The organism is Demequina ureilytica (genome assembly GCF_048553575.1).
Classification (GTDB): Bacteria; Actinomycetota; Actinomycetes; order Actinomycetales; family Demequinaceae; genus Demequina.
Map to the genome: position 1 here is coordinate 115,014 of NZ_JBLZIE010000003.1, position 447,187 is coordinate 562,200.

415 protein-coding genes, 7 tRNA genes and 1 pseudogene (1 of these 423 running past the window's edge) are annotated in these 447,187 nt (G+C 68.3%); 201 read left to right on the forward strand and 222 right to left on the reverse strand.

Annotated features, from left to right (window positions below):
* A protein-coding gene (locus tag ACNI3K_RS09950) for a metal-sulfur cluster assembly factor (RefSeq protein ID WP_419391739.1) crosses the window boundary here: on the forward strand, positions 1 to 191 show its 3' portion. The gene continues 136 nt to the left of window position 1, outside the view; 191 of the gene's 327 nt are visible here — the last part of the coding sequence; its start codon lies beyond the left edge, outside the window; it ends in the stop codon at positions 189 to 191.
* Between the two features lie 30 nt (positions 192 to 221).
* On the opposite strand, the gene ACNI3K_RS09955 is transcribed toward ACNI3K_RS09950, so the two are convergent.
* Genes ACNI3K_RS09955 through ACNI3K_RS09965 form a run of 3 tightly spaced genes read right to left on the reverse strand, consistent with a single transcriptional unit; the run spans position 222 to position 2,383 of the window.
* Entirely contained in the window at positions 222 to 983 is a 762-nt protein-coding gene (locus tag ACNI3K_RS09955; protein WP_419391740.1) for an energy-coupling factor transporter transmembrane component T family protein, read from the reverse strand.
* Positions 980 to 1,684 (reverse strand): energy-coupling factor ABC transporter ATP-binding protein, encoded by a 705-nt coding sequence (locus ACNI3K_RS09960; protein WP_419391741.1) that lies wholly within the window; start codon positions 1,682 to 1,684, stop codon positions 980 to 982. The genes ACNI3K_RS09955 and ACNI3K_RS09960 overlap by 4 nt, the downstream gene beginning before the upstream one ends.
* 9 nt (positions 1,685 to 1,693) lie before the next feature.
* On the reverse strand, positions 1,694 to 2,383 hold the full coding sequence (locus ACNI3K_RS09965; RefSeq protein ID WP_419391742.1) for a biotin transporter BioY: 690 nt from the start codon (positions 2,381 to 2,383) through the stop codon (positions 1,694 to 1,696).
* 121 nt (positions 2,384 to 2,504) lie between these two features.
* On the opposite strand from ACNI3K_RS09965, the gene ACNI3K_RS09970 reads away from it, so the two are divergent.
* A complete protein-coding gene (locus tag ACNI3K_RS09970; RefSeq protein WP_419392146.1) occupies positions 2,505 to 4,079 on the forward strand; it encodes an ABC-F family ATP-binding cassette domain-containing protein in 1,575 nt (524 codons plus the stop codon).
* Positions 4,080 to 4,089: 10 nt separating this feature from the next.
* On the opposite strand, the gene ACNI3K_RS09975 is transcribed toward ACNI3K_RS09970, so the two are convergent.
* The gene (locus ACNI3K_RS09975) at positions 4,090 to 5,031 is read right to left on the reverse strand and encodes an SURF1 family protein (RefSeq protein WP_419391743.1); all 942 of its coding nucleotides are present in this window, start codon (positions 5,029 to 5,031) and stop codon (positions 4,090 to 4,092) included.
* A gap of 74 nt (positions 5,032 to 5,105) precedes the next feature.
* On the opposite strand from ACNI3K_RS09975, the gene fabG reads away from it, so the two are divergent.
* On the forward strand, positions 5,106 to 5,810 hold the full coding sequence (gene fabG / locus ACNI3K_RS09980; protein ID WP_419391744.1) for a 3-oxoacyl-ACP reductase FabG: 705 nt from the start codon (positions 5,106 to 5,108) through the stop codon (positions 5,808 to 5,810).
* A 10-nt stretch (positions 5,811 to 5,820) separates the two neighbouring features.
* On the opposite strand, the gene ACNI3K_RS09985 is transcribed toward fabG, so the two are convergent.
* The gene (locus ACNI3K_RS09985) at positions 5,821 to 7,158 is read right to left on the reverse strand and encodes a uracil-xanthine permease family protein (RefSeq protein ID WP_419391745.1); all 1,338 of its coding nucleotides are present in this window, start codon (positions 7,156 to 7,158) and stop codon (positions 5,821 to 5,823) included.
* A 145-nt stretch (positions 7,159 to 7,303) separates the two neighbouring features.
* Here ACNI3K_RS09985 and fabI point away from each other — a divergent pair, with 145 nt between their 5' ends.
* Positions 7,304 to 8,071 (forward strand): enoyl-ACP reductase FabI, encoded by a 768-nt coding sequence (gene fabI / locus ACNI3K_RS09990; protein ID WP_419391746.1) that lies wholly within the window; start codon positions 7,304 to 7,306, stop codon positions 8,069 to 8,071.
* A 4-nt stretch (positions 8,072 to 8,075) separates the two neighbouring features.
* Positions 8,076 to 8,582, forward strand: coding sequence for a SixA phosphatase family protein (locus ACNI3K_RS09995; RefSeq protein ID WP_419391747.1), 507 nt, complete (start codon positions 8,076 to 8,078; stop codon positions 8,580 to 8,582).
* A 37-nt stretch (positions 8,583 to 8,619) separates the two neighbouring features.
* On the opposite strand, the gene ACNI3K_RS10000 is transcribed toward ACNI3K_RS09995, so the two are convergent.
* A complete protein-coding gene (locus tag ACNI3K_RS10000; RefSeq protein WP_419391748.1) occupies positions 8,620 to 9,411 on the reverse strand; it encodes an SDR family NAD(P)-dependent oxidoreductase in 792 nt (263 codons plus the stop codon).
* 135 nt (positions 9,412 to 9,546) lie between these two features.
* On the opposite strand from ACNI3K_RS10000, the gene ACNI3K_RS10005 reads away from it, so the two are divergent.
* Positions 9,547 to 10,038: a MarR family winged helix-turn-helix transcriptional regulator gene (locus ACNI3K_RS10005; protein WP_419391749.1), complete on the forward strand. Its 492-nt coding sequence runs from the start codon at positions 9,547 to 9,549 to the stop codon at positions 10,036 to 10,038.
* Between the two features lie 3 nt (positions 10,039 to 10,041).
* On the opposite strand, the gene serB is transcribed toward ACNI3K_RS10005, so the two are convergent.
* Both serB and ACNI3K_RS10015 read right to left on the reverse strand, forming a co-directional pair.
* Positions 10,042 to 10,686: a phosphoserine phosphatase SerB gene (gene serB, locus ACNI3K_RS10010; RefSeq protein WP_419391750.1), complete on the reverse strand. Its 645-nt coding sequence runs from the start codon at positions 10,684 to 10,686 to the stop codon at positions 10,042 to 10,044.
* 10 nt (positions 10,687 to 10,696) lie between these two features.
* Positions 10,697 to 11,938, reverse strand: coding sequence for a glucose-1-phosphate adenylyltransferase (locus ACNI3K_RS10015; RefSeq protein WP_419391751.1), 1,242 nt, complete (start codon positions 11,936 to 11,938; stop codon positions 10,697 to 10,699).
* Between the two features lie 72 nt (positions 11,939 to 12,010).
* Here ACNI3K_RS10015 and glgA point away from each other — a divergent pair, with 72 nt between their 5' ends.
* The 13 genes from glgA (at position 12,011) to ACNI3K_RS10080 (ending at position 25,945) form a co-directional block, all read left to right on the forward strand.
* The gene (gene glgA, locus ACNI3K_RS10020) at positions 12,011 to 13,213 is read left to right on the forward strand and encodes a glycogen synthase (RefSeq protein ID WP_419391752.1); all 1,203 of its coding nucleotides are present in this window, start codon (positions 12,011 to 12,013) and stop codon (positions 13,211 to 13,213) included.
* A gap of 9 nt (positions 13,214 to 13,222) precedes the next feature.
* Positions 13,223 to 14,005, forward strand: a complete 783-nt coding sequence (locus tag ACNI3K_RS10025) for an ABC transporter ATP-binding protein (RefSeq protein WP_419391753.1) — start codon at positions 13,223 to 13,225, stop codon at positions 14,003 to 14,005.
* Positions 14,006 to 14,205: 200 nt separating this feature from the next.
* Complete coding sequence (locus ACNI3K_RS10030; RefSeq protein ID WP_419391754.1) at positions 14,206 to 14,643, forward strand: NfeD family protein; 438 nt, start codon at positions 14,206 to 14,208, stop codon at positions 14,641 to 14,643.
* 2 nt (positions 14,644 to 14,645) lie between these two features.
* Positions 14,646 to 15,722, forward strand: coding sequence for an SPFH domain-containing protein (locus tag ACNI3K_RS10035; protein WP_419391755.1), 1,077 nt, complete (start codon positions 14,646 to 14,648; stop codon positions 15,720 to 15,722).
* A 154-nt stretch (positions 15,723 to 15,876) separates the two neighbouring features.
* Positions 15,877 to 16,677, forward strand: coding sequence for a TrmH family RNA methyltransferase (locus ACNI3K_RS10040; RefSeq protein ID WP_419391756.1), 801 nt, complete (start codon positions 15,877 to 15,879; stop codon positions 16,675 to 16,677).
* Positions 16,678 to 16,780: 103 nt separating this feature from the next.
* Positions 16,781 to 17,500, forward strand: a complete 720-nt coding sequence (imuA', locus tag ACNI3K_RS10045; RefSeq protein ID WP_419391757.1) for a DnaE2-dependent mutagenesis accessory factor ImuA' — start codon at positions 16,781 to 16,783, stop codon at positions 17,498 to 17,500.
* Positions 17,501 to 17,589: 89 nt separating this feature from the next.
* A complete protein-coding gene (locus ACNI3K_RS10050; RefSeq protein WP_419391758.1) occupies positions 17,590 to 19,269 on the forward strand; it encodes a DNA polymerase Y family protein in 1,680 nt (559 codons plus the stop codon).
* Entirely contained in the window at positions 19,262 to 22,648 is a 3,387-nt protein-coding gene (locus tag ACNI3K_RS10055) for an error-prone DNA polymerase (protein WP_419391759.1), read from the forward strand. Before ACNI3K_RS10050 ends, ACNI3K_RS10055 begins: the two co-directional genes overlap by 8 nt.
* Before the next feature lie 112 nt (positions 22,649 to 22,760).
* Positions 22,761 to 22,849 (forward strand) — tRNA-Leu (locus ACNI3K_RS10060).
* A 244-nt stretch (positions 22,850 to 23,093) separates the two neighbouring features.
* Positions 23,094 to 23,240, forward strand: a complete 147-nt coding sequence (locus ACNI3K_RS10065) for a GPGG-motif small membrane protein (RefSeq protein WP_193746376.1) — start codon at positions 23,094 to 23,096, stop codon at positions 23,238 to 23,240.
* A gap of 182 nt (positions 23,241 to 23,422) precedes the next feature.
* Entirely contained in the window at positions 23,423 to 24,307 is an 885-nt protein-coding gene (ligD, locus tag ACNI3K_RS10070; RefSeq protein ID WP_419391760.1) for a non-homologous end-joining DNA ligase, read from the forward strand.
* 110 nt (positions 24,308 to 24,417) lie between these two features.
* A complete protein-coding gene (locus tag ACNI3K_RS10075) occupies positions 24,418 to 24,567 on the forward strand; it encodes a GPGG-motif small membrane protein (protein ID WP_419391761.1) in 150 nt (49 codons plus the stop codon).
* Between the two features lie 76 nt (positions 24,568 to 24,643).
* Positions 24,644 to 25,945 carry a M20/M25/M40 family metallo-hydrolase gene (locus ACNI3K_RS10080; protein ID WP_419391762.1) on the forward strand — a complete coding sequence of 434 codons (1,302 nt, stop codon included), beginning with the start codon at positions 24,644 to 24,646 and terminating at the stop codon, positions 25,943 to 25,945.
* Positions 25,946 to 26,019: 74 nt separating this feature from the next.
* Here ACNI3K_RS10080 and ACNI3K_RS10085 read toward each other — a convergent pair whose 3' ends face one another.
* Positions 26,020 to 26,277, reverse strand: a complete 258-nt coding sequence (locus tag ACNI3K_RS10085) for a DUF5703 family protein (protein ID WP_419391763.1) — start codon at positions 26,275 to 26,277, stop codon at positions 26,020 to 26,022.
* Positions 26,278 to 26,316: 39 nt separating this feature from the next.
* Here ACNI3K_RS10085 and ACNI3K_RS10090 point away from each other — a divergent pair, with 39 nt between their 5' ends.
* Positions 26,317 to 26,670, forward strand: a complete 354-nt coding sequence (locus tag ACNI3K_RS10090; RefSeq protein WP_419391764.1) for a primosomal protein — start codon at positions 26,317 to 26,319, stop codon at positions 26,668 to 26,670.
* Positions 26,671 to 26,697: 27 nt separating this feature from the next.
* Here the strand turns inward: ACNI3K_RS10090 and ACNI3K_RS10095 are convergent, their stop codons facing one another.
* Positions 26,698 to 27,657 carry an aldo/keto reductase gene (locus ACNI3K_RS10095; protein ID WP_419391765.1) on the reverse strand — a complete coding sequence of 320 codons (960 nt, stop codon included), beginning with the start codon at positions 27,655 to 27,657 and terminating at the stop codon, positions 26,698 to 26,700.
* A gap of 67 nt (positions 27,658 to 27,724) precedes the next feature.
* On the opposite strand from ACNI3K_RS10095, the gene ACNI3K_RS10100 reads away from it, so the two are divergent.
* Positions 27,725 to 28,588: an undecaprenyl-diphosphate phosphatase gene (locus tag ACNI3K_RS10100; protein ID WP_419391766.1), complete on the forward strand. Its 864-nt coding sequence runs from the start codon at positions 27,725 to 27,727 to the stop codon at positions 28,586 to 28,588.
* 38 nt (positions 28,589 to 28,626) lie between these two features.
* Here ACNI3K_RS10100 and ACNI3K_RS10105 read toward each other — a convergent pair whose 3' ends face one another.
* Positions 28,627 to 29,502: a PAC2 family protein gene (locus tag ACNI3K_RS10105; RefSeq protein ID WP_419391767.1), complete on the reverse strand. Its 876-nt coding sequence runs from the start codon at positions 29,500 to 29,502 to the stop codon at positions 28,627 to 28,629.
* A gap of 24 nt (positions 29,503 to 29,526) precedes the next feature.
* Between ACNI3K_RS10105 and ACNI3K_RS10110 the strand changes: the two genes are divergently transcribed.
* Positions 29,527 to 30,216: an HAD family hydrolase gene (locus ACNI3K_RS10110; RefSeq protein WP_419391768.1), complete on the forward strand. Its 690-nt coding sequence runs from the start codon at positions 29,527 to 29,529 to the stop codon at positions 30,214 to 30,216.
* Here ACNI3K_RS10110 and ACNI3K_RS10115 read toward each other — a convergent pair.
* Positions 30,186 to 31,043 carry a RecB family exonuclease gene (locus ACNI3K_RS10115; protein ID WP_419391769.1) on the reverse strand — a complete coding sequence of 286 codons (858 nt, stop codon included), beginning with the start codon at positions 31,041 to 31,043 and terminating at the stop codon, positions 30,186 to 30,188. The two genes, ACNI3K_RS10110 and ACNI3K_RS10115, sit on opposite strands and share 31 nt — an antisense overlap.
* A gap of 103 nt (positions 31,044 to 31,146) precedes the next feature.
* Between ACNI3K_RS10115 and ACNI3K_RS10120 the strand changes: the two genes are divergently transcribed.
* The 23 genes from ACNI3K_RS10120 (at position 31,147) to pyk (ending at position 58,293) form a co-directional block, all read left to right on the forward strand.
* A complete protein-coding gene (locus tag ACNI3K_RS10120) occupies positions 31,147 to 32,289 on the forward strand; it encodes a site-2 protease family protein (protein ID WP_419391770.1) in 1,143 nt (380 codons plus the stop codon).
* 20 nt (positions 32,290 to 32,309) lie between these two features.
* Positions 32,310 to 33,410, forward strand: a complete 1,101-nt coding sequence (locus tag ACNI3K_RS10125; protein WP_419391771.1) for a tRNA (adenine-N1)-methyltransferase — start codon at positions 32,310 to 32,312, stop codon at positions 33,408 to 33,410.
* Positions 33,410 to 34,819 carry a proteasome ATPase gene (arc, locus tag ACNI3K_RS10130; protein WP_419391772.1) on the forward strand — a complete coding sequence of 470 codons (1,410 nt, stop codon included), beginning with the start codon at positions 33,410 to 33,412 and terminating at the stop codon, positions 34,817 to 34,819. Before ACNI3K_RS10125 ends, arc begins: the two co-directional genes overlap by 1 nt.
* Before the next feature lie 2 nt (positions 34,820 to 34,821).
* On the forward strand, positions 34,822 to 36,345 hold the full coding sequence (gene dop / locus ACNI3K_RS10135; protein WP_419391773.1) for a depupylase/deamidase Dop: 1,524 nt from the start codon (positions 34,822 to 34,824) through the stop codon (positions 36,343 to 36,345).
* A 9-nt stretch (positions 36,346 to 36,354) separates the two neighbouring features.
* Positions 36,355 to 36,540, forward strand: a complete 186-nt coding sequence (locus ACNI3K_RS10140) for a ubiquitin-like protein Pup (RefSeq protein ID WP_419391774.1) — start codon at positions 36,355 to 36,357, stop codon at positions 36,538 to 36,540.
* 71 nt (positions 36,541 to 36,611) lie between these two features.
* Positions 36,612 to 37,985 (forward strand): Pup--protein ligase, encoded by a 1,374-nt coding sequence (gene pafA, locus ACNI3K_RS10145; RefSeq protein ID WP_419392147.1) that lies wholly within the window; start codon positions 36,612 to 36,614, stop codon positions 37,983 to 37,985.
* Between the two features lie 33 nt (positions 37,986 to 38,018).
* Positions 38,019 to 38,945 carry an FKBP-type peptidyl-prolyl cis-trans isomerase gene (locus tag ACNI3K_RS10150; RefSeq protein ID WP_419391775.1) on the forward strand — a complete coding sequence of 309 codons (927 nt, stop codon included), beginning with the start codon at positions 38,019 to 38,021 and terminating at the stop codon, positions 38,943 to 38,945.
* Positions 38,942 to 39,712 (forward strand): imidazole glycerol phosphate synthase subunit HisF, encoded by a 771-nt coding sequence (gene hisF / locus ACNI3K_RS10155; RefSeq protein ID WP_419391776.1) that lies wholly within the window; start codon positions 38,942 to 38,944, stop codon positions 39,710 to 39,712. Before ACNI3K_RS10150 ends, hisF begins: the two co-directional genes overlap by 4 nt.
* Positions 39,709 to 41,583, forward strand: a complete 1,875-nt coding sequence (locus tag ACNI3K_RS10160) for an ABC transporter ATP-binding protein (protein WP_419391777.1) — start codon at positions 39,709 to 39,711, stop codon at positions 41,581 to 41,583. The genes hisF and ACNI3K_RS10160 overlap by 4 nt, the downstream gene beginning before the upstream one ends.
* Positions 41,580 to 43,355, forward strand: coding sequence for an ABC transporter ATP-binding protein (locus ACNI3K_RS10165; RefSeq protein WP_419391778.1), 1,776 nt, complete (start codon positions 41,580 to 41,582; stop codon positions 43,353 to 43,355). The genes ACNI3K_RS10160 and ACNI3K_RS10165 overlap by 4 nt, the downstream gene beginning before the upstream one ends.
* A 151-nt stretch (positions 43,356 to 43,506) precedes the next feature.
* Complete coding sequence (gene hisI, locus ACNI3K_RS10170; protein ID WP_419391779.1) at positions 43,507 to 43,866, forward strand: phosphoribosyl-AMP cyclohydrolase; 360 nt, start codon at positions 43,507 to 43,509, stop codon at positions 43,864 to 43,866.
* The gene (locus ACNI3K_RS10175; protein WP_419391780.1) at positions 43,863 to 45,410 is read left to right on the forward strand and encodes an anthranilate synthase component I; all 1,548 of its coding nucleotides are present in this window, start codon (positions 43,863 to 43,865) and stop codon (positions 45,408 to 45,410) included. The genes hisI and ACNI3K_RS10175 overlap by 4 nt, the downstream gene beginning before the upstream one ends.
* Positions 45,411 to 45,439: 29 nt before the next feature.
* Positions 45,440 to 45,676, forward strand: a complete 237-nt coding sequence (locus ACNI3K_RS10180) for an HGxxPAAW family protein (RefSeq protein WP_419391781.1) — start codon at positions 45,440 to 45,442, stop codon at positions 45,674 to 45,676.
* A gap of 40 nt (positions 45,677 to 45,716) precedes the next feature.
* Positions 45,717 to 46,055, forward strand: coding sequence for a DUF4190 domain-containing protein (locus ACNI3K_RS10185; RefSeq protein ID WP_419391782.1), 339 nt, complete (start codon positions 45,717 to 45,719; stop codon positions 46,053 to 46,055).
* Positions 46,056 to 46,090: 35 nt separating this feature from the next.
* Entirely contained in the window at positions 46,091 to 46,504 is a 414-nt protein-coding gene (locus tag ACNI3K_RS10190) for a DUF2752 domain-containing protein (protein ID WP_419391783.1), read from the forward strand.
* 71 nt (positions 46,505 to 46,575) lie between these two features.
* Positions 46,576 to 46,935, forward strand: coding sequence for a DUF4190 domain-containing protein (locus tag ACNI3K_RS13090; RefSeq protein WP_518486596.1), 360 nt, complete (start codon positions 46,576 to 46,578; stop codon positions 46,933 to 46,935).
* Between the two features lie 62 nt (positions 46,936 to 46,997).
* Complete coding sequence (gene trpC, locus ACNI3K_RS10200; protein ID WP_419391785.1) at positions 46,998 to 47,807, forward strand: indole-3-glycerol phosphate synthase TrpC; 810 nt, start codon at positions 46,998 to 47,000, stop codon at positions 47,805 to 47,807.
* On the forward strand, positions 47,804 to 49,012 hold the full coding sequence (gene trpB / locus ACNI3K_RS10205) for a tryptophan synthase subunit beta (RefSeq protein WP_419391786.1): 1,209 nt from the start codon (positions 47,804 to 47,806) through the stop codon (positions 49,010 to 49,012). The genes trpC and trpB overlap by 4 nt, the downstream gene beginning before the upstream one ends.
* On the forward strand, positions 49,009 to 49,809 hold the full coding sequence (gene trpA / locus ACNI3K_RS10210; protein ID WP_419391787.1) for a tryptophan synthase subunit alpha: 801 nt from the start codon (positions 49,009 to 49,011) through the stop codon (positions 49,807 to 49,809). Before trpB ends, trpA begins: the two co-directional genes overlap by 4 nt.
* Positions 49,806 to 50,741: a prolipoprotein diacylglyceryl transferase gene (lgt, locus tag ACNI3K_RS10215; protein ID WP_419391788.1), complete on the forward strand. Its 936-nt coding sequence runs from the start codon at positions 49,806 to 49,808 to the stop codon at positions 50,739 to 50,741. Before trpA ends, lgt begins: the two co-directional genes overlap by 4 nt.
* 120 nt (positions 50,742 to 50,861) lie before the next feature.
* Positions 50,862 to 55,397 (forward strand): glutamate synthase large subunit, encoded by a 4,536-nt coding sequence (gene gltB / locus ACNI3K_RS10220; RefSeq protein WP_419391789.1) that lies wholly within the window; start codon positions 50,862 to 50,864, stop codon positions 55,395 to 55,397.
* Positions 55,390 to 56,853 carry a glutamate synthase subunit beta gene (locus ACNI3K_RS10225; RefSeq protein ID WP_419391790.1) on the forward strand — a complete coding sequence of 488 codons (1,464 nt, stop codon included), beginning with the start codon at positions 55,390 to 55,392 and terminating at the stop codon, positions 56,851 to 56,853. Before gltB ends, ACNI3K_RS10225 begins: the two co-directional genes overlap by 8 nt.
* Positions 56,854 to 56,874: 21 nt before the next feature.
* A complete protein-coding gene (pyk, locus tag ACNI3K_RS10230; RefSeq protein ID WP_419391791.1) occupies positions 56,875 to 58,293 on the forward strand; it encodes a pyruvate kinase in 1,419 nt (472 codons plus the stop codon).
* Between the two features lie 70 nt (positions 58,294 to 58,363).
* Here the strand turns inward: pyk and ACNI3K_RS10235 are convergent, their stop codons facing one another.
* Entirely contained in the window at positions 58,364 to 58,828 is a 465-nt protein-coding gene (locus tag ACNI3K_RS10235) for a methylglyoxal synthase (RefSeq protein WP_419391792.1), read from the reverse strand.
* Positions 58,829 to 58,937: 109 nt separating this feature from the next.
* On the opposite strand from ACNI3K_RS10235, the gene ACNI3K_RS10240 reads away from it, so the two are divergent.
* From ACNI3K_RS10240 to ACNI3K_RS10250, 3 genes are read left to right on the forward strand one after another with little or no spacing between them, the layout of a single operon-like run.
* Complete coding sequence (locus ACNI3K_RS10240) at positions 58,938 to 59,252, forward strand: ArsR/SmtB family transcription factor (RefSeq protein WP_419391793.1); 315 nt, start codon at positions 58,938 to 58,940, stop codon at positions 59,250 to 59,252.
* On the forward strand, positions 59,249 to 60,304 hold the full coding sequence (locus tag ACNI3K_RS10245) for a permease (protein WP_419391794.1): 1,056 nt from the start codon (positions 59,249 to 59,251) through the stop codon (positions 60,302 to 60,304). The genes ACNI3K_RS10240 and ACNI3K_RS10245 overlap by 4 nt, the downstream gene beginning before the upstream one ends.
* A 46-nt stretch (positions 60,305 to 60,350) precedes the next feature.
* Positions 60,351 to 60,593, forward strand: a complete 243-nt coding sequence (locus ACNI3K_RS10250; RefSeq protein ID WP_419391795.1) for a thioredoxin family protein — start codon at positions 60,351 to 60,353, stop codon at positions 60,591 to 60,593.
* A gap of 19 nt (positions 60,594 to 60,612) precedes the next feature.
* Here ACNI3K_RS10250 and ACNI3K_RS10255 read toward each other — a convergent pair whose 3' ends face one another.
* Together ACNI3K_RS10255 and ACNI3K_RS10260 are read right to left on the reverse strand one after the other, a co-directional pair.
* Positions 60,613 to 61,182, reverse strand: a complete 570-nt coding sequence (locus tag ACNI3K_RS10255) for an iron transporter (RefSeq protein WP_419391796.1) — start codon at positions 61,180 to 61,182, stop codon at positions 60,613 to 60,615.
* Between the two features lie 83 nt (positions 61,183 to 61,265).
* Positions 61,266 to 61,339, reverse strand: a tRNA-Leu gene (locus ACNI3K_RS10260).
* Between the two features lie 124 nt (positions 61,340 to 61,463).
* Between ACNI3K_RS10260 and ACNI3K_RS10265 the strand changes: the two genes are divergently transcribed.
* Both ACNI3K_RS10265 and ACNI3K_RS10270 read left to right on the forward strand, forming a co-directional pair.
* Positions 61,464 to 62,090 (forward strand): ANTAR domain-containing response regulator, encoded by a 627-nt coding sequence (locus ACNI3K_RS10265; RefSeq protein ID WP_419391797.1) that lies wholly within the window; start codon positions 61,464 to 61,466, stop codon positions 62,088 to 62,090.
* 242 nt (positions 62,091 to 62,332) lie between these two features.
* Positions 62,333 to 63,604 carry an ABC transporter substrate-binding protein gene (locus ACNI3K_RS10270; RefSeq protein ID WP_419391798.1) on the forward strand — a complete coding sequence of 424 codons (1,272 nt, stop codon included), beginning with the start codon at positions 62,333 to 62,335 and terminating at the stop codon, positions 63,602 to 63,604.
* Positions 63,605 to 63,864: 260 nt separating this feature from the next.
* Here ACNI3K_RS10270 and ACNI3K_RS10275 read toward each other — a convergent pair whose 3' ends face one another.
* The 5 genes from ACNI3K_RS10275 to ACNI3K_RS10295 are packed head-to-tail and all read right to left on the reverse strand — an operon-like array spanning position 63,865 to position 68,033.
* Complete coding sequence (locus ACNI3K_RS10275) at positions 63,865 to 64,593, reverse strand: ABC transporter ATP-binding protein (protein WP_419391799.1); 729 nt, start codon at positions 64,591 to 64,593, stop codon at positions 63,865 to 63,867.
* A complete protein-coding gene (locus ACNI3K_RS10280) occupies positions 64,590 to 65,459 on the reverse strand; it encodes an ABC transporter ATP-binding protein (RefSeq protein ID WP_419391800.1) in 870 nt (289 codons plus the stop codon). Before ACNI3K_RS10280 ends, ACNI3K_RS10275 begins: the two co-directional genes overlap by 4 nt.
* Positions 65,452 to 66,426 carry a branched-chain amino acid ABC transporter permease gene (locus ACNI3K_RS10285; protein WP_419391801.1) on the reverse strand — a complete coding sequence of 325 codons (975 nt, stop codon included), beginning with the start codon at positions 66,424 to 66,426 and terminating at the stop codon, positions 65,452 to 65,454. The genes ACNI3K_RS10280 and ACNI3K_RS10285 overlap by 8 nt, the downstream gene beginning before the upstream one ends.
* Before the next feature lie 3 nt (positions 66,427 to 66,429).
* Entirely contained in the window at positions 66,430 to 67,569 is a 1,140-nt protein-coding gene (locus ACNI3K_RS10290; protein ID WP_419391802.1) for a branched-chain amino acid ABC transporter permease, read from the reverse strand.
* Positions 67,570 to 67,619: 50 nt separating this feature from the next.
* On the reverse strand, positions 67,620 to 68,033 hold the full coding sequence (locus ACNI3K_RS10295) for a PaaI family thioesterase (RefSeq protein ID WP_419391803.1): 414 nt from the start codon (positions 68,031 to 68,033) through the stop codon (positions 67,620 to 67,622).
* 18 nt (positions 68,034 to 68,051) lie between these two features.
* Here ACNI3K_RS10295 and polA point away from each other — a divergent pair, with 18 nt between their 5' ends.
* Positions 68,052 to 70,712 (forward strand): DNA polymerase I, encoded by a 2,661-nt coding sequence (gene polA / locus ACNI3K_RS10300; protein WP_419391804.1) that lies wholly within the window; start codon positions 68,052 to 68,054, stop codon positions 70,710 to 70,712.
* Positions 70,713 to 70,758: 46 nt separating this feature from the next.
* A complete protein-coding gene (locus tag ACNI3K_RS10305; protein WP_419391805.1) occupies positions 70,759 to 71,778 on the forward strand; it encodes a 6-phosphofructokinase in 1,020 nt (339 codons plus the stop codon).
* Between the two features lie 50 nt (positions 71,779 to 71,828).
* Here the strand turns inward: ACNI3K_RS10305 and ACNI3K_RS10310 are convergent, their stop codons facing one another.
* Positions 71,829 to 73,247: a CDP-glycerol glycerophosphotransferase family protein gene (locus ACNI3K_RS10310; protein ID WP_419391806.1), complete on the reverse strand. Its 1,419-nt coding sequence runs from the start codon at positions 73,245 to 73,247 to the stop codon at positions 71,829 to 71,831.
* Between the two features lie 53 nt (positions 73,248 to 73,300).
* Between ACNI3K_RS10310 and ACNI3K_RS10315 the strand changes: the two genes are divergently transcribed.
* The 5 genes from ACNI3K_RS10315 (at position 73,301) to ACNI3K_RS10335 (ending at position 79,213) form a co-directional block, all read left to right on the forward strand.
* Positions 73,301 to 73,699 (forward strand): FAD synthase family protein, encoded by a 399-nt coding sequence (locus ACNI3K_RS10315; protein ID WP_419391807.1) that lies wholly within the window; start codon positions 73,301 to 73,303, stop codon positions 73,697 to 73,699.
* A 157-nt stretch (positions 73,700 to 73,856) separates the two neighbouring features.
* Entirely contained in the window at positions 73,857 to 75,350 is a 1,494-nt protein-coding gene (gene rpsA, locus ACNI3K_RS10320) for a 30S ribosomal protein S1 (protein ID WP_419391808.1), read from the forward strand.
* Between the two features lie 103 nt (positions 75,351 to 75,453).
* Positions 75,454 to 76,056 (forward strand): dephospho-CoA kinase, encoded by a 603-nt coding sequence (gene coaE / locus ACNI3K_RS10325; RefSeq protein ID WP_419391809.1) that lies wholly within the window; start codon positions 75,454 to 75,456, stop codon positions 76,054 to 76,056.
* A 38-nt stretch (positions 76,057 to 76,094) separates the two neighbouring features.
* Positions 76,095 to 78,155 (forward strand): excinuclease ABC subunit UvrB, encoded by a 2,061-nt coding sequence (uvrB, locus tag ACNI3K_RS10330; protein ID WP_419391810.1) that lies wholly within the window; start codon positions 76,095 to 76,097, stop codon positions 78,153 to 78,155.
* Positions 78,156 to 78,175: 20 nt separating this feature from the next.
* Positions 78,176 to 79,213 carry a TerC family protein gene (locus ACNI3K_RS10335; protein ID WP_419391811.1) on the forward strand — a complete coding sequence of 346 codons (1,038 nt, stop codon included), beginning with the start codon at positions 78,176 to 78,178 and terminating at the stop codon, positions 79,211 to 79,213.
* Positions 79,214 to 79,294: 81 nt separating this feature from the next.
* Here the strand turns inward: ACNI3K_RS10335 and ACNI3K_RS10340 are convergent, their stop codons facing one another.
* Positions 79,295 to 79,597, reverse strand: coding sequence for a YciI family protein (locus ACNI3K_RS10340; RefSeq protein ID WP_419391812.1), 303 nt, complete (start codon positions 79,595 to 79,597; stop codon positions 79,295 to 79,297).
* 97 nt (positions 79,598 to 79,694) lie between these two features.
* Between ACNI3K_RS10340 and uvrA the strand changes: the two genes are divergently transcribed.
* From uvrA to ACNI3K_RS10395, 11 genes are all read left to right on the forward strand, one after another.
* Positions 79,695 to 82,526, forward strand: a complete 2,832-nt coding sequence (gene uvrA / locus ACNI3K_RS10345; RefSeq protein WP_419392148.1) for an excinuclease ABC subunit UvrA — start codon at positions 79,695 to 79,697, stop codon at positions 82,524 to 82,526.
* 10 nt (positions 82,527 to 82,536) lie between these two features.
* Positions 82,537 to 84,420 carry an excinuclease ABC subunit UvrC gene (uvrC, locus tag ACNI3K_RS10350; protein WP_419391813.1) on the forward strand — a complete coding sequence of 628 codons (1,884 nt, stop codon included), beginning with the start codon at positions 82,537 to 82,539 and terminating at the stop codon, positions 84,418 to 84,420.
* Complete coding sequence (gene rapZ / locus ACNI3K_RS10355) at positions 84,417 to 85,340, forward strand: RNase adapter RapZ (protein ID WP_419391814.1); 924 nt, start codon at positions 84,417 to 84,419, stop codon at positions 85,338 to 85,340. The genes uvrC and rapZ overlap by 4 nt, the downstream gene beginning before the upstream one ends.
* Complete coding sequence (locus ACNI3K_RS10360; protein ID WP_419391815.1) at positions 85,337 to 86,305, forward strand: gluconeogenesis factor YvcK family protein; 969 nt, start codon at positions 85,337 to 85,339, stop codon at positions 86,303 to 86,305. The genes rapZ and ACNI3K_RS10360 overlap by 4 nt, the downstream gene beginning before the upstream one ends.
* Before the next feature lie 4 nt (positions 86,306 to 86,309).
* On the forward strand, positions 86,310 to 87,293 hold the full coding sequence (whiA, locus tag ACNI3K_RS10365) for a DNA-binding protein WhiA (RefSeq protein ID WP_419391816.1): 984 nt from the start codon (positions 86,310 to 86,312) through the stop codon (positions 87,291 to 87,293).
* Positions 87,294 to 87,452: 159 nt separating this feature from the next.
* Complete coding sequence (gap, locus tag ACNI3K_RS10370) at positions 87,453 to 88,457, forward strand: type I glyceraldehyde-3-phosphate dehydrogenase (RefSeq protein WP_419391817.1); 1,005 nt, start codon at positions 87,453 to 87,455, stop codon at positions 88,455 to 88,457.
* Positions 88,458 to 88,538: 81 nt separating this feature from the next.
* On the forward strand, positions 88,539 to 89,729 hold the full coding sequence (locus ACNI3K_RS10375) for a phosphoglycerate kinase (protein WP_419391818.1): 1,191 nt from the start codon (positions 88,539 to 88,541) through the stop codon (positions 89,727 to 89,729).
* 3 nt (positions 89,730 to 89,732) lie between these two features.
* Positions 89,733 to 90,524, forward strand: a complete 792-nt coding sequence (tpiA, locus tag ACNI3K_RS10380) for a triose-phosphate isomerase (protein WP_419391819.1) — start codon at positions 89,733 to 89,735, stop codon at positions 90,522 to 90,524.
* A 66-nt stretch (positions 90,525 to 90,590) separates the two neighbouring features.
* Complete coding sequence (gene secG / locus ACNI3K_RS10385; protein WP_419391820.1) at positions 90,591 to 90,836, forward strand: preprotein translocase subunit SecG; 246 nt, start codon at positions 90,591 to 90,593, stop codon at positions 90,834 to 90,836.
* Positions 90,837 to 90,861: 25 nt separating this feature from the next.
* The gene (locus ACNI3K_RS10390) at positions 90,862 to 91,227 is read left to right on the forward strand and encodes an RNA polymerase-binding protein RbpA (RefSeq protein ID WP_419391821.1); all 366 of its coding nucleotides are present in this window, start codon (positions 90,862 to 90,864) and stop codon (positions 91,225 to 91,227) included.
* A 155-nt stretch (positions 91,228 to 91,382) separates the two neighbouring features.
* Positions 91,383 to 91,607 carry a SelT/SelW/SelH family protein gene (locus ACNI3K_RS10395; protein WP_419391822.1) on the forward strand — a complete coding sequence of 75 codons (225 nt, stop codon included), beginning with the start codon at positions 91,383 to 91,385 and terminating at the stop codon, positions 91,605 to 91,607.
* 15 nt (positions 91,608 to 91,622) lie between these two features.
* On the opposite strand, the gene pgl is transcribed toward ACNI3K_RS10395, so the two are convergent.
* From pgl to tkt, 4 genes are all read right to left on the reverse strand, one after another.
* Positions 91,623 to 92,342: a 6-phosphogluconolactonase gene (gene pgl, locus ACNI3K_RS10400; RefSeq protein ID WP_419391823.1), complete on the reverse strand. Its 720-nt coding sequence runs from the start codon at positions 92,340 to 92,342 to the stop codon at positions 91,623 to 91,625.
* Entirely contained in the window at positions 92,339 to 93,256 is a 918-nt protein-coding gene (locus ACNI3K_RS10405; RefSeq protein WP_419391824.1) for a glucose-6-phosphate dehydrogenase assembly protein OpcA, read from the reverse strand. The genes pgl and ACNI3K_RS10405 overlap by 4 nt, the downstream gene beginning before the upstream one ends.
* Entirely contained in the window at positions 93,253 to 94,770 is a 1,518-nt protein-coding gene (gene zwf, locus ACNI3K_RS10410) for a glucose-6-phosphate dehydrogenase (RefSeq protein WP_419391825.1), read from the reverse strand. The genes ACNI3K_RS10405 and zwf overlap by 4 nt, the downstream gene beginning before the upstream one ends.
* 70 nt (positions 94,771 to 94,840) lie before the next feature.
* Complete coding sequence (gene tkt, locus ACNI3K_RS10415) at positions 94,841 to 96,913, reverse strand: transketolase (protein ID WP_419391826.1); 2,073 nt, start codon at positions 96,911 to 96,913, stop codon at positions 94,841 to 94,843.
* 197 nt (positions 96,914 to 97,110) lie between these two features.
* Here tkt and ACNI3K_RS10420 point away from each other — a divergent pair, with 197 nt between their 5' ends.
* Genes ACNI3K_RS10420 through der form a run of 11 tightly spaced genes read left to right on the forward strand, consistent with a single transcriptional unit; the run spans position 97,111 to position 106,378 of the window.
* Positions 97,111 to 98,076, forward strand: a complete 966-nt coding sequence (locus tag ACNI3K_RS10420) for a heme o synthase (RefSeq protein ID WP_419391827.1) — start codon at positions 97,111 to 97,113, stop codon at positions 98,074 to 98,076.
* A gap of 2 nt (positions 98,077 to 98,078) precedes the next feature.
* Positions 98,079 to 98,996 (forward strand): site-specific tyrosine recombinase XerD, encoded by a 918-nt coding sequence (locus ACNI3K_RS10425; protein ID WP_419391828.1) that lies wholly within the window; start codon positions 98,079 to 98,081, stop codon positions 98,994 to 98,996.
* Between the two features lie 33 nt (positions 98,997 to 99,029).
* Positions 99,030 to 99,845, forward strand: a complete 816-nt coding sequence (locus ACNI3K_RS10430) for a ParA family protein (RefSeq protein WP_419391829.1) — start codon at positions 99,030 to 99,032, stop codon at positions 99,843 to 99,845.
* A gap of 16 nt (positions 99,846 to 99,861) precedes the next feature.
* Entirely contained in the window at positions 99,862 to 100,713 is an 852-nt protein-coding gene (locus tag ACNI3K_RS10435) for a segregation and condensation protein A (RefSeq protein WP_419391830.1), read from the forward strand.
* An 18-nt stretch (positions 100,714 to 100,731) separates the two neighbouring features.
* Positions 100,732 to 101,277 (forward strand): SMC-Scp complex subunit ScpB, encoded by a 546-nt coding sequence (gene scpB, locus ACNI3K_RS10440; RefSeq protein ID WP_419391831.1) that lies wholly within the window; start codon positions 100,732 to 100,734, stop codon positions 101,275 to 101,277.
* On the forward strand, positions 101,277 to 102,026 hold the full coding sequence (locus ACNI3K_RS10445) for a pseudouridine synthase (protein ID WP_419391832.1): 750 nt from the start codon (positions 101,277 to 101,279) through the stop codon (positions 102,024 to 102,026). The genes scpB and ACNI3K_RS10445 overlap by 1 nt, the downstream gene beginning before the upstream one ends.
* 31 nt (positions 102,027 to 102,057) lie before the next feature.
* On the forward strand, positions 102,058 to 102,420 hold the full coding sequence (aroH, locus tag ACNI3K_RS10450; RefSeq protein WP_419391833.1) for a chorismate mutase: 363 nt from the start codon (positions 102,058 to 102,060) through the stop codon (positions 102,418 to 102,420).
* 2 nt (positions 102,421 to 102,422) lie between these two features.
* Positions 102,423 to 103,478, forward strand: coding sequence for a prephenate dehydrogenase (locus ACNI3K_RS10455; protein WP_419391834.1), 1,056 nt, complete (start codon positions 102,423 to 102,425; stop codon positions 103,476 to 103,478).
* Entirely contained in the window at positions 103,475 to 104,152 is a 678-nt protein-coding gene (gene cmk / locus ACNI3K_RS10460; RefSeq protein ID WP_419391835.1) for a (d)CMP kinase, read from the forward strand. Before ACNI3K_RS10455 ends, cmk begins: the two co-directional genes overlap by 4 nt.
* 28 nt (positions 104,153 to 104,180) lie before the next feature.
* Positions 104,181 to 104,879: a lysophospholipid acyltransferase family protein gene (locus ACNI3K_RS10465; protein WP_419391836.1), complete on the forward strand. Its 699-nt coding sequence runs from the start codon at positions 104,181 to 104,183 to the stop codon at positions 104,877 to 104,879.
* Positions 104,876 to 106,378: a ribosome biogenesis GTPase Der gene (gene der, locus ACNI3K_RS10470; RefSeq protein ID WP_419391837.1), complete on the forward strand. Its 1,503-nt coding sequence runs from the start codon at positions 104,876 to 104,878 to the stop codon at positions 106,376 to 106,378. Before ACNI3K_RS10465 ends, der begins: the two co-directional genes overlap by 4 nt.
* Here der and ACNI3K_RS10475 read toward each other — a convergent pair.
* Positions 106,375 to 106,788, reverse strand: a complete 414-nt coding sequence (locus ACNI3K_RS10475) for a DUF1801 domain-containing protein (RefSeq protein ID WP_419391838.1) — start codon at positions 106,786 to 106,788, stop codon at positions 106,375 to 106,377. The two genes, der and ACNI3K_RS10475, sit on opposite strands and share 4 nt — an antisense overlap.
* Before the next feature lie 104 nt (positions 106,789 to 106,892).
* Here ACNI3K_RS10475 and ACNI3K_RS10480 point away from each other — a divergent pair, with 104 nt between their 5' ends.
* A complete protein-coding gene (locus tag ACNI3K_RS10480; protein ID WP_419391839.1) occupies positions 106,893 to 108,080 on the forward strand; it encodes a GGDEF domain-containing protein in 1,188 nt (395 codons plus the stop codon).
* On the opposite strand, the gene ACNI3K_RS10485 is transcribed toward ACNI3K_RS10480, so the two are convergent.
* Complete coding sequence (locus ACNI3K_RS10485) at positions 108,077 to 109,204, reverse strand: FAD-dependent oxidoreductase (protein WP_419391840.1); 1,128 nt, start codon at positions 109,202 to 109,204, stop codon at positions 108,077 to 108,079. The genes ACNI3K_RS10480 and ACNI3K_RS10485 overlap by 4 nt on opposite strands.
* Complete coding sequence (gene pcp, locus ACNI3K_RS10490) at positions 109,201 to 109,839, reverse strand: pyroglutamyl-peptidase I (protein WP_419391841.1); 639 nt, start codon at positions 109,837 to 109,839, stop codon at positions 109,201 to 109,203. The genes ACNI3K_RS10485 and pcp overlap by 4 nt, the downstream gene beginning before the upstream one ends.
* 150 nt (positions 109,840 to 109,989) lie before the next feature.
* Between pcp and nrdD the strand changes: the two genes are divergently transcribed.
* From nrdD to ACNI3K_RS10505, 3 genes are all read left to right on the forward strand, one after another.
* Positions 109,990 to 112,242 (forward strand): anaerobic ribonucleoside-triphosphate reductase, encoded by a 2,253-nt coding sequence (gene nrdD, locus ACNI3K_RS10495; protein ID WP_419391842.1) that lies wholly within the window; start codon positions 109,990 to 109,992, stop codon positions 112,240 to 112,242.
* Between the two features lie 6 nt (positions 112,243 to 112,248).
* Positions 112,249 to 112,818, forward strand: a complete 570-nt coding sequence (nrdG, locus tag ACNI3K_RS10500) for an anaerobic ribonucleoside-triphosphate reductase activating protein (protein WP_419391843.1) — start codon at positions 112,249 to 112,251, stop codon at positions 112,816 to 112,818.
* Positions 112,819 to 112,983: 165 nt separating this feature from the next.
* Positions 112,984 to 114,048 (forward strand): beta/alpha barrel domain-containing protein, encoded by a 1,065-nt coding sequence (locus tag ACNI3K_RS10505; protein WP_419391844.1) that lies wholly within the window; start codon positions 112,984 to 112,986, stop codon positions 114,046 to 114,048.
* A gap of 32 nt (positions 114,049 to 114,080) precedes the next feature.
* Here the strand turns inward: ACNI3K_RS10505 and ACNI3K_RS10510 are convergent, their stop codons facing one another.
* The gene (locus ACNI3K_RS10510) at positions 114,081 to 114,506 is read right to left on the reverse strand and encodes an ester cyclase (RefSeq protein WP_419391845.1); all 426 of its coding nucleotides are present in this window, start codon (positions 114,504 to 114,506) and stop codon (positions 114,081 to 114,083) included.
* 11 nt (positions 114,507 to 114,517) lie between these two features.
* Positions 114,518 to 115,192: a class I SAM-dependent methyltransferase gene (locus ACNI3K_RS10515; RefSeq protein ID WP_419391846.1), complete on the reverse strand. Its 675-nt coding sequence runs from the start codon at positions 115,190 to 115,192 to the stop codon at positions 114,518 to 114,520.
* 74 nt (positions 115,193 to 115,266) lie between these two features.
* Between ACNI3K_RS10515 and ACNI3K_RS10520 the strand changes: the two genes are divergently transcribed.
* Positions 115,267 to 115,890 (forward strand): TetR/AcrR family transcriptional regulator, encoded by a 624-nt coding sequence (locus ACNI3K_RS10520; RefSeq protein WP_419391847.1) that lies wholly within the window; start codon positions 115,267 to 115,269, stop codon positions 115,888 to 115,890.
* 90 nt (positions 115,891 to 115,980) lie between these two features.
* On the opposite strand, the gene ACNI3K_RS10525 is transcribed toward ACNI3K_RS10520, so the two are convergent.
* From ACNI3K_RS10525 to ACNI3K_RS10550, 6 genes are all read right to left on the reverse strand, one after another.
* The gene (locus ACNI3K_RS10525) at positions 115,981 to 117,066 is read right to left on the reverse strand and encodes a hypothetical protein (protein ID WP_419391848.1); all 1,086 of its coding nucleotides are present in this window, start codon (positions 117,064 to 117,066) and stop codon (positions 115,981 to 115,983) included.
* A gap of 25 nt (positions 117,067 to 117,091) precedes the next feature.
* Positions 117,092 to 118,810: an AMP-binding protein gene (locus tag ACNI3K_RS10530; protein WP_419391849.1), complete on the reverse strand. Its 1,719-nt coding sequence runs from the start codon at positions 118,808 to 118,810 to the stop codon at positions 117,092 to 117,094.
* A 55-nt stretch (positions 118,811 to 118,865) separates the two neighbouring features.
* A complete protein-coding gene (locus ACNI3K_RS10535) occupies positions 118,866 to 119,387 on the reverse strand; it encodes an acyl-CoA thioesterase (protein ID WP_419391850.1) in 522 nt (173 codons plus the stop codon).
* A complete protein-coding gene (locus ACNI3K_RS10540; RefSeq protein WP_419391851.1) occupies positions 119,384 to 120,181 on the reverse strand; it encodes a MaoC family dehydratase in 798 nt (265 codons plus the stop codon). The genes ACNI3K_RS10535 and ACNI3K_RS10540 overlap by 4 nt, the downstream gene beginning before the upstream one ends.
* A gap of 131 nt (positions 120,182 to 120,312) precedes the next feature.
* Positions 120,313 to 121,677 carry a 3-oxoacyl-ACP reductase gene (locus ACNI3K_RS10545; RefSeq protein ID WP_419391852.1) on the reverse strand — a complete coding sequence of 455 codons (1,365 nt, stop codon included), beginning with the start codon at positions 121,675 to 121,677 and terminating at the stop codon, positions 120,313 to 120,315.
* Positions 121,677 to 122,945, reverse strand: coding sequence for an acetyl-CoA C-acetyltransferase (locus ACNI3K_RS10550; protein ID WP_419391853.1), 1,269 nt, complete (start codon positions 122,943 to 122,945; stop codon positions 121,677 to 121,679). The genes ACNI3K_RS10545 and ACNI3K_RS10550 overlap by 1 nt, the downstream gene beginning before the upstream one ends.
* A 92-nt stretch (positions 122,946 to 123,037) precedes the next feature.
* Between ACNI3K_RS10550 and ACNI3K_RS10555 the strand changes: the two genes are divergently transcribed.
* The 5 genes from ACNI3K_RS10555 (at position 123,038) to ACNI3K_RS10575 (ending at position 128,152) form a co-directional block, all read left to right on the forward strand.
* Positions 123,038 to 123,688, forward strand: coding sequence for a TetR/AcrR family transcriptional regulator (locus ACNI3K_RS10555; RefSeq protein WP_419391854.1), 651 nt, complete (start codon positions 123,038 to 123,040; stop codon positions 123,686 to 123,688).
* Entirely contained in the window at positions 123,685 to 125,664 is a 1,980-nt protein-coding gene (locus ACNI3K_RS10560; protein WP_419391855.1) for an acyl-CoA dehydrogenase family protein, read from the forward strand. Before ACNI3K_RS10555 ends, ACNI3K_RS10560 begins: the two co-directional genes overlap by 4 nt.
* A gap of 79 nt (positions 125,665 to 125,743) precedes the next feature.
* Positions 125,744 to 126,205, forward strand: a complete 462-nt coding sequence (locus ACNI3K_RS10565; RefSeq protein ID WP_419391856.1) for a hypothetical protein — start codon at positions 125,744 to 125,746, stop codon at positions 126,203 to 126,205.
* 66 nt (positions 126,206 to 126,271) lie between these two features.
* Complete coding sequence (locus ACNI3K_RS10570; protein ID WP_419391857.1) at positions 126,272 to 127,528, forward strand: DUF2254 domain-containing protein; 1,257 nt, start codon at positions 126,272 to 126,274, stop codon at positions 127,526 to 127,528.
* Between the two features lie 9 nt (positions 127,529 to 127,537).
* Positions 127,538 to 128,152, forward strand: a complete 615-nt coding sequence (locus ACNI3K_RS10575; RefSeq protein WP_419391858.1) for a YitT family protein — start codon at positions 127,538 to 127,540, stop codon at positions 128,150 to 128,152.
* Positions 128,153 to 128,163: 11 nt separating this feature from the next.
* Here the strand turns inward: ACNI3K_RS10575 and ACNI3K_RS10580 are convergent, their stop codons facing one another.
* Positions 128,164 to 129,231, reverse strand: a complete 1,068-nt coding sequence (locus ACNI3K_RS10580) for a methyltransferase domain-containing protein (RefSeq protein ID WP_419391859.1) — start codon at positions 129,229 to 129,231, stop codon at positions 128,164 to 128,166.
* 199 nt (positions 129,232 to 129,430) lie between these two features.
* Here ACNI3K_RS10580 and ACNI3K_RS10585 point away from each other — a divergent pair.
* The 3 genes from ACNI3K_RS10585 (at position 129,431) to ACNI3K_RS10595 (ending at position 132,318) form a co-directional block, all read left to right on the forward strand.
* Positions 129,431 to 129,504, forward strand: a tRNA-Pro gene (locus tag ACNI3K_RS10585).
* Positions 129,505 to 129,997: 493 nt separating this feature from the next.
* Entirely contained in the window at positions 129,998 to 131,281 is a 1,284-nt protein-coding gene (locus ACNI3K_RS10590) for a D-alanyl-D-alanine carboxypeptidase family protein (RefSeq protein WP_419391860.1), read from the forward strand.
* Positions 131,282 to 131,736: 455 nt separating this feature from the next.
* On the forward strand, positions 131,737 to 132,318 hold the full coding sequence (locus ACNI3K_RS10595; protein ID WP_419391861.1) for a beta-class carbonic anhydrase: 582 nt from the start codon (positions 131,737 to 131,739) through the stop codon (positions 132,316 to 132,318).
* A gap of 211 nt (positions 132,319 to 132,529) precedes the next feature.
* Here the strand turns inward: ACNI3K_RS10595 and ACNI3K_RS10600 are convergent, their stop codons facing one another.
* Positions 132,530 to 133,657 (reverse strand): class I SAM-dependent methyltransferase, encoded by a 1,128-nt coding sequence (locus tag ACNI3K_RS10600; RefSeq protein ID WP_419391862.1) that lies wholly within the window; start codon positions 133,655 to 133,657, stop codon positions 132,530 to 132,532.
* Between the two features lie 111 nt (positions 133,658 to 133,768).
* On the opposite strand from ACNI3K_RS10600, the gene ACNI3K_RS10605 reads away from it, so the two are divergent.
* On the forward strand, positions 133,769 to 134,056 hold the full coding sequence (locus tag ACNI3K_RS10605; RefSeq protein ID WP_419391863.1) for a putative acetyltransferase: 288 nt from the start codon (positions 133,769 to 133,771) through the stop codon (positions 134,054 to 134,056).
* A 55-nt stretch (positions 134,057 to 134,111) separates the two neighbouring features.
* On the opposite strand, the gene ACNI3K_RS10610 is transcribed toward ACNI3K_RS10605, so the two are convergent.
* Complete coding sequence (locus ACNI3K_RS10610; RefSeq protein WP_419391864.1) at positions 134,112 to 135,698, reverse strand: SDR family oxidoreductase; 1,587 nt, start codon at positions 135,696 to 135,698, stop codon at positions 134,112 to 134,114.
* 170 nt (positions 135,699 to 135,868) lie between these two features.
* Between ACNI3K_RS10610 and ACNI3K_RS10615 the strand changes: the two genes are divergently transcribed.
* Entirely contained in the window at positions 135,869 to 136,039 is a 171-nt protein-coding gene (locus ACNI3K_RS10615; RefSeq protein ID WP_419391865.1) for a hypothetical protein, read from the forward strand.
* 76 nt (positions 136,040 to 136,115) lie between these two features.
* Here the strand turns inward: ACNI3K_RS10615 and ACNI3K_RS10620 are convergent, their stop codons facing one another.
* Positions 136,116 to 137,636, reverse strand: a complete 1,521-nt coding sequence (locus ACNI3K_RS10620; protein WP_419391866.1) for an SDR family NAD(P)-dependent oxidoreductase — start codon at positions 137,634 to 137,636, stop codon at positions 136,116 to 136,118.
* 108 nt (positions 137,637 to 137,744) lie between these two features.
* Between ACNI3K_RS10620 and ACNI3K_RS10625 the strand changes: the two genes are divergently transcribed.
* Positions 137,745 to 138,782: an App1 family protein phosphatidate phosphatase gene (locus ACNI3K_RS10625; RefSeq protein WP_419391867.1), complete on the forward strand. Its 1,038-nt coding sequence runs from the start codon at positions 137,745 to 137,747 to the stop codon at positions 138,780 to 138,782.
* A 17-nt stretch (positions 138,783 to 138,799) separates the two neighbouring features.
* Here the strand turns inward: ACNI3K_RS10625 and ACNI3K_RS10630 are convergent, their stop codons facing one another.
* From ACNI3K_RS10630 to ACNI3K_RS10640, 3 genes are all read right to left on the reverse strand, one after another.
* The gene (locus ACNI3K_RS10630; RefSeq protein WP_419391868.1) at positions 138,800 to 139,768 is read right to left on the reverse strand and encodes an MsnO8 family LLM class oxidoreductase; all 969 of its coding nucleotides are present in this window, start codon (positions 139,766 to 139,768) and stop codon (positions 138,800 to 138,802) included.
* 61 nt (positions 139,769 to 139,829) lie between these two features.
* Entirely contained in the window at positions 139,830 to 140,030 is a 201-nt protein-coding gene (locus ACNI3K_RS10635; RefSeq protein ID WP_419391869.1) for a CDGSH iron-sulfur domain-containing protein, read from the reverse strand.
* On the reverse strand, positions 140,027 to 141,097 hold the full coding sequence (locus ACNI3K_RS10640) for an iron-containing redox enzyme family protein (protein WP_419391870.1): 1,071 nt from the start codon (positions 141,095 to 141,097) through the stop codon (positions 140,027 to 140,029). Before ACNI3K_RS10640 ends, ACNI3K_RS10635 begins: the two co-directional genes overlap by 4 nt.
* A gap of 192 nt (positions 141,098 to 141,289) precedes the next feature.
* Here ACNI3K_RS10640 and ACNI3K_RS10645 point away from each other — a divergent pair, with 192 nt between their 5' ends.
* Both ACNI3K_RS10645 and ACNI3K_RS10650 read left to right on the forward strand, forming a co-directional pair.
* On the forward strand, positions 141,290 to 141,772 hold the full coding sequence (locus tag ACNI3K_RS10645; protein WP_419391871.1) for a GAF domain-containing protein: 483 nt from the start codon (positions 141,290 to 141,292) through the stop codon (positions 141,770 to 141,772).
* A gap of 135 nt (positions 141,773 to 141,907) precedes the next feature.
* Positions 141,908 to 144,184 carry a family 43 glycosylhydrolase gene (locus ACNI3K_RS10650; protein ID WP_419391872.1) on the forward strand — a complete coding sequence of 759 codons (2,277 nt, stop codon included), beginning with the start codon at positions 141,908 to 141,910 and terminating at the stop codon, positions 144,182 to 144,184.
* 36 nt (positions 144,185 to 144,220) lie between these two features.
* On the opposite strand, the gene ACNI3K_RS10655 is transcribed toward ACNI3K_RS10650, so the two are convergent.
* The 7 genes from ACNI3K_RS10655 to ACNI3K_RS10685 form a co-directional block, all read right to left on the reverse strand.
* Positions 144,221 to 145,318 carry an SAM-dependent methyltransferase gene (locus tag ACNI3K_RS10655; RefSeq protein WP_419391873.1) on the reverse strand — a complete coding sequence of 366 codons (1,098 nt, stop codon included), beginning with the start codon at positions 145,316 to 145,318 and terminating at the stop codon, positions 144,221 to 144,223.
* Positions 145,319 to 145,428: 110 nt separating this feature from the next.
* Positions 145,429 to 146,934 (reverse strand): LuxR C-terminal-related transcriptional regulator, encoded by a 1,506-nt coding sequence (locus ACNI3K_RS10660; protein ID WP_419391874.1) that lies wholly within the window; start codon positions 146,932 to 146,934, stop codon positions 145,429 to 145,431.
* A gap of 19 nt (positions 146,935 to 146,953) precedes the next feature.
* Positions 146,954 to 147,364: a hypothetical protein gene (locus tag ACNI3K_RS10665; RefSeq protein ID WP_419391875.1), complete on the reverse strand. Its 411-nt coding sequence runs from the start codon at positions 147,362 to 147,364 to the stop codon at positions 146,954 to 146,956.
* 127 nt (positions 147,365 to 147,491) lie between these two features.
* Positions 147,492 to 149,048, reverse strand: a complete 1,557-nt coding sequence (locus ACNI3K_RS10670; RefSeq protein ID WP_419391876.1) for a chitinase — start codon at positions 149,046 to 149,048, stop codon at positions 147,492 to 147,494.
* Positions 149,049 to 149,062: 14 nt separating this feature from the next.
* Positions 149,063 to 151,531: a glycosyltransferase family 2 protein gene (locus ACNI3K_RS10675; RefSeq protein ID WP_419391877.1), complete on the reverse strand. Its 2,469-nt coding sequence runs from the start codon at positions 151,529 to 151,531 to the stop codon at positions 149,063 to 149,065.
* Positions 151,532 to 151,647: 116 nt separating this feature from the next.
* Positions 151,648 to 152,487: an SDR family oxidoreductase gene (locus tag ACNI3K_RS10680; RefSeq protein ID WP_419391878.1), complete on the reverse strand. Its 840-nt coding sequence runs from the start codon at positions 152,485 to 152,487 to the stop codon at positions 151,648 to 151,650.
* A complete protein-coding gene (locus ACNI3K_RS10685) occupies positions 152,484 to 153,260 on the reverse strand; it encodes an enoyl-CoA hydratase/isomerase family protein (protein ID WP_419391879.1) in 777 nt (258 codons plus the stop codon). The genes ACNI3K_RS10680 and ACNI3K_RS10685 overlap by 4 nt, the downstream gene beginning before the upstream one ends.
* Positions 153,261 to 153,413: 153 nt before the next feature.
* On the opposite strand from ACNI3K_RS10685, the gene ACNI3K_RS10690 reads away from it, so the two are divergent.
* The 4 genes from ACNI3K_RS10690 (at position 153,414) to ACNI3K_RS10705 (ending at position 157,755) form a co-directional block, all read left to right on the forward strand.
* On the forward strand, positions 153,414 to 153,998 hold the full coding sequence (locus tag ACNI3K_RS10690) for an isochorismatase family protein (protein ID WP_419391880.1): 585 nt from the start codon (positions 153,414 to 153,416) through the stop codon (positions 153,996 to 153,998).
* Positions 153,982 to 155,379 carry a nicotinate phosphoribosyltransferase gene (locus ACNI3K_RS10695; RefSeq protein WP_419391881.1) on the forward strand — a complete coding sequence of 466 codons (1,398 nt, stop codon included), beginning with the start codon at positions 153,982 to 153,984 and terminating at the stop codon, positions 155,377 to 155,379. Before ACNI3K_RS10690 ends, ACNI3K_RS10695 begins: the two co-directional genes overlap by 17 nt.
* 106 nt (positions 155,380 to 155,485) lie before the next feature.
* Positions 155,486 to 156,037 carry a PadR family transcriptional regulator gene (locus ACNI3K_RS10700; RefSeq protein ID WP_419391882.1) on the forward strand — a complete coding sequence of 184 codons (552 nt, stop codon included), beginning with the start codon at positions 155,486 to 155,488 and terminating at the stop codon, positions 156,035 to 156,037.
* Between the two features lie 38 nt (positions 156,038 to 156,075).
* Positions 156,076 to 157,755, forward strand: coding sequence for an ABC1 kinase family protein (locus tag ACNI3K_RS10705; protein WP_419391883.1), 1,680 nt, complete (start codon positions 156,076 to 156,078; stop codon positions 157,753 to 157,755).
* 17 nt (positions 157,756 to 157,772) lie between these two features.
* On the opposite strand, the gene ACNI3K_RS10710 is transcribed toward ACNI3K_RS10705, so the two are convergent.
* The gene (locus tag ACNI3K_RS10710) at positions 157,773 to 158,357 is read right to left on the reverse strand and encodes a hypothetical protein (RefSeq protein WP_419391884.1); all 585 of its coding nucleotides are present in this window, start codon (positions 158,355 to 158,357) and stop codon (positions 157,773 to 157,775) included.
* Positions 158,358 to 158,454: 97 nt separating this feature from the next.
* Here ACNI3K_RS10710 and ACNI3K_RS10715 point away from each other — a divergent pair, with 97 nt between their 5' ends.
* Together ACNI3K_RS10715 and ACNI3K_RS10720 are read left to right on the forward strand one after the other, a co-directional pair.
* Positions 158,455 to 158,811: a DUF2200 domain-containing protein gene (locus ACNI3K_RS10715; RefSeq protein ID WP_419391885.1), complete on the forward strand. Its 357-nt coding sequence runs from the start codon at positions 158,455 to 158,457 to the stop codon at positions 158,809 to 158,811.
* Positions 158,812 to 158,909: 98 nt separating this feature from the next.
* Positions 158,910 to 159,509 carry a thymidine kinase gene (locus ACNI3K_RS10720; RefSeq protein ID WP_419391886.1) on the forward strand — a complete coding sequence of 200 codons (600 nt, stop codon included), beginning with the start codon at positions 158,910 to 158,912 and terminating at the stop codon, positions 159,507 to 159,509.
* A 199-nt stretch (positions 159,510 to 159,708) separates the two neighbouring features.
* On the opposite strand, the gene ACNI3K_RS10725 is transcribed toward ACNI3K_RS10720, so the two are convergent.
* The 3 genes from ACNI3K_RS10725 to ACNI3K_RS10735 form a co-directional block, all read right to left on the reverse strand.
* Positions 159,709 to 161,532: a DEAD/DEAH box helicase gene (locus ACNI3K_RS10725; protein ID WP_419391887.1), complete on the reverse strand. Its 1,824-nt coding sequence runs from the start codon at positions 161,530 to 161,532 to the stop codon at positions 159,709 to 159,711.
* 89 nt (positions 161,533 to 161,621) lie between these two features.
* Positions 161,622 to 163,253, reverse strand: coding sequence for a hypothetical protein (locus tag ACNI3K_RS10730; protein ID WP_419391888.1), 1,632 nt, complete (start codon positions 163,251 to 163,253; stop codon positions 161,622 to 161,624).
* 264 nt (positions 163,254 to 163,517) lie between these two features.
* Entirely contained in the window at positions 163,518 to 164,168 is a 651-nt protein-coding gene (locus tag ACNI3K_RS10735; protein WP_419391889.1) for a Pr6Pr family membrane protein, read from the reverse strand.
* Between the two features lie 148 nt (positions 164,169 to 164,316).
* Here ACNI3K_RS10735 and ACNI3K_RS10740 point away from each other — a divergent pair, with 148 nt between their 5' ends.
* Positions 164,317 to 165,246, forward strand: coding sequence for an NUDIX domain-containing protein (locus ACNI3K_RS10740; RefSeq protein WP_419391890.1), 930 nt, complete (start codon positions 164,317 to 164,319; stop codon positions 165,244 to 165,246).
* On the opposite strand, the gene ACNI3K_RS10745 is transcribed toward ACNI3K_RS10740, so the two are convergent.
* Entirely contained in the window at positions 165,240 to 165,884 is a 645-nt protein-coding gene (locus tag ACNI3K_RS10745; protein ID WP_419391891.1) for an alpha/beta hydrolase, read from the reverse strand. The genes ACNI3K_RS10740 and ACNI3K_RS10745 overlap by 7 nt on opposite strands.
* A 109-nt stretch (positions 165,885 to 165,993) precedes the next feature.
* Between ACNI3K_RS10745 and ACNI3K_RS10750 the strand changes: the two genes are divergently transcribed.
* Together ACNI3K_RS10750 and ACNI3K_RS10755 are read left to right on the forward strand one after the other, a co-directional pair.
* Complete coding sequence (locus ACNI3K_RS10750) at positions 165,994 to 167,256, forward strand: MFS transporter (protein ID WP_419391892.1); 1,263 nt, start codon at positions 165,994 to 165,996, stop codon at positions 167,254 to 167,256.
* Positions 167,257 to 167,377: 121 nt separating this feature from the next.
* Entirely contained in the window at positions 167,378 to 167,803 is a 426-nt protein-coding gene (locus tag ACNI3K_RS10755) for an OsmC family peroxiredoxin (RefSeq protein ID WP_419391893.1), read from the forward strand.
* Between the two features lie 36 nt (positions 167,804 to 167,839).
* Here the strand turns inward: ACNI3K_RS10755 and ACNI3K_RS10760 are convergent, their stop codons facing one another.
* Positions 167,840 to 169,300: an amidohydrolase gene (locus ACNI3K_RS10760; RefSeq protein ID WP_419391894.1), complete on the reverse strand. Its 1,461-nt coding sequence runs from the start codon at positions 169,298 to 169,300 to the stop codon at positions 167,840 to 167,842.
* Between the two features lie 77 nt (positions 169,301 to 169,377).
* Here ACNI3K_RS10760 and ACNI3K_RS10765 point away from each other — a divergent pair, with 77 nt between their 5' ends.
* Positions 169,378 to 170,217, forward strand: coding sequence for an EI24 domain-containing protein (locus ACNI3K_RS10765; protein WP_419391895.1), 840 nt, complete (start codon positions 169,378 to 169,380; stop codon positions 170,215 to 170,217).
* On the opposite strand, the gene ACNI3K_RS10770 is transcribed toward ACNI3K_RS10765, so the two are convergent.
* Positions 170,174 to 171,082 carry a LysR family transcriptional regulator gene (locus ACNI3K_RS10770; protein ID WP_419391896.1) on the reverse strand — a complete coding sequence of 303 codons (909 nt, stop codon included), beginning with the start codon at positions 171,080 to 171,082 and terminating at the stop codon, positions 170,174 to 170,176. The two genes, ACNI3K_RS10765 and ACNI3K_RS10770, sit on opposite strands and share 44 nt — an antisense overlap.
* 82 nt (positions 171,083 to 171,164) lie before the next feature.
* Here ACNI3K_RS10770 and ACNI3K_RS10775 point away from each other — a divergent pair, with 82 nt between their 5' ends.
* The 9 genes from ACNI3K_RS10775 to ACNI3K_RS10815 all read left to right on the forward strand — a co-directional run bounded on the left by ACNI3K_RS10775 (position 171,165) and on the right by ACNI3K_RS10815 (position 181,852).
* Positions 171,165 to 174,590, forward strand: a complete 3,426-nt coding sequence (locus tag ACNI3K_RS10775) for a proline dehydrogenase family protein (protein WP_419391897.1) — start codon at positions 171,165 to 171,167, stop codon at positions 174,588 to 174,590.
* A 38-nt stretch (positions 174,591 to 174,628) separates the two neighbouring features.
* Positions 174,629 to 174,955: a plasmid stabilization protein gene (locus tag ACNI3K_RS10780; protein ID WP_419391898.1), complete on the forward strand. Its 327-nt coding sequence runs from the start codon at positions 174,629 to 174,631 to the stop codon at positions 174,953 to 174,955.
* A gap of 85 nt (positions 174,956 to 175,040) precedes the next feature.
* The gene (locus ACNI3K_RS10785; RefSeq protein ID WP_419391899.1) at positions 175,041 to 175,193 is read left to right on the forward strand and encodes a hypothetical protein; all 153 of its coding nucleotides are present in this window, start codon (positions 175,041 to 175,043) and stop codon (positions 175,191 to 175,193) included.
* A gap of 10 nt (positions 175,194 to 175,203) precedes the next feature.
* Positions 175,204 to 175,860, forward strand: coding sequence for a CDP-alcohol phosphatidyltransferase family protein (locus ACNI3K_RS10790; protein WP_419391900.1), 657 nt, complete (start codon positions 175,204 to 175,206; stop codon positions 175,858 to 175,860).
* Positions 175,861 to 175,891: 31 nt separating this feature from the next.
* Positions 175,892 to 176,314: an FHA domain-containing protein gene (locus ACNI3K_RS10795; RefSeq protein ID WP_518486597.1), complete on the forward strand. Its 423-nt coding sequence runs from the start codon at positions 175,892 to 175,894 to the stop codon at positions 176,312 to 176,314.
* Between the two features lie 5 nt (positions 176,315 to 176,319).
* Positions 176,320 to 177,072 carry a transcriptional regulator FtsR gene (gene ftsR / locus ACNI3K_RS10800; protein ID WP_419391901.1) on the forward strand — a complete coding sequence of 251 codons (753 nt, stop codon included), beginning with the start codon at positions 176,320 to 176,322 and terminating at the stop codon, positions 177,070 to 177,072.
* Between the two features lie 101 nt (positions 177,073 to 177,173).
* Positions 177,174 to 177,749 carry a MerR family transcriptional regulator gene (locus ACNI3K_RS10805; protein WP_419391902.1) on the forward strand — a complete coding sequence of 192 codons (576 nt, stop codon included), beginning with the start codon at positions 177,174 to 177,176 and terminating at the stop codon, positions 177,747 to 177,749.
* Between the two features lie 85 nt (positions 177,750 to 177,834).
* Positions 177,835 to 181,242, forward strand: coding sequence for a pyruvate carboxylase (locus ACNI3K_RS10810; RefSeq protein WP_419391903.1), 3,408 nt, complete (start codon positions 177,835 to 177,837; stop codon positions 181,240 to 181,242).
* A gap of 112 nt (positions 181,243 to 181,354) precedes the next feature.
* Positions 181,355 to 181,852: a flavodoxin domain-containing protein gene (locus ACNI3K_RS10815; protein ID WP_419391904.1), complete on the forward strand. Its 498-nt coding sequence runs from the start codon at positions 181,355 to 181,357 to the stop codon at positions 181,850 to 181,852.
* Between the two features lie 56 nt (positions 181,853 to 181,908).
* Here the strand turns inward: ACNI3K_RS10815 and ACNI3K_RS10820 are convergent, their stop codons facing one another.
* From ACNI3K_RS10820 to ACNI3K_RS10855, 8 genes are all read right to left on the reverse strand, one after another.
* Positions 181,909 to 183,321: an alkaline phosphatase family protein gene (locus ACNI3K_RS10820; RefSeq protein WP_419391905.1), complete on the reverse strand. Its 1,413-nt coding sequence runs from the start codon at positions 183,319 to 183,321 to the stop codon at positions 181,909 to 181,911.
* Positions 183,318 to 184,523 (reverse strand): metabolite traffic protein EboE, encoded by a 1,206-nt coding sequence (gene eboE / locus ACNI3K_RS10825; RefSeq protein ID WP_419391906.1) that lies wholly within the window; start codon positions 184,521 to 184,523, stop codon positions 183,318 to 183,320. The genes ACNI3K_RS10820 and eboE overlap by 4 nt, the downstream gene beginning before the upstream one ends.
* 6 nt (positions 184,524 to 184,529) lie before the next feature.
* Positions 184,530 to 185,408 (reverse strand): TatD family hydrolase, encoded by an 879-nt coding sequence (locus ACNI3K_RS10830; protein WP_419391907.1) that lies wholly within the window; start codon positions 185,406 to 185,408, stop codon positions 184,530 to 184,532.
* Positions 185,408 to 186,034, reverse strand: a complete 627-nt coding sequence (locus ACNI3K_RS10835) for an EboA domain-containing protein (RefSeq protein WP_419391908.1) — start codon at positions 186,032 to 186,034, stop codon at positions 185,408 to 185,410. The genes ACNI3K_RS10830 and ACNI3K_RS10835 overlap by 1 nt, the downstream gene beginning before the upstream one ends.
* Positions 186,031 to 186,909 (reverse strand): sugar phosphate isomerase/epimerase family protein, encoded by an 879-nt coding sequence (locus tag ACNI3K_RS10840; protein WP_419391909.1) that lies wholly within the window; start codon positions 186,907 to 186,909, stop codon positions 186,031 to 186,033. The genes ACNI3K_RS10835 and ACNI3K_RS10840 overlap by 4 nt, the downstream gene beginning before the upstream one ends.
* On the reverse strand, positions 186,906 to 187,796 hold the full coding sequence (locus ACNI3K_RS10845; RefSeq protein WP_419391910.1) for an SCO3242 family prenyltransferase: 891 nt from the start codon (positions 187,794 to 187,796) through the stop codon (positions 186,906 to 186,908). Before ACNI3K_RS10845 ends, ACNI3K_RS10840 begins: the two co-directional genes overlap by 4 nt.
* A complete protein-coding gene (locus tag ACNI3K_RS10850) occupies positions 187,793 to 189,070 on the reverse strand; it encodes an inositol-3-phosphate synthase (protein WP_419391911.1) in 1,278 nt (425 codons plus the stop codon). Before ACNI3K_RS10850 ends, ACNI3K_RS10845 begins: the two co-directional genes overlap by 4 nt.
* 438 nt (positions 189,071 to 189,508) lie before the next feature.
* Positions 189,509 to 189,925: a MarR family winged helix-turn-helix transcriptional regulator gene (locus ACNI3K_RS10855; RefSeq protein WP_419391912.1), complete on the reverse strand. Its 417-nt coding sequence runs from the start codon at positions 189,923 to 189,925 to the stop codon at positions 189,509 to 189,511.
* Between the two features lie 163 nt (positions 189,926 to 190,088).
* On the opposite strand from ACNI3K_RS10855, the gene ACNI3K_RS10860 reads away from it, so the two are divergent.
* Positions 190,089 to 191,012, forward strand: a complete 924-nt coding sequence (locus ACNI3K_RS10860; protein WP_419391913.1) for an EamA family transporter — start codon at positions 190,089 to 190,091, stop codon at positions 191,010 to 191,012.
* Between the two features lie 69 nt (positions 191,013 to 191,081).
* Here the strand turns inward: ACNI3K_RS10860 and ACNI3K_RS10865 are convergent, their stop codons facing one another.
* The 5 genes from ACNI3K_RS10865 to ACNI3K_RS10885 are packed head-to-tail and all read right to left on the reverse strand — an operon-like array spanning position 191,082 to position 193,465.
* On the reverse strand, positions 191,082 to 191,381 hold the full coding sequence (locus tag ACNI3K_RS10865; RefSeq protein ID WP_419391914.1) for a DUF4235 domain-containing protein: 300 nt from the start codon (positions 191,379 to 191,381) through the stop codon (positions 191,082 to 191,084).
* Positions 191,381 to 192,523, reverse strand: coding sequence for a YihY/virulence factor BrkB family protein (locus ACNI3K_RS10870; protein ID WP_419391915.1), 1,143 nt, complete (start codon positions 192,521 to 192,523; stop codon positions 191,381 to 191,383). Before ACNI3K_RS10870 ends, ACNI3K_RS10865 begins: the two co-directional genes overlap by 1 nt.
* Positions 192,520 to 192,813, reverse strand: a complete 294-nt coding sequence (locus tag ACNI3K_RS10875) for a DUF3618 domain-containing protein (RefSeq protein WP_419391916.1) — start codon at positions 192,811 to 192,813, stop codon at positions 192,520 to 192,522. Before ACNI3K_RS10875 ends, ACNI3K_RS10870 begins: the two co-directional genes overlap by 4 nt.
* Positions 192,810 to 193,220 (reverse strand): phage holin family protein, encoded by a 411-nt coding sequence (locus tag ACNI3K_RS10880; protein ID WP_419391917.1) that lies wholly within the window; start codon positions 193,218 to 193,220, stop codon positions 192,810 to 192,812. The genes ACNI3K_RS10875 and ACNI3K_RS10880 overlap by 4 nt, the downstream gene beginning before the upstream one ends.
* Positions 193,217 to 193,465: a hypothetical protein gene (locus ACNI3K_RS10885; RefSeq protein WP_419391918.1), complete on the reverse strand. Its 249-nt coding sequence runs from the start codon at positions 193,463 to 193,465 to the stop codon at positions 193,217 to 193,219. Before ACNI3K_RS10885 ends, ACNI3K_RS10880 begins: the two co-directional genes overlap by 4 nt.
* Before the next feature lie 326 nt (positions 193,466 to 193,791).
* Between ACNI3K_RS10885 and ACNI3K_RS10890 the strand changes: the two genes are divergently transcribed.
* Positions 193,792 to 194,631 carry an alpha/beta fold hydrolase gene (locus ACNI3K_RS10890; RefSeq protein WP_419391919.1) on the forward strand — a complete coding sequence of 280 codons (840 nt, stop codon included), beginning with the start codon at positions 193,792 to 193,794 and terminating at the stop codon, positions 194,629 to 194,631.
* 147 nt (positions 194,632 to 194,778) lie between these two features.
* On the opposite strand, the gene ACNI3K_RS10895 is transcribed toward ACNI3K_RS10890, so the two are convergent.
* Entirely contained in the window at positions 194,779 to 195,126 is a 348-nt protein-coding gene (locus ACNI3K_RS10895; protein ID WP_419391920.1) for an ArsR/SmtB family transcription factor, read from the reverse strand.
* A 74-nt stretch (positions 195,127 to 195,200) separates the two neighbouring features.
* On the opposite strand from ACNI3K_RS10895, the gene ACNI3K_RS10900 reads away from it, so the two are divergent.
* The 3 genes from ACNI3K_RS10900 (at position 195,201) to ACNI3K_RS10910 (ending at position 196,707) form a co-directional block, all read left to right on the forward strand.
* Positions 195,201 to 195,605 carry an arsenate reductase ArsC gene (locus tag ACNI3K_RS10900; protein ID WP_419391921.1) on the forward strand — a complete coding sequence of 135 codons (405 nt, stop codon included), beginning with the start codon at positions 195,201 to 195,203 and terminating at the stop codon, positions 195,603 to 195,605.
* Entirely contained in the window at positions 195,602 to 196,306 is a 705-nt protein-coding gene (locus ACNI3K_RS10905; protein WP_419391922.1) for an aquaporin, read from the forward strand. Before ACNI3K_RS10900 ends, ACNI3K_RS10905 begins: the two co-directional genes overlap by 4 nt.
* A 65-nt stretch (positions 196,307 to 196,371) precedes the next feature.
* Positions 196,372 to 196,707, forward strand: a complete 336-nt coding sequence (locus ACNI3K_RS10910) for an RNA polymerase-binding protein RbpA (protein WP_419391923.1) — start codon at positions 196,372 to 196,374, stop codon at positions 196,705 to 196,707.
* Positions 196,708 to 196,713: 6 nt separating this feature from the next.
* On the opposite strand, the gene ACNI3K_RS10915 is transcribed toward ACNI3K_RS10910, so the two are convergent.
* From ACNI3K_RS10915 to ACNI3K_RS11185, 55 genes are all read right to left on the reverse strand, one after another.
* Positions 196,714 to 197,454, reverse strand: coding sequence for a polyprenol monophosphomannose synthase (locus ACNI3K_RS10915; RefSeq protein WP_419391924.1), 741 nt, complete (start codon positions 197,452 to 197,454; stop codon positions 196,714 to 196,716).
* Positions 197,448 to 198,980: an apolipoprotein N-acyltransferase gene (gene lnt, locus ACNI3K_RS10920; RefSeq protein ID WP_419391925.1), complete on the reverse strand. Its 1,533-nt coding sequence runs from the start codon at positions 198,978 to 198,980 to the stop codon at positions 197,448 to 197,450. The genes ACNI3K_RS10915 and lnt overlap by 7 nt, the downstream gene beginning before the upstream one ends.
* A gap of 71 nt (positions 198,981 to 199,051) precedes the next feature.
* A complete protein-coding gene (locus ACNI3K_RS10925) occupies positions 199,052 to 201,790 on the reverse strand; it encodes a DEAD/DEAH box helicase (protein WP_419391926.1) in 2,739 nt (912 codons plus the stop codon).
* The gene (locus tag ACNI3K_RS10930; protein WP_419391927.1) at positions 201,787 to 202,824 is read right to left on the reverse strand and encodes a diacylglycerol/lipid kinase family protein; all 1,038 of its coding nucleotides are present in this window, start codon (positions 202,822 to 202,824) and stop codon (positions 201,787 to 201,789) included. Before ACNI3K_RS10930 ends, ACNI3K_RS10925 begins: the two co-directional genes overlap by 4 nt.
* Before the next feature lie 13 nt (positions 202,825 to 202,837).
* Positions 202,838 to 203,602: a twin-arginine translocase subunit TatC gene (gene tatC, locus ACNI3K_RS10935; RefSeq protein WP_419391928.1), complete on the reverse strand. Its 765-nt coding sequence runs from the start codon at positions 203,600 to 203,602 to the stop codon at positions 202,838 to 202,840.
* Between the two features lie 28 nt (positions 203,603 to 203,630).
* Complete coding sequence (gene tatA / locus ACNI3K_RS10940) at positions 203,631 to 203,972, reverse strand: Sec-independent protein translocase subunit TatA (RefSeq protein WP_419391929.1); 342 nt, start codon at positions 203,970 to 203,972, stop codon at positions 203,631 to 203,633.
* Between the two features lie 51 nt (positions 203,973 to 204,023).
* Entirely contained in the window at positions 204,024 to 204,947 is a 924-nt protein-coding gene (locus ACNI3K_RS10945; RefSeq protein ID WP_419391930.1) for a helix-turn-helix transcriptional regulator, read from the reverse strand.
* Positions 204,940 to 205,938 (reverse strand): helix-turn-helix transcriptional regulator, encoded by a 999-nt coding sequence (locus ACNI3K_RS10950; protein ID WP_419391931.1) that lies wholly within the window; start codon positions 205,936 to 205,938, stop codon positions 204,940 to 204,942. The genes ACNI3K_RS10945 and ACNI3K_RS10950 overlap by 8 nt, the downstream gene beginning before the upstream one ends.
* On the reverse strand, positions 205,939 to 206,781 hold the full coding sequence (gene hisG, locus ACNI3K_RS10955) for an ATP phosphoribosyltransferase (RefSeq protein ID WP_419391932.1): 843 nt from the start codon (positions 206,779 to 206,781) through the stop codon (positions 205,939 to 205,941). It abuts the gene before it with no gap.
* A gap of 25 nt (positions 206,782 to 206,806) precedes the next feature.
* Positions 206,807 to 207,070: a phosphoribosyl-ATP diphosphatase gene (locus ACNI3K_RS10960; protein ID WP_419391933.1), complete on the reverse strand. Its 264-nt coding sequence runs from the start codon at positions 207,068 to 207,070 to the stop codon at positions 206,807 to 206,809.
* Positions 207,071 to 207,130: 60 nt separating this feature from the next.
* Positions 207,131 to 207,598, reverse strand: coding sequence for a 6,7-dimethyl-8-ribityllumazine synthase (gene ribH, locus ACNI3K_RS10965; RefSeq protein ID WP_419391934.1), 468 nt, complete (start codon positions 207,596 to 207,598; stop codon positions 207,131 to 207,133).
* Positions 207,595 to 208,836, reverse strand: a complete 1,242-nt coding sequence (ribA, locus tag ACNI3K_RS10970; RefSeq protein ID WP_419391935.1) for a GTP cyclohydrolase II — start codon at positions 208,834 to 208,836, stop codon at positions 207,595 to 207,597. The genes ribH and ribA overlap by 4 nt, the downstream gene beginning before the upstream one ends.
* A complete protein-coding gene (locus tag ACNI3K_RS10975; protein ID WP_419391936.1) occupies positions 208,833 to 209,441 on the reverse strand; it encodes a riboflavin synthase in 609 nt (202 codons plus the stop codon). The genes ribA and ACNI3K_RS10975 overlap by 4 nt, the downstream gene beginning before the upstream one ends.
* Positions 209,441 to 210,469 (reverse strand): bifunctional diaminohydroxyphosphoribosylaminopyrimidine deaminase/5-amino-6-(5-phosphoribosylamino)uracil reductase RibD, encoded by a 1,029-nt coding sequence (gene ribD / locus ACNI3K_RS10980; protein ID WP_419391937.1) that lies wholly within the window; start codon positions 210,467 to 210,469, stop codon positions 209,441 to 209,443. Before ribD ends, ACNI3K_RS10975 begins: the two co-directional genes overlap by 1 nt.
* Positions 210,466 to 211,131, reverse strand: coding sequence for a ribulose-phosphate 3-epimerase (gene rpe, locus ACNI3K_RS10985; protein ID WP_419391938.1), 666 nt, complete (start codon positions 211,129 to 211,131; stop codon positions 210,466 to 210,468). The genes ribD and rpe overlap by 4 nt, the downstream gene beginning before the upstream one ends.
* Before the next feature lie 65 nt (positions 211,132 to 211,196).
* Complete coding sequence (locus ACNI3K_RS10990; protein WP_419391939.1) at positions 211,197 to 212,540, reverse strand: RsmB/NOP family class I SAM-dependent RNA methyltransferase; 1,344 nt, start codon at positions 212,538 to 212,540, stop codon at positions 211,197 to 211,199.
* The gene (gene fmt / locus ACNI3K_RS10995; RefSeq protein WP_419391940.1) at positions 212,537 to 213,469 is read right to left on the reverse strand and encodes a methionyl-tRNA formyltransferase; all 933 of its coding nucleotides are present in this window, start codon (positions 213,467 to 213,469) and stop codon (positions 212,537 to 212,539) included. Before fmt ends, ACNI3K_RS10990 begins: the two co-directional genes overlap by 4 nt.
* Positions 213,470 to 213,732: 263 nt before the next feature.
* Positions 213,733 to 215,667 carry a primosomal protein N' family DNA-binding protein gene (locus ACNI3K_RS11000; protein WP_419391941.1) on the reverse strand — a complete coding sequence of 645 codons (1,935 nt, stop codon included), beginning with the start codon at positions 215,665 to 215,667 and terminating at the stop codon, positions 213,733 to 213,735.
* Between the two features lie 42 nt (positions 215,668 to 215,709).
* A complete protein-coding gene (gene metK / locus ACNI3K_RS11005) occupies positions 215,710 to 216,879 on the reverse strand; it encodes a methionine adenosyltransferase (protein WP_419391942.1) in 1,170 nt (389 codons plus the stop codon).
* Positions 216,876 to 218,372 (reverse strand): HNH endonuclease signature motif containing protein, encoded by a 1,497-nt coding sequence (locus ACNI3K_RS11010; protein WP_419391943.1) that lies wholly within the window; start codon positions 218,370 to 218,372, stop codon positions 216,876 to 216,878. The genes metK and ACNI3K_RS11010 overlap by 4 nt, the downstream gene beginning before the upstream one ends.
* Before the next feature lie 65 nt (positions 218,373 to 218,437).
* On the reverse strand, positions 218,438 to 219,670 hold the full coding sequence (gene coaBC / locus ACNI3K_RS11015) for a bifunctional phosphopantothenoylcysteine decarboxylase/phosphopantothenate--cysteine ligase CoaBC (protein WP_419391944.1): 1,233 nt from the start codon (positions 219,668 to 219,670) through the stop codon (positions 218,438 to 218,440).
* Positions 219,671 to 219,696: 26 nt separating this feature from the next.
* A complete protein-coding gene (gene rpoZ / locus ACNI3K_RS11020; protein WP_419391945.1) occupies positions 219,697 to 219,969 on the reverse strand; it encodes a DNA-directed RNA polymerase subunit omega in 273 nt (90 codons plus the stop codon).
* Positions 219,970 to 220,039: 70 nt separating this feature from the next.
* Entirely contained in the window at positions 220,040 to 220,594 is a 555-nt protein-coding gene (gmk, locus tag ACNI3K_RS11025; RefSeq protein ID WP_419391946.1) for a guanylate kinase, read from the reverse strand.
* Positions 220,591 to 220,905 (reverse strand): integration host factor, actinobacterial type, encoded by a 315-nt coding sequence (mihF, locus tag ACNI3K_RS11030; RefSeq protein ID WP_419391947.1) that lies wholly within the window; start codon positions 220,903 to 220,905, stop codon positions 220,591 to 220,593. The genes gmk and mihF overlap by 4 nt, the downstream gene beginning before the upstream one ends.
* A gap of 25 nt (positions 220,906 to 220,930) precedes the next feature.
* On the reverse strand, positions 220,931 to 221,773 hold the full coding sequence (pyrF, locus tag ACNI3K_RS11035) for an orotidine-5'-phosphate decarboxylase (RefSeq protein WP_419391948.1): 843 nt from the start codon (positions 221,771 to 221,773) through the stop codon (positions 220,931 to 220,933).
* Positions 221,774 to 221,820: 47 nt separating this feature from the next.
* On the reverse strand, positions 221,821 to 225,150 hold the full coding sequence (gene carB, locus ACNI3K_RS11040) for a carbamoyl-phosphate synthase large subunit (RefSeq protein WP_419391949.1): 3,330 nt from the start codon (positions 225,148 to 225,150) through the stop codon (positions 221,821 to 221,823).
* A gap of 2 nt (positions 225,151 to 225,152) precedes the next feature.
* Positions 225,153 to 226,298, reverse strand: coding sequence for a glutamine-hydrolyzing carbamoyl-phosphate synthase small subunit (gene carA, locus ACNI3K_RS11045; RefSeq protein ID WP_419391950.1), 1,146 nt, complete (start codon positions 226,296 to 226,298; stop codon positions 225,153 to 225,155).
* The gene (locus tag ACNI3K_RS11050) at positions 226,295 to 227,635 is read right to left on the reverse strand and encodes a dihydroorotase (protein ID WP_419391951.1); all 1,341 of its coding nucleotides are present in this window, start codon (positions 227,633 to 227,635) and stop codon (positions 226,295 to 226,297) included. The genes carA and ACNI3K_RS11050 overlap by 4 nt, the downstream gene beginning before the upstream one ends.
* Positions 227,632 to 228,594, reverse strand: a complete 963-nt coding sequence (locus ACNI3K_RS11055; protein ID WP_419391952.1) for an aspartate carbamoyltransferase catalytic subunit — start codon at positions 228,592 to 228,594, stop codon at positions 227,632 to 227,634. The genes ACNI3K_RS11050 and ACNI3K_RS11055 overlap by 4 nt, the downstream gene beginning before the upstream one ends.
* Positions 228,591 to 229,157: a bifunctional pyr operon transcriptional regulator/uracil phosphoribosyltransferase PyrR gene (gene pyrR, locus ACNI3K_RS11060; protein WP_419391953.1), complete on the reverse strand. Its 567-nt coding sequence runs from the start codon at positions 229,155 to 229,157 to the stop codon at positions 228,591 to 228,593. The genes ACNI3K_RS11055 and pyrR overlap by 4 nt, the downstream gene beginning before the upstream one ends.
* A gap of 90 nt (positions 229,158 to 229,247) precedes the next feature.
* Positions 229,248 to 229,622, reverse strand: coding sequence for a YrhK family protein (locus tag ACNI3K_RS11065; RefSeq protein WP_419391954.1), 375 nt, complete (start codon positions 229,620 to 229,622; stop codon positions 229,248 to 229,250).
* The gene (gene nusB / locus ACNI3K_RS11070) at positions 229,619 to 230,125 is read right to left on the reverse strand and encodes a transcription antitermination factor NusB (RefSeq protein ID WP_419391955.1); all 507 of its coding nucleotides are present in this window, start codon (positions 230,123 to 230,125) and stop codon (positions 229,619 to 229,621) included. The genes ACNI3K_RS11065 and nusB overlap by 4 nt, the downstream gene beginning before the upstream one ends.
* Complete coding sequence (gene efp / locus ACNI3K_RS11075) at positions 230,125 to 230,688, reverse strand: elongation factor P (protein ID WP_419391956.1); 564 nt, start codon at positions 230,686 to 230,688, stop codon at positions 230,125 to 230,127. Before efp ends, nusB begins: the two co-directional genes overlap by 1 nt.
* 84 nt (positions 230,689 to 230,772) lie before the next feature.
* Positions 230,773 to 231,216 (reverse strand): type II 3-dehydroquinate dehydratase, encoded by a 444-nt coding sequence (locus ACNI3K_RS11080; RefSeq protein WP_419391957.1) that lies wholly within the window; start codon positions 231,214 to 231,216, stop codon positions 230,773 to 230,775.
* Positions 231,217 to 231,243: 27 nt separating this feature from the next.
* Complete coding sequence (gene aroB, locus ACNI3K_RS11085) at positions 231,244 to 232,332, reverse strand: 3-dehydroquinate synthase (protein WP_419391958.1); 1,089 nt, start codon at positions 232,330 to 232,332, stop codon at positions 231,244 to 231,246.
* Entirely contained in the window at positions 232,329 to 232,853 is a 525-nt protein-coding gene (locus ACNI3K_RS11090; RefSeq protein WP_419391959.1) for a shikimate kinase, read from the reverse strand. Before ACNI3K_RS11090 ends, aroB begins: the two co-directional genes overlap by 4 nt.
* A complete protein-coding gene (aroC, locus tag ACNI3K_RS11095; protein ID WP_419391960.1) occupies positions 232,853 to 234,037 on the reverse strand; it encodes a chorismate synthase in 1,185 nt (394 codons plus the stop codon). Before aroC ends, ACNI3K_RS11090 begins: the two co-directional genes overlap by 1 nt.
* A gap of 101 nt (positions 234,038 to 234,138) precedes the next feature.
* Positions 234,139 to 234,957, reverse strand: coding sequence for a hypothetical protein (locus ACNI3K_RS11100; RefSeq protein ID WP_419391961.1), 819 nt, complete (start codon positions 234,955 to 234,957; stop codon positions 234,139 to 234,141).
* 1 nt (position 234,958) lies between these two features.
* Positions 234,959 to 235,735 (reverse strand): PilN family protein, encoded by a 777-nt coding sequence (locus ACNI3K_RS11105; RefSeq protein WP_419391962.1) that lies wholly within the window; start codon positions 235,733 to 235,735, stop codon positions 234,959 to 234,961.
* Positions 235,732 to 236,790, reverse strand: coding sequence for a type IV pilus assembly protein PilM (gene pilM / locus ACNI3K_RS11110; protein ID WP_419391963.1), 1,059 nt, complete (start codon positions 236,788 to 236,790; stop codon positions 235,732 to 235,734). The genes ACNI3K_RS11105 and pilM overlap by 4 nt, the downstream gene beginning before the upstream one ends.
* A 61-nt stretch (positions 236,791 to 236,851) precedes the next feature.
* Positions 236,852 to 237,637 carry a prepilin peptidase gene (locus tag ACNI3K_RS11115; RefSeq protein ID WP_419391964.1) on the reverse strand — a complete coding sequence of 262 codons (786 nt, stop codon included), beginning with the start codon at positions 237,635 to 237,637 and terminating at the stop codon, positions 236,852 to 236,854.
* 7 nt (positions 237,638 to 237,644) lie between these two features.
* Positions 237,645 to 239,456 carry a hypothetical protein gene (locus ACNI3K_RS11120; RefSeq protein ID WP_419391965.1) on the reverse strand — a complete coding sequence of 604 codons (1,812 nt, stop codon included), beginning with the start codon at positions 239,454 to 239,456 and terminating at the stop codon, positions 237,645 to 237,647.
* A 77-nt stretch (positions 239,457 to 239,533) separates the two neighbouring features.
* The gene (locus ACNI3K_RS11125; protein ID WP_419391966.1) at positions 239,534 to 240,157 is read right to left on the reverse strand and encodes a PilW family protein; all 624 of its coding nucleotides are present in this window, start codon (positions 240,155 to 240,157) and stop codon (positions 239,534 to 239,536) included.
* Positions 240,154 to 240,582 carry a prepilin-type N-terminal cleavage/methylation domain-containing protein gene (locus ACNI3K_RS11130; RefSeq protein ID WP_419392150.1) on the reverse strand — a complete coding sequence of 143 codons (429 nt, stop codon included), beginning with the start codon at positions 240,580 to 240,582 and terminating at the stop codon, positions 240,154 to 240,156. Before ACNI3K_RS11130 ends, ACNI3K_RS11125 begins: the two co-directional genes overlap by 4 nt.
* 113 nt (positions 240,583 to 240,695) lie before the next feature.
* Complete coding sequence (locus ACNI3K_RS11135; RefSeq protein WP_419391967.1) at positions 240,696 to 241,097, reverse strand: prepilin-type N-terminal cleavage/methylation domain-containing protein; 402 nt, start codon at positions 241,095 to 241,097, stop codon at positions 240,696 to 240,698.
* 141 nt (positions 241,098 to 241,238) lie between these two features.
* Entirely contained in the window at positions 241,239 to 242,468 is a 1,230-nt protein-coding gene (locus ACNI3K_RS11140; protein ID WP_419391968.1) for a type II secretion system F family protein, read from the reverse strand.
* 12 nt (positions 242,469 to 242,480) lie between these two features.
* Complete coding sequence (locus tag ACNI3K_RS11145) at positions 242,481 to 243,584, reverse strand: type IV pilus twitching motility protein PilT (protein ID WP_518486598.1); 1,104 nt, start codon at positions 243,582 to 243,584, stop codon at positions 242,481 to 242,483.
* A gap of 600 nt (positions 243,585 to 244,184) precedes the next feature.
* Positions 244,185 to 245,849 (reverse strand): GspE/PulE family protein, encoded by a 1,665-nt coding sequence (locus ACNI3K_RS11150; protein WP_419391969.1) that lies wholly within the window; start codon positions 245,847 to 245,849, stop codon positions 244,185 to 244,187.
* 110 nt (positions 245,850 to 245,959) lie between these two features.
* Positions 245,960 to 246,805: a shikimate dehydrogenase gene (locus ACNI3K_RS11155; protein WP_419391970.1), complete on the reverse strand. Its 846-nt coding sequence runs from the start codon at positions 246,803 to 246,805 to the stop codon at positions 245,960 to 245,962.
* On the reverse strand, positions 246,792 to 247,946 hold the full coding sequence (mltG, locus tag ACNI3K_RS11160; RefSeq protein WP_419391971.1) for an endolytic transglycosylase MltG: 1,155 nt from the start codon (positions 247,944 to 247,946) through the stop codon (positions 246,792 to 246,794). The genes ACNI3K_RS11155 and mltG overlap by 14 nt, the downstream gene beginning before the upstream one ends.
* Positions 247,939 to 248,406, reverse strand: coding sequence for a Holliday junction resolvase RuvX (ruvX, locus tag ACNI3K_RS11165; protein ID WP_419391972.1), 468 nt, complete (start codon positions 248,404 to 248,406; stop codon positions 247,939 to 247,941). The genes mltG and ruvX overlap by 8 nt, the downstream gene beginning before the upstream one ends.
* Before the next feature lie 14 nt (positions 248,407 to 248,420).
* Positions 248,421 to 251,087, reverse strand: a complete 2,667-nt coding sequence (gene alaS, locus ACNI3K_RS11170; RefSeq protein WP_419392152.1) for an alanine--tRNA ligase — start codon at positions 251,085 to 251,087, stop codon at positions 248,421 to 248,423.
* Positions 251,088 to 251,252: 165 nt separating this feature from the next.
* Positions 251,253 to 251,879: a 30S ribosomal protein S4 gene (rpsD, locus tag ACNI3K_RS11175; protein ID WP_419391973.1), complete on the reverse strand. Its 627-nt coding sequence runs from the start codon at positions 251,877 to 251,879 to the stop codon at positions 251,253 to 251,255.
* 197 nt (positions 251,880 to 252,076) lie between these two features.
* Positions 252,077 to 253,417, reverse strand: coding sequence for a replication-associated recombination protein A (locus tag ACNI3K_RS11180; RefSeq protein ID WP_419391974.1), 1,341 nt, complete (start codon positions 253,415 to 253,417; stop codon positions 252,077 to 252,079).
* Positions 253,418 to 253,468: 51 nt separating this feature from the next.
* Complete coding sequence (locus tag ACNI3K_RS11185) at positions 253,469 to 254,920, reverse strand: S-layer homology domain-containing protein (protein WP_419391975.1); 1,452 nt, start codon at positions 254,918 to 254,920, stop codon at positions 253,469 to 253,471.
* Here ACNI3K_RS11185 and ACNI3K_RS11190 point away from each other — a divergent pair.
* Positions 254,883 to 255,308: a hypothetical protein gene (locus ACNI3K_RS11190; RefSeq protein WP_419391976.1), complete on the forward strand. Its 426-nt coding sequence runs from the start codon at positions 254,883 to 254,885 to the stop codon at positions 255,306 to 255,308. The two genes, ACNI3K_RS11185 and ACNI3K_RS11190, sit on opposite strands and share 38 nt — an antisense overlap.
* 117 nt (positions 255,309 to 255,425) lie before the next feature.
* Here the strand turns inward: ACNI3K_RS11190 and ACNI3K_RS11195 are convergent, their stop codons facing one another.
* The 3 genes from ACNI3K_RS11195 to hisS form a co-directional block, all read right to left on the reverse strand.
* Positions 255,426 to 257,417 carry a diguanylate cyclase domain-containing protein gene (locus ACNI3K_RS11195; protein ID WP_419391977.1) on the reverse strand — a complete coding sequence of 664 codons (1,992 nt, stop codon included), beginning with the start codon at positions 257,415 to 257,417 and terminating at the stop codon, positions 255,426 to 255,428.
* A 257-nt stretch (positions 257,418 to 257,674) separates the two neighbouring features.
* Positions 257,675 to 259,456 (reverse strand): aspartate--tRNA ligase, encoded by a 1,782-nt coding sequence (aspS, locus tag ACNI3K_RS11200; protein ID WP_419391978.1) that lies wholly within the window; start codon positions 259,454 to 259,456, stop codon positions 257,675 to 257,677.
* 268 nt (positions 259,457 to 259,724) lie between these two features.
* Entirely contained in the window at positions 259,725 to 261,059 is a 1,335-nt protein-coding gene (gene hisS / locus ACNI3K_RS11205; protein ID WP_419391979.1) for a histidine--tRNA ligase, read from the reverse strand.
* Between the two features lie 110 nt (positions 261,060 to 261,169).
* Between hisS and ACNI3K_RS11210 the strand changes: the two genes are divergently transcribed.
* From ACNI3K_RS11210 to ACNI3K_RS11220, 3 genes are all read left to right on the forward strand, one after another.
* A complete protein-coding gene (locus ACNI3K_RS11210; protein WP_419391980.1) occupies positions 261,170 to 262,018 on the forward strand; it encodes a peptidylprolyl isomerase in 849 nt (282 codons plus the stop codon).
* On the forward strand, positions 262,015 to 263,376 hold the full coding sequence (locus ACNI3K_RS11215; RefSeq protein ID WP_419391981.1) for a DUF349 domain-containing protein: 1,362 nt from the start codon (positions 262,015 to 262,017) through the stop codon (positions 263,374 to 263,376). Before ACNI3K_RS11210 ends, ACNI3K_RS11215 begins: the two co-directional genes overlap by 4 nt.
* A 100-nt stretch (positions 263,377 to 263,476) precedes the next feature.
* Complete coding sequence (locus ACNI3K_RS11220) at positions 263,477 to 263,920, forward strand: hypothetical protein (protein ID WP_419391982.1); 444 nt, start codon at positions 263,477 to 263,479, stop codon at positions 263,918 to 263,920.
* Here ACNI3K_RS11220 and ACNI3K_RS11225 read toward each other — a convergent pair.
* The 19 genes from ACNI3K_RS11225 to ACNI3K_RS11315 all read right to left on the reverse strand — a co-directional run bounded on the left by ACNI3K_RS11225 (position 263,875) and on the right by ACNI3K_RS11315 (position 284,683).
* The gene (locus ACNI3K_RS11225) at positions 263,875 to 266,124 is read right to left on the reverse strand and encodes a RelA/SpoT family protein (RefSeq protein ID WP_419391983.1); all 2,250 of its coding nucleotides are present in this window, start codon (positions 266,122 to 266,124) and stop codon (positions 263,875 to 263,877) included. The genes ACNI3K_RS11220 and ACNI3K_RS11225 overlap by 46 nt on opposite strands.
* A gap of 74 nt (positions 266,125 to 266,198) precedes the next feature.
* Positions 266,199 to 267,284, reverse strand: a complete 1,086-nt coding sequence (gene secF, locus ACNI3K_RS11230) for a protein translocase subunit SecF (RefSeq protein ID WP_419391984.1) — start codon at positions 267,282 to 267,284, stop codon at positions 266,199 to 266,201.
* Positions 267,281 to 269,194: a protein translocase subunit SecD gene (gene secD / locus ACNI3K_RS11235; protein ID WP_419391985.1), complete on the reverse strand. Its 1,914-nt coding sequence runs from the start codon at positions 269,192 to 269,194 to the stop codon at positions 267,281 to 267,283. Before secD ends, secF begins: the two co-directional genes overlap by 4 nt.
* 77 nt (positions 269,195 to 269,271) lie before the next feature.
* Entirely contained in the window at positions 269,272 to 270,330 is a 1,059-nt protein-coding gene (gene ruvB / locus ACNI3K_RS11240; RefSeq protein ID WP_419392153.1) for a Holliday junction branch migration DNA helicase RuvB, read from the reverse strand.
* Between the two features lie 7 nt (positions 270,331 to 270,337).
* Positions 270,338 to 270,928, reverse strand: coding sequence for a Holliday junction branch migration protein RuvA (gene ruvA, locus ACNI3K_RS11245; protein ID WP_419391986.1), 591 nt, complete (start codon positions 270,926 to 270,928; stop codon positions 270,338 to 270,340).
* A 120-nt stretch (positions 270,929 to 271,048) separates the two neighbouring features.
* Positions 271,049 to 271,603, reverse strand: a complete 555-nt coding sequence (gene ruvC, locus ACNI3K_RS11250; RefSeq protein ID WP_419391987.1) for a crossover junction endodeoxyribonuclease RuvC — start codon at positions 271,601 to 271,603, stop codon at positions 271,049 to 271,051.
* A gap of 23 nt (positions 271,604 to 271,626) precedes the next feature.
* A complete protein-coding gene (locus tag ACNI3K_RS11255) occupies positions 271,627 to 272,385 on the reverse strand; it encodes a YebC/PmpR family DNA-binding transcriptional regulator (RefSeq protein WP_419391988.1) in 759 nt (252 codons plus the stop codon).
* 80 nt (positions 272,386 to 272,465) lie between these two features.
* Positions 272,466 to 272,840: a hypothetical protein gene (locus tag ACNI3K_RS11260; protein ID WP_419391989.1), complete on the reverse strand. Its 375-nt coding sequence runs from the start codon at positions 272,838 to 272,840 to the stop codon at positions 272,466 to 272,468.
* The gene (locus ACNI3K_RS11265) at positions 272,840 to 273,457 is read right to left on the reverse strand and encodes a winged helix-turn-helix domain-containing protein (RefSeq protein ID WP_419391990.1); all 618 of its coding nucleotides are present in this window, start codon (positions 273,455 to 273,457) and stop codon (positions 272,840 to 272,842) included. The genes ACNI3K_RS11260 and ACNI3K_RS11265 overlap by 1 nt, the downstream gene beginning before the upstream one ends.
* Positions 273,458 to 273,517: 60 nt before the next feature.
* Entirely contained in the window at positions 273,518 to 274,102 is a 585-nt protein-coding gene (gene pdxT / locus ACNI3K_RS11270) for a pyridoxal 5'-phosphate synthase glutaminase subunit PdxT (RefSeq protein ID WP_419391991.1), read from the reverse strand.
* Positions 274,099 to 274,623, reverse strand: a complete 525-nt coding sequence (locus ACNI3K_RS11275; RefSeq protein ID WP_419391992.1) for an NUDIX hydrolase — start codon at positions 274,621 to 274,623, stop codon at positions 274,099 to 274,101. Before ACNI3K_RS11275 ends, pdxT begins: the two co-directional genes overlap by 4 nt.
* Positions 274,624 to 274,639: 16 nt before the next feature.
* On the reverse strand, positions 274,640 to 275,548 hold the full coding sequence (gene pdxS, locus ACNI3K_RS11280; RefSeq protein ID WP_419391993.1) for a pyridoxal 5'-phosphate synthase lyase subunit PdxS: 909 nt from the start codon (positions 275,546 to 275,548) through the stop codon (positions 274,640 to 274,642).
* The gene (locus ACNI3K_RS11285; RefSeq protein WP_419391994.1) at positions 275,545 to 276,696 is read right to left on the reverse strand and encodes a glycosyltransferase family 4 protein; all 1,152 of its coding nucleotides are present in this window, start codon (positions 276,694 to 276,696) and stop codon (positions 275,545 to 275,547) included. Before ACNI3K_RS11285 ends, pdxS begins: the two co-directional genes overlap by 4 nt.
* Positions 276,693 to 277,580, reverse strand: coding sequence for a phosphatidylinositol mannoside acyltransferase (locus ACNI3K_RS11290; RefSeq protein WP_419391995.1), 888 nt, complete (start codon positions 277,578 to 277,580; stop codon positions 276,693 to 276,695). Before ACNI3K_RS11290 ends, ACNI3K_RS11285 begins: the two co-directional genes overlap by 4 nt.
* Positions 277,577 to 278,290, reverse strand: a complete 714-nt coding sequence (gene pgsA, locus ACNI3K_RS11295) for a phosphatidylinositol phosphate synthase (protein ID WP_419391996.1) — start codon at positions 278,288 to 278,290, stop codon at positions 277,577 to 277,579. Before pgsA ends, ACNI3K_RS11290 begins: the two co-directional genes overlap by 4 nt.
* Positions 278,291 to 278,307: 17 nt before the next feature.
* Complete coding sequence (locus tag ACNI3K_RS11300) at positions 278,308 to 278,856, reverse strand: HIT family protein (protein ID WP_419391997.1); 549 nt, start codon at positions 278,854 to 278,856, stop codon at positions 278,308 to 278,310.
* A 3-nt stretch (positions 278,857 to 278,859) separates the two neighbouring features.
* Positions 278,860 to 280,851 (reverse strand): threonine--tRNA ligase, encoded by a 1,992-nt coding sequence (thrS, locus tag ACNI3K_RS11305; protein WP_419391998.1) that lies wholly within the window; start codon positions 280,849 to 280,851, stop codon positions 278,860 to 278,862.
* Between the two features lie 128 nt (positions 280,852 to 280,979).
* Positions 280,980 to 281,705, reverse strand: coding sequence for an NAD(P)H-binding protein (locus tag ACNI3K_RS11310; protein WP_419391999.1), 726 nt, complete (start codon positions 281,703 to 281,705; stop codon positions 280,980 to 280,982).
* Between the two features lie 227 nt (positions 281,706 to 281,932).
* A complete protein-coding gene (locus ACNI3K_RS11315; RefSeq protein WP_419392000.1) occupies positions 281,933 to 284,683 on the reverse strand; it encodes an ATP-binding protein in 2,751 nt (916 codons plus the stop codon).
* 334 nt (positions 284,684 to 285,017) lie between these two features.
* Here ACNI3K_RS11315 and ACNI3K_RS11320 point away from each other — a divergent pair, with 334 nt between their 5' ends.
* From ACNI3K_RS11320 to ACNI3K_RS11335, 4 genes are all read left to right on the forward strand, one after another.
* Complete coding sequence (locus ACNI3K_RS11320) at positions 285,018 to 285,857, forward strand: alpha/beta fold hydrolase (RefSeq protein WP_419392001.1); 840 nt, start codon at positions 285,018 to 285,020, stop codon at positions 285,855 to 285,857.
* Positions 285,858 to 285,925: 68 nt separating this feature from the next.
* Complete coding sequence (locus ACNI3K_RS11325) at positions 285,926 to 286,501, forward strand: small multidrug efflux protein (protein ID WP_419392002.1); 576 nt, start codon at positions 285,926 to 285,928, stop codon at positions 286,499 to 286,501.
* 120 nt (positions 286,502 to 286,621) lie between these two features.
* Positions 286,622 to 287,602: an extracellular catalytic domain type 1 short-chain-length polyhydroxyalkanoate depolymerase gene (locus tag ACNI3K_RS11330; RefSeq protein WP_419392003.1), complete on the forward strand. Its 981-nt coding sequence runs from the start codon at positions 286,622 to 286,624 to the stop codon at positions 287,600 to 287,602.
* Positions 287,599 to 288,024, forward strand: coding sequence for a GNAT family N-acetyltransferase (locus ACNI3K_RS11335; RefSeq protein WP_419392004.1), 426 nt, complete (start codon positions 287,599 to 287,601; stop codon positions 288,022 to 288,024). The genes ACNI3K_RS11330 and ACNI3K_RS11335 overlap by 4 nt, the downstream gene beginning before the upstream one ends.
* Positions 288,025 to 288,103: 79 nt before the next feature.
* On the opposite strand, the gene ACNI3K_RS11340 is transcribed toward ACNI3K_RS11335, so the two are convergent.
* The 6 genes from ACNI3K_RS11340 to ACNI3K_RS11365 form a co-directional block, all read right to left on the reverse strand.
* Positions 288,104 to 288,316, reverse strand: coding sequence for a hypothetical protein (locus ACNI3K_RS11340; protein ID WP_419392005.1), 213 nt, complete (start codon positions 288,314 to 288,316; stop codon positions 288,104 to 288,106).
* Between the two features lie 102 nt (positions 288,317 to 288,418).
* Entirely contained in the window at positions 288,419 to 289,618 is a 1,200-nt protein-coding gene (locus ACNI3K_RS11345) for a phosphotransferase (protein WP_419392006.1), read from the reverse strand.
* Positions 289,619 to 289,784: 166 nt separating this feature from the next.
* Positions 289,785 to 289,949 (reverse strand): hypothetical protein, encoded by a 165-nt coding sequence (locus ACNI3K_RS11350; protein ID WP_419392007.1) that lies wholly within the window; start codon positions 289,947 to 289,949, stop codon positions 289,785 to 289,787.
* A gap of 31 nt (positions 289,950 to 289,980) precedes the next feature.
* Complete coding sequence (locus ACNI3K_RS11355) at positions 289,981 to 290,145, reverse strand: hypothetical protein (RefSeq protein WP_419392008.1); 165 nt, start codon at positions 290,143 to 290,145, stop codon at positions 289,981 to 289,983.
* 84 nt (positions 290,146 to 290,229) lie between these two features.
* Entirely contained in the window at positions 290,230 to 292,860 is a 2,631-nt protein-coding gene (locus ACNI3K_RS11360; RefSeq protein ID WP_419392009.1) for an excinuclease ABC subunit UvrA, read from the reverse strand.
* 209 nt (positions 292,861 to 293,069) lie between these two features.
* Positions 293,070 to 293,141, reverse strand: a tRNA-Val gene (locus tag ACNI3K_RS11365).
* Positions 293,142 to 293,271: 130 nt separating this feature from the next.
* Here ACNI3K_RS11365 and ACNI3K_RS11370 point away from each other — a divergent pair.
* From ACNI3K_RS11370 to ACNI3K_RS11380, 3 genes are all read left to right on the forward strand, one after another.
* Entirely contained in the window at positions 293,272 to 294,792 is a 1,521-nt protein-coding gene (locus tag ACNI3K_RS11370; RefSeq protein WP_419392010.1) for a sensor histidine kinase, read from the forward strand.
* Positions 294,789 to 295,472 (forward strand): response regulator transcription factor, encoded by a 684-nt coding sequence (locus tag ACNI3K_RS11375; protein ID WP_419392011.1) that lies wholly within the window; start codon positions 294,789 to 294,791, stop codon positions 295,470 to 295,472. Before ACNI3K_RS11370 ends, ACNI3K_RS11375 begins: the two co-directional genes overlap by 4 nt.
* Positions 295,473 to 295,559: 87 nt before the next feature.
* Entirely contained in the window at positions 295,560 to 295,904 is a 345-nt protein-coding gene (locus ACNI3K_RS11380; RefSeq protein ID WP_419392012.1) for a hypothetical protein, read from the forward strand.
* Positions 295,905 to 296,144: 240 nt separating this feature from the next.
* Here ACNI3K_RS11380 and ACNI3K_RS11385 read toward each other — a convergent pair whose 3' ends face one another.
* Positions 296,145 to 296,963: an aminotransferase class IV gene (locus ACNI3K_RS11385; RefSeq protein WP_419392013.1), complete on the reverse strand. Its 819-nt coding sequence runs from the start codon at positions 296,961 to 296,963 to the stop codon at positions 296,145 to 296,147.
* A gap of 50 nt (positions 296,964 to 297,013) precedes the next feature.
* Positions 297,014 to 298,117 carry a chorismate-binding protein gene (locus ACNI3K_RS11390; protein ID WP_419392014.1) on the reverse strand — a complete coding sequence of 368 codons (1,104 nt, stop codon included), beginning with the start codon at positions 298,115 to 298,117 and terminating at the stop codon, positions 297,014 to 297,016.
* Positions 298,118 to 298,245: 128 nt separating this feature from the next.
* Between ACNI3K_RS11390 and ACNI3K_RS11395 the strand changes: the two genes are divergently transcribed.
* From ACNI3K_RS11395 to ACNI3K_RS11405, 3 genes are all read left to right on the forward strand, one after another.
* Positions 298,246 to 298,317: transfer RNA gene (locus ACNI3K_RS11395), tRNA-Gly, on the forward strand.
* Between the two features lie 36 nt (positions 298,318 to 298,353).
* Positions 298,354 to 298,424, forward strand: a tRNA-Cys gene (locus ACNI3K_RS11400).
* A 1-nt stretch (position 298,425) separates the two neighbouring features.
* Positions 298,426 to 298,497: transfer RNA gene (locus ACNI3K_RS11405), tRNA-Val, on the forward strand.
* A 53-nt stretch (positions 298,498 to 298,550) separates the two neighbouring features.
* On the opposite strand, the gene ACNI3K_RS11410 is transcribed toward ACNI3K_RS11405, so the two are convergent.
* A complete protein-coding gene (locus ACNI3K_RS11410; RefSeq protein ID WP_419392015.1) occupies positions 298,551 to 298,922 on the reverse strand; it encodes a nuclear transport factor 2 family protein in 372 nt (123 codons plus the stop codon).
* A gap of 245 nt (positions 298,923 to 299,167) precedes the next feature.
* Here ACNI3K_RS11410 and ACNI3K_RS11415 point away from each other — a divergent pair, with 245 nt between their 5' ends.
* On the forward strand, positions 299,168 to 300,052 hold the full coding sequence (locus ACNI3K_RS11415) for a metallophosphoesterase (protein WP_419392016.1): 885 nt from the start codon (positions 299,168 to 299,170) through the stop codon (positions 300,050 to 300,052).
* Positions 300,053 to 300,083: 31 nt separating this feature from the next.
* Here the strand turns inward: ACNI3K_RS11415 and ACNI3K_RS11420 are convergent, their stop codons facing one another.
* The 6 genes from ACNI3K_RS11420 to ACNI3K_RS11445 form a co-directional block, all read right to left on the reverse strand.
* A complete protein-coding gene (locus ACNI3K_RS11420; protein WP_419392017.1) occupies positions 300,084 to 301,040 on the reverse strand; it encodes a diguanylate cyclase domain-containing protein in 957 nt (318 codons plus the stop codon).
* A gap of 157 nt (positions 301,041 to 301,197) precedes the next feature.
* Positions 301,198 to 301,797, reverse strand: a complete 600-nt coding sequence (locus tag ACNI3K_RS11425) for a DUF1684 domain-containing protein (protein ID WP_419392018.1) — start codon at positions 301,795 to 301,797, stop codon at positions 301,198 to 301,200.
* A 44-nt stretch (positions 301,798 to 301,841) separates the two neighbouring features.
* Positions 301,842 to 304,031: an EAL domain-containing protein gene (locus tag ACNI3K_RS11430; protein WP_419392019.1), complete on the reverse strand. Its 2,190-nt coding sequence runs from the start codon at positions 304,029 to 304,031 to the stop codon at positions 301,842 to 301,844.
* Positions 304,031 to 304,462: a response regulator gene (locus ACNI3K_RS11435; RefSeq protein WP_419392020.1), complete on the reverse strand. Its 432-nt coding sequence runs from the start codon at positions 304,460 to 304,462 to the stop codon at positions 304,031 to 304,033. The genes ACNI3K_RS11430 and ACNI3K_RS11435 overlap by 1 nt, the downstream gene beginning before the upstream one ends.
* On the reverse strand, positions 304,462 to 306,927 hold the full coding sequence (locus ACNI3K_RS11440; RefSeq protein ID WP_419392021.1) for a response regulator: 2,466 nt from the start codon (positions 306,925 to 306,927) through the stop codon (positions 304,462 to 304,464). The genes ACNI3K_RS11435 and ACNI3K_RS11440 overlap by 1 nt, the downstream gene beginning before the upstream one ends.
* A 159-nt stretch (positions 306,928 to 307,086) precedes the next feature.
* Entirely contained in the window at positions 307,087 to 307,644 is a 558-nt protein-coding gene (locus ACNI3K_RS11445) for a TetR/AcrR family transcriptional regulator (RefSeq protein WP_419392022.1), read from the reverse strand.
* 134 nt (positions 307,645 to 307,778) lie between these two features.
* Here ACNI3K_RS11445 and ACNI3K_RS11450 point away from each other — a divergent pair, with 134 nt between their 5' ends.
* The 4 genes from ACNI3K_RS11450 to ACNI3K_RS11465 all read left to right on the forward strand — a co-directional run bounded on the left by ACNI3K_RS11450 (position 307,779) and on the right by ACNI3K_RS11465 (position 313,412).
* Complete coding sequence (locus tag ACNI3K_RS11450; protein ID WP_419392023.1) at positions 307,779 to 308,222, forward strand: Ohr family peroxiredoxin; 444 nt, start codon at positions 307,779 to 307,781, stop codon at positions 308,220 to 308,222.
* Positions 308,223 to 308,287: 65 nt separating this feature from the next.
* Entirely contained in the window at positions 308,288 to 310,801 is a 2,514-nt protein-coding gene (gene treY / locus ACNI3K_RS11455; RefSeq protein WP_419392024.1) for a malto-oligosyltrehalose synthase, read from the forward strand.
* Positions 310,802 to 310,812: 11 nt separating this feature from the next.
* Entirely contained in the window at positions 310,813 to 312,540 is a 1,728-nt protein-coding gene (gene treZ, locus ACNI3K_RS11460) for a malto-oligosyltrehalose trehalohydrolase (protein ID WP_419392025.1), read from the forward strand.
* Between the two features lie 2 nt (positions 312,541 to 312,542).
* Positions 312,543 to 313,412 (forward strand): PPK2 family polyphosphate kinase, encoded by an 870-nt coding sequence (locus ACNI3K_RS11465; protein ID WP_419392026.1) that lies wholly within the window; start codon positions 312,543 to 312,545, stop codon positions 313,410 to 313,412.
* Here the strand turns inward: ACNI3K_RS11465 and ACNI3K_RS11470 are convergent.
* A complete protein-coding gene (locus ACNI3K_RS11470; protein WP_419392027.1) occupies positions 313,409 to 313,591 on the reverse strand; it encodes a hypothetical protein in 183 nt (60 codons plus the stop codon). The two genes, ACNI3K_RS11465 and ACNI3K_RS11470, sit on opposite strands and share 4 nt — an antisense overlap.
* 231 nt (positions 313,592 to 313,822) lie before the next feature.
* Between ACNI3K_RS11470 and ACNI3K_RS11475 the strand changes: the two genes are divergently transcribed.
* Positions 313,823 to 314,431 (forward strand): hypothetical protein, encoded by a 609-nt coding sequence (locus ACNI3K_RS11475; RefSeq protein ID WP_419392028.1) that lies wholly within the window; start codon positions 313,823 to 313,825, stop codon positions 314,429 to 314,431.
* On the opposite strand, the gene zapE is transcribed toward ACNI3K_RS11475, so the two are convergent.
* Positions 314,388 to 315,380, reverse strand: a complete 993-nt coding sequence (zapE, locus tag ACNI3K_RS11480; protein WP_419392029.1) for a cell division protein ZapE — start codon at positions 315,378 to 315,380, stop codon at positions 314,388 to 314,390. The genes ACNI3K_RS11475 and zapE overlap by 44 nt on opposite strands.
* Between zapE and ACNI3K_RS11485 the strand changes: the two genes are divergently transcribed.
* Positions 315,379 to 316,164, forward strand: a complete 786-nt coding sequence (locus ACNI3K_RS11485) for a dihydrofolate reductase family protein (protein ID WP_419392030.1) — start codon at positions 315,379 to 315,381, stop codon at positions 316,162 to 316,164. The two genes, zapE and ACNI3K_RS11485, sit on opposite strands and share 2 nt — an antisense overlap.
* Positions 316,165 to 316,189: 25 nt before the next feature.
* Here ACNI3K_RS11485 and ACNI3K_RS11490 read toward each other — a convergent pair whose 3' ends face one another.
* The gene (locus tag ACNI3K_RS11490) at positions 316,190 to 317,464 is read right to left on the reverse strand and encodes a carboxylate--amine ligase (protein WP_419392031.1); all 1,275 of its coding nucleotides are present in this window, start codon (positions 317,462 to 317,464) and stop codon (positions 316,190 to 316,192) included.
* The gene (gnd, locus tag ACNI3K_RS11495) at positions 317,431 to 318,867 is read right to left on the reverse strand and encodes an NADP-dependent phosphogluconate dehydrogenase (protein ID WP_419392032.1); all 1,437 of its coding nucleotides are present in this window, start codon (positions 318,865 to 318,867) and stop codon (positions 317,431 to 317,433) included. Before gnd ends, ACNI3K_RS11490 begins: the two co-directional genes overlap by 34 nt.
* Positions 318,868 to 318,969: 102 nt before the next feature.
* On the opposite strand from gnd, the gene ACNI3K_RS11500 reads away from it, so the two are divergent.
* Both ACNI3K_RS11500 and ACNI3K_RS11505 read left to right on the forward strand, forming a co-directional pair.
* Positions 318,970 to 319,530 (forward strand): DUF3000 domain-containing protein, encoded by a 561-nt coding sequence (locus tag ACNI3K_RS11500; protein ID WP_419392033.1) that lies wholly within the window; start codon positions 318,970 to 318,972, stop codon positions 319,528 to 319,530.
* Positions 319,527 to 320,804 carry an HRDC domain-containing protein gene (locus ACNI3K_RS11505; protein ID WP_419392034.1) on the forward strand — a complete coding sequence of 426 codons (1,278 nt, stop codon included), beginning with the start codon at positions 319,527 to 319,529 and terminating at the stop codon, positions 320,802 to 320,804. Before ACNI3K_RS11500 ends, ACNI3K_RS11505 begins: the two co-directional genes overlap by 4 nt.
* Positions 320,805 to 321,005: 201 nt before the next feature.
* Here the strand turns inward: ACNI3K_RS11505 and dxs are convergent, their stop codons facing one another.
* The 4 genes from dxs to ACNI3K_RS11525 all read right to left on the reverse strand — a co-directional run bounded on the left by dxs (position 321,006) and on the right by ACNI3K_RS11525 (position 328,943).
* Positions 321,006 to 322,883, reverse strand: a complete 1,878-nt coding sequence (gene dxs / locus ACNI3K_RS11510; protein ID WP_419392035.1) for a 1-deoxy-D-xylulose-5-phosphate synthase — start codon at positions 322,881 to 322,883, stop codon at positions 321,006 to 321,008.
* Positions 322,884 to 322,934: 51 nt separating this feature from the next.
* Complete coding sequence (locus ACNI3K_RS11515; protein WP_419392036.1) at positions 322,935 to 325,766, reverse strand: aconitate hydratase; 2,832 nt, start codon at positions 325,764 to 325,766, stop codon at positions 322,935 to 322,937.
* Positions 325,767 to 325,830: 64 nt separating this feature from the next.
* On the reverse strand, positions 325,831 to 327,045 hold the full coding sequence (locus ACNI3K_RS11520) for a class I SAM-dependent RNA methyltransferase (protein WP_419392037.1): 1,215 nt from the start codon (positions 327,043 to 327,045) through the stop codon (positions 325,831 to 325,833).
* Positions 327,042 to 328,943 carry an APC family permease gene (locus tag ACNI3K_RS11525; protein WP_419392038.1) on the reverse strand — a complete coding sequence of 634 codons (1,902 nt, stop codon included), beginning with the start codon at positions 328,941 to 328,943 and terminating at the stop codon, positions 327,042 to 327,044. Before ACNI3K_RS11525 ends, ACNI3K_RS11520 begins: the two co-directional genes overlap by 4 nt.
* Positions 328,944 to 328,984: 41 nt before the next feature.
* On the opposite strand from ACNI3K_RS11525, the gene ACNI3K_RS11530 reads away from it, so the two are divergent.
* Both ACNI3K_RS11530 and ACNI3K_RS11535 read left to right on the forward strand, forming a co-directional pair.
* Positions 328,985 to 329,650 carry a potassium channel family protein gene (locus ACNI3K_RS11530; protein ID WP_419392039.1) on the forward strand — a complete coding sequence of 222 codons (666 nt, stop codon included), beginning with the start codon at positions 328,985 to 328,987 and terminating at the stop codon, positions 329,648 to 329,650.
* Positions 329,647 to 330,333 carry a potassium channel family protein gene (locus ACNI3K_RS11535; protein ID WP_419392040.1) on the forward strand — a complete coding sequence of 229 codons (687 nt, stop codon included), beginning with the start codon at positions 329,647 to 329,649 and terminating at the stop codon, positions 330,331 to 330,333. The genes ACNI3K_RS11530 and ACNI3K_RS11535 overlap by 4 nt, the downstream gene beginning before the upstream one ends.
* Here the strand turns inward: ACNI3K_RS11535 and ACNI3K_RS11540 are convergent.
* From ACNI3K_RS11540 to ACNI3K_RS11560, 5 genes are all read right to left on the reverse strand, one after another.
* The gene (locus ACNI3K_RS11540) at positions 330,251 to 330,985 is read right to left on the reverse strand and encodes a DUF3159 domain-containing protein (RefSeq protein WP_419392041.1); all 735 of its coding nucleotides are present in this window, start codon (positions 330,983 to 330,985) and stop codon (positions 330,251 to 330,253) included. The two genes, ACNI3K_RS11535 and ACNI3K_RS11540, sit on opposite strands and share 83 nt — an antisense overlap.
* Entirely contained in the window at positions 330,985 to 331,257 is a 273-nt protein-coding gene (locus tag ACNI3K_RS11545; protein ID WP_419392042.1) for an OB-fold nucleic acid binding domain-containing protein, read from the reverse strand. Before ACNI3K_RS11545 ends, ACNI3K_RS11540 begins: the two co-directional genes overlap by 1 nt.
* Positions 331,254 to 331,715, reverse strand: a complete 462-nt coding sequence (gene dut, locus ACNI3K_RS11550) for a dUTP diphosphatase (RefSeq protein ID WP_419392043.1) — start codon at positions 331,713 to 331,715, stop codon at positions 331,254 to 331,256. The genes ACNI3K_RS11545 and dut overlap by 4 nt, the downstream gene beginning before the upstream one ends.
* Positions 331,716 to 331,728: 13 nt before the next feature.
* Positions 331,729 to 332,028, reverse strand: a complete 300-nt coding sequence (locus ACNI3K_RS11555) for a DUF4193 domain-containing protein (protein ID WP_062133478.1) — start codon at positions 332,026 to 332,028, stop codon at positions 331,729 to 331,731.
* Positions 332,029 to 332,143: 115 nt separating this feature from the next.
* On the reverse strand, positions 332,144 to 332,962 hold the full coding sequence (locus ACNI3K_RS11560; RefSeq protein WP_419392044.1) for an inositol monophosphatase family protein: 819 nt from the start codon (positions 332,960 to 332,962) through the stop codon (positions 332,144 to 332,146).
* Between the two features lie 88 nt (positions 332,963 to 333,050).
* Between ACNI3K_RS11560 and sepH the strand changes: the two genes are divergently transcribed.
* Complete coding sequence (gene sepH, locus ACNI3K_RS11565; RefSeq protein ID WP_419392045.1) at positions 333,051 to 334,169, forward strand: septation protein SepH; 1,119 nt, start codon at positions 333,051 to 333,053, stop codon at positions 334,167 to 334,169.
* 40 nt (positions 334,170 to 334,209) lie between these two features.
* Positions 334,210 to 335,034, forward strand: coding sequence for an ABC transporter ATP-binding protein (locus tag ACNI3K_RS11570; protein ID WP_419392046.1), 825 nt, complete (start codon positions 334,210 to 334,212; stop codon positions 335,032 to 335,034).
* A 45-nt stretch (positions 335,035 to 335,079) separates the two neighbouring features.
* Here ACNI3K_RS11570 and ACNI3K_RS11575 read toward each other — a convergent pair whose 3' ends face one another.
* Together ACNI3K_RS11575 and ACNI3K_RS11580 are read right to left on the reverse strand one after the other, a co-directional pair.
* Entirely contained in the window at positions 335,080 to 336,249 is a 1,170-nt protein-coding gene (locus ACNI3K_RS11575; RefSeq protein WP_419392047.1) for an alkaline phosphatase family protein, read from the reverse strand.
* On the reverse strand, positions 336,246 to 336,812 hold the full coding sequence (locus tag ACNI3K_RS11580) for a DUF5998 family protein (protein WP_419392048.1): 567 nt from the start codon (positions 336,810 to 336,812) through the stop codon (positions 336,246 to 336,248). The genes ACNI3K_RS11575 and ACNI3K_RS11580 overlap by 4 nt, the downstream gene beginning before the upstream one ends.
* 121 nt (positions 336,813 to 336,933) lie before the next feature.
* Between ACNI3K_RS11580 and ACNI3K_RS11585 the strand changes: the two genes are divergently transcribed.
* Complete coding sequence (locus ACNI3K_RS11585; RefSeq protein ID WP_419392049.1) at positions 336,934 to 339,360, forward strand: DNA gyrase/topoisomerase IV subunit A; 2,427 nt, start codon at positions 336,934 to 336,936, stop codon at positions 339,358 to 339,360.
* Between the two features lie 52 nt (positions 339,361 to 339,412).
* On the opposite strand, the gene ACNI3K_RS11590 is transcribed toward ACNI3K_RS11585, so the two are convergent.
* The 5 genes from ACNI3K_RS11590 to ACNI3K_RS11610 form a co-directional block, all read right to left on the reverse strand.
* Positions 339,413 to 340,732 (reverse strand): threonine/serine exporter family protein, encoded by a 1,320-nt coding sequence (locus ACNI3K_RS11590; RefSeq protein ID WP_419392050.1) that lies wholly within the window; start codon positions 340,730 to 340,732, stop codon positions 339,413 to 339,415.
* Between the two features lie 69 nt (positions 340,733 to 340,801).
* A complete protein-coding gene (locus tag ACNI3K_RS11595) occupies positions 340,802 to 341,185 on the reverse strand; it encodes a hypothetical protein (protein WP_419392051.1) in 384 nt (127 codons plus the stop codon).
* Between the two features lie 104 nt (positions 341,186 to 341,289).
* The gene (locus ACNI3K_RS11600) at positions 341,290 to 341,961 is read right to left on the reverse strand and encodes a class F sortase (RefSeq protein ID WP_419392052.1); all 672 of its coding nucleotides are present in this window, start codon (positions 341,959 to 341,961) and stop codon (positions 341,290 to 341,292) included.
* Positions 341,962 to 342,047: 86 nt separating this feature from the next.
* Entirely contained in the window at positions 342,048 to 342,812 is a 765-nt protein-coding gene (locus ACNI3K_RS11605) for a hypothetical protein (protein WP_419392053.1), read from the reverse strand.
* 137 nt (positions 342,813 to 342,949) lie between these two features.
* Entirely contained in the window at positions 342,950 to 345,049 is a 2,100-nt protein-coding gene (locus ACNI3K_RS11610) for a DNA gyrase/topoisomerase IV subunit B (protein WP_419392054.1), read from the reverse strand.
* 146 nt (positions 345,050 to 345,195) lie between these two features.
* Between ACNI3K_RS11610 and ACNI3K_RS11615 the strand changes: the two genes are divergently transcribed.
* On the forward strand, positions 345,196 to 346,044 hold the full coding sequence (locus ACNI3K_RS11615) for a TspO-related membrane protein (RefSeq protein ID WP_419392055.1): 849 nt from the start codon (positions 345,196 to 345,198) through the stop codon (positions 346,042 to 346,044).
* Here the strand turns inward: ACNI3K_RS11615 and ACNI3K_RS11620 are convergent.
* Positions 346,041 to 346,511, reverse strand: coding sequence for a GNAT family N-acetyltransferase (locus ACNI3K_RS11620; RefSeq protein WP_419392056.1), 471 nt, complete (start codon positions 346,509 to 346,511; stop codon positions 346,041 to 346,043). The two genes, ACNI3K_RS11615 and ACNI3K_RS11620, sit on opposite strands and share 4 nt — an antisense overlap.
* 1 nt (position 346,512) lies before the next feature.
* Positions 346,513 to 346,857, reverse strand: a complete 345-nt coding sequence (locus ACNI3K_RS11625; RefSeq protein WP_419392057.1) for a hypothetical protein — start codon at positions 346,855 to 346,857, stop codon at positions 346,513 to 346,515.
* 86 nt (positions 346,858 to 346,943) lie between these two features.
* Between ACNI3K_RS11625 and ACNI3K_RS11630 the strand changes: the two genes are divergently transcribed.
* Positions 346,944 to 347,933 carry an EamA family transporter gene (locus tag ACNI3K_RS11630; protein ID WP_419392058.1) on the forward strand — a complete coding sequence of 330 codons (990 nt, stop codon included), beginning with the start codon at positions 346,944 to 346,946 and terminating at the stop codon, positions 347,931 to 347,933.
* A 24-nt stretch (positions 347,934 to 347,957) separates the two neighbouring features.
* Here the strand turns inward: ACNI3K_RS11630 and ACNI3K_RS11635 are convergent, their stop codons facing one another.
* Together ACNI3K_RS11635 and ACNI3K_RS11640 are read right to left on the reverse strand one after the other, a co-directional pair.
* The gene (locus ACNI3K_RS11635; RefSeq protein ID WP_419392154.1) at positions 347,958 to 349,325 is read right to left on the reverse strand and encodes an RNA polymerase sigma factor; all 1,368 of its coding nucleotides are present in this window, start codon (positions 349,323 to 349,325) and stop codon (positions 347,958 to 347,960) included.
* A 153-nt stretch (positions 349,326 to 349,478) separates the two neighbouring features.
* Positions 349,479 to 350,528 (reverse strand): DUF4192 family protein, encoded by a 1,050-nt coding sequence (locus tag ACNI3K_RS11640; RefSeq protein ID WP_419392059.1) that lies wholly within the window; start codon positions 350,526 to 350,528, stop codon positions 349,479 to 349,481.
* A gap of 108 nt (positions 350,529 to 350,636) precedes the next feature.
* Between ACNI3K_RS11640 and ACNI3K_RS11645 the strand changes: the two genes are divergently transcribed.
* Positions 350,637 to 351,713: a polyprenyl synthetase family protein gene (locus tag ACNI3K_RS11645; protein WP_419392060.1), complete on the forward strand. Its 1,077-nt coding sequence runs from the start codon at positions 350,637 to 350,639 to the stop codon at positions 351,711 to 351,713.
* A 20-nt stretch (positions 351,714 to 351,733) separates the two neighbouring features.
* On the opposite strand, the gene ACNI3K_RS11650 is transcribed toward ACNI3K_RS11645, so the two are convergent.
* The gene (locus ACNI3K_RS11650) at positions 351,734 to 352,087 is read right to left on the reverse strand and encodes an Rv2175c family DNA-binding protein (protein WP_419392061.1); all 354 of its coding nucleotides are present in this window, start codon (positions 352,085 to 352,087) and stop codon (positions 351,734 to 351,736) included.
* A gap of 111 nt (positions 352,088 to 352,198) precedes the next feature.
* On the opposite strand from ACNI3K_RS11650, the gene ACNI3K_RS11655 reads away from it, so the two are divergent.
* Both ACNI3K_RS11655 and pknB read left to right on the forward strand, forming a co-directional pair.
* Entirely contained in the window at positions 352,199 to 353,524 is a 1,326-nt protein-coding gene (locus tag ACNI3K_RS11655) for a LysM peptidoglycan-binding domain-containing protein (protein WP_419392062.1), read from the forward strand.
* A gap of 60 nt (positions 353,525 to 353,584) precedes the next feature.
* Positions 353,585 to 355,552 (forward strand): Stk1 family PASTA domain-containing Ser/Thr kinase, encoded by a 1,968-nt coding sequence (gene pknB / locus ACNI3K_RS11660; RefSeq protein WP_419392063.1) that lies wholly within the window; start codon positions 353,585 to 353,587, stop codon positions 355,550 to 355,552.
* Between the two features lie 28 nt (positions 355,553 to 355,580).
* Here pknB and ACNI3K_RS11665 read toward each other — a convergent pair whose 3' ends face one another.
* From ACNI3K_RS11665 to ACNI3K_RS11680, 4 genes are read right to left on the reverse strand one after another with little or no spacing between them, the layout of a single operon-like run.
* Complete coding sequence (locus ACNI3K_RS11665) at positions 355,581 to 356,927, reverse strand: class II 3-deoxy-7-phosphoheptulonate synthase (protein ID WP_419392064.1); 1,347 nt, start codon at positions 356,925 to 356,927, stop codon at positions 355,581 to 355,583.
* 4 nt (positions 356,928 to 356,931) lie between these two features.
* Positions 356,932 to 358,131: a pyrophosphate--fructose-6-phosphate 1-phosphotransferase gene (locus ACNI3K_RS11670; protein ID WP_419392065.1), complete on the reverse strand. Its 1,200-nt coding sequence runs from the start codon at positions 358,129 to 358,131 to the stop codon at positions 356,932 to 356,934.
* Between the two features lie 37 nt (positions 358,132 to 358,168).
* Entirely contained in the window at positions 358,169 to 358,891 is a 723-nt protein-coding gene (locus ACNI3K_RS11675; protein WP_419392066.1) for a lysophospholipid acyltransferase family protein, read from the reverse strand.
* Between the two features lie 56 nt (positions 358,892 to 358,947).
* Positions 358,948 to 359,907, reverse strand: a complete 960-nt coding sequence (locus tag ACNI3K_RS11680; protein WP_419392067.1) for an ROK family glucokinase — start codon at positions 359,905 to 359,907, stop codon at positions 358,948 to 358,950.
* 82 nt (positions 359,908 to 359,989) lie between these two features.
* Here ACNI3K_RS11680 and ACNI3K_RS11685 point away from each other — a divergent pair, with 82 nt between their 5' ends.
* The gene (locus ACNI3K_RS11685) at positions 359,990 to 361,783 is read left to right on the forward strand and encodes an AMP-dependent synthetase/ligase (RefSeq protein ID WP_419392068.1); all 1,794 of its coding nucleotides are present in this window, start codon (positions 359,990 to 359,992) and stop codon (positions 361,781 to 361,783) included.
* 25 nt (positions 361,784 to 361,808) lie between these two features.
* Here ACNI3K_RS11685 and ACNI3K_RS11690 read toward each other — a convergent pair whose 3' ends face one another.
* The gene (locus ACNI3K_RS11690; protein ID WP_419392069.1) at positions 361,809 to 362,003 is read right to left on the reverse strand and encodes a hypothetical protein; all 195 of its coding nucleotides are present in this window, start codon (positions 362,001 to 362,003) and stop codon (positions 361,809 to 361,811) included.
* Between the two features lie 87 nt (positions 362,004 to 362,090).
* On the opposite strand from ACNI3K_RS11690, the gene ACNI3K_RS11695 reads away from it, so the two are divergent.
* Positions 362,091 to 363,782: a DEDD exonuclease domain-containing protein gene (locus ACNI3K_RS11695; protein ID WP_419392070.1), complete on the forward strand. Its 1,692-nt coding sequence runs from the start codon at positions 362,091 to 362,093 to the stop codon at positions 363,780 to 363,782.
* Between the two features lie 92 nt (positions 363,783 to 363,874).
* Here the strand turns inward: ACNI3K_RS11695 and ACNI3K_RS11700 are convergent, their stop codons facing one another.
* The 3 genes from ACNI3K_RS11700 to ACNI3K_RS11710 form a co-directional block, all read right to left on the reverse strand.
* Complete coding sequence (locus ACNI3K_RS11700; protein WP_419392071.1) at positions 363,875 to 367,975, reverse strand: endo-1,4-beta-xylanase; 4,101 nt, start codon at positions 367,973 to 367,975, stop codon at positions 363,875 to 363,877.
* 225 nt (positions 367,976 to 368,200) lie between these two features.
* Positions 368,201 to 369,241, reverse strand: a complete 1,041-nt coding sequence (gene trpD, locus ACNI3K_RS11705) for an anthranilate phosphoribosyltransferase (protein ID WP_419392072.1) — start codon at positions 369,239 to 369,241, stop codon at positions 368,201 to 368,203.
* A 30-nt stretch (positions 369,242 to 369,271) separates the two neighbouring features.
* Entirely contained in the window at positions 369,272 to 369,700 is a 429-nt protein-coding gene (locus tag ACNI3K_RS11710) for a response regulator (RefSeq protein WP_419392073.1), read from the reverse strand.
* A 113-nt stretch (positions 369,701 to 369,813) separates the two neighbouring features.
* Between ACNI3K_RS11710 and ctaE the strand changes: the two genes are divergently transcribed.
* From ctaE to ACNI3K_RS11745, 7 genes are all read left to right on the forward strand, one after another.
* Complete coding sequence (gene ctaE / locus ACNI3K_RS11715) at positions 369,814 to 370,446, forward strand: aa3-type cytochrome oxidase subunit III (RefSeq protein WP_419392074.1); 633 nt, start codon at positions 369,814 to 369,816, stop codon at positions 370,444 to 370,446.
* A gap of 9 nt (positions 370,447 to 370,455) precedes the next feature.
* Entirely contained in the window at positions 370,456 to 371,241 is a 786-nt protein-coding gene (qcrC, locus tag ACNI3K_RS11720) for a cytochrome bc1 complex diheme cytochrome c subunit (protein WP_419392075.1), read from the forward strand.
* Positions 371,238 to 372,314 carry a cytochrome bc1 complex Rieske iron-sulfur subunit gene (qcrA, locus tag ACNI3K_RS11725; protein WP_419392076.1) on the forward strand — a complete coding sequence of 359 codons (1,077 nt, stop codon included), beginning with the start codon at positions 371,238 to 371,240 and terminating at the stop codon, positions 372,312 to 372,314. The genes qcrC and qcrA overlap by 4 nt, the downstream gene beginning before the upstream one ends.
* Complete coding sequence (gene qcrB / locus ACNI3K_RS11730) at positions 372,314 to 374,035, forward strand: cytochrome bc1 complex cytochrome b subunit (RefSeq protein ID WP_419392077.1); 1,722 nt, start codon at positions 372,314 to 372,316, stop codon at positions 374,033 to 374,035. Before qcrA ends, qcrB begins: the two co-directional genes overlap by 1 nt.
* Before the next feature lie 218 nt (positions 374,036 to 374,253).
* Positions 374,254 to 374,874, forward strand: coding sequence for a superoxide dismutase (locus tag ACNI3K_RS11735; RefSeq protein ID WP_419392078.1), 621 nt, complete (start codon positions 374,254 to 374,256; stop codon positions 374,872 to 374,874).
* 127 nt (positions 374,875 to 375,001) lie between these two features.
* A complete protein-coding gene (locus tag ACNI3K_RS11740; RefSeq protein WP_419392079.1) occupies positions 375,002 to 375,547 on the forward strand; it encodes a hypothetical protein in 546 nt (181 codons plus the stop codon).
* Positions 375,548 to 375,605: 58 nt separating this feature from the next.
* Positions 375,606 to 376,319 carry an ion channel gene (locus ACNI3K_RS11745; protein WP_419392080.1) on the forward strand — a complete coding sequence of 238 codons (714 nt, stop codon included), beginning with the start codon at positions 375,606 to 375,608 and terminating at the stop codon, positions 376,317 to 376,319.
* Positions 376,320 to 376,332: 13 nt separating this feature from the next.
* Here ACNI3K_RS11745 and ACNI3K_RS11750 read toward each other — a convergent pair whose 3' ends face one another.
* From ACNI3K_RS11750 to ctaC, 3 genes are read right to left on the reverse strand one after another with little or no spacing between them, the layout of a single operon-like run.
* Positions 376,333 to 376,734, reverse strand: a complete 402-nt coding sequence (locus tag ACNI3K_RS11750) for a cytochrome c oxidase subunit 4 (protein WP_419392081.1) — start codon at positions 376,732 to 376,734, stop codon at positions 376,333 to 376,335.
* A gap of 3 nt (positions 376,735 to 376,737) precedes the next feature.
* Positions 376,738 to 378,495: an aa3-type cytochrome oxidase subunit I gene (ctaD, locus tag ACNI3K_RS11755; protein WP_419392082.1), complete on the reverse strand. Its 1,758-nt coding sequence runs from the start codon at positions 378,493 to 378,495 to the stop codon at positions 376,738 to 376,740.
* On the reverse strand, positions 378,495 to 379,364 hold the full coding sequence (ctaC, locus tag ACNI3K_RS11760; RefSeq protein WP_419392083.1) for an aa3-type cytochrome oxidase subunit II: 870 nt from the start codon (positions 379,362 to 379,364) through the stop codon (positions 378,495 to 378,497). The genes ctaD and ctaC overlap by 1 nt, the downstream gene beginning before the upstream one ends.
* Before the next feature lie 32 nt (positions 379,365 to 379,396).
* Here ctaC and ACNI3K_RS11765 point away from each other — a divergent pair, with 32 nt between their 5' ends.
* Positions 379,397 to 380,515: a cysteine desulfurase family protein gene (locus ACNI3K_RS11765; RefSeq protein WP_419392084.1), complete on the forward strand. Its 1,119-nt coding sequence runs from the start codon at positions 379,397 to 379,399 to the stop codon at positions 380,513 to 380,515.
* An 87-nt stretch (positions 380,516 to 380,602) separates the two neighbouring features.
* Here ACNI3K_RS11765 and erpA read toward each other — a convergent pair whose 3' ends face one another.
* Both erpA and ACNI3K_RS11775 read right to left on the reverse strand, forming a co-directional pair.
* The gene (gene erpA / locus ACNI3K_RS11770) at positions 380,603 to 380,956 is read right to left on the reverse strand and encodes an iron-sulfur cluster insertion protein ErpA (RefSeq protein ID WP_419392085.1); all 354 of its coding nucleotides are present in this window, start codon (positions 380,954 to 380,956) and stop codon (positions 380,603 to 380,605) included.
* Between the two features lie 100 nt (positions 380,957 to 381,056).
* Positions 381,057 to 382,052: a glycerate kinase gene (locus tag ACNI3K_RS11775; RefSeq protein ID WP_419392086.1), complete on the reverse strand. Its 996-nt coding sequence runs from the start codon at positions 382,050 to 382,052 to the stop codon at positions 381,057 to 381,059.
* A gap of 39 nt (positions 382,053 to 382,091) precedes the next feature.
* On the opposite strand from ACNI3K_RS11775, the gene nadA reads away from it, so the two are divergent.
* The 4 genes from nadA (at position 382,092) to ACNI3K_RS11795 (ending at position 386,444) form a co-directional block, all read left to right on the forward strand.
* On the forward strand, positions 382,092 to 383,297 hold the full coding sequence (gene nadA / locus ACNI3K_RS11780; RefSeq protein ID WP_419392087.1) for a quinolinate synthase NadA: 1,206 nt from the start codon (positions 382,092 to 382,094) through the stop codon (positions 383,295 to 383,297).
* Between the two features lie 65 nt (positions 383,298 to 383,362).
* Positions 383,363 to 383,956 carry a DUF3043 domain-containing protein gene (locus ACNI3K_RS11785; RefSeq protein ID WP_419392088.1) on the forward strand — a complete coding sequence of 198 codons (594 nt, stop codon included), beginning with the start codon at positions 383,363 to 383,365 and terminating at the stop codon, positions 383,954 to 383,956.
* 44 nt (positions 383,957 to 384,000) lie between these two features.
* The gene (locus ACNI3K_RS11790) at positions 384,001 to 385,014 is read left to right on the forward strand and encodes an aldo/keto reductase family protein (RefSeq protein WP_419392089.1); all 1,014 of its coding nucleotides are present in this window, start codon (positions 384,001 to 384,003) and stop codon (positions 385,012 to 385,014) included.
* A gap of 113 nt (positions 385,015 to 385,127) precedes the next feature.
* Positions 385,128 to 386,444: an amidohydrolase family protein gene (locus tag ACNI3K_RS11795; RefSeq protein WP_419392090.1), complete on the forward strand. Its 1,317-nt coding sequence runs from the start codon at positions 385,128 to 385,130 to the stop codon at positions 386,442 to 386,444.
* Here ACNI3K_RS11795 and ACNI3K_RS11800 read toward each other — a convergent pair.
* Both ACNI3K_RS11800 and relB read right to left on the reverse strand, forming a co-directional pair.
* Positions 386,428 to 387,378, reverse strand: a complete 951-nt coding sequence (locus tag ACNI3K_RS11800; protein ID WP_419392091.1) for a PDR/VanB family oxidoreductase — start codon at positions 387,376 to 387,378, stop codon at positions 386,428 to 386,430. The genes ACNI3K_RS11795 and ACNI3K_RS11800 overlap by 17 nt on opposite strands.
* Positions 387,375 to 387,983, reverse strand: a complete 609-nt coding sequence (gene relB, locus ACNI3K_RS11805) for a type II toxin-antitoxin system RelB family anti-toxin (protein ID WP_419392092.1) — start codon at positions 387,981 to 387,983, stop codon at positions 387,375 to 387,377. The genes ACNI3K_RS11800 and relB overlap by 4 nt, the downstream gene beginning before the upstream one ends.
* A gap of 149 nt (positions 387,984 to 388,132) precedes the next feature.
* Between relB and ACNI3K_RS11810 the strand changes: the two genes are divergently transcribed.
* The 11 genes and pseudogenes from ACNI3K_RS11810 to ACNI3K_RS11860 all read left to right on the forward strand — a co-directional run bounded on the left by ACNI3K_RS11810 (position 388,133) and on the right by ACNI3K_RS11860 (position 398,032).
* Positions 388,133 to 389,377, forward strand: coding sequence for an amidohydrolase family protein (locus ACNI3K_RS11810; RefSeq protein WP_419392093.1), 1,245 nt, complete (start codon positions 388,133 to 388,135; stop codon positions 389,375 to 389,377).
* A complete protein-coding gene (locus ACNI3K_RS11815) occupies positions 389,374 to 390,129 on the forward strand; it encodes an ABC transporter ATP-binding protein (protein WP_419392094.1) in 756 nt (251 codons plus the stop codon). The genes ACNI3K_RS11810 and ACNI3K_RS11815 overlap by 4 nt, the downstream gene beginning before the upstream one ends.
* Positions 390,129 to 390,944, forward strand: coding sequence for an ABC transporter permease (locus tag ACNI3K_RS11820; RefSeq protein WP_419392095.1), 816 nt, complete (start codon positions 390,129 to 390,131; stop codon positions 390,942 to 390,944). Before ACNI3K_RS11815 ends, ACNI3K_RS11820 begins: the two co-directional genes overlap by 1 nt.
* 51 nt (positions 390,945 to 390,995) lie before the next feature.
* The gene (locus tag ACNI3K_RS11825; protein ID WP_419392096.1) at positions 390,996 to 392,201 is read left to right on the forward strand and encodes an ABC transporter substrate-binding protein; all 1,206 of its coding nucleotides are present in this window, start codon (positions 390,996 to 390,998) and stop codon (positions 392,199 to 392,201) included.
* 28 nt (positions 392,202 to 392,229) lie between these two features.
* A complete protein-coding gene (locus ACNI3K_RS11830; protein WP_419392097.1) occupies positions 392,230 to 392,982 on the forward strand; it encodes an SDR family NAD(P)-dependent oxidoreductase in 753 nt (250 codons plus the stop codon).
* Between the two features lie 46 nt (positions 392,983 to 393,028).
* Positions 393,029 to 394,366, forward strand: coding sequence for an FAD-binding oxidoreductase (locus ACNI3K_RS11835; protein WP_419392098.1), 1,338 nt, complete (start codon positions 393,029 to 393,031; stop codon positions 394,364 to 394,366).
* Complete coding sequence (locus tag ACNI3K_RS11840; RefSeq protein WP_419392099.1) at positions 394,363 to 395,139, forward strand: creatininase family protein; 777 nt, start codon at positions 394,363 to 394,365, stop codon at positions 395,137 to 395,139. Before ACNI3K_RS11835 ends, ACNI3K_RS11840 begins: the two co-directional genes overlap by 4 nt.
* A complete protein-coding gene (locus tag ACNI3K_RS11845) occupies positions 395,139 to 395,729 on the forward strand; it encodes a pyridoxamine 5'-phosphate oxidase family protein (protein WP_419392100.1) in 591 nt (196 codons plus the stop codon). Before ACNI3K_RS11840 ends, ACNI3K_RS11845 begins: the two co-directional genes overlap by 1 nt.
* Positions 395,719 to 395,850: pseudogene (locus ACNI3K_RS11850) on the forward strand (methylenetetrahydrofolate reductase C-terminal domain-containing protein); the annotation flags it as partial. The gene ACNI3K_RS11845 and the pseudogene ACNI3K_RS11850, both read left to right, overlap by 11 nt.
* A gap of 213 nt (positions 395,851 to 396,063) precedes the next feature.
* A complete protein-coding gene (locus ACNI3K_RS11855) occupies positions 396,064 to 396,906 on the forward strand; it encodes a methylenetetrahydrofolate reductase (RefSeq protein WP_419392155.1) in 843 nt (280 codons plus the stop codon).
* 58 nt (positions 396,907 to 396,964) lie between these two features.
* Entirely contained in the window at positions 396,965 to 398,032 is a 1,068-nt protein-coding gene (locus ACNI3K_RS11860) for a phosphoribosyltransferase (protein WP_419392101.1), read from the forward strand.
* A 29-nt stretch (positions 398,033 to 398,061) separates the two neighbouring features.
* On the opposite strand, the gene ACNI3K_RS11865 is transcribed toward ACNI3K_RS11860, so the two are convergent.
* Positions 398,062 to 399,066 carry a quinone-dependent dihydroorotate dehydrogenase gene (locus ACNI3K_RS11865; protein ID WP_419392102.1) on the reverse strand — a complete coding sequence of 335 codons (1,005 nt, stop codon included), beginning with the start codon at positions 399,064 to 399,066 and terminating at the stop codon, positions 398,062 to 398,064.
* A gap of 32 nt (positions 399,067 to 399,098) precedes the next feature.
* Between ACNI3K_RS11865 and ACNI3K_RS11870 the strand changes: the two genes are divergently transcribed.
* The gene (locus tag ACNI3K_RS11870; protein ID WP_419392103.1) at positions 399,099 to 400,538 is read left to right on the forward strand and encodes a leucyl aminopeptidase; all 1,440 of its coding nucleotides are present in this window, start codon (positions 399,099 to 399,101) and stop codon (positions 400,536 to 400,538) included.
* 81 nt (positions 400,539 to 400,619) lie between these two features.
* Here the strand turns inward: ACNI3K_RS11870 and ACNI3K_RS11875 are convergent, their stop codons facing one another.
* Positions 400,620 to 400,958 carry an oxidoreductase gene (locus ACNI3K_RS11875; RefSeq protein WP_419392104.1) on the reverse strand — a complete coding sequence of 113 codons (339 nt, stop codon included), beginning with the start codon at positions 400,956 to 400,958 and terminating at the stop codon, positions 400,620 to 400,622.
* Positions 400,959 to 401,048: 90 nt separating this feature from the next.
* Between ACNI3K_RS11875 and lpdA the strand changes: the two genes are divergently transcribed.
* From lpdA to ACNI3K_RS11890, 3 genes are read left to right on the forward strand one after another with little or no spacing between them, the layout of a single operon-like run.
* A complete protein-coding gene (gene lpdA / locus ACNI3K_RS11880; protein WP_419392105.1) occupies positions 401,049 to 402,434 on the forward strand; it encodes a dihydrolipoyl dehydrogenase in 1,386 nt (461 codons plus the stop codon).
* Positions 402,435 to 402,454: 20 nt separating this feature from the next.
* Positions 402,455 to 404,446, forward strand: coding sequence for a 2-oxoglutarate dehydrogenase, E2 component, dihydrolipoamide succinyltransferase (sucB, locus tag ACNI3K_RS11885; RefSeq protein ID WP_419392106.1), 1,992 nt, complete (start codon positions 402,455 to 402,457; stop codon positions 404,444 to 404,446).
* A gap of 8 nt (positions 404,447 to 404,454) precedes the next feature.
* On the forward strand, positions 404,455 to 405,378 hold the full coding sequence (locus ACNI3K_RS11890) for a TIGR01777 family oxidoreductase (RefSeq protein WP_419392107.1): 924 nt from the start codon (positions 404,455 to 404,457) through the stop codon (positions 405,376 to 405,378).
* On the opposite strand, the gene ACNI3K_RS11895 is transcribed toward ACNI3K_RS11890, so the two are convergent.
* Both ACNI3K_RS11895 and ACNI3K_RS11900 read right to left on the reverse strand, forming a co-directional pair.
* On the reverse strand, positions 405,329 to 406,534 hold the full coding sequence (locus tag ACNI3K_RS11895; protein ID WP_419392108.1) for a protein kinase domain-containing protein: 1,206 nt from the start codon (positions 406,532 to 406,534) through the stop codon (positions 405,329 to 405,331). The genes ACNI3K_RS11890 and ACNI3K_RS11895 overlap by 50 nt on opposite strands.
* A 48-nt stretch (positions 406,535 to 406,582) precedes the next feature.
* Entirely contained in the window at positions 406,583 to 408,769 is a 2,187-nt protein-coding gene (locus ACNI3K_RS11900) for an MMPL family transporter (RefSeq protein WP_419392109.1), read from the reverse strand.
* A gap of 62 nt (positions 408,770 to 408,831) precedes the next feature.
* Here ACNI3K_RS11900 and lipB point away from each other — a divergent pair, with 62 nt between their 5' ends.
* The 3 genes from lipB to ACNI3K_RS11915 are packed head-to-tail and all read left to right on the forward strand — an operon-like array spanning position 408,832 to position 411,307.
* The gene (lipB, locus tag ACNI3K_RS11905; protein ID WP_419392110.1) at positions 408,832 to 409,533 is read left to right on the forward strand and encodes a lipoyl(octanoyl) transferase LipB; all 702 of its coding nucleotides are present in this window, start codon (positions 408,832 to 408,834) and stop codon (positions 409,531 to 409,533) included.
* On the forward strand, positions 409,530 to 410,549 hold the full coding sequence (lipA, locus tag ACNI3K_RS11910) for a lipoyl synthase (protein WP_419392111.1): 1,020 nt from the start codon (positions 409,530 to 409,532) through the stop codon (positions 410,547 to 410,549). Before lipB ends, lipA begins: the two co-directional genes overlap by 4 nt.
* Before the next feature lie 59 nt (positions 410,550 to 410,608).
* Complete coding sequence (locus tag ACNI3K_RS11915; RefSeq protein ID WP_419392112.1) at positions 410,609 to 411,307, forward strand: DUF4191 family protein; 699 nt, start codon at positions 410,609 to 410,611, stop codon at positions 411,305 to 411,307.
* Positions 411,308 to 411,419: 112 nt separating this feature from the next.
* Here ACNI3K_RS11915 and ACNI3K_RS11920 read toward each other — a convergent pair whose 3' ends face one another.
* Both ACNI3K_RS11920 and ACNI3K_RS11925 read right to left on the reverse strand, forming a co-directional pair.
* Positions 411,420 to 412,073, reverse strand: a complete 654-nt coding sequence (locus ACNI3K_RS11920; RefSeq protein WP_419392113.1) for an HAD-IA family hydrolase — start codon at positions 412,071 to 412,073, stop codon at positions 411,420 to 411,422.
* A complete protein-coding gene (locus ACNI3K_RS11925; protein WP_419392114.1) occupies positions 412,066 to 412,491 on the reverse strand; it encodes an RDD family protein in 426 nt (141 codons plus the stop codon). Before ACNI3K_RS11925 ends, ACNI3K_RS11920 begins: the two co-directional genes overlap by 8 nt.
* Positions 412,492 to 412,677: 186 nt before the next feature.
* Between ACNI3K_RS11925 and glnA the strand changes: the two genes are divergently transcribed.
* The gene (glnA, locus tag ACNI3K_RS11930) at positions 412,678 to 414,108 is read left to right on the forward strand and encodes a type I glutamate--ammonia ligase (RefSeq protein ID WP_419392115.1); all 1,431 of its coding nucleotides are present in this window, start codon (positions 412,678 to 412,680) and stop codon (positions 414,106 to 414,108) included.
* Positions 414,109 to 414,111: 3 nt separating this feature from the next.
* Here glnA and ACNI3K_RS11935 read toward each other — a convergent pair whose 3' ends face one another.
* The 3 genes from ACNI3K_RS11935 to ACNI3K_RS11945 are packed head-to-tail and all read right to left on the reverse strand — an operon-like array spanning position 414,112 to position 417,925.
* A complete protein-coding gene (locus ACNI3K_RS11935) occupies positions 414,112 to 414,876 on the reverse strand; it encodes a helix-turn-helix domain-containing protein (protein ID WP_419392116.1) in 765 nt (254 codons plus the stop codon).
* The gene (locus ACNI3K_RS11940; protein ID WP_419392117.1) at positions 414,876 to 415,280 is read right to left on the reverse strand and encodes a DUF2249 domain-containing protein; all 405 of its coding nucleotides are present in this window, start codon (positions 415,278 to 415,280) and stop codon (positions 414,876 to 414,878) included. Before ACNI3K_RS11940 ends, ACNI3K_RS11935 begins: the two co-directional genes overlap by 1 nt.
* Positions 415,281 to 415,294: 14 nt before the next feature.
* Complete coding sequence (locus ACNI3K_RS11945) at positions 415,295 to 417,925, reverse strand: multicopper oxidase domain-containing protein (protein ID WP_419392118.1); 2,631 nt, start codon at positions 417,923 to 417,925, stop codon at positions 415,295 to 415,297.
* A gap of 156 nt (positions 417,926 to 418,081) precedes the next feature.
* Between ACNI3K_RS11945 and ACNI3K_RS11950 the strand changes: the two genes are divergently transcribed.
* Positions 418,082 to 419,740, forward strand: a complete 1,659-nt coding sequence (locus tag ACNI3K_RS11950; RefSeq protein ID WP_419392119.1) for a glycoside hydrolase family 13 protein — start codon at positions 418,082 to 418,084, stop codon at positions 419,738 to 419,740.
* A gap of 28 nt (positions 419,741 to 419,768) precedes the next feature.
* Positions 419,769 to 420,824 (forward strand): LacI family DNA-binding transcriptional regulator, encoded by a 1,056-nt coding sequence (locus ACNI3K_RS11955; protein WP_419392120.1) that lies wholly within the window; start codon positions 419,769 to 419,771, stop codon positions 420,822 to 420,824.
* On the opposite strand, the gene ACNI3K_RS11960 is transcribed toward ACNI3K_RS11955, so the two are convergent.
* The 3 genes from ACNI3K_RS11960 to ACNI3K_RS11970 are packed head-to-tail and all read right to left on the reverse strand — an operon-like array spanning position 420,821 to position 426,040.
* Complete coding sequence (locus tag ACNI3K_RS11960; protein WP_419392121.1) at positions 420,821 to 421,702, reverse strand: hypothetical protein; 882 nt, start codon at positions 421,700 to 421,702, stop codon at positions 420,821 to 420,823. The genes ACNI3K_RS11955 and ACNI3K_RS11960 overlap by 4 nt on opposite strands.
* On the reverse strand, positions 421,699 to 424,695 hold the full coding sequence (locus tag ACNI3K_RS11965; RefSeq protein ID WP_419392122.1) for a bifunctional [glutamine synthetase] adenylyltransferase/[glutamine synthetase]-adenylyl-L-tyrosine phosphorylase: 2,997 nt from the start codon (positions 424,693 to 424,695) through the stop codon (positions 421,699 to 421,701). The genes ACNI3K_RS11960 and ACNI3K_RS11965 overlap by 4 nt, the downstream gene beginning before the upstream one ends.
* A gap of 10 nt (positions 424,696 to 424,705) precedes the next feature.
* A complete protein-coding gene (locus tag ACNI3K_RS11970) occupies positions 424,706 to 426,040 on the reverse strand; it encodes a glutamine synthetase family protein (protein WP_419392123.1) in 1,335 nt (444 codons plus the stop codon).
* Between the two features lie 74 nt (positions 426,041 to 426,114).
* On the opposite strand from ACNI3K_RS11970, the gene ACNI3K_RS11975 reads away from it, so the two are divergent.
* Genes ACNI3K_RS11975 through ACNI3K_RS11985 form a run of 3 tightly spaced genes read left to right on the forward strand, consistent with a single transcriptional unit; the run spans position 426,115 to position 429,471 of the window.
* A complete protein-coding gene (locus ACNI3K_RS11975) occupies positions 426,115 to 427,776 on the forward strand; it encodes an NAD+ synthase (protein WP_419392124.1) in 1,662 nt (553 codons plus the stop codon).
* Positions 427,777 to 427,816: 40 nt separating this feature from the next.
* Positions 427,817 to 428,611 carry a 3-methyl-2-oxobutanoate hydroxymethyltransferase gene (gene panB, locus ACNI3K_RS11980; protein ID WP_419392125.1) on the forward strand — a complete coding sequence of 265 codons (795 nt, stop codon included), beginning with the start codon at positions 427,817 to 427,819 and terminating at the stop codon, positions 428,609 to 428,611.
* 8 nt (positions 428,612 to 428,619) lie between these two features.
* Positions 428,620 to 429,471: an NAD-dependent epimerase/dehydratase family protein gene (locus ACNI3K_RS11985; RefSeq protein WP_419392126.1), complete on the forward strand. Its 852-nt coding sequence runs from the start codon at positions 428,620 to 428,622 to the stop codon at positions 429,469 to 429,471.
* A gap of 10 nt (positions 429,472 to 429,481) precedes the next feature.
* On the opposite strand, the gene ACNI3K_RS11990 is transcribed toward ACNI3K_RS11985, so the two are convergent.
* Positions 429,482 to 429,682, reverse strand: coding sequence for an SPOR domain-containing protein (locus ACNI3K_RS11990; RefSeq protein WP_419392127.1), 201 nt, complete (start codon positions 429,680 to 429,682; stop codon positions 429,482 to 429,484).
* A gap of 31 nt (positions 429,683 to 429,713) precedes the next feature.
* On the opposite strand from ACNI3K_RS11990, the gene map reads away from it, so the two are divergent.
* Entirely contained in the window at positions 429,714 to 430,595 is an 882-nt protein-coding gene (gene map, locus ACNI3K_RS11995) for a type I methionyl aminopeptidase (protein ID WP_419392128.1), read from the forward strand.
* A complete protein-coding gene (gene ppgK / locus ACNI3K_RS12000; RefSeq protein ID WP_419392129.1) occupies positions 430,592 to 431,413 on the forward strand; it encodes a polyphosphate--glucose phosphotransferase in 822 nt (273 codons plus the stop codon). The genes map and ppgK overlap by 4 nt, the downstream gene beginning before the upstream one ends.
* A 41-nt stretch (positions 431,414 to 431,454) precedes the next feature.
* Here the strand turns inward: ppgK and ACNI3K_RS12005 are convergent, their stop codons facing one another.
* The gene (locus tag ACNI3K_RS12005) at positions 431,455 to 432,453 is read right to left on the reverse strand and encodes a GmrSD restriction endonuclease domain-containing protein (RefSeq protein WP_419392130.1); all 999 of its coding nucleotides are present in this window, start codon (positions 432,451 to 432,453) and stop codon (positions 431,455 to 431,457) included.
* Positions 432,454 to 432,531: 78 nt separating this feature from the next.
* Complete coding sequence (locus ACNI3K_RS12010; RefSeq protein ID WP_419392131.1) at positions 432,532 to 433,962, reverse strand: O-antigen ligase family protein; 1,431 nt, start codon at positions 433,960 to 433,962, stop codon at positions 432,532 to 432,534.
* A 401-nt stretch (positions 433,963 to 434,363) separates the two neighbouring features.
* Between ACNI3K_RS12010 and ACNI3K_RS12015 the strand changes: the two genes are divergently transcribed.
* On the forward strand, positions 434,364 to 435,254 hold the full coding sequence (locus tag ACNI3K_RS12015) for an oxygenase MpaB family protein (RefSeq protein WP_419392132.1): 891 nt from the start codon (positions 434,364 to 434,366) through the stop codon (positions 435,252 to 435,254).
* An 81-nt stretch (positions 435,255 to 435,335) separates the two neighbouring features.
* On the opposite strand, the gene ACNI3K_RS12020 is transcribed toward ACNI3K_RS12015, so the two are convergent.
* The 3 genes from ACNI3K_RS12020 to ACNI3K_RS12030 form a co-directional block, all read right to left on the reverse strand.
* Positions 435,336 to 436,592, reverse strand: coding sequence for an LCP family protein (locus tag ACNI3K_RS12020; RefSeq protein WP_419392133.1), 1,257 nt, complete (start codon positions 436,590 to 436,592; stop codon positions 435,336 to 435,338).
* A gap of 418 nt (positions 436,593 to 437,010) precedes the next feature.
* Positions 437,011 to 440,352 (reverse strand): AfsR/SARP family transcriptional regulator, encoded by a 3,342-nt coding sequence (locus ACNI3K_RS12025; RefSeq protein WP_419392134.1) that lies wholly within the window; start codon positions 440,350 to 440,352, stop codon positions 437,011 to 437,013.
* 46 nt (positions 440,353 to 440,398) lie between these two features.
* A complete protein-coding gene (locus ACNI3K_RS12030) occupies positions 440,399 to 440,632 on the reverse strand; it encodes a heavy-metal-associated domain-containing protein (RefSeq protein ID WP_419392135.1) in 234 nt (77 codons plus the stop codon).
* 387 nt (positions 440,633 to 441,019) lie between these two features.
* Between ACNI3K_RS12030 and ACNI3K_RS12035 the strand changes: the two genes are divergently transcribed.
* From ACNI3K_RS12035 to ACNI3K_RS12060, 6 genes are all read left to right on the forward strand, one after another.
* The gene (locus ACNI3K_RS12035; RefSeq protein ID WP_419392136.1) at positions 441,020 to 441,232 is read left to right on the forward strand and encodes a heavy-metal-associated domain-containing protein; all 213 of its coding nucleotides are present in this window, start codon (positions 441,020 to 441,022) and stop codon (positions 441,230 to 441,232) included.
* Positions 441,229 to 442,254: a DUF8832 domain-containing protein gene (locus tag ACNI3K_RS12040; protein ID WP_419392137.1), complete on the forward strand. Its 1,026-nt coding sequence runs from the start codon at positions 441,229 to 441,231 to the stop codon at positions 442,252 to 442,254. Before ACNI3K_RS12035 ends, ACNI3K_RS12040 begins: the two co-directional genes overlap by 4 nt.
* 29 nt (positions 442,255 to 442,283) lie before the next feature.
* Positions 442,284 to 444,605: a heavy metal translocating P-type ATPase gene (locus ACNI3K_RS12045; RefSeq protein ID WP_419392138.1), complete on the forward strand. Its 2,322-nt coding sequence runs from the start codon at positions 442,284 to 442,286 to the stop codon at positions 444,603 to 444,605.
* Between the two features lie 26 nt (positions 444,606 to 444,631).
* Entirely contained in the window at positions 444,632 to 444,928 is a 297-nt protein-coding gene (locus ACNI3K_RS12050) for a YHS domain-containing protein (RefSeq protein WP_419392139.1), read from the forward strand.
* A 305-nt stretch (positions 444,929 to 445,233) separates the two neighbouring features.
* A complete protein-coding gene (locus ACNI3K_RS12055; RefSeq protein ID WP_419392140.1) occupies positions 445,234 to 445,431 on the forward strand; it encodes a hypothetical protein in 198 nt (65 codons plus the stop codon).
* A 72-nt stretch (positions 445,432 to 445,503) separates the two neighbouring features.
* Positions 445,504 to 446,823 (forward strand): MFS transporter, encoded by a 1,320-nt coding sequence (locus tag ACNI3K_RS12060; RefSeq protein WP_419392141.1) that lies wholly within the window; start codon positions 445,504 to 445,506, stop codon positions 446,821 to 446,823.
* Positions 446,824 to 447,187 lie beyond the last annotated feature (364 nt).

A 447,187-nucleotide genomic window follows, 5' to 3' on the forward strand; every position in this document is an offset into this window, starting at 1 on the left:
CCGTCATCGACATGACGCTCACCTCCGCGGCCTGCCCGCTGACAGATGTGCTCGAGGACCAGACCGGACAGGCTCTCGAAGGAATCGTCGACGGGTTCCGCATCAACTGGGTGTGGATGCCGCCGTGGGGCCCCGACAAGATCACCGACGACGGCCGCGAGCAGCTCCGCGCTCTCGGCTTCAACGTCTAAGCAAGCCACACAGCCCTCGGGCCCTGCGCGTCACGTACGCGCGGGGCCCTTGGTGTGTGCGCTGTCGTCCGCGGAGGACGACAGCAGGTCGAAGGCCTCTTGGCTCGACAGCTCCTCGGCGGCCGATGCGCTGGCGCGGTTCTTGCGCCTGGCTCGCCTGTCCTTGCGCGTGCGGCGGGACTCCCGCGCCTCCTCGCCGATCCCTCGTGCGTGCAGGGCCTGCCCGAGCTGGAGAGAGAAGCCCACCGTGCGGGTGGTGGTGGGAAACACGACCGCTCGGATAGACCGATCGAGCCCGCGCGCACGCGCGGCCTGGCGGGACTCGAGATACATCCGCGCCACCTCCGGCAGCGCCCGCAACATGAGCGCGAACATCAGTCCCAGGGTCTCCGGCGGCAGCAGGAACCGAATGGGTCTGGCCGCCCATGACACGAAGTCGAGCATGGCCTCCATCGATGTGGAGCTGGTCACGGCAAGCGCGAGTGCGACGATGCCGATCAGGTCCGCGGAGATGTCGATCGCGCGCGTGAAGTCGCCACGCCACAGGTGAAGCGCCGAGCTCAGTGCGGCGACGACGACCGTGCCGACCAGCGCGAGCACCGTGGCGCGTGCCGGCGGCTCGGTGCTGATGAGGAGCAGCACACACGCGCACATGATGCCCACCGACGTCACCGGGTCGCCGATGGCGATGGTGACGATCGCGAGCGCGACGAGCATCAGCACCTTGAACCACGCCGGTGCTGAGTGGAGAGGCGTGCGGCGCGGCCGGTACAGGCCGAGCATCGTGATCACGCGGAGTCCCTCCGCACACGGCCGAACATCAGGTCGCGGTAGTACGCGACGGCGTCCACGGGGGAGCCGTCGAACGCCACGGCACCGTCGTCGATGACGAGCGTCCGTTCGGCGCGTGCGGCGGAGTCGAGGTCGTGGGTGACCTCGATGAGCTGCACCGGCAGCGATCGCAGCAGCGACCCGATGTGCGCGCGCCAGCGCAGGTCAAGCAGCGTCGTCGGCTCGTCGGCGACCAGCACCCGCGGAGTGACCGCGAGCACCCCGGCCATCGCGAGCAGCTGACGCTGGCCGCCTGACAGCGCGCTGACGGACACGTCGGCACGGTCTCCCAGGCCGATCTCCTCGAGAGCGGCCAGAGCGGCGGCGGTGCGCTCGTGCTTGTCCTTGATGGTGCGCCGTAGCGACAGCATCACGTCCTCGATGGCCGTGGGCATGATCAGCTGCGCGGAAGGGTCGGTGAACAGGAACCCGACCATGCGGCGCACGCGGGGCCCGTCCTTGGCGACGTCGAGCCCCTCGACCTCCACCGAGCCCTCCGACGGCAGGACGAGTCCGTTGATGAGCCGCACGAGTGTGGACTTGCCGCCGCCGTTGGCGCCGACGATGGAGATGTGCTGCTCAGTGAGCGTCAGACTCGTCGGCGCGAGGATGGGCACACCGGAATCGGGCGCGACAACCGCCGCCCCCTTGAATTCGATCATGCGTCAAGGCTAAGCGGTCGCGGGCGTTTCGCGCGTCACGGAGCCGGTCCGGAGTGCGGGGGCGGGCATCAGCTGAGGGTAGGCCCGGTGGATGACGGCCGCCGCGAGCGCCGCGAGCAGCACCTTGACGAGGTCTCCGGGCAGGAACGGCACCACGCCCACCGTCAGCGCGTTCGCGCATCCCTCCGAGACGGTCCAGAGGTTGTCGCAGCCCGCAGGCGGCAGGACGGGCAGCCCGGTGCGTGCAGCGAGCCACGGGACACCCACCGCGTAGATGACCGGTATCGACACGAGCCCGGGTCCAAGAAGCGCGAGGAACGTGAGGGGACCGCGGCGGCGGCGCCACGTCACCAAGGCCCCGACGACGATGGCCGCGGCCAGCATGCCGATCAGGTATCCACCCGTGGGGCCTGCGAACACGCTCGGGCCTGATCGGAAGTTGGCGAAGATGGGCGCGCCGGCCAGTCCCACGACGAGGTACAGCGACATCGCCGCTGCCGCGCGCCACGGGCCGAGCGACAGCGCCGCGAGCACCACCGCGAAGGTCTGCAGCGACAGCGGTACGCCGAATGCGAGGGTGACCTCGGGCACCGCGGTGGACGCCGCGATGAACGCGGCGAAGACTGCGACCAGCGCGATGGTCGGGCCGTTCAGGTGGCGGTGCATGAGGTTCCCCTCCTCTGGGACAATGGTTTCCAAGCGCACACGCTACTGGCGAGGACACTCGTGTCTGGCCGTGTGCAGAATCTCTGTGGAAACCCCACAACATTCACGACACCACTCGGAGGAACGTTCGTTGATCGCCGCCCAGGAACTCGAGATGCGCATCGGCGCAAGGGTGCTGCTGCACCCCACGTCGTTCCACGTGAACGCCGGCGACCGCATCGGCCTGGTGGGACGTAACGGAGCCGGAAAGACCACGCTGACCAAGATCCTCGCGGGGGAGGACCTGCCGTCGTCGGGCAAGGTCGTCACCAAGGGGCTCATCGGCTACCTGCCACAGGACCCGCGCACCGGGGACCTCGAGCAGCTCGCGATGGACCGGATCCTCGCTGCGCGCGACCTGGCCGGCATCGCGGGCAAGATGCGCGCGGGCGAGCAGGCCATGGCGAGCGAGGACGACGCCGTGCGCGACAAGGCGATGGAGCGCTATCCCCAGCTGGAGGAGCGGTTCCGCGCCGCAGGCGGATATGCGGCCGAGGCCGAGGCCTCCCGCATCGCCGCCAACCTGGGGCTGGACGACCGCGTGCTCGCTCAGGAGGTGGGCGTCCTGTCCGGTGGCCAGCGCCGCCGCGTCGAACTCGCCCGGGTGCTGTTCTCCGGCGCCGAGACCCTGCTGCTGGACGAGCCCACCAACCACCTCGATGCGGACTCCATCGCGTGGCTGCGTGACTTCCTGGTCCAGTACTCCGGCGGATTGATCGTGATCTCTCACGACGTGTCCCTGGTGCGCGCGACCGTCAACAAGGTGTTCCACATGGACGCCAACCGCGGCGTGCTCGAGCAGTACGCCATGGGGTGGGACCTCTACCTCCAGCAGCGCGAGGACGACGAGAAGCGCCGCCACCGCGAGCGCCGCAACGCGGAGAAGAAGGCGGGGGAGCTGCTCGCGCAGGCGGACAAGATGCGTGCCAAGGCCTCCAAGGCCGTCGCCGCACAGAACATGGCCAAGCGTGCCGAGCGGCTGCTCTCCGACACCGCGGACACGCGCCAGAGCGAGAAGGTCGCATCGCTGCGCTTCCCCACGCCCGCGCCGTGCGGCAAGACGCCGTTGCGTGCGTACGAGCTGTCGAAGTACTACGGGTCTCTCGAGGTCTTTACCGACGTGGAACTCGCGATCGACCGTGGGTCCAAGGTGGTCGTGCTGGGCCTGAACGGTGCCGGCAAGACCACGCTGCTGCGCCTGCTGAGCGGCGTCGAGACCCCGGACACTGGGTACATCGAGGCCGGCCACGGGCTCAAGCTCGGGTACTACGCGCAGGAGCACGACATGCTCGACATGGACGCGACCGTGGGCCAGAACATGGCCCACGCCGCTCCCGACCTCGGCGAGACCGAGGTGCGCAAGGTGCTCGGCTCCTTCCTGTTCAGCGGCGACGACGCGGACAAGCCGGCGCGCGTGCTGTCCGGCGGCGAGAAGACCCGGCTCGCGCTTGCGACGCTCGTGGTCAGCCAGGCGAACGTGCTGCTGCTCGACGAGCCCACCAACAACTTGGACCCGGCCTCTCGCGCCGAGATCCTCAATGCGCTGAACTCGTACGAGGGCGCCGTGGTGCTGGTGACGCACGACGAGGGCGCCGCGGAGGCGCTCGAGCCCGAGCGCGTGCTGCTGCTTCCCGACGCGGACGAGGACCTCTGGAACGACTCCTACCGCGACCTGATCGCGCTGGCCTGACCGGCACGCGCTACAGCGCGTCCTCGATCTCTTCGTCTGACGGCGCCTTGCGGCGACGCCGCCGCCCGGCCGATGCGCGGGCTGGCTCGGGTTGCCCAGTCTCGTCGTGCCCGGTGTCGTCAGGCCCGGTGTCGTGGTGCGCAGGGGGGCCGGGAGCCGCCTCGCCGACGGCGGGGTGAGCGCCCGCCACCTGCCGGTCTCTGCGCAACAGCAGCACCCCGCCCACAGGCGCCATCGCGGCGAACAGCCACCACTGCCACGCGTAGGACAGGTGCGGGCCAACGGACAGGTTCGGCAGCGGCACAGGCTCGCCGACGGGGGTCTCTGCGCATCCTTCGTCGCCGCAGATCTCGCGCAGCATGCCGTAGCCGGGTATCGGATCTCCCGCAGGCTCTGGCAGCTGCTCCGGCGTGATGCGCGTGATGCTGTCGCCGGCGCCCTTGCCGTCGTCGGGCTCCCACTCGCGCAGGACCGCGGTAACGGTGACCCGCTCGTCTGCGTCGAGCGCCGGCACCGCAGGATCCTCGGTGGACTGCGGCTGGCGGATCCACCCCAGGTCGACCAGGAAAGACTGTCCGTCGTCGGTGTCGAGCCACGCGAGGTACTGCCACGCGGGAATGCTGTTGACCGGGCGGGTGCGCAGCACGGTCAGCGACTCCGCGTCGAAGGTGCCCGTCGCGGTCACCATCCGCCACTGTGCGCCGTCGGGAAGAGCGGCGCCATCCGGAGAAGCCGCGCTCTCGGCCAGCATCGTCGCGTCGGCCGGAACCACTTCGCCCACGGGCACCGGATCGAGGTGCGCGGACGCCTCGAAGTCCGCGACCGCATCGGCCCGCTCGACGTGCCGCCCGTACTGCCACATGCCGAGCAGGACTGCGACGGCGGAGACGGCCAGCGCGATCGCCATCGTGAGGGCGATGCGCAGCACACTCGGGCGGCGGGCGGAGGACACCACACGATGCTAGCCGCCACCGGCACGCCTTCTGGTGCCTCGCCCGCGCGGCCATTCGCGCTACCGTGGCGCACATGACTCGACACGTGCTTGTGACCGGGGCGAACCGCGGCATCGGCCGCGCGATCGCCGAATCCTTCGTCTCCGCCGGCTATACGGTGAGCTCGATCCACCGCAGCGGCGAGCTGCCCGACGGCGTGGACGGCGAGAAGGCCGACATCACCGACACGGACGCCGTCAACGCCGCGTTCGACGCGCTCGAGGAACGTCACGGCCGCGTCGAGGTGCTGGTCGCGAACGCCGGCATCACGCGCGACGGCCTGCTCATGCGGATGTCCGACGAGGACTTCGAGGCAGTCCTGAACACGAACCTCACCGGTACCTTCCGGTGCGTGCGCCGCGCCACTCAGTCGATGGTGCGCCAGCGGTTCGGGCGGATCGTGCTCGTCGGCTCCGTGGTGGGCCTTATGGGCAACCCAGGACAGGTCAATTACTCGGCCTCGAAGTCCGCGCTCGTCGGCATGGCGCGGTCCATCACCCGCGAGGTCGGTTCGCGCGGCATCACCGCGAACGTCATCGCACCCGGATTCATCGCTACCGACATGACCGACGAGCTGGGCGAGGCCACTGTCAAGCAGTACGAGGCGAACATCCCCGCCAAGCGGTTCGGCACCACCGAGGACGTGGCCGCGGCGGCGCTGTACCTCGCCTCGGACGGCGCGGGCTACGTGTCGGGGGCCGTGATCCCGGTCGACGGCGGACTGGGGATGGGCCACTGACGGCTGTGCATCAGACGGTCGGCACGGTCTCCTCGTCGGGCGCGCCCGCAGCCTCGTCCCCCGCGACGTAAGCGGGGGAGGCCACGGCCTGATTGGCGTGGCGCCAGCGGGTGACGCCGGCCATGAGGTGATACGTGACGAGCGCCGCGGCAGTCCCCAGCACGATCCCGCCGAACGTCATGTCGCCGGCCGTCACCGTGTAGTCGGCGGCGCCGATGACGATCGCCACCCCCGCGGGCATCAGGTTCACCGGATTGCCGAAGTCCACGGCTCCTTGGGCCCAGATCCGCGCGCCGAGCACGGCGATCATGCCGAACAGGACCGTCGCGAGGCCGCCGAGCACACCTGGCGGGGTGGCGGCGATCAGGGCCCCGAACTTGGGCGACAGGCTGAGCAGCAGCGCGAAGAGCGCGGCGAACCAGTACGCCGCCGTCGAGTACACCCGGGTGGCAGCCATCACGCCGATGTTCTCGGCATACGTGGTGGTCCCCGAGCCGCCGCCCAGGCCCGCGATGGTCGTGGCGACGCCGTCGGCGAGCAGCGCGCGGCCGGTGACCGGGTCCAGGTCGTCCCCGGTCATCGCCGACACCGACTTCACGTGACCGATGTTCTCGGCGATCAGCACGAACAGCACGGGCACGAACATCGCCAGCACCGAGATGTCGAACTGCGGCGTGTGGAAGTCGGGCAGACCCACCCACGACGCCTCGCCGACGGTTGACAGGTCGTACTCGCCCCGCAGCGCCGCGACCACGCCACCGACCGCCGTTCCCAGCAGGATCGACAGCCGGCCGAGGATGCCCGTGAACAGCACGGTGATGAGTACCACCGCGAGACCCGAGACGAGCGCGGTGCCCACCGAGGCCTGCACCATGCCCCACGCGGCCGGCGCGAGGTTGAGTCCGATCAACATGACGATCGCACCGGTCACCACCGGGGGCATTGTCAGCTCGATCCACCGGGTGCCCGCCACATGCACCACCACGCCCACCGCAGCAAGCAGCAGGCCCGTCATCACGAGCCCGCCGAGCGCGACGCCCATGCCGCCCGCGCCCATGGCTGCGGTGATGGGCGCAATGAACGCGAAGCTGGACCCCACGTACGAGGGCAGCCGGTTCCCGGTGATGAGCAGGAAGATCACCGTGCCCACGGCGGAGAAGAAGATCGTCGCGGTGGGAGGAAATCCGGTGAGCACGGGCACGATGAAGGTCGAGCCGAACATCGCGAGCACGTGCTGCGCGCCGATGCCGATGGTGCGAGGCCACGTGAGTCGCTCGCGAGGGCGCACAGCGCCGTCAGCGGCGATGGAGCGGCCGTCGCCGTGCAGGGTCCAGGACATCAGGGTCATCGTCTCTCCTCGGGTGGCGTGGCGCGCCGGCGTGCGGCCCGCGCATAATCTAGCGACTGGTGGGACGCGCGAGTGGGACCGTCGACCCGTGCCACGCTGGGCGGCGCTCAGCCGCTAGGCTTCATGCCCAGGAGGCAACACATACATGGGCATGCTCGACGGCAAGAACATTCTGGTGACCGGCGTCCTCACTGAGGGCTCGATCGCGTTCGAGGTGGCACGGCTGTGCCAGGACCAGGGCGCGACCGTGGTCCTGTCCGGGATGGGCCGCACCCTCAAGATCACGCAGGCGATGGGCCGCCGGTTGCCGGTGACGGCGCAGGTCGTGGAGCTCGACGTCACCGATCCCGAACACCTCGCATCGCTCGCGGACCAGGTGCGCGAGCACGTGCCGCACCTGGATGGCGTGGTGCACTCGATCGGCTTCGCGCCGCAGTCCGTCATGGGCGGGAACTTCATGTCGGGGGAGTGGGAGGACGTGGCCACTGCCATGCACATCTCTGCATACTCCCTCAAGGCGCTCGCGCAGGCCGCGCTGCCCCTGATGACCCAGGGCGGTTCAATCGTGGGCCTCACTTTCGACGGCCGCTTCGCGTGGCCCGTCTATGACTGGATGGGCGTCGCGAAGGCCTCCTTCGAAGCCGTGAGCCGCTACCTCGCGCGCGACCTGGGCCCGCAGGGCATCCGCTGCAATCTCGTCTCGGCGGGCCCCCTCAAGACCACGGCCGCCCGCAACATCCCCGGATTCGACCAGATGGAGGGCGTGTGGTCCGACCGCGCGCCCCTCGGCTGGGACTCCGAGGCCACCGAGCCGACGGCCCGCGCCGTCACCGCGCTGCTGAGCGACTGGTTCCCCGCCACCACCGGCGAGATGATCCACGTCGACGGCGGCGTCCACGCGATGGGACAGTAGAGACATGCCCACTTTGATCATTGCCCGACATGCCAAGGCTGAGGCTCCCGCGCCCGGCCTTCAGGACATGGACCGCACGCTGGCCCTGATCGGCCGCAAGGCGTCCACCAAGCTTGGCGAGGAGATCTCCGCGGCAGGCATCACGCCCGAGCTCGCGCTGGTGTCTCCCGCGACCCGCACACAGCAGACCTGGAAGCTGATGTCCGGCGCCCTCCCCAAGTGCGAGAGCCGCTCGGTCGACGGGTTGTACGAGACGGATACCGACGGCCTCGTGGAGATCGTGAGATCGATCGAGGGAGTGGACACCGCGATCCTCGTGGGCCACGAGCCCACGTCATCGGCGGCGTGCGCCTTCCTCGCGGGCCACGGGTCCGACACGACCGCACTTAAGCGCATCGCGCATGGGCTGCCCACCGGCACCGCCGCCGTGCTCGAGTTCGACGGCACGTGGGCGGAGCTCGGCTCGCGCAAGGCGCGCCTCACCGTGGTGCTCTCTGGCCGGGACGTCTGACCGCGCCCATTCCCGCCGCATCCCCGCGCGCGACCCGCTAGGTCGCCGTCGTGAGCACGCCGCCATCGGCGCGCAATGCGGCACCGTTGGTGGCCGACGAGACGGGGCTCGCGAGGTAGACGGCGAGGGCCGCAATCTCTTCTGGATCGATGAACCTCTCGAGGAGCGACGTCCGGCTGCCGGCGATCAGCGTTCCCTTCAGCGTCTTCTCGGAAACGCCCTGGGACTCCGCGATCTGCCGGACCGTGGACGCCACACCCGCAGAGTAGGTGGGGCCGCCCAGGATCGTGTTGACCGTGACGTCGGTACCGCGCGTGAGTTTGGCCAATCCATTGCTGAGCGCGACGACGGCCGCCTTGGTTGCGCCGTAGTGGATCATGTTCGCCGGCACGTCGACGCCGGACTCGCTGCTGATGAAGATGATGCGACCGGTACCGCGGGAGAGCATGCGGGGCAGACTGTGGCGCGACAGCCGTACCCCGCTCATCACGTTCACCTCGACGTATTGCGCCCAGTCGGAATCGGACACGTCCGCGAACTCCTTCACCTCGAACTCGCCGACGTTGTTCACCAAGATGTCGATCTCGCCCAGGTCGCGCAGCAGCGACCCGACCTGGCTCGCCACCGAGAGATCTGCGGGCAGCGCGCTGACCACGGCGCCCGGCACTGCTGCGCGCAGCCGCGCGGCCGCCGCGTCCACGCGTGCGGCGTCCCGTCCGTTGAGGATCACCTCGGCGCCTTCGGCCGCGAGTCCGGCCGCGATGGCGAAGCCGATCCCTTGGGTCGACCCGCTGATGAAAGCCCTGCTGTGATCGAGGCGCATGTCCATGCTTGCTGCTCCGCTCTTCGGTCCCGTGGTTGGCACGGGCATGACTTGACTGATCAAGTGAACAGTAGGTGCGTTGACTTGACTCGTCAAGTCAACCGGGAGGGTGAGAGCGTGAGACTCGCGTAGTCTGCTGCCATGTCCGACAACCCCAGCATGGCGTCGCTCGGCGACGACGATCTCGAGACGTGGGCCGCCGTCGCGACCATGCTGGAATGGCTGCCAGCCGCTCTCGACGCGCAGTTGCAGCACGATGCTGGTCTAACCCACTTCGAGTACGGGATCCTCTACGCACTGCGAGCCGAGGACGAGCGACGGCTGCGGATGAGCACGCTCGCACAGTATTCGAACAGCTCTCTCTCGCGCTTGTCGCGGGCAGCCACCAGGCTCGAGGCGAAGGGGTGGATGAGGCGCGAGCCGGATCCGGCCGACGGTCGCTTCACGCTCGCGTTCCTGACCGATTCAGGTGCTCGGACCGTGGAGGCCGCGGCACCGGGTCATGTCGAGCTTGTCCAGCAGGTGGTGTTCGACCCGCTCACCAAAGCCCAGACCCGCCATCTGGGCGACATCAGCCGCCGGATCCTGGGTGCGATCCGGGTCGAAGGGGGCTGGCAGCCTCCGCGGGACTGACCGCTAGCGCGGCGAACTGGAGTCGAGCACCTCAAGGACGGCGTCAAGGCGCTCGGCGTTAATGGCGACGTCCGCCTGGGCTTGCACCACGGGCTTGGCGTTGAACGCGATGCCGAGCCCCGCCGCCGCCATCATGTCGAGGTCGTTCGCACCGTCTCCCACCGCGACCGCATCGGCCGGCGTGATCCCGAGCTCGGCGCAGAACTCGCGCAGCGCGTCGGCCTTGGCCGCCCGGTCGATGACCGGGCCTGTCGTGCGCCCGGTGAGCCGCGCATCGGCCACCTCCAGGCTGTTGGCGCGGAACCTCTCGATGCCCAGGCGTGCCGCGAGCGGCGCGACCACCTCGACGAACCCGCCGGACACGAGCGCGGTGGTCCAGCCCTCGCGCTGAAGAGTCGTCACTAGGTTCTCGGCGCCCGGCGTGAGACGCACCTCGTCAAGGACCTCGGCGAAGACCGTGTCGGGGATGCCCTCAAGGGTCGCGACGCGCTGGCGCAGCGACTCGGCGAAGTCGATCTCTCCCCGCATGGCGGCATCGGTGACGGCAGCGACCTCGGCCTCCGTGCCCGCGCGCTTGGCGATGAGCTCGATGACCTCGGCAGTGATGAGAGTGGAGTCGACGTCCAGGACGATGAGCCGACCCGTCATGCGGTCACCGTCACGCCTTGATCACGGTGCCCTTGGCCACGACGGTGATGCCCGTCTCGGTCACGGTGTAGCCGCGCTCGATGTCGGCCTGACGATCGATGCCGACCCGGGCGCCTTCCTCGACGATGACGTTCTTGTCCAGGATCGCGCGGTGCACCTGGGCGTGCCGGTTCACGATCACGTGGTCCAGCAGCACCGAGTCCGACACCGTGGACCACGAGTGCAGGCGCACACCTGGGGACAGCACGGAGCCGGTGACCGTCGCGCCCGACACGATCACGCCGGGGGAGACCACCGAATCGGCGGCGTGGCCGAGCCGGCCTTCCTCGGAGTGGATGAACTTGGCCGGAGGCTCGGTGATGAGTCCCTGGTGCAGCGGCCACTCGTGGTTGTACACATTGAAGATCGGCATGACCGCGATGAGGTCCATGTGTGCGTCGTAGTACGAGTCGACCGTTCCCACGTCGCGCCAGTAGTCGCGATCGCGGTCGGTCGAGCCCGGCACGTCGTTCTCGACGAAGTCGTAGAACCCGCACGTGCCCTTGTTGACGAAGTAGGGGACGATGTCGCCGCCCATGTCGTGCTTCGAGTCCTCGTTCTCGGCATCCGCCTTCAACGCCTCGAGCAGCGGACCGACCGAGGCGACGTAGTTGCCCATCGACGCGAGGATCTCGTTCGGGGAGTCTGGCAGGCCATCGGGGTCCGTGGGCTTCTCGAGGAAGGCCTTGATCATGCCGGGGTTGTTCTTATCGATGTCGATCACGCCGAACTGGTCGGACATGTCCTTGGGCTGGCGGATGCCCGCCACGGAGAAGTCCGCGCCCGTCTCGATGTGCTTGTCGACCATCTGCGAGAAGTCCATGCGGTACACGTGGTCCGCGCCGACGATCACGACAATGTCGGGCTGCTCGTCCTCGATGATGTTGACCGTCTGATAGATCGCATCGGCGCTGCCGAGGTACCAGTGCTTGCCGCGACGCTGCTGCGCAGGCACCGGAGCCACGTAGTTGCCGAGCAGCGGCGACATCCGCCACGTGCGGGCGATGTGGCGGTCCATGGAGTGCGACTTGTACTGAGTGAGCACGACGATGTGCAGGTATCGCGAGTTGACCAGGTTGGACAATGCGAAGTCGACAAGCCGGTACGTGCCGCCGAACGGCACTGCAGGCTTGGCGCGAGCCGCGGTGAGGGGCATCAACCGCTTGCCCTCACCCCCGGCGAGGACGATGGCAAGTACTTTCGGCGCTGACATATGTCCAGCATAAACGCCAGATCGTGTCGGCGTGGGGCGGCGCGTCGGCGACACCCCGACTACCGTGGACTCATGCGAGCAGACATCCTCACCCGTGAATACCCTCCCCACATCTACGGCGGCGCCGGCGTGCACGTCACCGAGTTGGCCGCCGTGCTGCGCGAGCACATCGACGTCGAGGTGCGCGCCTTCGACGGATCGCGCGATGAGCCGCACGTCACCGGGTACGAGGCGCTGGGCGGGGGTGTCGGCGACTCGGCGCTCGACGTGCTCGCGCACAACCTGCCGATGGCGAAGGACTGCGAGGGCGCCGACCTCGTGCACTCGCACACCTGGTACGCGAACATGGCCGGGCACCTGGCGGCGAAGCTGCACGGAATTCCGCACATCCTCAGCGCCCACTCGCTCGAGCCGTTGCGCCCGTGGAAGGCCGAGCAGTTGGGCGGCGGATACCGGGTGTCCTCCTGGATCGAGCAGACGGCGTACGAGGGTGCCGATGCGGTGATCGCCGTCTCCGGCGGCATGCGCGAGGACATCTTGCGCTGCTACCCGAACATCGATCCGGACAAGGTCCAGGTCATCCACAACGGCATCGACGTGGACGCGTGGGCGGCGCCTTCGAGCGACGAGGAGCGCGCGGCCGCCGACGAGGTGGTGCAGCGCTTTGGCATCGATAGGTCCCGCCCCGCCGTGGTGTTCGTGGGCCGCATCACCCGCCAGAAGGGGCTGCCGCACTTCCTGCGTGCCGTCGAGCAGCTGCCGCCGGAGGTGCAGATCGTGCTGTGCGCCGGCGCGCCCGACACCAAGGACATCGCCGCCGAGGTCTCGGGTCTCGTGTCCAAGCTCTCGGAGCGCCGCGACGGCGTGATCTGGATCGAGGAGCACCTGCCGCGCCCGCAGCTGGTCGCGGTGCTCGACGCCTGCACGGCCTTCGCCTGCCCCAGCGTGTACGAGCCGCTCGGCATCGTGAACCTCGAGGCGATGGCGGTGGGGCTGCCCGTGGTGGCGACCGCCACCGGCGGCATCCCCGAGGTGGTCGTGCCCGGCGAGACCGGCACTCTGGTGCCCATCGACCAGGTCCAGGACGGCACCGGCACTCCCACCGACCCCGAGGCCTTCATCGACGACCTGTCCGCTGCGCTCGCGGACATGGTCTCCGACACCGACCGTGCTCGACGCATGGGAGCGGCGGGGCGCGCGAGGGCCGCCGAGCACTTCTCGTGGGACACCATCGGGGAGCGCACGCTGGCGCTGTACAAGGACATCCTCGGATAGGGTCGAGACATGACTGAGGTGCTGACTCTCGAGGGTGTGAGCCTGCGCCGCGACGGCAACGCCATCCTGTCCCACATCGACTGGACGGTGAACGCGGACGAGCGCTGGGTCGTGCTCGGGCCCAACGGCGCGGGCAAGACGTCGCTGGTGACCATCGCGGCTGCCCGCATGCACCCCACCGAGGGTGCCGTGCGCGTGCTGGGCGAGCTGCTGGGCGAGGCCGACACGCAGGACCTGCGCACGCGCGTGGGGCTGTCGAGCGCGGCGCTCGCGGACCGCATCCCGGACGACGAGACGGTGCGAGACGTGGTGATGACCGCAGCACACGGCGTCACAGGCCGCTGGCGCGAGGAGTACGACCCGATCGATGTGGAGCGGGCCGATGCGCTGCTCGCGGCGTTCGGGATGAGCGGTTTTGCGGAACGGGAGTTCTGGACGCTGTCCGAGGGTGAGCGCAAGCGAGTGCAGATCGGCCGCGCGCTCATGACAGACCCCGAACTGCTGCTGCTCGACGAGCCCGCCGCAGGGCTCGACCTCGCCGGCCGAGAGGAGCTGCTTGCGGCGCTCTCCGAGCTCGCGGGGGACCACAGATCTCCCGCGATGGTGATGGTGACCCACCACGTCGAGGAGGTCCCCACGAACTTCACCCACGCGATGCTGCTGCGCGACGGCGCGGTGGTGGCCAGCGGACCTCTGCGCGACACTCTGTCGTCCGCGAACCTCACCGAGGCGTACGGGATGCCGGTGCGTCTGCACGCCTACGAGGGTCGCTGGACCGCACGGCGCGGTTGAAAGACCAGCGTGGTTGAACTGCCAGCGCGGTTGAACTGCCAGCGCGGTTGAACTGCCAGCGCGGTTGAACTGCCAGCGCGGTTGAACTGCCAGCGCGGCTGACCGCCGAACTCGCCGACGGGGACCTCGGACATTTTCATCCGTGAGGACGATGCCGCCCGCGAGACGACTTTGTTAGTTTCGCAAGTAGGAGGTAGATCGTGGATTCTCTATGGTGGTTCGTGGGCGCGATGGTGCTGGGCATCGTCGAGGTGTTCACTCTCGATCTGACATTCGCGATGCTTGCGGGCGGAGCGATCGCCGGCGGTGCAGCCGCGTTGCTGGGCCTGCCGTGGTGGGTGTGCGTGATCATCGCGTGCGCGGTTTCCGCGCTGTTGCTGTTCGCTCTGCGTCCGTACCTGCTGAAGTCGATCCGCGCCAGGGGCGCGGTTATCGAGACCAATGCGGCCGCTCTCGCAGGTGCTGCGGGCCGCACGCTTGACGAGATCACCGAGTTCGCGGGCCGCGTCAAGCTGGCAGGTGAGGTGTGGTCCGCGCGTACCCAGGACGATGCGCCAGTGATCCCCGAGGGGGCCGAGGTCGTCGTGCTCGAAATCAAGGGAGCGACGGCCATCGTCGCGCCCGAGAAGGAGAACTAGCCATGGATCCAGTCCAGATTGCGATCGCCGCCGCGGCGATCGTCCTCGTCATCTTCGCCATCACGGCGATCGCGCGCGCGATCCAGATCGTCCCCCAGGCGGAGACCCGGGTGGTCGAACGTCTCGGGCGCTACGCGCGCACCCTGCAGGCGGGCATGCATCTGCTGGTGCCGTTCGTCGACCAGGTTCGTCAGAAGGTCGACATGCGCGAGCAGGTGGTCTCCTTCCCCCCGCAGTCCGTCATCACCTCGGACAACCTCGTCGTCGAGATCGACACCGTCATCTATTTCCAGGTCACGGACGCCCGCGCCGCGGTCTACGAGATCGCCAACTACATCGTCGGCATGCAGCAACTCACCGTGACCACGATCCGTAACGTCATCGGCACCATGGACCTCGAGCAGACGCTGACCAGCCGCGACCAGATCAACGGCCAGTTGCGCAGCGTGCTGGACGAGGCGACCGGCAAGTGGGGCATCCGCGTGGGCCGTGTCGAGCTCAAGGCCATCGACCCGCCGGTATCCGTCAAGGACTCGATGGAGAAGCAGATGCGTGCCGAGCGTGACCGTCGCGCCGCGATCCTGACTGCCGAGGGTGTCAAGCAGTCGCAGATCCTGACTGCCGAGGGACAGAAGCAGTCGGCGATCCTGAAGGCCGAAGGTGACGCGCAGGCCGCGATCCTCACGGCCGAGGGTGAGGCGCGCGCGATCCTCCAGGTCTTCGACGCCATCCACGAGGGCGACGCCGACTCGAAACTGCTGGCGTACCAGTACCTGCAGATGCTTCCCGAGATCGCCAAGAACGAGTCGAACAAGGTGTGGTTCGTGCCCACCGAGTTCACCGGCGCGCTCAAGTCGATCTCGGCGGCCTTCGGCGCCGAGGAGGCTGCGCAGCCTCTCGAGCGCGACCACGAGCGTGGGAAGGACCGCAAGTCCAAGATCACCTCCGCGCTCGCAGATCCCGCCGAGGCGCTGCGCCTGGCCAAGCAGGAGGTGGCGGACGCCACGTCCGACGCCACCGAGGCCGGCACCACCTCGGGCCGTCCGTTCAACCCGGACGCCGAACGCGGCCAGAACTAGCCCCACCTTCCTGTCCGGCACTCATGGTCGCCTAGCGGCGGTCCGAGCGTCCTGTCCGGCACTCATGGTCGATGTGTGCCGGACAGGACGCTTTGCTGTTCCGTAGGCGACACTGAGCGCCGGACGGGGGCCGAGTGTCGGGGATGATGGACCCGTGATCACCGACCCCGCCGACCCGCGTCTCGACGACTACCGGGGACTGACCGACGTGGCGCTGCGCCGGCGCATCGAGCCCGAGCTCGGTCTGTACATGGCCGAGGGCGCCAAAGTGATCGAGCGCGCCCTGGCCGCCGGGCATCGGCCGCGTTCCGTGCTCACCAGCGAGCGCTGGCTGGAGGGAATCACGAAGGCACTCGAGGCCGCCGGCATCGACGCTCCCGTGCACGTCGCCCCCGAGTCGGTGATGGAGTCCGTCACCGGTTACCAGGTGCACCGCGGCGCCCTGGCCGCGATGGAGCGCCCCACACTGCCGTCGCTGGAGGAGATCGCCCGCGACGCCCGCCGCATCGTCGTGCTCGAGGGGATCGTCGACCACACGAACGTGGGCGCAATCTTCCGCTCGGCGGCCGGCATCGGCGCGGATGCGATCGTGGTGGCGCCCACGTGCGCTGACCCGCTGTATCGCCGCAGCGTCAAGGTCTCGATGGGCACCGTCTTCCAGGTGCCGTGGACCAGGGCCGTCCACTGGCCGGGCGCGTTGGACGAGTTGCGGCAATGGGGGTTCGTGACTGCGGCGCTGGCACTCACGGCCGATGCGGTGGGCCTGGACGAGTTCGCGGCCCACAGGCATGAGCGGGTCGCCATCGTGATGGGCGCCGAGGGTGATGGGCTGTCGCGCGCGGCCCTGCAGGCGGCCGATGCGGTCATTACCATCCCCATGGCCGGGGGAGTGGACTCGCTCAACGTGGCTGCCGCATCGGCCGTCGCGCTGTGGGCGCTGCGCACTGAGGGCTGAGGCTCGGCCTCTCAGATTGACGCGGCACCGATGTCGGCGTTGAATGCGATAATCGAACATATGTTCGAACGCGAGGACTTCTCGCAGTGATCGCAGGAGCGCCATGTCCACCCCGACTGACCCAGATGCCTCACAGCAGCAGCGGCTGAGCCGCGCGCGTGCGGCGCTCAAGGGCGTCGAGACGCGCATCGGCGCGGGACGGCCCGCAGAGGATCGGCCGGTGCTGCCGCTTGCCCCCGAACTCGAGTCGCTGCTGCCGGAGGGACTCGGGCGCGGGCAGGTGATCTCCGTGACCGGCGCCACCTCCCTCATGCTCATGCTCGCGGCCGATGCCTCGGCGGCCGGGTCGTGGACCGCGGCTATCGGCATGCCCACGGTGGGCGTGGTGGCGGCCGCCCGTCGCGGCATCGCGCTCGAGAGGTTCGCCCTGATCCCTCATCCCGGCGCGCAGGCGGCGCAGGCCGTCGGGGCGTGTGTGGACGGCATGGACGTGGTGCTGCTCGGCGAGCGGCTCGCGCTGTCCGACGCCGATCGCCGCCGGCTGGCCTCGCGGACCAAGGAGCGCGGCGGACTGATCGTCGCAGCAGGCGAGTGGCCGGGCGCGCACGTGACGCTGACGGTCGAGCGCTCCTCGTGGGACGGGTTGGGCGCGGGCGACGGCAGGCTCATCGAACGCGAGCTCACCGTCGCGGTCGGTGGCCGCCGGCAGGGGGCCGTGCGGCGCGTGCGGCTCACCCTCGACGCCGCCCCCGGGCTGCGGTTCGCGCGGCCTGGTGCCCGCGTGGATGTCGACCGCGTCAATACAAGCGGGGAGGTCGCATGAGCGAGCTGGCGTCGCGGCGAGCGGCAGGCGACGGCGCCTCGCGGGCCGATGCGCGGGTTGGGTCCGCATCGTCCGCTCAGTCTGGTCCGGTGGCAACAGTGCGTCGGGCGGTGTTGTGGGTGCCGGACTGGCCGGTGGTCGCCGCGATGTCCCAGGCGGGAGTCGGCGCCGATGTCCCGGCAGCGGTGCTGCACGGGCGCGGCATGATGGCGGTCTCGGCGGCGGCGCGGGCGGCTGGGGTCAGGCGCGGGAGCGCCAAGCGGCTCGCGCAGCGGGCGTGCCCCGACCTGGTGATCCTGCCTCACGACGAGGGCAGGGACTCGCGCGTGTTCGAGACCGTCGCGGCGGCGGCCGAGGACGTGGTGTCCGGTGTGGAGATCTCGCGCCCGGGGCTGCTGATGATTCCGGCCGACGGCGCCGCCCGCTTTCACGGCTCCGAGGCAGCGCTCGCGGAGGCGTTGGTGAACTCCGTGGCCGAGCTCGCGGGCTGCGAGAGCGCCGTGGGTGCTGCGGACGGGCTACTCGCCGCCATCCTGGCCGCGCGTACGTCCACCCTGGTGCCGCCCGGCACGTCGCGGGACTATCTGGCCGACGCCCCCGTGGGAGTGCTGCCGCTGGCCGCCATGGAGCGGCGTCAGCGCGAACAAGTCGAGGACCTCGTGGGGGTGCTGGTGCGGCTCGGCCTCACGTCGCTGTCCGACTTCACGTCGCTGCCGGCCGGCGACGTGCTCGCAAGGTTCGGGCCGGTGGGGATGTGGGCCCACCGCATCGGACGCGGGGAAGACGTGCGCCCGCCGGTGCTGCGCCGCTCCGAGGAGGACATCGCCGTCTCCTACACGTTCGAGGAACCGGCGCAGCGCGTGGAGCAGCTCGCCCTCGTCGCCGGCCACGTGGCCCAGCAGCTCGACGCTGCACTGCTCGAGGCGGGAGTCAGGTGCGGCAAGGTGCGCATCTCGGCGACCACCGAGCGCGGCGACACGCTCGAGCGGGTGTGGCGCACCGATGTGGGCTCGCGGTCGGGCGCGTTCTCCCAGCACATGACGGACCGCGTGCGGTGGCAGCTCGAAGGGTGGCTGTCGGGCACCTCGACAGGGCCCGAGCCCGCCCCGCTGACGTCGTTGGGCCTGACGGCCGAGGACGTGGTGCCGCTCGGCAGCGAGCAGGCGTACCTGTGGGGAGGCGTGTCGGGCGCGGACTCGCGCGCCCAGCGCACCCTCGAGCGGGTGCAGTCCCTGCTGGGGGCCGATGCCGTGCTCGCCGTGCGCGAGCAGGGCGGCAGGTCTCCGCGGGACCGGGTGCTCGCGCTGCCGTGGGGTCAGGAGGCGGCGCCCTCCCGCCGCATCGAGCATCCGTGGCCGGGGCGCATCCCCGACCCTGCGCCCGCGACCGTGCTGCCCGTGCCGGAACCCCTGCAGGTGCTGGACGCCGGGGGAGCGCCGGTGCGGATCGACCGCCGGCTCGCGATGAGCGCGCCCCCCACGTGGGTGCGCCTGCAGGTGGACCCGCGGGACGAGCGCGCGGCCGCGGCCCGTCGTCACCCGTCCTCCGGTCACGTGGGCCGTGGAGAGAATGGGCCGTCGTGGGGGCTCGCACAGCCGGTCGAGGCGTGGGCGGGCCCGTGGCCCGTGGTCGAGCGGTGGTGGTCCCAGGACGCCTCGCGCCGCGCGTGCCTGCAGATCGCGCTGCGGCGCCCCGACGGGAGTCCGGGGCAGGCCGTGCTGGCCTCCTTCACCGCCGGCGCGTGGGTGCTGGAGGCGGTCTATGACTGACTGTGTCGAGTACGCCGAGCTGCACGCCCACAGCGCCTTCAGCTTCCTGGACGGAGCGAGCCACCCCGAGGAGATGGCCGCCGAGGCCGGGCGGCTGGGCCTCAGCGCGCTCGCGATCACCGACCATGACGGGCTCTACGGCGCCGTGAGATTCGCGAACGCCGCACGCGCGATCGACCTGCCCACCGTGTTCGGGGCCGAGCTGCACATGGGTGCGCCCGAGACCCCCGGCGGCCCTCCCGTGCTGGACCCGCCCACCGGGGTTCCCGACCCGCGCGGCAGCCACCTGTTGGCCTTGGCGCGCGGGCCGGAGGGCTACTCGCGGCTGTCACACGCCATCGGCATGGCTCACCTGGCTACAGGGGAGAAGGGACAAGCGCGCTACACGCTCGAGGACCTGGCGGAGACGGGTGCGGGACAGTTCCTGATCCTCACCGGCTGTCGCAAGGGAACCGTGCGGCGCGCACTGTCCGGGATGGGAGTCGCGGGGGCGAACGCACTGTCCGGCGGTATCACTCCCGCGGGGTTCTCCGCGGCGCGGCGCGAGCTCGACCGGCTCACCGCGTTGTTTGGCCGCGACAACGTGGCGGTCGAGCTCACGGACACCGGTGACCCGTTCGACTCGGAGCGCAACGCAGCCCTTGCGGACCTGGCCTTCGACGCCTCGCTGCCGCTCGTGGCGACCTCCAACGCGCACTACGCGAGGCCGCGGGACGCGGACCTCGCGGCCGCACTCGCCTCGGTGCGGGCACGGTCCTCGCTGGACGACATGGACGGGTGGTTGCCAGGAGGTGCGGGAGGGCACCTGCGTTCCGCGGCCGAAATGCTGCACCGGCATCGGCGCCATCCCCAGGCCGTGACGACGGCCGCGCGCCTGGCAGCCGAATGCGCCTTCGACCTGAACCTGGTGGCGCCCAACTTGCCCCCGTACCCGGTGCCGGAGGGCCACACCGAGGCTTCGTGGCTGCGCGAGTTGGTGCTCCGCGGCGCTCATTCCCGCTACGGCTCTCCCCGCGACGAGCGCGTGCCGGGAGCGTGGAAGCAGATTGAGCACGAGCTCAACGTGATCGAGGCGCTCGACTTCCCCGGTTACTTTCTGATCGTCCACGACATCGTGAGCTTCTGCCGCGACCAGGACATTCTGTGCCAGGGGCGGGGATCCGCCGCGAACTCCGCGGTGTGCTTCGCGCTCGGCGTGACCGCTGTCGACGCCGTCACTCACGGGCTGCTGTTCGAGAGGTTCCTCGCCCCCGAGCGGGACGGTCCGCCCGACATCGACGTCGACATCGAGTCGGATCGCCGCGAAGAGGTGATCCAGTACGTGTTCCAGCGATTCGGCCGCATCAACGCCGCGATGGTCGCGAACGTCATCCAGTACCGGCCGCGTTCGGCCGTGCGCGACGCCGCCAAGGCGCTCGGCTTCGACGTGGGTCAGCAAGACGCGTGGTCCAAGAGCATCGACCGGTGGGGCTCGCTGCGCGTGCCGGCCGAGAAACAAGAGGAGTGGGCCGCCAAGCAGCGGGACGCCACCTGGCCCGAGCCGCCGCCCACGCACGACCTCGACCACATCCCGGAGCCGGTGCTCGACCTGGCAGACCGGTTCATGCGCCTGCCGCGTCACCTCGGCATCCACCCGGGCGGCATGGTGCTGTGCGATCGGCCCGTCATCGACGTGTGCCCGGTGGAGTGGGCGCGCATGCCGGGTCGCACGGTGCTGCAGTGGGACAAGGACGACTGCGCCGATGCGGGGCTCGTGAAGTTCGACCTGCTGGGGCTGGGCATGCTCTCGGCGCTGCGGTACGCATTCGGGTTCGTGCGCGATGTTGAATCCCAGGAGATCGGACTGCACTCCCTGCCGCAAGAGGACCCGGAGGTGTACGACCTGCTGTGTGCGGCGGACACGGTGGGGGTGTTCCAGGTGGAGTCGCGTGCGCAGATGGCGACCCTGCCGCGGCTGCGACCGCGCCGCTTCTACGACATCGTGATCGAGGTCGCGTTGATCCGCCCCGGGCCCATCCAGGGCGGTTCGGTCCACCCGTACATCAACCGCGCGCGTGGGCGCGAGCCGGTCACGTTCCTGCACCCGCTGCTGGAGAAGTCGCTGGGCAAGACGCTCGGGGTGCCACTGTTCCAGGAGCAACTGATGCAGATGGCGATGGACTGTGCGGGCTTCGACGGTGCCCTCGCGGACCAGTTGCGACGTGCGATGGGCTCCAAGCGATCACCGGAGCGCATGGAGGCGATACGTGCACGCTTCATGGTGGGCGCACACGAACGCGGCATCACGGCGGACGTCGCCGATCAGATCTTTGACAAGCTCAAGGCGTTCGCCGACTTCGGCTTCCCGGAGTCGCATTCGTACTCGTTCGCGTACCTCGTGTACGCGTCGAGCTGGCTCAAGGTTCACAAGCCCGCCGCCTTCTATGCGGGGCTGCTCGCGGCGCAGCCGATGGGCTTCTACAGCCCGCAGTCGCTCACGGCCGATGCGCGCAGGCACGGCCAGGTGGTGCTGCGCCCCTGCGTGAGCCGCTCGGAGGTCCTCGCTCAGGTCGAGCGGCTCGACGAGCCGTTCGAGACGCCGGACGAGGCGCGGCCAGACATGTCGGTGTTGACTCGCGTGGACCGCACCCTAGCGGTGCGCATGGGGCTCGCGGCCGTGCGCGGTCTCGGAGAGGATGCCGCGCAGGCGATCGTCGATGCGCGCGCGGCCAGACCCTTCGCCTCCGTGACCGACATGGCGCGGCGCGTACGGGTGCGGCCCTCGGGAGTGAAGGGAGAGTCGGGGCTGGCTCCCGAGAAGGGGCTCACCACCGCTCAGTGGGAGGCGCTCGCCACCGCGGGTGCCCTAGAGTCGCTGGGCGTGACGCGGCGCGAGGGGCTGTGGGCCTCGGGCGCGCTGGCACGCGAGGGACCCGACACGCTGCCGGACCTGTCGACCGACGTCGCCGCGCCCATGCTGCCGGGGATGAGCGCGGTCGAGGAGGCCGTCGCGGACGTGTGGGCCTCCGGGGTCTCCACCGACAGCTACCCGACGGTGTTCGTGCGCGACGGCCTCACCGAGCAGGGGGTGCTCACCGTGGCGGGCGTGCTCGGTCACGAGGCGGAGCGGCGCGTCACCGTCGCGGGCGTCGTGACCCACCGGCAGCGCCCCGGCACGGCCAAGGGAGTGACTTTCATCTCGCTCGAGGACGAGACCGGCTTCCTCAACGTCGTCTGCTCGGTGGGCGTGTGGCGGCGATTCCAGGCGGTGGCGCGGCGGTCTGCGGCGCTGGTGATCCGCGGCCGCATCGAGAGGGCGGACGGCGCCACCAACATGGTCGCCGAGCACATCTCACCGCTGTCCCTGAAGGTGCCCGCCAAAAGCAGGGACTTTCAGTAAACGGGGCCGCTGGTACGGGCGCGAGGCGCCTCCGAGCGGATTCAACCGGCCGTGCGCCCCATGCTACGATTGCCGTCGCGCTGAAGAGCCGATGAGGCACTTCAGACACCCTGTCCGGGTGGCGGAAATGGCAGACGCGCTAGCTTGAGGTGCTAGTGCCCGTATTAGGGCGTAGGGGTTCAAGTCCCCTTCCGGACACCATCGGGGCCGGGAGCGTTTTCGCTCCCGGCCCTTTATCGTTCCCTCCCGCAGACGCGACGCCGCAGCCGGGCTGCGCCATGCCGACATTCTCCGTTGCCGCAGCCACCGCGTGGAGGTCCACCGCGCCGCCCGACCCCGCGCAGATTGTCACAGAATGGTCACGACAGGGGAATGTCCAGGGATGACTCGCGGTTGTCGATGGCGCCAGAAGCAGTAATGGAATGAAACAAGAGGAGGCCACGCCATGTGGGACACCATCCTGTGGATCGCCGCAGTCATCATCGGAATCATCGGTATCGTCCGATTGATCCAGCGTGACTTCGTCATGGGCGCCGTGCTCATCGTCGTCGCCCTGCTCGTCGGACCTGGAGGCGTCAGCCTCTTCACTTGACGGCATGACGGCGTCAACCTCACCTCATGGTGACGCGGAGGTCCCCGACCTCCTCAGCTGACACTCGCCGCCCGCGCGTCCCGCTCAACACGAGCAGGAGTCGCGCGGGCGGCGGTGCGCTGTCGGGAGAAGTTTGCACCCGACATGTTGCAGCACCCGCGAAGCCGCCGCACCATGAGGAGATGAGCGACACGAGCCGCACCATCGACGGCCATCGCATCCGGCTGACCAGCCTGGACCGCGTGGTGTATCCCGCCACGGGCACGAGCAAGGGTGAGGTGATCGACTACGTCGAGGCCGTTGCGCCAGCGCTGACCCGGTACACGCGGGATCGTGCGGCCACGCGCAAGCGCTGGATGCAGGGCGTGGGCACGGCCGAAGCGCCCGGCGACTCGTTCTTCCACAAGAACCTCGACGATGACGCACCGTCCTGGATCCGGAGCTACGCGATTCGTCATCAGGACCACACCAGTCGCTACCCGATCCTCGACGACGCCGCGTCGCTGGTGTGGTTCGCGCAGCGCGGCGCGCTCGAGTTCCACGTCCCGCAGTGGCGATTCCGCGCCGGGGGTCGCCACGAGCCTCCGGACCGCCTGGTGCTCGACCTCGATCCAGGCGAGGGCGCAGACCTCGCGGCGTGTGTGGCGGTGGCGAGGTGGGCGCGTGAGGTCCTTGACGCGGAAGGCCTGTCCAGCGTCCCCGTGACGAGCGGGTCGAAGGGCATCCACCTGTACGCCCCGCTGGACGGCACTCTCGACGTGGACGGTGCCAACGATCTGGCGCATCGGCTCGCTGTGCGTCTGCAGGACGACCACGACGACCTCGTGACGGCGAACCTGCGCAAGGACTCGAGGGTCGGAAAGGTGCTGGTCGACTGGAGCCAGAACAACGGCTCCAAGACGACAGTGGCGCCGTTCTCGTTGCGTGGGCGCCTGCGCCCAACCGTCGCCGTCCCGCGCACCTGGGACGAACTCACCGACTCGCTCGACCAGCTCGAGATGGGTGCCGCCCTCGAGCGCGCATCGGCCGGCGAGGATCCCCTGGCGGAGCTGTTCGATGCGAGGTGATAGTTGCGTGGAAGATCACGAATGAGTAACAAGACTGGAATAACCAGGACAGACGGCGCTGTTGAGCCCTATGTCAGAAGCACTGATGACATGAACCAAAGGAGACCATCATGTTGAGCACCATTCTCTGGATCATCGGAGTCATTCTCATAATCGTTGGCATCGTGCGCATCGTTCAGAAGGACTTCTTGTGGGGGGCGATCCTCCTCGTCGTGGGTCTGCTGATCGGTCCCGGTGGTGGTTTGTTGTCTGCGGGCTGACGCAGGCCCTGGCACGCCCTCCGGTCCGTGTACACGGACCGGAGGCGCCGCCATGTCGGGGCACTAGCCTGAGTGCATGACCACACCCGTTGACGTCGTCCAGATCTGCCAAGACCTCATCCGCATCGATACGTCGAACTACGGGGATGAGCCGGGTCCAGGGGAGCGCGTCGCCGCAGAGTACGTCGCGGCGTTCCTGACGGACCTCGGGCTCGACCCCGTGATCCGGGAGTCCGCGCCGGGACGCGCGAGCGTGACCTGCCTGTGGGAGGGGTCGGACCCCGACCGCGACGCACTGGTGGTCCACGGCCACCTCGATGTCGTGCCCGCGTTCGCCGAGGACTGGTCGGTGGACCCCTTCGCTGCGGAGATTCGGGACGGCATGATCTACGGCCGCGGCGCCGTCGACATGAAGAACATGGACGCGATGATCCTCGCGTCGGTCGCCAGCATGATCCATGCAGGGGCCAAGCCGTCCCGCGACATCGTGCTCGCCTTCTTTGCTGACGAGGAGCACGGCGGCGCTTACGGCGCGAAGTGGATGGTCGCCAACCACCCCGAGGACTTCCGGGGCGCCACCGAGGCGATCAGCGAGGTCGGCGGGTTCAGCGCCTACGTCAACGGCCGGCGCGCGTACCTGATCCAGACGGCGGAGAAGGGCATCCAGTGGCTCAAGCTGATCTCCCACGGTAAGCAGGGACACGGATCGCTGGTGCACCGCGACAACGCGGTGGCGCATCTCGCGGGCGCGCTGTCCCGCATCGGCGCACATGAGTGGCCCGTCGAGCTGACTCCCACCGCGGAGCGGCTCCTCCAAGGGGTCGCCGAGCTGTTGGAGATCGAGTACGAGCCCACTCCTGAGTGCATTGGCCGGCTAGTCGCCGGCCTCGGCGCGATGGCTCCCATGATCGAGGCCTCGGTGCGCAACACGTCGAACCCGACGATGCTCGAGGCCGGGTACAAGACGAATGTGATCCCCGACACCGCCGTGGGCTACGTCGACAGCCGTTATCTACACGGCCAGCAGGAGCAGGCGCTGCGCCAGATCGAGGAGCTCGCTGGGACCCACGTCAAGGTCGAGCCCTACATCACCGAGCGCAGCCTGGAGGTTCCCTTCGAAGGAGCCCTCGTGGACAAGATGATCGCCGCGCTCGGGGCGGAGGACCCCGGCGCTCCGGTGTTGCCGTACTCGCTGATGGGTGGAACGGACAACAAGCACCTTGCCGCGCTGGGGATCACCGGCTACGGCTTCGCCCCGCTGCAGCTCCCGCCGGACCTCGACTTCCCGTCCCTGTTCCACGGGATCGACGAGAGGATCCCGGTCGACAGCCTGCACTTCGGCACGCGGGTGCTGGAGCGGTTCCTGCGCGACTGCTGAACGGCGGCACGGGACAACCAGAGCCGGACAGGGGGCTCAGAGCGCCCAGAGGCGACAATGAGTGCCGGACAGGGTTAGGCGGCGTCGGTGCGCTGCACGCGCATCACGCGACGGCGCAGCCACACTCGGCGCGCCCCGCCGTAGAGGACCTGGGAGCGGGCCAGCTCCCACCGGCCGTGCTCGGCCTTGTCCGTGAGCATCGAGCGGGTGTCCGAGCGCGACATGTCGCGCGGAATGTCGATCACGCGCCACTCGAGGCGAGTCGAGCCCGGGGCTCGACCGCGTGAGGGTGTGACCACGTGGGCGGAGTCGGTGGCGATTTCCTTCATCATCTCTCCCATTGAATACGATCCGCGAGTACCGTCATGACCATGAGCGCAGAAGCAACCGAGGCATTGAGGCGGCTGGTCGCTGCCCTCGAGGAGCACCTCGAGGCGGTTGCCATGAGGCGAGGCGACGCGGACGCTGCGGTGGACGACGCGTACGAGGCGGTCGCCACGGAGTTCGAGCGGTACGAGGACAAGCTCGATTCGGAGTACGGGGAGACCCTGCCGATCGTGCTCGACGACGCGGACGGCGACGACGAGTACGACGAGGACGACGAGGACGACGAGGACGACGAGCCGACGCAGAGCACTGCCGAAGAAGACGATCCGCTCGACCCCCACGCCGTCGAGGACGATGACGACATGGATGACGACATCGACGAGTTCGACCTGCGATAGAGCTGCGCGCACGGTCTCGCCATCTCGCTACCTGCGCTCGGGGTAGCCGATGCCGGGGGCGGAGATCTCGTCGAGCGCATCCGCGATGGTGGGGGGCAGGTCGAGCGCCGATGCGGCGAGCGAGGGCATGAGCTGCGCGGCGGTGCGCGCCCCGACGATCGCCGAGCTGATGCCGGAGCGACCCAGGACCCACGCGAGAGCGACGGCCAGCGGTGGCTCATCCAGCCCTTGAGCGGCCGTCGCCAGCGCGTCGACGATTCCCGCGGCCCGGTCGTCCAGGTAAGGCGAGACGAACCCCGCCAGGTGCTCCGACGCGGCCCGTGAATCGGCCGGGATCGCCTCGCGATACTTGCCCGTCAGGACACCCCTGCCGAGCGGGGACCAGGCGAGCGCGCCCATTCCCAGCGCCTCCGCAGCAGGAAGGACCTCGCGCTCGACGCCCCGCTGGAGCAGCGAGTACTCGACCTGGGTGGCGGTGACGGCGGGCCGCGTGGCGAGCGCAGAGATCTGCGCTGTCGCCCAGCCGGGGTAGTTCGAGACGCCCACGTACCGCGCGCGCCCGGAGTTCACTGCGATCTCGAGTGCGTGCAGCGTCTCCTCGACGGGGGCCACCGGATCGTAGGCGTGCACGAGCCACAGGTCCACGTGGTCCGTTCCCATGCGGGTGAGCGACGCGTCGAGGGTGTCGAGCAGCGTGTCGCGTGACGCGTCGATGACGCCGCCATCGGCGGTGCGTCGGATGCCCGCCTTGGTGCAGATCTGCACGTCGGAGCGGGAGATCGTGCCGCCGAGCATGGTGCCGATCAGCGACTCGGCGCCGCCGCCCGCGTAGGACGCGGCGGTGTCCAGCAGGGTGCCACCGGCGTCGAGGAAGGCATCGAGCTGCGCGCCGGCCTCGTCCGGGCCGGTGTCGCGGCTCCAGGTCATGGTGCCAAGGCCCAGCGACGACACCGTCAGACCACTCGTGCCGACCCGTCTGCGCTGCATGCACGCGACGCTACCCGTCGACGCTGTGGGTCCGTGGGCGCGACGCGCTGACGCTAGCCTTGCCGTCATGAACTGGTGGGAAGCTGTCGTGCTCGGACTGGTGCAAGGACTGACAGAGTTCCTGCCAATCTCCTCGAGTGCCCATGTGCGTGTGGTCGGACCCCTGCTTCCGAGCGGCGGCGACCCGGGCGCAGCGTTCACCGCGATCATCCAGATCGGCACCGAGGCCGCGGTACTGCTGTACTTCTGGAAGGACATCGTGCGGATCCTCGCCTCCTGGGGCCGCGCGCTCGCGGGCAAGGACGGGAGCGACCGGGCTGCCCGGCTGGGGGCACACAGCGCCGATGCCCGCTTGGGGTGGTGGATCATCGTGGGCACCATCCCCATCGTGGTGCTCGGCCTCGTGTTTCAGGACTACATCGAGAACGAGCTGCGTCACCTCTATCTCACCGCCGCCGGGCTCGCGATCTTCGCGCTCGTGCTGGGCTTCGCCGACAAGATCGGCGCCAAGCGTCGCGAGCTCACGGAGCTCAAGGGCAAGGATGCGATCCTGCTCGGCTTCGCGCAGGCCATGGCCCTCGTTCCCGGCGTGTCACGCTCCGGTGGCACGATCTCGATGGGGCTGCTGCTCGGGCTCACCAGAGAGGCCGCCGCAAGATACTCGTTCCTGTTGGCGATTCCTGCGGTGCTGGGCTCCGGGCTCTTCCAGCTGTTCTCCAACTCCGATGAGCTCACCGCCGTCGGCGGCCCGGGGATCGCGAACACCGTCATCGCCGCAGTGGTCGCCTTCGCCGTCGGCTACGTCGTGATCGTGTGGTTCCTGAGGATCATCTCGCACCACACCTACTGGGGGTTCGTCTGGTACCGCATCGCGCTGTCCATCGGGATCGTGGTGCTGCTCGCCGCAGGCGTGATCCCCGCGGTCGCGTAGCGGCAGGAGTCGCGCGGCGCCGTCAGTCGGGACGGCCGTCAGTCGGGGCGCTTGGGCCCGCCGCCGTCGCGGCGGCGCAGGAACTTCTCGAACTCCTCGGCGATCGCCTCTCCGGACGCCTCGGGCAGGCTCGTCTCGTCCATGAGCGACTCGAGCTGCTCCACGTGGGCGGCGATCTCCTCGTCGTCCTCCGTGAGCTCGTCGGCGCCGCGCTGCCACGCCTCGGCCTCGTCGGGGAGGTCGCCCAGGTCGATCGGCGCCCCGAGCAGGCGCTCGAGCTGGCCGAGCAGGGTCACGGTCGCCTTGGGGCTCGGCGGGTGCGCGATGTAGTGAGGCACCCCCACCCAGACGCTCAGCACGGTGATGCCCCGCAGCTGGGCCTCGTGTCCCAGCACTCCGACGATGCCGGTGGGGCCCTCGTACTCGGATGCCTCGAGCCCATAGCGCGCCCGCGCGGAGTCGTCGTCGCTGGTGACGAAGGTCGGCAACGGTCGTGTGTGGGGGACGTCCAGCAGGAGGGCGCCGCACGTGACGAGCGTCGTGACGCCGAGGTCCTCCGCGGCGTCGAGGACCTCGGCGCAGAAGGTCCTCCACCGCATCGAAGGCTCGATCCCGCGTGCCAGCACCACTCGTGCCGCCTGCTCCGGTGGACCGGGAGTGGTCGACACGATCGTGCCAGGCCACGACACCACCCGGTCACCCGACGGCAGCCTCGCGATAGACGGACGTGCGACCTGGAAGTCGTGGTAGTCCTCGGGATCGAGGGTGGTGTGCTCGGCGGAGCCCCAGGTCTGTGCGATGTGGTCGAGGGCCGCAGATGCGGACGAGCCGGCATCGTTCCATCCCTCGAACGCGGCGACCATGACGGTCTCGTCGGCAGGTATGGCCGAGTCGGTCTGGTCCATTTCCATCATCCCGCCAGCCTAGACTCATGCCACGTGAATGCACATACGCCCCTGCCGGCCGCAGTCCTGTGGGACATGGACGGCACGCTCATCGATTCCGAGCCCGCCTGGATCGGCGCGGAGACCGCGCTGGCTGACCGCTTCGCCGTCGAGTGGACGCACGAGGACGGGCTCTCGCTGGTGGGTCGCCCCATCGTCGAAAGCGCCCGGATCCTGCGGGACCGGGGCGTTGCGCTCGAGATCGACGACATCGCAGCGACCCTCGTGGGAGCAGTTGCAGAGAGCGTGCGCGGCCACGTTCCCTGGCAGGCCGATGCGCGGCTGCTGCTCGAGCAGGTGCTGGCGGCGGGCATCCCGTGCGCGCTGGTGACGATGTCCTACGCGCGGCTCGCCGACGCCTTCCTCGCCCAGGTTCCTGACGCCTTCGCGGCGGTGGTGACCGGGGACCAGGTCGCCCGCGGCAAGCCCGACCCGGAGGCCTACCTCACCGCGGCGACGCTGCTCGGTGTTGACGCCGCTCGCTGCGTCGCCATCGAGGACTCGCCCGCGGGCATCGGCTCCGCGCTCGCCTCGGGGGCACGCACCATCGGAGTGGAGCGACTGGTCCCCGTGGAGCCCCGCCCCGGGCTGTCACGCGTGAGATCGCTGGACAGGGTCGACGTGCCGTTGCTACGCGAGATCGCCGCGGGACGTCAGATCGACGAGCTCACCGCAGGCGACTGAGCCTCGCCGGGCGCGACGCCGAAGGCGCGCTCGACGGCTGCCGACGCGAGCGGGGGAGTCACGCCGCCGAACTCCGGGCACAGCGCCTGAAAACTGCACCAGCCGCACAGTTTCGAGGGAGTCGGCCGGAAGTCGCCGGCGCGGGCAGCGTGAAGGATGGCGTTCCACAGGTCGCGAATCTCGTTCTCGATCATCTCCAGGTCCTGCGCGGTGGGATGCATCACGATGGTGCCCCCGTCGCGGAGGTACAACAGCTGCAGCAGGGCAGGTCGTCGTCCTCGGAGCCGCTCGACCAGGAGCGCGTAGAACCGCATCTGGAACTTCGCAGCCTGTCCGTACTGCGGACGAGGTGCCTTTCCTGACTTGTAGTCCACGATGCGGATCGAGCCATCGGGAGCAACGTCCACCCGGTCGATCACTCCGCGCAGCGACGGTCCGTCTTCAAGCTGGAACTCGACGTACTCCTCGCGTGCTGCGGGCTCGAGGCGCTGCGGGTTCTCCAGCATGAAGTAGCGCTCCACGCGCTCCCGGGCGTCGTCCAGCCAGATGCGCTCGGCGGTGACGTCCGCGTGCAGTTGCGCGAGATCGGGGTCCTGGGCGAGCATCGCGCGCCACTCGGGCTCGACCATGGCAGTTGCGGCGCTAGGCGTGCGTCCCGCCGCAGGCAGATCGAAGAGATCCTCGAGGACCGAATGGACGAGGGTGCCGAGCGTCGCGGCGGGCGACGGGGGCTCGGGGATGCGGTCGACCACGCGCAGGCGGAACATCAACGGGCATTGGCGGAAGTCGGATGCGCGCGAGGGCGAGATCCCGGGTGCGGAGGCCATGTCCCCCAGGGTAGGCGGGGTCGCAGACACCGGATGTCGGACTCCCTCATGGTGGTGCCGCCTGGTGCTCCCGCCGCTGCGGCGACCAACTACCGTGGACCCCATGACCAATGCCCCGACCCCCACCCGGGGCCTGTCCCTTGGCCGCGTCTTCGGCGGCCGGGTCATCGTCCAGCCTTCCACGCTGCTCATGCTGGTGCTACTGGCGTTCCTGTTCGCCACCAATGGCGGGGGAGACCTGGACCGACGCACCTTCACGGTCGGGCTGGTGCTGGCGCTGCTGCTGTTCGCGTCGGTGCTGGTGCACGAGATCGCTCACGCAGCGGCGGCGCGCGCTTTCGGACGCCAGGTGCACGAGGTGGTGCTGACCCTGTGGGGCGGGCACACGACCTTCGACGCGCGAGGGATGACGCCCATGGTCAGCGGGGTCACGGCGCTCGCTGGCCCCGTCGCGAACGTGCTACTCGCAGCGCTCGGCGGCCTCGCGCTCGCCTCGGGCGCCCTCGACATCACGCTGTTCTCGCTGCTCGCCGGCGATCTGACCGTCGCGGGGATCGTCCGCTACCTGGTCTACGCCAACCTGATCCTCGCGGCGTTCAACGCCCTGCCCGGCATCCCGATGGACGGGGGCCGCGTGCTGGAGGCGATCGTCTGGGCTGTCACCGGCGACCGATACCGCGGCGTCAGGATCGCGGCGTGGGCGGGACGCGTGATCGCCATCGCTGTGGTGCTTGTCGTGCTCGGCTATCCGCTCGCGCAGGGACGCTCACCCCAGCTGTTCGAGCTCCTCTGGGCGGGACTGATCTTCGCGATCCTGTGGCCCGCCGCGTCGGGCGCTCTGCGCACCGCCGAGGTGCTCGGCCGCCGGGAGGGCGTGACCGCAGGCACCCTGATGGTGCCCGCTGTCCCGGTGAGGTTCAACGCCACTGTAGAGTCGGCGCGCCAGCAGGCCGACGCAGCGGGCGCGCAGGAGGTGGTGGTGCTCACTGCGGACGGAGTCCCCGCCGGTCACTTCCCGGTCGCCCTGACGGACGCCGTCCCGGCTGAGCAGTGGCCCTCCGCGAGCATGCAGAGCGTCACCATGCCGCTGCCGCGCGGTGCGGCCGTTCCCGCCTCTCTCACGGGGGCCGATCTCGAGTTGGCGCTGCGTGAGTGGTGGGGCCGCACCGACGTGTGGACCGTCGCGCAAGACGGCCGAATCGTGGGCGTGGTGCGACTGGGCGACGTCATGAAGGCGCTCCAGTAGCGCGCCGTAGACTGGGAGGCATGACCACCCCCACCCCTCCTGCCGGTGCCGCCGCGCGCCGTGGCCCGCTCAGCGCCGGCGACCGCATCCAGCTCACCGACGCGAAGGGTCGCCACCACACGATCGTGCTGGAGGCAGGAAAGACCTTCCACACCCACCGCGGTCAGTTCGCGCACGATGAGATCATCGGCCGCCCCGAGGGCGTGGTGGTCACCAACACGGCGGGGTACGACTACCTCGTGCTGCGGCCGCTGCTGAGCGACTTCGTGATGTCGATGCCGCGGGGCGCGGCCGTGATCTATCCCAAGGACTCGGGCCAGATCATCCAGATGGCCGACATCTACCCTGGCGCGACCGTCGTCGAGGCGGGGGTCGGCTCCGGAGCGCTCACGATGTCGCTGCTGCGAGCGGTGGGCGACAGCGGACGGCTCATCTCCGTCGAGCGGCGAGAGGACTTCGCCGACATTGCCCGCGCCAACGTCGAGAGCCACTTCCATGGCCCTCACCCCGCCTGGACCCTCGAGATCGGCGACTTCGCCGACCGCGTGCGCGAGGTGGAACCCGGCACGGTCGATCGCGTGGTCCTGGACATGCTCGCGCCCTGGGAGAACCTCGAGGCGGCGGCCGATGCGCTCGCGCCGGGCGGCGTCTTCCTCGCCTACGTCGCGACCGCCACTCAGTTGTCACGGGTCGCCGAGGAGCTGCGCTCCCACGGCGGTTATACCGAGCCGCAGGCGTGGGAGTCGATGGTGCGCACGTGGCACCTCGAGGGACTGGCCGTCCGTCCCGATCACCGCATGATCGGGCACACGGGGTTCCTGATCACCTCCCGCCGGCTCGCGCCGGGCCAGACGGCGCCGGTGCGCACGCGCCGCCCGTCGAAGGGCGCGTACCCGACCGACGCGGACTGGACGCCGGAAGAGCTGGGCGAGCGGTCGGTGAGCGACAAGAAGGTGCGTCGCGTGCGTCGCGACGCCGAGCGCACCCGCGATGTCGAAATGGGAGTCGGCCCGAGCGCCGACGAGAATATCGCGGGCGGCACGGTTGTTGAGCACACCACAGTCGTTGACAACAACACAGTGGCGGATTCCGGCACTGGCGCTGAGGACGGAGGTCGCTGATGGTGGCTGAGGGCCAGGACAAGATCGCCGCGCTGCAGGCGCGCAACACCGAGCTGCAACGGCTGCTGGAGGCCGCGCGGGAGTCGCTCGGCGAGATGCGCGACAAGCTCGCCGAGGCCCAGCAGCCGCCCCACACCTTCGCGACGTTCGTGAAGCGCGAAGGCACCCTCGCGGACGTCGTCAGCAACGGGCGCCGCATGCGCGTTGCGATGCTGCCCGAGGTCGGACCCAACCTTGAGTCGGGCGACGAGGTGCTGCTCAACGCCATGAGCGTGGTGGTGGGGGTCGCCGAGCCCGAGCGCTCCGGCCAGGGCGCCATCGTGCGCGAGGTGCTCGACGACGAGAGGGTGCTGGTCGTGGCGCGCGGCGAGGACGAGCGCATCGTGGTGCTCGTCGGCGGCGACGCGTACGAGCGTCTTCATGAGGGCGACACCGTCATCATCGACCCGCGCACGGGCTTCGCGACGGAACGAGTCGAGCGCACGGGAGTCGAGGCGCTGCTGCTCGAGGAGGTGCCCGACGTCGACTTTGGGGCGATCGGCGGCCTGGCCGCACAGATTGAGCGCATCCGCGACGCCATCGAGTTGCCGTTGCGACACCCCGACTTGTACCGCGAGCACGCGCTCACCCCGCCTCGCGGGCTGCTGCTGTACGGCCCACCGGGCTGTGGCAAGACGCTGATCGCGAAGGCGGTCGCCCACTCGCTCGCCGATGCCGTGGGCGCCGACCGCTCGTACTTCCTGTCGGTCAAGGGGCCCGAGTTGCTGAACAAGTACGTGGGCGAGACCGAGCGGTACATCCGCACCATCTTCGAGCGCGCACGTGCGAAGGCCTCCGAGGGATCGCCGGTGGTGGTGTTCTTCGATGAGATGGAGGCGCTGTTCCGCTCGCGCGGTTCGGGTGTCAGCTCGGATATGGAGACCACGATCGTCCCCCAGCTGCTGACCGAGCTCGACGGCATCGAGCAGCTCGGCAACGTCATCGTCATCGGGGCGTCCAACCGGGAGGACATGCTCGATCCCGCCATCCTGCGCCCCGGCCGGCTCGACGTGAAGATCGAGATCAACCGGCCCGACGCCGCGTCGGCACGAGACATCTTCTCGAAGTACCTCACCACGAGCCTGCCCCTGGCGGGCTCCGCGCTGGACGCCGTGGGCGGCGACCGCGAGCGGGCCGTCGCGGACCTCATCGAGCGCGGCGTGGACCGCCTGTACGCGGACCCGTCCAACGGCAAATACATGTCGGGCGCGCTCGTGCGCAACGCGGTGGACCGCGCCAAGACCCGGGCGATCAAGTCGGTGATCGCCGGAGGCGAGCGCGGCATCTCCGCGAGCCACGTCGACGAGGCGTGCGAGCAGGAGTTGGCGGAGGCCAAGGCTGTGGCCTCGAGCTCGCTCCGCGAGGGCTGAGCGTGCGCATCGCAGGGCTGGAGACCGAGTACGGGATCGTCGATCCTGCGCGGGACCAGGCGAATCCGATTCTGCTGTCCTCGCGGCTGGTCGACGCGTGCCGGCTATGGGCCGATGGACGTAGCGCACCATGGGACTACGGCGGCGAGGACCCGCTCCAGGACCAGCGGGGCCACCGGCGCGAACGTGCGACCGCTGGCGCGGACATGCTCACCGACGCCCACGAGTGGAACCCCCAGCACGGACTCGTGTCGTTGCGGCGGCGCCGCGGCTCCTGGGAGGATCCCGCCCACCTCAACGCGGTGCTCGGTAACGGTGCCCGCTTCTATGTCGATCACGCCCACCCCGAATACTCGGGACCCGAGGTCGCCTCCGCGCGCGAGGCCGTGGTGTGGGACCGTGCGGGCGACGCGATCGCGCTGGCCGCAGCCGCGCGGTACGCGCAGGAGGAGGACTCCGCCGTCGCGCTGTACAAGAACAACGTGGACGGCAAGGGCGCGAGCTATGGCACGCACGAGAACTTCCTGGTCCGCCGGGATGTCGACTTCTCGCGCCTCGCAGAGCTCATCACGAGTCACCTGGTGACGCGCCCCATCGTCGTGGGCGCCGGGCGCGTCGGGATAGGCCAGCGGGGCGAGGAGCCCGGCTTCCAGATCTCGCAGCGAGCGGATTACATCGAGACCGAGATCGGTCTCGAGACCACGTTGCGTCGGCCCATCGTCAACACCCGCGACGAGCCCCACGCCGACCGCCGTCGCTGGCGCCGTCTCCACGTGATCGTCGGGGACGCGAACTGCTTCGACGTGCCCGTCTACCTCAAGATCGGCTCCACATCGCTGGTGCTGTCCGCCATCGAGGCGGACGACGAGAGGCTGGAGGCGCTGGTGCTGTCCGAGCCGGTGGCCGCAGTGCGCACCGTCTCCCGCGACCTGTCGCTGCGCACCCCGCTTCCGCTCGCGTCAGGAGAGTCAGCCACTGCGTTGGAGATGCAGCGCGCACTGCTGGAGATCTGCCGCGACTACGTGTCGGATGCGGATGAGGCGCAGGTCATCGCCCGCTGGGAGGACGTGCTCGACGCGCTGGGCCGCGACATCTTCGAGGCCGCGCACGATGTCGAGTGGGTCGCGAAGCTGCAGCTGCTCGGCCGGCTTCGAGACAAGCACACACGACTCGACGAGCAGGGGATCGCAGTGCCGATGCCGTGGTCGGATGCGCGGCTCGCCGCGCTGGACGTGCAATGGAGCAGGCTCGGCGACGGGTGGGCGTCGCGGCTGACCGCCGCCGGCGCTGCGACGCGAGTGACGGACGACGCCGAGGTGGAGAGGGCGATGCGCACGCCCCCGAGTTCCACGCGCGCGGCGGTGCGCGGGGCCTTCGTCGGCAAGTATCCCCACCTGGTCGATGCGGCCGGCTGGGCGTCGGTGGTGCTCGATCGAGAGACCGCTCACGGCAAGCTCGAGGTTCTCCACCTCGACGATCCGTTCGCCGCCACCCACCCCATGCTCGACGAGCTCGCGCGGGGATAGGATCGAGTCATGCCTCAGACACACGCCTCCGGACAGCCCTACGAGGACGACGCCCCTGAGCCAGCGCCGCCGTCCGCACCCGCCAAGGCGGAGAGCACCGATGCGGTCGACAGCCTGCTCGACGAGATCGACGGGTCGCTGCAGACCAACGCGGAGGAGTTCGTCCGGTCGTTCGTGCAGAAGGGCGGGCAGTAGCCGCGGTCGCGTTCCCTGACGGAGTCTCGGCCGAGGTTCCCCCGCCGCTCGAGGTCGCTGCCGAGCGCCGCATCTTCGGACTCGAGACGGAGTTCGGTCTCCATCTGGACGCGCCCAATGCCCGCGCTGTCACCCCGGAAGAGGTCGCCGGTCACCTTTTCCACTCCGTGGTGAAGTGGGGGCGCTCGTCGAACGTCTTTCTGCCCAACGCGTCGCGCCTGTACATCGACGTGGGAGCGCATCCCGAGTACGCGACGGCGGAGTGCGACTCATTGACCGACCTGATCGCCTCCGACAAGGCGGGCGAGAGGATCGTGCACGACCTCGTCGCGGAGGGCGAGCGCCGTCTCGCGGAGGCCGGCGTCGAAGGCACGATCCACCTGTACAAGAACAACACCGATTCCGCCGGGAACTCGTACGGATGCCACGAGAACTACCTGGTGAGGCGACGCGCGGACTTCCGCGCGTTCGCATCGGCGCTGCTGCCGTTCCTGGTGACGCGGCAGATCGTCACGGGCGCGGGGGCGATCACTCGCCGGCAGTCGGGAGCGGGGTACAGCTTCTCGCCGCGAGCCGACCACATGTGGGAGGGCATGAGCTCGGCGACCACCCGGTCCCGGCCCATGATCAACACGCGCGACGAGCCCCACGCGAACGCCGAGCTGTACCGACGCATGCACGTGATCGTCGGCGACTCGTCCATGTCCGAGACGACGACCCTGCTGAAGATGGGCTCCACGGACCTGCTGCTGAGGCTCATGGAGGCGCACGTCCGCCTGCCAGATCTCACGCTCGCCAATGAGATGCAGGCGATCCGCGACGTGGCCCACGACCTGAGCGGCGTTGCGACCGTCGAGCTCGCGGACGGTCGCCGGCTCACCGCGGCTCAGGTCCAGCAGGAGTACCTCGATGCCGTCCGATCCCAGCTCGGCGCGATCATCACGCAGACGGACGAGGTGGACCAGATCCTCGACCTGTGGGAGCGCGGCATCCGAGCGGTTCGCGACCAGGAGCCGTCGCTCGTGGACACCGAGATCGACTGGGCGATCAAGTGGCGACTGCTGGAACGCTATCGCGACCGGCTCGCGTGCCCGTGGGACGACCCGCGCCTGGCCCGTCTCGAGCTTGCTTACCATGACGTCTCGCCGGAGCGGGGGCTGTTCCCACGGCTGGTGCGCGACGGCCTCGCGCAGACCGTGGTGGACGACGCGCGTATCGAGCGAGCCAAGACGGTGGCGCCCGAGACCACGCGCGCGCACCTGCGGGGCCAATTCGTGACGGCGGCTCTCGCCGCGCGGCAGGACTTCACGGTGGACTGGGTCCACCTCAAGATCGCGGGCGGCGCGAAGAGCACCGTGCTGCTGAAGGACCCGTTCCGGAACACGGACGAGCGCGTCGACGTTCTCCTCGAGGCGCTGAACACCGCCTCCGCGCCCGTAGAATGATGTCCTCCCACCTCGTCCTGAAAGGGGCCCACCATGCGCTCGTCGGCCATGACCGCAGGGGCGTGCGCCCTCGCGATCTCGCTCGCGGCGTGCTCCGCGACGGAGGACGAGGCTGACGCGAGCCCGTCGGCCTCGGGCGACATCTCCCAGGTGACGGTGGTGCAGTCGGAGACGCTCGCGCCCGACATCGAGTTCACACAGGACCAGACGTACGTGGAAGAGCAGACCGAGGTGCTGTGGGAGGGCGAGGGCGAACCGCTCGTCGACGGCCAGCCGCTGCTGCTCGACATCTACGGCGAGTCGCTCGTGGACGGCTCCGTGGTCATGAACACCTTCGATGGCCTGCCCGAGTCCTTCCTGATGGCACCCGAGATCGTCGGGGAAGGCATCTATGAGGTGCTCCAGACGGTGAACGTGGGCGGCCGCGTGCTCGCGGTGTCGCCCCCCGGCGATGGCGCCGACGCACGCGAGCCCGTGGCGCTCGTGGTGGACGTGCTGCCGACGAGCGCGCAGGGCGAGGTCCAGCAACCCGTCGAGGGCATGCCCACGGTGAGCCTCGGCGTCGACGACGAGCCCGTGGTTACCGTGGACCCGGACCGCGAGCCCCGCTCCGATCTCGAGGTCGCGACGCTGATCAATGGCGGCGGCACCCAGGTGCGCTCCAACTCGCTGGTGCTCGTCAACTACACGATGGTGCACCACGATCCGAGTCCGGCCGATTCCGACGAGCAGTGGGAGGCCGGCGACGTCTTCGACACGTCGTGGGAGAGCGAGCGCGAGCCGCTGCTGCTCGAGATGGACCAGGTGTCCGCCGTGCCCGGTCTCCAACAGGGGTTGCTCGACCAGACGGCGCGCTCGCGCGTGCTCATGGTGGTGCCCCCCGAACTCGGCTACCCGGAGCGCGGCAGCATGATCGTCGTCGTGGACATCCTCGACGTATGGAATCCGGAGGATCTGTGAGCACCTCAGTGCGCGTCATCCCATGCCTGGACGTCGACGCGGGACGAGTGGTCAAGGGCATCAACTTCGTCGATCTGCGCGACGCCGGCGACCCAGTCGAGCTGGCGCGCGCCTACGGGGCTGCCGGAGCCGACGAGGTCACGTTCCTCGACGTCACCGCGTCCTCCGCGAACCGCGACACGACGCTCGACGTCGTCGGCCGGACCGCCGACCAGGTGTTCGTGCCGCTGACGGTCGGCGGGGGAGTGCGCTCGACTGAGGACGTCGACCGGCTGCTGCGCGCGGGCGCGGACAAGGTCGGCGTGAACACCGCCGCCATCGCCCGTCCGGAGCTCGTGTTCGAGATCGCCGAGCGGTTCGGCAGCCAGGTGTTGGTGCTGTCCGTGGATGCGCGTCGATGCCAGGGCGAGGCCACGACCCCGTCGGGCTTCGAGGTCACCACCCACGGCGGCAGGCAAGGCACCGGCATCGACGCGGTCGACTGGGCTCGCCGGGGTGCCGAGCTCGGCGCCGGCGAGATTCTGCTCAACTCCATGGACGCAGATGGCACCACCTCGGGCTTTGACCTCGACATGATCCGTCAGGTTCGGGCCGTGGTGTCCGTTCCTCTCATCGCCTCCGGCGGCGCCGGTACGGCAGCGCACTTCGTCGAGGCCGCTCTCGCGGGTGCCGATGCGGTGCTGGCCGCCAGTGTCTTTCACTTCGGCACGCTGTCGATCGCTGAGGTGAAGGCCGCCATGCGCGACGCCGGGATCGAGGTGAGGTGACGCCCTCGAGCCGTCACGCGGCCGACTACCGGCTCTCGGGAACCTTCAACCGCAAGGCGCTGCAACTCCTGCGGCATGCTGTGCGCACCGAGCCGCGCCGTTTCGCCTTCGCCGTCACGACCGCGGCGCTGTTCTCGCTGCTGACCGTCGCCTTCGGCACCCTGCTGGGCCAGATCACGGACGAGATCGTGGTTCCCGGCGTCGCCGGTGATCCGATCGGAGGTCCGTGGGGCGAGATCACGCAGGATCCTGTCGAGGCGATCGCTCTCGCGGGCGCCGTGTTCTTGGGGATCGGCATCGTCAACGCGGTGCTCGTCGGGCTGCGGCGCGGGGTGCAGGGGATCGCTGTCGCCGGAGTGGGCGCGCGCCACCGGCGCGTGGTGGCTGATGCCCTCGCCAGCCTGCCTCTCGGTTGGCACCGGGCGAATCCGTCCGGTCGCATGCTCTCGGCCATGTCCTCCGACTCGGAGAGCGCGACCAATACGCTGCACCCGTTCGCCTTCACCGTCGGGTCGTTCGTGATGATGTTCGCCGCCGGCTACTCGATGTGGCGCATGGACCCCTGGCTCGCGGTCACCGGCCTCGCTGTCGTCCCGGTCATCTTCGCGATCAACATCGCTTACGAGAAGGTCATCACGCCCCGCTGGGACCTCGGACAGACGCTGCGCGCGGACGTGTCGACGATCGCCCACGAGAGCTTCGAGGGCGGCACGGTCGTGAAGGCACTGGGTGCCGAGCAGCGCGAGACCGAGCGGTTCGCGGCCGCCGCGCGCGGGCTCCAGGACGCCGACATCAAGGTGGGGCGCACGAGCGCGTGGTTCGAGCCGCTCATGGACCTCATCGTGCCCCTCGGCTCCGTCGCCCTGATGATCGTGGGCGCCTACCGTGCGGAGGCGGGAGCCGTATCCGTCGGGAACGTCGTCTCCGCGATCTATCTGGTAACCCTCATGGCCGTGCCGATCCGGGGGCTGGGCTGGGTGCTCGGTCAGATGCCGCAGGCGCTGGTCGCGTTCCGGCGCGTGGGGGAGATCGCCCAGGCTGCGACAGAGGTCGACGATCCCGGCGACCGTCCGCTTGCGAAGGAGGGTGCCGGCCAGATGCGGTTCGACACCGCCGACATCGGTGCGGACGACGGCGACGGCAACCTGGCGGTCATCCTGCGCGACGTGTCGCTCGACCTGAGACCGGGGACCGTGACTGCCTTGGTGGGTGCTACGGGCTCCGGAAAGTCCACAGTCGCGCTCGCCGCGTCGCGCCTTGCGCGACCCATCACCGGCACGGTGACTCTCGACCAGGTTGACATCGGCACGATCGAGGCTCTCGGCGAGCATGTCGCCCTGGCGCCCCAGACGGCCTTCGTGTTCGCGGGGACAGTGCGCGATAACGTCACGCTCGGCGAGCCCTACTCGGACGAGCAGGTGTGGGACGCCCTGCGCCGCGCCAACGTCATGGACGTGATGGAGATCCTCGGCTCCGGCGAGCACGCGGGACTGGATGCGCGGCTCGCTGAACGCGGCATGAATCTGTCCGGCGGTCAGCGCCAGCGGCTCGCTCTCGCCCGCGCCCTCGTGCGTCATCCGCGCGTGCTCGTGCTCGACGATGCGACGTCTGCGGTCGACCCGCGCGTCGAGCAGCAGATCCTGCGGGGCCTGAGCGCCGACGGCGCCGGACCCACGGTGCTGATCATCGCCTATCGGCTCGCGTCGATCCTGCTCGCCGACCACGTGGTGCACGTCGATGCCGGACGAGTCGTGGACGCAGGAACGCACCTGGAACTGATCTCGCGCGACCCGGGCTACCGAGAGCTGGTGATGGCGTACGAGGAGGACTCGAAGCGTCAGGCCGACGAGGATGCGGAGTACGTGGGATGACCGAGGACTCGAGCGTCATGCAGATGTTCCGGCGCGGGCTGCAGGTGAGCCCGGAGTTCCGCGCAGGGCTCGTGGTCACCCTGGTGCTCGCGACCTTCGCCGCCATGGGCCGCGCCGCCGTTCCCTTCCTGACACAGCGCGTGACGGACGAGGGGCTGCTTGCCGACGCAGGCGTGGACGTCGACACCGTGGTGATGTACGCCTCCGGGGGAGCGGTGGTGCTGGTCATCGCCGCGGTGCTCGCTTGGCAGGTGCGCGTGCGCATGGTCACGGCCGCCGAAAAGGGGCTCGCGACGTTGCGGATCCGCGCCTTCGGCAAGGTCCACGAGCTGTCGGTGCTGACTCAGAACGAGGAGCAGCGCGGCCGATACGTGTCCCGCGTGACGGGCGACGTCGAGACGATGCGCGACCTCATGCAGTGGACCGGCGCCGCCATGATCATCTCCGCGCTCGAGGCGTCCGTGGTCTTCGTCGTGATGCTTGCGTACTCGTGGCAGCTGTCGCTGCTGGTCCTGGTGGCATTCCTCCCCATGGTCGGGTCGCTCATGTGGATCCAGCCGCGGGTGCGACGTGCCTTCCAGGTGGTGCGCTCCAAGATGGCCGACCTGATGGGACGCACGTCGGAGCAGATCGTCGGTGTCGCCACCATCCGCTCGTACGGCGTTCAGCAGCGCATGCGCGACCAGCTGCACGGAGAGATCGACGACATCCTGGCGGCGGAGCGCAAGGCCTCGATCCTGGCCTCCGCGAACTTCTCCTCGACCGTGGTGGGTCAGTCGCTCGCGACCGGGCTGGCGCTCATCGGTGGCACCATAATGGCGATCGATGGCTCCATCTCTGTCGGCACCGTGGTGGCCTTCGCCTTCCTGGTCTACATGTTCGCGGGACCGCTCATGTGGATCATCGAGATGCTCGCCGAGATGCAGCGGGCGGTGGTCGGCTGGAAGCGCGTGCTCGAGCTCGTCGACCAGGAGGTCACGGTCGCCGACCCGGGCGAGAACGGCACCCCCATCCCTCACGGTCACGGCGATCTGTCGGTCGAAGGCGTGCGGCTGACGTACTCCGACGGCCCCGAGGTGCTCAAGGGCGTCGACCTCGCGGTACCCGCCGGGCGGCGCATCGCTCTCGTCGGCCAGACGGGCTCGGGCAAGACATCCCTGGCGCGGCTCATGTCCCGGTTCTTCGATCCCACGGACGGCGTGGTGCGCGTGGGTGGCGTGGACCTCCGCGAGGTGCCGATGCAGTCGTTGCGGCGGTCTGTGGCCGTCGTGCCGCAAGAGGGGTTCCTGTTCGACGGCACGGTTCGCTCGAACCTGGCCTACGCGCTTCCGGAGGCAAACGAGAGCGACCTCGAGCGCCGTGCCCTGGCCGCGTTCGAGTCGCTCGGCCTCGATGCGTGGGTCGACGGACTGCCTCATGGCCTCGACACGCCCGTGGGACCGCGCGGCGAGCTGCTCAGCGCGGGTGAGCGCCAACTGGTGTCGATCGCTCGCGCCTACCTGCGGGACCCCGATCTGCTGATCCTCGACGAAGCCACGAGCGCGGTCGACCCTGCCACGGAGGTGCGCATCTCCCGCGCTCTCGAGGGGCTGATGCAGGGGCGTACCGCCGTGGTGATCGCTCACCGGCTGTCGACGGCCGAGCGCGCAGACGTCGTGGCGGTCATGGAGCAAGGCGAGCTGGTCGAGGTCGGGCCGCACCGCGAGCTCGTCGAGGCGGGCGGCATCTATGCCGGCCTTCACGCCGCCTGGGTGTCGCAGACGCGCGACTGAACCCCCGCATCGGCCGCCTGGCCCTGACCGTGCCGAACACTCTTGGCCGCGACACCCGGACAGCAGCGGCCCAGGCGGGCCGAGCGCGGGAGTTTCCGACGCCACGATGTTCGGGACGGTACGAGCGTGCTGATCTGGAAGGATGGGCGCCATGCCTCTCGATGCCGCCATTGCCGAGCGCTTGAAGCGCACCGACGACGGGCTCGTGTGCGCCGTCGTCCAGGAGCGCTCGACACGCGACGTGCTCATGGTCGCCTGGATGAACGATGACGCTCTTCACGAGACCCTCACGACCGGGCGCGCCGTGTACTGGAGCCGCTCGCGCGGCGAACTGTGGCGCAAGGGCGACACCTCGGGCCACATCCAGCTGGTGCACCGCGTCGAGATCGATTGCGACGGCGATGCGCTGCTCGTGACCGTCACCCAGGAGGGTCCCGCCTGTCACACCGGCGCGACCCGCTGCTTTGACGCAGGTGGCGACCTGCTGGCTGTGGATGGGGGGTCGGCGTGAGCGATCCCGTGCGCGTCGAGTGGGGTCAGACGTGGCCCAGCCTGGACGAGTTCGTCGAGCTCGGCGCCACACACCGAGTCGTGCCCGTCGTGCGCCGCGTGCTCGCGGACGGCCTCACCCCGGTCGCGGTGTACCGCGCGCTTGCTGGTGGCCGGCCCAACACCTTCATTCTCGAATCCGCCGAGCCGGACGGGACCCGCGGCCGGTACTCGTTCGTCGGGGTGCACTCCCGCGCGGCGCTGACCGTCGACGGCGACGAGGCGCGGTGGTCCGGTGACGTGCCCGTGGGCCTCGTCGACGGCGCCCCTCTCGACGTCATCCGTGCGGCACTGAGCGAGCTGCGCTCCGAGCCGATCCCGGGGCTTCCGCCGCTGACCGGCGGGCTCGTGGGTGTGCTCGGGTGGGACATCGTGCGCCAGTGGGAGCCGACGTTGCCGCAGAAGGCGCCCCGTGACATCGATGTGCCCGATGCTCATCTGCTGCTCGCGACCGACGTCGCCGCGATCGATCACCACGACGGTTCGGTGTGGCTGATCGCGAATGCCGTGAACGCCAACGCGCAGGAGGCGGGGATCGAGCAGGCCTACGCTGATTCGCTGGCGCGCCTCGACGCCATGGAGCGCGCCCTCGTCGACGCCCCCGCCGGCGAGGTTTCGGTGCTGGCCGGTAACGTGCCTGACCCGAGCGTGAGTCACCGCAGCGGCCCGGGAGAGTACGAGCGGATGGTCGAGTTCGCAAAGGAGGCTATCCGCGACGGCGAGGTGTTCCAGATGGTGCCGGCGCAGCGGTTCGACGTCGGCTGCGACGCCTCGGCGCTCGACGTGTATCGCGTCCTGCGCACGCTGAACCCCAGCCCGTACATGTACTACTTCGAGCTGCAGGACGATGCCGGCCGGGAGTTCGCCGTCGTCGGCGCGAGCCCGGAATCACTGGTCGCAGTCCATCGCGGCCGCGTCTCGACGTTCCCCATCGCCGGTTCCCGTCGACGGGGGCAGACCGCGGACGAGGACCGCCGCCTCGAGGAGGACCTGCTCGCCGATCCTAAGGAACGCGCCGAGCACGTGATGCTGGTCGACCTCGCGCGCAACGATCTTGTGAAGGTATGTGAGCCGACGTCGGTGGAGGTCGCTCAGTTCATGCGCGTCAACCGCTACTCCCACATCATGCACATCTGCTCGACCGTGGAGGGAGAGCTCGAGGCGGGATACGGTCCGGTCGACGTGTTCGCCGCGACGTTCCCCGCCGGCACGCTGTCGGGAGCGCCCAAGCCGCGCGCGATCGCGCTCATCGACGAGATCGAGCCGGCGCGGCGCGCGTTCTACGGTGGTGCAGTGGGCTACTTCGACTTCGCGGGCGACATGGACATGGCGATCGCCATCCGGACAGCGCTCATCGAGTCGGGCATCGCACACGTGCAGGCCGGCGCGGGGGTCGTGGCCGACTCGGTGCCGGCGAGCGAGGACCAAGAGACCAAGGACAAGGCCGCAGCGATGATGAGGGCCATCGCGCTCGCCTCGCGACTGCGCGCCGCAGCCCGTGGCTAGACTGGCTCCACGACTGGCAAGGAGAAGGTATGTCGAGCATTGAGATCGCCCCGGAGAACCTCCCCGAGGAGGCCTACGCCAACCACGGCAAGACCGTTGCGGGATGGACCACGAACATCGGGCTCATCGTCGCGGCTCTCGTGGCGGCGGTAGGGATCGCGTTCCCCATCTGGCCAGTGGTATGGGTGGGTGTAGGCCTTGCAGTCGTCGCGCTCGCCGCCGGTGCGGCGCTGCGCGCCCTCGGCCATGGCCAGCCATTGAAGTAGCGGTCGTCTTCCTCGATCGCGCTGTCCAAAGGAGAAGAGAATGACGGACGTTCCCCCACCCCCGCCGCCCTCGGCATCGCAGCCGCCGCCCCCGGGCGCAGGCGGCAACGAGTCGAAGAACAACCTCGGCACCATCTCGCTCGTGCTCGGCATCGTCGGCATCCTGTGCTGCGGGCTGTTCACAGGCATCCCGGCAATCATCGTCGGCAACAACTCCAAGAAGGCGCAGGCGCAGGGTCTTGCGACCAACGGCAACCTGGGACAGGTGGGCTTCATCCTCGGGATCATCGCCACAGTGCTGTCGGTGCTTGGTGCCATCGTGTGGGGCATCCTGATCGCGACCGGGTCGTACGACTGGTCGACCACCTCCAACTTCTGACCGACTCCACGATGACGGCGGCCAGGGTGGTGCAGGTGCCGGCAAAGAGCTCTGCGGCTCGGCGCATGATGGCACCGGGCATCACCCTGGCCGTTCTCGCGTCCGCCACGGCGTACACCGCGCTGGCGGATCCCTACCAGCGCGGCTTCTTCCCGTCCTGCATCTTTCTCGCAAGCTCGGGGCACTGGTGCCCGGGGTGCGGGGGGCTGCGCGCCGTCCACGAGCTGGCGCGCGGCGACGCCGCAGCCGCCCTCGGGATGAACCCCGTCGTCGTGCTGCTCATCATCCCCCTGGGCATAGCGCTGCTAGTGGCCTGGATACGCGCCGCCTGGCGCGGGAGGCCCGCGCCGTCAGTCCCGATCTGGCTGGCCGTTGGCCTGCCCGCACTGCTCTTCATCTTCTGGATCGTGCGCAACATCCCGGTTCTCGAGCCATACCTCGCACCTTAGAGGGCCTGCTAACGTCAATCCCGCGAGGGCGTTAAGCGGACGTCCCGAACGTCTGTGAGGGGCTGGTAGCAGTGAGCGAAGGTTTCAACAATCGGGACGATGTACCGCCAGCGGCCCCAGCTCCATACTCTGCGCCGGTCCCATACCAGGCGCCCGCCCCCTATGCGCGGGATAGCGGCGGCGGTGCGGCGAACGGCAAGGCTACGGCGGGACTAGTTCTCGGGATTATCTCGGTGCTCATCAATACGTTCTTCATCCCAGCGATTCTGGCGATTGTCTTCTCAAGCCTCGGCATCAAGCGAGCCGCAGAGCTGGAGCGGCATGGAATGGTGCCCGTGGGCCGTGGTGCCGCGATCGCTGGGTTAGTGACGGGCATTGTCGGAGTGCTTAACTCGCTGTTGTGGAAGTGGCTGGTCCTTTTCATCTTCTAGGCGTGCGGTCCTCGGACGGCGTGCCCGGCGGTAGCATGGGGGCGACGGAAAGGGGGCAGCGAATGAGCGTGCTGGAGAGCATCGTCGCAGGCGTGAGGGAGGATCTCGCGCAGCGAGAGTCAGCCACACCCATGGACCAATTGAAGGAACGTGCCGCGCGCCTTCCGTGTGCGATCGACGCGCGCGCACTGCTTGCTTCCGACGAGGTCTCCGTGATCGCAGAGGTCAAGCGATCGAGCCCCTCGAAGGGAGATCTCGCCGCCATCACCGACCCCGCGTCGCTGGCGACCGAGTACGAGGCTGGGGGAGCGACCGTGATCTCGGTGCTCACCGAGCAGCGCCGCTTCGGCGGTTCCCTCGCCGACCTTGACGCGGTGCGCTCCAAGGTCGACATCCCCATTCTTCGCAAGGACTTCATCGTCACGCCCTACCAGGTGTGGGAGGCCCGCGCACACGGCGCCGACCTGGTGCTGCTGATCGTCGCCGCACTCGACCAGATGGCTCTCGAGAGCCTCGTCGAGCGCGCACACTCTCTCGGCATGTGCGCGCTGGTCGAGGTGCACGACGAGGTCGAGCTTGCACGGGCAGTCGACGCCGGGGCCCGCGTCATCGGCGTCAACGCCCGCAACCTGAAGACCCTCGAGGTCGATCGTCACACCTTCGCGCGACTCGCGCCGTCGATCCCCGAGGGGATCGTCCGGGTGGCGGAGTCCGGCATCCGCGACGGGCACGACGTCGTCGAGTACGCCCGCATGGGAGCCGACGCGGTCCTGGTGGGCGAGGCGCTCGTCAAGGACAAGGACCCGCGCACCGCCGTGGCCGAGATGGTCGCCGCAGGCGCACACCCCGCGCTACGAGCGGTGCGTCCGTGAACCCGTCTCTCCAGTCGGCGCCCGGCCCCTTCTTCGGCGACTTCGGCGGGAGGTACGTCCCCGAGGCGCTGACCGCGGCGCTCGACGAGTTGACGGACGCCTACGAGAAGGCGCGCATCAATCCCCAGTTCACCGAGGAGCTCACCCGCCTCGCGCGTGACTACACGGGCCGGCCGTCGATCATCACCGAGGTCCCGCGATTTGCCCGCCACGCCGGCGGCGCGACGGTGCTCCTCAAGCGCGAGGACCTGAATCACACGGGCTCGCACAAGATCAACAACGTCCTGGGCCAGGCGCTGCTGACCAAGCGGATCGGCAAGACGCGAGTGATCGCGGAGACCGGCGCGGGGCAGCACGGCGTGGCGACCGCCACCGCGGCCGCGCTCATGGATCTCGAGTGCGTGGTCTACATGGGCGAGGAGGACACGGAGCGCCAGGCGCTCAACGTCGCGCGCATGCGCCTGCTCGGCGCCGAGGTGATTCCGGTGACCACCGGTACTCGCACCTTGCGCGACGCCATCAACGAGGCGTTCCGCGACTGGGTCGCCAACGTTCAGACCACCAACTACGTCTTCGGCACGGCGGCCGGCCCGCACCCGTTCCCCGCCATGGTGCGCGACTTCCAGCGCATCATCGGCGTCGAGGCACGCGCGCAGATGCTGGAGCGCGGCGGCCTGCCCGATGCGGTCCTCGCCTGCGTGGGCGGCGGCTCCAACGCCATTGGCGCGTTCGACGCCTTCTTGGACGACGAGAGTGTGCGGCTGATCGGCTGCGAGGCTGCCGGTGACGGCGTCGAGACCAGCAGGCATGCGTCCACCATCACCGGTGGTCGGCCCGGGGTGCTCCACGGCTCGAAGTCATACATCCTTCAGAACGAGGACGGCCAGACGAACCCCTCGCATTCGATCTCCGCGGGGCTCGACTACCCCGGCGTGGGCCCGCAGCACTCGTGGCTCGCGGACCTGGGCCGGGCCGAGTACTGGCCCGTCACCGACGCCCAGGCGATGGACGCCTTCCGGCTGCTCAGCCGCACGGAGGGGATCATGCCGGCCATCGAGTCCGCGCACGCCCTGTACGGCGCCATGAAACTCGGCAAGGAGCTGGGCCCTGACGCGACACTGCTCGTCAACCTCTCCGGTCGCGGCGACAAGGACGTCGAACAGGCGGCACGGTGGTTCGAGATGCTGCCGGGAGAGGGCGAGTGAGCGCCCTCACCGACCGCCTCGACGAGATCAAGGCCGAGGGTCGAGCCGCGCTGATCGGCTATCTCCCCGTGGGCTACCCGGACGTCGACACGTCTATTCGCGCGATGGTCGCCATGGTCGAGTCCGGTGTCGACATTGTCGAGGTGGGCCCGCCCTACTCAGATCCGGTCCTCGACGGCCCTGTGATCCAGCTCGCCGTCGCGCAGGCACTCGAGCGCGGCGTGCGCGTCAGCGATGCCTTCACAGCGGTCCGCGCCATCTCCGATGCGGGAGCACCCGCCGTGGTGATGTCCTACTTCAACCCCATGCTCCAGTACGGGCTCGAGCGGTTCGCCGCGGATCTCGTGGCGGCAGGCGGTGTGGGTGCGATCACGCCGGACCTCACGCCCGACGTCGGTGAGGAGTGGATCGCGGCGGCACGACAGCAGGACCTGGACACGATCTTCCTGGTGGCGCCGTCGACGACGCGGGAACGCATGCACATGACCGTGGGGGCGTCCCGCGGCTTTGTCTACGCGACGTCGCTCATGGGCGTCACCGGAGTGCGCGCATCGGTTGGAGAGCAGGCCGCTCGCGTGGTCGCGCAGGCGCGCGAGGCCGGCGCTGAGCGGGTGTGTGTGGGCCTTGGCGTCTCGACACCCGAGCAGGCGGCGGAGGTCGCCCAGTTCGCGGAAGGTGTGATCGTGGGAACTGCGCTGCTGCGGTGCCTCACAGAGAACACCGATCCGGAGGCCGGAATCGCTGCGCTACGCATCAAGGCAGCGGAGCTCGCTGAGGGAGTGAGGAGCGCGCGATGACGCCCCGCTTCATCCCGGCGCCGCCCGACGGCCTGCAGACCTTCAGCCTCGGACCGGTGACGATCCACGCGTACGCGCTATGCATCCTCGCGGGGATCTTCGTCGCAGTGTGGCTCACCACCCGGCGGTGGGTCGAGCGGGGCGGCGACGGCGACAAGGTGGGCGACATCGTCCTGTGGGCGATCCCGTTCGGAATCGTCGGCGGGCGTCTCTACCACGTGATTTCCACGCCCGGCCCGTACTTCGGGGAGGGGGGTGACCCCTGGGCGGCGCTCGAGATCTGGAACGGCGGTCTTGGCATCTGGGGCGCGGTCGCGCTGGGCGCGCTCGGCGCCTTCATCGGCGCCCGTAGGCACGGCGTGTCCTTCACGGCCTTCGCCGATGCGGCGGCTCCCGCAGTGCTGATCGCGCAGGCCATCGGGCGGCTGGGAAACTACCTCAACCAGGAGCTGTTCGGCAGCCCGTCGACGCTGCCGTGGGCCTTGGAGGTCGACCCGGCGTTCCGGCCCGAGGGCTACGCGGAGTTCGCGACATTCCACCCGACGTTCCTGTACGAGATGGTGTGGAACCTGGTGGGGGCCGCACTGATCATCTGGCTCGACCGCCGCTTCGACCTGCGAGGCGGGCGTACGTTCTGGCTCTACGTGATGGTGTACGTGAGCGGCAGGCTGTGGATCGAGCTGGTGCGCATCGACACCGCGGTGACGGTCGGCGGGCTGCGCATCAACGTGTGGGTGTCGATCGCCGTGCTCGCTCTCGCCGTCGCCATGTTCATGATCCTCGGCAGGCGCCAGCCCGACGCGGAGCACCGAGTTCCCCGAAACCGGCTAGCGGCGGCCGATGACGATCCCACCGACTCGACCGACGCGACGGCCCACCCGGCCGACGAGCCTGAGCACGACGACCCGGCCACAAGCCAGGGGAAGTCATAGGCGATTCTTTACCTCGACCATGTTCGCGGTAGGCTGTTCTCCCGTGTGTTCCCCGGGCCGACGGCGCCCCGCAAACGATCAAGTCCTCGGCCTGTGCCGACGACGGCAAAGGACGGTGTGATGGCCGCGAAGACCCGCGTCACCCAGCCCAATCACGGGCTCTACGACCCCGCGTACGAGCACGATGCGTGCGGCGTCGCCTTCGTGGCGACGCTGCGTGGCACGCCCGGCCGCGACATCGTGGACGCAGGCCTCACGGCTCTGAAGAACCTCGAGCACCGCGGCGCAGTGGGTGCCGAGATCGAGACGGGCGACGGTGCCGGTCTGCTCACGCAGATCCCGGACCAGTTCCTGCGCTCGGTCGTCGACTTCGACCTCCCCGCAGAGGGCACGTACGCGGTGGGCATCGCCTTCCTCACCCCTGGAGACGAGGATGCTGAGGTGCACGCGTTCGAGGACGCGGCACGTGCCGAGGCCGTGACGGTGCTCGGCTGGCGTGACGTGCCGGCGAACCCCGAGCCGCTCGGACCGTCCGCACGGGCGGCGATGCCAGTGTTCCGGCAGGTGTTCCTCGCCGCCGATGGCCTCGACGGCATCGAGCTCGACCGCCGCGCATATCGCGTGCGCAAGAGGGCGGAGAAGGCGGGCGGACCGTTCTTCGCCTCGCTCTCGAGCCGCACCCTCACCTACAAGGGCATGCTCACCACGTACCAGCTCGAAGAGGTCTTCCCCGATGTGACGCACGAGCTGTTCACCTCGCAGCTCGCGCTCGTGCACTCGCGCTTTTCGACCAACACGTTCCCGTCCTGGTCGCTCGCGCAGCCGCTCCGGGGCATCGCCCACAATGGCGAGATCAACACCGTGCAGGGCAACCGCAACTGGATCACGGCTCGTGAGGGCACGATGAGCTCCGAGCTGCTGGGTGACATGGCCCATCTCAAGCCGGTCTGTTCGCCGTCCTCATCGGACACCGCGTCGTTCGACGAGGTGCTTGAGCTCCTCCACCTCGGTGGGCGCTCGATGCCGCATGCAGTGCTGATGATGATGCCTGAGGCATGGCAGAACAACGACGAGATGGCCCCCGACAGGCGGGGCTTCTACGAGTACCACTCGGCCTTGATGGAGCCGTGGGACGGCCCCGCCGCGCTGCACTTCACGGATGGCACCCTGATCGGTGCCACCCTCGACCGCAATGGTCTGCGCCCAGGCCGCTTCTGGGTCACCGACGACGGGCTCGTGGTGGCCGGTTCCGAGGCTGGTCTGCTGGACATCGACCCTGCGAAGGTGGTCCGCAAGGGGCGCCTGCAGCCGGGTCGCATGCTGCTGGTCGACACCGCCGCGGGACGCATCATCGAGGACGAGGAGATCAAGTCCCAGCTGGCCGCCGAGCACCCCTATGAGCAGTGGGTGAGCGACAACGCCGTGCGGCTCGCCGATGTGCCGGACCGCGAGCATGTGGTGCACTCCCGCGCTTCGGTGAAGCGCCGCCAGCGCGCCTTCGGATACACCGAGGAAGAGCTCAAGCGGCTGCTGACGCCGATGTCCGTCAACGGCCTCGAGCCCATCGGCGCCATGGGTTCGGACACCCCGATCGCCGTGCTGTCGGACCGGCCCCGGCTGCTGTTCGACTACTTCACGCAGATGTTCGCGCAAGTGACGAACCCGCCGCTGGACTCGATCCGCGAGGAGATTGTCACGGCCATCGGCGGTGCGATCGGCCCCGAGCCGAACCTGCTGGAAGCGACGCCCGAGCACGCCCGCAAGGTCCTCCTCGAGTTTCCGGTCATCGACAACGACGAGCTCGCGAAGATCCTCCACATCGACGCCGACCCTCGCCTTGAGGGCGTGTTCTCGTCGCGGCGCATCCGCGGCCTGTACCGCGTGGCGGCCGGCCACGAAGCCCTCGAGCGCCGTCTCGCTGACATCTTCGACGAGGTCGACACTGCGATCGCCGACGGCGTCTCGTTCATCGTGCTGTCCGACCGCGACTCGAACCAGGACTTCGCCCCCATCCCGTCGCTGCTGTTGACCTCGGCGGTGCACCACCACTTGGTGCGCAATCACACTCGTACCCGCGCCTCGCTCGTCGTGGAGGCGGGGGACGTGCGGGAGGTCCATCACGTCGCCCTGCTCATTGGGTACGGCGGCGCGGCCGTCAACCCGTATCTCGCCATGGAGACCGTCGAGGACCTCGCGCGCCGCGGCTACCTCGGCGACACCGCCCCGGCCGATGCGGTCTCGAACCTCATCAAGGCGCTCGGCAAGGGCGTGCTGAAGATCATGTCGAAGATGGGCATCTCCACTATCGCGTCGTATCGCGGTGCTCAGGTGTTCGAGGCCGTGGGCTTGGCCCGCGCTCTCGTCAACCGGCACTTTGTGGGCACTCCCAGCCAGATCGATGGGGCAGGGATCGATGTGATCGCCGAGGAGGTGGCGCGCAGACACGCCGACGCCTACCCGCCTTCGGGAGAGCTGCCTCCGCACCGGCGCCTCAACACCGGCGGCGACTACCAATGGCGGCGCGACGGCGAGGCCCACCTGTTCGACCCGCACACGGTCTTCACGCTCCAGCACGCGACTCGCACCCGCAAGTACGACGTGTTCCGCAAGTACACCGATCGCGTGGACGATCAGTCCAAGCGCCTCATGACGCTGCGCGGCCTGTTCGAGTTTGCCTCCGACCGCCCCTCGATTCCCATCGACGAGGTGGAGCCTGTCAGCGACATCGTCAAGCGCTTCAACACGGGGGCGATGTCCTACGGGTCGATCTCGGCTGAGGCGCACGAGACGCTGGCGATCGCGATGAACCGCCTTGGTGGGCGGTCCAACACGGGCGAGGGCGGCGAGTCCGCCGACCGCCTGTACGACCCGGAGCGCCGCAGCGCCATCAAGCAGGTGGCCTCGGGCCGTTTCGGTGTGACCAGCGAGTATCTGGTGAATGCGGACGACATCCAGATCAAGCTTGCCCAGGGCGCCAAGCCAGGCGAGGGCGGGCAGCTCCCAGGGACGAAGGTCTACCCCTGGGTGGCGGAGACCAGGCATTCGACGCCAGGCGTGGGACTCATCTCCCCGCCGCCGCACCACGACATCTACTCGATCGAGGACCTCAAGCAGCTCATCCACGATCTGAAGAACGCCAACCCGCAGGCACGCATCCACACCAAGCTGGTGTCGGAGGTCGGTGTCGGAACCATCGCCGCCGGAGTCGCCAAGTGCAAGTCCGACGTAGTGCTGATCTCCGGCCAGGACGGCGGCACTGGAGCGAGCCCGCTGAACTCCCTCAAGCACGCAGGTGCGCCGTGGGAGATCGGGCTGGCGGACACGCAGCAGACGCTGGTGCTCAACGACCTGCGCGACCGGATCGTGGTGCAGGTCGACGGCCAGATGAAGACTGGCCGCGACGTCGTGGTCGCCGCGCTGCTGGGAGCCGAGGAGTTCGGCTTCGCCACCGCTCCACTGGTCGTCGAGGGCTGCATCATGATGCGTGTGTGCCACCTTGACACCTGCCCCGTGGGCGTCGCGACTCAGAACCCAGAGCTGCGTTCGCGGTTCACCGGTCAGGCCGATCACGTGGTGACGTTCTTCGAGTTCATCGCGGAGCAGGTGCGCGAGCACCTCGCCGCGCTCGGATTCAGGACCATCGCGGAGGCCGTCGGCCACGTCGAGGCTCTCGACACTCGAGCCGCGATTGATCACTGGAAGGCCAAGGGCCTTGACCTGTCGCCGGTGCTTGCGCTGCCCGAGCCGGGCCGCGCCATCACGAGCTCCACGACCCAGAATCACGGACTGGAGGCTGCGCTGGACCGACAGCTCATCGAGCTTGCCGCTCCCGCCCTCGAGCGGGGGGAGCCGGTGGAGATCGAACTGCCGATCCGCAACGTGAACCGCACCGTCGGCACCATGCTCGGTCACGAGGTCACCAAGCGCTACCGTGCCGCCGGCCTCCCGGACGACACGATCGACATCACGTTCTCCGGCTCGGCGGGTCAGTCGTTCGGAGCGTTCCTGCCCAAGGGGATCACGCTGCGCCTCCTCGGCGACGCCAACGACTACGTCGGCAAGGGTTTGTCAGGTGGCCGTGTCATCGTCCGCCCGCACCGCGAGTCGATGATGGACGACTCGAAGGACGTCATTGCAGGCAACGTGATCGGCTATGGCGCCACCAGCGGCGAGATCTTCCTCCGCGGTCAAGTGGGCGAGCGCTTCCTCGTGCGCAACTCGGGAGCGACCGCGGTCGTCGCAGGCGTGGGTGACCATGCTCTGGAGTACATGACCGGCGGCACCGCCGTGATCCTCGGTCGGACCGGCCGCAACCTCGGTGCGGGAATGTCCGGGGGCACGGCCTATGCGCTCGACCTGCGGCCGGAGCGGGTGAACCGCCAGGCGCTGGCCTCGGGTGAGCTGACGTTGAGCGAGCTCGACGCCGAGGACCAGACGATCGTCCGGACCTTGATCGAGCGGCACCTCGAGCTGACGGAGTCGCCCCGGGCCCGCGACATCCTGGCCCATTGGGACGAGTACGCGCCGCGGTTCACACGCGTGCTGCCGGCTCAGTACGCTCGGGTGCGTGACGCGCTCGTCGAGCTCGAGGCCAGTGGTGGTGACCTGCGCGCCCCGGGTGCATGGGCCGAATTCTTGGAGGTGACCAGTGGCTGATCCGCGCGGATTCCTGAAGGTACGTGAGAGGGAGCTGCCGGCATCCCGGCCGGTCCCAGTGCGCCTGCTCGACTGGAAGGAAGTGCGTGACGACCTCACGCGCGACGAACCGACCCTGCGCCGTCAGGCGTCGAGGTGCATGGACTGCGGCATCCCGTTCTGTCACCAGGGCTGCCCCCTGGGCAACCTGATTCCTGAGTGGAACGACCTGGTACGCGACGGGCACTGGAAGGACGCGATCGATCGTCTCCACGCGACGAACAACTTCCCGGAGTTCACGGGGCGCATCTGTCCCGCTCCGTGCGAGACGTCGTGCGTGCTGGGCATCAACCAGCCGGCCGTGACGATCAAGAACATCGAGGTCGAGATCATCGACCACGCCTTTGAGGACGGCAACGTCGCACCGATCGTGCCTCAGCGCCAGACGGGCAAGACCATTGCGGTGGTCGGCTCGGGACCGGGCGGACTGGCCGCGGCCCAGCAGCTCACCAGGGCCGGACACACGGTGCGCGTGTACGAGAAGGACGATCGCCTGGGCGGTCTGCTGCGGTACGGCGTCCCGGACTTCAAGTTGGACAAGCTGCACATCGACCGGCGCATCGCCCAGATGGAGGCGGAGGGCACCCGTTTCCGCACGAACACCGCGATCGGCACCGACATCGCTTGGGACGAGCTTCGCGCCCGTTACGATGCCGTGCTCGTGGCGACCGGCGCCCCCAAGCCGCGCGACCTGCCGATCCCCGGTCGCGACCTCGACGGCATCCACTACGCAATGCCTTACCTGCACCAGGGCAACCAGGCGGCGGCCGGAGACGAGGTGCCCGGGCAGATTCACGCCGAGGGCAAGCACGTCATCGTCATCGGGGGCGGCGACACTGGCTCCGACTGCATCGGCACCGCCCTGCGCCAGGGCGCGGCATCGGTGACGACGCTCGCGATCGGCAAGAGGCCGCCGGAGACGCGTTCCGACAACGAGCCATGGCCCACCGACCCGCGGGTGTTCGAGGTGTCCTCGAGCCACGAGGAAGGCGGGGCGCGCGAGTACCTCGCGTCGACGGTGGAGTTCGTCGGGGAGGGCGGGCACGTCACCGCGCTGAAGGTGGCCGAGACCCAGTACAACCCGGACGGTTCGCGCACGCCCGTCGCCGGCACCGAGCGCGACATTCCAGCCGACCTGGTGCTGATCGCGATGGGATTCACGGGTCCCGAGACCTCAGAGCTGTCTGCACAGGGCGGGGTCGCGACCACTGACCGTGGCGCGATCCAGCGAGGCGACGACTACGCCACGAATGTTGACGGCGTGTTCGTCGCTGGCGACGCGGGGCGCGGTGCCTCGCTAGTGGTGTGGGCGATAGCCGAGGGCCGCGCGGCCGCCGCCGAGATCGATCAATACCTGCTGGGGAGCACCGAGCTCCCTGCTCCGGTGACGGCGCACTCCGCCGCCATTCGGGCCTAAGGAACTATGAGGTTGGAGAACATGCGAAACGCGAAGATCGTCTGCACCATTGGACCCGCGACGTCCGCCATCGAGGACATGCGCCTCTTGGTGGGCGCGGGCATGGATGTTGCCCGGATCAACCGCTCTCACGGCAGCGCCGGAGAGCACGAGCAGGTGTACGAGAACGTGCGCCAGGCCGCGGAGGAGGCGGGACGCAACGTCGCCGTGCTCGTCGACCTGCAGGGCCCGAAGATCCGCCTCGGTCGCTTCTCCGACGGCCCCCACGACCTTGCGGTCGGTGACACGTTCACCATCACGACGCGCGACGTCGAGGGCACCAAGGACATCTGCAGCACCACGTTCGAAGGCCTTCCCGCCGACTGCTCGGTCGGTGACTCGCTGCTGATCGACGACGGCAAGGTCCGCCTCGAGGTCACGGAGGTCACCGACACCGACGTGGTCACCACTGTGGTGGTTCCGGGCCCCGTCTCGAACAACAAGGGCATCAACCTGCCCGGCGTCGCGGTCTCTGTCCCGGCGCTGTCCGAGAAGGACGAGGACGACCTGCGCTGGGGCCTCAAGCTCGGCGCCGACTTCATCGCGCTGTCGTTCGTCCGCTCGGCAAAGGACTACGACGACGTCGCCCGCATCATGTCCGAGGTGGGCATCACGGTGCCGGTGATCGCCAAGGTCGAGAAGCCGCAGGCCGTCGACAACCTCGAGGAGATCGTCGATGCCTTCGACGGCATCATGGTGGCGCGCGGAGACCTCGGAGTGGAGCTGCCGCTCGAGGATGTCCCACTGGTCCAGAAGCGCGCGATCGAGCTGTGCCGTGCGCACGCCAAGCCGGTCATCGTCGCCACTCAGGTGCTCGAGTCCATGACTCACTCCCCGGTGCCGACCCGCGCCGAGACCTCCGACTGCGCGAACGCCATCCTTGACGGCACCGACGCGGTGATGCTGTCGGGCGAGACGTCCGTGGGCGAGTTCCCGATCGTCACGGTCGAGACCATGGCGCGGATCGTCAAGAACACCGAGGAGAAGGGCTTCACGAGGATCGCACCGTTCCTCACCACGCCCAAGACCCGCGGTGGCGCCGTGACCCACGCGGCGGCAGAGATCGCCGACGTGCTCGACATCAAGTACATCGTCACCTTCACGCAGTCCGGGGACTCGGCGCTGCGGATGGCGCGCTTGCGTCCGAGCGTCCCGATGCTCGCCTTCACCCCTGACCCCAAGACGCAGAAGCGTCTGGCCCTCACGTGGGGAGTGAACGCGGAGCTCGTCAAGCGCGTGGAGTCGACGGACGAGATGGTCAACCTTGTGGACAGCCACCTCAAGGACAACGACATGGCCAGCGACGGGGACTACGTGGTTGTCGTGTCCGGCACGCCCGTCGGAACTCCCGGAACCACCAACTCGATCTTCGTGCACAAGGTCGGCCAGGTGCGCAAGTAGCACTCAGCATCCCGATGCGACTGCGGCCCGCTCTCCCCAGGAGAGCGGGCCGCAGTGCGTTCGGCGGCGGTCAGTCCTTGCCGGAGAGCTCGGTGTAGTCGCGGGGACCGAACGGGGGCACGGCGCGTTCGTACTCCTCGTGGAACAGGGGAGAGGAGATCAGGAAGTCGGCGGTGGCGACGTTGCTGGCCATCGGGATGTTCCACACCGTGCACAGTCGTAGCAGCGCGCGCACGTCGGGGTCGTGCGGCTGGGACTCCAGCGGGTCCCAAAAGAAGATCAGCATGTCGATGCCGCCCTCGGCGATGCGCGCGCCGATCTGCTGGTCACCCCCGACGGGGCCGGAGAGGAAGCGGTGAACACGCATGCCGAGCTCGTGCTCGAGCATGTTTCCCGTAGTGCCGGTGGCGTAGAGGTGGTGCTTCTTGAGCGAGCCCGCGTTGAAGCTCGCCCACTCGAGCAGCTCGGGCTTCTTGTTGTCGTGCGCGACGAGCGCGATGTGGCGGGCTGCGGTGGGCTGGCGTGTGTCGTTCATCCTTGCAGTATGACGCGTCACTCACGTTTCGACCTGGCCGGCCGGGCCGACTGCCGCCCACCGACCTAGGTCCCGCAAGCGACCTCGATGCGGGTCCTACAGTTCAAATATGGCTGCATCAACGCGCACTGAGGTATGGGAGTGCGATGCGGAGGAGCGCGTGAGTGTGCTCGTGGCCGCTGCGGACCCCGTCAGGTGGACGGTCCTCGACGTGCTGTCGAATGGACCGCGATGCGTGTGCGAACTGCAGGAACTTGTGCCGGTCGCTGGCAACCTCATGAGCTACCACCTCAAGGTGCTCCGAGAGGCCCGGCTCGTGACGGCCACGCGGCGCGGCCGGTGGGTCGACTATGCGGTGTGCCCGGACACCTTCGAACGCCTGGTCGCTTCGCTGCCGGGCAACGACAGCAGGGCCGGTTCATGAGCGCCGGATCCGGACTCCTCAGCGGCACTCGTGGTGCGACGCTAAGACTCATTCTGGTGCTCGCGGGCCTGGCTGCCCTGTGGGCGGTCCTGTTCGCGGTCAACGAGGTTGCGTGGGACGTGATGTTGGGGGAGTGGCTCGGCCTCGACCTGCGCCAGCCGGTCGTCGGCGCAGTGCACTTCCTGCTCTACGACACGGCGAAGATCCTGCTCCTGCTCGTCGGCATGATCTTCGTGATCGGCCTGCTGCGGACGACCCTGCGGCCCGAGCGCGTCCGGAGCTTCCTTGAGGGCAAGCCGCTCGTGCTGTCCTTGGGAATGGCGGCTGTGCTCGGCGCCGCGACGCCTTTCTGTTCGTGCTCGTCGATCCCCCTCTTCATCGGGTTTGTCGCTGCCGGCGTGCCGCTCGGGGTGACGTTCGCGTTTCTGATCGCCTCACCACTTGTCAACGAGGTGGCGGTCGTGATGCTCGCGGACATGTTCGGTTGGCAGGTGACTGGCGCATACGTCACCGCTGGTCTCGGGCTCGCTATGGCCGCCGGCTGGATCTTCTCCCGCATGAGCCTGGAGCGGTGGGTCGAGGACTTCGTGTTCGCCGCTCCGGTCGCGGCGCTGGGGCTTGACGGTCATCGGCCGAGTCTCGCCGAACGCGTGGGGGCCGCTTGGGAGGAGACGCGCGACATCGTCGGACGCGTGTGGAAGTGGGTGATCGTCGGCGTCGCGGTCGGTGCCGCGGTGCACGGCTGGGTGCCCACGGAGTTCTTCGCCACGTACGCCGGCCCGAACAACCCCCTCGCCGTCGTGGTCGCGACGCTCGTCGGAATCCCGCTGTACTCGAACGCCGCCGGCGTCATCCCGATCGCTGAGGCTCTCTGGGCCAAGGGCATGGCCACCGGCACCGTGATGGCCTTCATGATGGGCACCGTCGCGCTGTCGATCCCGGAGTTCATTCTGCTGAGGCGCGTGCTGAAGGGGCCGCTCCTGGGGCTCTTCTTCGGGACCGTCGCCGCGGGCATCATGATCGTCGGCTTCCTCTTCAACGCCGTCTTCTAGCGGCGTGCCGCGTACACCCGGATCCACTCACCCCACGGAGGTCATCATGAACATCAAAATCCTCGGCCCAGGATGCCGCAACTGCGTCGCGCTTGAGCGAGTCACACGTGAAGCGATCGCGGACCTGGGCCTAACCGCCGAGGTCGAGAAGGTCACGGACTATGCCGCCATCGCCAGCTATGGCGTGATGACCACGCCGGGGCTGGTCGTGGACGACGTGGTGGTCATCGCCGGCCGTGTCCCTACTGCGTCGCGCGTTCGAGAACTGCTCGCGGCACGTACTGCCTGAACAGTCGCGGGGGCGTGCGTCACGTCGGAGGATCGACCGGCTCGCTGTCGCGCTCGACACTGACTCCCGAGAAGGTCGTCTCGACGGGATCGGCGAAGCGACGGCCGTTGATCTCATCGTGACGCATGAACGGTGCCGCGCCCACGCGCACCCGCAGGTCGTACTTCCCGTCGGCAGGCACGGTCACGTTTGCCCCGTAGTGGGAGATCATCGGGTGCCAGAGCATCGGCAATGTCACCGGCCCCACGACCGAGCCGTCGGGAGCGATCAGGTCGATCTCGACATCCAGCCCCGGCACGAACCGGCCGTCGGCCGCATCCATGACCGCAATCTCGACGTGGAGGTTCTCCTCCTCCGGGTTGCGCCACTCGAGGACGCCCTCCGCGAGGTGGTACATGCCCTCCGCCTCCTCGAGGGCGTATGCGATCGAGTAGCCGCCCACGTCCTGCATGCCGCCGTCGTCGGCCACCTCCTGCGCCATGTGCTGGACGGCGCGCCGATAGGCGTCTCCCTGTGCACGAGCGTGGGACAACTGAACCTCGTCGGCCTCGGACGAGGAGGGGTCCATCGCGGGCTGCGGTGTGGTCATGGCTGCTCCTTCGGATCGAGTGCGCCGCGGCGGCGGCTTTCGATGGGGAGAACCGCGCACGGCGGTCGTGAATTCCAGGAGCGTGCCCCGAGTGGGATTCGAACCCACACTGGTACGGGTTTGAGCCGTATGCCTCTGCCGGTTGGGCTATCGGGGCCAGCGGATAACAGGCTAGCGCCTGGCGCGGCGCATGCGTGCCAGCGGCGTGTGCGCGCACGCTTTCACACCTGTTCGACGCGCCGGTTGGGTCAATGGCCTCCGCAGATATTAGGCTGGGCACCGTGACTGAGACCAACGACCCCACAGACCAGCCCGAGGCGCAGGCAAAGAAGCGCCGCGCCGTCGTCGCAGAAGACGAGGCGCTGATCCGCATGGACATCGTCGAGACCCTCACGGAGGGCGGATACGACGTCGTGGGGGAGGCTGCGAACGGTGAGGAGGCGGTAGCCCTCGCCGTCGAGCACCAGCCCGACGTGGTCGTCATGGACATCAAGATGCCCGTCATGGACGGCATCACTGCAGCGGAGAAGATCGCCGCCGAGCGTCTCGCCCCCGTCGTGCTGCTCACCGCCTTCAGCCAGACCGAGCTCGTCGAACGTGCACGGGATGCCGGCGCGATGGCCTACGTCGTCAAGCCCTTCACCCCCGCGGATCTGCTCCCGGCAGTGGAGATCGCGGCCTCGCGCTTCGTGGAGATCCGGGCGCTCGAGTCCGAGATCGCAGACATCAACGAGCGCATGGACACACGCAAGAAGGTCGAGCGCGCCAAGGGCCTGCTCATGGAGAAGATGAGGCTCAACGAGCCCGAGGCCTTCCGGTGGATCCAGAAGACCTCGATGGACCGGCGCCTGACCATGCGCGAGGTGGCAGAGGCGGTCATCGACCAGATGGGCGACGCCAAGTCTTAGCAACTGCGCGGTCTTAGCAGCCTCGCGGCTCACCCTCGCATTCGGCCCGTCGCGCACGAATAGCGCGTGGCGCCCGCGCCGCAAGCCGAATACCTGGCCCCTCAATCCCCTTAGGTCACAAAATCGTGATGCATGGGACCCACATCTGAAACGTCCTGACGCTACCGTGAGGTTAATGCCGCCAGGGACCGTCCCTGGTGGGATCTTCTGGCGGACTTCCGCCAGTGTGGAGGGAACACAACATGGCTCGATGGAACACCATCGCGCGGGGCGCGGCATTTGCTGCCGCCGCCTCACTGGCCCTTGCGGCCTGCGCAAGCGATTCTGAGACTGAGACGACCGCGACTGACGGCGGCGGCGACACCGGAGGTTCCGGCGAAGCCCTGAAGATCGGCTCGCTCCTGCCGTTGACCGGTAGCCTCGCCTTCCTCGGCCCGCCCGAGGTCGCAGGCGTCGATCTCGCGCAGCAGGAGATCAATGAGGCCGGCGGCGTGTGGGACCAGGACGTGGAGATCATCCACACCGACTCCTCCGACACCGACAACCCCCAGATCGCCTCTCAGTCCGTCTCGGAGCTCACGGCCGAAGAGGTCGGGGCTATCGTCGGAGCGGCTTCCTCCGCTGTGACGCTGAACGTGATCGATGACATCACTGCTGCGGGGATCGCGCAGATCTCACCGGCGAACACCGCGACCTCACTTTCGGGCTACTCGCCGCTGTTCTTCCGGACGGCTCCGCCGGACACCGTGCAGGGCGACGCACTTGCCAACCTGATTCTGGATGACGGCGTCGAGAACCTGGCCATCATGCCCATGGCCGACGACTACGCGACCTCGCTTCGCGACGTCGTGCAGCCTGCGATCGAGGAGGCCGGCGCCACTCTGACGTACGGTGCGTCGGGCGACGAGTTCCAGACCGACGCCGCGAACTTCGAGTCCATCGTCCAGGACGTGCTGGCCACGGACCCCGACGGCGTGCTCGTGATCGCGTTCGACCAGACCAAGTCGATCATCCCCGCCCTGGTGGGTGCGGGCTACCCTGCCGACCAGATCTACCTGACGGACGGCAACACCGCGGACTACTCTGCGGACTTCGAAGAGGGCACCATGACCGGTGCCAAGGGCACCATCCCCGGCGCCGAGCCCAGCGATGACTTCAAGGCTCTGCTCGACGAGGTCAACGGTTCGCCGCTCGACTCCTACGCCTATGGCGCAGAGTCGTACGACGCGACCATGCTCGCCGCTCTCGCGGCGCTCAAGGGTGGGGCCGGCGACGGTCAGACCATTGCGGACAACATGGCTGCGGTCTCGGGCGCTGACGGTGGCACGGAGTGCACCGGATGGGTCGAGTGCGCTGACCTCATCGAGGCCGGCGAGGACATCAACTACCAGGCGGTGTCCGGTGTCGGTCCGTTCAACGAGGACAACGACCCCTCGAGCGCCTTCATCGGCGTCTACGAGTACGGCGACGACAACGTCCAGACCTGGGTGGAGTCGGTGGCCGGTGAGGCGTAAGCCTTAACTGTCACACCTCACAGCGAGAGGGCTTCCGGCTTCGGCCGGGAGCCCTCTTCGCGTGTGGGGAGGGCCGATGCGCGGGCCCCGTTCGCGCTCCTTCGTCACGTACGTGTGCCACTCTGATACGTGAAGTTCGCTCAGGGAAGGGACACAGGTGAACCGGGGCACTGAGCCAGCCCGGGCATCGGCGGCATATACGCAAGAGACCCCGCCAGCGATGCGCTGACGGGGTCCTGAAGCGGGGGACTGGGGGAGCTTTAAGCGCCCAGCGTGCCCAGGTACAGCTCGATGACCTTGGGGTCCTTAAGGAGCTCCTGGCCCGTTGCGGTGTACGCGGAGGTGCCCTGGTCGAGCACGTAGCCGCGGTCGCAGATCTGCAGACAACGCCGCGCGTTCTGCTCGACCATGATGACGGTGACGCCCGACTTGTTGATTTCGCGCGTACGCACGAACGTCTCGTCCTGGCGCACCGGGGACAGGCCAGCGGACGGCTCGTCGAGCAACAGCACCTTGGGGTCCATCATGAGCGCCCGCGCCATGGCGACCATCTGGCGTTCACCACCGGAGAGCGAACCCGCACGCTGCTGGTCTCGGGAGGCGAGATCAGGGAACAGGTCCATGACTCGTTCGTACTGGGCCTTGAAGCCCTTGCGCAGTTGGAACGCGCCCATCTCGAGGTTCTCGCGGATCGTGAGTGAGGGAAACACGTTGTCAGACTGCGGCACGAAGCCCACACCCATGCGCACGAGCTCGTCCGCGCGCTTGTTGACGATGCTCTCGCCTCCGAGTGTGACCGTGCCAGACGTGATGCCCACGAGTCCGAAGAGGGCCTTGAGGAAGGTCGACTTACCGGCGCCGTTGGGGCCGATGATGCCGATCAGCTCGCCCTCGGCGACCGTCATCGAGCAACCGTTGAGGATGTCGACGCCGGGGACGTACCCGGCAATGATGTCGTCGGCGATGAGCAGCGGTGCAGTCTCGGTCATTCGGACTTCTCCTTGGTCGTCACGTCGTCGGCCGGCAGCTCGGAGAGGTCCTCGTCCATGTGCGCGCCCAGGTAGGCCTCCTGGACCTGCTTGTTCTGCATCACGGACTCAGGCGGGCCCTCGGCGATGATCTGGCCCTGGGCCATCACCACCACCCAGTCGGAGATGCGGCGCACCATGTGCATGTCGTGCTCGACGAACAGCACGGTGACGCCCTCGTGCTTGAGCTGCACGATGTGATCGAGGAGAGACTCGGTGAGCGCCGGGTTCACGCCTGCCATGGGCTCGTCCAGCATCACCATCTCGGGATCGGACATCAGTGCCCGTGCCATCTCAAGCAGTTTGCGCTGGCCCCCTGACAGGGAGCCAGCGAACTCATCCTTCTTCTCGTAGAGCTTGAAGCGCTTGAGGAGCACGTGCGCCTTCTCGGTGATTTCCTCTTCACGCTGACGCCACAGCGCGGGCACGAAGGCCATGAAGAAGTTCTCTCCGCGCTGCCCGGTGGCCCCGAGTCGCATGTTCTCGATCACGGTCATACGGCTGAGCGCCTTGGTGAGCTGAAAGGTGCGTACCTTGCCGGCCTGGGCGACCTTGGCGGGGGAGACGCCCTTGAGCGATTTGCCGTTGAACAGCCAGTCGCCGGTCTGGGGCTTGTCGAACCCGGTGAGCAGGTTGAAGAAGGTCGACTTTCCCGCGCCGTTGGGGCCGATCAGCGCGGTGATCGTGCCGCGCTGGACCTCGAAGTGGTCCACGTCGACCGCCGTGAGCCCTCCAAAGTGCCGATGCACCTTGTCGGCGATCACGATCGGATCGGGCTTGGGCGCACCGGGCTCGCTCGGTACCTGTGAGAACACGTCGTCAGTCATGGAAGGCCAACTCCCTCTTGTCTCCCAGCACTCCCTGGGGTCTGAAGATCACCAAGCACATCAGCGTCACTCCCACGAGCGTGAGCGAGAACGGCTCGAGCTGCTGGGTGTTGAGGACGGTGTCCGGGATCAACAGGCTCGCAAGGCCGCGGACCAGCACCAACGCGCCCCAGAACAGGATCGCGCCGAGGATGGGGCCGAATACCGTGGCCGCTCCGCCCAGCAAGAGCAGGGTCCAGATCCAGAATGTGGTGGGCCTGCCCATGGAGTCGGGTTGGACCGACGCGCTGAGCGCCCAGATGATCCCCGCGAGTGCGCCCATCGCACCGCCGATCACCAGCGCCTGCATCTTGTACGAGTACACGCTCTTGCCGAGGGACCGGACGGCGTCCTCGTCTTCGCGGATGCCCTTGAGCACGCGGCCCCACGGAGAGCGCGAGAGGCGCCAGAACATCAGCGTCATGAGCGCGACGACTGTCCACCCGACGACCGTCAGCCACCAGCTGGTGGAGCGGGTGCCGTGCAGCGCGATGGGCCCCAGCTCGACCATGCGGTCGGGGAAGGGGGACAGCATCTCGAAGGACCCCTTGAAGTCGTTGCCGCGAATTCCCGAGGATGCTCCGGTCAGCGAGTTGAGATTCTGTGAGCGTCCCAGATATCGGATCATCTCGGCGGCCGCGATCGTGACGATGGCCAAGTAGTCCCCGCGCAACTTCAGCGTGGGCCAGCCGAGGAGCACGCCGAATACCACGGCGGAGGCGAGCGCGACGAGCACCCCCAGCCAGATGGGACCGCCCTCGCGCACCGTGATGGCGTAGCCGTACATGCCGAGCAGCATGAAGCCCGCTTGACCCATGTTGAGCAGGCCGGTCATGCCGAAGTGGAAGTTGAGGCCGATGGCCGCGAGGGCGAAGGCCGCAGTCGTAGGCGCGATCGCCTCGCGCAGCACACTAATCAGTATGTCCATGAGCTAGCCCACCCTTTCCGCTCGTCCTAGTATTCCTTGCGGTCTCACCAGCAGCACCAGGATGAGAATTGCGAGCGCGGTCGCGTACTTGAGGTCGGGGCCGAGCCAGAGTGTCGACGTCTCCACGACGACGCCGATCACGAGAGATCCCACGAGGGCGCCGAACGGTTGGCCGAGCCCACCGAGGGTCACCGCAGCGAACATGAGCAGCAGCAGCCGTGCGCCGATGTCGAACTTGGTACCCGAGTCGTAGAGCGCCATCAGGATGCCGCCGAGGGCGGCGAGGCTGGTTGCCATGATCCACACCAGTCGAATGATGCCGTCGACCTTGATTCCCGATGCCGCAGCGAGCGACGGGTTGTCGGACACGGCGCGGGTGGCGCGCCCCAGTCGGGTGCGCAGCAGGAAGTACGCGACTGCGAGGAGCACGATGATCGCGATGGCGATGGACATTGCGGTGACGTTGCCGAGCCGGATCGGGCCGATCTGGTTCCGGTCCTCGATCGCAGTCGAGACCCGCAGACGATCCGGGCCGATCCACCACTGGAGGAAGTTCAGCAGAGCGAGCGAGAAACCGATCGACACGATCATCTGCTGGACGGTCTTGACGCCGCGCTTACGGAGCTTGGCCCACATGAACTTGTCCTGCAGCCAGCCCGTGAAGCCCGCGACGATGATCGCGGCTATCGCCGCCAGCCACAGTGGCCAGCCGATCACGAACTCGATCGGGATCAACGGGACCGAGACGGGCTGCTGCGTCGAGAAGAAGTACGCGAGCATCGCTCCCAGCGATACCTGCTCACCATGGGCGAAGTTGCTCAGCCCGGTGGTTCCGTAGATCAGTGACAGCCCCACCGAGGCGAGCGCAAGGATGAGCCCGAACACCACGCCATTGAAGATGTTCTGAGCGACACGGTCCCCGGTGGGCCCACCTTCATCCGATGTCTCGTCGTCGAGCAACGCGTCTGCCGTGACCGTTTCCACACTTCCCGCACCGGCCGGCGCCACCGCGGTGGCAACGTCCGAGACCTCCGCCGCTGCGGCTGTGGAGCCGAGGGCCGAAAGTGCGGAGAAAGCGGCAACTGCCAGGACGAACACGATCAGCGCGCGAACAATCGCGCGTCGGTCGATACTTTTCGTCAAGGATCCCCTCCTCGTCAGGATTCCATCAACATACGCCATGCATGTTTCCGCTATGTGGCGGCTGGTTGACGAATGGAGCAGGTAAGTCGCGCCGTTGCGACAGATCTGCCCGATTCGTCCGTGATCACTATCTCGTAGGTCGCGATGGTACGGCCTCGGTGCAAGGGGAGCGCCACGCCGCGCACGATCCCCTCCCTTGCCGAGCGATGGTGACTGATGCTGAGCTCGATCCCGACGGCGACCCCGCCAGGCGCCGCGTGGGCCATGGCAGCGAACGAACCGAGCGTCTCGGCGAGGACTGCGGAGGCCCCGCCGTGCAGCAGCCCGTAAGGCTGGGTGTTTCCCGCGACCGGCATGGTTCCCTCGGCCCGCTCGGCGGTCACGGAGTCGACGATGATGCCCATGCGCTCCATGAGAGTGCCGTCCAGGACGGCACCGAATGACACGTCGTCGTTGTCAGTCATAGGGGATAGGTTGGCACAGTGAGCGAGAAGAACCGACCGACACTGCTGCTGATTGACGGATTCTCGATGGCATTCCGGGCCTTCTTCGCCCTTCCTGTCGAGAACTTCGCCACCTCGACCGGGGTTCCGACGAACGCCGTCTACGGCTTCGCCTCGATGCTTGCGACCCTCATGAGGGACCACGCGCCCACGCACGTCGCAGTGGCATTCGATCTTCCGGGCGGGACCTTCCGGACCGAGCGTCTTCCCTCGTACAAGGGCACTCGTGACGCCACTCCACCCGAATTCGAGCCGCAGGTGCCGCTCATTCGCGAGGTGCTGGATGCGCTCGGTGTCGCGGCCGTCGACAAGGACAACTACGAGGCGGATGACCTTCTCGCCACCTACGCACAATTGGGCCGAGAGTCCGGCATGCGAGTGCTGGTGGTGTCTGGAGATCGCGACACGCTGCAACTGGTCACCGACGACGTCACTGTGCTCTACCCGCGCAAGGGCGTGTCCGATCTGGTTCACTTCACGCCCGATGCGGTGGTCGACAAGTACGGCGTGCGGTCAGATCAGTACCCGGACCTGGCTGCGCTGGTCGGGGAGACCAGCGACAACCTTCCCGGCGTGCCGGGCGTGGGCCCCAAGACCGCGTCCAAATGGATCGGCGTGTACGGCGGGTTGCAGGGGATCCTCGACAACGCGGATGACGTCCCGGGCAAGGCGGGCCAGAGCCTGCGCGATCACCTCGATCAGGTGCGTCTCAACCGGGAGCTCAATCACCTGCTGACCGATCTCGAGGTTCCCCTGACCGTGGCGGAGCTCGAGTACCACGGTGCCGATGCCGCAGCCGTGCATCAAGTGTGTGACGCTCTCCAGTTCCGCACGCTGCGCGACCGCCTGCTGCCTCTCGCGAACGCCGACTCGGTTGCTGAGGCGGACGTGCCCGAGCAGCCCGCCGAGGTCGAGGTGGTGACCGATGGTGCCGTGGCTGCGGTGACTGCTCTGACGGGCCCGGTTGCGGTTCACGTCGAGGGTCGTACGGGAGCCGATGCCGACGCGTGGGCGATCGGCGTGTCCGCCGAGGGCCAGGCGTGGGGCATCGACCTCACTGCGTTGAGCGCAGCGGACGAGAGCTTGCTGCGGTCGTGGCTTGAGGGAGACGGCACCGCCAAGACCCTCCACGGGGCGAAGGACGCGTGGCACGCGCTGATGGCGCGGGGCATCCGCCTCGGCGGCGTCGCGGGCGACACGCAGGTGGGCGCGTTCCTCGTCAACGCGGATCAGCGGGGCTTCGACCTGGCCTCGGTGCTGCAGCGCTACCTCGGTGTGACGGCGACCGGAGGGACGTCGGGCGACGAGCTCGACCTGGGCCTGGACGCCTCGGCGGCCCACGCGGCCGGCACGACGGCCGCGCACGTCGCGCGACTGGGTGCGGAGCTCGACGCCGAGATCGACCGCCGGGGGATGACGCTTCTCTATCGCGAGCTCGAGATCCCCCTCATCGGGGTGCTTGCGCGCATGGAGCACGCCGGCATCGCCGTCGATCGCGAACGGCTCACGGATCGCGCCGACGGGGCCCGCCTGCGTGCGGAGCTGGCGGCCGCACAGGCCTACGAGTCCATCGGAGGCGAGGTGAACCTCGGCTCGCCCAAGCAGCTGCAGGAGGTGCTGTTCGAGCGCCTCGGCATGCCCAAGACGAAGAAGATCAAGACCGGGTACTCGACCGACGCCTCGTCCCTCGCCGACCTGCAGGCGAAGAGCCCACACCCTTTCCTGGAGGCGTTGCTCGCGCATCGGGACGCCGCGAAGCTCGGCCAGATCATCGAGACGCTCGCCCAGGCCGTGCGAGAGGACGGCCGCATCCACACGACCTTCTCGCAGGTGGTCGCGTCTACGGGAAGGCTCAGTTCCAAGGACCCGAACCTGCAGAACATCCCGATCCGGACGGAGGAGGGCCACCGAATCCGGGAGGCGTTCGTCGTCGGCGACGGCTACGAGACGCTGCTCACTGCGGACTACAGCCAGATCGAGATGCGCATTATGGCCCACCTGAGCGGCGACGAAGGGCTGATCGAGGCGTTCCGTGCAGGGGAGGACCTGCACCGGTTCGTCGGCGCGCGGGTGTTCGGCGTCGACCCCGCGGACGTCAGCCCCGAGATGCGCTCGAAGGTCAAGGCCATGAGCTACGGCCTTGCCTACGGGCTGTCGTCGTTCGGTCTCGCCCGCCAGCTCTCGGTGCCGGTGAGCGAGGCGCAATCGATGATGGACGACTACTTCGCGCGGTTCGGGGGAGTGCGCGATTACCTGCGCACCGTCGTCGACCAGGCCCGGGACGTGGGCTACACCGAGACGATCATGGGCAGGCGCCGCTACATCCCGGACCTCACCTCGACGAACCGTCAGCGCCGCGACATCGCGGAGCGGGTGGCGCTCAACGCGCCCATCCAGGGCAGCGCGGCCGACCTCATCAAGAAGGCGATGCTGGGGGTCGACAAGGCGTTCGAGGACCAAGGTCTTGCGTCCCGCCAGCTATTGCAGGTGCACGATGAGCTCGTGGTCGAGGTCGCCGAGGGAGAGCAAGACGCGGTTGAGGCGATACTGACCGAGCAGATGCACGCCGCCGGAGACCTCTCGGTACCGCTCGACGTGAACGTCGGAAGAGGGTCCGACTGGCGCGCGGCCGGCCACTAGGCTTCATGACGGTCCACGCTTCACGAAAAGATCAAGGCTGGAGAACATGCGCGTAGGAATTCTGACCGGAGGCGGGGACTGCCCCGGCCTCAACGCAGCGATCCGGGCCGTCGTCAAGCGCGGCACCGCCGAGCACGGAATGTCCATCGTGGGATTCCGCAACGGCTGGGAAGGCGTGATCAACGGCGAGGCTGTGCCCCTCACCAAGGAGGACGTCAGCGGAATCTTGGTGCACGGCGGCACCATGCTGGGAACCGCGCGAAGCCACCCCCACAAGGTTGAGGGCGGGATCGAGGCGGTGCACCAGACCGTCGAGGACGAGAAGCTCGACGCTCTCATCTGCATCGGCGGCGATGGCACGCTCAAGGCCGCGTCGAAGGTCCACAAGTCGGGCGTGCCCGTCGTCGGGATCCCCAAGACCATCGACAACGACGTGGTCGGCACCGACGCCTCGATCGGCTTCGACACCGCCGTCTCGATCGCGACCGAGGCGATCGACCGGCTGCACTCGACCGCCGAATCGCACAACCGCGTCATGGTTGTCGAGCTGATGGGGCGGCACTGTGGATGGATCGCAGTCACGGCGGGCATCGCCGGCGGCGCGGACATCATTCTCGCCCCCGAGTCACCGTTCGACATCGAGACCATCGGCAAGAAGATTCGCCACCGGCATCGCTACAAGGACTTCTCCATTGTGGCGGTCGCGGAGGGCGCGGTGCCCGCCGAGGGCAGCGCCTGGGACGCGGCGGACACGCTGGACCTCAAAGGCAACCCCATTGCCGGCCAGGTCGGGGCGCAGGTGACGCGAGCGATCGAGCGGGTCACGGGCTTCCCTTGCCGTCTGACAGTGCTCGGCTATGTCCAGCGCGGCGGGGTTCCCACGGCAGCAGACCGGCTGCTCGCCACCCGGTTCGGCGTCGCCGCGATCGACGCGGTCGCCGCACACGAGTACGGCACCTACACGGCGCTGCGGGGCGAGAGGATCGAGATGACGGACTTCTCCGTCATGGCTGGCAAGACCAAGTACGTGCCCGAGGAGCTCCTCCAGACCGCGTGGGGCCTCTAGGCCTCAGTGGGTGTCGGCAATGCGATCGGCCACGCCAGCCACTGCCACCGTCAGTTCAGGCCGGGCGAAGGCGCCGAGGCCACCGACGGTGCTGACGGCGCTGACGGCTCGTCGTCTTCCTCGACCTGGAGCGCAGGCGTCGCGATCGCGGGAGAGGGCCGCGGCATGCCGATGGGGGCGAGACGCTCCTCGATCGATGGATCCTCGGGGTGGGACACCGGCGGGTGAGTCGTCCACCCCGCAGGACGAGACTCGTGCCGACCGCGATTCGTGAACCTCGCCGCGTCCTCTCCGAGCAGCACCACCCGAACCACCGTCTCAGACGCTCGCCCGTCCTCGTAGGTGGCGAACCGCTCGCGGAACGAGGCACGCCGCCGCTCATGGGTGGGCGATGCGTACTCCCGCGATGCGATGACGCCTACGAGCTCGCTCGCGGTCATGGCCACCGGACCGGGCGCATCGGCCGTGATGTCGAAGTACGCCCCGCGGGACCAGCGGTAGTCGTCCCAGTCCTCACATAGCAGGACGATGGGCTTGTCGAGCAGCGCGTAGTCGAACATCGCTGAGGAATAGTCGGTGAGAAGCAGGTCCGAGGCGAGATAGAGCTCCTCGACCTCCCAACCGGTCGAGACGTCGAGCACCTGGTCAGGCATCCCTGAGCGTCCGCGACGGTCGTGGTAGTAGTGATCGCGCACGAGCAGGCGGTGCCCCGGGGGCAGCGACCCGGCGAAGTCATCGAGGTCGAAGTCCTCCTCGCGCGGGCGGCGACGTGTGCGCCACGTGGGCATGTACAGCACCGCGATCTCGTGCGGCTCCAGCCCCAGCTTGGCGCGCGCCGCGGCGCGGTCGGTATCGGTGGCAGCGATCAGCCGATCATTGCGCGGGAACCCCACCTCGAGTTGAAGGCACTCGTTCTGGTAGGCGCGCTGCCACACCTCCGTGAGATACGGGCTCGTGGAGAGGCTGTGGGTCCACCGCTGGGACCGCCGGTGCATCGTGACGACGGTCGCATCTGACGGGCGCTTGCCCGAGTAGTGCCGGTCGGCGCCCATGTACTTCAGGGCCGTGCCGTGATGCGTCTGCACGTAGCGCTGCCCCTCGCGCGCGGGCAGGCTCCAATGAGGGTTGGCGTCGTCCACGAAGACCGTTGCCGTGGCGATCAGGCGGAGGTACGCGAGGGTGCGGGGGGTCACGTAGTCGATGCCCTCCGGCATCAGGTGAAGGTCCTGCTTGCGCACGATCCACACGCCGCGTAGGTGGGGAGCCAGCTCGAGCTGCTTGCGAAAGATCGCGAGAGGGTTTCCTCGCGGGGCCCGGTGCCATAGGGCGGTGTAGGCCACGAGGCTCGGATCGAGGGGGAGCCGCATGTAGAACCAGCGGCCCACGGTTCGATCCTGGATGCCCCTCACCGCCCGGGCGGCGAAGTGCCGTGCACGTCGCGCTGCTCGCACTACCCGTCTGCCGATCACGCCGGAAGTATAGAGGTGAACGATCGGTGAATTCGAACCGATAGCCTGAGCGCATGACGCGGGTGCTCACATTCGGAACGTTCGACCTGTTCCACATCGGACATGTGAATGTGCTGCTGCGCGCCGCCGAGCTCGGCGATCACCTGACGGTGGGCGTGTCCTCGGACGCGTTGAACTTCTCGAAGAAGGGTCGCTACCCGGTGTACCGCGAAGAGCATCGACTCGCGATCGTGGCGTCCCTCGCCTGTGTGCACGAGGTCTTCGTCGAGGAGTCGCTCGAGCTCAAGGGCGACTACATCCGGGAGCACCGAGCCGATGTGCTGGTGATGGGCGACGACTGGGCAGGCAAGTTCGACCACTTCTCCGAGTTGTGCGAGGTCGTGTACCTGCCGCGCACGGCGGAGGTGTCCACGACGGACATCATCCAGAGCATCCGCGACGAACTGGACTGAGCGGCCTTCCGCATCTTCCGGGGCCGATGCGCGCGGGGCTTTGTGCTCGCGGGGTCACGCAGGGTAGGATGATCGTTGGTCTCGTGCGCCTTGTGCGAACGGGAACCGATTGATGAAGATTCCCACACATCCACCGTCCAACGGAGCTATCCCCTACATGTCCGTATCCACCCCCGAGTCCACCGCCATCGCGTTCAACGACATCGGCTCGAGCGAAGACTTCCTCGCCGCCATCGACGCGACCATCAAGAATTTCGACGACGGAGACCTCGTCGAAGGCACCATCGTCAAGGTCGACCGTGACGAGGTGCTCCTCGACATCGGCTACAAGACCGAAGGCGTCATCCCCGTCCGCGAGCTGTCGATTCGCCACGACGCGAACCCCGACGACGTCGTGTCCGTCGGCGACACCGTCGAGGCTCTTGTTCTCCAGAAGGAGGACAAGGAAGGTCGCCTCATCCTGTCCAAGAAGCGCGCGCAGTACGAACGCGCCTGGGGCTCGATCGAGAAGCTCAAGGAAGAGGACGGCGTCGTCACCGGTTCGGTGATCGAGGTCGTCAAGGGTGGCCTCATCGTGGACATCGGCTTGCGCGGGTTCCTGCCCGCGTCGCTGGTGGAGATGCGCCGCGTCCGCGACCTTGCCCCGTACATCGGTCAGCAGATCGAGGCGAAGATCATCGAGCTCGACAAGAACCGCAACAATGTGGTCCTGTCGCGCCGTGCCTTCCTCGAGCAGACTCAGTCCGAGGTGCGCTCGAGCTTCCTGACCGCGCTGCAGCCTGGCCAGGTTCGCAAGGGCACCGTGTCGTCGATCGTCAACTTCGGTGCGTTCGTCGACCTGGGCGGCGTGGACGGGCTGGTGCACGTCTCCGAGCTGTCGTGGAAGCACATCGACCACCCGAACGAGGTCGTCTCCGTGGGCCAGGAGGTCGAGGTCGAGGTTCTCGACATCGACATGGACCGCGAGCGTGTCTCCCTGTCGCTCAAGGCGACCCAGGAGGACCCGTGGGAGGTCTACGCCCGCACCCACGCGATCGGCCAGATCGTGCCCGGAAAGGTCACCAAGCTCGTCCCGTTCGGCGCATTCGTGCGCGTGTTCGAGGGTATCGAGGGCCTGGTGCACATCTCCGAGCTCGCAGTGCGTCACGTCGACCTGCCCGAGCAGGTCGTGCAGGCGGACGAGGAGGTCTTCGTCAAGATCATCGACATCGACCTCGAGCGTCGCCGCATCTCCCTGTCGATCAAGCAGGCGAACGAGGGCGTCGACCCGAACGGCGAGGACTTCGACCCCGCGCTGTACGGCATGACGGCCGAGTACGACGACAAGGGCAACTACAAGTACCCCGAGGGCTTCGACTCCGAAACGCAGGAGTGGCAAGAGGGCTTCGACGAGCAGCGCGAGGCCTGGGAGGCCGAGTACGCGAAGGCGCACGAGCGCTGGGAAGCTCACAAGCAGTTCGTCACCAAGCAGGAGGAGCAGGCCGTCGAGGCCGAGTCGACCCCGGCACCCGCGGCCGCGGCAGCGCGCAAGCGCAGCCCGAAGGCCGATGCCGGTCCGTCGTACACCTCGCACGAGGAGCCGGCCGACGCCGGCACCCTTGCTTCTGACGAGCGCCTCGCGGCACTCCGTGAGAAGCTGACGGGCAACTAGCACCGCTTCGACAGGGCCGCGATCCGATGAGGATCGCGGCCCTGTTGCATGTCCGGGGCCGTGGCGATTGGCGCGCGGCTCCTGCGAGTGCGAGACTCTCGCCATGATCCGGATCGGACTCACGGGCGGCATCGCCGCAGGCAAGTCGACCGCCTCCGCGCGCTTCGGTGAGCTGGGCGCGACGGTGGTCGACCACGATGACCTGGCGAGACGAGCCGTGGCCCCGGGCTCTGCCGCGCTGGTCGAGATCGTGCGTGCCTTCGGCGATCGTGCCGTTCACGACGGCGAGCTGGATCGCGCCGCCGTCGCGGCGATCGTCTTCCACGACCCCTCGGCCAGGCAGCAACTCGACGAGATCGTCCATCCTTACGTGTTCGCGATGTCGAGGGCGGCGGACCGCCGCGCGCGGGCCGATCGTGCCGACGTCGTGGTCCATGACATCCCGCTGCTGGTGGAGAGCGGGCAGGGCTCGGCGGACTTCGATCTCGTGGTGACCATCGCCGCCGACGAGGAGCGCAGGGTCCAGCGCCTGATGGCGGCGCGGGGAATGCCCGAGGCCGATGCGCGGGCGCGGGTAGCGTCCCAGGCCACCGACGCCGAGCGTGCGGCGGTCGCCGATGCGGTGCTCGACGGCAATGGGACGCCCGAGCACCTTCGGCAACAGGTCGACGAGTTCTGGGCCATGAGCGTGCCGACCGGCACCTGAGACCGCCAGCGTCAGAGCCTGCGCGTACCGTAGTCACCATGACCACAGATCTGCGGCGCTCTCAGGCGCCCTTCCGTGTCGTATCTGACTTCAAGCCCTCGGGCGACCAGCCGAAGGCCATCGACGAGCTGGCGCGCCGCGTGCAGGCCGGCGAGGAGAACGTGGTCCTGCTGGGCGCAACGGGAACCGGCAAGTCGGCGACGACGGCCTGGCTCGTCGAGCGGTTGCAGCGTCCCACACTGGTGATGGCCCATAACAAGACTCTCGCCGCACAGCTCGCGACCGAGTTCCGGGAGCTGCTCCCGAACAACGCCGTCGAGTACTTCGTGAGCTACTACGACTACTACCAGCCCGAGGCGTACGTGCCGCAGACTGACACCTTCATCGAGAAGGACTCGTCCATCAATGAGGAGGTCGAGAGGTTGCGGTACTCCGCGACCAACTCGCTGCTCACGCGACGCGACGTGGTCGTGGTGTCCTCGGTGTCCTGCATCTACGGTCTCGGCACGCCCGAGGAGTACATCCAGGGCATGGTGTTCCTCTCGGTGGGGGACACCGTCGACCGCGACACCCTCCTGAGGGAGTTCGTGCAGATGCAGTACTCGCGCAACGATCTCGCCTTCACGCGCGGCACGTTCCGGGTCCGGGGAGACACCGTGGAGATCATCCCCGTGTACGAAGAGCTCGCCATTCGGATCGAGCTGTTCGGCGACGAGATCGAGGCGGTCTACACCCTTCATCCGCTGACAGGTGAGGTGGTCGAGCGCCGGAGCCAGGTGCACATCTTCCCGGCGTCCCACTACGTGGCGAGTGAGCAGCGGATGAATGCCGCGATCTCGACCATCGAGCTCGAGCTCGGCGAGCGGCTCGAGGAGCTCGAGCGTCAGAACAAATTGCTGGAGGCTCAGCGGCTCAAGATGCGCACCACGTTCGACCTGGAGATGATGCGCTCCGTCGGCACCTGCTCGGGGATCGAGAACTATTCGCGTCACATTGAGCAGCGCGCCACCGGCACCCCGCCCCACACCCTGCTGGACTACTTTCCCGATGACTTCCTGCTCGTGATCGACGAGTCGCATGTGACCGTGCCGCAGATCGGCGCGATGTACGAGGGCGATGCGTCGCGCAAGCGGACGCTAGTGGAGCACGGGTTTCGGCTGCCTTCTGCGCTCGACAACCGCCCGCTCAAGTGGAGCGAATTCCAGGAACGCGTCGGCCAGACCGTGTACCTGTCCGCGACCCCGGGCCAGTACGAGCTGCAGCGCGCAGACGGCGCGGTCGAGCAGATCATTCGTCCTACGGGCTTGGTGGACCCCAAGATCGTCGTCAAGCCCACGGAAGGGCAGATCGACGATCTGCTCGAGCAGATTCGGCTGCGAGTGGAGAGGAACGAGCGCGTCCTCGTCACGACCCTCACCAAGAAGATGGCCGAGGATCTCACGGAGTTCCTCTCCGACCGCGACGTGCGGGTGGAGTATCTCCACTCGGACGTGGACACGCTGCGCCGGGTCGAGCTGTTGCGGGAGCTGCGTATGGGCCGTTTCGACGTTCTCGTCGGTATCAACCTGTTGCGGGAGGGGCTCGACCTGCCCGAGGTGTCGCTGGTGTCGATTCTCGACGCCGACAAGGAGGGCTTCCTGCGGTCCGGGACCTCGCTGATCCAGACCATCGGCCGCGCGGCCCGCAACGTGTCGGGAGAGGTCCACATGTACGCGGACCGGATCACGGACTCGATGGCCGCTGCCATCGACGAGACGGACCGCCGCCGCGAGAAGCAAGTGGCCTACAACACCGAGCACGGCATCGACCCCACGCCGCTGCGCAAGCGGATCGGCGACATCACTGAGATGCTGGCCCGCGAGGAGGCGGACACGGTCGAGACGCTCGAGCGTGCCCAGCGTGTGACGGGCGGCGCGAAGCGTGAAGGCGGGACCGCGATGGCGGGCCGACCGTCGGACGAACTGTCCCAGCTCATCGAGGACCTCTCAGCCCAGATGCGGACCGCGGCATCGGAGCTCAAGTTCGAGATCGCGGCACGTCTGCGAGACGAGATCGCGGAGCTCAAGAAGGAGCTGCGCCAGATGCTCGACGCGGGCTGAGCGCACCGTAGGATGACCCGGTGACTGACCCCTATGTGTGGACCGCGACCATCGCGCTCATCATCGCGCTGTTCGTCTTCGACTTCGCCGTTGTCATTCGCAAGCCGCACGAGCCGAGCTTTCGCGAGGCCGCGACCTGGTCGATCTTCTACATCGCGATCGCGGTAGCGTTCGGATTCGCCCTTCATCTGTGGCACCCCGAGTTCCCCACGGTTGAGTACTTCGCGGGCTACGTCACCGAGAAGTCGCTGTCGGTCGACAACCTGTTCGTGTTCCTCGTGATCATGTCGCGGTTCGCCGTACCGCCCAAGTACCGCTCGCGCGTGCTGCTTGTGGGGATCGCGATCGCGCTCGTCCTTCGTGCCATCTTCATCGCCGCGGGCGCCGCAGCCCTCGACGCGTTCTCGGCGCTCTTCTACGTGTTCGGTGCGTTCCTCATCTACACCGCGTGGAACCTTGCCCGTGAGAGCGAGGACGACGCGGGACACCCGGACTACGAGGAGGGCCGCATGGTGCGGCTCGTCCGCCGGTTCTTCCCGGTGACGGACGGGTACCGCGAGGGCAAGACCGTGGTGCGCGAGGCGGGCAAGCGCATGGTGACCCCCATGCTGCTCGTGATGGTGGCCATCGGTTCGACCGACGTGCTGTTCGCGCTTGACTCGATCCCCGCGATCTTTGGGCTGACGCAGGATCCGTTCATCGTGTTCACGGCGAACGCCTTCGCCCTGCTGGGGCTGCGCCAGCTCTACTTCCTGGTCGAGGGGCTGCTCCAGCGGCTCGTGTACCTGCACTACGGCCTGGCCGCGATCTTGGGATTCATCGGCGTCAAGCTCGTGCTGCACGCGCTGCACGAGAACAACTTGCCGTTCATCAACGATGGTGAGGGCCTCACGGTGCCGGAGATCTCCACCGGGCTGTCGCTCACCGTCATCGTGGTGATCCTCACCATCTCGACCGTCGCGAGCGTGGTCGCCACCCGCAACGCGGACAAGCTCGAGGCCGAGATCGAGGCCGAGGAGCACGGCGAGAGCCTCAAGCCTGAGGAGCGACCTCAGTAGTCGCGCAGGCCCGGCAGCGGGCGAGGGGTGGGCGCGCAAGCACCACCCCCGCCGTGCCGTCGCGCAGGAGCGCGGGGCCGGTCAGGCCTCGAGTCGCGACCCGAGCGCCTTGGCCCACGTCGCGGGCCAGCGCCTGATCCGGTGCACCGGCACGAGCGCTGCCGCGACGAACGGGTCGCCCGCGACGATCGACTCGACGTCGTCGACGCTCTCCGCCTCGCACACCAGCAGGGCACCGGGCGCACCCTCGTCGTCGTAGCGACCATAGGCGAGCATCGTCCCCTCGTCCGCCAGTCCGGCGAGGTACTCGCGGTGCGCAGGGCGATGCAGGTCGCGCGCATCGGCACGCTCGTCGTATGTGTATTCGATCGTCCAAGTAGCCATGCTGCACATCCTGCCAGCCTCGACGAGCCGACACGGCCGGATCGAACATGCGTTCGAACCCGATTGCACGTAGCATTGCCGTGTGAATGACCGACTTATGGTGCGCGGAGCGCGCGAACACAACCTCAAAGGCGTCGACATCGACCTGCCCCGGGACTCGCTGATCGTCTTCAGCGGCCTCTCGGGTTCCGGCAAGTCCTCGCTGGCCTTCGACACGATCTTCGCGGAGGGGCAGCGACGCTACGTCGAGTCGCTGTCCGCGTACGCGCGCCAGTTCCTGGGACAGATGGACAAGCCCGATGTGGACTTCATCGAAGGGCTGTCGCCCGCGGTGTCGATCGATCAGAAGTCGACTAACCGCAACCCCCGCTCGACGGTGGGCACGATCACGGAGGTGTACGACTACCTCCGGCTGCTGTTCGCCCGGGTCGGCACTCCCCATTGTCCGGTGTGCGGCGAGCTCATCCAGGCGCAGACGCCGCAGCAGATCGTCGACTCCGTGCTCGCCCTCCCCGAAGGCACGCGGTATCAGGTGCTCGCCCCCGTCGTGCGCGGCCGCAAGGGCGAGTACGCGGACCTGTTCGAAGAGCTCCAGCAGCAGGGCTTCGCACGTGCGCGCGTCGACGGCGAGACCGTTCAGCTCACTGACGTCCCTCAGCTCGAGAAGAAGCTCAAGCACACGATCGAGGTGGTCGTCGACCGGCTCGTCGCGCGTGATGGCGTGCGCCAGCGCCTCACGGACTCAGTGGAGACCGCGCTGCGCATCGCTGAGGGACTGGTCCTGATCGACCCCGTGGACGGCGACATGGACCCGCGTCGCTACAGCGAGAAGCGCGCGTGCCCCAACGACCACGTGCTCGCTCTCGAGGAGATCGAGCCGCGTACCTTCTCCTTCAATGCGCCGTATGGCGCGTGCCCCGAGTGCACCGGCATCGGCGTGCGCCTCGAGGTCGACGCGGACCTGATCGTGCCCGATCCGGCGATGAGCCTACGAGAAGGAGCCGTCGCCCCGTGGTCGAGCACCTCGACCTCGTCGGAGTACTTCGGGCGCATGATGACTGCGCTTTCGCAGGATCTGGACTTCTCGATGGAGACGCCGTGGGAGGACCTGCCCACGAAGGTGCAGGACGCGGTCCTGCACGGCAACGACTACGAGGTCCACGTCAAGTTCCGCAACCGGTTCGGTCGGGAGCGGCAGTACACCACGGGATTCGAGGGCGTCGTCACCTGGCTCGAACGCCTGCACTCGCAGACCGAGTCGGAGTGGTCGCGAGAGAAGTATGAGTCCTACATGCGCGAGGTCCCGTGCCCGGTGTGCAAGGGCGCCCGCCTCAAGCCCGAGGTGCTGGCGGTCACCATTGGCGACCATTCGATCGCTCAGGTGTGCGAGATGTCGATCGCCGCTGCGCGCGACTTCCTGCTGACCGCGGAACTCGATGAGCGCGGTCGCCAGATCGCGGTGCAGGTGCTCAAGGAGATCGACGCTCGGCTCGGGTTCCTGCTCGACGTGGGCCTCGACTACCTGACGCTGTCCCGCGCGGCCGGCACGTTGTCCGGGGGCGAGGCGCAGCGCATTCGGCTCGCGACCCAGATCGGCAGTGGCCTCGTGGGAGTGCTGTATGTGCTCGACGAGCCGAGCATCGGTCTGCATCAACGCGACAATCGCCGGCTCATCGACACCCTCACGCGGCTGCGCGACCTCGGCAACACTCTCATCGTCGTCGAGCACGACGAGGACACCATCCGCGCTGCGGACTGGATCGTGGACATCGGCCCCGGTGCCGGCGAGCACGGGGGAGAGGTGGTCCACTCGGGCACCTATGCCGAGCTGCTGGAGAACCAGGAGTCGATCACAGGCGCGTACATCACGGGCCGTCGACGCATCGAGATGCCGCTCACTCGCCGCGAGCGGATGCCGGACAAGAGCCTGACCGTGGTGGGGGCCCGCGAGCACAACCTGCAGGGGATCGACGTCACCTTCCCGCTCGGCGTCCTGACGGCGGTCACGGGCGTGTCGGGATCGGGCAAGTCGACGCTCGTGAACTCCATCCTGTACACGTCGCTCGCAAACACTCTCAACGGCGCGCGGCAGGTCGCGGGCCGTCACACGCGGATCACCGGCACCGACCTCTTGGACAAGATCGTCCACGTGGACCAAGGGCCCATCGGCCGCACGCCGCGCTCCAACCCCGCCACCTACACGGGGGTCTGGGACAAGGTGCGCAAGCTGTTCGCCGAGACGAACGAGGCGAAGGTGCGTGGGTACGGTCCGGGCCGGTTCTCGTTCAACGTCAAGGGTGGCCGGTGCGAATCATGCTCGGGAGACGGCACGCTCAAGATCGAGATGAACTTCCTGCCCGATGTGTACGTGCCATGCGAGGTGTGCAGGGGCGCCCGCTACAACCGCGAGACGCTCGAGGTCCACTTCAAGGGCAAGACCGTGGCCGATGTCCTGGACATGCCGATCGAGCAGGCGGCTGACTTCTTCGAGGCCATCCCGACCATCTCGCGACACCTGCGGACGCTCGTCGACGTGGGGCTCGGCTACGTTCGCCTGGGCCAGCCGGCGCCCACCCTGTCGGGAGGCGAGGCGCAGCGCGTCAAGCTCGCTTCCGAGCTTCAGCGCCGCTCGACAGGTCGCACCATTTACGTCCTGGACGAGCCGACCACGGGACTGCACTTCGAGGATGTGAGCAAGCTGCTCGGCGTGCTCCAGGACCTCGTGGACAAGGGCAACACGGTCATCGTCATCGAGCACAACCTCGACGTCATCAAGTCGGCAGACTGGGTGATCGACATGGGGCCGGAGGGCGGTTCCGGGGGAGGACTCGTGGTGGCCGAGGGGACCCCCGAAGAGATCGCCGACGTCGAGGCGAGCCACACCGGCCGCTTCCTCAAGGAGATCGTGGGGCTCAAGGCATCCGCGTAGGCTGGCGAGCGTGACAGATCCCGCGGACTACCGCCCCGCGCCAGGCTCGATTCCCTCAGATCCGGGCGTATACCGGTTCCGCGACCCTCACGGGCGGGTCGTGTACGTCGGCAAGGCCAACAACCTGCGCGCACGCCTCGCCAACTACTTCCAGTCCCTCAGCGGTCTCCACCCCCGCACCCGCTCCATGGTGACCACCGCCGCATCGGTCGAGTGGACGGTGGTGCGCAACGAGGTCGAGGCGCTGATCCTCGAGCACACCTGGATCAAGCAGTACGACCCGCGCTTCAACGTCCGGTTCAAGGACGACAAGTCCTACCCGTACCTGGCCGTCACCCTCAACGAGAAGTACCCGCGCATGCAGGTGATGCGTGGAGAGCGCAAGCAAGGGGTGCGGTACTTCGGCCCCTACGCGCGGGCGTGGGCGATCCGCGACACGGTCGACACCCTGCTGACGGCACTGCCCGTTCGCACGTGCTCCCCGGGCGTGTTCCGCAAGGCGGAGCGCCAGGGCAGGCCGTGCCTGCTCGGCTACATCGACAAGTGCTCGGCCCCGTGCGTGGGGCGCATCTCGGAGGAGGACCACCGTGAGCTCGCCGAGCGCGTGTGCGCGGTGCTCGGCGGGGACGCGAAGGGCCTGATCCGCGACCTCACCCGCGGCATGACCGATGCGGCGGAGCGAGAGGACTTCGAGGCGGCGGCGCGGGCGCGCGACCGTCTCCGGGCCCTGCGCGATGTGCTGGACCGCAACGCCGTCGTGCTCGCGCCCGGGACGGACGCCGATATCTTCAGCCTGCTGGACGACGAGATGGAGGCCGCGGCCCACGTGTTCCACGTGCGCGACGGCCGCATCACCGGTGAACGGGGCTGGGTGGTCGACAAACCCGAGCCGCTCGGAGTGCCGGGCATGGTGGCTCAGCTGATCCAGGAGGCGTACGCGGCCGCCGACCAGGAGGAGGTGCCGGTCGAGGTGCTGGTGCCCGACATGCCGGACGGTGCGGAGGCGCTGCGCGCGTGGCTGCGGGGCATCCGCGGGGCGGCGGTGTCGATCCGGGTGCCTGCGCGCGGCAAGAAGGCAGAGCTCGCCCAGACCGGACACCAGAACGCCCGCCAGGTGCTCGAGCAGCACCGGCTCCGACGGGCCTCGGACCTCACGACCCGGTCCGCGGCCCTGCAGGAGCTGCAGGAGTCGATCGGCATGACCGTCGCGCCGTTGCGCATCGAGTGCTACGACATCTCGCACACGGGCGGCACCAACCAGGTGGGCTCCATGGTGGTGTTCGAGGACGGGCTTCCGCGCAAGGCGGAGTACCGGCAGTTCTCGATCGCGGATGGCACCGACGACACGGCAGCGATGCACGAGGTGCTGACGCGGCGCTTCAAGCGGTTCTTGGAGGAGTCGCAGCTGCCGCCGGAGGAGCGCGACACGGCTCGCTTCGCCTACCCGCCGCAGCTCGTGCTCGTCGACGGCGGGCTGCCGCAGGTCAACGTGGCGCGGGACGCTCTCGATGCGCTGGGCCTCCAGGAGATCACCGTGGTGGGCCTCGCGAAGCGGCTCGAGGAGGTGTGGGTGCCGGGGGAGCAGTTCCCGGTCATCATGCCGCGTGGCTCCGAATCGCTGTTCCTGCTGCAGCGGCTGAGGGATGAGGCGCACCGCTTCGCCATCACCCGTCACCGGAGTCGGCGCGGGAAGGCCATGAAGGCGTCCGCGCTCGATGACGTCCCCGGCGTCGGTCCCACGCGCGCGGCGTCGCTGATCAGGTACTTCGGGTCGCTCGCCAAGGTCCGGGAGGCGTCCGTGGAGCAGATCGCGCTTGTCCCAGGGATCGGCGCTCGCACCGCCGCAACGATTCATGCCGCGATCCGTGGCCGCGATGGCATGCTGGACGCATGAGCGACGAGGTCCCCGCAGTCACCTACCCATCCGGGATTCCACGCCCGGCCTTCAATCGGCCGGACAGCGTTCCCGAACTGCTCGTGCTGACCGGCATGTCAGGGGCCGGTCGGACGAAGGCTGCTGCGGTGCTCGCGGACCTCGGCTGGTACGTGGTCGACAACCTGCCACCGCATCTGCTCTCTGGACTGGTCTCGGCGCACGTCGCGGGCGACGCGCAGCGGCGGCTCGCGGCGGTCGTCGATGTGCGCGGGGGCGAGTTCTTCCAGGACCTCGACCCGGTGGTCGACGAACTGGAGACCCAGGGCGTGCCCGTGCGGATGCTCTTCCTCGAGGCGTCGGACGCCTCGCTGGTGCGCCGATTCGAGGAGGCGCGCCGTCCCCACCCGTTGCAAGGGGAGGGCACCCTATTGGAGGGGATCGCGCGCGAGCGTGAGAAGGTCGCTGCGGTCCGTGACCGCGCAGATCTGGTGATCGACACCTCTGCGCTGAACGTGCACCAGCTGCGCGACGTCATCACCTCCGAGGTCGCCGACGAGATGCCGTCGCTTCACGTGAACGTGCTGTCCTTCGGCTTCAAGAACGGGTTGCCAGCCGACGCGGACTTCGTCGCTGACGTGAGGTTCCTCGACAATCCGCATTGGCTGCCGGACCTGCGCCCGCTCACGGGGCTCGACGCGCCCGTGCGCGACCACGTGCTGGGCTCGGAGGGGGCCAGGGAGTTCATTGACGGATACGCCGCGGTGGTTCACGGCGCGCTGCAGCACTACCGCGCTCACGACAAGCACTCGGTGACCATCGCGGTCGGCTGCACCGGGGGCAGGCACCGATCCGTCGCCATCGCAGAGGCGCTCGGCTCAGCGTTGCGTGAACGCGGTCACCACGTCCGCACCACACACCGAGACCGGCCCCTTCCATGACGGGTGATGCACGCATCGTCGCGTTGGGCGGCGGGCACGGACTGTACGCCACGCTCACCGCTCTGCGTGGTCTCACGCCCGAGCTGACGGCGATCGTGACCGTCGCCGACGACGGCGGTTCGTCGGGCAGGCTGCGCTCGGAACTCGGGATCGTGCCGCCAGGGGATCTGCGGATGGCACTGAGCGCCTTGTGCGCGGACAACGAATGGGGCCGCACGTGGCGAGACGTCCTCCAGTGGCGATTCGCCACGGACGGACCCCTGGACGGTCACGCGCTCGGGAACCTGCTGATCGCCGCGCTATGGGGCCGCGACGGAGACGTGGTGGATGGTCTCGAGTGGGTGGCGCGGCTGCTGCAGGCGCACGGTCGGGTGCTGCCGCTGTCCGATGAGCCGCTCGAGGTATCCGCCCTGGTGCGCGGCGCGTCGGAGAGCCGCACCGTGGTGGGCCAGGCGGCCGTGGCGACTGCCGACGGCGCGATTGAGGAGCTGCGCCTGTCTCCTGCCAGTCCGCGCGTGCCACGCCAGACGGTCGAGGCCATCGACGAGGCCGACATGGTGGTGCTTGGTCCGGGCAGCTGGTACACCTCTGTGCTCACCCATTTCATGGTGCAGCCGGTGGGCGAGGCGCTCGAGCGAGCGGGCGACCGCAGCGTGCTGGTACTGAATGTCGGTCACGACGACGAGGAGACCGCGGGCACGAGCCGCGCCGACGATGTCCGCGCGCTGCAGCGCATGGCGCCCGGGTTCGTCCCGGGCACGGTTTTGGTGGACGCCGAGCACTGCGACGAGGCGGGCCTGGTTGAGGCCGTGGACCGGTGGGATGCGAACCTGGTGACCGCGCCTCTGCGCGACGGCGGCGGAGCACCCGCGCATGACGTCGACGTGCTCCGCCAGCAGCTCTCTGCCATCGCTGCCGGACTGGGACTTGCGGTCCGCGCGTCTGAGCGAGGAGTGGCAGGATAGCGCCATGGCATTGACCTCCCAGGTGAAGGACGAGCTCGCGCGCGTCGCCGTCGAGAAGACGTCGGCCCGCAAGGCAGAGGTGGCGACGACGCTGAGATTCGCGGGCGGGCTGCACATCGTGTCCGGCCGGATCGTGATCGAGGCCGAGCTGGACACTGCGATCGCCGCGCGCAGGCTGCGCGGCTTCATCCACGAGGTCTACGGGCTCACGAGCGAGATCATCGTGGTGTCGGGCGGCGGGCTCAAGAAGGGCAATCGGTACGTGGTCCGCGTGGTCAAGGAGGGCGAGTCGCTTGCGCGCCAGACCGGCCTGCTGGATCACCGTGGCCGTCCCGTACGCGGGCTGCCCCCGCAGGTGGTCGGGGGATCGATCGAGGACACGGTCGCCGCCTGGCGTGGCGCCTTTCTCGCCCACGGCTCGCTCACCGAGCCCGGACGGTCGTCAGCCCTCGAGGTCACGTCGCCCGGCCCCGAGGCCGCTCTCGCGCTGGTGGGTGCCGCCCGCCGGCTCGGAGTGAGCGCGAAGTCCCGCGAGGTGCGAGGGATCGATCGCGTGGTCATTCGCGACGGCGAGGCGATCTCGCAGCTGCTGACCCGGCTTGGGGCTCACGACTCTGTTCTCGAGTGGGAGAACAAGCGCACGCGGCGAGAGGTGCGCGGTACCGCGAACCGTCTTGCGAACTTCGACGACGCCAACCTGCGGAGGAGCGCTCAGGCGGCCGTCGCCGCCGGCGCACGCGTGCATCGGGCATTCGAGATCCTTGGAGACGAGGTGCCGGATCACCTCCAGGAGGCGGGCCGCCTTCGCCTTGCCAACCGGGACGCGTCGCTCGAGGAGCTCGGCAAGCTCGCCTCCCCGCAGCTCACCAAGGACGCAGTGGCGGGCCGCATCCGACGCCTCCTCGCGACCGCGGACAAGCGCGCGGAGGAGCTGGGAATCCCCGACACGGAGGCCGGCATCAGCCAGGACCTGCTCGAACTCGAGTGAAGTTTGCAGGACTTTCGTACCGTGCGAGGGGCAGTGCCGAGGTAGTAGGCTGGCATGAGTGGCCTGTTCCATACGGGCTCCCCGCGCACGCTGAGGTGCGCACCTGAATCCATACACAATCGCGCCGGTGTTGACCGGCGCAAGTCGAGGAGATCAACAGTGACCATCAAGGTCGGCATCAACGGCTTCGGCCGCATCGGACGCAACTTCTTCCGCGCAGCGATCGCATCGGGCGCGGACATCGAGGTGGTGGGGATCAACGACCTCACCGACAACGCGACGCTCGCGCACCTCCTCAAGTACGACTCCATCCTGGGCCGCCTGGGCAAGGACGTGTCGTTCACCGAGGACAGCATCACGGTCGACGGCCACACGTTCGCCGCTTCCAAGGAGCGCGACCCCGCCAACCTCAAGTGGGCCGAGCTCGGCGCGGACGTCGTCATCGAGTCGACCGGCTTCTTCACGGATGCCACCAAGGCGAAGGCTCACATCGACGCCGGTGCCAAGAAGGTCATCATCTCGGCCCCGGCCAAGAACGAGGACGCGACCTTCGTGATGGGCGTGAACCACGAGGACTACGACCCGGCCTCGCACCACATCATCTCGAACGCCTCGTGCACGACCAACTGCCTCGCGCCGCTCGCGAAGGCGCTGAACGACGGCATCGGCATCGAGAAGGGCCTGATGACGACCATTCACGCCTACACGGCCGACCAGAACCTGCAGGACGCCCCTCACTCGGACCTGCGCCGTGCCCGCGCCGCCGCACTGAACATCGTGCCGACGTCGACCGGTGCGGCCAAGGCCGTGGCGCTCGTGCTTCCCGAGCTCAAGGGCAAGCTGGACGGGTACGCGCTGCGCGTGCCGGTTCCCACCGGCTCCGCCACCGACCTCACCTTCACCGCCTCGCGTGAGACCTCCGTCGAGGAGATCAACGAGATCGTCAAGAAGGCCTCCGAGGGCGCCATGAAGGGCTTCCTCACTTACACCGCGGACCCGATCGTGTCGAAGGACATCGAGACGGACCCGGCATCGTCGATCTTCGACTCGGGCCTCACCAAGGTGATCGGCGACCAGGTCAAGGTCGTCTCCTGGTACGACAACGAGTGGGGCTACTCGAACCGCCTCGTGGACCTCACGGTCTTCGTCGGCGACAAGCTCTGAACCATCCCGAGATCATGACGACGTCCGCGCACGCACTGCGTGCGCGGACGTCGTCATGTCTGGACCATTAAGGACACTGTGATGAAGACGATTCATAGCCTGGGCGACCTCACTGGCAAGAAGGTGCTGGTGCGCTCCGACCTCAACGTGCCGCTCGACGGCACCACCATCACGGATGACGGCCGCGTGCGCGCGTCGGTGGCCACCATTCGTGCCCTCCTTGACGCTGGTGCGGCCGTGATCGTGATGGCTCACCTGGGCCGACCGGCCGGTGAGCCCAACCCTCAGTACTCGCTGGCCCCCGCCGCCGCGCGGCTCGCCGAGCTGCTCGACCAGCCCGTGACGCTGGCTGACGACGTCGTGGGCGCATCGGCGGCCGCCACCGTCGAGGCGCTGGAGCCTGGCCAGGTCGCCATGCTCGAGAACGTGCGCTTCGACGCTCGCGAGACGTCCAAGGACGACGCGGAACGTGAGGCGCTCGCTTCCGAGCTGGCCGCCCTCGCTGACGTGTTCGTCTCCGACGGCTTCGGCGTCGTCCACCGCAAGCAGGCGTCGGTGTACGACATCGCCAAGAAGCTGCCCTCGGCTGCCGGCACGCTAGTCGAGAACGAGGTCGAGTCGCTGTCGCGCGCAACGACCAACCCCGAGCGCCCGTATGTGGTGGTGTTGGGCGGGTCGAAGGTCTCGGACAAGCTGGGCGTCATCGCGAACCTGCTCGGCAAGGCGGATCGCCTGCTGATCGGCGGCGGCATGGTGTTCACGTTCCTCGCGGCCAAGGGCCACTCCGTGGGTAACTCGTTGCTCGAGGAGGACCAGATCGAAGCCGTCAAGGGCTACCTCAAGACCGCCGAGGAATCGGGGGTCGAGATCGTGCTGCCCGAGGACATCGAGATCGCCACGGCCTTCGCGGCCGACGCCGAGCACAAGGGCGTTCCCGCGGACCAGATCCCCGACGGGTGGATCGGTCTCGACATCGGCCCAGTGGCCTCACAGGCCTTTGCGGCGAAGATCGCCGACGCCAAGACGATCGTCTGGAACGGCCCCATGGGGGTGTTCGAGTTCGACGCCTTCGCGGGCGGCACCAAGGCGGTCGCACAGGCCATGATCGACTCGGGTGGGTTCTCGGTCGTGGGCGGCGGCGACTCGGCCGCGGCCGTGCGCCGGCTCGGCTTCGACGAGGACGGCTTCAGCCACATTTCTACGGGCGGCGGCGCGTCGCTCGAACTGCTCGAAGGCAAGGTCCTGCCGGGCCTCGCCGTTCTGGAGGACTGACCCATGGCACGTACCCCGCTGATCGCTGGAAACTGGAAGCTCAACCTCGATCACCTCGAGGCCACGCACACCGTCCAGAAGCTCGCATGGCTGTTGCGCGATGCCAAGCACGACTTCGCCGACGTGGAGGTGGCGGTGCTCGCATCGTTCACGTCGATCCGCTCCGTGCAGACGCTGGTGGATGCCGACCAGCTCGAGATCAAGTACGGCGCCCAGGACATCTCGCAGCACGCGTCGGGCGCCTACACCGGTGAGGTTGCCGGCTCGCAGCTCGCGAAGCTGGGAGTCTCGTACGTCGCGGTGGGTCACTCGGAGCGTCGCGAGTACCACGGCGAGACGGACGAGGTCGTCGCGGCGAAGACCGCTGCGGCCTTTGACAACGGCATCGTGCCGATCGTCTGCATGGGTGAGGGCCTCGATGTGCGCAAGGAGGGTCGTCAGGTCGAGTACACGCTGTCGCAGCTTGATGGCGCGCTCGCCGGACTGCCTGCCGACAAGGCCAAGGACGTTGTCATCGCCTATGAGCCCGTGTGGGCCATCGGCACTGGTGAGGTCGCGACCCCGGCCGATGCGCAGGAGGTCTGCGCTGCAATTCGCGGCCGTCTCGCCGAGCTTTACGACGCGGAGCTCGCGGATGGCGTGCGTGTGCTCTACGGTGGGTCGGTGAAGTCGGGATCGATCGCTCAGCTCATGGCCGAGAAGGACGTCGATGGCGGCCTGGTCGGTGGCGCGAGCCTCGATCCTGAGGAGTTCGCGAAGATCGCGCGCTTCCGTTCACACCAAGTGGGCCTGTAACCGGTCCATACCGAGCGAGTCGTCGCGTATCCTGATAGGCGTTCGACTCGGATTTGAAGGAGAGCTGTGGAGATTCTCGAGACCTCGCTGTGGGTGCTGCTGGTGATCATCAGCTTCGTCCTGATCGGCCTGGTGCTGATTCACCGTGGGCGCGGTGGCGGCATCACCGACATGTTCGGCGGCGGCTTCGCCTCGGGAGTGCAGTCCTCTGCGGTCGGCGAGCGTAACCTTTCCCGCATCACATGGGTCCTTGCGGTCGTGTGGGGCATGATCGTCGTTCTGCTGGGTCTGATCACCCGGTTCTCGATCTAGTCAACGCCAATTCCGAGGGGGAATCATGGCAGGTGGAAGTGCGATCCGTGGGTCGCGAGTAGGAGCAGGACCGCTGGGCGAAGAGGAGCGCGGCGAGTCCGCACCTCGGCAGATGGTGCATTATTACTGCGCCCGTGGTCACGTGACGGCACCGAGCTTCGCGATGGGTGACGAGGGCGAGGCGCCGGAGATTCCGCTGGAGTGGGACTGCCCCAAGTGTGGCTTCCCCGCGGGACTCGACGCCGAGAACCCCCCAGAGCCCATCCGCAACGAGCCGTTCAAGACGCACCTCGCGTACGTCAAGGAGCGGCGCTCCGAGGAGGAGGGCGAGGCCCTGCTCGCGGAGGCACTCGACGTGCTCCGGTCCCGCCGCGTGGCGGTCGCGGACTGACGCCAAGAGCTGCTGCATCCGAGACCGCCCGGGCCCGCGAGGGCCGGGCGGTCTCGTGCGTTGTGGACGCGCGCATCGTCCGGTCGGGGAAGGCGCACGCACGGGGTAGCGTCGTTGCTAGCGGACGAACGTCTGTCACCGAGATGAGGAGAACCATGCAGATCGAGATCGAGTACTGCGTTCCCTGCGGCTATCTGGACCGCGCGATGGACGCTCAGCGAACCCTGCTCAGCACCTTCGGTCAAGGCCTCGCGGGCGTGACGCTCAAGCCGGGCGAGAAGGGCGTGTTCACCTTCCGCGCAGATGGCGACGTCATCTACTCGAAGCCCGACGATTACGACATCACGACCATCGTGGAGACGGTCAAGTCCAAGCTCTGACGCCGCGCGGACTGCTCAGATACGGGTCGCCGCAGCGGCATCGATCAGCCACAGCGTGCGTTCCGAGCCGCTGACCGCGGCTCCGGGCAGTTCGAGGTCGCCATGCACGCAGCGGGCGACGACATCGGCCTTCGCCGCACCCGCGGCGATCACCCACACCTCGCGCGCGGCGTTGATCGTGTCGAGTGACAGCGACACGCGGGTGGGCGGGGGCTTGGGAGAATCGTGCACCGCGATCACGGGTGAGCTCGTGTCCGCGTAGCCAGGATGTCCGGGGAACAGCGAAGCGACGTGGCCGTCGGGGCCGAGCCCGAGCATGAGCACGTCGAAGGCGGGGAAGCCCGCATCGGCATATTCGCGGGCGTACGCCCGGGCGGCGTCGTCGGCTGACGCGAAGTCGCCCTCCGCCCCCATGCGGTGGATGTTCTCCTCTGGCAGCGGCAGCGAGGCCAGCAACGCGGACTGCGCCTGTCCCTCGTTGCGATCGGGGTCACCTGCGCGCACGAACCGCTCGTCGCCCCACCAGACATGCACGTCGGTCCAGTCGATCGCCGTCGCGAGGGGAGACGCGGCGGCGGCGGCGAGAGTCGCGATCCCTACGGTGCCTCCGGTCACGACCACATCGACGCGGTCGCGGTGAGCGAGGGTGTCGCCGATCGTCAGCAGCACGCGCGCCGCGGTGGCGTCAGCCACCGCCTCGGCGTCCGCGTAGACGATGACCTCCCGGGCCGTCACGACTCGCTCCGCAGCCGAGCGTACTGCGCAAGCGCCTCGCCGTAGACGGGGTCGTCGTCGAGGCGACGCAGCTCCTCGGACAGGCAGTCGCCGAGCGTGCGCGCCGGCAGCGCGATCGTGTGATCGGGCTGGCTGGGCTGGCTCAGCGTCGCGTTGTGCCCGTCGGGGCGCTGAATGCTGATGTCTCCTGATGGGGTCTCGAGGACGATCGACTGAAGGCCACGCACCTGATCCGAGTAGGTGGCCTCGAACTCGCATCCGAGTGCGTGCTGCAGCCAGGCTCCCAGCAGCAGGATCGAGGGGCTGCCGGTGTCGCCGTGCAGGCGCGCCTTGGTGACCTCGCGGTCTCCGACCTGCTCGAGGGCTGCTGCGAGCAGCGCCCTCCAACGGGTCACGCGCGTCCAGGCCAGGTCGGTGTCGCCCGGCTGGTACGACTCGGCGAGCCTCACGAGCACGTCGCCCGGCGCATCTTCGCCCTTGGTGTCGGTGATGCGCCGTGCCGCCATGCGACCGATGCCCGAGCTGGCTGCCGCCTCCGGGACGGTGGCGGGCCACCACGCGACGATGGGCGCGTCGGGAAGCAAGAGGGGTGTGACGAGCGTGTCCGCGTGCGCGACCTGCTCTCCCGAGGGGCGGAGAACCACGACCTCCGAGGCGCCGGCGTCGCCGCCCATCCTCAGCTCGGCGTTCAAGCAGTCGTCGCCGCATTCTTCCGGCGAGAACACGATGATGCGGCACGGGTGCTCACGCGACGCGACGTTGGCAGTCTCGATCGCGGACTCCACGTCGGCCGTCGTCGCGTCGATGACCAGGGTCATCACCCGTCCGAGCGTGATGACGCCAAAGTCCTTGCGCGCCTTCACGAGCTGCTTGTTGATCTCGGACGTCGTCGTCCGGGGCATGTCGATGATCATGGGCGCCTCCACACTCGGCCATCCTTGGCGAGCATCGCATCCGCGCTCGCCGGTCCCCAGGTCCCCGAGCGGTACTGCTCGGGCTGGCCCTCGTGCTCCCAGTGCGACGTGATCGGGTCCAGGAGCTTCCAGGACAGCGCAACCTCCTCGTGACGAGGGAACAGCGGCGGGTCGCCGAGCAGGACGTCGAGGATCAGTCGCTCGTACGCCTCTGGCGAGGACTCCACGAAAGAGTTTCCGTACGCGAAGTCCATAGTGACATCACGGACCTCCATCTGCGTGCCGGGCACCTTGGATCCGAACCGGAGCGTCACGCCCTCGTCGGGCTGCACCCGGATCACGAGCGCGTTGTTGCCGACCTCGACGCCTTCGATCTCCTGGAAGTAGGGGCTCGGCGCCTTCTTGAAGACCAACGCGATCTCCGTGACGCGCCGGCCGAGCCGCTTGCCCGCCCGCAAGTAGAACGGCGTGCCAGCCCAACGTCGATTAGGAACGTCGAGGCGAATCGCGGCATAGGTCTCGGTGATGGAGGCGGGGTCGATGCCGTCCTCGTCGAGATAGCCGCCGACCTGCTCGCCGCCGCGCCACCCCGCCGCGTACTGGCCGCGAGCGGTGTTGGCGCTGAGGTCCGCCGGCAGCTTGGCGGCACGCAGCACCTTCTCCTTCTCGTCACGAAGGTCGTTGGCGTCGAAGGTCGCCGGCTCCTCCATCGCGGTGAGGGCGAAGAGCTGGAGCAGGTGGTTCTGGATGACGTCGCGCGCTTGACCGATGCCGTCGTAGTAGCCCGCGCGGGAGCCGATGCCGATGTCCTCGGCCATCGTGATCTGCACGTGGTCGATGAACTGACTGTTCCAGATGGGCTCGAACAGCTGGTTCGCGAATCGCAGCGCCAGCAGGTTCTGCACCGTCTCCTTGCCCAGATAGTGATCGATGCGGAACACCGAGTCCGGAGGGAAGACCTCGGAGACGACGGCGTCCAGCTCGTTGGCCGACTCCAGATCGTGTCCGAAGGGCTTCTCGATGACGACTCGGCGCCACGCACCCTCGCGGGGGTCGGACAAGCCTGAGTCGCGCAGTTGGGTGAGCACCTTGGGGAAGGCCGAGGGCGGAATCGACAGGTAGAACGCGTGATTGCCGCCGGTCCCGCGCCGCTCGTCAAGCTCTTCGACGGTGCGGCGCAGTTCCTGGAACGCCTCTGGGTCGTCGAACGTGCCCTGCACGAACCGGATGCCCTCGGCGAGCTGTTTCCACGTCTCGTCTCGGAACGGGGTGCGCGCGTGCTCGCGCACGGAGTTGTAGACGACCTCCTCGAAGTCCTGCCGCTCCCAGTCGCGCCGGGCGAAGCCGGTGAGGGCGAAGGCCGGGGGCAGCAGGCCGCGGTTGGCGAGGTCGTAGACAGCAGGTATCAGCTTCTTGCGCGCCAGGTCACCGGTGACGCCGAACATCACGAGGCCACAGGAGCCGGCGATGCGGGGAAGCCTGCGATCCCGGGGATCACGCAGGGGGTTGTTCACGTGAGAAGGCCCTTCAGTTCAGTACTCAGGGGCGGACGGGCGACCTTCATCGCCCGTCCGCCCCACGCGATCACTTGGCGGCGGTGAGAGACTCGCGTGCGTGAGCCGCGACGTTCTCGGCCGTGAAGCCGAACTTCTCGAACAGCAGGTTCGCGTCGGCGGAGGCGCCGTAGTCCTCGATGGACACGATGCGCCCGGCGTCGCCGACGATGCCGTGCCACGACAGCGCGATGCCCGCCTCGACGGCTACACGTGCCTTGACTGCCGAGGGAAGCACCGACTCGCGGTACTCCTCGTCCTGCTTCTCGAACCACTCAAGGCAGGGCATCGACACGACACGGGCGTGGATGCCGTCCTTCGCCAGCAGCTCCTTCGCGCCCATCGCGTGCTGAACCTCGGAACCGGTGCCGATCAGCACCACGTCGGGGGTGCCCTCCGTGTCTGCGAGGACGTAGCCGCCCTTCAGCACACCCTCGGCGCTGCCAAGGGTGCTGCGGTCGAACGTCGGCACGCCCTGTCGGGTCAGAATGATCCCGGCGGGGCCTTCGACGCGTTCGAGGATCCCGCGCCAGGCGTAGGAGGTCTCGTTCGCATCGGCGGGCCGGACCACGGCGAGGCCGGGAATGGCCCGCAGCGCCGCGAGGTGCTCGATCGGCTGGTGGGTAGGGCCGTCCTCGCCCAGCCCGATGCTGTCGTGCGTCCACACGAAGATGCTCGGCGCCTTCATGAGCGAGCCCAGGCGCACCGCGGGGCGCATGTAGTCGGAGAAGGTGAGGAAGGTGCCGCCGTAGGCGCGGGTCGGTCCGTGCAGCGCGATGCCGTTGAGGATCGCGCCCATGGCGTGCTCGCGAATGCCGAAGTGCAGCGTGCGGCCGTAGATGTTTCCCGTGAACTTCTCCGTGGAACGGCGCTCGGGCAGGAACGAGGGCTCGCCCGCCATGGTGGTGTTGTTGGAGCCGGCGAGGTCGGCCGAGCCGCCCCACAGCTCTGGCAGCACCGGGGCGAGAGCGCTGAGCACCTCGCCGGAGGCGGCCCGGGTGGCGAGCGACTTGCCCGCCTCGAAAACGGGCAGCGCGTCCGTCCAGCCCTCGGGCAGCTGCTCCGAGTTGAAGCGCTCGAGGAGCGCGGCGTTCTCCGGGTTCTCCGCCTCCCAGCGGGCAAAGTCGGCGTTCCAGTCGGAGTGAGCCTGCTGGCCGCGCTCACGCACCTTGAGTGCGTGCTCGAGGACCTCGGGCTCGACCTCGAAAGTCTTCTCGGGATCGAAGCCGAGCACCTCCTTGAGCGCCTTGACCTCGTCGCCACCGAGCTTCGAGCCGTGGATGCCCCCCGTGTCCTGCTTGTTGGGCGAGGGCCAGCCGATGATGGTGCTGAGGGCGATGAAGGACGGCTTGCCGGTCTCCGCCTTCGCGGCGGCCAGGGCGTCCGCCAGAGCATCGATGTCCTCGACGTACTCGGCGCCGGGCTTCTTCCACTGCACGTGGTGGGTGTCCCACCCGTAGGCCGCGTAGCGGGCGACGACGTCCTCGGTGAACGCGACGTCGGTGTCGTCCTCGATCGAGATGTTGTTGTCGTCCCAGATCAAGATGAGATTGCCGAGCTCCTGCGTGCCCGCGAGCGAGGACGCCTCGGAGGTGACGCCCTCCTGCAGGTCGCCATCGGAGGCGATGACGTAGATGTGGTGGTCGAACGGGCTCTCACCGGGTGCGGCGTTCGGGTCGAGCAGGCCACGCTCGCGGCGGGCCGCCATGGCCATGCCGACGGCGGTCGCGACGCCCTGGCCCAGCGGGCCGGTCGTGGTCTCGACGCCATCGGTGTGGTGGTACTCCGGGTGTCCCGGGGTGCGCGAACCCCATGTCCGCAGCGCCTTGATGTCGTCGAGGTTGAGGTCATACCCGCTCGCGAAGAGCTGCAGGTACTGAGTCAGCGACGAGTGTCCCGCTGACAGCACGAACCGGTCGCGGCCCAGCCAGCGCGAGTCGGACGGGTCGTGGCGCATCACGTTCTGATACAGCAGATAGGCGGCCGGGGCGAGCGACATCGCAGTGCCGGGGTGGCCGTTGCCGACCTTCTCGACGGCATCGGCGGCAAGGACGCGGAGGGTGTCGACGGCGCGGCGGTCAGCGTCGGTCCAATTGACGGTCACAGATTTCTCCCAAAGGCTCGTGTGAAGGTTCTCCCCGCCAGCCTAGCGGGCGCGGTGCGTCTGCGGGCACGGTGAGCGGGACCTCACGGCACCGTCTGCGGGCGTGTGAGCGGCCGTTCACGTCGGCGTCATGCACCACGGCGCCCGAGGCCCGGCCGAGGGGTCGCACGAGCTCTCACGCGGGTAGGATGGACGCCATGTCCTCAGCCGCCTCCGTGACCGACGAGGTGCCGGCGCCCGCCGTGCCGCGCTGGCTCCTCGCCACCCGCCGGCTCAAGGCCTATGTGGCGCTGACCAAGCCGCGGATCATCGAGCTGCTACTGGTCACGACCATTCCGACCATGGTGCTCGCGGCCGACGGCTGGCCGTCCTGGGGGCTCGTGCTTGCGACCCTCGTGGGCGGCGCGCTGGCCGCAGGCGGCGCGAACGTCTTCAACAGCTACATCGATCGAGACATCGACGCGGTCATGAAGCGCACGCAGAATCGCCCCCTCGTCACCGGCGCCATCAGCCCGCGGGCCGGGCTGATCTTCGCTTGGGTACTGAGCGTTGCCGCCACCGCCTGGTTCCTGCTCGTGGTCCAGTCCCCGCTGGCGACGCTGCTCGCGGTTCTGGCGATCCTGGGCTACGTCGTGGGCTACACGCTGATCCTCAAGCGCCGCACTTCGCAGAACATCGTGTGGGGCGGGATGGCGGGCTGCATGCCGGTGCTGATCGGATGGGCCGCGGTGACCGAGACCTTGTCGTGGGCGCCGGTGTTGCTGTTCGCGGTGATCTTCTTCTGGACCCCGCCTCACTACTGGCCGCTGTCGATGCGGTTCCGGCGGGACTACGCCAACGCCGAGGTCCCCATGCTTCCTGTGGTGGCCTCGACTCGTCGCGTGGCGACCGAGATGATCGCCTACGCAGTAGTGATGGTGGCGGTCACTCTGGCGCTCGTGCCGGTCGCCGGGATGACCTGGGTGTACCTGGTCATCGCGGCCGGTGCCGGAGCCTGGTTCGTCGGCGGGTGCATCCGGCTCTACCAGCGGTCGGAGCGCGGGGAGACGAAGTTGCGCGAAATGCGGCTGTTCCGCGATTCCATCACCTATCTGAGCCTCGTGTTCGCGGCGGTGCTGGTCGATCCCTTCCTCCCCGATGCGCTGACCGTCCTGCAGGCCTGAGCATGCTCGCGGACGAGCGTGAGGCGTACCTCGCCCACGTCACCGTCGAGCGGGGCCTGAGCGCTCACACCGTCGCGGCGTACCGTCGGGACATTGGCCGCTACGCGTCCTTCCTGAGCGAGCGCGGGCACTCCGAACTCGCCGATGCCACGGGGGCCGACGTCGCGGCTTTTGCGGAGGCGATCGGCACCGGGGCGGACGGCGGGCGCGCCCTCGCCCCCGCATCGGCCTCGCGCACCGTCGTAGCGGTGCGCGGATGGCACCGCTTCGCGGTGGCCGAGGGGTGGACTCGCGACGACCCTTCGCTTGACGTGAGGCCGCGGTCGGTTCCCAAGCGTCTGCCCAAGGCGATCTCCACCGACGAGGTCGCCCGCATCCTCGACCAGGCCGGCGCCGGCGATGGGATCGCGCCCGTGCGCGACCGGGCCCTGCTCGAGCTGGTTTATGCCTCGGGGGCGCGCATCTCGGAGGCGATCGGGCTCGACGTCGACGACGTCGCGCTAACCCCGGGGGAGCAGGCGGTGCTGCTGCGGGGCAAGGGGCGCAAGGAGCGAGTGGTGCCCATCGGGGCCTACGCGGCCGATGCGCTCGACGCCTACCTCGTGCGCGCTCGCTCCGCGCTCGCACAGTCAGGCCGGGGCACCGCAGCGCTATTCCTCAACACGCGCGGATCGCGCTTGTCGCGTCAGAGCGCCTGGGCCATCCTCAAGGTCGCCGCGGGGAGAGCGGGCATCGACGACGTGTCCCCGCACACGCTGCGGCATTCGTTCGCGACCCACCTGCTGTCGGGGGGAGCGGACGTGCGCGTGGTCCAGGAGCTGCTGGGTCACGCGTCGGTGACCACCACCCAGATCTACACGGCGGTCACTCAGGATGCGCTGCGCGAGGTCTATGCCGCGACGCACCCGCGTGCCCGCTGATCTGGCTGGTCGGCGTTCGGTAGTGTGGGCGGCGTGACCGACTTCCCCGAACCGACCCCTCTGCGTGGGCACGGCCCGGCCCGAGTGATCGCCCTGTGCAATCAGAAGGGTGGCGTGGGCAAGACGACGACCACGGTGAACCTGGCCGCGGCCCTCGCCGAGTACGGTCGCAAGGTGCTCGTGGTCGACTTCGACCCGCAGGGCGCCGCATCGGCCGGCCTTGGGGTGAACCCCAACGAGCTCGACACCACTGTCTATGACCTGCTGATGCGCGACTCCGTGAGCATCCACGACATTATCCGCACGACGGGCGTCGAGGGCCTCGACCTGGTGCCCGCGAACATCGACCTATCCGCGGCGGAGGTGCAGCTGGTGGGCGAGGTGGCGCGCGAGTCGACTCTCGCTCGCGGGTTGCGGCCGGTCCTCGACGACTACGACGTGGTGCTCATCGACTGCCAGCCGTCTCTGGGGCTACTGACCGTCAACGCGTTGGTCGCGGCGCACGGCGTGATCATCCCGCTTGCATGCGAGTACTTCGCGATGCGCGGAGTGGCGCTGCTGGTCGAGACCATCGACAAGGTCCAGGACCGGCTCAACCCGCGGCTCACGGTCGACTCGATCATCCCCACCATGTACGACGGTCGGACCCTGCACGCTCAAGAGGTCGTGGAACGTGTGAGGGAGCGGTTCGGCAAGAAAGTCACCGAGACCATGATCCACCGCACGGTGAAGTTCCCCGACGCTACCGTCGCCTCCGAGCCCATCACCACGTTCGCCCCCAAGCACACCGGAGCGGAGCAGTATCGCGCCCTGGCGCGCGAGCTCGTCGCCGGGGGCGTCGCGGCGTGACCGCGACGGCCTGACCGTGACCGTCCCCGAGGCACCCGCGGCGGAGCCGCGCCCGGCCTTCTCGGTGCACCTCGACAACTTCGAGGGACCGTTCGACCTGCTGCTGTCCCTGATCTCCAAGCACGACATGGAGATCACAGATGTCGCGCTCGCGCGAGTGACCGACGAGTTCCTCGCGGCGATGGCCGCCTACGAGACGGAATGGGATCTGTCGCAGGCAAGTGAGTTCCTGGTGGTCGCAGCCACACTGCTCGACCTCAAGGCGGCTCGTCTGCTGCCTCAAGGTCAGGTGGAAGACGCCGAGGACCTCGAGCTTCTGGAGGCACGCGACCTGCTGTTCGCGAGGCTGCTGCAGTATCGCGCCTTCAAGCAGGTCGCGGGCACGTTCGGCGAGCTGCTACTCGCGCCCCGGCGCATGCCCAGAGATGTCACGCTCGAGCCACACTTCGCAATGCTGCTGCCCGAGCTGGTGTGGTCGATCACGGCAGACGACCTCGCGAGGCTCGCGGCCCACGCGCTCCAGCCCAAGCCCGAGCCCGCTGGCGTGAGCATCGCCCATCTGCACGCGCCGGCGGTGAGCGTCAGGGAGCAGGCAGCGCTCATGACCAGCAGGCTTCAGCGTGAGCGCGCCGTGACGTTCAGGGCGCTCGTGCACGACGCGGACCACGTCAACGTGGTCGTGGCCCGGTTCCTGGCCTTGCTGGAGCTCTTCAAGGAGGCGGTGGTCGCGTTCGAGCAGGCGCGGTCGCTCGGGGAGCTCACGGTCCGCTGGACCGGTGGTGACGGCGACGTGGAGATCGAGGTCTCGGACGAGTTCGACGAAGGCGCGCACAATGGTCAGACCGGCGCAGAGAACACGACGACGTGAGACAAGGGACGCGAACCGATGACTGATGTGCACACGAGGGGGGCCCTCGAGGCGATCCTCATGGTGGTCGACGAGCCCGTGGAGGCGGCAGATCTCGCCGCTGCGGTCGACGTGCCCCTTGATCGGGCGGTCGCGGTCCTCCACGCACTGCGGGAGGAGTATGCCAATCCGGACGCGCCGCGGGGATTCGAGTTGCGCGAGGTCGACGGACGCTGGCGCATCTACTCCTCCCGGCTCTACGCCGACGCGGTGGGCACCTTCATCGTGGAGGGCCAGTCCGCACGGCTGTCTCAGGCGGCGCTCGAGACGCTCGCCGTGGTCGCGTACCGTCAGCCCGTCACCCGCGGACAGATCTCGCAGGTGCGCGGCGTGAGCGTCGACTCGGTCATGAAGACGCTGAGCGCGCGTTCCCTGGTGACTGAGGTGGGCGAAGTCGGTGGCGCGGTGCAGTACGGCACCACCACGGAGTTCCTCGAGCGGCTCGGGCTGTCGTCACTGGACGAGCTGCCCGAGCTCGCACCGTACCTGCCGGATCTGGCAGACATAGATGGAGAGGGTCGCTGATGGAAGAGCTCGAGGTGCACCGGCCCGAAGGGGTACGACTGCAGAAGGTGCTGGCAGCCGCGGGCGTCGGTTCGCGACGTAAGTGCGAGATCCTCATCGAGCGCGGGGAGGTCAAGGTCAACGGCGAGGTCGTCGACCAGCTGGGCGTGCGCGTGAACCCGGATGAGGTGTCGATCGAGGTCAAGGGTCAGCGCATCAGCGTCGACGACTCCAAGATCGTCGTGGTGCTCAACAAGCCCGCCGGGGTGGTCTCGACCATGAGCGATCCCCAAGGGCGCCGTTCTCTGGACGAGTTCGTGGCGGAGTTCGACGAGCGGCTGTTCCATGTGGGCAGGCTCGATGCCGAGACCACGGGCGTGCTGTTGCTGACGAACGATGGCGAGCTCGCGAACCGGCTCGCCCACCCGTCTCACGGCGTGCCGAAGGTGTACGTGGCAAAGGTGGAGGGAAGGGTGGCGAAGAGTCTGTGCACCGTGCTGCGCGCGGGCGTCGACCTCGACGATGGGCCCGTGCGCGTCAGCGCGTGCACGATCCTCGACGCTCGGGACGGGGAGTCGTTGGTGAAGGTGGAGCTGCACGAGGGCCGCAACCGGATCGTCCGCCGCATGCTCGACAAGGCCGGGCATCCCGTGATCGACCTCGTACGTACCGATTTTGGGCCCATCACTCTCGGGACTCTGCAGCCCGGCCAGGTCCGCCGGCTGGGCCGCGAGGAGGTCGGGGCGCTCATGAAGGTAGCCGGGCTCTGAGCCCGGGCCAGGGCCCGATACGATGGTGCGCATGCCTCTGAAAGCCATCCGTGGAGCGACCACGCTCGAGCGCGACGAGCGCGATCACCTGCACGAGCGCACACAGGAGCTCATCGAGGCCGTGGTGTCCGCCAATACGCTTGAGACCGACGACATCGTGTCGGTCATCTTCACGTGCACGCCCGACATCGTCAGCGACTTTCCCGCGGCCGCCGCGCGCGAGCTCGGGTTCGGGGCGGTACCGCTGATGTGCGCGCAGGAGATGGCCGTCCCCGGCGCGCTCCCGCTCGTCGTGCGCGTGATGATTCACGCCGAGTCCCCACGCTCCCGCGAGGAGATCACCCACGTGTACCTGCACGACGCTGTGAGTCTCCGGCGAGACCTGGCCCAGTAGCCATGGAGGGCACGCAGCCGCGCACCCACGTCATCGGCGCCGGGCTCATCGGCGCATCGATCGGCATCGGCCTCAGTGCCGAGGGCTGGACGGTGACGATCGAGGACGTCGACCGCGAGGCGCAGGCCCTCGCGCACGCGATCGGAGCGGGCAGCCCGCTCGGCGACACGGCGCCAGAACTGATCATCGTGGCTGTGCCCCCCGCGCTTTCGGCCGCCATCGTCGCCCAGGCGCTGGAGCGCTGGCCGCTCGCCGCGGTCACCGACGTCGCGAGCGTCAAGGCCCCGATCGCTGAGGCGGCTCACGCCACCGGTCACGGCGACCGGTACGTGGGCTCGCACCCGATGGCGGGGCGCGAGATCTCGGGCGCCATCGCGGCGCAGGGAGACCTGTTCAAGGCCCGTCCCTGGGTGCTGTGCGCCAACGGGGCCACCGCGCACGCCGTCGAGCTCGTGTCGCGGGTGCCACACGCCCTCCAGTGCGACCTGGTCACCATGGACGCCGTCGCGCACGACGAGGCGGTGGCGCGCGTCTCGCACGCACCCCAGGTCGCGGCCTCCGCGGTCGCGGCGGCGCTGGGGACGCTGGGACCTGACGACGTTGCCCTCGCAGGTCAGGGGCTGCGGGACGTCACGCGCATCGCGGCCTCGGATCCCCGAATGTGGGCCGACATTGCCCGCCTGAATCGTCACGCGCTCATCGCCACGATCAGCCACATCATCGGCGACCTCGAGGATGTGCGGGACTCGGACGATGTGGGAGAGGCACTGACCGATCTCATCGAACGCGGTCGCGTGGAGGTGGCGCGCATTCCCGGCAAGCACGGCGGCGCCAAGCGCGAGTGGATTCCCGTCACCGTGGTCGTTCCCGACCAGCCGGGGCAGCTCCTGCGACTGCTTTCCGACGTCGAGTCCGTGGGCGTCAACGTCGAGGACATCACGATCGAGCACTCGCCTCGCCAGCCCGTCGGCCTCACCACCCTGCACGTGCTGCCAGGACGAGCCGAGGAGCTGTCGCAGGCACTCATCGCACACCATTGGGAGATCGCCGCCTCATGACCGGAATCGTCATCGCCATCGACGGGCCTGCGGGCACCGGCAAGTCCACCGTGTCCCGCGAGGTCGCCTTGCGGCTCGGCCTGGCCTACTTCGACACCGGGGCGACATACCGCGTCGCGACTCTGGCGTGCCTCACCGAGGGAGTGGACTTCGCGGTGACCAGCGACGTCGCCGCCATCGTCGCCACCATGAACGCCGAGCTCGTGCTCGACCCGCGCAACCCCCGGGTGATGCTCGACGGTGAGGACGTGTCGCGGCAGATCCGCACCGATACCGTCGCCCTCACCGTGTCGAAAGTGGCCACCAACCTTGAGGCCCGGCCCATCCTGCAGGAGATGCAGCGCGAGGTGATTCGCATGGAGCGCGACGGCGGCATGTCGAAGGGCAAGGGCGTGTGCGTCGAGGGACGTGACATCACCACCGTCATCGCACCCGATGCGGACGTCCGCGTGCTCATGACGGCTGACGACGAGGTTCGTGTCGCACGCCGCTCGGGCGAGGGCGCTGACCTCGCGACAGTCCGTGACGCGGTGCTCGGCCGCGATCGCCGCGACTCGGCGGTGGTCAGCTTCCACGAGGCGTCCGACGGCGTCCACACCCTCGACACGTCTGACCTGACGATCGAGGAGGCAGTGCGGGCCGTCATGCAGCTCGCGCACGAGGCGGCGTTGTGACGGCGCCATGCACTGTCGACGAGGCGCGATGAGCGACACGCGTGCGCCTTCGGCCTGGGGTCCGCGTTGGTCGCGGTGGGTGGGCCGCGCTCTCGCACGCGGGCTGTGGGCCACCGAGGTGCGAGGCCGCGCTCACGTGCCCCGCAGTGGTGCGGCGATCGTGGTGGCCAACCACACTGGCTTCATCGACGGTCCCGTGCTCCATGGCGTCGTCCCGCGGCCGTCCCACTTCCTCATCGGATCCCACATGTTCCGCGGCGTTCTCGGCCCGATCCTGAAGGCAGCGGGCCAGATCCGTGTCGAAGGATCAGGTCGCACCGCGCTGGCCCAAGGACTTGGCGTGCTCCGCGCAGGAGGGGTCGTCGGCATGTTCCCCGAGGGCACGCGCGGGGCGGGAACGGCCGATGCCGTCCACGGCGGGGCGGCATGGCTCGCGCTGCGTTCCGGGGCAGTCATCGTGCCCACCGCGCTAATCGGCACCCGTCGCACGGGCGAGCCGGTGGGAGTGTGGCCGCGGCCGCGGCGCCGCATCCTGGCGGCGTTCGGGGCCCCTGTGACGCTGGACCCGCCCGCGGATCTCAAGGGCAGGCGCCGCCAGGAATGGGCACAGCAGGCAGTCGCCGCCGCGCTCCGGGCCCAGGTCGAGGCCGCGTTGGCGGACACGAACCTCCGGCTGCCGGGGGATGATGGGGGCCGGAACACCGCAAGCATCGAGGAGAACGCATGAGCGACGAGCAGGAGTACCCAGGGCTGGGCGAGGTGCCGCCCCCCATGCCGGTGACGTCGGATCCGGAGGAGAGCCTCGACGAGGTGCGCGAGGCGGCGCTGCGAGCCGGCCTCGAGGACTACGAGCTGAGCCCCGAGGACCTGGCCGCGCTTGCCGGTGGCGAGGAACCGCTCACCGAGCGGGCGCTGCCCACGCTGGCCGTCATCGGCCGTCCGAACGTGGGCAAGTCCACCCTCGTGAACCGCATCCTCGGCAAGCGTCTCGCAGTGGTCGAGGACAAGCCCGGGGTGACGCGCGACCGCGTGCTTTACCCCGCGGAGTGGGCGGGAACGGACTTCATGCTGATGGACACCGGGGGCTGGGAGGCCAAGGTGACGGGCCTCGACCTGTCCGTGGCGCAGCAGGCCGAGGTGGCCGTCGAGATGGCCGATGCGGTCATGTTCGTCGTCGACTCCAAGGTGGGTCCGACCGCCTCGGACGAGAAGGTCGTGAAGCTGCTGCGTCGCTCCGGCAAACCGGTCGTGCTCGCCGCGAACAAGGTGGACGGCCCGCAGGGAGAGCTCGAGGCTGCCTCGCTGTGGAGCCTCGGACTCGGTGAGCCCTATCCGGTGAGCGCGCTCCATGGTCGCGGCACAGGTGACCTCCTGGACGCCGCCGTCGCCGCGCTCCCGACTGAGATGCCGCAGGTCGACATCGATCCCGATGCGCCGCGGCGCATCGCCCTGGTAGGACGGCCCAATGTCGGCAAGAGCTCGCTGCTCAATCAGCTCGCCGGCGAGAACCGGGTGGTCGTCGACGAGGTTGCCGGCACCACGCGCGACCCCGTCGACGAGCGAGTCGATATCGCGGGTCGCGCATGGACTCTCGTGGACACCGCCGGCATCCGCCGACGCGTGCACATGACCAAGGGCGCGGACTTCTACGCGTCCCTGCGCACCGCGACCGCGATCGAGCGTGCAGAGGTCGTCCTCGTGCTGCTCGACGCGTCGGTCCCACTCACGGACCAGGACAGCCGCGTCATCGGCCAGGTCTTGGACTCCGGGCGTGCACTCGTGCTGGTGTTCAACAAGTGGGACCTCGTGGGCGAGGACGAGCGGTTCCTGCTCGAGCGGTCCATCGAACAGGACCTGGTGCAGCTGTCATGGGCCCCGCGCGTCAACCTCTCCGCGAAGACGGCGTGGCACACCAACCGGCTCGTGCCTGCGATCGACCTGGCGCTGTCCAGCTGGGATCAGCGGATCTCGACGGGCAAGCTCAACTCGTTCCTCGGCGAGCTGGTGGCGGAGCACCCGCACCCGGTGCGCTCCGGCAAGCAGCCCAAGATCCTGTTCGCAACGCAGGCCTCGAACAGACCGCCGCGGTTCGTGATTTTCTCGTCCGGATTCCTCGAGCCCACTTATCGGCGCTTCATCGAGCGCCGACTGCGCGAGAACTTCGGATTCGAGGGATCACCCATCCAGATCTCGGTACGGGTTCGCGAGAAGCGCAAGCGTCGCTAGCCCGGCGCGGGGTCGCGGTCATAGGCAAGCCGGACGAGCTCTCGAAGGGCGCCCTCATCAATGGCGTCCAGTCGTGAGATGTAGACGCAGCCAGCGCCCACCTTGTGCGGTCCTAGACGAGCAAGGATGGGCGCTGACTCGGCCCTGTCCTTGAGCCCGTAGAGCGACAGCTGTGTCTTGCGCGGTGAGAACCCCACCCGCATCCAGTCCCCCTCGCGGCCGCTGTCGTAGACGTAGTGGTAGGAACCGAATCCCACGATGCTCGATCCCCACATGGTCGCGGTGTCACCCGTGACCTCGGTCATGAGCGCCAGCAGTCGGAGCCCATCCTCGCGGCGGCCCGCATGCTCGATTCCGCGGAGGAATGCCTCCACGTCGCTGTCGGTGGGCTGCGTCGCATTGTCGGCCACGAGTCAACGCTATGCCCGTGGTCCGCGGCGCGCCAGCGCGCCCTCGACGTGAACTAGGTCACGTGGTGTTCCAACCAATACTTACGGAACGGTAGGTTGGCCCAGTGCTAGACAACGACACGATGAGGATCGCGCTGGGCGGCGTCTCGCTGACGGTGCTGATCCTCTTCTACCTGGGGGTGTACCGGCCCACGCGGTCGAGCTTCTCGGGATGGTGGACTGTCTCGCTGCTGTGCGCGGGATCCTCGACCTCGCTGCTGCTGTTCAATGGCAGCGCCTTCCAGATCGTGGCCAATCCCGTATCGAACGTGCTCTCAGTCATCGGAGTGACCTGCGTCTGGTTCGCCACGCGCTCGTTGCGTCGGGGCCGCGGTCTGCCCCTGTGGGTGCTGGGGGTTGTCCCCGTCGCGATCCTGGTGCCCACCTTCCTGCAAGACCCAGGCCAGAACATCTGGGCAGGCAACGGCGTGCTGTTCTCATACATGGGAGCCATGTTCGTGGCGGCGTCGGCTGAGATGTGGCTCGCGTGGAGGGCACGCGCGTCGCGCTCTACCTACGAGCTCAACGGTGAGGCCGTCGTGGCGCTGCTGGTCAGTGCGATCGCGTCGAGCGCCCTCGGTGCGTTCTACGTGGTGCGAGCGGTCCTCTACTACGTGCTGGGTCCCGAGGATCCCATGTTTAGCGCGGTCGTCGGCACTGCCCCCACCACAGGGATACTGCTGGTGTGCCTGGTGGCCGTGACATTCAGCGTCTCGGCCGTGGGCTGGGATCAGCAGACGCAGGACCTGCGCCGCCGCGCCATGGAGGACGATCTGACCGGGCTGCTCGGCCGCACCGAGTTCAGGCTGCGCTCCGAACGGGCGCTCGAGCTGGCCGCCTCCGCGGGTGTGGGCGCCTTCCTCGTCATTGCGGATCTTGACCACTTCAAGGCCGTCAACGACATTCACGGCCACGCTGCCGGCGACAGGGCGCTCGTGGCGTTCGCGGCCGCCCTCAGAGAGGCGCTCGGTCCCGAGGAACTCGCCGGCCGGCTGGGCGGCGAGGAGTTCGGACTCCTCCTCATCGGCGAGGATCAGGCGGCCGCAGTGGCGCGCCTCGACGCGCTGAGCGAGGCGTTCGCGGAGCGCTCCGCCGCATTCGACTTCGGTCTTCCCACGGTGAGCTTTGGGCTCGCCGGCATGGATGAAGGCGGCTCGGTGAGCGCAGTGTACGAACGAGCGGACCTCGCGCTCTATCGTGCGAAGGATGCAGGTCGTGACCGGGTCATCAGCTACGACGGCGAGATGACCTAGGCGCCGGCCGGCACCCGTCTCGGTTGGGTCGGCGGCCACTCGCCGTCGCCGAGATAGGCCGTGACGTCCTTCGCGATGCGGCGCGCACCGCGATTGGCGCTGACGGTCGAGGCCTGCGGCCCGTAGCCGGCGAGGAACAGACCCGGGACGTGAACGGCATAACCGCGGTCGACCTCCACCCCGGAGCGCGCGTCCACGCCCAACGGCGCGAACGGAGACAGCTCCGCGCGAAACCCGAGCGCCCAGATGATCGCGTCGACCGGCAGGGTTCGGCCGTCCTGCTCGACGACGCCGTCGGAGATCATGCGCACGAACATGGGCCGTCTGTCGAGCAGCCCGCGTTCACGAAGCCGGCGGATCCGCGGCGTCAGGGGGATTCCGGTCGTGGACACGATGCTGGGGAGCTCGCGACCGGCGCGGGCCGCCTCATCCTGCAGCCGCACCGACTCTCGCCCTAGGTCCTCTCCCAAGGTGGCTGAGGCCTCGAGGAAGGTGACTGGCCGGCGCGTGAACCAGAACGGCTCGGCCCCCACATCGGCGAGCTCGCGCACGAATCCGATTGCGGAGGTGCCGCCGCCGACGACGGCGACTCGCAGGCCCGCGAAGTCATCGGCCGAGCGATACTGCGCCGTCGTGATCTGCGTGCCCCGGAAGAGGTCCGCACCAGGCACGTCCGGCTCGCGCGGTGACCCCCAGGTCCCGACTGCGCCGACGACGACGGCGGCGCTCAGCGGGGCATCGAGCCCCGCGCCCGAGACCTGCAGCCGCCCATCCGGCAGCCGCCTGACGGCTTCCACGTCGACGGGCCGCAGCACATTGATGCCGAAGTGCCGTTCGTACTCGCGGTAGTAGTCGGAGACCACGTCCCGCGCAGGGCGGTCCCGCGGCGCAGTGTCGAAGCTGATCCCGACCTCGTCCATGCCGGGCAGGTCGTGGACACGGTGGGCGTCGCCGAGCCGCAGTGCCTCCCACCGGTGCTGCCATGCGCCTCCCGAGGAAGGACCACGGTCGAGAACCGTGACAGAGTCCGGGCTCGCGAGTCCGCGGCGACGCAGGTGAAAGGCGACAGACAGACCCGCCTGCCCCGCACCGACCACCACCACGTCGGTGTGTCGCGGCGTCAATGGACTGTGCCCTCGGTGACCACCGCATCGGTCGTGTGCGCCAGTGCCGTCTCGACGGCGATGTGAACCCCTGCCGTGATCGCGGACTGCTCGAGCGTGGGACCCGTGTGCTCCACGCGCATCTGCGCGGTGGCCGGCACGTGGATGAACCCGCCCCGCGCATCGGTCCCGGCGAGGGCATGGAGAAGGCGGAAGAAGACGTGGTTGCACACGTAGGTGCCCGCGCTGTTCGAGAGCTCGCTCGGTATCCCCGCGGCGCGCACGGCGCGCACGATCGTCTTCACCGGGAGGGTCGAGAACAGCCCGGCGGGCGCGTCCGCGATGATCGGCACGTCGATCGGCTGGGCGCCCGCGTTGTCGGGGATGCGCGCATCGTCGATGTTGATTGCGACCCGCTCGGGGGTGAAGGCGCGGCGACCCTCTGCGACGCCGAGCGCAATCACGATGTCGGGGCTGAACCTGTCGACGGCGGCCTGGAGCGCATCGCCGGCGCCGCCGAACTCGACGGGCAGCTGTTCTGCGACAACTGTCGCGGCTCCACTCCACTGGTCCGCCACGCTCCGCGCGGCCTCCCACGACGGATTGACGTGGGCGGAGGAGAAGGGCGCGAAGCCGGTGAGCAGCACTGTCCGCATGTCTCCAGCCTAGGCGTGTCGCGGTGGGTTCCGAGCAGGGCCTGGGACCTAGGGCCCAGGCTGCCGTCAACACGAGATCTAGTGTGGCGTCACGCTCAAAACCACAAGATGTAGTGGTCGAAGAGTTGCCGACGGACGATGGAGAACCTCATGAGCATCATCGAGAACGACCGCCTGACCCCCGTGACTGACCCCCAGGGCCGGTCCGCGCCCACTCTCGAGGTCGTCAAGCGAGACGGGCGCACGTTGCCGTTCGACGAGCGCCGTATCGGCGGCGCGCTCACTAAGGCGTTCGCGGCCGTGCACGGGGACGTGAGCGCCGAACACCAGCGCACCGTCGACTCGCTCGTGACGCGGATCGTGGCCGAGCTGTCGCTTCGTCACGACCCGCGCGTGAAGATCTACGAGATCCAGGCTGTGGTGGAGCACGAGCTGCTTGATGCGGGGGAGCGGGCGGTGGCGCGGGCCTACATCGACTACCGCGTGGAGCGTGACCTTGCCCGGTCTGAGTCCACGGACCTCAACCATTCGATCACCAGGCTGCTCGACAAGGAGTCCTCTGTCGTCCACGAGAACGCGAACAAGGACGCGGACGTGTACAACACTCAGCGCGACCTCACCGCCGGAATGGTCGGCAAGGCCGTGGGGCTGCGCATGCTGCCGCACCACGTCGCGAACGCTCACCAGAAGGGCGACATCCACTACCACGACCTCGACTACCACCCGTATTCGCCGATGACCAACTGCTGCCTGATCGACTTCCGCGGCATGCTGTCCACCGGGTTTCGCATCGGCAACGCTCAGGTGGATCCGCCGCGGTCGATCCAGACGGCTACGGCGCAGATCTCCCAGATCATCGCAAACGTGTCCTCAAGCCAGTACGGAGGGTGCACGGTTGACCGTATTGACGAGCTGCTCGCTCCCTATGCTGCGCTCAACCGCGCCAAGCACGAGGTGGACGCCGAGCGCTGGATCACGGACCCGGACGCGCGTGCCGAGTACGCGCAGGAGAAGACCCGCAAGGACATCTACGACGCGATGCAGAGTCTCGAGTACGAGATCAACACGCTGTTCACCTCCAACGGTCAGACGCCGTTCACGTCAGTCGGGTTCGGCCTGGGAACCGGGTGGTACGAGCGCGAGATCCAGCGCGCGATCCTGCAGATCCGCATCCGTGGGCTGGGACGCGAGCAGCGCACCGCGATCTTCCCCAAGTTGTTGTTCACCGTCAAGCGTGGCCTGAACCTCGCCGAGGGGGATCGGAACTACGACATCAAACAGCTCGCCATCGAGTGCGCCACGAAGCGGATGTACCCCGACATGCTGAGCTACGACAAGATCGTCGAGCTCACCGGATCCTTCAAGGCGCCCATGGGGTGCCGCTCCTTCCTGCAGGGCTGGAGCGACGAGGAGGGCAACGACAGCGTCGACGGTCGCATGAACCTCGGTGTGGTGACACTGAACCTGCCGCGGATCGCGCTCGAGTCCGAGGGGGACCAGGAGACGTTCTGGCGGCTTCTGGACGAGCGCCTGGAGACCGTGCGGGACGCGCTGAACTACCGCATCGCGCGCTGCAAGGAGGCAGTTCCCGGCAATGCGCCGATCCTCTACGTCCACGGCGCGTTCGGCAAGCGGCTCGGACCTGGCGACGAGGTCGACTCGCTGTTCCGCGGCGGGCGTGCGACCGTGTCGCTGGGGTACATCGGCCTGTACGAGGTGGCGACCGCGTTCTACGGCGGTCAATGGGAGGCAAACCCTGACGCGAAGGAGCTGACGCTGGCGGTGCTGCGCCGCCTCGGGGAGAGCGCGACGGCGTGGAAGGCGGAGTCCGGCTACCACGTGAGCGTCTACTCGACCCCGTCGGAAAGCCTCACGGACCGGTTCTGCCGGCTCGACAAGGAGCGATTCGGCTCGGTGGCCGACATCACGGACAAGGACTACTACACGAACTCGTTCCACTACGACGTGCGAAAGGCCCCCACCCCATTCCAGAAGCTCGACTTCGAGTCCGTGTACGCCCCGCTCACGTCCGGCGGATTCATCCATTACTGCGAGTACCCGGTGCTCCAGCAGAACCCCCGCGCTCTCGAGGCGGTGTGGGACTACGCGTACGACCGCATCGGCTACCTGGGCACCAACACGCCCATTGATCGCTGCTACGAGTGCGGCTACGCGGGCGACTTCGAGCCCACGGCGACGGGATTCGAGTGCCCGTCGTGCAGCAACGACGACCCGCGGCTGTGCGACGTCGTCAAGCGCACCTGCGGCTACCTGGGCAATCCGCAGCAGCGCCCCATGGTGCACGGGCGCCATGAGGAGATCGCGGCACGCGTCAAGCACCTGCCGGGGGATACCAGGGTCGCGCCCGCCCTCGTCGACCGAATGGTCGAGCCGGAGCGCTGATCGGACATGCACCGGACGCCAATTCCCCGCACGTGGGTCGCGAGCAAGGTGAGTCACGACTACGTGGCGGACTACAAGCCGTTCCAGTTCGTGGATGGCGAAGGAGTGCGCTGCAGCCTCTATGTCGCGGGGTGTCTGTTCAAGTGCGAGGGGTGCTTCAACGAGGCCGCGTGGAGCTTTCGGCGTGGAGAGCCGTACTCCCGCGAGTTTGAGGACAGGATCCTCAGGGATCTTGCGCACCCGGCGATCCAGGGCCTGTCGCTGCTGGGCGGCGAGCCCTTCCTCAACACCGCCGTGTGCCTCGCGGTGGTGCGTCGCATGCGTGCGGAGCTGCCGACCAAGGACGTGTGGGCCTGGAGCGGCTACACGTTAGAGCAGATCCTCCTCGACAGCGTCGACAAGCGCGAGTTGCTGGGCCACGTGGACGTGCTCGTCGATGGGCCGTACGACCACGCGCGGCGCGATCTGTCGCTGGCCTTTCGGGGATCCACCAACCAGCGCGTGCTCGATGCGCGGGCGTCAGTGGCCGCCGGACGGGCGGTTCCGTGGGAGTCCCGAAACCGAGCGGCCGGTTGAACTGAGCGGCCTCACGCGGCTTCCCGCTTGCACGGCACGTGCCGGCTCAGTTCGTCCGGTCCGTCGGTCACGGCTGGCGGCCGATGCGCGTGCTGGGGTCGCGCCCGCGGTCACCCGGGCCTGAGGTCACGGGGGAGAGGCGGACGGCGGGCCTAGCGTCGGGGCATGGACTGGTGGTTCGACCCCTTGCGCACCTACGAGGACAACGTGGAGTGCGGCCCGTTCGGGGCGTTCGCGGTGCAGCAAGAGTTCTCGGAACCTGGCTCGGAGCCACGCGAGGCATTCATGAGACACCCGGTCCACCGTCCGTTCGGCGTGGCCGCGGGCCCGCTGCCCACCGCCCGCCATTGCGCGGGCGCGTTCCGGCACGGTTTCGACGTCAACGTCTACAAGACGGTCCGCACGCGTGCGGTGCCAGCCCACCCGTTCCCCAACACGCTCGCGGTGCGCGTGCCGGGCGACCTCGCAGCGAACTCAGGCGTCACCCTCGTAGCCGATGGCGACTTCGAGACGGCCACCAGCATCTCGAACTCGTACGGGGTGCCGTCATGCGACCCCGATCAGTGGCAGCCCGACATGGCTGCGGCGGCGGCCGCCGCGAGGGACGGGCAGGTGCTCGTCGGCTCATGCCAGGGCACCCGTGATGGGTCGGACGCGGACCTCGTCGCGGACTATGCGCGAGCAGCGCTGCTGGTCTCGGAGACGGGTGCTGGCGCCGTCGAGCTCAACCTCAGCTGCCCGAACGAAGGCGCGGGCACGCTGCTGTGCTTCGACACGCCGCTAGTCGCGACGATCGCCGATGCCGCCAAGGAGCGCATCGGCGATGTGCCGTTGGTGCTCAAGATCGCGTACTTCCGCGACGACGATGCGCTGGCCCGCCTGGTCCGCGCGGTGGGACCCTTGGTCAACGGCATTGCCGCCATCAACACCCTCCCGGCGCGCCTCGTGGATGCCGAAGGGCGCCCGGCGCTCCCCGGCCCGGGCCGTGAGACGGCGGGAGTGTGCGGCACTTCGATCCGATGGGCGGGCCTGGACATGGTGCGCAGACTCACTCGACACCGCGAGGCCGGCCGCCACGAGTTCGGAATCGTCGGTGTCGGTGGAGTCATGACTGCCGAGGACTACCGGACGTACCGCGCAGCGGGTGCCGACGCGGTCATGACGGCCACAGGAGCGATGCTGGACGCTGAACTCGGCCGAGCGATCAGGGCATCGCTCGTTTCCCGCTGAGGCCCCGGTGGTGCGTCGCGGCGAGTACCGCATCACCGCGGGTGCCCCTCGGGGAGGTGGCCCAACTGGCGCAGTCCGGCCATGTTGTCCCACTCTGCCCAAGCCTCGGCGATGAGCCCGTCGGCGATGCGGTAGATCGCCAGGTAGTCAGCGGTCATGCGGTGTCCCGTGGGTGGCCACCCGGCCAGGGGACCGAGCTGCGTGCCCGTGAACCGGTGTCGGACCGCGACTCGATCGCCCTCCGCGACGACGTCTTCAATCGTCTCGTGAGCATCGGGGAACGTCTCACGCTCCGATCGGAGGAAGCGGACCAGATCCTCTCTGCTACGCACCCCTGGTTCTCCGGCCGCAGCGCTGTGTCGGACGAAGCCCGGCCCGACGAGTGCGGCCGCGCGTTCCGGGTCGGTGTTGACCGCCTCCACGAATTCTCGTACGAGGTCCTTGGGTGTGTGCGTCATCGTGGTCTCCCTCAGACGGCCCTGCCCCAGATGATCGGGCGCACCAGAGCTACCTCGTCCTGGACCCCTCCACGCTCGATGTCAGTGATGGTGAAGCCAGCCGCCGTGATGGCCTCCTCGGTCATTCGGTTGCAGTTGCAGCCGCATGCGACGGCGCTCCACAGCGGATTGAGCCGGTCCTGCCACTTCGCCAGCCCCGGTTCGGGGGAGCGGACATGCTCGAGGAAGAGGAGCTGGCCGCCCGGGCGGAGCACACGACGGATCTCGTCGAACGCTGCGGGCAGGTCGACACCGCAGAGGACGTAGGTGCACACCACCGTGTCGACGCTATCGGTGGCAAGTGGAAGCGATTCGGCCCGCTCGGGCAGCACTCGATGCTGAGCGCCCGCAGTGTCGAGACGGCTCTCGAGCCGCCTGCGCATGGCCAGGTCCGGTTCGGTGAGAGTGAGACTGCGAAGCCCTGCCGGGTAGTGGGGCAGGTTGGTGCCGGTGCCCGCGCCGATCTCCAGCACGTGTCCCGAGGCGCGCTTGAGCAAGGCCGCGCGCAACTCAGCGACGCCGCCCTCTTCGGCACCACTGTTCAACGAGTCGTAGCCCGCGGCGAAGACCTTGCTCCAGGCGCGCGCGATCGGGCCGCGTCCGAGAACGTCTTCCTGCCGCCGAGACGAGCGGGTGCGGGTTGTCATGGTCATTGATCCTCCCAGTTAGCACGATCGGTCGGTGTACTGAATAGTACGACCGATCGTGCTAGTTTGTCCACATGACTTCTGCGCCTCGTGGCACCCGTTCGGACGGCCAGCGCTCGCGGGGCGCAATCCTCGCCGCCGCGACGGCGCTCGCCAGCGTGGACGGGTTGAGCGGGCTCACCATTGGACGCCTCGCTGCTCGCGCGGGGATGAGCAAGAGTGGGCTGTACGCCCACTTCGGCTCGAAGGAGGAGCTGCAACTCGCCGCTATCGCCGAAGCGGAGGCGGTGTTCGAGCGCGAGGTGCTCGCGCCGGCCCGGGAGCAACCGGCCGGCGTCCGCCGCATCTGCGCACAGACCGATGCCTACCTGGACTACCTCGAGCGGCGGGTGTTCCCCGGTGGCTGCTTCTTCGCCGCCACGTCGGCTGAGCTGGGCGGGCACGAGGGCGCGGTCGGAGACCGGCTTCGTGCCCTCAACGCGGCCGCCTTGCGCGACCTCGTCGAACAGTTGCGAATCGCCCGCGACGCCGAGGAGATCGACGCCACCTCCGACGTCGAACAGCTTGCTTTCGAGATCGATGCCCTCATGCTGGCCGCCCACTCGGCCTTCCTGCTGTTCTCCGACGGCGCCGACCTGGACAGGGCGCGCCAGGGAGTGCTGGCGCGCTTGGGTCGCAATAGGGGGCTGGAGAGCTGACCACCTCCGTGGTGGGGGAGCAGCCCTCGGGGAGAGGTGTCCAACACCGCGACCGAGAGCACCGGTGCTCGACGGGCGTGTTGACTAACCTCAGTCCGGTACCCACTCGCCGCCGTCGGGCCATGCCCATCTGACCTCCGGGTACTCCGGCCGGGTGACGTCGCGCAGCCAGACGGTCGTGTCGGGATTCCACCCGGCGATCACGCTGGCCCGGACGTCGTCCACCCGGATGGGGACTCGCGAGGCCTCCAGATAGGCGGCGCCGGTGAGGTGGACGCCGTCGTACTGCGCAGCGACCTGCTCCCAGTCGGGGATGACCCAGTCTCCTGCGCGGCCGGTGCAGCGGAACCAGTCATGGCGCCTCGAGGCGGTCACGTCGACTGAGTGACGGCGGCAGAGGTCCGCCCAGTCTTCCGCGCACGCGATCTCGAGCACCCTGGCGCCCGGCGAAACCGCGACGCGGACAGTCACTGCGGCGTTTTCGCCGAACGAGTCCTCCACCAAGTGCAGACCGACGGGACCGAGCTCCCCCAGGGCTCGCATGGTCGTGACAAGCGGAAGTGGCGGTACGGACCACCATGTCCCGCCCCAGGGGGCGCTCGGATCCGCCGGCCTTTCCTTGCGTGCCGTGGACTCTTCCTCGCGCACCGCGGCTCCCCACTGGGCGAGCACTTCGGCGGAGGGAGTGGAGGTGTCCCAGGTGTGCGGGACACCGTGGCTGTGCTCGGTACTCGGCCACCGAACGCGGTGCTGGTCGTCCCGCTTCAGTGGAGAGTCCAGCCACGCCGAGGCGGGCGCGCCCGCGATTGTCGACGCCATGCGCGCTAGCACCTCGTCGAGCTCGGGCCGCGAAGCCAGCACCTCGCCTCCTCCGGGGGCCTGCCAATACATGGCGTCGTCGACCGTCTCGCGGAGCGCGCGAAGCAGGCCCCGCACATGGGGTGCCGATGCCGCTACCGCGGCGAGCGCATCGGCCGCCTGTGAGGGTGTGACGTGGGGCGGCTCCCAGGTGCTGGATCCCTCGACAGCCCACCCGAAGGAGGCTGAGTTGTCAGAGAAGTCGCGGGAGGCGAGGAAGATCGCCTCGCTAGCGCGCTCACTCCCAGCCGCGAGCATCCCCATCAAGAAGTGACGCCCCCGCGGGCCGCGCATCAGGCGGTCTGCGAGGGCGTCCATGCCGCCATGCTAGTAAGGGGGCACGCTACTTCTTCTTCGCGGCCTCGATCTCCCTGAGCCCGCGGCGCAGCACCTTGCCCACGTTGGTCTTGGGCAGCTCGTCCAAGAACTCGATAGCACGGGGCCGCTTGTACCCGGTGAGCTCATCCTTGAGGAACACCATCAGCTCGTCCTCGGTGAGCGACTCGTCGCGGCGGACCACGAACAGCTTGGGCACCTCGCCCGCCCGCTCGTCCTCGATGGGGATCGCGCCGGCCTCGAGCACCTTGGGGTGCTGCATCGCCGCGTCCTCAAGGTCGCCCGGGTACACGTTGAAGCCGGAGACGACGATGATCTCCTTCTTGCGGTCGACGATGCGCAGGTAGCCGTCCTCGTCCATCGTGGCAATGTCGCCGGTGAGCAGCCAGCCATCGTCGGTGATGACCTCCGCGGTCGCCTCTGGCTGACGCCAGTAGCCCTGCATCACCTGCGGGCCCTTGACCGCGAGCTCCCCAGGCTCGCCGAGAGGGGCGAGGCTGCCGTCCTCGGCGAGAATCTTCACGTCTGTGGACGGCAGCGGCACGCCGATGGTCCCCACGCGGGGTGGCAGGTGAGTAGGGTTGACGCTGACCACGGGGGAGGCCTCGGTGAGGCCGTAACCCTCGATGATCTCCGAGTCGGTCAGCTCTCGCCAGCGCTCGCCCACGGAGCTGCGCAGTGCCATACCGCCGGCGACGGAGACCTTCACGTTGGACAGGTCGAGTGTGGCGAACTCCGGGCGCTCCATGAGTGCACCGGCGAGGGTGCTCACCAGGACCAGGCAATCGGGCTTCTCGGCGTCGAGGGTCTTGATGAAGGCGGCTGTGTCGCGCGGGTTCGTGATGAGCACGTTGTGCCCGCCGAACCGGAAGAACCCGATGCAGTTCACCGTGAGAGCGAACACGTGATACAGCGGCAGGGCGGCGATCACGGAGGTGTCGCCCTCGTCCAGCACGACGCGGATCTGGCCGATGAACTGCTCCTGGTTGGTGAGCAGATTCCAGTGAGTCAGCACGGCGGCCTTCGTCCCGCCCGTGGTGCCGCCGGTGTATTGGAGGAAGGCCACATCGGCATGGTCCACACCGGGGTCGGTGAACTCGACGGGATCACCCGTGAGGAGCGCGCGGAACTCGATCGCGTTCGGCAACGAGTACTCGGGCACCATCTTCTTCACGCGCTTGGCGACCAGATTCACGATGCTGCGCTTGGGCTGGTGGAGCATGTCGCCGGCCTGCGTGACGATGACATGTTCGATCGTGGTGCCGGGCAGCACCTTCTCCACCTTGTCGGCGAAGTTGGCGAGCACGATGATCGCGCGCGGCTCCGCGTCCTTCACCACCGCCGCAAGCTCATGTGCCGTGTAGAGGGGGTTGGCGTTGACAACGATCAGCCCGGCCCGCAGCGCGCCGTAGAGAGCCACGGGGTACTGCATCAGGTTCGGCATCTGCAGGACGATGCGGTCGCCCTTGTTGAGGCCAAGCTCGTTCTGCAGGTACGAGGCAATGCGGGTGGCGATCTCATCGACGTCGGTGAAGCTGAGCGAACCGCCGAGGTTCGAGAAGGCGGTCCGGTCGCCATAGCGCTGGGCCGCGTGCGCCGCCATCTCACCCAGCGACCGCTCAGCAGGAGCGTCGATGACGCGAGACACGCTCTCGGGGTAGAACGCGAACCACGGCCTGTCGGCTTCGCCGATGGGGTCGTGAGTGGGAAGGGTGATGTGGTTCATCATTCATCTCCGTTGATGCTGATGGGTCGGGGGACCGCAGTGGATGGGGGACGGTTCAGGCGCTGCGTGCCGCCGAGTTATGTGTCCAGGATCGTACCCAATCGGGCACGGTCAGGTGGGGAGGGAAGCCGCCGAGTTCCTCTTCGAGCTCAGCGGAGGTGACACGGCCGCGACCGCGTTCGACGTAGCAGGCGCGAATCAGCGCGCGGGCGTGCTCGACATCGCCACGCATAAAGGTCTGCTCCAGGTACGCCCAGCGATCGTCGACGCCTGCGACCCGGGTATGGATCTCGAACGACTGCCCGAGGGTGAGGTCCTTGAAGTACGTGATGGACTGGCCGGCGACGATGGGGAACCAGCCACGGTCACGGCAGCGCTGCCAGAAGCCCGAGCGGACCATCAGGTCGAGCCGTCCCAGGTCGAGCAGGGTCAGGTAGCGGCCGTTGTTCATGTGGCCCACGGTGTCGAGATCGGTCGGCGCCACGCGGAACGTCGTCACCGCGGTGTCCCACAGCCCGATGCGCTCGCCCCGCTGCGCGGCGAGGCGCACCCGGAGCAGCCTGAGCCAGAGGTTCACTTCACGCCGTTCGTCACGGACATCAACAGCAGTGGCTTGGCGCCGTCCCGAGAGGTCACCGCGCAGTCGATTCCGCGTTCGGTGGTCTCCGACTTGGTGCCCACGGTGCCGGGCAGCAGGATCGGTTTCACGAAGTCCACGTGCGCCGAGTACGCCTCCGGGAGCCGCCCCTCGAGCGCCGCCAGGGCACGAGCATGGGTCCACATCCCGTGGATGATGGGCCGCGGGAACCCGAAGGCCCTCGCCGCGACACGGCTGGTGTGGATGGGATTGGGATCCTTGGAGACCCTTCGGTAGCGGCGGCCTAGGTCCGCAGGCAGCCGCCACAGGCCGTGCGGGGTTTGCGGCTCGAACGGGGTGCGGTCGCGTTCGACAGGTTCGCCGGGCACGGTGACGCTGCTCGAAAGGTACGTGCTGACTCCGCTCCAGACGACCTCGTCGCCCACGTGCGCCTGGCCGACGAGGTCCACGAGAGCGCCGCGCTTGTGTGCGCGAAGGTTCTCGAGGTGGACGGTGAGGTCCAGCACCTCGTCAACGCCCACGGCTCGGTGCATGGTCATGTCGTTCGAGACGTGGACCGCGCCCACGAGCCGCACAGATGATTCTTTGTCGCTCAGCAGGTGCACGTGCAGGGGGAATGTCAGCACGTGGATCCACGTCGCTGGCACGGAGTCCCGCAGCGTGAATCCGCACACCCGCGAGTACTCCGCGAGCCTGGCGAGATCCTGTCGCTGTCCGTGAATCGTGACCGCGCGCTCTGGGATGTGAGCCTCGTCGCCGCGGCTGGGGATCATGGCGCGGGCGAACGAGCCGCCCATCCCCGGCGGGGCGCTGAGGTATTCAACGACGCGGTGGTGTTCAACGACGCGGTGGTGTTCAACGACGCGGTGATGTTCGACGGGCCGCTGGTGGTCGGGTGCTGCCATCAGGCGCCCACCAGGTTCTGCCCGCACACGCGCACCACCTGTCCGGATACCCCTTGCGACCGGGGGTCGAGCAGGTAGCCGATGGTCTCGGCCACGTCCTCGGGCTGACCGCCCTGGCTGAGCGAGTTGGAGCGACGGAAGATCTCCCGCTGCACGAACGGGATGCGCGCGGTCATGTCGGTCTCGATGAAGCCCGGCGCCACCGCATTCGCGGTGATCGAGCGGGAGGCGAGATCGGGCGCCATGGCTGCCACCAGCCCCGCCACTCCGGCCTTGGACGCCGCGTAGTTGGTCTGCCCCTTGTTGCCAGCGAGGCCGGATGTCGAGGCGATGCCGACGATTCGGCCGCCTTCCATCACCCCGCCCTCGGTCTTGGGGTCGAGCAGCACTTCATTCATCCGGATCTGCGCCCCGAGGTTGACGTCGAGCACCGATCCCCAGCGCTGCGCATCCGTGTTGACCAGCATCTTGTCGCGCGTGATGCCCGCGTTGTGAACGATCCCGTAGATCTTCTCCCCACGGGTCGCGACGTGTGCCGCGATGATCGCACCCGCATCGACCGCCGTGATGTCGAGCTGGAGGGCGGTGCCGCCCACCTCGTTGGCGACGGCCGCGAGGGACTCGCCGGCCGGCGGGATGTCGACGGCGACGATGCGTGCACCGTCACGGGCGAGGGTGCGTGCGATGGCCGCTCCAATGCCACGCGCGGCCCCGGTGACCACGATGGTGCGGCCGGCGAGGGGACGTTCATCGAGAGGGTCCGCGGGTTGGCTCGCGCCACTCACGCGCCAAGCCTGGCCGTCCACGAATGCAGACCGGCCCTGGAGCACGAAGCCGAGCGTCGACACGAGGTCGCCTGGCGAGGCGTCCGCGTCGACGTACAGGAGGGTCGCGGTGGCGCCCTTGCGTAGCTCCTTGCCCACGGTCCGGTTGATGCCGTCGAGCGCGCGGGTCACAGCCTTGGCCTCCCAGCCGTCCTGCTCGGACCGCGCCAGCACGACGATGCGCCCGGAGGGCTCGATCGCACGCACGGCGGGCCTCAGTACGGCGCGGAGTTCCTCAAGGCCCGGAATGGAGATGAGCTCCGTTGCGTCGACCACGAGAGCACCGATGCGCGCGCCATAGCCGGCAGGCGTCTCGGGTTGGTCGTCGACCACGGGCGACTCGGTGGCCCGCCCCAGCAATGTCAGCGCCTCGGCACCGATGGTGCCGCCGCCGAAGCCGCCGTCCCCGATAGATGCGAGCACGATCGATCCCTGGGGCCATGTGCGGCCTCGGCGCAGTCGCGGCGGCTCCTTGAGGCCGGCCTTGGCGGAGATCGCCTTGCCGGCGGGGGAGTAGAAGGCCTTCTCGAGAGCGCCCATCACACTGCCTCCAGAATTGCGACGACGCCTTGACCGCCGGCGGCGCACATGGATATCAGTCCCTTGGAACCGGGCCCGCGCTGGTGCAGCAGCTTGGCGAGCGTGGGGACGATGCGGGCCCCGGTCGCGGCGAACGGGTGACCGGCGGCGAGGGACGACCCGGTGACATTCAGCCGGCCGAGGTCGATCGTGCCGAGCGCGCCGTCAAGCCCCAAAGACCGGCAGTACTCGTCGGACTTCCAAGCCTCGAGCGTGGTCAGGACGGTCGAGGCGAAGGCCTCGTGGATCTCGATGAGTGCGAAGTCGTCGAGGGTCAGGCCGCGGCGCGCGAGCATGCGACCTGCGGCGGCCACTGGGCCCAGCAGGAGGTCGTCGCCGCCCGGGTGGTCTACCGCAGCGACCTCGGCGTCCACGACTTTTGCCAACACGGGCATGTGGTGCTCGTGGGCCCAGTCTTCACTCGCGAGCAGGGCGGTCGCCGCGCCATCCGAGAGCGCGGTCGAGTTGCCGGCCGTCATGGTGCCGCCGGAGCCGCCAAACACGGGCCTTAACTTCGCGAGCTTCTCGACGGAGGTGTCCGCACGCAGGATGGCGTCGCGGGCGACGCCCAGGTAGGGCGTGACGAGATCGTCGAAGAACCCCTCGTCCCACGCGGCGGCGAGCTTGTGATGCGAGGCGGCGGCGATCTCGTCCTGGTCCTCGCGGCTGATGCCCCAGCGCTCATTGGTGAGCGCTTGGTGCTCGCCCATCGACAGACCGGTGCGGGGTTCGCTCACGCTGGGAGCCAATGGCTTGAGGTGGGCGGGCCGAATGCGCGACAGCGCCTTGAGACGCTGCGGAGTGGTCTTGGCCGAGCTGGCCGCGAGCAGCGCACGGCGCAGCGGGTCCGAGACGGTGATGGGGGCATCAGACGTCGAGTCCGTGCCGCCCGATATCCCTACGTCGATCTGTCCCAGCGCGATCTTGTTCGCGATGTAGACGGTGGTCTCGAGGCCGGTGCCGCACGCCTGCTGCAGGTCGCACGCAGGAGTGTCCGGGGCCAAGGCGGAGCTGAGCACGGCCTCGCGGGTCAGGTTGAAGTCCTTGGGGTGCTTGAGCACCGCGCCCGCGGCGACCTCGCCGATTCGGGAACCGGCGAGACCGTAGCGAGCGACGAGCCCGTCAAGGGCTGCGGTGAGAAGGTCATGGTTCGAGGCTTGCGCGAACGGTCCGCCCGCCTTTGCGAATGGGGTGCGGTTGCCCCCGACGACCACGGCATTGTGGGTCATGCGTCCTCCGTCATTGGAAAGGTTGGTGCCTCTTCAGGAACTAGCCGATACCGACAGTAGCAGATACCCCCAGTATCGGGTACGGTGTCGCTATGGCCATCGACGGCAGGGACTCCCGCTGGGACGAACACCGCGCTACGCGGCGCAAGGAACTCGTCTCCCATGCTCTGCGCGCCATCCGAGTGCACGGCGCCACGGTGGGCATGGACGCCATCGCGCAGCGCGCGGGCACCTCCAAGACGGTGATCTACCGGCACTTCGGCGACAGGGCGGGACTGTACGACGCGGTCGTCGAACAGGTGCACTCGAACATCCACGAGGGGCTGTCTGCGGCGTTCCTCCTCTCCGACCCCACCGACCTAGGGCGGCTCACATCCGACATGGCGGATGCGTATCTCCGGTTGGTGGAGCGAGACCCCGAGATCTACCGGTTCGTGATGACACCACCCACCCCGGCGGCCGATGCGGTCGCGGACCCGGTGCGCGGCCTCCCTGGCCTCATCGGCGAGGAGATTTCGGCGGCTATCGCCGCCACTTTGGCGGAGCGCGGTCTCGATGGCTCGAGCGCCCCGACGTGGGGTCACGGGCTCGTGGGGTTCATCAAGGCTGTTGCCGACCACTGGATCGCGTCCGATCCACGGCCCCCGCGCGAGCACGTCGTGGCACACATCTCCGACTTCTTCGCATCCGCACGGGTCGGCGCGTCCGCGCTGACCGCCACCCCCATGGAGGACCGACAATGACGTTGACCCACCCCGAACGCCCCACCCGGACCTCTGCACCGAGCGCTGCGCGCGACGCCGAGACCGAGCAGCTGACGACGCTGGGAGCCCAGCTGCGCACGGCGCTGGACGGTAGCTTCGCTGAGGACCGCGCCATGATGCGCGCGACCTTCCCGGTCGAAGACCTGCTGCGTGCCCCGGAGCTCGACGTGGAGGCTTCGCGAGACTGGACGCTCAACCGTCTCTTGTCCCTCAACGATCAGGGCTTCGGGAGCGCGGGGGTGCCCACGACCGCCAACGCGGGCTCCGACCCCCGCGGGGCGGTGCTGACCTTCGAGACGCTGTCCTACGGCGACCTGTCGGTAACCATCAAATCGGGAGTGCAGTTCGGTCTGTTCGGCGGCGCGGTCACCAACCTCGGCACCGAATGGCACCACGAGACGTTCCTTCCTGACATCACGTCCATGAAGCTGCTCGGCGGGTTCGCGATGACGGAGTTGGGACACGGCAGCGACGTGGCGAGCCTCGAGACCACCATCACCTACTTGCCGGACAGTCAAGAGTTCGAGGTGCACTCACCCACGCCTGGCTCCACGAAGGCGTACATCGGCAACGCCGCGAAGGACGGCACCATGGCGGCCGTTTTCGGCCAACTCGTCGTAGGGAACGAGTCCCACGGCGTGCACGTGGTGCTGGTGCCATTGCGGGATGAGGAGGGCGTCGACCTCCCGGGCATCACGACGGGCGACCACGGTCATAAGGGCGGACTGCTCGGTGTGGACAACGGCACCATCCGGTTCGACCGTGTACGCGTGCCGCGGCGCATGCTGCTGAACCGCTACGGCGGTGTGGACGAGTCCGGCGCCTACGTGTCGCCCATCGACAATCAGAACAGGCGCTTTTTCACGATGCTGGGCACGCTCGTGCGCGGTCGCGTGTGCGTTGGCGGAGGCGGCGGGATCGCGGCGCGGCGCGGATTGTCGATCGCGACCAGGCACGCGCTGCGCCGTCGCCAGTTCCCGGCCGCGGGACGCCCTGACGGCGTGCTGCTGCTCGACTACCTGGTGCACCAGAAGCGACTGCTGCCGCGCATCGCGCGGTCCTACGCGCTGGGATTCGCGCAGAACCAGCTCATCGAAGCACTGGTGCATGTGCAGGGCGACGACGAGTCCACCGAGGAGGACCAGCGCAGCCTCGAGACTCACGCAGCCGGGCTCAAGGCGGTCCAGACATGGTTCGCGAACGACAGCGTCCAAGAGGCGCGCGAGGCGTGCGGCGGGGCCGGGTACATGAGCGAGAACCAACTGGTCGAGCTGCGCCGTGACGTCGACATCTTCGCCACGTTCGAGGGCGACAACACGGTGCTCATGCAGCTAGTCACCAAGGCTCTCCTCACGGACTACCGCAAGGAGTGGGGTGCTCTCGACCGCAGCGGAGTGGTGCAGGCGACGGCGCGGGTGGCGGGGGAGTCGGTGCTCGAGGCGACCTCCGCGAACATCATGCTCGGCCGGCTCGCCGATGCGGTGCGCCGCAGGCCAGAAGAGACCACCCTGGTGGACCGCAGGTGGCACGCGCTGATGTTCGAACAGCGCACGCGCCACTCACTCGAATCGCTGGCGATGCGCATGAGGGCGGCTGCCAAGGGCAAGGGTGACGAGTTCGAATCCTTCAACGCGCTCGGCGACCACGTGCAGTTCGTGGCGCGCGCCTACATGGACGAGTGGATCCTGTCCGCGTTCATCGACGGGCTGGAGGCTGCTGAGCCAGGAGAGAGTCGCGAGGTTCTCGAGAGGCTGTGCAGTCTCTACGCGCTGAAGTCCATCCACGACGACCGCGCGTGGTTCATGGAGCACAACCGCATCAGCGCCGGCAGGTCGAAGGCCATCGGCGCTCAGATCAACGACCTGTGCCGGGAGCTGCGCCCGCACGCCCTGCCGTTGGTCGAAGGCTTAGGCATCCCCGAGGCCTGGCTCGGAGCGCCGCTGCTCAAGGACTGAGGTGACAGCGCATCGGGCGTACCCGCGCATCGGCTAGCCTGGCGACTCCCTTTCCCCGAGGATGCCAGGAGTCCACGCAGTGATTGAGAGCCTTCAGGAGTTCGCTGGATCGTTCCCCGTGTGGGCGCAGTGGTTCGCCATCGTGCTCGTGTCTGCGATCCCGTTCGTGGAGTCCTACTTCGGCTCCGTGATCGGCGTGGCGATCGGCTTGCACCCTGCGATCGCGATCGGTGCCGCCGTGGTGGGCAACGTGGTCTCGATGGTCGCGTTCGTTTACGGGGCGCACGCCGCGCGGCGTCGTACCGTGGGTGACGAGGAGCAGTTGACGCCGCGTCGCGAGAAGCTGCGCCGTATGTTCGACCGGTTCGGCGTGCCTGGCGTTTCACTCCTGGGTCAGACGATGCTGCCCAGCCAGATCACCGCGGGAGCGATGGTCGGCTTCGGGGCGTCGCGCAAGGCGGTGACGTGGTGGCAGGTGCTCTCCATCGTGCTGTGGGGAGTCGCATTCGGACTGCTCGCAGCGGGCCTCATCCGCGTGTGAGGCGCGCCGATGCGGACGCCAGTGGCCCGCACACGGCACTATCGAGAAGGAACAGAGGGAGCGACAATGCAGACCAGCGGATGGCGCACGTTCATCGCACGGTTGGCCCAGCGCATCTGGTTTCGGCTCGCGCTGTTTGCCGCGCTCGCCTTGACGGTTTCCTTGCTCGGTCGATTCCTCGGGCCCGCGCTGCCCGATGCGTGGGCACTCGACTTCGGCCAGGATTCGGTGGCGACGATCCTGCAGATTCTCGCGTCTTCGATGCTCGCAGTGACGACCTTCTCGCTCACGGTGATGATCTCCGCCTACTCGAGCGCGGCCGCCCAGACCACCCCGCGCGCCACGCAGTTGCTGCTGGCAGACAATACGTCCCAGAACGCGCTCGCAAGCTTCTTGGGCTCGTTCGTGTACGCGATCGTCGGCATCGTCGCGCTGTCCACGAGTTACTACGGCGAGAAGGGCCGCACGCTGCTGTTCCTGGGCACGCTGGTGGTCATCGTGATCGTGGTGGCCACGTTGGTGCGATGGATCCACCATCTTCAGAACTTCGGTCGAATGGCAGACGTGCTTGATCGCGTGGAGAAGTCGGCGCACGAGACCGTGTGCGCGTACGCCGCCGCTCCGACGCTCGGGGGCGCTCCCGCGACGGACGTGCCGGCCAGCGCCCGCGCCATCAGGGCGCAGCAACCCGGCTGCGTCACTGGCATCGCCGTGGCGGCACTGGCGCAGGCCGCGGAAGGTGCCGGGGTCGTTGTGCACGTCGACGCACTCCCCGGCGTCACCGTAGGGCTAGGGACGCCACTTGCCTACGTGGAGGGGTTCGCGGATGACGACACGGTGGCTGCGATACGCGACGCCTTCCGCGTCGAGAAGCACCGCACGTTCGAGCAGGACCCGCGCCTCGGTCTCGTCGCGCTCTCGGAGATCGGCAGCCGCGCGTTGTCGCCATCGACCAACGACCCGGGCACGGCGATCGAGGCGCTCAACGCCATCCAGCGGGTGATGACAGACCTGCTCATGGCGGAACCTGATGACGACGTGACGCACCCCACCCTCCGGGTGCCCACAGTGAGCCTCGAGGACCTCATCGAGGACGCGCTGCGTCCGCTGGCCCGCGACGGGGCGGGAATTGTCGAGGTGGGGCTGCGTGTGCAGCGCCTGCTGGGCGACCTCGTTGCTATCGCCGGTCCCCACGACGCCTCGGTTCTCAGGTCAGCATCGGAGCGGGCGGAACAGCGCGCGACGGGCGGGCTGCCCGACGAGGGCGACCGTGTGCTGATCGCTGCAGCCGCTGCTAAGGCCCGCGACCGGACCAGGATCTAAGAGGGACACATGTCAGTGGTCGACCCGCCCATCGCAGAACGTCACGCCCTGTGGGAGGACGCCCTGGCGCTTCCCAGCGGAGCCTTCCTGATGTCGTTTGGGCTCTTCCTGCTCGAGCAGATCGGCGGCGTCTCGGGGGGTCTGGCCGGCGTCGCAATTCTGGGCGGCTACTGGACTGGCGTCCAGTTCGGTCTGCTGTTCTTCGTGGTGAACTTGCCGTTCTACTGGCTCGCGGTGCGCCGCATGGGCTGGACGTTCACCCTCAAGACGCTCCTCACCGTCACCCTCGTCTCGGCGTTCACGTGGGTGCACGGACAGTATCTGGACGTGAGCGAGATTGCACCGCTGTACGCGGCGATCTTCGCGGGGCTCGCCATCGGCGTGGGCATGATCATGATCTTCCGCCATGGCGCTTCGGCGGGCGGGTTCGGGATTCTCGCCGCGTACCTGCAGGAGCGCCGCGGCATCCGCGCGGGATACGTGCAGGGCGCGCTCGACATCGTGGTGGTGTCGGCGTCGCTCGCTCTCGTGGAGCCGTTGATCCTGCTGTTCTCCGTCCTGGGTGCGGTGCTGCTGAACCTGGTGCTCGCGATCAACCACCGGCCGGGACGCTACTTCGGATAGCGAACAGTCCGTCAGTGGTGCAGCCGGTAGAACCGGAAGAGCGAGAAGCCCTCGATCGGGAGCACCGTCATGTCGCTGAATCCTGCGGCGCTCGCGTAGCCGCGCAGCGTGGATGGCCGCATCACGGTGCCGGTGCCCGCGGAAGGCTGCGACGAGAGCCCGTCGGGCAGGCACACGAACAGGCTGAACCCGTACATCAGCCGTTCGACCTCGTCGCCCACAGTCACGGGCGCGTCGCCCACGCCCTCGTCCATGATCACGACGGCGCCATGCGGCACCACGGAGGCTCGGATCGCTCCGAGCACGTCGATGGGACGCGCCATGTCGTGCACCGCCTCGAAGACGAAGGCCGCATCGAATGATCCGGAGAGCGTGCTGGCGTCGCCCACGTGGAAGGTGACGCGGTTCTCGACCCCGGTGCCTTGGGCGTTCGCGCGAGCCATGTCGATGGATGGCGCGTCGATGTCCACGCCGACCACTGTGGCCTGCGGGTATGCGTGGGCGAGGGCAATCGCGGACCAGCCGGCACCACACCCCACGTCGACGATCCGGGCACCAGGGCGGGCCAGCAGCTCGTGGACCTCGGTTGCACTCTCCAGCGCCCCGGCCAGCATGGTGTCAAACCACGGGCGGTTCATGTCGGCCTGGGACCAGCGCGCATCGTCGCCCAGCTGATCCCAGCTCACCCCGCCGCCCGTGCGGTACGCCTCGAGGAGCGCAGGCATTTGCACGGCGGATCCGGCAAGCATGCGGGCCAGAGGCGAGATGAACGCGACTGAACGTTCGTCCGTCAGCGCCTCGGCCGCTCCCGGGGGAAGGGTGAACCGCATCGGCTCGCCGGACGAGGCCGTGAGGAAGCCGGAGGTGGCCTGCTGCTCCAGCCACTCGCGCGCGTAGCGCGCGGATGTATCGATGCGCTCGGCGAGCTCGTCGGCGGTCATCGGTCCGGCGTCCACGAGGGCGCGGTACCAGCCCAGGCGGTCGCCGATGTGAATGGCGAGGGTGTCGATGGCGCCTAGGGCTGAGGCGAAGATGTGCTCCGCCCATTCGTCGGCGGGGGCGTGGGCGAGTGGGGACATCGCGGTGCTCTTCTCGGTGGATGCGGTCCTCAGCCAGTCACCATTGAGCCCTGGTGCGCTGCGTCGCGCAACCGCTGGCGTTCGCCCTCAGAGGAGAGCCGATGCGGTCGCCCGCCTGCGCACGGCGCGCGCCTGGCGCGCGGGGATTGGGCCTGGTGCGGACCACCGCCGGGCATCCGGTACGATTATCAGGCTGTCACGGGCTGTGGCGCAGCTTGGTAGCGCACTTGACTGGGGGTCAAGGGGTCGCAGGTTCAAATCCTGTCAGCCCGACCGTGAAGTGACTGGTAAAGGGCCTTTCCCACCGTGTGTGGGGGAGGCCCTTTGTCGTATCTGCGTTGTCGGCCTCTGGGGACATTCTGGGGACATTCGCCGTGGGGGCGCTTGCTTGAGACTGCTCGCGGTGCCGCTGGACGAGCTTCACATCAGCTCCTACAGCGAGGGCGATGTTGACTGCCGTGTTCCGCAGCCCGTAGGCGTGAGATCGACATCGGACACGTTGAGCGCCGACCCTGAGCCAACCCACCGACCCGTGTCGGTGACGCTCGAAGACGAGGCCACCGCCAGGCGATCACGTCCATCATCCAGCGCAAGCGTCGCGGCAAGACCACCAAGGTCAGGCCACCGGTGCGCGACGATCTCGTGCAGCGCGACGAGACGGGAGTGGACTTCGTCCCGGAGCTCGAGCACTCGACTCGCAAAGGGTAGCTGTCTCTTAGTAGCGTGGGAGATCGACACAGCCTCGACTTTAGGGAGGTCCCTGACGATGCTTCGATGGACACGAGCGACCCGCGTCTCGATCGGCGCCGTCTTGGCGGTGCTCCTGAGTATTCCGGTGGCGGCGACGTCTGCGGGTGCGGCCACAGAAGGGTTCCGCGACGTTACTGGGGACCACCTCTTCTACCGTGAGATCTCCTGGTTCTCCCAGGAGGGCATCACGACAGGCTTCGCCGATGACAGCTTCCGGCCCGGACGGTACGTGTCGCGAGCGGCATTCGCAGCCTTCCTGTACCGGCTCGAAGGACGGCCGGATGTCTCTGAGCCGGCCGATCCGCCGTTCCGGGATCTCTCGCCGAGCCACCAGTTCTATCGCGAGATCGTCTGGATGTGGCGAGAGGGGATCACCACCGGGTGGTCGGACGGCACCTTCCGCCCGGACACGCACATCACTCGCGACGCCATGGCCGCGTTTCTGTATCGGTACGAGGGCCGTCCGCCGCATGATGCACCCCGCACCTCGGTGTTCAGCGATGTCCCTCGCGACGCCCCGTTCTATAAGGAGATCACGTGGCTGCGCAGTGCCGGCTTGACGACGGGCTGGCCCGACGGGACGTTCCGCCCGTACCAAGGCACTTCGCGAGAGGCGACAGCGGCGTTCCTGTTCCGGGGCTATGGGCCGTCCGACTACCAAGCACCGGAGTACGCACCACCGACGACGTGGGATCCGGACCGGGAGGTGTGGCACATGACGTACGACCCGTACTCGGTGCTGGTCGTCGTGAACAAACGCAGACCGCTGAGTCCCAGTCACTACTCGCCACCTGACCTCGTGACGGTGCAGGGCGTGCCCGGGGGGTCCGATGACCGCCTGCGCGAGGAGACCGTGCGCCAGCTGGCCGCGATGCACAGCGCTGCGGAGAGCGACGGGGCCTCATTCTGGGTGGTGTCCTCCTATCGATCGCATTCGTACCAGGCGGACCTGTTCGAGGACTACGCCGAGCAACACGGTGTCGAGGCGGCTGAGACGTTCAGCGCCAGGCCCGCGCACTCCGAGCATCAGACGGGGTGGGCCGTGGACGTCGCAGCGGACGGATGCAGCCTGAGCGCGTGCTTCGGGGACACGGCAGCGGGCCGCTGGATCGCTGCGAACGGGCACGAGTACGGGTTCATCATCCGCTACCCGGAGGGTCAGAGTCATATCACGGGCTACCGCTATGAGCCCTGGCATCTGCGCTATGTCGGCATCGGGCTGGCCAGCCACATGCACGACCGCGGGGTGGCGACGCTTGAGGAGCAGTTCGGGCTCCCGTGGGCGCCCGACTATCCCTGATCCGCCGGCACCGCGGCAGATGCGGCGATGTCGTGACGTACGAGCCCAGAGCACACGAGACGTTCCCGTGGCCCCGCCTCGCCGAAGCGAGACGGGGGCCCTCAGGGGTGATGTCAGCGTGTATTCACTGCGGGGACGAACCGGCGGACATGATGGGGGTTCCTTTCGTGAAGTGGAGCGTGACAAAGCTCCGCCACAACGGTGGAGTCCGGCGCCACGGGTCCAGGCGGTGGGGACTCGAGCGAGCACGGCGGCAAGGAGTTGGCGTGCCTCGCGGTCGGTGGTGGCGAAGTCGCCGGTGACGGTGCGCAGCAGGTTGGGCTCGGAGCTGCCAGGCAAACCGAAGGACGCCTCCCTCAGGCCCCGTGCACCTGGGGCACCTAGTTGTGGACTGTTTGCAGCCGACATAGCGTTGACAGATCGGAGCGTCCGCTCTCGACCTCAGAGGAGTTGACATGGCTGTGCTTGATGAAGTACTCAAGGCGAACGACGACTATGCAAAGAACTTTGGCGAGAAGGGCAGTCTTGCTCTTCCGCCCGCGCGAGGATTCGCGATCCTGACTTGCATGGATGCACGGCTCGATCCAGCCAAGTACGCAGGCTTGGCCGAGGGCGATGCGCACGTCATCCGGAACGCCGGAGGGCGTGCGTCGGACGATGCGATCCGATCGCTCGTCATCTCGTACAAGCTTCTCGGGACACGAGAGTGGTTCGTGATTCACCACACGAACTGCGGGATGGAGTTCTTCACCGACGACGTCATGCGAGGGTTGTTGGCGAGTAGCCTCGAGACGGCAGCGCTCGGCGAAGAGGGCTTCCACGACGTCGGCTCTGGTCCTGGCTCCGCGGAGGCGAACTACATCGACTGGCTCACCATCTCGGATCAGGCATCGAGCGTGGCTGACGACGTCGCGAGGATCAAGGCACACCCGCTGGTGCCCGACCGTATCGCGGTGTACGGATACATCTACGACGTCACGACAGGACGCTTGGTGGAGGTGCCTGCGGCGACCTCTGCGGGGCGCGCGACCGAGTAACGGCGCGGGACCCTGCCGGCCGCTGAACGCGTGTCTGCCGGGTTCCGTCTCTCGTCATCGGGCCGATGCGCCCCCGAGTGCTGGCGGATCCTCAGCCGCGACGCCCACGACGCCCCGGTGATCACACCGGGGACGGTTCAGTGCAACGTTCGGCGTTGCGGGTGGCGCCTAGAACAGACGAGAGCTCGGGATCCGTGTCGCCCGTCTCTAGTCAGCGACGTGTCGAGACTGTGACAGTGAACTTGGCGTTGCGTGCGACTTGCTGGGTAGGCCCCACCGCCTTCTCCAGCAGCGGTCGATACTTCAACGCCGAGTTCCACACGCTCCAGAGCTGTCCTCCGGGGCGCAGAACCCGGCCCGCATCGGCGAACAGTCTGGGCGCGAGCAGATCGGTCACGGCCGCGCCTGAGTGAAACGGCGGGTTCAACGCGATGAGAGATGCGCTGCTAGCAGGCCTGGCGGCAACTCCGTCGTCGCGGACCACTTCCACACGGCTATCGATGCCGTTGGCGAGCATCGTCGCGTGTGCAGACTTGACCGCGATGGCCGACTGGTCGCACGCGTAAACGTGAGCATGAGGATGCCGCGTCGCGAGCCATGCCCCGACGATTCCCGTTCCGCACGCCAGGTCAATGAAAGGATCATCCGCCGTCCCGCCTCTCAGCTCCGAGGGGAGGCTCTCCAGCAGCAACCGAGTGCCGATGTCCAGGCGCGGTCCTGCGAACACGCCACCGAATGCCCGGACCTCGAGACCCTCGACGTGCGCTGCGGCCGGCTCTGGATCGCGACCATCGTGTGGCTCGCGCGCCACGAGCACACGCGACTTCTGCCGCGCGGGGGTCACGTCTAGCCGCCCAAAGAACTCCCTCAGCACGTCGTTCATCGACAGCGACATGTGCTTAAGCCGGCCGCCTGCGACGATGACCACGCCTGGATCTGCGTGCGCGGCCACTAGTCCGGCGATGTCTAGCAGCCCGGCGAGGGACCGCGGTAGTCGCAGCAGGACGACTCGTGCTCCGCGCACGAGATCCGGGTCTAGCGTGAACGGACGGTAGCTTCCCTCAAGACCGGCGCGCTCGGCGTTGGCGGCGAGGGCACGCTCGCCGTTCAGCGCATCGAGATGCGTCCTGATGCCGGTCGCTCCCGCGGCTGCCGCCCCGAGGGTCAATGCCCCGAAAGCGTCGCCAATCACCGCGATTGAGCCCGCATCCGCGTCAGCACGCAGGGCGGCGGATTCGTCCAGAATCAAGCGGTCGGCGGCATCGACGGCAACGAGTCCGGGCGCTTCGACATCAGGCCAACGCCGCAGCCCATCGAGCACCACGCTCACGGGATCCATTGATCGTCAGAGAGCCACGCTTGCAGCGCGCTGCTGCATCCGTAGGAGATGACGCTTGTGGCCAGCGCTCCCCGGTCAGTTCCGATCATGATGAAAGCCTAGCCGCGCGCCATGGACGTTCCCGGACTACGCGGCGGCTGCGAGGATGAGGTCATGACCGAGCCTAGACAAGAGAAGGGCCAGATCGCTCTGCCTGCGCCCGGCGCGCGTGTGGTCGTTCGCTACTTGATCTCGACGGGACAAGCAACCGATGCGCTAGGAGAGCTACTCAGCGTTGACGAGCACACGGTCGTCGTCAAAGGAGTTCGTGGCGTCGAGCGCATTCCGTTGGAGAACATCGTTGCCGCGAAACCGGTGCCGCCACGCCCGAATCCGCCGCGTCGCTCAGCTCAGTCTTGACACCGTGACACAGGGCGAGGCAGGTTCACATCCTGTCAGCCTGCTCCCTGACGATCTACGTGGCCACTGCGACCGCTTCTTCGTCAGCCTCGCCTTCTGCGATCGCGACGATTCGGTTCACCATTCCGCTGAAGATCAGCCCATGGAACGGCAGCATCGACAGCCAGTACAGGCGCCCAGTCAGCCCTCGAGGGAAGAAGACGGCGCGCTGCCAATACTCGGAGCCCTCGTCGGTGGCGTTCACCCCGAGCTCGAGCCACGCAGCGCCCGGAACGCGCATCTCCGCCCGCAGGCGCAGCAACCGGCCGGGGTCGACGCGCTCCACGCGCCAGACGTCGATCGCATCCCCCACCTTGACGGTCCCGATGCTGCGGCGCCCGCGACGCTGACCCACGCCGCCAGACAACCGGTCGATTAGCCCGCGTGTCGCCCAGAGCACGGAGGCGGAATACCAACCGGTAGCACCGCCCACTTGCGAGATGACCTTCCAGACCGCCGCCGGATCCGCGCCGGATTCCTTGCGTCGCGAGTCCTCGAACACCGTCCGCCCGGTCCAGTCAGGGTCGCTCGGCATGGGGTCGCTGGGGGCCCCTGTCACTCGCGCATCCACCCAGCTGGTCTCGACCTGATCGAGTTCCATGCGGCCGAGCGCCCAGCGCACTGCTTCGCGGTAGCCGGTGAGCCCCTCCGGTGGCGGCGGGATCAGGTCATCAATGGCGTCGTCCTCGATCACGCACGAGTGCAGCAGTGACTCCACCAGAGGCCGGGCGATCTGGCGCGGCACGGGGGTGACAAGTCCGACCCAATGCGACGCGAGGCCGGGGGTGAGCACGGGCAGCGCCGTAATGCGTCGTTGCGGCAGCCCCGCCTCGGCGGCGTAGCCGTTCATCATCTCTGAGTACAGCATGACGTCCGGACCGCCGATGTCGTAGGTCCCGTTGGTGCTTTCCTCGACGCGAGCGGCTGCGAGCAGGTAGTAGAGCACGTCCCTGACAGCGATGGGTTGGATGGAATTTCGCACCCATCGCGGCGCAGGCATGTAGGGGAGCACCTCCGTGAGGTGACGGATCATCTCGAACGATGCGGAGCCTGCGCCGATCACCACCCCAGCCTCGAGCACCACGGTCGGAACCGCGGATGCGAGCAGAATGTCACCCACTTCCTTGCGGGAGGCGAGGTGCGGCGAGAGCTCGACGTGGTCCGGGTGCAGCCCGCTCAGATAGATGAACCGAGCGACCTTGTGTGCGGCACCGTGCAGGGCCACGTTGATGGCGATCGCGCGGTCCAGGCGTCCGTAGTCCTTGCCACTCGACATCGAATGGACCAGAACGTAAACGGTGTCGACGTCGGCCATGGCGCGATCCATGGCTTCAGCGTCGGCTGCGTCGCCCTCGACCACTTCCACATCGTCACCCCACGGCATCGCGGCGATGCGGGCGGCGGAGCGCGAGAGGGTGCGTACCCGGTATCCCCCTTGGAGAAGGCGAGGAACGAGCCGTCCACCGATGTACCCGGACGCTCCGAGCACGAGGACCAGCGGTGTCTCGCCATCGCCGTCGGGGAAGGCCCGGAGCTCCACTTCGGAACCGAAGGGTGTGCTCAGGGGCGGGTGGTCGAGCAGCGGGTCTGGCTCGTGGGTCATCGCCTTTTCTCCTGTCTCGCGTGCCGTGAGACAGGCGTATGTGGTGTGGGAAACCTTGGCTGCGCTCTACCCATTCCCGACCTCTTCGTTTGCACACAGTCTCACGAGCACGGAGCGGCGCAACCGTGGCAGCACTTACGCTGTGGAGATCACCGACCAAAGGACTCACTATGCCCCTCGATCACGAACACGCCTCTCACGAGCGGGTTCCCAGTCGCGACGACCACGACACCCCCGAGCTCGAGGACGACCAGACGGTCGCACCACGTCCGGAGGAAGAGGTCGCGGATGCGCTGCGGTCGGAGCCCGACCTCGACGATCACGGCAACAAGTCTGAGTGACTCCTCACCCGCACCGGAAGTGACTCCTCACCCGCACCGGAACGAAGTCTGCCCCGCAGCCTCCCGGCGAGCCGGATCACCAGCCGGACGGCGCGTAGTCCTTGAGGAACACCCCGAACAGGTCCTCACCCTGCTCGCCGCGCACGACAGGGTCGTAGACCCGCGCGGCACCGTCGACGAGATCTAGTGGCGCATGGAAACCCTCCTCGGCCAACCGCACCTTGGTGGGGTGTGGGCGCTCATCCGTGATCCAGCCCGTGTCGATGCTGGTCATGAGGATGCGGTCCGTCTCGAACATCTCGCGCGCGCTCGTGCGCGTCAGCATGTTGAGCGCAGCCTTGGCCATGTTGGTGTGGGGGTGACCGGGGCCCTTGTACCCGCGCGAGAACACCCCCTCCATCGCTGACACATTGACGACGTAGGCGCGACGGTCGGGTTCGGCGGCAGCCGCGGCCGCCAGGTGCGGTCGCAAGCGGTTGATGAGGATGAAGGGCGCGGTGGAGTTGCACAACTGCACCTCGAGGAGCTCGCGCGGGTCGACGTCGCCCACGCCCTGAATCCAGGAGTTGGTGTCGTGGTGGTCAGGCACCAGTCCGCCGGCATCGATGGCGCTGCCGTCCGCGAGCCTCGCGAGCGACGAGGATCCCGGTGCAAGGGCATCAGCCGTCAGCCGCTGGGCGGCTGCCGCCGGACTCTCGCCCAGCTCCACCGAGGCGAGCAGTGGATGAGCAGCGACCGACGACTCGATGCCAAGCGGGTGCTCGTCGCTCGTGCGGCCCAAGGTCAACAGGGTTGGCCCGCGCCCGTCCGGCCACAGGTCCTCCGCCACCGGCGCCGATTCGGCGGCGACTAGCGGGGCGTAAGCGCCGGGGGAGCGGCGCACGGTCTGCGCCGCATTGTTGATGAGGATGTCGAGCGGTCCGGCGGCAGCGACGGAGTCGGCCAATGCCACCACCTGCGAGGGATCGCGGAGGTCAATCCCCACGACGGTCAATCGGTGGAGCCACTCGCCGGCGTCCTCCATCGCCGCAAATCGGCGGACGGCGTCACGCGGGAAGCGGGTCGTGATGGTGAGATCTGCGCCGTCGCGGAGTAGCCGCAGCGCGATGTGCATTCCGATCTTGGCGCGACCGCCCGTGAGGAGCGCTCGACGTCCCCGCAGGTCGGCGCGCGTGTGGCGCTTGCCGTGGTTGGTGTCCGCGCACTCGGGGCACAGTTGGTGATAAAACGCGTCGACCGTGGAGTACTTCTGCTTGCAGATGTAGCAGGGCCGCGGCTTGGCAAAGGTCCCGGCGACGGGAGCAGCGGTCCGTGCGGCGAGGGTGAGCCCCCTCGTCTCGTCGTCGATGCGGTCGGGAGCACCGGTTGCAGTGGCCGCCACGACGGCGGAGTCGGCCGTGAAGATCGCCGCGCGCCGCTCACGTCGGCGGGCCTGCTTGACCGACTTGATCATGCCGCCCGCAGCGTTGCGCACCGTCGTGAAGTCGGGATCGGACTCGTCAAGCTCGCTCAGCATCCCCAGCACGCGCAGCGTGGTCGCGAGGTCGTGGGGGTCGATACTCGACGGCGTCGCGGCGGGGGATTGGGGTTCAGACACTTGGAGGATTCTACCGACCTCCACCGCGATCGCTCCGCTGCGCCATCTGGTGGAGTCAGCCGCGGCTCCGATGCGGTGCGGGGCGCCGTGGGCGCATAGCGTGTACCAATGTCCTCCTCCAGCAAGTCCAGGAGTCGTCTGAGCCGCAAAGCGAACTCTGCGGCGTATCGCGCTGAGACGAGCGTGCGCGATTGGCTCTCTCGTCGCGCCGTGCGCCGCGGGTGGACTCCCGCGGTGCTCCCGTTCTCGGGCTACTCCAGTGGCGACACCGCCCGCGTGCTCGGGCGGCTGGTACTGGCGCCGCCGTCGTTCGATCTGGACGTGCGCCGCGGGATGCGCGGATGGAGACACCTGCTCACACTGGAGCGCCCTCGCACAGACGTCCAGATCACGTTGGGGGAGACCACGATCATCGCGACGAGCGATGATGCCGGGATCGTCGACGAGCGCATCTCGCTCGAGACCCCACTTCCGTCGGGCCCGGCGATAGCGCAGCTGGAACTCGTGGGCCGTGAGCCGGTCCCCGCGATCGTCCACTCCGTCAGCCCCGAGCCGGTCCGCGGAGTGATCTGCGATATCGACGACACCGCTTGGGTGACGGGCCTCGCGCATCCTTTCCGCGCCGCATGGCGCACGCTGCGGGGTACCAGCGGCTCGAGGCAGTCCGTGCCCGGGATGCCTGAACTGGTGCGCAGCGCCGTGGGTGATCAGCCCGACCCGGCGCTCGTGTACGTGAGCAATGGGCCGTGGAACTTCGTGGGTGCCGTGACGCATTTCCTCGAGTTGCAGAGGTTTCCTGCAGGCGCGCTGCTGATGACCGACTGGGGAATCACGCCCACCCGCTGGTTCCGCGATGGGAAGCTCCACAAGGAGACGTCGATCGCGCGGTTGATGGAGGACCTCCCTCACGCGACCTGGGTGCTCGTGGGCGACGACGGCGAGCACGACCCCGAGCTGTACAGTGCCGCGGCGAAACGCCATCCCGGTCGCGTGGCGGCGATCGTCCTGCGCCGGGCCGGCCTCAAGCGCGTGGGCGAGGACGTGGAAGATGTGGACGGGGTCCCGCTCATCCGCGGCGACGATGGCGATGAACTGCTGCCGCTGCTGCGCAAGGTCCTCCCGGATGGGCGTGCTGTCAACAGTTGACCGCGACGGGCGGGTGGTCAGGAGTGAAGCGACGCCAGAAACTCATCGGTTCGGGTGACGTCCTTCCGGTCGAACGCGCTGACGTTTGCGAGTATCTCCGAGCCACCGGTCCGCTCGAGCAACTCCGCGAGAGAAGCGGCGACCTGCACGGGAGTGCCGCTGATGGCGGCGGCGAGCCAGGACCGCACCGCGTCCACCTTCTTCGGGCGACGTTCGTCTGCGAGGAGACGTGTGACCTCCTCGACGGGACGCAACGCCCGGAACTCACCGACATCGCGTGAGTCCGCGAAGGCCCAGGCCTCGGGTAGCAGCACGTCTTGCGCGCGCTCAGGGGAGTCCGCGACAGAGATGTCGACGTTCACGATCAGGTAGGGCGCGGCAAGCTCTGCACTAGGACGGAAGTGGTGGAGATAGCCGTCGATCGCCGCAGCATCGTTCACCACAGGGCCGCCGATGACCGCGGGCAGGCCCAGTCGCGCGGCCAATGACAACCCATCTCGGATCGCGAGCAGGTACATCGGCGGGGGAGGCACGCTTGGCCTCACCGTGACGCCGGCGCGGCCTGTCAAGTAGTCCCGTAGTTCCTCGACTTGGGAGGGATATTCGCCGTCGTCGAGCCCCGTGCGGCCCAACGCGCGTCGTACCGGCGCGGTGAATCCGAGCGAGCCGCCGAGGCCGAGGTCGATCCGTCCCGGGTACAGGGCTTCGAGAAGCAGTGCCTGTTCGGCGATCACCAGCGGGCTGTGGTTGGGCACCATCACGCCTCCCGTGCCCACGCGGATGCGCTGAGTGCGGGCGGCGATGGTCGATGCCAGAACCGTGGGGGCCGCGCTGGCGATTCCTGGAACAGCGTGGTGCTCTGCGGTCCAGAACCGGTGGAAGCCCAGCGAGTCAGCCCGGATCGCGCGCTCGACAGTAGTGGCGATTGCCTGGGCATCGCTCTCGCCCGCGCGCGTGCGCGACCGGTCGAGAAGGGAGATCCGCAAGGGCGGCTCACCTCCTTGCGGCACGCGAAATGTCGCTGACGTCACCGGATGCCGGAATCCGCTAGTCGTCGGTGCGGAAGTTGGAAAGCTTGTGGGTGCCGTCGCAGAAGGGCTTGATCGCAGACAGTCCGCACCTACACAGCGCCACCGTGGGCCGGTTGCGCTCGATCGGCTCGCCATCGGCTGTCAGGATCTCGACGTCTCCCCGCAGCAGCAGCGGGCCGTCCGGATAGGCGGTGATAGTCGGACGCTCCTCCCTCACAGCACCGTTCCTGCCCGGAGCGACGACTGCCCGCGGGACCACGCCTCCATGATGTGCTGCTCGACCCAGCCGTCCACCGCCAGGCATGCGGCGGCGCCGAACATGATGTCCTCCAGCAGCTCGGGACGGTCCTCGGCGAGGGCGCCCGCCAGATCTCGTCCGGCAATCTGCTCGTGCACTGCATCGGCTTCGACGTGGACGTCGAAGTAGTCAGTGACCTCGGCGCCGTAGCCGAGCCGCCTCAGACCATCCGCGTACAAGCGGCTGGGAATCGAGGACGTCATCTCAAAGGCCGTGAGGTGGCCGACGATGGCGCCTACCAGGCGCCGGTTGAGCCCGAACATCGACATCATGTTGTGGGACGCCAGCGTCAGGGCCGGCACGTGGTCCACGAATCCACCGTACGAGTCATCAAGCCCCATCCCCCGCATCGCGACGGCGAACAGGGCGGAATGCATGTCATCTGCGCGGCCGCCTCCGTACTCGTCAGCCTGGATCTCGACGAGCGCCGCCTTCGCACGGCCGTGCAGACGCGGAATCGCCCACGAGTGGGGATCCGCCTCGCGCAACGTGTATACCGACCGCTGGACGAAGAACTCGCGCGCCTGCTCCGCCGTGGCCTTCTTGGCAAGGTGCCGGGACAGGCTCGGCCCGGGTTGGGGCTTGGTGAGCGCAAAGAGCGCTCGTGACACGGCGTCTTGATCGGGGGACGGGAGGTCTGGCATGGTGATGGCTCGCCGCAGTGCGCTCTCAAAGGCGCTCTCGAGGACCATCCTCGTCGCAATTAGTTGAGGGTCCCACTCATGCGACGGCGAGAACGCGCCGATCGACCCGTATGCGGAGGCGTAAAGCGCGAACAGTGCAAGGTGGATGTCCTCGTCGCGGATGACATCGGGCGACTCAGCCACCACGCGGCGCGCAAGTTCAGTGTGATCCGTGCCCGTCGACGCGTCGACGAGGTGCCGCTGGACGGCATCGCTCAGCGGCCCGCGGTCAGTGAATGGACGACGGACCGCACCAGGTGCGACGGCGGTGAGGGACAAGGAGGGCTCCGATCCTTGGGTCACGGTTTCTTGCGCTACGGCGCCGACGGGTCTCGTCGACGATGTGGGTGAAACGCCACAGGTTGTCACGGTATTTCGCGAACATCACACTGGAGTTGTTCGGCACCGCTTGCCGGATCCAGCGGGAAGTCCTGCGCCCTGCGGGCGGTTGCAGCAGTTATGCCAACAAGTTCGCCGGGCGTCTATCGCGCGCCGATGCGCTCTCGAGACGGCCGGGTCCCCGACGGAGTCGCGGTCGAGCGGGCGTTGTCCGAAGGGGTGTGCGGGCTCGGGGGAGTGCTCGCCGATGCACCCATCAGCCTCGACGAGGCGCTTGAGCGCGCGCACACCCAGTACGACGATCGCGTGGCACGCCGGCTGCGTCGTTTCGCCGACGTGCCGACGGGGGCGTACGTGTGGACGCGTGACGTCGAGGGGCTGTTCTGGCTGGGCCGGCTCGGGGGCGAATGGCGCTACGACGCAAGTGAAGGGGCGACAAATGCCGACCTGGTGCACGTCAGGCCGTGCACGTGGCTTCAGGCACCGATCGCCGAGAGTCAGGTGCCAAGTGCGGTGCTTGCCACCTTCGCTCGCGGTGGGAAGAACTGGCAGCAAACCCACTCGGAGGCCGCTGAGGAGGCGAGCGCCGGGCTCTGGCAGCGAGCTCGGCAGTCCCACCTGCGGCCACAATCGCCCTGACTCGCGCCTCACAGTCGCTCTTGAGGTAACGTGACGGTGCGAGCCCGTGCGAGATGTCGAGGCTCTCTCACTGTCCAACGTCGAACAGGAGTGGCCGTGCCGGCTCACAAGATCCCGCTACTGGCGGTTGCCGGAATGTTAACGTTCATCCTCGCCGCGGGCTCGGCGGCGTCCGCTGCCGAGCCTTCCTCGGAACTCGATCCCCCCGAGTTCTCCGAGGTATCCGTGCATGACCCGTCGATCGTGACGTCGGGGGAGGACATCTGGGTGTTCGGCTCGCACGCGGCGTCCGCGCGAACCACGGACCTCGTTCACTGGGAGCAGCACACCGTGGACCTCGGCATCACACGAGACAACTCGCTATTCGAGGACGTCGACACCGAGCTCGCTGACGCGTTCGCATGGGTGGAAAGCGACACTCTGTGGGCCACCGACGTGATCGAGCTGGGCGACGGACGGTTCTACATGTATTACAACGTGGGCCGCCTCGATCAGCCGCGTGCAGCGATGGGCGTCGCGGTCGCCGATGCCGTCGAGGGTCCCTACGAGGACACGGGAGTCTTCTTGCGCTCCGGTCAGCGCCCCGGCGAGCCCCAGCAGATCCCGGGGGAGGACTTCGACGCGTCGGTCGACCCCAACACCGTCGACCCTGACGTCTTCTACGATGCCGAGGGCGACCTCTGGATGGTCTACGGCTCGTACTCGGGTGGCATCTTCATCCTCGAGATGGACGAGTCGACTGGCAAGCCCGTCACGGACCAAGGGTGGGGCACGCACCTCATCGGCGGCGACCACTCGCGCATCGAGGGCCCGAGCATCCGCTACGACGAGGGCACCGGGTACTACTACATGTTTCTGTCCTTCGGCGGGCTTGAGCCGGACGGCGGCTACGACGTGCGGGTCATGCGCTCCGCCAAGCCCGACGGCCCCTATGTCGACGCCGAGGGCAACGACATGTCGGCTGTCAGGGGCACTCCGGGAGTGCTCTTCGACGACGAGGCATATGAGCCCTACGGAGTGAAGCTGATGGGCGGGCACCGCTGGTTGAGCGATCCAGAGGACGCCAGCGCTGGGCTCGGAGACGGCTACGTCTCACCCGGCCACAACTCCTGGTACGACAATCCGGACACGGGCGAGTCCTTCCTGGTCTTTCACACCCGCTTCCCCGACCGAGGCGGCGCCCACAACGTGCGTGCACACCAGATGTGGATGACCCAGGATGGCTGGCCGGTCGTGTCACCGCTGCGCTTTGGCGGCGAGACGGCTGGACCGCTGCCCGAATCCGACATCGCGGGGGATTGGCAGCTTGTCAACATGGGCAAGGACATCACGGCCGAGCCGGCGACGCCTTCGGCGGTGGTATTCGAGGCCGACGGGGACATCACAGGCGCCATCACCGGCTCGTGGACGCTCGACGCAGACACGGTCGCCACGCTCACTCTCGACGGTGAGTCCTACTCGGGCCACTTTGTGCCGGTGTGGGACCCGGATCTCGAGACCTGGGCGACCGCGGTCACCTTGCAGAACGACCACGGCGTCTCGTTATGGGGCCGTGGACCGGGGTCGCAGGGCTTCCCGCTGCCAACCGAGCTGGAGTCGATTGCGGTGACGCAGTTGCCGTCCAAGTCGGAGTATGTGGTGGGTGACGATCTGGATCTGGATGGTCTGGAGGTCACGGGAACGTGGACTGATTCGACCACTGAGGTGATCACTGCCGACGAGTTCACGGTGTCGGGCTTTGATTCGTCGGTGGCTGCCACGGTGATGGTGTCGGTGACGTCGACGGAGGATGCGTCGATCACGACGTCGTTCACGGTGACGGTGTCCGAGCCGGCTCCGGTGGAGTTCGCCGATGTCGACGAGTCGCTGGAGCATTACGACTCGATCATGTGGCTGGCGGATCGGGGTATCACGCAGGGCTGGGTTGTCGATGGTGAAACCCAGTTCCGTCCCTTCAACAAGATCACGCGTGATGCGATGGCGACGTTCCTGTACCGCTACGCCGGTTCGCCGGATGTGACGTTACCGGCTCAGTCTCCGTTCTTGGATGCGGACGACTCATCCGAGCACTACGAGGCGATTGTGTGGCTGGCCCAGGAGGGTATCTCCGAGGGCTGGGACACCAACGCAGGTCAGGAGTTCCGTCCGTTCGAGCCGATTACTCGTGATGCGATGGCGGCGTTCTTGTACCGCCTCGCGGACGAGCCCACCTGGGTGGACCCGGTGAACTCTCCGTTCGTGGACATCACGTCCACGAACACGGAGTTCTACACCGAGATCACGTGGTTGGAGGACACCGGCATCACCAACGGTTGGGCAACGTCGACGGGCACTGAGTTCCGCCCGTTCAATGAGACCACCCGCGACGCGATGGCCGCGTTCCTCTTGAGGTTCGCGGAGGAACGCCCCTAGCCCGAGTGCCTCACTGGTTCGGGGCGCGGAGCTGCGCTAGGACAGGAGCTCATAGAAGCGGAAGAACCCGAAGTCGTCTTCGATGACCGCGACGTCAGCGAATCCCGCCGCGGTCGCGTAGCGCCTCAGCGTCGACGGCCGCATGACCGTACCCGTCGCGGCGCTCGGCTCGTGCGAAAGGCCGTCGGGGAGGCAGATGAAGAGGCTGAAGCCGTACATCAAGCGATCTGCGGGCCCGGCGTCGACCGCGAACTCGTCGGCCACCGCCTCGTCCATCACCACCACGAAGCCGTCGGGAGTCACTGCGCGACCCATGGCCTCAAGCACCCCTTCTGGGTCAGGCATGTCATGGATGCACTCGAAAGCGACCACGCCGTCGAACGACCCGTGCTCCGTCAGCCTCGCGGCATCCTCGAGATGGAAGGTGACTCGGTCAGCGACGCCCGAGCGGTCGGCCTGTGCTCGTGCGGCCTCGATCGATGGCGCATCGACATCGAAGCCCTCCACCACGAGGCCGGGGTAGGCCTTTGCCAGCGCGATCGCGGACCACCCTGCCCCCGTGCCCACGTCGGCGATCCGGGCGCCCGGACGCGAGAGAATCTCGTGCAGCCGCGGGTGACGGGCGAAGACGGTCGGCATCTCCCTCAGCCACGGCCGGTTGAGCGCGGCCTGGGACTGCCACGCGTGGTCCCCGAACTGCGCCCAGCTGACTCCTGAGCCGGTACGGCAAGCATCGACGAGAGCAGGCATCTGGGCGGCCGCCGCAGCGAGCATGCTGGCCATCGGCGCGAGGTATCCCTGGCTCTCGCGGTCGGTGAGCACCTCAGCCGCACCCGGGGGCAGCGCATAGCGGCGTTGGCCGCGTTCGTCGTCCGGCCCGACGACGGTCAAGATGCCGTAGGCGGCCTGCTGCTCGAGCCATTCATGGGCGTAGCGCGCTGACGCGGACGTGGCGGCGGCAAGCTCTCCCGCCGTCAGTGCGTGGTGAGAGGCCAGTGCGTCGTACCAGCCGAGCTGATCGCCCAGATGAATCGACATGGTCTCGACCCAGCCAAGAGTCGCGGAAAGCACGCGGTCGCCGAACTCCTCCGCTGTGAGGGAGTCGGCGGCGTAGGTGGCGGTGGTGGAAGTCATCGGGATCTCCTGTCGAAGTGAACGTGGTGGCACGCTACGTCGACGGGTTGGTGCGTCACATCGGCCGAACCGTGCAAACCGCGCTGCCCCTCTGCATCGTTCGATGCAGGTCATTGGCGGGCGCGAGCTCCCGTCCGGTCACGCCACCAGGCAGCGGCTGCGGTCCGCGAGCCCACGTCGAGCTTCACGTAGATATTGGCGAGATGCCGGCCGACGGTCTTGTCGCTGATGTACAGACGCCGGGCGACGTCTCGGTTCGAGTCGCCGTCGGCCACGGCGGCGAGCACCTCGGCCTCGCGAGCGGTCAGGGGCCCGATGTCGGGTGCCCCACCGACATCCACGGCCAACCGCGCGCACGCGCCCAACTGCTCGAACAGCTGCGAGGCCAGCCTTCGCACGTGTTCGGCGGCCTCCGCGTCACCAGCGGACTCGTGCGCGGCAGCGAGCCAGGCGAGCGTTCGCGCGTGCTCGCACCGCTCCCGGTGGGCGCGGTGGTAGTCCGCGGCCGAGGAGAGCGCCTTGACGGCCGCATCGATGCGGCCGTCCCGCAGGGCGAGCATGCCGTCCGCGCCGTCGGCCCACGCCGTGAATCCGGGGCTCCCCCAGCGACTCGCGGCGGCACGAAGCTCCTTGCCCCACGCGTGCGCGGTAGCAGGCTCGCCCGCGGCGAGGGCAATCTCCGCACCCGGTCGCAGGAGCCTGACGCGCTCAAGTGGGCTGCGGCCCTCAAGCGCATAGCGCACCATTGACAGTGCGCGTGCTGGCGTCTCCTCCTCGAGCGTCAGCAGTGCCTCTCCTGGTACGGGGTCGATCCCGCACGAGCGTGCCCGAGCGTAGGCCTCGCGCGCACCCGCGGCCTGCCCTTGCAGGCGCTTGAGCTCTCCGAGCTGATACCAGCCCTCGCCCGCGACCCACATGTTGCTGGTCTCCAGTACGGTGCACTCGCGCACCAGCTCATCTTGGATGCTCGGCCAGTCGCCTTCGATCGAGCGCAGCTCGAGCCTGTGCACGCGGCAGACGCCCGCGTAGACCGCGTCCGAGCCCAGCCGTGCCGCCCACTCCTCTGCCGACCGGGTCCAGTCGCTCATGCGCTGCAGGTCGGCGAGCTGGTGGCACGCGTGGATGGTCGTGCACAGGACATCCCCGCCCCACTCAGGATCGAGCTCCTCTGTCAATACTCCGAGCATGGCTTCGTCAAGCAGCTCGAATCCGCGTTCGACGTCCCCGGCGGCGACTGTGGCCATCCCCGAGACGACCTGGCTCAACACGCGCACATCAGGGGTTGCGACACTCTCGCGCAGCTGGGCCAGCCTTGCCACGGTGGCACGCGACCACTGGCCGCCATCCGTCGCCATTCCCAAGGACGCCTCGACGTACGCGAGGTAGGCGTGCAAAGGCCCATCCGGCCGATCGCGGAGCAGACTCCGGGCGCGGCGCATCCATGCTGCCGCCACCGTGACGTCCCCGCGCGTCGCTCGCACCAGGGTGATGCGCAGGGCGGTCGCGATCGCGTCGTCGTCGCGGCCTGCATCGAGCAACCGCCCGTAGGCCCGTTCGGCGAGGGTCGACGCCTCCTGAGGGTGCCCCAACCACCACGCCGTACGGCTCCATGCCACGACGTCATCAGCCGTCAGTTCACTGGCGGCGGCCGAACTCTGGAACTCGCTCGCGGCCGTGACCCAATCCCGCCGCGCGTACGCCGCGTGGGCGCGGGCAGTCGAGGCCGGCGTGGCAGGCATCCTTCATGGTATCGCCGACGGATCCCCGTGCGCTGGACACGGGAGACACGGCTCTGGCCTGCCTGATGTAGAGCGTCACCATCACAGCCATCGAGACCAGGTAGAAGCCGTGCAGCACCCAGATGGGCCCCACCGGCAGCGACATCACGTACACGGTGTGGATGACGTTGCCCGCGTTCGACACCACCAGCGCCGGGAGGCTGTAGGACGACAGGTCACGCGTGCGCAGCGCCTTGGCGAGCATGGGAGCGTTGGCGGCCGCGAAGAGCGCGGTCGACACCGATCCTGCCAGCAGCGAAACGTCCATGAGCCGACGCTAAGACTGCGGATGACTCACCCGCATCGCACAAATCGTGCAGATCTCGAAGGTCGCTACATCGAGTATGTGCATGATCTCCCGCAACGGCACGTACTGGCTGCTGCGATCAGCTAAATCAGCCGACCGGCATCACGAGCACCCACGGCGATCCGCCTTCGACGGGGACGCCAGGCTCTGCGCCCTGCGTCCACCACTTGGCCTCGTACGGGACGAGGTCGAGTTGCACCCGGGAGCCCGCTGTGTAGACCTCTTCGGGGTCCCACTGCGGGTAGCTTCCCTCGGGAAGCGTGGGCAGGGGGGCGGGGGTGTCGCCGGGTAGGACTGGGCCAAGGAGCTTCCACGGGGAGTCCGCAGCGTTGGCGATCACGCTGTCGGGTGCGACGCCGCTCGTCCAAAACCTCGCCTCGTACACCTGCTTGCGCCACACGATCTTGCTTTCCGTGGGATAGGTGCCCAACGGGTCCCAGATCGGATAGGGGCTCTTCTCTGGGTCGTCGATGACGTCGGGGCTGTCCGGTGCCGTGTCCGTCGTCGGCGCCGCTGAGGGTGTTCCACCAGGAGTCGACCGGCCGACCTTGTTCGGGAGGTCTGCCGCCAAGGCGTCTGCAAACGACTGTCCCGCCTGCTCGACGCCGCTGCATGAGGTCTGCACCACGGTCAGCACGGAGGGCAGGGGTGCAGTGCAGGTGCTGTCGCGGTTGAGCGACCACATCGATACCAGCCCTACTCCGTTGTCACGGGCGAACTGGTTGATCACCGCGGCATCGTCCAACGTGAAGCGCTCCGTTGCGATGTCGTTCTGCCCAATCATGGGCGTCACGCCCACCTTTCCCCAGGCGTCGACCTCGCTCAGCGTGACGCCCGTCTGCGCGTAAAGGGCGGAGACCTGCTCGTGGATGGCGGTCGCGGACTGCACGACTGCCTGGGACTGCGGCGCGGCGCCGGTCGTGGGAACTCCGAGGTTCATCGTCATACCATTCACGCCGGTGAGGTCAACGCCTGCGGCCAGCATCTGGGCGACGACCTGCTCACCTGCGGCGGTCAGGCCACTCGGCGCGACTGGCAGCGTGACCCATACGGCCAGCTCTGCGTCGGCACCGCGCTCGGCCTGCAGCGCAGCGATAGCAGTGGCACGGCGCGCGATGCTCGCGGCGTCATCGAGCGCCCCACCTTCGATGTCCAGGTCGATCGTGGTCAGGTCGTACCGCTCGACGACGGACCGGTATGCGTCGAGCAGGAGGTCGGGGTCCGTACAGCCCACCGCGAGCTCGGTGTTGGCCTGGCCTCCGAACGAGACGCGGATGTCGCCGCCCACACCCCTCAGCTGCTGGATGCGACGATCAAGCTCCAGGTCGGCGGCGGCGCCATCGAGCGTGTAGTACGTGCCCCAGGTGGGCACGCAGGGATCCTGAGTGCCCGAGACGATGAACGACAGCGTGACGTCCGACTGTGCCGGTCCCTCGGGCGTCTCGAAGGTATGACCCGGGGTGGCCGTGACGTCAACGTATGCGCTGAACGTCGAGGGGCCGGGCTTAATGGGGCCCAAGGCGACGGCGGACACTGCATGGAACCCGAACCAGCCGACGGCTCCAGTGGTGATCAGCAGAACGGCCAGCCGAAGCACCGATATTCGGGTACGACGTGGGGTGCGGGCAGGCTTCAGCGTGGTCATCGGTTCTTCCTGGTTCACGAGGTGCGGTGGCGTGAGCGGGTATCACCGTGACGCGCCGGCGCCGTAGTGGTGACGGCAACGGGTGGCGGGCTGTCCGCGGCGGAGTCGTGGTCCGGACCGAAGTACAGGACCGACTCCCAGTCGGGTACCGCAGGACGCGAGTCCGTGGCGGACTTCTTGGGCTTGCGGGGCACCTGCACCCAGTGGATGGCGCCGAGAATCATGTCCGCGATCGAGTTGCGGAAGCCGATGAACGCCCCGATGGCGTACGTGGTCAGGACCCCGTTAAATGTCGCGAAGGCTGCATGACTCCAGTTCTCGGCCCTGATGTCGTTGGCCAGCGTGTAGAACGAGAACACCGCGATGGCGTAGGCCGCGAGGATGTACAGCGCCGGTGCCGCGGTGCGATTCGCGACCTTGGGAGTCCTCGCGAACGCGATCTTCGACTTTGCAGCGGCCTGCTGCAGCGACTTGAAGGTTCCGGCGAGGTTGACGGGCAGCAGGATCAGATTGAACGCGTACACGCGGAAGATGTCGGTCCGCTTGTAGCCGAGACGGTGGAAGTCGTATGACATCGCGAGGAAGTACGGCAGCGCGGCGGCAATGATGACCGGGCTGAGCAACCTGTCGTCGAACGGGAAGGTCAGCAGGAACACGAGACCGAGGCTCGCCCAGGAGATGGACGCCATGTAGTTCATGCGCAGGATGATCGAGGCGCGGCGCACGCGCTGACCTTCCTTGCGGCGACTCTTGATGAGGCGCCTGAACTTGGGTGCGATGAGCAGCCCTCCGTTGGCCCAGCGTGCACGCTGAACGGACAGGGAGCCGAAGTCGGGCGGCGTCGCGCTGTAGCTCAGGCGCTCGGGATAGTTGTAGAGCGTCCAGCCGTGCGCGACCAGGTCGATGCTCGACTCCGTGTCCTCGATGACCGTGCGGTCCTGCACATAGCGGCGGACCTCCTGCCCGCCCACGAACGAGACCTCGACGATGTCGTTCAGGGCGGCCTTGCGGATGACGGCGTTCGCTCCGACCCAGAAGGTGGCATCGAAGTAGGTCAGCCCCTGGTGAAGGATGTGCTGGATGTCGGTGGTGGCGGCGGCGATGCGCTCGAGACGCGTGGGCGCTCCCCTGAACGCGGAGTAGGGCGTCTGAATCACGCCGACTCGCTCGTTCCCGGGCATCTCGAGGTGGTGCACCAGCCGCAGGCAGTACTCGCGCAGCAGCACACTGTCGGCGTCGAGGGTGAGGACATAGTCGCTATCGGGGACGAGGATGCCGTCCTCGGCATCGGCGTCGGTGAAGCGGAGCATCGAGCCCGACTGAGTCTCGACCCGCCGGACCCGACGTCCCATCAGGCCCATGTAGGCATTGAGGTTCATCGCCTTGTTGGCATCGTGCGGCAAGTTCGCATAAGTCTTGCGCTCGAACGAGGTGATCCTGGCATCGAAGGTCCACACGAGCCGTCGGCACAGCTGACTGAGGCGCTCCGCGGGAATCGCAGCACCCTCGTCCAGCGCGGTGAACAGTGCTTGCGAGGTGCTCTCGAGTCCGAGCGCCAGGCCTCCCAGCACCTCGTCGGCGAGGAAGTCATCAGCGTTGGAAGTTCGCGGAGTGGCGTCCTGCTGCTCTCGCAGCCATGCCGCAGCCCACTGATAGTCCAGGGCGAGCGCACGGACGTTCTCGGCAGTCCCGGCGGTGTCCTCGAGCGCCGCGGCCTCGTAGCGGTCCAGGGACTCCTGAAAACGCTGCCAGGGGCCGTTCAGGAGCTCTTGGAGCTCGCCCGGGACAGCCCGACAGGCGTCCAGGCTTGCGGCGGCCGCGGGGTCCGTGGGGTTCGGCGGGTCATCCAGGAGCAGCACGACGCGCAGCCGGGGATACTCCTGCAGCGCGGCGGAGAGAACGGTGGCGCGCACGACGCCCGGGTCTTCCGCATAGGAAGGTACCAGCGCGGTCAGGGACGGGCGCGTGAGCGCCATGAAGGCGTCGATCTCGGCGCGCGGGGTCCGCACGTGGCCGCGCGAGCGGTACAGGGCCCCCTGTCTCGCCAGCAGGTACGAGAAGGTGGAGAAGATCAGGAAGCCCATGACGATGAGGTACGCGAGCGACTGGCCCGCGTAGGAGCTGTCTCGGATGCCGTTGTCGATGACCTGCGAGATGATCGTCAAGAAGAGGTACGCAGTGAACGCGACGACGGTCGCCACGATGGCGAAGCCGCCCATCCAGGTAGCCGCGGTGCTGGCGGGCTTCTCGATGGCGGGGAGCGGCGGCCGCGGCCGCTCGGCACCCCATTGCCGACGGCGCCTGCGGGCCGGCGCGCTCGGAGCGGCCGGCGCGTCACCCACGCGAGGGGGCACGGAGAGCGCGTCGAGCGCGCTCTCGTCCTCGCGCTCGTCGAGGAAGTCCAGGGTGTCAACGGCCGTCGCGCGCTCGCGCTTGGATTGGTCGAGCTCCGGCGGAGTCGACCATTGGTCGTCCTTCTGCATCAGTTCGCCCCTCAGCGTTACCCGGAGCCGGTGCTCACGAGTCCCTTAAGTGTAGTTCGCTCTGGCAATTGCGCGAGACGAGGCCGAGGGGGAGTGCGGCGCTGGTGTCAGCAGGGTCAGTCGAGGAACACGTCGGGGTACAGGTCGGCGTCAGGCGTACCCGGCACCGCGGCGTAACCCGAGAGGTCGGTGACGCCTGCGGACTCGAGGACGTCCTCGACAATCAGGCTCTGGCCTGTCAGCTCCCGCGACGGCGACGTGATCACCTCGTACGCGGCGTCGGCGTAGATGTCAGGGGTGCGGCTGCGCCGCATGAGCGCGTCGCCGCCCGCAAGGTTCTGAATCGCCGCAGTGGCGATCGTCGTGCGCGGCCACAGGGTGTTCGCCGCCACCCCGGCTTTGGCGAGCTCCGCCGCGAGCCCCAGCGTCACGATCGTCATCCCGTACTTGGAGAGGGTGTAGCCCGTGTGTGCGCCGAGCCATCGCGGGCTCAGGTTCAGTGGGGGAGACAGCGATAGGACGTGCGGATTGTCGGAGCGGACCAGGTGCGGCATCGCCGCCCGAGACAGCATCAGGGTTCCCCGCACGTTGACGTCCTGCATGAGGTCGTAGCTCTTGGCGTTCAGCGTCCGGGTCCTGGACAGATCGATCACGCTCGCGTTGTTTACCACGATGTCGATCCCGCCGAAGGCGTCGACCGTCTGCTCCACTGCACGGGCGATGTCCTCGTCGCTGCGCACGTCTCCCACGACGGCTAGTGCCTGACCACCCGCGGCCCGGACCGCATCCGCGGCGGTGTGCACGGTGCCCGCGAGCTTGGGGTGAGGGGAGTCGGTCTTGGCAAGCATCGCGACGTTGGCGCCGTCGCGCGCGGCACGCAGGGCGATCGCGAGGCCGATGCCCCTGCTGCCTCCCGACATCAGGATCGTGGTGCTTGCGAGGGTGCGCGCGGTCATGACTTGCCCCCGCGGTGCGCGCTGGCTGCCGCGAAGGCGGCAATGCGGCCGCGGGCCTCCTCACTGTCGAAGGCTCGGCCGATGCTGGCGGCCTCGTCTTCCAGGCTCTCGGAGAAAGGTCGATGCGCGCTGGCGCGCACCAGCCGCTTTGCCTGGCCCAGAGCGTCCGCAGCCCCCGCAGTCCACGCTTGGGCGACCTCCTTGCCCCGTGCCTCGGGATCCGGGGTCACCTCGTCGACGGCTCCCCAGTCGTGCGCCGTCTCAGCATCGAGCTCGCGCGAGGTGAGCAGCATCGTCAGGGCGCGGCGCTCACCCACCGCTCGCGCGAGCAAGGTGCTGACGCCCAGGTCGGGCGTCAGGCCGAGTTCGGCATACCTGCCGGCGATTCGGAGGTCCTCGCCCGCGATCACGTAGTCGCCTGCGAGCATGAGCCCGATTCCTCCGCCCGCAACGGCTCCGCGCGCGACGATCACGACGGGGATGGCGGACGTCGTGAGCGCGGCCATCCCCTCATGGATGACCTGTGCGCCGTCGGTGACCTGCGAACCGTCCACGCCGGCCCCCGCCATGGCGAGTACGTCGCCTCCCGCACAGAAGGAGGGGCCTTCCGCGGTGATGAGGATCGCACGGGTGTCGGGGGAGGAGACGGCCGCAAGGCACGCATCCCGGTACAGCCTGCCCATCTCGAAGTCGAAGGCGTTGAGCCTCTCGGGGCGCGCGAAGGTGAGGTGCGCGATGCCTGCTCGGGTCTCGAACCGGATGGGCTGGTCCACGTTCACTCCTCAGGACTCGTCATCGAGTCGTCCCAGTCATGGTGCCACAGTGATCCGCGCTCGGCCGGTGCGCCGGTCTGCGCCTCTCGGTCAGGGACTGGCGACCTATGGTGGAGGCATACGGCACGATCCAACGATCGAAAGGACCGCCCTATGGCTCAATACGATCCGACGACCGCGCTGATCGTCGTCGACGTCCAGCACGACTTCGCCTCCCCTGACGGATCGCTCTCGGTGGCCGGGGGTGAGGACGTCGTGATCGCAGCCAACAGCGAGATCGCCCAGGCGCTCGACGCGGGTGCGCCGGTGGTCTACACGCGCGACTGGCACCCTGAGTCCACGCCTCACTTCGAGAAGGACGGCGGAGTGTGGCCCGTGCACTGCGTGCAGGGCACGCCCGGGGCGGCCTACCATCCGGACCTCGAGCTCGTGGACGGCGCGTTCGAGGTGCTCAAGGGTGCCGGTCGTGAGGACGGCTACTCGGGGTTCAGCGAGCGTGACGCGGGGACCGGTGAGTCCTCTGCGACCCAGCTCGATGAGCACCTGAAGAGCATCGGCGTCACGAGCGTCGTCGTCGTGGGCCTCGCCACCGACTACTGCGTGCGTGCCACGGCTCTGGATGCCGTACGGCTCGGCTACTCCACCACGGTGGTTAAGAAGGCGGTGGCGGCCGTGGACGCGGCTGCGGGCGACAACGCGCTGGCCGAGATTGCCGAGGCCGGTGGCCATCTTGAGTGACAGCCCGCTGCAGGGGTCCTTGCTCGAGGGATCTGCGGCGAGCGCTCTGCTGACGGACCAGTACGAGCTCACCATGGCCGCGAGCTACCTGTCGCAGTCGATGGAGCAGACCGCCACGTTCGATCTGTTCGTGCGCAACCTCCCCCCGGAGCGTCGCTTTCTGGTGGCGGCCGGGCTGGCCGATGCGCTCGCCTACCTAGAGCAGCTGCGCTTCACTGACAGCGACGTCGGCTACCTGCGCTCGCTTGGCATCTTCGAGGAGGCGTTCCTGCGGCACCTGAGCGCGATGCGCTTCACTGGCGAGGTTTGGGCCATCCCAGAGGGCGAGGTGTGCTTCCCGGGTGAGCCGCTGCTGCGGGTCACGGCACCGCTCATCGAGGCCCAGGTCGTCGAGACGGCGTTGCTGACCACGGTGTCGCACCAGACCGGCATCGCCTCCAAGGCAGCGCGGGTGGCGCTGGCCTGCGGCGGGCGGGACTTCGTGGACTTCGCCTCGCGGCGCGCGCATGGGCCGAGCGCAGCAGTGCGAGGCGCGCGAGCCGCGTATCTGTCTGGCGCAGCGGCCACTAGCAACGTGCTCGCGGGCAAGGTCTATGGGATCCCGCTCAGTGGCACGATGGCGCACTCGTACGTGATGGCGTTCGATGACGAGCGCGAGGCGTTCCGTCGCTTCGCGCGCGATTTCCCGTCCTCTGCCGTGCTGCTGATCGACACCTACGACACGGTCGAGGGAGCGCGCAGGGCGGTCGGCGTGGCTCACGAGCTCGCGGACGAAGGTGTCCGCGTCGCGGGCGTGAGGCTCGACTCCGGTGACCTGCGGGCGCTGTCGATGCGCGTGAGGGAGATCCTGGATGAGGGCGGCCTGGAGGACGTGCGCATCATCGCCAGCGGCGATCTCGACGAGCACCGTATCGCGGAGCTGCTCCAGGCTGGCGCTCCGATCGACTCGTTCGGCGTGGGCACGCAGATGGGTGTCAGCGCGGACGCGCCGTCGCTCAGCGCTGTCTACAAGCTCGTCGAGTACGACGGGCGCCCGGTGGTGAAGCTGTCCGCCGACAAGTCTACGTTGCCGGGGCGCAAGCAGGTATGGCGCGACGAGCACGGAGGGACGCTGGCGGGCGACACCATGGGCCTGGAGCACGAGACCGGCCATGCGGGGCGGCCGTTGCTGCGGCGCGTGATGGTCGACGGCAAGCGCGTGGAGGCCGAGGGTTCGCTGAGCGAGGCCCGGGCGCGCGCCGCACGGGCGTTGGCATCCCTGTCCCCGGAGCTTCGCGGGCTGGCGCCCGCGGAGGGCACCCCGCCGGTGAGCACCACCACGAAGCTCGAGATGCTAGTGCGCACCATGCGCGAGGATCTTGCCAGGGACGCCACGAAGTAGGGGAGCTCGGGACGCGGGGATTTCGCTTGCACAAGGGGAGCGCCCGTGTCAAGATAACGATATATCGTTCGCTATCGTTCGCGATTCCCCGATTCAGGAGGTCACCATGACCGGATCTACCCGCCACACTCGCTCCAGTTTCAACCCAGGCCAGGCAGCAGACGCCATGTGGGACGCGATGGAGCAGATGCGCTCGTCCGTCGAGAAGACGGTGGGCACCCGGATGGGGCGCGGTGACGTGCGCGCCGCAGTCCTCGCGCTGCTCACCGAGAAGCCCATGCACGGCTACCAGATCATCCGCGAGATCTCGGAGCGCACCGGCGGCCGGTGGAAGCCCAGCGCGGGCTCCGTGTACCCCACGCTGCAGCTTCTCGCCGACGAGGGCGTGGTCCACGCCGAGACCAGCCAGGACCGCAAGACCTACTCGTTGACCGAGGCCGGCCAGGTGGAGGCCGCCGCAGCCGCCGCATCGGCCCCGTGGCAGGAGAAGTCCGATTGCGAGGACAGCCGCTTCGGCAAGGTGTCCAAGGCCGGCCTCGACCTCGCGCAGGCGGTGTCGCAGGTGGCACGCACCAGCACTCACGCGCAGCAGGACGAAGCGATCGAGGTCCTCCAGCAGGCACGCCGTAAGATCTACTCGATCCTCGCGCAGGACTGACGGGGTTGCCGTCGTTCCGTCGGGATCAAGGAGAGCTGATGCCCGACGACGTACTCGACCGCGCGCGCTACCGCAGGATTCTGCGCTTTGCCGCGTGGAACCTCATGGTGACGTGGTGGTACGAGATCTTCCTGCCCACGATCGGCCTGGCCCGGATCGCGGAGCGCACGCGCACTAAACGCATGAAGAGGTTCGCGCGCCGTTTCCGTGTGCTCGCAGTCGAACTCGGCGGCCTAATGATCAAGCTCGGCCAGTTCATGTCCTCGCGTCTGGACGTGCTGCCGCCAGAGATCACCAAGGAGCTCGAGGATCTGCAGGACGAGGTGCCGCCGGTGCCGTTCTCGGCGATCCGCGCTCTCGCTGAACAGGAGCTCGGCGTCCCGCTCGACCGGGTCTTCGAGCACGTCGAGGAGGCGCCGTTGGCGTCGGCGTCCCTCGGCCAGGCGCACCGCGCCCGCCTGATGGCGCGCGACGCGGAGGATGCGGGCTTCGACGACGTGGTCATCAAGGTCCAGCGTCCCGGGATCGGCGCGATCGTCGCCGTGGACCTCGCGGCGCTGCGGCGCGTGGGCCGCTGGCTGAGCCGAGTGCGGCTAGTGAACACTCGGGTGGACATGCCCGCGCTGGTCGAGGAGTTCGGCGAGGTCAGCCTGGAAGAGATCGACTACCTCCACGAGGGTCAGAGCGCGGAGCAGTTCGCCGACAACTTCGCCGACGATCCCCGCATTCGCGTTCCCGACGTGGTGTGGGAGCGGACAACCCGGCGGGTCCTGACGCTGGAGGACGTCACCGGGATCAAGATCACCGATCATGCCGCCCTCAGGGCCGCGGGGATCGACCCCGTCGAAGTCGCGCCCGTCTTCGCAGAGGTGATGTTCGACCAGCTCTTCATGCACAGCTTCTTCCACGCCGACCCGCATCCGGGCAACCTGTTCATCGCCCCGAGCGCCGATGCGGGCGACGGACCCGCCTGGCGACTCACCTTCGTGGACTTCGGGATGATGGGCCGCGTCCCGCCGAACCTGAGGGGATCCCTGCGGGCGTTGATCATCGCGGCCGCGTCCCGGGACGGCAAGGGGATGGTTGCCGCCATGGACGAGGCCGGCGTGCTGCTCCCCAACGCAGACACGGTGGAGCTTGAGCGGGTGATGAGTCACGTCTTCGAGCGCTTCGGGGGCATGGGCTTCGCCGAGCTGCGTGAGCTCGATCCCAAGCAGTTCAGGGACTTCGCTGTCGAGTTCAGCGACGTGATCCTCACCCTGCCCTTCCAGCTGCCCGAGGACTTCCTGCTGGTGATGCGAGCGGTGTCCCTCACCTCGGGCGTGTGCAGCGCGCTCAACCCCGCCTACAACCTGTGGGACTCCGTCGAGCCGTATGCACAGACGCTACTGCGCGCCGAGGGCGGCAAGTTCGCCGGCGACTTCGCGCGTGAAGGGCTCGAGGTGCTCGCGCTCGCCTGGCGCCTACCCAAGCGCATCGACACGGTCCTGACGCGCGCGGAGGACGGCACTTTGCCGTTCACCGCCCCCAAGCTCGAGAGCGCCGTGGCCCGTCTCGAACGCACCGTGCGCCGGGCCGTGTCCGCGCTGCTGTTCGGCGGCCTTCTCGTGGGTGGCGCCCTGGTGCGTCCCGAGGAGCCGGGACTCGGCACCATCCTGATGATCGCATCGGCCGCCCCGCTGGTGCACGCGGTGGTGGGCGGGCGCTCCCAGCGCTAGCCCCTACGCCACAACCGTCAGGGGTGGCGCACGAGGTGCGCGCCGGCCGCCCACCCGGGTGCACGACCGCCATCGGGCGGCTCGCGATCGGTCCGCAGACCCGCGCTGCCGATCACCCAGGAGATCAGCGAGTTGGAGTTCCACATGTCTCCTGCCCCGGGCACGGGCCGACCCCAGGTCAGGGTCGGCACGGAGCCGACAGAAGTCAGCATGCGCGTGATGGTCCCGGCGTCGCTGGTCAGGACGATCGGCTCTCCCACCGCCCAGGCCCGATCGGGAATGGCCCCGTAGGCCCAACAGCGCACCTCGTAGCGGAAGAAGCGCGATCGCCCCAGCCAGCCGAGTCCCACCGGCCCCGTCGCCAGGACGCCTCGGTCTCCCGAACCCGCTCCCCATGCGGGCGCCATCTCGATCACGGCGGGCACTCCGGCCAGACGAAGCTCCATAGCGGCATGAAACAGGGGAGCAGGCGAGCGTCGTTCGACAGCGGCCCGCCACCGCTCCCACCACGCGCTGGTGTGGATCACTACGTGCCCGTCTGCCCCGACCGGCAGCCACAGCAAAGTGGCTCGGTCCCGCTCAGCGGCATCGTCGGTGCTCACGCGTCAACAGTAGGGCTCTCTACCGGGGCTCGCTCGAGCGTGCGCTGCGCGAAGGCGAAGCCACAGATACCCTCGAAGGGGCGAGAGGAGGGCTGGCATGGCCGAACACCGCATCTTCCGCATGAGCTTTGCGAGCATCTATCCGCTCTATGTGACGAAGGTCGAGCGCAAGGGCCACGCGAAGGCCGAGCTGGACCAGGTGATCACGTGGCTGACCGGGTATGACCAGTCCGGCCTGGACCGGGCGATCGACTCCGGGGTGGATCTCCGGACCTTCTTCGCCGAGGCTCCCGCCATGAACCCGTCAGCAGACCTGATCACGGGCGTGATCTGCGGCGTCCGCGTCGAGGAGATCGAGGACCCGCTCATGCAGCAGATCCGCTGGATGGACAAGCTCGTGGACGAGGTCGCGCGCGGCAAAAAGATGACGTCGATTCTGCGCTCGCACGCGTGAGGCGCGCTCAGGACGTGGGTGCCTGCGGGTAGCGTGTCGCCCAACGACACGACCTGGCCATCGCGCTCGGTCCGGCACAGACGACGACGGAGACTCACGTGGCCAAGCTGTACTTCCGATACGGGGCGATGAACTCGTCTAAGTCCGCACTGCTGCTGACGGCCGCGTACAACTACGAGGAGCGCGATCAGCGCCCGGTGATCGTGAAGCCGGGCGTCGATACCAAGGCCGGTCGCGCCGTCTCGTCGCGAATCGGCGTCCAGCGCCCCGTCGACGTGCTATTGAACGACAGCGAGTCGCTCGAGGCCGCGGTCCTGGCCCATGCGCCGTTGTCCGAGATCGACGCGATCTTCATCGACGAGGCTCAGTTCCTCACCCCCGCTCAGGTCGACGAGGCCTTCACGATCGCCGTCACCGGGGGAGTTCCGGTGCTTTGCTATGGGCTGCGTGGAGACTTCACGACGCGATCCTTTCCCGGCTCTCTCCGGTTGCTCGAGATCGCACACTCGATCGAGGAGCTCAAGACCATCTGCCGGTGCGGGTCCAAGGCGATCTTCAACGCCCGCATCGTGGGCGGTGGGTTCGTGAGCCACGGCGCGCAGGTCGCGATCGACGGCCAGCACGCCGAGTACGAGTCTCTGTGCGGGCGGTGCTACCTCGCCAAGGTGGGACCCTTGCGCGCGGGCGCGGAAGCGTAGGCCTCGGCCGCCCACCTGCATGACTGAATCGCGGTGACTGAGGAGCAGATCAGTACCCCGCATCGGCCGTCAGGGACGCGACCGCAATCGACGAGCGCCAGCACTCGCCTTCCTCGTGCCCAGCCGCCGCCTTGATGGCAGTCGCGTGGATGCGAGCCGCCAACGAAGCGACAGGGCTAGCCGGGGCCCGAACTGTCGATCAGTGGCGCGGCGCGCGCGGCGGCCGGTCGTCACGCGAACCGCCCTGGCTCCTCGGTGCAGACTTGCGACCGCCCGGGGCGCCGCCGTCCGCCTTGAGCTCGATCAGGATCCCACTGATGCGGGTGCGCTCGAGCTTGCGCAAGGACTCTGGAGACAGCTCGGCCGGCAGGTCGACCAGCGAGAAGTTGGGGAAGATGCGGATCTGGCCAAAGTCGTCCCGGTTGAGGCCGCCCTCGTTGGCAATGGCGCCGACGATCTGCCGGGGCTCCACCTTGTGACGCTTGCCGACCGCGATGCGATACGTCGCAAGCGGACCCGAGGTGCCGCGGCGATTGCGCTCGCCGCGATCGGGGCGAGCCGCACCGTCCTTACCTCCGCGGAACTCTTCGCGCTTGGGCTCGGCCGCGGGATCGAGGAGCAGCGGGGTGTCGCCTTGGGCCACCACGGCAAGGGCGGCCGCGACGTCAGTCTCGGGCACATTGTGGTGCTCGACGTAGTGGGCGATGATGTCGCGGAAACGGTCCACGCGCTCGGTCATCCCGAGCGCCTCGGTGATGGCCTCGTCGAAACGAGTGAGGCGGGTGGCGTTGACGTCGTCCACGCTCGGCAGGTGCATCTGCGTGAGCGGCTGGCGCGTGGCCCGCTCGATCGCGCCCAGGGTGCGACGCTCTCGCGGGGTGACAAAGCTGATGGCATCCCCAGTGCGTCCCGCACGGCCGGTGCGGCCCACGCGGTGCACGTAGGACTCGGTGTCGATCGGCAGGTCGTAGTTGATCACGTGCGAGATGCGGTCCACGTCGAGGCCGCGCGCCGCAACGTCAGTGGCAACGAGGATGTCGAGCTTTCCGTCCTTCAGTTGCTTGACCGTCCGCTCGCGCTGGGCCTGGACCACGTCGCCGCTGATGGCGGCCGCTGCGTAACCGCGGGCACGGAGCTTCTCCGCGAGCGTCTCCGTCTCGTTCTTGGTGCGCGTGAAGACGATCATCGCCTCGAAATTCTCGACCTCGAGGATCCGCGTGAGGGCATCCACCTTCTGCGGGTAGGACACGATCAGGTAGCGCTGCGTGAGGTTGGTCGACGTGGTGGTCTTCTTCTTGACCGAGATCTCCTCCGGATCGCGCAGGTACTTCGCGCTCAGGCGGCGGATCTGGGGCGGCATGGTCGCGGAGAACATCGCGACCTGCTTATCGGCAGGGGTCTTGGCGAGAATGGTCTCGACGTCCTCGGCGAAGCCCATCTTGAGCATCTCGTCGGCCTCGTCGAGCACCAGGAATGCGAGCTCCGACAGGTCGAGCGTGCCCTTGTCGAGGTGGTCCATGATGCGGCCGGGCGTGCCGACCACGATGTGGACGCCGCGGCGCAGTGCCGAGAGCTGCACGCCGTAGCCCTGGCCGCCGTAGACGGGCAGGATGTGCATGGACTTGCTGTGTCCGGCATACGTCTCGAAGGCCTCGCACACCTGGAGCGCGAGCTCACGGGTCGGGGCCAGCACGAGCGCCTGCGGCTTCTTCTTCGAGGTGTCGAGCCGCTCGAGGATGGGAAGCGCAAAAGCGGCGGTCTTGCCAGTTCCCGTTTGGGCGAGTCCGACGACGTCGCGACCGTCCAGCAGCGTGGGGATGGTCGCGGCCTGGATCGCGCTGGGCTCCTCGTAGCCCACGGCGCTCAGGGCCTTCAGGACCGTGGGCCCAAGACCCAGGTCGGCGAAGGTCAGGCGATCCGGGGTCGCCGGCTCGGTCGTCGCGGCGGTGTCCGCGGGGGTGGCATCGGTCGGTGTGAGGTCGTTGGGAGTCGTGTCGTCATTCGGGGTCGAGTCAGAAGGCATAGGTCTACGGTAGTGCCGTCTGGCGGTCGTGACTGGACGAGCGCGCCTGGCGGACGGCCGATGAGGTCCTTGCCGCGGGCGCGGATGCGTCACTCACGAGGGGTCTTGTCTTCCTCGAAGACGCTCATGATGCGCTTCTCGAGCTCGGGAGCAGGCGGTGCCTCGAAGGCGCCGACGTCGGTCGCGACGTACTCGAGGTGCCACGACTCGGGCTTGCTCCCACCGGGACGTGCCCATTCGGGATGCACCCAGCCGAAGTCCTCACCGTGGGCCCGGAGCCATGCGGCGGACGGTACATCGAGATCCACAGCCATGCCCCAGCCATGATTGGACGTGCCCGGCCGCGCTGCCGTGGCCGGCTTGATCGCACGGGTGCGGACCTGCACGCCGTACGAGCGGTAGGAATCCGTCACGTTGAGGTGCCGGCCGTGCTGCGCGAAATACGCGGCGTCGGCCTCCTCGAGAGATCGGGCGGCGTCGCACTGCAAGCGGTGGCCGGGCAAGAAGCCGATGTCGCACAGGCTGTCGAGCGCAAGAACGCCGTTGGATCCCATCACACCCACGGGCGAACCGGTCCAGCCCTTGGAGCGGGCCGCAGCGGCGTCGCGGTTCGCCTGAACGTGCGCCTTCTTGGCGTCTGCCACCTCCGCCTTGTGGTCCCCCTTCAACTGGTCGTTGCGGGCGTCGATCGCGGTATTCTCCGTGTCGACCCAGGCTTCGTGGGTCGCCTGGAGCGCCTCCATTGCCTCATCGAAGGCCGCCCGTGCGGCTACCACTCGGTCCAGCGCTTGGATGACGCGCAGCGGGCGGTCCCTATCCACCAGGGCGGCCCGCGCAGATGTGCTCGTGAGCTCAGTGATGGCGTCCTCTGCCTGGGTCAGACGGGAGTCGTCGTCGACGCGGTCCTCCACTGACGCGAGGGTGTCGAGCGCAGAAGCCGTCACCGCATCCGCATTCTCCACCGAGCTGTCCAGGAGTACGAGCGTGTCGGCGTGCCCGGCCTCGATGGCCGCCTCGGTCAGGGCGGTCGCCCCACCGGTCACACTCTCCAGGGCATCGTCGAGAGTCTCCGTCGCCCGCTCCAGCCTGTCGGCGGCCTCGCGCGCCTCGTCGGCGCTCTCGGTCTGGCCCGCCAGGACCCGCGCGACCTCGGCGTCTTCGACGAGCTCCACAAGGTCACCCGCGGGCGCCAGGGGATGAGGAGAGTCGTCCGCCGGGCTCGCGGACGGGCTCGGGGACGGCGTGCCCGACGGATCGATCGGTGCCGGTGCCCCCTCGTCCTCAGTCTCAGTGCTTTCCGGAGCGACGTCCTTGGTGACCGCCTCGGCACCATCATCGTCAGCAGGAGCGGGGGAGAAGTCGTCCGGCGTGACCGCCGCGATCTCCTCCGGGTCGACGGGCGCCACCGTCACGTGCACTCCACTGAGCGCGGCCTTCTCCGTCGCGGCCTGGGTGGCGTCGCTGAGAGCGCGCGCGGCTGCGGCGACCCTCTCCTCGTCGGCAACGGCATCGGCCTCGTGCAGGGCGCTGTGTGCCTCAGTCAGTGAAGACTCCAAGGCCTCGCGCTTGACCTCGAGGGCTTGAGCGGCGTCACGGGCATCGTCGACGGCGAGTCGGGTGTCGACATCGTGAGCGCTATATGCGCCGACAAGTCCAGCGCCGAAGCAGCCGAGGGCGATGGCCCCCGCGATGGCGCGGGTGGGGCGAAAGGCAAAGGGCATGGGGGAAGTCACCAAGGATCAGTACAGGGACGCAGCCGTGACCAGAACTCTCTGTGCACAGCACGCGACCCCGGGGCGGTGCGCCATCAGCGCGCGGCCACGGGGTCACAATGTCGCGTGCGACTCGTCAATGCCGCCGGCAAGGCTGCCAGTCGGTGTTCCACGCCGCGGGGCGGCTCGCTGACGAGCGCGCGTCCCAGCATCGAGAGAAGATGCGACACCCCCTGAACGTGCGGATGCCCGCTGGGGTTCCACGGTGCGCCATCAGCGTCGCGGCGCCTTCACCGAGAGGGTGCCGGTCCGGGGCGGGTGAGCGAGCCTGAGCAGCCTCAGCCCGGTCGCTGAATGCAGCACCGCGGCCACCAGGAGGCCCGTGCCGGCGATCGCGGCGACCGTGATCGCTACCGAGGCGATGCCCTGCGACGGGTCGAGGAAGGGGTAGGGCACCCACCCGTCTGCGGTCGCGCGCACCATGAGGTAGGCAATCCACCCCGCCGGTACGACCAGCACAGTCCACAGCGTCCGTAGCGGCAGCCTCACGGGCTTGCCCACCAGCAGCCAGTCAGCGACCAGCACCGCGCCCGCGCCGCCGTGCAGCACCATGTTCGCCCAGGGATAGACCGGGGTCGCGACGCCGGCGAGCATGTACCAGTACACCGCTCCGGTGACTACGCCGTAGGTGGCGGCGTTCACTCGCAGCAGTGCCACCCATCGAGGCTCATCCGCTCCCGCAACCGCTGCGGCGACCAGCGCCACGACTGCAGCGAGGGCCGCGAGAGGGGTGAAGTAGCCGGGCAGCTGAGCCCAGGTGAAGGTGCCGTAACTGAGATCCGCCCACGCTTGAACGCCCAGTGCGGCTGCGATCACGACCGCAGCGCCCAGGCGGGCGAGGGAGACGGCGGCCACTTTGCTCACACTCAAGACTTTACCCGGTCTTGACCGATGTGTGAATGTGACGCGCCCGTCTTGCGGTCTGCCGGGCATGGCGCACTCCGTGGCGGCGCCTTTGGCTCGGTGAGGCAGAGTTCGTCGCGACAGCCCGCCGCTGTGGCAGGCTCGTGTCATGTGCCCCGAACGCCACTCGCGAGCGACGCCACCGCCGCTCGGGAGCGAGCGCGACCCGGGAGACGCGTGGGTCGAGGGGCCCGCCGGGGAGCGGTACTGGGGACGGTTTGGTGCAGCGGGAGTGCTCGCCGTGGACGACGCCCGCGGAGTCTTGCTGCAGCACCGCGCCGAGTGGAGTCACCACGGCGGCACCTGGGGGATACCCGGTGGAGCCCTCCACCAGGGTGAGAGCGCCGAGAACGGCGCGCTGCGCGAGGCGCTCGAAGAGGCGGGAGTGCCCCGGCACGCGGTCCGTACCCGCGCCGTCTGGCTCGCGGACCGCGAAGTATGGACGTACACAACGCTGCTGGTTGACGTGGTCCAGCCGTTCGAGGCGGTGGCGGGGGACGCCGAGAGCCTTGAGCTCAGGTGGGTGGCGCCGGAGGAGGTCGACTCCCTTCCGCTCCACCCGGCCTTCGCGGGCTCGTGGCCCGCGCTGCGTCGCAGCCTGGGCACCAGGCCTCAACTGGTGGTCGACGCGGCGAATGTGGTCGGCGCCGTTCCCGACGGCTGGTGGCGCGACCGCAAGGCAGCCTCGGAGCGGCTCCTGCGGCGACTCGAGTATCTCGACGGCGCAGGTGTGCCAGCTCCTGCCTTGGGGCTCGACGGCCTGCGGTGGCACCCGGCCATCGACCTCGTGGTCGAGGGGCAGGCCCGCGGCACGGACGCGCTGGGCGGCGTATGCGTGATCGATGCGGAAGGCTCCGGGGACGAAGCGATCGTGACCAGGGTCGAGGCGCTCGCCCTTGAGGGGACTAGCCCGGTGGTGGTGACGAGCGACGCGGGCTTGCGCTCTCGTGCTCAGCGGGCGGGTGCGTCCGTGCACGGGGCGCGCTGGCTGTGGGGCCTGCTGGATGGGCTGGATGCCGTCGACTCCACCCGTCAGTGATCCGACGGGGAGCGCTCGACCTGCTCGAGGAAGCCGCGCACGTCGCTCATCACCCGCTCATCGACTGAATGCGCCAGACCGGCGTACACCCTCGCGGTGAGCGAGGTGTGGTGCGGCAGGAAGTCCGCCGCGCCGCTCACGGCTTCTCGCGGTATCACCTCGTCCGCGTCGCCCCGACCCCAGAACACCGGCGGCAGGCGCTCGGCCAGAAGCGCATCGGCCGGTTGGGCGGTGCCGGCGACGAATCCGGCGAGCACCACGGTCGCTGCCACCCGATCGGGCCGGGTGCGCAGCAGCTGCGTTGCCATGAGGCCGCCCTGGGAGAACCCCACCGGCACGACGAGCGTCTCGGGACCGAGGTCGGCGTCGATCCAGGCCCACAGGGCCGCAGTGGCCTCGTCGATGTGCTCCGGACCGGGCGGCTCAGGCAAGGACAGTGGGAACCACGCATAGCCCATGCCCTGCATCGCCAAGGGGGCGCGGGGAGACACCCACGGCATGCCCGGCGGCAGCCACGGGGCGAGCCCGGGCAGATCGTGCTCGTTCGAGCCGAATCCGTGCAGCAGCAGAGCCACGGTCTTGACCGGACGTGACGAATCGTCCCACCCAGGGGAGCGGACGGCAGTGAGGATCTCCATGCCTCCCAGTATCGCGGGACGCGGGAAGTTGCGGTTCGCACACGGATCTATGCTGGGCGTGCTCAAGGGTGAGCACGCCCCCTTGACCTGACACCGATCGGTGAGCCACATGACTACCACCACGCCCGCACGGACCCGGCTCGCGCTGTTCGCGCTCGCCCTCGGTGGATTCGGGATAGGCACCACCGAGTTCGTGGCAATGGGCCTGCTGCCCGACATGGCCCGAGACTTGGAGCCCGCACTGTGGGACGCCAGCCCTGAGCAGGCCATCGGCCGCGCGGGCTGGATCATCACCGCGTACGCGGCGGGGGTTGTTGCCGGAGCTCCCACGATCGCGGCGGTCGTCGCGCGCTATCCGCGCAAGACCGTGCTGACGGTGCTCGCGGCCGCCTTCACCTTCGGCACGGTCACCTCGGCGCTCGCGCCGACGTTCGAGACAGTCGTCGCCGCGCGCTTCGTCGCGGGCCTTCCGCACGGCGCCTACTTCGGCATCGCCGCCTTGGTCGCCGCGCGTCTCATGGGGCCCGGAAAGCGCGGTCAGGCAGTCGCCTTCGTGCTCGCCGGTCTGACCATCGCCAACGTGATCGGCGTGCCCACGATCACGTACCTGGGCCAGCAGACGGGATGGCGGGTCGCCTACCTTGCGGTCGCGGCGCTGTTCGCGCTCAGCACGGTCGCCATCGTCGCTTTCGTGCCTCGCTCACCCGGAGACCCCACCGCCACCATGCGCCGCGAGCTCGGCGCGTTCGGGCGCCCGGCGGTCTGGTTCGCGCTGCTCACCGGTGCTCTCGGCTTCGGTGGCTTCTTCGCCGTCTACAGCTATGTGTCACCGCTCGCCACGGAGATCACGGGGACGAGCGAGTCGATGGTGCCGATCGCGCTCGTGGTGCTCGGCCTGGGCATGACGGCCGGCAACTTCGTGGGCGGCAGGCTGGCGGACCGCGGTGCGCTGCGCGCTGTCTTCCAGCTCTTCGGCGTCTTCGTCGTAGCGCTGCTCGTGCTCATCGCGGGGGCCGGCTCGTTGGCAGGACTGCTCCTTGGTCTGTTCCTGGTCGGTGGTGCAGCCGCGGCGCTGTCACCCGCCATTCAGACACGGCTCATGGACGTCGCCGGCGACAGCCAGACGATGGCGGCCGCGCTCAACCACTCCGCGTTGAACATGGGGAACGCGCTGGGCGCGTTCCTCGGCGGGATCGTGATCGCCGCAGGGTGGGGTTACCTCGCGCCATCCTGGTTGGGCCTCGTGCTGTGCGTCCCGGGCGTGCTGTGCGCGGCTCTCGGCTGGGCGGCCACGCGTGGCGGGGTGCCCCCGCACGGCACCACGGCGGGACCGGCCGATGCGCGGGTCGAGTCTGGTTCCGCGGCTAGGTGACCTGCGCCTTCCGCCGGCCGAGGGCGGGCGCGCGCCTATCTGGCGCGCGGCGACCGCTCGCCCGTGCTTGACTGGCGGGAGCGGGCGCGTACCGCGCTCGAACCGACAGAGAGGGAACAACATGGCAGTGCACAGCAAGGCATCGACGGTATGGAACGGATCGCTCGCGGACGGGTCGGGAACGACCACGCTCGCCACCGGCGCCGCGACTCTCGCGGTCGACTGGAAGGCGCGCGCCGAAGGCTCGGAGTCGACCACCACTCCGGAGGAACTGCTCGCCGCAGCCCACGCCTCGTGCTACTCGATGGCGCTGTCGAACGCGCTGAGCGAAATCGGCTCGCCGCCCGAGCAGATCGAGGCCAGCGCGGTGGTCACGTTCGTGCCCGGCGAGGGAGTCAGGAGCTCAGTCATCACCGTGAGTGCCCGGGTTCCTGGGATCGACCAGCTGAAGTTCAGCGAGATCGCCGAAGAGGCCAAGGACGGCTGCCCGGTCTCGCAGGCGCTGGCCGGTGTTCACATCTCTCTCGAGAGCGCGACGCTTCTCTGACGCGAGGACCTTTCTGATGTCAGACCCCGCCGCGCGCTACAGCGTGCGGTGGGTGAAGCGTCCTGCGACGAGGGTGGCGGCCACGGGCATGCGCACCAGCGCGGAGGCGACGCAGTGGAGCGGATCGGCCTCGAGCACCACCAGGTCCGCCGCTGCTCCCTCAGACACGCGAAGCGCACCTGCGGAGGCCACCAGCGCCTGTTCGCGGGTGAGCGAGTGCTCGGGGTGCCACGGCTCGCGCTCATCCGCGCTTCGATGCACGGCAGCGGCGATCGCGCGCCACGGGTCCAGCGGGGCGACGGGGGCGTCGGAGCCGAGCACGAGGTGTGCTCCCGCGTCCCGGAGCGCGGCCAGCGGGAACGCGCGGTCGGCACGGTCGGGCCAAATCCGTTCGGTGGGGTCACGGTCGTCCCAGAGGTGCTCAGGCTGCACCGATGCCGAGACGCCGAGCGCGCCGAACCGCGGCAGATCCTCGTGTCGCACGAGCTGAGCGTGCTCGATGGTGCCCGTAGCGCCCGTGCGCTCGAACGAGTCGAGCGCGTGAGTGACAGCGGCGTCGCCGATGGCGTGCACGGCCGCCGTGAACCCGTGCTCGACGGCCTGGTTCAGCAGGCGTTCCGACTGCTCGGGTGAGACCGTGAGCACGCCGCGGGTGTCGCGCCCGGGATACGTGTCGTGGCAGTACGCGGTTCGCGTGTTCAGCGAGCCGTCGGTGATGATCTTGAGCGGGCCGATGGTGAGCAGCCCCGCGGTGCCCGGCACCTCGTCACCGCTGCGCCATCCCGCCTCGATGCGCTCGGCGAGCTCAGCGGGATAGAACCCGGAGTGCACGCGCAGCGCGTGCAGCCCCCGCGTCATGCGCTCGGTCCAGCCCGCGAGATTGTGCGCCATCTCGAGGTCGACTATCCCGACCACTCCTCGCGACGCCGCGGCGACCGCCGCCTCGCTGATCGCGAGGTCCTCGTCACCAGGTGCCGCCTTCTCGAGCCGCATCTGCAGCGCGAACGCATCGTCCTCGCGGAGCACCCCCGCATCGGGAAGGCCGTAGCGGTCCCGTGCCGCGGTGTTCACCCAGCACGCGTGCATGTCGCCCGACAGCACCACCACGGGACGATGGGGCGCGACCTGGTCGAGCACCTCTGCGGTCGGCTCGTCATCCCACATCGCGTCGCGATACCCGTAGCCGATGATGGGCTCGTACATCTCGATCTCCGCGACCATGCGGGCAGCGATGATGTGAGCCGCGGCTGCGGCGCTGCGAGCCGCCGACAGGTCGAGCCTGCGCCGCACGATTGCCCACTGCGTGAAATGCACATGGTGGTCCCACAGCCCCGGCGCGACCCACCTGCCCTCGAGGTCGAGCACCTCGGCTGTGGTCCTTGCCGGGACCGACGGTGCGGCGGCACCGATGCTCGTCACGATGCCGTCGCGGATGGCGATGTCGACGAGTGCGTCGCGGCCCAAGAGCCGGGCCTTGCGCAGGAGCAGATCGGTCAAGGGTGTCTCACAGCCGGGGAGTAGGAGGGCTCGGGATTGGGCCAGGATAGCCATGGCGGGACCGCTAGCATCGCCACATGGCACCGCGCACGCCGTCCCCACGGATCAGACCTGTGCGTGAGGCGGCTTTCGGGGCGGCTACCGCGTGGCGCGGGCTCCGCACCTGGAGCACGTCGCCGCGGCTCATGGCATGGGGTCTGCTGCCGGGCGCGATCACCGCGGTGCTGTTCGGCGGGGCGGCAATCGCCATCGCTCTGCAGATCGCCGAATGGTCGAGCTGGCTTGCAGCCCTCGTGGTGTCGGAGGACGGCGCGGCGCATGGCGCGCTGCAGATCGTCGCGGCGCTCGCCGTGGTGGCCGCCAGCGTGCTGGTCGCGGTGTACGCGTTCACCGCTGTCACCCTCACCATCGGCCAACCGTTCTTCGAGCGCATCGGCCGGGCCGTGGATGAGCGCCACGGCTTCACCGGCGCGGAACCCGACGAGCAGTGGGCACGCGCACTGCTGCGAAGCGTGGGCGAGGCAGTGAGGCTCGCCGCGCTGACCCTTCCGTTCGCCGCCGGCCTGTTCCTGGTGGGGCTGATCCCCGTCATCGGCGGCATCACCGCCTTCGTGCTGGGCGCGACCATCGGGGGCTGGTTCCTGGCGCTCGAGCTCACTGCGTATCCGCTCGCCCGTCGCGGCCACGTGTCGCTAGCCGCGCGGCGTGCCGTGCTGCGCCAGCACCGACCGCGCGTGGTGGGCTTCGGGGCGGCGGTGTTCGTGCTGTTCCTCATCCCCTTGGGTGCCGCGCTGTTCATGCCCGCAGCGGTGGCGGGTGCTGCGCTGCTGGTGAACGGGCCCGAATTCGTGGCGCGGGCTCAGCCGGACGACGTCACCACTCACCGAGGGGAACGGCCGCCAGGCGCAGAGCGCTGAGGACGGCCGTCACGGCGGGATCCACGGTGGTGGTCGCCCTCATCGCGGCGAAGACCGTGCGCCGGGGCGCGCCCGGCAGGGGCAAGCGCGCGATGCCGGCAGGGGCGGTCATCCACATGAGTCCCGGCAGCAGCGATACTGCCTCGCCCGCAGCGACCAGAGCGATGTGGGCCTGCAGGTCCGCGGTCTCGTAGCGAACGTCGGGCTCGAACCCCTCGAGCCTGCACACCTGCTCCGCGAAGTGTCGCGATGCCGTACCCCGCGGCTCCATGACCCACGCGCTGTCCCGATGACCGGCAAGCGCGGTCGTCTCCGGGTCTCCCTTGCTCCCGTCGTCGCGTGCGGCCAATGAGATCTCGTCCCGGACGAGGGTCTCGCGGCGAAGGCCGGGATAGTGCGGGGCCGAATGGTGCGGATACTCCTCCGCGATGACGATGTCGTACTCGCGTGCCCAGGTGTCCTCGAGTGCCTGGGCGGGTTCGCTCTGCGTCACTTGGAGTCGCACCCTCGGGGCGGACTCGCGCAAGTGGGCGAGAGCGCTGGGCAAGAGCGCGAGCGCGGCCGATTGGAACATCGCGGCGCGCACGGACCCGGCCGGCTCGTCGTGGGTCGCACGCAGATCCGACTCCGCAGCCTCGACGGCATCGAGAACGGCGTCCGCGGCAGCGACGAGACGCTGGCCTGCCGGGGTGAGCACCAGCCTGCGTCCCGACTTGCGTAGCAGCCGCGCTCCCGTCTCCATCTCGAGCGCCGAGAGCTGCTGGGAGACCGCGGAGGCCGTGTATCCGAGGCTGTCAGCCGCGCCGGCGACGGTGCCGCGGATCGCGAAGGCGCGCAGGGTCCGCAGGCGGTGAATGCTGAGCATGGCATCAGTTCAGCACAGCTTCACCATAGTCTTCAATAAACCTGGATAGACCTGAACGATTACCCCAGCGCACACTGAGGCCATGGCCGTCCCCGCCCTGACCTCTGTCCCCACCGACGCCGACCGCGCCGTCCAGCAGGTGCGCCGCTGGCTGGACGCCTCCGAGACTGCGCGACCACGCCTTGGAGCGCGGGTCATGGGGTACGCACTCCGCTCGGAGGGAGGGCTGCGCTATCTCACCGAGGTCGTCGACGGTCTGGTCCGGCCCGAGGACCCCCTGGTCTCCGCCGCGGCCCTCAGACGCGCATCGGCCGATGCGCACGCTCACCTCCCCGCCGGGCTCGCCTGGCTCTCGCGCGCGGGTGCGCTGGCCTCGCGGATCGCTCCGCGCCTCACCGTCGCGATCGCGCGTCGGTTCGTGCGTGGCCTCGTCGGCCACCTCGTGGTGGACGCCCGCCCGCGACGACTGTCGCGGTCCCTGCAACGGCTGCGCTCCGACGGCGCGGAGCTGAACGTGAACCTGTTGGGGGAAGCGGTGCTCGGCCGTGAGGAGGCGAGCCGCCGGGTTGAGCGGCTCCAGGGGCTGATCGAGCACCCTGACGTGGACTACGTGTCGATCAAGGTCTCAGCAGTGACCGCGCCCCATTCCCCGTGGGATGTCGACGGGGCCGTGGAGGAGATCACCGCGACGCTGCTGCCGCTCTACGCAGCGGCGCGCGACGCCAACGGCACCTTCATCAACTTGGACATGGAGGAGTACCGGGACCTCGAGGTCACACTCGCCGTGTTCGAGCGGCTGATGCGGGAACCGAGCCTGCTCGACCTGTCAGCCGGCATCGTGCTTCAGGCCTATCTGCCCGAGTCCAGCGCGGCGTTGGCTCGCGTGCAGCGCCTGGCCGCATCGCGGGTGGACGCGGGGGGAGCGCCGCTGCGCGTACGGATCGTCAAGGGCGCGAACCTGTCGATGGAGCGGGTCGAGTCAGAGCTGCGCGGCTGGTCGCTCGCGCCATGGGGATCCAAGACGGAGACCGATGCGCACTACAAGCGCCTCCTCTCGGCCGCACTCACCGTCGAGTCGTCACAGAGCCTCAAGGTGGGCGTCGCCGGGCACAATCTCTTCGACGTCGCGCACGCATGGGACCTCGCGTGCCGACGTGGAGTCGCGGATGCCGTCCAGTTCGAGATGCTCCTCGGCATGGGCGAGCCCGTCTCAAGGGCCGTCGCGCGCGACGTGGGCCAGTTGCGGCTCTACACCCCCGTGGTCGACCCCGCAGACTTCGACGTCGCGCTGGCGTACCTCGTGCGCCGGCTCGAGGAGGTGGCGAACCCCCAGAACTTCCTCTCGCGACTTCCCACGCTCGCGCACACCCCGGAGGACTTCGAACGTGAGGAGCGCGCGTTCCGCCATGCGTGCGCACTCGCCACGGGGCCAGCGCCCTCGCGCTCTCACCGGGATGCGGCACGGCCGCCGTCGGCGAACCGGGAGTTCCGCAACGCGGTCGACACCGACCCGGCACTCGGCTCGTCCCGAACGCGCGGGGAGCGTGCTCTGGCGCGCGCAGCCGAGCGACGCGTCGGTGCGGACGCCGTCGCCGCCGCTCGTGTGGACGATGCCGAATCACTGGCTCGAAGCATCGGCGAGGTGCGCGACGGGGGACAGAGGTGGGGCCTTACCACCGGTGCCCAACGGTCAGCGATGCTCCATCGCATCGCCGACGAGCTCGAGCGGCGCAGGGACGAGCTGATCGAGGTGATGGCCTCCGAGGCCGGCAAGACGCTTGACCAGTCCGATCCCGAGGTGTCGGAGGCGATCGACTTCGCTCGCTACTATGCCGACAGCGCTCTGCGCCTCCACGAGGTGGTCGGGGCCGTCCCGGTCCCGCGTGCGCTGACCGTCGTGACGCCGCCGTGGAACTTCCCCGTGGCGATCCCTGCCGGCTCGACCCTGGCGGCGCTCGCCGCCGGTTCCGCGGTGCTCCTCAAGCCGGCGGAGGAGGCTCGTCGCTGCAGCGCGGTCGTCGTCGACATCCTCCACGGCGCAGGCGTCCCTCAGGACCTCGTGCGGCTGATCGACCTGGACCCGAAGAAGCTGGGCCACGCCCTCATTAGGGATCCACGAGTCGACCAGGTGATCCTCACCGGTGCCTTTGAGACGGCGCAGGGGTTTCTCGACGCGAGGCCCTCCTTGCACCTGCATGCCGAGACCTCGGGCAAGAACGCGATGGTGATCACGCCAAGCGCCGACCTGGATCTCGCGGTGCGGGACCTCGTGGCGTCCGCGTTCGGGCACGCCGGCCAGAAGTGCTCCGCGGCGTCGCTCGCCGTGCTCGTGGGCTCGGTTGCGGACTCGCCTCGATTCCACCGGCAGCTGCGCGACGCCGTGCGCTCGCTACGCGTGGGGCCCGCCACCGACCCCGCCACGCAGATGGGCCCGGTCATCGCGGAGCCGAGCGGGAAGCTGGAGCGCGGCCTCACCCGCCTCGACGGTGACGAGACGTGGTGGGTCGAGCCGCAGCGGCTCGCCGACGGACTGTGGACCCCCGGCGTGCGCGGGTGGGTCGCTCCCGACTCCTTCATGCACCGGGTCGAGTGCTTTGGGCCCGTGCTCGGAATCGTCCGAGCACGCGACCTCGATCACGCCATCGCATTGGTCAACGCTGTCGACTACGGGCTGACGTCCGGCATCCACACGCTGGACGAGTCAGAGATCCGCACCTGGATCGACACTGTCGAGGCGGGCAACCTGTACGTCAACAAGGGCACGACCGGAGCCATCGTTCAGCGTCAGCCCTTCGGAGGGTGGAAGCGCTCGGTGGTGGGCCCCACCGTCAAGGCGGGGGGACCTCACTACGTTGCGACGCTCACCGGGTGGGAGCGAGCCGACCTGGCGGGCGCGTCCGAGGGTCACACCGCGCTCGAGCCCGCTGTGGAGCGACTAGTGGCCGCAGGAGAGGCTGAGTGGGTGCGCGCCGCGGCTGAGGCCGATCATCGGGAATGGCGAGAGCGGTTCGCGGTGGGACACGACCCGACGGCCCTCGCCTGCGAGGCCAACGTGTTGCGCTACGTCCCCCTCCCCGTCCTGATCCGATGGGACGGCGCTCGCGAGGAGGATTTGACCCGGACGTGCGCCGCCATGGTGCGCGCAGGCGCGCTCGGCCACGTCAGCGTCGCCGAGGAGCTTCCGTCGCGAATCGCCGAGGCCCTGGGTGCTGCTGGGGTGCAGCTCCACCTCGAGACCGCAACGGCCGCCCTCGCAGCGATGCGCGAGCGCGGGCTGTCGCGCGTGAGATGCGTCGGAGAGGTGGAGGACGTATGGCGGGGGCACGCGGACGTGGCGGTCTTTGATTTGCCGGTGACGTCGGCAGCCCAGCTCGAGCTGATGCCGTTCCTGCGGGAGCAAGCCGTGTCGCTCACTCTGCACCGCTACGGGACGCCCTTCGACCCCGCCGAGCGCATCGCCGCAGAGCTCGGGCATGGAAGAACTGAGGTGGGGCTCGGGTTGACGTGAGTGACCCTTGCGGCAATGACCAGACCTCAGGAGGAGCCATGACACCGAAGCAATGGAGCGACAAGCGCGAGCGCCAGTACGAGCACGTCAAGGACTCCGAGTTGGACGCCGGCAGGTCCGAGGACCGGGCCGAGGAGATCGCCGCGCGCACCGTGAACAAGGAGCGCGCGAGGTCGGGGGAGTCCGAGCAATCCTCGAAGTCCTCGACGGATGACATGTCGAGTTCGGAGCGCGGAGGCAAGCGGTCGCATTCGGGCCCAGGGGGCCGGACCAAGAAGCAGCTGTATGGAGAGGCCAAGCGCCAGGGCATCGACGGGCGCTCGAAGATGTCGAAGGAAGAGTTGGAGAAGGCCCTCTCGCGGTGAGGAGGCACCCCCCACCGAGCACTCCAGGTCGCGACGAACTACGCTGGTAACGCACGCACACCACCGAGTCTGAAGGGAGACGACCATGGCCGATCAGAAGCCCTCGGAGAGCCGTCACTACCGCTTCGAGCAGATCAGGGCGAGGGAGCTCGCGCGCGGCGCTTCCGACGACGAGGCCACGCGCATCGCGACTGAGACCGTAGACAAGGTCATTCCTGCGGAGGAAGACTCCAAGTAGACTCCCGTGCGTGGACCAGCCTCGCGATCTTGAGAGCAGGAAGTTGCCAGACGCGACGGCTGACGGTCGGCCCACCCCGGTGAGCGGTGCGGTGTGGACGGTCCCCAACGTCATCTCGATGGTGCGGATCGGACTCATCGGAGTCTTCGGCTGGCTGCTCGTCGTGAGCTACGACATGTGGGCGGTCGCGGCCCTGCTGGCAGCGGGGGTCAGCGACTTCCTCGACGGATACCTCGCGCGCCGGTGGCAACAGGTCACGACTCTTGGTCGTCTGCTCGATCCCGCCGCCGACAGGCTGTTGACCATTGTGGTGGTCATCGCCCTCGCTCTTCGCGGAGCGGTGCCGTGGTGGCTGGTGGTGATCCTGCTGGCCCGCGACGCGTTGGTCGCCGCCGTCGTGCTGGTGGGTCATGCCCGTCACGTCTCGTATCCGAAGGTGACGTTCACCGGCAAGGCCGCTACGGCGGCGTTGTACGTGTGCCTGCCGGTCGCGTTCTTCGCCTTCGGACGATGGGAGGGCGTCCACGTCGCGGCGATCATCGGCGCGTCCGCAGCTGCTGGACTCTATTGGATCTCCGGCGTCGCCTATGTGCGTGACGTCGCGATGCGGGCTCGGCAAAGCGCCGCGCGCGCGTCCGCCGGGACGCCACCGGACCACCTAGGATGAGGGAGTCGACCAACGTGAGAAAGGGGGCGCCATGACATATGACGAGAGCCCGGTTGAGCGCACGATGTCGCTCGACGCGCAGGTACCGGTGGATGAGCACTCGCCTCACCGCCTGTCGCCGCAAGATCAGACGGCTGTGGACGCCCTCGACGAGGACTGCGCTCTGCTGATCGTGCATCACGGCCCCAACCAGGGCGCGCGCTTCCTGCTGGACGTCGACGTCACGACCGCAGGGCGGTCGGTGTCCGGAGATATCTTCCTGGACGATGTGACCGTGAGCCGCGAGCACGTGCAGTTCATCCGCGACGGCAAGAAGTTTTACGTGAAGGACGCCGGATCGCTGAATGGCACCTACGTCAACCGGGAGCCTGTGACCGAGGTCGAGCTTCACGACGGCGACGAGGTGCAGATCGGCAAGTACCGGATGAGTTTCTATCCGGGAACGGCCCGCTGACCTAGATGTCCGCGCTCAGGGCCGTGCACGCCGCGTCCCGCGGCGAGCAGGCGTTCGACCCGGCGGAGCAGGTCCCGACGCCCGACGCGGCTGTGGGACGCTGGCCGCACGCGCTCTCTCAGGAGCCGATGCTGCGGGTGAGCGACGTCCTGCAACAGCTCTGTCACGAGTTTCCCGCTCTCACGCCCTCAAAGCTGCGCTATCTCGACAACAACGGCCTGGTCTCTCCAGACCGGACCGCAGCCGGCTACCGGCAATATTCGCCAGCGGACCTCGAACGCCTCCGGTTCGTGCTGCGGGAGCAGCGCGACCACTTCCGTCCGCTGAGCGTGATCGCCGACACCCTCGACTCTCTCGATTGTGGCCGCATGCACCTCGCCGTGACGCCGCACGCGGTCGAGGAGACGGAGACCTACGTGACGCACGCCGAGCTGGCCCAGGCCGCCGGGGTGGATTCTTCGGTGGTGGCGACGCTCGAGGCTGAAGGCGTCGTGCAGCAACGGGTCCCGGGCAGGTTTGAGCGGGCATGTGTGCCGTTAGTGGTCGCGGGCGGCGCCTACCTGGGCGCCGGGGGAGACGCACGGTCGCTCAAGGCCCTCGTGCGCGCTGCTGGGCGCGAGGCGGAGCTCATCGCAGGGTCCGCCGCCCCTGATCGGGGCAGGGGCGACGACGCTGCGGCCGATGCGCTGGTGAGCGTGCGATCGGATGCAGCTGTCGCCTTGTTCAGCGCTTGTGTGCACGAGCTGATCGACCGATAGTCAATCAACAGGCGACACGCCACCGGCGCAGCGGCGATGTCGTTGACCGGGCGGGGCCGCCGCCCTACCGTGGTGGCAGGGATCGAGCGCGAGGAGAAGCGATGGCAGAGCAGGAAGGCCCCGGCCTGACCTCAGTGTCCGACCAAGGGATCCTGTTCGACGACGGCCTGACGCACCTCGACGAGAACACGGGCTACCGCGGACCGACCGCCTGCAAGGCGGCGGGCATCACCTACCGTCAACTGGACTACTGGGCCCGCACGGGTCTGGTCGAGCCCAGCGTCAAGGCGGCCACGGGATCGGGCACCCAACGCCTCTACGGCTTCCGCGACATCCTCGTCTTGCGCGTGGTGAAGCGGCTCCTCGACTCGGGCGTGTCGCTGCAGCAGATCCGTTCGGCCGTCTCGGCACTGCGCGAGCGCGGCGTCGATGACCTGTCCCGCATCACCCTCATGTCCGACGGTGCCTCCGTCTATGAATGCACGTCAGATGACGAGGTCATCGACCTCGTGCAGGGCGGACAGGGTGTGTTCGGCATCGCACTTGGCAAGGTGTGGCGCGAGCTCGAAGGCTCACTGTCCTCCCTCCCCGCCGACCGGGGTGACGCGCCCGCATCGGCCACCTCGCAGGCGGACGAACTGGCGGACCGCCGCGCCAAGCGCTCGACAGCGAGCTGACTCCACCGCACTCGCGCCGCATCGGCGGCCGGCTGACGCGCACCCGCAAACCTGGCAAGATAAAGCCACCGTCGAAGGGAATTCAATGTTTTCCAAGGTCCTCGTCGCCAACCGGGCAGAGATCGCCGTGCGCGCCTTCCGCGCCGCCTACGAGCTGGGCGCCAAGACCGTCGCCGTGTTCCCGCACGAGGACCGGATGTCCGAGCACCGCGTCAAGGCGGACGAGGCATACGAGATCGGCGAAGAGGGTCACCCGGTCAAGGCATACCTCGACATCGACGAGATGATCCGGATCGCCAAGCACTCCGGTTCGGACGCCATCTACCCCGGCTACGGTTTTCTCTCGGAGAACGTCGAGCTCGCGCGCCGCTGCGAGCAGGAGGGCGTGACGTTCATCGGCCCGCCTCCCGAGGTCCTCGCGCAGGCGGGCGACAAGGTTGCGGCGCTCAAGGCCGCCAAGGCCGCCGACGTACCGGTGCTGAACTCCTCTGAGCCCTCCAAGAACAAGGAAGAGCTCATCGCCGCGGCCGACGCGATCGGCTTCCCGATCTTCGTCAAGGCCGTCGCGGGCGGCGGCGGCCGGGGGATGCGCCGCGTCGAAAAGCGAGAAGCACTGCCCGATGCGCTTGCCGCAGCCATGCGCGAGGCCGACAACGCCTTTGGCGATTCCACGGTGTTCCTGGAGCAGGCCGTGCTTGGACCGCGCCACATCGAGGTCCAGATCCTTGCGGACAACGAGGGCAACATCGTCCACCTGTACGAGCGCGACTGCTCGGTGCAGCGTCGCCACCAGAAGGTGGTCGAGATCGCACCGGCGCCCAACCTCGACCCCGCGGTCCGGGAGGCGCTCTGCCGCGACGCGGTCAAGTTCGCCGAGTCGCTCGGCTACGTCAACGCCGGCACCGTCGAGTTCCTGCTCGAGACCGAGGGCGAGCGCGCCGGTCAGCACGTGTTCATTGAGATGAACCCGCGCATCCAGGTCGAGCACACGGTGACCGAGGAGGTCACCGACCTCGACATCGTGAGCGCGCAGATGCGCATCGCATCGGGCGAGACCCTCGAGCAGATCGGGATTCGCCAGGAGGACGTGCGCACCAACGGGTTCGCGGTCCAGACGCGCATCACCACCGAGGACCCCACCAACGGATTCCTGCCCGACACGGGCCGCATCGTCGCCTACCGATCCCCGGGCGGCGCCGGCGTGCGCCTCGACGGCGCGACCGGCATGGCCGGCAACTCCGTCACCGGCCACTTCGACTCCATGCTGGTCAAGCTCACGTGCCGCGGTCACGATTTCGAGACCGCCACCCGCCGGGCCTCGCGCGCCCTCGCCGAGTTCCGTATTCGCGGCGTGACCTCGAACATCCGGTTCCTGCGCGCCGTGATCGACGACCCGGACTTCCGGGCCGGGGGAGTCACGACCTCGTTCATCGATCAGCGCCCGCACCTGCTCGAGGTGCCGGAGAGCCAGGAGCGCTCGACCAAGCTCCTGAGCTTCTTGGGCTACCAGACGGTCAACCGCCCCAACGGCCCGCCTGCGGAGATCGCTCTGCATCCCGCCGTCAAGCTCCCCAAGCTTGACCTCGACGCCGAGCCGCCCCCCGGGAGCCGTCAGCGGCTACTGGAGCTGGGCCCGGAGGGCTTTGCGCGCGATCTGCGCCAGGCAACCCGGCTCGGACTCACCGACACGACCATGCGAGACGCGCACCAGTCGCTGCTGGCGACCCGCGTGCGCACCTACGACCTGCTGAAGGCTGCCGGCCACGTGTCGCGCATGACTCCCGAGCTGCTGTCGATCGAGTGCTGGGGCGGGGCGACGTACGACGTCGCGATGCGGTTCCTCTCGGAGGACCCGTGGCTACGGCTCGCGAACCTTCGTGAGGAGGTGCCCAACGTCGCGCTGCAGATGCTGCTGCGCGGGCGCAACACGGTGGGATACACGCCGTACCCGGACGAGGTCGCTCAGGCGTTCGTCGAGGAGGCCACGGAGACGGGCATCGACATCTTCCGCATCTTCGATGCGCTCAACGACGTTGAGCAGATGCGGCCCGCGATCGAGGCGGTGCGTGCCACTGGCACCTCCGTGGCTGAGGCGACGCTGTGCTACACCGGCAACATGATCTCTCCGGACGAGGATCTGTACACGCTCGACTACTACCTCAAGCTGGCGGACCAGCTGGTCGAGGCGGGGGCTCACATCCTCGCTCTCAAGGACATGGCGGGCCTGCTCCGTCCGGCGGCCGCGTTCACCCTCGTGTCCGCCCTGCGCGAGCGGTTCGACCTGCCGGTTCACCTGCACACGCACGACACCGCTGGGGGCCAGATCGGCACGCTGCTGGCCGCCGCTGAGGCCGGCGTGGACGCGGTGGACGTCGCCAGCGCGGCGATGGCCGGCACCACATCACAGCCGCCCATGAGCGCGCTGGTCGCGGCTCTCGAGCACACCTCCCGCGACACCGGCGTGTCGCTCGCCGCCGCGCAGGACCTCGAGCCGTATTGGGAGGCCGTGCGTAAGCTCTACGCGCCGTTCGAGTCAGGGTTGCCGGGGCCGACGGGCCGCGTCTACCGCCACGAGATTCCCGGCGGGCAGCTGTCCAACCTGCGCCAGCAGGCGATCTCCTTGGGGCTTGCGGACCGGTTCGAGCAGATCGAGGACACCTACGCCGCGGCGGACCGGATCTTGGGCCGCCTCATCAAGGTGACGCCCACGTCCAAGGTCGTCGGCGACCTCGCCCTGCACCTGGTGGCCAAGGGCGCCGACCCCGATGACTTCGAACAGAACCCGGACAAGTACGACCTGCCGGACTCCGTCATTGGCTTCCTGCAGGGCGAGCTCGGCGACCCGCCCGGCGGCTGGCCCGAGCCCTTCCGCACCAAGGCACTCGAGGGGCGTTCCGCGTCCCGCGAGCTTGCGCCGCTGTCCGATGAGGACCGGGAGAAGCTCGCACAGCCCGGTCACGTGCGCAGGCGTGCGCTCAACCACCTGCTGTTCCCCGGACCTGCGGACGACTTCGATGTGGCGATCGACAACTACGGAGACATCTCCGTGATCGACACGTTCCACTACCTGTACGGACTCACGGTCGGCAGCGGCGAAGAGGTGAACATCGAGCTCGAGAAGGGCGTGCGGATGATCGTCTCGCTCGAGGCTCTCGGCGAGCCGGATGATCACGGCGAGCGCACCGCCATCTTCACGTACAACGGTTCGATCCGCCCCGTTCAGGTGCGTGACGAGGCCGCGTCCGTCGACGTCGTTCAGCGCGAGAAGGCCGACGGCGCCAAGCCAGGCCAGATCGGTTCGCCGTTCTCCGGTGCCGTCGCGGTGACGGTCGACGAGGGCGACGAGGTGGCGGCGGGGCAGACCGTCGCGCTGATCGAGGCGATGAAGATGGAATCGGCCATCACCACGCCGGTGGCTGGCACGGTGAAGCGCATCGCGGTCGACGGCAACGAGACGCTGACCGGTGGAGACCTGATCCTCGTCGTCGAGTAGCGGCGGGGCCCAGGCCCGACCGGTGGTGTAGGCCCTCTGGCCTGGGGACATAGGTCCCTGTCAATGGCCGATGCACGGGCTCAGACTAGTGTCACCCAGTCAGGAGGTCGTCATGAAGGTTCTCGTCACCACCGGTTCAAAGTACGGTTCCACCCGTGAGGTGGGCCGTGTCGTCGCCGATGAACTCGTCGCGCTCGGTTTCGAGGTGGACTTCCAGGACGCCTGTGACGTCCTGGGCGTGCACTTCTACGACGCGGTCGTGGTCGGCAGCGCCGTCTACGGAGGCATGTGGCGCCGCGACGCCGCCGAGCTGGTCCGCAACCACGTGATCGACCTCCACGAGCGCGAGGTCTACATGTTCTCCGTGGGCATGGAGACGGTGATCCGCCCGGGGCAGCCGCTCGACGAGGCCGAGGCGCTGGCGCGCGACGTGGCCGCCAACGAGCACGTGCGCTTCCCAGGCTGCCTGCAATGGGACCGCCTGAACGTGGGGGAGAAGGCCATCATTCGGGCCCTCAACCCGCCCAAGGGCGACTTCCGCGACTTCGAGGAGATCCGCGAGTGGGCGCAGCGCGTCGGCACCCAGCTTCGCATGGTGGCAGCGGTCTGAGCCGACCGCGCGGAGCGTGGCGCTGCACCCGTCGCCGCAGCGGCTCTCTCGATGACCTAGTCGCCGATGCCCTGGAGCTCCAGGACGAGGTTCTTGATCGCCGCCGCGGGGACCTGCGCCCGATCGGACGCCACGAGACCGGCCACGGAAGCCGGCACGTCTGTGTCTGAGCACAGCACCAGCGGGGTGTCCGCCGACGAAGTGGGTAGCCGTCCGTGCGTGCCTCGCACCCATGACGCGTCCAAAGGCACCGTGCTCATCGCGTAGCGCAGCCCCGCCTTCTTGCGCACCAGATTCCCGCCGGCCTTGGCCTTCGCCCACCGGTCCGCTGGGTCGAAGAACAGCTCCGCAGGGTCGTATCCGGGCTTGCGATGGATGTCGACCCCGCGCGCGTACTCGGGGGCGCGGTCGTCGTCGTTCCAGAAGTAGTACGTGAACCACGCGCCGGGTTCGGCCACCACCACCAGGTCGCCCGCTCGCTCGTGGTCGAGGCCGTAACGCGCCTGCGCCTCACGATCCAGCACCTCGTCCACACCGGGCAGCCCCTGCAGGAGTGCGCTCACGCGTCGTCGCAGGGCATCGTCGTGGGGTTGGCCAAGGTAGACGTGCGCCACCTGGTGATCGGCGACCGCGAAGGCACGGGAGGTCCACGGGTCGAGCTGTTCCTTGCCGTCTTGAACGTAGACCTCGAGCAGTCCGGCATCACGCAACGCCCGGTTCACGTGCACTGGCTGGGACGCGTCTGCGATCCCGTACTCGGACACCGCGAGCACGGTGATGCCGCGCTCCTCGCACTCGTCCAGCAGGGGAGTGAGAGCGCGGTCGAGCTCGCTTGCCGCGACACGCGCCTGCGGCGACGTGGGTCCGTACCGCTGCAGGTCGTAATCCAGATGGGGCACGTAGGCCATCGTGAGATTGGGGGACTGGGTGCGGATAATGTGCTGCGTAGCAGCCACGATCCACTGAGACGAGGCGATCGACGCCGTGGGACCCCAGTAGGTGAACAGGGGGAACTCGCCCACGTGGGCGACGAGCTCATCGTGAAGCTCAGGCGGCCGCACGTAGGCATCCGGCGACTTGCGACCGTCCGCGTGGTAGATCGGCCGGGGCGTGACGGTGGCGTCGGTGGTCATGCCCATCGCGTACCACCAGCACACGTTGGCTGCGGTGTACCCAGGGTGGAGCGCACGGGCACTCTCCCAGAGCTTCTCTCCGGACACCAACTTGTTGTGCTGGCGCCACAGGTACACGTCGCCGAGCTCTCGGAAGTACCAGCCATTACCCACGATTCCGTGGCTTGCTGGCGCCGCTCCCGTGAGCATCGTGGACTGCACGCTGCACGTCACGGCGGGCAGCACCGTCGCGAGCTCGCTGCTCCAGCCTCCGGCCGCGAGGCGGGACAGCCGTGGCATGTGGGCAAGCGCATCGGCCGTCAGTCCGACGACGTCGAGAAGCAGGACGGGTCTCATGAGGTGATCTCCTTGGGCTCTTCGAGCAGATTGCTGCGGGCCCACCGCAGTTCGGCCGCGATGCCGTCGGCCAACGATTCTGCGGCCTCTGGCAGGACGGCCCAGGTGTACGTCTCCACATCGAGGTGAGCCTCGTCGCCGCGAGGCGCGGCGCGGACGGTCGCCACCGCGTCGCGGAGCACGTCCGTCGTCGCCGCGAGCGGAGCGGCGGGCTCGTGATGCAGTGGCACGTGGAAGTGGACGCGCCACGGCCCCTGTGCGGGCAGAGGTTCGCCGTGCAGCCGCGGATCGGTAGGGGAGCGGGCCCCGCCCAGCGCCTGGGGAAGATCGTCGCTCTTCAGCACCTCGCCGGCGGGGGTGAGCTCCCGCACCTGGTGCACGTACCGAGTCTCCGCGAATGCCTCGATGGCACGACGGGCTGCTCCGGTGCCCGGATCGGCGATGTGCAGCGCCGCCGAGGCCTGCACCTTCACGACGCGCAGACCCGCGTCGGTGATGCGGCGCACCGTCGCGCCGGTCCCCGCGCGCTGATCTGCGAAGGACACGGCGAGGTGGCAGGTGTCCAGGCACACGCCGATGAAGGCTGGATCGATCCGGTGTGCGCCGTCGTCTTGAGCGACGCCGATGCGGCTTTCGAGCCACGTGACTACGTCTTCGACGTCGTCGAGAATGCACCCCGGCTCGGGTTCGATCGCGATCCTCACCACGCGTCCGGTGACATCCTCCAGCTGCTTCAACTCGCGGCTCAGACTCGCGAACGCGCGTTGGGCGGCAGCGTCGTCCGCGGTCGTCCACGAGGTCCGCCAGCCAAGCGGAAGCGTGGAGATCGAGCCATCGACCCCATCGGGAAGCAGATCCGCCAGCACGCGCGCACAGGCCAGGGTGTAGTCGAGCCGCTCGGGCTCGGCCCAGGTCGGCGTGTAGACGTCCAGTTTGACGACGTCGCGGTGAAAGCCCCCGTAGGGAAAGGCATTGAGGGTGTGCACCTGCAGCCGGTGCTCGGCGAGCACCGCGCGCAGTCTGTCTCGATCCTCGGCGCTGGCGTCGAGCCGATGCGCCAACACAGCGGGCATCCACAGTCCGACGCCGAGGACCTCGAGGCCGGCTGATTCCCGGACGGGAACCGCGTAGGTCACCAACTGATCGATCACGCCGTCCAGGTCCTCGGCCGGGTGAACGTTCGTGCAGTACGACAGCAGCACGAACGCCTACTTCCGCGGCCCGCGAAGGACGGACGAACCCTCGAACTCCACGCCGGGGGCCGGCGGTTCGCCCGGGAGGAAGCCGGGGACGGGCTCGAGCATGAGGTTGTTCGACTGCGCGTAGAACTCGACGGGGTTGCGCCACAGCACGCGGTCGACGTCGTCGTCGCTGAAGCCGGCGGCGAGCATCGCGTTGCCCGTCGCGAGGGTCTTGAGGGGGTCCGAGCGGCCCCAATCCGCTGCCGAGTTCACGATCATGCGATCCAGGCCGTATTCGGAGAGGATCGCCACCATGCGGTCGGGATCCATCTTGGTGTCTGGGTAGATGGAGAATCCCGCCCATGCGCCGGCCTCGCGTACGAGCTCGACGTTGGTCTCGTTGAGGTGGTCGACGAGCACCATGTGCGCGGGGACGCCCGACTCCCGCACCACATCCAGGGTGCGCCGAGTGCCCGCGAGTTTGTCGCGGTGCGGGGTGTGGACCAGGACGGGCAACTCGGCGTCAAGCGCCATCTGCAGCTGCTGAGCGAAAACCTCGTCTTCCTCGGGCGTCATCGAGTCGTATCCCACCTCGCCGACGGCGACCACGCCGTCCTTCAACAGGTAGCGGGGGATCTCGCCCAACACGTCGCGGCAGCGCGGGTCGTTCGCCTCCTTGGGGTTCAGCGCGATGGTGGCGTGGTGGCGAATGCCGAACTGCGCCGCGCGGAACCGCTCCCAACCCAGCAGACTGTCGAAGTAGTCGAGGAACGCGCCCACGTTGGTGCGCGGCTGCCCCAGCCAGAACGCGGGTTCCACCAGCGCACGCACGCCAGCGGCGTACATCGCCTCGTAGTCGTCCGTGGTGCGGCTGGTCATGTGAATGTGCGGGTCAAAGATGCGCATCAAGCGCTCCCTTCGGGGGTGAGGCGGAACACGTCATCGGGTACCGGCCGTCCGGCAGCGCGTCGCTCGGCGGCGAAGTCCTCCGCCATCCGCGCGAGTTCTGCGTCGCGGCGGCTCTCGAGCTGCGCGACGGCATCCAGGCTGACCTCCATGAACACAAGTTTCAGCACCGCGTGGCGCCAGGAGTGCTGGTCCAAGTGAGCGGCAGCGAAGGGTCCGACTGCGGCCGCTACGAGGTCTTGCTCGTTGGCGCGTAGCGCTTCGCCCACGAGCTCCACTCCGAGGGTCACGACCTCTTCCGGCAGCTCGAGGTCCTTCAGGACGGCGGCGTCGAGGCCTCGCAGCACGCCTCGGCGCTCGGCGCTGTCCCCCTGGTGGAAGAGTTCCGCCAGCACCGGTGCGGCGGCCGTGACGGAGGCCTCGAGGAGAGCGCACACGAGCCGTGCGCGGGCATGGTCCTCGACGCCCCCGTAGACCACGCCATGCGGGTCCGTTTCAGGGTCGCTCGGGCCCCGGCCGACCTTTCGTCCGGCCAGCGCGAAGGCGGGCGTGACGGTAGCCGGGTCACGGAGGACGTCTTGCTCGGTCTGTGCGAGCCACTGCTCGCCGCTGCTGGTCTCCGTCATCGTCGCCCTTCCGTGAGGTCTCGTTTGTCCCACGCTGCTCGCAGCGCGCCCATGCTGCGCCGTGCGAGCCCCGGGGCGTCGAAGGAGTGCCGGGGAAGTTCGACGGCGGCGATGCCGGAAAAGTTGATGTGCGCGAGCGTGCGCATCACGAGCGGCAGGTCGATCTCGCCGTCGCCGAAGGGGCGGTGCTCGTGATGAGTGTGAGGCATATCGTCGAGCTGGACGTTCATAAGGTGCGGTGCCGCCGCCTCGAGAGCGCCTACCACTCCGGCGGGCTCGACCACCAGGCAGTGACCCACGTCGACGGTGATCCCGAGCCCGGGCGGCGTGCCGAGCGCTGTCAGCACTTCGAGCGCGTCGCCCACTGTCTCGACGAGCATTCCTGGCTCGGGCTCGAGGCTCAGCGCGACGTCGTGCTCATGCGCGTGCTCGATGAGCGCAGGCAGGCGTGCCTCGAGAAGAGCGGCGCCTTGCTCTCGCGACAGCGCCTGCGGCAGCACCCCGGAGAAGAAGGAGACGCACCGGGCCCCCACGAGGCCGGCGATCTCGATCGCTCGCTCCATGTATGCGATCCGCGGCTCCGCCTCGACGTCGACCAGCGTGGGTCGGTGCTTCCGGTACGGATCCAGCAGGAACCGGGTGCCGGTCTCGATCACCACGTCCATGCCGGCACCGCCGTGCATGCCGTCGAGCCGGTCGCGCAACCGTTCGACCCGTTCCTGCCAGCCCGCCTCGAAGGGGTCGAGGTGGGGATAGCCCAAGGTCAACGCGACGGCGCCGTAGCCCTCGTTCTCCAGCACGTCCAACGTCGTGTCGAGGGGGTGATCGGTGAAGCCATTGGTGCCGTAGCCCAGTGCGAACGGGGGAGCGGTCATGTCTCGCTCACCTTCCGGCGTGCTCGGCTGCGGAGCACTCGTCCGGCAATCTCTACCCCCGCCAGGAATGCGGCGCTGCCGACGCTGCCGCCACGTGCGGCCCATGCGGCCTGCAGTGGCACCATCGCGCGGATGCCCTGGCGGGTCGCGTTGCGCGCCCGCGGCCCGGTGGGCTCACGCGCAGCAGCGACCTGGTCGGGAAGGCAGGTGAGGACGTATGCGATGCTCGCGACTGCAGTCGTCACCGCGCGTCCCACGGGGGCACGCACTCCACCCGCCAGAACGGCGAGTGCTCCGACGGACGTCACTGTGGCTGCACCTGAGGCAGTGGCCGGCGTCGTGCCATGAACCTCTCCGCGCGACACCAGGGTCAGGGCGGCCGTGTGTGCCGCGATTCCTGCGGCGGGCGCCAGCGCTGGTCGCAGGTGGCCGACTCCGGCTCCCATGAGCACGTCCAGCCCACGGCACGCTGCCATGACCAGAGGTCCGCTCGCGTGCTCCTTCGCGACCGTGTCATAGGTCCAGATGCACCCGGCAAGCGGCACTGCCACGGCCAAGGCGCGCGGGCCCCCGGCGAGTGCCGCGATCGCAAGACCCGCCCCCGTGAGGCCCGTGGCGACTGTCAAAGCGTGGCGGGCGGAGATGCGCCCGGACGGGATCGGACGCTCGGGCCGCTCGCGGGCATCCAAGTCGCGGTCCGCGTAGTCGTTCAGCGCCATGCCACCCGCGTAGAGGCAGGCTGACGCGAGGGGGAGGAGCGCTCGGCGGCCGGCGACTGGCTGCTGGCTGGCCGCGCTTCCCGCGAGGGTGTCTCCCAGCACGGACAGGATGGCGGGCGCACGAACTAGCTCCACGTAGTCGTTCCACCCGGGGCGAGCAGCGTTCACGAGTGCTGAGCGTTCGACTCGACCCGCCGGGAGGCCTCCTCGACCCATTCGGCGAGTTCACGTGTTTGTCCCGCGAAGTCATGGGTGTCGCTGCTCCACGGGTCCTTGAAGAAGAAGCCCAGTGCCGACACCGGGCCAGCGTGTCCCGAACGCGCTGCGAGGGACAGCAGCCGAGCGAGGTCAAGCACCATGGGAGCGGCGAGCATGGAGTCATATGCGGACCAGGTGGTCTGCAACGTCAGCCGCGAGCCGAGGAACCCTTCGACGTGCACGTGGTCCCAGGCGATCTTGGTGTTTCCGAGGTCCGGCACGTTGTCGATGTGCAGGGGAGTGACGTCGCTGCCCGTGAGGGACTGAAGGCCCCGGGTCTTGGAGGCCAGCTTGCTCTGCACGGTCACGGGGTCGGCAAGGGTCGCTCCGTCGCCACCGCCGAGCAGGTTCGCGCCTGCCCACGACAGTACCTTCAAGCCCCGCGCCGCGAATGCGGGAGCGAGGACGGTGCGCAGCCACGTCTGGCCGGTCTTGCCGTCCTGGCCGGCGACCGGGATCCCGGCCTCGGTGGCCCACTCCATCAGGACGGGAAGATTCATCCCCGCCGAGGGCGTGAAGCAGGCGTACGGCGCGCGCGCCAAGATGGCGGCGTAGGCGGTGACGGAGCTGGGAGGCAGCACCTTCCTGGCCGGATCGGCCAGCGCTGTGCGCAGCGCGGCGTCGTCGAAGAACTCCGGGGCGGGTTCGGGAACTGCCTCGGTGGAGGTGAGGTCCACGACGACCACGTGGTCGAGTTGGTGGGCGTCGCGAAAGCTTGACATGTCCTTGGCAAGCCGTTCGGCCGCGGCCTGTTGCGACTCTGGGGGCATACCGGCGGGAAGCATCGTCGTGTAGCCAGGACGGACCTCTGCATCGGCGCGCGCAATGGCGCCTCGGGTCGCCTCCATGACGTGCGAGTTGACCATGCCGTCGTGGACCAGGGTCTCCGCTCGGGTCACCATCGACACGTCAGTCACGTCGTGGCCGCCGACGACGATCTCGTCGAAGCCGGGCAGCGGGGCATCGGCCAGGGGACCGCTGGCGGTGACGCAGCCTGTGGCAGTGGTGTGTCCTCCCGCAATGGCGGCGAGACCGAGCGTGGCTGTGGTCGCGACGGATCCGCGAGCCCCTACCAGCCATAGACCCACGCGGCCCGTCGACTTCTGGAAGGGGACAGGCGAGGGGGTCCCCGCGTCGTCAGGCTCAGCGGAATCGTTGGCTCCGCCATCGTATCGGTGCATCATTACACTCCAGTTTTGGTCTCTGCCACGCGGTGGCACGTCCTTCGAGGCACTCAGGCCGCCATGCGGTCCCTCAGGCAATGCTCAGACGTTCGTCGGCCGAGCATCGATCTGGGACGAACACCACCATACTTGCGATGCGGCTCAACCAAAAGTCACGCCGCGCGGGACCTGTTGCGGTCTTCTATGGACGTAAGTGGTGACGAGGGGCGAGGCACACACGTTGCTTCTCGTACTTGTCTGGGAGAGAGCACAACCGGTACGGATGAGGCGCGAACCGACCGACGTGAGGACTAAGTAACATAATGTGCATTATCGGCGTTATGGAGAGAAGGCTAGCCACTCAAGGCGGAGCCCTTGATGCGCCCACATCAAGCCGGCGCGCCGTGTCTGTCGACCGATGGTTCTCATGCCGGATCAACGCCCGCTTGCGGCGTCACTTCAACGCCGTGGCGGCGCGGGCGGCGCATCGCCGAGCGCCTCGGCCAGTGCGACGAGACCCTCGGTGAGCTTGTCGCGATCGCTGTCGCTCATGCGTTCCAGAATGGCGCGCTCGTTGTCCATGTGGGCGCCGTGAACCGCGTCGCAGGCAGCACGTCCTTGGTCGGTGAGCCTCACGTGCACCACACGCCGGTCCTCATCGTCGCGCAAACGCTCCACGAAGCCGCGTGCCTCGAGCCGCGTGATGCGATGGGTCGTCGTGCCGGACGTGATCATCATCGTGCGGTCCAGCTCACCGGCCGTCAATGAGTACGGTTCGCCCGAGCGACGCAGCGACGCCAGCACGTCGAACTCCCAAGACTGCAGGTCGTGCTCGCCAAACACCGCGTCCAGGCGGCTCTGGATCAGCGCCGCCATGCGCGACAGTCTCCCGATGGTCGCCATCGGCGTCACATCAAGATCTGGGCGCTCCTTCGCCCACTGGCTCATGAAGTACTCGACCGCGTCCATGCCCGCCTCCGGAATATTTTGATATCAAGACTTAGTTATATATCTTGATATCAAGATACAGGAGTCCGCCATGAACCGCAGACGCATCATCGTTGCTACCGCCATCGCCCCGCTGCTATGGGGCACCACCTACCTGACGACGACGGAGCTGCTGCCCGCCGATCGCCCGCTGCTCGCCGCAGCCGCGCGCGCTCTGCCAGCCGGACTGGTGATCGTCGCCCTCACTCGCACACTCCCCCGCGGTGACTGGTGGTGGCGATCTGCCGTGCTCGGCACCCTCAACATCGGCGCGTTCTTCGCTCTGCTATTCGTCTCCGCCTACCGGCTTCCTGGTGGAGTCTCCGCGACCCTCGGCGCCGTTCACCCACTGATCGTCGCCGTCCTCGCAGTGGTGGTGCTCCGCGAGCCTCACCGGCCACGCACATGGCTCGCGGCCGGCATCGGCCTCGTCGGGGTCGGCATGCTCGTGCTGACGCCAGGAGCCGCCTTCGACGCGATCGGGGTGACAGCCGGCCTCCTGGCGGGCACCTCGACGGCGCTCGGGGTGATCCTGACCAAGCGCTGGGGCCGGCCCGTGGGCCTGCTCAGCTTCACGGGCTGGCAGCTGGTGTGGGGAGGACTCGTGTTGGTGCCGCCCATGATCGTCATCGAGGGACTGCCGGCCGGCGTCACGACCGCTCACCTCGCCGGCTTCGCGTGGCTGGCCGGCCCCGGCGCGGTGGTGGCCTACCTTCTGTGGTTCCGCGGCATCTTGGCGCTGCCCGCCTCCCAGGTGAGCGTCCTGACGTTTCTCGCGCCGTTGATGGCAGCTGCGCTGGGCTGGCTCGTGCTCGGACAGTCGCTCACGTGGCTGCAGGGGCTCGGCGGCGCCGTCATCGTCGGATCAGTTCTGTGGAGCCAGATTCCCGGGGCGCGCCGCGGGTCCGCTCTCAGCCCCGTGCGCGCCGGCGCCGGCGTGCCGTGGGCACCACCGCGCGCCCGTCACCCGCTGTGACCACCAAGCGACCGGGCGTGTCCGTGAGGCGACGCGGGGCCGCGGGCGGTGCCAGATGCGCGCACTGTCTCAGTTGCCGGGCCACTCCCCCGTGGCTCGCTCGAACAGCCTTGCGCCGCCGCGCGACACGACGGTGCGCACGACGGCGAAGATGGCACCCTGCAACGCAGCCGCGAGGACGATCTCCTTCACTGGGTAGTCGCTCTCCAGTGCGCCAGGGGGCTCCTTCTCGTCACCGGGGGACGCCTTCTTCCACACCTGATCAAACACTTTGCCTGCAATGACGCCGGCGACGAGGCTGCCGACCACCCCCACGGGCCAGAAGAGGGCCTTGGCTGAGGTGCTGCCCGAATTCTTGTGATTGTTCATCACCGCTCCTTCTCGGGTGTCCTGTCGGTGGCGCCAGACGAGTCCTCGGCGTCCTCTTTGCCATGCGCAAGGCGGATCGCGCGTCCGTCGTCGACGTCCTGCTGCCGCTTCTTGGCATCCTTCTCGGACTTCTTGGTGTCGCGTGGCGGCAGCTGAATCCTCTCCTCCGCCGCGATGCCGGACTGCAACTCACGTCCCCGTTCGAGCTCGGCATCGAGCTCGGCCCCGAACAACAGCGCCACGTTGGTCAGCCACACCCACAGCAGGAAGACGATCACCCCCGCCAGAGCCCCGTAGGTCTGCTCGTAGTTGGAGAAGTTCGCGATGTAGAAGCCGAATCCTGCAGAGGCCAAGATCCATACGAGGATCGCCGTCGCGGCGCCGATGCTGAGCCAGCGGAACTTGGGCTGCTTGAGATTGGGAGTCGCCCAGTACAGCAGCGCCACCATGATCGCAACGACCAGCAGGATCACTGGCCACTTGGCGATGGACCAAACGGACATCACCGTCGAACTGAGCCCGATCGAGTCCCCCACGGCCTGCGCCACCGGCCCACTGAGCACGAGCCCGATCAGGACGACCGCAGCCATCAGCAGCAGCACCGCGGTCAGCAGGATCATGAGGGGACGGAACTTCCAGAACGGCCGGCCCTCGTCGACTTGATAGATGCGGTTCATCGCCCGGGCGAATGCGCTCGTGTAGGCGGAGGCGGACCACAGTGCGGCTGCGAGACCGGCGATCAGCGCGACGCCCGCCGAACCGGAATTCGCAAGATCGTTGAGCACGGGCTCCAGAGTGTCTGCGACCGATCCGCCGCCCAGTGTCTCAAGGATGCCCACCAAGGTGTCGACCGTCTGCTGGCTCTCCCCCACCAGCCCGATGATCGATAGCAGCGCGATCAGCGCGGGGAACATGGCCAGGACGGCGAAGAAGGTCAGCGCGGCCGCGATGTCGGTGCACTGGTCCTTGCCGAACTCGCGCACCGTCTTGCGCAGGACATAGGTCCATGAGCGCTTGGTCAGGTCGGTCGGCGAATCGGGATCGTGCTTCTCGTCGGGCGCCTCGTGCGCGCGGTCGCGAGTCTCGTCGTCAGGAGCGGGTGGCTCGTGATTCTCACGAGGCCGACCGTTCTCGGGGCTCATGAGCGGCGCCCTCGGCTCACGACGATTGTCACGGCGGCAAGTGCCGCCGCGCCACCGGCGAGGGCGAGCTCCCGTCCGCGCTCGTCGAGGAGGACCCTCGCGCGCCGCTGCGAGAACTCAACTGCTTCCCGGATCCGCGCCCGTGCGCGGGACTTGACCTCGAGCTTCGTGTTGAGCGCATCCAACGTTCCCCCGAGGCGCTCCCGCGTGGCGGCGAGGTCGCGCTCGATCTCGTCCGCACTGCGGTCGTCCGGCTGCGCAGACTCGTCGTGGCGGAGGTGTGCGGTCATGAGCGAACCCCCTTCACCGTGTCGATGTCGCGCTCGACGTTGGACGTCGTCGTGTCGACCGGGGGCTTGGCCGCCGCGACCTTCTTCTTGCCCAGCAGCGCCGCCACGCCGGCAATCGCGAACAGCAGGACAGCGATGATGAGCGCGGAGAGCCAGGGGGCGATGACCACTGCGAGGCCGGCGATGGCTGCTGCCACCAGGGCACCGCCGCCGTACAGCGCCGCGATGCCAGCAGCGCTGAACAGCCCGGCACCCAGCGCGGCGCTGCGCACGGCCTCTTGGATCTCCGTGCGCGCGAGCGCCATCTCGTCCCGGACTAGCGAGGTGATGTCCTCGAGCGCCTGGCTCACGAGTTGGGGCGTCGACATGTCCTGTGGCTCCACGGGCCGCCCACGGGTCGCGGTCACGGGGCACCAGCCGTCGTTCCGGTGGTCGTGCCTCCGCCCACGGTGTCACGGGTCTCGCCGCCGTCGGCGACCTCGTCGGCCTTGCGCTTGACCGTCCTCTTCGCCTGTTCGGCGCCCTTCTGCACGCGCGGATCCTGCATGAACCGCTGCGCTTGCTCCGTGAACTTCTCGTAGTGTTCGCGGCCGGCTCGGGAACCGAGCAGATAGCCCGCTCCCCCGACGATCAACAACGCCAACTTGCTCATTTCGCACTCTCCTCGGTCTCCAGGCGAGGCGAGCCCGATGGGCCCGCAGTGTCTCTTCGATCGTAAGTTGTCTGGCGAAAACGCGCTGGATGGACCGCTCCGATCGCACCGGCCCAACGGCTTGGGGGCGCAACACATTGAGCACAACGCCGGGTAGAACGCCTGGTACAACCTCGTCGGCCGCCGGTCGACGATTCATCTCGCGACACCGATGCACACCGGACGCGCCGGTACCGAGCAACGCAGGTACCGACTGAGAATGCACGCCAAGCGGGCAAGCGTGTGCCCGCCAAGCACGTCGCCGCCCCGTTCGCTAGGCTCCGAACATGGGCGACGGTACGCGTATCGTCACGGCGTCGGATGGTCGGCGACTGTGCGTGCGCGACGCGGGCAGCTTCGGCTCTGAGATGCCATTGGCGTTGTTCTGGCATCACGGCACCCCGGGCATGGGAGTGCCGCCGCGCCCGCTGCTCCCGCTGGCCGATGAGCTGGGACTGCGCCTGATCGGCCATGACCGTCCGGGCTACGGCGCCTCGGATCGCCTCGCGGGCAGACGGATCGCGCACGCCGCCACCGATGTCTCGGACATCGCGGACGAGCTCGGCATCACGCAGTACGCCGTCATGGGCTACTCCGGCGGGGGTCCGCACGCGCTGGCCTGCGCCGCCGCCGATCCACGCGTGGTCGGCGTGGTGATCGGCTCCGGCCTGGCACCGAGAGACGCGGACGGACTGGACTGGTACGAAGGCATGATCCCCTCGGGGCGTCGTGTGCTCCGTGCGGCCGAGCGCGGCGAGCAGGCCCGCCGCGACGCCGAGGCCGAGGGATACGACCCCGAGTTCAGTGCCAGCGACCTCGAGGCTCTCGAGGGGCCCTGGAGCTGGCTGGGAGACATTGCCGGCGCCTTCACCCCTGAGGACCTGGACGGCGCCGTCGACGACGACCTCGCGTACGTGCATGAGTGGGGCGTGGACCTCGACGCCATCGTCGCTCCGACCCTGCTCATTCACGGCACGGCGGACGGCATCGTCCCCGTGGACCACGGTCGGTGGATGGCCAAGAGGATCGGCGCGCAGTTGTGGGAGCGCGAGGGCGACGGACACGTGTCGGCCATCCAGGCCCTTCCCGACGCGCTGAGATGGCTCCGTGCGCACGCTCCCGCTTGAGCCCCGTATTCACGGGTTCTCGCGTGCCCTTTCGCATTCTTTCGTCGCGCGCAGTCCGAGCCGCCCGCCGCTCCAGCCGGGTCACGACCCTTCCCGTTCAGCCGAGCCGACCGCACCGCTCACGGCGGCCGGCGCCCGGGAAGGCGACTAGGACGGTGCCGCGAGGCCCCCGATGGCGGCCGCGAGGCCCGTGACCTGCGCATCGGCCAACCGGAAGAAGGCCCAGGTGCCCCGCTTCTCGCGGACGGTGAGGCCCGCCTCGGTGAGTTGACGGAGGTGATGAGAGACGGTGGGCTGACTGAGACCCAATGGTCCTTCGAGATCACAAGCGCACACGGATCCGTTGGCGGCCAGGATCTGCACGATTCGGATGCGCGTGGGATCGCCGAGCACCTTGAGTCGGGCGGCGAGCGGGTCCAGGTCCTCGTCCGGCACGGTGAGCGCCGAGCCGGGGATGCAGACCCTGTCACCAAGCAGATTCTCGCCTACTGTCATGAGACCGACGATAGTTCACCTCATCGACATCTGTCGATATTGACTTCCATCGATGCTTGGTCCAGCCTGGAACCATGAGCGAAACAAAGCCCTCCGTCATCTTCGTGTGCGTCCACAACGCCGGCCGTTCCCAGATGGCCGCCGGATACATGACTCACCTGAGCGAGGGGCGCGTCGAGGTCCGCTCGGCCGGCTCCATGCCCGCCGACCAGATCAACCCTGCGGCGGTCGAGGCGATGCTCGAGGAGGGCATCGACATTCGCGCCGCGCAGCCGAAGATCCTGAGGCCCGAGGACGTCCAGGCGTCCGATGCGGTCATCACGATGGGATGCGGCGATGCCTGCCCGTACTACCCGGGCAAGCGGTATGAGGACTGGAAGCTCGAGGACCCTGCCGGCCAGGGCGTCGATGCAGTGCGACCGATCCGCGACGACATCCGCGCTCGTGTCGAGGCACTGCTGGCGGACCTCGTCAAGTGACTCAGCGCGCCCGCAAGCTGCTGGGAGAATTCCTGGGATCCGCGGGACTTGCCGCAGCGGTGATTGGCTCCGGCATCATGGCGGCCAACCTGAGTCCCGATGACGTCGGGCTACAGCTGCTGCAGAACTCGTACGCAACTGGCCTGGCGCTCGCCGTCCTGATCGCGGTCATCGGACCTGTCAGTGGAGCCCACTTCAATCCGGTGGTGTCGCTAGCCGAGCGGGTCCTGAAGCCCGAGGACCGGAGCGTCCACGAGACGGGCCTCTACATCGTCGTTCAGATCGCGGGATGCTCGGCGGGAGCTGTCCTCGCCAACCTGATGTTCGATCTGGCACCCGTGTCCATCTCGACCACCGAACGGGCCGATGCCGGGCGCCTGCTGGCCGAGGTCGTCGCCACGGCGGGCCTCGTGTCCGTGATCTTCATGCTGGTGCGCGCGGGTCGCGCCGCCATCGTCGCTCCCGCGGTGGGTGCCTACATCGCAGCGGCCTACTACTTCACCAGCTCGACGAGCTTCGCCAATCCGGCGATCACCGTGGGTCGAATGTGGTCCGACACGTTCGCTGGTATCGCGCCCGTCTCAGCGCTGCCCTTCATTGCCGCGCAGCTTCTCGGGGCCGGGATCGCCGTGCTCGCCGTGGGTGCGCTCGCCCCGCAGTCAGCTCTTCCCACTACCGGGAAGGTGCCTCAGGGAACATAGCTCGCTCCGGGGACGTTCCTACCCCGCAGGCACCACCCACCGCCTGCGAGGAGAGGGAGGCTGACATGGCTGATCGAGCATTGCGCGGCATGCGACTGGGGACCCAGAGCATGGAGACTCCGGCGAACGCAGAACTCGCTGACCGCAAGGACGTTCACTACGACTGCCCCAACGGGCATATTCTCACATTCCCCTTCTCCACTGAGGCGGATGTCCCGCTCTCGTGGGAGTGCCACTGTGGAGCGCTCGCTCTGCTCCGCGACGGCGACCGGTCGGAGGTCAAGGACCAGAAGGTGGCTCGCAGCCACTGGGACATGCTTCTCGAGCGCCGCTCGATCCCCGAGCTCGAAGAGCTCCTCGACGAGCGCCTCGAGTTGCTGCGGGCAGGCCGCATCGGCTGACCGGAGTCACCTCCGTCTGGAGAACGCGCGACGCACTTGTGCCGCGCGTTCTTTCATTCCCCAGGCAGTCACCTTCACCAGCGCCTCACGAATGATCTCCCCCGACATCTTCGAGGTTCCGTGCTCGCGCTCGACGAACACGATGGGCACCTCGACGACGGTGCCGCCGTTGCTCAGCACCCTCCACGCCATGTCGACCTGGAAGCAGTAGCCCTGCGATTCGACCGCTTCCATCTCGAGCCCCCGGAGGGCCGATGCGCGGTAGGCGCGAAATCCCGCCGTCGCGTCACGCACGGGGATAGCGAGCATCCAGCGGACATAGGTGTTGGCTCCGATGGAGAGCAGGCGGCGATGTGCGGGCCAGTTCTCGACCGCGCCGCCCGGCACCCAGCGGGATCCGATCGCGAGGTCCCACTCCCCTGGCGCGTCAAGCACGCGCGCGAGGTCCTCGGCGCGATGAGAACCGTCGGCGTCCATCTCCACGAGCACGTCGTACCCGCGCTCCAGCCCCCACGCGAAGCCCGCACGGTACGCGGCCCCGAGCCCTTGCTTGCCCATTCTGTGCAGCACGTGCACCTGAGGATCCCGCGCTGCCCGCGCATCGGCCCATTCGCCCGTCCCGTCGGGCGACGCGTCGTCGACGACCAGGATGTCAACCTCCGCGGCCTGCTCGCGCACGCCGTCCACCTGGTGGGGCAATGACTCGCGCTCGTTGTAGGTGGGGATGATGACGAGCGTGCTCACCATTCGTACCTCTGGCCGAGCCTGCGCGTGATGGCGGTGCCCACCAGGGCGAGTGCCGCGAGCAGCGGTACCCACGCCCACAGCAGGCGGAATCGCACTGCTGGGGTGATGCCGTCGCGCAGCGGCAGCTCCGCATACATCTGCTCCGCCGTGAACAGGCCGGTCTCCTCGAGAACCCGGCCGCGCGGATCGATGACGGCGCTCACACCCACGGTCGACGCCTGGATCGTGGCGCGGCCCGTCTCGATCGCGCGCAAGCGGGACATCGCGAGCTGTTGGGTGGACTCGGCGGTGTCTCCGAAGGAGGCGTTGTTCGTGGGGACCAGCAGCACCTCGGCGCCGTCTGCCACCGCGTCGGCCACGATCCGGTCGTAGGCCACCTCGAAGCAGATGACGGTGCCGAGCGTCACGGTGCGGCCCATCTCCGGGACCGGCAGGCCAATGGTGGCGGCGCCCTCGCCGGCGAGCACGTCGTGTCGCACGCGGTCGACCTCAGGTGAGAACTTCCGGGCGATGTCGCGAATGGGGATGTACTCGGCGAACGGCGCGGGGCGCTGCTTCGAGTACTCGTCGATGACGACGCCGCCCGTGGACCACAGCAGCATCGAGTTGTAGCGGCCTTCGGGCGGCGAGTAGTCGTTGGTGCCGAGCAGCAACGGGGCCCCCGCAGCCTGAGCTGCCTCCGTCACCAGCGCGTTGGACTCCTCATCGGTGCGCGGGTCGTAGTCCGAGGAGTTCTCGGGCCACAGCAGCAGGTCGAGCGTGCCAGGAACATCCTCCATGAGGGCCAGCGTCCCGTCGCGGTGGTTGCGCGTCACTTCACGAGCCTGCGCGAACGCGTCCAGACCGGCGTTCGGCACATTGCCCTGGACCACGCCTACGCGCAGCGTGCCTGTCGTGGCCTGGCCGTCCAGCGGCACGAACAAGCCACTGCCGACCACCGCGACGGCGGCCAGCGGTGCCGCGACGGCGACGATGAGGCGTCGCTTGAACATAGACTCGGCTGCGGCGCCCAGCAGCGCGCCCGCGAGTGCCGCAGCGAACGTGGTGAGCGGTGCGCCGCCTATCCACGCGAGGTTCGAGACCGTGGAGTCGAGCTGCGAGAACGCGACACGGCCCCAGGGGAACCCGCCGAACGGCACCATGGACCTGAGGCCCTCCATGCCGGTCCACAGCAGCGCGAACGCCAGCACGCCGATCCACGGGTTCGCGCGGGTCACTCCCGACCGGTGCACGTGCACCCACCCGGCGCCGAACAGTCCGTAGAAGGCCCCGGACGCGACGGACAGCGCTACCCACGGCACCGGGCCCACCGCCTCGTGGGCCCACCACACGTGAGGGAGCATGAAGACGGTGCCGAACACCCAGCCGTAGAAGAAGCCTCCCCATGCGTTCGCACGGGCGAGGCTGAGCCACAGCACGCCCAGTGACACGTAGGCCAGCGGCCATAGCCCCAGGTCGGGGAAGGATGCGGCGAGGGCGAGACCGCCCAGTGCCGCGAGGCTGAGGCGAAGGGCTATTCCGTGCACGTACCCAGCCTAGGCTCGCGCGGACACCCCCTGGCGCATCGGCGCACCGGACGCGTTCGCGCGGGAACCGCTCAGTAGGCGACTACGCCGCGCCGCATGGCGTCGATGGCGGTGCGTGCACGGCCGCGCAGCACCGATGACGGCGCCGACTGGGCGACCTGGTCGAGCACGTCGATCACCTGCTTGCACCAGCGCACCATGTCTCCGGGGGCGATGTCGGTGTCCTGCAGGACCTGGTCCAGGCCCTTGCCCTGCGCCCAGCCGTGGATGGGGCCCACGATTCCCCAGTGAGGCGCGGGCAACTCGGGGAGCCCCCGCTCGGTCTGCAGGTCGTCGATGACGGACCAGATTCGCTGGGTGTCCGCGAGCACGTGTCCCAGGACACCCCTGGAACCTCCGGGGACGCGCGGGGTGCGCGTCTCGTCCTCGTGCCGCCCGCGGTACAGCAGGGACGAGACGGTGGCCGCGAGGGCCGGCGGGTACAGCTGGTCCCACGCGCCCGAGCGCAGGCACTCCGCCATCACCAGGTCGTTCTCGGAGTACAGGGTCCGGAGGCTCGTGCCTGCGGCGGTGACCGTCGTGTCCTCGCCCTTGCCCTCGAGGTAGCCGAGCTCTCGCAGCACGTCGCAGCGCTTGTCGAACACGCGCGCGATCGAACCCGTGGCACGGGAGATCTCGCCCACCACGCGGTCGCGGTCGCGCTTGGCGCGAAAGTGCCGCTCGGCCCAGCGCGCGTGCTGCTCGCGGTCCGGGCAGTTGTGGCAGGGGTGCGACTGGAGCTCCCTGCGCAGCTGGATGATCTGTTGCTCCTCGCCGGACGCGCCGCGCTCGCGCCGGCTCGACGGGGTCTCGAAGGTGTTCTTCGCGGACTCCACGACCTGCGCCATCTCCTTGCGCTGACGTGGGTCGCGATCGTCGAACTTGGCCGGGACCTTGACGCTTCCCACGTGCTCGAGGCCGTGGTGCAGATCGGCCACCGCGAGCCTGAAGGAGCGGCCGAGGGTGGACACCACGGTGGGGCGCGGGGCGGCCTCGTCGTCGTCGGGACGCACCACCACGGCGAGTCCCGCACGCTTGCCGCCCCCGATCCGCACCACGTCGCCGCGCGACAGGCCCGCGAGCATCGAGGCGGTCGCCTCTCGCCGCCTACGGGACACGGCCTTGGAGGCGCCCTTCTGCAGTCGGTTCAGGCGCTCTCGCAGCGCCGCGTACTCCATGAAGTCGCCCTTGTCGCACGCGGTCGCCTCGCGCAGCCCTTCGATCGCCTGGTCGAGCTCGCGCGCCTTGCGGGCCTTGCCCACGACTGACTGATCGGCCTGGTACTGCGCGAACGACAGCTCGAGCAGCTCACGTGCCTGCTGCACCCCGGACTGGCCCACCAAGTTGATGGTCATGTTGTAGGAGGGCTGGAACGAGCTGATGAGCGGGTAGGTGCGCTTGGACGCGAGCCTGCCCAGCTGGGCCGCATCGAATCCTGGGTGCTCGACCACGACGGCATGGCCCTCGATGTCGATGCCCCGCCTGCCGGCACGCCCCGTGAGCTGCGTGTACTCCCCCGCCGTGAGGTCCTGATGTGACTCGCCGTTCCACTTCGTGAGCTTCTCGAGCACGACGGACCGGGCGGGCATGTTGATCCCGAGGGCGAGGGTCTCGGTGGCGTAGACCACCTTGATGAGGCCGGCCAGGAACAGCGTCTCGACGACCTCCTTGAACAGCGGGATCATGCCGGCATGGTGAGCCGCAATGCCCGCCTCCAGGTTGTCTCGCCAGCGCAGATAGCCGAGCGCGGCCAGGTCCTCCGTCGGCAGCCCCTCGCAGCGCTCGTCGACGATCCTTGCGATCTCGGCGCGCTCCTCGTCCGTGGTGAGCGCCATGCCGGCGCCGCGCACCTGATCGACGGCGTCCTCGCAGCCGGCACGCGAGAACACGAACACGATCGCAGGGAGCAGTCCGTTGCGATCCATGACATCGACCACCGCGAAGCGGGGCGGCGCGCGGCGTCCCTGGGGCCGCCCGCCGCCACGCGAGGGCCGCTGAGGGCCGCGATAGCCCTGCGACTCGTGGCGCTGGCGCTTGGAGATCGCCTCGAGTTCCGGGTTGAGCCGGGGGTTGGGGCCCGGCGCCAGGGGGTCCACGCCGGGCGCGTAGAGGTCGAAGATGCCCTCGCGCACCAGCACGTGCGGCCACAGCGGCACGGGGCGGCGCTCGGACACGATCACGCGGGTGTCGCCGCGCACCTCGGTGAGCCACGCGCCGAACTCTTCGGCGTTGGACACCGTCGCCGACAGCGAGACGATCGCGGTGCGGGCCGCCAGGTGGACGATGACCTCCTCCCACACCGAGCCTCGGTAGCGGTCGGCGAGGTAGTGGACCTCGTCGAGGACTACGACGCCGAGGGTGTCCAACGTGCGCGAGTCGGCGTAGATCATGTTGCGCAGCACCTCGGTGGTCATCACGACCACCTGTGCCTCGGAGTTGATCGAGGTGTCGCCGGTGAGCAGTCCGACGTTTGCTTCCCCGTAGACGCCCTTGAGCTCCAGGAACTTCTGGTTGCTGAGCGCCTTGATGGGCGTGGTGTAGAAGGACTTCTCGCCGCGCTCGAACGCGTGGCGCACGGCGTACTCGCCCACGACGGTCTTGCCTGCCCCGGTGGGGGCCGCGACCAGCACCGAGTGCCCGTCGGCCACGGCCTGGCAGGCCTCGCGCTGGAAGTCGTCGAGCGGGAAGGCCAGGCTCTCTTCGAAGTCGGTCAGGTCACGGTGGCGGGACCGAGCCTTCGCGGCGGCGAAGCGCTCCGCTGGAGAACTCATGCCCTCAGGCTATCTGCCCTGCCGCCGAGCACCCGCAATGCTGCGGGGACCGTGTGCACCTCGAGGGGCGCTGGACCGATCAGCTCGCCGTCCGCGAAGGCGGGTGGGAGCGGGGCGCCCTGGGCGGCCGATGCGCGGGCGGGGTCGCGCTGAGCGCTCGGCTGGTCGCGCGCGGGGCCGTGGTGCGGCCAGTCAGCGCCGCCAGCGCCTCCATCCTGGGAGGCGGGGCCTATCCGGATGTGGCGACCGCGGACCACGCGGACGCGCGGGTCGCTCAGGTGAGAGCCGTCTCTGAGCTTGGGAAACAGCCTCGCGATGGCCGTGGCGCCCATGGGATCCGCGATCACCAGCTCGAGCAGCCCGTCGGAATGGGACGACTCGGGCGAGATGACCAGACCGCCGCCGAACACGGGACCGTTGGCCACGGCGACGAGGGTGCACTGCTGCTCCCATCGCTCGCCGTCCACCTCGAGGCTGACCCCGTAGGGCCTGAACCGCGGCAGCTCGTGGAAGGTCGCGAGCTTGTACTTAGCGGGGCCGCGCGGGAACGTCATCCGGTTCGCGTACGAGGCGATCGCGGCGTCGATGCCCGCCGACAGCACGGCCGCGAAGTACCGCCGGCGCCCGCTCTCCGCCACGCCCTCGCCGTCGACACGGCCCAGGTCGACCCGGACCACATCGCCCTCGAGGCCCCGCTCGATCGCGGCTACGGCAGCGGGGACATCGTGCACAGGCAGGCCGAGCGACATGGCCGCGTCGTTGCCCGAGCCCGCCGCCACGATGCCCAGCGGCAGCTCGGTCTCGGCACACGCTTGGACTCCGAGATGAGCCATGCCGTCGCCACCCACGACCACCAGGGCGTCGAGGTCACCTTGGCTCTCACGTGCGTGGTCGAGCGATGCCGACCACGTGCCCATCGACAGGTCGCGCACCCGGTGGCGGCCCGCCGCCAACAGCGCCAGCGTCTGCGCAGCGGACTTCGCTCCCCTGCCCGAACCCGCCGTCGGGTTGGAGATCACGCCGACAGTGGTCATGGTTCGCGCGGGCTCATGACACGTCGACGTCATCCGTCAGCGCCGCCCGTCGGGCCTCCTTCTTGGCGGCGGACCGCTCGCGGAGCAGACCCACGCCCACGGCGCCGAAGTAGAGCAGGCACATCGGCACCGCCATGAACATCATCGTGACGATGTCCGGGGTGGGGGTGAGCACCGCCGACGCGACGAAGATGAGGAGCACCGCCCAGCGCCAGCCCTTGAGCCACGTGCGCGCCCTGACCACGCGAGCCCAGGTGAGGGCGACCATCACGACGGGGAGCACGAACGCGATCCCGAACACAAGCACCAGGCGCGTGGCGAAAGAGACGAACATCTGCGCTTCGAGCCAGTTCGTGGCGCTCTCGGGAGTAAACCCGATGAGAATCTCGACGGCCCGGGGGTAGACCCACCACGCAAGCGCGACGCCGCCGAAGAACAGCGGGATGGCGGCGCCCAGGAAGCCGAACGTGTAGCGCTTCTCTCCTGCCCGCAGCCCCGGGGCGACAAATGCCCACAACTGATACAGCCACCACGGAGCGGAGACGACGACACCCAGGAACAGCGACACCTTGATCCGGATGTCCAGCGCGGTCGCAATGCCAGAGAAGTTCACCGCCACCGCGGCGTCGTCACGCACCGCGACGTCAAGCACGGGCTGCTGGAGCGCCTCGAAGACGGGTTCGTAGAAGAACCAGCCCGCGATCGCGCCGGCGGCCGCACCGAGGACGGCCAGGATCAGGCGGTTGCGGAACTCCTTCAGATGCGCGCTGAGCGGCATGCGCGCACGGGCATCCCGCCTACGCGCTCTAGCGCGCGCCACGCCCGTCGTCGTCAGGGATGTCGACGGTGCTCTCAGGCAGGGGCGCCTCGCCGCGCTGCTGCGCCTGCTCGGCGTCAGCCTTGGGCGCGGCGTTGGCCTGCGACACCGTGTTGGTGGTCGATGCGGTCGTGTTCTGCACTGGCGTGTCGGACTGCGCGGTGGTGTCGGACTGCGCGGTGGCCGACTTGTCGTCGTCCGTCAGCGACCGGGTCTCGTCCTTGAGAATCCGCATCGACTTGCCGATGCTGCGCGCCAGCTCCGGGAGCTTGGGGGCGCCGAACAGCAAGACGACGACCAGCGCGATGATGATGATCTCGCGGGGACCCATGAATGCCTCCTGTGTCGGGTGCGGACACCACGGTTGTTCAGATGGTCCAGTCTAGACGGAGTGCGCCGTCACCACGGCATGAGCGTGGGTCGCCACCGCCTCGCGCAACGTCCCAGGTTCGACACTCACGAGATCGGGGGCCACCGAGAGAAGCCGGCCCGCGGCCCAGTCGACGTCCGCGACGCCGAACCGCGCGGTGGCGGTCTCTCCATCGTCCTCGATCTCCACCCCGGCGAGGTCCTCGAAGGCCCAGCGCGCGCCGCGCCGCAAGACCACGGTCGCCTCGAACTGTGGGACGAGCGAGAAGCCCTTTTCCTCGCTCGGCGGGTGCGTCAGCATCACGTCGGTGAGGCTCGCGGAGGCGATGCGCCCGAGCCGCAGCGTGCGATGGTCGTCCGCCTTGAGGCAGAAGCACTCCACGTACCCCACGCCGTCGATCGCCACCAGCCGGTGCGGCTCGATCACGCGGACGCTGCGGCGATCCTGAGCGTCGATGTAGTCGAGGCTCACCGCGCGACCCTCGGCGATGCCGCGCTCGATCGTGGAGGTGACGGCCGCATCGGCCTCAGGGGCTCCGTCGAGCACGCGCACCGGCTCCCCGCCGCCGTACGCCTCGCGCAGCCTGGCCAGCACGTCGTGCGCACCCGCGGGGGCGGTGCCGGCGGCGACCAGGGTGGCGAGGGCGCCGATGAGAGCCACCGTCTCGCGGGCGGAGAGCTTCACCTGCGAGGCGCCCTGCGACGCCACGAGGGTCGCGATCCCGGAGTCGAGGTGATCGAAGTCGAACTCGATGCACTCGTCGGGCAGGTAGGGCGGGATTCCGCTGGTGGTAAGCGCCCACAGGTCTCGTTCGATGCGCGCGGCGCTCACGCCGAAGTGCTCGGCAAGCACCGCGAACTCAGTCGAGCCGTGGGCCTCGAGATAGGCGATGAGCCCCAGCAGCCGAACCAGCCTGTCGCGCGACGTGTCAGCCACGGGCCACCTCCACCGCGGCGCGCGCGTGCGCCAGCACTGACTCGCGCAGCGACTCGGGCTCGACCACACGGGCCGCGCCGTGCAACGACAGGATCTCGGAGCGCAGCAGGTCCTCGTGCCGGTACGGCACGCGCACCAGGTCCCAACCGTCTGCGGCCGCCGGGTCGACGGAGTCGCCCACCACAGGCTCCCCACGACGGCGCAGGCCGTGGCCCGTCTCCGGACGCAGCGCAATGACTGCGGGCAGCGTGGCCGCGTTGTCGTCAAGATCGCCCAACGGAAGCGTGGCAGGCCGCTCGAACGCCTCGATGTCCCCCGTCGTGCGGACTCGACCGGCAATGCGGCCCACCCGGAACGTGCGCTGTGCCTTGCGGTCGAGGTCGAAGCCCACCAGGTACTCGACGCCGGAGCGCATCACGATGCCCCATGGCTGGACAGTGCGCCGCGCGGTCTCGGAGCTCGCGGACGCGTAATCGAATCGCACGGCCTGGCGGTCGACGATCGCCTCGGCCAGCGCGGCCGTCGCGTCGTGGCCCGCGGAGGTGGACATGCCGCCGTACGGGAGCGCATCGGAATCGCCGTGCTCGATTGCGGAGACCACCTTGGCGTAGCCCATGCGGGCGTCCTCGGCCAGCGACGCGCCCTGCCAGTACTCGACGGCCAGCGCGAGGATCGCGGCATCCTGAACCGTCAGGTCGAGGTCCGGCAGCGAGGCGTCGCCGTCGATGCGGTAGCCGAGGTCGTCCTGATGCAGCGGATCCGTGACGGTACGCAGCGGCAGGCCCATGGGGCGCAGCTCATCCTTGTCGCGCTCGAACATGCGCTGGAACGAGACGTCCGCACGGTCGCGCTCCTCGGCCGAGGCTCCCCTCGGCGCGGGCTCGTATCCGTCCACGCGGGCCCGGATCTCCTCCCGCGTGAGGCGTCGGCGGGTCGCGCTCAGGGCGAGCATGAGGTTGAGCCGGCGCTGCTCAGCGGAGATCTCGGACATCTACACCCGCACCGCCAACAGCTCGGTGGTGAGGATGGCCCTCGCGCCGGCGGCATACAGCCGGTCCATGATCTGGTTCATCTCCGAGCGCGGCACCATCACGCGGACCGCGTGCCAGTCCTTGCCGTGCAGCGGGGTCACGGTGGGGGCCTCGAAGCCGGGGGTGACGTCCACCGCCGCGTCCAGGCGCTCGTTCGGCACGTCGTAGTCGACCAGCACGAACTGGCGAGCCATCAGCACGCCGCGCAGGCGCCCGGTCAGCACCGCGAGCTCGTCGTCAGAGACGTCCGGCCCCTTGATGAGGATGGCCTCGGACTTGAGGATCGGCTCGCCGAAGATCTCGAGACCCGCTGCCTTGAGGGTCGTGCCGGTGGACACCACGTCGGCGACCACGTCGGCGACGCCGAGCCGCACCGAGGATTCGACGGCGCCGTCGAGGCGCACCACGTCTGCCTCGACTCCGAAGGACTTCAGGTGGTGCTTGACCAGGCGCGGATAGCTGGTCGCCACCCGCTTGCCCGCGATGTCCTCGACGCTCGCGACCGCATCGGCCGGAGCCGCGTAGCGGAAGGTCGAGCCGCCGAACCCGAGCTCGAGGTGCTCGGTCGCGGGAGCGCCCGAGTCCAGCAGCAGGTCGCGGCCCGTGATGCCCGCGTGCACCGTGCCGGAGCCCACGTACACGGCGACGTCGCGAGGGCGCAGGAAGAAGAACTCGACCTCGTTGCGCGCGTCCACGAGCACGAGCTCGCGGGGGTCGCGGCGCTGCTTATAGCCCGCCTCGCGCAGCAGCTGCGCGGCGGGGTCGGACAGGGATCCCTTGTTGGGGACGGCGATGCGGAGCACGACTCTCCTTGAGTTCTGGTGGTCGTTACAGGTAGCGGTAGATGTCGGCGGGAGTGAGGCCCTTCGCGACCATCATCACCTGCGCGTGGTACAGCAGCTGAGAGATCTCCTCGGCGGTCTCCTCGTCGGACTGGAACTCCGCAGCCATCCAGGACTCCGCGGCCTCCTCGACGAGCTTCTTGCCGATGGCGTGCACGCCCTTGTCCAGTAGCGCGACGGTGCCGGAGCCCTCGGGGCGCTCCTCAGCGCGCGCGGCTAGCTCCTCGTACAAGTCTTCGAAGGTTTTCACGTGAACAGCCTAGGGCAGGCGCGCCGCGTCGAGCCCCGAGGGACGGCCGATGCGCGGGGGCTACGCAAGCCCGCGCAGGATCAGCGCGGTCGAGAGGGCCGCCTCGACGGCCTCGGCGCCCTTGTCCTCCTTGGAACCCTCGAGTCCCGCACGGTCGAGGGCGTGCTGCACCTCGTCGACCGTGAGAACCCCGAACCCCACGGGCACGGCGTTGGCGCGCGCCACCTCGGTGAGACCCATCGTGACCGACTCGCACACGAACTCGAAGTGGGGAGTCTCGCCCTTGACGACGACGCCGAGCGCCACGACGGCGTCGGCACCCCGGCGCGCGAGTGCCTCGGCCACCACGGTGAGTTCGAACGCTCCGGCAACGCGTGTGAGGCGATGGGCCGCCCCGCTCGCCTCGGCGGCACGCACGGCGCCCGCGACCAGCCCGTCCATGACGTCCGTGTGCCACAGGCTCGCGACGATCTCGACCGTCATGCCCTTGCCGTCCACCTGAATCTCTGGTGCGCCGTCGCCGCTCATGCGTTGTCTCCCAACAGGTGTCCCATGCGCTCGATCTTGGTGCGCAGATACGCCGCGTTCTCGGGGTGCTCCCCGAAGTGGTGCGGAATGCGCTCCGCGACGTTGATGCCCGAGGCGCGCATGGCCTCGACCTTCGCGGGATTGTTGGTCATGAGCCGCACCTCGTCGAGCCCCAGGTCCTGCAGGATCGCGGCGGCCGCGCCGTACTCGCGGCGATCCACCGGGAAGCCAAGATCAGTGTTGGCGTCGACCGTGTCGCGGCCCTGGTCCTGCAGGGCGTACGCCTGGATCTTGCCCAGGATGCCGATGCCGCGCCCCTCGTGACCGCGCAGGTAGACGACGGCGCCGCCCTCGTTGGCCACTCGCTCGATCGCGGCGTCCAGCTGGGGACCGCAGTCGCACCGCTGGGACCCGAAGGCGTCTCCCGTGAGGCACTCCGAGTGCACGCGCACGAACGGCAGCATCCCCGGCGGCACGGGTGCCGTCAGCGCCACGTGCTCGTCGCCGGTGCGGGCATCGCGGTACGCCTTGACCGTGACCACGCCGTGGCGGGTGGGCAAGCGCGCATCGCCCGATGCGGTGACACGGTGGGGTGCGGGCTCGATGGGCGGCGGCTGGTCGTCCTTCAGACGGCGGTACTCGATGAGGTCCGCGATGGTCATGAAGACGAGGTTCTCGTGCTCGGCGACCTCGGTCGCGTCCCCGGTGCGCATCATGGTGCCGTCGTCGTTCACCAGTTCCGCGATCACTCCCACCGGCTCGAGTCCCGCGAGGCGGCACAGGTCCACCGCGGCCTCGGTGTGCCCGGGGCGGTGCAGCACTCCCCCGGCGACGGCCCGCAGCGGCAGCACGTGGCCGGGACGGATGACGTCGTCGGTGCGCGTGCCGGGGTCCGCCAGCACCTGGAGCGTGCGGTGGCGGTCCGCGGCGGAGATCCCGGTGGTCACGCCCACGGCGGCATCGACGGAGACGGTGTAGGCGGTGCGGCGCGGGTCCTGGCTGTTGGGGACCATCAGCGGCAGGTTCAGCGCGTCTGCCCGGGGCCCGGGCATGGGCGCGCACAGATAGCCGCTCGAGTGGCGGATGCCCCAGGCCACCCACTCCACGGTGGTGGTCTGCGCGGACATGATGAAGTCCGCCTCGTTCTCACGGTGGCGCGAATCGGCGACCAGGACGGGCTTGCCGGCGCGCAGGTCCGCAAGTGCGCGGTCCACCAGGGTGACGACGTCCTCGGTCATGAGCGCGCCGCCAGCATCGACTCGACGTACTTGCCCATCACGTCCACCTCGACGTTCACGCGGTCGCCGACGACCACGTCGCCCAACGTGGTGTCCGCAAGAGTCGTGGGGATGAGCGACACGGTGGCGCGATTGCCATCCAGCGCCGCGACTGTCAGCGACACGCCGTTGAGCGCGATCGAGCCCTTGGGCACCACGTACCGCACCAGCTCGGCGGGCAGCGCGAACGTGAAGTCGTCCCACTCGGCCTGCGAGTCGCGCGTGATCAGCTCCGCGGAGCCGTCGACGTGGCCTTGCATAATGTGGCCGCCCAGGCGGCCGTCCGCGCGCAGCGCGCGCTCGAGGTTGACTTGGCGGCCGGGGACGATGTCCCCGAGCGTGGTGGTGTCGCGGGTGACTCGCATGACGTCTGCGAGCCACACGCCGGTCTGGCCGGTGCCCGCGCTCTGTTCCGCCACGGTGAGGCACACGCCGTCGACCGCGATGGACTCGCCGTGCTGCAGGTCGGAGCCGAAGCCCGAGGACTCGATCGTCATGCGTGAGCGCGTGCCCTCATCGACGACGTCCACCACGGTGCCGACGGCCTCCACAATGCCGGTGAACATCAGATTCCTCTCGAGAGATGGGCGGACACAAGGATATCCGCACCCAATGGTTGAAAATTCACGTGATGCCCCCTCAACGCGTCCGCCATCGTTCCGATTCCCAGGTCCTCCACCACGCTGGGTCCCGCGCCCAGCAGGGCGGGCGCAATGTACGCGTGGATCTCGTCCACGAGGCCGGAGCGCAGGAAAGCTGACAGCACGGTGTGGCCGCCCTCGACCACCAGGGTGCGGACCTCGAGGGCCCAGAGAGTGGCGAGAGCGACACGCGGATCGTGGGACTCCACGGCGAGGGCGTGTTCGTCTCGCCACACCTTGCTGCCGAGGGTGGCGGTGCGGCCGAGCACGACACGCAGCGGCTGATGCTCCGCCTCCGTCCCAGCGGGCCGCGCGGACAGCTGCGGATCGTCCGCGAGCACGGTCCCGGTGCCGACGGCGATCGCGTCGACCTCGGCACGCACGCCGTGCGCGTGGTCGCGGGCCTCGGGCCCCGTGATCCAGAATGCGCTGCCATCGGCCGCGGCCATCCGGCCGTCGAGGGTTGAGGCCCACTTCGCGATGACGTATGGGCGTCCGAGCCGCATGGCGGTGAGCCACCGGTGCGTGAGCGCCGTGGCTGCCGAGTGCGGAGCGAGCGTCGCGGGGATGCCTCGCGACGCGAGCACCTCTGCTCCCCCGCCGGACGCCCGGCCTGGATCGGCGACGGCGTACGAGACGGCGGCGATTCCGGCCTCTGTGAGCGCGTCCACACACGGTCCCGTGCGCCCGGTGTGGGCACAGGGCTCCAGGGTGACCACGGCCGTGCCTCCGCGGACGTCGATCCCCCGGTCCGCGGCATCGGCGATGGCGGCGACCTCCGCGTGAGCGGTGCCGGCACCGCGGTGCCACCCTTCGGCCAGCACGGCGCCGTGAGCGTCAAGGATCACGCAGCCGACGCGCGGGTTGGGTCCGTAGGCGGGTCCCAGGGACGCGAGGGCGACGGCGCGGTCCATCGCCTGAGCGACGGTGACGGGGGCGGGATCGTCGCTCATGTGGGCCGCGCGTCGGCGGCGAGCTTGCGCAGGGCGGAGATCTCCGCCTGGCGGTCGTCGGCGCCGAACACTGCGGAGCCGGCCACGAACACGTCGCAGCCGGCAGCGGCGATGTCCTCGATGGTGTCCCGCGACACTCCTCCGTCTGACTGCAGCCACAGCTCGTGCCCTGCGGCCTCGGCAGCCGCGCGCAACGCCTGGAACTTGGGCAGCGTCTCGGGCATGAAGGACTGGCCGCCGAAGCCGGGCTCGACGGTCATCACCAGCACCATGTCGAATTCGCGCAGCTGATCGATGACGACGTCGACGTCGGTGCCGGGCTTGAGCGCGACCGATGCGCGCGCGCCCAGGGCACGCAAGTTTTTGGCGATGGCCACGGGGTCCTTGGCGGCCTCGTAGTGGAACGTCACCGAGGTCGCGCCCGCCTCCGCATACTTCGGCGCCCAGCGGTCGGGGTCGTCGATCATCAAGTGCGCGTCGATGGGCATGGGCGACACCTGTGCGATGCGCTCGAGCACCGGCAGGCCCAGAGTGAGGTTCGGGACGAAGTGCGCGTCCATGACATCCACGTGCAGCCAGTCGGCGTTCGCGACCGAGGCGATGTCACGCTCCAGGTTCGCGAAGTCGGCGGCCAGGATGGACGGAGAGATCTGAATGCCCATGGCTCGAGCCTAGCGCCGCAGCGTCGCGAGCACGCGCGGTGCGGTCGGCGGTTCGGGTGGCGCCCTCACGCCGGGCGCTCGAGCAACGCCACGAACATCGCGTCCGTGCCATGGGCGTGAGGCCACATCTGGACGTGTGGCCCGGCCCCCCAGTCGGTCACGGCGGTGCCGGTCAGGGACGCGACGGCCTCGCGTGCATCGATCTGCCGAAGCGCGGAATCCGCGACCACCTCGCGGGTCTCGGAGAGTACCGGCGAGCAGGTGATGTACGCGAGGACTCCGCCGGGGGCCAGGAGCCGCTCGGCGCTCGCGAGCAGCTCGCGCTGCAGAGTCGCGAGCTCGGTCAGGTCCTCGGGGCTGCGGCGCCAACGCGACTCGGGGCGGCGCCTCAGGGCGCCGATTCCCGAGCAAGGGGCATCGAGCACGATGCGCTGGTAGGCACCCGCCTCTCCCCACTCGCGGGCGTCGCCCACGTGCACGCTGACCGCGCGCCCGGGCACAGCGCGGACGGACCTTCGTACGAGTTCGGCTCGATGGGGGTGCAGCTCGAGCGCGTCCAGGTGGCTCCCGGCCTCGGCGGCGATCGCGCCTAGGAGCGCAGCCTTGCCACCGGGACCGGCGCACAGGTCGAGCCAGCGCTCTCCGGCTGCGAGGTCGCGGGCCGCGACGAGCGCGCCGGCGGCCACCTGGCTGCCCTCGTCCTGCACCGCGGCGCGGCCGTCGGCGACCGCCTCCACGTCGCCAGGTCGCCCCGACGGCAATCCGACGGCCCACGGCGACAGGAGGCCCGGCTCGCCGCCGGTCTCGCTGGCCAGGTCGTCGCGGTCCGCCAGCCCTGGTCGGGCGGCGAGCGTGACGCGCGCGGCGGTGTTGTCGGCCTCGAGCAGCGCGTCGATCTCGCCAGCGCGGCCGTCCGCGGCGAGAGACCGCTCGAGCTCCGCGACCACCCACTCGGGGTGCGAGTACCGCACCGCCCTGGACGAGCGCGAGGTGCCGGGCGCGACCACGGCCACCCAGGCATCGGCCGTCTTCTCAGTGACGCGGCGCATGATGGCGTTCGCAAATTTCGCTGCGCCCTGGCCGCGCTCGCGGCGCACTGTGTCGACGGTCTCGGAGACTGCAGCGTGAGGAGGGACGCGCATGGCGAGCACCTGGTGCGCCCCGATCCACAACGCTGCCCTCACCTCGGGGTCGAGGGACTCGGGATCGCGCTTCGAAGCCTTGCCAATGATCGCGTCATACAGCCCCCGCATGCGCAGGGCACCGTAGGCCAGCTCGGTCGCGAAGGCGGCGTCGCGGCCGTCGAGACGGGCTTGATCGATCAGCCCGGGCATCACCAGGTTCGCGTAGGCATCGTCGTCGGTGACCGCCATCACGCAGCGGTACGCAACGTCGCGCGCGGCGCTCATGCGTCACCCAGCAGGGCGGGCTCGGTCAGCCTTGCGCCCCGCCACCAGGCTGCGGCGTCGACCTGCCCCTTGCCGGCGGGCTGCACCCAGCTCAGGGCGACGGGGTGACCGCCCGTACCGACCGTCACCGCGCCGTCGTGGGCAGCGATCTGGCCGGGCACCGTCGCCGACAGATCAGTGCGCGCGCGGACGGGCCCGAGCTTCATGGTCGAGCCGTCGGGCAGCGTGGTCCACGCGCCCGGTGCGGGAGTGCAGCCACGGATCTGGCGGTCCACCACATGAGCGGGTCGATCCCAGCGCACGTAGGCATCGTCCCGGCTCAGCTTGGCGGCGTGGCTCACCCCGTCCTCGGCCTGCGCGATGGGGGCGGCGTCGCCGGCGCCGAGCGCCTCGATCGCCTGGACCAGCAGGGGCGCCCCGGCGTGAGCCAGGCGTTCCAACAGGCTGCCCGTGGTGTCGTTGGCGCGGATGCGCTCCGACATGGTGCCGATCACGGGGCCCGTGTCCATGCCCGCATCGAGGAGGAAGGCGCTCGCGCCGGTGATCTCGTCGCCCGCCATGATGGAGCGCTGGACGGGGGCAGCGCCGCGCCACGCGGGCAGCAGGGAGAAGTGCAGGTTGACCCACCCAAGCCGGGTCGCTGCCAACAAGTCGGGGCGCAGAATCTGGCCATACGCGACCACGGCGGCAGCATCGGCGTCCAGTTCCGCGACCCGCGCGATGAATTCTGGGTCGGAGGCACGCTGGGGAGTGAGCACGGTCCAGCCCTGCTCCTCGGCGTAGGCCTTGACCGGGGAGGGGTGGAGGTCGCGGCCGCGCTTGCCGCGGGCGTCCGGCTGGGTGATGACGGCGACGATCTCATGCCGCTCGGCGAGGGCCGCGAGGCTGGGCACGGCGATGTCGGGGGTTCCGGCGAAGAGCAGACGCATGCATCCATCGTAGGGCGGCGCACTCGGCTCGCCTGCGACTGCCCAGAGCCCTCGTGGGGTCCGCGCGGCAGCTCGAGCGGACCAGATCGGCGCGGGCGCCGGTTGCCGTTGGCCCAGCCCAGCCGGGGCGCAGGCGGACGGGCTCGAGCAGGCCAACTCACCAGGCCGACTCACCAGGCCGACTCACCAGGCCGACTCACCAGGCCACCTCAGCGCGGCAGCTCGAGTGGGCTGGCTCAGCGCGAAGGCTGAAGCACACCTTCTCAGCGCGGCAGCTCGAGTGGCCCGTCGACCCGCACGCGGAGCTCGCGCTTGACCTTCGACGCCTCCCGCTGAACCTCACGGACGGCGTCGACCACATCCTGACCGCGTGACCGGGGCACGAGTACCCCGGCGCCATCGGGCATGTCGATGACCGTGGTGGCCCCCGAGAAGTCGTCGACGGCGCCGGCCCGCAGCAGCGCCTCGTCCACGAGGTCGCGCTCCCCCTGCAAGGTGACGTATCGCCTGTGCGGCGGCAGCCCGAGGGCGCTGCGCTCGCGGTACTCGTCGAGGGCCGCCTGCGCGGGCGACCACGTGGACAGCGCGCGGCTCACCGCGGGCGGGATGTCTCCCACGATCGTCACGGCACCCGCCTGGTGACGGCTCCGCACGAGTGCCGCGGCACCCAGCCACCAACGGATCGCCTTGAGCTCGCCGCCGAGGCCGGTACCAGCAGGCACACCGGCGTCGGTCACGACGAGGTGCCGGTAGCCGCCGTCCACGGCGGGGATGGCGCCGGGGGTCGCGAGCACCACACCCTCGGTCACCGTGTGGTCGTCCACCACTCCGGCCGATGCGGTCGAGACGGTGAGCGGTACCTCACCCAGCATGCGGGCGAGTTGCTCCGCGATGCGGTCGGCGCCCTGACGCACATGCTTGAGCGCCGAGCCCTGGCATTCGGGGCAGTGCCAGTCGGTCTGGGGGTGCGCGTGATCCAGGCAGACGGGCTCCGCGTCGTGGCTCGGCAGCCCGAGGAGCGAGCCGCACTCGCGGCATTCGGCCCAATGCTCGCACCGGGCGCAGGCGGCGGCACGGACGTAGCCCGCGCGGGGCACGACGATCGCGACGGGGCCCTCGGCGACGGCCTTCCGTACGGCGCGCCAGACGCTGCCTGGCATCCAGTGCCAGCCGGCGCCGCCTTCCGCGTCCCTCCTCTCGGCGGTCAGGACGTCCACGGCGGGCACGCGGGCGCGCACCTCGTCGCGCGAGGGTGCCTCGAGACGCGCCCAGCCGTGCTCCACGAGCGCGACGGAATCAGCGCTCAAGGCGTAGCCGCCCAACACCATGCCGGCGCCGTCCTCCGCGCGCATCGACGCGACGGTGCGGGCGTGGGGATACGGGGCGTGCATGTCCTCCAGGCCACCGTTCGCCTCGTCCCACACGGCGATCACGCCAAGTTTCGGCACGGGTTGCATCGCCACAGGGCGGGTGCCGATGACGATCCGGGCGTGGCCTCTCATGGCGGCGATGTAGCTGCCGAATCTCACGGCCGGGCCGTCGTCGTGGTCGAGGACGGCGACGGTGCCCCCTGAGCGCGCGGTCCAACGCGCAAGTCCCAGGCGCTCGCATTCCGCGAGCAGCGCTGCGACGGCGCGCGCATCGGGCGCGACGACGATGGCGGTGGCTCCCGTCACTGCGGTGGCCGCAGCAGTGGCGATCAGGCGAGCCGAGGCGACCGTCGTGCGAGGCTCGTCGTCGGGAAGCGCCTCCCACACCACGCGCTCCCCCATCACCGCGAGAGGCGCGGCCGTCGCGCGCTTGGCGGCAGCCCCGTACGCGTAGGTGAGCGACTCGGGCGGGTCGGCCCATTCTCGCTTCTCGACGGAGGCGGCCCGCGGCGGCGCCATGAGCCTCAGTACGTCCCACAGCGATCCGCCGTACCGGCGCGCGATCCGCTCGGCCAGGCCCAACGCCGCGGGCGTATAGCTGGGAATCGCGCTCGCGCTGCGGACAGCGCTCAGGTCGCCGCTGAACGAGGACGTGCGCGCGAGCCTGGTGACGACCGCGCTCACGAGCCTGCCCGCGAAAGGCACGCGCACGCGCGAGCCGACCGCGATCACCTCTGCGAGCGACTCGGGTATCGAGTAGTCGAAGGGGCGGTCGAGGTGCGGGAGAGGGCTGTCGAGCCGCACGGAGGCGACCGAGGGGTTCTTCACGCGCACACGTTCACTCACACCACTGTTCATTCACACAGCTGTTCATCGACACAACTCGGCGAGCGCGTGCGCCCTGTCCGTGCGCTCCCACGTGAAGTCTGGGAGCTCGCGGCCGAAGTGGCCGTAGGCGGCAGTCTGACGGTAGATGGGTCGACGCAGGTCGAGCGCGTCGATGATGGCGGTCGGGCGGAGGTCGAAGACCTCCCGGATCGCCTTCACGATGCGCTCGGGCGCGACGGTCTCGGTGCCGAAGGTCTCGACGTATAGGCCCACGGGGCTCGCGGTGCCGATCGCGTAGGCGACCTGCACCTCGCAACGATCCGCAAGGCCAGCAGCGACGACGTTCTTCGCGACCCAGCGCATGGCGTAGGTCGCGGAACGATCGACCTTCGAGGGGTCCTTGCCGGAGAACGCGCCACCACCGTGGCGCGCCATGCCGCCGTACGTGTCCACGATCACTTTGCGGCCCGTGAGGCCGGCGTCGCCCTTGGGACCACCGATCTCGAACTTGCCGGTGGGGTTGATGAGCGAGCGGTGGCCCGTCGCATCGAGCTCGAAGCCGGCCAGCACGGGCGAGATCACTTCGGCCTCGACCGCAGCGCGCAGATCCGTCATGTCCATGCCCTCGGCGTGCTGGGTGGAGACGACGACGGTGTCCACGGTGCGGGCGATGTCGCCGTCGTAGCCGATGGTCACCTGCGCCTTGCCGTCGGGACGCAGGCCCTCGACGAGGTTCTCCCGGCGGACGTGTGCGAGGCGCTGGGTCAGCCGATGCGCGATCGCGATGGGCAGCGGCATGAGCTCGGGGGTATCGCGGCATGCATAGCCGAACATGAGTCCCTGGTCGCCCGCGCCAAGCTCAGCGTTGTCCGAGTCGGTAGCTCTGCCGACGCCCTGCCAGATGTCCGGGCTCTGCTCGCCGATCGACACGGAGATGCCGCACGAGTCACCGTCGAAGCCGGACGATGAGGAGGTGTAGCCGATGCCCGTCACGACCTCGCGGATCGTGCCGGGGATGTCCACGTACGCCTCGGTGGTTACCTCGCCCGCCACGTGCACGAGGCCAGTGGTCACCATGGTCTCCACGGCCACGCGCGAGTACGGGTCCTGGCGGAGCATCTCGTCGAGGATCGCGTCGGAGACCTGGTCACAGATCTTGTCCGGGTGGCCCTCGGTCACGGATTCCGAGGTGAACAGTCGTAGATTCTTCACGCGCTCAACCCTATCGCCGCGAACGACGGGTCATCGGCGCTGCCTCCATGAGCCACCTTCCACGCGGCGTCCTCGCGCACCCACTCGCGAACCATGGCTTCGTCTTCAGGGGTCACGTCCGGCCACCAGTCCTCGGGCGGCGTAATGGGCACGTCGACATCCAGTGCCGCGGACCCGCCGGGGGACGGAGTTCTCCCCGGATCGATGCTCGGCGGTGGGATGAACGACACCGACGACGATGTCGCGACGATCTCCCAGCCCTGATTGTGAATATCGTGATGACACCTCGTGCAGAGCATCACCCCGTTCGATAGGTCCGTCAGGCCGCCGTGCTGCCACCACCGAATGTGATGGGCCTCGCAATGCTCCGGTGGCGCATGACACTTCGCGCACCCACCATCCCGGTGCAGCAACGCGATGCGCTGCTCATCAGTGAAGAACCGCTCCCGCACCCCCTGATCCAAGATCTCACTATCACCACCCAGGACCTGCGGAATGATGCCCGCATCCCCCGACAACCGGCGCAACTGACCCACCGACACAGGCTGCTCGATCCCATCAATACTGCGCAGTCCCTCACCGCGCATCAGATCCGACAACCCCATCCGCACCACGATCGTGGTCCGCACCCCCGACTTCTCCGTCCGCGTGCATCCCAAAGCGTGCCGCGCCAGCTCGAACAACGCATCAGCCCGCATCTGACCCACAGTTCGGGTGTCCGCATCAGGATCATCACTGCGACCCTTGTTGCGCACATCCCGCGTGGTCATCTGCTCCAACACGTTGATGATCGGCGCCGCCGTCACCGCATCCATCTGCCCATGGACCACCACGTTGTCCTCGTGATCCTGCTTCCACCACAGAAACCGCGCCTTGTGGTTCTCACGCTCACGCTGCTCTTGACCGGAACGGTCGGCAGGGGCCACAGCACGAGCGACCATCTTCCGCACCTCATGCGCAGCCATCGACTTCGCTCGCGACACCAGACGCTCCTCAAGCGCCACCAACGCATCCGGCTCGACACGGTCGGCAAGCTTGTTCAACCCACCGACGATCAGGCTCGCGGCATCCACCGACAACTCCCCCGCCACCGACGCGGCGGCGACCACCGGATACTTCGGCTGGGCTCGGGACTGAACCGGCGCACCTGCCGCCGGCGGCTTGGGCGTGAAGGCGTCGCCTGCGGTGATGGCTCGCTTTGCTCCCGCGACCGAGCCGCCACTGACATTCGACAGCAGCGTGGGAGCGTTGCCCTGACCCTCGCGCCGTGCGAGCCCGCCCCCGGGCAGATCTGGCGACGACAACCGCGCGATCTCTCCCGCGCATCGGGCGCCCATCGCACCGACGAGACGCTCCAAGGTGGCTACCGCAGCATTGAGCTCAAGAAGTTGATCCTTCGACTGCCCCGCCACAGGACGAGCCGCGAGCCCGCGCACCACCGCGCTCACCCGCTCCACGTCCGCTGCCTCGAGAACAGCCACCTCATCAGCCATACCTACAGTCAAACACCAGGGTCTGACATGGACCTCACAAGCGAACTAGCAGGGACGACGAAGCATCACGATGAAGAAGAGAGCCGTTCCACCACAGCATCCAGCACCGCGCCAGCGACCGTGAGCTTGGACCCGCTCGCCTCACCCACGGGCGTCCCGGAGGAGTCCAGGAGAGTCACGGAATTCTCGACGGTGCCGAACCCGCGACCGTCCCCCACCTCGTTCACCACCAGCAGGTCCGCACCCTTGCGCCGGGCCTTGGCCGCGCCGTGCTCGAGCACCGAGCCGGCATCGTCGCCGGTCTCGGCGGCAAAGCCCACCACGACCTGCCCGGGCGGACGCGATGCGACGAGTTCGGCCAGCACATCGGGAGTCTGCACCAGCTCGAGCGTGAGCCCGGCGGAGCCGTCCTTCTTCAGCTTGGTTGCGGAGGTCGATGTCGGACGGAAGTCCGCGACCGCTGCTGCCATCACCACTGCGTCGGCCGTCGGGGCGAGCTCGGCTACCACGCGCGCCAATTCCTCAGCGGTCGAGACGTCCACTCGCGAGATCCCCTCGCCCAACGGGAGCGTCACGTTGGCGGCAATCACCGTGACCGTAGCCCCACGCTCGCGTGCGGCCTCTGCGATTGCGAAGCCCTGCAGGCCCGACGAGTGATTGCCGAGGTAGCGCACTGCATCGATAGGTTCGCGCGTGCCCCCGGCGGTCACGACCACCCGGCGCCCCACGAGGTCGCCCCACGGCAAGGACGCATCAGTCAGCGACAGCCCCTCGCCGCGAGCGACCGAGTACAGCGCCGACACGAGGTCGTCAGGCTCGGGCAGCCGCCCCGGTCCGGAGTCCGGCCCAGTCAGCCGTCCCACAGCCGGCTCGATGACGTGCACCCCGCGCGACCGCAGCAGAGCGACATTGGCCCGCGTCGCGGGGTCGTTCCACATCTCGGTGTGCATGGCGGGCGCGACCACAACGGGCGCCTCCGTCGCGAGCAGCGCATTTCCCAGCAAGTCGCGGGCCGCACCGGCGGCCATCTGCGAGAGGAAGTCGGCGGTCGCAGGTGCGACCAGCACCACGTCGGCGTTCTGTCCCAGGCGCACATGCGCCACCGATGGGACGTCCTCGAACGTCTCGGTGGGCGCCGGGTGTCCCGACAGCGCCTCCCACGTCGCTCTGCCCACGAAGTTGAGCGAAGCGGCGGTGGGTGCCACCCGAACCGAGTGGCCGTCCTCAACCAGGCGACGCAGCACGAGCGCGACCTTGTAGGCCGCGATCCCGCCGGTCACGCCCAGGAGGACGCGCATCGGTGTGCTGCTACTCGCCCGGAGAGTTACTCGGTGGCTTCGCTGCGGCCGAGCTCCAGCAGCGTGCCGGCGTTGATCTCGCGCAGCGCCACGGAGAGCGGCTTGTCCGTCGAATCGGCCTCGACGAGCGGGCCCACGTTCTCGAAGTGGCCCTCGCCCAGTGCCTCGTAGTAGGCGTTGATCTGACGAGCGCGCTTGGAGCTGTAGATCACCAGGGCGTACTTGGAGTCCACCTTCTCGAGCAGCTCGTCGATGGGCGGGTTGGTGATGCCCTCGGGCTGTGCCACAGTTCCGGCCACGATCACTCCAAAATATTGATTAACGGGAAAGTCCGGAATCGAGTCTACCGTGCATGCGTGCCGACGGGGCTCAGCCCGCGGCTAGCACCAGCGCCTCGAGCTGGGTTACGGCGATGTCGAGGTCGTCGTTAATGATGATGACGTCGAACTCCTTGGACGCCGCCATCTCGATCTTGGCCGTCAGCAGTCGTCGCTCACGCTCCAGGTCGTCCTCGGTGCCGCGGCCGACGAGCCGGCGCACCAACTCCTCCATCGACGGCGGCTCGATGAAGACGTAGAGAGCCTCCGGCATCGCACGGCGGACCTGCCGCGCGCCCTGCAGGTCGATCTCGAGCAGCGACGGAACGTCCGCCGCCAGGTGCTCCTCCACCGGGCCGCGCGGTGTCCCGTACCGATGCTTGCCGTGCACGGTCGCCCACTCCAGCAGGTCTCCGCGCTCGATCATGCCCGAGAACTCGGTCTCGGACACGAAGTGGTAGTGCTCACCGTCGACCTCGCCCGGCCGGGCGGGCCGGGTGGTTGCGGAGACGGAGACCCAGATGTCGGGGCTCCGCTCCCGCAACGCCCGCACCAGCGTGCCCTTGCCGACGGCAGTGGGGCCCGCCAGCACGACGAGTCGTGTCACCGATGCTCGCGTTCGACGAGGGCGTCGATCTGGTGTGTGCCGAGACCACGGATGCGGCGGGCCTGCGATATCCCGATGTCCTCCATGGCCGTCTCCGCGCGCTTGGGCCCGATGCCCGGGAGGCACTGGAGCAGATCCCGCACCCTGATTCCGGCAAGGGCCTCGTCGGCCTTCGCGCGGTCGATGGCCTCCTGGAGAGTCATCTCTCCACGGGCCAGTTCCTCCTTGAAGACGCGCCGTGCGCTGCGCACTGCGGTTGCCTTCACGAGGGCCGCCGCACGCTGCTCTTCTGATAGTTCAGGTGTTGCCACGACCACTCCTTCCTCGCGCTCAGGCTCACGCCCTCAACGCGTCATGGGCTGCTCCGGCGGCTGCCTGGATGGCGCCGCGCAGCTTCTGTTCGAAGGGGCCCGCCGAGAGGACCCCTCTGGATTGATTGACGAGTACCAGCGGTGACGCGTTCCCGAAGGTTTCCGCGACATTTGCAAGTCCCGCACCCTGTGCGCCCACCCCGGGCGCCAGAATCGGGCCATTCAGCCCATCGAGGTCGATGCCGAGCTCCGACATCGCCGAACCCACCGTCGCACCGACGACGAGCCCCACATCTCCCATGGGCTCCGCGCCCACGTTGCGCACAGCGGCCTCGCGCACCATCGCCCCGGCGACCGACTCGCCGTCGACTGCGCGCGCGTGCTGGACGGAGGCGCCCTCGGGATTCGAGGTCAGCGCCAGCACGAAGATTCCTTTGCCGTGTTCCGCGGCGAGGGACAGCGCGGGCTCAAGCGCCCCGAAGCCCAGGTAAGGCGAAACCGTCAGCGCGTCGCACTCGAGGGGCGCGCCGAGACGGAGAAAAGCGTCCGCGTAGCCCTGCATCGTCGAGCCGATGTCGCCCCGCTTGGCGTCCACGATGGTGAGCAACTGGTGCTCGCGAGCGGCCGAGAGCACGTCCTCGAGCGCGGCGATGCCACGCGCTCCGTGGCGTTCGAAGAAGGCGATGTTCGGCTTCACGGCGGCCGCGGTGCCTGCGGCGGCCTCCACCACGGTCCGTCCGAATGCGGCCAGGCCCTCGGGAGCATCGTCGAGGCCCCAGGCGTCGAGCAACTCGGGGTGCGGGTCGATTCCCACGCACAGCGGGCCCAGCCGTTCCATCTCGCCGGCGAGCCTGTACCCGAACCGCATGTGATGTTCCTCCCGTACGAACCGCACCTCTACGCCATTTTGCACTTCTAGGCCATGCTACCTGCGATGACGTTTCGCGCACGGTCTCCCGCGGCATCTTGGAGGCTGAGGACGTCGAAGGGTCCCAACCGCAGCGCCTCGATCGCCAGCACCGCCGCGGCGAGCTGCTGCGTGGTGGTGACGATCGCGGCATCGGCTGCGGTCGCAGCGGCGCGGATCTCGTATCCGTCCGCGCGCGCACCCTGGCCCGACGGGGTATTGATGACGAGCGGGACAAGACCCTCGTTGACGAGGTCCACGATTGTGGGCTCGCCGTCAGGACCGCGGCCCTGCGAGTACTTGCGCACCACCGTGGTGGGGATGCCGTGACGCCCCAGCACCTGCGCGGTGCCGGCGGTCGCGAGGATCTCGAAGCCCAGTTGGTGCAGCCGCGCCACTGGGAACACGATCGAGCGCTTGTCCCGGTCCGCGACGGACACGAACGCCTTGCCCTCGGTGGGCAGCCCGCCAAAGGCCGCCGCCTGCGACTTCGCGAAGGCCAGCGGGAATGTGGCGTCGAAGCCCATCACCTCGCCGGTCGAGCGCATCTCGGGGCCCAGCACCGAGTCCACGATCAGGCCGTGGGCGGTACGGAACCGCTTGAACGGCAGCACCGCCTCCTTGACCGCGATCCGCTGCGTCAAGTCGATGTGCGCCGCATCCTTCTCAGGCAGCACGCCGTCCCTCTTCAGTTCCGCGATGGTCGCGCCAGTCATGATCAGGGCGGCGGCCGATGCGAGGGGCACCCCGGTCGCCTTCGCCACGAAGGGCACGGTGCGGCTTGCGCGCGGATTCGCCTCGAGCACGTAGAGCACGTTCGAGACGAGCGCGTACTGAACGTTCATGAGCCCGTGCACACCGATGCCGCGGGCCAGCGCCTCCGTCGAGCGTCGAATGCGGTCGAGCTCGTCGAGCGACAGCGTCACCGGTGGCAGCACGCACGCGGAGTCTCCCGAGTGGATCCCGGCCTCCTCGATGTGCTCCATCACGCCGCCGAGGTAGAGCTCCTCGCCGTCGAACAGTGCATCGACGTCGATCTCGATCGCATCGTCAAGGAACTTGTCGATGAGCAGCGGCGCGTCGCTGGCGTGGTCTCCCACGTCCGCCATGCGGGTGCCGTAGTCCTCCAGCTGAGCGCGGTCGAAGACGATCTCCATGCCGCGCCCGCCCAGCACATACGACGGGCGTGCGAGCACCGGATAGCCGATCCGCTCGGCGATCTCGATGGCCTGCTCGATGCCGTGCGCCGTGCCGTAGGCAGGCGCGGGGAGCTGGGCCGCGTCGAGCACGCGGCCAAAGGCCGAGCGGTCCTCCGCATTGTCGATGGCCTCGGGTGACGTTCCGAGAATGGGCACGCCCGCATCGGCCAGGCGCTGCGCGAGGCTGAGCGGGGTCTGCCCGCCCAGCTGGACGATCATGCCCTTGATGGGGCCGGCCGCCTTCTCCGCCTCGTACACGGCCATCACGTCCTCGAACGTGAGCGGCTCGAAGTACAGCCGGTTTGCGGTGTCGTAGTCCGTCGAGACCGTCTCCGGGTTGCAGTTGACCATCACCGTCTCGTACTCGCCCTTGAGGCTCAGCGCTGCGTGCACGCATGAGTAGTCGAACTCGATGCCCTGGCCGATCCGGTTGGGGCCCGACCCCAGGATGATCACGGCCTCGCGCTCGCGCGGTGACACCTCGTCCTCGGAGTCGTAGGAGCTGTAGTGATACGGCGTGCGCGCCTCGAACTCGGCGGCGCACGTGTCCACGGTTTTGAACACGGGCTGCACACCCAGCTCGGCCCGCGCGGAGAACACGTCCTCCACGGTGAGACCGCGCAACGAGGCGATCTGAGTGTCCGCAAGCCCGTGGCGCTTGGCGTCGCGCAGCACGCCCTCGGTGAGCTCTGGCGCGTGGGCGACCTCGTGGGCGACCTCGTTCATGAGCAGCATCTGGTCCAGGAACCAGCGGTCGATCCGGCAGGCCTGGTAGACCTGCTCCAGGTCGCAGTGGCCGGCACGCACCGCGCGCAGCAGCTGCTGCACCTGGATGAACCGCTTCTCGGTAGGAACACGGATCGCCTCAAGCAGCTCGTCGACCTCGTCTCCCGAGGGGAAGTCGCCGTTCCAGTGGAAGTTCGAGCTCTGCTTGTCGATGGACCGCAGCGCCTTGCCCAGCGCCTCCGTGAAGCTGCGGCCGATGCTCATGGCCTCGCCCACCGACTTCATGGTGGTGGTGAGCACCGGGTCCGCGGCCGGGAACTTCTCGAACGCGAAACGCGGCACCTTCACCACGATGTAGTCGAGGGTCGGCTCGAAGCTCGCGGGGGTCGAGCCGGTGATGTCGTTGGGGATCTCGTCGAGCGTGTAGCCCAGGGCAAGCTTCGCGGCGATCTTGGCGATCGGGAATCCCGTGGCCTTGGAGGCCAGCGCCGAGGACCGCGACACGCGCGGGTTCATCTCGATGACGATGAGCCGGCCGGTCTCGGGCTCAACCGCGAACTGCACGTTGCAGCCGCCCGTGTCGACGCCCACCTCGCGGATGATCGCGATGCCGACGTCGCGCATGTGCTGGTACTCGCGGTCGGTCAGCGTGAGCGCGGGCGCCACCGTGACGGAGTCGCCGGTGTGGACGCCCACGGGGTCCACGTTCTCGATCGAGCACACCACCACGACGTTGTCGTGCTTGTCGCGCATGAGCTCGAGCTCGAACTCCTTCCATCCGAGGATCGACTCCTCGAGGAGCACCTCGGTGGTGGGCGAATAGTGGAGCCCGGCACCGGCGATGCGGCGCAGGTCCTCGGGCGTGTACGCGAAGCCGGAGCCCAGGCCGCCCATGGTGAACGACGGGCGCACCACGACGGGGTAGTTGAGCTCCTCAGCCGCCGCGAGGCACTCGTCCATGGTGTGGCAGATCCGCGACTTCGCGGACTCGGCGCCGCAGCGCTCCACCACTCCCTTGAACAGCTCACGGTTCTCCCCCAGGTTGATCGCCTCGAGGTTGGCGCCGATGAGCTCCACTCCGTACTTATCGAGCACGCCAGCGGCGTGAGCGTCGATCGCCGCATTGAGCGCGGTCTGGCCGCCCAGCGTGGGCAGCAGCGCGTCGGGGCGCTCCTTCTCGATGATCGCCTCGATCACCTCGGTCGTGATGGGCTCCACGTAGGTGGCGTCCGCGAACTCGGGGTCGGTCATGATGGTGGCCGGGTTGGAGTTCAACAGCACCACCCGCACACCCTCCGCCTTGAGGACGCGGCACGCCTGCGTGCCCGAGTAGTCGAACTCGCAGGCCTGACCGATGACGATGGGTCCTGAACCGATGACCAGCACGGAACGGATGTCTTCGCGCTTGGGCATCGCTAGCGCGCTCCCTTCATGACGGAGATGAAACGGTCGAAGAGGTGCGCGGCATCGTGCGGGCCCGCGGCGGCCTCGGGGTGGTACTGCACCGAGAAGGCGGGGATGTCGAGGCACTCGAGGCCCTCGACCACGTTGTCGTTGAGGCACACGTGCGAGACCTTGACCAGCCCGTATCCCGCTGGCGACACGGATTCGCCGTCCAGCGGCGCATCGACCGCGAAGCCGTGGTTGTGCGCCGAGATCTCGACGCGACCGGTGGTGCGGTCCATCACGGGCTGGTTGATGCCGCGGTGGCCGAACGGCAGCTTGTAGGTGCCATAACCGAGCGCGCGGCCCAGGATCTGGTTGCCAAAGCAGATGCCGAAGAACGGCACCTTGGCGTCCAGGACCGTGCGCAACACGCCGACGGCGCGCTCCGCGGCGGCCGGGTCGCCCGGGCCATTCGAGAAGAAGACTCCGTCTGGCTGCTTGGCGAGCACCTGATCCGCGGTCCAGGTGGACGGCACCACGGTGACGCGGATGCCGCGCTGAGCCATCATCTCGGGAGTCATGGCCTTGATGCCCAGGTCCACTGCGACCACGTTCGCGATGGTCTCGACGCCCTCGGGCGGCTCCACCACGTATTCGTCGGGGATGGTGACCTCGTCCGCGAGGTGGGCTCCCGTCATCTGGTCGCCGGCTCGCACGCGCTCCACCAGCTCGGCGATGTCCACGCGAGCACCGCCGGGAGCGAGCGCGTCGCCGGAGAAGATCCCGGCGCGCATCACGCCCTCGCGCAGGATCCGCGTGAGCTGCCGGGTGTCGATGCCGGAGATGCCGACGATTCCCTGCGCCTCGAGGTCGTCGTCGAGAGTGCGCTGGGCGCGCCAGTTGGAGGACATGCGAGAGGGGTCACGCACCACGTAGCCCGCGACCCAGATCTGACGGGACTCGTTGTCCTCGTCGTTCACGCCGGTGTTGCCGATGTGCGGCGCCGTCATCACCACGATCTGGCGGTGGTAGCTCGGGTCCGTCAGCGTCTCCTGGTAGCCGGTCATGCCGGTGTTGAAGACGATCTCGCCCAGGGTCTGGCCAAGAGCGCCGTACGCGGCGCCCTCGAACGTGCGGCCATCCTCGAGGACGAGGATCGCAGGGATGCGGGTCACGCGGGGGCTCCTTCAGTGCTGTTCGATGGCGCGGTGTCGTGCTGGGTCAGTCGTGCATCGAAGTGTGTGGGCGTGCCGCGCAAGAACGTGGCGACGGCGCGGCCGGGCAGCTCGATGCCACCGAACGGGGAGTTGTTGGACCGGCTCGCGGTCGCAGCGGGGTTCACGGTCCATGCGGCCGCGGGATCCACCAACGTGACGTTCGCGGGCTCGCCCGGGGCGAGCGGGCGCCCGTGGGCGTCCTCATCGCGGCCGATGCGCGCTGGGGTTTCGCTCAGCACGCGGGCAACATCGCGCCAGGACAGCGCACCGGTGTCGACCATGGTCTTCTGGACGATACCCAGCGCGGTCTCCAGCCCGATCATGCCCATCGCGGCGGCGCCCCACTCGCAGTCCTTGTCCTCGTCCGGGTGCGGGGCGTGGTCGGTGGCGACGATGTCGATAGTGCCGTCCGCGAGGCCGGCCCGCAGTGCATCCACGTCCTGCTGGGTGCGCAGCGGCGGGTTGACCTTGAAGCGCGGGTCGTAGGAGCGCGCGCTCTCGTCGGTGAGCAGCAGGTGGTGCGGCATGACCTCGGCGGTGACGTCGATGCCGCGGACCTTCGCCCACCGGATGATCTCGACGGAACCCGCGGTCGACAGGTGGCAGATGTGCACGCGCGAGCCCACGTGGCCCGCGAGCAGCACGTCGCGCGCGATGATCGACTCCTCGGCGACCGACGGCCAGCCGGCGAGCCCCAGCTCCGCGGAGACCAGGCCCTCGTTCATCTGTGAACCTTCGGTGAGGCGTGGATCCTGTGCGTGCTGCGCCACCACTCCCCCGAAGGTCTTCACGTACTCGAGGGCGCGGCGCATCAGCAGCGGATCGTGCACGCACTTGCCGTCGTCGGAGAACACCCGCACTCGCGCGCGGCTGTTCGCCATCGCGGCCATCTCGGACAGCTGGGTGCCGCCCAGGCCCACGGTGACGGCCCCCACGGGGTACACGTCCACGAGGCCCACCTCGCGGCCGCGGCTCCACACCTGCTCGACCACTCCGGCGGTGTCCGCCGTGGGGGTGGTGTTCGCCATGGCGTGCACGGCGGTGAAGCCGCCGATGGCCGCCGAGCGCGACCCGGTGGCGATGGTCTCCGCGTCCTCGCGGCCGGGCTCGCGCAGGTGCGTGTGCAGGTCAACCAAACCGGGAAGGGCCACCAGGCCCGAACCGTCGATTCGCACCGCACCAGCGGGCGCATCGGCCGCAGACAATGAGGCGATGACGCCGCCGGCGAGGACCAGGTCCGCGGTGGTGTCGCCATAGAGGGACACGTTCTCGATCACGTGCGCACGAGCAGTCACTGGTGCGCCTCCTCTCCGGCAAGCAGCAGATACAGGGAGGCCATGCGCACGGCGACGCCGTTGCTGACCTGTTCGATGATGACCGATTGGGGCGAGTCTGCAGCCTCCGCGGAGATCTCCAGACCCCGGTTCATCGGTCCCGGGTGCAGCACGATCGCGTGGTCCGGCATGCGCCGCAGCCGGTCCCCATCGAGACCAAAGAGCCTGGTGTACTCCTCGGGGCTCGGGAAGAACCCCGATCCTCCGCCGGTCATTCTCTCACGCTGGACGCGCAGCATCATGATGGCGTCGATCTCGTGGTGGTCCAGCGCATCGTCGAGCGTGTAGTGCACGGAGATGTCTTCACGCTCCGTCATGCCGTAGGGCAACAGCGTGGGCGGGGCGACCACCACGACGTTCGCGCCCAGAGTCTTCAGCAGCGGGATGTTGGAGCCCGCCACGCGGGAGTGCAGGATGTCGCCCACGATCGCCACGGTGAGCCCGTCGAGCGCCTTGCCCGCAGGATCCGGGACGAGGTGGCGGCGCATGGTGAAGGTGTCGAGCAGCGCCTGCGTGGGGTGCTGATGCGTGCCGTCGCCGGCGTTCAAGACGGGGCCGTGCATCCATCCCGAGTGCGCGAGCCGCTCCGCAGCGCCGGACGCCCAATGCCGGATCACCACAGCATCGGCCCCCATGGCCTGCAGAGTCAGCGCGGTGTCCTTGAGCGACTCGCCCTTGGACAGGCTCGAGCCCTTGGCGGAGAAGTTGATGACGTCCGCGCTGAGGCGCTTGGCGGCGGCCTCGAAGCTGATGCGCGTGCGCGTGGAGTCCTCGAAGAACAGGTTGACCACCGTCTTGCCGCGCAGCGTGGGGAGCTTGCGCATCTCGCGCTCCTGCGTCGCGGCCATCTGGGCGGAGGTGTCGAGGATCTGAATGGCCTCCTCGCGGGACATGGAGCCGGTGCCGAGCAGGTGCCTCACGCGGTCTCCCCCGCTCCCGTGCGGCTCGATCCGGAGATCAGCACCTCGTCGGTCTCGTCGATCTCGCTGAGGTGGACGTGCACGCGCTCGGACTTGGACGTCGGCAGGTTCTTGCCCACGAAGTCGGCGCGGATCGGGAGTTCGCGGTGGCCGCGGTCCACCAGCACCGCGAGTTGGACCGCGCGGGGGCGTCCCAGGTCCTTCACGGCGTCCAGGGCAGCGCGGATGGTGCGGCCGGTGTGGAAGACGTCGTCGACCAGCACCACAGTGCGGTCGTCGATCCCCTCGGGCGGGAGCGTGGTCTCGCCGATGGGACGCGTGGGCTGGCGGTGGAGATCGTCCCGATACATGGTGATGTCGAGCGCGCCCGTGCGGGCGGCGGCATCGAACCCAAGCTCCACATCGCCGATGCGCTCGGCGAGCCTGTGCGCGAGCGGCACTCCGCGCGTGGGAATGCCCAGCAACACCAAGGATTCGTGACCCTCGTTACGTTCGAGGATCTCGTGGGCGATGCGCGTGAGGGCCCGGCCGATGTCGGGGGCGCCTAGAACGGTCCCAGTCATCTGGCGACCTCCTTCCCCGCCTCTCTGGACGGTCATTAAAGGATGGTGACAGTGGTGGAAAGCCTACCCCAGCGCGGAGGGCCCGGAACGTCAGTTGTCGACGTCGGGCCTATACATGCGTGGACGAGACCGGTTATGTCCGCCGCTGGCGTGGATCCGCCGTTCCAGTCGAAAGAACGCACGTGCCAGCAGCTGCGAGGATCCCGCCAAGTAGAAGTACAGCGGCAAGTCGTCGCCGACGTCCAGGACGTTCAGGATCGAGCCCGTGAGGAACCACAGGCCGGTCATGATGTCGTTGAGAATCGAGACCGCTTCCCAGCGGCGCTCGACATCGATCTGCTTGCGGCCCACTCGGATGCTGAGATCTCCCGCAGGCTCCATGAAGGCGCTGTGCTGGGAAGGGGTCTGCGTCGCCTGTCCGGATTCGGGCTCGCCGGATTCGGGCTCTTCGCGGTCCTGGGTCACCGTGGGTCGTCTCCCTCCGGAGCGTCGTCTCCGTCCATCTCCATAGTAGATTCGGCGGGCTCGGCTGTCTCGGCAGCTGCGGTTGGGGCGGTGCTGATAGCTGGTGCCTCGCGCGCGATGCGCCCCAGCACGCCGTTGATGAACCGCGGAGAGTCATCGGTGCTGAGGTCGCGCGCCAACTCGACGGCCTCATCGATCGCCACCGCCACCGAGACGTCGTCGTTGCTGAGGATCTCCCATGCGGCGATGCGCAGCAGGTTGCGGTCCACGGACGGCATGCGCTTCATGGGCCAGTCGGGGCTCGCGTCCGAGATGATGGACTCGAGCTCGCGCCAGCGCGACACCACGCCGCGCACGATCTCCGCAGAGTAGTCGGGCAGCGGGGTCTCGCGACCGGACTCCATGAGCCTCGCGGTGAGTGCGTCGCCGACGTTCATGCCGCGCTGCTCGGCCTCGAACAGGACGTCGAGGGCGCGCTTGCGGGCCTTGGTGCGGGCTGACACTAGTCGTTCACGCGACCGAGGTAATCGCCCGAGCTCGTGTTGACCTTGACCTTGGTGCCCTGCTCCAGGAACAGCGGGACCTGGATCTCTTTGCCGGTCTCGAGCGTGGCGGGCTTGGTGCCGCCGGAGGAACGGTCGCCCTGGAGGCCGGGTTCGGTGTAAGTGACTTCGAGCACCACCGATGCGGGCAGCTCAAGGAAGATGGGGTTGCCGTTGTGCGAGCCGATGGTCGCCTTCTGGCTCTCGAGCAGGTAGTCGGTCGCCTCGCCCATGACCGTCTCACTGACCGTGACCTGGTCGAACGTGTCGGGATCCATGAACACGTATCCGGTGCCGTCGCTGTAGAGGTACTGCATCTCACGGCGGTCCACGGTCTCGAACTCGACCTTGGTGCCGGCGTTGAAGGTCTTGTCGACGGTCTTGCCGGTCATCACGTTCTTCATCTTGGTGCGCACGAACGCGCCACCCTTGCCGGGCTTCACGTGCTGGAAGTCGATGATCGTCCAGAGGTTGCCGTCGAGGTTCAGCACGGAGCCGTTCTTGATGTCGTTCGAGGTCGCCACGGGTTGTCCTTAAGTTCGGTGCGTCGTCTGTGTACGTTTCCGCGCCGAGCGCGGAGGCCGTCGACGATTCTAGCCCAGTCGCCTCTAGTGCACTCTTGCGGCGATGGCCTCGAGGCCCAGCCGGTACGAGTCGGTGCCGAACCCCGCGATGGTGCCGGTCGCCACCCCAGAGATCACCGACGTCTGCCGGAAGTCCTCGCGCGCGTGCGGGTTGGTGAGGTGCACCTCGACGAGCGCCAGGCCCGCTGAGGACAGGAGCGCACAGGCGTCGCGCAGCGCGTACGAGTAATGGGTGAAGGCGGCGGGGTTGAGGACGACGGACCAGCCGCTATCGACGGCCTCGTGCATCCAGCCCACCATCGTGGCCTCGTCGTCGCTCTGACGCACCACGGCCTCGAGCCCCAGTTCGCTCCCCCACTGCATGCACAGCGCGGCCAACTCGTCGTGCGTGGTGGTGCCGTACTTCTCGGGCTCGCGCGTGCCGAGCCGGGAGAGGTTGGGGCCGTTGGCGATCAGGACGGTCGTCATGGTCACAGCGTAGCGATGCCCGCTACGTCAACGGCCGATGGCGTCGTAGGCCCCGGCCAACAGCGCCGGATCGGGGCCTTCGAGTCGGACAGGGTTGCCGATGCCCTGGAGGATCACGAACCGCAGCATGTCACCGCGGGTCTTCTTGTCACGCTTCATCGCCGTGAGCAGCGCGTCCCACCGGTTGCCGGGATACGTCACCGGCAGCCCGAGCCCGGTGAGGATGCTGCGGTGCCGGTCCACGGCCTCGTCGTCGAGCTTGCCCGCGAGACGCGCGAGTTCTGCGACGAACACCATGCCCACCGACACCGCGGCACCGTGACGCCACTGGTAGCGCTCCGTGTACTCGATGGCGTGCCCGAAAGTGTGGCCGTAGTTCAGAATCTCCCGCAGGTGCGATTCCTTGAGGTCCGCCGCCACCACGTCAGCCTTGACCCCGATTTTCCGTGCGATGAGCTCCTCGAGCACCGTCATTGCATGCTCGTCGAGCTCGGGCGCGATCAGCGCTGCGGTCTCCCGCTCGACGATGTCGAGGATCTCGGTGTCGCGGATGAAGCCACCCTTGACCACCTCGGCGAGGCCCGCCACGCGGTCATTCGCGGGCAGTGTCTGCAAGAAGTCGGTGTCGCACCACACGGCCGTCGGCTCGTGGAACGAGCCCACAAGGTTCTTGCCCTCGGTGGTGTTGATGCCAGTCTTGCCGCCCACCGCTGCGTCGACCATCGCGAGCACCGTCGTGGGGATCTGCACCACGGCTACGCCGCGCAGCCAGGTCGCGGCCACGAAGCCCGCGAGGTCGGTCACCGCTCCCCCGCCCAGGCCCATCACCACGTCGGAGCGTGTGAAGTCGGAACTCCCGAGCACCCGCCAGCAGAACGCGGCGACCTCGGCGGTTTTGCCCTCCTCGGCATCGGGCACCTCGGCGAGCACCGGGGTGCGTCCACTTGCCTCGACGAGGCCCCGCAGTTCGTCGGCCTTGGCCCGCAGCGGTGCTGAGTGAACGATAAGCACGCGGGAAGCGGTGCCGGGCAGCGCGTCGACGGCGGACGGCAGCAGCCCGCGACCCACCGTGACGTCATACGGTGCGGAGGTGGCGACGGTAATGACTGCGGTCAACGGTGGTCCTCCAGCTCGGCGATGGCGCGGGCGACGTGGTCGGGGTTCAGCTCGTCGGTCAGGACCGTCGCCGTGGCCAGTCGCTCATAAATGGGACGGCGCGCCTCCATGAGCGCCTTCCACTGCTGCCGCGGGTTGCTGTTGAGCAACGGGCGCGCGCGGTTGAGGCCTACCCGCGGTGCTGCCTTCGCCAGAGACACGTCGAGGAAGACGATCTGAGCGCCGCTAGCCGCGTGGGACTCGAGGAGTTCCTGGGTGTCGGGGTCGAGAACCGCACCACCGCCCAGGGACAGCACGCCGTCGTGTTCCGCGAGGGCTGTGGCCACGGCTTCTTTCTCGAATGCGCGGAACGCGGCCTCGCCGTCATCGAAGAAGATGTCGGGGATGGACTTGCCCGCCCGCTCCGCCACGTCCACATCAGTATCCCGCCAAGCAATCCCGAGGGTGCGGCCCAGCCGCTTACCCACCGAGGACTTGCCCGACCCGGGCGGGCCGATGAGGACTATTCGCGGAGAAGTCATCACCGCAGGTGCTCGGGGATCGCGGCCTGGTAGCTCTCGATGTTGCGGCGCACCTCGCCCACGGAGTCGCCGCCGAACTTCTCGAGCAGCGCATCGGCCAGAGTCAGCGCTACCATCGCCTGCGCAACTACTGCCGCGGGTGCGACCGCGCACACGTCGCTGCGCTGGTGGATGGCCTTGGCGGCCTCGCCGGACTCGGTGTCGATCGTGTCGAGCGCGCGCGGCACGGTGCTGATGGGCTTCATCGCGGCGCTGACGCGCAGCGGCTCGCCATTGGTCATGCCGCCCTCAAGCCCGCCAGCGCGGTTGGTGCGGCGGGTGACGCCGCCGTCGCTGTACTCGATCTCGTCGTGGGCCTGGGATCCGCGGCGTGCCGCCGTGCGGAAGCCGTCGCCTACCTCGACGCCTTTGATGGCCTGAATGCCCATGAGCGCTCCCGCGAGGCGAGAGTCGAGCCGCCGGTCCCAGTGGACGTGGCTGCCGAGTCCCACGGGGACGCCGTAGGCCACGACCTCCACCACGCCGCCGAGGGTGTCGCCGTCGCTCTGGCACTGGTCGATCTCGGCGACCATGCGCGCCGAGGTCTCCGCGTGGAAGCAGCGAATGGGGTCCTCGTCGAGCTGCGGAGTCGCGTCGGCCGGGGGCAGCGGGGCGTCCTCCGGAACACTGATCGGGCCCACCTGGGTGGTGTGAGCGACGAGCTTGATGCCAGCGGCCTGATCAAGAAACTTCTCGGCGACCAGTCCCAGCGCGACGCGCGCGGCGGTCTCACGGGCCGATGCGCGCTCGAGTACCGGTCGCGCGTCGTCGAAGTCGTACTTGGTCATGCCCACCAGGTCGGCGTGTCCCGGACGGGGCCGGGTGAGCGCGGCGGCGCGGGCGCCGGTGAGCTCGCTCGGGTCCACGGGGTCCGGGCTCATCACCGTCTCCCACTTGGGCCACTCCGTGTTGCCCACCTGGATCGCGACGGGGCCGCCCTGCGAGACGCCGTGGCGGACGCCACCCAACAGCGACACCTGGTCCTTCTCGAACGACATGCGCGCGCCTCGCCCGTAGCCGAGGCGGCGTCGCGCCAGCGCGTCCTGAACATCAGCGCTGGTGAACTCCACCCCCGCCGGCAAACCCTCGAGTGTGCCGACCAGAGCCGGTCCGTGCGATTCGCCTGCAGTGAGCCATCTGAGCATGGCGTTCATTCTGCCAGAGGTAGCACGGCCGACCCTCACACTTAGCGAGACGTCGATGGGGCCGGTCGTCAAGCCCGGCCCCCATCGTCAGTAGGGGTCGACTACTCGCCGCCGTCGCCGCCGCCACCCGAGCCAGCGATCTCCTCGAATGGGGAGCCGCTGCCCAGACTGGCCGGCTCAAGTTGCTCCTCGTCCACGATCGTGGCATCGGGGTTGAGCATATAGGCGTATCCGCTCACCGCAAGAGTGACGTCTCCGTCGTCAGGATCGGAGACACCCTCGATCGGTGCCGAATCGGACTGCCGAGCCAGCAACTCCGCACCAAACACCTGGAACAAGGCGTCGTCGGGCTGAGACATCAGAGTGAAGAACTCAAGCATCTCTGACGGCGCACCTACCACCTCGATCGAGAGAGGAACTCCGACAATGCCTGACGCGACAGGGCCCGATTCTCCCGACTGGGTCACCACCGGTGAGTACTCTTCTTCGTCGCCAGTGTGAATTGGCCCCACCTGGAAGAGCGACGCCACCTGCGCCGACGGCAGCGCTGCAGAATCCTGCTCCCACCCGTCGATCTCGACGATCGGCGCTTGTTCGAAAGCTGTGATTCCGACACCCGAGTCATTCACAGCATCGTCAAGCCGTAGCCGGAAACCGGCCATGTCCCACACATTAGGTGCGTTCAACGCGATCGCCTCGGTGACAACCGGTGCATCCTCGAGCTCGTTCGCATAGTTGTCGATGCTCGCCGACGACTGTTCGATCATGTCGATGTTTGTACGAACCTCGTCGGCCTCCTGGCCGATCGCGCCAGTGTCGTCGACCTGGGGCTTGATCGCTAGGAACCATCCCAACGCCGCCAGGATAAGAATCAGGACAATCGTGATGGCGACAATCGGAGCGTACTTGGAACTCAACATGTCAGCCCTCCCCAGCTTCTTCGGTCGGTACTGGTGTCGGCTCCGGCGAAGGTGTAGTATTCGGCTCCTCTTCTGCGGCGCTGTCGGCCGCTACGCTGAAGGCATCGACCCCCGTTATTCCGTCGCTAGGAACCAGGCGGCCCGTTAGGCGTAGGTCAGTGACGAGCCCCTCGCCCTCCAACTGCCAGAACGATACGGCGCCATCAGCGGAGTATTGCTCGATCGAACCTCGGACCTTCGCGATTCCCGGCACCTCCTCGAGACGCGCGATCAGCGCCGTCGCATCGGCATACGACTCGGCACGCGCGACGAAGTTCAACGCACCGACGCCGCCACCGTAGAACCCCTCCTGAGTTGAGCCCATTCCAAGGGCGCTGGGCCCGTTTATGGTGATGCTGTCAAAACTGGTCTCGTTGTTGTGAGTGGCCAGCACGGCGGCGGCCAGTTGCTCGTAGTCCATCTCGCCGACAGCAACCTGAGCCAACGCGTACTCCTGCTGCTCTCGCAACACGTACTCGGAGTACACAGACACCTTCGAGTCTCTATCCTCAAGCGCAAGTGTCTGTTCGCGCCGGGTATCCTCCAGATCGTTCTGAGCCATCTGCTTGGCGCCCAATGCCAGAACATAGCCGGCGACTATTAAGGCGATAGCGATCAATACCGCAAACAGCGCAGTGAACTGAACGGCCCGCATCTGCCGCTTCTCGGCGAACTCACGAGGCAGCAGATTTACCTGCGGTAGCCCGGGGCTCCCGACCTTCTTGGCGGTTTCGTTCACGACGCACCTCCCATCGCGAGCCCGACCACGGTGGCAAGTTCCGCCTCTCGTCCTGTCACGCTCGCGGCGTCAACCTTCTTGCCGATCGCGGCCCCCGCAAAGGGGTCGCCTATCATCACCGGCAGCCGTGTCGCGCTCGAGAGCGCCTGTCCGAAACCACTGAGGTACGCACCGCCACCGGTGAGCACTATCCTCTCGGCGCCGGCACCCGGATTCGAGCTCGCGAAGTACACGAGGGTATTGCGAATGGAGTCAACCAGCGGGCCCATGACGTGCGCGACAGCATCGGCGACTGGGCGCTGCTCGGGGCTCACGTTGGTGTTCATTCCGATCTGGCGCTTCAGCGCCTCGGCGTCCACGGATGTGCCCTTGAATGCACTCGAGATCGCCTTCGTGGCATCGAGGCCCCCTTGCGGTAGCACGCGCACCAAGCGCGGGCGACCTTGCTGGGATATAACGACCTTGGTGGAAGCGGCACCGACGTCAACGAGCGCGACGTTGGCGTTCATTAGTTCCCCGCGGCAACCAGAACGCCACAGTGCGAATGCGGAGTGGTCCACGTGCGAAAGCCCCACACCGGTTCCCTCCATCGCAGCGATGACACCACGCACGAGTTCGCGCGGTGATGCCACCAGCAGTCCCCGCAGCATCGGGCCCCCCTGTCCCTCAAGGTCCTGGGTCGGGTAGAAGTCGAGCAAAGCGTCATCAATCGACATCGGCAGAGAGTCTTGAACGTGGAAAGCCAGGGATTCCCGCACCTTGTCGATGGACTGGGCCGGCACGTCGACCTCACGCACCACCACGCTCGGGTGACCGACCGCAATGGTCGCCTTCTTCGCGCTGACCTTGGCCGCGTTCACAGCCTCCTTGACCACGGATGCGAAGGTACCCGGCTCCTCGATCGCGCCGTCGCGCACCACTCCTACCGGAATGGGTCGTTCAGCATAGGCAGTCAGCGTGGAACCGTCCCTTGGGTCGCTCCCCCCACGCATCTCAACCTCGGCGACGCGCACAGTTGTTGCACCTACATCGATCGCTATCGATCTTGTGGCCACGGTCCCACCTCCCTCATTCGTCCACGTGGCCTATCGGCACGCGTTCCACTTTGCTCAAGCCTCATGTGAGACCCACCACGTTTAGGTACCAGCGGGCTACCGGCTCTCCGACCACCACGCCCGTCCACGCCCCCAAGAACATCCAGGGGCCGAACGGAATTGACACTCCGTGTCTGCGGCGCTGCAGGGCCATCGCAGCAATACCGACAACTGAGCCCCAAAAGAAGGCGGCGAAGCCACCTACCGCGAGTTGCTCCCAGCCGAATGTCCCGAGAATCGCCCCAAGCACTGGAGCTAGCTTGACGTCCCCAAAACCCATTCCCTTCGGATATGCAAGGAAGGCGACCAGGTAGAAAAGGCCGAACGCTCCCGCCCCGATTGCGGCGCGCGATAGAGTCCAAGCGTCGCCCGCGCCGATGACCACGGCAGCAATACTCGCCAACGACAAGATTGCGAAAGGCGCGAGGATACGGTCCGGCAGACGCCGTGTCTCGAAGTCCACTGCACTCAACACGATGGTGAAGAAGGCAAGCACCAGCAACAACGGCAGTACCCATGCCAGACCCACCACCGCGCCGATCACTCCGAACACTATCGCCGTCGCCGCTTCGATCACGGGATAGCGCCCGCTGATGGGCGCCCCGCAGTCGGCACACTGACCGCGCAACCACAGCCAACCGAATACGGGCACATTGTGTCTGGCGCGCACACGTGCTCCACACGCCGGGCACTCGCTCGGCGGCGACACGACAGATTCGCCGCGCGGTACGCGATAGATCACCACGTTCGCAAAGGAGCCCACCGCAAGGCCAACCAGCGCTACGAAAAGCGCTAGAACCGAATCCATCCTCGCGTCAGCCGTGCAGGTCGTAGCGCTCGGACAAACGCATACTGGCTGCGTCGTCGAGGTCCGGGTCTGCGGTCACCAATGACGGCACGGGCATCTGATTCATCTTGAGGTTGAACGAGTTGTGAATATTGACGTCTCCCGCGTAGATCTGCCCGGTCCACGGGTCGGAGTTGTTGTCGAGACCCGTGTTCCAGTTGAAGCGGCACGGTGTATACGCCATCAAGTTGACGTCGTACATCTTGAACTTGTCGATCGAGATGTCCGGCGCAGGTGAGGAACACACGGGCGTCAACTGAGAACCCGTCGGTTGCCACGAGACGTTTGGAGAGTCTGAGGGGACGATCCAGAACACGTCGCGAGATGTACCCGGAGTGTCCGACCGAAAGAACAAGCCCGCCCCGGCCGTGAACCCCGTCTCTGATACGAGCGCTAGATTGCCCGGCAGCACAAGTTCCTTCTGACCGTAACTCACCTGACCACCGCAACCCTCGAAGATGAGCAGGCGGCCATGCGTGGTCCACGAACCGTTCTCGATCACATCCTCGACCTGATCAGCCGAACACACCCCATTGAGCGGTTCGACAGTCCAACCCGCGCCCTCCCATCTGCTGATGTCTTCGGCGTTCATGGTCAGCATCGGCATTTGTTCACGCGGCGGGGGCTGAATACCACCTGGATACCCCACCGCTGGAGGGAACACATCCGCCGGTGACGGCGTACCTGGAGCGCTCGTGGGTGTATCAGACAGCGGTGGTCCTCCCCCGACAGAGATGCCCGGGTCCACGGTTCCTCCCGCTCGTGCATCACCATCAATGCGATTTGATCCGCCACTTCCCGTAATGTCGCCGGTAACCGTGTACGCGTCTTGGCCAATCTCGCTCTTGTTGAGCAGGATGTCGCCCCCTGCGTAGGCGCTGCCCCCAATTTCAGCCTGATTCAGCAACTTTATGTCACCGGTCCGAGCGAGTATTGAACCAGCAATCCCGCCGCCTTGTGATATCCGGCCTTCGGAGTAGACCCCACCGTTCGTAAGTGCGGCGCCATCGATACGGGCCGTGGACTGCGTCATGAAGATCCCGTTGTCCGACGCGTTTGCGCCGTTTGCGTTAGATGCGGCATAGACATCGCCGTGGATCACCGCCTGAGAACTCACCGACACCTTGCCGGACGCCCAAACCGAGCTATCCACGATGCATGTGTTCTCGATCACAACGTCCCCGTGTGCAGCGTAAATCGAGCCGGCCGCCCCGGCCTGCGTCTCGCACGTGATGCCGCCATTGGAGTACACATTTGCGTCAGGGATCGGATTCCCATCCTCGTCCAGAGCCCCACTGTGCTCGAGCTGTGAGTTGTTCGTGATCCAGGTGTTGCCCTCAGAGAAGATGGCCTTATCGAGAAACACCTCCGGTGGCGTCGGCAATAGGATCGCTCCTACCGTCTTGGATACGCCGCCCTCCTCACCCAAGAGAATGGGGGCCGTCGTTGCAGTTGACTCCACCGCGAGCTTCAGAGCCAGATCACCGTCGACCGGACAACCGACTTCCATCGTTACACCGCCACGGTCAACGGTGTAGGTCGTTGTGACGGCGACATCATCGTTGTTGATGACGTAGGTGCCGCCACAGACACCCGAAAGCTGTCGGTAGGTGCGGCCCTCGAGCTGGCCCAGAACTATGTCGATTCCCGCGTCCGCACTTGCGCGAGCACGCATGTCAACTCTGGTTTCGAGAGTCTTGCCCGTATTGAACATCGTCACAGAAGCCACGGTGGTCATGACCACAGCCCCTACCAGCATGATTCCCAACACTGTCACCATGGCCGCGCCCTCATCGCGAGGACCACTCTTGTGCCGACGGACGCTGTTCGTCCACGCGTACATCTCCATGCTCCTCACTAGTCGCACCCCACTACCGTGCTGCCCTGAGGCCTAAGCGCCACGGACTTCTGAAACTCGATCGGCGAACGTCCCTCTAACGTCTCAGCGTCCATATGGATCGACACATAGGACGGAGCGACAATCTCTTGATCCACGGGACCGAATACCGGGCTGCCTCCAACCTGACCGACTCCGTCACGCACGATCTCCCACGAACTCGCCAATGCGTCCAGTGAGGAAGTGTCTACGGCAGCAAGCACAGGGGCTGTCTGGTTACTGTCGGGCCTGGCAGTCCTGCGAAGCGCATCCGAATCCGCGTCATAGTAGAAGCCGGTACACAATGTAGAAGTGTCACCCGAGGCCGTGGCGATCCGTGTCTGCATCACCAATAAACGGCCACCATGATCCACTACTGCCCAGTGAGCGTTCCGGAGGTCACGCTCGAGCTCTCGAAACGTGAGCTGAGCGGTGTTGTTCGCGTCGGTGATCGCACGGACATCACGTTGTACAGTCAGCATCTGGATGAACACGGTCGCAGCTATTCCCATGATCACGATCAGCAATAGCGAATACACGATGAGCTCGACGAGTGTCAAGCCAGTTTCTTGGCCCCCGCGGGCCTCGCGGAAATTCTTCCTCATGGCTCAAACTTCACGAAGACATCGCTGGCGATTTCCACGACGGGATCTGGATAGCCCGGTTGCGTCGTGGTGACCTCAACCGTCACTCTTGCCAATCGTGGCTGCTCGTGAGGATCACCGGACTGAGCACAATTCTCAAGGTCGCCAGTCACCTGCAAGGACACTCCACGCCCGTCCGTCGTGCTTGACGCGGGTTCCACCACGCTAGCCATCACGGCACAATCCCCGGTGACCGCTGCCGAGCGCGCTTGTTCGATTCGCTCTGTCGCAAGCTCGGTCGCCGTGGCGCGCGTGGCATTGGCGGCCACCGTCTCCACCGCGCGGATCAGAAGCGACAAAATAGCAAGCAACAGGACGGCTAGTACAAGCATCGAGATCATTATCTCGGTGAGACCAAACCCTGCGTCGTCTCGCTGACCTTGCATGCCGCTCACCGCCCCTCGTTGTCTCAGCCTAGTTCTAACCCTGCTGCCTGCCCATCTGGGGGTGTGGGGCCCGCACATTAGCGCAGGCCCCACACCGCAACGTGCCAGAGGGTCTAGGTGGCCGGGGTGGTCGTGGTGTCCTCGTCGAGGTTCCCGTCCTGATCGATGCAGTAGGCGCCGACGTCGCCGCCGGTCACCGAGCCGCACAGTTCGAACGTTTCGTTGGTGATCGTAACTTCATCGTCGATGGAGACATCGGGCGACTCGTTGAAGTCAGCGATGTTGACAGGGCTCACGCCCGGGTTCTCGACAAGTTCTGTCGCCACGGCGATCTGGGCGTTCTTCAGGTCAGACTGAAGTGCTGAGTCCTTGGCCTTGGCCTGCTGGTTCAGGTACAGCGGGATCGCAATCGCGGCAAGGATGCCGATGATGATAATGACGACAAGCAGCTCGACGAGGGTGAAGCCGCCCTCGTTCTCGCGCTCCTCGAGTCGCTTCTGGATACGAGCAATCATGGTGATGCCTTTCGGTTATTGTTTTTCTTCTTCGCTACCGTGTGACGGGCGTCTCACGGTCAGGGTCGCGCCCAAGACTTGGTAGCCCGGCAATCGCCCGGGCGCGCGGCCACATCTATAGAATTGTCGCGGAATGGCAGTTTATCCGATCATGTCGAAAACCTTGAAGATCGGCATATAGAGTGCAATTACCATTGCACCGATCATGCCCCCCAGCACTGCGATCATGATCGGCTCAATGAGTGAGGTCAATTGCTCTGTGGTGGATTCCACTTCTTGATCGTAGAAATCAGCAATCTTGTCCAACATTTCGTCCAACGCGCCCGTGTCCTCGCCCACCGCGATCATCTGCACGACCATGGGTGGGAACACCGCGTGCTGTGCCAACGGCCGCGCAAGAGACTCTCCCTTGCGCACCGACTGCGACACGGCTCGAGTAGCGTCCTCGATGACGATGTTTCCTGAGGCCTGGCCCACGATGTCAAGTGCCTGAAGAATCGGTACGCCCGAGCGAATCATCGACCCGAAGTTACGAGAGAATCGAGCGACCGCAATCTTCTGGACGAGCTGCCCGAATACTGGAGCTTTCAACGTAGCGGGCTGATACTTCCTCCGAACGTGCTCCTTGTGCTTATTTTTTCCCCACCACACGGAGAAGGCGATGATGCCAATGACGATCGGGACAACCCCCACCTTGAGGATGTCCGACATGTAGACCAACATCTGAGTGGCGAATGGGAGCTCCCCGCCCAAACCGTCAAACATCTCGGCGAACACCGGAACGATGAAGATCAGCATGGCCGCAGTCGCAAGGATCGCAATGAAGAACACTACGACGGGATATGTCATGGCCGACTTAATCTTGCCGCGGAGCTTGACCTCGTTCTCGAAATTCTGCGCAATGGAGACCAGCACTTCGTCGAGGAATCCACCCACCTCTCCAGCCTTCACCATATTGATCATGATGGGTGGGAAGGTTCGCGGGTGACGGCTCAGCGCCCGGGAGAAAGATTGGCCGGTCTCGACGTCCCCACGGACCTCCGCGACGACCTTTTGCAGGGGCTTGCTTTCCGTCTGCTCCGCAAGAATCGACAGCGCGCGCAGAAGCGACAGGCCAGCCGAGATCATTGTTGCGAGCTGACGCGACAGGATCGCGATGTCCTTGAGGGTGATCTTCTCCCCCAGGCCGGGAATGCTGAGTTCCGCGTTGAGGCCCTTGCCTCCAGACTCACTCACAGATAGCGGTGTGAGACCCTTCTCGCGAAGGCGGCTAGCCACGGCGGAACTCGACGGCGCCTCCATGGTTGCCTTGTGCTCCTTGCCCTGGGTGTCCCGGGCGGTGAACTCGAACTGCTTGGTCGCGGTGGCCATCGCTGCGTTCTCCTAGCGTCGCTCGGGGGCGGCGCGCCCACAGAGTCGGTTGAATTCCTCAAGGGAGTGGCACATCTCGACTGCATCCTCGTACTCCACCGTCCCGTCCTTGACGAGCTTGGCGAGGTGCTGGTCCATCGACTGCATGCCCAGCGAGGCGCCGGCCTGCATGGCCGTGTGAATCTGGTGCGTCTTGCCTTCACGGATCAGGTTGCGAATGCCCGGGGTGGCGACCAGCACCTCTACGGCCACGGCGCGCCCCGGTGTGCCCGCGCGCGGGAGCAGCGTCTGGCACAGCACTCCCTGGATCGCCGTGGCCAGCTGCGTACGGATCTGACCCTGCTGCTCCGAGGGGAACACGTCGATCACGCGGTCAATGGTCTGCGCCGCGTCCTGGGTGTGGAGCGTGGCGAACACAAGGTGGCCGGTCTCCGCTGCGGTGAGAGCTACCTGGATAGTCTCCAGGTCGCGCATCTCACCAATAAGGATGATGTCAGGGTCCTGTCGCAGCACGTGCTTGAGCGCGCGCTGGAATGACTTGGTGTCGGACCCGACCTCGCGCTGATTCACCAGGCTGCGCTTGTGACGGTGAAGGAACTCGATGGGGTCCTCGACCGTCATGATGTGGTCGCTGCGCGAGCGGTTCGCGAGGTCGACCAGCGAAGCCAGCGTGGTCGACTTGCCGGATCCCGTGGGTCCCGTCACCAGCACCAGGCCACGCGACAAAGTCGCGAAGTTCGAGACCGCCTGCGGGATGCCCAACGCCTCGAGTGGCTTGATCTCGTAAGGGATCACGCGGAAGGCGGCGCCGACGGACTCTCGCTGCTTGTAGATGTTGACGCGGAACCGCGCCTCTCCCACCAGCGCGTAGGAGAAGTCGAGTTCGAGTTCCTCCTCGAACTTCTCCCGCTGGGCCTGGGTGAGGATCTGGTAGAGCGAACGCTGAAGGTCGTCCTTCATCAACTTGGGGAAGCCCTCGAGCGGCGTAAGGCTGCCGTCGACGCGCACCATCGGCGGAGCGCCGGTGGTCACGTGGAGGTCCGAGGCGCCGACCTTGAGCATGCCGCGGAGGGCCGCAGAGATGTCCAGGTCGTTCTCGTGCGCCTCTTGGCTCATGCCGATGCGGCCCGAGCCTGCGGGCTGGCTCTGGCGCGGTGACCCAGGTGCTGCGGGCGGTGCCGATCGGGGACGCTGCGGAGGCTGTTGTCCTGGGCTCATCGGCTGGCCTGGGCTCATGGGCTGGCGCTGCGGGGTCGGTCCACCCTGGGGCGCCGGCTGGCGCTGCACGGGTGGCTGTCCTGGCTGTCCAGGTTGCATGGGAGGCGCAGCCTGCGGCTGCGGACCACCCGATACGGGGACCTGTCCCGACACGGGACGATGCGGCGGCGCAAGAGGCGGCGCCGTGCGCGCGCTCGGCAGCGCCTCGTCAAAGTGGTTCTGGGGCACGGCGAGGTTCTGAGGTACAGCGGGGTTCTGCGGCATGGCCGGCGGGCGCGCCGGCGTGCCCGGGCCCTGGGGAGGACGTGAGGCGGCAGAAGGCGTCGCCTGCGGCGGGCTCGCCGGCGAGGCGCTCGGCCGCTGCGGCTGCTGCGGCGGCGTGTCCTCAGGCATGAACGACGTCATCTTCACTTCCCCTCATACCGGACGCCAAGGCGCCGGCTTTCTGACGTACCAGCCATATCGGCGCGAATACCCGTGAACTCAAGCGAAGCTCCGTTACTTAACAACACGAAGCAACTCCTCAACTGAGGTGGTGCCGTCGAGCACCTTGGCCCACCCGTCCATCAGCAGGCTCTCCATGCCGCGGGCACGTGCCGTGCGGTTGATCTCGGCAGAGGACGCGCGTGCGACGGCGAGCCGCTCGATGTCTTCGTCCACCACCATGACCTCGTGCAGCGCCAAGCGGCCGCGGTAGCCGGTGTTGGAGCAGCGCTGGCAACCCTCTGGACGGTAAACCACAGGCGGCGGGGTGCCGGGCACCCACTCGACGCTCGTCGGGATCTCCGCCTCATCCATCTGATACTCGACCGCGCAGTTGCCGCACAGGCGGCGCGCGAGCCGCTGCGCCACCACGCAGTCGATCGCAGAGCCGACGAGGAAGGGCTCGATGCCCATCTCGACGAGTCGGGTCAGCGCGGAGGGAGCGTCGTTGGTGTGCAGGGTCGAGAGCACGAGGTGACCGGTGAGCGCGGCCTCGATGGCGATCTGCGCCGTCTCGTGGTCGCGGATCTCACCGACGAGCACCACGTCCGGGTCCGCACGCAGGATGGACCGCAGGGCTGAGGCGAACGTCAGCCCGGCCTTGGGGTTCACCTGCACCTGGTTGATGCCCGGGATCCGGTACTCGACCGGGTCCTCGACCGTGATGACGTTGATCTCCGGGCGGGTGATCTGGTTGAGCGTCGCGTACAGCGTGGTGGACTTACCCGAGCCGGTGGGCCCCGTGACCAGAATCATGCCGTAGGGCTTGCGGAACGTCCGCGAGTAAGCCTCGTAGTTCTTCTCACGGATGCCAAGGTCCTCGAGGTCGAGCGTCGCCGTCGAGTTGTCGAGAATACGCATGACGACCTTCTCGCCCCACACCGTGGGCAGGGTCGCCACACGCAGGTCGATCTTGCGGCCCTGGTGGTTCACGGACAGGCGGCCGTCCTGAGGCTTGCGGCGCTCGGCGATGTCGATGTCGGACATGATCTTCAGGCGGCTGGTCACGCCGTTGGCGATGGCCTTCGACGCGTGCTGCATCTCGTGGAGCACGCCGTCGATCCGGTAGCGGACACGCAGGTCCTTCTCCGTCGGCTCGATGTGGATGTCAGAGGCGCGGTCCTGCACGGCCTGGCTGATGAGCAGGTTTACGAACCGCACGATGGGGGCGTCGTCCTCGGACGCACCGCTCAGGTTCTCTTCGTCGAGGTTGACTTCGCCCTCGGACAGCTCCTCCTGGAGGTCCTCGAGCTCGGCGTCCGACCGGCAGTAGCGGTCGATCGCGCCAAGCACGTCGTCGTGCGCCGCGACCACGGGGGTGACGGACATGCCGGTGATGGTGCGGAAGTCGTCGACCGCGACCACGTTGCCGGGGTTGGACATCGCGACGCGCAGCACACCATCGTCGATGCCGATCGGCAGGGCGTTGTGGCGGCGGCACACGGCGGCCGGCACCATCGCCACGGCCGCGCGGTCCACCGCCACCTCGCCGAGCTCGACGAAGTCCATGCCCACTTGGTTGGCCAGCGCGCGCACGAGCTGACCCTCAGAGATCATGCCGAGCTCAACAAGGGTGCGGCCAAGCGACTGGCCGCGTGCCTGCTGCTCGTCGATGCCGTCCAGCAACTGTTCTTCAGTCAGGACGCCCTCTTCGAGCAGGATCGCTCCAAGCTGCTTCACGAAACTCCCTCAGATCCCTCAGCGGATGATGCGCTGTGCGCAAACTAACATCGGCAAGGGCGTGAGGGCATATCCGTGTTACACATATCACTCAGGGCGGGTCGAGGCTGCTAGACCACCTGATCCAAGGCTGCTGACATCGATGCCAGCGGAGCCTCCCGGCCGGTCATCAGCCGCACCTGCTCGCCGGCCTGGTGAAGCAGCATCCGGGTGCCGCGGACGAAGGTTCCGCCCGCCCGCTCCCAGGACAATCCGAGGGGTGTGTCCAACGGCGAGTACACGGCATCGAGCAGAACCGCGCCGTCCAAAACCGTTGACTCGGTGAGCGATGTCGCCAAGCCTGCACCCGCATCGGCCGGGACCGTGGAGACGACCGCGCTGGCGCGCGCCAGGTAGTGCGGCGCGTCCTCGAAGGAGACGAACCGCGGCTCCACGCCCATCTTGGTGGCCGCGCGCATCAACGCGCCGGCGCGCGCCCGCGACCGGACCACGACGATGGGCTTTGTCACGCCCAGTCGGCCGAGCGCTGCCAGCGCCGAGGTGGCCGTCGCTCCCCCGCCCACGACGACCCCCGCATCGGCCTGCTGGACGCCGCCCTCGCGCAGGGCGGCCACGATGCCGTGCACGTCGGTGTTGGCTCCCACCAGCTGGCGGCCCTCGGCGACGGGCTGCACGAGCACGGTGTTGATGGCGCCCACGAGCTTGGCCATGGGCTCGATGAAGTCCACGAGCGGCAGCGCCGCGACCTTGAGCGGCATGGTGAGCGACAGGCCCGCCCATTCGCCGGTCAACGCGTCGATGAACGCCGGCAGCGACTCCTCGGTCACGTCGTGGGCGTCGTACTCCCACTCCAGGCCCAGGGCGTCGTACGCGGCGCGGTGCAGCACCGGGGACAGTGAGTGCTCGATCGGATGACCGAGCACGCCGGCACGGCGCGCCTCGCTAGTCCGTGGCACCTTCCCCGTCCTCGGAGGCGGCGGCCTGCTCCTGGGCCCATTCACGCAGCACCGCGACGTTCTCCTGGTGCTCGGCGAAGTCCTCCGCATACCGGGTCTCGCCGGTGTTGGTGTTGACCGTCACGAAGAACAGGTAGTCGTGCTGCGCCGGATCGGCGGCAGCCGCGATGGCAGCCTCGCCGGGCGCGGCGATCGGGCCGGGAGGCAGGCCGGTGTACTGGTACGTGTTGTACGGGTCATCGATGGCCCGTTCCTCGTCGGACGTGAACACGCCGTCCGACGGGCTGATGTACTTCACCGTCGAGTCCATCTCGAGTCGCATGTCGATCTCGAGACGGTTGTAGATCACGCCGGCGACCAACGGCCGGTCCTCGTCGAGACGCGCCTCGCGCTCGATGATGGAGGCCACCGTGAGCACCTCGAGGCGATCCTCGGGGGCCACACCATTGCGGTCCAGCACCTGGACAGTCGTCTCGATCATCTCCGCAAGGATGTCTGCGGGCTGAGCGTCTGGCGTAAACGTGTACGTCGCCGGGAACAGCCATCCCTCGAGGTTCCCGTCCGCCTGCTCGGGCAAGCCCAGCGCCTCCGTGTCCTGCGCGACCTCTTCGATCTCCTCTTCCGAGTAGTCCGTGAGGTTGGCGATGGACTGGAAGTAGGCCTCGACTCGGCGGCCCTCAGGGATCGTGATGGTGAGCTCGTTCTTGTTGCCCGGGTCCAGCAGGGCGGTGAGCGCGAACTCGGCCTTCATCTCGCGCTGCATGAAGTAGTAGCCGGGGGTGATGTTGCCCGCCTCGGGGCTGGCGTTCGCCTCGCGGATGAACGACTCCGGGGAGGCGACCACGCCGGCGTCGTACAGGGTCTGCGCGATGTCCGCGCCGGTGTCGCCTTGCTCGACGACCACCTCGACCACGCCCTGGCCGGGGCCGTCGTAGTCCGCGATCTCAGTGCTCTCGGTTTCGAAGCTGCCCAAAAAGTTCCAGGCGATCGACCCGCCGACGGCGAGCACCACGAGGGCCACGGCCGAGACCAGCAGGGTCCACTTCTGGCGCGTCTGGCGTCGCTTCTGGCGCTGCAGTCGCCGCAGGTCGAGCGACGTGGTGGTGGTCGCCTCAGTCTGCTGGTGGAACAGGTCAGTCATCATTCCCCTTAGGGTCCGGCTCGTAGGTCACCTTATCGAGGTTGCCCTGTCGTTCAATATCCAATGCGCTCTCCAGGATCACGACGGCGGCCGCCTGATCGATGACCTGACGCTGCTGGCGCGAGTTCCTGCCCGCCTGGCGCATGGCGTGCTGCGCGGTCGCGGTGGAGAATCGCTCGTCCACCAAACGAACCGCCGCCGTGCAGCGTTCCGCGAGGGCACCGGCGAACTCGTGCGCGAAGTCCGCGCTTGCGCCGTCCTTGCCCGAGAGCTTCCGGGGAAGCCCCACGTAGACGCGGGTCGCCTCGCGCTCCTTCACGATGGCCGCAACCTGGTCGACATCGCCGTCCCCACGGGTCACTGTGGTGACCGGGAACGCCATCATGCCGTCAGGGTCCGAGGCCGCGACGCCGATGCGAACGGTGCCCACATCGACGCCCAACCTCACTCCCCTGTCCATCTATCGAACCGCCCCTATCGCGAGGCGACCGCGTCGCGGACGGCGACGAGCGCATCGGGAATCTTGGACGCGTCCTGGCCACCGCCCTGGGCGAGGTCCGGCTTGCCGCCGCCCCCGCCTCCAAGAACGGCCGATGCGGCCTTGACGAGGTCTCCGGCGCGCACCCCGGCATCGCGGGCGGCCTGGTTGGTGCCGATCACGATCTGCGGGCGGCCATTGATGGCGGCCGATGCTGCTACGACGGTGGGCTCGGACTCACCCAAGCGCGCGCGCACGTCCGTCACCAGCGTGCGGAGATCGTCGCCGTCTGCCGCCGTGGTGGACTCGTGCGCCACGAGCCGGATGCCGTTCACGTCGGTGGCGGTCGCGACCAGCTGACCGGCCACCTGCTGCATGGCCTGCTGCCGGTACTGGGTGAGCTGCTTCTCCGCCTCGCTCAGTCGCGTCAGCAGCGCGCCGATGCGGTCGCTGAGTTCCTCGGGACGCGCCTTCAGCGTGGTGCTGAGCTCGCTGACAATCGAGCGCTCGGCCGCAAGGTTCTGGAACGCGTCGGCGCCCACGAGCGCCTCGATGCGACGCGCGCCGGAGCCCACGGAGCCCTCAGAGGTGACGCTGAGCAGGCCAATCTGCGAAGAGTTATCCACGTGCGTGCCCGCACACAACTCGCGCGAGAACGGGCCACCGATCTCGACCACGCGCACGCGGTCGCCGTACTTCTCGCCGAACAACGCCATCGCACCCAGGCTCTTGGCCTCGTCGAGGCTCATCACCTGCGTCCCGACGGGCAGCTCCTCGCGAATCGCGCGGTTGGCGATGCCCTCGATCTCCTCGCGGGCGCTGTGCGAGATGCCCTGACGCCACGCGAAGTCCAGGCGCATGTAGCCCGGCTTGTTGTACGAGCCAGCCTGCGTGGCCTCATCGCCCAGCACCTCGTGCAGGGCCGCGTGAATGAGGTGGGTCGCGGAGTGGGCCTTGGACGCCAGCCGGCGGTTGACCGGGTCGACCTCGGCGGAAACCTGGTCTCCGACCGCGATCTCTCCCTCGTCGACGGTCACGGTGTGGACGATGACGTCCGCGACGGGCTTCTGCACGTCGATGACGGTCAGCGTCGCGTTGGCGCCGCGGATCTCGCCCGTGTCGGCGTCCTGGCCACCCGACTCGGGATAGAACGGGGTCTGCGCGAGCATCACTTCTACCGTGTCCCCGATGGTCGCGACGGGCACGGAGACGCCGTCCTTGATGACGGCGGCGACGCTCGTCACGAGCGACAGCTCGTCGTAGCCCCGGAAGGTCGTGGGAGTCTGCGCCCCTACCGACTGGTAGACGCTGACGTCCGCGTGGCCGCCCTTCTTGGCCTTCGCATCGGCCCGCGCGCGGTCGCGCTGCTCCGCCATGAGCGAGCGGAAGCCGGACTCGTCCACGCTCACGCCCTGCTCGGCGGCCATCTCGAGCGTCAGGTCGATGGGGAAGCCAAAGGTGTCGTGCAGCTGGAAGGCGTCCTCGCCCGAAAGCGCCGACGTCCCGGCGCTCTTGGCCTTCGCCACCGCGGTGTCCAGAATGGCGGTGCCGGACGTGAGTGTGCGACGGAACGCGTCCTCCTCGGAGCCCGCGATGCTCTGGATGCGCGCAATGGAGTCGGCGAGCTCGGGGTACGAGGCGCTCATGGCGCCGTACGAACTCTGGAGCAGGACCGTCAGCGACGGGTCCTCGACGCCGAGCAGGCGCATGGCCCGCACCGTGCGGCGCAGCAGGCGGCGCAGCACGTAGCCGCGGCCCTCGTTGCCGGGCACCACACCGTCGTGCATCAGCATCATGGCGGAGCGGACGTGGTCCGCGATCACGCGCATGCGGACGTCGTCTTCGGGGTTGGTCTTGTACGCGCGCCCCGAGAGCTCTTGGGCCTTCTCGATGACCGGGAAGACCTCGTCGATCTCGTACATGTTGGACACGCCCTGCTTGAGGTACGCGATGCGCTCCAGTCCGGCGCCGGTATCAATCGCCTTCTGGTCAAGCTCGCGGATCAGCGGGTAGTCCTTGCCCGATCCGGGGCCTCGCAGGAACTGGTCGAAGACCAGGTTCCAGATCTCGAGGTAGCGGTCGCCGCCCGGATCCACGGTGCCGCCCACGGCCTCGGGGCCGAACTCAGGGCCGCGGTCGTAGTGCCACTCCGCGCAGGGGCCGGCGGGTCCGGGCTGGCCGGTGTCCCAGAAGATCTCCTCGCGCGTGAGCTTGACGATGTGCGCGGGGTTCACTCCCACGTCGACGAGCGCCTGGTAGGCCTCGTCATCCTCGCTCCAGATGGTGACCCAGAACCGGTCCGGCTCGAAGCCGTACTTGCCTTCGCTCTCGGGGCCCGTCAGCAGGTCCCACGCGAACTCGATCGCGCCGCGCTTGAAGTAGTCGCCAAAGGAGAAGTTACCCAGCATCTGGAAGAACGTGCCGTGACGCGTGGTCTGGCCCACCTCCTCGATGTCCTTGGTGCGGATGCACTTCTGGACAGAGGCGATGCGCGGGTGCGACGGCGTCTCGGTGCCGATGATGTACGGGATGAAGGGCACCATGCCGGCAACCGTGAACAGCAGGCTGGGGTCAGGCGACACCAGCGAGGCGCTGGGCGCAATGTGGTGCCCATGGGTCTCGAAGTAGTCGATCCAGCGCTTGCGAATCTCCGCGGTGCGCATGCTGTCCTCCATGTCCTGCCAGCCTGACTCGCAGACTAGGTGGGCGGCGCATCGGCCGCCCTTACTCATACAACAACGCCGCCGGGCCCTGGCGAGTGCCAGGGGCCGGCGGCCGTTGTCATTCGGCTCGCGAACAAGCCTAGTGCGCGTTACCGCACCACTGATTTAGCGAGCGTAGAACTCGACGACCAGCTGCACTTCGCAGGTCACGGGGACCTCGGCGCGCTTGGGACGACGAACCAGCTCGGTCGACAGCTTCTCGAGCTTGACGTCGAGGTAGTCGGGCACCTCGGGGAGCACGTCGCGGTGTGCACCGGCGGCAGCTGCCATGTAGGGCTCCATCGTGACGGCCTTGGGCTTGACCTGGATGGTCTGGCCCGGCTTCACGCGGAACGACGGACGGTCGACGATCTTGCCGTCGACCATGATGTGGCGGTGCAGCACCGACTGGCGCGCCTGCAGGATGGTGCGGGCGAAGCCGGAGCGCAGCACGAGCGCGTCGAGACGCATCTCGAGCAGCTCGACGAACGCCTCACCGGTCAGACCGGACTCCTTGCGGGCCTCCTCGAAGACGCGAGTCATCTGCTTCTCGCGAAGACCGTACTGGGCGCGCAAGCGCTGCTTCTCACGCAGACGGACCGCGTAGTCGCTTTCCTTGCGGCGCGCGGTGCGGCCGTGCTCGCCCGGAGGGTAAGGACGCTTCTCGAAGTGCTTGACGGCCTTGGGGGTCAATGCGAGACCCAAGGCGCGGGACAGGCGCACCTGGCGGCGCGCGCGCTGAACTGAAGTCAAAATAGATCCTTTGGAGTCTGGTGCCGGTGTTGAACGCGCCGGAGCGTGTTCGTCTGCCATACGTTGATGTGGTCGCGGCGACAGCAGCCAACCGTCCGCGAGGGCTGGTCAATACTAACAGAGCGAGGGGCCGATGTGGGGTAGTGCAGTGCGGCGGCGCTTTCAATTGGGCGGTGCGGCCGTGGAGGGTGTGGCGCCTACTCGCCGCGGCCCAGGTTCTCCCGGATCCGGGTGAGCCGCTCCGACAGCGTGCGCTCGAACCCGAACTCCGTGGGCTGGTAGTAGCGCGCACCCTGCAAGGAATCGGGGAGGTAGTCCTGCTTGGCGACGCCGCCCGGCGCATCGTGCGAGTAGACGTAGTTCTTGCCGTGGCCCAGTCGCTCGGCGCCCGAATAGTGCGCATCCCTGAGGTGCGAGGGCACCACCCCCGCCTTGCCAGCCTTGACGTCCGCGATCGCCGCGTTGATCGCCGCGTAGGCCCGGTTCGACTTGGGCGCCGTGGCCAGATAGGCCGTGGCCTCGGCAAGCGGGATGCGCCCCTCGGGCATGCCGATGAAGCTCACGGCATCCGCCGCCGCCTGCGCGATCACGAGGGCCTGGGGGTCCGCGAGACCCACGTCCTCCGACGCGAGGATCACGAGCCGGCGCGCCAGGAACCTGGGGTCCTCCCCCGCCACGATCATCCGCGCCAGATAGTGCAGCGAAGCGTCGACGTCGGAGCCCCGCACCGACTTGATGAACGCGCTGATCACGTCGTAGTGCTGGTCGCCCGACTTGTCGTAGGCGACCAGCGCCGAATCCATCGCCCGCTCGGTCAGCTCACCGGTGATGGTGGGCGGGTCTCCCCCGCTGCTCAGCGCCGCATCGGCCACAGATTCGAGAAGAGTGAGAGCCTTGCGCGCATCGGCCCCCGCGACGCGGAGCATGTGCTCGCGCGCCTCGGGCGCGAGAACCACCCGGCCGCCCAAACCCCGCTCGTCCTCGACCGCGCGATCCACCAGCGCGCCCAGGTCTTCGCTCGCGAGCGGCTTGAGGGTGACCAGCAACGATCGCGACAGCAGCGGACCGACGACCGAGAAGCTCGGGTTCTCGGTGGTGGCACCGATCAGCGTCACCCACCGGTTCTCGACCGCAGGGAGCAGCGCGTCCTGCTGCGACCGCGTGAACCGGTGGATCTCGTCGATGAACAGCACCGTCTCGCGCTCGCCCGTGGTGACGCGCCTGCGCGAGGCCTCGATGACGGCGCGGACGTCCTTGACGCCCGCCGTGACCGCCGACAGCTCGACGAAGGGTCGCGCGCCGGCCACCAGGTACGCGAGCGTGGTCTTGCCCGTGCCCGGTGGTCCCCACAGGATGACCGACGTCGCCGACGAGCCCTCCTGGACCAGACGGCGCAGCGGCGACCCGTCCGTGAGCAGGTGGGACTGACCCACCACCTCGTCGAGCACGCGCGGGCGCATACGCACCGCGAGCGGTGCATTGGCGCCGGGCTCGGGCACACCCGTGCCCGTGCGCTCGGTCGACTCGAACAGGTCCATGCCTGTCACTCTAGATCGCGCGACCGACTCGCCCGCACGCCCGACCTGTGACTAGTAGCCGATGCTCCTGGCGTAGTCGTCCGGGTCGAACACCGAGTCGATGTCCGCGATCGCGCGCTTGCGCTCGAACACGCCGCGACCCGGATCGCCGGTGCCGTCCGTGGTGTTGCCCTCCACGAGCCAGACGTAATCGCCGTCGACTCGAGAGACGATCCCGGTGTGGGTGGGGCCATTACGCGGCGCCCAGTCCACGAGCGCCACGTGGCCCCGCTTCAGGTCGCTGCGGGACACGTTCTCGTCGAGCACTCCCGACCGCTGCAGCACGCGCGCCCAGTCGGAGTACAAGCCGCGGTGGGGAACGTGGTTCGGGAAGCCAGCGTGGTGGAACGTCCACATCACGAACACCATGCAGTACGGGTTGGTGGTGCCGTACCACGCGCTGTACTTGTTGGTGCGGTTCCCGCCCCGGTACCCGACCTGTGAATAGGCGCGGGACATGACGGGATCCGCGTCGTAGGCCTTGACCGTGTTGAGGTTCGCCGCGGGTGTCCACCCGCGAACGCCCGCGATCGTGACCCACTTCCAACTGCCCTTCGAGACGCCCGTGAAGTATCCACGGGTCCCCTGGCTCACGGTCGCCAGGACCGGAGCGCTGAGGGTGGGCCGCTCGCGGAACTCAACCCTCGAATCCGCGAGACCCACCTTCGCCGAGGCCGCGCTCGGCTTGCTGGTGGTGAGGTACTTGGTTGGCGCCCACGCGATCATGCCGCCCATGCGGACCTGCATCCAGCCGCCTTCGCGCGCGCCGAGATACCGGGCCCTCGTGTGCTTGACGCCGGTGACCACGGCGCTCGAGTCCCAGGTGGGCGCATCACGCAGGTGCAGCTTCGAAGCGGTGATCCACACATCCTTCTGTGCCTCGAGCACCGGATCGGCGGCCTCAACGGGATCGGCACCGTGCTCGAGCCGGTACAGGAACGCCGCCATCGCGTCGCGCGTGACGTTGTCGAAGGGCTTGTACTCGCGGCCCTGCCAGGTGACCCACCCCTGCGAGATCCCCTTCGTGGCGAGCCACTCGATCGCGTTGGTGTGCTCGCTCGACTTCGACGAGTCGACGTAGACAGCCGAGCCGCTCGGGGCGGCGCCGCCCTCGAGTCCATAGATGAAGGAGGCCATCGCGTCGCGTGTCACGGGACGGGTGGGCTTGAACGTGCCGTCGCTGTACCCCTGCGTGACGCCGGCGTGCGCAGCCCACTCGATCTCGGTGTAGAACTCGGATTTCGCGGGAGTCACGTCGGGGAAGGTCGGCTTGCTCGGCAACGGGAAGTCCGGCTCTCCCGCGAAGCGGTAGAGGAACGCGGCCATGGCGTCACGGGTGACGAGGCCGAAAGGCCGGTAGTAGTTGCGGCTGTTCTCGCGGTAGCCCGTCGAGATCCCTTCAGCGCCCATCCAGCGGATCTCGTCGGTGAACTCGGATGACAGCCCCTCGTCCGCGAAGGTCACTGAGGCGACTGACTCGCTCTCCGCGACGGCGGATGTCGAGGCAGAGGACTCATCCTCGCCCGATTCGGCGGGGGGCGCGGATGGCTCGTCAGAGACCTCGGGCGCGGGCTCAGCGTCGGTGCTGGTCGACGGCTCAGTGCTGGTCGACGGCTCAGTGCTTGGCGAGGAGTCCGCGGTGGGCGTGACCGACGGTTCGGGGGAGCTCGCATCGGCGGCGCTTGCCGGAACGGCCACGAACGTCGATAGCGCGGCGATCGACACCGCGGCGGCTAGCCCGGCCCATCTCCGTGAGATCTGCTGCAACACCATTGATCTGCTCCATCTTCCGCGGTCAGTTTCCGCTGACGCGGTGTCCGGACGCGACCCTCACGCGACCATGCACCACTAGACCGGACCTCCCGGCTACTTGTCTCGACTGTAAGCGCGCCTCGGACACGCCGCAACGCCGCCACACGGGGCGCATGTCCGGTTCGTGACCTATTGCACACGGCCACAACCGTCTGGACTAGTGCGACGCCTGGCCTCTCCCGCTGTCCTTGGCCCGGTACATCGCCGTATCGGCCGCCTGGATCAGGCACTCTGGCGACAGGCCCGGCTCGGCGAGCGCTATCCCGACCGACGTGGTGATCGTGTACTGCGTGCCATCAACCTCGAGGGGCTCCGCGAAGGCCTCGACGATGCGGTCGGCGGCAGCGTCCGCGTCGTCGGGTCCTGCGTTCTCACACAGCACGACGAACTCGTCGCCGCCGATGCGCGCCACGGTGTCCTGGCTGCGCGTCACGGCCCGGATTCGCTGCGCGGCGGCCACGATCACGGCATCTCCCGCGCCGTGGCCCTCAGTGTCATTGATCTGCTTGAACCGATCGAGGTCCGCAAACAGCAACGCCGCCGGTGTGCCTCGCTCGAGCCGGGCCAACGCCTGCTGCAGACGGTCGCTCAAGAGTCGACGATTGGGCAGTCCGGTCAACGGGTCGTGGAGGGCGATCCGAGCGAGCTCTGACTCGGCCGCCCGCAACAGGGCAGCGTCCAGGTCGTGGCGGATCTCCGCGGCCTCGAGCAGCGCCATCTCGTCCCACGGCTCGGACTTGCCCGAGACGCTCTCGCTCCACGTCTCGAACGAGTTGCGAGGCGACAGCGCCGTAGCCCTGTTGGCCAAACTTTGGTCTCCCAGCCACGTGACGGAGGAGACCGTCTCCTGCCGGAACCACGCGAGGTAGTCACCGTCTGCACCGAACGGCACCATCAGCACGCCCGCGACCTCCGGCATGAGGGAGTGCAGCCGAGGCAGGTCCGCGCTCAACGAGTCGGACACCACGATCGTCTCGTGGTCCGAGGACAACTCAGCGAACAATCCGGCGCCGATGGCGGCTTCAGGTACGTCGCCAATCGACGTCGACACGCCGTGGACGTGCAGCGTGGCGCCGTCCGCGGGGATCAGATCCAGCAGCGTGAACTCGCCGTGCATCAGGGCCTCTTCAAGGTCCTCCCCCGACTTCACCTGGCGCGCGATGTGCGCGCGGACCGTGCGGACCGCATCCAGACGGGTCAGCCGCTCGATCTCGGCGACCGTGGCCAACTGCATCGACACCTGTCGAGCCAGTACCGCATAGCCCTCGCGCAGGGCGAACGGGACCCGCCGCACCGACCCGTGCGAGCAGGTGATCATGCCGATGAGCTGGTCGCCATGGGTCAGAGACAGCGACATGGTGGTCACCTGGCCCATGTTCCGCATGAACTCCACGTGATGAGGCGAGACGCTGCGCAGCTCCGCGTGACCTAGGTCGAGCGGCTTGCCGGTCGACGGGTTCTCGACCGGGACCATCGCGGCGGGGGGAGCGTCGCCAAGCGCGATGAAGCGAACGAGCTTGGACATGTACAGCTGACGCGCCTGAGCGGGGATGTCGGAAGCCGGAAAGTGCAGTCCGAGGTAAGGCTCGAGACCCTCCTGGACCTCCTCGGCGACGACCTCGCCGTGCCCGTCTGCATGGAACCTGTACACGACCACTCGGTCAAACCCCGTCAGGTTCTTGATCTCGCTGGCCGCCTGGGCGTAGATGTTCGCCACCGAGCCCGCGCCGCTCAGCCGATGGATCGCCGCGTGGACAGCGGACGCAGATTGGTCGCGTTCGATCGCCGGCTCGAATTCGACGACTCCCACGCCATCCGACTCATGGACGATGACGTCGAAGCGTCTGCCGTGGATCCGCGCGGACAACGGGTTGGACGCGAGTCCCCGACGCTCCAAGACTGCGCGGCACTTGTCCACCACGTCCGCACCCACGAGGTGAGCGAGGTCGGTGCCGGCCAGCGCGGCCGCAGAGATGCCGAGCACGTCGATCGAGTTGGCGGACGCCTGGAGCACCTCGAGCGAGTCCAGGTCGACGCTCAGCAACGCGCCGTGCGGCTGGATCGCCCCAGGGTGACGAATCGGCTCGAGCGCACAGGTGTTGAGGCGGTCGCGCTCGTCGACGCTCGTGCTCACCTGTATGTCGGTCATCGATCCACGACCTGGGAAGCACATCCGGCAACAACGTCGACCTCGAGGTCGGCTTGCGTCATCGAGGGACAGCCTTTCCCCAACAGAGCATCGGTGATCTGCATGAGGCACCACCCTTCAGCTTGGACGCCCCGAATATTCGTACCTTCTAGCATCTCACGCCCGGACAGACTCCCCTGCCGGGCTGCGGCGGCAGGACGGCACCTCTCGCGCCGGCTGCGCATCCCCCGCTGCGCAGCCCCTGCCTGCGTGAGGCGCTAGGCCGAGTCGCCGGCCTCGTCGTCCGCGTCCGGCGTGGCGTCCACGCCGGCCTCGGCGCGCTGCTCGGGCGTGATGGGCGCGGGCGCAGCGGTGAGCGGGTCGTAGCCGCCGCCGGACTTGGGGAAGGCGATGACGTCGCGGATCGAGTCCGCTCCCGCCAACAGCGCGACCACGCGGTCCCAGCCGAACGCGATGCCGCCGTGGGGCGGGGCGCCGAAGGAGAAGGCCTCGAGCAGGAACCCGAACTTCTCTTGGGCCTCCTCCTCGCCGATGCCCATCACCTTGAACACGCGCTCCTGCACGTCCTGGCGGTGGATACGGATCGAGCCTCCACCGATCTCGTTGCCGTTGCACACGATGTCGTAGGCGTAGGCCAGCGCCTCGCCCGGAGACGTGTCGAAGTTGTCCAGGTACTCGGGCTTGGGCGAGGTAAACGCGTGGTGCACGGCTGTCCACGCACCGGAGCCCACCGCGACGTCATCGTCGTCCTCGTCGGAGTCGACGGGCTTGAACAGCGGCGCGTCCACGACCCACACGAACTCGAAGCGGTCCTCGTCGATGAGACCCACACGGCGGCCGATTTCGAGCCGCGCGGCACCGAGCAGCGCACGCGAGGGGCCGGGCTTGCCCGCAGCGAAGAACACGCAGTCGCCCGGCTCGGCACCCACGGCCTCAGCCAGGCCGGCGCGCTCCTCGTCCGAGAGGTTCTTGGCGACGGGCCCGGTGAGCTCCCCGTCGGTGCCGATGAGCACATACGCGAGTCCGCGCGCGCCGCGCTGCTTGGCCCAGTCCTGCCACGCATCGAGCGTGCGTCGCGGCTGGTCGGCGCCGCCCGGCATGACGACGGCCCCCACGTAGTCGTTCTGGAACACCCGGAACGGGGTGTCCTTGAAGTACTCGGTGAGCTCGGTGAGCTCAAGCCCGAACCGCAGGTCCGGCTTGTCCGAACCGAACCGAGCCATCGCATCGGCGAAGGTGATGCGCGGGATCGGCGTGGTGATCTCGTGGCCGGCTAGTGCCCACAGCTCGCGGACGATCTCCTCGCCCAGCTCAATCACGTCGTCCTGGTCGACGAAGCTCATCTCGATGTCGAGCTGGGTGAACTCCGGCTGGCGGTCCGCGCGGAAGTCCTCATCCCGATAGCAGCGGGCGATCTGGTAGTAGCGCTCCATGCCTGCCACCATCAGCAGCTGCTTGAACAGCTGAGGCGATTGCGGGAGGGCGTACCAAGAGCCGGGCGCGAGCCGTGCGGGCACCAGGAAGTCACGCGCACCCTCGGGCGTCGAGCGCGTCAGGGTGGGGGTCTCGATCTCGAGGAAGTCGTGCTTGTCGAGAACGCGGCGGGCCGCCTGATTCGCCTTCGAGCGCAGCACCATGTTGGCGCGCGGCTGCGGGCGGCGCAGATCGATGTAGCGGTGCTTGAGACGCGCCTCCTCGCCCACGGTGACGTGCTCGTCGACGGGCATGGGCAGCGGGGCAGACTCGTTCAGGATCGTGACGTCGCTGACCACGACCTCGATTTCGCCGGAGGGCAAGTTCGGGTTCGCGGAGCCCTCGGGGCGGTCGCGGACCTCTCCGGTCACCTGAATGACGTACTCGTTGCGTAAGGAGTGCGCCACCTCCTCGCGGATCACTACCTGGGCGAACCCGGACGCGTCGCGCAGATCGATGAACGCCACTCCCCCGTGATCACGGCGACGGCCCACCCACCCTGCGAGGGTGACGGTCGAGCCGGCGTCGGACGCCCGGAGGTCTCCAGCGAGATGGGTGCGAAGCACAGTCAGCCTTTCTGGCGCGCGAGTGGCGCGCGGGGGTTACGGCGGGAAGCGTGGGTTCGAGTCTAGCGGCGCGGCGTCGTGTGCCCGATGCGGTCGCGCTCACCCCCTCACTCCCCCACCTGTCCGGCACTCTTTGTCGCTTTCAGCAGGTTTCGGGCTCCTGTCCGGCACGGCCCGGTCATGAGTGCCGGACAGGACGGCGCCAGCCCTCAGAACCGACAGTGAGTGCCGGACAGGGATGGAGGAGACAGACGGCCGATGCTGGGGCTCAGTCGGTCACGATGCGCGGGCGAGCGTCCTCGGCCGGCGGCTCCCAGCTCGACGCATCCGCAGCCACCTGGTCTCCCGACCGAATGTCCTTGACCTCGCCCGAGTCCGCGAACCACACGAACGGGATGCCCCGCCGGTCCGCGTACTGGATCTGCTTGCCGAACTTCGCCGCAGCGGGTGCGACCTCGGCCGCGATGCCGCGCGAGCGCAGGGCGTCGGCGATCGCGTTCGATGCCGCACGCGTCGACTCGTCCGTGACGGCCACCAGCACGGCCGACGGCACCGCTCGCGACGCCCTCGCCAGGTCGGCCCCGATCACGCGACTCACGAGGCGGCTCACGCCGATGGACATGCCCACTCCTGGGAAACCGCCGCCAGCGACGAGCGAGTCGTAGCGGCCGCCCGAGCAGATCGATCCCAGGTCCTCGTGACCCGTCAAGAAGGTCTCATACACGGACCCCGTGTAGTAGTCGAGGCCCCGTGCGATCCGCAGGTCCGCCGCCGCGGTGCCGGGAACCGCCGCGTTGACGCCTTCGACCAGCGCCACCAGCTGGGCCAGGCCCTCGCGCAGCTCCGCCTCGGGCCCTGCAATATCGGAGATCGTGGGCGTCGTGGCCCACAGATCCTCCACCGCCCCCACGAAACCCGAGTCCGAGGCGCTGATGCGCGCCAACTCGAGGACAGCATCGGCCGCGCTGGCGCTCACACCCTTGTCCGTGAGCTCCGCCCGCACCCCGTCGGGGCCGATCTTGTCCAACTTGTCGACGCTGCGCAGCGCACCCGCGACATCCTCGACGCCGACGCCCCGGTAGAAGCCCTCGACGAGCCTGCGGTTGTTGACGCGCATGGTCACGGCGGGGATCGGCAGCGCAGCAAGCGCGCGTGCCATCACCACGGCGACCTCGACCTCGAGGTGGGCGGGCAGCGTCTCGCGCCCGACGACGTCGATGTCAGCCTGGTAGAACTCGCGGTAGCGACCCTCCTGCGGCCGCTCGCCGCGCCACACCTTCTGAATCTGGAAGCGCTTGAAGGGGAAGGCCAGCGCGTGCTGGAACTCCTCGACGTAGCGGGCGAATGGCACGGTGAGGTCGAAGTGCAGCCCCACCTTGGCCTCGGCGTCCGGCTCGCCGCCGAGTCGACCGAGCGTGTAGATCTCCTTGGCGGCCTCCGAAGAACCCGCGAGGCGATCGAGCGGCTCGACCGCCCGGGTCTGAATCTCGGCGAATCCATGCACCCGGAATGTCTCTTGCAGCGATTCGATGAGCTGTGCCTCGACGACGCGCTCGGACGGCGTCCACTCGGGGTATCCGGACAGGGGTCTAAGGCGGGCCATGCGGACATTGTTCCACCCCGACGGCGCTGGTCCGTGCGGCGCTCCAAGCCTCCTACAATGGTGCGCCGGGGGCCGCACAGCGACCCCGATCTCGTCCATGAGGAGCCGCAATGTCGCACCCGCGTTCCAAGAGCGCCGCCCGCAGTCGCGACAAGCGACGCCGCGAGGCGCTCGAGCGCAAGCACGCCGAGCGGGACGCCGTCCGTCACAACAGCCGCCGGCGCTGGCGCATTGGCGCTCTCATCGCCGCTGGGCTGGCCGCCGTCGCGCTCGTGGTGTGGGTGCTGATCACCCTGCTCGGATCGGACGACGAGGGCGTCGCCGCACCGAGCGCTACCGCTACCCCCGAGACGACCTCAGAGCCCACGGCCACCACGAGTCCCGCGTCCACCGCGACGACGGACTCCGGAGACATCGGATGGTCGACGTCCGGCGAGGCCCCCGACCCAGCGCTCGCCGAGGGACGCACGTGGACGGCGACGCTCGCCACCAACGTGGGCGACATCGTGGTCGAGCTCGATGGAGAGGCCGCCCCGCAGGCCGTCGCCAGCTTCGTCGCACTGTCGCAGGAGGGGTTCTTCGACCAGACCGAGTGCCACCGGCTCGTCACCTCCGGCATCTTCGTGCTGCAGTGTGGCGATCCGCTCGGCACCGGTGGTGGCGGCCCCAGCTACCGCTACGGCCCCATCGAGAATGCACCCGAGGACGACGTCTACCCAGCCGGCACGCTCGCCATGGCCCGTGTGGGCAATGACGGCGAGTCGATGGGCAGTCAGTTCTTCGTGGTCTACCAGGACTCCACCATTCCCTCTGACGCCGCCGGCGGCTACACCGTGTTCGGGCAGGTCACCGAGGGTCTGAGTATTGTGGAGGACGTTGCCAGTGCCGGAACGATCACAGGCGAGCCCGACGGACGCCCGGCACAGTCCGTCATCGTGAACGAGGTGTCCCTGTCATGACCACCCCCAAGCCCAAGCCGATTCCGAAGCCCGGACCGCCCGCAAGCCCAAGTCCCGCCGTCGTCGCAGCGCACGCGTCTCACCCGACCAGGGTGCCCGTCGCGAGCGATGTGTCTGACGAGGAGCTGGCCGCTGCGGCGACCCACGGAGCCGTCGAGGCCGACGAGGTCACGGTCAAGGACGGCGACGCCACCCGCGTCGTCGGACCCGCCAAGGGCACCGACCCCCTCAAGCCCTACGTCAGGGCGTACTTCGAGCTCAAGGCCTCGATCGAGCGCTTCCACGCCCGGCTCGAGTCCGCCGAGCTCTCCCCGAAGGACATCGAGGATGCCCTGACGGGGCTGCGCGAGTCCGTCGCCGAGCCCAAGGCCGTGGGCGACCTCGCAGCGCTGCGCGAGCGGCTCGATGTGGTGGCCGGTGAGGCGGAGGCGATCCGTGAGCGCATTCAGGAGGAGCGGCGCGTCGCCCGCGAGGCGGCACTTGCCGACCGCGAGCGGATCGTCGCCCGCGCCGAGGAGATCGCCGCGAAGCCCGAGTCACAGATTCACTGGAAAAACGACACCGCGGAGCTGCGGTCACTGCTCGACGAGTGGAAGGCCGCTCAGCGCGGCAACGCCCGCCTTGCCAAGGACTCCGAGAAGGCGCTGTGGAAGCGTTTCACCACCGCGCGCTCGTCGTTCGAAAAGGCCCGCAAGCATCACTTCGCCGAGTTGGATCGCGCCAACTCGACCGTCGCGTCACGCAAGGAGGAACTCGCCGCCAAGGCCGAGCTCCTCGCGGAGTCGACGGACTGGGACCGCACCGCCCGCGAGTTCCGCGACCTGATGGCCGAGTGGAAGACCTCGGGTCGCGGTCGCCGGAGCGTGGACGATGCTCTCTGGAAGCGTTTCCAGACCGCGCAGGACGCGTTCTTCGACGCGCGCCGTGCCGCATCCGAGGCCGAGAACGATGCACTTGCCGGCAACGTCGAGGCCAAGGAGGCCGCGGTCGCGGAGGCGGAGGCGCTTCTCCCCATCACGGACTTGAACGCCGCCAAGCAGGCGCTGCGCGGCGCCCAGGACCGCTTCGAGGAGGCGGGCATGGTTCCCCGTGCTGACGTGGCGCGTCTCAACAAGCGCATGGGCGCGGTCGAGAAGGCCGTGCGCGACGCCGAGGACGCCCGTTGGAACCAGCGCAACCCCGAGATCGAGAGGCGTGCCTCCGGTGCCGCCGCTCAGCTCCAGTCGGCGATCGCCGGACTCGAGGCCGATCTTGCCAAGGCCGAGGCCAAGGGCGACAAGCGCCGCATCAAGGAGGCCGAGGAGGCACTCGCGGCGCGCCGCTCGTGGCTCGAGCAGATCGAGGGCGTCGTTAAGTAGTCCGGGTGGATGACGGCGACGCAAGCCTGAGGCCGATGCTGTCCACAGGTGCGCGCCGCCGCTCGGCAGGGTATGCGGCGGGCGTAGCACACTGCCGCGCATGTGGATCGTCACGCGTGCCGAGGTGGGCCGCCTCGCCTTCGGCAGGCTCGTGCGCGACGGCATCGTCGCGCCGCTGATACCCGGCGTCGCGCTGCCGCGCGACGTTCCCGATGCTCCGCGGGTGCGGCGTCACGTGCTGGCACAGTGCGTGCCGCTGGGATGCCAGGCGACCGGCGCGGCGGCTCTGTGGGCGCACGGCGAGGCCGACACCCCGTCGGTGATTCACGCCCGTGGCCCGGCGGGCCGGCATGTGCGCAACTGGACCGGTCCGCTTCCCGTGGTGTTCCACGGCGTCGGCGTGGCTCCGCCCGGAGGAGCCGTCGCGGACGTCGACACCGCCGTGGCGGACGCCCTGCGGTGGGCGGAGCTCCAGACGGCCGATGCGGTCGCGGCCGGTCAGTACGGGCGGCGCTTGGCTCCGGTCAGGCGACGGGCGTCGTAGACGCCGTCGATCTTGCGGACCGCCGCGATGACGGCGCCCAGGTGCGACGGATCGGCCATCTCGAAGGTGAACGTGTTGAGGGCCACGCGGTCCTGATTAGTCTGCACGTGGGCGCCAAGGATGTTCACGTGATAGTCGGACAGCACGCGCACCACGTCGCTCAGCAGGCGGTTGCGGTCGAGCGCCTCGACCTCGATCTGCACCATGAACGTCGCGTCGGACTGACCGGTCCACTGGACATCGATGAACCGCTCCGGCTCGTTCTGCAGTGCGATGACGTTCTGGCAGTCGGCACGGTGCACGCTCACTCCGTGGCCGCGCGTCACGAAGCCACGGATCGGGTCGCCAGGGACAGGAGTGCAGCACCTGGCGAGCTTGACCACCACGTCTGTCAGGCCGTGCACGGAGATGCCGGGGTCGCCCCGGCGTGCCCGGGTGGCGCCGGTGCCGGGCCGGGTGATCTCGGTGACGTCCTCGTCGGCGCCCTCGGTGCCGCCCACGGCATCGACCATGCGAGCGACCACGTCGCCCGCCTGCTCCTTGTGCTCGCCGATGGCCGCGTACAGCGTCTCGACATCCTCGTAGTGCATCTCCTTGGCCAGCGCAAGCAGCGTCGACTTCGACATCAGGCGCTGCATCGGCAGGTGCTGACGACGAATCGCGCGGGCGAGCATGTCCCGGCCCGTCTCGATCGACTCCTCGCGGCGCTCACGTGTGAACCACTGACGGATCTTGTTGCGCGCGCGAGCCGACTGGACGAAGTCGAGCCAGTCCCGTTTGGGGTGTGCGTTCTCGTCCGAGGTGGTGAGCACGTCCACCGTGTCGCCATTGTCCAGCGTCGTGTCCAGCGGCACCAGCCTGCCGTTCACCTTGGCACCGATGGTCTTGTGGCCCACCTCGGTGTGCACGGCGTACGCGAAGTCGACGGGGGTGGCGCCCTGGGGCAGCGCCAGCAGCTTGCCGCGGGGGGTGAAGACGTACACCTCGGCGCGCGAGATCTCCCCACGCAATGCGTCGAGGAACTCCGTGGGGTCTGCGGTCTCCTGCTGCCAGTCGGCGATCTGGCGCAGCCAGCCCATGTCGTTGCTGCCCCCGCCGGTGCCGCCGCCGCGCTCCTTGTAGCGCCAGTGCGACGCCAGGCCGTACTCGGCGCGGCGGTGCATCTCGTGCGTGCGGATCTGCAGTTCGACGGGCTTGCCGCTGGGGCCGATGACGGTGGTGTGGAGCGACTGGTACAGGTTGAACTTGGGCATCGCGATGTAGTCCTTGAAGCGGCCCGGCACCGGCTGGTACCGCGCGTGCATCGCGCCTAGCACGGCGTAGCAGTCCCGCACCGATTCGACCAGGATGCGCATGCCCACCAGGTCGTAGATCTCATTGAGGTCGCGGCCTCGCACGATCATCTTCTGATAGACCGAGTAGTAGTGCTTGGGACGCCCGGTGATGACGCCCCGAATCTTCATGTTCTTGAGCTCGGTCTCGATCTCCGCGCGGATCTCCGCCAGGTAGCGCTCACGCTCGGGAGCACGCTCGGCGACGACGTCGACGATCTCCTGGTAGATCTTCGGGTACAGCGTCTTGAACGACAGGTCCTCGAGCTCCCACTTGATCGCGTTGAGGCCCATGCGGTGAGCCAGCGGAGCGTAGATCTCGAGAGTCTCCTGGGCCTTGCGCCGCGCACTCTCGGGCGAGACGTGCTGCCAGGTGCGGGCGTTGTGGAGCCGGTCCGCGAGCTTGAGGAGCAGCACGCGGATGTCCTTGGCCATCGCCACGACCATCTTGCGGACGGTCTCCGCTTGCGACGCGTCGCCGTACGAGACCTTGTCCAGCTTGGTGACGCCGTCCACGAAGGACGCGACCTCGTCGCCGAACTCGTCGCGGATCCGGTCCAGGGGGTGAGTGGTGTCCTCCACTACGTCGTGCAGCAGCGCCGCAGCGATCACCGTCTCCGGCAGCCCCATGTCCGCGATGATCTGCGCCACCGCAATGGGATGGATGATGTACGGCTCACCACTCTTGCGCTGCTGCCCCTGATGCGCCTCGTCGGCGATCCGGTACGCCCGCTCGATCATCCCGGTCTTGGCGCGCGGATACATGCGCCGGTACGTGTCCAACACACCGTCGATGGCCGTCGGCTCCTTCGCCGGCCGGCGCAGGAACGCGAGCGGTCCCGTGGGCGGCGACGACGAGCGGGTCTCCGTCACTCAGGCCTCCTTCACGGTTCGCGGACGCGTACGTTCCACTGCAGGAGGCCCAGTCTACTGTCGGCCCAAGGGGGCTAGTGGCGGCCCTTGCGACGCGGCTGTGCCTGAGTCCCCCGGTGCTCGCCTGGCTGCAGCGCACCCACCTTGACGGTGCCGTCCTCGCGCGTCACCACCTCGGACTCGCCGGACTCGCGCATCGCCAGCACCTTGGCCGTGTGCTCCTGGATCCGGGTCTCGCGGCCACGGAACGCCACCTCCAGCGGGGTGGCGACGAACACGGACGAGTACGTACCGACCGCCATACCGACGAACAGCGCCAACGCGATGTCCTTCAGCGTGCCTGCACCCAGTAGGAACGATCCGATGAAGAGGATCGCGCCCACGGGAAGCAGCGCCACGACGGACGTGTTGATCGACCGGACCAGCGTCTGGTTGACGGCGAGGTTCGCGAGTTCGGCGTACGTGTAGCGGTTCTGAGCGGTCAGGTCGTGGGTGTTCTCCTTGACCTTGTCGAACACCACCACCGTGTCGTAGAGCGAGTATCCGAGAATCGTCAGGAACCCGATCACGGACGCCGGCGTCACCTCGAAGCCCACGAGAGCGTAGATGCCGACGGTGAACAGCAGGTCGTGCAGCAGTGCCACGATCGCCGCGGCCGCCATGCGCCATGCACGGAAGTAGAGCGTGATGACGGTGAACACCAAGAGCAGGAAGACCACGAGCGCCTGGAGCGCGGCGTTGCCCACCGACTCGCCCCACGTGGGGCCGATCTGGTCAAAACTGATGTCATCCGTGGAGATGCCGTATGCCTCGGCCAGCGCGGCGCTGAGCTCTCGCTGGTCGGCGTCCTCCAGAACGCCGAGCTGAACGCGGATGTCGTTCTCGCCGAGCACGCTCACGCGCGGCACCTGTGCGGCGTCCACCTCAGCCACCGCATCTTCGGCGAGCAAGGTGTTCGTGTCATCGACGTCCGCAAGCACGTACTGGGTGCCGCCGGTGAAGTCGATGCCGGGGTTCAGGCCCTTGCCGAGCAGCAGTCCGAGCGCCGCCAGCATCAGGACCGCGGAGGCGATGAAGAACCGGGCGCGGTTCTGGACGATCGGGTAGGTCTTCTCTCCCGAGTGGAGCCTGTTGCCCCACGTGCCGAGGTTCGAGCTCATCGCACATCCCCCTTTGCATCGTCGTCCGGTGATCGGGGCGCATCGGCTCCCCCGACGGTGGCGGGTTCGCCGGTCTGCTCGGCGCGACGCGCCGCCGCCTTGCGCTCCGCGAGCGTCAGGCCGTCGTCACTGGCGACCGTGGCCGAACCAGAGCGCACGCGGCCGCGTCCCTTGTACAGGGCCTCACGGCCGAGCTGGCGCGGGTCGAGCCCCGACCAGCGGTGACCCTCGCCGAAGAACTTGGTGCGGGCGAGGAGGACCATGAGCGGGTGCGTGAACAGGAACACCACGAGCACGTCGAGCAGCGTCGTGAGGCCCAGCGTGAACGCGAAGCCCCTCACGCCGCCCACGGCGAGCGTGTACAGGGTGACCGCTGCGAGCAGCGACACCGCGTCCGAGGCGAGGATCGTGCGGCGTGCGCGCCGCCAGGCGTGGTCGACGGCCGAGGTCAACGACCTGCCCTCGCGCAGCTCATCGCGGATTCGCTCGAAGTACACGATGAACGAGTCCGCGGTCACACCGACGGCGATGATCAGGCCCGCGACGCCAGCCAGCGACAGCCGGTAGCCGATCCCCCACGACAACAGGGAAATCACTCCCAGCGTGGAGCCTCCGACGATGATGAGCGACGCGATGGTGACGAATCCGAGAGCGCGGTACTGGAACAGCGAGTACGCGAACACGAGCAGTAGCCCGATTGCTCCGGCGATCAGGCCCTTCTCGAGCTGGTCGGCACCGAGAGTCGCGGAGATCTGCTGGTTGGACTGCACCTCGAGGCTGAGCGGCAGCGCACCGAACCTGAGCTGATTGGCGAGCTGCTCCGCCTGGTCCTGCGTGAAGCTTCCGGTGATGGAGGCCTCGCCGTTGGTGATGCGGGACTGCACGGTCGCGTTCGAGATGACCACGCCGTCGAGCACGATCGCGAACTGGTTGCGAGGCTCCTCAAGATTGATGAGTCGCGTGGTGACGTCACCGAACTTCTCGGCGCCCTCGCTGTTGAACTGCAGGCGGACCTCGAAGCGCCCGGTCATCGTGCCGGTCTGCGAGGTCTCGGGCCCGCTGGTGGCGGTCGCGAGGTCGTCGCCCTCGACCTCCACAGGTCCCATCGCAAGCTTGCCGGCGCCGAACTCGGCGCACGCCACATAGCCGGAGTCGGGGTCGCCCATCGTGCGGCCGGACCAGTTCTCGGGGTTCAGGCAGTTCAGCGACTCGTATTCCGAGATCACGTCTTCGGTGAGCCATGCGAACGAGGAGGGGTCTTCGGGCTCCGCAGCCGCGTCCCCGGGGGCAGCCGTCGCGGCAGGCGTCGGCTCCGTCTCCGGCTCGGTGGTCGGTTCGGCCGATGCGGTGGCGTCGGCTCCGGTGACGACGTTCGCCACTTCCGAGGCAGTGGGCGACGGCTCTGCGGTGGGCTCGGGCGATGCGCTGGGGCTCGGGTCCACGAGGTCGGCCGCGCCAGGCACAGGGGTCGGCTCCGCGCTCGGGCTGGTGGCGGGCAGGTCCTCGCTGAGCGGCGCCGGGTCGCCGACGAGCAGCACCGGACGGAACTGCAGCTGAGCGGCCTGCGACACGAGGTCGATGACCTCGTCGGACGGATTGCCCGGCAGACCCACGACGATGTTGTTGCCCTGGGTGGTGATTTCCGCCTCGGCGACACCGGAAGCGTCCACGCGGTTGCGGATCACCTCGACGGCCTGCTCCAGGTCGGTCTGCTCGATCTCCTGCTCAGCGCCCTCGTCGAGCACTGGGGTCAGGATGATCTGGCGACCACCCGCGAGGTCGAGCGCGAGGCCCGGGGTCCACGATGCGTTGCCCGTCAGGGCACCGCCGGATAGCAGCCCGAAGATAGCGATCAGGATCGCTCCGAGCCAGATCAGCGACTTACGCGCGCTCTTGGTGACTTTCGACACAGAATTCCTCACGATTAGAGATGCTCATGAGAGCCTTGGCGATTCTAGGGGGCAAACGCATCCGCGTCGAACCACCCTCAGTCGAACAGCCTCCCGCCGGGGGCTCCCGGACGGGCCTCGACCGGTGCCTCGAGCCCCAAGTGGGCCCATGCATCGGCCGTCGCCACCCGGCCGCGCGGCGATCGGCTCATCAGTCCCTCGCGCACGAGGAAGGGCTCGGCGACGGTCTCGACAGTCTCGGGCTCCTCGCCCACGGACACCGCGAGCGTCGACAGGCCCACCGGGCCACCGCCGAACCGCAGGCACAGCGCGCGCAGCACGGCGCGGTCGAGCCGGTCCAGTCCACGCTCGTCCACCTCGTACACGAGGAGCGCCTGCTGCGCAGCCGCCAGGTCGCCTTCGCCGCTGCCGTGCACCTCGGCCCAGTCGCGCACGCGCCTGAGCAGGCGGTTCGCGATGCGCGGCGTGCCGCGCGAACGCGAGGCGATCTCCGCGGCGGCGTCACCGCTGATGGGGAAGGCGAGCTTGCCCGCGGACCGGCCGACGATCTGGTGGAGTTCGTCATCGGAGTAGAAGTCAAGATGAGCGGTGAAGCCGAACCGGTCGCGCAGCGGAGCAGGCAGCAGCCCCGCGCGCGTGGTGGCCCCCACGATCGTGAACGGCGGCAGGCTCAGCGGGATCGACGTCGCACCCGCGCCCTTGCCCACCACCACATCGACCCTGAAGTCCTCCATCGCGAGGTACAGCATCTCCTCGGCGGGCCGCGCCAGGCGGTGGATCTCGTCGAGGAACAGCACGTCGCCCTCGTCCAGCGAGCTCAGGATCGCCGCGAGGTCTCCCGCGTGCTGGATGGCTGGGCCGGAGCTCACGCGCAGCGTCGCCCCCAGCTCCCCCGCCACGATCATCGCCAGCGTGGTCTTGCCTAGACCTGGAGGGCCTGACAGCAGCACGTGATCGGCCGTCGCCCCTCGGCTCACGGCGGCACGCAGCACCAACGACAACTGCTCTCGGACGGTGCGCTGGCCCACGAACTCGTCGAGGCTCGTGGGGCGCAGCGCCGCCTCGTTGGAGCGTTCGATCGCGTCCGCGTCCGCGTCGACCACACTGCCCTCCAGCGGGTCCGTTTCCTCCGTCATGCGGTCGTCAGCCACGCACGCCGCCCATCGCCTTCAGAGCGGACTTCAACGTCATCGGCACATCGGAGTCAGCGATCGGATCGGGCGCCACGTTCTCGACGGCCGCGGCGGCCGCCTTCTGGTTCCACCCGAGGGCGACGAGCGCCTCCTCGACCTGATCGCGCGCATCGGGCACCTGAGGTGAGGCCGGTCCCTGCGGCAGCGACAGCTTGCCGCCCAGCTCGAGCAGCAGCCGGGCCGCGACCTTGGCGCCGATCCCGGGCACCTGCTCGAGTGCCTTGCGGTCGCCGTCGGCGACGGCGCGAGAGAGAGAGTCGGGCGAATGGACCGCGAGCATCGCGAGGGCCAGCCGCGGGCCAACGCCCTGAACCGACTGCAGCGCCTCGAACGTGTCGCGCTCGGACTCCGCCGTGAAGCCGAACAGCGTGAGGGACTCCTCTCGCACCACCAACTGCGTGAAGAACCGCGTCTCGTGATTCACCCGGAGCTCGGACAGCGTCGCCGGCGTGGAGTGCACGAGCATCCCCACTCCGCCCACCTCGACGACCGCGGTCGAGGCGCGCACGGACAGCACCGTGCCGGCCAACTGTGCAATCACCGCGGTCTCCTTTCGAACATGTGTACGAACACGCTACGGGACGCCGACGGCCCGCGCCGCACGACTCGCCGCACGACATGCCCCACTGCGGCGGCCACCATCATCCGCGACGGCCGTGCGTCAACCACGACGCCGCGAGGCCCGCTCCGCCTCGGCCCAGCGGCGCTGCGCACCCGTCGTCGCCGCCGATCCCACGGGCGCTGCCCCGCCGCGCCAGGCGTGGGTGATCGCGATCGCCAAGGCGTCTGCCGCATCGGCGGGTCGGGGCGGCTCCGCGAGGCCGAGCACGCGCGCCACCATGAAGCCCACCTGAGGCTTCGCCGCGCGCCCATCGCCGGTCACCGCCGCCTTGACCTCGGAAGGCGTGTATAGCGCCACGGGGAGGCCGCGGCGCTCGGCCGCCAGCATCACCACTCCGGACACCTGGGCCGTCCCCATCACCGTGCGCACGTTGGCCTGGGCGAACACCCGCTCGAGCGCGACCGCATCGGGCCGATGCTGGTCCAGCACCGCCTCGAGGGCGTCGGCCAGGCGCGCGAGGCGCGCGGGGACGGCATCGCCCGCGGGGGACGTCGCCGCCTCGACATGCACCAGGCTGACCTTGCGCGCTCCCGCGGCATCGATCACGCCCAGGCCACAGCGGGTGAGGCCGGGGTCGACGCCGAGAATCCGCACGGTGTGTGAGTGGCGGACCGCCGCTACTCGGCGGCCGCCGCCTCCAGGACCTCGTCCGAGGCGTCCATGTTCGCGAAGACGTTCTGCACGTCGTCGCAGTCCTCAAGAGCGTCGATGAGCTTCAGCATCTTCTTCGCGCCGTCGACCTCGAGCTCGATCTTCACGGACGGGACCCAGGTGGCCTCGGCGCTGTCGTAGTCGATGTCCGCCTCTTGCAGCGCGGTGCGGACCGCGACCACGTCCGTCGCCTCCGAGGTGATCTCGAACACCTCGCCGTGGTCCTCGATCTCCTCCGCACCCGCGTCGAGGGCGGCCAGCATGAGGTCATCCTCAGTGACACCCGAGTCCTTCGACACAATGATCTGCCCCTTGCGCGTGAACAGGTACGCGACCGAGTTGGGGTCTGCGAGGGTGCCGTTGTTGCGCGTGAGCGCGGTGCGGACCTCCATTGCGGCGCGATTGCGGTTGTCCGTGAGGCACTCGATCAGCATCGCAACGCCATTGGGCCCGTAGCCCTCGTACATGATGGTCTCGTACTCGGCCCCGCCGGCCTCGAGACCGGCGCCGCGCTTGAGCGCCCGGTCGATGTTGTCGTTCGGCACCGAGGACTTCTTGGCCTTCTGCACCGCATCGAACAGCGTGGGGTTGCCCGCCATGTCCGCGCCGCCCGAGCGGGCCGCGACCTCGATGTTCTTGATCAGCTTGGCGAACAGCTTGCCGCGCTTGGCGTCGACAACCGCCTTCTTGTGCTTGGTGGTTGCCCACTTGGAGTGGCCGGACACGTGATGCTCCTCGACTGATCGGGTAAAGGACTGCCCGCCAGTCTAGAGGTTCACCCCGCTCCTGTACGCAAGCGGCAGGCTTAGGACAGCGCGGCGATCGCGGCCGCACCCGCAGCGCCGCATGCCGCCGCCCACACGAAGCTCGCCAACGTACCGATGATGAATCGCTCTGCAGTCTCGCCGCGCAGCGCCGGCGCGGTGTCGCGCAGCTCGGGATAACGGCCCAGGCCCTTGACGGCGATCACGACCGCGACGGCCTCGGGATGCCCGGCCATCACCGCGCCCGCGATCGCGAGCCGCTCGAGCACGCCGATCCACATGCCGCCGCGCAGCAGACCGGGCGTCTCGGTGCCCGGCTCGACGCGTCGCAGGAGCCAACCGATCAGCGGCGCGCCGATAACCGCGGCCACGGCAAGCGACGTCACCACCACGCCGGCTTGGGCCAGGAACGTCATCACTCGTCTCCCGTCGTTGCGGCACGCGCCAGCAGCGTCGCGGCCACCGGCCGCGCCCGGCGCTCCTCATCCAGCATCGCAGAGGTCACGCGCTGACTCACGGCCTGCTCGGAGATGCCGAGCCGAGCGGCGATGTCCCGCTGCGTCGCCTCGGGCCCCAGCAGATCGGCGACCTCCCACCCGGCGGCCGAGCGGCGTCGCACGACTGCGGCCAGCAGTTGCAGGATCGCCGTCGCTCCCTCGCCTGCCTCGTCATCCTCGCCGGACACCACCACAGGAACGGACTCGGACCTTCCACGCGCTCGTTCCACAGCCTGCCGCGCGTGAACGAACGCCGCACCGGAGCTCGCACGCGCGCTCGCCCCCCAGGGCTCGTTGACCGGCCCAGCACCCACCCCAACGGACCACTCCCCCAGTCTCATGAGGTGCAGGGCAAGGTCGACCGCAGGGTCGGCATGCGTGAGCATTATCTGAACCTCGTCGCCGACGGTGCGCTCGAGCGGGAGAGCGATCTCGTCCGCCCAGCGCTCGGCCCACGGAGCCAACTCGGTCATGAGCGACTCGACGCGGTCGCCCTTCTCGGTGCTGCCGCGCTGATCAGCGGTGACGACGAACATTCTTCAAGGTTAGGGCCTTGATGCCGATAGATCAAGGCTCTGGCCTAGATCGTGAGGGGCTCAGAGCTGTGCGAGCAGCAGCTCGTGCACACGCGTGTCCGAGGATATCTCCGGGTGGAATGCCGTGGCGATCACCGCACCGTGCCTCACGGCGACGGGGTGCCTCTCACCGTCGGGGCCGGTGGCCGTCGCGAGCACCTCGACGCCCTCGTCGTACTGCTCGACCCACGGCGCGCGAATGAACGTCGCGTGCATGGGACTGCCGTCGAGCTCCCACACCAGGTCGACCTCGGCGGAGTCCACCTGGCGACCGAAAGCGTTGCGGCGCACCGTCATCGGGATTCCACCGAGCGTCTGCTGCCCCTCGATGCCGTCCCGTAGGTCTCGCGCCAGCAGAATCATCCCGGCGCAAGATCCGAGCACGGGTAGGCCCGCGTGGATGCGCTCGACGAGCCCGTCGCGCAGGCCGAAGGCCCGCATGAGCTTGTCCATAGTGGTGGACTCCCCGCCTGGGATGACGAGGCCGTCCACGGCATCCAGCTCGCTCAGACGCCGCACCTTCACCACGTCTGCGCCCAGACCGTCAAGCATCACATGATGCTCCCTGAAGTCGCCCTGCAGCGCGAGCACTCCTACCGTGGTCATTCGCCCACTTCTCCTAGATCGATCGTGTGGCCGTCCCACACTAGAAAAGAGTCCCAGTCCGCCCGCAGCTGCGCGGGGAACACCTCGATGGGAGCATCGCGCAAGTCGGTCGCGGTCATCCACTGCACTGCATCGATGGTCTCGCGCTCCACCTCGGTCCACTCCTCCGCTGTCCGCGCCCGCGCATCGGCATCCGCGAGCCGTCCCACGAAGATCTCCTCGTACTGTACGTACGGCCGCGACGCGAAGTCGAACATCGCCGTGCGGGTCCAGACGGGACCGGACAACTCATGCTCTTCGAGCACCCAGCCAGTCTCTTCGGCGAGCTCGCGCACCGCGGCGGCGCGCATCGTCTCGTCTTGCTCGAGGCCCCCGCCCGGCGTGAACCAGAACGAGCGTCCCGTCGCGTGTGGGTCGTGTCCCCGGACCATGAGCACCCGCGGCACGGCAGGATTCGAGTCGTCGACGAGCAGCACCCGCGCGCCACGGCGCGCGATGCGCCGGGCGGCCGATGCGCTCACGTGACGTGCGGTCGAGTCACCAGCCGCGCTCGGCGAGACGGTGGGGCTCGGGCTCTTCCTCGACGTTGATGCCCACCATCGCGTTGCCCAGGCCGCGCGAGACGTCCGCGATCACGGCGGGGTCGTCGAAGAACGTGGTGGCCTTGACGATCGCCTTGGCACGCTCGGAAGGATTGCCGGACTTGAAGATCCCGGATCCCACGAACACGCCCTCGGCGCCCAGCTGCATCATCATCGCGGCATCAGCGGGAGTCGCGATGCCGCCGGCGGTGAACAGCACCACCGGCAGCTTGCCAGTCGCGGCGATCTCCTTCACGAGCGGAAGGGGCGCCTGCAGCTCCTTGGCCGCCACGTACAGCTCGTCCTCGGGTAGTGCCGTCAGTGCCCGGATCTGAGCCCGGATCTGACGCATGTGAGTCGTGGCGTTCGACACGTCTCCAGTGCCGGCCTCGCCCTTGGAACGGATCATCGCGGCACCCTCAGAGATGCGGCGCAGCGCCTCACCCAGGTTGGTCGCGCCGCACACGAACGGCACGGTGAAGTTCCACTTGTCGATGTGGTGCGTGTAGTCGGCGGGCGTCAGCACCTCCGACTCGTCGACGTAGTCGACGCCCAGGGACTGCAGCACCTGCGCCTCCACGAAGTGGCCGATGCGTGCCTTCGCCATCACGGGGATCGAGACGGCGTCGATGATGCCCTGGACGAGGTCCGGGTCGCTCATCCGTGCCACGCCGCCCTGGGCGCGAATGTCCGCGGGCACGCGCTCGAGCGCCATGACCGCCACGGCACCGGCGTCCTCGGCGATCTTGGCCTGCTCGGGCGTGACGACGTCCATGATCACGCCGCCCTTGAGCATCTCGGCCATGCCGCGCTTGACGAGGTCGGTGCCTACCTGGGGGGTGGAGTGATCGGCGTTGTCGCTCATGCGGTGCTGTCCTTCGCTTGCTGGGGATGGAATTCAGCATCCATTCTAATCGCGTCTCGGTAGGTCGCCTCGATCCGGGGCGCGACCTGGCGCCAGTCGAAGGTGCCAGCGCGCGATTGGCCCCTCGTCGCGAGCTCGTGCCGAGCGATCGGATCCGCGAGAAGGGCGTGCACCCGGGCGGCCAGCTCGACCGAGTCGCCGACGGTGTGCATGGCCACGCACGCCTCTCCGTCGGAGTCCGTGGCGACGTCGCGGAAGGCCACCAGATCGCTCGCGACCACCGCAGTTCCCGCGGCCATCGCCTCGACGAGCACGATGCCAAAGCTCTCCCCGCCGAGGTTGGGCGCGCAGTACACGTCGACCGACGCCATGAACCGCGCCTTCATGCCCTCGTCGAGCTCGCCCACGACCTCGGCGCCGGCCCGCGCCGCACGCGCGGCGATGCGGTCCGAGAACCGGCCGGCGACCAGGAACCGGGACCGCGGATACCGGCGCCGCACCAAAGGAATCGCGGCCAGGAACGGGTCGAGCCCCTTGCGCGACTCGTCCATGCGGCCCAGGATCCCGATGGTCGGCGCGTTCTTCGTGCCGCACCACTCCTTGACGGGTTCCGCGTGGGTGTACGCAGCCGTGTCCACGCCATTGGGGATGATGTGGGTGGCGGCCACGCCCAGGTGCTCCTTGATGGTGCGGTCGGCGGAGGGCGACACCGCGATGCGCGCGTCGAGCTCCTCATAGCCGGGCTTGATGAACGGCTTCGCGTTGCGCATGATCCGCGAGTGCTCGTTCGACGTGTGGAAGGTCGCCACCGTGGGACCCAGCCGTGCCCACATCGCGATCACGGACAGCGACATGGTGCCGGGCTCGTGCAGGTGCACGACGTCGAAGTGGCCCTCCCGCAACCACTTGCGCACCCGCACTGCCGCCACGAATCCAAAGGTGACGCGTGCGGTCGAGCCGTTGTACCGCACGGGGATCGAGCGTCCGGCGGTGGTGACGTAGGCCGGCACGTCCGTAGCGGGCGCGGCAGGAGCAAGCACCGAGACCTCGTGCCCGCGCCCGATCAGTGCCTCGGCCAGGTCCATCACGTGCAGTTGAACGCCGCCCGGGCGATCCATCGAGTACGGGCACACGATGCCGACCCTCATGCGGCCCACCCGAACCGCTGCAGCATGTGCCAGTCCTCGGGATGCTCCGCGATCTGGTCTGCCATCCATGTCGCCCAGGCCTGGCTCGCCTGCGCCACGCGCTCCTCCTTGGGGAACGAAGCCGGATCGATGACGGGACCGAAGGTCATCACGACTCCCCACCGGGACCGTGCCGCTCGCCGCCTGGCGCCTGTGAGCCGTTCGTAGTGGAGCATGACCGGCATCACGGAGATTCCGGCTGCCGCTGCCACCGCTGCGGGACCCGGAGCGACCAGCACACGCTGGCCCCACATCTCGACCTCGACGCCGCGACCTGACATGTCGCGGTCCGCCAGCAGGCAGATCAGCCCGCGGTCGCCGCGCCCCAGCTGGATCAACTGGCGAAAAGTGGAACTGCCCTCGTGGCCCAGGACGTGAATGCCTATGCGCTCACGCAACGCCACGAACTCGTCGTAGACCTCGCGCGGCTCGAGCACCTCCGCGACGGCCGTGACCGTGGTGAGGTTGCGCGCGCCCCATGCGCCCACCAGGTCCCAGTTCCCGCAGTGCGACAGCACCGCTACCACGGGCTCGTCGCCCTCCAGCAGCTCGCGGACCTCCTCGAAGTTCTCGGTGCGCGCGCGGGCGTCGATCTGGGCGTGCGTCATGCGGCCCAGCTCCAGCACCTCGGAGTAGTACCGTGCGGCGGACGCCATGCCGCGCCGGGACAGCCTGCGCAGCTCACGCCCTTCCAAGCCGGTGACGCGGTGCAGGTTGTCCTCGAGCCGCGTGGCGGACTTGGTGCGCCTCGCCCACGCCCACCACGCGACGGCCGATGCGGCGGCGCGGGTGAACCCTATCGGCACCTTCGCGGACACGCGCCAGGCGGTGAGGAACGCGTTCATCGCCCCGCGTCGCGGTCGCTGTTGTCCGGGGCGGGTTCCCCCGGGTGGTGTTCCGGGTGGTCGCCGTAGTTCAGCGAGTCTCGATGGTGGTCGTCGCGGTCGCGCAGGTCCTCGCGGTTGGAGCGCACCACCGCCATGGTCCGCTGGCCCACGGTGAAGGCACCCGCCGCAGCGAGCAGGAACAGCGTCCAGGTGAGCACCCACAGGGGCAGCCCGAGGCCCACGAAGCCGGTGGCGGTGAGGCCGATCACGAGCCGGTCCGACCGCTCCGCGATGCCGCCTGAGGCGTCGACGCCAAGCGATTCAGCCTTAGCCCGCGCGTAGGGCACGAACGAGCCGATGGTCAAGCACAGCAGCGCGGCGAGAGCCGTCGGCGGGTGAACCTCGCGGAACCCCCACACGAGAGCGCCGAAGATCGCAGCATCGGCCACGCGGTCCAGCGTCGAATCCAGGTACGCGCCCAACTGGGATGTCTTGCCCGACAGCCGCGCCATGGTGCCGTCGAGCATGTCGGTCACCACGAACACCGTGATGACGATCGTGCCCCAGAACATCGCCAGGCCGCCGCGGGGCAGCAGCACGACGGCGCCGGTGACGACGCCGATGGTGCCGACGATCGTCACCGCATTGGGGTGCACGCCCAGGCCGAGCAGCGCCTTCGCAGGCGCCTGCCAGATCGCGGCCATGAGTGGCCGCAGCTTGCCGAACATAGGTGACCTCCCGGTCGTCAGACCTTGTCCCAGGCGCGCGTCAGGCGCTCCCAGGTGTCGTCGAGCAGCTCGGGGACGGCCTTGGTGCGGCCGATGATGGGCAGAAAGTTCGAGTCGCCGGTCCAGCGGGGCACCACGTGCTGGTGAAGATGCTCGGAGATGCCCGCGCCACCCACCTGACCTTGGTTCATGCCGATGTTGAAGCCCTTGGTGCCGCTCACGTGCGTCAGGACGCGCATCGCGGCCTGCGTCAACTCGCCCATCTCGTCCCGCTCGGCATCGGTCGCGTCGGTGTACCAGCCCACGTGGCGGTACGGACACACCATCAGGTGACCGGGGTTGTAGGGGTACAGGTTGAGCACCACATAGCAGTGCTCGCCGCGGTGCACCACGAGTCCCTCGCGGTCGTCGCCGGTGACCTTGGTGCACAGCGGGCACTCGTGCTCACCGGTGTACTCGGGGCGATCGGACGAGTGCTGGATGTACGCCATGCGGTGCGGAGTCCACAGGCGCTCGAAGCCGTCGGCCTCGCCACCCATCTTCTCGCCGTCGACGATGTCCGCCATCCGCTACACCTGAGCCTTGGTCCGCACCGCGTCCACGATCCGCGCCACCGCGTCCGCCACCGGCACGCCGTTGTCCTGGGAACCGTCCCGCAGGCGGAACGACACGGCGCCCGCCTCAGCGTCCTCGCCGCCCGCGATCAGCACAAAGGGAATCTTCTCCTTGGACGCCGAGCGGATCTTCTTCGGGAACCGCTCGTCAGAAGCATCGAGCTCCGCGCGAATGCCGTGCGCACGCAGTTGGGAGACGACCTCACCCAAGTAGTCGTCGAACGCATCGGCCACCGGAATGGCGCGCACCTGCACCGGGGCAAGCCACACGGGGAAGGCCCCGGCGTAGTGCTCGGTGAGGATGGCGAAGAACCGCTCGATCGAGCCGAACAGCGCGCGGTGGATCATCACCGGCCGCTGGCGGCTGTTGTCGGACGCCGTGTACTCGAGCTCGAACCGCTCCGGAAGGTTGAAGTCGAGCTGGATGGTCGACATCTGCCACGAACGGCCGATCGCGTCGCGGGTCTGCACCGAAATCTTGGGGCCGTAGAACGCCGCCCCGCCCGGGTCGGGCACGAGTTCCAGGCCAGAGCCTTCGGCTACCTCGCGCAGCGTCTGCGTCGCCTCGTCCCAGATCTCGTCCGAGCCCACGGACTTGTCCGGGTTGCGAGTCGACAACTCCAGGTAGAAGTCCTCGAGGCCGTAGTCCTTCAACAGGTCCAGGACGAACGTGAGCAGACCGTTCAGCTCGTCCTTCATCTGCTCGCGCGTGCAATAGATGTGCGCGTCATCCTGCGTGAAGCCGCGAGCGCGCGTCAGCCCATGCACCACGCCGGACTTCTCGTACCGGTACACGGTGCCGAACTCGAACAGGCGCATCGGCAACTCGCGGTACGACCGTCCCCGCGCGTCGAAGATCAGGTTGTGCATGGGGCAGTTCATGGGCTTCAGGTAGTAGTCCTGGCCCTGCTTGGTGACGTTGCCGGCCTCGTCCCGCTCCTCGTCCATCTGCATGGGCGGGTACATGCCGTCCGCGTACCAGTCGAGGTGTCCCGAGGTCTCGAACAACTGCGCCTTGGTCGCGTGCGGCGTGTACACGAACTCGTACCCCGACTCGATGTGGCGCTGACGCGAGTACTCCTCCATCTCGTGACGGATGATTCCGCCCTTGGGGTGGAACACGGCCAGGCCGGAGCCGATCTGCTCGGGGAAAGAGAAGAGGTCGAGTTCCTGCCCCAGGCGGCGGTGATCGCGACGCTCGGCCTCGGCGAGCCGCTCCTTGTACGCCGTCAGCTCCTCCTTGGTCGGCCAAGCGGTGCCGTACACGCGCTGCAGCTGCGGGTTCTTCTCGGAACCCTTCCAGTAGGCCGCAGCGGAGCGCATCAGCGACCAGCCGTTAGCCAGGAGCTTGGTGCTGGGCACGTGCGGGCCGCGGCACAGGTCCTTCCACGCGACCTCGCCTCCGCGGCGCACGTTGTCGTAGATCGTGATGTCGCCCTCACCGATCTCGACGGAGGCGCCCTCGGCGCCGTCCGCCTCGTGGCTCAGCAGCTCGCACTTGTAGGGCTCGTGCGACAACTCCGCGAGCGCCTCCTCGCGAGTGACCTCGCGGCGTACGAAGACCTGGCCCTCCTTGACGATGCGCTGCATCGCCTTCTCGAGCTTCTTGAGGTCATCAGGCGTGAACGGCTCCTCGACATCGAAGTCGTAGTAGAAGCCGTTGTCGATGGGCGGGCCCACGCCGAGCTTGGCGTCCGGGTGCGCCTGCTGAACGGCCTGAGCGAGCACGTGCGCCGTCGAGTGGCGCAGCACCATCAGTCCCTCGGGCTCGTCGATGGTGACGGCTTCGACGGTGGCACCGTCCGGGAGTTCCCGTGCGAGGTCCCACAGGTTGCCGTCCACTCGCATGACGAGCACCTCGCGGCGCTCGGAGTACAGGTCGGTGCCCGTCGTCGTCGCGTCGACCTGTCGCTGGTCGCCGTCGACAGTCAGGTTGATGGTGGGCACCGGTGGTCTCCTTGGGTAGTGCGGAAGCTCCCGGCACGCCAAAGGGCGCGCCGACGTCACCCGACGATGCTACCGACATGCGGGCGGTGGCCCCACGCTCGCGCGCCGCGCTCGGAGAGGTGAAGGTGTCAGCGTGAGCGCCGTTCCGAGTCACTGACGACATCCGCGTCGTCGCCTGGCGTGCTCGTCGGGCTGTCGTCGTCGCACAGCAGGTTCGCCTGCACTGCCCGAGCGATGGGCGTCGAACCCTGAGTGACCTCAAGGATCCGCCGGCGGATCCGTGGCTCGTGGAGAAGCTCGGCCAGCGTGGCGGCCACGTCGACGCGTGGAATTTCATCATGAGGCTGGGCCGGGCTGAGCGAAATCGTGCCCGTCCCGTCTCGGTCCACGAGCAGGGATGGCCGAAGGATCAGCCAGTCCAAGTCGCTCATGCTGACCATAACGTCGATCAACTTCTTCACCGCGAAGTAGAACTCGACATCGTCGCTGAGGTGGTGCCCGCGCTCAGCCTCAGGTAGCACCGACACGAGCGCGAACCGTCTCACGCCGGCCAGGACTACCGCCTCCAGGGCCTTCACCACGCCCTCGCCGTCGATAGCGGCAGTGTCCTCCCTCGTGCCACCGTTCGACCCGGCCGCGTACACCACGACGTCCACTCCGGTGAGCATGGTGGCCAAGGCCTCAGGAGTCACGTGCGCAAGTTGAGCCACGTGAACCTCGATCCCCCTTGCGGAAAGTTCTCGCTTCTGCTCGTCGCGACGCACCAATCCCGCTACGTCATCGCCCCGGTCGATCAGGTTCCCCGCCAGCAGCGCACCGATCGCCCCGCTGACGCCAATGATGAAGACGTTCATCACGGAGTCTCTGGCCGCCCGGGGGCGTCACTAACGGCACTGCCGTCGATCGGGGAGGCCACCCGTCGATGAGCCGGTTCTGCACCAGCCGTCGCGGTCGTCGACCGCAGACCCGTACGAACGGGGGGAGCCTGAAGGCAGGTGAGCATCGTGCAAGTGTGACCGTCGAGTTGCGCCCCTCGCGTCGGTAGCAGCCACCCATCTTCGTCGGTAACCCGCCCGGCGTACTAGGGAATCTGGAACTCCTTAAGTTCGCGACGTGAGGTGATGCCGAGCTTGCGGAAGATGTTGCGCAGATGGGCCTCGACGGTCCGTGGGCTGAGGAACAGTTGCGAGCCGACCTCACGGGATGTCGCTCCGGTGGCTACCAGTCGTGCGACGTGCAGCTCCTGCGCGGTGAGTTCGTCCGTCGGCTGTGCGGAGCGAGCGCGCGGGTGCTCGCCCGTCGCGCGGAGTTCGCGCGCGGCGCGGGCGGCGAACGCCTCCGCACCCATGTCGGTGAGCAGTTGGTGAGCCGTCCGAAGTTGGTCGCGTGCCTCCCGGCGGCGGCCCTCGCGACGTAGCCACTCCCCATAGACGAGGTGAGTGCGGGCAAGGTAGCCGCCCATGCGGCTGTGGCTGAGTTGATCGATTGCCTCGCGATATAGACCCTCGGATGCCGGTCCGGTGCTCATGAGCGCCTGCGAGCGTGCCGCCATACCGAGTGCCCAAGGGGTACCGCTGGCGTGCGCCCGGTCGCAGAGCTGTTCCAGCGCGGCGATCGCCCCATCCGGATCACCCGCGCGGGCTGCCGACTCGATGAGCTCGGAATGCGCGAGGTTGCTTTGCGTCAGCTCGTCCGACTGGAATGCCCGCGTCGCGGCGATCTGAGCCGCTGGGTACTTCCCGAAGCCGTTGTTGATCACCGCCATGGCGTACTGCGCCAGCGAGACCTCGGTGTCATCCCCGCGGTTCGCAGCTTCTTGGATGATGGTCGCCTGAATCTCGCGGGTCTCATCCGAGCGGCCGCGCCAGGCGGCAAGAATCAGTTGCGCGTGGAGCAACGGCACTGCGGTCGTCGAGGCAGCGATCGAGGTCTGCTCGGCCGCAAGCTCGGCGGCGTGCGCGAACTCGCCGGAGAGCACCAGCATGACGGACTGGACCAGGAGCCCGGTCGGCAATGTGGCCAGGGCGCCGGCCTCCCGCGCAAGTCGGACGTGACGTGCCGACAAGGAGTGGGCCAACTCGTCGTCGAAGACGGCCATCGCGGTCCTGCTGGCCAACCACAGCCAGCGGTGGTCGCGGCCGTCGCGTGTGGAACGCGCGCCCGGCTCCGGGTCGGCGAAGGCGATCAGTGCCCGGCGCAGTTCCGGCACTCCCGCCTCGTACCCTCGCGTGAAGTTCGTGACGAGGGCATCGAGCAAGAGGTCCGCTGGCCGCGGCGGCCCGGGCGGTGCCGGTGCGGCCTTGGCTGCCTCGGCGACGTTCAGTGCGCCGCAGCCGGGCTCGCCGGTCACGAGCGCCGCGTCGATTGCTTGCAGGTACGTTTCACGGGCCAGCGCTGGGTCCAGCGGCGTGAGCGTCCTGGCAGCATCCAACAGCAACTGCGGACCCGCGTGATCTCGACTCTGATGAAAAGCAATCTCGGCTCGTAGGAGCTCGAGTCGGGCCCCTTGCAAGGCGTCTAGTGGTCCGGCTGCCGCCGACCTCAGCAATTCGAGGGCGGACTCCGTCGCCCCCGACTCGTGCTTGGCGTGAGCACTCTCCAGCGAGCGCCTCGCGCGAGCTGCGGGCTCTGGGGACAGCTCGGCGGCGCGCTGAAGGAACGCGGCCGCTGCTGCGACTCCGCCGCGCGCGTACGCTCGGCCGGCCGAGCTCTCCAACCCAGCGGCAGCCTCTTCATCGACTCCGAAGACCGACTGCGAGCGGTGCCAGGCATACCGGTCAGGGTCGAGTTGCGGGTCGGTGACGGAGGCCAACGCGCCGTGGACCCGGCGATGGTCCGACGGCGTGGCCGCCTGGTAGACCGCCGAGCGCACCAGCGGATGAAGGAACCTCACCCGCAAGTCGATCTCCAGCAAGCCGGCCGCTTCAGCTGGCGCGGCCACCTCAGGGGAGATTCCCAGCTGCGCGGCTGCGTCCCACAGCAGCGCCGGGTCGCCGGTCGGGTCAGCCGCTGCGACCAGTAGCAGCAGCTGCGTGTCGGCCGGAAGCGCACCTGAACGGCGCCGAAAGCTGTCCTCGACGTGCTGTGGAACGCTCAGTGCGTCGGGCAGCCCAAACCCGCCGGCCAATCCTGCCAGCTGTGCACTTCGGGGCAGTTCCAGCAGCGCCAACGGGTTGCCGCGCGCCTCGGCAACGATCCGATCACGCACCCGTTCGTCGAGGGGCGCATGCACCGCCTCGGCCAGCAGGTCCACTGAGTCCCTATCGCTGAGCCCGTCGAGGCGCAGTTCAGGCAAGCCGGCGAGCGGTAGGGGATCGCCCTGATGGGAGTCGCGCCATCCGAACACCAGGGCCAACCTTTCGGCTCCCAACCGGCGGGCCACGAATGCCAGGACCAGCGCCGATGACTCATCGAGCCACTGCGCATCGTCGATGAGACAGAGCAGCGGTGCTTCCTCGGCGACTTCAGCCAACAAGCTGAGGACAGCCAACCCGACAAGGAACCGGTCAGGGGCGGCGCCGCCGTGGAGTCCGAACGCCACGCCAAGAGCATCCTGCTGCGGCGCGGGCAACGCATTGGCCCGGTCCAGCAGTGGCGCGCACAACTGGTGCAGCCCTGCGAATGCGAACTGGGTCTCTGACTCGACGCCGACCGACGACTCCACACGGAAGCCCGAGGCGCGGGCCGTCAGCCGGGCGTGCTCGATCACGGCAGTCTTGCCGATGCCCGCTTCCCCCCGCACCACAAGAGAGCCACTGTGCCCAGAGCGCGCCAGCGCCAGGAACTTCTCGATCACTGCACGCTCTGAGCGTCGGCCCACAAGTTCTGCCACGTCGTGCTCCCGTCACACCACCTGACTAGGTAGCAGCCACCGTACTCGTCACCGACGCGAGCGCGATAGTCCCCACCTGCTGCGCGTGACGTCCGTGTTTGTGGGTGGTGCGTGGCGGCGAACTTCCAGTGGCTGTCACCGACGCGGGGGCCCCGCCGCCGATGCGAGCCTGAGCGCCTCGGACCGATCCCCGGTTCGCGAGTCAGGGAGACCTCAGGAGTACGGGTCGCGTGACGGCGGTGCGCACGTGCACCGGGACACCGTGCCCACCGCCATCACCAGATCCGCCTAGGACAGCAATCGCTCTCACTGGCACTACGAAAGGAGACAAACCATGGGATACATCACCGTCGGGAACGAGAACAGCACGTCGATCGAGGTGTACTACGAGGACCAGGGTGCGGGCCAGCCCGTCGTGCTGATCCACGGGTACCCGCTGAACGGGCACAGTTGGGAGCGCCAGACCCGTGCACTGCTTGAAGCCGGCTACCGAGTCATCACCTACGACCGGCGCGGCTTCGGCCAGTCCTCCAAAGTCGGATCCGGCTACGACTACGACACCTTCGCCGCGGACCTGAACAGCGTGCTCGAAACACTGGACCTGCGCGACGTGACCCTCGTCGGATTCTCGATGGGCACGGGTGAGCTCGCTCGCTACGTCGCGCGCTACGGCCACGAGCGGATCGCCAAGCTCGCGTTCCTCGCATCGCTGGAGCCCTACCTCGTCGCGCGCGACGACAACCCCGAAGGCGTGCCGCAGGACGTCTTCGATGGAATCGAAACGGCGGCGACGAGCGATCGGTATGCCTGGTACACCCAGTTCTTCGCCAACTTCTACAACCTTGACGAGAACCTTGGCAGCAGGATCAGCCAAGAAGCGGTGACCAACAGTTGGAATGTCGCCATCTCGAGCGCCCCCGTCGCGGCATACGCAGTCGTATCCTCCTGGATCGAGGACTTCCGCACCGACGTCGAGGCAGTGCGCGCCAGCGGCAAGCCGTCCCTGATCCTGCACGGCACTGCAGACAACATCCTCCCCATCGACGCCACGGCCCGCCGGTTCCGCGAACTCCTGCCGGACGCGCAGTACGTCGAGGTCGACGGCGCCCCCCACGGCCTGCTCTGGACGCATGCCGACGAGGTCAACGACGTACTGCGCAACTTCCTCGCCTAGTTCCACGGCCGGCTCAGCGGCGCAAACAAGGCATCCATGCACATCGAACCGAAGGGTGAGGACTTGCCATGAATCCTGTCGAGGAGATCATCAGCAGCTTCCAAGGGCTCGTCGCAGGCGTGCCCGAGGTCGTCCAGCCGGTGATCGTCGTGCTCGCGGGCGCAGTGCCGTTCGTCGAGGGTGAGGGAGGAGCAATCATCGGCGTGCTCGGTGGTCTGCATCCGATCATCGCGGCCGCGGCAGCGACCCTCGGGAACCTGGCCAGCGTGGTGCTCGTGGTCGCCGTCACGACACGCACCAGGACCGCCGTCGTCGGCCACCGACGCAGCCTGCTCGCGGTGGACGGTGGCCAAGGAGCGCGATCGAGGTTCTCCGGCGAGGCACCTCCCGAGGCTGCGGTCGAGAAGCCGGAGTCGAAGGGACGCCAGCGCTTCAAGAGGTGGGTCGTCCGTTTCGGCGTCCCCGGCGCGAGCGTCCTGGGCCCGCTCGCTATCCCGACTCAGATCATGAGTGTGATCCTCGTGGGCGGCGGAACTCCGCGCCGGTGGGTCCTGCTCTGGCAGGCCATCGCCATCGTGACCTGGACGACGATCGCCACCGTCTCGGCGTGGGCCGCTCTCACCGTCGTGTTCGAAGTGTCGTGAGCCATGGTCTCCCAGCACAGAGCGCTCACGTTCGATCGATCAAGCCCGGATTGCACTCGTCGAGGACGGCGGTCGCGTCGACGACGGCGCTGGCCGTGGATCTCCTCGGGCGTCGTGCTCATGGTCATGGCCGCGCTTGGCGTTGCCACCGCGGCCTTTCAATTCGGCCTGCCCTGGTGGATGCACGAGGGGGACCGGAACCACGTGTACGAGGGAGATGGGGGTTCCCAGCGGTACCAGGTTCACCTCCCGCCTGAGTACGACGCCGACGACCAGTTACCGGTGATCATGGCCATCCACGGCTGCGGGATGACCGGCTACGGCTGGAACTCGATGAAGGCCACCACCCAGCTCAACGAGTTGGCCGATAGCGAAGGCTTCATCGTGGTGTACCCGACACAACGGATCTTCCGCAATGCGATCAACTGCTGGAATTCGGCCGATCCCCGGGAACAGCACCGTGGCAGCGGGGAGCCGGCGCTTCTTGCTGGCGTTGCGCGGCAGGTGGTTGAGGACTACAACGCGAATCCAGACCATGTGCACGTGGCAGGCGCCTCGTCCGGCGCGGGGACCGCCGTGATCCTGGCAGCCACCTATCCCGACATCTTCGCGACCGCAACATCGGTCGCTGGCGGGGAGTACGGGCTCAATCAGGTGGATCCGGACCATCCCGACTCCACGCCACCGGACTACACCGCACGTCAGGCGTGGTCCCAGATGGGCGAGCGAGCGCGGCACGTGCCGCTGCTCATCATTCAGGGCAAGGACGACGAGGTCGTCCCGACCCTCGTCGCCACTCGCCTCGTCGAACACTGGATCGCCGTCAGCGACCTCGTCGACGATGGGCTGCTCAACGACGGGCTGAGTTTGGTCGAAGCGAAGAGGACGATGCCTGCCGAACAGGGCAAGCATGCCTACACGCAAACCATCGTCACCATGCCTGACGGTAGGTCGCTGGTCGAGTCATACCTCGTACACGGCATGGGCCACGTCTGGCCAGGTCCCTCCGGGCAAGGTCTCTTCACTGACCGGTCCGGCCCCGACGCCAGCGCGATCCTCTGGGATTTCGCCCAGCGCCATCCAAAAGACTCGCTCGAGTGAGCCTCAGCCCGCACCTGAAAGGACATCACGTGCCTCAGCCGCTCACCGATACGACCGGCGCATCCGTGGCGATCAAACTCGACAGCTCGCGTCCCGTCAGCAGCTACACCGCAGTTCTCGACGCCCGTTCGCCGGTTGGGCGGGCGGAGTTCTTCGACTCACCCGCGGCAGCCAGCGAACGGATCTTCTTTCACACCGAAGTTGACCCGGCGTTCGGTGGCCGCGGGCTGGCCAGGCTCCTGGTCCGCGAGGCACTTGCAGGCAGCGTTCGCGCCGGTGTCACTGTGGTTCCAGTGTGCCCGCTGTTTGGCAACCACCTCAAGAAGCATGGCGTTGAATTCCTCGCCGGTGGCGGCAGGTTCCGACGGCCCACACGTGCCGATATCGCACTCGTCGCGCAAGTCACGCGGGGCGACGGATGATCCCTACGAACCCGTCGATCGGCCAACAGGAGTGCCACGCGCTCGGTCTCCATGGCCGATCTGGCGCACGGGACACCCGTCACCGGAATCCGTCGCCCTCGACCTGCCCCTGCTCGTACTGGGAAGGCTCGTCCGCCTTGACCCAGTCGTCGGCGATCTGAGCCTCCTCATCGGCGCCTAGCGGCACCACCCGTTCATCGTCCGGCACGAGCTCGTCTTCGTTCGCGGTCCCCTCGTCGATCGGGTCGTCCGGCAGAACTGGCTCGTCGTCTGGAGTCGGTGCTGTGGTCATCGTGAACCTCCTCGTGGCCTCGCCATCGCTGACCCTTGTGATAACCCTGAGCGCGCGCGAGTATTCCAAATTCGGGGCGGCCCGGCCGATGCGCGGGCTGGCTCATGAAGCGGGTACGGGCTCGATGACCGATTCCGCGGTCTCGAGCCACGCGGCCGCGACCGAGGCGTCCTCGGATCCCGCGACGAGCGAGAGGATGTTCGCGGAAACCCTCGCGCGCAGCTCGTCGATGCCGAACTGGTCTCCGAACGCCTCGAGCATGCGCGCCGCCACGGGGGGCACGCCGCGATAGCCCTCGGCGTCTAGCTGCGGCAGCACCATCATGTGCGCCACCATGCAGGCGCAGTCATCGATGCGGCGGCCGGGGCCCAGCGTGTCGAGGTCGATGAGCGCCTCGACCCGCGTCGGTGCCATCGCGTCATCGAGGTAGATGTTGGCGGCGTGGAGGTCGCCGTGGGTGGCGACGGTGGGGTGCTCGGGTGCGGCCGCCAGCACAGCGGTGATCCGCCGCTCGAGCGCCTCGACCCGCTCCTCCGGAAGGCCCTCGGTGACGGCCATGCGGGCATACTGCGCCACCCGGTCTGGCACGGGCGGGCGGCGCTCCAGCGCGGTCGCCTCGTCCGGCAGCCGGTCCATGGCGGCGAGCAGCATCTGCGGATCGATCGCGGCGGGGTCGGAACCGTCGGGGCGGTGCAGCGCGCGGGTCATCGGGATCCCGTGGGCCTCCTGCACGACCACGATGCCGTCGCCTGCGTCCAGGGCCAGCGGAGCGAGCTCGCACATGCGGTGGCGGGCGAGCATTGCCTCCGCGCGCTCGGGGCGCACCACCTTCACGTACCAGTTGCGCCGCCCGTCCTCAGCCACGGTGCGCACCCTGAGCACGGCCCTGCGCATCGGTCGCATCACCATCATGTCCAACGACTCGATGGTGATGCTGCGCCCGGTCGCCGCGCTGAGTCGCGGCGCGAGGGTCTCCGGAATGCACGCGTCCGCCAGCCCCGGCAAGTGGGGGTCGGCGGGGTGGCGCCACACGTGCACCTCGCCCTCGTCCGAGGCCAGCCGCACCGCCTTGGCGGCGGCACGCTGCTCGTCCGAGAGCTCGACGGTCGAGGCGACCAGATACAGGCGCTCTCCCCCGGCGACCACGTCGTAGCCCACGGAGGTCTCCGCGCCGGGTCGCGCGTTGACGGAGTCGACTTTCCACGACTCCAACTCGACCTCGGTGGTGGCGAGCGCAGTCGCCAGAATCTCGCCCGCGCGGGGCCCGGTCAGCAGCGGCGCCGCTGCGTGATCGATCGCCATGGAGACATCACACCACGCAGATGGCCGATGCGCCGCATCTGGGACATCTCTGCACTCACGCGTGTCGTGCCCTGGACGAGCGGCGCGGGTCGGGATCGAGGGGCGGCTCCCATTGGTGGGCACGCCGACAGGCAAGCCTCTGGGACGGCTCCCGCGACAACGACCGTCAGTCCTTGTTGTGCTTCTTCGCCCAGTCGGCGCCCTTGTCCAACTTGCTGTGCGTCGACTCGGGAGCCTTGCCTCTGATCTTCTGCGCGCCCTTGTCGATCTTCTCGTCAGAAGTATTCCTCGCCGCGTTCACGGCCTTGCGGATCATCCCGAACTTTCCCATGGTGTGCCTCCCTTCGATCAGCAGACGACCGTCAGCCTTTGCCGTGTTCTGAAGACTCGCCGGGCACTTCCGAGGGAGTGTCGTCGTCCGCATCGGACGTGTCTTCCGCAATCCGCTCGGCGGCTTCGTCGAGCTTGTCGTCTGCCACGACCGCTGGCTGATCCTTGGCCTTCTTGAGGTTGTCGTCGGTGCCCATGGTTCGCCTCCATCGAAAGAAATCGGACGATTCCGACAACGGCGCCTGTCGGCCCCTCATTCCCCCGCGCACCTTGCGTCGAGATCAACGCGCCGATGCGCGGGCAAACTGAGGCGGCTGTGTCGCCGAGGTGCGGCGCGCCAACGCCGCCGCCAAGTAGGGCGCGGTGCGGCTTTCGGGCGAGGCGGCCACCGATTCGGGCGTTCCTTCTGCCACCACCGAGCCTCCCGCATCTCCCGCACCCGGCCCGAGATCAATGACCCAGTCCGCCTGAGCAATGATGCGCATGTCGTGTTCGACGACGATGACGGTGTTGCCCGCGTCGACAAGATGCTGAAGGTGTCGCAACAGGCGATCCGCATCGGCCGGGTGGAGTCCCGACGTCGGCTCGTCGAGCAGATAGAGGGTGTCACCAGTCAGCGCCCGCCGTAGCTCCGATGCAAGCTTGACGCGCTGCGCCTCACCGCCCGAGAGCTCGGTTGCCGGCTGGCCGAGCGAGACATACCCGAGCCCCACGTCGATGAGCGCGTCGAGGTGGCGAACAAGTTCGGGGTCATCGAAGGTCGCGCGCGCCGCGGTGACGCTCATGGCGAGAACGTCGGCGACTGTCCGACCGTCGAGTTCGATCTCAAGAGTCTCGGCGTTGAATCGTGTGCCGCCGCACTCTTCGCACGGCGCCTGAACTGTGGGCAAGAACAGAAGCTCGATCTCCATCGTGCCTTCGCCCTTGCAGGTCGGGCAGCGACCGCTCGGGCGGTTGAAGGAGAACCGACCAGCACCGTAGCGCCTGCGGCGAGCCTCCGGCGTCGCGGCGAACAGCCTCCGCACCCGGTCGAAGAGGCCCGTGTACGTGGCGACGTTCGAACGAGGAGTGCGGCCTATCGGGCTCTGGCTCACCTGGACCACCCGCCGGATCCTGTCGTCCGCCACGATGACACGCCCCGTCGTGTGCTCAGGGGAAGGCGAAAGCAGCAGCGCGCTTGTGCCCTCAGCGGGGGCATCGGCTTCGCCTACGCCTCCCGCGTCCGTATCCGTCTCAGCGTCAACCTCACCCTCTGCACTCAGCAGTTCGGGAATCGCCCTTGTGACAAGCGTCGACTTGCCGGAGCCAGAGACGCCGGTGACCGCCGTGAGCACGCCGAGGGGAAAGCTCACCGACAGTCCCGCAACGTTGTTGCGGGTGACGTCGACGAGTTCGATTTGCGCATCCGGGGAGCGACGCACTGGACGCGCATCGTGCGAGGCGTCGCCTTCGTCGAACAGGTAGTCGCGGGTGACCGATTCCTCGGCCTCGCGCAGTCCGTCGAGCTCACCTGAATACACCACGGTGCCGCCGGAAGCCCCGGCGCCCGGCCCGATGTCGACGATCCAGTCGGCGGCTCGGATGACGTCGAGAGAGTGCTCGACGAGAAAGACCGTGTTGCCAGCGGACTTGAGCGACGAGAGGACGCCCACGAGCGCCTCGGTGTCGGCAGGGTGAAGACCAGCCGAGGGCTCGTCGAGCACGAACACCACCCCGAACAGTTGCGACAACACCTGAGTGGCGAGCCGCATCCGCTGGAGTTCTCCTGACGAGAGCGTCGGAGTCGACCGATCAAGCGAAAGGTATCCGAGCCCCAGGTCCGCAAGCGGGGCGATGCGCGACAGTGCCTCCTTGGCGAGCCGCTGCGCGGCGAGTCTGCGCTCCGGCGCCACAGGCGCGCTCTCCGCCAACGGCTCCCAGCTTGGGTCGAGCACGCGTTCGATCAGCGCGGCGATGTCCTCGAGCGGGAGCGCCGACAGTTCGGTGACGTCGTACCCCTCGAACGTGACGCCGAGGGCTTCCTGCTTCAAGCGCTTCCCGTGGCACTGCGAGCATGCGACGCTCACCATGAACGACCCCGCACGCTCGCGCATGCGCGCGCTCTTCGAGTTCGCGAACGTGTCGAACACGTAGCGCTGCACACCCACGAACGACGACATGTACGACGGCTCATCCCCGCGTTCCACTGCTGCCCACACTTGCCGCGGGGTGAGCTCCCTGAAGACGGGAACCTGCGGCGTCTCACGTGTGTAGAGCGCCCAGTCCCGCCGCGCCCGGGAGATCTCGCGCCACGGCATGTCGACGTCGTAGCCGAGCGAGACGAGGCTGTCGCGCAACTGCTGTCCGTGCCACGCACTCGGCCATGCGGCCAGCGCACCGTCTCGGATCGACAGCGAGCTATCCGGCACCATGCGTGACTCCGGGACGTCATAGACCTGTCCGAGCCCATGGCACTCCGGGCACGCGCCCTGCACCGTGTTCGTCGAGAAGTCTTCAGCAAGCAACATCGGCGCACCGTCGCGATAGGTCCCCACGCGCGACATCATCATCCGCACCACGTTGGCGATGGTCGTCGCGCTGCCGACCGTCGAGCGCGCGTTCCCGCCAGACCGCTGTTGCTGCAGCGCGACGGCGGGAGGCAGCCCATCGATCGCGTCGACATCGGGAGCGCTGACCTGGCTCATCAGCCGCCGCGCATAGGGCGCAACCGACTCGAAGTAGCGGCGCTGAGACTCGGCGTAGATGGTGGCGAACGCCAGCGAACTCTTGCCCGAGCCGGACACACCCGTAAAAGCGACAATCGCATCGCGAGGGATGTCAACGTCGACGTTGGCGAGATTGTGGGTTCTCGCGCCGCGGATACGGACGCTTCCCGTATCCGCTGATGGCGTTCCGGGATCTGCCTGTTCCAAGTCTTTCCTCCTGGCGTCGTGCGTGGTCACCCGGCATCGAGCCACCAGGCCATCTCCCCCACCCCAACGCAGAGACCGCTCCCGCGAGTCCCGATCGGCGCGGTCCGTGGAAGGCCTGGCCGACGACGGGGCACCCGAGAAAGCTTGATCAGAGACGACAAAAGCCCCGACACCTCTCGTCTAGGAGAGATACCAGGGCTTTCTTCAGGTGGGCGATACTGGGTTCGAACCAGTGACCTCTTCCGTGTGAAGGAAGCGCGCTACCACTGCGCCAATCGCCCTGAGCGAGAACAATAGTAGCGCGTCCCCGGCAACCCTCGTGCACCGGCCGGTGCGGGCGCCGCCGGGTTCGTGAGAGAACTCTCATGCATATGCCCTGGTGGGCGTCATCACGGGTGGGAGACTGGCGGCATGCCGGACAGTGCGGAGGACCGCCCCCAGGCGGCGCCGGAGCGCCGCCGGTGGCGCCCGCGCCGTCCGCACCTCAACGTCCGGTCCGCGATCCTGCTCACGGTGCTGGGGCTCACGGCCCTTGCGCTCTTCACCGCCGGGTACTCGGCGTCGAAGCTGCAGGACAGGCGCGTCGACGCTCGCATCGATGCCGATCTCAACGCTGCGGCCGAGGAGTTCCGGGTGCTCGCGACCGTCGGAGTCGACCCTCGCACCGGAGAGCCTTTCGCGTCCCCCGAAGAGCTGGTGCGCACGGCGATGGAGCGGATCATCCCTGCCCGCAACGAAGGCGTGCTGGGAATCGTCGGCGGGGAGATCGCGTACACCACACGCGGCGCGGATATCGCGCTCGAGAACGATGCTGAGCTGGTGGACGCGCTCGGTCCGCTCGTCATCGGCGACACCGCGACCTACACGACCATCACCACGGAGCGCACTCGCTACCGCCTGGCCGCGGTGCCCGTGCGGACCGCAGCCGACGGCAGCCTGGTCGAGGAGGCGGACGATGCGGTGCCCGCCTACGACTCCGTCGCTGCCCTCGTGCTCGGCTACGACGTGGACGCCGAGCACGCATGGTTCAACGAAGTATTCGTGACCTACGCGCTCGTGGCGGGCTCATCCCTCGCCGTGGTCACGGCGGTCGGGTGGGCGATCGCGGGCCGACTCCTCGCGCCTGTGCGGGTGCTCGCCAGCACCGCCGCGCGCATCGGGCGCGGCGACGTCTCCGAACGTATCCCGGTCACCGGCACCGACGATATGGCGCGGATGGCAGCGTCCGTCAACGACATGCTGGACCGCATCGAGACGGCCTTCGAGTCGCAGCGGCAGCTCGTGGGCGACGTGCGGCACGAGCTGCGCACCCCCCTCACCATCGTGCGCGGTCACCTCGAGCTCATGAATCCGGACAATGCGGACGACGCCCGCGAGGTGCGCACCCTGGCACTGGACGAGGTGGATCGCATGAACCGCGTGGTGAGCGACCTCACCACCCTGGCGACCATCGATCGTCCGGACTTCGTGACGTTGGCCGATGTGCGCACGGGCCCTCTCACCGACGACATCCTCGACAAGTCCGTGATGCTCGGCGATCGAGAGTGGTCGGTCGAGGAGCGCGCCGATGTCACCGTGCTGGGCGACCGGGAGCGGCTCACTCAGGCGTGGCTCCAGCTCGCGGCCAACGCCGTGAAGTTCTCTTCGACGGGCTCTGCGATCGCCTTGGGCTCGTCCTGGGCGGCCGATGCGGTACGGCTCTGGGTGCGCGACGAGGGCGTGGGCATCGCGCCCGAGGACCAGGAACGCATCTTCGAGCGGTTCGTCCGCGCCGACGACGGCACCACCGAGGGCTCGGGGCTGGGTCTCGCGATCGTGAGGGCCATCGCACAGGCCCACGGCGGCACCGTGCACTGCGAGTCCACGCTCGGCGAAGGGTCCGTGTTCACCATCGTCCTCCCACCTGTTTCCGATGCTGAGGTGCCCGAATGACCCAGATCCTGATCGTCGAAGATGAGGACCGCATCGCGTCGTTCATCTCCAAGGGCCTGACCGCGGCGGGATATGTGCCGGTGCGCGCCGCAACGGCGCGGGAAGGCATGGACGCGGTGCTGGTCTCAGACCCGGCACTCATCGTGCTCGATCTGGGCCTGCCCGACGGTGACGGCATGGAGCTCCTGCGCCGTATGCGCGACAGCGGCGTGAGCGTTCCGGTGATCATCCTCACCGCCCGGCGCTCGCTGGACGACACGGTGGCCGGTCTCGAGGGCGGTGCCGACGACTACATGTCCAAGCCCTTTGGCTTCGACGAGCTGCTGGCACGCATCCGTCTGCGCCTGCGGCACGTCGACGCTGCGGACGCCACGACCATCGAGCAGGGCTCGCTCGTGCTGGATCTGCGAGCACGCACCGTCACCCTCGAGGGGCGCACGTTCGACTTGTCCGCGAGAGAGTTCGCCCTCGCCGAGACGCTCATGCGCCATCCCGGGCAGGTGCTGACCCGCGAGCAGCTGCTCGCGCAGGTGTGGGGCTACGACTTCGACCCTGGCTCCAACGTCGTCGACGTGTATGTGCGCTACCTGCGTGCCAAGGTCGGAGCAGGCTGGATCGAGACGGTGCGGGGCGTCGGCTACCGCTGGCGCCGAAGCGGCGACACCGGCCCCCAAGCCTGAACCGAAGAGTTCGCACGCCCCGCCTCGCTGCGGACACACCAAAGCCCGCCCGGCCCCGCTGACAAGTCAGGTGGGCGCGAGCGGGCTTTGGTCCGGGGTCAGTCCGAGGACTCTGCTGAGGGGGGCGAGTCCGCGGACTCGGGGCTGTCCGCAGACACCGGCGAGTTCGCCGATGCGGGGCTTGCCTGCGACGCCGGGCTCGGGGCCGAGGCGGGGCTCGGCGCGGAATACGGGCTCGCTGGCGACACCGGCGAGTTTGCCGAGGCAGGGCTGGGCACCGACGCGGGACTCGGCTGGGAGACCGGGCTCTGGGTCGACACCGGGCTCGGCGACGAGGCGACGGTGTTCATCGACACCGCCGACGCGGACGAGGCGACGCTCACTGGGGAGACGCTCGACATACGCGAGCTGATGGTGACGACCCCGCCCTGACGGTCGTTGGTGTCGCTGAGCTCCACGCCGGGGCCGAGATCCGGGCGGGCACCGTCGGTGGTCGCGAACGCTGCTCCCGTACCCAGGGCAGCGATGCCGAGTGCGCCGGTGACGATCCATGCGGTCTGCTTGGCCATGATGTTCTCCTCACGTCGAGCCCTAGCGGGCTGTTCGAGTACTACTCTGCTGCCCCTGCATGAGAGGCCGGGGAGAGTCAGATGAGAGTGTTCTCATCCACCCTTACGAGGAGCGACGCGGAGCTGGGTCAGGGTTGCGCTCGGCGTTCAGCTCGAACAGGGCTCCCAGCCGGCGTAGCAGCGGCCCAGCAGCGAGCTCGTGGCCGTCGAGGCTCGCCACGTGCTGGACTCCCCTGGTCGAGGAGGTGACGGCGAGGTGGGTGTCTCCCGCGATGGCGGCGTCGAGCACGCTCATGGTGAGTTCACCGGGCGCGGTGACGCGGATCGGTAGGCCCGCATCCGCAGCCCATTCGAGCGCCAGACCCCGAGTGATCCCCGGGAGGCAGCCCGAGGCCAGCGGCGGGGTGAGCAACTCTCCGTCGATCTCGACAAGAACGTTGGTCGCGGTGCCCTCGCAGAGGTTGCCGTGGGTGTTCGCCATGATCGCCTCGTCAGCACCCTTGTCGCGCGCATACGCCGCCATGACGGCGTTCTCACCGTATGAGGTCGACTTGACGCCGGTAAGCGGCGAGCGCTCGTTGCGATGCCAGGGTGCACGAACGGCGTGGCACACGCGGGGACGGGAAGCCTCTCCCCCGGTGACCACCACGGTCTGCGGTCCCTCTCCGCGTGCCGAGCTCATGGGCCCCTGGCCCGACGTGACGGTCACACGCAGCCGCGTGAGTCGGCCCCGACCCGCCTCCATCACCGCGTCGATGGCGCCGCGAATCTCGTCCGCGGACGGCTCTGAGAGCCCGATGCGCTCGGCCGAGTACCGCAGTCTTGCGAGGTGGCGGGTGAGGGCGAAAGGCTGGCCATCGCGGATCCTGAGCGTCTCGAAGACCCCGTCACCGACGGTGAGACCGTGATCGGTAGCGGTCACGATCGGCTCGTCCGGAGCGCGAAGAGATCCCCCACTCCACACGATGACCGTCATCTGTCGATTATCTCGGTAGATGCCAGGCCGATCAAGCGTCTGGCCTTCAATTCGGTCTCGTCCCATTCGCCCGCCGGGTCCGACCCCCAGGTGATGCCCGCGCCGGTGCCGAACCTCAAGAGCCCATCGCTCCACCAGAAGGTCCGAATGCCGACGGCCAGCTCTGCCCGCCGCGCATCGGCGTCGATCCACCCGATCGCGCCGCAATAGGGCCCGCGAGGCGCCGTCTCTTCGCGCTCGATGATGCGCAGCGCGGAGGACTTGGGGGCGCCGGACACGGACCCGGGCGGGAAGGTGCCGCCGAGCAGCGCGGGCCACATAGCAGGCGTCCAGCGGTAGTGCGGCGCGAGCGACGCTTCAACAGTCGACTCCAGGTGGGTCAGTCCCGGATGCTCGTGCTCCGCAAGCAGCTCGGGCACCGCCACGGTTCCGGGATCCGCCACGTGGGACAGGTCGTTGCGCACCAGATCCGTGATCATCACGTTCTCTGCCACGTCCTTGTCGAGCATCGCGGTGCCCGGGGCTGCGGTTCCCTTGATCGGCGACGACCGCACCTTCTCGCCGTCGACGCTCAGATACAGCTCTGGGGACGCGGACACGATCCACGTGCCGGGGTAGCTCCCGCTGGGGGGAATGGCGATGCGGCTGGCGTGACGAGCGGGGTTGCCGATTGCGAGTCTTTCGCTGAGTGCCACCGCGTCAGGCCCGTCCGGCCCCGCTGGCAGTGGGGCGCTCAGCACTCGGCACAGATTCACCTGGTAGACGGAGCCGTTGCGGATGTCCTCCCGGATGTGCGCGACGCCCCGCATGTACGCGGAGCGATCAAGCGAGGTCTCCCATGCATCGGCCGGCGGCCCCGACCATGCGCGCCCCGAAGGGGGCGCGGGCCGGGTCTCACCCCCGACCGCATCGGCGTAGTCGACCTCGCCCATCCGCCACGCGTCGATGCGTCCGTCGAAGTCCCCGACCACGACCCAGAAGCCGCCCTCGGCCAGCCGATGCCCCTCGGCACGGGCGTCGATGTGCTCGATCACGCCGTGGGCGCGTACCCCGCGAAACTCGGCGCTGCCCGCCGCCCGCTCAGCGTCTGTGTGAATCACGACTCCCACGCTAGTGGCCCACAGACCACCGCCTCTCGTGAACGCCGCGCCGAAGGCTCCGGCGTTTTGTGTTGGGCCAAGAAGTCGGCTAGAGTTCCAATCTCGTCAGGCCAACAAACTTGACGTGTGCGGACGTGGCTCAGTGGTAGAGCATCACCTTGCCAAGGTGAGGGTCGCGGGTTCGAATCCCGTCGTCCGCTCGGAGCGCCGGAGCCTATGTGTGGCTGCGGCACTACGGTGGAGTGGCCGAGAGGCGAGGCAGCGGCCTGCAAAGCCGTATACGTGGGTTCGAATCCCATCTCCACCTCGGGCGATTGGCGCAGCGGTAGCGCGCTTCCCTGACACGGAAGAGGTCACTGGTTCGATCCCAGTATCGCCCACTCTTGTCCCGACAGGCCGACCTTCGGGTCGGCCTTTGTCGTATCTGCCAGTGCTAGGTGCGTACGGTAGCGCGATTCTCCGGGTAGGAGACGGCGTAGTAGATCGACTGCGCGACAATTCGGCCGTGCTGCACGACATACGAGTCTGCACCATCGTGCACGGTGGCGCTGCGCGCCGTGCCCGTCCAACGGAGCATCCCGTAGCTGCCCTCGATGAGGACGTCGTGGTACTCGTAGTTGCCCTCCGGGAGATAGGTGTTCAGGACTGTCGCGAGATGCCGGACTCCGTCGGGCCCGCGGTGGACACCCTCGCCCCACGAGAGCAGGACAACCTCGTCGTCATAGTTCTCGGCGAGGTCCCGTTCGAGATCGCCGATCTTCCGCAAGTGCAGATGAGATTCGATGACATCCGTCGTTGTCCGCATCCTTCCTGTCTACCTCACGCCGTGCACCGAGCGCACCCCCTGCCGCGCACGGGTCCCTTCGGGCTGTGCCTCCCGCCAGGCGGGCGTAGGTTGGATTGCAGGAGTCATGGTCGGTGAGCTGGCCAACGGAACGCCGCGTACCGGCCGGTGGTGTCCCTGCACGCCGCGTTGCCGCGCAGGCGGCCCCACCGCTCGCCCTGGGCGCGGGTAGCCGATGGCCAACGGTTGAAGGGAGTGCGAACGCCATGAAGAAGGCCGTGATCCGCACAGCCTTGGCGCTTGCGGCGCTGCTCGTGATGCTGCTCGTCTGGGGCGTCGCCGTGGAGCCCCGGCTCATCCTCGACCAGCGCCGCGAGTCGGCTCCGATTCCCGGCCTTCCGCAGGCGTGGGCAGGCAGCGAAGTGGCGTTCTTCTCCGACCTTCAAGTGGGCATGTGGTGGTCGAACGAGGCCATGGTCGAGCGCATCGTCGAGCAGACCATCGAGGAGGATCCCGACGTGGTCGTGCTGGGCGGGGACTTCGTCTACAGCGCGTCCCCAAACGTTGCCCAGCAGGTCGAGACAGTGGTGGACCTGCTGCGCCCGCTACTCGACGCTGGGCTGCCGACCTTCGCTGTGCTGGGCAACCACGATCACCACGCCGGGGCAGCCGTGGAACTCGAGATCGCCCTCGAGGACATGGGCATCACCGTGCTGCAGAACGAGGCCGTAGTCCTGCCCACGCCGCAGAACGACACCGAAGGCGACGGCGATCTTCACCTGGCGGGCCTCGCCGCCACCCGTCCGGGGCTGACCGACGTGCAGACGGCTCTCGCGCACGTGCCTGACCAGGCATCGCGCATGGTGTTCATGCACAACCCGACCGCGTTCCCCGAACTACCCGCCGGCTCCGCGCCGTTGGCGGCGGCCGGGCACACCCATTGCGGACAGATCGCGCTGCCCGGCTCCCCCGGGTGGTCGTACATGGGCCTGACGCAGGAGGAGAAGGTCGTTGTCGACGGCTGGGCACCCTCGTCATATGGCGCCGACGGGAACCGCCTATTCGTCTCGTGCGGGATCGGGTTCAGCATCGTGCCGATGAGGATCAACGCCGCGCCTCAACTCGTGGTGTTCGAACTGACCCCTGGATGACGCGTGTATGCGGGCGCGTCCGCAGGACGTTTCAGGATTTGGGGCCCTTAGGACTCGCGTCCGGCCTCGCGTCCGCCGCGACCGCCTCCATCGACGTCACCACGATTCGGCCCGGTCCCGATCGCTTTGCCGCGTACATCGCTTCATCTGCAGCGTGCAACAGGGCTCTCTGGGAGCCGGCGGCTCCGAGGGCGACGCCGATGCTCGCAGTGATCGTCATGCGCGAATCGCCGATGGTGAACGGAGGCTCCATCGCCCGGAGCAGACGGTGCGCGGTCTGCAACGGCTCGTTGGCATTGGCCACTTCCTCGAGCAGGACGACGAGCTCGTCGCCGCCCATGCGCGCCAGGGTGTCCTCCTGGCGTACGCACTCTCGGAGGCGATCTGCAGTCTGACGCAAGATCTCGTCACCCGCGTCGTGGCCGTAAGCGTCATTCACAGCCTTGAACCCGTCGAGGTCGATGAACAGGACTGCGAGGGACCTCCCACTCCGCGCCGCTCGATCGAGAGCATGTTCGAGGCGGTCGGACAACAGCCGCCGGTTCGGCAGGTCGGTGAGCGGGTCGTGCAGGGCTGCGCGCTCCAGCTGGTCTTCGAGCACGCGGCGCAACGTGATGTCGCGGACGATCACGATCCTGCCGATCTGCTCGCCATCGTCGTCGTGCAGCGGGGAGACCGTGATTGCGACGTCGACGGGACTGCCATCGACGCGTCGCGCAACCATTCGCGCACGCAGGAGTCCGTCGCCCGACTGCTCTGCGGCGGCGCGCTCCTCCTCTGCTCCCGGGGGAGGCTCCGGGATGAAGGCGCTCAGGGGCTGCCCGATGATGTGGTCGACGCTGGTGCCCTGGATATCGGCCAGGGCCGCGTTCGCATAGACGACCGTGTCCTCCATGTCGAAGACGGCAACGCCCTCTCCCACTTGGTCCACGACGTTCACCAGCAGGCCTCGCTGCAGCTCGACCGCCAGCGGCTCGCGCGTGGTCATGAGCTCGCCGGCGCCGTTAGAGCCGCAGCACGCAGCCGACTCCGCGCCACCACCACCCAACAGACCATGCCGCTCCTCAACACTTCACCCGTCCCGCGACGCTATCACCGGGATACGCAGGGCTTCAGTGGACGTGAGCAACCGCACAATGCTTGGACTACGGGGTCTGCACCAGCTCCCCCACGTCCACGCGCGCATCGAGGCGGTTCCCCGGACCCGGCAGGGGGCACACCCAGTCGCTCGAGTACGCGCACGAGGGCTGGAAGGCAAAGTTGAGGTCGATCACAAGCGAGTCCGCGTCGCCGCCCAGGTCCGCGCCCTTGACCGTGTCCAGCACGTACCGGCCGCCACCGTACGTGCTATCCCCCGCTCCCCCGTCGCGCAGCGGCAGGAACACTCCGCCGCCGTAGGAGTCCAGCCACCACACGTCGAGGCTCCCCAACCCGGGTAGCGCCACGCGGCCGATGCGCTCGAACGGCACGAGCCCGTCGCTCGGCGTGGGCACCTCGCGGCGTTCAGGCTCAGCCGGCTCGACAGCGACCTCGAAGCGGTACTCCGGGTCATACAGAGCCATGCGCGCGCGGAAGCCCTCGCGGTCGTGAACGGGCACGGGCGTCGCAGGGTGCGTGGCAAGCAACCGGTCGCGGCCGTCGGCCCATAGCCCATGCGCCGAGGCGGGGTTCGCCTCCGCGCGCACCGCGGCATAGAGATCGAACACTTGCCTGCGCCAGTCGCGCACATGCCACGAATAGTTCATCCCTTGACGCTACCCGTGAGCGCTACAGGGCGCCGACACGAGTGTCAGGAACGATCGGCGCGGGTCGTCGCGGTAAGGAGCGACTCCTCGGGTTCCATACCAGTGGCAAGCGCGCGGAACGCGTCGAAGACCGCGTGGTCCACGACGACGGGATCCCACGGTGAGGTGAAGTAGCCGTGGATGGCGTCCCGGTTAATCGCGTCGGTCAGGGTGACGACGTCCCCGCTGCCGTTCACGACGATCCGCTGCATCTCCGGATACAACTGCCGTGCGTGGTGGAGGAAGCCGCCGCGGGCGCCCGTAGGCTGGTCGCAGACCACGACCTGCGCAGGGTTGTCGGCCAAGACGGCCAACCCCTCGTCGGTCGACGCCGCCGACAGCACACGGTAGCCATCACGCGCCAGCTTCGACTTGAGCGTGACCATCTCTACCGAGTCCTCGCCAAGGAGCAGCACCGAGTTGGGTTCGGAGGCAGGCTCCTTCCTCGGCTTCAGCATCGGGCCAGAAGTGACCAGCGTCTCGAGGTCGGCCAGTGGGAGGGGGCGGCTGAAGAAGTACCCCTGCATCAGATCGCAGCCGTGCGTGCGCAGGAACTCCAACTGCGCCGCGGTCTCGACGCCCTCCGCCACCACGTCGAGACTCAGGTCGTGCGCCATTCGGATGATCGCCAGCGCGATGGCGGCGTCCTGCGCGCTCTTCGTGATGTCACTGACGAACGCGACATCTATCTTCAGCACATCGATCGGGAACCGCCGGAGGTAGGCAAGGCTCGAGTATCCCGTGCCGAAGTCATCGACAGAGATGCGTACGCCCCGGTCCTTGATGTCATGAAGAGTACGGATGGTGTGCTCGGTGTTCACCATCATCATGCTCTCCGTCATCTCCAGCTCGAGCAAAGCCCCTGGAACTCTGTGCCTTGCCAACGACTCCGCGACGTCGTCCCGGAGATCGCCTTCCGACAGCTGCCGTCCGGAGACATTGACGGAGAGGGATAGTCCGTCGAAGGAGGTCCCGCCCCACGCGGCAAGCTGTCGGCACGCCTCGTCGATGACCCACCGTCCCACGCGCACGATGAGCCCCGTCGATTCGAGAGCGGGGATGAACTCTGCTGGCGACACGAGCCCACGCTCGGGGCTGTCCCACCGCAAGAGTGCTTCGAAGCCCGTGATCCGACCCGTCATCAGGTGAACCTTGGGCTGGAAGTGCAGCACGAACTGCTCCTCCATGGCCGCTGCCCGTAGCGCAGTCTCGAGCCGCACCCGGGCCTGTACCTCAGAGTTCATCGCTGCCGTCGAGAACCGGTAGGTGTTCCGACCTGCCTGCTTGGCCGTGTACATCGCTGTGTCGGCGTACTGCAGCAGCAGCTCGGGCCGTCCCGCGTCGTCCGGACTGAGCGCGATCCCGATGCTCGCGCTCGCAGTGACGTCCGTGCCGTCCAGAACGAACGGCGCACGCATCGCTTCGGTGACCTTCTGCGCCACGCGCGCGGCGCCGCCCTGGCCGTCTTCAAGCAGCAGGATCACGCCGAACTCATCACCACCCAACCGACCGACGGTGTCCCGGATGCGTACCGAACGTCGCAGCCGTTCCCCTACCTCCAGCAGGAGGGTGTCGCCAGTCGAGTGGCCCCTCGTGTCATTGACCGTCTTGAAGTCGTCGATGTCGATGAATAGGAGCGCCACGCCGCAGCCCTGCTGGACACTCAGCGCAAGGGTCTTCTCCAGCGTGTCCTTGAAGAGCGCGCGGTTGGGCAGTCCCGTCAGCGAGTCGAAGTGAGCGAGGCGATGGAGCTCTGCGGTGCGCTCGTTGACCTGTCGCTCGAGGTCGGCACTCTGCTTCGCCAGCGCATCGGTCATCTCCTTGAGTCTCAGCAGGTTTCGCGCCCGAAGCCACAACTCGGCCCGGTCCACGGGCTTGGTCAGGAAGTCCTCGGCTCCCGCCTCCAGTCCCTTGAGCCGCGCATCGGGGTCGCGAAGCGCGGACAGCATGATGATGGGAATCCCGGCAGTCGCCGGGTCGCTCTTGAGCGTGCGCGCCACGGCGTACCCGTCCATTCCGGGCATCATGACGTCGAGCAGGATCAGGTCAGGCGGCAGCTGCATGACGGACACCAGGGCGTCGACCCCACTGCCCGCGGTGCGCGTCCGGTAACCCTCCGGCCGCAGCAGGGTCTCCAGGAGCTTGCGGTTCATCGGCTCGTCGTCGACGATCAGGATTGTGGCGCGGGACCCCATCAGCTGGGCCCGTGGTCGTCCTCAGGCCGCGATGCGGCGGTGTCTTCCCCGTCAGCGCTGGCCGACGATGCCGCCAACAGTCGGTCAGTGACCGCGTACAGCTCCGCGCGCCGCAATGGCTTGGCGATGTACGCGTCGCAGCCGGCAAGATGGCTGCGTTCCTCATCCGCCTTCATGGCCAGTGCCGTCAGCGCGATGACCGGAATGGCGGCCGTCTCGCGGTCCCTCTTGAGGATCGAGGTGGCCTCGTAGCCGTCCATGCCGGGCAGCTGAATGTCCATCATGATGAGGTCCGGCACGTCGCTCCGGGCCAGGGCCAGGCCTGATTCTGCGTCCTCAGCCGACAGCACCGTGTGCCCTGCGTGCTCAAGAAGCAAGGTCGCAAGCTTCATGTTGGCCGGATTGTCCTCGATCACCAGTATCGCGGCCATCACACCACCTCGCGGGCGGTGTCCGGCAGCGCCTGACGAACGTGAGCCATGAACTGGTGGCGATCGAAGCCGGCCTTCTGCACCACCTGGATCGGGCCGTCCACGCCGTCCAGGGCAGCCCTGTCGTGCGAGGTGACGGTCTTCGCTGTCACCACGAGGATCGGGATCCTTGCGGTCCGGGAATCAGCTTGGAGTGCCTCGACGACGTCGAACCCGGTCACCTCCGGCATCATCAGATCGAGGAGCACGAGGTCGGGACTCAGCCGTTTGGCGAGCGCGATCGCCTCGGCGCCCCCGTAGGCACGCACGACGGCATAGGCGGGGCGCGGCAGAAAAGCGGCGATCACTTCGACAGCCTTGGGATCGTCGTCGACGACCAGCACCGTCTTCGTCACCGTCTGGTCCTCATGCAACCCGTGCTCCGCAAGCGACGCGCTCAGCGCGCTGCGGCTGATCGGCTTGTGCAGGATGGCGGCGGCACCCGAGGCCAGGGCCAGGTTGCTCGCGACGTCACCGGTGACGACCACAACCGGCACCTGTGCCAACGCGCGATCGAGCCCGATGAGGGCAAGAAGTTCCCAGCCGTCCATGCCCGGAAGGTGAATGTCGAGCGTGATGAGGCTCAGCGTGTGCTGCGGGGCGACGAGGAGAGCCTCTTCAGCGCTCGACGCGCGGACCACGCAGAACCCTTCAGCCTCGAGCAGGACCCGTATGAGTTCTGCGGACGCGTCATCGTCCTCCACCACCAGCGCGGTGAGACCCCTGAATGCGGCCCCCGTGCTCTCGGCGGGCATGTCAGCGAACACGGGCAGCGGCTCAGCGCTATGGAGTAGCGGTAGCCACACCACGAACTCAGCCCCCTCGCCGGGGGCGCTGGCGACGGCGACGGTTCCGCCGTGCAGTTCGGCCAGTTCCTTCACCATGGCGAGACCGAGACCGGTACCTTCGAACTGCCGCGCCAAGCTGCTGTCGATCTGGCTGAACGCGTGGAAGAGCTTCTCCAGGTCCGCTTCCAGGATGCCGATGCCCTGGTCCTTGACGCTGATCTCGACGAACGCGTCGTGTGCACCCTCAGCTACCGGGAATGCGTAAGCGGGCCAAGGTCCGGTGAGGCGTCCCACCTCGGCCGCCGGCGCAGTCCGCACGCTCATCACCACGCGGCCTCCCGCTGGGCTGAACTTCACGGCGTTGGAGAGCAGGTTGTAGACGATCTGCTTGGTCTTGCGCGGGTCAAGGATCGGCGAGCCGATGCCGTCCGCTATCTCGAGGTCTACCGTCACCTGTTGCGACGCTGCCTTCTCGCGCACGATCGACAGACTGCTGCTGAGCAACTCGTGCACGTCGACGTGCTCGAGCTCGAGCTGCATCATTCCCGCCTCGACCTTCGACAGGTCGAGGATGTCGTTGATCAGCGACAGCAGGTGCTGTCCGCTGGTGAAGATGTCGCCGATGTAGTCCTGCTGGCTCGCCGTCATGTCACCCATGAGGCCGTCGCGCAGTGCCTCGGAGAAGCCGATGATCGCGTTGAGGGGCGTCCGCAGCTCGTGTGACATCGTGGCAAGGAACTCGGACTTCAATTGGCTCGCCCGCTCGAGCTCGAGGTTCTTCTCGGTGAGCGTGCGCTCGGACTCCTTGAGGTCCGTGACGTCGCGCGCCGAGGCGAAGACGCCCTGCAGCGTGCGCTCTTGGTCGTAGAAGGTCGCCGCGTTGTACGAGACAACGGTCTCCTTGCCATCGCGCGCCCGGACCGTGAGCTCGTAGTCGGCGACCTTGTTCTCCGTGAGCACACGAGCGATCGCAGCATCGGCGTTGTCAGGATCTGTGAAGAAGGTGCGACACGGCGTGCCGATCAGCTCCTCCCTGCTGCGTCCGGTCAGCACGATCATCTGCTCGTTGACGTCAGTGATGGTGCCGCGCGGGTCCGTCGTCATCAGCGCATCGATGTTCGACTCGATCAGGGAGCGTGTGTAGAACTGCTGGTCCCGCAGCCGCTGGTCGAGCAGCGCCTGTTGCGCCTCGACCTCCCGGCGCGCGGTGTTGTCATACCCGATGAGCAGGTAGCCGATGATCTCGCCTTCGGTGTCCCGTAGCGCGGTCACAGACACGATTGCCGGGAAACGGCTGCCGTCCTTGCGGACGTATGTGAGCTGGTAGATGTCCTCGATGCCACGAGACGCCTTGAATACCAGGGCCTCGAAGCCAGGCGTGATCGTGGTGTCCAGCTCGGCGCTCAGCGACGCGGCGCGCGCCACGAGCTCGTCAGGATCAGAGATGTCCGCGGGAGTGACCCGGTCGACCACGTCCTCCGCCGTGTAGCCGAGCATGCGCTCCGCGCCCACGTTGAAGATCTGGATGACACCGTGCTCATCGGTGGCGATGCTCGAGAAGTAGGCGCTCTCGAAGATCGCATCCTGCAATGCAACGGTCTTGATCTTCGTGGCGCGCGTGTCGTCGGCGGCCGTCACCTGCTGGCCGAGCTCAGTGGGCCTACGGCCCAGGGGGTTCGTGCGGTCACGTGCTGCAGGGCTGATGCCACCACAACCACCTCCAAGGTCCGCACTCTACGGCCGCGCAGACCAATGTGCTCAGGCGGTGAGACCAACGTCACCCTCGTGGCCCGGACCTCAGAGGGTCGCTGCCACCAGTGCGTCGACGCCTGCCGCGAGCTCACGGGCCACCCGCTGGGGGTTCCCAGAGACGTACCCCTCCACGAGCGCACCGTCGCGCAGCATCATGATCTGGCATGCCACGTGCTCGGGCTCGGCGATGCTCTGAGCGACTAGCGCGGCAGTGATCGCACCGATCATCCACGACCGGAACCGGTCGACGACTTCACGCACCGCGTGGTCAGGATCCGGATACTCTGCGGCCGCGTTGATGAAGGGGCACCCGCGAAAGCCCGGTCGGCAGATCTCCTCCGCGAGCGCAGTGGACCACTGCCCAGGGCTGTGCCCCGGTCCCGCATCGGCGACCGCCCGCTGCACGCGCTCGAGCTCCGCCTCGAGATACGCCACCACCAACTCGTCCTTCGTAGGGAAATGTCGGTAGAACGTCACCTTCGACACCCCGGCATCGGCGATCACGCGGTCCGCGCTCACCGCGCGGATGCCGTGCGCGTTAAATTCGGCGATCGCGGCGCTGAGGATGGCCTCGCGGGCTCGTCCTCGCATCGTGCTCTCCACCGTGGCCGCCTCCGTCTCGATACCCGTCGGGAATGCCTTCCAGGCTACCCGCGTTGCTACGTAGACTGACTAGTACCGCACTGTGTTTGCTCCCGACAGGTGGCGACACCCGGCAGAACGGAACCGTGACTCCCATGACCACCAAGCCCAAGGTCTTCTATACCGCCACCGCGACCGCGACCGGAGATGGCCGCAACGGCCACGTCGCCACGGACGACGCGCTGCTGGACCTCGACCTCGCGACCCCCAAGCCCTTCAGACAAGCGGAGCGGACCAACCCGGAGCAGCTGTTCGCCGCCGGCTACGCCGCGTGCTTCAACTCGGCCATCGGTCAGGCGGCGAAGCAGCTCAAGGTGAAGGTTCAGGACTCGACGGTGACCGGCAAGGTGGGGATCGGCCCGCTCGGTCTGACTGGAGGCTTCGGTCTCGCCGTGACCCTCGAGGTCCACGTGGTCGGCGTGGTCGGCGTGGACGACGAGACCGCACGCCGGGTGGCAGACAAGGCTCACGAGGTGTGCCCCTACTCCAATGCCACTCGCGGAAATATCCCCGTCGAGGTCACGGTTACCACCGGCTGAGGCAACGCGCGTCCCGGCGGATCTGGGATGATGGCGATGACCGCAACGAACGGGGACGCGACTCGATGACCGACGCCACTCACGAACGCACGCGCAGGGCCGGGCACAGGCTCGACGCACCGGTACCGAACTCCACCTACAGGCTCCAGCTCAACGCGGACTTCACGTTCGCGGACGCGGCAGAGCACCTCGACTACTTCGTCGAGCTGGGCGTGAGCCATCTGTACCTGTCGCCCATCCTCGAGGCGTCCCCTGGCTCGACCCACTTCTACGACGTCGTCGACCACTCCCGGATTGCGGAGTCGCTCGGCGGAGTCGAGGGCCTGCGCGAGCTGTCCTGGAAGGCGGGCGAGCGCGGCGTCGGGCTCATCGCCGACGTGGTCCCGAACCACATGGCCGTGCCTACCCCGGCTTATCACAACAAGGCGCTGTGGTCGGTGCTCGCCCACGGCGAGGAATCCGACCACGCGCACTGGTTCGACGTCGACTGGTCCGGCGGCGACCCGGTGCTCATGCCGGTGCTCGGCCAGCGGATCGGCACGGTGCTCGCCGCTGACGAGCTCCACCTCGACACGATGGTGGTCCCGGGCTTCGAGGAGGCCGGCGAGGTGCACGTGCTCCGCTACTACGAGCACGTCTTCCCCGTGCGCGCGGGCACCGAGAACCTTCCCATGGCAGACCTCGTGGACCAGCAGTACTACCGCCTCGCCTACTGGCGCGTGGCGAACGAGGAGCTCAACTACCGTCGGTTCTTCGACGTCGGCTCGCTCGTGGCCGTTCGTGTCGAGGACGAGGACGTGTTCGAGGCGACTCATCGGGTGATCGTGGACCTCATCAAGGACGGAACCCTGCAGGGCCTGCGCATCGACCACCCTGACGGCCTCGCCGACCCGGCGGGCTACCTTGCTCGCCTCCACGACGCGACCGACGGCGCGTGGATCGTCGTCGAGAAGATTCTCGAGGGTGACGAGCAGCTTCCGCGCTCGTGGCGCACCGCGGGTACCACCGGCTACGACGCCGCATGGCGCGTGGGCGCACTGCTGCGCGATCCAGCAGGCTCGTCCCCGCTCGCGGGCACGCTGCACAGGCTCACGGGCGACGCGATGGGCACGCTGCCGGACATGATCTCGGAGGCAAAGCTCGAGATCGTCAAGGAGTCGCTGTCGAGCGAGGTGCACCGCCTCGCGACCATCGCGCACACCGTGTGCCACACGGACGTGCGACTGCGCGACCACACGTGGCGGTCGCTATACGACTGCCTGCGCACGCTGCTCGTGGAGTTCGACCGCTACCGCGCCTACGTCGTCGCGGGAGTGCCTCCCAAGCCGCCGTCGCTCGAGGCCATCGACCACGCCGCCGAGCGCGCTCAGGTACAGCTCGACCCCGAGCGCCACGAGACGCTCGAGGTGGTCGTGGACCTCCTCAAGGGCGCCGAGGTGGGCTCCGCCGGACGCACCGACGATTCCAACCGTCGCGAACTCATCACCCGCTTCCAGCAGGCCTGCGGCGCCGTCATGGCCAAGGGCGTCGAGGACACCGCGTACTACCGCTGGACGCACCTGCTACCGCTGTGCGAGGTCGGCTCCCCTGCCGGGCGCTTTGCGCTCCCGCCCGCCACCTTCCACGCGTGGGCCGACGAGCAGCAGCTCGCGTTCCCCCACGCCATGACCTGCCTCACCACCCACGACACCAAGCGTTCGGAGGACGTTCGGGCGCGCCTAGGCGTGCTGTCCGAGGCGGCCGACGACTGGGATGTCACCGTGACTCACCTGCAGGAGGCCGCGTCGCGGATCCGCCCTGCACTGCTCGATGGCCGCATGGAGAACCTGTGGTGGCAGACCCTGGTGGGCACGTCGGACGAACACGGTCTCATGGACTGGGACCGGCTCGAGGGCTACCTCATCAAAGCCATGCGTGAGTCGAAGACGCACACGACCTGGACCGCCGTCGACGCCGACTACGAGTCGGCCATGCTGTGGTTCGCGCAGTCCACTCACGCCGATCCCGCGATCCGCGAGATCGTCCTCGAATGGCACAAGGCGGTCTCCGTCGGCACGCGTGCCGCGATCCTGTCCATGAAGCTCATCCAGTTGACCATGCCCGGCGTTCCCGATATCTATCAGGGCACCGAGATGGTCGCGCCGTCGCTCGTCGACCCCGACAACCGGCGCCCGGTGGACTTCTCAGCCCGCGCATCGGCCCTGCGCAAAGTGACGGGGCGCGCCAAGCCCAAGTCCCTCGACGAGGAGAAGTTGCTGGTCACCGCCCGGGCCGTGCAGGCCCGCCGCGACCATCCCGAGGCGTTCATCGGCGAGCACGCGGGCTATCACCCGCTGGCCGCATCCTCCGGCCATGCCGTCGTCTACGCACGCACGGACGGCGACGAGCCCAAGGTCATCACCGTCGCGACCCGCCTGGGCCTCGACCTCGAGAAGCTCGGCGGGTGGCGTGAGCACACCGTGACGCTTCCCGAGGGCCGCTGGAGGGACGTATTGTCCGGCCGCGAGCATGAGGGCGGCAACGTCGACCTCCATGACCTGTTGCCCGCCATGCCGGTCGCGCTCCTGGTGGCCATCTGATGCGCGCGCGAGTGTGGGCTCCCACGGCCGATGCGGTGGTGGCAGTGATCGGTGCGCCCGACTCCGAGCGCTCCCGCGAGCCGATGGAGCGGGGCGAGGACGGCTGGTGGAGCGGACCGGAGCTGCCGCACGGGACCGACTACGCCTACGAGGTCGACGGCGACGGACCGTGGCCCGACCCGCGCTCGGCGCAGCAGCCGTACGGGGTCCACGGACCGTCCCGCGTGTTCGAGACCGGGCTGCACCGCTGGCAGGACGAGGGCTGGAATGGCGTCGACGTGCTCGGCAAGGTTTTCTACGAGCTGCACGTCGGCACCTTCACACCCACCGGCACTCTCGACGCGGCGATCGTGCAGCTTCCGGACCTCAAGGCCACCGGAGTGGACATCGTCGAGCTCATGCCCGTCGCGGGCTTTCCCGGCCGCCACGGCTGGGGATACGACGGCGTGGCCCTGTACGCCGTCCACGAGGCCTATGGCGGCCCGGCCGCGCTGCAGCGGTTCGTCGACGCCGCGCACCGGGCAGGCTTGGGCGTATGCCTCGACGTGGTCTACAACCACCTCGGGCCGGACGGGAACTACCTGAGCAAGTTCGGCCCCTACTTCACGGACGCGCACGAGACTCCGTGGGGGTGGGCCGTCAATCTCGACCAGGCGCACGCCGACGGCATGCGAGAGTTCATCCGCGACAACGTCTCGCGCTGGCTCGACGACTTCCGCATCGACTGCCTGCGCCTGGACGCCGTGCACGAGCTGCAGGACGACTCGGAGCCGCACATCTTGGCCCAGCTGTCAGACGACACGGCCACGCTCTCGGAGCGCGTGGGGCGGCCGCTGTCGCTCGTGGCCGAGTCCGACCTCAACGACGTGCGCATGATCACGCCCACCGCCGAAGGCGGCTTGGGCATGACGGCGCAGTGGGCGGACGATGTCCACCACGCCATCCACTCGTACCTCACCGGCGAGAGGCACGGCTACTACGTCGACTTCGGCAGCATCAAGGCACTCGACAAGGTGTTCCGGGACGCGTTCTGGCACGACGGCACGTTCTCGCCCTTCCGCGACCGTGAGTGGGGGGCGCCCGTGCCTGCCGAGGTCGACCGCCGCCGATTCGTGGTGTGCGCGTCGAACCACGACCAGGTGGGCAACCGGGCCATCGGTGATCGGCCCGCATCGTCCCTGTCCCCCGGTGCTCAGGCGACGTCCCTCGCGCTGGTGCTGCTCAGCCCCTTCACTCCCATGCTGTTCATGGGCGAGGAGTACGGCGAGACGCGCCCCTTCATGTTCTTCACGGATCACGACGAGCCGCTCGGCAGTGCCGTATCCGAAGGCCGCATGAGCGAGTTCGCGGGGCACGGCTGGGAGGATCTCTACGGCGGCGAGGTGCACGTACCCGACCCGCAGGACCGCACCACGTTCCTGCGCTCGAAGCTCGGCTCCGGCATCGGGTCGTCGAGTGCCGGCAATGACGCAGTCCGGGCCTGGGTGTCGCAGCTCATGGCGCTGCGCCCCCGCGTCGACTCGCGCGAGGCGTGGGCCGCCCACCCCGCGGGAGCCAGCGAGTCCGCGCCGCGCGTGCTGACCATGCACGGGCCGCTCACGGTGCACGCGAATCTCTCGGACGCCGCCGTCACTGTCCGCGCAGCGTCACCGGTGGCGGTCTTCGGCGACGTCACCGAGTCGGGCGACGATGAGCTGCTTCTCGCTCCCGACGCCGTCGCCGTGGTTCCCGCGACCTGAATATGGCGGCCAGCCACCACTGGGACGAGCATCCCACCTCGGCGCTCCGGGTGAGCGAGGGCTTTCGCATCGAGGGCTTCGATCCCACCGGCAAGCCCGGCTTCGCGGGCTCGAAGCAGGACGGCAAGCGCATACGAAAGCACCGGGGCGAGCACCTCGCGGAGCTCCAGGAACGGCTGTTCGCGGGGGGCCGGGTGGGAGACGATCGGTCACTTCTACTCGTGCTCCAGGGAATGGACACCGCCGGCAAGGGCGGGATCGTGCGCCACGTCCTGGGAATGGTGGACCCTCAGGGCGTCCAGGCGCGGGGCTTTGGCGCTCCGACCGAGGAGGAGCTCGAGCACCACTTCCTGTGGCGCATCGAGAAGGCGCTGCCCAAGGCGGGGCACATTGGCGTCTTCGACCGGTCGCACTACGAAGACGTGCTCATCGCTCGCGTCCACGAGCTCGTCCCCCGCGGCACCTGGGAGGGCCGCTACGACGAGATCAACGAGTGGGAGAGACGCCTGACGGAAAGCGGCACCACCATCGTGAAGTGCGCACTCATGGTGTCGCAGGAGGAGCAGCTCGACCGGCTCGAGAAGCGCCTGAACCGGCCGGACAAGCACTGGAAGTACAGTCCGGCAGACCTGGACGAGCGCGCCCACTGGCCCGCGTACATGGAGGCCTTCCAGGCAGTGTTCGACCGCACGTCCACCGCCGCGGCGCCTTGGCACGTGATCCCCTCGACGCGCAAGTGGTACGCCCGGCTCGCGGTCACGGAGCTGCTCACGTCCGCTCTCGAGAAGATGGACCTCCAGTGGCCGGCCGCTGACTACGATCTCGACGAGGAACGCGCGCGGATCACCCAGGTACGGCGATCAGGCGGCTAGCCTCCGAGCGCCCTGAAGCCCTCGTAGACCATGAACGCGGGCCAGAAGATGCCCTGAAAGATCGCGCCCACGTGCTCCCAGAACCCGTCGGCCACCTGCCAGTAGTACACGATCCCGCCAAAGATTCCGAGGCCGTAGATGGCCCCTCCCCCTGCCGCCGCTGAGCCGTTGCTGCTCATGCCGGCCCCTTCCCTCAATGCCCGTGTGGCAACTCCTGTCTACCAGGCATGCGCGTGCTCCGCGCGGCATGGCTCGGCGACGGGGCCGAACCACAGCGGCTGGTGCTAGCGTCGGAACCGCGCGACGGCAGCGACGGGGCGGTCGGCACATGAACAGCGCGCTATGCATCGGGGGATCACGGTGAATCGGAAGCAAGGGCTCGCGCCATCTCTTCACCCACGCGGTCGATCATGGCGATGACCTTCCACGCCGCCGCGGCAGAGTCGAAGACCCCGGGTTTTCTCGCCCTCACCTGGGCCAGCATCGTTCCCTGGGGGCTGGCAGTCATCTACTTCGCCAACGGACTCACCCGGCCCACGGGCACGGCACGCGTGACGTGGCACGGGCAAGACCCCCCGATGCCTGAGGCCACAGGCTGGATCGAGGGGGCGGCCGGTGAGGGCGTCTTCCATTTCTGGCTCGTCGACTCCATCGCGGACCGATCGATGACTCGGCTCGCGCTCGTCGCAACCCTCGTCACGATCGGGATCGCCCTCCTCGGCGCCTCTCGCATGATCCTGTCGCTGCGGGCCGCCGGAGCCGTCCGCTCGTGGGGGATCCGGCGCGCATGGCGCACGTGGAGCGCTGCCGCGGCATGCGCGGGTGCAGTCGTGCCGCTGGCCACGTGGCTCCAGTCACAGACCGTGCTCGCGGCCGCGGGAGGGCCGCCAGGGCTCGAGCCCAGCGCAGGCCTCGGATGGGGGTGGCTCGCGGCGGCGGCCGCGTGCCTCCTCGCCTCCCGCACCGCCTCCCCTGCTAGCCCCCGCCTTCTCCCGCCACCATCGCGAGCAGACGGCTGAGAGCGCGCAGGTACTTCTTGCGATAACCGCCGCGCAGCATGTCTTGCGAGAAGATCTCCGCGAGCGAATGGCCCGAGGCGACGATACGCACGTCGCGGTCGTACAGCCGGTCCACCAGCGCCACGAGGCGCAGCGCCTGCGCCTGGTCAGGGAGCGGCTTCACTCCTCTCAGGCCAAGCACGGAGACGCCGTCCACGTACGCGCCGAAGCGGCTGGGGTGGACATGCCGCAGGTCCTCCATGAGCGCCGACCATTCCTCGCACGCCCCGCCGTCCCCCGCGCATGCCTCGAGCACCTGGTCGACGGTCGCGGGGCGCGGAAACGCCAGGTCGCCGCGGTGGCGATAGTCGGGGCCGTCGATCGTCACCACCTCGAACACCCCGGACACCGCCTGGATCTCGCGCTTGAAGTCGTCCGCCGCGAAGCGGCCCTGCCCCAGCGAGCCCGGCGCCGTGTTGGACGTCGCCGCCAGCGCGACCCCCGCATCGGCCAGCTCGCGCATGAGGCGCGCCATCAGCACGGTGTCGCCCGGATCGTCGAGCTCGAACTCGTCGATGCACACGAGAGCGAACTGCTGAAGGGCCTGGCGCGTCGCCTGGAAACCCATGGCCCCCACCAGGCTGGTGTATTCAACGAAGGTCCCGAACGCTGCCCGCTCCCCGACCTCCTTCGCCATGGAGACCAGCAGGTGAGTCTTGCCGACGCCGAACCCGCCGTCGAGGTACAGGCCCGTGCCGCCGCTGGATCGCCGCAACGGTCCCAGGCCGCGGCGACCCACACCGCGAGCGAACGCGCGAGCCTTCTCGAGCGCCTCCTGCTGAGACGTGAAGTCAGGGTCCGGGACGTACGATGAAAACGAGGCGCCCGCGAAGTGTCGCGGGGGGACGAGGGCGGCGATCAGAGCCTCTGGCTCGACGTGCGGCCGGCGTCCGACGAGGCGGGCGGTCATGACACCACAGACTACTGACGAGAAGAGTCGATCAGGGACAGGAGAGCCGGTGGGGCAGGCAAGCACGGAGGCGACCCTGAGGAGGGTCTCTCCTCCGGGCGAGGACATCCCGCCGGACGACTCGGAGCAGGCGCTGCGCGCCCTCTACGCTCACCGTCCGGGCGTGTTGCGACTCGGCATGATCCGTTCCCGTGATGGCCGCGCGGCAGGGCCGGACGGCTCGTCACGGTCCCTGGGCGGACCCGCGGACCTGCGCGTCTTGCACACGCTGAGGTCAGTCGCGGACGTGGTCCTCGTGGGTGCGCAGACAGCCCGGCGCGAGCGCTACAGCGACATCGCCCTGCCCGATGCCCTCGCCGCCGCACGCTCATCGCTCCGCTACCGTCAGCCGCACCTCGCGATCGTCACTCGCTCGGGAATCCTGCCACCCGGGCTCGATCCCTCGACCACCTGGGTCGTGACGGTGGCCGGATCCCGCGCCGCTGCGCTCGGAGGTCCGTGGGCGTCACGCGTGATCGAGGTGGGAGGCACCGACATCTCCCCACGCACGCTGGTGCGCGAGCTGAACTCTCGAGGGCTCACGCGGGTCCTGTGCGAGGGCGGCCCAACGCTCGCGACCCGCATGCTGTCGCGTGGCCTCGTCGACGAGTATTGCCTGACGACGGCGGACGTCGAGGGTGCCGAGACAGCCAAGCAGATCCCCGAGGTGCCCGCAGCAATGAAGCTGGCGCACCAGCTGTCCGGCGGGGAGTTCACCATCGAACGCTGGACCGCTTCCCGCTAGCGCCACGTCCACCGCTCAAGCGGGGTCAGTGACCCGTGGCCGTGGCCTCCGGGTAGTGCTTCTTATACTTCCGCCGGTAGTTGAGTGTGAGCAGCGCGATCACCGCGCGCCGACGGGGGGAAGCGTCGGCAGGGTTGTGCAGCGGCCGGGCGATGCCTCGCTTGGCAGCGCGCACCACACGGGTGCGCAGGTCCTTGTCCAGCAGGTATCGGGTCAGCAGCCGGAGCGGCACCACCGAGTAGAGCACCTCGCGAGTGGCGCGCAACTGCTGGCGCTCCTCGCCGTCAAGGTCCGCCATCACGTGCTCGGCGGGGTCGGCGCCAGCGCACGTCGCGTACCAGTTGTTGCGGCCGATGCGCGGGTTGACCTCGAAGAACACGTGCTCGCCGGTGCGCGGGTCGCGCTTGTAGTCGGCGTTGGCAAAGCCGCGGTAGTCCACGCGCTCGAGGTAACGCTCCATCGCGTCCATCGCGTCCGTGTACGGCTCGGTCAGGATCGCGGCGGGGATGCCGAGCGTTCCCGGCGTGTGCTCCTCAAGCAGCACGCGGCCTGTGCAGATCATCGTGACAGTGCCCCGTGCGTCCCGGTAGGCGGTGAGCGAGCGCATCTGCGTCTCGTCGCCCGGGATGAATTCCTGCAGCAGGTAGGTGCCCGCGAATCCCGAGCCCGCGATGCGCGCCAGTAGGTCGTCGACCTCCGCGCGGCTGACGAGGTGCTGCACCTTCTTCTTGCCCTGGTACTCGGCATAGTGATGCTCCGCAGAGGAGCTCGCCTTGCCGATCACCGGGTAGGTCAGGGAGTCCAGTTCACCGTCGGGGGCCGGCTGGCCATCCACGAAGCGCACCGGGACCGTCTGCGGCACCGGAATGCCGAGAGCCTCGCAGTCGGCCTGGAACGCCTCCTTGGAGGACACGCGCTCGAAGGCCTCGAGCGAGCACATGGGGATCTCGTAGAGAGGCTCGAGCCGTTCGCGCGCCGCGATGATGGACTCGACATACCAATCCGCGTTGGACAGCAGCACCAAGCGCTCGCCCTCGCGCTCGTGGGCGAGAGCGACGAGGGACTCGACCAGCGCATCGGCATTCTCCACGTCCGCGATGCGCACGTCAGCGATCCGCGTGCGGGCGAAGGCGCGCGACTCGAGCCGAGACACCACCACCCCGCGAGCGTCGTAGCGGTCGTGGAACGCCCGCAGCAGCGCGTACGCCCCGATGTCACCGCCGATGACGACGGGGACCGGAACGGCCGGTGACTGCGGCGGAGCGCTCAGGCCTCCACCTCCGTGCGATCCCCGGACCACAACGTGTGGAACGTGCCGTCGACGTCATTGCGCTTGTACGTGTGCGCGCCGAAGAAGTCGCGCTGGCCCTGAATCAGTGCGGCGGGCAGTCGCTCCGCGCGCAGCGAGTCGTAGTACGCCAGCGAGGAGGCGAAGGCGGGTGCCGGCACGCCCGTGAGAGCGGACTGCGCGACCACCCGGCGCCACGCCGAGACGCCATTCGCGACCGCGTCGACAAAGTACGGGTCGACGAGCAGACTCGGCAGGCCCGCATCGCGCTCGAAGGCCTCGGTGATGCGGTCGAGGAAACGCGCGCGAATGATGCAGCCCTCACGCCAGATCTTCGCCATGTCGCCCAGCTTGATGTCCCAGCCGTACTCCTCGGAGGCGGCACGGATCTGGTCAAAGCCCTGCGCGTAGGCGACCACCTTCGAGGCGTACAGCGCGAGCCGCACATCCTCGATGAACGCGTCGCGGTCCTCGAGCGCGAACGGCTCAGTGTGGGCGGCAAGCACGCCACGGGCGGCCTGGCGCTGCGCGACCTGCGACGAGATGGCGCGGGCGAACGTCGCCTCGGCGATACCGGTGATGGGCACGCCAAGGTCGAGCCCGGACTTGACGGTCCAGCGGCCGGTGCCCTTCTGGCCCGCCTCGTCCTTGATCACGTCGACGAGCGCCTTGCCGGTGCGCGCATCGGTCTGACGCAGCACCTCGGCAGTGATCTCGATGAGGAAGGACTCCAGGTCGCCCTGGTTCCACTCGGCGAAGATGTCAGCGATCTGGGCGGGCTCGAGGTCGAGGCCCTGGCGCAGCAGGTCATACGCCTCGCCGATGAGCTGCATGTCCGCGTACTCGATGCCGTTGTGCACCATCTTGACGAAGTGGCCGGCGCCGTCGGGGCCGATGTGGACGCAGCATGGGGTGCCGTCCTCAGCCTTGGCGGAGATCTTCTCAAGGATCGGGCCGAGCGTCTTGTACGACTCGGCCGGGCCGCCCGGCATGATCGACGGGCCGAGCAGCGCGCCCTCTTCGCCACCGGACACGCCGGAGCCGACGAAGAGCAGGCCCTTCTCCTTGAGAGCGGCCTCGCGGCGCATGGTGTCCGTGTACAACGCGTTGCCGGCATCGACAATGATGTCGCCCTCGTCCAGCAGTGAGGTCAGCGAGTCGATGACCGCGTCAGTGGGACCGCCCGCCTGCACCATCACTACGACCTTGCGCGGCTTCTCCAGCGACGCCACGAAGTCCTCGAGCGACTCGGACCCGATGAACGTACCCTCGTCCCCGTGGTCGTCGACCAGCGAGCGCATCTTCTCAGGGGAGCGGTTGTGCACCGCCACCGTGAACCCGTTGCGGGCGAAGTTGCGGGCCAGGTTGCGGCCCATCACCGCAAGTCCAGTCACACCGATCTGAGCAAGAGCCATTTTCGCGTGCCTTTCGTGAGCGTCGGGGTACGCAGCCAGCCTAGTAGAGGGTCGCCGCGTGGCGAACCTGGGCCGTCGCCCTCACGCACCTAGGCTCAGGGCATGGCCCGCGATCTTGCATCGGCGCCGCCGGCATTCCAAGAGGCCTTGCGGTCTCTCGCGCATGCGCGCACCCGGGGCGACGTGGTGCTCACCGAGACGCCCGCGCCATCGCGCATCGCGCCGTTCGCGGCCGCGATCGATGGCCGAGTGGAATCTCCCGACGCTGAGGCGAGCGGGCGGTTCGTGGTGCTGCACGATCCTGACGGTCAGGATGCGTGGGAAGGGGTGTTCCGCGTGGTGGCGTTGGTCAAGGCGCAGGTGGATGCCGAGGTCGGCACGGACGATCTGTGGGCCCAGGCCGCCTGGTCGTGGCTCGACGACGCATTGCAGTCCGTCCCTCACCGCGCGAGCGGCGGCACCGTCACCAAGACCGTCAACGAGTCTTTCGGCGAACTCTCGACACGCCGCTCCGAGGTGCAGGTCGAACTGCGAGTCTCGTGGACCCCCATCGACACCGACCTAGCACCCCACATTGCCGCATGGACCGAGCTGATGGCCTCGTGCGCAGGCGTGCCCCCCGTACCCGAAGGCGTATCCGTGTTGCCAGGAGGCAAGCTGTGACCGACGACGCTCCCGACGAGGAGTCCACCTCCACCCCGCTGCGCATCCCTGCCGACGGAGTGCCCGACGTGATTGAGACCCCGGAGGCCCTCGCCGAGATGGCCGAGCGGTTCGCTGCCGGCACCGGGCCCATCGCCGCGGACGCCGAGCGTGCATCGGGCTTTCGTTACGGCCAGGCGACCTACCTCGCGCAGTTCAAGCGCGAGGGTGCAGGCATCGCCCTGATCGACACCGATGCGGTGCCGGACCTGTCGATTCTCAACGACGCGTTTGGCGACGCCGAGTGGATCTTCCACGCCGCCAGCCAGGACCTACCCGGCATGCGCGATCTGGGACTCACCCCCGCCTCCATCTTCGACACCGAGCTGGCTGCGCGCCTGCTGGGGTGGCCGAAGGTGGGCCTCGCGGCGGTCGTCGAGCGGGAGCTCGGCTTCTCGCTCGCCAAGGAGCATTCGGCACAGGACTGGTCCACTCGTCCGCTGCCGCCCGCGTGGCTCACGTACGCCGCCCTCGATGTCGAGGTGTTGCTCGAGCTGCGCGACGGTCTGCACGCTCACCTCGTCGAGGCGGGCAAGATCGCCTGGGCGCGCGAGGAGTTCGAGGCGGTGCGCACCGCTCCCCCGCCGCCGCCGAAGGTCGACCCCTGGCGCCGCACGTCGGGCTCGGCCCAGGTCCGGGATCAGCGCGGGCTCGCCATCGTGAAGTCTCTCTGGGAGGCGCGTGAGCAGGATGCCCAGAACCGCGACATCTCGCCTGGCCGTGTCCTGAGGGACGCCGCGATCACCGCGGCCGCCCAGGCCAAGCCCCGCAGCATCGACGAGCTGGTGAAGATCCGCGAGTGGCAGTCGAAGGGCACGAAGCGGCGCGCCTCCTTCTGGTATCCGGCGATCGAGGCCGCGATGGCGCTTCCTGAGTCGAAGCTGCCGGCCAAGCGCGGTCCCCGCGGCGACGGCCCTCCGCAGCCGCGCATCTGGAAGGACAAGCGGCCCGAGGCGGCCGCACGCCTCAACTTCGCGCGGGAGGCGGTCGCGGCCGACTCGGAGCGCCTGTCGATTCCTGCAGAGAACCTCCTCCAGCCCGACGCGCTACGCCGGTGCTGCTGGGAGTACCGCTCAGGCGGTGAGGAGTGGATTCGCGAGTTCCTGGCGAGCCGGGGCGCGCGAGCGTGGCAGATCGAGCTCATCGCTCCACTGCTCGCCGATGCCTTCGAAGACGCCGAGGACGCTCAAGATGCGGACGCCGACGCACCTACCGAAGACGAGGGTTCCGAGTAGTTCTCTCCCGCGCCAACGTCGCAATCCTCACGCGAGTGTGAAGTGTGTGATGCGTGGGGCTGGTGTGCACCTCCCGTGTGCCCCACGTGCCACACCCGTCGCACCTGCGTGAGGAACGCTGCGGCGGATCGTGTCGTTGCGAACTGCCGATGCGCGGGCGGACTTGCCCTGGAGCGCCCGGCGGGCGGGCGGCTTCCCCGGTCAGTCGAGAGCGGAGACAGCGGCATCCGCGATCGCGGAGGCGTCCAGGCCCACCTGCTCGACCACCTGGTCTCGCGTCGCGTGATCCAGGAACTGGAGCGGCACCCCGCGGTGAATCCACCGCGCGCCGTGGCCGGCGAGCCGGGCGTGGGATGCCCACTCCTCGCCGATGCCGGCGTCGGCGAGCCCGTCCTCGGCGGTCAGCACGAGTTCGGCATCGCCCAACACCTCGAGCAGGCCCTCGGGCACCGGGTGCACCCAGGTCGCGGTGACGGCCGCGACGTCCACTCCGTCGGCGGCGATCTTCGCCGCTGCGTCGATGGCCGTGGCCGCCATGGATCCGATGCCCACCACGATCACCCGCGGGGAGTCGCCGTGCTCGACGAGCACATCGACGTCGCCCACGGAGCGCACGGGCGACAGTTCGTCGCCCACGGGACCCTTCGGGTAGCGCACCACCGTGGGGGCGTCGTCGACGTCCAGCGCTTCGCGGAACGCGCGCCGCATGGTGGGGGCGTCGCGCGGTGCCGCCAGCCGCAGGCCGGGCACGTGACGCAGTAGCGCCATGTCCCACATGCCGTTGTGGCTCGGACCGTCATCGCCCGTGATGCCGGCGCGGTCGAGCATGAACGTCACTCCCGCGCGGTGGAGCGCGACGTCCATCAGGACCTGGTCGAAGGCACGATTCAGGAACGTCGCGTACACGGCTACCACCGGGTGGCGGCCCGCGAAGGCGAGGCCTGCGGCGCTCGTGACCGCGTGCTGCTCCGCGATGCCCACGTCGATCACGCGTTCCGGGAACTGGTCGGCGAAGGGCTGCAGGCCTACAGGAGCGAGCATCGCTGCAGTGAGCGCCACCACGTCCTCGCGCTCGTGGCCCACGGCCAGGATCTCTTCAGCGAACACTTTGGTCCATCCGAACCGGCTGGGCTTGACGGGTAGCCCCGTCTCGGGGTGGATGCGGCCCACGGCGTGGAAGCGATCGGCGACGTCCTCCTCGGCGGGCGTGTATCCGCGGCCCTTCTCGGTGAGGACGTGAACGATGACGGGCGCGCCGAAGTCCCTCGCATGCGTCAGTGCCGCCTCGACCTGTCGCAGGTCGTGCCCGTCCACTGGACCCACGTACTTGAGACCCAGATCGTCGAACATGCCCGGATCTGCGATCAGCCCCTTCACCGCACGCTTGCCATGCATGACGGTGCGATAGGCGAAGCTGCGCCAGGGCCCGCGGTTCTCGAAGGTGCGCTTGCCCCACCCGAGGAACTGCTCATAGCGCGGGTTGGTACGGATGCCGTCCAGCCTGCGTGCCAGGCCGCCGATCGTGGGGGCATAGGACCGCCCGTTGTCGTTGACCACGATCACCACGCGGTCCTGCGCGGCCGCCAAGGAGTTGAGTGCCTCCCACGCCATGCCGCCCGTCAGTGCGCCGTCGCCGATGACGCCCACGGTGGTGCGGTCGCCCTCGCCCGCAAGCGTCCGCCCGCGCGCGATGCCCGCCGCCCACGACAGCGCTGTCGAGGCGTGCGAGTTCTCGACGACATCGTGGACGGACTCGGCACGCGACGGGTAGCCGGCGAGTCCCCCGCGGGCACGCAACTGCGAGAAGTCGCGACGTCCGGTGAGCAGCTTGTGCACGTATGACTGGTGACCGGTGTCGAACACGAGTGTGTCACGGGGCGAGTCGAACACCCGGTGCAGGCCGAGAGTCAGCTCGACGACCCCCAGGTTGGGGCCCAGGTGACCGCCGGTGAGCGACACCGACGCGACAAGGTAGTCACGGATCTCTTGCGCGAGAGTGTCGAGCTCCTCATGGGTCAGCCCGCGCAGGTCAGCCGGCGACGCGATGCGCTCCAGCACAGGCCCTCCTTTGGGAAACATGTCTCACCACTGTACGTGCGATGAGGGTGCCGAGCGGCGCCCCTGTCCCGGTCACGCGACCAGGGACCTCAGAACGTACTGGAGGATGCCGCCGTTGCGGAAGTAGTCGGCCTCGCCGGGGGTGTCGATGCGGACCAGGGCCTCGAACTCGACGGTGGTGCCGTCGTCCTTGGTCGCCTTCACGGGCAGGGTGCGCGGGTGCTCGCCATCACTGAACGCGGCGACGCCTTCGATGTCGAAGGTCTCCGTGCCGTCGAGCCCCAAGGACGCGGCGCTCTGTCCCTCGGGGAACTGCAGCGGAAGAACGCCCATGCCGATGAGGTTCGAGCGGTGGATCCGCTCGAAGGTCTCGGTGATGACCGCGCGCACGCCCAGCAGGCTGGTGCCCTTGGCCGCCCAGTCACGGGACGAGCCGGATCCATACTCCTTGCCGGCCAGCACGACCAGGGGGATGTCCTGCTCGGCGTAGGCCTGCGCGGCGTCGTAGATCGAGGACTGCTCGCCGGTGAGGTGGTTGCGCGTGAAGCCCCCCTCGACTCCCGCTCCGCCGTTCTCGTCGGCGAGCAGCAGGTTGCGCAGGCGAATGTTCGCGAACGTGCCCCGAATCATCACCTCGTGGTTGCCGCGGCGCGAGCCGTAGGAGTTGAAGTCGCGGCGCTCGACGCCGTTGTCCGCGAGGTAGCGTCCGGCCGGGCTGTCCGGCTTGATGGCGCCCGCGGGCGAGATGTGGTCGGTGGTGACGGAGTCGCCCAGCAGGGCGAGCACGCGCGCGCCGGAGATGTCGGCCACGGGCTCGGGGTCCTTGCCCATCCCCTCGAAGTACGGGGGCTTGCGGACATAGGTGGAGTCTTCGGCCCACTCGAACGTCTTGCCGTCCGGCGTGGGGAGACCGGTCCACCGCTCGTCGCCAGCGAACACGTCGTCGTAGCCGTCGGTGAACATGCCCTTGTCGATCGAGGACAGGACGATGCTCTCGACCTCGTCCGCGTCGGGCCAGATGTCCTTGAGGAACACGTCGTTGCCGTCGGCGTCGGTGCCCAGCGGGTCCGTGTCGAAGTCGTGGTCCATGGTGCCGGCGAGCGCATAGGCGATCACGAGCGGCGGGGACGCCAGGTAGTTCATCTTCACGTCGGGGTTGATGCGCCCCTCGAAGTTGCGGTTGCCCGACAGGACGGAGACTACGGCGAGGTCGTGGTCGTTGACCGCCTGCGACACCTCTTCCGGCAGCGGGCCGGAGTTGCCGATGCAGGTCGTGCATCCGTAGCCCACGAGGTGGTAGCCGAGCGCCTCGAGATCGGGCCACAGTCCGGCCTTCTCGTAGTAGTCGGTGACGACCTTCGAGCCGGGAGCCATCGAGGTCTTCACCCACGGCTTCACGCTCAGGCCGCGAGCGTTGGCGTTGCGAGCCAGCAGCGCTGCCGCAAGCATCACCGAGGGGTTCGAGGTGTTCGTGCACGAGGTGATGGAGGCGATCACGACAGCGCCGTGATCGAGCTCGGTCTCGGTGCCATCGGCCATCGTCACGGGCACGCGCTTGTGAGGGCGGGCGGCACCCGTGTTCTTCACTGCGTCTCGCGGCTCCGGGGCATCGCCCGCGTGTGCATCCGCGGCGATGGGGTCAGAGGCCGGGAAGGTCTCTTCGACGGACTCGTCGAGACCGTGCGTGACCTGCGGGTCGTGGTTCGCGTAGTCCAGGATCGACTGGCCGAACGACGTCTTGGCGTCGGTCAGGGCGATCCGGTCCTGGGGACGCTTCGGCCCCGCGATCGACGGCACAACGCTGGACAGGTCCAGCTCGAGGTACTCGGAGAACACCGGCTCGACGTAGCCGTCCGCGGACGGGTCGTGCCACATCCCCTGCGCCTTGCAGTACGCCTCGACCAGCGCGACCTGCTCGTCGGAGCGCCCGGTGAGCCGCAGGTAGTCGAGCGTCACTCCGTCGATGGGGAACATCGCTGCGGTCGAGCCGAACTCGGGCGACATGTTGCCGATGGTGGCGCGGTTGGCCAGCGGCACGGCACCCACGCCGTCGCCGTAGAACTCGACGAACTTGCCCACCACTCCGTGCGAGCGCAGCATCTCGGTGATGGTGAGCACCACGTCGGTCGCCGTCGCGCCCGGCGGGATCTCGCCCGTGAGCTTGAAGCCCACCACCTTGGGGATCAGCATCGACACGGGCTGGCCGAGCATAGCGGCCTCGGCCTCGATGCCGCCCACGCCCCAGCCCAGCACGCCGAGCCCGTTGATCATCGTGGTGTGCGAATCGGTGCCGACGCACGAGTCGGGGTACGCCTGGGTCACGCCGTCGCCGTCACGCGTCATGACGCCGCGCGCGAGGTACTCGAGGTTGACCTGGTGGACGATTCCGGTGCCGGGCGGCACTACCTTGAAGTTGTCGAAGGCGGTCTGACCCCAGCGCAGGAACTGGTAGCGCTCGCGGTTGCGCTCGTACTCCAGGTCAGTGTTGCGCTGGAGGGCGTCGTGGCTGCCGAACACGTCGATCACGACGGAGTGGTCGATGACCATCTCGGCGGGGGCAAGGGGGTTGATGACGGTGGGGTCACCGCCAAGCTCCTCCACGGCCTCGCGCATGGTGGCGAGGTCGACGACGCACGGCACGCCCGTGAAGTCCTGCATGACCACGCGCGCCGGAGTGAACTGGATCTCGGTGCTCGGGTCGCCGCTGGGATCCCAAGTGGCGAGCGCGCCCACATGGTCGGCCGTGATGTTCTTGCCGTCCTCCGTGCGCAGCAGCGCCTCGGCGAGCACCTTGAGCGAGTACGGGAGCTTCTCCAGACCGGGCACCGCATCGAGACGGTAGATCTCGTAGCTCTTGCCGTCCACATCCAGCGTGGCCTTAGCTCCCAGCGTGTTCTCGCTCATCCGTTCTCCTCCGTAGCAGTCTGCCGTCCATCCTATCGGCCATCAAGGACGGCCGATGCGGTTGTCAGCGACGCTCGAACGTCGCCACGGTCTCGACGTGGTGGGTCATCGGGAAGAGGTCCACGGCCTGAGCATCGACCAGCACATAGCCGCGCTCCCGAAGCAGTGCGACGTCCCGTGCGAGCGCGACGGGATCGCACGCGACGTAGACGACGCGCGGGGTCTCGGTGGCGGCCAGCGCGGCGATCGTGGCCGCTCCGGCCCCGCTGCGCGGCGGATCGAGCACCACCGCGTCGAGCCTTCCCAGTCCCTCGAGGAGACTCTTGCGCACGTCACCGTGAATCACCTGCAACGACGGCGTCTCGTGGGCGTTGCGCCGCGCCGCGCGGGCGCCGTCGGCGTCGGACTCGATCGCGACCACCTCTCGTCCGGCGTCGGCAAGCGGAACCGAGAGCAGACCGGCCCCCGAATACAGGTCGGCGACTCGTTCCGCCGCGCCGACCCGGTCGAGCACTTCGCTGACGAGCACCTCGGGCGCGTCCCGGTGCACCTGCCAGAACCCGCCCGCGTCGACCCGGAACGTCCAGGTGCGTGCCCCGACGCTCACCTGCTCGTGTACCGCGCGGGGCGCGTTCGGGCGCTTGTCGAGACGGCCGGCCTTCCAAGGGATGCCGCCGGCCAGGACCCGTAGCTCTCCCGTGCTGGACTCCGTCAGCGCGATGCGGGCTCCAGCCGGGAAGCGGCCCTCGATCAGTGCACGCTCCAACCCAGCCGTCGCGAGCGGCATCGTCTCGAGCGCCCGTACCTGTCGCGACCGGTGGACGTGCATAGAGGCGTGTCCCTCGGCGTCCGCGACCGCGCTCACCCGGGTGCGGTAGCGCAGCCCGGGCTCGGGGTCCTCGTCGCGACCGAGCGCGGCGGGCACCGAGACGACGTCGCCCTCGTATGCCTGACCCGCGAACCGTTCGAACGACTCACGCAGAACGCTGAGCTTCCACGTCCGCTGGCCCTCAAGCGAGACGTGGGCGAGTTCTCCCCCGCCCACGCCGCCGGGCCCCGCCTCGGGCCAGGCCGAGTCGACGCGGTCGTGAGAAGCCTCGATCACCTCGACCGCATCGGCCCTCCAGAACCGCGCGTCGTCGCCGGACTCCGTGAGGCGGGCACGCACCGTCTCCCCGGGGAGCGCATGGCGCACGAACACGACGCGGCCGTCGTGACGCGCGACGCAGTGACCGCCGTGTGCGGGCGCGCCGATCTCGAGTTCGATGAGGTCGGTCATGGCAGTTGTTCGTGCGGAGATGGTGGGGCCTCTTCTTCGGCTCGGCGGTCGCGCGCGGACGCAAGGTGCCACGGCACGGCGCACACCACGACGCCGTCAAGCTCCAGGAGCTGCGCGCGCAGTCGGCGTGTGGCGCGGTTGTGGAGGAAGGTCTCCCACCACTTGCCCACGATGTACTCGGGCACGTACACCACGACCACATCGCGCGGGCTGCGCCGGTGGATCGACCGCACGTGCTCCATCACGGGGGCGACGAGATCGCGGTACGGCGAGTCGAGGATCACGAGCGGCACTCCCGCGTCGATCTCGCCCCAACGCGTCTGGAGTTCCTTGGCGGCGGCCGTCTCGATCTGCACACCCACCGCCACGAGGGTGGAATGGCGAGCGGCCTTGGCGTATGCGAGCGCCCGCACCGCGGGTCGGTGCAACTGAGCGACCAGGACGATCCCGTGAGTCGCGCTCGGCAGGGCGACCGCCCTGTCCTTGGCAGTGAGCCGCACGTCCTGACGAACCGCTGCGTAGTGCCGGTTCACCGCATGCATGAGCACCACGAGGCCGACGATCAGCGCGATCGCGAACCACGCACCGTTGAGGAAGTTGAACACCGCCACGACGATCCACACCATGGCAGCGACCACCGCAGCGGTCGCGTGGAGGACTCGCGACGCCGAGTGGCGCATGCGTGAGGCCGCATCGGTCGCGAGATCCATCTTGTTGCTGAAGTGGCGCACCATGGCGATCTGGCTGAGGACGATCGATGCGAACACGCCCACCACGTACATGTGGACGAGCTGCTCGACGTTCGCGCCGGTCACCACCAGCACCACCGCCGAGGCGCTGGCGACGACGAAGATGCCACCACGCAGCACGAGCCGGTCGTTCTTCGCGGCCAGCTGGCGCGGCAGATAAGCGTCCTTCGCGAGACCCTCCGCGAGGCTCGAGAAACGCCGGAACACGGCCGATGCGGCGGCGTAGAGGATGGCCCCGGCGGACAGCGCGACCACCCAGATCACCCACGGCTGCTGGAAGACCTGGTTGACGGTCTGGAGCAGGATCGGGCCGTCGGCCCAGCCGGTGATGCGGTACATCCACGACAGCAGGGCGACCGCGAAAAAGGCTGCGGCCGACGCGGCGACGGCGATGACCAGGGTGCGGCCTGCGCGCTTGCCGCGCGGTGCGGCGTGGTTGGGCCCCGCGGATGCCAGGTGCTCGATGCCCGTCACCATCACCGCGCCCGACGAGATCGCACCCGCGTAAGCCACGACGATCGCCCAGGTGGTGGGGGGATTCGCGGCGATCGGGCTGGCTGGCTCGATGCTGAGGCGCGCGACGCCGAAGATCAGCATCATCGCGATCACGATCAGGAATCCGAACCACACCGCCAGCAGCACCCTGGCGCGATCGCGGATCACCCGCAGCGCGAACAGCGTCATGACCCCCAGCAGCGTGACTCCGAGTAGCGTGACCCAGTCCCGCAGCGAGGGAATCAGGTACGCGACGAGTTGAGTGACCGCGGCGACGGACACCGCGACGGTGAACAGATAGTCGACGAGCAGCGCAGCGCCGGTCACAACGCCGGCCTTGCGCCCGAGCAGGTCGCGGACTGTCCCGTAGTCGCCGAGCGAGTCCGGGCGGGTGCGAACGTTCGACCAGTACGCGAGGCCGAGCAGCAGCATGATCAGGACCACGCCGCCCGCCATGAACGGAATCGCGCCCTGCTGACGGCCCTCGCGCAGGGCGTCGACCACCGCATCGGGCGCATACGCCACCGCAGAGAGGATGCCCGCGCCGAACACGGGCAGCGCCAGTCGCGTCCGTAGCGGCACGGGGGTCAGGGAGTCGGTGGCGATCGGCTGGCCGAAGGCCAGCCGGCGCAGTCCTTCGAGAATACGTCGCACGTCGCACCATCCTAGGCCGGACGGGTATAGCGTGGGGTCTCGTGCATATCGTGATCATGGGCTGCGGCCGCACTGGAGCCGCGCTCGCATCGGAGTTCGAGTCGCGAGGCCACTCGGTCGCAGTCATCGACCGGATGGGAGACGCGTTCCGACGCCTCCCCGCCGACTTCCAGGGCCAGAAGATCACGGGCATCGGCTTCGACCGCGAGACTTTGACCTCGGCGGGTGTCGAGGATGCTTACGCGTTCGCCGCCGTGTCCTCGGGAGACAACTCCAACATCCTGGCGGCACGCGTCGTGCGCGAGACGTACGGGGTGGCCAACGTCGTCGCGCGCATCTCCGACTCGGGACGAGCCGAGGTCTATCGCAGGCTGGGCATCCCCACCGTCGCCCCCGTGCCATGGACGAGCGCTCAGATCGTGTCGCGGCTGCTGCCGGGCGGGTCAGACGACGTCTACGTGGACTCCTCGGCCGCCGTCGCGGTCCGTCGGCTGGCCTATCACGGCGCCTGGATCGGGAAGCCGGTCAAGGACCTCGAGGCTGCGACCGGCACCAGGGTCGCCTATCTGGTCCGTTTCTCCGAGGGCGTGCTGCCGACCCCCACCATGTCGGTTCAGTCCGGCGATGAGGTCTACTTCGTGGTGCCCGATGCCGTCGGCACCCACGCGCAACGCGTGCTCTCGCGGCCCCCTGGAGGCGAATCGTGAAGGTGCTGATCGCTGGAGCGGGCTCCGTCGGACGATCCATCGCCCGCGACCTGCTCGACCACGGTCACGAGGTCATGCTCATGGACCACAACCCGTCCGCCATGCGTGTCGCGCAGGTCGCCGAGGCCGAGTGGATGCTCGCTGACGCGTGCGAGATGGCAGCGCTGCGCGAGGCAGCGACTGAGGGCATGGACGTGGTGGTCGCCGCCACCGGTGACGACAAGGCCAACCTGGTGGTGTCGTTCCTGTCCAAGACCGAGTTCGGAGTGCCGCGCACCGTCGCCCGCGTGAACAACCCCCGCAACGAGTGGATGTACGACGCTCAGTGGGGCGTCGACGTGGCCGTCTCGACGCCACGCATCATGACCGCGATGGTCGAGGAGGCCGTGGCCATCGGCGATCTGGTGAAGGTGTTCACGTTCCACCAGTCGGGTGCATCCATCATCGAGGTGACCTTGCCCAGTGACTCCCCAGTGATCGGGGCGACCGTGCGCGAGATCGACTGGCCGAGCGAGACCGTGCTGTCGTGCATCGTGCGCGGCGACCGCACCATCGCGCCGTCGCCCGCCGACACGCTCGAGGCGCGCGACGAGTTGCTCTTCATCGTGTCGGCTGAGGCGGATCCTGAGTCGCTGGATCGGGTGCTGCGGACCGCACCAGGAGCCACACCGCCCACAGGCTGAGCGCAAACAGCGGCACTCCCATGGCGAGCTTCGCGGTGCCGAGCGCTGCGATCGCGTCCGCGAAGTACAGCGGCACCTGCACCGCGAGGCGCAGGAGGAACACCGCGGCGATGATCGCCGTCGCCCACTGCATCGCGCGCATCGTACGCGGGTCGCTCCGCCACGACGTGCCCCATCCCTTGAGCAGGCCCATCACGATGCCGACGAGGGGCCACCGCATAGCTATCGAGATCAGCGTGCCGGCGGCGTAGGCCACGTTGATCCACAGGCCCGGCACGAAGTAGCCCCCCGCGTCCCCCGAGCGCCAGGCCCAGATCGCGCCGAGTACCACGCCGAACACTCCCGACAGCGCCTGCTGGATGCTCGAGCGCTGCACCAGCCGCACGACCACCATGACCAGCACGGTGGCCACGGAAGCGATCACGGGGATACGGAATCCGCCCCAGCCGAGGTACGCGACGACGAACACCATGCCGGGCGCCGCCGCCTCAAGGAAGCCGCGCCATCCTCCCATGGCCTCGGACAGCGAGAACTCGTCGCCTGCGACGAGCTGCCCCATGCGTGAGCCCTTCACGGGATCCGGGGCGGCGCCGTGCTCTTGTGCCGACGGATCGGCCGGCAGTTGGCTGTGGCGGTCGTGGGGCTCTGTCATTAGCCGAGCTCGAAACGGGGGTTGTACATGCATGGCAGCGCATCGGTCGAGCACACCCGGCCCTCGAGACGAATGCGGGCACCTGGCTCGATGCCGGCGATCGCCCGCCTGCCCATGAAGATTGCCTCGACGCGCCCGGTGCCATCGTCGACGCGCGCGGTCAGGGTGGGGGCCGCATCACGCGGCTCGACCCGGATCGACACGATTCGTCCTGCTACGGCGGCGACATCGCGCGGCCGGAGGTCGGAGACGGGGGTCGCCTGGGCGATCACGGCGCGGCTCCGATCGAGCCGGAGCCAGTGGAGCCGAAGCCGCCCGCGCCGCGGTGCGAACCGGGGAGCGCCTCGACGGCGACGAACGCGGCGTGCTCGACGCGCTGGATCACCAATTGGGCGATGCGATCACCGCGGCGAAGCGACACCGTCTCATGCGCGTCTGTGTTCAGCAGAGTGACTGCGATCTCTCCCCTGTAGCCGGCGTCGACGGTGCCCGGGGCATTGACGATCGTGACCCCGTGGCGGGACGCGAGGCCCGACCGCGGGTGCACGAAGGCCGCGTATCCCGCCGGTAGCGCGATCTTCACTCCCGTTGGCACCGTCGCACGCTCGCCGGGTCCCAGGTCCACGTCGATACGCGTGGTGATGTCCGCGCCGGCGTCCCCCGGATGGGAGTACGCCGGCAGCGGCACGCCGGGGTCCGTCGTGCTGACGAGCACGTCGAGAGAGGTCATCGTGAGCGGCGTCTCAGGCCGCGCACTCCGAGCAGATCGGCTGGTCGTTCTTGAACGTCGCAAGCTGGCTGCGGTGGTGAACGAGGAAGCATGACATGCAGGTGAACTCGTCCTGCTGAGCCGGCAGCACGCGTACTGACAGCTCCTCGCCGGACAGGTCTGCGCCGGGCAGCTCAAATCCCTCGGCCGCCTCGGCCTCATCCTCGTCGACAACCCCAGAGGTCTTGTCGTTGCGGCGAGCCTTCAGCTCCTCGATGGAGTCAGCAGAGACCTCGTCGTCGGTCTTGCGTGGGGCGTCGTAGTCGGTCGCCATCAGGCAGTAATCCCTTCACCGGTGGTATGTGAGTACTCAATGCTCATGCCGGTGGTTTTGTTCCCTCCGAGCGGAGGCATTCTGCATCAAAAAACTCGCGAGCGCGACTCTGGGCCTACGGCGCGCCCCATGAGAGGTCTGCTCCGGCCTCGACCAGGGCCTCTCGCAGGTGCTCCCAGACCTCCGGCATCGCTGCGATCGTGAGCCGCTCGTCCGGTGGTCCGCCGTCGATTCCTGCGACCCGCACGCCCGCTTCCTGAGCGATGAGCGCCGCCGCTGCGAAGTCCCACGGGTGCAGACCATGCTCGTAGTACGCGTCCAGCTGCCCCGCCGCAACGAGGCACAGGTCGACGGCGGCAGCCCCAAGCCTTCGGATGTCGCGCACCCGTCCCAGCATCTCCGTGACGATCTCGCCTTGGCGCACCCGACGCTCAGCGACGTACTGGAACCCCGTCGCGAGCAGCGTGCCGTCCAGGGCCGGGGCGTGCGTGCGAACCAGGCGCTCTCCGTCGCGCCATGCGCCGCCGCCCTTGCTGGCGGACCACAGCACGCCGCTGCCGTCGTGGACGGCGCCAGCGAGGGGGCTCCACGTGCGCGGAGTCGGCTCGCCCTCGACCGCAGCCACCGAGACCGCGAAGTGCGGGAGTCCGTAGAGGTAGTTGACGGTGCCGTCGATGGGGTCCAGGACCCACGTGATGCCGGACGTGCCCGGGGAATCGTCGCCCTCCTCCCCCAAGATCGCATCGTCCGGCCGGAACTCGGCAAGCCGCTCGCGCAACAGCCGCTCCGCCGCGAGGTCCATCTGGGTCACGATGTCAATCGGGCTTGATTTGGTCGCCGCCACCTCGGCGCGCGCGCGGCCGTCGATGACGAGCGTGGCGGCCTCGGTGGCGACCGTGCGCGCTACGTGCATGAGCGTGTCTGGGGTAGGCATGCCCCCATGGTGCCGCACGCACGCGCCAAGCGCGGCGCGTCGGGCGCGGCGTCCTGCGAAGCGCCCGCGTGCGTGGCAGGCTGATGCCATGACTCGACTGTCCCTGGTGCGATCGGCCGACGACGGCGAACACCTCGTCGTCGTGTCCGAGTCCGGCGAGGAGTTCGAGCTGGCTCTCACCGACGATCTCCGGCGGGCCGTAGCGCTCACCCGCCCACGTCCGAGCGTCGGCAGCACCGATCCGGCCGAGGAGCCGGACCGCGCGTCGACCTCGCTCAGCCCCAAGCAGATCCAGCAGCGCATCCGCAGCGGCCTGAACGCGCACGAGTTAGCAGAGCTGACCGGCGAGCCGTACGAGGCACTGCATCGCTACGAACCGCCCGTGCTCGCGGAACGGGCATACATCGCAGATCTCGCCCGCGGCACCAGGATTGGTCGCGACAGCGGTGCGCCTGTGCTGGCGGATCTTGTCGCCGACCGGCTCGCGAGCCGCGGCGTGGATCCCGAGGCCGTGACGTGGGACGCCTGGCGCGAGGTTGATGAGCCGTGGCTCGTCGCAGTCGACTTCTCCGTGGACGGCAGGAACGTGCGCGCGCTGTGGGAGTTCGACCACACCGCCCGCGCCGTCACCGCTCAGGACGACGAGTCGCGGTGGCTCACGGAGACCGAGCTGCTGGACGTGCCCATTCCTCGACGCCACCTGAGCGCCGTCCGGCCCGAGCAGGACGACGTGCCGCTGGACAAGTCGCGCCCTCTCATGCCCGTGCCCTCGGAGTCCGACAACTCGGCGGCTGACGGCTCCGCCAAACAGGACGACGACAATTCTGCGCCGTCGTCCACAGAGCTGCTGTTGGCGGATCTCGAGGAGCGCCGCGGCACCCGCGACTCCGTCGACGCCGAGATGGACGAGGACGTCGACGATGACGGCGGCTTCGAAGGCTTCGGGCCGGCGCAGCGCAAGCGCGAGGCTGAGGTGGGCTTCACCCAGCCCCCCAAGGCGGGCCGCACCATGCCCCACCCCGCCGGGTCGGCGCGACGCGAGTCGTCCTCGGGTGAGGGCGGCGACGGCGCCGCCACGCCCGACGACAAGTCGGAAGCCCCCTCTGCCGAGTCGCTACCATCCGCGCCCGAGCCCAAGCCGTCGCGGCGAGGCCGCTCCTCCGTTCCGAGCTGGGACGAGATCGTGTTCGGCGCGAAGAACGACTGACGCCTTGACGCCGGCGGCGCACCACGCCGTGCCCAGGTCCATGAGTCCCGCCACTTCCGTGATCGACCACGACGGCCGCGGCGACATGCTGCTCCGCGTCGACAGCGTCGACTTCGTGCGTGGCGGCACCACGATTCTCGACGACGTGAGCATGACAGTCCGGCGGGGACAGCGGTGGGCGCTCATCGGGCCCAACGGAGCCGGGAAGTCGACCCTCGTGTCACTGCTGGGCGCGGTCGCTCATCCGACCCGTGGGACGGTCGAGGTGCTGGGCTATCGGCTGGGTCGCGTCGACGTGCGCGAGCTGCGTGCCCATGTGGGCCTGGTCACGTCTCGCCACGACCTCAGGAGCGACCTCGATCCGTTCTCCGTAGCGCTCACGGGCGCAACGGGCACTCTCGAGCTCGTGCCGCGGTGGCAGCCGGCGAACGCCCAAGTGGAGCGCGCCCGAGCGCTACTGACGCAGTTCGGCGTCGACCCTGATCGTGGACTGCGGTGGTCGACCATGTCTCAGGGAGAGCGGGGTCGCACGCTGATTGCGCGAGCGTTGATGCCCGACCCAGCGGTGCTGCTGCTCGACGAGGCGACCACGGGCCTGGACGTGGCGGCACGCGAGCAGCTCCTCACCACTCTCGACGATCTCGCGGCATCACACCCCGCGCTGGGCATCGTCACCGTGACCCACCACTTCGAAGAGCTGCCGGCGTCGACGACCCACGCCGTGCTGCTGCGTGCCGGCAAGGTGGTGGCGGCAGGCACGGCCGACGACGTACTGACCACAGGGCTGGTCAGCACGGCATTCGCTCATCCGATCCAGATCGCACGCACGAATGGTCGTTGGACGGCGCGCGCAGCATCGGCCTGACCGGCCAGGACCGCGACTGGCCTGCTCGGGCGCCGACCACTCAGGTCATGACGCGTCTACGACGAGCCACGGCACCTGGAGCTCCTCGGGAGTGAGCGATCCGTGCATGCCGATCAACGCCATCGACTTCGGTGACTGCGTGCGGGAGTCGACAACGGTCGCTCGGCCGGCCATGGCGACCACGACATCGCCCACGCGGTCCGCCACCTCGTCGAGCAGTTCGCCGAACAGCCCGTCCACGCGTGCCTCCTCGCGCGTCCATACCATCGCTTGACCTGACAGGCCCTCGCGCCATCGGGCAGCAACGTCCTCAGGGTCCACCCCCGGCTCCGTGTGCACGTGCAGCGCACGCGGCTCCCCCGCAATCAGGTCGACGCCTTCTCTCAGCGCCGCATCGGTGGCGACGTCCCACCGGGCGGCGCCGGGCACATCCACCATTCCGTGATCGGCAGTGACCACCATGACCGCGTCGCGAGGCAGGCCCTCCGCGAGCCGTCTGAGCTCCCGATCCGCGTCCTCGAGGGCCGTCACCCACTCCGAGGAACCCCAGCCGTGCTGATGGCCGGCGGCGTCAATCTCGCCCCAGTAGCAGTACGACACCCCGGGCTCTCGAGCCGCCGTGAGGGCCGTGTCGATGCGTTCCGAAAGCCGCTCCGCACCCACGAACCGGCCGCCCCGAAGAACTGCTTGAGTGAGACCCGAGCCCGCGAAGCGGCGGCGGCCCAAGGTGGTCACCGGGAAGCCGGCCTGAGCGGCACTCTCAAGGAGCGATGGCTGCCGCTGCCACTCGGAGGCCTCATACGCGCCTTCCCACGACACCAGGTTCGCGAGCCCTCCCGTGCGGGGATTGCGCGCCGTGTATCCGGTCAGACCCGTGCGCCCCGATGGCTGCCCGGTGCCGAAGAGCGCGAGTGACGCCGCGGTCGTGGTGGGGTATCCCGCGGTGATCACGCCCTGCTCAGCGGAACGTAGGAACGGCGCGTGACCGCGGCGCGCGTCGAGGGCCAGATGCCCCAGCCCGTCGAGCAGCACCACCACCACGTGACGTGCGGTGCCGAGGCCCAGCCGGGCTCGGTCCGCATCGGCGTCGCGGTGCTGGACCACGTGGCCGGCTCCCACTGCGGAGAGAGCGGCGGGCAGCACCGCTCCGAGCTCGCGCCCCCCGTAGTCGGGCAGGCTCAGGCCGAGCGAGGCCAGCTCGCTCGCGCGGCTCACCCTCGCGGCCCGATGACCCGCTGCAGCGTCGCCGCGAAGTCCTCGAGCGCGCGCACCGTCTCGACCCCATCCGCGATGGCGCTCACGCGGACCAGGGTGTCGTCACCCGTGATGCCGCCGGTGTAGCCATGGTCCGCCTCACAGTTCTCGTCGCCGCAGTTCGCGGGCTCGAGCTCGACACGGGAGTGCACGCCCCACCCGACTGCCAGCACGAGCTCGCTCGGCGAGTCTCCGTCGCGGAAGTTCTCGGGGTGGTGCACCACGTGCGTCATCGCCATGTTCGAGATGGACGTCAACAGAGCCGTCTCCACCGTGGCAGAGGCCTCGTGTGCGCCCTCGGCACTGTGGCCGGAGCCATCGTCCATGTGCACCCGAATGAGCCGGGAATCGGTCACTACCAGCACCGTCATGTGCCGGCGCACCTCGCGGTCGTCGAAGGTGGTCTCGGCGTGAACGAAGTGCGCTACCACCGACTCGTCGCGGATCGCGTTGCGGAGCACGGAGTTCGCGAGGGCCGGGTAGTACCCGGCGACGGCGACCGCCTGGTCGAGCGTGTGAGACATGGGGGCTATTCTTCCACTTCACCGGCGGGGTGACCACTCGCACCGCGTGGCACCGCCGTCCGGCACCGCCACAACGCGACAATGCGTGCAGCCCCAAGACCACCCTTTCGTAAGGAGAGACATGGCAGTCACGCCCGATGCGCAGATCGTGGACATCGACGTGCAAGCCGAGATGGAGGCGTCGTTCCTGGAGTACGCGTACTCGGTCATCTACTCGCGGGCACTGCCCGATGCCCGTGACGGCCTCAAGCCTGTGCAGCGGCGCATCATCTACTCGATGGGTGAGATGGGTCTTCGACCCGAACGCGCGCATGTGAAGTCCTCGCGCGTGGTCGGCGAGGTGATGGGAAAGCTTCACCCTCACGGCGACACCGCGATCTACGATGCGCTGGTGCGCATGGCGCAGCCGTTCTCGTTGCGACTGCCGCTGGTCGATGGCCACGGGAACTTCGGGTCGCTGGACGACGGCCCCGCCGCCTCGCGATACACCGAGGCCCGCATGGGACCCGCGGCGCGCGCGATGCTCGCCGACCTCGACGAGGACGTCGTGGACCTGGTCCCCAACTACGACAACAAACTCACGCAGCCGTCCGTGCTGCCCGCGGCGATCCCGAACTTGCTCGTCAACGGCGCATCGGGCATTGCGGTGGGCATGGCGACCAACATGGCTCCGCACAATCTGGTCGAGGTCGTCTCCGCCGCTCGTCACCTGCTCGCGAACCCGCGCGCGGACCTCGACGAGCTGATGCGGTTCGTGCCCGGGCCCGACCTTCCAGGCGGCGGCAAGATCGTCGGACTCGATGGCGTGCGCCAGGCCTACGAGACGGGCAAGGGGGCGTTCAAGACTCGCGCGACCAGCCGCATCGAGAAGGTCACGCCGCGTCGCCAGGGAATCGTCGTCACCGAGCTTCCTTACCTCGTCGGTCCTGAGAAGGTCATCGAGAAGATCAAGGACGCGGTGTCCGCCAAGAAACTGCAGGGCGTCACCGCGGTGACGGACCTCACCGACCGCAAGCACGGCCTGCGCCTGGTCATCGAGATCAAGAACGGATTCAACCCCGAGGCGGTGCTGGAGCGGCTCTACAAGCTCACTCCCCTCGAGGAGTCCTTCTCGATGAACAACGTGGCTCTCGTCGCTGGCGAGCCGCGCACGTTGGGGCTCAAGGAGATGCTGCAGGTGTGGGTCGACCACCGCATCGCCGTGGTCAAGCGCCGCTCCGAGCACCGCCTGCAGACCCGCAAGGACCGACTGCACCTCGTCGACGGCCTCCTGGTCGCGATCCTCGACATCGACGACGTCATCCAGATCATCCGCTCGTCCGAGGACGCGGGCGAGGCGCGCGAGCGACTGCGCACCGCGTTCGACCTGTCGGAGATCCAGGCCGACTACATCCTCGAGCTGCGCCTGCGCCGCCTCACCAAGTTCTCGCGCCTCGAGCTCGAGAACGAGAAGTCCCAGCTGCTCGCCGAGATCGCGGAGCTCGAGGAGATCCTCGCCTCCCCCACCCGCCTGCGCGAGGTGGTCGGCCTCGAGATGGACGCCGCCGCCGCCGAGTACGGCACGGCCAGGCGCACCATCCTCCTGGCCGAGGCCGGCGTCGTGTCCTCAGCGGCGTCCACGCCGGGCGCGGCCAAGGCCGCCCCGCTCGAGGTCGAGGACACCCCGTGCTTTGCGCTGCTGTCCGCGACCGGTCTCGTGGCCCGAACTGCGGACGACACCCCACCGGCGCGCGAGGGCAGGCGCAGTGCCCACGACGTGCTGCGTGCTGCGATTCCCGCATCGGCGCGTGCCGACGTGGGTGTCGTGACCACTCGCGGCCGCATCGTTCGCCTGTCGCTGTTGGAGGTGCCGGCGCTCGCTCCGACGGGCGAGCCGCCTTCGCTGGGAGGCGGTAGCCCCCTCGCGGAGCTCGTGACGCTGGACAAGGGCGAGGAGCCCGTCACCCTGGTGCCGCTCGGTGCCGACGCTCCCCTCGCGATCGGCACTGCGGCGGGAATCGTCAAGCGCGTCAAGCCCGAGCCCGCGCCGAACAAGGACGCGTGGGAGGCCATCGCGCTGCAGGACGGCGACGCGGTCGTGGGGGCGGCGCTCGCCGGCGACGACGCGGTGCTGGTGTTCGTTGCGGACGACGGCCCGCTGCTCCACTTCCCCGCCGGCAAAGTGCGCGCGCAGGGCCGCTCGGGCGGCGGGATGAGCGGGATCAAGCTCACGCCTGGACGGCGAGCGGCATACTTCGGCGTGGTGGACAGTCCGGCCGATGCGGTCGTCGTCACGATCGCGGGTTCGTCGGCCGCTCTTCCCGGCACCACACCTGGTTCGGCCAAGGTCACCCCGTTCGCCGAGTACCCGGGCAAGGGCCGCGCGACCGGCGGCGTGCGCGCGCATCGCTTCCTGAAGGGCGAGGACGCGCTGATGGCGGCCTGGGTGGGCACGGCTCCCGCAAGAGCGACCTCGGGCGCTGGACAGCCCGTCGAGCTACCGGCCGAGCACGGCAGGCGCGATGGGTCAGGTCTCCCGCTCGCGGCGCCGGTTCACGGGATCGGCTGACGTCAACGGCCCCTTCAAGTGGCGCATGCGCGTCGACGAGTTCGGCCCGGGGTCAGTGGTCGAAGGCCCATTCGCGGTCGGTGACCAGCTTGGCGCCGACCAAGCCGACCATGATCGACAGCACCACGAGGATGACCTGCAGGATGCCGGCCGTCGCCGACGTGAAGTCCCCGCTGTTCAGTGACACCAGAGCCTCGTGAGCGGACACGCCGGGGATCATGACGAGCACTGCGGGCACCGAGAGTGTGATGACCGGGAACCTACCGCGCCACGCTGCAGCAGCGGCCAGAATGCCTACCAACAGGCATGCGACCGCGGTAGCGGCCTGGATCGGCACCTCGCCGTCGATCGCTGCCATGCGGAGAGTGTTGGCCACCATGCCGATCCCGGCGGCCGTGAGACCGATCCGCCAAGGGCTGTTGAACATGAACGCGAAACCCGCCACGCCCACTGCCGACGCCGCTGCCCAGATGACCAGCTGCCACCCCCACGGGATCTCCGCATCGACCCGCGGCGCTGTCGTGAGGCTCGACAGCAGCGATACGGCCCACACGCTCACCCCCGCCGCCATGGTGATCATCGTGCCGAACGCGATCCGCTGGATGCCCGACTGGAGGTCCATCTTCGCCATGTCGAGGGCGCCGGTGATGAGCGCAAACCCCGGTAGCAGGAAGAGCACCGAGGAGATGTAGCCCGCAGCGTGAGTGTCGAGCGTCGTCCCAGTCCAGTTGAGCAGCCCGATCCCCGCGACGTACACCGCGGCAGCGATGGCGGCTGCGGCCAGCGTCGTGCCGAAGGGATTGAACTCGCGGTGGTGGAAGGCGCGCCGGGTCAACTGGCCCAGTGCTGCCGCGAGGAAGACCACCGCGACCTCCCATGGCATCGCATGGTTGAGGACGGCGAACGCCGCACATGCGACGCCGGCGAAGGAGGCGTTCGCGAGCGCCGGGTACAGGCTCCCCCGCTCTTCGATCTCGTCGAGCGCGCGGTGGATCTCCGCGGGCGTGGTGCGGTGCGGGAGCGTGCGGCGCAGCCGATCAAGGTGCGCGAGCCGATCGCTGTTGACCGAGAACGAGCGATTCTCAGCGACCTCGGTGCGGAAGATGCGCCCGCGGTGCGAGGTCGCCGCGATGTCGGTGAGCGCTACCTGGTTCACGTGTGTGTCGACGCCCAGCGACGAGGCGACGGCGCGCATCGACTGCTTGACCCGATAGCTGGCGGTGCCGGCTGCCAGCATCATGCGGCCGGTGCGGATGATGGCGCCGGACTGCTCGATGAGCGAGACGGGCTCGAGCGACTCCTCGGGGTCCGCGATTGCACGCACCTGAGTGTCGTCGGGGTTCTGGTCGGATGTGTCCGCGGCTTCAGTCACGTGGCCATTGTGGCGCATCCCGAGATGCGCGTGGCGGGACCAACAGACTGTGCGCGGCGTCCGCGAGGATCAGCTGCGGATCGATCCCGCCGCGAGCCGCGCATCGGCGACCGCCTCCCACTGGCGGGCCCTCCTGCGAGCCTCGAGCACCACGCTTCCGGCGCCCACCGCCGTGGCGGCGCTCGCCGCGGCGAGTCCGCGCATGCCGAGCAGGCCGAAGGCCACCGTGCCCACCGCGCCGATCAGCGCCATGCCCCCGACCCCCGCGTACGAGCTGGCGTAGGCCTTGAGCTCGGCGACGGCGGCGACGTCGTCGCACGCGAGGATCGCATCGGTGTCGCTTCTCGTCAGGGGCATCGGCCCGAGCGGAGAGGCTCCCATGTCTGGCAGTCCCGCGTCACGGTCGAGATAGAGGGGCACTCCCCATACTGCGGCGGCATCGACACTTCCCATGGCGTTCTCCTTGCGGCTCTCACGGCAGACGGTGCGGGGCAACGGTGCCCGCGTCTCGAGGAACGTCACGTGGCGGGAACTTCTTCCCGCGGACGCCGCGCCGCTCAACCCTCCACCAGCTGCGCGAACACCACGATGTTGTCGTCGAAGTGACCGATCGACGAGTCGAACTCGCCGCCGCAAGTAATCAGCCGCAGCTCCGGCGCATCGGTGTTCGCGTAGACCGCGACCGTCGGGAACTCGTCCTTATCGTGCTGCTCCAGGCGCGTGACCTCGAAGTCCACCTGGCTGCCGTCCTCCTGGTGGACGGTGACGATGTCTCCCCGTTCCAGCTCCGTCAGGCGGAAGAAGACAGAGGGGTCGCCGTTCCAACTGACGTGACCGGCGATGACCGCCGGACCCACTGCGCCAGGGCGAGGCCCGCCGGAGAACCATCCGGCCAGGTCCGTGTCAACGGGAGTGGCGAGGCTGCCGTCCTCTTGAGTGTTCAGCTGCTCGAGCTGGGTGTCCACGTCGATCTCAGGGATGCTGAGAGAGATCGGTAATCCCTGCGGTGCGCGCGGCTCAACCTCGACCTCGGGCGAGCTCGGCGCGGCGGGGGCCGTGCCGGATGCGGTCACGGGCTCCGACGGGCCGGATGTCGAAGGCGAGGCGCTCGGCGACGATGCAAGGGGTGCAGGCGCCTGCACCCGTAGCGAGTCCACTGCCACCGCTGTGGCGCCGAGTGCGACCACTCCGCAGGTCGCGGCGATGATGAGCGCTGTACGTCGATTCACGATGCCTCTCCTCGTGTGGTGCGAGCGTTGGCCGGCCCGAACCCGCCATTCGGCGAGCCCGGGCCGGCGGTCCGTGGTGTCGGTGCTTACTGCTGCACGCGACGACGGCTGTAGGCGGCGAAGCCAAGGCCGGCGACGGCGGTCACCGCTGCGGCCGAACCGAAGGCGACCGCGGTCGAGGTGCCTGCCGCGGCGTTGCCGGTGTCCACTCCGCCGATAGGCGCTGCGGACTGCGACTCACCGAAGGCGCCGCACGTGGCGGGGATGGTGGCCTCGAGCGGGAGCGACTCGTCGAGCGAGGAGACGGCCTCGCCGTCGTACTCACCCGAACCGTCAATGTCGAAGCCGTGCTGCACGAGGTGCATGTTGCTCAGCGAGTCCGCGACCTCCTGCGACACCTCGAAGGTGCGGCTGTAGTCGAGGTCCCCGTTGTCATCCGCAACCGGGAAGCGGTCCACGGCGAGCGCGGAGTCGCCGGAAGTGTCGCCTTCTGTCGTCAGCGACACCATGACGCCGCCATACACGGACGCGGCCTCGACGGTGCTGAGCAGTCCATCGCCATCCTCATCGAGCTCCTCAACGTCTGCTGGCGTGGGGCACATGAAGTCGGTGCCGTCGGTCGCGCCGTGGAGGTGCTGGGCGTGCGGAGCACCAGGCGTGAAGCCGGTGCCTTCGATCTCGACGCGCACGTTGGTGCCGTCGACGGTGACCATCGCGGTCGACTCGGCGCCCGAGCCGTTGAACTCGTCGAGCGTCGCGTTGTACCCCTCGGCCGCAGCAGCGCCCGATGCGCCGGCGGCGAAGAGTGCGGCCGTACCGGCCGCCACGAGTGTGGTTCGCAGAATCCTCATAATGCTTCCTTCCGTCGAGGACCGGCGATCTGCCGGCCCCTCCCGGAAAGCCCACGGCGACGTCCATGTCGACGCTCCCCGCAAGGACTCTCCACCCGAGGTTCGCCCGGGTGGCCGCGGCGGATTGGTCGGATCTGCTAGATGTCGATGCGCGCGGTGTCGAGGTTCTCCGCACCGGCGACGATGAAGTCACGTCGGGGAGCGACCTCGTTGCCCATGAGGAGCTCGAAGACCCGCTCCGCGTTCTCGGCGTGGGCCGCGGTGATGCGGCGCAGCGTACGGTGCTCGGGATCCATGGTCGTCTCCGCAAGTTGGTCGGCGTCCATCTCGCCCAGCCCCTTGTAGCGCTGGATCTCGTCCTTGAACCGGCGACCGGATCGCTTGAGATCGCGCAGCGTCTCGTTGAGCTCCTTCTCGGAGTACGTGTAGATGTACTCCTTCTCGCGGCGCGGGGAGCCCATCACCTCGATGCGGTGCAGCGGCGGCACCGCAGCGTAGACACGGCCTGCGTCGACGAGAGGTCGCATGTAGCGGAAGAACAGCGTCAGCAGCAACGTGCGGATGTGGGCGCCGTCGACATCAGCGTCAGTCATCAGAATGATCTTGCCGTAGCGCGCCTGCTCGAGGTCGAAGCTGCGGCCCGAGCCGGCTCCGAGGACCTGAATGATGGACGCGCACTCCGCGTTGTGGAGCATGTCGGTGACGGATGCCTTCTGGACGTTGAGGATCTTCCCGCGGATCGGCAGCAGCGCCTGGAAGTCCGAGTGACGCGCCAGCTTGGCGGTGCCGAGCGCCGAGTCGCCCTCGACGATGAACAACTCCGACTGCTCGATGTCGTTCGACCGGCAGTCGGCGAGCTTCGCCGGCAGTGAGGACGTCTCCAGCGCGTTCTTGCGTCGCGAGATCTCCTTCTGCTTGCGTGCGGCGATGCGCGCGCGCATCTCAGCGACGATCTTCTCGAGCACCGTGTTCGTCTGAGCCTTGGTGTCGCGCTTGGCCGATGTCAGAATGGCCATCAGCTCTTGCTCCACCACCTTGGAGACGATGCCGCGCACGGGTCCCGTGCCGAGCACCTCCTTGGTCTGGCCCTCGAACTGCGGCTCGGGTATCCGGACGGTGACGATGGCGGTCAGCCCCGCCATGATGTCGTCCTTCTCCACCCGCTCGGCGCCGTCCTTGCCCGTGAGCTTGAGGCGGCGGGCGTTGGTCTCGATGACCTTGCGCATCACCTTGGTCAGGCCCGCCTCGAAGCCTGCATGGTGGGTGCCACCCTTAGGGGTGGCGATGATGTTGACGAACGAGCGCACCTCGGTCTCGTAGCCGTTTCCCCACCGCAGCGCCACGTCCACCAGACAGTCGCGCTCGATGTCCTCTGAGACGAGAGTGCCGTCGTTCTTGAGCACGGGTACCGTCTCGCGGAAGGTCCCCGTGCCCTTGAGCTCCCAGGTGTCGGTCACAGCGACGTCGTGACCGATGAAGTCGACGTAGTCCTTGGGCCCCCCGTCATAACGGAAGCTCTCCTCCGTGTGCTCGAGAGGGTTGCGCTCGTCGCGCACCTTGAGCGTCAACCCCGGAATGAGGAAGGCCGTCTGGCGCGCCCGGTCGATGAGGTCTTCGAACGTGAAGCGAGCGCTCTTGTTGAAGATCTGGCGGTCCGCCCAGTAGCGCACGCGTGTCCCGGTGCGGTTCTTGGGGACCTTGCCGATGGTGTCCAGCTTGGAGCCGGTGACGAACGGCGCGAAGTCGGAGTCGGGGCTCGGACCCGCAGCAGGGTCGTTCCACTGCCCCGGCTCGCCGCGCCGGAACGCCATGTGATGGGTCTCTCCGCCGCGATCGACCCACACATCGAGCCGCTCGCTGAGCGCGTTCACCACCGATGCGCCCACACCGTGCAGGCCCCCCGAGGCCGCATACGAGCCGCCGCCGAACTTGCCCCCCGCGTGCAGCTTGGTCATCACGACCTCGACGCCGGTGAGACCGGTCTTGGGCTCAATGTCGATGGGGATGCCGCGACCGTGGTCTCGCACCTCGACGGAATCATCGGGGTGGAGGATGATGTCGATCGTGTCGCCGTGACCGCCGAGCGCCTCATCCACCGAGTTATCGATCACCTCCCACAGGCAGTGCATGAGCCCACGAGAATCGGTCGTGCCGATGTACATGCCGGGTCGCTTGCGCACCGCCTCGAGGCCCTCGAGGACGGACAGGTGTCGTGCGGAATAGTCTGATGCAGCCACGGGACCCAAGGATAGGCGTCCCGAGTGACGCGCCGATGCGGGCGCGCCGCATCCGCGGTGCCGCCCGTCCCGAAGTCGGCTGCCGCATCGGCCGCCTTGGAATCCTGGGCCCGATGCGGCGGTTGACTGAGTGGAAGGAGGACGCCATGACGACTCACGTGCACGACTCCCCCACCCAGACCGATCGAATCCGCCAGGTCACGGTCGCGCTCGGAGCAGCGTTGGCGATCGCCGCCGCGGCTTGGGGCGCGGGAGCGTTCGGAGGAACCCCCATCGCTGAGGCTGCCGACGGCGCACTGGACGCGGACGCGACCCTGCTCGCTCCCGCATCGGGTGCCTTCGGAATCTGGAGCGCCATCTATGCGGGCCTTGCGCTGTTCGCGATCTACCAGGCTCTGCCGGGCCGGGGAGCGGACGACCGCCTGAGGGCCGTGGCATGGCCGGTGCTCGCGTCCATGGTGCTCAATGCCGCCTGGATCGGCGCGGTGCAGGCAGGTTGGCTGTGGCTCTCGGTGGCCGTCATCGTTGCCCTCGTTGCCGTGCTGGCATGGGTGGCCGTGACGCTGCTGCGCATCGCGCCCGCGTCATGGTTGGACCGCCTGGCCACCGATGTGCCCGTCGGCCTCTATCTCGGGTGGGTGTCGATCGCCACCGCGGCGAACATCGCGGCGACCGGTCGCGATTCCCTCGGTGCCGCTCCTGACGACGGCGTCGCATTCGCCGTCGTGGTGCTGGTGGCTGTCTCCGCCATCGCGGTGACCTTCGCGGTGAAGATGCGCGGCCGCCCCGCACTCGTCGTCGCCGCCGGGGTCGCGATGGCGTGGGGCCTGGCATGGATCGCGGCCGCCCGTGCCGCCGGGGAGCCCGGGAGCCTGGCCGTGATGTGGGCTGCGGGGCTCGCCGCCGTGGTGGCCTTCTGCGCGCCCTTCGCGGTCTTCGACTTCTCGCGTGACCGGCCACCGCGGCCCACCGGCAACGGCCGCATCGCACCCTAGTCGGTGGGGCGGTTGCGCACCGTCGTCATCGCGATGTTGTCGTCCTTGACGAAGAATCCGAGATCGTCGTACAGTTCGCGGCCCATCGGGCTGGCGTGCAGCTCCACGACCTCGATCCCGCGCTTGTCGGTCTCGTGGAGAAGCGCCTCCATGACCAGCCTGGCGTAACCCTTGCGCTGGTGCTGCGGCGCGGTGGAGACCCACTGGACGTAGCCCATGTGGTGCGCGAGAGCGCCTGGCCGGGGAAGCCGCGGCGCGATGTTGACCAGCCCACAGCACGCCAGGCCTCCCTCCGGAGCATCGATCACCATGCCGATGAGGTCCCGGCCAAGCCGGGCGCGCACCACCCGCGTCGCGTCCACCGCCCACATCGGGGTCGGCTTGGCTCCCACGGCCTTATACATGAGCGCACCGAGGTGGACGATCTCGGCGGCATCCGCCGAGGTTGCGAGCCGGACGGCGGTCACCTCAGCGCCAGATCACGGCGATGGCGATGTTCACGAGCGTGAGCAAGCCGGCGAGTGCCCAGAACCGGCCCACGTGCTCGCTGCGCCTGGCACCGACCTCGACAATGCCCGCCACCGCCAGGGCGACGATCAGCTTGAAGGCGAGTTTGACGTGATCAGGCGCGTCCTCGCCTGCGTAGGCGACGCCGGCAAGCGCAAGTCCCGTGACGATCTGGGCCCGCGCCCCCCACACCATCACCGTGGTGATGCGCTTGGACTGGGCGCGCCATTGATCCAAGAACGGCCCCAGAATCGCTGCCAATCCGACGAAATGCAGGATCAACAGGGCGTAGCGAAGCGCGTTCATGGTTTCTTAGCCTTTCGTGACGACGCCCCGATGCTATCGCGCCGGGCTCGCCGGGCGTCGCGAAACGCCCGCGTAGCATGAGGCCCGTGAGCCCTCCCCCTGCGCACCGTCGGTCCACCTCGGTCGGGGCGGCGGCCGTCCTCACCGGCGCTTTCCTGTTCGGCTTCAACGGGTCGATGTCGAAGGTCGTGATGCAAGCAGGGATCACGCCCGAGCAGCTGACCTTCTTCCGCGTGCTCGGCACGGCGGTCATCGCCGGAGGGGTGCTACTCGCCACGGACCGGTCCCAGTTCCGACTTCCGCGCCGCGACCTCGCATGGTTCGCCGCCCTGGGAATCGGTGGCCTCGCAATGGTGCAGTGGCTGTACTCCGTCGCCATCTCGCTGTTGCCCGTCGGTGTCGCGCTGCTGTTCGAATACACGGCCGTCGTGCTCATCGCACTGGTTGCGTGGGGCCTGTTCAAGGAACGGGTGCACCCGCGGCTGTGGGGCGCGATCGTTGCGGTCCTGGTGGGCCTCGCGGTGGTCGCTCAGGTATGGGATTCGCCGCTGTCTGGGGTCGGCGTGCTCGCGGGCCTCGGAGCCGCCGTCGCCTACGCGTTCTACTTCCTGGTGGGCGAGAGATCGGTTGCCGGCCGCCCGCCCATGGCGGTGGCGTTCTGGGCCGCCACCTTCGCGACGGTGTTCTGGCTGCTGCTCTCCCGCTGGTGGGAGACGCCGCCGAGCGCTCTCGTCCGGCCCGTGTCCTTCGGCGGGAGCCTCGACGCCTTCGCGGCACCCATGTGGATCCCGCTCGCGCTCATCGTGGTGCTCGGCGGCTTCGCGCCCTTCACCTTGATCTTCATCTCGCTACGCCACATCAGCGCGACCGCGTCGGGGATCCTGGCCTCCTCTGAGGTGCTGTTCGCGTTCGCGGTCGCCTGGTTGTGGCTGGGAGAGACGCTCAGCGCTGGACAGCTGTTCGGGGCGGGCATCGTGCTGGTGGGAATTGTCGTGGCGCAGACGGCGCGCGAACGCAAAGAAGGCACGCCAGCTCCCGATGGCTTCGGGGCGGGCGTGCCTCCAGAGGCACCCTGAGGGTGTGAGTCAGTCCAGGCGCTGTTAATCCAAGTAGTCGCGCAGCACCTGGGAGCGCGACGGGTGGCGCAGCTTGGACATCGTCTTCGACTCGATCTGACGGATGCGCTCGCGGGTGACCCCGAACACCCGCCCGATCTCGTCAAGCGTCTTGGGCTGACCGTCGGTGAGCCCGAACCGCATGCCAACCACGCCGGCCTCGCGCTCGCTGAGCGTGTCCATGACCTTGGTGAGCTCCTCCTGCAGGAGGGTGAAGCCCACGGCGTCCGCCGGCACCACTGCCTCTGAGTCCTCGATGAGATCACCGAACTCGCTGTCGCCGTCCTCGCCGAGCGGGGTGTGCAGCGAGATGGGCTCGCGGCCGTACTTCTGCACCTCGACGACCTTCTCGGGCGTCATGTCGAGCTCACGGGCGAGCTCCTCGGGGGTGGGCTCTCGGCCCAGGTCCTGGAGCATCTGACGCTGGACGCGCGCCAGCTTGTTGATGACCTCGACCATGTGCACCGGGATGCGGATGGTGCGTGCCTGGTCGGCCATCGCTCGGGTGATCGCCTGGCGAATCCACCACGTGGCGTACGTCGAGAACTTGTAGCCCTTGGTGTAGTCGAACTTCTCGACCGCACGGATCAGGCCGAGGTTTCCCTCCTGGATGAGGTCCAGGAACAGCATGCCGCGTCCCGTGTAGCGCTTGGCGAGCGAGACCACGAGCCGGAGGTTGGCCTCCAAGAGGTGATTCTTGGCGTGACGCCCGTCGTTGGCGATCCACTCGAGCTCGCGTCGCATCGCTGCGGGGAGCTTCTCGCCTGCGGCGATCTTCTCCTCGGCGAACAGTCCGGCCTCGATCCGCTTGGCGAGATCGACCTCCTGCTCGGCGTTCAGCAGGGCCACCTTGCCGATCTGCTTGAGGTAGTCCTTGACCGGGTCCGCGGTGGCACCCGCGGTCATCACCTGCTGCACGGGAGCGTCGTCCTCGGTGTTGCCGAGGACGTAACCCGTCTTCTCGTCCTCTTCCACGACCACCGCCGGCTCGTCCTTGGCGTCCTTCTCGTTCGCCTCGTCCTGGTCAGCGTCGTTCGTGGGCTCGTCCTTCGTTGAGGCCGCTGCCCGCCTCGCCTTGGTCGCAGCCGACTCCGCGGCCTTCGTAGTGCGCGCCTTCGTGGCGGCGGGTCGCTTGGCGGGTGCCTTCTTCGCGGCGGGCTTGCGAGCGGTGTCGGTGGCCTCGTCCTGTTCTGGGGCGGACTCGGCGGTCGTCGACGACGAGGCCTTCTTCGCGGCTGAGGTCTTGCGGGCGCTGGATGCGGCTGCGGTAGTCGTGGCCTTCTCCTTCATATCGGCCGCCTGGTGGCGGACGCGGGCGAGGTCGTGGTGTCCTCGTGGGTGCGAACGCGCAATGCGTCCGCCGAACGTGGTGGAATATGCGCGGTGTCGTCCAAGAGCTCACAGCGCTCGGATGAGGTGTTGAGCACTGAGAACCTCTCAACGTGGAATAGGGAACTTGGAGGCCCCTTCCGCCTCGCGCAAATCCATTAAAGTATAACGACATTGTCAAGGGTTTCGTTCCCCTCTCTCCATCCACGCGGGCGCGAGGCCTGCGTCTGCCACATCGTGCACGAGCCGCGCCAGCGAGTACGACCCGTCCGTCCTCAGTGCGGCCAGGGCGGCTCCCTGCGCGGCCGCAAGATCACCGCTCCACCACAGCAGCACAGCGCTCAGCGCCAACACCGGCGCCTGCTGCCGGCGGCGTGCGTGCGCGAGCAGGCGCCGGCACCATCGAAGGGACGCCAGTACCGATGCGATGTCCGGTGGATCGGTGTCGGGGTCGCGCATCGCTCCGTCCAGCACGTCAGCCACCGCTGCGGACTCACGGCCGTACAGAGTGTCGAGGACCGCGCACGACGAGCCGCCGAGCCACTCGACAATCAGCGCGTCCCTCACCTTGACGTCCTGAACGCTCGCGATCGCCCTGCCGATCGCGGGAGCACTCGCGTTCAACGGAAAGGAGTCGCGGCATTGTTGCCATGCGTCGTAGCGCCACGCCTGGGGATCGTCCCCGCGGCGCTCCCACCAGCGATCCGCCGCTCGCGCGGCGCTGCGCCTGCGCGGTGCGGACGCGGGGTCCTCCTGGTCGTCCGGCGCGGCGTGCGCGACAGCGCTCGCGGTCATCGAGGCCGTCGGACCAGAGGTGCCCCACGGCACCGCATGACCCCCCAACGGACAGCATTCGCGATCCGCGCATCCGGGGCTCAGGTAGCGATCACCGTCACAGGCCCAGACGTCGACCCGTTCGACCGCTCGGTCGATCTCTGGTCGGAGCGCGTCCACCACTGGGCATGCCAGCGAGACGTCGTCGTGGGTGAAGGCCACGAGGAACGCGCGCCGCGCGGCGACGGCGCGCAGCCTCGCGGCGATCGCTCGTCCGAGTGACGACGCGGATTCCGCCACCGCGGCGTCACGACGGTCGACACGGAGCGCCACGACCACCTCGCCCCTGCCATCGAGTCCGATCGCGACCACCGACTCGCGGGGCACGTACCCCAGCATCAGCGGGATGGCGGCGATCAGCTCGCCCGGTCCGGTCAGGTGTCGTGTGTGCATGGAGGAATGCTCACCGGGGCACCGCGCTCGCCGCACTCGCGGGAGGCGTGAACTGTGGAGGCCCGCGGGGCGCGCAACGCTGTGGACGCGAGCGCCTAGGCTGACCGGGTGACTGACCAGCTCGCCAGATGGGCCTCGGAGACGGACGTTGCGATCGCGCACGCACTCGAGGCTCAAGCTCATGCGGGAGCGGTCCTCGGCCCGATCTCGGACGAGTTGCTCGGACCCCTACGGGACGTGTCTACGGGCGGCAAGCGCCTGCGTGCGCTGCTGCTGCTTGCGTCGCACTCCGCACACGGCGGCGCCGACAACCAAGCCGCGACGAGCGTCGCTGCGGCGCTCGAGCTGTTCCAGACGGCCGCCTTGGTGCACGATGACGTGCTCGACGGCTCGGACACACGCCGCGGCAAGCCCGCCACGCATCGTCGCGTCGAGGCCCTCCACCGCGAGCACGGCTGGCACGGCGACTCCTCCGACTTCGGCGAGTCCGGCGCGGTGCTCGCCGGTGACCTCACGCTCATGTGCTGTCAGCGCGCTCTCGGCGACGCGGTCATCCGCCTTCCCCCCGTCACTGCCCGGACCGTCTCGACGCTGTTCTTGGACATGGCAGACATCGTGACACTCGGGCAGTACGCCGACCTGCGCGCCGCAGCGGCTCCGATCACGACCCTCGGCGATCAGGAGCACGAGATCCGGGCGGTGATGCGCACCAAGACCGCGTCATACACCGCCGAGTTCCCGCTCGCCTTGGGTGCCGCGATCGCCGGGGCAGACGCGGCGTCGATCGAGGCGATGCGGAGCGCAGGACGCTCCCTCGGGCATGCGTTCCAGCTGCGAGACGATCTGCTGGGGCTGATCGGTTCGCCAGCCGCGACGGGCAAGCCATCGGGTGACGACATTCGTGAAGGCAAGCGCACGCTGGTGATGTGGCGAGCGTGGAAGAGCACGGACCGTGCCGGCCGCATGGTCATTGGCGATGCGCTGGGCGTGCGCGACGCCCCTGAAGACGCCATCGCCCGGGTTCTCAGAACAGTCCGCGAGACCGATGCGATCTCGTGGTCCGAGGGGGAGATCGCTCGAGCCGCCGGTGACGCTCGCGACTCGCTTGCGAGGCAAAGCCTGACCCGCGACGGCGCGGCCGCGCTGGAGTCGCTCATCACCCGGGCCGTCGACCGGGAAGCCTGAGCCGCCGGGACACCCGAAACTTAGAGCTGTGCTTGAGCGGCTCTCCGGACCGGGGCGCGGCGGCCTTCCCGCATGGCCTCGAGCGGCGTGGCGCCGAGCTCCTCGGAGTGTTCGAGGAGCCATTCGAGAATCTCGTCATCGGACATGCCACCGTCGGCCAGCACCGTGATGGTGCCGCGCAGCGTGGGGAGGATCCGCGGACCCTCCGGCGCTGCGTCATCGATGAAGCCTTCGGGTAGGTGCCACGCCTGCGAGTCGCCGCGTCGCGTCGCGACAATCGCACGCTCGCGCAGCAGCTCACGCACGCGTCCGGCAGTGATGCCGAGCCTGTCCGCAAAGTCGGGGACTGGAAGCCATCCATCAGTGTCTGTCACGACACCAAGGATACGAAGGTTTGGACTGTTGCGTATCCACCCGGCCGGGGCTACAGTCACATCAGTCACAATTGTCACATCAGTACCATCTGCCTCACCTAGGAGAACCCCGTGGCCCCCTCGACTTCCACCGTCCGCCGCACCCGGACCGCCGCGTTCGTGGCCGCCACGGCGATCGCCGCGACTGCTTTCGGCGCTCTCCCCGCAGCCGCAGACGAGCGCCACCGCGTCACCGACGGCGACACTGTCAGCGCGCTGGCCGTCCGGTACGGGACCTCCGCGCGCTCGATCATCGACGCCAACGACCTCGGCGCGCGTGCGCTGATCGTGATCGGTCAGAGCCTCACCATCCCTACCGGAGGGAGCGGGAGCGCAACTGCCGCATCGGGCACTCACACTGTCGCCGCTGGCGACACCGTGTGGGACCTCGCTCGCCGCTACGGAACCACCGTGTCCGCGCTCATCGATGCGAACGGCCTGGACTCGCGCGCGATCATCCGTGAGGGCCAGTCCCTCATAGTCCCCGGCGGTTCCACTGCCACCCCCGCGGCCAACACCTCCACACCGTCGGACGGAGTCCGCCACACTGTCGCCGAGGGCGACACCGTCTGGGGCCTCGCCAGGAAATTCGGTACATCCGTCTCCGACATCGTGCGAGCGAACGACCTCGACTCCCGCGCGATCATTCGCGAGGGGCAGACACTGACCATCCCCGGCGCCACCGCCGTGGGCGACACCCCGGCCTCCACCGCGGTGGCCACCGACACGAACTTGGCCGAGTTCGGCGGTGCCACACAGCAGCACACGGTCGCATCCGGTGACACGCTCGCGCGCATCGCCGACCGCTTCGGTGTGACCGTGAGCGCGATCGTCTCGGCCAACGCCATCAAGAACCCCTCCGTCATCCGCACCGGCCAGCAACTCACGATCCCAGGCGGCGTCCCTTCCGGACTGGTCGGCGACACCTTCCTGGGGCGTACCTACTCCGCGGGCGTCGTGGGCGCTGCCAACCAGAACAAGGCAACCCTGAACGCGACCGACGTTCCTTCTCGTGCGCAGATGCAGCAGATGATCGCGGACACGGCCCGGTCCATGGGCGTCGATCCCGCTCTCGCCCAGGCCGTCGCATACCAGGAGTCGGGTTTCAACATGCGTGCCGTCTCCCCCGCCAACGCGGTCGGCGCCATGCAGGTCATTCCCAGCACCGGCGAGTGGGCCTCCGACCTCGTGGGCCGGGACCTCGACCTGTTGAATCCCCAGGACAATGTGACCGCAGGCGTGGCCGTGCTCCGACACCTGCAGCGAGACGGACGCGAGCTCGAGACCGCGATCGCGGGTTACTACCAGGGCGAGACCGGCGTGCGAAAGTACGGAATGTACGCCGACACCAAGCGCTATGTCGCCAGCGTGCTCGCCCTCACAGGTCGCTTCTCCTGACCCGCGGCACACCGCTGACGCACCGCCGCCAGCGGCGCTCGACCCGCATACAATGAACCCGTGTCCGAGACCTTGACAGATCCCCTTATCGGCCGTCTGATCGACGGCCGCTATGAGGTGCGCGAGAGGGTCGCAGCGGGGGGCATGGCCACGGTGTACGTCGCATTCGACAAGCGGCTTGAGCGCGACGTGGCGCTGAAGATCATGCACCAGCACCTCGCCGCGGACGCGAGCGAGGCCGACTTCGTGTCGCGCTTCCGCCGCGAGGCCAAGTCTGCTGCACGCCTCACTCACCCGGGCATGGTGCGCGTCTACGATCAGGGCGTCGATGGCGACCTGTCGTATCTCACCATGGAGTACGTCGCGGGCGAGAACCTCCGCGAACGGGTCTCTCAAGAGGGAACGCTGTCCGTCGGCGAAGCTCTGGCGATCACCGATGCGGTGCTCGACGCGCTCTCAGCCGCGCACCGTCAAGGGCTCGTGCACCGCGACGTCAAGCCCGAGAACGTGCTGCTCGACGACTCGGGTCGCCCCAAGCTCGCCGACTTCGGACTCGCACGTGCCGTGACAGAGGTCACCAGTACCTCCACCGGAATGCTCCTGGGCACCGTCGCGTACCTTGCTCCGGAGCTCGTCGCCAGCGGAGATGCCGATGCCCGGGCGGACGTGTACGCATGCGGCATCCTGCTCTACGAGATGGTGACCGGCCGCCAGCCCTTCACGGCCGAGACGGCGTTCGCCGTCGCTTCCCGTCATGTTCACGAGGACATGCCTGCACCCTCGGCCGCAGTGCCTTGGCTGCCGGTGGAGTTCGACGAGATCGTCGCGTCGATGACGGCACGGGACCCCGAGGGACGCCCGGCCGATGCGGCAGCGGCACTTGCGCTCGTGCGCCACGCCCGCTCGCTCATCGACGACCCCACTCTGGACCGCAAGGCCGACCCCCCGTCCGGCTCGGTGCCGATCGCGCACGAGGACGGTGCCACCACCGTCCTGTCCGACGCCCCGTCGGGTTCGACGATCGCACTCCCCATCGGCCTGGGCGGATCTGCGGCGCTCGTCGCCGGCCGCGCGGACGCGGAGATCCTCGACGACGACCCCGAGGCGATCGAGCCCGAGCCCCGCAGCCGACGCACCGGATGGTGGATCGGTGCTGTGCTTGCGACCCTCGTGGTTCTCGGTGGCTTGGGGCTCTGGTGGTACAGCTCGATCGGTCCGGGCGCCTACACGACCGTTCCGTCCGTCGAAGGACAGACGGCGGCCGATGCGACATCCTCTCTTGAGGCTCTTGGGTTCGTGGTCTCTCCGGAGCTCGAGTACAACGACGTCATCGCCGATGGCATCGCGATCGGCACCGAGCCAAGCGCGCAGGCTCGCGCGCTCAACGGCTCCGACGTGACGTTGCTCGTCTCGCAGGGGGCACGTCAAGAGACCATTCCCGAGGTCGTCGGGCTCTCCGAGAGCGACGCCCTCGCGGCGCTAGGAGACGCGGGCTTCCCTGTCGGCGACCCCACCTTCACGCACTCCGACACCGTGCCCGAGGGCGAGGTCATGTCGTCGACGCCTGCGCAGGGTGAGACGGTGCGTCACGACACCGAGGTCATTCTCGAGTTGTCAGACGGACCCGCGCCCATCACCATCCCTGAGGTCATCGGCAGCACCGAGAGCGAGGCGTTGGCCGCGCTCGAAGAGCACGCTCTCGACGTCACCGTGGAGCGCGAACGCACCTTGGACGCCCCCGAGGGTGAGGTGTTCCGCCAGGACCCGGAGCCCGGTGCCGAGGGCGTGCGCACCCAGCCGATCACCATCGGGGTGTCGGACGGACCACCGCTCGTCGAGATCCCGGACTTCACATACGACACAGTCGACCGGGCCACCGCCGACCTTGAGGAGCTGGGCCTCGAGGTCAACCTCGAGGCCGACAACATCTGGCCATGGACGACTCCAGAGTTCGTCGTGAACCAGCGCCCGGAACCCGGCACTCAGCTCGAGGTCGGCTCCACGGTCACACTGATCTACGACAGCTGACGCGCGATCCCGCGCAGCCGGCCCTCCGTCATCGCTCGCTGAGCAGCTCCGACACCTGGAACGCCAGCTCGAGCGACTGCTGGTGGTTGAGCCGCGGATCGACCTTCGTCTCGTAGCGCCGTGCCAGACCCTCGTCGTCGATGTCCTCCGTGCCGCCCATGACCTCCGTGACGTCGTCACCGGTCAGCTCGACGTGCATCCCGCCGGGAATAGTGCCCGCAGCACGGTGGACCTCGAAGAACCCGGTGACCTCATCGAGGATCGTGCCGAAGCGACGGGTCTTGTAGCCGGACTCGGACGTGAAGGTGTTGCCGTGCATCGGATCCGTGAGCCAGGTCACTGCCACGCCCGCGTCTCGCACTCCCTCGACGATGGGCGGCAGGGCATCGCGCACCTTGTCCGCGCCCATGCGCGCGACGAAGGTCAGCCTGCCCGGAACGTTGTCGGGGTTCAGCCGCTCTGCCAGCGCCACTGCATCGGCAGCTGTCGCCGTCGGTCCCAACTTCACGCCGATGGGGTTGTGCACCCGCGACATGAACTCCACATGCGCGCCGTCGAGCTCACGTGTCCGCTCCCCGATCCACAAGAAGTGCGCCGAGCAGTCGTACGGCAGTCCCGAACGGGAGTCGATGCGAGTCAGTGCGCGCTCGTAGTCGAGCAGCAGGGCCTCGTGGCTCGAGAACAGGTCCACGGTCTTGAGCGCGTCGAAGTCTCCCCCGGCGGCGCCCATGAACCTCACGGCGCGGTCGATCTGCGCCGCCATCTGGTCATACCTCGCGTAGGCGGGGTTGGCGGCGAAGCCCTTGTTCCACGCATGGACGCGGCGCAGGTCGGCGAAGCCGCCGTGAGTGAAAGCCCTGATGAGGTTCAGAGTCGAGGCGGACACGTGGTACGCATCCATCAAGCGCTCGGGGTTCGGAGTCCGCGCCTCCTCGGTGAACGCGGACGAGTTGACGATGTCTCCGCGGTAGGTGGGCAGCGTCACCCCGTCGCGGGTCTCGGTGCCCGCCGAGCGAGGCTTCGCGTACTGGCCCGCCATGCGGCCGATCTTCACGACAGGCGTCGACGCGCCATACGTCAGGATGACCGCCATCTGCAGGATGGTCTTAATCTTGTTGCGGATGCGGTCTGCCGTGGCCTCCGCGAAGATCTCCGCGCAGTCGCCGCCTTGCAGGACGAATGCCTCGCCCCGTCCGGCCGCCGCGAGGTGATCGCGCAGCACGTCGGCCTCGCCGGCAAAGACCAGCGGCGGAACCTGCCTGAGCCGTTCGGTGGTGCGCGCAAGCGCTTCTTGGTCGGGCCATGCCGGCTGCTGCTTCGCCTCGAACTGCAGGTACGAGTCGGCGCCGGCGGCCACGAGGGCTGCCTCAGTCATCGCGTCAGGCCTGGCCGATCTCACTCAGCGTACGGGTGTACCACGGGGTCGTGACATCGAACGCCTTGTGGCCGGCGATGCGCGGGAACTTGATCGCCTTCAGGCGGTCGCCGTCCTCCTCGTCGTGGCCGATCACACCGGACTCGCCGCGCAGCGCGCATTCGACTCCGTAATCGGTCATGGACTTGATCAGCCGCAGATCCTCAGGGTTGGCCTTGGCCGAGCGCGAGAAGTAGCCCGACTTCTGCACCATGACCTTCTCGGCGCCGATGCGCTCGGCGAACTGCTTCGCGAACCACTGGCCCGGGTTGATCTCGTCGATGCGCACGTGTCCGAACGGGTCACGGGCCACCTCGCCGCCCGAGGCCTCGATCTGCTTGATGATCTCGGGCACGCCCGCACCCTCCGAGAGGAAAATGTTGACGTTGCCGATCTCGTCCATCACCGCCTTGAGGCGCGTCGCCTCGGCGTCGAGGTCGATCTGCTGCTCGGGGAGGTAGAGGCCGTGGATGTCCCACCGCTCCCGCGACAGGCCGATCTCGGGGACGAAGTCGAGGCCGTCGAGCCACTGGCGGTACTTGAGTGCCGATGCGGCGGTGAGCCACCCGCACGCGCGTCCCATGACCTCGTGGACGATCAGCATGCGCGGTCCGGAGCGGTGCTCGCCGATGACGTTCTGGGCGAACACGCTCGCCTGCTCTGCGGCGCTCCACGCGCCGAGCGACTGGCGGATCGGCACGACGTCGTTGTCGATGGTCTTGGGAAGGCCCACGACGGTCAGGTCGTAGCCGTTGTCGTGCAGGTACGCGGCGAGGTCGGCCGCGGTGGTGTTCGTGTCATCGCCGCCGATGGTGTGCAACACGTCGACGCCGTCGGTCTTGAGCTGCTCGGCCGCCACCTCGAGGGGGTTCTGACCCTCCTGGACGAGCCCGCGCTTGACGCAGTCCTCGGCATTGGTGAGCTTGACGCGAGAGTTGCCGATGGGCGACCCGCCGAACTCGTGCAGCGTGCCGGCCTTGGCGCGCACGTCGTCGCTCACCGTCGTGAACTTGCCCTGGAGCAGACCCCAGTAGCCGTGCTCGTACGCGATGATCTCGATCTCCGGAGCGATCTCGGTGTAGCGCTCAATCAGACCGCCCACTGCGGAGGACAAGCACGGAGCAAAACCGCCCGCGGTGAGGAGGGCGACACGGCGGACCGACATGGTGAACCTTTCGTGGTGGGTTGGAGTCCCGTCCATTCTAGGGGGACTCTTCAGAGGCATCGGGCGTGTTCTCCGCGCGCTCGAGCTCCAACTTGTAGCGGGCCGCATCGCGGTCCGCGTACTCCTGGCCGGACAGGGCCTGGATGGCAGTCATCACGCTGTCAGTGAGCTCTCGCAGCACTTCCCTGTCATCCTGACGGCCCGCGTAGGCATCCAGTCTCATGGGTTCGCCGATGCGCACTCCGATGTCGGTGCGGCTCGGCACCTTCTGACCAAGAGGCTGTGCGAGGTCCGTCCCGATCATCGCCAGGGGGATGATCGGCACGCCCGCTTCGATCGCCATGCGAGCGACGCCTGTCTTACCCCGGTAGAGGCGCCCGTCGGGGCTGCGAGTGCCTTCCGGATAGATGCCGAGCAGCTCGCCCGAGTGCAACCATTCCAGACCGGTGCGCAGCGCTGCCTCCGATGCGCGTCCGCCCCCGCGATGCACGGGGATGGTGCCGACGCCTTCCATGAACGAGCGCGTGACATAGCCCTTGAGGCCCTTGCCGGTGAAGTACTCCGACTTGCCGAGGAAGGCGATCTTGCGGTTGATCACGAGAGGAAGGAAGAACGAATCCGAGACCGCGAGGTGGTTCGAGGCGAGGATCGCGCCGCCCGACTCGGGAACGTTCTCCACTCCTTCAACCCATGGCTGGTAGTAGCTCTTGAGGGGCGGGCCAAGCAACACGTGCCTGAACAGGGTGTAGTAGGCGCTCATCGGCAAATGGTCTCGACTTCCTGTTCTCGAACGGTCCTGGACGGATGGGCGGGAGGCTAGGAGTGCGGTGTCTCGCGTGCGAGGGCCGCAGCTCCTACTATGCCCGCATCATTGCCCATGGCTGCCGCGACGATCGGGGCGACCGGTCGGTGCCCACGCGCCGGCAGGTGTTCCTCGTAGGCGGCGCGAGCGGGGGCGAGCATGAGATCGCCCGCAGCGATCACCCCTCCCCCGACCACGAATGACTCGGGATCGAGCACAGCAGCGAGCGATGCGCAGCCAGCGCCGATCCACGCCCCCAGCTCGGCGAGCAGTTCGATTCCGAGCTCGTCGCCGTCAGCGGCCGCCTGGGTGACGTCGGGTCCGGAGATGGCTGCGGCGTCACCGCCCCCGATCCCGATGAGACCCGCGGCACGCACTGGCCGTTCGCGTGCGGCCCGTCGCGCCTCGCGCACGAGCGCCGAGCCGGAGGCGTACTGCTCCCAGCAGCCACGATGCCCACAGCCGCACGGGTGGCCGCCGGGCTGCACCCGCATGTGGCCGAGCTCCGCTGCGAATCCGTAGGCCCCGCGCACGAGCTGCCCCTCGGAGATGATCGCAGCGCCGAGCCCAGTGCCGATCGTGAGCATCACCATGTGGCCGACGTCGCGACCCGCTCCGTAGCGGTACTCGCCCCAGCCCGCGGCGTTGGCGTCGTTCTCCACCACCACATGGATGTCGTCGCGGCCGATCAGCGCCTCGACCCGTTCGGCGAGCGGGTACTCGCGCCATGCGATGTTCGGGGCGAAGAGCACCCGACGCCGATCGGACGAGACGAATCCGGCGGCCGCGAGGCCCACGTGGTGGACCTCGTGGCGCTCGCAGAGGTCGATGACCGCATCGGCGATCGCCGCATCGATGCTCGCGGCGTCCTCAGGCTGCGTCGCACGACGGGTCTTCTCGACAATGCGACCCTCGTCGTCGACGACGCCCACGGCGATCTTCGTTCCGCCGATATCTACGCCGATCGCGTGCATGAACGGTGCTCCCTGGGTGCTCGGTTGGCTTTGGGAAGAGGGTATCGTGAGCGTCACTGTCGTGAATGCCAACGGAGGCGCCATGAAAAGCCCGGCTGCCGAATACCCGGCCAGCATCATCGCTCTTGTCAGCGCTGCGTGGTCCACGCATGCCGACCGAGTGGTGCTGCGCCATCCAGACGCGAACGACGAGTGGATCGACGTCACCGGGTCCGAGGCCCAGGCCCACGTCAACTCCGTGGCCAAGGGGCTCATCGCGACTGGCGTCGCGGCCGGAGATCGCGTCGCCATCTACTCCCGCACCCGCTACGAGTGGACCGTCCTCGACTTCGCGATCATGTCAGCGGGCGCGATCCCCGTTCCGATCTACGACACCTCCTCGCAGTCGCAAGTCGACTGGATCGCCTCGGATGCCGAGGTCAGCGTCATCATCGCCGAGACCGATGCACTCGCAGAACGAGCGCGCGCCGTCGCGGATGACCCGGAGAGTCCGGTCGAACGGGTGCTGGTCATCGACCATGGCGCTCTCGACGACCTCATCACTGCAGGCGCGGACGTCTCCGACGAGGACCTGGAAGCCCGCATCGCGACGCTCGGCCATGACTCGCTCGCCACCATCATGTACACCTCCGGCACCACTGGCAGGCCCAAGGGGGTGAGGCTCACCCATTTCTCCTACGTGCGCCACATCGCCGGCATCCACGACGAGCTTCGCCCCGTGCTGTTCGGCGAGGGCGCGTCGACGGTGCTCTTCCTCACGCTGGCGCATTCGTTGGCAAGGCTGGTCGAGATCGCTCTGGTGGCCTCCGGCACGGTAATCGGGTACTGCCCCGATCCGTCCAAACTCGTTCCCGCGATGCAAACCTTCCATCCCACGCTCGTGCTGGCCGTGCCGCGGGTGTTCGAGAAGGTCTACAACTCCGCCGAACAGAAGGCCGCGGCGGGCGGCAAGGTGAAGATCTTCCGGTGGGCCGCGAAGCAGGCCATCGACTACTCCAAGGCGCTCGACACGGACGCCGGCCCAGGCCTGGCACTTCGCCTGCGCCTCAAGGCGGCCGATGCGCTCGTGCTCAGCAAGATCCGCGACGTGCTGGGCGGCAAGGCCCAGTGGGCAATCTCCGGATCGGCACCGCTGGGCGACCGCCTGGGACACTTCTACCGCGGGCTCGGCCTCACTGTTCTCGAGGGCTACGGACTCACCGAGACCAACGCCGCCTCCCACGTGAACCGTCCCGCACTCGCGAAGATCGGCACTGTGGGTCCGCCGCTACCAGGCATCGAGGCACGCATCGCGGACGACGGCGAGATCCTGCTGCGCGGCGAGGCACTGTTCGAGGGCTACCACCACAACGCGGACGCGACCAACGACGTCTTCGCGGACGGGTGGTTCCACTCCGGCGACATTGGCACGCAGGACGAGGATGGCTACCTGACCATCACGGGCCGCAAGAAAGAACTGATCGTGACCGCCGGCGGCAAGAACGTCGCGCCTGCCGAGCTCGAAGACCGGATCCGGGCTTATGCGCTCGTGAGCCAGTGCGTGGTCGTCGGCGACGGGAAGCCCTTCATCGCGGCGCTCATCACCCTCGACGCCGACGCACTGCCGGGGTGGCTGCAGAGCAAGGGCATGGAGCCGATGACGCCCGCCGAGGCGGCCAAAGATGAGCGCATCGTCGCGCGCATCCAGAAGGCGATCGACCGCGCCAACAACGCCGTGTCGAGGGCGGAGTCGGTGCGAGCATTCCGCATTCTCGACAGCGACCTCACGATCGACAACGGCATGCTCACGCCTTCGCTCAAGGTCAAGCGCGTGCGCGTGCTCGACACGTACGGCGCCGTGATCGACGACATCTACACCGGCAGCCGTCCCGACTGACGACAACCGCACTGCTTAAGCGGTGTCAGCTAGCGATGCCTGAACGCACCAACCGCAACGGCGGCACCAGTCCGCCTTCAACGAGACAGTCGACCGCCGCCGCCTGGTCATCGTCCATCTCGACCGGCTGCGGCTGTCGCACCGGAATCGTGAGGAACGACACCACGCAGTCACCGCAGGCCTTGCCCCGGACCTCGCATGTATCGCAATCAATGATCATGTTCCGCACGCTACGGGCGACCTCTGACATCGGCTCCGGCGCCCCGCGAACACAGCCGTGTCACACGCGCGACGTAGCGTTAGCACCATGACACTGGCAGTACAGGGCAGCCTCGCCGACATCGGCGAGCCGCTGTCGGCGACCACATTCGTGGTGGTGGACCTCGAGACCACCGGCGGTTCGTCGCGCGACTGCGAAATCACGGAGATCGGGGCGGTCAAGACGCGCGGCGGCGAGATCGTGGGCGAGTTCCAGACCCTGGTGGACCCTGGCGGCCCCATTCCCCCGTTCATTGTTGCGCTGACGGGAATCACGGACGCGATGGTGGTCGCAGCACCTCCGATCGCACAGGTGCTGCCGAGCTTCCTCGAGTTCCTAGGCGACGCTGTGCTGGTGGCGCACAACGCGCGGTTCGATGTGGGCTTCCTCAAGGAGGCGTGCCGCCGCCACGGATACGCCTGGCCCGCGCCCGAGATCGTCGACACCGTCCTGCTCGCGCGCCGCGCGACCACCAAGGAGGAGGCGCCCAACAAGAAGCTCGCGACCCTGGCCCGAGTGTTCGGCACCCGCGTGACGCCCAACCACCGGGCGCTCGAAGACGCGCGTGCCACCTCCGAGGTGTTGCACGGCATGCTCGAGCGCCTCGCCGCGTTTGGTGTCACGCATCGCGAGGATCTCGATTCACTGCGCAATCCCATGCCGAACTCTCTTCGCCGCAAGGCGACCATGGCGGACCGCGTGCCGGCGAAGCCGGGCGTCTACACGTTCCGGGGCCCGCAAGGCGAGCGACTGTACGTCGGTACGTCCCGCAACCTGCGATCGCGCGTCAAGTCCTACTTCACGCGCGGCGAGAACCGCCGGGGCATCCGCGACATGCTCGAGCTCGCGGTGGACGTCGACACCGTGGTGTGCCCCACGCAGCTTGAGGCCAACGTCCTCGAGATCCGGATGATCGACCAGTGGCGCCCGCGTTACAACCGCAGGTCGGCTCGGCCCGAGAAGACCGCGTGGCTACGCCTCACGGACGAACGCTACCCGCGCCTGTCAGCCGTGAAATCGGCCTTCGGCGATCCCGCTTGGCTGGGGCCGATGCGCTCGATGGGGGACGCGCGCCTCGCCGCATCGGCGGTCGAGCAGGCCCTGGGCGTACGCACGTGCACGACGCGCCTCACGATCGTGCCGCGGGCGGCTGCCCATGCGTGCATCCTCAAGGACCTCGACGCGTGCGCCGCGCCATGCGTGCGCGGCGCCGAGTCCGGCTACGACGACACGTTGATTACGGCGCGTGATGCCCTCGACCGGGACGTCTCCCCTGTTGTCGAGGCCATGCGCCGGGAGGTGGCCTCTCGAGCGGAGCGCATGGAGTATGAGCGCGCAGGCGAACTCAGGGACGCTCTCAGTGCGCTCGTGGACGGCGCGATGCGCCGCGACCGCCTCGCGGCACTGCGTGGGTGCCGCATCGTCGCGGTTCGTCGCGTTGACGATGCCTGGGAGCTCGCATCGATTGCCCACGGCGTACTGGCAGGCTCGCGGCGAGTAGACAGCGGCGTGTGGGAGGCGGCCGACGCCCTCCGCCTGCGCTGGCACACGCTCGAGATAGACGCGCCGTTGGTCGAGGAGCAAGAGCTCATCCTGCGCTGGCTGGAGCGGCCCGGAACCCGGTTGCTCTATGTCGACGGCGAGTGGGCCTCCCCCGTCACCGGCGCCGGCCGGCACCGCCAATGGGTGGACGCACGTCGCTCCGACCACGACTCGAGAGTCGGGTCGGAGCGACGTTGACTCGTGCCTCATCACCGCGACCGGTGTCCCGCAGAGGCGCCGTTCCGCGTGATGCGGTCGGGCGCCTCCGCGGGATGCTTGCGAGCTAGGACCTAAGCGTCGTCGCCCAGCAGCCGGTACAGGAACGCGGCGAACGCGTCACGGGTGAGGGGCTCCAGCGGCCGGTAGGTGCCGTCGTCCCATCCCGTCGACAGCCCCGTGTCGCCCATCCAGCTGATCTCGGTGTAGAACTCCGTGCTGCCCGGCGTGACGTCCGAGAACATCGGCTCCGCCGGAGCCACGTAGCTCTCGGGGTCGACGTACCGGTAGAGGAAGGCCGCCATCGCGTCACGCTTGGTGGAGTCGAACGGGCGGAAGGTGCCGTCGTCCCAACCGGTCGACAGACCCGTGTCGCCCATCCAGCTGATCTCGGTATAGAACTCCGAGCTGCCAGGCGTCACGTCCGAGAACACCGGCTCGGCGGGGGCCGTGTACTCGGGATCCTCGAGACGGTAGAGGAACGCGGCAATCGCGTCACGAGACAACGGAGCGAAGGGACGGAAGGTCCCGTCCTCGTACCCGGTCGTGAGACCGTTCTCCCACATCCACTCGATCGCCGCGTAGTGCTCCAGCGAGTCGCCGACATCGGAGAAGGGCATGCCGCCGTTCACCAGCTGTGCAACACCCCAGCGCGCGGTGGACTGGTAACCAGCACCAGTCGGGTCCGCCCAGTTGAGGATCGTGTGACGAGCCCCATCCGCGGCACCGTTGACCTGGAAGTCCACACCGTGGAAGGTGCCCTCTCCGCCGTACTCCAGCAGCGAGATGGCAGCCTCCACGGCCCACCCGCCGTCGATGCGGCTCGTCGCCGACTCGACGCGGTTGGCCTGGAAGCCCTCGTCACCGGTGCCGAACGACACCACGTTGTCCGCGTTGATGCGCAGTTGCATGTCGTCGTAGCGGTACGAGCCGTTCTTGAAGTTGCCACCATCGACGTAGATCTCCACGGAGTCCTGCGTCCACGGGTCCGATCCCGACGTATCGACGTCGGGGTCAGGGACCTCGGCGTAGACGTAGAGGGTGTTGTCGTCCCACAGGGTCCAGAACTCCGCCGGCTCGGCCGGGCCGGACACGTTGACCTTGTCGGTGGTGACCGAGGGGGCGCCGCTCCAAGCCTCCTCCACCGTGCCGTCGATGACAGGCACGCCCGACGCCTGCGGAATCTCGAGGTACGAGAGCTCCTCCACAAGGGTGACGGTGCCGGTTGCTCCCGGGGTGTTCCACCCGGAGGTCGTGGCGCCATCCGTGATGCGGGCGTCGAACTGGATGCTGTCCGACTCGGCGGCGCCGGTCAGCGGAAGGTGCGCCACGATGTCGTAGCCGACCGCCGTCTCGGTGACGACCGCATCGGCGTCCCCGTCCCCGTCTCGGCCCACCGCGTAGTCCGCGCCGTCAAGCGTGAACTCCAAGCCGTCGCCCGCATCGGCGGTCCCGTCCTCGACGGACACGAACACCGTCAGGTGATCCTCCGCCCAGCGGAACTGGAACTCGCCCTGGCCCTCGATCGGCAGCAGCGGCAGCCGTTGCCATACGGGAGAGCTGGTCGCGTCGTCGTCGAGCGCGACCGAGCCGGCGAATGCGGTAGCCGTCCGGGTGCGAGGCGGCAGCGGCTCCTCATCTGCCTGGCCCTCCACGATCCCGTAGTACGAGGGCTTGGCCTGGTAGCCGTCATCGAACACGAGCGGGCCGCCATTTGCATCCCGCCATGACCGCGAGTCGACCAATCCCCACACCGTCACGGAGTAGAGCTCACCCGCGTACGTGCGGAAGATGTCGAACGCATCACGGTAGTAGTAGCCCTGATCGATGAACTTGGCCTGCGACTCCGGAATCCCGGTCGTGACGTCGAGCTCCGTCACCACCTGAGTCAGACCGAGCGCACTCGCGTCGACGATCGCGTCCTCGAGAGCCTGAACAGGCAGCGACAGGTTGACGTGGAACTGGTGCCCGATGCCGTCGATCGGAGCGCCACGGTCCATCATGCGCTCGATGAGTGCGAGGTACCGCGAACGCTTGCCCGACTGCTCGGTGTTGTAGTCGTTGATGAACAACGTCACGGCGTCGTCGGAGCCGTAGGTGTCGTTGAATGCCTCGTCCGCGTAGCGGAAGGCATCGTCCACAAACGTCTCACCGAGGATCCGGTACCACTCGGAACGGCGCATGCCGTCTGCGTACGCGGCGGAGTCGTCGATGACCTCGTTGACGACGTCCCAGGCGACCACGGGGTTGTCCACGCCGTACTCGCCCCATGCGCTCAGGTACTCCGCGACGTTGAAGATGTGGGTGCGCATCCGCTCGCGAAGGATCGCCTGGTCGGCCTCCGAGTCGGTCAACGGAGCACCGGTCTCGTCCTGGAAGAACCAGGCTGGCGTCTGGCTGTGCCACACGAGCACGTGGCCGTACATCCCCAAGGAGTTGTCAGCGGCGAAGTCCATGAGGGAGTCGATCTCGCCCGCGTTGGGCGCCCAGTTGCCGGCACCGTCGTACCAAGCCTCGGGCTTCATGAAGTTCTCGGCGGTGATCTGGTTGAAGTGCCGCAGGAGCAGCTCCGACGGAGCTCCCACGGTCTCGCGCGAGTCGATCGCGACTCCTGCGGGGAACGGCACCGTGTCCTTGATGGGAGTGAGGTCCTCGATGACGGCCGGTTCAGGCACCGCCACGGAGATGTCGTCGATGTAGAACGTGGACGTGTTGCCCTTCGCGCCGCCGTCGTACGCGGTCTCGAAGTACAGCCACGCCTGCGCGCCCTCAGCCACCGTCGGCATGGTGAAAGATCCGGTCACCGTGGTCCATTCGGAGTTCGAGAACCCGTCGCTGAACTGCGCCAACGTGGAGAACGTCGACTCGCCGTTCTGCAAGGACATCCAGATGTCACCCGGCGTCTCTCCATCGGCGAATCGGAACGATGCTGTGACCTCATACTGAGTGCCCGTCACGAGCACGTCGGTGACCTCGAAGCGGATCCCGTCGCCCTGCGAGTTGCGTCCGGACACTCTCGCCGAATGAGTGGGGCTCGCCGACTGCTCCTCTGAGAGCTCGACCGTCGGGGTGCCCGGAAGCGGGCCTCCCTCGTCGTCTTCGCTCCAGCCGCTGTCGCGCAGCTCCCAGCCGTCAAGGGATCCATTCTCGAAGTCGGTGCTGAAGGCTACGGTGCCGGGGTCTGGCCCGGGCTCCTGCGCGTCGCACGGTGCGGTGACCACGATGTCGTCCACCTGGTAGTCATCGGTCGATGCCACCTCGATGTACGCCTTCGCGGTCGCGATGTCCGCGGCCGCGAAGGTGTACGTGCCGGTGACCGTCGTCCACTCGCCAGCAGTGACCGTCGTCGAGCCCACCCAGTTGTAGGTGTCCTCGCTGGCCTCATCGAACGCGATGAAGCGCACGTCGGCGGCCGCGGTCAGCAGCACATCGGCGCTGAACGTGTAGACTACGCCCGGCTCGAACTCGCCAGTCGGCGACTGCACGCCGAAGTGCGAAGCCGTGCGGTCGGTGATCTCGAGCACCTGGTCCCCGCCGTTGTCGACGACAGTCAAGGTAGCGGCGTCGTTCGCGATCCAGGATCCGGTGGTCCCATCCTCGAAGTCGATGCTGGTCACGGGCTCGCACGGCTCCGGCTCGGATGCCGGCGCAGTCACCGAAATGTCGTCGACGACGTAGCCAGCGAGATCCGCGACCTCCAGGTAGACCTTCGCGCTGGAGGCGCCCGCACCAAAGGTGTGGGTGCCGGTCACCGTCACCCACTCGTCGGCCGTGCCTTGGGTGTTGCCCACCCACACGAACTCGTTGGAGGCACCCGGTTCGTTCGCGATGAGCCTGAGGGCGGAGTCCGCCGCCAGCCGCACGTCGATCGAGAACGTGTACTCGACGTCCGCCTCGAACGCGCCCGTCGGCGAGGACGGACCGTCGTAGGCGTTGGCGCGGTCGGTGACCGCCAGCACATTGTTCGCGCCGGAACCATCGTCGACGACCGCGAGGGTGGCGTCGCCGTTGGCGACCCAGGTTCCCGTGGTGCCATCCTCGAAGTCGATGTCGACCTCGCCGCCGGCCGCGGCGCGCGCGGGCGCAGAGGTGGCGGGTACGAGGGCGAAAGTCAGCAATATGGCGGCCATCGCAGTGAATGCGACGGCGGCTAGGGGGCGGAGAGTGATCCGCATGAGCGCTCCTTTACGCGATTCGGACGTGGCCACCGAAGCGTCGGTCGAGCGGGAGCGCTCATCCTCCCCTTCGGTGGGCAGGTTGCGAAAACGATATACACGCCGTGGCGCACGGACTAGCGGGAGCGCGATACCGGTGCGAAAGTTGCGTGAACTGGTGGCGTGCCGCGGAGCATCACCCCTGGAAGAACCACTCGAAACGGTATGCCCACACCGTTGAGGGGATCAGCTGCGTGAGGCCGTCACCCAACGATCGAGCACGTCCGCGGAGGCGCCCGAGTCGATCGCGCGGACCGCGATCTCCATCGCGGCCCCAAATCGCTCGGCGATGGTGCCCGACGCGGTGCCAGGAAGCGTCGCATCTGCCACGATTCCTGCTGCTGCGTTCAGCACCACGGTATCTCGCACCGGCCCGCGCCGACCGGCCAGGACATCGCGCGCCACCTCCGCGTTGTGGTCGGCGTCGGCGCCGCGCAGCTGGTCGATGGTGATCGGGGTGAGGCCTAGGTCCACGACCGGGTCGAGCCGCAGCTCGGTCACCTCTCCCCCGCGCACCTCCCACACGGTGGCGGCTCCGGTGGGCGCCAGCTCATCAAGGCCATCGTCGCCGTGAAACACGAGCGCCTCGCGGCCTTGCTGGGCAATCACGCCCGCGAGCACCGGAGACACCCGCATGCTGGACGAACCGATGGCCGTCGCGGCCGGCTGGGCCGGGTTCGTGAGCGGGCCGAGGATGTTGAAGGTCGTCGGCACGCCCAGCTCCTTGCGGACCGGCATGGCGAAACGCATCGCCGGGTGGAACACCTGCGCGAAGCAGAACGTGATCCCCACCTCGGTCGCGAGGTCGGCCACCCTCTCGGGCGGCAGGTCAAGGCGCACCCCGAGCGCGGCCAGCACGTCGGCACTGCCGGACTTGGAGGTGGCGGCGCGATTGCCGTGCTTGACCACGGTGAGGCCTGTGCCTGCGGTCACGATCGACGCCATCGTCGAGATGTTCACGGTGTGGGCGCCGTCGCCGCCCGTCCCGACGATGTCCACGCAGCGGCCGGGAGCCTCGAACCGTAGCGCGTGATCCAACATCGCCTGAGCAAGTCCCGCGACCTCCGTGGGAGTCTCGCGCTTGACGCGCAGCGCAGCCAGGAAGGCCCCCATCGCGACGGGAGAGGCGCTGTCCGTCAGCACCGAGTCCATCACGGCGGCGGTCTCCTCGGAGGTGAGGTCCTCGTGCTCGACCAGTCGCGAGAGCAGATCCTGAAGAGTGGGCACGGTGCCTCCTCGAGGCGGTTCAGGGACGGGTCAGGACGCCTGGTCGACGGGAGCGAAGAACCCATCGACAGCGTCACGCACGGCGAACGGGTCCAAGGGGTGGGCGACCGCGGCGTCAGCCTCTGACCAGGTGGCGAGCCAGGCGTCACCGGCACGCCCCACCAGCAGCATGATCGGCGGGCAGTCGTAGAGCTCGTGCTTGATCTGCCGACAGAGGCCCATGCCACCCGACTTCGCCGCCTCACCGTCGAGGATGAGCAGATCGAATCGCTGAGAGTCGACCTGGGAGATCACCGCGTCGTGAGTCGCGGTCTCCGTCCACTCGATCGTCCTGCCATGGGTGGTGGAGCCGCACGCGAACCGCACCTTCTCCCGCACGTTCCGATCGTCGCTGTACACCAGGATGCGTGCGCGCGCAGGCGCCACCGCATCGTCCTTGCGATTGGCCACGTCACTCATGGCGACCATTCTGGCACGAAGCTCGACGCCCGCCGGCGGTTCACGGCGCAACACTTGGGCTGACCTGCGAGTTCTGGCGTCTAGGACCTACGTCATACGCAATAATGGTTGGCATGTCCCACGCGACGACGAGTGTGCCGTCACCGATTCACGCGACGCGCCCCAACCAGGTAGCTGTCGGAACCATCGTCTGGCTGAGTTCCGAGCTGATGTTCTTCGCAGGTCTATTCGCGATGTACTTCACGCTCCGCGCTCAGGTGCCGGAGATCTGGGTGGAGCAGACTCAGCTCCTGACAGTGCCGTTCGCGCTGGCGAACACCACGATCCTGGTGCTGTCCTCGGTGACCGCGCAGGCGGGGGTGTACGCCGCTGAGCGCTATCAGCGCCGCCGCACCGGGCCGCTGTGGAAGTTCCGCGCCTGGGGCATGCATGAGTGGTTCGTCCTCACTTTCATCATGGGCTCGGTGTTCGTTGCCGGCCAGGTGTACGAGTACGCCGTGCTCGTCTCCGAGGGATTGACCATCTCTTCGAGCCCGTACGGCTCCGTGTTCTACCTCACGACCGGATTCCACGGTCTCCACGTCCTCGGCGGGCTCCTGGCCATGCTGTTCGTGCTCGGGCGCTCCTTCGTGGCGAAGAAGTTCGGCACGCACGAGGCCACCACGACCATCGTGGTCTCGTACTACTGGCACTTCGTGGACGTGGTCTGGATCGCCCTGTTCGCCGTGATCTACCTGGTCCAGTAGGGGAGACGCATGCATTCACTGGCCCGCCGGCGCCACCACAGAGCAGCCCCGCTGCTGCTCGTGCTCGCGCTGCTTGCACTCATCACCGGTATCGCGGCTGTCGCCGCACCGGGCACCGCGACTGCGTCGACGGAGATGTCCGAGGAGGACGTGGTCGCGGGAGAACGCCTGTTTGCCGCCAACTGTGCCTCGTGCCACGGTCTGGACGGCCAGGGCCAGGACGGCGTCGCGCCGTCGCTCGTCGGAGTCGGCGCCGCAGCGGTGGACTTCCAGGTCGGCACCGGCCGCATGCCGATGGCCGCGTCGGGACCCCAGGCATACGCCAAGCCGGTGCAGTTCAACCAGGACGAGATCGAACAGTTGGCAGCGTGGGTCGCGTCTCTTGGTGCCGGACCCGCCATTCCCACCGCCGAACAGGTCGACCCTGAGCTTGGCGACGCGGCGAACGGCATGCTGTTCTTCCGCACTAACTGTGCAATGTGCCACGGATCGATCGGTGGCGGCGGAGCCCTGACGCAGGGCAAGTTCGCGCCGTCCCTGTTGGACTCGACCCCCACCCACCTGTATGAGGCGATGTTGACCGGTCCGCAGTCGATGCCCGTGTTCAACGACGCCAACCTCACGCCGGAGATCAAGCGCGACATCATCGCCTACCTGGACTTCCAAGAGCAGGGCTCACCCGGAGGCCTGACCCTGGGGTCGATCGGACCCGTGTCCGAAGGCCTGTGGGCGTGGCTCGTACTGCTCGGACTGATCATCGCCAGCACCATCTGGGTAGGAGCCCGTTCCTCATGAGCGCCCCCGACAAGAACTCGACCCCCCACACCGACCTCACGTCGGCGAACGGCTACGACAACCCCGGACTGCCCTACCACCGTCCGCGGCGCGCCGACGTCGACAAGAAGGCTGGCAAGCGCGCTGAGCGCCAGACCGCATTCCTGTTCGCCTTGTCGATCATCGGTACCGTCATCGCGATCTGGGCGTACTTCGGCCTGGACATCGGCGACGGCGGCGACATCTCCGCGATCCAGCAGGTCAACATGTGGATCGGCATCGGCATCTTCCTCGCGATGATCGGCATCGGCCTGGGCGCGATCCACTGGGCCAAGACCCTCATGCGCGACCACGAGATGGTCGAGGAGCGTCATGAGTTGCGCAGCTCCGACGAGGGCCGCGCGGGCGCGATCCAGAACCTCAAAGACGGCGCCGAAGATTCGGGACTGGCCGGCGTCGAGCGCCGCGGACTGCTCAAGGGCACCTTGATCACAGCCCTCGCCATCGCCCCGCTTTCACTGCTTGTCCCCCAGATCGGCAACATGGGTGGCGACTGGAACGTCTCGAAGTTCCGCCACACCATGTGGGGTCAAGGAGTGCGGCTCGCTCGCGACCCTGACGGCGCGCTCATCCGCGCCGCTGACGTGACCATCGGTTCCGTCTTCCACGTGATCCCGGATGGACTGCTGGAGCTCGACCACCACGCGATGATCGACGAGAAGGCCAAGGCGGTCGTGCTGCTGGTGCGGCTGGAACCCAAGGATCTCGTGCCCCAGCCGGGCCGCGAGAACTGGACGTTCGACGGCATCGTCGCCTATTCGAAGATCTGCACCCACGTGGGCTGCCCGGTTGCACTGTACGAGCAGCAGACCCACCACCTGCTGTGCCCGTGTCACCAGTCGACCTTCGATGTCGCGGACGGGGCCAAGGTCGTGTTCGGCCCGGCCAAGCGGCCGCTCCCCCAACTGCCTATCGCGGTCGACGACGAGGGATATATCGTCGCGCAGGCCGACTTCGACGAACCCATCGGTCCCTCGTACTGGGACCGGCTCAAGGGCGGGGATGACCCGGCCGTCGAGGAGGAGACCAGCTGATGGGCGCCAAGCTGAACAACGCCGCCGCAGGCACGGCCAACTACGTCGACGAGCGCACGTCGATCGGCGGGTTCGTCAAGTTCTTCGCGCGCAAGCTGTTCCCGGACCACTGGTCCTTCATGCTCGGCGAGATCGCGCTGTACTCGTTCATCATCCTTTTGCTGTCAGGTGTGTTCCTCACGGCCTTCTTTGTGCCCTCGATGGAGACGGTGCACTACGAAGGCCCCTTCGAGACCATGCACGACGTGGAGATGACGAAGGCGTTCGAGTCGACCCTCGTCACGTCCTTCGAGGTGCCCGGTGGGCTCCTCATGCGGCAGATCCACCACTGGTCGGCGCTGCTGTTCATCGCCGCGATCATGGTGCACATGTGCCGCGTGTTCTTCACGGGCGCGTTCCGCAAGCCCCGCGAGCTCAACTGGCTCGTGGGCTTCACGTTGATGATCCTGGGCCTCGCGGCAGGCTTCACCGGCTACTCGCTTCCCGACGACGTGCTGTCCGGCAACGGTCTGCGCATCATCGATGGCGTCATCAAGGGCATCCCCCTGATCGGCTCGTACATCTCGTATTGGCTGTTCGGCGGCGAGTTCCCTGGCACGGATCTGATTCCTCGCATCTTCACGGCGCACATCCTGATCGTGCCCGGACTGATCCTTGCGCTGATCGCACTCCACCTGTTCCTCGTGTTCCTGCACAAGCACACGCAGTACCCCGGGGGAGGCCGCACGCACCGCAACGTCGTCGGGCTGCCGCTGTTCCCCGTGTACACGGCCAAGGCCGGCGGGTTCTTCTTCGTGGTGTTCGGCATCGTCGCGCTGGTCGCCTCGGTGTTCACCATCAACCCGGTGTGGAACTACGGGCCGTACGACCCCTCCCCCGTCTCCGCAGGAACCCAGCCCGACTGGTACATCCTGTTCATCGATGGACTCCTGCGCATGTGGCCGGGCTGGCTCTTCGGTCTGCCGACCGAGTGGGAGCTCTGGGGCTACACGCTGTCGTGGAACATTCTCATCCCCTCCGTGATCGTGCCGGGCCTGTTCTTCGGGTTCATCGCGCTCTACCCGTGGATCGAGGCCTGGGCCACCGGTGACAAGGGCGAGAAGCACGTCCTCGACCGCCCGCGCAACGTGCCGGTGCGCACCGGCATCGGCGTGGCGATGATCGTGTTCTACGTCATCCTGGTGATCGAGGGCTCGAACGACATCGTGGCGAACTTGTTCCACCTATCGCTCAACGACCTCACCATCTTCTTCCAATGGGGCATCTTTATCTTGCCCGTCATCGCGTTCTGGATCACCAAGCGCCTGTGCCTGGGCCTGCAACGCAAGGACCGAGAGCTCGTCCTGCATGGGCACGAGACCGGCACCATCGTTCGTCACGAGCACGGGGAGTACGTCGAGGTGCACAGTCCGCTCGACGAGCAGGAGCGCTGGGTACGGGTGTCGTTCGACAACCACAAGCCTCTAGAGATCGCTCCCGCACGCAACGAGCACGGCGTCGCACGCAAGGGCTACCGCTGGGACCGCTTCAAGCAGAGCCTGTCGCGGTTCTACTACGAGGACCGAATCGAGCCCGTCACCCCTGAGGAGCTCGAGTCCGCTCATCACGCGGACCCCGATGCCCCGACCGCGCACGGCCTGTCCGACGCCGCCGAGGCGAAGGGCGCAGACGGCCGGCTCGACCATGAGTGGGACGAGCTCGAAGAGTCCACCAAGAAGTAGGCGCAACGCCGCCAGCAAGGCCGGCCTCCCACCACTGGGAGGCCGGCCTTCTTGCATGTTGGCGCCTCACCTCCACCCGTGGGAATCCTGGCGGACCCAGCGGTGTTGACCCGCACGCAGCCATTTCGCAGCAGGCACCCGCCTGCGGCGATAGGCTCAAGGGGACACCCCGAAAACAGCGCGCGGCGCCCGCCGCCGCGCCCAACGCAGGAGGAAGAATGGCTGACTACACCCTTCCGGACCTTCCATACGACTATGGCGCTCTCGACCCCCACATCGCGGGCGAGATCATGGAGCTTCACCACTCCAAGCACCACGCGACCTATGTGGCCGGCGCCAACACGGCGCTCGAGAAGATGGCCGCTGCGCGTGACAACGATGACTTCGGCCCGATCGCCGGGCTCGAGAAGGCGCTCGCCTTCAACCTCGGCGGGCACGTCAATCACTCGGTGTTCTGGACCAACATGTCCCCCGACGGCGGCGACAAGCCCACGGGCGAGCTCGCGGCCGCGATCGACGAGAACTTTGGCTCGTTCGACAAGTTCCGGGCGCATTTCACCCAGAACGCCCTCACCATCATGGGCTCTGGCTGGTCGATCCTCGCGTGGGACACCATCGGCCAGAAGCTCGTGATCGTGCAGCTCTACGACCAGCAGGGCAACGTCCCCGTGGGCCTCGTGCCGCTGCTCATGCTGGACATGTGGGAGCACGCCTTCTACCTCCAGTACCGCAACGTCAAGGCCGACTACGTCAAGGCCTGGTGGAACGTCGTGGACTGGGCAAACGTCCAGCAGCGCTTCGCCACTGCATCGGCGACGCAGGGTCTCATCGTCAAGTAGAACCTCGCAACGACAGCAGCAAGGGCGGGCCCCCCAAGGGGTGCCCGCCCTTGCTGCGTCTGCACGCCGTCGTCCCCGCACGTCGACGCAGGTTCTCATGTCAGCCCATCCTCGATACCGTGAACAGATGAACGCTCCGGACGAGACCCGAGGAAACGAGTCGCATCGCCCTCCTCAAGGCGGGACCACCGTTCTGAGGGCCGCCGCCTACGTTGCGATCGTGGTGGCGGTCGCAGCAGCCCTGTGGGTCGGTGGCCCGAACCTGCTGTTCACGATCACCGCCGACTTCGCATGCAGTACCGAGGGGCCGGCCGGCTTCCTAGGCTGTACAGGCGTGGAGCGTGGGGCGCCGCTGTCCTGGGTGCTGGCCAGTGCGGCGATGGTCGCCGTCGCCGCGGCCCTCATCGCAATCGCCCGTGGTTGGCTCCGCGACCGGCTGGCAGGCCTCGCAGCCGTGACTTTGGCGACGATCACGGTCTTCGCCCTCATGTTCGCTTCGATCGATGCCTTCTTCGCCGTCGTGGCCGTGTGCCATCCGGACGGGCAAGGTGGGTGCCTGCCTCATGCGGTCCCCAGTGATGTGATGGCGGCCTCGGCGGCGGGCGGCGCGGCCATCGCTCTCGCAGTGTCGCTGCTCGCGGTCGCCGCAGGGCGCCGCCCGCTGCGCGGGTGAGCCCACTACCCGCTCCATTGCCGGCTCCGTTTCAGGATGGCGCGCTACCGTTGACACCATGACGTCCGATGCGCGCCCCCGCTCGACGGATCGACCACCGCACCCGCTCGCACGCCGGTCCGTGGTGTGGCTGCTGCTCGGGAGCCTCGTGCTCGTCCAGTTCGGCTACCCGATCGCCGAGGCGGGCGGAGCGTGGACCGGCATCTATCTGCTGCTGTACTCCGGCATCATCGCCTTCAGCGTGCACACGGCCTACACGCGGCCGAGACTCTATTGGCCGCTCGCGGCCTTGGCGGTCACGATGGTCGCTGGGGGTATCTGGTTCGTCGTCCTCGCCGAGGACAGCACGGCGGCCCTCGTCGCCATGCTTGCTGGCGTCGGGCTGCTCCAGTTGGGACTGCTGGTGCTGTTGGTACACACGTTGCTCAATCCGCCTCTGCGCGCGAACGGGGTCGACCTGCTCCTCGCGGGGTTGTGCGGCTTTCTGCTGATTGGCGGGGTGTTCGGAGCGGCTGCGGCGCTCTTGGAGATCGCCGCTCCCGGCAGCTTCTCGGACCCGACCGTCGCCGTCAATCCCCTGCCATGGCAGAGCTTGCTCTACGGGAGCTTCGTGACCCTCGGGGCGATCGGGTTCGGAGACGTCGTAGCCGTCTCCTCATGGGCCCGCTCGATGTTCTCCTTCGAGGGGGTGGTGGGAGTCATGTTCGTCGCCGTCGTCATCTCACAGCTAGTCTCGGTCGCCGGGAGCGCCAAGGATCCCGACGACGGTTGAGACCGAGCAGGCCTCAGTGCGCGTGACGGCCCGTCGAGAACTCGAACACCCAGCCGACCAGGCCGACAACGCCGACGATGACGGCGGGCACCATGATCCACCAGCCCACGGCCATGGCCAGGAAGGCCAGTGCTGAGCCGAGGCCGATCACGAGGGGCCACCAGCTCCACGGGGCATACACGCCCTGCGATCCGGCGAGCTCAGAGATGTTGGCCTCTTCATCGTCCTCGGGCCGGTTCCCGTGACGCTTCTCGAGCATCTTGAAGTACAGGCCGATCATGATGAACATACCGCCGGTCAGCAGGATCGCGACGATGCCCACCCACTCGCCCCACCCGGTGAAGATGCCGTACAGGGTTCCAGCCAAGAAGAAGAAGGTCGACGGGATCCAGAAGACGTTGGCTTCAAGGCGCATCGGTCAGGACTCCTTGTCGGAAGCGGTCTGGGCGGGGCTGTCGGTGCCCGCGACGGGTGCGTGGTCGCTGCTCGAGCCATACGCGGCGTGGTGATCCCTCGCGGCGGCCTCGGGGTGGTGAAGGTCGAACGCGGGGCGCTCTGAGCGGATGCGCGGCATGGAGGTGAAGTTGTGGCGGGGCGGCGGGCAGCTGGTCGCCCACTCGAGAGAGTTCCCGTAGCCCCATGGATCGTCCACCGTCACCTTGGGCGCGCGCTTGGTGGTGATGTAGACGTTCCACAGGAACGGCAGCGTCGACAGGGCAAGGATCACGGCGCCCACGGTCGACACCTGGTTCATGAACGTCAATCCATCCTCGGGCAGGTAGTCGACGTAACGGCGCGGCATGCCTGTGGCGCCCAACCAGTGCTGAATGAGGAAGGTCGTGTGGAAGCCGATGAACAGCAGCCAGAAGTGGATCTTGCCCCAGCGCTCGTTCAACATCTTGCCGGTGAACTTGGGCCACCAGAAGTAGAACCCGGCGAACATGGCGAAGACGACGGTGCCGAACACCACGTAGTGGAAGTGAGCGACCACGAAGTAGGTGTCGGAGACGGGGAAGTCCAGCGGCGGCGAGGACAGGATGATGCCGGTGAGCCCGCCGAACAGGAACGTGATGAGGAAGCCGATGGACCACAGCATGGGGGTCTCGAAAGTGAGCTTCCCTCGCCACATCGTGCCGATCCAGTTGAAGTACTTCACTCCCGTCGGGACGGCGATCAGCATCGTCATGAACGCGAAGAACGGCAAGAGCACGGCGCCGGTGACGTACATGTGGTGCGCCCATACGGTGACCGACAAGGCCGCGATCGCGATCGTCGCGTACACGAGCCCGTGATATCCGAATAGCGGCTTGCGCGAGAACACCGGCAGGATCTCGGACACGATGCCAAAGAACGGCAGCGCGATGATGTACACCTCTGGGTGCCCGAAGAACCAGAACAGGTGCTGCCACAGGATCGCTCCCCCGTTGTCGGGGTTGAACACCTGGGAGTTCAGCACGCGGTCCGAACCGAGGGCGAACAGCGCCGAGGCCAGCGGCGGGAAGGCGAGCAGCACCAGCATCGAGGTCACGAGGATGTTCCACGTGAAGATGGGCATCCGGAACATGGTCATGCCGGGCGCACGCATCGTGACGATGGTGGTGATGAAGTTCACCGCACCGAGGATCGTTCCGAAGCCGGCCAAGGCCAGACCGAACACCCACAGGTTGCCGCCGACTCCAGGTGAGTAGACGGCGTTGGACAGCGGCGCATAGGCGAACCATCCAAACGACGCCGCGCCCTGAGGCGTGAAGAACCCAGCAGAGGCGATGAGGCCGCCGAACAGGTACAGCCAGTAGGCGAACATGTTCAGGCGCGGGAACGCGACGTCGGGGGCACCGATGTGAAGGGGCACGATGACGTTCGCGAAGCCAGCGAACAGCGGCGTCGCGAACAGCAGCAGCATGATCGTGCCGTGCATCGTGAACAGCTGGTTGTACTGCTCTGCGGACTGCACGATCTGCATGCCGGGCTCGAACAGTTCGGCGCGAATCACCAGCGCCATCACGCCGCCAATGATGAAGAACAGGAACGACGTGATCAGGTACATGTACCCGATCGTCTTGTGGTCAGTGGAGGTGATCCACTTCACGACGACGGCTCCGGAGCGCGACCGCGACAAGGGCAGCGACGGTGGCAGCTCCTCGTGACGGGGCTCCTCGTATGCGACGGTGGCCATTACTCGGTCTCCCCGTTGTCGATCGTCATCCTCACGACCTGGTCGCGGCTGTACTCGAGGCCGAGCGCGCCTTCATATCCCCGCTCACGCAAGGACTCCATGTGCGCCTCGTACTCCGCGCGCTCCACAACCTCGACGTTGAAGAGCATGGAAGCGTGGTACTCGCCGCACAGCTCCGCACACTTGCCCTGGTAGGTCCCTACCTGCGTGGGCGTGACCTTCCACTCGTTGGTGATGCCCGGAATGGTGTCCTCCTTGTAGAGGAACGCCGGGATCCAGAACGAGTGGATGACGTCGCGCGAATCGAGGTGGAAGTGCACCGTCTCGTCCACGGGCAGGTACAAGGTCGGAAGGGTCTCCTCGACGCCTTCCTTACCCGTAAGCGTCGGCTGAACCCCGGGGTCGTAGACGTCGTCGCTGAGGTAGTTGAAGTCCCAGCTCCACTGCTTGCCGACCACCTGGATCTCAAGATCAGCCTCTGCGTCGAGTGAGGTCATCTCGCCGATGTCCTCAGCCGTGTACTTGAACAGCACGGCGATCGCCATGATGGGCAACGCCGTGTACATCAGCTCGAGCGGCAGGTGCACACGGTTCTGGATCGGCAACTTCTCGTCACCCTTGCGCTTGCGGTACACGGCGACGCACCAGAGGATCAGACCCCAGGTGAGCACGCCGACGGCAAGCGCCGCGATCCAGGACCCGTTCCACAGCGTGATGACTGTTCCGGTCTGGTTCGTGATCTCGGGAGTCGACGGGAGGGCACCGTTTTCGATGCCCTGCGAGCAGCCTGCCAGAATGGCCGTCGCGCCCGCCGCCGCGGCGCCAATCAGGGCTTTCCGGGGCATGGCAGTGAGTGGCTTCTTGGACACTCGGTCAGTCTAGCGCGCGATACCGTGGGCGTATGCCAGCGAACCGGGTGTTCCTCGACGCCGGAGGGCGCGCTCCCGTGACTAAGCGGGCGGCCGATGCGCTGCTCGCCGGCCTCGCCGACGGCTGGGCGGATCCCACTCGTCTCACCAACGAATCGCGGCGCGCGAGGGCCGTGCTTGACGGCGCCCGCGAGGCGATCGCCGATGCGCTCGGCGCCGATGCCGCACATCTCCACTTCCTGCCGTCGAGCCACCTCGCGGCGGAGCGAGTGACGGCGGGCATCTTCCGGGCCCGGCGGGGCCGCGAGCGCATCGTCGCCTCCGCGATCGAGCGCCAGGCGGTGCTCGATGCCGCCACCCACGCCGCGCCTGACGCGGTCGACCTGATACCCGTCGACGGCGCCGGGCACCTGGACATGGACGAGTTCGCGGCCCGCGTGAGCCATCCCTCGACTGCACTGGCCCTGGTGCAGCACGCCAACCAGGAGATCGGCACGGTTCAGCGGATCGACGAGGTCGCGCAGATCGCACGCACCGCGGAGGTGCCGCTTGTCCTGGATGCCAGCGCGAGCATCGGCCATATTGAGGCTCCCGAGCACTGGGACGCGCTGCTCGCGGACCCGGCGGACTGGGGCGCCCCGTCGGGACTGGGGATCATCGCGACCCGCCCGCGCACGCGCTGGCTGCCGGCGTGGCCGGGAGAGGGCTGGGCCCCAGGCGGGGTGTCGATTCCGCTGGCTCTCGCCGCGGCGGTCGCTCTCCAGGAGCGGCGCGAGGCTCACGAGGCGAACCGCGCCCGGCTCAGCGCTCTCACCACGAGGATCCGCGAGTCGCTCTCGGGCCTCGAGGGCGTCGCGGTGGTTGGCGATGCCGAATCACGAGTCCCACACCTGCTCACCGCGGCGTTCATGTACCTCGACGGCGAGCCCGTGGTCACCCGGTTGGACCGCGAGGGCTTCGCCGTGGGCTCGGGATCGGCGTGCGGCACCGCGGCCTTCGAGCCCAGCCACGTCCTCGCGGCGATGGGGGCGCTCACGCACGGCAACCTGCGCATCGGGCTGCATCCGGCAGTGACGGACGCGGATGTCGAGCGTTTTGTCGCGACGCTCCCCCGGGTGCTCGAGGACGCGCGCCGCACCATGTCGGCCTAGCGGCCCCCACCCTGCAGGGGGCCCGGACGCGCGAACGGGCGGTGCCGACCATGTGGTCAGCACCGCCCGGCGGCGTGAAGCGTCAGTTCAGCTGAAGGAGTCTCCGCATGCGCACGAACTCGCAGCGTTCGGGTTGTCGATCGTGAAGCCCTGCTTCTCGATCGTGTCGGCGAAGTCGATGGACGCACCGTCGAGGTACGGCACCGACATCTTGTCGACGACAACCTGCACACCGTCGAAATCGCGGCTCACATCACCGTCGAGCGTGCGCTCGTCGAAGTACAGCTGGTAGATGAGTCCGGAGCAACCTCCGGGCTGGACCGCCAGTCGCAGGCGAAGGTCGTCTCGACCCTCCTGCGCCAGCAGGCTCTTCACCTTGCCAGCAGCCGCATCGGTGATGACGACTCCGTGAGTGACAGCTTCAGTCGCTGTATCCGTCATAGGCCGCCTCCTTTCCTAGTTCCTGGCTACTAGCGTACGCCCGTCTGCGGGATTGCCAAGCCCCTTCGTGGCGCGTGTGGTGAATCAGCGCTGGAGTCAATCAACGCGATGGAGTCCACGTCTGAGCGACGCGCCGCACTGCGGCGGAGAGCCCGGCAAGCCCCGGCTCACCCTCGTGCGCGGAGGACAGTCCGGCGTTCATCTGGTCACGGCGGCCGATGCGCGACTCGGGTGCGATCACGATTGCTGGCACTCCGCGCCTGGCGGCGAGCGCGCTCGCCGCTGGCACCGCGCCTTCGTCGAGGGTGCGTGGCACGAGGCTCGGCACGACGGCCACCACGAGGTCCGCCTGTGACGCCGCCTCGTCTGCGCCCGTCAGCGTCGCCATCAGCGGCGCGCTCGGCACGATCCGGGCGCCGAGCGCAGCCAGCGCGTAGGCAAGGCCGCCCGCCGCGCCGGTGCCCGGAATGTCCGACAACCGGCTCGACCGCAGCAGCGACGGCATGCTCGCCACGTCGTCAGCCTCGCGCGCGATCGCGGACCACCGGTCCTCCTGCGCCTGCGCGGCTCGACCGATCGCCTCGTCGACCTCGCGGCCATCGCGCAGCGCGGCGCTCATGCCATGAAAGCCCAGCAGCGGACGCTGCGACGACACCGCGACCACCAGGTCCAGGGGCGCGACGCCGCCGCGCATCTGGAGCAGACCGCCCAGCCACAGGTCGGTCGCGTCCCCCGCCGGGGGCTCGTCCCCCACCGGCACCACCACGGTCCGCGCGGGCGCGACGCCCGAGTGCTCGGCCGCAAGTCCCAGCAGCGCCGTCGCGAGTGCATGCGGCTCCCACCGGAGCGCTCCGCCGGCCGGTGCGAGCACGAGCGCCCTCTCGGTGTCAGCGGCGACCGCTCCGCCCACTGCGAGGCGTGGGCCCTCGACGGCGTCGGCACTGCGCGCTCCCCCGTCGCCGATGGCGAAGCACTGGGGCGACGCCGAGGGCGACGCCTCCCGCCAGGCCGCGGCAACCGCGTCGGCGCTCTGGCGTGCGGTCAGCGCGACGGGTCCGTCGCTCGGCCACGACTCGGTCAGCACCACGATCTGCATGGCTCCAGTGTGCCGTGGCGAGCGTGAGAGAATGCACGAATGACCACGACGTTCACAGAACCGTCCGAGTCGCCGGCGCTGCTGCTCCTCGGGAACCGGCGCGACCCGCTGTCAGAACGCGGCGTCGACTGTCCCGGCGACCTCCCGGCGGCCTCCGACCCCGGCCTGGTCGACCGTGCGCGGCGCGCGAAGGAGGCCCTGGGCGACCGGGTGTTCATCCTGGGCCACCACTATCAGCGCGACGAGGTCATCCAGTTCGCGGACGTCACGGGCGACTCGTTCAAGCTCGCGCGCGACGCGGCCGCCCGCCCGGAGGCAGAGTTCATCGTGTTCTGCGGCGTGCACTTCATGGCCGAGAGCGCGGACATCCTCACCGGCGACCAGCAGACCGTGGTGCTGCCCGACATGGCCGCGGGCTGCTCGATGGCCGACATGGCGGGCATCAACCAGGTCGAGGACGCGTGGGATCAGCTCGCGGAGGCCGGCCTCGCGGACCGCACCATTCCCGTCACCTACATGAACTCCACCGCCGCCATCAAGGCTTTCTGCGGCCGCACCAACGGCGTGGTGTGCACGTCCTCAAACGCTGAGGTCGCGATGCGCTGGGCATTCGACCAGGTGGGCGGCGTGGACGGCGACGGCAAGGTGATGTTCCTGCCCGATCAGCACCTGGGCCGCAACACCGCGGTGCTGCAGTTGGGCCTCGAGCTCGAGGACTGCGTGGTCTTCGACCCGCGCAAGCCTTTGGGCGGCAACACCGCGGAAGAGCTTGAGCGCGCGCGGGTGATCCTCTGGAAGGGCCATTGCTCCGTGCACGGCCGGTTCCGCAAGGAGAACGTCGACGCCGCGCGCGAGCGGGTGCCCGGCATCAACGTGCTGGTCCACCCCGAGTGCACACACGAGGTCGTCACCGGCGCGGACTACGTGGGCTCGACCGAGTTCATCATCAAGACTCTCGACGCGGCCGAGCCCGGATCATCGTGGGTGATCGGCACCGAACTGAACCTCGTGCGGAGACTCGCTGACGCCCACCCGGACAAGGACATCCACTTCCTTGAAGACACGGTGTGCTTCTGCTCCACCATGAACCGCATCGACCTTCCCCACCTGGTGTGGGCTCTCGAGTCTCTCGCCGCTGGCGAGGTCGTGAACCGTATCGACGTCGACGACCAGACGCAGGGGGAGGCCAAGATTGCTCTGGACCGCATGCTCGCCCTCCCGGCCAAAGACTCGGCCAAGGACTGACGCCGCCTCACAGACGACACCACCGCACACTGCGACGCCAGCAGATCGCAAAAGCTAAGGACATCATGAAGAAGAAGACCTCTGACCACGACGACGTGCCCGAGTCGACCATCGACGTCCCCTCGGAGGACATCGCCCCCGCCGGAAAGGGCCGGCCCACGCCCAAGCGCAAGGATCGCGAGGCCGCCAACAACCGTGGCGTCCTCGCGGACTCCAAGTCCGACGCGAAGGAGCGCAAGGCGAAGGCTCGCGAGCAGCGCGAGTTCGAGTACAGGGCCATGAAGGAGGGCGACGAGCGCAACATGCCCGTGGAGCACCGCGGTCCTGAGCGACGGTTCCTGCGCGACTTCGTTGACGCCCGCACGGGCATCGGCGAGTTCCTGCTGCCGATGGCCATCGTGTTCGTGGTGCTGTCGCTGTTCCTGAGCCAGACCGGCATCATCGGCTTCGCGCTGATCGTCCTGTTCTACGTGATCGTGCTCGCGGCCGCCGTCGAGACCTTCATCACCATCAAGCGCATCAAGAAGTACTTCGGCGCCAAGTTCGGCGAGGGCCGCCTCCCCCGCGGATGGACGTTCTACGTGATCTCCCGCGCGCTCAACATGCGTCGCTTCCGCGTGCCGCGTCCCAAGGTCAAGCGGGGCGAATACCCAGTCTGACCGACCGGTAAGCGAATGGCCCACGACCGTTCTAGGGTGGGGGCATGATCAACTATCGCTATCTGGGCAACTCCGGCCTCAAGATCACGGAGCTCACGTACGGCAACTGGCTGACCCACGCGTCGCAGGTCGAGAACGAGCAGGCTGCGGCCTGCGTGAAGGCCGCGCTCGACGTCGGCATCACCTCTTTCGACACCGCTGACGTCTACGCCAACACGGCGGCCGAGACGGTGCTGGGTGACATCCTGAAGGGCGAAAGGCGCCAGAGCCTCGAGATCTTCACCAAGGTCTACTGGCCCACCGGCCCCGGCGGCGCCAACGACACGGGACTGTCGCGCAAGCACATTATGGAGTCGATCAACGGCTCTCTCGAGCGCCTGCAGACCGATTACGTCGACGTCTACCAGGCACATCGCTACGACTACGAGACCCCGCTCGAGGAGACCATGACCGCCTTCGGCGATGTGGTGCGCCAGGGCAAGGCCCACTACATCGGTGTCTCCGAGTGGACCGCCGAGCAGATCCGCGAGGGCGCGCGGCTCGCCAAAGAGCTGAACTTCCAGCTCATCTCGAGCCAGCCGCAGTACTCCATGCTGTGGCGCGTGATCGAGGACGAGGTGGTTCCTGCCTCGAAGGAGTCCGGCGTCTCCCAGATCGTGTGGTCTCCTGTCGCCCAGGGCGTGCTCACCGGCAAGTACAAGCCGGGTCAGGCACCCCCCGAGGGCTCGCGCGCGACGGACGAGAAGGGCGGCGCGAACATGATCAAGCGGTTCATGAACGACGACGTCCTGAACCGGGTCCAGAAGCTACAGCCGATCGCGGACGAGCTGGGACTCACCATGGCGCAGCTGTCGATCGCGTGGGTGCTGCAGAACGACAACGTGGCTGCGGCCATCATCGGTGCCTCGCGCCCCGAGCAGGTGACCGAAAACGCCAAGGCCTCGGGTGTCGAGATTCCTGCGGCGCTGATGGAGCGCATCGACGAGGCGCTGGGCGACATCGTGGAACGCGACCCCAAGAAGACCGTCGAGACCAACCCCCAGGGTCGGGTCGTCTGACCCTCTCCCCGTGCGACGCGGCGGCCCCGGAACCGATGACGGCTCCGGGGCCGCGGTGCGTCGACAGCGCCGGCCGTAGCCAGGACGAAACATGCGCGTGTCACACTTCCGCCATGCTGCTCACTGACGCCCTCAGCATCGTCGTCGATCCGACCGACCCCGCCAGCGAACGTCCCGGCAATCTCGCCTTCGCGGGTGGCCGCGTGGCCGCGGACGGGGTGAGTGCGGACGGTTCAGCGACGTTGGACGCGTCAGGCTGCGTCGTCACCCCCGGCCTCGTCAATGCTCATCACCACCTGCTGCAGAGCGCGTTCCGCACCCTGCCCGGCACCCGCGGCGTGCCGATGCGCGAGTGGCTGCCCGCGATGGCCTCCGCGTACGCCCGGGTACGCGTGGACGCGTCGCTGGCATCCGCATCGGCCTCCGTCGGGATCGCCGAGTCGCTGCTGAACGGCGTCACCACCGTGGCCGACCATCACCTCACGTGGCCCTCTGACGGGTCAATTCAGTCGCACGTCGAGATCGCTCGTGCCACGGCCGATGCGGCCGGCACCTTGGGCGCCAGGCTCGCCTTCGTCCGCGGCTCGGCTCGCGACGACCCGGAGCAGGCCGCCTCAAGCGCCGAGGCGATCGTCGCTGCGCTGCTGCCCCAGCACATGGCCGGCGTGCGCCCTGACGGCATGCTCCAGGTGGCCGTCGGTCCCGCAGGAGTGCACTCCGACCCCGAGGCCACGTTCCGCCTCCTGGGCGAGGTGGCCGCCGCGCACGGCTTGCGCCGTCGCACCCAAGCAAATGAGCAGGTCGACACCGAGATCGCCCTCGCGAGATACGGCCGGCGGCCGCTCGATCTGCTCGACGAGTGGGGCTGGCTCTCCTCCGACGTCACGATCGCGCACCTGTGCGATGTCACCGAGTCTGAGATCGGTCGGCTCGCGGCCGCCGGCGTGAGCGCGACCCACGCCCCCGGGTGCGACGTCCCGATGGGATGGGGCGTGGCTCCCGTGCGGGCGCTGAGAGAGGCGGGGCTGACCGTCGGCCTCGGCACGTCTGGCGGCGGCTCCAACGACGCAGGTCACCTGCTCGCCGATGCCCGGCTTGCGCTGCAGGTGTCCGCGCTGGTCGGGCCGCAGCTGGCGGCACGCGATGTGATGGCGATGGCGACGGCCGGATCGGCGCGCGGGCTCGGGCGGGTCGAGCTCGGGCGCCTCACCGTGGGAGCGGCCGCGGACGCATGCGTGTGGGATGTCACCGGAGTCGCGGATGCCGGCGTCGCGGATCCGGTCGCCGGGCTGCTGTGGGCCTCGCCTGGCCGCCGTCCACGACACGTGATCGTCGGCGGGCAGCTGGTGGTGCGCGACTACGCCCTGGTACATGGCGAGGAGCGCGAGCTCGTCGCCGCCCTCGCGGAGCGAATCACAGATCGAGGGTGAGGCGGGGGCACGCCGCGCGTGACACACAGACGTACATCACATCGCCACGCTCGCGCTCCGCAGGAGTGAGGATCGAGTCGCGGTGGTCGACCTCCCCCGCCAGCACGGGGGTCTCGCACGTGCCGCACGTGCCCTCGGTGCAGCTCGACAGCACCAGCACGCCCTGCTCCTCCACGGCAGCGAGGATGGACTTGTCCGGCGGAACCTCCAACGTGATCCCGGACATCGCCAGCTCGACCTCGAAGGTGTCGTGGCGCACCGGCTCTTCCAGCTCGACCGGAGTGAAGTGCTCGAGCCGCACGGGCAATCCATGTGCCGCCGCCGCCGTCTCGACTGCCTCGAGGTACCGCGTAGGCCCGCACGCGTAGACGACCGTGCCTGGGGACGCCTCCGCGAGCGCGCCCTCGAGATCGAGCCGCGTCCCTTCGTCCGAGACGTGTAGGGCGCATCGGTCACCGTGGGCGGCGGAGAGCTCGTCCGCTAGCGCCATGGCCGCGCGGCGCGAACCCGAGTAGTGGAGCCGATAGTCCAGCCCGCTGCGGGCGGCCGCGGCCGCCATCGACGCCAGCGGCGTGACACCGATCCCGGCCGCCAGCAGCAGCACGGGGCCGCCCTCCGGCGCAAACGCGAAGTGGTTGCGCGGTCCCACCACCTGGAGCGACTGTCCCTCGCGCGCGAAGTCCGCAAGCCATCTCGAGCCTCCGCGGCCATCCTCTTCTCGCAGCACGGCGATGCGCCACGAACCTGCGTCATCGGCTCCACACAGGGAATACTGGCGCACCATGCCCTCTGGCATGATCACGTCGATGTGGGATCCAGGCGTCCATGGGGGCAGCGCAGCGCCGTCGGATCGCTCAAGATCGAGCACGACGACGTCCCCGCTGGTGGCGCGCGCGGCGACGGTCATGTTGATGGCATCGGTGGGCTGGGTCACGGGTCCTCCTGGACGAGTGTTGTGGCGTCAGTCGCCGCGGGCTGCTCCTTGACGACGATGGCGTGGAAGCCGCGCTCATCGACGGCCCGCCAGCGATGCGGGACGTCGGAGCCGTAGTAGACGGAGTCACCCTCGTCGAGGACGGTTGACTCCCCATCGATCTCGATCTCGACTCGTCCCGAGATCACGTGCAGGAACTCGTGCTCTGCGTGGGAGAAGGGCTCCCCGAACTCTTGGCTGAAGCCGGTGAGCGACAGCGGGCGAAACCGTGCCCCCGCGTGGGTCACCAGCAGACGTGCGGCCTCATCGCCGTAGGTGCCGCGCGGCGCCGCGGAGGTGGGGACCACGTTCGAGCGGGTCGGGGCGCTGGGCGGGGTGAGCAGTTCGATCTGCGAGGTGCCGACTGCGTGCGCGATGCGTCCCAACGAGCCGATGCTGGGCATCGCCTGACCCCGCTCGATCTGCGACAGGAACGAGTGAGACAGCCCCGCCACCTCGGCGAGCTGGACGAGGGTCATGCCCCTCATGCGGCGCAGAGAGCGCAGCCGCTGACCCAGCTCTCGCGCTTGCTCGCGCTGTCCAGGTGCTTCCGCCTGGGATGCCACGGCGCCCTGCCCTTCCTCGAGGTGTGATCCGACTCGTGACCGAAGAATTAACGGGAAGAAACCACCGCGTCACGCGACCGAAATGAACGATCCCTAGTCTCATCAGTGTTGATGTGATCAACATTATGCCAATCGTCAAGGAGTGCTCGATGCCACTAACCGGGGAGCGTCCCACGCTGATTCGCGGCGCTCACCTGGCGGACGGGCGGGTGGTCGACGTGTCGATCGCGGGGGGGATCGTGACGTCCGTCGTCCCGGTAGGCACCGCGCCGATCCCGACTGACTCTCGCAGCGTGCTCGACCTGGATGGGCACCTGCTGCTCCCTGCCACGGCCGACCCGCATGCACACTTGGACAAGGCACAGTCGTGGAATGCGATCAGGCCACCGATGGGCGACCTGCGCGCGGCGATCGTCAGCTGGCGCGCGTATGCGGATCGCATGACCACTGACGACATCGTCGCCCGCGCTCACGGCCAGGCGTTGCGCAATCTCAGCCAGGGCTCGACCGCGATTCGCACTCACGTGGACGTGCTCCGGGGCGCGCAGCCCCTTCGTGGAATTCATGCCCTGGTCGAGGTGCGCGACATGCTCCGTGGCCTCATGGACATCGAGATCATCGCGCTGGCATCGGACGACATCCCCACGGCGGTGATCGAATCGGCGCTCGATGCAGGCGCGGACGGCGTCGGCGGTGCCGCTCACCTGGCACCGGAACCGCTGGCTGAGCTCGATCGGTTCATCGGCATCGCGGACAGACACGACTGCGTCCTCGACATGCACACCGACGAGTCGCTCGATGAGGCCGTCACCTTGGGAGCCCTTGCGGAGCGCACCCGGGGCTGGAGCCGCAACGTCTCGGCCGGCCACTGCGTGCGGCTCGGGACTCTCGAGCCGGCGCGCCGCGACACGCTGATCGCGGCGGTGGTGGCATCCCGCATCGGCATCATCGCCAATCCGATCACCAACCTCTACCTGCAGGGTTGGGACCACGAGGTCGCGACCCCACGGGGACTGACCGCCGCGCGCCAGTTGATAGACGCCGGTGCCCGCTTCGCGGCCGGCGCGGACAACGTGCGTGACCCGTTCAACCCGTTGGGCCGCGCGGATGCGCTCGAGACCGCGATGCTGCTCGTGGTTGCGGGCCACCTCGACATTGAGGAGGCGTTCACCGCGGTCTCAAGCGGCGCGCGTGAGGTGATGGCGCTGCCCACCGCGGGCCCCACGCCGGGTGCGGTCGCTGACCTGCTTGCCATCAAGGCCGACAGCCTGATCGAGGCAGTCGCGGAGGCCCCCGCCCACCGCACCGTGATCCATCGTGGCGCGGTTGTCTCACGTTCGACGACGAGCGTCACCTATCCATCGCTGACCCCTGCCCCGGAGGCTGCCCGATGAGTACCGCCATCACCACGGAGCGCGCCTCGCTCCTGTCCTTCAGCGACGTCGCCATGGCGTTCCCCGACGGCACCGTCGCTCTGCATTCGGTCGACTTGACCGTCCGCCGCGGGGAGTTCGTCTCCGTCGTCGGACCTTCGGGTTGCGGCAAGTCCACGCTGCTGCGCATCGCCTCGGGCCTCGAGCATGCGACCGAGGGGGCCGTGAAGCTTGCGACCGACCGCATCGGCTACGTGTTCCAGGACCCCACACTGCTGCCGTGGCGCACCACGCGGCGCAACGTCGAGCTGCTGGCGGAGTTGCACGGCGAGAGCCGCGTCCGTCGCGCCGAGTCCGCCCAAGAGGCGATCGATCTCGTGGGGCTCAGTGGCTTCGAGGAGCACCTGCCGCGACAGCTGTCGGGAGGCATGCGCATGCGTGCTTCGCTGGCGCGCTCCCTCACGCTCAATCCCGAGGTGTTCCTGTTCGACGAGCCGTTCGGCGCGCTCGACGAGATCACGCGCCAGCGCCTCAACGACGAGCTCATCCGGCTGTTCCACGAGAAGCAGTTCGCCGGACTGTTCATCACCCACTCCGTCGCGGAGGCCGTGTACTTGTCGACCCGGGTGGTCGTGATGTCGGGGCGGCCCGGCACCCTCGTCGGCGAGTACGACGTGCCGTTCGACGTCCCCCGGGACCCCGAGATCCGCTTCAGCGCGGAGTTCGCCGAGCTCGTCGGCACCATCTCTCACGCACTCAGGGAGGCCCACTGATGGCCACTGCAGACACCGCGCCCGCTCCTGCCAGACGTCGACGCGACGTGTCGGGGGCGCGACAGTGGGGACCGCCGTTGGGTCTCGCAGCGCTACTTGTCGCGGCCGCCTACATCGGCAACGCCGCTCTGGGCCAGCGCAGTTTCTTGCTGCCGCGGCCTCACGAGGTGGTGATGAAGCTGTGGGACCCGACCTCGGCCCCCGAGATCTGGACGGCGCTGTGGCGCACCACCGTGGTCTCGCTCACCGGGCTGGCCATCGCCATCGCCATCGGCGTGACCTGGGCGATCATGATGAATCAGGCACGGTGGGCCGAGCGCGCGCTGTTCCCCTATGCGGTGATGCTGCAGGCGATCCCCATCCTCGCGATCACGCCGCTGATCGGCTTCTGGTTCGGCTATGACTTCACGGCCCGCGTCGTGGTGTGCGTGATCATCGCCTTGTTCCCCATGGTGTCGAACACCCTGTTCGGGCTGCAGTCGGTCGACAAGTCGATGCGCGAGCTGTTCATGCTGCAGGGGCCGTCCCGCTCCACCGTGCTCGCCAAGCTGTCGATGCCCGCCGCCATGCCCGCCATCTTCGCCGGGATGCGCATCTCGGCCGGGCTGGCCGTGGTCGGCGCCATCGTCGGCGAGTTCTTCTTCCAGCGCGGCACTCCGGGCCTCGGCTCGCTCATCAACAAGTACAGCGCGCGCCTGTTGTCGGAGGAGCTCTTCGCCTCCGTTCTGGTCGCCTCGCTCCTGGGCGTCGCGATCTTCCTCATCTTCGGCTGGCTCGGCAAGAGAGCCGTCGGAAAGTGGTACGACTTCGGCTGATCCGCCGGCGTCGCATCCACCTGTTCCCACCCCACCCAGAAGGAGCTCAGCATGCGAGTCCACCCTAGAAGCGGCATCGTCCTCGCAGGCGTCGCCGCGACCGCCCTCACGCTCGCCGCGTGTGCCTCAGGCGCCGAGGCCGAGCCGGAGGACACCACCGGGACGCCCGCACCCACCGGCACCGCGTCGGCCACTGCGGACGGCTCGGTCGACCTGGCGGCCATCTGCCCTGCCGACATCCGCATCCAGACTGACTGGAACCCGGAGATGGAGCACGGCCACCTCTACGCGATGCTCGGCGACGAGTACGAGGTCGATGCCAACAACAAGTCGGTCACGGGCCCGCTCATGGCCTCTGGCGAGGACACCGGGGTTGACGTGACGGTGCTCTCCGGTGGCCCGGCGGTCGGCTTCGCGCAGCCAAATGCCCAGCTGTACTCGGACGAGTCCATCTTCATGGCGTACGTCGGTACGGACGAGGCGATCGCGCACTCAGTCGACCTGCCCACCGTGTCGGTGTTCCAGCCGCTCGAGAAGGACCCGCAGATGATCATGTGGGATCCCGAGACGTACCCCGACGTGCAGGGCATCGCCGATCTGGGCGACGAAGGCGTGACGGTCCGCGTGTTCCCGGGCGGCGTCTACATCGACTACTTCGTCGGCACGGGAGTGCTGGACGAGGGCCAGGTCGACACCACCTACGACGGCACCCCCGCGGTCTTCGTCTCGGAGGACGGCGCCATTGCGCAGCAGGGATTCGCCTCGGCCGAGCCGTTCATCTACGAGAACGAGGTCGCGGACTGGGGCAAGCCCATCGGGTATCAGCTCATCAACGACGCGGGCTACCCCAAGTACGCGGCGTCCATGTCGGTGCGTCCCGACGATGTCACCGAGTACGCCGACTGCCTCGCTCAGCTGGTGCCGATCATGCAGCAAGCCGAGGTGGACTACTACGACGGCACCCTGAAGGAGTCGGTGAAGTCGCTCGTGCTCGAGCTGGTCGAGGCCTTCGACACCGGCTGGGTGTACTCGGCCGACGTCGCCGACTACTCGTTCGACACCATGCTTGCTGACGGCATCGCCTCTGACGGACCCGATGGCATCCTCGGCACGTTCGACGCGGACCGCGTGGCGGAGCTCTTCGAGATCGTCGAACCGATCTATGCGGAGCAGGGCATCGAGGTCGCCGAGGGTCTGACGCCCGAGGACCTGTACACGAATGAGTTCATCGACGAGTCGATCTCGCTCGGCTCCTGACCTCCTCCCCTCAACCCACGGAGCACACATGACCGCCCCTCCGGTGACGACCGCGACCACCAGCACGGCGCGTCGCGTCATCGTCACCGGAGGGGCGCGTGGGATCGGCGCCACCATCGCCGCTCGCCTCGCGCGTGACGGCGCGGAGGTCGCGATCCTGGATCGCCTGCCCGCACAAGAGTCAGCTCGCTCCTGCGGGGGCCGCGCGTACACGGTGGACCTGGCGGACCCTGCGGACACCACGCGCGCCATGGCTGAGGCGATCGAGGGCCTCGGCGGGCTGGACGTGCTCGTGAACTCCGCCGGCATCTTCGCTCTAGCCCCCCTGCTCGAGATCGAGGTCGAGGCATGGGACTCGATGCAGCACATCAACGCCCGCGCCACCCTGGTCACGATGCAGAGCGCCGCGCGCCGGATGATCGATGGCGACGGCGGCGTGATCATCAACCTCGCATCCATGGCCGCGAAGTCGGGCGGCGCCAACGAGGCTCACTACGCGGCGTCCAAGGCCGCGGTCGTCGCGCTCACCCGGGCGGCCGCGCTCGAGTGGGGCACGCACGGCATCCGGGTCAACGCCATCTGCCCGGGCTACGTGCTCACCGAGATGGGTGCCGGCACGCGGACCGACGAGCAAGTAGCCGCCTGGGCGTCGCGATCGCCGCTCGGTCGGCTCGGCACCCCCGAGGACGTCGCGGAGCTGGCCTCGTACCTGGCGAGCGACGGCGCGAGCTACATCACCGGTCAGGCATTGAATCTCACGGGCGGCATGGTCATGCACTGATTGCCCGCCCGCCCCCCATCCCCAAATCCCAAGGAGTCTCGCCCTTATGAACGACCTCGCCGCAGTCGACCAGACCCGCATCGACGCGCTCGTTGCGGACCTCGTCGAAGCCATCGGCGCGGACGCCGTCTCGACCGAGGCCGCAGCCCTCGCGCGTGCCTCCATCGACGGCTCGCACCTCTCCCCCGTCATCACAGAGCTGCTTCCTCTCGGGCGTGCTCAGGTCGTCGCCACCCCCACGTCCGCCGCGCACATCGCCGCGGCAGTGGGCGCCGCCGTGCGCCATGGCGTACCCATCACTCCTCGCGGCAAGGGCACGGGCAATTACGGTCAGGGCATTCCGATGGCTGGTGGGCTCGTCCTCGACACCACGCGTGCGCGACGCGTCTTGGAGGTCGGGGACGACTTCATCGAGGCCGAGTCGGGCGCCGTGATGTGGATGCTCGAGCAGACCGCGAACCGCGCCGGCCGTCAGCTGTGGATGTACCCCTCGACCGCGCAGACCACGGTGGGCGGCTTCGTCTCGGGCGGCTCTGGCGGCACGGGGTCGATCGCCAACGGCCTGCTGCACCAGGGCTTCGTCAAGGCCGTCGAGGTCATCCGCGCGGTGCCAGACGCGGCGCCCGAGTGGATGGAAGGCGAGGAGGCGATCCCATACCTGCACGCGTACGGCACCACGGGCATCCTCTCCAAGGTCCGCATCGCCACCGAGCCGTTGCAGCCGTGGCGGGCCTTTCTCGCGAGCTTCGACACTTTCGAGCAGGTGGTCTCGCTCATGCGGCCATTCGCCGCCCTCGAGCCCACGCCTCGGCTGGTGTCGGGCGATCGCGCGCGCATCGCCGAGGCCTTGCCAAGCGATCTCGGCATCCCCGCCGGCCGGGCCTCGCTGAGAGCGATCCTGGACGAGGGCTCTCTCGCGGAGGCCACCCGGCTTGTCGAAGCGGCCGGCGGGCGCGTCGATGACGTGCGCGAGGGCGCACAGCACACTGTGAAGCTGTCGATGAGCTCCTACAACCACCCCATCGAGTGGCTGCAGAAGTCGGCGCCCGGCGAGTACTTCCACCTCGAGGTTCTGGGCGACGCGCTGGTCGACGACCTGGCCGCCGTCGAGTCGGTCTACCCGGAGGCGATGCTGCACATCGAGGCGCAGAGGGGCCGTCCCATCGGCATGCTCGCCGCCAGGTACACGTCCGCTCAGGACGTGCTGGCCGGCTTCGAGCGGCTGGCCGCACTCGGGGTCCAGACCCACAACCCACACCAATGGGCGGTCGACTTCGAGCCCGACCGCGCTGCGGCTCTCGCGGCAGTGACCGACCCACGCGGGCTGCTCAACCCCGGCAAGCTTGGCGCGCAGGCATCGGCCTACACCGGGACGCAGATGTGAGTGCATCGACGCGCGAGCTCGCGGAACTCAGCGGCCCCGCGCTCGACACGATGCTCACGCCGGACTCGATCGTCGTGCTGCCCGTGGGTTCGGTCGAGCATCATGGCGCGCACCTGCCGCTGGCGACGGACCTGATCATGGCCGACGAGATGTCCGTGCGTGCAGTCGACGCGGCGGCCGACAGCGGGCTCGACGTGTGGCGCCTGCCCCCGCTGGCCTATACCAAGTCGGACGAGCACGACTGGGCGCCCGGGACGTTCTGGATTGGCGCGGACGACCTGCTGGCGACGTTGCGCGGCATCGGACGATCCCTGGCCCGCACGCCGGCTCGCACGCTCGTGTTCTTGAACGGACACGGGGGGAACGTCGCGCCGCTGGCGATCGCGCTGCGCGAGCTGCGACGCCTGCATGGACTGCGCACCTTCGCGCTGTCGGTCGCCGTGCCGAGCGCCCCCGAGGAGTCTGGACTCGGTATCCATGGCGGCTGGGGCGAGACCTCGCTGATGATGCACCTGCGGCCCGACCTGGTGGCCCCGGAGCACTTCGCCCGCGCGATCCCGGAGGGGCTGTCCGACTATCGCCGCATCGGCTTCGCCGGAGCGTCCGTCCAGTTCGGGTGGCTCAGCGACGACTTCGGCTGCGGCGGCGTGCTCGGCGATCCGACTCGGGCCGATGCGGCCACCGGCGAGCGCCTCGCCGCGGACTTCGTGCGACTCGCGGTCGAGTCGTTCGAGGAGATCTCGCGCTTCGACCCCGCCGGGGGCGGTGCCTGATGGCGCGCGAGGACCCGGAGTCGCGCGGGTATCCGGGCGATCCCATGGACCTTTCGCTCGAGTGGCTCCCGGGCGGCGTGAACCAGTGCCTGATGACCCTGTCGACCCTTGACGCCGCTGGCGCTCCTGACTCGCGCACCATGCTGCTGTCGGAGGTCACCCGCGATGGCTTCTTCTTCCACACGGATGCGCTCTCGAACAAGTGCGCACAGATCGCGGCCGATGCGCGGGTCACCCTGACAATTCTGCTCGCGGAGCAGGGGCGACAGCTCGTGGTCCAAGGCACCGCCGAACCCGCTGATGCCCGCGAGGTCGCGCAGGCCTATCGCGATCGCGGCCCATACTTGCAGCAGCTGGCGTGGATGAACACGGACGAGTTCGCCGCTCTCGACGACGCGTCGCGGGTCACGCAATGGGCACAGCTGGCCACCGACCACACGGCGGGATTCACTCCGCCGGCGACGTGGACGGGATACGTCGTCCGACCGCGTCGCCTGCGGTTCTGGGAGGGGGCGGTGGACACCGCCTCCCGGCGGGTCGAGTACGTCGCGACGGACGGCAGCTGGGAGACGAGCTTTCGTGCCGGCTGACGCGAGCTCCTCGCCTCCGCCCGCTCCCGCGCTTGGCGCGGCGGGCTGCCCCAAGCAGATGGAGTACGGCCCGTGCGGCGGAGTGGAGTTCTCCGGACGGTGCGAGGTCGCCGATCACGCGTGCTCCTTCCTCTCGCTCGCCCCGGTGCGATGGCGCGACACCGCCGCCCGCTCCCCCGCCACGGCTATGGAGGCAGATCCCACAGGGCCGGTCGTGGGGGGGGGGGGGGGGGGGGGGGGGGGGGGGGGGGGGGGGGGGGGGGGGGGGGGGGGGGGGGGGGGGGGGGGGGGGGGGGGGGGGGGGGGGGGGGGGGNGCCACGTGGCGCCACGCTCATGCGGGAACGGCTAGCCGCCGGCCGCGTGGTGATCGCAGACTTCCCTGCGCGCGCCCTGGATGCCGAGTCCCTGGCCGCGTGCGCTCGGACCCTGGCCGGATCGGTCGACGCAGTGCTCGCCGGCGACTCCGGCACGGCACGCGTGCAGCTTCCCCCCGCCTATCGCGCCCACCTGCTGCGCGCGGCCGGCATCGCCCCGTGGATGGGGGTGAACGCACGGGACCGGAACCGCGTGGCCCTCGAGGGCGAGGCGGCGGCGCTCGCTCACGCGGATACTGCCGGAGTGCACTGCGTGACGGGCGACCACACCGGGATAGGTTCGCGTCCGGACGCCGCGCCGGTGTTCGATCTGGACTCGACGCGGCTCGCGGCGCTGATGGCCGCGCATGGCCATCTGGTCTCGGTCGCAGAGGCGCCGCTGTCCCCGCCCGTGGAGGCCCGGCCAGGACGACTGCTCGAGAAGCAGCGCGCCGGAGCCGAGGTGTGCTTCGTCAACCACGCGGGCGGACCCAAGCCGGTGCGCGCCTTCGTCGAGCTCGCACAGGATGTGGGCGTGACCGTGGGGTTCATCCCGTGCGTGCCCGTCATCGTGGATCGCGACAGCGCGGATCTGATTCGAGGCTTCACATCGCTGGCACTTCCCGACGGGTACCTCGACGGCATTCTGCGTGCCCATGACGTCCGTGCTGGGGGAATCGCGGCGGCGTCACGGCTGGCACTGGAGTTCCTCGAAATCCCCGGAGTGGTCGGGGTTGACCTGTCGGGAGGTCCGGGGGCCGGCCGCGAGCTCGAGTTCGCGGAGGCTGAGGCGGAGATCGGCGCCGCGGTGACGGCATTTTAGGCTCGCGGGTGCCGTCGCCGCTGGCCGTCGCGCGCCAGAGCCCCGTAGCGTAGGGCTCATGGGTCTCACCTGGCGCGAAGTCGTCCACTCCATCCGGGACCTCGACGTATCCCTCGACGACGTCGTGCTCGCCGGCAGTGTGCCGCTGCTCGCTCATGGCGTGCTCACCCAGGTCGGCGACATCGATCTCGTGGCGCGAGGCAGTGCCTGGGAGGCGCTCGCGGGGCGAGGAGACGTGACCGCCGGCGAGATGGGCGATCGCTACGTCGACCTGGCCGGCAAGGTCCAGGTCTTCTCCGGCTGGCGGGGGGAACCGGCCGATGCGATCGTGGCGCGCAGCGCTCGCGTCGACGGCATCCGGGTGGCCTCGCTGACCGACGTCGTCGCCTACAAGCGCAGGCTCGGGCGCCACAAGGACGAGGAGCACCTCGCAGCCCTGAAGCGTTGGGCTGACGAGATGACCGACCCCGCCGTCACCGCGCGCCGCCCCACCACGGTGCTGGCCGACCGTGCTGCGGCAGGGGAACGCCTGGCGCCGGTGCTGTCTGCGCTCGCGCCCGCACGGCCCGCAGTGCTCGCCCTCCCGCGTGGAGGTGTCCCGGTGGCGGCGCCCATCGCTCGCGCCCTGGGCGCTTCGCTCGACGTGCTCGTCGTGCGCAAGCTCGGCCTGCCATCGAACCCCGACTACGCGTTCGGGGCGATCGGCGAGGGCGGCGATCCCCTCGTCGACGAGAGGATCGTCGCCGCCGCAGACCTGCTCGAGAGCGAGGTTGCCGCCGTGGTGGCCGCCGAGCGCAGAGAGCTCGCGCGACGCGTCGCGCTGTATCGCGGCGACGGCCCGGCGCTGTCCCTGTACGGCAGGACCGCGATCGTGGTGGACGATGGCGCCGCGACCGGCTCAACAGCTCAGGCCGCGATCGCAGTGGCGCGGGCGTTGGGTGCCGCAGACGTGATCGTCGCCGTCGGGACGGCCCCGCCCGACGTGCTGGCCATGCTCGGCCGCCACGCGGATCGCGCCGTCGCGGCGATGACGCCAGAGCCTTTCCTGTCGGTCGGCCAGTGGTATCGCGACTTCACCCCGATCGACGACGGCGACGTGCTGACGATCCTGCGCGACGCTTCCTGACGCGGCCATCCGGGCCGCGGCGGCCCTCATCAGCGGGACAGTGCGGCATTGAGCCGCGCCACCCACCTCGGTCCCTGATAGACGAACCCGGTATACGTCTGCAGCAGTGTCGCTCCCGCATCGAGCAGTGCGCGAGCATCGGCCTCCGATTCGATGCCGCCCACCCCGATGATCGCGAGCGAATCGCCGGCTCGCGCCCTGAGGCGGGACACCACCTCGACCGCGCGTGCGCGGACCGGGGGCCCCGACAGGCCCCCAGGGCCGCGATCATGCGCGATCGTCGTGTTGGTGGCGACGATGCCGTCCAAGCCCAGCTCGATGGCGAGGTCGGCGACCGCGTCCACGTCCGCATCGGCCAAGTCCGGTGCGATCTTGACGAGCAGCGGGACGCGACGCGCGACGGCCGCGTCCGCCGCTGCCCGCACATGGGTGAGGATAGGCCGCAGCGCCTCGGTGCTCTGAAGGTCGCGCAGCCCGGGAGTGTTCGGCGAGCTGACGTTGACCACCAGGTAGTCGGCGTACGGGGACAGCAGCCGCGCCGAGTACGCGTAGTCCGTAGCGGCGTGCTCCGCCGGCGTCACCTTGGTTTTGCCGATGTTGACGCCGAGCACCACCTTGCGCCCGGCGCGAGTCGACCGAAGCCGCGCAAGCCTGCGCGCGACCGCATCGGCACCATCGTTGTTGAAGCCCATCTGATTGCGCAGCGCTCTCACGTCCCGCTCACGCCACGACCGCGGCCGCTCGTTGCCTGGCTGTGGCCTGGCCGTCACGGTGCCGATCTCGACGAAGGCGAAGCCTGCCGCCGACAGCCCGGTCACGGCCTGGGCGTTCTTGTCCATGCCCGCCGCGAGTCCGAGGTGGCCCGGCACGTCCATTCCCATGGCCCGCACCGATCCGGACGGGCGCGGGGTCAAGTGCAGCGCGCGGGCCGCACGGAAGGCCCATGCCCCGCGACGGAAGGCTGCGACCCCGAGAGTGTGCGCGCGCTCTGCGTCCACGCGTGCGAGCAAGTGATCGTAGAACAGGCGGTACACGGCACCAACGTAGCGCGAGATAGGGTCGAGCCATGACTTCTCTGAACGCCACAAGCGACTCTGTCAGCACCATTGATGCCGATGCCCTGATCGTGGGCTACGACGGCGACGTCACGGCCCACCCCCAGCTAACGGACGAGGTGCGCGCCGCCATCGCCGAGTCTGCGGCGGCGCTTGAGCCCTCGTCGAAGGCCGGGTCCACCGTGGTGCTCCCCGGCACCGGCGTGAGCGCCACCCGGATCGTCGTGGTGGGCCTCGGCGACGGCTCCGAGGGCGATCTGCGTCTCGCCGCCGGCGCAGCTGCGCGAGCGTGCGGCAAGCAGCCCTCGTCGGTCGTTGTCGCCATCCCCACCGCCGACGACATGACCGCTTCAGCGGTCGCCGAGGGCGCCCTCATGGGTGCCTATACCTTCAACGACTACAAGTCGGATGATGAGGTGGCGAGCTACAAGGGGGCCGATTGGCACATCGCAGGGGCCTCAGAGGCTGCGCTCAGCCGCGCATCGATCCTCGCGGCGGCCGTGACCGGCACCCGCGACCTCATCAACACGCCCCCGCTCGACATGTACCCGGCCGCTGTCGCCGAGGCCGCTCAGGGCTACGCGCAGCAGTTCCCCGTCGACGTGCGCGTCTGGGACGTGCCGGAGCTCGCCGAGGAGGGCTTCGGTGGCATCTTGGGCGTCGGCATGGGCTCCTCGCGCCTGCCGCGCCTGGTCCGAGTCGAGTGGGCGCCGGCGGAGGCAAAGAGCTCGGTCGCGCTGGTCGGAAAGGGCATCACGTTCGACACCGGCGGCATCTCGCTCAAGCCGCCGAAGGGCATGGAGACCATGAAGTCGGACATGTCCGGCGCCGCAGCGGTGCTGCACACCGTGCTTGCCGCGGCGCGCGCTGAACTGCCCGTGAAGGTCACGGGCTGGCTCTGCCTCGCGGAGAACATGCCCTCGGCCACCGCACAGCGCCCATCCGACGTGATCCGCATTTATGGCGGAAAGACCGTCGAGGTCATGAACACCGACGCCGAAGGCCGCTTGGTGCTGGCCGACGGCCTGGTCCGGGCGATCGAGGACAACCCGGATGTGGTGCTCGACGTGGCCACGCTCACGGGCGCTCAGGGCGTCGCTCTCGGCACCCGCACCTCGGGTGTCATGGGACACGAGGAGGTGCGCACGGCGGTCGTGACTGCGGCCGACTCGGTGGACGAGGCCTTCTGGCCGATGCCGCTGCCGTCGTACTTGCGCGAATCGCTCGACTCGAAGGTCGCAGACCTGCGTAACATCGGCGACCCGATGGGCGGAATGCTCTCCGCAGGCGTGTTCCTCCAGGAGTTCGTGGGGGACACTCCGTGGGCGCACCTCGACATCGCCCGCCCGGCGTTCAACGACGGATCCCCGTGGGGCTTCACCACCTCGGGAGCAACGGGAGCCTCCGTGCGCACCTTGTTCCGTTTCCTCGAGACGCGCGCCGGACTCTAGTGAAACCTCGACCGCTGCGGCGATCGGGCCGAGCCCGGTCGCCGCGGTCCGGATCGGTCCTGAATCGCGCGCTCGTGGGCGCTAGCCGCGGCCCTTGCGTTCGCGCTCGTTCCACTCACGCATGCGCGAGGGATAGCCCGAGAGGTTGACGTCGAAGGCGGGTATCCCGAGCTGCTTCGCGACCTTGCGGGCCGTCTCGGTGTCCGGGATGCGCCGCCGAGTCCACTGACCGGTGTCTGCCACCACCACCATGGTGGTCTGCGTGACTCTGGTGGGCGGCTCGATGAACGCCTCGCATCCCTCGTGCTGCCCCACGAAGGACTTCAGATGCGCGACGGTCTCGGCGCGCGCCTCCTTCGAGGCCGTCCCGGCGGCCGTGTCTGTCTGCTTCGACCCGAAGATGCGCGACAAGAAGCTCATGGGCCCAGGGTAGTCATGGGTTGCGGTTCGCGCCGACGCCGACTGGTGGCAAGATGGGCATGACCGACCTTCCCACAAGGAGATCTCATCGTGACCGAGGCCACCCCCCGCTCGTTCGACCTGCTCATCCTTGGCGGAGGCTCCGGCGGCTACGCCGCGGCCTTCCGTGCCTCCCAGCTCGGCCTCAGCGTCGGGCTGGTCGAGGAATCCAAGGTGGGTGGCACCTGCCTTCACAACGGCTGCATCCCCACCAAGGCGCTGCTGCACTCCGCGGAGATCGCAGACAATGCACGCGACGGCGCGAAGTACGGCGTGAACGCCACTCTCGAGTCCATCGACATGAAGGTCGTCAACGAGTACAAGCAGGGCGTGGTCGACCGGCTGTACAAGGGCCTCCAGGGGCTCGTGAAGGCTCGCAAGGTCGAACTCATCGAGGGTCACGGCACTCTCGTGGGACCCGACGCCATCGAGGTCCGGGGCGAGCGCTACACGGCCAAGAACATCCTCCTCGCCACCGGCTCATACGCGCGCTCGCTTCCCGGCCTCGAGATCGGTGGCCGGGTGATGACGTCGGACCAGGCACTCCAGATGGACACCGTCCCCGAGTCCGTCATCGTGCTCGGCGGCGGCGTGATCGGCGTCGAGTTCGCCTCCGTGTGGAAGTCCTTCGGCGCAGACGTCACCGTCATCGAGGCACTCCCCCACCTCGTGCCGAATGAGGAAGAGGTGCTGTCGAAGGGTCTCGAGCGAGCGTTCAAGCGTCGCAAGATCAACTACAAGCTCGGAGTGAAGTTCCAGGGCGTCGAGCAGACCGACTCGGGAGTGAAGGTCTCCCTCGAGGACGGCACGGTGCTCGAGGCCGATGTCCTGCTCGTCTCCGTGGGCCGCGGGCCGCGCACGTCCGGCCTGGGCTACGAGGACCAGGGAGTGCGCCTCGACCGCGGTTTCGTGCTCACCGACGAGAAGCTCCACACGGGCGTCGCGAACATCTACGCCGTCGGCGACATCGTTCCCGGCCTGCAGCTTGCGCACCGCGGCTTCCAGCAAGGCATCTTCGTTGCGGAGACGATCGCCGGGCTCAACCCCCAGCCGATCGTGGAGTCCAACATCCCGCGTGTCACCTACTGCGAGCCCGAGGTCGCGTCCGTCGGCATCACCGAGGCCAAGGCTCGCGAGATCCACGGTGACGACGCTGTCGAGTCGCTCGAGTACAACCTCGGGGGCAACGGCAAGAGCCAGATCCTCGGCACGCAGGGGTTCATCAAGCTGGTCCGGGTCAAGAACGGTCCCGTGGTCGGCGTCCATATGCTGGGCTCGCGCGTAGGCGAGCAGATCGGCGAGGCTCAGCTCATCGTGAGCTGGGAGGCGCACCCCGACGACGTGGCGCCGCTCGTCCACGCGCACCCGACCCAGAATGAAGCGATGGGTGAAGCGCACCTGGCCCTGGCCGGCAAGCCTCTTCACGCCCACGACTGATAACGGAGATAATCCTCACCATGAGCAACGACGTCACTCTTCCGGCCCTGGGCGAATCCGTCACCGAGGGCACCGTCACCCGCTGGCTGAAGTCCGTCGGCGACACCGTTGAGGTCGACGAGCCTCTGCTCGAGGTCTCGACCGACAAGGTCGACACCGAGATTCCCTCTCCCGTCGCCGGCACACTCAACGAGATCCTCGTCGAAGAGGACGACACCGTCGAGGTCGGAGCTGTGCTGGCGCGCATCGGCGACGCCGGTGCAGCCCCCGCCCAGGAATCGGCACCCGCAGCCGAGTCGGCGCCCGCCGAGCAGTCCGCCCCTGCCCAGGAATCGGCACCCGCACCTGAGTCGGCTCCGACCCCTCAGGCGACTGCCTCCGAGCCCGCGCAGGCGGAGCCCGCCTCTAGCCCGGCGGCCGAGGCCGCTGCGCCCAGCGAGCAAGAGTCCGCACCGGCCTCCGGGGGCGGTGGCGGTGGCGAGGACGTCACTCTTCCGGCCCTGGGCGAATCCGTCACCGAGGGCACCGTCACCCGCTGGCTGAAGTCCGTCGGCGACACCGTTGAGGTCGACGAGCCTCTGCTCGAGGTCTCGACCGACAAGGTCGACACCGAGATTCCCTCTCCCGTCGCCGGCACACTCAACGAGATCCTCGTCGAAGAGGACGACACCGTCGAGGTCGGAGCTGTGCTGGCGCGCATCGGCGACGCCGGTGCAGCCCCCGCACAGGAATCGGCACCCGCAGCCGAGTCGGCGCCCGCCGAGCAGTCCGCCCCTGCCCAGGAATCGGCACCCGCACCTGCGTCGGCGCCCGCCGAGCAGTCGGCCCCTGCCCAGGAATCGGCGCCCGCACCTGAGTCGGCGCCCGCCGAGCAGTCCGCCCCTGCCCAGGAATCGGCACCCGCACCTGAGTCGGCGCCCGCCGAGCAGTCGGCTCCGGTCACCACGTCCGGGCCCGAGCCGGAGCCCGCTCCCGGCGAGGAGCCCGCTCCGACCCCCGAGACGGAGGCTCCCGCGGCTGCCTCTGCCCCTGCTGAGAAGTCCGCTCCTGCCACGCAGTCCGCCTCCGAGTCCGCCGGCTCGGGCTACGTCACACCCATCGTGCGCAAGCTCGCGAGGGAGCGCGGCGTTGATCTGTCTCAGGTCTCCGGCTCCGGCGTGGGAGGACGCATCCGCAAGGAGGACGTCATCAGCGCCGCCGAGTCGGCACAGGCGGCGACGCCCACCCAGTCCGCGGCACCCGCGGCGGCATCAGAGTCTGCCAAGGCACCCGAGCTCGTCGAGTCGGAGCTGCGCGGCCAGACCGTGAAGATGACGCGCATCCGCAAGGTCACCGCAGACAAGATGATGGAGTCGCTGCACGGGATGGCGCAGCTCACCTCTGTCATCGAGGTTGACTGCTCGAAAATCTGGGCCCTGCGGGCCTCGACCAAGGACGCCTTCTTCGAGAAGCACGGCGTGAAGCTGTCGTTCCTGCCCTTCTTCACGAAGGCAGTCTCCGAGGCTCTCGCCGAGCACGCGAACGTGAACGCGTCCGTCAGCGATGACGGCAAGTCGATCGTCTACCACCCGGCCGTCAATCTGTCGATCGCAGTGGACACCGAGAAGGGCCTCATGCTGCCGACCATGCGGGGGGCGGACTCCATGTCGCTCCCCGAGCAGACGCAGGCCATCGCCGATCTCGCCGAGCGCGCGCGCTCGGGCGGCCTCAAGGCAGACGAGATCTCCGGCGGCACGTTCTCCGTGACCAACACTGGCTCGGTCGGCACGCTGTTCGACACCCCCGTCGTGCCCGCCCCCCAGGCAGGAATCCTCGCGACGTGCGCGATCGTCAAGCGCGCGGCCGTCGTGAAGGGCCCTGACGGCGAGGACGTCATATCGATTCGCCCCATGTGCTACCTGCCGCTCAGCTACGACCACCGCCTGGTGGACGGCGCCGACGCGGCTCGGTTCCTGCAGAGCGTGAAGAAGCGCATCGAGGCCGGCGCATTCGAGGCTGACCTCGGGTTGTAGGGAGTCCAGTGCGGGTAGTCATCGCAGGGTCGTCCGGCTTGATCGGCACGGCACTCAAGGACTCGTTGCGCGCTGACGACCATGACGTGGTGGCACTGGTCCGGCGCGAAGCTCGCGGGTCTCAAGAGTCATCGTGGGACCCATCAGAGGGCGAGGTCGACCACGACCTGCTGTCATCCGCCGACGTGGTCGTCAACCTCGCCGGGGCATCGATCGGCGCCAAGCGGCTCACGGACTCGCATGCCGAGCTGGTGCTGCAGTCGCGCCTCGACTCGACCGGGACCCTGGTGCGCGCCCTCACGGATGTGTCGTACAGCGGGACGCTGCTCCAGGGCTCCGCGATGGGCTACTACGGCGACCGCGGCGAGGACCACCTGACCGAGCGCTCGGGCCCGGGCGACACCTTGCTGGCGTCCATCGTCACCCAATGGGAGGCCGCCGCGCAGCCCGCGATCGACGCCGGCATCCGTACCGTCGTGGCGCGCACGGGTCTCGTGCTCGCGCCGCACGGGGGGTTCGCCGAGCGGCTCATGCCGCTCGTCACGCGCGGGGTGCTGCGATCACTCGGCAAGGGCACCGCGTGGCATTCGTGGATCACTCTCGAGGACCACATCCGCGCACTGCGGTTCCTCATCGACGCCGACCACGAGGGACCCGTGAACGTCATCGCGCCCATCGCGGTGCGCGACAGGGACCTCATTCGTGCGATGTCGGAAGCGGCCGGCCGCTCCCCCGGGCTGCCCGTCCCGGCGTGGGCACTGCGCATCGTCGTGGGCCGGGCCATCGAGGATCTGCTCTCGAGTCAGCTCGCCTCACCGGGCGTGCTCAAGCGCCTCGACTTCGCCTGGCGTCACCCCGAGATCGCGGGGGCGGCCGAGTGGGTCATGACAGAGGCCGGGCACGCGCCACGGTCCAGCGACCGTCCCACCTGAGCTCGAGCTCCACCCGCTGTTCATAACCGGGGACGGCGACCGATCCTTCAGGGGTGACGATGTGATGGTCCGTCACCGCGTACCGCACGGTCGCAGTCGACGCCTTGCCCGAGTGCTCTGTCACCGCGACGTCGCGCACCTCGACCTCGAGTCCCTCGTAGCGCGCGAGGCCTTCATCGAGCCGGCGCGCCAGCTCCGCCGTCTCACCGGCGAGCGGCCCGTCACCCACCGTTGCCATCAGGCCTTCACCATCGCCTGACGCGAGAGCGTCGATGCGCTGAGAGGTCAGATCCGCGGCTGCGCGCTCCGGCGCTTGGAGCGGCACACCGGTCGCGGCCGCTGCGGACTCGGGCGCGATGCTATCGACGAGCCTTGGCACCGCCACGACACCGGCGGCGGCGATCGCCGCCAAGCCGACGCCGGCCCCGACCCGCACCGCGATGCGGCGCAAGCGCCACGAGCGCCCGGATGCAATCCTCTCGGTGCGCTCGCTTGCCCGGGCCCGGACCGCGCTCACCACCTCCGAGCGTTGCGGCACGGTGACTGGTTCCTCCCGCGCACACGAGGCCAACGCGCGTGCGGCCACATCGACCGGCGGTCGCGACCCGGGGTCGCCCACGACAAGGGGCGCAGTCCACGCCTCGATCGGAATGCTGTCGCGATCCGTCACGCACCAGCGCAGCAACGCGCCGAGCGAGTACGCGTCTCCTGCAGCGGTGGCACCAGCTGCGCGCTCGGGCGCTCGAAACCCGACGGTGCCGCGCTCATCATCGAGGCATCCGCCCACGGTGTCCACGATGACCACTCGGCCGTTCGCGACCACGACGTTCGCTGGCGCGACATCGCCGTGCGCGATGCCACGGCGGTGCAACTCCTCCAGTGCCGCGGCGATCCGGACACCGAGCCACACGCATTCCCCGGCACTGAGGGGGCCTCGCCTGGTCTCCAGCTCGGCCAGATCGACGCCCTCGAGCCAGGGCACGGTGACCACCACCTGGTCGCCAGAAGCGACCCCCACGCTCGACGGCACCAGCACGCCCTTGTGGGTCACCTCGCGCAGTGAGCGCACGCGATCCGTGACGCGGGCCAGCACCTCAGGCCCGGTGCCGACCGCGCGCGTCACCACCCGCGCATCGGGTGCCTGCTCACTGGACATGCCCCCACTGTGGCGCGCGAAGGCGCCACCACGGGGTTTTCCACAGGCCTACTTGGGAACGCGAGTGGCCCATGGCCACCACGCCGGTCGACCGATGTCCCCGACGAGCCCCGGCACCAGCAGCGAGCGGACCACGAACGTGTCGATCAGCACGCCGAGTCCCACGATGACGGCGATCTGTGCGAGGAAGATGAGCGGGATCACGCCGAGCGCGGCGAACGTGGCCGCGAGGACGATGCCTGCGGACGTGATCACGCCGCCCGTCACGGCTAGGGCTCGCCGCACGCCGTCCCTGGTGCCATGGATGAGCGATTCCTCGCGCGCCCGCGACATGAGGAAGATGGAGTAGTCCACGCCCAGCGCGACCAGGAACACGAAGGCCAGCAGCGGCACCGCCGGGTCGGAGCCCGGGAAGCCGAACACATGGTTGAACAGGAGGGCAGACAGGCCGAGCGTCGCGCCGTAGGAGAGGATGTTGGCCAGCACGATGAGTAGTGGTGCCACGACCGCTCGCAACAGCATCACCAGCACTACGAAGATGACGGCGAGAATGGTCGGGATGATGATCAGGGTGTCGCGTTGCGTAGTGATGCGGGTATCGAGCTGCTCAGCGGCCGCTCCCCCGACCACGACGTCGTCACCCAGTGGATGAACTGCGTCGCGCACGTCTTGCACGATATCGGCGGCCTCAGACGAGCTTGACGACACCTGAGTAACGGCGAGGACGGAGGCGCGCCCGTCGATCTCGACCGGCTCCTCGTCCGGCACCGCTCCGGGAGGGGCACCCTCGAGCACCGACGGGGTGACCGCGTACGCGGACTCGACCCCGTCGACGCCTGACGCGGCATCGACCGCCGCGTCAGTCTGGTCCGCAGGTACGAAGATGCGGATCGGCGACGTCGCACCAGCATCGAAGTGCTCCTCGAGCACCTCGGTGCCCTGGACCGAGTCAGTGCGGGCCGTGAAGACGTCCTGCTGGCCGAGTCCCTGAGCCTTGAACGTGGGGAAGAACGCCGCGAGCAGTAGCAATCCGCCGGCTGCGATGAGCCACGTCCGGCGCGGGCGAGAGTCGACGGCGCGAGCGACCTTGGGCCAGAACCCCGATCCCTCCGAGGGGTCCGACGCCTGATCGCCCTCCGCCGCGTCGTAGCGCGGGAGCGCCGGCCAGAACACTCCGCGTGCGCGGCGTCCCCCGATGAGGAGCAAGGAAGGCAGGAGCGTGAGCGCCGCCAGCAGCGCAGCCGCGATGCCGATGGCACCCGCCGGGCCCAGGGCCGCGTTGGACTTCAGGTCGCTCAGCAGCAGCACGAGCAGGCCAAGGATCACGGTGCCGGACGATGCGGCGATGGGCTCGAGCGAGCGGCGCCACGCTCGCCACAGTGCCGCGTACGTCGACTCGACGCGCACGAGCTCCTCTCGGTACCGGGCGACAAGAAGCAGCGCGTAGTCCGTGGTCGCACCGACCACGAGGATGAACATGATGCCTTGCGCCTGGCCGTTCAAGGTGATCGTGCCTGCGTCCGCAAGCGCGTAGACACCCAGGATCGCGCCGGTGAGCGCGATGATCGCCGTGGACAGCACGAGCAATGGCAGCACCGGGCTGCGGTAGACGATGAGGAGAATCACGAGCACCACGGCCAGTGCGACCAGCAGCAGGATGCCGTCGATGCCCGCGAACGCCTCCAGCAGATCCGCGAGGATGCCGAGCCCGCCTGTCAGGTGACCGTCGAGACCGGTGTCCTGCTCGGACCAGACGTCACGGATGGTCTGTGCGACCAACTCGCCCACGGCCCCCTCACCCGCGGGCTCCTCGACCACGTCGGAGGTGATGGAGAACGTCACCAGCGCCGCCTCGCCATCTTCGGACGGCACGACCTCGGGCATCTGCTCGGAAGCCGGAGGTGCGAGAACGGCGCCCACGGTGCGGCCCTGCTCGTCGCCCTCGATGGGGGCCGCCACCACCTCTTCGACGAAGGCTCGGATCACCGCGAGGTCCTCCTCGCCTTCGATCCCGTCGACCACGAAGATCCCGGGTACCGCCTGTGCGGGAGAGAACTCGCCTTGCAGTTCCGCCGCGCGGGTCGACTCGGCGGACGAGGGCAGGAAGGCGGCGCTGTCGTTCTCCTGGACGTCTGAGAGCTTGCCGAAGGTCTGGCCGCCGGCGCCGCCAACGGCGAGCCAGCCGATGATCACGAGGACGATGGCAAGAGGCCGGAGCCAAGCGCGCGAAGTCATGCTCATATGGTGCCCTAACGCCGCGGTGACCGGGGCATTCCCGCGGGTTTAGCCTGGAGGCTATGGAAACGCTCAACCTCGACGTCGGTACCCGCGAAGTGCCGTACCAGGAGGCATGGGATCTCCAGCGGCAGCTCCACGCCGAACGCGTCGCGGGTCAGCGTCCCGACACCGTCGTGGTGGTCGAGCACGAGAGCGTCTACACCGCAGGCAAGCGCACCGCACGCTGGGACCGGCCCGTCGACGGCACGCCAGTCGTCGACGTGGACCGCGGGGGCCGCATCACCTGGCACGGCCCGGGTCAGTTGGTGGGCTACCCCATCGTCAAACTGCGTGAGCCGGTCGATGTCGTCAAGTACGTGCGCGCTCTCGAGCAGGCGTTCATCGACCTGACCGCGTCGTACGGACTTGAGGCGCTCCGCATCGAAGACCGCTCTGGGGTCTGGCTGCCCGCGACGGAGACGCGACGGGAGCGGAAGATCTGCGCGATCGGCGTGCGCGTCGCCAAGGGCGTCACGATGCACGGCTTCGCGTTCAACTGCGACCCGACGCTCGGCGAGTTCGACCGGATCGTGCCGTGCGGCATCGACGATGCCGACGTGACATCCCTGTCCCTGGAACTCGGACGGGTCGTGACCATCGAGGATGTGCTCCCCGCCGCCCTCGGATTCCTAGAAACCGCACTGGCAGACGTACGCTGGGAGACGGCGGTGCCTACAGGCTCCACCAATGACGTCGCCACTCATCACAAGGAGACCGCGTGACCATCGCACCAGAAGGCCGCCGCATGCTGCGCGTCGAGGCCCGCAATTCCGAGACCCCCATCGAGCGCAAGCCCGAGTGGATTCGTACCAAGGCCACGATGGGACCCGAGTACTCGGAACTGAAATCCCTGGTGAAATCGGGCGGACTCCACACCGTGTGTGAAGAGGCCGGCTGCCCCAACATCTTCGAATGCTGGGAGGACCGCGAGGCGACCTTCCTCATCGGCGGCGCGCAGTGCACACGCCGGTGCGACTTCTGTCAGATCGACACGGGTAAGCCCTCTCCCCTGGACCGTACGGAGCCCCTCAAGGTGGCGAATTCGGTCAAGGAGATGGGCCTCAAGTACTCGACCATCACCGGAGTGGCGCGCGACGATCTCGCGGATGGTGGCGCGTGGTTGTACGCCGAGACGGTGCGACAGATTCACGGACTTGGCCTGGGCACCGGAGTCGAGCTGCTCATCCCCGACTTCAACGCCGAGCCCGACCAACTGGCCGAGGTGTTCTCGTCCCGGCCCGAGGTGCTCGCCCACAACGTCGAGACCGTGCCCCGCATCTTCAAGCGCATTCGCCCGGCGTTCACGTACGAGCGTTCGCTGCGGGTCATCACCGAGGCTCAGCGCGACGGGCTCGTGACGAAGTCGAACCTCATCCTCGGCATGGGTGAGACCTTCGACGAGGCCGTACAGGCCCTCCAGGACCTGCACGATGCGGGTTGCGACCTCATCACCATCACCCAGTACCTGCGCCCGAGCCCCCGCCACCACCCCGTCGAGCGGTGGGTCAAGCCCCAGGAGTTCGTCGAACTCTCTGACGCCGCCGAGGAGATGGGATTCCTGGGCGTCATGTCGGGCCCGCTCGTGCGCTCGTCCTACCGTGCCGGCCGCCTGTGGGGCCAGGCCATGAAGAGCAAGGGCCGCCCCATTCCCCCACAGCTCGCGCACCTGGGCGAGCCCATGGAGGCTCGCCAGGAGGCGTCGTTCCTGCTGAATCGCAGCGCTGCTCCCGCGTGCTGACCCTCACTCTTCTCCGCGCATCGGCCGTCCGCCGGTGAGCGACTAGACTGTGCCGCATCATGGCTAAGGAACCTCAGAAGAAGCCCCGCTGGTACAAGCTCGTCGCGCAGGCCTACAAGTCGACGGCGCCGGACGACAAGTGGCTGCTGCCGCTGCTGATCCTGATCCCGGTGGGCATCATCGGGCTGTCGGTGGTCATCGGGCTGCTGCTGTCCGACTCGACCATCGTGCTGGTGTACTCGATCATCTTCGGCGTTCTCGCCGCCGCACTGGCCACCATGTACACGCTGACGCGACGCTTCGAGAAGAACGCCTTCCGGCGCATGGAGGGTCAGATGGGCGCGTCCGTCTCGATCGCCCAGTCCATTCGCCGCGGGTGGACGTTCGGTGACGACCCGGTCTCGATCGATCCGCGCGGCAAGTCGCTGGTCTTCCAGGGCATCGGCAAGGGCGGCGTGCTCCTGCTCGCTGAGGGCGGCAACGCCGCGAATAAGCAGGTCGTCTCGGTCAAGCGACGCATCAACAAGCTCGTCCCCGGCGTGCCGGTGCACACCCTCTACATCGGCACCGGCGAGGGTCAGGTCCCCCTCAAGAACCTCACCAAGGCGATCCGCAAGCACAAGAAGGTGCTGAGCAAGCACCAGCGCGAGCAGGTGTCCGCGCGGCTGCGCGCGATCGGTGGCCAGAAGCTTCCCGTGCCGAAGGGCGTGGATCCCATGCGGGCCCGCCCCGACCGCAAGGCGATGCGCGGCCGCTAAGCCGCCCCCGCATCGGCCGTCCTCACTGACGGATCACCGTCCGTGCGTGACGTAGGGATGTCTGGACCGCTCCCCACGCATCAGTCGCCGCGCATACGTGGCGACGATCGCGTCAGTGCGTTTCGGGAATGGTCAGCACAATGCGCGAGCCCTCGAGGCGCACGCCCACCTGGGTCATGTCGTCCACGCGCGGCAGTCCCTCAGTTGCCGGTGAGCGGTTGCCGCCCACCACGACCACCGCGCAGCCGGCGGCCTGTCCCGCCTGGATGCCGGCATCGGTGTCCTCGAACACCACGCATTCACGAGGATCGACAGCGAGACGCGCGGCCGCGCTCGCATAGCCCTCGGGGTCCGGCTTGCCGCGGTCGACATCGTCAGCACCGATGAGCACCTGAGGCTCCGCGATCCCCACAGCCGCCAGACGACCCCGCGCGGGACCTGCCAACGCCGACGTCACCAGCGCCCACCGGTCAGGCGGCAGCGCACGGATGAACGCCGCCGCGCCGGGAATCTCCAGCACTCCCTCGAAGCGACTGGTCTCCATCGCGTGGATGTGGTCGCGCCAGTGACGAATCTCCTCAGGATCCTCGAGGTACCGCTCCACCGTCGAACGGCTCGGCCGACCGTGCGCGAAGGCGAGGACCTCGAGCGGGTCGAGCCCGTGCGCGGAGGAGAACTCGTTCCACATGACGTCCACGAGGGCGTTCGAGTCGACGAGGGTGCCGTCCATATCGCAGAGCACCGCGGACACCGACAGCTCAGTCACGCGACCGCCCTTTCAGGGGCACGATGAAGGTGCCTGCCGCCCTGTCGTGAAGACCGCGACCGTCCTCGTCCCAGACCACCGCCGGAATCACCAGCGCGAGGAGCACGGTACGCGCCAGCGCTCGCAGCACGCCCACGAATGGCGCGCCGTCCTCACGCACGACGCGCAGACCCACAATGCGGTGCCCGACGGTGGTTCCGAGCGTCGCCACCAGCACGAGGTGCTGGACCATCCAGATGCCGAGCGTCGCCATGGGGGCGCCCGCGAGCAGCACGCGCTCCACCGCCGTGAGGGTGGAGGTGTCGCCAGCGGGAAAGAACGCGGAGGAGATGAGCAGGCACAGCACCCAGTCGATGCCAATCCCCACGAGCCGTCGGCCGACCTTGGCGCGGGAGGTCTCGGGGGGCGCGGCGGTCACAGTTCCATCGTATCCGCGGGTGGACTAGGGTCTTTGACGAACGCTGTTGCAGCGCCAACGCTGCGACGCGCCTCCAGAGGAATCGCGAAACACTTTCGTAACACTGCATGAATCTGGGGGAAACGGCCTGCCCCTAGGGTGGGGCGTGCTAGCCGTAGCACTACTGACACTGCAAGGAGCAAACGGATGTTCAAGACTGCCGAAGAGGCGATCGCGTATGTGAAGGATGAGGCTGTCGAGTACATCGACATTCGCTTCTGTGACCTTCCGGGCGCGATGCAGCACGTCAATGTTCCCGCGTCCCAGTTCGAGACGGTGCTGGAGGACGGTGCAGCCTTCGACGGCTCGTCCATCCGCGGGTTCCAGGCCATCAACGAGTCCGACATGAAGCTGATCGCGGACCTCCAGACCGCCTTCGTGGATCCCTTCCGCAAGGCGAAGACGCTGGTCATCAACTTCTCCGTCGTGGATCCGTTCACGGACGAGCCCTACTCCCGCGACCCGCGCAACGTCGCCATGAAGGCGCAGGAGTACCTGAAGTCCACCGGCATCGGTGACACCGCATTCTTCGCCCCCGAGGCCGAGTTCTTCATCTTCGACTCCGTGCGGTTCGACACCAACCAGCACGAGGGCTACTACCACATCGAGTCCTCCGAGGGCTGGTGGAACACTGGCAAGGAGACCGAGCTCGACGGCTCGCCCAACCTGGGCTACAAGACCCGCTTCAAGGGCGGCTACTTCCCCCTCTCCCCCGGCGACCAGATGGCGGATATCCGCGACGAGATCTGCACCGTGCTCGGCGAGGTCGGCCTCGACCTCGAGCGCGCGCACCACGAGGTGGGCACCGCCGGTCAGCAGGAGATCAACTACCGCTTCAACACGCTGCTGCACGCCGCTGACGACCTGATGAAGTTCAAGTACGTCGTCAAGAACGTGGCCTGGCGCAACGGCAAGACCGCGACCTTCATGCCTAAGCCGCTGTTCGGCGACAACGGCTCCGGCATGCACGTGCACCAGTCCGTCTGGAAGGGCGGCGAGCCGCTGTTCTACGACGAGGCCGGATACGGCGGCCTGTCGGACGTGGCCCGCTGGTATATCGGCGGCATCCTCAAGCACGCGCCGTCGCTGCTCGCGTTCACGAACCCGACCGTCAACTCGTACCACCGTCTGGTGCCCGGTTACGAGGCGCCCGTGAACCTGGTGTACTCGGCTCGCAACCGCTCCGCCGCGGTCCGCATCCCGATCACCGGCACGAGCCCCAAGGCCAAGCGCATCGAGTTCCGCGCGCCTGACTCTTCGGGCAACCCGTACCTGGCCTTCGCGGCCCTGCTCATGGCGGGCCTCGACGGCATCAAGAACAAGATCGAGCCGCCGGCCCCCATCGACAAGGACCTGTACGAGCTTCCTCCCGAGGAGCACGCACAGATCCCGCAGGTTCCGGACTCGCTCGGCGGCGTGCTCGACACGCTCGAGGCGGACCACGAGTACCTGCTTGAGGGCGGCGTGTTCACGCCCGACCTCATCGAGGAGTGGATCGACTTCAAGCGCACCAACGAGATCGACCCGCTGCGCTTCCGTCCCCACCCGCACGAGTTCGAGCTCTACTACGACTGCTAGTCGCTAGCCGCTCTTTGAAAGCGGGGTCGGCCCTTCGGGGCCGGCCCCGCTTTCGCGTCTCCGGCCCGTCTCCAGGGCGGCCGATGCGGGTGCCGGGATGCCTGCGTCCGCTCGCTCGAGCTCGACGACGCACGCTCCGCCCTCGCGGCCGCTCGCACGGCGAACCAACGCTTTCACGCCGTCCGAGCGGGGCCCGACCGCGATCTGTTCGATGGCCGCCGCGTGGATACCGCACACCACGTCGGGGCGCACGGACGCGAGGGCTCGGAAGGGACACCGGGCCACGTGCACGCACCCCAGCCCGTCCTCAACGCGCGACTGGATGGACGGCTCCGCGCCCGCCGCGCCAAGCGCCGTGACGACCCTGTCGATCGGAGCATCGATGCCTGCCAACGCTGCAGCGAACTCCTCTCCCCAGCGCGCACCCGCGGCGAGGGTCGCGGCGCGTGCCCGCGACTCGTCCTGACCGAACGCCTCCAAGACGATTCCCGCGAGCCTGAGCGCGTCCTCGCCGACGTCAGCCGTCAGCGTGCCCGCCGGCGTGAGCCGGTAAAGCGAGCGCGGGCGCCCCCGTGCTCCCGAGCGCTCATGCCAGGTCTCCGCGCTGCCGTCCTCCACAAGCGCGTCGAGGTGCTCGCGGACCGTGTTGGCGTGCAGCCCCACGGCGGCGGCCACCTCCGCGAGCGGTGCCGCCCCGCGGTGCTCTCTGAGCGCGTCCACGACGCGCCGACGAGAGTCCGCCTGGGCTGCACCACCCGCAGTGGGCATCAGCAGCAGGTGGTGCGCGAAACGGCCACGCGCCACAGCTCGGGGCCGCGCTGCAGGTACTCGAAGGCGAAGTCCCCTGAGACATCCGCATCGATCTCCGCGAGCAGCCGCTCGGGTGCATGGGGCGCCGCGATCACCACCGCTTCGCCCGGCACAAGCGACGTCACCTGGCCGATCACTCGCGCGTGCCGGTGCTCGTGCGGGATCTCTCGCACGTCGAGGTCCCCGGGGTGGGAGGCCGATGCGGGCGAGGCGAGCCCGGTTCCGGTCAGTTCGGTCCGCTCGCCACGGTCGACGTCTGGTGCGGGCTGCGGCGTGCCGCAACCTCCCCCTCCGCACGCGCAGCCCTCGGTGGTCTCGGTGGTCTCGGTGGTCTCGGTGGTCTCGGCAGCATCCTGGGTCATGTGATCTCTCCTGTTCATGGGTGGTACTCATCGACGTCGAACACACCCGCGGCGCCGCGCTCGGCGTCGACCATGATGTGAGAGACGAACGGGTAGTGGCCGGGCTCCGGGAACGTCAGCTCCACGAAGCCGCCCTGGCCGGGCTGCAGTGCAAGCGATTGGGCCCCGCCCGAGTCGCCAGGGCGGTGGGGACCACCCAGCAGGTACGCGCCCTCGCTAAAGACGGTGTCGAACTGTGCGCCCACCACGTGGAAGGAGCTCGCCCGCGACGGCCCCACATCGACCACCCACACCCGTACACGCTCGCCGGGGGCGGCGGGCAGCGGGTGGTCGCGGTACTGAATGGCGTGGCCGTTGAACACCACGAGGTCCGGCTCCTCGTCTGCGATCTTGGCAGTGTCCGCGATGCCACCCTCGTCGCCGAGGTAGAGCTCGGACTGGACCACCACGTACTCGCGATCCACGGGCTCCAGTCCGGGAGGATCGATGATCACGGCCCCTGCCATGCCGTTCGCGATGTGCAGCGACATCGGGGCGGTCGAGCAGTGATACATCCATGCCCCCGCGCGCTCCGCCACGAAGGTGTAGGTGAGCGACTCGCCCGGCTCGATGGTCCGCATCGCCTCGTCGGGGGCGATCGCGCTTGCGTGGAAGTCGATGGAATGGGCCATGTCGCCGTTGTTCACGAGCGTGATCTCGAAGGTGTCGCCCACCTTGCCGCGGAGCGTCGGGGCGGGAGCAGCGCCACCGAAGGTCCACAGCCGTTGCCTGACACCGGGCGCGACCTCGGTCTCCACGTCCTCCACCTCGAGCGTCACGCGGTGCAACGTCGGCGCCGGCGCCGGATCCAGAGCTGCGGGGTGCGGGTCCTTGGTCGACGTCGCCTGCAGGTCGAGCAGGTCTGCTGCTGATGCGCGGGTCCCCGACTCGTCGGCCGTGCCATCCGCGCCGTCGCCGTCGCCGCCCGCGGTGCCGGCGGCCGGTATGGCGCCCTCGACATCAATCTCGAACACCATCCCCATCTGGCGGTGACCCGCGATCGAGCACCAGCCGGCGATGTCGCGTCCCACAATGCCCACATCGATGCGAGCGATGTCGCCAGGTGCGAGCCTGCCGGAGGCGTCGCCCGTATCCAGCACCAAGTCATGGGCGGTGTCATCGCTGTTGACGACCTCGATGACTAGCCGATCCCCTGCGCGCACGGCGATGCTCCCCGGCGTGAACCGCATCTCGGTTGCCTCGACCTGGACCTCTATCGTGCGTCCGGTGGGTTCCACGTCGGCCATCGCGGACGCGCCAAGGCCCGCAGCTGCCGGATCCGCGGCCACCGCGACGGCGCTGGTCATCACGAGTGCGAGCGTCGCCACGAAGGCGCCGCGCCTGCCGGGTAGCCGCGGCCGTGACGTCAGCTCATGTGCGGGCACCATCCCCGAGTGCTGAGCCTCTGGCTCTCGCCTCGCGACGTAAGACGTGCGCACCGCACCCGCGATGGCGACGAGGGTCCACACCGCTGCGCCGAGCGCGAGCACCGACCCTCCGACCCGCACCAGGCTCGGGGTGGGCAGCACCCACAGCGCTACTCCCCCGTTGACGAGCACGAACCGGGCGAGCGCTTGTCGCTCCACGCTGGCCTTGGACCGGCGCACCGCGTGAGGTCCGCCGCCCAGCACCATCGGGATCAGGTGCGACAGTGCGCCCAGCAGGATCTGCGCGACACCGCCGATGATGAACGCCGCGATCACTCCGCCTAACTGCACGCGAGCGTCGTCCCATCCGGGCGCCAGAGCCACCACGGCACTCCACGCGACGGTGGCGCCGAATATCCACACGACCCCCGCCGCCAGGTGCCATGCCGCCACGGTGCTCGGCCGGCGCGCGCGTGCGGCAGTGACCATCGCGCGCCCCGAGATTCCGATACCGACGGCGACGATGCCCAGCCCTACAGCCGTCCCCACACGCACGCCCACGCCGAGCATGCCCAGGGACCCGGCCAGCCCGGCGGCCATGATGATCAAGCCCGCGCGGCCGTCCCGCACGCTGGTATCGGGCATCCGCACCGCCAGCACGGTGGGCCACAGCGTGACGAGAGTGGCCACGACCGTGAGGGCGACCCAGCCGAGAATCATCAGCGAGACGTGCGCCACGTACAGCCGCGCCGATCCGTCGACCGAAGCTGTGCCGCGTGACAAGAGCACGCCGAACACCACCCCCACGACGAGGCTCGCCGCAGACCCGACGTATGCCCAGGTCGTCCAGCCCAGACGGTTCGACAGCGCGCCGCGCCCGGCGAGCGCGAGCTCGACGGCGTGCCACGCGACCACCGCACCGACGATCACAGCGCCGACGATGACCGCGGTCTGCTCCGCCCGCGTGAGCCCCAAGATGACAGTAATCGCACCCACAGTGTGGCCGGCCAGGCGAACGGCCTCGCCGCGCCGCCCCGTCGACAGCGGTCGACGGCGCAGCGCCTGCGTGAAGTGTGCGCTCCAGATCAGCATCGCGGCCGTCACGCCGCCCAGCATGAGCAGATGCACCATAAGCCACTCGCTCGCCGGGACCACCCGGTGCGCGGCGGCCGCAACCGCCGCCGCGATCAGCCACGCGAGCACGATGACATGGACGCGCAGGTGCCAGCGCGCCCTCATCTCGACATCCTCGCCGGGTTCTTTTCCACGGAACCAGCGTAGAAATCGAATGGCGCCTGCACGCGGGACGTACGTCCCCGGATCGCTGCGCACCGGAAACGCTTGCATTCGCCGTATCGTGGGAGCAACGACCGAATCGCCATCGAGGAGACCGACATGAGCACCGCCGCCGCCCATCGCCCCGCCGCTGACGCCGAGTGGTGGCGCACTGCGGTCATCTATCAGATCTACCCACGCTCCTTCGCGGACGCGTCAGGCGACGGCATCGGAGACCTGGCGGGGATCACCTCGCGGCTGGACGCCCTGGCGGCGCTCGGAGTCGACGCGATCTGGCTGTCCCCGTTCTACGTCTCCCCGCAGCACGACGCGGGCTACGACGTCGCAGACTTCACCGACGTCGACCCCGTCTTCGGCACGCTCGACGACTTCGACACGATGAGCGAGCGCGCGCACGAGCTGGGGCTACGCGTGATCGTGGACATCGTCCCCAACCACACGTCGAGCGAGCACACGTGGTTCAAGCAGGCACTCGCATCGGCCGCCGGGAGCCCGGAGCGCGCCCGCTACATCTTCCGCGACGGCCGGGGGGACGACGGCTCGGAGGCGCCCAACAACTGGCAGTCGGTATTCGGCGGTCCGGCATGGACCCGCGTGCACCGCGAGGACGGCGCGCCCGACCAGTGGTATCTGCACCTGTTCGACGTGACGCAGCCGGACCTGGACTGGACCAACGAGGAGGTGCGGGCCGAGTTCGACCGCATCCTGCGATTCTGGCTCGACCGCGGCGTCGACGGCTTCCGCGTCGATGTCGCTCACGGCCTCGCGAAGGAGGCGAACCTTCCCGACTTCGAGATCGCCGACGACATCGACTCGATGGCGGGCGCGCAGACCGGACACCCGGCGTGGGCGCAGGAAGGTGTCCACGACATCTGGCGCCGCTGGCGCGCAGTCGTCGACGAGTACGGCGGCGACCGCATCCTGACTGCCGAGGCCTGGGTGTCGCCGCTGACGCGCATGGCCCAGTGGGTGCGCCCCGACGAGATGCACCAGGCCTTCAACTTTCCGTATCTGATGTCGAAGTGGGACTCCGCGGCCCTGCGGACCGTCATCGACGACTCGCTCGAGGCGTTCGAGGCGGTGGGCGCGCCGAGCACCTGGGTGCTGTCCAACCACGACGTCGTGCGTCACCCGACCCGGCTTTCGCTGACCGTGCCCAGCCCGCAGGGCCACGGCATCGGCCCTGACACTCCGGGCATTCCCGAGGCCGACACCGCGGTGCGGCGGGGGCGTGCCGCCACCCAGCTCATGCTCGCGCTACCGGGGTCCGCTTACCTGTATCAGGGCGAGGAGCTCGGGCTGCCCGAGGTCACGGACATCCCAGGGGACGCCCGCCAGGATCCCACGTGGCACCGCACCGAAGGCGAGCGCTACGGTCGCGACGGTTGCCGGGTGCCCATTCCGTGGTCCTCCGACTCCCCGGCGTATGGCTTCTCGCCCACCGGGCTCACGTGGCTGCCCCAGCCCGATGCGTGGGCTGGTCTCGCCCGGTCCGAGCAAGAAGGCGACGAGGGATCGACACTGTCCTTCTACAAGGAGGCGCTGCGGCTGCGCCGCGAGCATGGGATGGCGACCGGCACGCTCACGTGGATCGAGGACCTTCCCGAAGGCGTCCTGGGATTCACCGTCGGCGCCGTCACGGTCATCGCCAACGTCTCGGGGGATCCGCTGCCGCTGCCTGACGGCCAGAACATTCTCGTTTCTGGTCTCGCAACGGGTACTCTGCCACCGGACACCACGGTGTGGATGCTGCGCTAAAGCGGCGTCGAGAGGCCAAGGAGGGCCGATGACGAAGATCCAAAAGGTCGCTGACCTTGCGGGAGTCTCGACAGCCACCGTCTCGCGCGCCCTCGCGGGCAAGCCCTCTGTCTCGCCTGCGACGCGTTCGCGCGTCGAGGCGGCCGCTCGCGAGCTCGACTACGTGGTCTCCGCCAGCGCCTCGAGCCTCGCATCAGGCAAGACGCGCAACGTCGGCGTGGTGGTGCCCTTCATCGACAGCTGGTTCTATGTCTCGGTGCTGAAGGGCATCCAGCGTTCGCTCGCGGACGCGGGATACGACCTGACTCTCTATCACCTCGACCCGCACGCAGGAGATGGCCAGCCGCGGCCGGACAATCCGCGGCGTCGCAGGCTGTTCGACGAGTTCCTGCGACGGGGCCGCGTGGACGCGCTGATCGCAGTGAGCCTCGAGCTCGATCGAGCAGAGCTGGAAAGCCTCACCGCCATCAACAAGCCGGTGGTGGGCATCGGTGGCCCGCTGCCAGGAATCCAGACGCTGAGCCTCGACGACCACGAGGTGGCGAAGCTGGCGGTGGAGCACCTGCTCGCGCTCGGGCACCGCAGCATCGCGCACATCGCCGGCGACCAGGATTTCGAGATCGACTTCCACCTCCCCGCACACCGGCGCGAGGGGTGGGAGGACGCACTGTCGGGAGTTGGCCTCACCGCCGACCCGTCGCTGCTGCGCACCGCTGACTTCACCATCGCCGGCGGCTACGACGCCACCCTGCAGCTGCTCGGCGACCCTCGGATCAGTCCCACCGCGGTCTTCGCAGCGTCGGACGAGATGGCGATCGGGGCGATGCTCGCAGCGAGAGACCTGGGGCGGTCCGTGCCCGGAGATCTCTCGGTGATCGGGATCGATGGACACGAGCTGTCCGACTTCTTCGGTCTCACCACGGTTGACCAGTTCCCCGAGGTGCAGGGCCGTCATGCGGTGGAGATCCTGCTTCACCAGCTCGACGGCGACAGGCCGGAACCGGGCAACGAGGACCTTCCTTACGAGCTCGTGGTCCGCAAGTCGACGGGACCCCCGCCGGCGGCGGCGGTCTCTGCGAGCTAGCGGCGTCGCCTGCGCCCGCCGAGAACCGATCCGAGCAGGGTTGCGACGAGGGCGGCGACCAGCGCGATGCCGCCGATCCACAGGGACCGTTCCATGATGATCGGGGCCGCCTCGACGGTGAGCACCTCGCGCCACATGGTCGACAGCGAGCCCTCCACGCCGCCTGGCATGAAGGTGGTGATGGTCTCGGGACCGATCAACGCGATCGAGGCTCCGAAGCCCACGCACAGCAGGCCGAGGACCGTCAGCGCCTTGGCGACGAACCATCGCCGCCGGTGAGAGACCAGCAGCCCGAACGCCAGCAGCGCGGCACCCAGCCACAATCCCCACTGCTGGGCCCACACCGTCCGCTCGTAGGCCGTGCGTGCCCGCTCGAACTGCTCGGCGTCGAGCACCTCGACGTCGACCGGCGCGACCGCGAGGTCGGGTGCGGCCGCGCCAAGACCACCGAGCTCATCGATGCGCGCGTTGAGGGAGTCGGAGACGTCGACCGAGATGACCAGCGGTGCCGGCTCACGCAAGGAGACGGTGAGCTGCTCGGTGACCTGAATGTGCGCATCGTCGACCTGATCGAGCACCGTGGCACGGAAGGCCGGTGACTCGACGGCCGTCGTGATCGCCTGGTCGAGCTCGTCGTCGAGGCCCAGCGCCGCCAGGTTGACGCCTTGCGACGACAGCTCGGCTTGCGTCCGGTCAGACAGGTGGGAGGACAGCGATGCCGTCACCTCGGGCGATTCGAGGGCTCGTTCGGTCATGCCGCGCACAGCCGTGCCGTCCTCGATCTGTCCCATGATCACCGATGCGACGGCCCACCATGCGATTAGGAAGGCGCCGACGAGGATGCAGATGGCCGAGACCAGCGTGCGCAATGCAGTCATGCCCCACTCTCCCATCCGAAGAACACCCGTTCGGTCACGTGCCGCGCATGCCGGGTGACACGCTCGTATCTGTCCTGAAGTTCGGCGCCCGTGTCGTCGACGTTCATGATCTCTGCAAGCTCCTTGAGGTCCCGCGCGTCTCCCGGAAGGACATCCGCGCTGCGATCCCGGCCGCGCAGGGCGAGTGCGCCACGCAGGTCGGTCGCGAGCACCCACGCCTCCTCGAGAGTGGCAGCATCGGCCTCCTCGATGAGTCCGGCCGCTGCCGCGGCTCGGAGGGCGTCGACGGTCATGGTCGTGCGCAGCTCAGGGTGGTCGTGCGCGTGCTGGAGCTGAATCAGCTGCACGGCCCACTCGACATCCGCCAGTCCGCCGGGACCCAACTTGAGGTGGCGACGCGGGTCCACACCACGCGGCAGGCGCTCGGCCTCCATGCGCGCCTTGAGCGTGCGCATCTGCTTGAGAGCGGAGGCTGACAGCTCCACCGGGTAGCGCACCTTGTCAATCATCGACACGAACGCCTCGGTGAGCTCCGCGTCGCCCGCGCACGGCCGTGCCCTCAGCAGTGCCTGCGCCTCCCACGGGTCCGACCACCGGCCGTAGTACTCGGCGGTCGAGGTGAGGGAACGCGCCAGCGGGCCGTTGCGGCCCTCGGGTCTCAGCGCGGCGTCGATCTCGAGGGGAGGCTGTGGGCCGACCTGGGTGAGCACCCGCTGGATCGTGCGCGCGATCTTGACCGCCAGCTCCTGAGCGCCCGGCTCGGCGGAGTCGAAGACGAACTGCACGTCCGCGTCCGACTTGTAGCCCATCTCGTTGCCCCCGTAGCGGCCCATAGCCACCACGATCATCGGCAGGGCGAGGGCCCGGTCGCCGTCGTCGCGCGCGACCATGGCGCGGGCGATGCGCATCGCGCCGCCGATGAGCACATCGGCCGCCGCGGTGACGGACCGCGCGGCCTGGGCAGAGTCCACCAAGCCCAGGACGTCCGCGGCAGCGGTGCGTGCGAGCTCGCGTCGGCGCAGTCCCCGCATCGCCGTCAGCGCCTGCTCGGGGTCCTCAGAGCGCTTCAGGATTGCATCGGCTTCGCGCCACATGCGATCACGGTCGCGGGGCCGCAACTCCGCGTCGTCGCCTAGCCAGGTGACTGACTCGGCGGACGCAAGGAGCGCCGTCGTGACGTAGCGCGAGGTGGACAGCAGGCGGGCGAGGCGCTCGGCCGCGGTGCCAGAATCGCGCAAAAGCTTGAGATACCACTGCGCGTCGGTCAACTGCTCCGACAGCTTGCGGAACGCCAGCAGGCCGGCGTCCGGGTCGCTGCCCTGCGCGAACCAGCCGATCATGGCGGGCATCAGCTGACGCTGGATGGCCGCGCGGCGCGAGACGCCGTCCGTGAGGGCGGCGATGTGGCGCAGCGCCGCTTGCGCGTCGTCGAAGCCTACGGCCGCGAGACGATCACGAGCCGCGCCCTCGTCCAGTCGTGCCTCGTCCGCGGACATGCTCGCCACCAGCGGCAGGATGGGCCGGTAGAACATCTCGAGGTGCATCGCGCGGACGTCGCGCCGGATGTCGTGCCACACCTCCTCCATGTACTCGACCGTCGCGTAGCCCGATGCGCGGGCCAGGATGCGGCGCGAATCCTCATCAGCCGGCATCAGGTGCGTGCGCTGCATGCGCCTCAGCTGAATGCGGTGCTCCCACACGCGCAGCTGCCGGTACGAGCGCTCCATCTTGGCCGCATCCGGCCGCCCCACGTAGCCTCCCTTGCGCAGCGCCGCCAGCGCGTCAAGCGTCGTGCGGGACCTGAGGGTGGGATCGTGGCGGCCGTGCACGAGCTGAAGAAGCTGGATGGTGAACTCGACATCGCGCAGCCCTCCGGGGCCGAGCTTGAGCTGGCGGTCGGCCTCCTGCGGTGGCACGTGCTCCTCGACGCGACGTCGCATCGCCTGTGCGCTCTGCACGAAGCCCTCGCGCTCGACCGCCTTCCACACCATCGGCGTGACAGCGTCCAGATATGCCTGACCCACCTCGGGGTCGCCCGCGATGGGCCGCGCCTTCAACAACGCCTGGAACTCCCACGTGCTCGCCCAGCGCTCGTAGTACGCGCGGTGCCCGGCCACTCCCCGCACGAGCGCACCATCCTTGCCCTCGGGCCGCAGGTTCGCGTCCACCTCCCACAGCGCCGCCTCGGCGGCCGCGCGGTCACACGCACGCGACGCCCCCGCCGCCAGCCTGGTTGCGACCTTCATCGACAGCTGTTCATCGGCGCCCTCGGCCGGCTCGGCCACGAAGATGACGTCGACGTCGGAGATGTAGTTGAGCTCGCGGCCGCCGCACTTGCCCATGCCGATGATCGTGAGCCGAGTGGCCGCGTGGTCGGGCTCGTCCGCACGTGCGATGGCGATGCCGGCCTCGAGAGCGGCACCGGCCAGATCCGCAAGCGCGGCGCCCACGCGCGGCAGCAGCGACGGCGGCGACTTCGCGTACAGGTCCTCCGCCGCGATGCGCATCAGCACGCGGCGGTAGGCGATGCGCATCTTCGCCACACCCTCGTCGCCGCTGACGGTCGCCACGGGAACATCGGCGTCAGGATCAGCGCCTACGGCCTCCAGCAGGACGCGGCGCGAGTCGACTTCCGTGAAGGACTCGCCCTCGGGCCACTGTGCGAAGTCACGGATCAGCTCGGGGTGACGCACGAGGAAGTCCCCGAGCGCAACGGAGCCGCCGAGCAGCACGGCCAGTCGGCCTCCCGCGTGCGTCTCTCGCAGCGCCGCGAGCTCTTCCACGCAGCCCGCGTCGCGCGCGGACTCGGCGAGCCTGAGGAGCTGCAGCAGGCCCGTGTCGGGATCTGCCAGGTACGACACCGCCACCGCGGGGTCGGGAATCCGAACACCGGTGATCTCGCTGATCTGCTCGATCATCTGCTCGGCGCGCGTCGCGTCTGCGACACCCGCCCGCCGCAGTTGAGTGGCGAACGAGACCTCCCGCTTGCTCACGGCAGCGCCGTTAGAGGACGGGCAGGTACTGCTCGAGCTCGTACGGCGTGACCTGGGCGCGATACGCCTCCCACTCCGCACGCTTGTTGCGAAGCACGAAGTCGAAGACTCTCTCGCCCAGCGTCTCCGCGACGAGTTCGGACCGCTCCATCACCTCGATCGCCTCGGACAGCGAAGCCGGCAGCGCCTGGTAGCCCATCGCCTTGCGCTCGGCGGGCGACAGCTCCCACACGTCGTCCTCGGCACCCTCGGGAAGTTCGAGCTCCTCCTCGATGCCCTTGAGGCCTGCGGAGAGCAGAACGGAGAAGGCCAGGTACGGGTTCGCTGCCGAGTCAAGCGCGCGGTACTCGATCCGCGTGGACTGGCCCTTGCCCGGCTTGTGAGTCGGGATGCGCACCAGCGCAGAGCGGTTGTTCGAGCCCCATGCCACGTACGACGGCGCCTCTGCTCCGCCCCACAGGCGCTTGTACGAGTTCACGTACTGGTTGGTGATGGCGCTGATCTCGGGTGCGTACTTGAGCAGCCCCGCGATGAACTGGCGCGCCGTGGTGGACAGCTGGTGGTCGGCACCCGCCTCGTAGAACGCGTTGCGGTCGCCCTCGAACAGGCTCATGTGCGTGTGCATGCCAGATCCCGGCCCGTTCACGAGCGGCTTGGGCATGAAGGACGCGAACACACCCTGCTCGAGCGCCACCTCCTTGATGACCGCACGGAAGGTCATGATGTTGTCGGCCATCGTCAGCGCGTCCGCGTAGCGGAGGTCGATCTCGTTCTGTCCGGGTCCCGCCTCGTGATGCGAGAACTCGACGGAGATTCCCATGGACTCGAGCATGGTGATCGCCTCGCGGCGGAAGTTGTGAGCCGTGCCGCGCGGCACGTTGTCGAAGTAGCCGGCCTGGTCCACGGGCTTGGGCAGCTGGCCCGGCTCCGGCTTCTCGAGCAGGTAGAACTCGATCTCGGGGTGCGTGTAGAACGTGAACCCGAGCTCGGAAGCCCGATCGAGGTTGCGCTTGAGCACTTGGCGCGGGTCGGACAGCGCGGGCTCGTCGTCCGGGGTCGCGATGTCGCAGAACATGCGCGCGACTCCGTGGCTCGCGCCACGCCACGGCAGGATCTGGAAGCTCGACGGATCGGGCTTGGCGAGCATGTCGGACTCCGACACGCGGGTCAGACCCTCGATCGCGGAGCCGTCGAACCCGATGCCCTCGCTGAAGGCATTCTCCAGCTCGGCGGGGGCGATCGCCACCGACTTCAGGATCCCGAGAACATCGGTGAACCAAAGGCGAATGAATCGAATGTCCCGCTCCTCGACACTGCGGAGCACGTATTCCTGCTGCTTATCCATGTGCCCATCCTGCCTCAACTATGTGTCGATCGTGTCACGTGACCCGCGGTGCGGTCCCCGACTACGCTGGCACCATGCCGCGCTTACGCATCGCCCTGGCTCAGATCAATACCTGTGTGGGAGACATCGCTGGTAATGCAGCACTTGTGACCAAGTCCTGCCGCGCAGCGCATGAGGCCGGCGCGGACCTCGTGTTGTTCCCCGAGATGACCACCACCGGCTACCCGATCGAGGATCTGGCCCTGCGCGAGAGCTTTCAGCGCGCCGCGGAGCGCTCAGCGCAGCGCATCGCGGCAGATCTCGCCTCCGAGGGTCTCGGCCACCTCATCGTTGTCCTGGGAACGCTGGGAGTAGCGCGCTCGGGCCGGCCCTTCAACCAGGCCGTCGTGATCACGGGTGGCGAGATCACGGCCCGGTACAACAAGCATCATCTGCCCAACTACGGCGTCTTCGACGAGCGCCGCATCTTCGCTGCAGGCGAGGACCGGTGCGTGGTCGACGTGCACGGCCGCCGCATCGGCGTCGTCATCTGTGAGGACATCTGGGCCGATGGCGGCCCGGTGTCGCAGATGGACGGTGCCGGCATCGACCTGCTGACTGTCCTGAACGGATCGCCGTTCGAGGAGGGCAAGGGGCACGCGCGCACCGAGCTCGCCCAGCGCCGCGCCCGCGAGGTCGGCGCGCCCGTCGCGTACGTCAACCTGTGGGGCGGTCAGGACGACTTGGTCTTCGACGGCCACAGCTTCATTGTCGGCCCTGACGGCACCGTCCTTGCCTCGGCGCCCGGCTTCGGCGATGCCTTACTCGTCTGGGACCTGCCGGACAAGGCCGACTCAGCCCGCGCATCGTCCCCTGATCGCTCGCAACTGGCCGAACAGACCACCGACGATGAGCAGGTCTACCGCGCGTGCGTGACGGGTCTGCGCGATTATGTGCTCAAGAACGGGTTCCGGTCGGTGCTCCTGGGACTGTCCGGCGGCATCGACTCCGCGCTCACCGCAGCCATCGCGGCCGATGCGCTCGGCGGTACCAACGTCGTCGGCGTCTCCATGCCGTCCTCGTTCTCCTCGGAGCACTCGAAGGACGACGCGGCGGACCTGGCCAAGCGGCTGGGAGCGGACTTTCGGGTTCAGCCGATCGCCGCCATGGTCGACGGCTTTCAGCAGGACCTCGCCCTCGACGGCGTGGCGGAGGAGAACCTCCAGGCCCGCATCCGCGGCGTGATCCTGATGGCGATCTCGAACCGCGAGGGGCACCTCGTGATCGCTCCGGGGAACAAGTCGGAGCTCGCGACGGGCTACGCCACCATCTACGACGCGGGCAGCATCGGCGGCTTCGCGCCGCTCAAGGATGTCGACAAGTCGCGGGTCTGGGAGCTGGCGCGGTGGCGCAACGCCCATGCCGAGGCCAACGGCGAGACCCCGCCCATCCCGGTCAACTCCATCGAAAAGCCCCCCAGCGCCGAGCTTCGCCCCGGTCAGACGGACCAGGACTCGCTGCCTCCCTATGAGGTGCTCGACGAGGTGCTCGATGCATACGTCGAGCATGCGGAAGGCCGGGCCGAGCTGCTGGCTCGAGGCTACGACGAGACCGTGGTCGACACCGTGCTGGCCCTCGTCGACCGCGCCGAGTGGAAGCGGCGGCAGTATCCGCCCGGGCCCAAGGTGACCGCGTTGGCGTTCGGCCGTGACCGGCGTCTGCCCATCACGAGTCGCTGGCGCGAGAACGCGGAGTAGCCCGGCCCGCCGATCAGGGGTCGCGTCCTAGAGTGGAGCCATGAGGCGCATCCACCACTTCAAAGAGATGAAGGCACGCGGCGAGAAGATCACGATGCTCACCGCGTACGACCACCCCACGGCACGGACCTTCGACGAGGCCGGCATCGACATGCTGCTCATCGGCGACTCGGTGGGCGACAACATGCTGGGGTACGACTCCACTGTTCCGCTCACGCTGGACGAGATGATCCCGTTCGCGCGGGCCGTGGCGAAGGCCGCCAAGAATGCCTTCGTCGTGGCCGACCTGCCATTCGGCACCTACGAGGTGTCACCCGAGCAGGCAGTCGAGTCCTCGATCCGCATGATGAAGCTCTCGGGCGCGCAGGCCGTCAAGTTCGAAGGTGGCCGCCGCATCGCAAGGCAGGTCAAAGCGGTGACCGATGCGGGTATCCCCTTCTGCGGGCATCTGGGCTTCACGCCGCAGTCGGAGAACGCGCTCGGCGGGCGCCGCATCCAGGGCCGTGGAGACAATGCCTACGAGGAGCTGCTCGCCGATGCCGTGGCACTTCAGGAGGCCGGCGCCTTCGCCGTAGTCCTCGAGATGGTGGTCGCGCCCGTCGCGGCCAAGGTCACGGCCGCGCTCGACATCCCGACCATCGGCATCGGAGCGGGGCCCGACACCGACGGGCAGGTGCTGGTATGGCTCGATGCCCTGGGAGTGGGCGACTGGCACCCGTCGTTCTCGAAGCAGTTCGCTGCGGTAGGTACAGCGATGAGCGAGGGCGCCGCCGACTACATCCGCGAGGTCAAGGGCGGGACCTTTCCCTCTGCCGACCACACGTTCGACGAGTAGGACAACCCATGGCATCGATTCTGGTCACCGGCAGCCAAGGCAAGCTCGGCCGCTTCGTCACCGCGCGCCTCGCCTCCGAAGGGCACCGCGTGCACGGTGTGGACATCGTGTCCGCATCACCGAGCTTTGACTACACGCGACTTGACCTCACCGACTACGGCCAGGTAGTCGACGCCATGTTCGGAGTCCAGGACCGCTACGAAGGTCTCGACGCGGTGGTGCATCTTGCGGCGATTCCGGCGCCAGGCCAGGCCGCCGATGCCGCCACCTTCCACAACAACATGCTGTCGACCTTCAACGTCTTCCAGGGCGCGCGCCGTGCGGGTATCAAGCGGATCGTCTACGCCTCCTCGGAGACGGTGCTTGGACTGCCGTTCGACACTCCCCCGCCGTACATCCCCGTCGACGAGGAGTATGCGGCGCGCCCCGAGTCGAACTACTCGCTCGTGAAGCACCTCGAGGAGACCATGGCGATCGAGCTGTGCCGCTGGGACCCCGAGCTCAGCATCATCGCGCTGCGCTACTCGAACGTCATCAGCCCCGACGAGTACGCCGCCTTCCCCGACTTCGACGCCGACCCCGCGCTGCGGCGGTGGAACCTGTGGTCCTACATCGATGCGCGCGACGGCGCCCAGGCAGTGGTGCGAGCGCTCACGTACGACGAGCCGGGCTTCGACCGCTTCATCATCGCCAACGCGGACACCGTGATGTCGAGATCGAGCGCCGAGCTAGCGGCGGACCAGTTCCCCGACGTGCCCATCACCAAGCAGCTCGGCGAGCACGAGACGATGCTCTCCATCGACAAGGCGCGCGCCGTGCTCGGCTTCGCACCCGAGTACTCCTGGCGCAGCCAGGTGTGATGCGACGCGCCTAGTCCTTCCCGCCCCAGTCCTCGTCCTGCTCGTCCCACTCCTCAGCGCGCCGCTCCGCCTTCTCGAGCGCGCGCTCGGCCTCCTCGCGGGTCGGGTACGGGCCCATCAGGTGCTCCCAGGAGCTCACCCTGCCCTTCTCCACCATCCGCGTGCGGGTGTTGAAGAAGTACTCGACTTCGCCGGTCTCGTCCGGTGACATGCGCATCGCCTCCATGAATAGACTGCCAGGTATGAGTGCAGTCCGCGAGAGCATTACGAAGGGTGTCGTCTCGCCAGTGCGCGCGGTGCCGAGGTCCGTCTCCCGTCCCGACTACGTGGGGCGCACGCGCTCCACGAAGTGGACGTCCGGGGACGTGCACGATCCCGAGCTGATCGAGCGCATCCGCGTCTCCGCGCGGATCGCCGCGCAGGCGCTCGCCGAGGTAGGGCGCCACATCGAACCGGGAGTGACCACCGACGAGCTGGACCGCATCGGGCATGAGTTCGTGTCCGACCACGGTGCGTATCCCTCCACCCTGGGCTATCCGGGATCTGCGGGCCGGCCGCCCTTCCCCAAGGCGCTGTGCACCTCCGTCAACGAGGTGATCTGCCACGGCATCCCCGACTCCACGGTGGTGCAGGAGGGCGACATCGTGAAGATCGACATCACCGCGTTCAAGGACGGCGCCCACGGAGACAACTGTGGCTCGTTCATCGCGGGCGAAGGCAGCGACCGCGCCCGCAAGCTCGTCGAGGTGACACACGAGGCGATGATGCGCGGCATCAAGGCCGCCCGCCCTGGCCGCGAGGTCAACGTGATCGGCCGCGTGATCGAGAAGTACGCCACGCGCCACGGTTTCGAGTCGGTGCGCAACTACACCGGTCACGGGGTCGGCCCCGCCTTCCACACCGGGTTGGTCATCCCCCACTACGACGCCGCTCCGATGCACGCCGACGTGATCGAGCCCGGCATGGTCTTCACCGTCGAGCCCATGCTGTGCATGGGCTCGGAGGCCAGCCACGAATGGGACGACGGCTGGACCGTCGTGACCGACGACGGCTCGTGGGTGGCCCAATTCGAACACACGATCCTCGTCACCGAAGATGGCCCGGAGGTCCTGACACTGCCATGAGCAAGCACATCGCAATCGGAGTCGACATCGGTGGCACGGGCATCAAGGCCGCGCCCGTCGATCTCCGCACCGGAGAGTTCACCGAAGAGCGCTACCGGATCCCCACCCCTGACCCATCGACTCCGGACGCCGTCGCCCGCACCGTCGCGAAGTGCATCTCGAAGTTCTCTCCCGGCAAGAAGGTGCCCATCGGCGTCGCGTTCCCCGGCGTCGTGCAGAACGGGGTGGTGAAGACCGCCGCCAACGTCGACGACGCGTGGATCGGCACCAACCTACGCACGATCATTCGTGACTATGCAGGCCACGACGTGTTCGTGATCAACGATGCTGACGCCGCCGGATACGGCGAGTACATCCACGGCGCCGCTCACGAGCGCGACGGCGTGGTGCTCATGACCACCCTCGGCACCGGCATCGGCACGGCGCTCATCGTCGACGGACAGCTGGTGCCCAACACCGAGTTCGGTCACGTCGAGATCGGCGGCCAGGAGGCCGAGGACTTCGCGGCGGAATCGGCCCGAGACCGCCTGGACCTCGACTGGGAGGCATGGACCAAGAACCTTCAGAAGTTCTACTCCGAGATGGAGAAGCTGGTGTGGCCGGACCTGATCATCGTGGGCGGCGGGGTCTCGAAGTCGCACCACATGTTCCTGCCGGGGCTCACCCTGCGGGCTCCGATCATCCCCGCGGAGCTGCGCAATGGGGCTGGGATCGTGGGCGCGGCTGCCTGGGCCGCGAACCTTCACAAGAAGGACGACAAGCGCCGCAAGGACGACGAGAAGAAGTCGAAGAAGGCGGAGTCCAAGAAGAAGAAGTGACCGCGGCGCGCTAACCGCGCGCTGCTATTCGCAGACCGCGCCTACTCACAGACTTGGCCGTCGTTGTCCCCGTCGCGGTAGTAGCCGTACTCGGGGTCCTCGCCTTGCGCGTAGGGCCCGAATCCGGCGGCGGTCGCGGCCTTGCACGTGCCCATGTCCGGATCGAGCGCGTCACCGCCCGTCGTGGTGGGAGCGGGAGTCGTCGGCGGCGTCGGCACCGCATCGGGTGCCCGGCCCACGTTGTCGGCCATCACCGGCTGATCGCCGGGCTCGGGAAGCTCATGTCCCGGGCAGCCGTCGAGCACGCGCAGCATTGCATCAAGCTCGGCTGCCGTGATCCACACGTCGTACTTCTCCTTGACCGCCACCTGCCGCGCCACGTAGTCGCACCGATAGTCCTGATGCGGCGGCAACCACGTCGCCGCGTCGCCGTCGCCCTTCGCGCGATTCGCGCCGGCGTCCACCGGCTCGAGGTTGAGGGGATCGTTCGCGAACGCCACCCTCTTGGCGAACTCCCAGGTGGCGGCGCCCTTCTGCCACGCGTCCGAGAGCGCGACCAAGTGGTCGACGTCGACCTCGCTCGCGCCGCCGTGCACGAACCGCAGGCTGGCATTCGTGAAGGGGTCGGCGAGCGATCCCTCGAGCACCTTGCAATCGCCGGACATCACGCGATCGGTGAGCCGCAGGCGCAGCATGTCGTTCCTGGTGTCGCAGCCGTTGCGGTCCACGTCCACCCAGCCGTCGCCGAACTGTTCGCGTGCGTACCCAGTCTTGGGCGCACGACCCTTCACGGTGAGCTCGCGGGCGGCGGCCGATGCGGTACCGAGGGCCGCGGGCGACGGTGCGGCGGTCGCGTCCAGAGCAGGCGTGGGTGCCGGCGTGGCCGTGGAGGACGGAGCGGGTAAGGGTGCGTCGCCGACTGCGTCGGCCTCACCGGTCGATGCGGGCGCGCACGCCGCCACGACCATCGCGGCCGTGACGGCGACCACGGTCATCCGGGCGCGAATGAACGCGCGATCGTCAAGCAGTGTCCTCAGCACCAGGCGACCGTACCCACGACTCCCCGCCACGGAGCGATGCCACTCCGCAGTGAAGCGGAAGCTTCCGTCGGCGCGACCTCAGGACCGCTTGCCGCGCCCGTGCCGCTTCTCGGACGCGTCGATCCGCTGCGCCATGCGTGCCTCGTCGGCCTCGCGCATTCGTGTGCCGAAGTGGACCAGTTGCGGGTCGACGATCGTCAGGGTGAATACCGGTGGACCCATGCAGAACAGCGCCACCAGCAGGAACCAGCCACCCTCGACCAGCAGCCGGGATTCGGTGAGCGCCTGGAGGAGCAGCGCGACGGTCAGCAGCGCCCAGCCCAGGGGAAGGTGGGTGTCGCCGCGGTCGGCGCGCTCCACGAGACGCCAGGCGCTGCCGAACAGCAGCACCACGATCGCGAACAGCAGCACCACGCCGATCAGGCCCAGTTGCAGCCATGCGTCCAGGAAGGCGTTGTGCGCGTGGGTGGGGCGCACCCACTCCAGGCCCAGTCCGATCTCGGAGTACGGATATTGCCAGATGGGCCAGTAGCCCACATAGCCCCAGCCGTCGGGCCGCTGCACGGCGTAGCTGATGACCTCGTACCAGATCTGGGTGCGGTTGGTGAAGTCGGAGCCGCGCTCCAGCAACGCGAACAGCTCCTCGCGATACTTGAGCGTGAGCACCGACCCGATCGCGGCGCACGCGATGATCGTGAAGGACAGCACCCGCTTGCCTCGCGGCTTCAATCGCCTCAGGACGTACGCTCCGGCGGTCAAGGCGGCGAGCGCGCCAATCGACGCCGTCACCGTGGCGGACATCGTCAGCAGGTGAACCGCGCCGGCTGCCACGAGCGTCGCCCAGCCGTCGATCCGCCTGATGCGGCGGTCGAGCAGCAGCACGAAAGCGACGATGGCCGCCAGCAGCGCGATCGCGCCAAAGGGATTGCGGTTGCCCACGAAGCCCTGGATGGGGCCGCCCTCGAGAAGCAAATTGGAGGACCACGCCGATTGGATGGGCTCGCCGCCCCGATCGGCGGCCAGCGACTCGAGGTCGCCCACCAACGGCGGAACGGCGGCACGCACCACGAACGTGACGATGAGCTCGAAGACGATTCCGAGGAACAGGCTCACCTGCAACCCGCGATACAGCCGCACCATGAACTCGGTGTTGCTCGCCCCGCGCGCTGTGATGATGGCGATGGCGGTGGTCGCCACCAGCGCGACGACGGCAAGAGTGGTGACGGCGCGGGTGGCGGACCAGATGATGCTCAATACCGCAAGGCCGACGAACGCGCCGATCAGCAGCGGCGGGCGCATCGACCGGAGGGAAGGCTTGAAGACGACGAAGACCGCGACGATGGTCAGCACCGACAGCACCGCGAACGCGGGCAAGCCCAAGAGGTAGCGGAAGCCCTGTCCGGACATGAGCAGGACGATCGCCCAGATCGTGACGAGCGCGCGAGCCCGCTCGCTGTCGAGCAGCCGGGGCAGCGAGGACCCGGCCGTCAGGCCTCTGGAGGTGACCATGTGACCGCGCACTCTCCTTCTCGAGGGACTCCCGCGCCGCCGCGTCGCCCTCCTGCGGGCGACGCAGGCCTGTCGCGGCCCCCGTGCCATCGGGAGAGACCGCGCGGATCGCGTGGGGTTTGATTCTAACGGCCAGGGCGGCCCTCGGCGGAATGCCCCGTCCCCACCGCCGACGCTGGCCGACGGCTNATCGGGAGAGACCGCGCGGATCGCGTGGGGTTTGATTCTAACGGCCAGGGCGGCCCTCGGCGGAATGCCCCGTCCCCACCGCCGACGCTGGCCGACGGCTCCGAAGGTTCAGGGCGCGCGGGCCGCGGCATACGATGAGCAGATGCCAGCAGATGCGGCGGTCAAGACTCGCCGGCGGAATCGCCCGCCCGCGAGCGAACGTTGAAGGTGACATGAGTTCCTCCGGTCCTATCGCCAGCGTCCAGGCACGCGTGGGCCACGCGCTCTTCACCCGCATCGCGGGGCCTGACGGCTACGAGGCACGCGCGCGCATCCACGAGACGCCGGGCGAGCGCTGGTTCGGGCCCGACGCGGCGATACGCCGGGTCCACGGCGATGCCTCGACGTTCGTGGGCGGTCTGCGGGCACTGCTGCTGCAGTCGCTTCACCCCCTCGCGATGGCGGGCGTCGCGGGCCATTCTGGCTACCGCGGGGATCCGTGGGGGAGGCTTGCGCGAACCTCGACGTTCCTGGCGTTCACCACGTTCGGCACTGCCGAGGACTCTCAGGAGATGATCGACCGGATCCGGGCGGTGCACGACCGCGTGAAGGGCAAGACCGCAGATGGCCGGCCTTACCGCGCCAGCGACCCCCGGCTGCTCACGTGGGTTCACATCGCGGAGGCCGACTCGTTTCTCAGTGCCTACCAGCGTTACGGAGAGGCGCCCCTCGGCCCGGGTGAGGCGGACGAGTACCTCGCGCAGTCGGGCCGCGTGGCGGTCGCGCTGGGCGCGGAGGACGTGCCGGTCACGACGACGGAGCTCGCGCAGGCCTTCGACGATTTCATGCCCGAGCTCGAGGCCTCCGCCGAGGCCATCGACACGGCGCAATTCCTGTTGCGCGAACCGCCACTGCCGCGTGCCGTGCGGCTGGGCTACGCCCCGCTCGCTGCGGGCGCCGTCGCGTTGCTGCCCGCCTGGGCACGCCAAGAGCTCGGCCTCGACCGCTGGTCGACGCGCACCTTCGGTCCCGCCGGCGGCGCGATCGCCACCCGCGCGGTGCGGTGGGGCCTTGGCTCCGCCGAGTCGCGCGGCCACCTGCGCGACACCTCGCGTAGCGACTGAGCACCGCCTCAGCCGCGCGGCTACTGAAGCAGGCGCACAGGCTCAGCCCGCGCATCGGCCGCAAGCACGCGGCCTGAGCCGCTAGACCCCGCCGACCTCGGTCCCTGGTTCGAAGGCACCTGCGGCAATGTCATCCCAGAACTGGTCGATGGTGTCCGGGTCGAGCAGCACGGTCGAGCCCACGCCGGCGACGTCGTGACCCATGCTCGCGATGGGGGGCGTGCCCGTCACTGCCTCTCCCCCGCGCGACGAGTTGAAGGCCAGCGCGAATCCCGCCAGGTCGAAGGGGCTGGTTCCCTCAGAGACGCGGAAGGCGTCGAGCCCGGCGCTGGCGACCGGCATCGCGGTGAAGGGGTTCAACACGGTGGACGGGCTGAGGACGTTGTCGACCACGGCCCCCACGACCTGCTGCTGGCGCTGGACACGGCCGATGTCCCCCAGCGGGTCGCTGTAGCGCATACGGGCGAAGGCGAGGGCGGTCTGGCCATCGGCGACGTGGCAGCCGGCCTCCCACTCCAGCCTGCTGCGCCGGTCGGAGACATCCTCGTCGTAGCAGAGCTCCACGCCACCCACGGCGTCGACGAGGCCCTCGACGCCACCGAAGCCCACCTCGAGGTAGTGGTCGACCGTGAGGCCCGACAGGCCTTCGACGGTCTCGACGAGCAAGGGCGCCCCACCGAAGGCGAAGGACGCGTTGATCTTGTTGCTGCCGTTGCCCGGAATCTCGACGTACGAGTCGCGAGGGATGCTGATGAGCGCCGTCGGCCCGCTCTCGGGCTTGTGGAGCACCATGATCGTGTCGGTGCGCTGGCCGGGGGTGTCGTTGCCGCCATCCCAACCTTCGCGCGAGTCGGAGCCGACGATCAGGTAGGTGCTGCCAGGGGTGTCCGCGGCTCCGCTGAGCGCGTCCACGCTCTGGATCTGGGAGTCCACCCAGAAGTACAGGCCGATCGCGGCCACCAAGAGCAGCACCAGCAGGAACACGAGCGTGTTGCGGAGACGGTGGCGCTTGCGCCGCACTGGCGCGCGGCGAGGCTGCTCCACGGGGGCCGATGCGGGGGTGTGGGCCTGCGCCGGACGCGGCGCACTGCGTGGTTGGGGCGGGCGGCCGGACTGGGCCTGCTGGCCGGACGGCGACTGCGGCTGCCGTCCCGATTGCGGCGCGGGAGCACCGGCGGGACGCGTGCTGCGGCGCTGAGGGGTGTGGCCTGTCTCCGGTCGCTGCTGCTGCGCGCGCGGCTTGGCGCCGCCGGGCTGAATGGACGGCGGCATGGGACGCCGCTTGTCTCGCGGGTCGGATGCTCCGTTGCGCCCACCGGCGCCGTCTTCAGGTCTCACCCGGTGAGGGTATCGCCTGAGCGGTCGGGGCGCGGCGATGCCGCGCTCGAAACGTTGCGGTGCGGATGAGCTGGCCGATACGCCGGGTAATAGCCGTGCGTCGTTGCCTAGCGACACCGAGCGCTACCAAAGTTGCATGCGTCCTCCTAATTATCGCCATAAGCGCCATGCCGATACGTCGAGCGCTGGTCGCGTTGCGAAGTTTCTGCGAAGCGCTGACCGCCCACAGCGCTACCGGCGCTAGTCGGTACCCCACCGCGCGCAAGAGGACACGGCTCACCGATCACTCGCGAGCGTCGAACCGGGCGCTGCAACGATCGCAGGTCGGCGGGTGCCGAGTCCTTTGAATCTGCCCTCGCCATCGCGACGATCGCGCGTCGAGCCGCCGCTGACGCTTCCACTAGCTTCTCCAAAGAGGTCAGTCGCTCGAGACGAGGTCTGGCGCGAGGTCGACGGTGACCGCCTCAAGGTCACGCCGCTCGTGCGGAGGCAGCGGCCGGGACGAGGTCGCGCGCAGCTGGGTCGCCTCGGCGATGAGGGTAGAAGCGAGTTCACTGTCTCCGCACTCGACAGCCAATCGACAGAGGCCCTCCAGCGCGGTGCTTGTGAGCCCCGGCTCCCCGATACGGCGGCTGAGTTCGAGCAGCTCGTCGTATCGCCGACGAGCCGCGACAACGTCACCGGCGACTTCGTCGCACCTGGCCAGGCCGGCGAGCGCCAATCCCTCGGACACCGGGGTGCCGAGCGCGGCGAATCCGGCGTTCGACTCAAGGAAACGGGCGCGGGCCGCGTCCCAGTGGTGTCCAACTTGGGCGAGCAGTCCGTGGCCGTAGCCGGCAAGGAGTGCGCCGGCCCCGTCACCGACGTGGTCAGACGCGGCGCGCGCCCGGTCGAAGAGCTCTGCGGCCGCCTCTGCGTTGCCGAGGTGGAGCTGGGCGATGCCCAGGTCGGCCAGCGCCCATTGCACGGTATTGAACAGGCCTGCCCCAGTTGCGACATCGATCGCCTCCTCGAGCACCCGGGAGCCTTCGTCGTAACGGCCGAACTGCCGAAGCCCCCAGCCAAGGTGGTAGAGGATCGCCGACAGGCCCCACGGGTCGTCAAGCTGTCGAAACGTCGCGGCCGTTGCGCGCCCGATACGGACCGCCGCAGCCTCATCGCCATTTTTGAGGGCGGTCTCCATGCGCACGAAGCCGACCACGCCATCGCCCCAGGCGTCGCCGTCGGTTGCGAACTGAGTCGCGGCTTCGGCCAGCAGGCTTTCGGAGCGGTCACTCTCCTCACCCGTGACCCCCTCGACGGCCAGGAGTACGCGCGACAGTGCGGCACGCGAGTGGTCCCCCAAAACAACGAAGATCGCCAGACTCTCTGCAGCGGTTTCTGCGCAGCGCGGACTGGGGTGCACGAGGCACGCCCGGGGACGCTCAACCAAGGAGACGGCCTGGAGGGCGCGCGCCCGTGACGCGGGGCTGCCGTTGCCTGACTCCAACAGGCGCGACAAGACCTCGCGGCCCTCCAAGTGGCGGCCGAGGTGCCAGAAGAGCCCGAGGGCCCCGGCAGTTTCGAGAGCCGAGTTGAGATCGCCACCTGGCCGACCGAGCCACGCGAGCGCCGCCCTGATGTTGGTTTGCTCTTGGCGGAGCTGTTGCAATGTCTCACGCTGGGCGTGCCCACGCAGTTGCGACTCGGCGTCGTGGACGACATCACGGAAGTACTCCGCGTGGCGTTGAGTCACGGCCTCGTGCTCTCCTGCAGCGATCAGTTGCTCAGCGGCGTAGTGGCGAAGTGTGTCCAGCATCCGGTAGCGAGTTGATGCCCCGTGCTCGACCTCCACCATGGAGCGTTCGACCAGACGGCCGATGGTGTCCAAGACTTCTCCTACCGCGAGACTAGCGTCGGTCACAACGGACTCTGACGCCGTCAGGCTCCAGCCACCATGAAAAACGGCGAGCCGGTTGAACACGCGTTGCTCCCGCTCGGTGAGCAACGCGTAGCTCCAGTCGACGGTCGCGCGCAGTGTTCTCTGCCGCGCTTCGGCGGTGCGTGTACCGGTCGTGAGCAGCGCGAACCTTTGGTCCAGGCGACTGGCGATTTCGACGGGTGACATGTTCGAGACACGAGCACCGGCGAGCTCCAGCGCGAGGGGGATCCCGTCCAGAGCTCGGCTGATACGACCGATCGCGGCCAGGTCGTCGTCCCCGAAAACCGTCCCTGGCCGAACCGACTTAGCGCGCTCAACAAACAGCTGTGCGGCCGGATACAGCAGCACGTCACCAACGGGCGTGCTGTCCGGTGGCGTTTCCAAGGGGCCCACGGTCACTTGCACTTCGTCCGGGACCGCGAGCGCCTCGCGGCTCGTTGCGAGAATTGTCACGTCCGGACACCTACCCAGGATCTGGTCGATGAGCCCAGCAGCAGCGTCAATGACGTGCTCGCAGTTGTCGATCAGCAGTAGGACTCGGCGTCTCGCCAGGTAGGCGACTACTCGCTCACGCACGTCACGGTCCCCGGCCGCTCCATCGAGAGGCACTCCCAGTGCGTCAGCCACAGCCAGTGGCACCTGATCCGGGGTGTCCACGGAAGCGAGACGGACACCGAAGGCACCGTCCGGGAAAGCGCCGGAGGTTCGCACGACGGCAGCAAGCGCCAGGGACGTCTTGCCCGCGCCGCCGGGACCGATTAACGACACCAGACGTGTGCCGTGGACAAGGTCTTCCAAGGAGTCGAGCTGGGCATCACGGCCGATCAGGGGACGTAACACCGTCGGCAAATTTGTAGGAGCAAGTGCCCTTTCGTCGGCCCGACGCGCTCCCGACACCGCTACTGGTGCTGGGGCTACATCGGGTTGTGAACCGAGCGCTTCGTCCTGCCGGAGCACACGCTCGTGCAGCGACCGCAATGTGAGGGAGGGCTCCAGACCAAGGGACTCATCCAAAACATCGCGGGTGCGCCGATATGCCTCGAGTGCCTCCGCCTGTCGGCCACTGCGGTAAAGGGCCACCATGAGCAGACCGGCAAGCGACTCGAGGGTCGGATCGTGCGCGACCAGCGGCTCAAGGTCCGCGACGACCTCTGCCTGGCGGCCGAGCGCAAGCGCGATCTGAGCGCGCTCCGTGAGAGCTGTTAGCTTGAGCTGAGAGAAACGTGCGGCCTCGACTGTCGCCCACCGCTCCGCTGCGAAGTCACTGAGTGCGTCGCCGTACCACAAGCCCAAGGCCTCGTCATAAGCATTGAGGGAGGTTGCGTCTGATCTCTCCGAGCCCGCCTCGGACCGGGACCTGGCCTCACGTACGCGGGCAACGAAGTCGACAGCGTCAACCGCCTTGGAATCGACGTTCGCGCGGTAGCCCACCCCTTCGCGAGTGACCACGTCAGGCACACCGAGTGTTCTCAGGCTGCGCCGCAACTTCGAGACCCGAATCTGCAGAGCGTTCATCGGGTCCACAGGGAGTGAGGATTCCGACCAGAGCCGATCCACAAGCATGGTTGCCGGAATCGTCCGCCCTGGTGACAGCAGGAGCTGAACTAAGACGGCTCGCTCGGCAGCGCCGGGCATCACTACAGGACGGCCGTCGACCAGGATCTCCATCGGGCCCAAAAGCCGGAAGCGCACGTCCACGACACCCTCCTCGTCAACCCTCCGGTCATGGTGCCCTAGCACTGGGCTAGGACGTTGACCGATGGCGGTGTCACTGTACGGGATACCACGCCACCGTGGAGGGGGAGCGGACTGCGAAGGCGCAGGTAGCCGGCCCGACATCGCCCGGAGTCGGGAGCCTCGCGAACGCGGCTGTGCGCTCGCCGTCTCAAGGTGGTGGTGTGCGGTTGGCGTCGCCTGAGCCGTCGATCAACTCGACTGGGAGCCCACGCAGCGCACCGAGGACATCGTCGACGGTCATTGTCCCGGTCAATTTGACCTCGGTGCTTGCGATGCCGGCCGTCACGGTCTCCACGCCCGAAACGTCGCGGAGCCGGGCGGTGACCTCTCGGACGCAATGTCGACAGTTCATGCCACCGACCACCAGGCCTATTGTCGGCATCTTCGTTCTCCTTCGCCTTGGGTTGCTTCCCAAGCATCCGCACATGTCCTGTCCTACGGCTGTCCTCGAGGGGCGAGGCAGCAGTCGACCCACCAAGGACCCCGGTCTCCTGCACACCACTAAGCGCGACATCCAACCCGGACTCGATGTTGTGCCAGCACGGCTCGACGTTGGCCAGTCGGTGATCACCCGAGCCGTGAGCCGTGAGCCGTGAGCCGTCACGAACCTGCAGTCGGCGGGAATCTCCACCCGGACAGCGGCTGGACAGGCACTGGCAACCACAGCGACGAAAGGTTGGGGACACAGCCGGGCCGACCAGCCCGCTCGGCGCAATCTAGATGCCCAACGCGGGTATCTCACCGATCCACTACCAGTCAGGAGCCAGGGATGAAAACTAGCGAGTACCAGGTCACCGGCATGACATGCGGTCACTGCGAAATGTCGATTCGAGAAGAGGTCAGCACCGTGCCCGGCGTGCAGGAGATCCAAGTCAGCGCCCAGACCGGGCAGTTGGTCGTGACCTCTACCGGCGAGGTCGACGACGGCGCAGTCATCACCGCCGTGGACGAGGCGGGCTACAAGGCGGTGCGCGCGTCGTGAACACAGCAACCCGCCTCGGGGCATACGCCGCAGGACTGGCCGTCGTCTTCGGTGGAGCATTCGTCGCCGCCGACGCCGCAGTCCCCTCGAGCACCGTCAACAACTGGACCAATGAAGCCAAAGGACACGACATGAACAACATCACTGGAAGCCACAGCGAGCACAGTGCGAGCGGATCGCCCGGCACCAATGCTGCAGTACCCGGCGTCACCAGCGCACACGGCGGCTACCTGCTCTCCCCGATCACCGCTCCCGGCGCGGTCGACCAGTCTGGGACCCTGTCTTTCCGAATCTTCGACATGGACGGCAATGTCGTGACGCGTTTTGCCATCTCGCACGAGAAGGAGCTCCACCTCATTGTCGTCCGCAGCGACGGCACACAGTTTCGCCACGTGCACCCGACGATGGACACCGACGGCACGTGGTCGCTGCCCTGGGATTGGGCGGCTGCGGGAACTTACCGCGTCTACACCGACTTCGCCTCCGATGCCAACGGAGCGGCCGACGCAATCACGCTGACCAACACCGTTGAAGTAGCCGGTCAGTTCACCCCCGTGACATCCGCACCGACAAAGGACGCGACCGTAGGCGGTTACACCGTGAAGCTGACGGGCGATGCGGTCGCCGGCTCCAGTTCCAAGCTGACCTTCGCTGTGTCGAAGGACGGGAAGCCGGTCGTCAACCTCGAGCCCTACCTGGGTGCGTTCGGCCATCTTGTAGCGCTACGCGAAGGCGATCTGGCCTTCCTGCACGTCCACCCCGAAGGTGACGAGCCGATGGTGAACGAGGAATCCGGGCCCGAGATCGGGTTCCTCGCCGAAATGCCCACGCCAGGACGCTACCTCCTGTACCTGGACTTCCAGGTCAACGGCAAGGTGCACAGCGCCCCGCTCGTCGTCGACACCACCGGCACCGCCAACACTGAGCCTGGCCACGCCGACTCCACGCACGCGGACAACGAATCGCAGTCCGGCACCGAGGCCGACCGGCACAACGAGCCCGACGCCAGCCACGACCACTGACCCCCATCGGATACCCGCAGGAGCAACCCATGACCGCATCCCCGACCCCCAACGTGCGCCCCAGTATCGAACTCGAGATCGGCGGGATGACCTGCGCCTCGTGTGCAATGCGCATCGAGAAGAAACTCAACAAGCTCGATGGCGTCACCGCTACCGTCAACTACGCGACCGAGAAGGCGCAGGTCCGTGCCCCCGAGGGGGTCGACACCGATGCCCTCATCGCCGAGGTGGCCAAGGCCGGGTATACGGCCGTCCTACCCCGCAACAAGGACGGCGCGCCTGCTGGGGACGAGTCTGAAGAAGATAGGCCCGACTCCGAGCTGGTCGCCCTGCGGCAGCGCCTGTTCGGCTCGGTTGCGCTAGCCGTGCCCGTCATCGCCATGTCGATGATTCCCGCGCTGCAATTCGACTACTGGCAGTGGGCATCCCTCACGCTCGTAGCGCCAGTGGTCCTCTGGGCGGCGTGGCCATTCCATAGGGCCGCGTGGACGAACCTCCGCCACGGCGTAGCGACCATGGACACCCTCGTCTCGCTTGGCACCATCTCGGCACTTCTGTGGTCGATGTACGCACTGTTCCTCGGAACGGCTGGCACTCCCGGCATGACCCATCCGTTCGAGTTGACCGTCCAGCCCACCGACGGCGCTGCGAACATCTACCTTGAGGTCGCGGCCGGTGTCACCATGTTCCTGCTCGCGGGTCGCTACTTCGAAAAGCGGTCGAAGCGACAGGCTGGGGCGGCACTCCGCGCCTTGCTCGAACTCGGTGCCAAGGACGTCGCCGTCATGCGTGACGGCGTCGAGGTCCGCGTTCCCAGTTCGGAGCTCTCAGAGGGCGACGAGTTCGTGGTCCGGCCCGGCGAGAAAATTGCCACCGACGGTGTCATCGTCTCCGGCAGCTCTGCGGTCGACGCCTCCATGCTCACTGGTGAGTCCTTGCCGGTGGAGGTCGGCGCAGGTGACCCCGTCACCGGCGCAACCGTGAACGCCGGCGGCCGGATCGTCGTGCGCGCGACTAGGGTCGGGGCCGACACCCAACTCGCCCACATGGCCAAGCTGGTCGAGGACGCCCAATCGGGCAAGGCGCAGATCCAACGTCTCGCCGACCAAGTTTCGGGTGTCTTCGTCCCGATCGTCATCGCGATCGCTGTCGCGACCCTGGCGGCATGGCTTGGTGCAGGGTTCCCGGTGAGCGCAGCGTTCACGGCGGCGGTTGCGGTCCTCATCATCGCGTGCCCGTGTGCACTGGGCTTGGCAACACCTACGGCGCTGCTGGTCGGTACCGGACGCGGTGCTCAGATGGGGGTGCTCATCAAGGGGCCCGAAGTTCTGGAGTCGACCCGCAAGGTCGACACGATCGTGCTGGATAAGACCGGCACCGTCACCACCGGCAAGATGACTCTGGTCGACGTGATCGTTGCTGATGGCGTCTCTCGGGAGGAGCTGCTCCGCCTGGCCGGTGCGCTCGAGGACGCCTCCGAGCACCCCATTGCCCAGGCCATCGCCAAGGGCGCGGTCCAAGAGGTCGGGCAGCTGCCCATTCCTGAAGACTTCGCCAACGTTGAGGGCAAGGGCGTACAGGGTGTGGTGGACGGGCACGCGGTCCTGGTCGGACGCGAGACACTGTTGGCCGACTGGTCACAGCGACTCGACGTCGAGCTCGCACGCGAGAAGGCGAACGCCGAGGCACAAGGCAAGACCGTCGTCGCCGTCGGCTGGGACGGTCAGGCACGCGGCATCCTCGTTGTGGCCGATCGGGTCAAGGCGACGAGCCGCGAGGCGATCGCACAGCTGCGGTCCCTCGGCCTGACTCCGATCCTGCTCACGGGCGACAACCGCGCCGTCGCCGAACAGATCGCAGCGGAAGTCGGCATCAACGACGTGATCGCAGAAGTCATGCCTCAGGACAAGGTCGACGTCATTGCCAGGCTCCAGGGACAGGGCAAGGTCGTGGCCATGGTTGGCGACGGTGTCAACGACGCAGCCGCCCTGGCCAAGGCCGACCTCGGCCTCGCCATGGGCACCGGCACAGACGTGGCCATCGAGGCTGCCGACATCACCCTGGTGCGCGGTGACCTTCGTAGCGCCGCGGACGCGATCCGTCTTTCCCGCAAGACCCTTGGAACGATTAAGACCAACCTGTTCTGGGCTTTCGGATACAACGTCGCAGCGATCCCGCTGGCCGCGCTCGGCCTACTCAACCCCATGCTCGCTGGCGCTGCGATGGCGTTCTCCAGCGTCTTCGTCGTCGGCAATAGTCTGCGACTTCGCTCCTTCAAGAGCCGAGCCACCGACACGCCGGCCACGCCGGCCCCTATCCAGGCGAAGGCCGCCCAGCCGGCCAGCGTCTAACCCACCCCGAAGGGAATTGGTTTCACATGCGCGAGAAGCACCAGTACACCAGCACCACCGAGGCCCAGCCTCTGACCCTCGAGCCACTGGTACCGGCGGACGCCGCGGGCAGATGCTGTGGAGAAAGCGCTGCCGCCGCAGTATCTGCGCAAGAGCAGAACGACGTCGCCGAGTGCCCGGTGATGGCGGGCACCCCGGTCCACAAATCCCAGGCCGAGGCCAACGGGCTCTACCGTGACCACGACGGTCAACGCTACTGGTTCTGTTGCGCCGCCTGCGGTCCCAGATTCGACGCCGACCCGGACGAATACGCCTCGGCCTGACCCCATGTCGGCCCGGTGACCGTCCGAGATCCACCCCCAGTCCGCAGCGACCACCGGGCCGCACGGGATTCGCTACCCCTAAAACCACTCGAGACTCGATGACCGAGCTCCAGGAGACCGTCCACCATGTCAAACACTAAAAGGACTCACGTACCGAACGCCGGGACTCCGGAGCAGGGCACCCCCCAGAGACTGACAGCACCCACTTTGCCCACCACACCGAGCATGACTACGTCATCAAAGCGAGTTGCTACCTCGCCCTGCTCGAGCGCACTGAGGGTCATGCCGGCAGCATCCAGCGCATCGTGGGCGAAGAGCATTGGTGCGCCGACGCCCTCACCCAGGACATTGAGTTCAGTCAGGCCCGCGAGTCGGTGGCGCTCGGCCCCTCCAATCACCACCTCAAGCATTGCGCCATTGAGGCGGCGGCCAACCGCGACGTTGGCGTCGAGGCGGAGCCCGACGAAACATCCATCAAGAACTCTCACTTGGTGCGCTACTAGCGACCGACACAACAAGTACGCAACGCCCACGGTCAGCCTCAACACCTCCTTGTCGGCAAGGAGGAAGCGGTCATGAGCGTGTTCGCGATTCCCGCCTACCGCCAACTCTTCAGCGCTCAGCTAGTCGCCTTGTTCGGCACGGGGCTAGCCACCGTTGCGCTCGGGCTGCTCGCGTACGATCTCGCAGGTCCCAGTGCGGGAGCGGTGCTCGCCACAGCGCTGACCATCAAGATGGTGATGTACGTCGTCATCGCACCGGTAGCAGCCACCTACGCCGCCCGGCTACCCCGACGGATATTCCTCTCGGCACTCGACGCGGCTCGCGCAGCAGTGGTGCTTGCACTGCCATTCATCACCGAGGTTTGGCAGATCTATGTCCTCATCGGAGTGCTCCAGGCGGCGTCTGCTGCCTTCACCCCCACCTTTCAGGCGGTCATCCCCGATATCGTGCCCGATGAGTCTGACTACACCCGCACGCTGTCGGCATCCCAAGTCGCCTACACCATGGAAAATCTGCTGAGCCCGGTGCTCGCAGCGGTTGCGCTGACGTTCATGTCGTTCAACTGGCTCTTCGTCGGAACCTCGGTGGGGTTCGTCGTCTCCGCACTCCTCGTGCTCGCCACGAAAGTTCCCAACGCACGCCCCAGCGTCCACCCGACGGCATGGAACAGGGTGGCGGCGGGGGTCAAACTCTTCGCGGCCATCCCCAGACTGCGCGGCATTATGGCGTTCAACCTCGTCGTTGCCGCGGCCGGAGCGATCGTGGTCGTCAATACCGTCAACTACGTCCGCGACACCCTCAACGGAAGTCAGGAAGACGTGGCATGGATGCTTGCGGCGTCCGGCGGTGGAACTCTCTTGGTTGCGCTCCTACTCCCACGGGTCCTCGACCGAACCGCCGATCGCATCGTGATGGCCACGGGAGCCGCGGTGCTTGTAGTCGGCGTTGCTTCGGCAGTACTGCTCAGCGCCACAGACGTTAGGTCCTCAGCGGCCACCAGCGTCGTCTGGGCCCTGATCGGCGGCGGCATGGCGCTCGTCGTCATGCCCACGGGCCGGGTGCTTCGCCGATCCGTAGACTCAGCGGCGCTACCCGTAGTTTTTGCCGCCCAGTTCTCGTTGTCGCATGTGGCCTGGCTGATCACCTACCCGGTAGCCGGGTGGTTGGGTACACACGCAGGATTCACCGTGACCTGGTCCGTACTCTTGGCCCTCGCGACTGTCGGCATGGCGGCAGCCTTGGCGCTGTGGCCGCGGGCGGCGGACATTGAGCCACATGAGACCGAGGACCTCGCCAGCGCGTCATTCGGAAGGACCTTGGTCGGCACCCGGACGCAGAGCGCTGCGGGCACGCTCGCAGCGTGCCAATGCACCTGCGTACGACCGGTTTGACCGGATCCACTTACCCCCGAGAGGCACCTCGTGCGCGTCCGAGGCGTCTCTCTTCGCGTCGGCCAGTCGGATACCGTCCGAGTCCGCAGAGCTCCCCTAGTGTCTTCGGCGACCAAAGGCGGCAGATCGGTGAGTACATGGGCAGATCGGATTGTTGCCCAGGAACTGCCGCTGAGCCGCACCTTAGGACGACAGGTTTGCCGATGGTTGGCGGCTCGATTACTCGCCAACTGGACGCTCGTTAACTTGCCCGCGAACGCGAGCGGTTGGTTCATCGAGGGGTGGCGGCCAACGTGTCGACGACGTTCGAATGTGGGGCCAATGCGACGTTTGAAAACGGAGCCACCATGTTGTCGTGTCGTTA

Bases quoted from the DNA above. Each gene is read 5' to 3' on its own strand.
- ACNI3K_RS11810 (WP_419392093.1), top strand. From the start codon at position 388,133: ATGCCACTAACCGGGGAGCGTCCCACGCTGATTCGCGGCGCTCACCTG.
- ACNI3K_RS10830 (WP_419391907.1), bottom strand. From the start codon at position 185,408: ATGCGCATCTTTGACCCGCACATTCACATGACCAGCCGCACCACGGAC.
- ACNI3K_RS10835 (WP_419391908.1), bottom strand. From the start codon at position 186,034: ATGACGGAGACCAGCAGCGGCGAGCAGTGGCTCGCACAGACCGAGCAA.
- ACNI3K_RS10850 (WP_419391911.1), bottom strand. From the start codon at position 189,070: ATGATGCACCGATACGATGGCGGAGCCAACGATTCCGCTGAGCCTGAC.
- ACNI3K_RS11675 (WP_419392066.1), bottom strand. From the start codon at position 358,891: ATGAGCGCCTACTACACCCTGTTCAGGCACGTGTTGCTTGGCCCGCCC.
- ACNI3K_RS11330 (WP_419392003.1), top strand. From the start codon at position 286,622: ATGGTCATGGCCGCGCTTGGCGTTGCCACCGCGGCCTTTCAATTCGGC.
- ACNI3K_RS11515 (WP_419392036.1), bottom strand. From the start codon at position 325,766: ATGAGCGAGAACACGCTGGGAGCTAAGGCCACGCTGGATGTGGACGGC.
- ACNI3K_RS11915 (WP_419392112.1), top strand. From the start codon at position 410,609: ATGGCTAAGGAACCTCAGAAGAAGCCCCGCTGGTACAAGCTCGTCGCG.
- sepH (WP_419392045.1), top strand. From the start codon at position 333,051: ATGACTCGACTGTCCCTGGTGCGATCGGCCGACGACGGCGAACACCTC.
- ACNI3K_RS10670 (WP_419391876.1), bottom strand. From the start codon at position 149,048: ATGACCACGCTGAAGCCTGCCCGCACCCCACGTCGTACCCGAATATCG.
- ACNI3K_RS10785 (WP_419391899.1), top strand. From the start codon at position 175,041: ATGGCCGATCAGAAGCCCTCGGAGAGCCGTCACTACCGCTTCGAGCAG.
- ACNI3K_RS10750 (WP_419391892.1), top strand. From the start codon at position 165,994: ATGACTACCACCACGCCCGCACGGACCCGGCTCGCGCTGTTCGCGCTC.
- dxs (WP_419392035.1), bottom strand. From the start codon at position 322,883: ATGTTTCCCAAAGGAGGGCCTGTGCTGGAGCGCATCGCGTCGCCGGCT.
- ACNI3K_RS10875 (WP_419391916.1), bottom strand. From the start codon at position 192,813: ATGACCGCACACCTCCGCCACGACGAGTCTGCGCAGCCGGACGACCGC.
- ACNI3K_RS11790 (WP_419392089.1), top strand. From the start codon at position 384,001: ATGATCAACTATCGCTATCTGGGCAACTCCGGCCTCAAGATCACGGAG.
- pyrR (WP_419391953.1), bottom strand. From the start codon at position 229,157: ATGACTGGGACCGTTCTAGGCGCCCCCGACATCGGCCGGGCCCTCACG.
- ACNI3K_RS10795 (WP_518486597.1), top strand. From the start codon at position 175,892: ATGACATATGACGAGAGCCCGGTTGAGCGCACGATGTCGCTCGACGCG.
- ACNI3K_RS10520 (WP_419391847.1), top strand. From the start codon at position 115,267: ATGACTTCTGCGCCTCGTGGCACCCGTTCGGACGGCCAGCGCTCGCGG.
- ACNI3K_RS10690 (WP_419391880.1), top strand. From the start codon at position 153,414: ATGGCTCAATACGATCCGACGACCGCGCTGATCGTCGTCGACGTCCAG.
- ACNI3K_RS11520 (WP_419392037.1), bottom strand. From the start codon at position 327,045: ATGACCGACCTCATCGAACTCGAGATCGGCGCGCCCGCACACGGCGGT.
- imuA' (WP_419391757.1), top strand. From the start codon at position 16,781: ATGTCCACCCCGACTGACCCAGATGCCTCACAGCAGCAGCGGCTGAGC.
- ACNI3K_RS11080 (WP_419391957.1), bottom strand. From the start codon at position 231,216: ATGACGACCGTCCTGATCGCCAACGGCCCCAACCTCTCCCGGCTCGGC.
- alaS (WP_419392152.1), bottom strand. From the start codon at position 251,087: ATGCGCACCGCGGAGATTCGCAAGCGCTGGATCGACTACTTCGAGACC.
- ACNI3K_RS10275 (WP_419391799.1), bottom strand. From the start codon at position 64,593: ATGACCGAGACTGCACCGCTGCTCATCGCCGACGACATCATTGCCGGG.
- ACNI3K_RS10340 (WP_419391812.1), bottom strand. From the start codon at position 79,597: ATGGCTACTTGGACGATCGAATACACATACGACGAGCGTGCCGATGCG.
- ACNI3K_RS10865 (WP_419391914.1), bottom strand. From the start codon at position 191,381: ATGAACAATCACAAGAATTCGGGCAGCACCTCAGCCAAGGCCCTCTTC.
- ACNI3K_RS11775 (WP_419392086.1), bottom strand. From the start codon at position 382,052: ATGCAGATCGTGGTGCTGACCGAGTCGTGGCCGAGCGACGGACCCGTC.
- ACNI3K_RS12015 (WP_419392132.1), top strand. From the start codon at position 434,364: ATGAGTTCCTCCGGTCCTATCGCCAGCGTCCAGGCACGCGTGGGCCAC.
- ribA (WP_419391935.1), bottom strand. From the start codon at position 208,836: ATGACCGAGGACGTCGTCACCCTGGTGGACCGCGCACTTGCGGACCTG.
- ACNI3K_RS10755 (WP_419391893.1), top strand. From the start codon at position 167,378: ATGGCAGTGCACAGCAAGGCATCGACGGTATGGAACGGATCGCTCGCG.
- ACNI3K_RS10560 (WP_419391855.1), top strand. From the start codon at position 123,685: ATGACGTTGACCCACCCCGAACGCCCCACCCGGACCTCTGCACCGAGC.
- nrdG (WP_419391843.1), top strand. From the start codon at position 112,249: ATGCACCGGACGCCAATTCCCCGCACGTGGGTCGCGAGCAAGGTGAGT.
- ACNI3K_RS11370 (WP_419392010.1), top strand. From the start codon at position 293,272: ATGCCGGACAGTGCGGAGGACCGCCCCCAGGCGGCGCCGGAGCGCCGC.
- ACNI3K_RS11665 (WP_419392064.1), bottom strand. From the start codon at position 356,927: ATGACTGAGGCAGCCCTCGTGGCCGCCGGCGCCGACTCGTACCTGCAG.
- ACNI3K_RS10235 (WP_419391792.1), bottom strand. From the start codon at position 58,828: ATGAACGACACACGCCAGCCCACCGCAGCCCGCCACATCGCGCTCGTC.
- der (WP_419391837.1), top strand. From the start codon at position 104,876: ATGAGCGACGAGCAGGAGTACCCAGGGCTGGGCGAGGTGCCGCCCCCC.
- ACNI3K_RS10855 (WP_419391912.1), bottom strand. From the start codon at position 189,925: ATGGCGGCGCTGATCCAGAGCCGCCTGGACGCGGTGTTTGGCGAGCAC.
- ACNI3K_RS10840 (WP_419391909.1), bottom strand. From the start codon at position 186,909: ATGACCGCTCCCCCGTTCGCACTGGGCTACGGCACCAATGGCTTCACC.
- ACNI3K_RS12045 (WP_419392138.1), top strand. From the start codon at position 442,284: ATGACCGCATCCCCGACCCCCAACGTGCGCCCCAGTATCGAACTCGAG.
- ACNI3K_RS11945 (WP_419392118.1), bottom strand. From the start codon at position 417,925: ATGAGGGCGCGCTGGCACCTGCGCGTCCATGTCATCGTGCTCGCGTGG.
- ACNI3K_RS10270 (WP_419391798.1), top strand. From the start codon at position 62,333: ATGGCTCGATGGAACACCATCGCGCGGGGCGCGGCATTTGCTGCCGCC.
- ACNI3K_RS10505 (WP_419391844.1), top strand. From the start codon at position 112,984: ATGGACTGGTGGTTCGACCCCTTGCGCACCTACGAGGACAACGTGGAG.
- ACNI3K_RS10080 (WP_419391762.1), top strand. From the start codon at position 24,644: ATGACCACACCCGTTGACGTCGTCCAGATCTGCCAAGACCTCATCCGC.
- ACNI3K_RS11900 (WP_419392109.1), bottom strand. From the start codon at position 408,769: ATGACTTCGCGCGCTTGGCTCCGGCCTCTTGCCATCGTCCTCGTGATC.
- trpC (WP_419391785.1), top strand. From the start codon at position 46,998: ATGAGCGTGCTGGAGAGCATCGTCGCAGGCGTGAGGGAGGATCTCGCG.
- ACNI3K_RS11640 (WP_419392059.1), bottom strand. From the start codon at position 350,528: ATGCACACACGACACCTGACCGGACCGGGCGAGCTGATCGCCGCCATC.
- ligD (WP_419391760.1), top strand. From the start codon at position 23,423: ATGAGCGACACGAGCCGCACCATCGACGGCCATCGCATCCGGCTGACC.
- ACNI3K_RS10255 (WP_419391796.1), bottom strand. From the start codon at position 61,182: ATGACCACACCGCAGCCCGCGATGGACCCCTCCTCGTCCGAGGCCGAC.
- ACNI3K_RS10810 (WP_419391903.1), top strand. From the start codon at position 177,835: ATGTTTTCCAAGGTCCTCGTCGCCAACCGGGCAGAGATCGCCGTGCGC.
- ruvB (WP_419392153.1), bottom strand. From the start codon at position 270,330: ATGACGGAGGAAACGGACCCGCTGGAGGGCAGTGTGGTCGACGCGGAC.
- ACNI3K_RS11325 (WP_419392002.1), top strand. From the start codon at position 285,926: ATGAATCCTGTCGAGGAGATCATCAGCAGCTTCCAAGGGCTCGTCGCA.
- ACNI3K_RS11010 (WP_419391943.1), bottom strand. From the start codon at position 218,372: ATGGCTGATGAGGTGGCTGTTCTCGAGGCAGCGGACGTGGAGCGGGTG.
- ACNI3K_RS10395 (WP_419391822.1), top strand. From the start codon at position 91,383: ATGCAGATCGAGATCGAGTACTGCGTTCCCTGCGGCTATCTGGACCGC.
- ACNI3K_RS11560 (WP_419392044.1), bottom strand. From the start codon at position 332,962: ATGCCTACCCCAGACACGCTCATGCACGTAGCGCGCACGGTCGCCACC.
- pyrF (WP_419391948.1), bottom strand. From the start codon at position 221,773: ATGCGGTTCGGGTACAGGCTCGCCGGCGAGATGGAACGGCTGGGCCCG.
- ACNI3K_RS11860 (WP_419392101.1), top strand. From the start codon at position 396,965: ATGGGTCTCACCTGGCGCGAAGTCGTCCACTCCATCCGGGACCTCGAC.
- ACNI3K_RS10930 (WP_419391927.1), bottom strand. From the start codon at position 202,824: ATGACCACTGTCGGCGTGATCTCCAACCCGACGGCGGGTTCGGGCAGG.
- aroH (WP_419391833.1), top strand. From the start codon at position 102,058: ATGCCTCTGAAAGCCATCCGTGGAGCGACCACGCTCGAGCGCGACGAG.
- ACNI3K_RS11960 (WP_419392121.1), bottom strand. From the start codon at position 421,702: ATGACTGCATTGCGCACGCTGGTCTCGGCCATCTGCATCCTCGTCGGC.
- ACNI3K_RS10555 (WP_419391854.1), top strand. From the start codon at position 123,038: ATGGCCATCGACGGCAGGGACTCCCGCTGGGACGAACACCGCGCTACG.
- ACNI3K_RS09970 (WP_419392146.1), top strand. From the start codon at position 2,505: ATGCGCATCGGCGCAAGGGTGCTGCTGCACCCCACGTCGTTCCACGTG.
- pgsA (WP_419391996.1), bottom strand. From the start codon at position 278,290: ATGTTCGGCAAGCTGCGGCCACTCATGGCCGCGATCTGGCAGGCGCCT.
- ACNI3K_RS12030 (WP_419392135.1), bottom strand. From the start codon at position 440,632: ATGCCGACAATAGGCCTGGTGGTCGGTGGCATGAACTGTCGACATTGC.
- ACNI3K_RS10125 (WP_419391771.1), top strand. From the start codon at position 32,310: ATGACCACCCCCACCCCTCCTGCCGGTGCCGCCGCGCGCCGTGGCCCG.
- cmk (WP_419391835.1), top strand. From the start codon at position 103,475: ATGACCGGAATCGTCATCGCCATCGACGGGCCTGCGGGCACCGGCAAG.
- ACNI3K_RS10425 (WP_419391828.1), top strand. From the start codon at position 98,079: ATGCTCGCGGACGAGCGTGAGGCGTACCTCGCCCACGTCACCGTCGAG.
- ACNI3K_RS11220 (WP_419391982.1), top strand. From the start codon at position 263,477: ATGTGGATCGTCACGCGTGCCGAGGTGGGCCGCCTCGCCTTCGGCAGG.
- ACNI3K_RS11970 (WP_419392123.1), bottom strand. From the start codon at position 426,040: ATGGATAAGCAGCAGGAATACGTGCTCCGCAGTGTCGAGGAGCGGGAC.
- ACNI3K_RS11450 (WP_419392023.1), top strand. From the start codon at position 307,779: ATGACCACCAAGCCCAAGGTCTTCTATACCGCCACCGCGACCGCGACC.
- ACNI3K_RS11410 (WP_419392015.1), bottom strand. From the start codon at position 298,922: ATGCGGACAACGACGGATGTCATCGAATCTCATCTGCACTTGCGGAAG.
- ACNI3K_RS10035 (WP_419391755.1), top strand. From the start codon at position 14,646: ATGGATCCAGTCCAGATTGCGATCGCCGCCGCGGCGATCGTCCTCGTC.
- ACNI3K_RS10890 (WP_419391919.1), top strand. From the start codon at position 193,792: ATGGGCGACGGTACGCGTATCGTCACGGCGTCGGATGGTCGGCGACTG.
- ACNI3K_RS10775 (WP_419391897.1), top strand. From the start codon at position 171,165: ATGGCCGTCCCCGCCCTGACCTCTGTCCCCACCGACGCCGACCGCGCC.
- ACNI3K_RS11745 (WP_419392080.1), top strand. From the start codon at position 375,606: ATGACGTCCGATGCGCGCCCCCGCTCGACGGATCGACCACCGCACCCG.
- ACNI3K_RS10665 (WP_419391875.1), bottom strand. From the start codon at position 147,364: ATGGACGTTTCGCTGCTGGCAGGATCGGTGTCGACCGCGCTCTTCGCG.
- ACNI3K_RS10745 (WP_419391891.1), bottom strand. From the start codon at position 165,884: ATGGAGATCCTCACTGCCGTCCGCTCCCCTGGGTGGGACGATTCGTCA.
- tatA (WP_419391929.1), bottom strand. From the start codon at position 203,972: ATGGGTCCCCGCGAGATCATCATCATCGCGCTGGTCGTCGTCTTGCTG.
- ACNI3K_RS11615 (WP_419392055.1), top strand. From the start codon at position 345,196: ATGACGACTCACGTGCACGACTCCCCCACCCAGACCGATCGAATCCGC.
- ACNI3K_RS10055 (WP_419391759.1), top strand. From the start codon at position 19,262: ATGACTGACTGTGTCGAGTACGCCGAGCTGCACGCCCACAGCGCCTTC.
- ACNI3K_RS11825 (WP_419392096.1), top strand. From the start codon at position 390,996: ATGCGAGTCCACCCTAGAAGCGGCATCGTCCTCGCAGGCGTCGCCGCG.
- ACNI3K_RS11845 (WP_419392100.1), top strand. From the start codon at position 395,139: ATGGCGCGCGAGGACCCGGAGTCGCGCGGGTATCCGGGCGATCCCATG.
- uvrB (WP_419391810.1), top strand. From the start codon at position 76,095: ATGACCACAGATCTGCGGCGCTCTCAGGCGCCCTTCCGTGTCGTATCT.
- ACNI3K_RS11625 (WP_419392057.1), bottom strand. From the start codon at position 346,857: ATGAACGCGCTTCGCTACGCCCTGTTGATCCTGCATTTCGTCGGATTG.
- ACNI3K_RS11835 (WP_419392098.1), top strand. From the start codon at position 393,029: ATGAACGACCTCGCCGCAGTCGACCAGACCCGCATCGACGCGCTCGTT.
- ACNI3K_RS10595 (WP_419391861.1), top strand. From the start codon at position 131,737: ATGGCTGTGCTTGATGAAGTACTCAAGGCGAACGACGACTATGCAAAG.
- ACNI3K_RS11680 (WP_419392067.1), bottom strand. From the start codon at position 359,907: ATGCACGCGATCGGCGTAGATATCGGCGGAACGAAGATCGCCGTGGGC.
- ACNI3K_RS11785 (WP_419392088.1), top strand. From the start codon at position 383,363: ATGAAGAAGAAGACCTCTGACCACGACGACGTGCCCGAGTCGACCATC.
- ACNI3K_RS10550 (WP_419391853.1), bottom strand. From the start codon at position 122,945: ATGACCCACAATGCCGTGGTCGTCGGGGGCAACCGCACCCCATTCGCA.
- ACNI3K_RS11310 (WP_419391999.1), bottom strand. From the start codon at position 281,705: ATGAACGTCTTCATCATTGGCGTCAGCGGGGCGATCGGTGCGCTGCTG.
- ACNI3K_RS10530 (WP_419391849.1), bottom strand. From the start codon at position 118,810: ATGAACCACATCACCCTTCCCACTCACGACCCCATCGGCGAAGCCGAC.
- ACNI3K_RS10615 (WP_419391865.1), top strand. From the start codon at position 135,869: ATGCCCCTCGATCACGAACACGCCTCTCACGAGCGGGTTCCCAGTCGC.
- ACNI3K_RS11750 (WP_419392081.1), bottom strand. From the start codon at position 376,734: ATGCGCCTTGAAGCCAACGTCTTCTGGATCCCGTCGACCTTCTTCTTC.
- ACNI3K_RS11950 (WP_419392119.1), top strand. From the start codon at position 418,082: ATGAGCACCGCCGCCGCCCATCGCCCCGCCGCTGACGCCGAGTGGTGG.
- ACNI3K_RS11710 (WP_419392073.1), bottom strand. From the start codon at position 369,700: ATGAGTGACGTGGCCAATCGCAAGGACGATGCGGTGGCGCCTGCGCGC.
- ACNI3K_RS10005 (WP_419391749.1), top strand. From the start codon at position 9,547: ATGTCCGACAACCCCAGCATGGCGTCGCTCGGCGACGACGATCTCGAG.
- ACNI3K_RS11940 (WP_419392117.1), bottom strand. From the start codon at position 415,280: ATGACCCAGGATGCTGCCGAGACCACCGAGACCACCGAGACCACCGAG.
- ACNI3K_RS11690 (WP_419392069.1), bottom strand. From the start codon at position 362,003: ATGATCATTGATTGCGATACATGCGAGGTCCGGGGCAAGGCCTGCGGT.
- ACNI3K_RS10000 (WP_419391748.1), bottom strand. From the start codon at position 9,411: ATGGACATGCGCCTCGATCACAGCAGGGCTTTCATCAGCGGGTCGACC.
- ACNI3K_RS10655 (WP_419391873.1), bottom strand. From the start codon at position 145,318: ATGACTTCCACCACCGCCACCTACGCCGCCGACTCCCTCACAGCGGAG.
- ACNI3K_RS10075 (WP_419391761.1), top strand. From the start codon at position 24,418: ATGTTGAGCACCATTCTCTGGATCATCGGAGTCATTCTCATAATCGTT.
- ACNI3K_RS11320 (WP_419392001.1), top strand. From the start codon at position 285,018: ATGGGATACATCACCGTCGGGAACGAGAACAGCACGTCGATCGAGGTG.
- ACNI3K_RS11700 (WP_419392071.1), bottom strand. From the start codon at position 367,975: ATGCGGATCACTCTCCGCCCCCTAGCCGCCGTCGCATTCACTGCGATG.
- ACNI3K_RS11265 (WP_419391990.1), bottom strand. From the start codon at position 273,457: ATGTTCGTCGTCACCGCTGATCAGCGCGGCAGCACCGAGAAGGGCGAC.
- ACNI3K_RS11290 (WP_419391995.1), bottom strand. From the start codon at position 277,580: ATGAACGCGTTCCTCACCGCCTGGCGCGTGTCCGCGAAGGTGCCGATA.
- ACNI3K_RS11135 (WP_419391967.1), bottom strand. From the start codon at position 241,097: ATGATTGCTCGTATCCAGAAGCGACTCGAGGAGCGCGAGAACGAGGGC.
- ACNI3K_RS11670 (WP_419392065.1), bottom strand. From the start codon at position 358,131: ATGTCGGTCCGCCGTGTCGCCCTCCTCACCGCGGGCGGTTTTGCTCCG.
- mltG (WP_419391971.1), bottom strand. From the start codon at position 247,946: ATGACTGACCTGTTCCACCAGCAGACTGAGGCGACCACCACCACGTCG.
- zapE (WP_419392029.1), bottom strand. From the start codon at position 315,380: ATGACCGCCCGCCTCGTCGGACGCCGGCCGCACGTCGAGCCAGAGGCT.
- ACNI3K_RS10950 (WP_419391931.1), bottom strand. From the start codon at position 205,938: ATGTCCGAGATCTCCGCTGAGCAGCGCCGGCTCAACCTCATGCTCGCC.
- secF (WP_419391984.1), bottom strand. From the start codon at position 267,284: ATGAGCTCGAACCTCGGCACGTGGGGCAACAGGCTCCACTCGGGAGAG.
- ACNI3K_RS10975 (WP_419391936.1), bottom strand. From the start codon at position 209,441: ATGTTCACCGGCATTGTGGAGGCCGTCGGCACCGTGGTGGACGTCGTC.
- ACNI3K_RS10860 (WP_419391913.1), top strand. From the start codon at position 190,089: ATGAACCGCAGACGCATCATCGTTGCTACCGCCATCGCCCCGCTGCTA.
- ACNI3K_RS11695 (WP_419392070.1), top strand. From the start codon at position 362,091: ATGACACTGGCAGTACAGGGCAGCCTCGCCGACATCGGCGAGCCGCTG.
- pdxS (WP_419391993.1), bottom strand. From the start codon at position 275,548: ATGAGCGACAACGCCGATCACTCCACCCCCCAGGTAGGCACCGACCTC.
- ACNI3K_RS11580 (WP_419392048.1), bottom strand. From the start codon at position 336,812: ATGTCTCACACGCTCGACCAGGCGGTCGCCGTCGCCGGGTACTACCCG.
- ACNI3K_RS10285 (WP_419391801.1), bottom strand. From the start codon at position 66,426: ATGGACATACTGATTAGTGTGCTGCGCGAGGCGATCGCGCCTACGACT.
- ACNI3K_RS10605 (WP_419391863.1), top strand. From the start codon at position 133,769: ATGGACGTTCCCGGACTACGCGGCGGCTGCGAGGATGAGGTCATGACC.
- ACNI3K_RS10315 (WP_419391807.1), top strand. From the start codon at position 73,301: ATGACGCGGGTGCTCACATTCGGAACGTTCGACCTGTTCCACATCGGA.
- ACNI3K_RS11990 (WP_419392127.1), bottom strand. From the start codon at position 429,682: ATGTCACCGGACGAGACCGGCGAAGTCGAGTACTTCTTCAACACCCGC.
- ACNI3K_RS10240 (WP_419391793.1), top strand. From the start codon at position 58,938: ATGGCTGCATCAACGCGCACTGAGGTATGGGAGTGCGATGCGGAGGAG.
- ACNI3K_RS10895 (WP_419391920.1), bottom strand. From the start codon at position 195,126: ATGACAGTAGGCGAGAATCTGCTTGGTGACAGGGTCTGCATCCCCGGC.
- ACNI3K_RS11895 (WP_419392108.1), bottom strand. From the start codon at position 406,534: ATGTCCAGTGAGCAGGCACCCGATGCGCGGGTGGTGACGCGCGCGGTC.
- ACNI3K_RS10250 (WP_419391795.1), top strand. From the start codon at position 60,351: ATGAACATCAAAATCCTCGGCCCAGGATGCCGCAACTGCGTCGCGCTT.
- ACNI3K_RS10705 (WP_419391883.1), top strand. From the start codon at position 156,076: ATGCCCGACGACGTACTCGACCGCGCGCGCTACCGCAGGATTCTGCGC.
- ACNI3K_RS11260 (WP_419391989.1), bottom strand. From the start codon at position 272,840: ATGACGTTCCTGGCCCAAGCCGGCGTGGTGGTGACGTCGCTTGCCGTG.
- ACNI3K_RS10650 (WP_419391872.1), top strand. From the start codon at position 141,908: ATGTTAACGTTCATCCTCGCCGCGGGCTCGGCGGCGTCCGCTGCCGAG.
- ACNI3K_RS10740 (WP_419391890.1), top strand. From the start codon at position 164,317: ATGTGCCCCGAACGCCACTCGCGAGCGACGCCACCGCCGCTCGGGAGC.
- ACNI3K_RS10820 (WP_419391905.1), bottom strand. From the start codon at position 183,321: ATGAGACCCGTCCTGCTTCTCGACGTCGTCGGACTGACGGCCGATGCG.
- ACNI3K_RS10295 (WP_419391803.1), bottom strand. From the start codon at position 68,033: ATGACTGACAACGACGACGTGTCATTCGGTGCCGTCCTGGACGGCACT.
- nadA (WP_419392087.1), top strand. From the start codon at position 382,092: ATGACCACGACGTTCACAGAACCGTCCGAGTCGCCGGCGCTGCTGCTC.
- ACNI3K_RS11795 (WP_419392090.1), top strand. From the start codon at position 385,128: ATGCTGCTCACTGACGCCCTCAGCATCGTCGTCGATCCGACCGACCCC.
- ACNI3K_RS10405 (WP_419391824.1), bottom strand. From the start codon at position 93,256: ATGATCATCGACATGCCCCGGACGACGACGTCCGAGATCAACAAGCAG.
- ACNI3K_RS11285 (WP_419391994.1), bottom strand. From the start codon at position 276,696: ATGAGGGTCGGCATCGTGTGCCCGTACTCGATGGATCGCCCGGGCGGC.
- ACNI3K_RS10990 (WP_419391939.1), bottom strand. From the start codon at position 212,540: ATGAGCGCCGCGCGCGACGTTGCGTACCGCTGCGTGATGGCGGTCACC.
- ACNI3K_RS11210 (WP_419391980.1), top strand. From the start codon at position 261,170: ATGTCGCACCCGCGTTCCAAGAGCGCCGCCCGCAGTCGCGACAAGCGA.
- ACNI3K_RS10120 (WP_419391770.1), top strand. From the start codon at position 31,147: ATGACCAATGCCCCGACCCCCACCCGGGGCCTGTCCCTTGGCCGCGTC.
- ACNI3K_RS10625 (WP_419391867.1), top strand. From the start codon at position 137,745: ATGTCCTCCTCCAGCAAGTCCAGGAGTCGTCTGAGCCGCAAAGCGAAC.
- ACNI3K_RS12010 (WP_419392131.1), bottom strand. From the start codon at position 433,962: ATGGTCACCTCCAGAGGCCTGACGGCCGGGTCCTCGCTGCCCCGGCTG.
- qcrB (WP_419392077.1), top strand. From the start codon at position 372,314: ATGGGCGCCAAGCTGAACAACGCCGCCGCAGGCACGGCCAACTACGTC.
- ACNI3K_RS11140 (WP_419391968.1), bottom strand. From the start codon at position 242,468: ATGGCCACCGCGACCAAGCAGTTCGAGTTCACCGCCCGGGACACCCAG.
- pyk (WP_419391791.1), top strand. From the start codon at position 56,875: ATGCGAAACGCGAAGATCGTCTGCACCATTGGACCCGCGACGTCCGCC.
- ACNI3K_RS11955 (WP_419392120.1), top strand. From the start codon at position 419,769: ATGACGAAGATCCAAAAGGTCGCTGACCTTGCGGGAGTCTCGACAGCC.
- ACNI3K_RS10815 (WP_419391904.1), top strand. From the start codon at position 181,355: ATGAAGGTTCTCGTCACCACCGGTTCAAAGTACGGTTCCACCCGTGAG.
- ACNI3K_RS10730 (WP_419391888.1), bottom strand. From the start codon at position 163,253: ATGCCCTTTGCCTTTCGCCCCACCCGCGCCATCGCGGGGGCCATCGCC.
- ACNI3K_RS10925 (WP_419391926.1), bottom strand. From the start codon at position 201,790: ATGAGTTCTCCAGCGGAGCGCTTCGCCGCCGCGAAGGCTCGGTCCCGC.
- ACNI3K_RS11420 (WP_419392017.1), bottom strand. From the start codon at position 301,040: ATGACCACGCGCGAGCCGCTGGCGGTCGAGCTGCAGCGAGGCCTGCTG.
- qcrA (WP_419392076.1), top strand. From the start codon at position 371,238: ATGAGCGCCCCCGACAAGAACTCGACCCCCCACACCGACCTCACGTCG.
- rpsA (WP_419391808.1), top strand. From the start codon at position 73,857: ATGTCCGTATCCACCCCCGAGTCCACCGCCATCGCGTTCAACGACATC.
- ACNI3K_RS10105 (WP_419391767.1), bottom strand. From the start codon at position 29,502: ATGATGGAAATGGACCAGACCGACTCGGCCATACCTGCCGACGAGACC.
- ACNI3K_RS10180 (WP_419391781.1), top strand. From the start codon at position 45,440: ATGTCGAGCATTGAGATCGCCCCGGAGAACCTCCCCGAGGAGGCCTAC.
- ACNI3K_RS10805 (WP_419391902.1), top strand. From the start codon at position 177,174: ATGGCAGAGCAGGAAGGCCCCGGCCTGACCTCAGTGTCCGACCAAGGG.
- ACNI3K_RS11375 (WP_419392011.1), top strand. From the start codon at position 294,789: ATGACCCAGATCCTGATCGTCGAAGATGAGGACCGCATCGCGTCGTTC.
- ruvX (WP_419391972.1), bottom strand. From the start codon at position 248,406: ATGGACAGGGGAGTGAGGTTGGGCGTCGATGTGGGCACCGTTCGCATC.
- carB (WP_419391949.1), bottom strand. From the start codon at position 225,150: ATGCCCAAGCGCGAAGACATCCGTTCCGTGCTGGTCATCGGTTCAGGA.
- ACNI3K_RS11120 (WP_419391965.1), bottom strand. From the start codon at position 239,456: ATGGTGACAGTGTTGGGAATCATGCTGGTAGGGGCTGTGGTCATGACC.
- ppgK (WP_419392129.1), top strand. From the start codon at position 430,592: ATGAGCAAGCACATCGCAATCGGAGTCGACATCGGTGGCACGGGCATC.
- ACNI3K_RS10675 (WP_419391877.1), bottom strand. From the start codon at position 151,531: ATGCAGAAGGACGACCAATGGTCGACTCCGCCGGAGCTCGACCAATCC.
- ACNI3K_RS11540 (WP_419392041.1), bottom strand. From the start codon at position 330,985: ATGACAGAGCCCCACGACCGCCACAGCCAACTGCCGGCCGATCCGTCG.
- glnA (WP_419392115.1), top strand. From the start codon at position 412,678: ATGTTCAAGACTGCCGAAGAGGCGATCGCGTATGTGAAGGATGAGGCT.
- glgA (WP_419391752.1), top strand. From the start codon at position 12,011: ATGCGAGCAGACATCCTCACCCGTGAATACCCTCCCCACATCTACGGC.
- ACNI3K_RS10575 (WP_419391858.1), top strand. From the start codon at position 127,538: ATGTCAGTGGTCGACCCGCCCATCGCAGAACGTCACGCCCTGTGGGAG.
- ACNI3K_RS10645 (WP_419391871.1), top strand. From the start codon at position 141,290: ATGCGCTCTCGAGACGGCCGGGTCCCCGACGGAGTCGCGGTCGAGCGG.
- ACNI3K_RS11595 (WP_419392051.1), bottom strand. From the start codon at position 341,185: ATGGGAAGTGTCGATGCCGCCGCAGTATGGGGAGTGCCCCTCTATCTC.
- lgt (WP_419391788.1), top strand. From the start codon at position 49,806: ATGACGCCCCGCTTCATCCCGGCGCCGCCCGACGGCCTGCAGACCTTC.
- ACNI3K_RS11100 (WP_419391961.1), bottom strand. From the start codon at position 234,957: ATGTTGAGTTCCAAGTACGCTCCGATTGTCGCCATCACGATTGTCCTG.
- ACNI3K_RS10540 (WP_419391851.1), bottom strand. From the start codon at position 120,181: ATGATCCCCAGCCGCGGCGACGAGGCTCACATCCCAGAGCGCGCGGTC.
- ACNI3K_RS10115 (WP_419391769.1), bottom strand. From the start codon at position 31,043: ATGGCCTCCGCACCCGGGATCTCGCCCTCGCGCGCATCCGACTTCCGC.
- ACNI3K_RS10680 (WP_419391878.1), bottom strand. From the start codon at position 152,487: ATGACCGCGCGCACCCTCGCAAGCACCACGATCCTGATGTCGGGAGGC.
- arc (WP_419391772.1), top strand. From the start codon at position 33,410: ATGGTGGCTGAGGGCCAGGACAAGATCGCCGCGCTGCAGGCGCGCAAC.
- ACNI3K_RS10910 (WP_419391923.1), top strand. From the start codon at position 196,372: ATGGCTGATCGAGCATTGCGCGGCATGCGACTGGGGACCCAGAGCATG.
- ACNI3K_RS10600 (WP_419391862.1), bottom strand. From the start codon at position 133,657: ATGGATCCCGTGAGCGTGGTGCTCGATGGGCTGCGGCGTTGGCCTGAT.
- ACNI3K_RS10140 (WP_419391774.1), top strand. From the start codon at position 36,355: ATGCCTCAGACACACGCCTCCGGACAGCCCTACGAGGACGACGCCCCT.
- ACNI3K_RS10015 (WP_419391751.1), bottom strand. From the start codon at position 11,938: ATGTCAGCGCCGAAAGTACTTGCCATCGTCCTCGCCGGGGGTGAGGGC.
- ACNI3K_RS10525 (WP_419391848.1), bottom strand. From the start codon at position 117,066: ATGGACGCCCTCGCAGACCGCCTGATGCGCGGCCCGCGGGGGCGTCAC.
- ACNI3K_RS11340 (WP_419392005.1), bottom strand. From the start codon at position 288,316: ATGACCACAGCACCGACTCCAGACGACGAGCCAGTTCTGCCGGACGAC.
- ACNI3K_RS11125 (WP_419391966.1), bottom strand. From the start codon at position 240,157: ATGAGGAAGAATTTCCGCGAGGCCCGCGGGGGCCAAGAAACTGGCTTG.
- ribD (WP_419391937.1), bottom strand. From the start codon at position 210,469: ATGAGCGACGATCCCGCCCCCGTCACCGTCGCTCAGGCGATGGACCGC.
- ACNI3K_RS11345 (WP_419392006.1), bottom strand. From the start codon at position 289,618: ATGGCGATCGATCACGCAGCGGCGCCGCTGCTGACCGGGCCCCGCGCG.
- ACNI3K_RS11350 (WP_419392007.1), bottom strand. From the start codon at position 289,949: ATGGGAAAGTTCGGGATGATCCGCAAGGCCGTGAACGCGGCGAGGAAT.
- qcrC (WP_419392075.1), top strand. From the start codon at position 370,456: ATGCATTCACTGGCCCGCCGGCGCCACCACAGAGCAGCCCCGCTGCTG.
- ACNI3K_RS11935 (WP_419392116.1), bottom strand. From the start codon at position 414,876: ATGCCCACTGCGGGTGGTGCAGCCCAGGCGGACTCTCGTCGGCGCGTC.
- ACNI3K_RS11130 (WP_419392150.1), bottom strand. From the start codon at position 240,582: ATGCAAGGTCAGCGAGACGACGCAGGGTTTGGTCTCACCGAGATAATG.
- ACNI3K_RS11300 (WP_419391997.1), bottom strand. From the start codon at position 278,856: ATGGCGGACATCGTCGACGGCGAGAAGATGGGTGGCGAGGCCGACGGC.
- ACNI3K_RS10765 (WP_419391895.1), top strand. From the start codon at position 169,378: ATGGCACCGCGCACGCCGTCCCCACGGATCAGACCTGTGCGTGAGGCG.
- ACNI3K_RS09995 (WP_419391747.1), top strand. From the start codon at position 8,076: ATGCCCACTTTGATCATTGCCCGACATGCCAAGGCTGAGGCTCCCGCG.
- ACNI3K_RS11735 (WP_419392078.1), top strand. From the start codon at position 374,254: ATGGCTGACTACACCCTTCCGGACCTTCCATACGACTATGGCGCTCTC.
- ACNI3K_RS12025 (WP_419392134.1), bottom strand. From the start codon at position 440,352: ATGTCGGGCCGGCTACCTGCGCCTTCGCAGTCCGCTCCCCCTCCACGG.
- rapZ (WP_419391814.1), top strand. From the start codon at position 84,417: ATGAGCGACGAGGTCCCCGCAGTCACCTACCCATCCGGGATTCCACGC.
- fmt (WP_419391940.1), bottom strand. From the start codon at position 213,469: ATGCGTCTGCTCTTCGCCGGAACCCCCGACATCGCCGTGCCCAGCCTC.
- sucB (WP_419392106.1), top strand. From the start codon at position 402,455: ATGAGCAACGACGTCACTCTTCCGGCCCTGGGCGAATCCGTCACCGAG.
- ACNI3K_RS11195 (WP_419391977.1), bottom strand. From the start codon at position 257,417: ATGACCGACATACAGGTGAGCACGAGCGTCGACGAGCGCGACCGCCTC.
- ACNI3K_RS11215 (WP_419391981.1), top strand. From the start codon at position 262,015: ATGACCACCCCCAAGCCCAAGCCGATTCCGAAGCCCGGACCGCCCGCA.
- ACNI3K_RS10515 (WP_419391846.1), bottom strand. From the start codon at position 115,192: ATGACAACCCGCACCCGCTCGTCTCGGCGGCAGGAAGACGTTCTCGGA.
- ACNI3K_RS11585 (WP_419392049.1), top strand. From the start codon at position 336,934: ATGGCAGTCACGCCCGATGCGCAGATCGTGGACATCGACGTGCAAGCC.
- ACNI3K_RS11355 (WP_419392008.1), bottom strand. From the start codon at position 290,145: ATGGGCACCGACGACAACCTCAAGAAGGCCAAGGATCAGCCAGCGGTC.
- ACNI3K_RS11820 (WP_419392095.1), top strand. From the start codon at position 390,129: ATGGCCACTGCAGACACCGCGCCCGCTCCTGCCAGACGTCGACGCGAC.
- ACNI3K_RS10610 (WP_419391864.1), bottom strand. From the start codon at position 135,698: ATGACCCACGAGCCAGACCCGCTGCTCGACCACCCGCCCCTGAGCACA.
- ACNI3K_RS11830 (WP_419392097.1), top strand. From the start codon at position 392,230: ATGACCGCCCCTCCGGTGACGACCGCGACCACCAGCACGGCGCGTCGC.
- ACNI3K_RS10445 (WP_419391832.1), top strand. From the start codon at position 101,277: ATGGAAGAGCTCGAGGTGCACCGGCCCGAAGGGGTACGACTGCAGAAG.
- fabI (WP_419391746.1), top strand. From the start codon at position 7,304: ATGGGCATGCTCGACGGCAAGAACATTCTGGTGACCGGCGTCCTCACT.
- ACNI3K_RS11425 (WP_419392018.1), bottom strand. From the start codon at position 301,797: ATGAACTATTCGTGGCATGTGCGCGACTGGCGCAGGCAAGTGTTCGAT.
- ACNI3K_RS11435 (WP_419392020.1), bottom strand. From the start codon at position 304,462: ATGGCCGCGATACTGGTGATCGAGGACAATCCGGCCAACATGAAGCTT.
- ACNI3K_RS11465 (WP_419392026.1), top strand. From the start codon at position 312,543: ATGGCGGCCAGCCACCACTGGGACGAGCATCCCACCTCGGCGCTCCGG.
- ACNI3K_RS11475 (WP_419392028.1), top strand. From the start codon at position 313,823: ATGGCGATGACCTTCCACGCCGCCGCGGCAGAGTCGAAGACCCCGGGT.
- tpiA (WP_419391819.1), top strand. From the start codon at position 89,733: ATGGCACGTACCCCGCTGATCGCTGGAAACTGGAAGCTCAACCTCGAT.
- ACNI3K_RS10580 (WP_419391859.1), bottom strand. From the start codon at position 129,231: ATGTCCCCACTCGCCCACGCCCCCGCCGACGAATGGGCGGAGCACATC.
- ACNI3K_RS10455 (WP_419391834.1), top strand. From the start codon at position 102,423: ATGGAGGGCACGCAGCCGCGCACCCACGTCATCGGCGCCGGGCTCATC.
- ACNI3K_RS10085 (WP_419391763.1), bottom strand. From the start codon at position 26,277: ATGATGAAGGAAATCGCCACCGACTCCGCCCACGTGGTCACACCCTCA.
- ACNI3K_RS10915 (WP_419391924.1), bottom strand. From the start codon at position 197,454: ATGGTGAGCACGCTCGTCATCATCCCCACCTACAACGAGCGCGAGTCA.
- ACNI3K_RS10185 (WP_419391782.1), top strand. From the start codon at position 45,717: ATGACGGACGTTCCCCCACCCCCGCCGCCCTCGGCATCGCAGCCGCCG.
- ACNI3K_RS10900 (WP_419391921.1), top strand. From the start codon at position 195,201: ATGAGCGAAACAAAGCCCTCCGTCATCTTCGTGTGCGTCCACAACGCC.
- ACNI3K_RS10095 (WP_419391765.1), bottom strand. From the start codon at position 27,657: ATGCAGCGCAGACGGGTCGGCACGAGTGGTCTGACGGTGTCGTCGCTG.
- ACNI3K_RS11855 (WP_419392155.1), top strand. From the start codon at position 396,064: ATGCGGGAACGGCTAGCCGCCGGCCGCGTGGTGATCGCAGACTTCCCT.
- treY (WP_419392024.1), top strand. From the start codon at position 308,288: ATGACCGACGCCACTCACGAACGCACGCGCAGGGCCGGGCACAGGCTC.
- map (WP_419392128.1), top strand. From the start codon at position 429,714: ATGAGTGCAGTCCGCGAGAGCATTACGAAGGGTGTCGTCTCGCCAGTG.
- tatC (WP_419391928.1), bottom strand. From the start codon at position 203,602: ATGCCGCTCAGCGCGCATCTGAAGGAGTTCCGCAACCGCCTGATCCTG.
- nrdD (WP_419391842.1), top strand. From the start codon at position 109,990: ATGAGCATCATCGAGAACGACCGCCTGACCCCCGTGACTGACCCCCAG.
- ACNI3K_RS11115 (WP_419391964.1), bottom strand. From the start codon at position 237,637: ATGGATTCGGTTCTAGCGCTTTTCGTAGCGCTGGTTGGCCTTGCGGTG.
- ACNI3K_RS10780 (WP_419391898.1), top strand. From the start codon at position 174,629: ATGACACCGAAGCAATGGAGCGACAAGCGCGAGCGCCAGTACGAGCAC.
- ACNI3K_RS11500 (WP_419392033.1), top strand. From the start codon at position 318,970: ATGGCCCGCGATCTTGCATCGGCGCCGCCGGCATTCCAAGAGGCCTTG.
- ctaE (WP_419392074.1), top strand. From the start codon at position 369,814: ATGTCCCACGCGACGACGAGTGTGCCGTCACCGATTCACGCGACGCGC.
- serB (WP_419391750.1), bottom strand. From the start codon at position 10,686: ATGACGGGTCGGCTCATCGTCCTGGACGTCGACTCCACTCTCATCACT.
- ACNI3K_RS11870 (WP_419392103.1), top strand. From the start codon at position 399,099: ATGACTTCTCTGAACGCCACAAGCGACTCTGTCAGCACCATTGATGCC.
- ACNI3K_RS11685 (WP_419392068.1), top strand. From the start codon at position 359,990: ATGAAAAGCCCGGCTGCCGAATACCCGGCCAGCATCATCGCTCTTGTC.
- ACNI3K_RS10065 (WP_193746376.1), top strand. From the start codon at position 23,094: ATGTGGGACACCATCCTGTGGATCGCCGCAGTCATCATCGGAATCATC.
- ACNI3K_RS10885 (WP_419391918.1), bottom strand. From the start codon at position 193,465: ATGAGCAAGTTGGCGTTGTTGATCGTCGGGGGAGCGGGCTATCTGCTC.
- ftsR (WP_419391901.1), top strand. From the start codon at position 176,320: ATGTCCGCGCTCAGGGCCGTGCACGCCGCGTCCCGCGGCGAGCAGGCG.
- aroC (WP_419391960.1), bottom strand. From the start codon at position 234,037: ATGCTCAGATGGCTCACTGCAGGCGAATCGCACGGACCGGCTCTGGTC.
- rpe (WP_419391938.1), bottom strand. From the start codon at position 211,131: ATGGGCATTCAGATCTCTCCGTCCATCCTGGCCGCCGACTTCGCGAAC.
- ribH (WP_419391934.1), bottom strand. From the start codon at position 207,598: ATGAGCGGCGACGGCGCACCAGAGATTCAGGTGGACGGCAAGGGCATG.
- coaBC (WP_419391944.1), bottom strand. From the start codon at position 219,670: ATGCGCGTCCTCCTGGGCGTGACCGGCGGGATCGCGGCCTACAAGGTC.
- ACNI3K_RS11415 (WP_419392016.1), top strand. From the start codon at position 299,168: ATGAAGAAGGCCGTGATCCGCACAGCCTTGGCGCTTGCGGCGCTGCTC.
- dut (WP_419392043.1), bottom strand. From the start codon at position 331,715: ATGACCTCTCTCGACGTGCTCGTCAGCACGACGGACCCCGGCGTGCCG.
- ACNI3K_RS09985 (WP_419391745.1), bottom strand. From the start codon at position 7,158: ATGACCCTGATGTCCTGGACCCTGCACGGCGACGGCCGCTCCATCGCC.
- pcp (WP_419391841.1), bottom strand. From the start codon at position 109,839: ATGCGGACAGTGCTGCTCACCGGCTTCGCGCCCTTCTCCTCCGCCCAC.
- ACNI3K_RS10590 (WP_419391860.1), top strand. From the start codon at position 129,998: ATGCTTCGATGGACACGAGCGACCCGCGTCTCGATCGGCGCCGTCTTG.
- ACNI3K_RS10090 (WP_419391764.1), top strand. From the start codon at position 26,317: ATGAGCGCAGAAGCAACCGAGGCATTGAGGCGGCTGGTCGCTGCCCTC.
- ctaD (WP_419392082.1), bottom strand. From the start codon at position 378,495: ATGGCCACCGTCGCATACGAGGAGCCCCGTCACGAGGAGCTGCCACCG.
- ACNI3K_RS12050 (WP_419392139.1), top strand. From the start codon at position 444,632: ATGCGCGAGAAGCACCAGTACACCAGCACCACCGAGGCCCAGCCTCTG.
- ACNI3K_RS10360 (WP_419391815.1), top strand. From the start codon at position 85,337: ATGACGGGTGATGCACGCATCGTCGCGTTGGGCGGCGGGCACGGACTG.
- ACNI3K_RS10150 (WP_419391775.1), top strand. From the start codon at position 38,019: ATGCGCTCGTCGGCCATGACCGCAGGGGCGTGCGCCCTCGCGATCTCG.
- ACNI3K_RS10100 (WP_419391766.1), top strand. From the start codon at position 27,725: ATGAACTGGTGGGAAGCTGTCGTGCTCGGACTGGTGCAAGGACTGACA.
- ACNI3K_RS10700 (WP_419391882.1), top strand. From the start codon at position 155,486: ATGACCGGATCTACCCGCCACACTCGCTCCAGTTTCAACCCAGGCCAG.
- ACNI3K_RS11470 (WP_419392027.1), bottom strand. From the start codon at position 313,591: ATGAGCAGCAACGGCTCAGCGGCGGCAGGGGGAGGGGCCATCTACGGC.
- panB (WP_419392125.1), top strand. From the start codon at position 427,817: ATGAGGCGCATCCACCACTTCAAAGAGATGAAGGCACGCGGCGAGAAG.
- ACNI3K_RS11975 (WP_419392124.1), top strand. From the start codon at position 426,115: ATGCCGCGCTTACGCATCGCCCTGGCTCAGATCAATACCTGTGTGGGA.
- ACNI3K_RS12035 (WP_419392136.1), top strand. From the start codon at position 441,020: ATGAAAACTAGCGAGTACCAGGTCACCGGCATGACATGCGGTCACTGC.
- ACNI3K_RS10570 (WP_419391857.1), top strand. From the start codon at position 126,272: ATGCAGACCAGCGGATGGCGCACGTTCATCGCACGGTTGGCCCAGCGC.
- ACNI3K_RS09960 (WP_419391741.1), bottom strand. From the start codon at position 1,684: ATGATCGAATTCAAGGGGGCGGCGGTTGTCGCGCCCGATTCCGGTGTG.
- ACNI3K_RS11605 (WP_419392053.1), bottom strand. From the start codon at position 342,812: ATGAGGATTCTGCGAACCACACTCGTGGCGGCCGGTACGGCCGCACTC.
- ACNI3K_RS11875 (WP_419392104.1), bottom strand. From the start codon at position 400,958: ATGAGCTTCTTGTCGCGCATCTTCGGGTCGAAGCAGACAGACACGGCC.
- whiA (WP_419391816.1), top strand. From the start codon at position 86,310: ATGGCATTGACCTCCCAGGTGAAGGACGAGCTCGCGCGCGTCGCCGTC.
- ACNI3K_RS10420 (WP_419391827.1), top strand. From the start codon at position 97,111: ATGTCCTCAGCCGCCTCCGTGACCGACGAGGTGCCGGCGCCCGCCGTG.
- uvrA (WP_419392148.1), top strand. From the start codon at position 79,695: ATGGTGCGCGGAGCGCGCGAACACAACCTCAAAGGCGTCGACATCGAC.
- hisS (WP_419391979.1), bottom strand. From the start codon at position 261,059: ATGGCCCGCCTTAGACCCCTGTCCGGATACCCCGAGTGGACGCCGTCC.
- ACNI3K_RS10305 (WP_419391805.1), top strand. From the start codon at position 70,759: ATGCGCGTAGGAATTCTGACCGGAGGCGGGGACTGCCCCGGCCTCAAC.
- ACNI3K_RS11090 (WP_419391959.1), bottom strand. From the start codon at position 232,853: ATGACTTCTCCGCGAATAGTCCTCATCGGCCCGCCCGGGTCGGGCAAG.
- ACNI3K_RS10465 (WP_419391836.1), top strand. From the start codon at position 104,181: ATGAGCGACACGCGTGCGCCTTCGGCCTGGGGTCCGCGTTGGTCGCGG.
- ACNI3K_RS11985 (WP_419392126.1), top strand. From the start codon at position 428,620: ATGGCATCGATTCTGGTCACCGGCAGCCAAGGCAAGCTCGGCCGCTTC.
- ACNI3K_RS10245 (WP_419391794.1), top strand. From the start codon at position 59,249: ATGAGCGCCGGATCCGGACTCCTCAGCGGCACTCGTGGTGCGACGCTA.
- ACNI3K_RS10280 (WP_419391800.1), bottom strand. From the start codon at position 65,459: ATGACTGACGACGTGTTCTCACAGGTACCGAGCGAGCCCGGTGCGCCC.
- gltB (WP_419391789.1), top strand. From the start codon at position 50,862: ATGGCCGCGAAGACCCGCGTCACCCAGCCCAATCACGGGCTCTACGAC.
- ACNI3K_RS10025 (WP_419391753.1), top strand. From the start codon at position 13,223: ATGACTGAGGTGCTGACTCTCGAGGGTGTGAGCCTGCGCCGCGACGGC.
- ACNI3K_RS11570 (WP_419392046.1), top strand. From the start codon at position 334,210: ATGAGTCCCGCCACTTCCGTGATCGACCACGACGGCCGCGGCGACATG.
- ACNI3K_RS11430 (WP_419392019.1), bottom strand. From the start codon at position 304,031: ATGGGGTCCCGCGCCACAATCCTGATCGTCGACGACGAGCCGATGAAC.
- ACNI3K_RS10770 (WP_419391896.1), bottom strand. From the start codon at position 171,082: ATGCTCAGCATTCACCGCCTGCGGACCCTGCGCGCCTTCGCGATCCGC.
- ACNI3K_RS10870 (WP_419391915.1), bottom strand. From the start codon at position 192,523: ATGAGCCCCGAGAACGGTCGGCCTCGTGAGAATCACGAGCCACCCGCT.
- ACNI3K_RS11485 (WP_419392030.1), top strand. From the start codon at position 315,379: ATGACACCACAGACTACTGACGAGAAGAGTCGATCAGGGACAGGAGAG.
- ACNI3K_RS11555 (WP_062133478.1), bottom strand. From the start codon at position 332,028: ATGGCGACCGACTACGACGCCCCACGCAAGACCGACGACGAGGTCTCT.
- gnd (WP_419392032.1), bottom strand. From the start codon at position 318,867: ATGGCTCTTGCTCAGATCGGTGTGACTGGACTTGCGGTGATGGGCCGC.
- ACNI3K_RS11180 (WP_419391974.1), bottom strand. From the start codon at position 253,417: ATGGACCTGTTCGAGTCGACCGAGCGCACGGGCACGGGTGTGCCCGAG.
- ACNI3K_RS10545 (WP_419391852.1), bottom strand. From the start codon at position 121,677: ATGGGCGCTCTCGAGAAGGCCTTCTACTCCCCCGCCGGCAAGGCGATC.
- ACNI3K_RS10390 (WP_419391821.1), top strand. From the start codon at position 90,862: ATGGCAGGTGGAAGTGCGATCCGTGGGTCGCGAGTAGGAGCAGGACCG.
- ACNI3K_RS10375 (WP_419391818.1), top strand. From the start codon at position 88,539: ATGAAGACGATTCATAGCCTGGGCGACCTCACTGGCAAGAAGGTGCTG.
- ACNI3K_RS10715 (WP_419391885.1), top strand. From the start codon at position 158,455: ATGGCCGAACACCGCATCTTCCGCATGAGCTTTGCGAGCATCTATCCG.
- ACNI3K_RS10725 (WP_419391887.1), bottom strand. From the start codon at position 161,532: ATGCCTTCTGACTCGACCCCGAATGACGACACGACTCCCAACGACCTC.
- ACNI3K_RS12060 (WP_419392141.1), top strand. From the start codon at position 445,504: ATGAGCGTGTTCGCGATTCCCGCCTACCGCCAACTCTTCAGCGCTCAG.
- hisI (WP_419391779.1), top strand. From the start codon at position 43,507: ATGCCTCTCGATGCCGCCATTGCCGAGCGCTTGAAGCGCACCGACGAC.
- ACNI3K_RS11765 (WP_419392084.1), top strand. From the start codon at position 379,397: ATGCCAGCGAACCGGGTGTTCCTCGACGCCGGAGGGCGCGCTCCCGTG.
- pdxT (WP_419391991.1), bottom strand. From the start codon at position 274,102: ATGACCACGGTAGGAGTGCTCGCGCTGCAGGGCGACTTCAGGGAGCAT.
- coaE (WP_419391809.1), top strand. From the start codon at position 75,454: ATGATCCGGATCGGACTCACGGGCGGCATCGCCGCAGGCAAGTCGACC.
- lipB (WP_419392110.1), top strand. From the start codon at position 408,832: ATGGAAACGCTCAACCTCGACGTCGGTACCCGCGAAGTGCCGTACCAG.
- erpA (WP_419392085.1), bottom strand. From the start codon at position 380,956: ATGACGGATACAGCGACTGAAGCTGTCACTCACGGAGTCGTCATCACC.
- scpB (WP_419391831.1), top strand. From the start codon at position 100,732: ATGACTGATGTGCACACGAGGGGGGCCCTCGAGGCGATCCTCATGGTG.
- ACNI3K_RS11145 (WP_518486598.1), bottom strand. From the start codon at position 243,584: ATGAGCCAAGAGGCGCACGAGAACGACCTGGACATCTCTGCGGCCCTC.
- ACNI3K_RS11815 (WP_419392094.1), top strand. From the start codon at position 389,374: ATGAGTACCGCCATCACCACGGAGCGCGCCTCGCTCCTGTCCTTCAGC.
- ACNI3K_RS10510 (WP_419391845.1), bottom strand. From the start codon at position 114,506: ATGACGCACACACCCAAGGACCTCGTACGAGAATTCGTGGAGGCGGTC.
- fabG (WP_419391744.1), top strand. From the start codon at position 5,106: ATGACTCGACACGTGCTTGTGACCGGGGCGAACCGCGGCATCGGCCGC.
- ACNI3K_RS11740 (WP_419392079.1), top strand. From the start codon at position 375,002: ATGAACGCTCCGGACGAGACCCGAGGAAACGAGTCGCATCGCCCTCCT.
- ACNI3K_RS10165 (WP_419391778.1), top strand. From the start codon at position 41,580: ATGACCGAGGACTCGAGCGTCATGCAGATGTTCCGGCGCGGGCTGCAG.